This window comes from Segniliparus rotundus DSM 44985 (assembly GCF_000092825.1).
Classification (GTDB): Bacteria; Actinomycetota; Actinomycetes; order Mycobacteriales; family Mycobacteriaceae; genus Segniliparus; species Segniliparus rotundus.
Window position 1 is genome coordinate 1223515 of the sequence record NC_014168.1, and the last position, 455870, is coordinate 1679384.

Annotated in this window: 433 protein-coding genes, 4 tRNA genes and 5 pseudogenes (2 of these 442 only partly in view); 285 read left to right on the forward strand and 157 right to left on the reverse strand. The window is 66.6% G+C overall.

Annotated features, from left to right (window positions below):
- The 3 genes in view from mfd to SROT_RS06265 are tightly spaced (each overlapping or abutting the next) and all read left to right on the forward strand, a layout consistent with a single transcriptional unit that may run on beyond the window.
- A protein-coding gene (gene mfd / locus SROT_RS06255; protein ID WP_049773408.1) for a transcription-repair coupling factor crosses the window boundary here: on the forward strand, positions 1–1712 show its 3' end. It extends 1864 nt beyond the left edge of the window; the window shows 1712 of its 3576 coding nt (coding positions 1865–3576); the start codon falls outside the window, past its left edge; it ends in the stop codon at positions 1710–1712.
- Positions 1709–2518, forward strand: a complete 810-nt coding sequence (locus tag SROT_RS06260; RefSeq protein WP_013138178.1) for a lytic transglycosylase domain-containing protein — start codon at positions 1709–1711, stop codon at positions 2516–2518. The genes mfd and SROT_RS06260 overlap by 4 nt, the downstream gene beginning before the upstream one ends.
- Positions 2518–3690: a class I SAM-dependent RNA methyltransferase gene (locus tag SROT_RS06265; RefSeq protein ID WP_013138179.1), complete on the forward strand. Its 1173-nt coding sequence runs from the start codon at positions 2518–2520 to the stop codon at positions 3688–3690. The genes SROT_RS06260 and SROT_RS06265 overlap by 1 nt, the downstream gene beginning before the upstream one ends.
- Here SROT_RS06265 and SROT_RS06270 read toward each other — a convergent pair.
- The 7 genes from SROT_RS06270 to rpmB all read right to left on the reverse strand — a co-directional run bounded on the left by SROT_RS06270 (position 3677) and on the right by rpmB (position 7657).
- Positions 3677–4360, reverse strand: a complete 684-nt coding sequence (locus SROT_RS06270; protein ID WP_083777914.1) for a DUF1707 SHOCT-like domain-containing protein — start codon at positions 4358–4360, stop codon at positions 3677–3679. The two genes, SROT_RS06265 and SROT_RS06270, sit on opposite strands and share 14 nt — an antisense overlap.
- 113 nt (positions 4361–4473) lie before the next feature.
- On the reverse strand, positions 4474–5139 hold the full coding sequence (locus SROT_RS06275) for a DUF1707 SHOCT-like domain-containing protein (RefSeq protein ID WP_013138181.1): 666 nt from the start codon (positions 5137–5139) through the stop codon (positions 4474–4476).
- 28 nt (positions 5140–5167) lie between these two features.
- Complete coding sequence (locus SROT_RS06280; RefSeq protein ID WP_013138182.1) at positions 5168–6358, reverse strand: diaminopimelate decarboxylase family protein; 1191 nt, start codon at positions 6356–6358, stop codon at positions 5168–5170.
- Between the two features lie 256 nt (positions 6359–6614).
- A complete protein-coding gene (rpsR, locus tag SROT_RS06285; protein WP_013138183.1) occupies positions 6615–6866 on the reverse strand; it encodes a 30S ribosomal protein S18 in 252 nt (83 codons plus the stop codon).
- Between the two features lie 44 nt (positions 6867–6910).
- Positions 6911–7216 carry a 30S ribosomal protein S14 gene (gene rpsN / locus SROT_RS06290; protein WP_013138184.1) on the reverse strand — a complete coding sequence of 102 codons (306 nt, stop codon included), beginning with the start codon at positions 7214–7216 and terminating at the stop codon, positions 6911–6913.
- 6 nt (positions 7217–7222) lie between these two features.
- Complete coding sequence (gene rpmG, locus SROT_RS06295; protein WP_007468344.1) at positions 7223–7387, reverse strand: 50S ribosomal protein L33; 165 nt, start codon at positions 7385–7387, stop codon at positions 7223–7225.
- Between the two features lie 33 nt (positions 7388–7420).
- Positions 7421–7657 carry a 50S ribosomal protein L28 gene (rpmB, locus tag SROT_RS06300; RefSeq protein WP_013138185.1) on the reverse strand — a complete coding sequence of 79 codons (237 nt, stop codon included), beginning with the start codon at positions 7655–7657 and terminating at the stop codon, positions 7421–7423.
- 319 nt (positions 7658–7976) lie between these two features.
- On the opposite strand from rpmB, the gene rpmF reads away from it, so the two are divergent.
- From rpmF to SROT_RS06335, 7 genes are all read left to right on the forward strand, one after another.
- Positions 7977–8141 carry a 50S ribosomal protein L32 gene (gene rpmF / locus SROT_RS06305; RefSeq protein ID WP_007468350.1) on the forward strand — a complete coding sequence of 55 codons (165 nt, stop codon included), beginning with the start codon at positions 7977–7979 and terminating at the stop codon, positions 8139–8141.
- Between the two features lie 84 nt (positions 8142–8225).
- Positions 8226–8912: a response regulator transcription factor gene (locus SROT_RS06310; RefSeq protein WP_013138186.1), complete on the forward strand. Its 687-nt coding sequence runs from the start codon at positions 8226–8228 to the stop codon at positions 8910–8912.
- 6 nt (positions 8913–8918) lie between these two features.
- Positions 8919–10319, forward strand: a complete 1401-nt coding sequence (locus SROT_RS06315; protein ID WP_041407000.1) for a sensor histidine kinase — start codon at positions 8919–8921, stop codon at positions 10317–10319.
- 134 nt (positions 10320–10453) lie between these two features.
- On the forward strand, positions 10454–11869 hold the full coding sequence (locus SROT_RS06320) for a S1C family serine protease (RefSeq protein WP_013138188.1): 1416 nt from the start codon (positions 10454–10456) through the stop codon (positions 11867–11869).
- Entirely contained in the window at positions 11869–12420 is a 552-nt protein-coding gene (locus SROT_RS06325) for a MogA/MoaB family molybdenum cofactor biosynthesis protein (protein ID WP_013138189.1), read from the forward strand. Before SROT_RS06320 ends, SROT_RS06325 begins: the two co-directional genes overlap by 1 nt.
- Before the next feature lie 502 nt (positions 12421–12922).
- Positions 12923–13582: an MspA family porin gene (locus tag SROT_RS06330; RefSeq protein ID WP_013138190.1), complete on the forward strand. Its 660-nt coding sequence runs from the start codon at positions 12923–12925 to the stop codon at positions 13580–13582.
- Between the two features lie 58 nt (positions 13583–13640).
- Complete coding sequence (locus tag SROT_RS06335) at positions 13641–14420, forward strand: MspA family porin (RefSeq protein WP_013138191.1); 780 nt, start codon at positions 13641–13643, stop codon at positions 14418–14420.
- 73 nt (positions 14421–14493) lie between these two features.
- Here SROT_RS06335 and mscL read toward each other — a convergent pair whose 3' ends face one another.
- From mscL to SROT_RS06360, 6 genes are all read right to left on the reverse strand, one after another.
- Positions 14494–14925, reverse strand: coding sequence for a large conductance mechanosensitive channel protein MscL (gene mscL / locus SROT_RS06340; protein WP_041407744.1), 432 nt, complete (start codon positions 14923–14925; stop codon positions 14494–14496).
- Between the two features lie 121 nt (positions 14926–15046).
- Positions 15047–15730: an SAF domain-containing protein gene (locus tag SROT_RS06345; protein WP_013138193.1), complete on the reverse strand. Its 684-nt coding sequence runs from the start codon at positions 15728–15730 to the stop codon at positions 15047–15049.
- Between the two features lie 87 nt (positions 15731–15817).
- The gene (locus SROT_RS16000) at positions 15818–16141 is read right to left on the reverse strand and encodes an FmdB family zinc ribbon protein (protein WP_013138194.1); all 324 of its coding nucleotides are present in this window, start codon (positions 16139–16141) and stop codon (positions 15818–15820) included.
- Positions 16142–16194: 53 nt separating this feature from the next.
- The gene (locus tag SROT_RS06350) at positions 16195–17841 is read right to left on the reverse strand and encodes an AMP-binding protein (RefSeq protein WP_013138195.1); all 1647 of its coding nucleotides are present in this window, start codon (positions 17839–17841) and stop codon (positions 16195–16197) included.
- Positions 17842–17892: 51 nt separating this feature from the next.
- Positions 17893–18810, reverse strand: a complete 918-nt coding sequence (locus SROT_RS06355; RefSeq protein WP_013138196.1) for a cytochrome c biogenesis CcdA family protein — start codon at positions 18808–18810, stop codon at positions 17893–17895.
- Between the two features lie 236 nt (positions 18811–19046).
- Positions 19047–20393, reverse strand: a complete 1347-nt coding sequence (locus SROT_RS06360; protein WP_041407004.1) for an MFS transporter — start codon at positions 20391–20393, stop codon at positions 19047–19049.
- 81 nt (positions 20394–20474) lie between these two features.
- On the opposite strand from SROT_RS06360, the gene SROT_RS15585 reads away from it, so the two are divergent.
- From SROT_RS15585 to SROT_RS06375, 3 genes are read left to right on the forward strand one after another with little or no spacing between them, the layout of a single operon-like run.
- The gene (locus tag SROT_RS15585; RefSeq protein ID WP_013138198.1) at positions 20475–21443 is read left to right on the forward strand and encodes a hypothetical protein; all 969 of its coding nucleotides are present in this window, start codon (positions 20475–20477) and stop codon (positions 21441–21443) included.
- Positions 21440–23563, forward strand: a complete 2124-nt coding sequence (locus SROT_RS06370; RefSeq protein WP_013138199.1) for a DUF6541 family protein — start codon at positions 21440–21442, stop codon at positions 23561–23563. The genes SROT_RS15585 and SROT_RS06370 overlap by 4 nt, the downstream gene beginning before the upstream one ends.
- Positions 23564–23608: 45 nt before the next feature.
- Positions 23609–24544 (forward strand): NAD-dependent epimerase/dehydratase family protein, encoded by a 936-nt coding sequence (locus SROT_RS06375; RefSeq protein ID WP_013138200.1) that lies wholly within the window; start codon positions 23609–23611, stop codon positions 24542–24544.
- 47 nt (positions 24545–24591) lie between these two features.
- On the opposite strand, the gene treZ is transcribed toward SROT_RS06375, so the two are convergent.
- Complete coding sequence (gene treZ, locus SROT_RS06380) at positions 24592–26319, reverse strand: malto-oligosyltrehalose trehalohydrolase (RefSeq protein ID WP_013138201.1); 1728 nt, start codon at positions 26317–26319, stop codon at positions 24592–24594.
- The gene (locus SROT_RS06385) at positions 26316–26576 is read right to left on the reverse strand and encodes an MBL fold metallo-hydrolase (protein ID WP_041407007.1); all 261 of its coding nucleotides are present in this window, start codon (positions 26574–26576) and stop codon (positions 26316–26318) included. The genes treZ and SROT_RS06385 overlap by 4 nt, the downstream gene beginning before the upstream one ends.
- 303 nt (positions 26577–26879) lie before the next feature.
- On the opposite strand from SROT_RS06385, the gene SROT_RS17035 reads away from it, so the two are divergent.
- Positions 26880–27215, forward strand: coding sequence for a DMT family transporter (locus SROT_RS17035; RefSeq protein ID WP_013138202.1), 336 nt, complete (start codon positions 26880–26882; stop codon positions 27213–27215).
- A gap of 271 nt (positions 27216–27486) precedes the next feature.
- Positions 27487–30411 carry an N-acetylmuramoyl-L-alanine amidase gene (locus SROT_RS17355; protein ID WP_013138203.1) on the forward strand — a complete coding sequence of 975 codons (2925 nt, stop codon included), beginning with the start codon at positions 27487–27489 and terminating at the stop codon, positions 30409–30411.
- A gap of 102 nt (positions 30412–30513) precedes the next feature.
- Here SROT_RS17355 and nadE read toward each other — a convergent pair whose 3' ends face one another.
- Entirely contained in the window at positions 30514–31362 is an 849-nt protein-coding gene (gene nadE, locus SROT_RS06400) for an ammonia-dependent NAD(+) synthetase (RefSeq protein ID WP_013138204.1), read from the reverse strand.
- A 41-nt stretch (positions 31363–31403) separates the two neighbouring features.
- Here nadE and SROT_RS06405 point away from each other — a divergent pair, with 41 nt between their 5' ends.
- The 10 genes from SROT_RS06405 to SROT_RS06450 all read left to right on the forward strand — a co-directional run bounded on the left by SROT_RS06405 (position 31404) and on the right by SROT_RS06450 (position 40061).
- Positions 31404–31970, forward strand: a complete 567-nt coding sequence (locus SROT_RS06405) for a nucleosidase (protein WP_013138205.1) — start codon at positions 31404–31406, stop codon at positions 31968–31970.
- Positions 31971–32093: 123 nt separating this feature from the next.
- The gene (locus tag SROT_RS06410) at positions 32094–32627 is read left to right on the forward strand and encodes an NAD(P)H-dependent oxidoreductase (protein ID WP_041407008.1); all 534 of its coding nucleotides are present in this window, start codon (positions 32094–32096) and stop codon (positions 32625–32627) included.
- 289 nt (positions 32628–32916) lie between these two features.
- The gene (gene nrdH, locus SROT_RS06415) at positions 32917–33183 is read left to right on the forward strand and encodes a glutaredoxin-like protein NrdH (RefSeq protein ID WP_013138207.1); all 267 of its coding nucleotides are present in this window, start codon (positions 32917–32919) and stop codon (positions 33181–33183) included.
- Between the two features lie 26 nt (positions 33184–33209).
- Complete coding sequence (nrdI, locus tag SROT_RS06420; protein ID WP_148223367.1) at positions 33210–33629, forward strand: class Ib ribonucleoside-diphosphate reductase assembly flavoprotein NrdI; 420 nt, start codon at positions 33210–33212, stop codon at positions 33627–33629.
- 170 nt (positions 33630–33799) lie between these two features.
- Positions 33800–35881 carry a class 1b ribonucleoside-diphosphate reductase subunit alpha gene (gene nrdE / locus SROT_RS06425; RefSeq protein ID WP_245535390.1) on the forward strand — a complete coding sequence of 694 codons (2082 nt, stop codon included), beginning with the start codon at positions 33800–33802 and terminating at the stop codon, positions 35879–35881.
- A complete protein-coding gene (gene nrdF / locus SROT_RS06430) occupies positions 35869–36873 on the forward strand; it encodes a class 1b ribonucleoside-diphosphate reductase subunit beta (RefSeq protein ID WP_013138210.1) in 1005 nt (334 codons plus the stop codon). Before nrdE ends, nrdF begins: the two co-directional genes overlap by 13 nt.
- A gap of 38 nt (positions 36874–36911) precedes the next feature.
- Positions 36912–37934, forward strand: coding sequence for an alpha/beta fold hydrolase (locus SROT_RS06435; protein ID WP_013138211.1), 1023 nt, complete (start codon positions 36912–36914; stop codon positions 37932–37934).
- A 38-nt stretch (positions 37935–37972) separates the two neighbouring features.
- Positions 37973–38800, forward strand: coding sequence for an SDR family oxidoreductase (locus SROT_RS06440; protein ID WP_013138212.1), 828 nt, complete (start codon positions 37973–37975; stop codon positions 38798–38800).
- A 9-nt stretch (positions 38801–38809) separates the two neighbouring features.
- The gene (locus tag SROT_RS06445; RefSeq protein WP_013138213.1) at positions 38810–39613 is read left to right on the forward strand and encodes a hypothetical protein; all 804 of its coding nucleotides are present in this window, start codon (positions 38810–38812) and stop codon (positions 39611–39613) included.
- A 148-nt stretch (positions 39614–39761) separates the two neighbouring features.
- Complete coding sequence (locus SROT_RS06450; RefSeq protein WP_013138214.1) at positions 39762–40061, forward strand: hypothetical protein; 300 nt, start codon at positions 39762–39764, stop codon at positions 40059–40061.
- 79 nt (positions 40062–40140) lie between these two features.
- Here the strand turns inward: SROT_RS06450 and SROT_RS06455 are convergent, their stop codons facing one another.
- Together SROT_RS06455 and SROT_RS06460 are read right to left on the reverse strand one after the other, a co-directional pair.
- Positions 40141–40464, reverse strand: a complete 324-nt coding sequence (locus SROT_RS06455) for a DUF3349 domain-containing protein (RefSeq protein WP_013138215.1) — start codon at positions 40462–40464, stop codon at positions 40141–40143.
- A gap of 94 nt (positions 40465–40558) precedes the next feature.
- Positions 40559–41497 carry a hypothetical protein gene (locus SROT_RS06460; RefSeq protein ID WP_013138216.1) on the reverse strand — a complete coding sequence of 313 codons (939 nt, stop codon included), beginning with the start codon at positions 41495–41497 and terminating at the stop codon, positions 40559–40561.
- 191 nt (positions 41498–41688) lie between these two features.
- Between SROT_RS06460 and SROT_RS06465 the strand changes: the two genes are divergently transcribed.
- From SROT_RS06465 to der, 7 genes are all read left to right on the forward strand, one after another.
- Positions 41689–42402 (forward strand): SDR family oxidoreductase, encoded by a 714-nt coding sequence (locus SROT_RS06465; protein ID WP_013138217.1) that lies wholly within the window; start codon positions 41689–41691, stop codon positions 42400–42402.
- 91 nt (positions 42403–42493) lie between these two features.
- Positions 42494–43384 (forward strand): ParA family protein, encoded by an 891-nt coding sequence (locus SROT_RS06470; RefSeq protein WP_049773315.1) that lies wholly within the window; start codon positions 42494–42496, stop codon positions 43382–43384.
- Positions 43381–44238, forward strand: coding sequence for a segregation and condensation protein A (locus SROT_RS06475; RefSeq protein WP_013138219.1), 858 nt, complete (start codon positions 43381–43383; stop codon positions 44236–44238). Before SROT_RS06470 ends, SROT_RS06475 begins: the two co-directional genes overlap by 4 nt.
- The gene (gene scpB, locus SROT_RS06480) at positions 44235–44948 is read left to right on the forward strand and encodes an SMC-Scp complex subunit ScpB (protein ID WP_013138220.1); all 714 of its coding nucleotides are present in this window, start codon (positions 44235–44237) and stop codon (positions 44946–44948) included. The genes SROT_RS06475 and scpB overlap by 4 nt, the downstream gene beginning before the upstream one ends.
- Complete coding sequence (locus SROT_RS06485) at positions 44938–45756, forward strand: pseudouridine synthase (protein ID WP_013138221.1); 819 nt, start codon at positions 44938–44940, stop codon at positions 45754–45756. Before scpB ends, SROT_RS06485 begins: the two co-directional genes overlap by 11 nt.
- Positions 45753–46445 carry a (d)CMP kinase gene (gene cmk / locus SROT_RS06490; RefSeq protein ID WP_013138222.1) on the forward strand — a complete coding sequence of 231 codons (693 nt, stop codon included), beginning with the start codon at positions 45753–45755 and terminating at the stop codon, positions 46443–46445. The genes SROT_RS06485 and cmk overlap by 4 nt, the downstream gene beginning before the upstream one ends.
- On the forward strand, positions 46442–47794 hold the full coding sequence (der, locus tag SROT_RS06495) for a ribosome biogenesis GTPase Der (protein ID WP_013138223.1): 1353 nt from the start codon (positions 46442–46444) through the stop codon (positions 47792–47794). The genes cmk and der overlap by 4 nt, the downstream gene beginning before the upstream one ends.
- Positions 47795–47928: 134 nt before the next feature.
- On the opposite strand, the gene SROT_RS16015 is transcribed toward der, so the two are convergent.
- Entirely contained in the window at positions 47929–48150 is a 222-nt protein-coding gene (locus SROT_RS16015) for an excalibur calcium-binding domain-containing protein (protein ID WP_083777843.1), read from the reverse strand.
- Between the two features lie 162 nt (positions 48151–48312).
- Between SROT_RS16015 and SROT_RS06500 the strand changes: the two genes are divergently transcribed.
- The 8 genes from SROT_RS06500 to SROT_RS16735 all read left to right on the forward strand — a co-directional run bounded on the left by SROT_RS06500 (position 48313) and on the right by SROT_RS16735 (position 58391).
- Positions 48313–51696 (forward strand): pyruvate carboxylase, encoded by a 3384-nt coding sequence (locus SROT_RS06500; protein ID WP_013138224.1) that lies wholly within the window; start codon positions 48313–48315, stop codon positions 51694–51696.
- Positions 51697–51733: 37 nt separating this feature from the next.
- On the forward strand, positions 51734–51898 hold the full coding sequence (locus SROT_RS16730; RefSeq protein WP_013138225.1) for a hypothetical protein: 165 nt from the start codon (positions 51734–51736) through the stop codon (positions 51896–51898).
- A 302-nt stretch (positions 51899–52200) separates the two neighbouring features.
- On the forward strand, positions 52201–53505 hold the full coding sequence (locus tag SROT_RS06510; protein ID WP_041407014.1) for a magnesium transporter MgtE N-terminal domain-containing protein: 1305 nt from the start codon (positions 52201–52203) through the stop codon (positions 53503–53505).
- Positions 53498–55144 carry an Nramp family divalent metal transporter gene (locus tag SROT_RS06515; RefSeq protein WP_013138227.1) on the forward strand — a complete coding sequence of 549 codons (1647 nt, stop codon included), beginning with the start codon at positions 53498–53500 and terminating at the stop codon, positions 55142–55144. The genes SROT_RS06510 and SROT_RS06515 overlap by 8 nt, the downstream gene beginning before the upstream one ends.
- A 52-nt stretch (positions 55145–55196) precedes the next feature.
- Positions 55197–55523, forward strand: a complete 327-nt coding sequence (locus SROT_RS06520) for a S24 family peptidase (RefSeq protein WP_013138228.1) — start codon at positions 55197–55199, stop codon at positions 55521–55523.
- Positions 55513–56778, forward strand: coding sequence for a Y-family DNA polymerase (locus tag SROT_RS06525; RefSeq protein ID WP_041407016.1), 1266 nt, complete (start codon positions 55513–55515; stop codon positions 56776–56778). Before SROT_RS06520 ends, SROT_RS06525 begins: the two co-directional genes overlap by 11 nt.
- Before the next feature lie 83 nt (positions 56779–56861).
- Positions 56862–58127, forward strand: a complete 1266-nt coding sequence (locus SROT_RS06530; RefSeq protein WP_049773317.1) for an LCP family protein — start codon at positions 56862–56864, stop codon at positions 58125–58127.
- Positions 58128–58241: 114 nt separating this feature from the next.
- On the forward strand, positions 58242–58391 hold the full coding sequence (locus SROT_RS16735; protein WP_187288065.1) for a hypothetical protein: 150 nt from the start codon (positions 58242–58244) through the stop codon (positions 58389–58391).
- Positions 58392–58406: 15 nt separating this feature from the next.
- Here SROT_RS16735 and SROT_RS16020 read toward each other — a convergent pair whose 3' ends face one another.
- The 4 genes from SROT_RS16020 to SROT_RS17420 all read right to left on the reverse strand — a co-directional run bounded on the left by SROT_RS16020 (position 58407) and on the right by SROT_RS17420 (position 62994).
- The gene (locus tag SROT_RS16020; RefSeq protein WP_083777844.1) at positions 58407–59582 is read right to left on the reverse strand and encodes an SGNH/GDSL hydrolase family protein; all 1176 of its coding nucleotides are present in this window, start codon (positions 59580–59582) and stop codon (positions 58407–58409) included.
- Positions 59583–59720: 138 nt separating this feature from the next.
- On the reverse strand, positions 59721–60188 hold the full coding sequence (locus SROT_RS06540) for a hypothetical protein (RefSeq protein WP_013138232.1): 468 nt from the start codon (positions 60186–60188) through the stop codon (positions 59721–59723).
- 153 nt (positions 60189–60341) lie between these two features.
- Positions 60342–62579, reverse strand: coding sequence for an NADP-dependent isocitrate dehydrogenase (locus tag SROT_RS06545; RefSeq protein ID WP_013138233.1), 2238 nt, complete (start codon positions 62577–62579; stop codon positions 60342–60344).
- 196 nt (positions 62580–62775) lie between these two features.
- The gene (locus tag SROT_RS17420) at positions 62776–62994 is read right to left on the reverse strand and encodes a PPW family C-terminal domain-containing PPE protein (protein ID WP_041407018.1); all 219 of its coding nucleotides are present in this window, start codon (positions 62992–62994) and stop codon (positions 62776–62778) included.
- Positions 62995–63139: 145 nt separating this feature from the next.
- On the opposite strand from SROT_RS17420, the gene SROT_RS06555 reads away from it, so the two are divergent.
- The 3 genes from SROT_RS06555 to SROT_RS06565 all read left to right on the forward strand — a co-directional run bounded on the left by SROT_RS06555 (position 63140) and on the right by SROT_RS06565 (position 68733).
- The gene (locus tag SROT_RS06555; RefSeq protein ID WP_013138234.1) at positions 63140–66292 is read left to right on the forward strand and encodes a non-ribosomal peptide synthetase; all 3153 of its coding nucleotides are present in this window, start codon (positions 63140–63142) and stop codon (positions 66290–66292) included.
- Positions 66289–67584: a SidA/IucD/PvdA family monooxygenase gene (locus SROT_RS06560; protein ID WP_013138235.1), complete on the forward strand. Its 1296-nt coding sequence runs from the start codon at positions 66289–66291 to the stop codon at positions 67582–67584. The genes SROT_RS06555 and SROT_RS06560 overlap by 4 nt, the downstream gene beginning before the upstream one ends.
- Positions 67585–67791: 207 nt before the next feature.
- Positions 67792–68733 carry a methionyl-tRNA formyltransferase gene (locus SROT_RS06565; protein ID WP_013138236.1) on the forward strand — a complete coding sequence of 314 codons (942 nt, stop codon included), beginning with the start codon at positions 67792–67794 and terminating at the stop codon, positions 68731–68733.
- A gap of 20 nt (positions 68734–68753) precedes the next feature.
- Here the strand turns inward: SROT_RS06565 and SROT_RS06570 are convergent, their stop codons facing one another.
- Positions 68754–69575 carry a siderophore-interacting protein gene (locus tag SROT_RS06570; protein WP_013138237.1) on the reverse strand — a complete coding sequence of 274 codons (822 nt, stop codon included), beginning with the start codon at positions 69573–69575 and terminating at the stop codon, positions 68754–68756.
- A 361-nt stretch (positions 69576–69936) separates the two neighbouring features.
- Positions 69937–70446, reverse strand: a complete 510-nt coding sequence (locus SROT_RS06575) for an Lrp/AsnC family transcriptional regulator (protein ID WP_013138238.1) — start codon at positions 70444–70446, stop codon at positions 69937–69939.
- A gap of 195 nt (positions 70447–70641) precedes the next feature.
- Here SROT_RS06575 and SROT_RS06580 point away from each other — a divergent pair, with 195 nt between their 5' ends.
- Entirely contained in the window at positions 70642–72960 is a 2319-nt protein-coding gene (locus SROT_RS06580; RefSeq protein WP_013138239.1) for a transketolase-like TK C-terminal-containing protein, read from the forward strand.
- A gap of 129 nt (positions 72961–73089) precedes the next feature.
- On the opposite strand, the gene SROT_RS06585 is transcribed toward SROT_RS06580, so the two are convergent.
- Positions 73090–73911, reverse strand: coding sequence for a helix-turn-helix domain-containing protein (locus tag SROT_RS06585; protein ID WP_148223369.1), 822 nt, complete (start codon positions 73909–73911; stop codon positions 73090–73092).
- Positions 73912–73929: 18 nt separating this feature from the next.
- Between SROT_RS06585 and SROT_RS06590 the strand changes: the two genes are divergently transcribed.
- The gene (locus SROT_RS06590) at positions 73930–74412 is read left to right on the forward strand and encodes a VOC family protein (protein WP_013138241.1); all 483 of its coding nucleotides are present in this window, start codon (positions 73930–73932) and stop codon (positions 74410–74412) included.
- A 468-nt stretch (positions 74413–74880) separates the two neighbouring features.
- Here SROT_RS06590 and SROT_RS06595 read toward each other — a convergent pair whose 3' ends face one another.
- The 5 genes from SROT_RS06595 to SROT_RS06615 form a co-directional block, all read right to left on the reverse strand.
- Complete coding sequence (locus SROT_RS06595; RefSeq protein ID WP_013138242.1) at positions 74881–75174, reverse strand: hypothetical protein; 294 nt, start codon at positions 75172–75174, stop codon at positions 74881–74883.
- Positions 75175–75254: 80 nt separating this feature from the next.
- Entirely contained in the window at positions 75255–75794 is a 540-nt protein-coding gene (locus tag SROT_RS06600; protein WP_041407755.1) for a hypothetical protein, read from the reverse strand.
- Between the two features lie 121 nt (positions 75795–75915).
- Positions 75916–77724: an alpha/beta hydrolase gene (locus tag SROT_RS06605; protein ID WP_013138244.1), complete on the reverse strand. Its 1809-nt coding sequence runs from the start codon at positions 77722–77724 to the stop codon at positions 75916–75918.
- Positions 77721–78014, reverse strand: coding sequence for a hypothetical protein (locus SROT_RS06610; protein ID WP_013138245.1), 294 nt, complete (start codon positions 78012–78014; stop codon positions 77721–77723). Before SROT_RS06610 ends, SROT_RS06605 begins: the two co-directional genes overlap by 4 nt.
- The gene (locus tag SROT_RS06615) at positions 78011–78280 is read right to left on the reverse strand and encodes a hypothetical protein (RefSeq protein WP_013138246.1); all 270 of its coding nucleotides are present in this window, start codon (positions 78278–78280) and stop codon (positions 78011–78013) included. The genes SROT_RS06610 and SROT_RS06615 overlap by 4 nt, the downstream gene beginning before the upstream one ends.
- A 713-nt stretch (positions 78281–78993) precedes the next feature.
- Here SROT_RS06615 and SROT_RS16455 point away from each other — a divergent pair.
- Complete coding sequence (locus tag SROT_RS16455; protein ID WP_013138247.1) at positions 78994–81015, forward strand: hypothetical protein; 2022 nt, start codon at positions 78994–78996, stop codon at positions 81013–81015.
- Positions 81016–81578: 563 nt separating this feature from the next.
- A tRNA-Pro gene (locus tag SROT_RS06630) sits at positions 81579–81652 on the forward strand.
- Between the two features lie 21 nt (positions 81653–81673).
- Here the strand turns inward: SROT_RS06630 and SROT_RS17045 are convergent.
- Both SROT_RS17045 and SROT_RS17050 read right to left on the reverse strand, forming a co-directional pair.
- A complete protein-coding gene (locus tag SROT_RS17045) occupies positions 81674–82099 on the reverse strand; it encodes a tyrosine-type recombinase/integrase (RefSeq protein WP_049773320.1) in 426 nt (141 codons plus the stop codon).
- A gap of 242 nt (positions 82100–82341) precedes the next feature.
- Positions 82342–82800 (reverse strand): transposase, encoded by a 459-nt coding sequence (locus tag SROT_RS17050; protein WP_245535375.1) that lies wholly within the window; start codon positions 82798–82800, stop codon positions 82342–82344.
- Between the two features lie 352 nt (positions 82801–83152).
- Here SROT_RS17050 and SROT_RS17055 point away from each other — a divergent pair.
- From SROT_RS17055 to SROT_RS06655, 3 genes and pseudogenes are all read left to right on the forward strand, one after another.
- Positions 83153–83427 (forward strand): annotated as a pseudogene (locus SROT_RS17055) (integrase core domain-containing protein); the annotation flags it as partial.
- A 378-nt stretch (positions 83428–83805) separates the two neighbouring features.
- The gene (locus SROT_RS16465) at positions 83806–85194 is read left to right on the forward strand and encodes an FAD-dependent oxidoreductase (RefSeq protein ID WP_245535391.1); all 1389 of its coding nucleotides are present in this window, start codon (positions 83806–83808) and stop codon (positions 85192–85194) included.
- 142 nt (positions 85195–85336) lie between these two features.
- A complete protein-coding gene (locus tag SROT_RS06655; protein WP_013138250.1) occupies positions 85337–85807 on the forward strand; it encodes a helix-turn-helix domain-containing protein in 471 nt (156 codons plus the stop codon).
- Between the two features lie 424 nt (positions 85808–86231).
- Here the strand turns inward: SROT_RS06655 and SROT_RS06660 are convergent, their stop codons facing one another.
- Genes SROT_RS06660 through SROT_RS06670 form a run of 3 tightly spaced genes read right to left on the reverse strand, consistent with a single transcriptional unit; the run spans position 86232 to position 90452 of the window.
- Entirely contained in the window at positions 86232–87008 is a 777-nt protein-coding gene (locus SROT_RS06660; RefSeq protein ID WP_013138251.1) for a class II aldolase/adducin family protein, read from the reverse strand.
- A 58-nt stretch (positions 87009–87066) separates the two neighbouring features.
- Entirely contained in the window at positions 87067–89925 is a 2859-nt protein-coding gene (locus tag SROT_RS06665; protein WP_013138252.1) for an MMPL/RND family transporter, read from the reverse strand.
- Complete coding sequence (locus SROT_RS06670) at positions 89922–90452, reverse strand: MmpS family transport accessory protein (RefSeq protein WP_013138253.1); 531 nt, start codon at positions 90450–90452, stop codon at positions 89922–89924. The genes SROT_RS06665 and SROT_RS06670 overlap by 4 nt, the downstream gene beginning before the upstream one ends.
- A gap of 178 nt (positions 90453–90630) precedes the next feature.
- Here SROT_RS06670 and gabT point away from each other — a divergent pair, with 178 nt between their 5' ends.
- On the forward strand, positions 90631–91962 hold the full coding sequence (gene gabT, locus SROT_RS06675) for a 4-aminobutyrate--2-oxoglutarate transaminase (protein WP_041407026.1): 1332 nt from the start codon (positions 90631–90633) through the stop codon (positions 91960–91962).
- 96 nt (positions 91963–92058) lie between these two features.
- Here gabT and SROT_RS15610 read toward each other — a convergent pair whose 3' ends face one another.
- Positions 92059–92544, reverse strand: coding sequence for a hypothetical protein (locus tag SROT_RS15610; RefSeq protein ID WP_013138255.1), 486 nt, complete (start codon positions 92542–92544; stop codon positions 92059–92061).
- Positions 92545–92708: 164 nt separating this feature from the next.
- On the opposite strand from SROT_RS15610, the gene SROT_RS06685 reads away from it, so the two are divergent.
- The 16 genes from SROT_RS06685 to SROT_RS17060 all read left to right on the forward strand — a co-directional run bounded on the left by SROT_RS06685 (position 92709) and on the right by SROT_RS17060 (position 119852).
- Positions 92709–92780: transfer RNA gene (locus tag SROT_RS06685), tRNA-Gln, on the forward strand.
- Positions 92781–93052: 272 nt separating this feature from the next.
- The gene (locus SROT_RS06690; RefSeq protein ID WP_013138256.1) at positions 93053–96457 is read left to right on the forward strand and encodes an AMP-binding protein; all 3405 of its coding nucleotides are present in this window, start codon (positions 93053–93055) and stop codon (positions 96455–96457) included.
- Positions 96454–96735, forward strand: a complete 282-nt coding sequence (locus SROT_RS06695; protein WP_013138257.1) for an acyl carrier protein — start codon at positions 96454–96456, stop codon at positions 96733–96735. Before SROT_RS06690 ends, SROT_RS06695 begins: the two co-directional genes overlap by 4 nt.
- Positions 96732–97913, forward strand: a complete 1182-nt coding sequence (locus tag SROT_RS06700) for an SDR family oxidoreductase (protein ID WP_013138258.1) — start codon at positions 96732–96734, stop codon at positions 97911–97913. Before SROT_RS06695 ends, SROT_RS06700 begins: the two co-directional genes overlap by 4 nt.
- Positions 97910–98614 carry an ABC transporter ATP-binding protein gene (locus SROT_RS06705; RefSeq protein ID WP_013138259.1) on the forward strand — a complete coding sequence of 235 codons (705 nt, stop codon included), beginning with the start codon at positions 97910–97912 and terminating at the stop codon, positions 98612–98614. Before SROT_RS06700 ends, SROT_RS06705 begins: the two co-directional genes overlap by 4 nt.
- A complete protein-coding gene (locus SROT_RS06710; RefSeq protein WP_013138260.1) occupies positions 98611–101100 on the forward strand; it encodes an ABC transporter permease in 2490 nt (829 codons plus the stop codon). The genes SROT_RS06705 and SROT_RS06710 overlap by 4 nt, the downstream gene beginning before the upstream one ends.
- Entirely contained in the window at positions 101097–101828 is a 732-nt protein-coding gene (locus tag SROT_RS06715) for an LppX_LprAFG lipoprotein (protein ID WP_013138261.1), read from the forward strand. The genes SROT_RS06710 and SROT_RS06715 overlap by 4 nt, the downstream gene beginning before the upstream one ends.
- Positions 101829–101857: 29 nt before the next feature.
- On the forward strand, positions 101858–102829 hold the full coding sequence (locus tag SROT_RS06720) for a UbiA family prenyltransferase (RefSeq protein WP_013138262.1): 972 nt from the start codon (positions 101858–101860) through the stop codon (positions 102827–102829).
- 60 nt (positions 102830–102889) lie between these two features.
- Positions 102890–105556, forward strand: coding sequence for a beta-ketoacyl synthase N-terminal-like domain-containing protein (locus SROT_RS15615; protein WP_013138263.1), 2667 nt, complete (start codon positions 102890–102892; stop codon positions 105554–105556).
- A complete protein-coding gene (locus SROT_RS06730) occupies positions 105553–108630 on the forward strand; it encodes a non-ribosomal peptide synthetase (protein WP_013138264.1) in 3078 nt (1025 codons plus the stop codon). Before SROT_RS15615 ends, SROT_RS06730 begins: the two co-directional genes overlap by 4 nt.
- Before the next feature lie 13 nt (positions 108631–108643).
- Positions 108644–111574: a phosphoenolpyruvate synthase gene (locus SROT_RS06735; protein WP_013138265.1), complete on the forward strand. Its 2931-nt coding sequence runs from the start codon at positions 108644–108646 to the stop codon at positions 111572–111574.
- On the forward strand, positions 111571–114255 hold the full coding sequence (locus tag SROT_RS06745) for an aminotransferase class III-fold pyridoxal phosphate-dependent enzyme (protein ID WP_013138266.1): 2685 nt from the start codon (positions 111571–111573) through the stop codon (positions 114253–114255). Before SROT_RS06735 ends, SROT_RS06745 begins: the two co-directional genes overlap by 4 nt.
- A complete protein-coding gene (locus SROT_RS06750; protein ID WP_013138267.1) occupies positions 114252–116681 on the forward strand; it encodes a PEP/pyruvate-binding domain-containing protein in 2430 nt (809 codons plus the stop codon). Before SROT_RS06745 ends, SROT_RS06750 begins: the two co-directional genes overlap by 4 nt.
- 11 nt (positions 116682–116692) lie before the next feature.
- Positions 116693–117295 carry a dTMP kinase gene (locus SROT_RS06755; RefSeq protein ID WP_187288066.1) on the forward strand — a complete coding sequence of 201 codons (603 nt, stop codon included), beginning with the start codon at positions 116693–116695 and terminating at the stop codon, positions 117293–117295.
- Positions 117292–118137, forward strand: coding sequence for a hypothetical protein (locus tag SROT_RS06760; RefSeq protein ID WP_013138269.1), 846 nt, complete (start codon positions 117292–117294; stop codon positions 118135–118137). The genes SROT_RS06755 and SROT_RS06760 overlap by 4 nt, the downstream gene beginning before the upstream one ends.
- Entirely contained in the window at positions 118134–119852 is a 1719-nt protein-coding gene (locus SROT_RS17060; RefSeq protein ID WP_013138270.1) for an AMP-binding protein, read from the forward strand. The genes SROT_RS06760 and SROT_RS17060 overlap by 4 nt, the downstream gene beginning before the upstream one ends.
- A 198-nt stretch (positions 119853–120050) precedes the next feature.
- Here the strand turns inward: SROT_RS17060 and SROT_RS06770 are convergent.
- Positions 120051–122765, reverse strand: a pseudogene (locus SROT_RS06770) (MMPL family transporter); the annotation flags it as partial.
- On the opposite strand from SROT_RS06770, the gene SROT_RS06775 reads away from it, so the two are divergent.
- Genes SROT_RS06775 through SROT_RS06785 form a run of 3 tightly spaced genes read left to right on the forward strand, consistent with a single transcriptional unit; the run spans position 122764 to position 125288 of the window.
- Positions 122764–123945 (forward strand): DNA cytosine methyltransferase, encoded by a 1182-nt coding sequence (locus tag SROT_RS06775; protein ID WP_013138272.1) that lies wholly within the window; start codon positions 122764–122766, stop codon positions 123943–123945. The pseudogene SROT_RS06770 and the gene SROT_RS06775 sit on opposite strands and share 2 nt — an antisense overlap.
- Positions 123942–124571: an Eco29kI family restriction endonuclease gene (locus tag SROT_RS06780; RefSeq protein WP_013138273.1), complete on the forward strand. Its 630-nt coding sequence runs from the start codon at positions 123942–123944 to the stop codon at positions 124569–124571. The genes SROT_RS06775 and SROT_RS06780 overlap by 4 nt, the downstream gene beginning before the upstream one ends.
- A gap of 24 nt (positions 124572–124595) precedes the next feature.
- On the forward strand, positions 124596–125288 hold the full coding sequence (locus tag SROT_RS06785; RefSeq protein WP_013138274.1) for an enoyl-CoA hydratase/isomerase family protein: 693 nt from the start codon (positions 124596–124598) through the stop codon (positions 125286–125288).
- Between the two features lie 3 nt (positions 125289–125291).
- Here the strand turns inward: SROT_RS06785 and SROT_RS06790 are convergent, their stop codons facing one another.
- Entirely contained in the window at positions 125292–126095 is an 804-nt protein-coding gene (locus SROT_RS06790) for an exodeoxyribonuclease III (RefSeq protein ID WP_013138275.1), read from the reverse strand.
- Positions 126096–126172: 77 nt separating this feature from the next.
- Here SROT_RS06790 and SROT_RS06795 point away from each other — a divergent pair, with 77 nt between their 5' ends.
- Both SROT_RS06795 and SROT_RS06800 read left to right on the forward strand, forming a co-directional pair.
- On the forward strand, positions 126173–126448 hold the full coding sequence (locus SROT_RS06795; protein ID WP_041407035.1) for a hypothetical protein: 276 nt from the start codon (positions 126173–126175) through the stop codon (positions 126446–126448).
- Positions 126449–126471: 23 nt separating this feature from the next.
- A complete protein-coding gene (locus tag SROT_RS06800) occupies positions 126472–127599 on the forward strand; it encodes an AAA family ATPase (RefSeq protein ID WP_041407036.1) in 1128 nt (375 codons plus the stop codon).
- 8 nt (positions 127600–127607) lie between these two features.
- On the opposite strand, the gene yczR is transcribed toward SROT_RS06800, so the two are convergent.
- A complete protein-coding gene (yczR, locus tag SROT_RS06805) occupies positions 127608–129125 on the reverse strand; it encodes a MocR-like transcription factor YczR (protein WP_483475653.1) in 1518 nt (505 codons plus the stop codon).
- A 62-nt stretch (positions 129126–129187) separates the two neighbouring features.
- Here yczR and yczE point away from each other — a divergent pair, with 62 nt between their 5' ends.
- From yczE to SROT_RS06820, 3 genes are read left to right on the forward strand one after another with little or no spacing between them, the layout of a single operon-like run.
- The gene (gene yczE, locus SROT_RS06810) at positions 129188–129931 is read left to right on the forward strand and encodes a membrane protein YczE (RefSeq protein WP_013138278.1); all 744 of its coding nucleotides are present in this window, start codon (positions 129188–129190) and stop codon (positions 129929–129931) included.
- Between the two features lie 41 nt (positions 129932–129972).
- Positions 129973–131142 (forward strand): THUMP-like domain-containing protein, encoded by a 1170-nt coding sequence (locus SROT_RS06815; protein WP_013138279.1) that lies wholly within the window; start codon positions 129973–129975, stop codon positions 131140–131142.
- Positions 131143–131160: 18 nt separating this feature from the next.
- Complete coding sequence (locus SROT_RS06820) at positions 131161–131835, forward strand: hypothetical protein (RefSeq protein WP_013138280.1); 675 nt, start codon at positions 131161–131163, stop codon at positions 131833–131835.
- An 88-nt stretch (positions 131836–131923) separates the two neighbouring features.
- Here the strand turns inward: SROT_RS06820 and SROT_RS06825 are convergent, their stop codons facing one another.
- The 3 genes from SROT_RS06825 to SROT_RS06835 are packed head-to-tail and all read right to left on the reverse strand — an operon-like array spanning position 131924 to position 134155.
- Positions 131924–133039 carry an ABC transporter substrate-binding protein gene (locus tag SROT_RS06825; protein ID WP_245535393.1) on the reverse strand — a complete coding sequence of 372 codons (1116 nt, stop codon included), beginning with the start codon at positions 133037–133039 and terminating at the stop codon, positions 131924–131926.
- 7 nt (positions 133040–133046) lie between these two features.
- Positions 133047–133616 carry a hypothetical protein gene (locus SROT_RS06830; protein WP_013138282.1) on the reverse strand — a complete coding sequence of 190 codons (570 nt, stop codon included), beginning with the start codon at positions 133614–133616 and terminating at the stop codon, positions 133047–133049.
- Positions 133613–134155, reverse strand: a complete 543-nt coding sequence (locus SROT_RS06835; protein ID WP_013138283.1) for a hypothetical protein — start codon at positions 134153–134155, stop codon at positions 133613–133615. The genes SROT_RS06830 and SROT_RS06835 overlap by 4 nt, the downstream gene beginning before the upstream one ends.
- Before the next feature lie 358 nt (positions 134156–134513).
- Here SROT_RS06835 and ctaD point away from each other — a divergent pair, with 358 nt between their 5' ends.
- The 3 genes from ctaD (at position 134514) to SROT_RS06850 (ending at position 138470) form a co-directional block, all read left to right on the forward strand.
- Complete coding sequence (gene ctaD, locus SROT_RS06840) at positions 134514–136241, forward strand: aa3-type cytochrome oxidase subunit I (protein WP_013138284.1); 1728 nt, start codon at positions 134514–134516, stop codon at positions 136239–136241.
- 23 nt (positions 136242–136264) lie between these two features.
- Complete coding sequence (gene serB, locus SROT_RS06845) at positions 136265–137527, forward strand: phosphoserine phosphatase SerB (protein WP_013138285.1); 1263 nt, start codon at positions 136265–136267, stop codon at positions 137525–137527.
- Between the two features lie 118 nt (positions 137528–137645).
- Positions 137646–138470, forward strand: coding sequence for an ESX secretion-associated protein EspG (locus SROT_RS06850; RefSeq protein WP_013138286.1), 825 nt, complete (start codon positions 137646–137648; stop codon positions 138468–138470).
- A gap of 28 nt (positions 138471–138498) precedes the next feature.
- Here SROT_RS06850 and eccE read toward each other — a convergent pair whose 3' ends face one another.
- The 3 genes from eccE to eccD all read right to left on the reverse strand — a co-directional run bounded on the left by eccE (position 138499) and on the right by eccD (position 143949).
- Complete coding sequence (gene eccE, locus SROT_RS06855) at positions 138499–140700, reverse strand: type VII secretion protein EccE (RefSeq protein ID WP_013138287.1); 2202 nt, start codon at positions 140698–140700, stop codon at positions 138499–138501.
- Positions 140697–142346 carry a type VII secretion-associated serine protease mycosin gene (gene mycP / locus SROT_RS06860; protein ID WP_013138288.1) on the reverse strand — a complete coding sequence of 550 codons (1650 nt, stop codon included), beginning with the start codon at positions 142344–142346 and terminating at the stop codon, positions 140697–140699. Before mycP ends, eccE begins: the two co-directional genes overlap by 4 nt.
- Before the next feature lie 94 nt (positions 142347–142440).
- The gene (gene eccD / locus SROT_RS06865) at positions 142441–143949 is read right to left on the reverse strand and encodes a type VII secretion integral membrane protein EccD (protein WP_013138289.1); all 1509 of its coding nucleotides are present in this window, start codon (positions 143947–143949) and stop codon (positions 142441–142443) included.
- A 278-nt stretch (positions 143950–144227) separates the two neighbouring features.
- Between eccD and SROT_RS06870 the strand changes: the two genes are divergently transcribed.
- The 3 genes from SROT_RS06870 (at position 144228) to SROT_RS06880 (ending at position 146926) form a co-directional block, all read left to right on the forward strand.
- Complete coding sequence (locus tag SROT_RS06870; protein ID WP_013138290.1) at positions 144228–145055, forward strand: ABC transporter ATP-binding protein; 828 nt, start codon at positions 144228–144230, stop codon at positions 145053–145055.
- Between the two features lie 34 nt (positions 145056–145089).
- The gene (locus SROT_RS06875; protein WP_013138291.1) at positions 145090–145878 is read left to right on the forward strand and encodes an enoyl-CoA hydratase/isomerase family protein; all 789 of its coding nucleotides are present in this window, start codon (positions 145090–145092) and stop codon (positions 145876–145878) included.
- A 70-nt stretch (positions 145879–145948) separates the two neighbouring features.
- Positions 145949–146926 carry a class I SAM-dependent methyltransferase gene (locus tag SROT_RS06880; protein WP_013138292.1) on the forward strand — a complete coding sequence of 326 codons (978 nt, stop codon included), beginning with the start codon at positions 145949–145951 and terminating at the stop codon, positions 146924–146926.
- Positions 146927–146939: 13 nt separating this feature from the next.
- Here SROT_RS06880 and egtD read toward each other — a convergent pair whose 3' ends face one another.
- From egtD to SROT_RS06900, 4 genes are all read right to left on the reverse strand, one after another.
- Positions 146940–147917, reverse strand: coding sequence for an L-histidine N(alpha)-methyltransferase (gene egtD / locus SROT_RS06885; protein ID WP_013138293.1), 978 nt, complete (start codon positions 147915–147917; stop codon positions 146940–146942).
- Positions 147918–147998: 81 nt separating this feature from the next.
- Positions 147999–149396 carry an ergothioneine biosynthesis protein EgtB gene (gene egtB / locus SROT_RS06890; RefSeq protein ID WP_013138294.1) on the reverse strand — a complete coding sequence of 466 codons (1398 nt, stop codon included), beginning with the start codon at positions 149394–149396 and terminating at the stop codon, positions 147999–148001.
- Between the two features lie 102 nt (positions 149397–149498).
- Complete coding sequence (locus SROT_RS06895; protein WP_013138295.1) at positions 149499–150212, reverse strand: phosphoadenylyl-sulfate reductase; 714 nt, start codon at positions 150210–150212, stop codon at positions 149499–149501.
- Positions 150213–150228: 16 nt separating this feature from the next.
- Positions 150229–151926 carry a nitrite/sulfite reductase gene (locus tag SROT_RS06900; protein ID WP_013138296.1) on the reverse strand — a complete coding sequence of 566 codons (1698 nt, stop codon included), beginning with the start codon at positions 151924–151926 and terminating at the stop codon, positions 150229–150231.
- A 49-nt stretch (positions 151927–151975) separates the two neighbouring features.
- Between SROT_RS06900 and hemW the strand changes: the two genes are divergently transcribed.
- The 3 genes from hemW to dnaJ (SROT_RS06915) all read left to right on the forward strand — a co-directional run bounded on the left by hemW (position 151976) and on the right by dnaJ (SROT_RS06915) (position 155568).
- Positions 151976–153193, forward strand: coding sequence for a radical SAM family heme chaperone HemW (gene hemW / locus SROT_RS06905; RefSeq protein ID WP_013138297.1), 1218 nt, complete (start codon positions 151976–151978; stop codon positions 153191–153193).
- Between the two features lie 87 nt (positions 153194–153280).
- Entirely contained in the window at positions 153281–154315 is a 1035-nt protein-coding gene (gene hrcA / locus SROT_RS06910; protein ID WP_013138298.1) for a heat-inducible transcriptional repressor HrcA, read from the forward strand.
- A gap of 104 nt (positions 154316–154419) precedes the next feature.
- On the forward strand, positions 154420–155568 hold the full coding sequence (dnaJ, locus tag SROT_RS06915) for a molecular chaperone DnaJ (RefSeq protein ID WP_041407771.1): 1149 nt from the start codon (positions 154420–154422) through the stop codon (positions 155566–155568).
- Between the two features lie 20 nt (positions 155569–155588).
- Here the strand turns inward: dnaJ (SROT_RS06915) and SROT_RS06920 are convergent, their stop codons facing one another.
- The 5 genes from SROT_RS06920 to SROT_RS06940 all read right to left on the reverse strand — a co-directional run bounded on the left by SROT_RS06920 (position 155589) and on the right by SROT_RS06940 (position 160624).
- The gene (locus SROT_RS06920; protein WP_013138300.1) at positions 155589–156230 is read right to left on the reverse strand and encodes an MBL fold metallo-hydrolase; all 642 of its coding nucleotides are present in this window, start codon (positions 156228–156230) and stop codon (positions 155589–155591) included.
- Positions 156231–156372: 142 nt separating this feature from the next.
- A complete protein-coding gene (locus SROT_RS06925; RefSeq protein WP_013138301.1) occupies positions 156373–157086 on the reverse strand; it encodes a hypothetical protein in 714 nt (237 codons plus the stop codon).
- Complete coding sequence (locus tag SROT_RS06930) at positions 157083–158474, reverse strand: hypothetical protein (RefSeq protein ID WP_013138302.1); 1392 nt, start codon at positions 158472–158474, stop codon at positions 157083–157085. The genes SROT_RS06925 and SROT_RS06930 overlap by 4 nt, the downstream gene beginning before the upstream one ends.
- Positions 158475–158541: 67 nt before the next feature.
- Positions 158542–160143, reverse strand: a complete 1602-nt coding sequence (locus tag SROT_RS06935; protein WP_041407041.1) for a glycoside hydrolase family 13 protein — start codon at positions 160141–160143, stop codon at positions 158542–158544.
- Positions 160144–160195: 52 nt separating this feature from the next.
- Positions 160196–160624, reverse strand: coding sequence for a globin (locus tag SROT_RS06940; protein WP_013138304.1), 429 nt, complete (start codon positions 160622–160624; stop codon positions 160196–160198).
- A gap of 261 nt (positions 160625–160885) precedes the next feature.
- Here SROT_RS06940 and SROT_RS06945 point away from each other — a divergent pair, with 261 nt between their 5' ends.
- The 9 genes from SROT_RS06945 to SROT_RS06985 all read left to right on the forward strand — a co-directional run bounded on the left by SROT_RS06945 (position 160886) and on the right by SROT_RS06985 (position 168918).
- Positions 160886–161437: an HNH endonuclease gene (locus tag SROT_RS06945; RefSeq protein ID WP_013138305.1), complete on the forward strand. Its 552-nt coding sequence runs from the start codon at positions 160886–160888 to the stop codon at positions 161435–161437.
- 90 nt (positions 161438–161527) lie between these two features.
- Positions 161528–161749: an aa3-type cytochrome oxidase subunit CtaJ gene (gene ctaJ / locus SROT_RS06950; protein WP_013138306.1), complete on the forward strand. Its 222-nt coding sequence runs from the start codon at positions 161528–161530 to the stop codon at positions 161747–161749.
- Positions 161739–162191, forward strand: coding sequence for a DUF5130 family protein (locus tag SROT_RS06955; RefSeq protein ID WP_013138307.1), 453 nt, complete (start codon positions 161739–161741; stop codon positions 162189–162191). Before ctaJ ends, SROT_RS06955 begins: the two co-directional genes overlap by 11 nt.
- 121 nt (positions 162192–162312) lie before the next feature.
- Positions 162313–162828, forward strand: coding sequence for a hypothetical protein (locus SROT_RS06960; protein WP_013138308.1), 516 nt, complete (start codon positions 162313–162315; stop codon positions 162826–162828).
- Positions 162829–162867: 39 nt separating this feature from the next.
- On the forward strand, positions 162868–163866 hold the full coding sequence (locus SROT_RS06965; RefSeq protein WP_013138309.1) for a helix-turn-helix transcriptional regulator: 999 nt from the start codon (positions 162868–162870) through the stop codon (positions 163864–163866).
- Between the two features lie 3 nt (positions 163867–163869).
- Positions 163870–164859, forward strand: a complete 990-nt coding sequence (locus SROT_RS06970; protein WP_013138310.1) for a helix-turn-helix transcriptional regulator — start codon at positions 163870–163872, stop codon at positions 164857–164859.
- A gap of 14 nt (positions 164860–164873) precedes the next feature.
- Positions 164874–165161, forward strand: a complete 288-nt coding sequence (gene tatA / locus SROT_RS06975) for a Sec-independent protein translocase subunit TatA (protein WP_013138311.1) — start codon at positions 164874–164876, stop codon at positions 165159–165161.
- Between the two features lie 110 nt (positions 165162–165271).
- Positions 165272–166138 (forward strand): twin-arginine translocase subunit TatC, encoded by an 867-nt coding sequence (tatC, locus tag SROT_RS06980; RefSeq protein WP_013138312.1) that lies wholly within the window; start codon positions 165272–165274, stop codon positions 166136–166138.
- Entirely contained in the window at positions 166135–168918 is a 2784-nt protein-coding gene (locus tag SROT_RS06985; RefSeq protein ID WP_013138313.1) for a DEAD/DEAH box helicase, read from the forward strand. Before tatC ends, SROT_RS06985 begins: the two co-directional genes overlap by 4 nt.
- Before the next feature lie 16 nt (positions 168919–168934).
- Here SROT_RS06985 and SROT_RS06990 read toward each other — a convergent pair whose 3' ends face one another.
- Positions 168935–169669: an IclR family transcriptional regulator gene (locus tag SROT_RS06990; protein WP_013138314.1), complete on the reverse strand. Its 735-nt coding sequence runs from the start codon at positions 169667–169669 to the stop codon at positions 168935–168937.
- 85 nt (positions 169670–169754) lie between these two features.
- Here SROT_RS06990 and leuC point away from each other — a divergent pair, with 85 nt between their 5' ends.
- From leuC to SROT_RS07005, 3 genes are all read left to right on the forward strand, one after another.
- The gene (gene leuC / locus SROT_RS06995) at positions 169755–171161 is read left to right on the forward strand and encodes a 3-isopropylmalate dehydratase large subunit (RefSeq protein ID WP_013138315.1); all 1407 of its coding nucleotides are present in this window, start codon (positions 169755–169757) and stop codon (positions 171159–171161) included.
- Between the two features lie 11 nt (positions 171162–171172).
- Positions 171173–171763 carry a 3-isopropylmalate dehydratase small subunit gene (leuD, locus tag SROT_RS07000; protein WP_013138316.1) on the forward strand — a complete coding sequence of 197 codons (591 nt, stop codon included), beginning with the start codon at positions 171173–171175 and terminating at the stop codon, positions 171761–171763.
- Between the two features lie 382 nt (positions 171764–172145).
- On the forward strand, positions 172146–173714 hold the full coding sequence (locus SROT_RS07005) for a S53 family peptidase (protein ID WP_041407044.1): 1569 nt from the start codon (positions 172146–172148) through the stop codon (positions 173712–173714).
- A 95-nt stretch (positions 173715–173809) separates the two neighbouring features.
- Here the strand turns inward: SROT_RS07005 and SROT_RS07010 are convergent, their stop codons facing one another.
- Genes SROT_RS07010 through SROT_RS07020 form a run of 3 tightly spaced genes read right to left on the reverse strand, consistent with a single transcriptional unit; the run spans position 173810 to position 177467 of the window.
- Positions 173810–175063: a glycosyltransferase family 4 protein gene (locus SROT_RS07010; protein WP_013138318.1), complete on the reverse strand. Its 1254-nt coding sequence runs from the start codon at positions 175061–175063 to the stop codon at positions 173810–173812.
- Complete coding sequence (locus SROT_RS07015) at positions 175063–176592, reverse strand: 1,4-alpha-glucan branching protein domain-containing protein (protein WP_049773415.1); 1530 nt, start codon at positions 176590–176592, stop codon at positions 175063–175065. Before SROT_RS07015 ends, SROT_RS07010 begins: the two co-directional genes overlap by 1 nt.
- A gap of 35 nt (positions 176593–176627) precedes the next feature.
- Complete coding sequence (locus SROT_RS07020) at positions 176628–177467, reverse strand: class I SAM-dependent methyltransferase (protein WP_425358196.1); 840 nt, start codon at positions 177465–177467, stop codon at positions 176628–176630.
- 231 nt (positions 177468–177698) lie between these two features.
- Between SROT_RS07020 and SROT_RS07025 the strand changes: the two genes are divergently transcribed.
- The 3 genes from SROT_RS07025 (at position 177699) to SROT_RS07035 (ending at position 180325) form a co-directional block, all read left to right on the forward strand.
- A complete protein-coding gene (locus SROT_RS07025; RefSeq protein ID WP_013138321.1) occupies positions 177699–178490 on the forward strand; it encodes an electron transfer flavoprotein subunit beta/FixA family protein in 792 nt (263 codons plus the stop codon).
- Between the two features lie 46 nt (positions 178491–178536).
- Positions 178537–179493, forward strand: coding sequence for an electron transfer flavoprotein subunit alpha/FixB family protein (locus SROT_RS07030; protein ID WP_013138322.1), 957 nt, complete (start codon positions 178537–178539; stop codon positions 179491–179493).
- 307 nt (positions 179494–179800) lie between these two features.
- Positions 179801–180325, forward strand: coding sequence for a GNAT family N-acetyltransferase (locus tag SROT_RS07035; RefSeq protein ID WP_013138323.1), 525 nt, complete (start codon positions 179801–179803; stop codon positions 180323–180325).
- 132 nt (positions 180326–180457) lie between these two features.
- Here SROT_RS07035 and tcuC read toward each other — a convergent pair whose 3' ends face one another.
- Positions 180458–181747 carry an MFS transporter gene (tcuC, locus tag SROT_RS07040; RefSeq protein WP_013138324.1) on the reverse strand — a complete coding sequence of 430 codons (1290 nt, stop codon included), beginning with the start codon at positions 181745–181747 and terminating at the stop codon, positions 180458–180460.
- Positions 181748–181803: 56 nt separating this feature from the next.
- On the opposite strand from tcuC, the gene ureG reads away from it, so the two are divergent.
- Together ureG and SROT_RS07050 are read left to right on the forward strand one after the other, a co-directional pair.
- Complete coding sequence (gene ureG, locus SROT_RS07045; protein WP_013138325.1) at positions 181804–182469, forward strand: urease accessory protein UreG; 666 nt, start codon at positions 181804–181806, stop codon at positions 182467–182469.
- Complete coding sequence (locus SROT_RS07050) at positions 182447–183130, forward strand: urease accessory protein UreD (RefSeq protein ID WP_013138326.1); 684 nt, start codon at positions 182447–182449, stop codon at positions 183128–183130. The genes ureG and SROT_RS07050 overlap by 23 nt, the downstream gene beginning before the upstream one ends.
- A 37-nt stretch (positions 183131–183167) precedes the next feature.
- Here SROT_RS07050 and SROT_RS07055 read toward each other — a convergent pair whose 3' ends face one another.
- A complete protein-coding gene (locus SROT_RS07055) occupies positions 183168–183716 on the reverse strand; it encodes an MTB12 C-terminal domain-containing protein (RefSeq protein ID WP_148223375.1) in 549 nt (182 codons plus the stop codon).
- 52 nt (positions 183717–183768) lie between these two features.
- On the opposite strand from SROT_RS07055, the gene SROT_RS07060 reads away from it, so the two are divergent.
- Both SROT_RS07060 and SROT_RS07065 read left to right on the forward strand, forming a co-directional pair.
- Complete coding sequence (locus SROT_RS07060; RefSeq protein ID WP_013138328.1) at positions 183769–184674, forward strand: asparaginase; 906 nt, start codon at positions 183769–183771, stop codon at positions 184672–184674.
- Between the two features lie 36 nt (positions 184675–184710).
- Positions 184711–184786 (forward strand) — tRNA-Asn (locus tag SROT_RS07065).
- A 184-nt stretch (positions 184787–184970) separates the two neighbouring features.
- Here SROT_RS07065 and SROT_RS07070 read toward each other — a convergent pair.
- Both SROT_RS07070 and SROT_RS07075 read right to left on the reverse strand, forming a co-directional pair.
- Positions 184971–186056 (reverse strand): annotated as a pseudogene (locus tag SROT_RS07070) (tyrosine-type recombinase/integrase); the annotation flags it as partial.
- Positions 186057–186782, reverse strand: a complete 726-nt coding sequence (locus SROT_RS07075) for a helix-turn-helix domain-containing protein (RefSeq protein WP_041407047.1) — start codon at positions 186780–186782, stop codon at positions 186057–186059.
- A 137-nt stretch (positions 186783–186919) separates the two neighbouring features.
- Here SROT_RS07075 and SROT_RS07080 point away from each other — a divergent pair, with 137 nt between their 5' ends.
- The 3 genes from SROT_RS07080 to SROT_RS07090 all read left to right on the forward strand — a co-directional run bounded on the left by SROT_RS07080 (position 186920) and on the right by SROT_RS07090 (position 188917).
- Positions 186920–187162, forward strand: a complete 243-nt coding sequence (locus SROT_RS07080) for a hypothetical protein (protein WP_049773324.1) — start codon at positions 186920–186922, stop codon at positions 187160–187162.
- Between the two features lie 298 nt (positions 187163–187460).
- Positions 187461–187799: a hypothetical protein gene (locus tag SROT_RS07085; protein ID WP_013138332.1), complete on the forward strand. Its 339-nt coding sequence runs from the start codon at positions 187461–187463 to the stop codon at positions 187797–187799.
- The gene (locus tag SROT_RS07090) at positions 187796–188917 is read left to right on the forward strand and encodes a DUF3631 domain-containing protein (RefSeq protein WP_013138333.1); all 1122 of its coding nucleotides are present in this window, start codon (positions 187796–187798) and stop codon (positions 188915–188917) included. The genes SROT_RS07085 and SROT_RS07090 overlap by 4 nt, the downstream gene beginning before the upstream one ends.
- A gap of 421 nt (positions 188918–189338) precedes the next feature.
- Here SROT_RS07090 and SROT_RS15620 read toward each other — a convergent pair whose 3' ends face one another.
- Entirely contained in the window at positions 189339–189707 is a 369-nt protein-coding gene (locus SROT_RS15620; RefSeq protein WP_013138334.1) for a DUF4189 domain-containing protein, read from the reverse strand.
- Positions 189708–190346: 639 nt separating this feature from the next.
- On the opposite strand from SROT_RS15620, the gene SROT_RS07100 reads away from it, so the two are divergent.
- The 17 genes from SROT_RS07100 to SROT_RS07180 all read left to right on the forward strand — a co-directional run bounded on the left by SROT_RS07100 (position 190347) and on the right by SROT_RS07180 (position 207788).
- The gene (locus SROT_RS07100) at positions 190347–192122 is read left to right on the forward strand and encodes a hypothetical protein (RefSeq protein ID WP_013138335.1); all 1776 of its coding nucleotides are present in this window, start codon (positions 190347–190349) and stop codon (positions 192120–192122) included.
- A 59-nt stretch (positions 192123–192181) separates the two neighbouring features.
- On the forward strand, positions 192182–192538 hold the full coding sequence (locus SROT_RS07105) for a hypothetical protein (RefSeq protein ID WP_013138336.1): 357 nt from the start codon (positions 192182–192184) through the stop codon (positions 192536–192538).
- A 191-nt stretch (positions 192539–192729) separates the two neighbouring features.
- Positions 192730–193242, forward strand: a complete 513-nt coding sequence (locus SROT_RS07110) for a hypothetical protein (RefSeq protein ID WP_245535377.1) — start codon at positions 192730–192732, stop codon at positions 193240–193242.
- A gap of 64 nt (positions 193243–193306) precedes the next feature.
- On the forward strand, positions 193307–194551 hold the full coding sequence (locus SROT_RS15625) for a hypothetical protein (protein ID WP_013138338.1): 1245 nt from the start codon (positions 193307–193309) through the stop codon (positions 194549–194551).
- Positions 194541–194846 carry a hypothetical protein gene (locus tag SROT_RS07120; protein ID WP_013137843.1) on the forward strand — a complete coding sequence of 102 codons (306 nt, stop codon included), beginning with the start codon at positions 194541–194543 and terminating at the stop codon, positions 194844–194846. Before SROT_RS15625 ends, SROT_RS07120 begins: the two co-directional genes overlap by 11 nt.
- Positions 194847–194880: 34 nt before the next feature.
- Positions 194881–195210: a hypothetical protein gene (locus SROT_RS07125; RefSeq protein ID WP_013138339.1), complete on the forward strand. Its 330-nt coding sequence runs from the start codon at positions 194881–194883 to the stop codon at positions 195208–195210.
- A 5-nt stretch (positions 195211–195215) separates the two neighbouring features.
- Positions 195216–197471 carry a TPR repeat domain-containing protein gene (locus SROT_RS07130; RefSeq protein ID WP_148223376.1) on the forward strand — a complete coding sequence of 752 codons (2256 nt, stop codon included), beginning with the start codon at positions 195216–195218 and terminating at the stop codon, positions 197469–197471.
- A complete protein-coding gene (locus tag SROT_RS07135) occupies positions 197455–197967 on the forward strand; it encodes a hypothetical protein (protein ID WP_013138341.1) in 513 nt (170 codons plus the stop codon). Before SROT_RS07130 ends, SROT_RS07135 begins: the two co-directional genes overlap by 17 nt.
- A 45-nt stretch (positions 197968–198012) precedes the next feature.
- A complete protein-coding gene (locus tag SROT_RS07140) occupies positions 198013–198348 on the forward strand; it encodes a hypothetical protein (RefSeq protein ID WP_013138342.1) in 336 nt (111 codons plus the stop codon).
- Positions 198349–198393: 45 nt separating this feature from the next.
- Positions 198394–198690 (forward strand): hypothetical protein, encoded by a 297-nt coding sequence (locus SROT_RS07145; RefSeq protein ID WP_041407053.1) that lies wholly within the window; start codon positions 198394–198396, stop codon positions 198688–198690.
- Between the two features lie 739 nt (positions 198691–199429).
- Positions 199430–200239: a class I SAM-dependent methyltransferase gene (locus tag SROT_RS07150; RefSeq protein WP_013138344.1), complete on the forward strand. Its 810-nt coding sequence runs from the start codon at positions 199430–199432 to the stop codon at positions 200237–200239.
- A 100-nt stretch (positions 200240–200339) separates the two neighbouring features.
- Positions 200340–200867: a DUF5078 domain-containing protein gene (locus tag SROT_RS07155; protein ID WP_041407055.1), complete on the forward strand. Its 528-nt coding sequence runs from the start codon at positions 200340–200342 to the stop codon at positions 200865–200867.
- Between the two features lie 42 nt (positions 200868–200909).
- The gene (gene lspA / locus SROT_RS07160; RefSeq protein WP_083777852.1) at positions 200910–201452 is read left to right on the forward strand and encodes a signal peptidase II; all 543 of its coding nucleotides are present in this window, start codon (positions 200910–200912) and stop codon (positions 201450–201452) included.
- A complete protein-coding gene (locus SROT_RS07165; protein ID WP_013138347.1) occupies positions 201449–202396 on the forward strand; it encodes an RluA family pseudouridine synthase in 948 nt (315 codons plus the stop codon). Before lspA ends, SROT_RS07165 begins: the two co-directional genes overlap by 4 nt.
- Positions 202397–202631: 235 nt before the next feature.
- Positions 202632–206171 (forward strand): DNA polymerase III subunit alpha, encoded by a 3540-nt coding sequence (gene dnaE, locus SROT_RS07170; protein ID WP_013138348.1) that lies wholly within the window; start codon positions 202632–202634, stop codon positions 206169–206171.
- Positions 206164–206880: a VOC family protein gene (locus SROT_RS07175; RefSeq protein ID WP_013138349.1), complete on the forward strand. Its 717-nt coding sequence runs from the start codon at positions 206164–206166 to the stop codon at positions 206878–206880. Before dnaE ends, SROT_RS07175 begins: the two co-directional genes overlap by 8 nt.
- An 11-nt stretch (positions 206881–206891) precedes the next feature.
- Positions 206892–207788 carry a ribokinase gene (locus tag SROT_RS07180; RefSeq protein ID WP_013138350.1) on the forward strand — a complete coding sequence of 299 codons (897 nt, stop codon included), beginning with the start codon at positions 206892–206894 and terminating at the stop codon, positions 207786–207788.
- Here SROT_RS07180 and SROT_RS07185 read toward each other — a convergent pair.
- The 3 genes from SROT_RS07185 to SROT_RS07195 all read right to left on the reverse strand — a co-directional run bounded on the left by SROT_RS07185 (position 207785) and on the right by SROT_RS07195 (position 211030).
- Entirely contained in the window at positions 207785–208693 is a 909-nt protein-coding gene (locus tag SROT_RS07185) for an ABC transporter permease (protein WP_013138351.1), read from the reverse strand. The two genes, SROT_RS07180 and SROT_RS07185, sit on opposite strands and share 4 nt — an antisense overlap.
- The gene (locus tag SROT_RS07190; protein ID WP_148223377.1) at positions 208690–209679 is read right to left on the reverse strand and encodes an ATP-binding cassette domain-containing protein; all 990 of its coding nucleotides are present in this window, start codon (positions 209677–209679) and stop codon (positions 208690–208692) included. The genes SROT_RS07185 and SROT_RS07190 overlap by 4 nt, the downstream gene beginning before the upstream one ends.
- Before the next feature lie 142 nt (positions 209680–209821).
- Complete coding sequence (locus SROT_RS07195) at positions 209822–211030, reverse strand: serine hydrolase domain-containing protein (protein ID WP_013138353.1); 1209 nt, start codon at positions 211028–211030, stop codon at positions 209822–209824.
- 164 nt (positions 211031–211194) lie between these two features.
- On the opposite strand from SROT_RS07195, the gene dnaK reads away from it, so the two are divergent.
- The 5 genes from dnaK to SROT_RS07220 all read left to right on the forward strand — a co-directional run bounded on the left by dnaK (position 211195) and on the right by SROT_RS07220 (position 216312).
- Positions 211195–213051 (forward strand): molecular chaperone DnaK, encoded by a 1857-nt coding sequence (gene dnaK / locus SROT_RS07200; protein ID WP_013138354.1) that lies wholly within the window; start codon positions 211195–211197, stop codon positions 213049–213051.
- On the forward strand, positions 213044–213724 hold the full coding sequence (grpE, locus tag SROT_RS07205; protein ID WP_013138355.1) for a nucleotide exchange factor GrpE: 681 nt from the start codon (positions 213044–213046) through the stop codon (positions 213722–213724). The genes dnaK and grpE overlap by 8 nt, the downstream gene beginning before the upstream one ends.
- Before the next feature lie 37 nt (positions 213725–213761).
- The gene (dnaJ, locus tag SROT_RS07210) at positions 213762–214952 is read left to right on the forward strand and encodes a molecular chaperone DnaJ (protein WP_013138356.1); all 1191 of its coding nucleotides are present in this window, start codon (positions 213762–213764) and stop codon (positions 214950–214952) included.
- Positions 214949–215344 (forward strand): heat shock protein transcriptional repressor HspR, encoded by a 396-nt coding sequence (locus tag SROT_RS07215; protein ID WP_013138357.1) that lies wholly within the window; start codon positions 214949–214951, stop codon positions 215342–215344. Before dnaJ (SROT_RS07210) ends, SROT_RS07215 begins: the two co-directional genes overlap by 4 nt.
- 62 nt (positions 215345–215406) lie before the next feature.
- The gene (locus tag SROT_RS07220; RefSeq protein WP_425358197.1) at positions 215407–216312 is read left to right on the forward strand and encodes an aldose 1-epimerase; all 906 of its coding nucleotides are present in this window, start codon (positions 215407–215409) and stop codon (positions 216310–216312) included.
- A 77-nt stretch (positions 216313–216389) separates the two neighbouring features.
- On the opposite strand, the gene SROT_RS07225 is transcribed toward SROT_RS07220, so the two are convergent.
- Positions 216390–216665 carry a hypothetical protein gene (locus SROT_RS07225; protein ID WP_013138359.1) on the reverse strand — a complete coding sequence of 92 codons (276 nt, stop codon included), beginning with the start codon at positions 216663–216665 and terminating at the stop codon, positions 216390–216392.
- 9 nt (positions 216666–216674) lie between these two features.
- Positions 216675–217388, reverse strand: a complete 714-nt coding sequence (locus SROT_RS17065) for a hypothetical protein (RefSeq protein WP_245535378.1) — start codon at positions 217386–217388, stop codon at positions 216675–216677.
- Between the two features lie 160 nt (positions 217389–217548).
- On the opposite strand from SROT_RS17065, the gene pdxT reads away from it, so the two are divergent.
- The 12 genes from pdxT to SROT_RS07290 all read left to right on the forward strand — a co-directional run bounded on the left by pdxT (position 217549) and on the right by SROT_RS07290 (position 229553).
- Positions 217549–218160 (forward strand): pyridoxal 5'-phosphate synthase glutaminase subunit PdxT, encoded by a 612-nt coding sequence (gene pdxT / locus SROT_RS07235; protein WP_041407057.1) that lies wholly within the window; start codon positions 217549–217551, stop codon positions 218158–218160.
- Between the two features lie 37 nt (positions 218161–218197).
- Positions 218198–218953 carry a YebC/PmpR family DNA-binding transcriptional regulator gene (locus tag SROT_RS07240; protein WP_013138363.1) on the forward strand — a complete coding sequence of 252 codons (756 nt, stop codon included), beginning with the start codon at positions 218198–218200 and terminating at the stop codon, positions 218951–218953.
- 47 nt (positions 218954–219000) lie between these two features.
- Entirely contained in the window at positions 219001–219570 is a 570-nt protein-coding gene (gene ruvC / locus SROT_RS07245) for a crossover junction endodeoxyribonuclease RuvC (RefSeq protein ID WP_013138364.1), read from the forward strand.
- Positions 219567–220166 carry a Holliday junction branch migration protein RuvA gene (ruvA, locus tag SROT_RS07250; RefSeq protein WP_013138365.1) on the forward strand — a complete coding sequence of 200 codons (600 nt, stop codon included), beginning with the start codon at positions 219567–219569 and terminating at the stop codon, positions 220164–220166. The genes ruvC and ruvA overlap by 4 nt, the downstream gene beginning before the upstream one ends.
- Complete coding sequence (ruvB, locus tag SROT_RS07255; RefSeq protein WP_013138366.1) at positions 220163–221209, forward strand: Holliday junction branch migration DNA helicase RuvB; 1047 nt, start codon at positions 220163–220165, stop codon at positions 221207–221209. Before ruvA ends, ruvB begins: the two co-directional genes overlap by 4 nt.
- 24 nt (positions 221210–221233) lie before the next feature.
- A complete protein-coding gene (locus SROT_RS07260) occupies positions 221234–221665 on the forward strand; it encodes a TIGR03618 family F420-dependent PPOX class oxidoreductase (RefSeq protein ID WP_013138367.1) in 432 nt (143 codons plus the stop codon).
- 51 nt (positions 221666–221716) lie between these two features.
- On the forward strand, positions 221717–222034 hold the full coding sequence (gene yajC / locus SROT_RS07265; RefSeq protein ID WP_013138368.1) for a preprotein translocase subunit YajC: 318 nt from the start codon (positions 221717–221719) through the stop codon (positions 222032–222034).
- Positions 222035–222159: 125 nt separating this feature from the next.
- Positions 222160–223827: a protein translocase subunit SecD gene (gene secD / locus SROT_RS07270; RefSeq protein WP_013138369.1), complete on the forward strand. Its 1668-nt coding sequence runs from the start codon at positions 222160–222162 to the stop codon at positions 223825–223827.
- On the forward strand, positions 223824–224927 hold the full coding sequence (gene secF, locus SROT_RS07275; protein WP_013138370.1) for a protein translocase subunit SecF: 1104 nt from the start codon (positions 223824–223826) through the stop codon (positions 224925–224927). The genes secD and secF overlap by 4 nt, the downstream gene beginning before the upstream one ends.
- Positions 224917–226563: an ABC transporter substrate-binding protein gene (locus tag SROT_RS07280; RefSeq protein WP_013138371.1), complete on the forward strand. Its 1647-nt coding sequence runs from the start codon at positions 224917–224919 to the stop codon at positions 226561–226563. The genes secF and SROT_RS07280 overlap by 11 nt, the downstream gene beginning before the upstream one ends.
- Positions 226556–227101 (forward strand): adenine phosphoribosyltransferase, encoded by a 546-nt coding sequence (locus SROT_RS07285; RefSeq protein WP_013138372.1) that lies wholly within the window; start codon positions 226556–226558, stop codon positions 227099–227101. Before SROT_RS07280 ends, SROT_RS07285 begins: the two co-directional genes overlap by 8 nt.
- Before the next feature lie 58 nt (positions 227102–227159).
- Positions 227160–229553, forward strand: coding sequence for a RelA/SpoT family protein (locus SROT_RS07290; RefSeq protein ID WP_013138373.1), 2394 nt, complete (start codon positions 227160–227162; stop codon positions 229551–229553).
- A 30-nt stretch (positions 229554–229583) separates the two neighbouring features.
- Here SROT_RS07290 and SROT_RS17070 read toward each other — a convergent pair whose 3' ends face one another.
- The gene (locus tag SROT_RS17070) at positions 229584–230021 is read right to left on the reverse strand and encodes a peptidylprolyl isomerase (RefSeq protein WP_483475654.1); all 438 of its coding nucleotides are present in this window, start codon (positions 230019–230021) and stop codon (positions 229584–229586) included.
- On the opposite strand from SROT_RS17070, the gene SROT_RS17075 reads away from it, so the two are divergent.
- Positions 230014–230325, forward strand: coding sequence for a hypothetical protein (locus SROT_RS17075; protein WP_245535423.1), 312 nt, complete (start codon positions 230014–230016; stop codon positions 230323–230325). The genes SROT_RS17070 and SROT_RS17075 overlap by 8 nt on opposite strands.
- Positions 230326–230390: 65 nt before the next feature.
- Here the strand turns inward: SROT_RS17075 and SROT_RS07300 are convergent, their stop codons facing one another.
- A complete protein-coding gene (locus SROT_RS07300; protein WP_013138375.1) occupies positions 230391–231227 on the reverse strand; it encodes a peptidylprolyl isomerase in 837 nt (278 codons plus the stop codon).
- 82 nt (positions 231228–231309) lie between these two features.
- On the opposite strand from SROT_RS07300, the gene SROT_RS07305 reads away from it, so the two are divergent.
- Together SROT_RS07305 and hisS are read left to right on the forward strand one after the other, a co-directional pair.
- Positions 231310–231993 (forward strand): MBL fold metallo-hydrolase, encoded by a 684-nt coding sequence (locus tag SROT_RS07305; protein ID WP_013138376.1) that lies wholly within the window; start codon positions 231310–231312, stop codon positions 231991–231993.
- Positions 231990–233279 (forward strand): histidine--tRNA ligase, encoded by a 1290-nt coding sequence (hisS, locus tag SROT_RS07310; RefSeq protein ID WP_013138377.1) that lies wholly within the window; start codon positions 231990–231992, stop codon positions 233277–233279. The genes SROT_RS07305 and hisS overlap by 4 nt, the downstream gene beginning before the upstream one ends.
- Here the strand turns inward: hisS and SROT_RS07315 are convergent.
- The gene (locus SROT_RS07315; RefSeq protein ID WP_013138378.1) at positions 233276–234373 is read right to left on the reverse strand and encodes an Rv2578c family radical SAM protein; all 1098 of its coding nucleotides are present in this window, start codon (positions 234371–234373) and stop codon (positions 233276–233278) included. The two genes, hisS and SROT_RS07315, sit on opposite strands and share 4 nt — an antisense overlap.
- Before the next feature lie 92 nt (positions 234374–234465).
- Positions 234466–235398, reverse strand: coding sequence for a KPN_02809 family neutral zinc metallopeptidase (ypfJ, locus tag SROT_RS07320; RefSeq protein ID WP_013138379.1), 933 nt, complete (start codon positions 235396–235398; stop codon positions 234466–234468).
- Positions 235399–235664: 266 nt separating this feature from the next.
- Here ypfJ and SROT_RS07325 point away from each other — a divergent pair, with 266 nt between their 5' ends.
- Together SROT_RS07325 and SROT_RS07330 are read left to right on the forward strand one after the other, a co-directional pair.
- Complete coding sequence (locus SROT_RS07325) at positions 235665–237071, forward strand: alpha/beta hydrolase (RefSeq protein ID WP_013138380.1); 1407 nt, start codon at positions 235665–235667, stop codon at positions 237069–237071.
- A gap of 41 nt (positions 237072–237112) precedes the next feature.
- A complete protein-coding gene (locus SROT_RS07330) occupies positions 237113–238138 on the forward strand; it encodes an alpha/beta hydrolase (RefSeq protein ID WP_049773325.1) in 1026 nt (341 codons plus the stop codon).
- Between the two features lie 53 nt (positions 238139–238191).
- Here SROT_RS07330 and SROT_RS07335 read toward each other — a convergent pair whose 3' ends face one another.
- The 3 genes from SROT_RS07335 to SROT_RS07345 all read right to left on the reverse strand — a co-directional run bounded on the left by SROT_RS07335 (position 238192) and on the right by SROT_RS07345 (position 240950).
- Positions 238192–239058 (reverse strand): N-acetylglucosamine kinase, encoded by an 867-nt coding sequence (locus SROT_RS07335; RefSeq protein WP_281042321.1) that lies wholly within the window; start codon positions 239056–239058, stop codon positions 238192–238194.
- 200 nt (positions 239059–239258) lie between these two features.
- Entirely contained in the window at positions 239259–239876 is a 618-nt protein-coding gene (locus tag SROT_RS07340) for a hypothetical protein (RefSeq protein WP_245535380.1), read from the reverse strand.
- A gap of 312 nt (positions 239877–240188) precedes the next feature.
- Complete coding sequence (locus tag SROT_RS07345; RefSeq protein WP_013138383.1) at positions 240189–240950, reverse strand: hypothetical protein; 762 nt, start codon at positions 240948–240950, stop codon at positions 240189–240191.
- 280 nt (positions 240951–241230) lie between these two features.
- Between SROT_RS07345 and SROT_RS07350 the strand changes: the two genes are divergently transcribed.
- Together SROT_RS07350 and SROT_RS07355 are read left to right on the forward strand one after the other, a co-directional pair.
- The gene (locus tag SROT_RS07350; RefSeq protein WP_013138384.1) at positions 241231–242859 is read left to right on the forward strand and encodes an ABC-F family ATP-binding cassette domain-containing protein; all 1629 of its coding nucleotides are present in this window, start codon (positions 241231–241233) and stop codon (positions 242857–242859) included.
- A gap of 126 nt (positions 242860–242985) precedes the next feature.
- Positions 242986–243504 carry a hypothetical protein gene (locus tag SROT_RS07355; RefSeq protein ID WP_013138385.1) on the forward strand — a complete coding sequence of 173 codons (519 nt, stop codon included), beginning with the start codon at positions 242986–242988 and terminating at the stop codon, positions 243502–243504.
- Here SROT_RS07355 and SROT_RS07360 read toward each other — a convergent pair whose 3' ends face one another.
- Positions 243505–244044 carry a cupin domain-containing protein gene (locus tag SROT_RS07360; RefSeq protein WP_013138386.1) on the reverse strand — a complete coding sequence of 180 codons (540 nt, stop codon included), beginning with the start codon at positions 244042–244044 and terminating at the stop codon, positions 243505–243507.
- Between the two features lie 195 nt (positions 244045–244239).
- Between SROT_RS07360 and SROT_RS17080 the strand changes: the two genes are divergently transcribed.
- Entirely contained in the window at positions 244240–244578 is a 339-nt protein-coding gene (locus tag SROT_RS17080; protein ID WP_013138387.1) for a helix-turn-helix domain-containing protein, read from the forward strand.
- A gap of 45 nt (positions 244579–244623) precedes the next feature.
- On the opposite strand, the gene SROT_RS07370 is transcribed toward SROT_RS17080, so the two are convergent.
- Positions 244624–245202 (reverse strand): TetR/AcrR family transcriptional regulator, encoded by a 579-nt coding sequence (locus tag SROT_RS07370; protein ID WP_013138388.1) that lies wholly within the window; start codon positions 245200–245202, stop codon positions 244624–244626.
- Between the two features lie 8 nt (positions 245203–245210).
- On the reverse strand, positions 245211–248018 hold the full coding sequence (gene acnA / locus SROT_RS07375) for an aconitate hydratase AcnA (RefSeq protein ID WP_013138389.1): 2808 nt from the start codon (positions 248016–248018) through the stop codon (positions 245211–245213).
- A gap of 153 nt (positions 248019–248171) precedes the next feature.
- On the opposite strand from acnA, the gene SROT_RS07380 reads away from it, so the two are divergent.
- The 6 genes from SROT_RS07380 to SROT_RS07405 all read left to right on the forward strand — a co-directional run bounded on the left by SROT_RS07380 (position 248172) and on the right by SROT_RS07405 (position 254764).
- A complete protein-coding gene (locus SROT_RS07380; protein WP_013138390.1) occupies positions 248172–248702 on the forward strand; it encodes an Rv1476 family membrane protein in 531 nt (176 codons plus the stop codon).
- A gap of 338 nt (positions 248703–249040) precedes the next feature.
- A complete protein-coding gene (locus SROT_RS17360; protein WP_013138391.1) occupies positions 249041–249793 on the forward strand; it encodes a C40 family peptidase in 753 nt (250 codons plus the stop codon).
- Between the two features lie 197 nt (positions 249794–249990).
- Positions 249991–251535, forward strand: a complete 1545-nt coding sequence (locus SROT_RS17090) for an NlpC/P60 family protein (RefSeq protein WP_013138392.1) — start codon at positions 249991–249993, stop codon at positions 251533–251535.
- Between the two features lie 268 nt (positions 251536–251803).
- Complete coding sequence (locus tag SROT_RS07395; RefSeq protein ID WP_245535396.1) at positions 251804–252802, forward strand: AAA family ATPase; 999 nt, start codon at positions 251804–251806, stop codon at positions 252800–252802.
- Position 252803: 1 nt separating this feature from the next.
- Positions 252804–253736 carry a DUF58 domain-containing protein gene (locus tag SROT_RS07400; RefSeq protein ID WP_013138394.1) on the forward strand — a complete coding sequence of 311 codons (933 nt, stop codon included), beginning with the start codon at positions 252804–252806 and terminating at the stop codon, positions 253734–253736.
- Positions 253733–254764 (forward strand): VWA domain-containing protein, encoded by a 1032-nt coding sequence (locus SROT_RS07405; RefSeq protein ID WP_013138395.1) that lies wholly within the window; start codon positions 253733–253735, stop codon positions 254762–254764. The genes SROT_RS07400 and SROT_RS07405 overlap by 4 nt, the downstream gene beginning before the upstream one ends.
- On the opposite strand, the gene SROT_RS07410 is transcribed toward SROT_RS07405, so the two are convergent.
- Entirely contained in the window at positions 254732–255451 is a 720-nt protein-coding gene (locus SROT_RS07410) for a TVP38/TMEM64 family protein (RefSeq protein ID WP_148223382.1), read from the reverse strand. The genes SROT_RS07405 and SROT_RS07410 overlap by 33 nt on opposite strands.
- 25 nt (positions 255452–255476) lie before the next feature.
- On the opposite strand from SROT_RS07410, the gene SROT_RS07415 reads away from it, so the two are divergent.
- From SROT_RS07415 to deoC, 5 genes are all read left to right on the forward strand, one after another.
- Positions 255477–256850 (forward strand): aldehyde dehydrogenase family protein, encoded by a 1374-nt coding sequence (locus SROT_RS07415; RefSeq protein WP_013138397.1) that lies wholly within the window; start codon positions 255477–255479, stop codon positions 256848–256850.
- Between the two features lie 80 nt (positions 256851–256930).
- Complete coding sequence (locus SROT_RS16880; RefSeq protein WP_013138398.1) at positions 256931–257467, forward strand: helix-turn-helix domain-containing protein; 537 nt, start codon at positions 256931–256933, stop codon at positions 257465–257467.
- Positions 257436–257975, forward strand: coding sequence for a hypothetical protein (locus SROT_RS07425; RefSeq protein ID WP_013138399.1), 540 nt, complete (start codon positions 257436–257438; stop codon positions 257973–257975). Before SROT_RS16880 ends, SROT_RS07425 begins: the two co-directional genes overlap by 32 nt.
- Positions 257976–258055: 80 nt before the next feature.
- Positions 258056–259105, forward strand: a complete 1050-nt coding sequence (locus SROT_RS07430) for an alpha/beta fold hydrolase (protein ID WP_013138400.1) — start codon at positions 258056–258058, stop codon at positions 259103–259105.
- The gene (deoC, locus tag SROT_RS07435; RefSeq protein ID WP_013138401.1) at positions 259102–259776 is read left to right on the forward strand and encodes a deoxyribose-phosphate aldolase; all 675 of its coding nucleotides are present in this window, start codon (positions 259102–259104) and stop codon (positions 259774–259776) included. Before SROT_RS07430 ends, deoC begins: the two co-directional genes overlap by 4 nt.
- A gap of 68 nt (positions 259777–259844) precedes the next feature.
- Here deoC and SROT_RS07440 read toward each other — a convergent pair whose 3' ends face one another.
- The 4 genes from SROT_RS07440 to SROT_RS07455 all read right to left on the reverse strand — a co-directional run bounded on the left by SROT_RS07440 (position 259845) and on the right by SROT_RS07455 (position 263239).
- A complete protein-coding gene (locus SROT_RS07440; RefSeq protein WP_013138402.1) occupies positions 259845–261095 on the reverse strand; it encodes an LmeA family phospholipid-binding protein in 1251 nt (416 codons plus the stop codon).
- Positions 261095–261940, reverse strand: coding sequence for a carbon-nitrogen hydrolase family protein (locus SROT_RS07445; protein ID WP_041407792.1), 846 nt, complete (start codon positions 261938–261940; stop codon positions 261095–261097). Before SROT_RS07445 ends, SROT_RS07440 begins: the two co-directional genes overlap by 1 nt.
- A gap of 5 nt (positions 261941–261945) precedes the next feature.
- Positions 261946–262611: a DUF2505 domain-containing protein gene (locus SROT_RS07450; RefSeq protein ID WP_013138404.1), complete on the reverse strand. Its 666-nt coding sequence runs from the start codon at positions 262609–262611 to the stop codon at positions 261946–261948.
- A 106-nt stretch (positions 262612–262717) separates the two neighbouring features.
- Positions 262718–263239: a DUF2505 domain-containing protein gene (locus tag SROT_RS07455; protein WP_013138405.1), complete on the reverse strand. Its 522-nt coding sequence runs from the start codon at positions 263237–263239 to the stop codon at positions 262718–262720.
- A gap of 24 nt (positions 263240–263263) precedes the next feature.
- Between SROT_RS07455 and SROT_RS07460 the strand changes: the two genes are divergently transcribed.
- Complete coding sequence (locus tag SROT_RS07460; RefSeq protein ID WP_013138406.1) at positions 263264–264364, forward strand: UDP-N-acetylmuramate dehydrogenase; 1101 nt, start codon at positions 263264–263266, stop codon at positions 264362–264364.
- Positions 264365–264370: 6 nt separating this feature from the next.
- On the opposite strand, the gene SROT_RS07465 is transcribed toward SROT_RS07460, so the two are convergent.
- A complete protein-coding gene (locus tag SROT_RS07465) occupies positions 264371–265729 on the reverse strand; it encodes an NAD(P)-dependent alcohol dehydrogenase (protein ID WP_245535381.1) in 1359 nt (452 codons plus the stop codon).
- A 165-nt stretch (positions 265730–265894) separates the two neighbouring features.
- On the opposite strand from SROT_RS07465, the gene SROT_RS07470 reads away from it, so the two are divergent.
- The 3 genes from SROT_RS07470 to SROT_RS07480 all read left to right on the forward strand — a co-directional run bounded on the left by SROT_RS07470 (position 265895) and on the right by SROT_RS07480 (position 270024).
- On the forward strand, positions 265895–267127 hold the full coding sequence (locus SROT_RS07470; RefSeq protein ID WP_013138408.1) for a L,D-transpeptidase: 1233 nt from the start codon (positions 265895–265897) through the stop codon (positions 267125–267127).
- A 44-nt stretch (positions 267128–267171) separates the two neighbouring features.
- A complete protein-coding gene (locus SROT_RS07475; RefSeq protein ID WP_013138409.1) occupies positions 267172–267519 on the forward strand; it encodes a hypothetical protein in 348 nt (115 codons plus the stop codon).
- 135 nt (positions 267520–267654) lie between these two features.
- Complete coding sequence (locus tag SROT_RS07480) at positions 267655–270024, forward strand: UvrD-helicase domain-containing protein (RefSeq protein ID WP_013138410.1); 2370 nt, start codon at positions 267655–267657, stop codon at positions 270022–270024.
- Positions 270025–270126: 102 nt separating this feature from the next.
- Here SROT_RS07480 and SROT_RS07485 read toward each other — a convergent pair whose 3' ends face one another.
- Positions 270127–271140, reverse strand: a complete 1014-nt coding sequence (locus SROT_RS07485; protein WP_013138411.1) for a M23 family metallopeptidase — start codon at positions 271138–271140, stop codon at positions 270127–270129.
- Between the two features lie 257 nt (positions 271141–271397).
- On the opposite strand from SROT_RS07485, the gene SROT_RS07490 reads away from it, so the two are divergent.
- The 11 genes from SROT_RS07490 (at position 271398) to SROT_RS07540 (ending at position 282792) form a co-directional block, all read left to right on the forward strand.
- Positions 271398–272369 (forward strand): hypothetical protein, encoded by a 972-nt coding sequence (locus SROT_RS07490; protein ID WP_013138412.1) that lies wholly within the window; start codon positions 271398–271400, stop codon positions 272367–272369.
- Positions 272370–272409: 40 nt separating this feature from the next.
- A complete protein-coding gene (gene sucC / locus SROT_RS07495; protein ID WP_013138413.1) occupies positions 272410–273576 on the forward strand; it encodes an ADP-forming succinate--CoA ligase subunit beta in 1167 nt (388 codons plus the stop codon).
- 30 nt (positions 273577–273606) lie between these two features.
- On the forward strand, positions 273607–274512 hold the full coding sequence (gene sucD, locus SROT_RS07500; RefSeq protein WP_013138414.1) for a succinate--CoA ligase subunit alpha: 906 nt from the start codon (positions 273607–273609) through the stop codon (positions 274510–274512).
- A gap of 114 nt (positions 274513–274626) precedes the next feature.
- Positions 274627–275520, forward strand: coding sequence for a DUF5336 domain-containing protein (locus SROT_RS07505; RefSeq protein ID WP_013138415.1), 894 nt, complete (start codon positions 274627–274629; stop codon positions 275518–275520).
- A gap of 80 nt (positions 275521–275600) precedes the next feature.
- On the forward strand, positions 275601–277169 hold the full coding sequence (locus tag SROT_RS07510) for a cell division protein PerM (RefSeq protein WP_187288067.1): 1569 nt from the start codon (positions 275601–275603) through the stop codon (positions 277167–277169).
- Positions 277170–277178: 9 nt separating this feature from the next.
- A complete protein-coding gene (gene purN, locus SROT_RS07515) occupies positions 277179–277808 on the forward strand; it encodes a phosphoribosylglycinamide formyltransferase (protein WP_013138417.1) in 630 nt (209 codons plus the stop codon).
- Complete coding sequence (gene purH, locus SROT_RS07520; RefSeq protein WP_013138418.1) at positions 277805–279385, forward strand: bifunctional phosphoribosylaminoimidazolecarboxamide formyltransferase/IMP cyclohydrolase; 1581 nt, start codon at positions 277805–277807, stop codon at positions 279383–279385. Before purN ends, purH begins: the two co-directional genes overlap by 4 nt.
- Before the next feature lie 230 nt (positions 279386–279615).
- Positions 279616–280899, forward strand: coding sequence for a phosphopyruvate hydratase (gene eno, locus SROT_RS07525; protein WP_013138419.1), 1284 nt, complete (start codon positions 279616–279618; stop codon positions 280897–280899).
- A 15-nt stretch (positions 280900–280914) separates the two neighbouring features.
- The gene (locus SROT_RS07530) at positions 280915–281289 is read left to right on the forward strand and encodes a septum formation initiator (protein WP_013138420.1); all 375 of its coding nucleotides are present in this window, start codon (positions 280915–280917) and stop codon (positions 281287–281289) included.
- Entirely contained in the window at positions 281286–281852 is a 567-nt protein-coding gene (locus SROT_RS07535) for a DUF501 domain-containing protein (RefSeq protein ID WP_013138421.1), read from the forward strand. Before SROT_RS07530 ends, SROT_RS07535 begins: the two co-directional genes overlap by 4 nt.
- Positions 281845–282792: a Ppx/GppA phosphatase family protein gene (locus SROT_RS07540; protein WP_013138422.1), complete on the forward strand. Its 948-nt coding sequence runs from the start codon at positions 281845–281847 to the stop codon at positions 282790–282792. Before SROT_RS07535 ends, SROT_RS07540 begins: the two co-directional genes overlap by 8 nt.
- On the opposite strand, the gene SROT_RS07545 is transcribed toward SROT_RS07540, so the two are convergent.
- Positions 282789–283634 (reverse strand): HAD family hydrolase, encoded by an 846-nt coding sequence (locus SROT_RS07545; protein ID WP_013138423.1) that lies wholly within the window; start codon positions 283632–283634, stop codon positions 282789–282791. The genes SROT_RS07540 and SROT_RS07545 overlap by 4 nt on opposite strands.
- Before the next feature lie 22 nt (positions 283635–283656).
- Positions 283657–284820, reverse strand: coding sequence for an LLM class flavin-dependent oxidoreductase (locus SROT_RS07550; RefSeq protein ID WP_013138424.1), 1164 nt, complete (start codon positions 284818–284820; stop codon positions 283657–283659).
- Between the two features lie 274 nt (positions 284821–285094).
- On the opposite strand from SROT_RS07550, the gene SROT_RS07555 reads away from it, so the two are divergent.
- The 5 genes from SROT_RS07555 (at position 285095) to SROT_RS07575 (ending at position 289819) form a co-directional block, all read left to right on the forward strand.
- Positions 285095–286138, forward strand: coding sequence for a PhoH family protein (locus SROT_RS07555; protein WP_245535397.1), 1044 nt, complete (start codon positions 285095–285097; stop codon positions 286136–286138).
- Positions 286135–286677, forward strand: a complete 543-nt coding sequence (ybeY, locus tag SROT_RS07560) for an rRNA maturation RNase YbeY (RefSeq protein ID WP_013138426.1) — start codon at positions 286135–286137, stop codon at positions 286675–286677. The genes SROT_RS07555 and ybeY overlap by 4 nt, the downstream gene beginning before the upstream one ends.
- A gap of 4 nt (positions 286678–286681) precedes the next feature.
- On the forward strand, positions 286682–288004 hold the full coding sequence (locus tag SROT_RS07565; RefSeq protein WP_013138427.1) for a hemolysin family protein: 1323 nt from the start codon (positions 286682–286684) through the stop codon (positions 288002–288004).
- Positions 288001–288966, forward strand: a complete 966-nt coding sequence (gene era / locus SROT_RS07570) for a GTPase Era (RefSeq protein ID WP_013138428.1) — start codon at positions 288001–288003, stop codon at positions 288964–288966. Before SROT_RS07565 ends, era begins: the two co-directional genes overlap by 4 nt.
- Before the next feature lie 70 nt (positions 288967–289036).
- On the forward strand, positions 289037–289819 hold the full coding sequence (locus SROT_RS07575; protein WP_013138429.1) for an RDD family protein: 783 nt from the start codon (positions 289037–289039) through the stop codon (positions 289817–289819).
- A 102-nt stretch (positions 289820–289921) separates the two neighbouring features.
- Here the strand turns inward: SROT_RS07575 and SROT_RS07580 are convergent, their stop codons facing one another.
- Complete coding sequence (locus tag SROT_RS07580; protein WP_013138430.1) at positions 289922–291265, reverse strand: nicotinate phosphoribosyltransferase; 1344 nt, start codon at positions 291263–291265, stop codon at positions 289922–289924.
- 19 nt (positions 291266–291284) lie between these two features.
- Between SROT_RS07580 and clpS the strand changes: the two genes are divergently transcribed.
- From clpS to SROT_RS15640, 5 genes are all read left to right on the forward strand, one after another.
- A complete protein-coding gene (gene clpS, locus SROT_RS07585) occupies positions 291285–291629 on the forward strand; it encodes an ATP-dependent Clp protease adapter ClpS (RefSeq protein ID WP_187288068.1) in 345 nt (114 codons plus the stop codon).
- A 16-nt stretch (positions 291630–291645) separates the two neighbouring features.
- Positions 291646–292239 carry a DUF2017 domain-containing protein gene (locus SROT_RS07590; protein ID WP_013138432.1) on the forward strand — a complete coding sequence of 198 codons (594 nt, stop codon included), beginning with the start codon at positions 291646–291648 and terminating at the stop codon, positions 292237–292239.
- Between the two features lie 327 nt (positions 292240–292566).
- The gene (locus SROT_RS07600; RefSeq protein ID WP_148223384.1) at positions 292567–293115 is read left to right on the forward strand and encodes a hypothetical protein; all 549 of its coding nucleotides are present in this window, start codon (positions 292567–292569) and stop codon (positions 293113–293115) included.
- A gap of 92 nt (positions 293116–293207) precedes the next feature.
- Positions 293208–294299, forward strand: coding sequence for a hypothetical protein (locus SROT_RS07605; protein WP_013138434.1), 1092 nt, complete (start codon positions 293208–293210; stop codon positions 294297–294299).
- On the forward strand, positions 294299–294784 hold the full coding sequence (locus tag SROT_RS15640) for a hypothetical protein (RefSeq protein ID WP_013138435.1): 486 nt from the start codon (positions 294299–294301) through the stop codon (positions 294782–294784). The genes SROT_RS07605 and SROT_RS15640 overlap by 1 nt, the downstream gene beginning before the upstream one ends.
- A gap of 6 nt (positions 294785–294790) precedes the next feature.
- On the opposite strand, the gene SROT_RS16050 is transcribed toward SROT_RS15640, so the two are convergent.
- From SROT_RS16050 to SROT_RS07655, 10 genes are all read right to left on the reverse strand, one after another.
- Entirely contained in the window at positions 294791–295162 is a 372-nt protein-coding gene (locus SROT_RS16050) for a hypothetical protein (RefSeq protein ID WP_013138436.1), read from the reverse strand.
- Positions 295163–295165: 3 nt separating this feature from the next.
- Positions 295166–296047 (reverse strand): hypothetical protein, encoded by an 882-nt coding sequence (locus SROT_RS07615; RefSeq protein WP_013138437.1) that lies wholly within the window; start codon positions 296045–296047, stop codon positions 295166–295168.
- Positions 296044–296511 carry a hypothetical protein gene (locus SROT_RS07620; RefSeq protein ID WP_013138438.1) on the reverse strand — a complete coding sequence of 156 codons (468 nt, stop codon included), beginning with the start codon at positions 296509–296511 and terminating at the stop codon, positions 296044–296046. Before SROT_RS07620 ends, SROT_RS07615 begins: the two co-directional genes overlap by 4 nt.
- A 21-nt stretch (positions 296512–296532) precedes the next feature.
- Positions 296533–297564 carry a hypothetical protein gene (locus SROT_RS16055; protein ID WP_049773327.1) on the reverse strand — a complete coding sequence of 344 codons (1032 nt, stop codon included), beginning with the start codon at positions 297562–297564 and terminating at the stop codon, positions 296533–296535.
- A gap of 1014 nt (positions 297565–298578) precedes the next feature.
- Positions 298579–298764, reverse strand: coding sequence for a hypothetical protein (locus SROT_RS07635; protein ID WP_013138440.1), 186 nt, complete (start codon positions 298762–298764; stop codon positions 298579–298581).
- A gap of 33 nt (positions 298765–298797) precedes the next feature.
- Positions 298798–299367: a hypothetical protein gene (locus SROT_RS16060; RefSeq protein ID WP_083777855.1), complete on the reverse strand. Its 570-nt coding sequence runs from the start codon at positions 299365–299367 to the stop codon at positions 298798–298800.
- On the reverse strand, positions 299364–299726 hold the full coding sequence (locus tag SROT_RS07640) for a hypothetical protein (RefSeq protein ID WP_013138442.1): 363 nt from the start codon (positions 299724–299726) through the stop codon (positions 299364–299366). Before SROT_RS07640 ends, SROT_RS16060 begins: the two co-directional genes overlap by 4 nt.
- Positions 299727–299759: 33 nt before the next feature.
- Positions 299760–300329 carry a hypothetical protein gene (locus tag SROT_RS16065; RefSeq protein WP_013138443.1) on the reverse strand — a complete coding sequence of 190 codons (570 nt, stop codon included), beginning with the start codon at positions 300327–300329 and terminating at the stop codon, positions 299760–299762.
- 21 nt (positions 300330–300350) lie between these two features.
- Positions 300351–300683 (reverse strand): hypothetical protein, encoded by a 333-nt coding sequence (locus SROT_RS07650; protein ID WP_013138444.1) that lies wholly within the window; start codon positions 300681–300683, stop codon positions 300351–300353.
- A gap of 74 nt (positions 300684–300757) precedes the next feature.
- Positions 300758–301609 (reverse strand): hypothetical protein, encoded by an 852-nt coding sequence (locus SROT_RS07655; protein ID WP_013138445.1) that lies wholly within the window; start codon positions 301607–301609, stop codon positions 300758–300760.
- A gap of 196 nt (positions 301610–301805) precedes the next feature.
- On the opposite strand from SROT_RS07655, the gene SROT_RS07660 reads away from it, so the two are divergent.
- The 5 genes from SROT_RS07660 (at position 301806) to SROT_RS07680 (ending at position 306084) form a co-directional block, all read left to right on the forward strand.
- Complete coding sequence (locus SROT_RS07660) at positions 301806–302855, forward strand: P1 family peptidase (RefSeq protein ID WP_013138446.1); 1050 nt, start codon at positions 301806–301808, stop codon at positions 302853–302855.
- Between the two features lie 49 nt (positions 302856–302904).
- A complete protein-coding gene (murI, locus tag SROT_RS07665; RefSeq protein WP_013138447.1) occupies positions 302905–303729 on the forward strand; it encodes a glutamate racemase in 825 nt (274 codons plus the stop codon).
- A gap of 21 nt (positions 303730–303750) precedes the next feature.
- Complete coding sequence (locus SROT_RS07670; RefSeq protein WP_013138448.1) at positions 303751–304548, forward strand: cyclic nucleotide-degrading phosphodiesterase; 798 nt, start codon at positions 303751–303753, stop codon at positions 304546–304548.
- 124 nt (positions 304549–304672) lie between these two features.
- Entirely contained in the window at positions 304673–305458 is a 786-nt protein-coding gene (gene rph, locus SROT_RS07675) for a ribonuclease PH (protein ID WP_013138449.1), read from the forward strand.
- Positions 305459–305460: 2 nt separating this feature from the next.
- Positions 305461–306084 (forward strand): non-canonical purine NTP pyrophosphatase, encoded by a 624-nt coding sequence (locus SROT_RS07680; RefSeq protein WP_013138450.1) that lies wholly within the window; start codon positions 305461–305463, stop codon positions 306082–306084.
- Between the two features lie 37 nt (positions 306085–306121).
- Here the strand turns inward: SROT_RS07680 and SROT_RS07685 are convergent, their stop codons facing one another.
- From SROT_RS07685 to SROT_RS07695, 3 genes are read right to left on the reverse strand one after another with little or no spacing between them, the layout of a single operon-like run.
- On the reverse strand, positions 306122–306835 hold the full coding sequence (locus SROT_RS07685) for an LpqN/LpqT family lipoprotein (RefSeq protein WP_013138451.1): 714 nt from the start codon (positions 306833–306835) through the stop codon (positions 306122–306124).
- A 50-nt stretch (positions 306836–306885) separates the two neighbouring features.
- A complete protein-coding gene (locus tag SROT_RS07690) occupies positions 306886–307269 on the reverse strand; it encodes a DUF3817 domain-containing protein (protein WP_013138452.1) in 384 nt (127 codons plus the stop codon).
- Positions 307266–307616: an acetolactate synthase gene (locus tag SROT_RS07695; RefSeq protein ID WP_148223563.1), complete on the reverse strand. Its 351-nt coding sequence runs from the start codon at positions 307614–307616 to the stop codon at positions 307266–307268. Before SROT_RS07695 ends, SROT_RS07690 begins: the two co-directional genes overlap by 4 nt.
- 231 nt (positions 307617–307847) lie before the next feature.
- Between SROT_RS07695 and SROT_RS07700 the strand changes: the two genes are divergently transcribed.
- Together SROT_RS07700 and SROT_RS07705 are read left to right on the forward strand one after the other, a co-directional pair.
- Positions 307848–307928: transfer RNA gene (locus SROT_RS07700), tRNA-Leu, on the forward strand.
- 2 nt (positions 307929–307930) lie between these two features.
- The gene (locus SROT_RS07705; protein ID WP_013138454.1) at positions 307931–308677 is read left to right on the forward strand and encodes an aspartate/glutamate racemase family protein; all 747 of its coding nucleotides are present in this window, start codon (positions 307931–307933) and stop codon (positions 308675–308677) included.
- Between the two features lie 78 nt (positions 308678–308755).
- On the opposite strand, the gene xdhC is transcribed toward SROT_RS07705, so the two are convergent.
- From xdhC to SROT_RS07720, 3 genes are read right to left on the reverse strand one after another with little or no spacing between them, the layout of a single operon-like run.
- Entirely contained in the window at positions 308756–309625 is an 870-nt protein-coding gene (xdhC, locus tag SROT_RS07710) for a xanthine dehydrogenase accessory protein XdhC (RefSeq protein WP_013138455.1), read from the reverse strand.
- The gene (gene xdhB, locus SROT_RS07715) at positions 309618–311966 is read right to left on the reverse strand and encodes a xanthine dehydrogenase molybdopterin binding subunit (RefSeq protein ID WP_013138456.1); all 2349 of its coding nucleotides are present in this window, start codon (positions 311964–311966) and stop codon (positions 309618–309620) included. Before xdhB ends, xdhC begins: the two co-directional genes overlap by 8 nt.
- On the reverse strand, positions 311963–313408 hold the full coding sequence (locus SROT_RS07720; RefSeq protein WP_013138457.1) for a xanthine dehydrogenase small subunit: 1446 nt from the start codon (positions 313406–313408) through the stop codon (positions 311963–311965). The genes xdhB and SROT_RS07720 overlap by 4 nt, the downstream gene beginning before the upstream one ends.
- A 344-nt stretch (positions 313409–313752) precedes the next feature.
- Here SROT_RS07720 and SROT_RS17485 point away from each other — a divergent pair.
- Positions 313753–315528, forward strand: a pseudogene (locus SROT_RS17485) (glycosyltransferase family 39 protein); the annotation flags it as partial.
- Positions 315529–315754: 226 nt separating this feature from the next.
- A complete protein-coding gene (locus SROT_RS07730; protein ID WP_013138459.1) occupies positions 315755–316426 on the forward strand; it encodes a nitroreductase family protein in 672 nt (223 codons plus the stop codon).
- A 585-nt stretch (positions 316427–317011) separates the two neighbouring features.
- Here SROT_RS07730 and SROT_RS07740 read toward each other — a convergent pair.
- Entirely contained in the window at positions 317012–317251 is a 240-nt protein-coding gene (locus SROT_RS07740) for a hypothetical protein (RefSeq protein ID WP_013138460.1), read from the reverse strand.
- 322 nt (positions 317252–317573) lie between these two features.
- Here SROT_RS07740 and SROT_RS07745 point away from each other — a divergent pair, with 322 nt between their 5' ends.
- The 4 genes from SROT_RS07745 to truB are packed head-to-tail and all read left to right on the forward strand — an operon-like array spanning position 317574 to position 320940.
- A complete protein-coding gene (locus SROT_RS07745; protein ID WP_013138461.1) occupies positions 317574–318416 on the forward strand; it encodes an isocitrate lyase/PEP mutase family protein in 843 nt (280 codons plus the stop codon).
- A 22-nt stretch (positions 318417–318438) separates the two neighbouring features.
- Entirely contained in the window at positions 318439–319359 is a 921-nt protein-coding gene (locus SROT_RS07750) for a metallophosphoesterase family protein (RefSeq protein ID WP_013138462.1), read from the forward strand.
- Entirely contained in the window at positions 319359–320036 is a 678-nt protein-coding gene (locus SROT_RS07755; protein ID WP_013138463.1) for a 4'-phosphopantetheinyl transferase family protein, read from the forward strand. The genes SROT_RS07750 and SROT_RS07755 overlap by 1 nt, the downstream gene beginning before the upstream one ends.
- Positions 320026–320940 (forward strand): tRNA pseudouridine(55) synthase TruB, encoded by a 915-nt coding sequence (truB, locus tag SROT_RS07760; RefSeq protein WP_013138464.1) that lies wholly within the window; start codon positions 320026–320028, stop codon positions 320938–320940. Before SROT_RS07755 ends, truB begins: the two co-directional genes overlap by 11 nt.
- 12 nt (positions 320941–320952) lie before the next feature.
- Here the strand turns inward: truB and SROT_RS07765 are convergent, their stop codons facing one another.
- Positions 320953–321654, reverse strand: coding sequence for a metal-dependent transcriptional regulator (locus SROT_RS07765; protein ID WP_013138465.1), 702 nt, complete (start codon positions 321652–321654; stop codon positions 320953–320955).
- An 86-nt stretch (positions 321655–321740) separates the two neighbouring features.
- Here SROT_RS07765 and argF point away from each other — a divergent pair, with 86 nt between their 5' ends.
- From argF to recN, 17 genes are all read left to right on the forward strand, one after another.
- Positions 321741–322709: an ornithine carbamoyltransferase gene (argF, locus tag SROT_RS07770; RefSeq protein WP_013138466.1), complete on the forward strand. Its 969-nt coding sequence runs from the start codon at positions 321741–321743 to the stop codon at positions 322707–322709.
- Entirely contained in the window at positions 322702–323214 is a 513-nt protein-coding gene (gene argR, locus SROT_RS07775) for an arginine repressor (RefSeq protein ID WP_013138467.1), read from the forward strand. Before argF ends, argR begins: the two co-directional genes overlap by 8 nt.
- The gene (locus SROT_RS07780) at positions 323214–324473 is read left to right on the forward strand and encodes an argininosuccinate synthase (RefSeq protein WP_013138468.1); all 1260 of its coding nucleotides are present in this window, start codon (positions 323214–323216) and stop codon (positions 324471–324473) included. Before argR ends, SROT_RS07780 begins: the two co-directional genes overlap by 1 nt.
- On the forward strand, positions 324470–325867 hold the full coding sequence (gene argH / locus SROT_RS07785; protein WP_013138469.1) for an argininosuccinate lyase: 1398 nt from the start codon (positions 324470–324472) through the stop codon (positions 325865–325867). Before SROT_RS07780 ends, argH begins: the two co-directional genes overlap by 4 nt.
- A 4-nt stretch (positions 325868–325871) precedes the next feature.
- Positions 325872–326330 carry a hypothetical protein gene (locus tag SROT_RS07790; protein WP_013138470.1) on the forward strand — a complete coding sequence of 153 codons (459 nt, stop codon included), beginning with the start codon at positions 325872–325874 and terminating at the stop codon, positions 326328–326330.
- Positions 326331–326530: 200 nt separating this feature from the next.
- Positions 326531–326971 (forward strand): hypothetical protein, encoded by a 441-nt coding sequence (locus tag SROT_RS16480; protein WP_148223386.1) that lies wholly within the window; start codon positions 326531–326533, stop codon positions 326969–326971.
- Positions 326972–326982: 11 nt separating this feature from the next.
- Positions 326983–327189 carry a Trm112 family protein gene (locus tag SROT_RS07800; protein ID WP_013138471.1) on the forward strand — a complete coding sequence of 69 codons (207 nt, stop codon included), beginning with the start codon at positions 326983–326985 and terminating at the stop codon, positions 327187–327189.
- A gap of 16 nt (positions 327190–327205) precedes the next feature.
- Positions 327206–328135: a DMT family transporter gene (locus SROT_RS07805; RefSeq protein WP_013138472.1), complete on the forward strand. Its 930-nt coding sequence runs from the start codon at positions 327206–327208 to the stop codon at positions 328133–328135.
- A 102-nt stretch (positions 328136–328237) separates the two neighbouring features.
- Positions 328238–328450, forward strand: coding sequence for a hypothetical protein (locus SROT_RS07810; RefSeq protein ID WP_013138473.1), 213 nt, complete (start codon positions 328238–328240; stop codon positions 328448–328450).
- A complete protein-coding gene (locus tag SROT_RS07815) occupies positions 328405–329043 on the forward strand; it encodes a DNA-3-methyladenine glycosylase (protein ID WP_013138474.1) in 639 nt (212 codons plus the stop codon). The genes SROT_RS07810 and SROT_RS07815 overlap by 46 nt, the downstream gene beginning before the upstream one ends.
- Complete coding sequence (gene tyrS / locus SROT_RS07820) at positions 329040–330326, forward strand: tyrosine--tRNA ligase (RefSeq protein WP_013138475.1); 1287 nt, start codon at positions 329040–329042, stop codon at positions 330324–330326. Before SROT_RS07815 ends, tyrS begins: the two co-directional genes overlap by 4 nt.
- A 425-nt stretch (positions 330327–330751) precedes the next feature.
- Entirely contained in the window at positions 330752–331342 is a 591-nt protein-coding gene (locus SROT_RS16485) for a tetratricopeptide repeat protein (protein WP_148223387.1), read from the forward strand.
- Positions 331339–332172 carry an HAD-IIA family hydrolase gene (locus tag SROT_RS07830; protein WP_013138477.1) on the forward strand — a complete coding sequence of 278 codons (834 nt, stop codon included), beginning with the start codon at positions 331339–331341 and terminating at the stop codon, positions 332170–332172. The genes SROT_RS16485 and SROT_RS07830 overlap by 4 nt, the downstream gene beginning before the upstream one ends.
- Positions 332173–332181: 9 nt before the next feature.
- Positions 332182–332346, forward strand: coding sequence for a hypothetical protein (locus SROT_RS07835; protein WP_013138478.1), 165 nt, complete (start codon positions 332182–332184; stop codon positions 332344–332346).
- Positions 332339–333148: a TlyA family RNA methyltransferase gene (locus tag SROT_RS07840; protein WP_013138479.1), complete on the forward strand. Its 810-nt coding sequence runs from the start codon at positions 332339–332341 to the stop codon at positions 333146–333148. The genes SROT_RS07835 and SROT_RS07840 overlap by 8 nt, the downstream gene beginning before the upstream one ends.
- On the forward strand, positions 333141–334088 hold the full coding sequence (locus SROT_RS07845; RefSeq protein ID WP_013138480.1) for an NAD kinase: 948 nt from the start codon (positions 333141–333143) through the stop codon (positions 334086–334088). The genes SROT_RS07840 and SROT_RS07845 overlap by 8 nt, the downstream gene beginning before the upstream one ends.
- A complete protein-coding gene (gene recN / locus SROT_RS07850) occupies positions 334078–335835 on the forward strand; it encodes a DNA repair protein RecN (protein WP_013138481.1) in 1758 nt (585 codons plus the stop codon). Before SROT_RS07845 ends, recN begins: the two co-directional genes overlap by 11 nt.
- A 545-nt stretch (positions 335836–336380) precedes the next feature.
- On the opposite strand, the pseudogene SROT_RS07855 reads toward recN, so the two are convergent.
- A pseudogene (locus SROT_RS07855) lies at positions 336381–336578 on the reverse strand (hypothetical protein); the annotation flags it as partial.
- A 195-nt stretch (positions 336579–336773) separates the two neighbouring features.
- Here SROT_RS07855 and SROT_RS07860 point away from each other — a divergent pair.
- The 7 genes from SROT_RS07860 to ahpD all read left to right on the forward strand — a co-directional run bounded on the left by SROT_RS07860 (position 336774) and on the right by ahpD (position 343333).
- A complete protein-coding gene (locus SROT_RS07860) occupies positions 336774–337604 on the forward strand; it encodes a GNAT family N-acetyltransferase (protein WP_013138484.1) in 831 nt (276 codons plus the stop codon).
- A 224-nt stretch (positions 337605–337828) separates the two neighbouring features.
- Positions 337829–338524: a lysophospholipid acyltransferase family protein gene (locus SROT_RS07865; RefSeq protein ID WP_187288069.1), complete on the forward strand. Its 696-nt coding sequence runs from the start codon at positions 337829–337831 to the stop codon at positions 338522–338524.
- Complete coding sequence (locus SROT_RS07870; protein ID WP_013138486.1) at positions 338508–339725, forward strand: cysteine desulfurase family protein; 1218 nt, start codon at positions 338508–338510, stop codon at positions 339723–339725. Before SROT_RS07865 ends, SROT_RS07870 begins: the two co-directional genes overlap by 17 nt.
- A 103-nt stretch (positions 339726–339828) precedes the next feature.
- Complete coding sequence (gene mnmA / locus SROT_RS07875; protein ID WP_013138487.1) at positions 339829–340956, forward strand: tRNA 2-thiouridine(34) synthase MnmA; 1128 nt, start codon at positions 339829–339831, stop codon at positions 340954–340956.
- Between the two features lie 76 nt (positions 340957–341032).
- Positions 341033–342061 carry a uroporphyrinogen decarboxylase/cobalamine-independent methonine synthase family protein gene (locus SROT_RS07880; RefSeq protein WP_013138488.1) on the forward strand — a complete coding sequence of 343 codons (1029 nt, stop codon included), beginning with the start codon at positions 341033–341035 and terminating at the stop codon, positions 342059–342061.
- Between the two features lie 157 nt (positions 342062–342218).
- The gene (locus tag SROT_RS07885) at positions 342219–342812 is read left to right on the forward strand and encodes a peroxiredoxin (protein WP_013138489.1); all 594 of its coding nucleotides are present in this window, start codon (positions 342219–342221) and stop codon (positions 342810–342812) included.
- Positions 342809–343333 carry an alkylhydroperoxidase, AhpD family gene (gene ahpD / locus SROT_RS07890; RefSeq protein ID WP_013138490.1) on the forward strand — a complete coding sequence of 175 codons (525 nt, stop codon included), beginning with the start codon at positions 342809–342811 and terminating at the stop codon, positions 343331–343333. Before SROT_RS07885 ends, ahpD begins: the two co-directional genes overlap by 4 nt.
- Positions 343334–343485: 152 nt before the next feature.
- On the opposite strand, the gene SROT_RS07895 is transcribed toward ahpD, so the two are convergent.
- Complete coding sequence (locus tag SROT_RS07895) at positions 343486–344262, reverse strand: SDR family oxidoreductase (protein ID WP_013138491.1); 777 nt, start codon at positions 344260–344262, stop codon at positions 343486–343488.
- Between the two features lie 141 nt (positions 344263–344403).
- Here SROT_RS07895 and ligA point away from each other — a divergent pair, with 141 nt between their 5' ends.
- The 4 genes from ligA to SROT_RS07915 are packed head-to-tail and all read left to right on the forward strand — an operon-like array spanning position 344404 to position 349457.
- Positions 344404–346476 carry an NAD-dependent DNA ligase LigA gene (ligA, locus tag SROT_RS07900; RefSeq protein ID WP_013138492.1) on the forward strand — a complete coding sequence of 691 codons (2073 nt, stop codon included), beginning with the start codon at positions 344404–344406 and terminating at the stop codon, positions 346474–346476.
- On the forward strand, positions 346473–347891 hold the full coding sequence (gene hydA / locus SROT_RS07905; protein ID WP_013138493.1) for a dihydropyrimidinase: 1419 nt from the start codon (positions 346473–346475) through the stop codon (positions 347889–347891). The genes ligA and hydA overlap by 4 nt, the downstream gene beginning before the upstream one ends.
- A 51-nt stretch (positions 347892–347942) precedes the next feature.
- On the forward strand, positions 347943–348968 hold the full coding sequence (locus tag SROT_RS07910; protein ID WP_013138494.1) for a TIGR03842 family LLM class F420-dependent oxidoreductase: 1026 nt from the start codon (positions 347943–347945) through the stop codon (positions 348966–348968).
- Between the two features lie 15 nt (positions 348969–348983).
- Positions 348984–349457 carry a DoxX family protein gene (locus tag SROT_RS07915; protein WP_013138495.1) on the forward strand — a complete coding sequence of 158 codons (474 nt, stop codon included), beginning with the start codon at positions 348984–348986 and terminating at the stop codon, positions 349455–349457.
- Here SROT_RS07915 and SROT_RS07920 read toward each other — a convergent pair.
- A complete protein-coding gene (locus tag SROT_RS07920) occupies positions 349391–350116 on the reverse strand; it encodes a YoaK family protein (protein WP_013138496.1) in 726 nt (241 codons plus the stop codon). The genes SROT_RS07915 and SROT_RS07920 overlap by 67 nt on opposite strands.
- A 203-nt stretch (positions 350117–350319) precedes the next feature.
- On the reverse strand, positions 350320–351162 hold the full coding sequence (locus tag SROT_RS07925; protein ID WP_013138497.1) for an LLM class F420-dependent oxidoreductase: 843 nt from the start codon (positions 351160–351162) through the stop codon (positions 350320–350322).
- A gap of 182 nt (positions 351163–351344) precedes the next feature.
- On the opposite strand from SROT_RS07925, the gene SROT_RS07930 reads away from it, so the two are divergent.
- Positions 351345–352676, forward strand: a complete 1332-nt coding sequence (locus SROT_RS07930; protein ID WP_013138498.1) for an aspartate aminotransferase family protein — start codon at positions 351345–351347, stop codon at positions 352674–352676.
- Positions 352677–352688: 12 nt separating this feature from the next.
- Here the strand turns inward: SROT_RS07930 and SROT_RS07935 are convergent, their stop codons facing one another.
- The 3 genes from SROT_RS07935 to dapD all read right to left on the reverse strand — a co-directional run bounded on the left by SROT_RS07935 (position 352689) and on the right by dapD (position 354674).
- On the reverse strand, positions 352689–353093 hold the full coding sequence (locus SROT_RS07935) for a DUF5313 family protein (RefSeq protein WP_013138499.1): 405 nt from the start codon (positions 353091–353093) through the stop codon (positions 352689–352691).
- Positions 353090–353551, reverse strand: coding sequence for a MarR family winged helix-turn-helix transcriptional regulator (locus SROT_RS07940; RefSeq protein WP_013138500.1), 462 nt, complete (start codon positions 353549–353551; stop codon positions 353090–353092). The genes SROT_RS07935 and SROT_RS07940 overlap by 4 nt, the downstream gene beginning before the upstream one ends.
- Positions 353552–353696: 145 nt before the next feature.
- Complete coding sequence (dapD, locus tag SROT_RS07945) at positions 353697–354674, reverse strand: 2,3,4,5-tetrahydropyridine-2,6-dicarboxylate N-succinyltransferase (RefSeq protein WP_013138501.1); 978 nt, start codon at positions 354672–354674, stop codon at positions 353697–353699.
- 77 nt (positions 354675–354751) lie between these two features.
- On the opposite strand from dapD, the gene dapE reads away from it, so the two are divergent.
- From dapE to SROT_RS07970, 5 genes are read left to right on the forward strand one after another with little or no spacing between them, the layout of a single operon-like run.
- Entirely contained in the window at positions 354752–355846 is a 1095-nt protein-coding gene (dapE, locus tag SROT_RS07950; protein WP_013138502.1) for a succinyl-diaminopimelate desuccinylase, read from the forward strand.
- Between the two features lie 17 nt (positions 355847–355863).
- Complete coding sequence (locus SROT_RS07955; RefSeq protein ID WP_013138503.1) at positions 355864–356772, forward strand: glucosyl-3-phosphoglycerate synthase; 909 nt, start codon at positions 355864–355866, stop codon at positions 356770–356772.
- 39 nt (positions 356773–356811) lie between these two features.
- Complete coding sequence (locus tag SROT_RS07960; RefSeq protein WP_041407813.1) at positions 356812–357132, forward strand: DivIVA domain-containing protein; 321 nt, start codon at positions 356812–356814, stop codon at positions 357130–357132.
- Positions 357125–357724 carry a DNA-3-methyladenine glycosylase I gene (locus tag SROT_RS07965; protein ID WP_013138505.1) on the forward strand — a complete coding sequence of 200 codons (600 nt, stop codon included), beginning with the start codon at positions 357125–357127 and terminating at the stop codon, positions 357722–357724. Before SROT_RS07960 ends, SROT_RS07965 begins: the two co-directional genes overlap by 8 nt.
- A 50-nt stretch (positions 357725–357774) precedes the next feature.
- Complete coding sequence (locus SROT_RS07970) at positions 357775–357957, forward strand: DUF3117 domain-containing protein (RefSeq protein ID WP_013138506.1); 183 nt, start codon at positions 357775–357777, stop codon at positions 357955–357957.
- A gap of 44 nt (positions 357958–358001) precedes the next feature.
- Here SROT_RS07970 and glgA read toward each other — a convergent pair whose 3' ends face one another.
- Entirely contained in the window at positions 358002–359159 is a 1158-nt protein-coding gene (glgA, locus tag SROT_RS07975) for a glycogen synthase (protein WP_041407815.1), read from the reverse strand.
- A 118-nt stretch (positions 359160–359277) separates the two neighbouring features.
- On the opposite strand from glgA, the gene glgC reads away from it, so the two are divergent.
- Positions 359278–360492: a glucose-1-phosphate adenylyltransferase gene (gene glgC, locus SROT_RS07980; RefSeq protein WP_013138508.1), complete on the forward strand. Its 1215-nt coding sequence runs from the start codon at positions 359278–359280 to the stop codon at positions 360490–360492.
- 56 nt (positions 360493–360548) lie between these two features.
- Here glgC and SROT_RS07985 read toward each other — a convergent pair whose 3' ends face one another.
- Positions 360549–361001, reverse strand: a complete 453-nt coding sequence (locus tag SROT_RS07985) for an acetyltransferase (protein ID WP_013138509.1) — start codon at positions 360999–361001, stop codon at positions 360549–360551.
- A gap of 6 nt (positions 361002–361007) precedes the next feature.
- Positions 361008–361841 (reverse strand): PhzF family phenazine biosynthesis protein, encoded by an 834-nt coding sequence (locus SROT_RS07990; RefSeq protein ID WP_013138510.1) that lies wholly within the window; start codon positions 361839–361841, stop codon positions 361008–361010.
- 96 nt (positions 361842–361937) lie between these two features.
- On the opposite strand from SROT_RS07990, the gene SROT_RS07995 reads away from it, so the two are divergent.
- The gene (locus tag SROT_RS07995) at positions 361938–362984 is read left to right on the forward strand and encodes a zinc-binding metallopeptidase family protein (RefSeq protein ID WP_013138511.1); all 1047 of its coding nucleotides are present in this window, start codon (positions 361938–361940) and stop codon (positions 362982–362984) included.
- Between the two features lie 10 nt (positions 362985–362994).
- On the opposite strand, the gene SROT_RS08000 is transcribed toward SROT_RS07995, so the two are convergent.
- The gene (locus tag SROT_RS08000; RefSeq protein WP_013138512.1) at positions 362995–363429 is read right to left on the reverse strand and encodes a hypothetical protein; all 435 of its coding nucleotides are present in this window, start codon (positions 363427–363429) and stop codon (positions 362995–362997) included.
- Between the two features lie 158 nt (positions 363430–363587).
- Between SROT_RS08000 and SROT_RS08005 the strand changes: the two genes are divergently transcribed.
- The 6 genes from SROT_RS08005 to pafA all read left to right on the forward strand — a co-directional run bounded on the left by SROT_RS08005 (position 363588) and on the right by pafA (position 369167).
- On the forward strand, positions 363588–364085 hold the full coding sequence (locus SROT_RS08005; RefSeq protein ID WP_013138513.1) for a hypothetical protein: 498 nt from the start codon (positions 363588–363590) through the stop codon (positions 364083–364085).
- 25 nt (positions 364086–364110) lie between these two features.
- On the forward strand, positions 364111–365607 hold the full coding sequence (dop, locus tag SROT_RS08010) for a depupylase/deamidase Dop (protein WP_041407087.1): 1497 nt from the start codon (positions 364111–364113) through the stop codon (positions 365605–365607).
- 245 nt (positions 365608–365852) lie between these two features.
- Positions 365853–366050 carry a ubiquitin-like protein Pup gene (locus SROT_RS08015; RefSeq protein ID WP_013138515.1) on the forward strand — a complete coding sequence of 66 codons (198 nt, stop codon included), beginning with the start codon at positions 365853–365855 and terminating at the stop codon, positions 366048–366050.
- A 31-nt stretch (positions 366051–366081) separates the two neighbouring features.
- The gene (gene prcB, locus SROT_RS08020) at positions 366082–366909 is read left to right on the forward strand and encodes a proteasome subunit beta (RefSeq protein ID WP_013138516.1); all 828 of its coding nucleotides are present in this window, start codon (positions 366082–366084) and stop codon (positions 366907–366909) included.
- Complete coding sequence (gene prcA, locus SROT_RS08025; RefSeq protein WP_013138517.1) at positions 366906–367643, forward strand: proteasome subunit alpha; 738 nt, start codon at positions 366906–366908, stop codon at positions 367641–367643. Before prcB ends, prcA begins: the two co-directional genes overlap by 4 nt.
- A gap of 126 nt (positions 367644–367769) precedes the next feature.
- Positions 367770–369167: a Pup--protein ligase gene (pafA, locus tag SROT_RS08030; protein WP_013138518.1), complete on the forward strand. Its 1398-nt coding sequence runs from the start codon at positions 367770–367772 to the stop codon at positions 369165–369167.
- Between the two features lie 25 nt (positions 369168–369192).
- Here the strand turns inward: pafA and SROT_RS08035 are convergent, their stop codons facing one another.
- From SROT_RS08035 to SROT_RS08050, 4 genes are all read right to left on the reverse strand, one after another.
- The gene (locus tag SROT_RS08035) at positions 369193–369669 is read right to left on the reverse strand and encodes a MarR family winged helix-turn-helix transcriptional regulator (RefSeq protein WP_013138519.1); all 477 of its coding nucleotides are present in this window, start codon (positions 369667–369669) and stop codon (positions 369193–369195) included.
- 53 nt (positions 369670–369722) lie between these two features.
- A complete protein-coding gene (locus SROT_RS08040) occupies positions 369723–370286 on the reverse strand; it encodes a hypothetical protein (protein ID WP_013138520.1) in 564 nt (187 codons plus the stop codon).
- A 27-nt stretch (positions 370287–370313) separates the two neighbouring features.
- On the reverse strand, positions 370314–370955 hold the full coding sequence (locus SROT_RS08045) for an MspA family porin (protein WP_013138521.1): 642 nt from the start codon (positions 370953–370955) through the stop codon (positions 370314–370316).
- A gap of 836 nt (positions 370956–371791) precedes the next feature.
- Positions 371792–372907, reverse strand: coding sequence for an FAD-binding oxidoreductase (locus tag SROT_RS08050; protein ID WP_013138522.1), 1116 nt, complete (start codon positions 372905–372907; stop codon positions 371792–371794).
- Positions 372908–373031: 124 nt separating this feature from the next.
- Here SROT_RS08050 and clpB point away from each other — a divergent pair, with 124 nt between their 5' ends.
- The 5 genes from clpB to SROT_RS08075 all read left to right on the forward strand — a co-directional run bounded on the left by clpB (position 373032) and on the right by SROT_RS08075 (position 378841).
- Positions 373032–375590, forward strand: coding sequence for an ATP-dependent chaperone ClpB (gene clpB, locus SROT_RS08055; RefSeq protein ID WP_013138523.1), 2559 nt, complete (start codon positions 373032–373034; stop codon positions 375588–375590).
- A 117-nt stretch (positions 375591–375707) separates the two neighbouring features.
- Positions 375708–376880 (forward strand): type III secretion system chaperone family protein, encoded by a 1173-nt coding sequence (locus SROT_RS08060; protein WP_148223389.1) that lies wholly within the window; start codon positions 375708–375710, stop codon positions 376878–376880.
- Positions 376877–377647 (forward strand): SDR family NAD(P)-dependent oxidoreductase, encoded by a 771-nt coding sequence (locus SROT_RS08065; RefSeq protein ID WP_013138525.1) that lies wholly within the window; start codon positions 376877–376879, stop codon positions 377645–377647. Before SROT_RS08060 ends, SROT_RS08065 begins: the two co-directional genes overlap by 4 nt.
- Positions 377634–378179, forward strand: a complete 546-nt coding sequence (pyrE, locus tag SROT_RS08070) for an orotate phosphoribosyltransferase (protein ID WP_013138526.1) — start codon at positions 377634–377636, stop codon at positions 378177–378179. The genes SROT_RS08065 and pyrE overlap by 14 nt, the downstream gene beginning before the upstream one ends.
- A complete protein-coding gene (locus SROT_RS08075; RefSeq protein ID WP_013138527.1) occupies positions 378176–378841 on the forward strand; it encodes a TrmH family RNA methyltransferase in 666 nt (221 codons plus the stop codon). The genes pyrE and SROT_RS08075 overlap by 4 nt, the downstream gene beginning before the upstream one ends.
- A 4-nt stretch (positions 378842–378845) precedes the next feature.
- Here SROT_RS08075 and SROT_RS08080 read toward each other — a convergent pair whose 3' ends face one another.
- The gene (locus SROT_RS08080) at positions 378846–380768 is read right to left on the reverse strand and encodes an ArnT family glycosyltransferase (protein ID WP_013138528.1); all 1923 of its coding nucleotides are present in this window, start codon (positions 380766–380768) and stop codon (positions 378846–378848) included.
- Positions 380769–380854: 86 nt separating this feature from the next.
- A complete protein-coding gene (locus tag SROT_RS08085) occupies positions 380855–381625 on the reverse strand; it encodes a DedA family protein (protein WP_013138529.1) in 771 nt (256 codons plus the stop codon).
- Positions 381626–381743: 118 nt separating this feature from the next.
- On the opposite strand from SROT_RS08085, the gene fbaA reads away from it, so the two are divergent.
- On the forward strand, positions 381744–382778 hold the full coding sequence (fbaA, locus tag SROT_RS08090; protein ID WP_013138530.1) for a class II fructose-bisphosphate aldolase: 1035 nt from the start codon (positions 381744–381746) through the stop codon (positions 382776–382778).
- Here the strand turns inward: fbaA and SROT_RS08095 are convergent.
- Positions 382768–383256, reverse strand: a complete 489-nt coding sequence (locus SROT_RS08095; RefSeq protein WP_148223390.1) for an Rv0361 family membrane protein — start codon at positions 383254–383256, stop codon at positions 382768–382770. The two genes, fbaA and SROT_RS08095, sit on opposite strands and share 11 nt — an antisense overlap.
- Positions 383257–383301: 45 nt before the next feature.
- Here SROT_RS08095 and SROT_RS08100 point away from each other — a divergent pair, with 45 nt between their 5' ends.
- Positions 383302–383718, forward strand: coding sequence for a DUF3151 domain-containing protein (locus SROT_RS08100; protein ID WP_041407093.1), 417 nt, complete (start codon positions 383302–383304; stop codon positions 383716–383718).
- Here the strand turns inward: SROT_RS08100 and SROT_RS08105 are convergent, their stop codons facing one another.
- From SROT_RS08105 to SROT_RS08110, 3 genes are all read right to left on the reverse strand, one after another.
- The gene (locus SROT_RS08105) at positions 383719–384300 is read right to left on the reverse strand and encodes a hypothetical protein (RefSeq protein ID WP_148223391.1); all 582 of its coding nucleotides are present in this window, start codon (positions 384298–384300) and stop codon (positions 383719–383721) included.
- Between the two features lie 40 nt (positions 384301–384340).
- A complete protein-coding gene (locus SROT_RS16745; protein ID WP_187288018.1) occupies positions 384341–384481 on the reverse strand; it encodes a hypothetical protein in 141 nt (46 codons plus the stop codon).
- A 340-nt stretch (positions 384482–384821) separates the two neighbouring features.
- A complete protein-coding gene (locus SROT_RS08110) occupies positions 384822–385496 on the reverse strand; it encodes a hypothetical protein (protein WP_013138533.1) in 675 nt (224 codons plus the stop codon).
- An 87-nt stretch (positions 385497–385583) separates the two neighbouring features.
- Here SROT_RS08110 and SROT_RS08115 point away from each other — a divergent pair, with 87 nt between their 5' ends.
- The 8 genes from SROT_RS08115 to SROT_RS08150 all read left to right on the forward strand — a co-directional run bounded on the left by SROT_RS08115 (position 385584) and on the right by SROT_RS08150 (position 393289).
- The gene (locus SROT_RS08115) at positions 385584–386873 is read left to right on the forward strand and encodes an adenylosuccinate synthase (RefSeq protein ID WP_013138534.1); all 1290 of its coding nucleotides are present in this window, start codon (positions 385584–385586) and stop codon (positions 386871–386873) included.
- Between the two features lie 76 nt (positions 386874–386949).
- Positions 386950–387789: a substrate-binding periplasmic protein gene (locus SROT_RS08120; protein ID WP_041407097.1), complete on the forward strand. Its 840-nt coding sequence runs from the start codon at positions 386950–386952 to the stop codon at positions 387787–387789.
- The gene (locus SROT_RS08125; protein ID WP_013138536.1) at positions 387786–388625 is read left to right on the forward strand and encodes an amino acid ABC transporter permease; all 840 of its coding nucleotides are present in this window, start codon (positions 387786–387788) and stop codon (positions 388623–388625) included. The genes SROT_RS08120 and SROT_RS08125 overlap by 4 nt, the downstream gene beginning before the upstream one ends.
- Positions 388622–389365, forward strand: coding sequence for an amino acid ABC transporter ATP-binding protein (locus SROT_RS08130; RefSeq protein ID WP_013138537.1), 744 nt, complete (start codon positions 388622–388624; stop codon positions 389363–389365). The genes SROT_RS08125 and SROT_RS08130 overlap by 4 nt, the downstream gene beginning before the upstream one ends.
- Before the next feature lie 224 nt (positions 389366–389589).
- A complete protein-coding gene (locus SROT_RS08135; RefSeq protein WP_013138538.1) occupies positions 389590–390636 on the forward strand; it encodes an ABC transporter substrate-binding protein in 1047 nt (348 codons plus the stop codon).
- A complete protein-coding gene (locus SROT_RS08140) occupies positions 390633–391430 on the forward strand; it encodes an ABC transporter ATP-binding protein (RefSeq protein WP_013138539.1) in 798 nt (265 codons plus the stop codon). The genes SROT_RS08135 and SROT_RS08140 overlap by 4 nt, the downstream gene beginning before the upstream one ends.
- The gene (locus SROT_RS08145) at positions 391423–392298 is read left to right on the forward strand and encodes an ABC transporter permease (RefSeq protein WP_013138540.1); all 876 of its coding nucleotides are present in this window, start codon (positions 391423–391425) and stop codon (positions 392296–392298) included. Before SROT_RS08140 ends, SROT_RS08145 begins: the two co-directional genes overlap by 8 nt.
- Positions 392299–392347: 49 nt before the next feature.
- Entirely contained in the window at positions 392348–393289 is a 942-nt protein-coding gene (locus tag SROT_RS08150) for a TauD/TfdA dioxygenase family protein (protein WP_013138541.1), read from the forward strand.
- Between the two features lie 198 nt (positions 393290–393487).
- On the opposite strand, the gene SROT_RS08155 is transcribed toward SROT_RS08150, so the two are convergent.
- Together SROT_RS08155 and SROT_RS08160 are read right to left on the reverse strand one after the other, a co-directional pair.
- Positions 393488–394855: an FAD-dependent oxidoreductase gene (locus SROT_RS08155; RefSeq protein WP_013138542.1), complete on the reverse strand. Its 1368-nt coding sequence runs from the start codon at positions 394853–394855 to the stop codon at positions 393488–393490.
- Between the two features lie 52 nt (positions 394856–394907).
- Entirely contained in the window at positions 394908–396344 is a 1437-nt protein-coding gene (locus SROT_RS08160) for an aminotransferase-like domain-containing protein (RefSeq protein WP_013138543.1), read from the reverse strand.
- A 64-nt stretch (positions 396345–396408) separates the two neighbouring features.
- On the opposite strand from SROT_RS08160, the gene SROT_RS08165 reads away from it, so the two are divergent.
- The 11 genes from SROT_RS08165 (at position 396409) to SROT_RS16075 (ending at position 405692) form a co-directional block, all read left to right on the forward strand.
- Positions 396409–397335 carry a DMT family transporter gene (locus tag SROT_RS08165; RefSeq protein ID WP_013138544.1) on the forward strand — a complete coding sequence of 309 codons (927 nt, stop codon included), beginning with the start codon at positions 396409–396411 and terminating at the stop codon, positions 397333–397335.
- 4 nt (positions 397336–397339) lie between these two features.
- Positions 397340–397753 (forward strand): rhodanese-like domain-containing protein, encoded by a 414-nt coding sequence (locus SROT_RS08170; RefSeq protein WP_013138545.1) that lies wholly within the window; start codon positions 397340–397342, stop codon positions 397751–397753.
- 9 nt (positions 397754–397762) lie between these two features.
- Positions 397763–398995, forward strand: a complete 1233-nt coding sequence (locus SROT_RS08175) for an O-succinylhomoserine sulfhydrylase (protein ID WP_013138546.1) — start codon at positions 397763–397765, stop codon at positions 398993–398995.
- 162 nt (positions 398996–399157) lie between these two features.
- Complete coding sequence (locus tag SROT_RS08180) at positions 399158–400399, forward strand: sensor histidine kinase (protein ID WP_013138547.1); 1242 nt, start codon at positions 399158–399160, stop codon at positions 400397–400399.
- Positions 400396–401082 carry a response regulator transcription factor gene (locus SROT_RS08185; RefSeq protein ID WP_013138548.1) on the forward strand — a complete coding sequence of 229 codons (687 nt, stop codon included), beginning with the start codon at positions 400396–400398 and terminating at the stop codon, positions 401080–401082. The genes SROT_RS08180 and SROT_RS08185 overlap by 4 nt, the downstream gene beginning before the upstream one ends.
- Positions 401083–401140: 58 nt before the next feature.
- Positions 401141–402115, forward strand: a complete 975-nt coding sequence (locus SROT_RS08190) for a Ppx/GppA family phosphatase (RefSeq protein WP_049773420.1) — start codon at positions 401141–401143, stop codon at positions 402113–402115.
- Positions 402116–402239: 124 nt separating this feature from the next.
- Positions 402240–403343, forward strand: coding sequence for a hypothetical protein (locus tag SROT_RS08195; protein ID WP_013138550.1), 1104 nt, complete (start codon positions 402240–402242; stop codon positions 403341–403343).
- Complete coding sequence (locus tag SROT_RS08200) at positions 403340–404245, forward strand: sugar phosphate isomerase/epimerase family protein (protein ID WP_013138551.1); 906 nt, start codon at positions 403340–403342, stop codon at positions 404243–404245. The genes SROT_RS08195 and SROT_RS08200 overlap by 4 nt, the downstream gene beginning before the upstream one ends.
- Complete coding sequence (gene proC, locus SROT_RS08205) at positions 404242–405066, forward strand: pyrroline-5-carboxylate reductase (protein WP_013138552.1); 825 nt, start codon at positions 404242–404244, stop codon at positions 405064–405066. The genes SROT_RS08200 and proC overlap by 4 nt, the downstream gene beginning before the upstream one ends.
- A gap of 128 nt (positions 405067–405194) precedes the next feature.
- Positions 405195–405449, forward strand: coding sequence for a helix-turn-helix domain-containing protein (locus SROT_RS17095; protein WP_013138553.1), 255 nt, complete (start codon positions 405195–405197; stop codon positions 405447–405449).
- Positions 405450–405590: 141 nt separating this feature from the next.
- Positions 405591–405692, forward strand: coding sequence for a 30S ribosomal protein bS22 (locus SROT_RS16075; protein ID WP_013138554.1), 102 nt, complete (start codon positions 405591–405593; stop codon positions 405690–405692).
- Between the two features lie 86 nt (positions 405693–405778).
- Here SROT_RS16075 and SROT_RS08215 read toward each other — a convergent pair whose 3' ends face one another.
- Positions 405779–406759, reverse strand: coding sequence for an HAD family hydrolase (locus SROT_RS08215; protein ID WP_013138555.1), 981 nt, complete (start codon positions 406757–406759; stop codon positions 405779–405781).
- A 251-nt stretch (positions 406760–407010) separates the two neighbouring features.
- Here SROT_RS08215 and SROT_RS08220 point away from each other — a divergent pair, with 251 nt between their 5' ends.
- Genes SROT_RS08220 through SROT_RS08240 form a run of 5 tightly spaced genes read left to right on the forward strand, consistent with a single transcriptional unit; the run spans position 407011 to position 412694 of the window.
- Positions 407011–408333 carry a glutamyl-tRNA reductase gene (locus tag SROT_RS08220; protein ID WP_013138556.1) on the forward strand — a complete coding sequence of 441 codons (1323 nt, stop codon included), beginning with the start codon at positions 407011–407013 and terminating at the stop codon, positions 408331–408333.
- Positions 408330–409256, forward strand: coding sequence for a hydroxymethylbilane synthase (gene hemC, locus SROT_RS08225; RefSeq protein WP_013138557.1), 927 nt, complete (start codon positions 408330–408332; stop codon positions 409254–409256). Before SROT_RS08220 ends, hemC begins: the two co-directional genes overlap by 4 nt.
- Positions 409257–409291: 35 nt before the next feature.
- Positions 409292–410872 carry a bifunctional uroporphyrinogen-III C-methyltransferase/uroporphyrinogen-III synthase gene (locus SROT_RS08230; RefSeq protein ID WP_013138558.1) on the forward strand — a complete coding sequence of 527 codons (1581 nt, stop codon included), beginning with the start codon at positions 409292–409294 and terminating at the stop codon, positions 410870–410872.
- Positions 410869–411867 carry a porphobilinogen synthase gene (gene hemB / locus SROT_RS08235; protein ID WP_013138559.1) on the forward strand — a complete coding sequence of 333 codons (999 nt, stop codon included), beginning with the start codon at positions 410869–410871 and terminating at the stop codon, positions 411865–411867. Before SROT_RS08230 ends, hemB begins: the two co-directional genes overlap by 4 nt.
- Positions 411864–412694: a shikimate dehydrogenase gene (locus SROT_RS08240; RefSeq protein WP_013138560.1), complete on the forward strand. Its 831-nt coding sequence runs from the start codon at positions 411864–411866 to the stop codon at positions 412692–412694. Before hemB ends, SROT_RS08240 begins: the two co-directional genes overlap by 4 nt.
- Here SROT_RS08240 and SROT_RS08245 read toward each other — a convergent pair.
- Genes SROT_RS08245 through SROT_RS08260 form a run of 4 tightly spaced genes read right to left on the reverse strand, consistent with a single transcriptional unit; the run spans position 412691 to position 416505 of the window.
- On the reverse strand, positions 412691–413185 hold the full coding sequence (locus SROT_RS08245) for a hypothetical protein (RefSeq protein ID WP_013138561.1): 495 nt from the start codon (positions 413183–413185) through the stop codon (positions 412691–412693). The genes SROT_RS08240 and SROT_RS08245 overlap by 4 nt on opposite strands.
- Before the next feature lie 42 nt (positions 413186–413227).
- Positions 413228–413665: a peptide-methionine (R)-S-oxide reductase MsrB gene (msrB, locus tag SROT_RS08250; RefSeq protein WP_013138562.1), complete on the reverse strand. Its 438-nt coding sequence runs from the start codon at positions 413663–413665 to the stop codon at positions 413228–413230.
- A complete protein-coding gene (locus SROT_RS08255; protein ID WP_013138563.1) occupies positions 413625–414917 on the reverse strand; it encodes a glycosyltransferase family 87 protein in 1293 nt (430 codons plus the stop codon). The genes msrB and SROT_RS08255 overlap by 41 nt, the downstream gene beginning before the upstream one ends.
- 40 nt (positions 414918–414957) lie before the next feature.
- Positions 414958–416505, reverse strand: coding sequence for an alpha/beta fold hydrolase (locus SROT_RS08260; protein WP_013138564.1), 1548 nt, complete (start codon positions 416503–416505; stop codon positions 414958–414960).
- A gap of 97 nt (positions 416506–416602) precedes the next feature.
- Between SROT_RS08260 and zapE the strand changes: the two genes are divergently transcribed.
- The gene (zapE, locus tag SROT_RS08265; protein WP_041407100.1) at positions 416603–417631 is read left to right on the forward strand and encodes a cell division protein ZapE; all 1029 of its coding nucleotides are present in this window, start codon (positions 416603–416605) and stop codon (positions 417629–417631) included.
- Positions 417632–417794: 163 nt separating this feature from the next.
- Here zapE and SROT_RS08270 read toward each other — a convergent pair whose 3' ends face one another.
- Positions 417795–419360: a family 20 glycosylhydrolase gene (locus tag SROT_RS08270; RefSeq protein ID WP_013138566.1), complete on the reverse strand. Its 1566-nt coding sequence runs from the start codon at positions 419358–419360 to the stop codon at positions 417795–417797.
- Between the two features lie 215 nt (positions 419361–419575).
- Between SROT_RS08270 and ilvA the strand changes: the two genes are divergently transcribed.
- On the forward strand, positions 419576–420787 hold the full coding sequence (ilvA, locus tag SROT_RS08275; RefSeq protein WP_013138567.1) for a threonine ammonia-lyase: 1212 nt from the start codon (positions 419576–419578) through the stop codon (positions 420785–420787).
- 236 nt (positions 420788–421023) lie between these two features.
- Here ilvA and SROT_RS08285 read toward each other — a convergent pair whose 3' ends face one another.
- From SROT_RS08285 to SROT_RS08295, 3 genes are read right to left on the reverse strand one after another with little or no spacing between them, the layout of a single operon-like run.
- Positions 421024–421626: a methylated-DNA--[protein]-cysteine S-methyltransferase gene (locus tag SROT_RS08285; protein ID WP_013138569.1), complete on the reverse strand. Its 603-nt coding sequence runs from the start codon at positions 421624–421626 to the stop codon at positions 421024–421026.
- Entirely contained in the window at positions 421623–422123 is a 501-nt protein-coding gene (locus SROT_RS08290) for an RNA polymerase sigma factor (RefSeq protein WP_013138570.1), read from the reverse strand. Before SROT_RS08290 ends, SROT_RS08285 begins: the two co-directional genes overlap by 4 nt.
- Entirely contained in the window at positions 422120–422665 is a 546-nt protein-coding gene (locus SROT_RS08295) for a methylated-DNA--[protein]-cysteine S-methyltransferase (protein ID WP_148223392.1), read from the reverse strand. Before SROT_RS08295 ends, SROT_RS08290 begins: the two co-directional genes overlap by 4 nt.
- A 247-nt stretch (positions 422666–422912) precedes the next feature.
- Between SROT_RS08295 and SROT_RS08300 the strand changes: the two genes are divergently transcribed.
- Positions 422913–423722 carry a DUF3097 domain-containing protein gene (locus SROT_RS08300; protein WP_013138572.1) on the forward strand — a complete coding sequence of 270 codons (810 nt, stop codon included), beginning with the start codon at positions 422913–422915 and terminating at the stop codon, positions 423720–423722.
- Between the two features lie 192 nt (positions 423723–423914).
- Positions 423915–425651, forward strand: a complete 1737-nt coding sequence (poxB, locus tag SROT_RS08305) for a ubiquinone-dependent pyruvate dehydrogenase (protein WP_013138573.1) — start codon at positions 423915–423917, stop codon at positions 425649–425651.
- Between the two features lie 50 nt (positions 425652–425701).
- On the opposite strand, the gene SROT_RS08310 is transcribed toward poxB, so the two are convergent.
- A complete protein-coding gene (locus tag SROT_RS08310; RefSeq protein ID WP_013138574.1) occupies positions 425702–427009 on the reverse strand; it encodes a cytochrome P450 in 1308 nt (435 codons plus the stop codon).
- Positions 427010–427147: 138 nt separating this feature from the next.
- On the opposite strand from SROT_RS08310, the gene SROT_RS08315 reads away from it, so the two are divergent.
- Both SROT_RS08315 and SROT_RS16750 read left to right on the forward strand, forming a co-directional pair.
- Complete coding sequence (locus tag SROT_RS08315) at positions 427148–427510, forward strand: hypothetical protein (RefSeq protein ID WP_148223393.1); 363 nt, start codon at positions 427148–427150, stop codon at positions 427508–427510.
- A gap of 11 nt (positions 427511–427521) precedes the next feature.
- Positions 427522–427674 (forward strand): hypothetical protein, encoded by a 153-nt coding sequence (locus tag SROT_RS16750; RefSeq protein ID WP_013138576.1) that lies wholly within the window; start codon positions 427522–427524, stop codon positions 427672–427674.
- On the opposite strand, the gene SROT_RS08320 is transcribed toward SROT_RS16750, so the two are convergent.
- The 6 genes from SROT_RS08320 to SROT_RS08345 all read right to left on the reverse strand — a co-directional run bounded on the left by SROT_RS08320 (position 427675) and on the right by SROT_RS08345 (position 435598).
- Positions 427675–428547, reverse strand: a complete 873-nt coding sequence (locus SROT_RS08320) for an SGNH/GDSL hydrolase family protein (protein WP_245535270.1) — start codon at positions 428545–428547, stop codon at positions 427675–427677.
- 328 nt (positions 428548–428875) lie between these two features.
- Positions 428876–430843 carry an ArnT family glycosyltransferase gene (locus SROT_RS08325; RefSeq protein WP_013138578.1) on the reverse strand — a complete coding sequence of 656 codons (1968 nt, stop codon included), beginning with the start codon at positions 430841–430843 and terminating at the stop codon, positions 428876–428878.
- Entirely contained in the window at positions 430821–431714 is an 894-nt protein-coding gene (locus SROT_RS08330) for a glycosyltransferase (RefSeq protein WP_013138579.1), read from the reverse strand. Before SROT_RS08330 ends, SROT_RS08325 begins: the two co-directional genes overlap by 23 nt.
- A gap of 44 nt (positions 431715–431758) precedes the next feature.
- On the reverse strand, positions 431759–433279 hold the full coding sequence (locus SROT_RS08335; RefSeq protein ID WP_013138580.1) for a sensor histidine kinase: 1521 nt from the start codon (positions 433277–433279) through the stop codon (positions 431759–431761).
- On the reverse strand, positions 433257–433982 hold the full coding sequence (locus SROT_RS08340) for a response regulator transcription factor (RefSeq protein WP_013138581.1): 726 nt from the start codon (positions 433980–433982) through the stop codon (positions 433257–433259). Before SROT_RS08340 ends, SROT_RS08335 begins: the two co-directional genes overlap by 23 nt.
- A 686-nt stretch (positions 433983–434668) precedes the next feature.
- On the reverse strand, positions 434669–435598 hold the full coding sequence (locus tag SROT_RS08345; RefSeq protein ID WP_013138582.1) for an SDR family NAD(P)-dependent oxidoreductase: 930 nt from the start codon (positions 435596–435598) through the stop codon (positions 434669–434671).
- A gap of 77 nt (positions 435599–435675) precedes the next feature.
- Here SROT_RS08345 and SROT_RS08350 point away from each other — a divergent pair, with 77 nt between their 5' ends.
- The gene (locus tag SROT_RS08350) at positions 435676–436317 is read left to right on the forward strand and encodes a TetR/AcrR family transcriptional regulator (protein WP_013138583.1); all 642 of its coding nucleotides are present in this window, start codon (positions 435676–435678) and stop codon (positions 436315–436317) included.
- A gap of 91 nt (positions 436318–436408) precedes the next feature.
- Here SROT_RS08350 and SROT_RS08360 read toward each other — a convergent pair whose 3' ends face one another.
- Genes SROT_RS08360 through SROT_RS08370 form a run of 3 tightly spaced genes read right to left on the reverse strand, consistent with a single transcriptional unit; the run spans position 436409 to position 438326 of the window.
- Positions 436409–437047, reverse strand: a complete 639-nt coding sequence (locus tag SROT_RS08360) for a LysE family translocator (RefSeq protein WP_013138584.1) — start codon at positions 437045–437047, stop codon at positions 436409–436411.
- Positions 437044–437751 carry a hypothetical protein gene (locus SROT_RS08365; protein WP_013138585.1) on the reverse strand — a complete coding sequence of 236 codons (708 nt, stop codon included), beginning with the start codon at positions 437749–437751 and terminating at the stop codon, positions 437044–437046. The genes SROT_RS08360 and SROT_RS08365 overlap by 4 nt, the downstream gene beginning before the upstream one ends.
- Positions 437748–438326 (reverse strand): DinB family protein, encoded by a 579-nt coding sequence (locus SROT_RS08370; protein ID WP_013138586.1) that lies wholly within the window; start codon positions 438324–438326, stop codon positions 437748–437750. Before SROT_RS08370 ends, SROT_RS08365 begins: the two co-directional genes overlap by 4 nt.
- Before the next feature lie 165 nt (positions 438327–438491).
- On the opposite strand from SROT_RS08370, the gene SROT_RS08375 reads away from it, so the two are divergent.
- Genes SROT_RS08375 through SROT_RS08385 form a run of 3 tightly spaced genes read left to right on the forward strand, consistent with a single transcriptional unit; the run spans position 438492 to position 441594 of the window.
- The gene (locus SROT_RS08375; RefSeq protein ID WP_013138587.1) at positions 438492–439835 is read left to right on the forward strand and encodes an aspartate aminotransferase family protein; all 1344 of its coding nucleotides are present in this window, start codon (positions 438492–438494) and stop codon (positions 439833–439835) included.
- Positions 439832–440686 carry a phosphotransferase family protein gene (locus tag SROT_RS16755; protein ID WP_013138588.1) on the forward strand — a complete coding sequence of 285 codons (855 nt, stop codon included), beginning with the start codon at positions 439832–439834 and terminating at the stop codon, positions 440684–440686. The genes SROT_RS08375 and SROT_RS16755 overlap by 4 nt, the downstream gene beginning before the upstream one ends.
- Complete coding sequence (locus SROT_RS08385; protein WP_187288020.1) at positions 440665–441594, forward strand: choline kinase family protein; 930 nt, start codon at positions 440665–440667, stop codon at positions 441592–441594. Before SROT_RS16755 ends, SROT_RS08385 begins: the two co-directional genes overlap by 22 nt.
- Positions 441595–441636: 42 nt before the next feature.
- Here the strand turns inward: SROT_RS08385 and SROT_RS08390 are convergent, their stop codons facing one another.
- The 4 genes from SROT_RS08390 to SROT_RS16760 all read right to left on the reverse strand — a co-directional run bounded on the left by SROT_RS08390 (position 441637) and on the right by SROT_RS16760 (position 445314).
- Positions 441637–442977, reverse strand: coding sequence for a CoA transferase (locus SROT_RS08390; RefSeq protein ID WP_013138590.1), 1341 nt, complete (start codon positions 442975–442977; stop codon positions 441637–441639).
- A gap of 26 nt (positions 442978–443003) precedes the next feature.
- Complete coding sequence (locus SROT_RS08395) at positions 443004–443540, reverse strand: GNAT family N-acetyltransferase (protein ID WP_013138591.1); 537 nt, start codon at positions 443538–443540, stop codon at positions 443004–443006.
- A 96-nt stretch (positions 443541–443636) separates the two neighbouring features.
- Positions 443637–445151, reverse strand: a complete 1515-nt coding sequence (locus tag SROT_RS08400; RefSeq protein WP_013138592.1) for a phytoene desaturase family protein — start codon at positions 445149–445151, stop codon at positions 443637–443639.
- Positions 445138–445314, reverse strand: coding sequence for a hypothetical protein (locus SROT_RS16760; protein ID WP_187288021.1), 177 nt, complete (start codon positions 445312–445314; stop codon positions 445138–445140). The genes SROT_RS08400 and SROT_RS16760 overlap by 14 nt, the downstream gene beginning before the upstream one ends.
- A gap of 213 nt (positions 445315–445527) precedes the next feature.
- On the opposite strand from SROT_RS16760, the gene car reads away from it, so the two are divergent.
- Positions 445528–449088: a carboxylic acid reductase gene (gene car, locus SROT_RS08405; protein WP_013138593.1), complete on the forward strand. Its 3561-nt coding sequence runs from the start codon at positions 445528–445530 to the stop codon at positions 449086–449088.
- Here car and SROT_RS08410 read toward each other — a convergent pair.
- Complete coding sequence (locus SROT_RS08410; RefSeq protein WP_013138594.1) at positions 449066–449674, reverse strand: hypothetical protein; 609 nt, start codon at positions 449672–449674, stop codon at positions 449066–449068. The two genes, car and SROT_RS08410, sit on opposite strands and share 23 nt — an antisense overlap.
- A complete protein-coding gene (locus tag SROT_RS08415) occupies positions 449671–450423 on the reverse strand; it encodes an alpha/beta fold hydrolase (RefSeq protein ID WP_013138595.1) in 753 nt (250 codons plus the stop codon). Before SROT_RS08415 ends, SROT_RS08410 begins: the two co-directional genes overlap by 4 nt.
- 97 nt (positions 450424–450520) lie before the next feature.
- On the opposite strand from SROT_RS08415, the gene SROT_RS08420 reads away from it, so the two are divergent.
- The 3 genes from SROT_RS08420 (at position 450521) to SROT_RS08430 (ending at position 453001) form a co-directional block, all read left to right on the forward strand.
- Positions 450521–451147 (forward strand): TIGR03085 family metal-binding protein, encoded by a 627-nt coding sequence (locus SROT_RS08420; protein ID WP_013138596.1) that lies wholly within the window; start codon positions 450521–450523, stop codon positions 451145–451147.
- Between the two features lie 190 nt (positions 451148–451337).
- Positions 451338–451970 carry a hypothetical protein gene (locus SROT_RS08425; protein WP_148223396.1) on the forward strand — a complete coding sequence of 211 codons (633 nt, stop codon included), beginning with the start codon at positions 451338–451340 and terminating at the stop codon, positions 451968–451970.
- A gap of 47 nt (positions 451971–452017) precedes the next feature.
- A complete protein-coding gene (locus tag SROT_RS08430; protein ID WP_013138598.1) occupies positions 452018–453001 on the forward strand; it encodes a dienelactone hydrolase family protein in 984 nt (327 codons plus the stop codon).
- A gap of 4 nt (positions 453002–453005) precedes the next feature.
- Here SROT_RS08430 and SROT_RS08435 read toward each other — a convergent pair whose 3' ends face one another.
- Together SROT_RS08435 and SROT_RS08440 are read right to left on the reverse strand one after the other, a co-directional pair.
- On the reverse strand, positions 453006–453770 hold the full coding sequence (locus SROT_RS08435) for a hypothetical protein (protein WP_013138599.1): 765 nt from the start codon (positions 453768–453770) through the stop codon (positions 453006–453008).
- 253 nt (positions 453771–454023) lie between these two features.
- Entirely contained in the window at positions 454024–455670 is a 1647-nt protein-coding gene (locus SROT_RS08440; RefSeq protein ID WP_013138600.1) for a DEAD/DEAH box helicase, read from the reverse strand.
- Between the two features lie 60 nt (positions 455671–455730).
- Between SROT_RS08440 and SROT_RS08445 the strand changes: the two genes are divergently transcribed.
- Positions 455731–455870, forward strand: the 5' end (the start) of a protein-coding gene (locus tag SROT_RS08445; protein ID WP_013138601.1) for a 1,4-dihydroxy-2-naphthoate polyprenyltransferase. Its footprint extends 751 nt past the window's final position; the window shows 140 of its 891 coding nt (coding positions 1–140); it begins with the start codon at positions 455731–455733; its stop codon lies off the right edge, out of view.

Consider the following 455870-nt stretch of genomic DNA (forward strand, 5'->3'; position numbering starts at 1 on the left):
ACCAGTTGACCACCATCGGCGAGGTGAAGGCGGATATGGAGCGCGAGGTCCCCATGGACCGAGTCGTCTGCGGGGACGTGGGCTTCGGCAAGACCGAGATCGCGGTGCGCGCCGCGTTCAAAGCAGTCCAGGACGGCAAACAGGTCGTGGTGCTCGCTCCGACGACGCTGCTCGCCGACCAGCATCTGCGCACCTTCTCCGAGCGCATGGCCCCGTTCCCCGTCACGGTCAAAGGCCTGTCTCGGTTCACCGACCCCGCCGAGTCCAAAGACACGGTCGCCAAAGTCGCGGACGGCCAAGTGGATGTTCTCATCGGCACGCATCGCGTGCTGCAGTCGAAAGTGAAGTTCAAAGACCTCGGCCTGGTGATCGTCGATGAGGAGCAGCGTTTCGGCGTCGAGCACAAGGAGCACATCAAAGCGTTGCGGGTGAACGTGGACGTGCTCACGCTCTCTGCCACCCCCATTCCTCGGACGCTGGAGATGAGCCTCACCGGCATTCGGGACATGTCCACGATCCTCACCCCGCCCGAGGAGCGTTTCCCCGTGCTCACCTACGTCGGAGCCCACGACGAGAAGCAGGTCGCCGCCGCGCTCCGCCGGGAGCTGGTGCGCGACGGGCAGGTCTTCTACATCCACAACAGGGTCAGTTCGATCGACAAGACCGCCGCGCGCCTGAAAGAGCTCGTCCCAGAGGCGCGTGTCGCGATCGCGCACGGCCAAATGGGCGAAGAGCAGTTGGAGGCAACCGCTGAGGCGTTCTGGCGCGGCGAGCACGACATCCTGGTCTGCACCACCATCGTCGAGTCCGGTTTGGACATCGCCAATGCGAACACCCTTGTCGTGGAGCGCGCGGACACCCTCGGCCTGGCCCAGTTGCACCAGTTGCGCGGCCGGGTCGGGCGCGGCGGCGAGCGCGCGTTCGCGTACTTCCTCTACGACCCGGAGCGTTCGCTGTCCGAGACGGCGCACGAGCGCCTCGCCACCATCGCGCAGCACTCCTCACTCGGCTCGGGCATGGCGGTGGCCATGCGAGACCTTGAGATACGGGGCGCGGGCAATGTGCTCGGCCATGAGCAGTCCGGGCACATCGCCGGCGTCGGTTTCGACCTCTATATCCGTTTAGTGGGCGAGGCGGTGGTCGCGTACCGCGCGGCGCTCGACGGCGAGGAGATCCCGACCGCGCCTTCCGAAGTCCGTATCGACTTGCCCGTGGACGCGCACATCCCGGTCGCCTACGTCGCGAGCGAACGGCTGCGCCTCGAAGCGTACCGGGGCCTCGCCTCAGCCGAGGACCACGCACAGCTGGAAGCGAAGACCGCCGAGCTCGAAGACCGCTACGGACCTGTTCCGCCCGAGGTCGCGCGGCTGCGGGAAATAGCAGAGCTCAAGCTCCTCTGCCGCCGTCACGCGATCACAGAGGCAGCGGTGGCGGGACGGCGGTTGCGCCTTTCCCCGGTGTCGCTCCTCGATTCTCAGCAGGTCCGCCTCGCCCGCTTGTTCCCAGGCTCGCAATGGCGCGCCACCTCGGGGGTGCTCACGGTCCCGTTGCCTTCGTCCGGTTTCGGCGAAGCCGCGCCGGACGGCTCGGCGTTGATCGATTTCGTGCGCCGTGTGGTGCATGCGATCCACGCCCCGCCGCAGGCCCAGTCCCAAAGCGCGGGGGCTTCTGCTTCGCAGCGAGCTGTTCCCGCCGCAGGAGGAGCCCGATGACGGAGTTGCGCGAGTCCGAGCTGCGCACGCCGAGGCGTGCCGAGCCCGCAGACATGGCTGCCCGGCCGCAGCGCAGACGTTGGCTGTGGCCCGCCGCGCTCTGCGCCGGGCTCATCGTCGTCGTCGCGCTCGCGTATGTTTCTTCGACCAACGAGCCGCAATTGATCGAGGTGACTCCGCCGCCCGCGGGCGACGAGGTGCCGGATCTGTTCGGGCCGAATCCGAGAACCCCGACCGCGCAGCTGTTCGCCGCGTGGGCAGAGCCGATTTCCCGGCGCACCCGTATTCCCAAACGAGCGCTCATGGCGTACGCGAACGCGATTGTGCTCTCCCGGCAGAACGACCCTGGTTGCGGTATCGCTTGGACGACATTGGCGGGCATCGCGTCCAAAGAGAGCTCGAACGGCGCGCACGGCAACGCCGCCATCGCGCCGAACGGCGATGTGCGGCCGAGGATTCGCGGGCACGCGCTTGACGGGACCGACGGAACGCCCAAGATGGTGGACACCTATGAGCAGCCCAATCCGGACGGCGCCCCCGTCTACGTCCGGGCGAAAGGGCCGTTCCAGTTCATCCCGGAGACGTGGGACCGCAATAAGACCGACGGCAACGCGGACGGAGTCTACGATCCGGACAACATCGACGACGCCGCTGCCACAGCCGCCCACTATCTTTGCTCCCGAGGCGGGGACATGACCACCCCGCAGGGGTGGCGGGACGCGCTGAGGGCCTACAATGATTCGCCGGTGTATTTGCTCGACGTTCGAAAGCGCGCGGCTGTGTACGCCAACGGCATCGGCTTCTGATGGAGCCATCGCTCATAGAGCTCAGGACGTACAGCCTCGCCAACGGCGGCAGCGCCGTCGGCAGGCACGAGCATCGGGCGGTCTTTGTGCGCGGTGCCTTGCCGGGGGAGGCTGTGCGGGCGCGCGTCGTGCAGGACAAGGGCTCCTACTGGCACGCTGATCTTGTCGAAGTCCTGGAGGCTTCGCCGCATCGGCGGCCTTCGCTCTGCCCTATCACGGAGCAAGAGGATTCTGGGTGCTGCGATCTTGCTTTCCTCGACCCGCATGCCGCTCTGGAGCTCAAAGGGCGCGTGGTCGCAGAGCAGCTCGCCCGACTGGGCAAAGTCGCCTGGGAGGGCTGCGCCGAAGTTTTGGGCGAGCCCACCCGTTGGCGCACCAGAGTGCGCCTGGCCGTTGACCAGGCGGGCCGGGCCGGTTTTCACCGCTACCACAGCAAAGAGCTGGTCAGCGACCTCGCCTGCCCGCAGCCTGTGGCGGGCGCTTTGGACGGATTGCAGAAGCTGCGCTTGCCTGCGGGCGCGGAGGTCTTCGTGGTCGTGGACGACGAAGGGGCACGCCATGTGCAGCTCGCCGACCGCACACGCGGCAGACGCAACCTCGAAGGGCCAGGGATCGCGACGCAGCGTGTGGGCGAGCGGGTGTGGCGGGTGCCGGTGCAGGCCTTCTGGCAGCCGCATCGCGATGCGGCGCGGCGTTACACCGAACTCGTCGCCCAATGGGTCGGCGAGGCGCCGGGAGCTGTGGCGTGGGATCTGTACGGCGGCGCCGGGTTGTTCGCGGCTGTGCTCGCGCGGGCGGTCGGCCCGACGGGACGGGTGTTCACGGTGGATTCCGCTGGCGCGTCGAGCCGGGCGGCGGCGGCTTCGCTGAAAGACCTCCGCCATGTCGAAGTGCTCTCCGGTCCGACGGGGAAACTTTTGGCGGGCTTGCCCTCGGCCCAGGTGGCTGTCGTCGACCCGCCGCGTGCCGGAGCGGGCAGAGCTGTGATCGCAGCCCTCGCGCGGACGGAGCGCGTCATCCACATCGGCTGCGAAGCCGCCGCGTTCAGCCGCGATGTCGGGCTGTACGTCCAGCAGGGCTACGCGGTGCGCGAGATCCGGGTGTTCGACGCGTTCCCCCTGACGCACCATGTGGAATGCCTTGCGCTGCTGGAGCGCGTCAACGCCCCCTAAGGCGTTTGCTGAGGGGAGTGTTTCTCGTGATGTGTTCCCGAACCACGGCGACTCCGCCCCAGAACGAGAAGCCTTGGACTTCGATCTGCGGCTGTCCTGGCTCGCCGGGACCGCTTGCTTTGTCGCTGAATCCAGCCATGATCGCGCCGCCGCGCACCTGCAATCCGGCTTCGCTCGGCACGATGATTTTGACTCCGCCCATGATCGCCCAGACCCAGATGCGTGTCTGCGTCGCGTGGAAAACCGCATGGCGCAAGTCCACGAGCCCGCCGCCCCAGAAGACCACGATGTTGATTCGCGCTGGAACCGCCCATTCGCCCTGTCGGCGCAAACCGCCCAGCACAGCGAACAGGGTCGTTCGCCCTGGACCCCCGTCGCGGCCATGGGCGAAGCGCCACGTTCGCGGTCGGACCACCAGGTCGCGGGTGATAGCTTCGAGTTCGGCGTGCGTCTTCGCCGAATACACCGCTTTGGCCCGCTGGTCGAACTCGCCCACGTCCAGCTGTCCTGCGCTCATAGCTTGGCTGAGCAGCTCTGTCACGCGCTCTCGGTCCGTGTCGCCCGCCCGGTACGGGGGCGGGGGCGGTAAGAAGGGGGCGAAGAGCTCCGGGTTCGGCCCGCGCCGTTGGCCGCGTTCGGGTTGTTCGGCCGGATGCCGACTGCTCGCCATGCGCTCGAGCATACTGCGCTGTGATCTGGCCGCGCGCTGTGATCTGGCGGGCTTCGCAGGGCTTGAGCAGCTCCTCGGCCTCGCTGCGTCGCTTTGACGGATCGGGGCCAGCCTCAGCGGCCGTATCTGAGGAATTTTTTGAACATGGCTTTGCCCTTGCCGTAGGGGCGTTCCACATGCACGCCGCTCAGCACAGACAGCCCGTTGACAACCACCTTGGGCCGTCCGCTTTCCCCGGGCCCGCTCGCCTTGTGTTCGAATTCGCCCATGATCTCGAACCCTTCGACGCGAAGGTCGAGCTCATGCGGGACGATGACTTTCGTGCGCCCGAACAGCGACCAGACGTTGATCCGCGCCTCGGGGGAGACGAATGAGGCTTCGCGCAGATCGAGGAATCCGCCGCCGAAGAAGACGAAAACATTGAGCGTCTGGGGCACCACCCAGGCTCCTCGACGGCGGAACCCGCCGAACACTCCGAACAGCGTGACCAGCTTGGGGCCCGAACCGGGCACCACGGCCAAGGGGACTCCGAGCGTTTCGACGTTGAGGTCGCTGGTGACCGCTTCGAGTTCAGCATGTGTTTTCGCTGAGTACACCGCTTGCGCGCGCCGCTCGAATTCGCCGATGTCGATCTGGCCCGCGCCCACGGCCCTGCCGAGCAGCTGCGTCACCTGCTCTCGATCGGCGTCTGAGGCGCGGTACTTGGTCTCAGGCAGGGCGGCAGGCCACAACTGTTGACGGCTGGGCCGGTCCTCTGGCTGACTCCAACTGTCCGACATCGGACCAGGATAGCGCTCTCGGTCCAGCTCACGCCAGCCGATCCGCCCGCCCGTCCCGCACGCCGATCAGCGCGAGCGCGCCGAAGTGCGCGTGATGGTACGCGCCGCACCCTGGGAAAGCGAGCAGATCGCCCGCGCGGAGGTCGGCGGGCAGCGGGACGCGTGCGGCGTCTGCGGGGCCGTGGCTCTCCGCACGGGGCCGGGAGAGCAGGCGGGTGGGCACATCGGCCGCGAGAGAATGGCGGTTGACGACACGGACTTCGTCAAGGTCCGCCCCGGTGCAGGAGGGCGGGACCGCCCCGCTGATCGGCAACGGCCCGTCCACATGCGCACAAGGCTCCCCGCTTGTGCCGAAGTTTTTGGCGATGACTCGGACCAGGCGGGTTCCGGCCTGGCCCACGACACCTTGGCCTGGTTCGACGATGAGGCGGGGCAGTGGCTGCGCTGCTCTTTCGACAGCGAGGGCTTGTGCTGTCTCGACGGACACGCCGCCGCCCAGGTTCAGCTGTTGCGCCTCAAGCCCGTGCGCCGAGCGCATGTGCTCGAGGAAGTCGAGCAAAACGGCGAGCGCCTGCTCGTGCGAGCCAGAGCCGACGTGGCAGTGCAAGCCGACCACTCGCAAGTTCTTCTGCCGGTGAGCGCGCAGCCATGCCTCTTCTGCCAAGCTGGACAAGGGGAAGCCGAAGGCTTGTTCGAGCTCTTCGGACAAGCCGACCCGCAAAAGGATCTGTTGGGGCTTCTCGATGCGCGAGGCGAGCCAGGCGAGTTCGTCAAAGGTGTCGACGCTGATCCGTCCGACTCCGGCGGCGAGCGCAGCAGCGAGTTCTTCTCGGGTCTTGACTGCTCCGCCTGCGATGATCCGTGAGGCCGGAAAACCCCCTCGCAAGGCGACGGCGAGCTCGTCGGCGGACCCGACGTCGAGCGAAAGCCCCTCTTCGGCGAGCCAGCTGGCGATCGCCGGGGCGAGCAGGGCCCGGCTGGAATACGCGATCTCCCCGTTGGGAAGCGCGGCCTGGTACGCCGTGGCGTGGGCCCGGACCTCTGCCTCGTCCACGATGTCGCAGGCGGTGCCGAACTGATCCGCCAGGTCTGTCAGCGCGACACCGCCGACGAGAGGTCTGCCTTCCTCGTCGCAATGCAGCGTGGCGGGCCAGAGCCGGTGGTCGAAACGAGGCCGCGCGGCAGCCCGGAGCGAAGGGCAGAGCTCAAGCAAAGTCACGAGGACATTCCTACGCTGTCTCGAGGCGCTTGTGGGCCGTGTTGACGAGATATTGACAGAGTTTTGCCGAAAATTTCCGCCCGAATACGCGCCGACGCCTGTTGAGCAGGGGGAAAGCTTCGTCGGCCCTTCATTCTTCCGCGCCGCTCTTTCGCTCGCCGGTCTTTGCGCGGGCTGCTGCGGCAAAATCGAAGGAGCCCTCCCCGAACGGGGAGGGCTCCTTCGATTGTGCCGTGCTGCTCGGGCAGCGCCGACGCTACTTGTTGGTGAAGGGCAGCAACGCCATCTCGCGCGCGTTCTTGACCGCCGTGGCGACATCGCGCTGTTGGCGCGGGGTCAGGCCGGTCACTCGCCTGGAGCGGATCTTGCCGCGCTCGGAGATGAAGGTGCGCAACAGGTTCGTGTCCTTGTAGTCCACCTGCTCCACGCCTTGCGCTTTCAGCGGATTCTTCTTGGGCTTCCGGATCTCGGCGACACGGAGCTTCTTCACAGGAGGCTTGCGGGCCATGGTGTGCTTACTCGTTTCTTCGTTCGTTATCGGGCAGGTGTGGATTACCAGCTGGACTTGTGGACGCCGGGCAGCTCGCCTCGGTGCGCCAGCTCCCGCATGCGCACACGGGAGAGCCCGAACTTGCGCAGGTAAGCGCGCGGGCGACCGTCGGAGGCGTCGCGGTTGCGCAGCCGGACCGGGCTCGCGTCGCGGGGAAGCTTGCGCAACGCGGCCTGGGCTTCGTCGCGGGCCTCGTCGGTGCTCTGCGGGTTGCGCAGGATCGCTTTGATCTCGGCGCGGCGCTCGGCGTAACGCGCGACGATCTCGGCGCGCTTGTCATTCTTGACGATTTTGGCTCTGCTCGCCATGTGCGCTCAGCGCTCCTCTCGAAACTCGACGTGTTTGCGGGCAACCGGGTCGTACTTCTTGAGCACGATCCGGTCGGGGTCGTTCCGCCGGTTCTTCCGGGTCACGTAGGTGTACCCGGTGCCTGCGGTCGACTTCAGCTTGATGATCGGACGGACCTCGTTCTTCGCCATGGTGTTGTCTCCCTAAATCCTTCGTTCCCGGCCCTAGACCTTGACGCCTTTGGCGCGCAGCTCGGCGACCACGGCCTCGATGCCCTTGCGGTCAATGGTCTTGATCCCTTTGGTGGACACGTTGAGGGTGATCGTCCTGCCCTCGCTGGGCAGGAAGTACCGGCGACGCTGGATGTTGGGGTTCCACCGGCGGTTGGTCCGACGATGGGAGTGCGACACCGCCATACCGAATCCCGGCTGGCGACCAGTGACCTGGCAATGTGCGGACATGTGTCAGTGCTCCTTCAAGTTCAAGCTCGTGTCGACGGGGTGATCGCCGTGGCATATCATTTCGCCTGTTCAGGACATCCCCAACCTCCGGCTGAGGGCATGTCTCAGCTCGGTTTCGTGAATGTGCTTGCAGTACTGTACCCTGTAACGGCAGGCGAGGGCAATTCCGCCGGTTCCGGACCCCTCCCCGGCAGGGTTCACGAACCGCGGAAGGCTCCCGCCAACAGCATGAACGCGCTCTTGACGGCGCGCGACACGCGACAGAACGAAACAAACCGAACGAAGCAAGAAACCCGAGAAGCGAAGAGGATCCGAACAGATGGCTGTCCCCAAGCGGCGCAAGTCGCGCTCCAACACCCGTGCCCGCCGCTCCCAGTGGAAGGCCGCCGCTGTGGACCTGGTGACGGTCCGCGTGGCAGGTCAGGACGTCCGCGTCCCGCGCCGCCTGGTCAAGGCTGTGCACTTGGGGTACGTGGAGGTCTAAACCTCCAGCTCCGCAGCGCGGTCGCTTCCCAAGCCGCCGTCGTTTCTTAACTTTGTCTCAGCTCAGATAGGCACACTGTCGATCATGGACATCCTTGTTGTCGATGACGACCGTGCCGTGCGCGACTCTTTGCGCCGTTCGTTGTTGTTCAACGGTTACGCGGTGCGGACGGCGGAGAACGGCGCCGAGGCTTTGTCACAGGTTTTGGAGTGCCGCCCCGACGCCATGGTGCTCGATGTGATGATGCCGGGCCTTGACGGGCTTGAAGTGTGCCGTCGGCTCCGCAGCGCCGGCGACGACTTGCCGATCCTGGTGCTCACCGCGCGCGACACGGTCTCCGAGCGGGTCGCCGGGCTCGACGCCGGCGCGGACGACTACCTGCCGAAGCCTTTCGCCCTCGAAGAGCTCCTCGCCAGGGTGCGGGCGCTGCTCCGCCGGCGCACTCCCCAAGCGGAGCCCGGCGCTGAGACATTGGCCTTCCTCGACCTCAGCCTGGACCCCGCAACGCGCGACGTGCGCAGGGGAGACCGCGAGATCAGCTTGACCCGGACCGAGTTCGCCCTGCTGGAAATGCTCATGGAGAATCCGAGACGAGTGCTCACGCGCACCCGGCTGCTCGAAGAAGTCTGGGGATACGACTTTCCGACCTCGGGCAACGCGCTTGAGGTGTACATCGGCTACCTCCGCAGGAAAACAGAGGCCGATGGCGAGAACAGGCTCATCCACACCGTTCGAGGCGTTGGCTACGTCTTGCGCGAGACTCCTCCGTAAACCCGCATGACCGCTCCTTGGCGCACGCGCAAGATCACTCTGCGGGCGAGGCTCGCGATCATGTCGGCCTCGTTGGTCGCCGCCGCCGTGGTGGTGCTGACAGTCACCGCGTACCTGGTGGTGAGCCGTGCCCTGTACGACAATGTGGACGAGCAGCTGCGAGCTCGCGAGGCGCTCATGATCGGCTCGGTCGACCAAACTCGCGCGGTCCTGGAATCGGCGGAGGCTCCGATCGTGGGGGATGAGACGTTCAATGTGATGCTTGTCCGCGAGGACGGGCAGGCGTTCGAGTTCGGCCAAGTCCCGTTCGGCTCCACCGAGCGCGAGGTGGCCCATGGGCTGCGGGACGAATCGTTGCGGACGCTGCGGGGACAGCGAGTGCTCGCGCGCAGGCTGCCCCAGGGCGAGACGCTCATTCTGGCTCGCCCGCTCGCCCCTATCGACCAGCTGACCGACCGATTGGCCTGGATCTCGGTGCTGGTCGGGTTGTGCGGCGTGGTCGTCGCAGCCGTGATGGGGCTCGCTGTGGCGGCGACGGGCCTCGCCCCAGTGGGACGGCTCACCGCCGCAGCCGAACGGATCGCGCGGACCAACGACCTCACGCCGATTCCCGTCAGCGGGCACGACGAGCTCGCCAGGCTGACCGAGAGTTTCAATGCCATGCTCCGAGCGCTCGCCGATTCGAGATTCCGGCAAAAGCGCCTGGTCGAAGACGCCGGTCATGAGTTGCGCACGCCGCTCACCTCGCTGCGGACTAATCTGGAGCTGCTCATCGCGGCTTCTCAAGAAGGGGCAGCGCACATGCCGGAGAAGGATATGGCTGACTTGCGGGCCGATGTGCTCGCCCAAATCGAAGAGTTCTCCACCTTGGTGACGGATTTGGTGGACCTGGCGCGAGAGGACGCGCCCGATCCGGCCGACGGCCAGGTGGAATTGAGCGAGGTCGTCGACAATTGCGTTGAGCGTGTCCGCCGCAGGCGGGCAGACGTCGAGTTCGTCGTGGAGCTTTCCCACTGGTTTGTGCGGGGCGATCCGGCGAGCCTGGCCCGCGGCGTGCTCAATGTGCTCGACAACGCTGCGAAATGGAGTCCGCCCGGAGGTCGGGTCCAGGTGAGGTTGGGCGAAGTCTCGCCAGGGCTTGCCGAACTGTCCGTCGCGGACGAGGGCCCTGGCATACCGGAGCAGGACAGGGTGCTCGTGTTCGAGCGCTTCTACAGGGCGACTGCGGCCCGGTCCATGCCTGGTTCCGGGTTGGGGCTCGCGATCGTCAAGCAGGTCATGGTCCGCCACGGCGGGACGGTGTCGGCGGAATCTTCGCCGGGGGGCGGGGCGTTGGTCCGAATGTTCTTCCCCGGCGCCCGAACGACGGTGGTCCCCGACGCTTCGCCAGGTCACGAACAGGTCTAAGAAGATCGCCCCCACGTTGAAACTGCTGGCCAACTTCTCAGGATCTGGCTACTCTTGTTCTTAGCCGACGCTCAGCCTGGGCCTTCATGATTGCAGGCAAAGCCAGTGCAGCAACCGACACGAGACGAGTGAAGATGAGCGAAGACCCGAACGCCGCCGATGTCCGGCCAGGCCAGAACGGGCCGCAGACCCAGGGCGGCCCGCAGGACTTGGACGCGACGGCTCCGCTGCCCCAGCAGGCCTGCGCGCCACAGCACGCCCAGGGCCCGGCGGAGCATTGGATGTGGTCGCGGCAGGGTCAGCCGGGGCCAGCCCCGCAGGATCATGGCCAGCAACAACAGCAGCACATGCCGGGTTTCACCCCATGGCATGCGCCAGCTCCTGGCGCCGAGCCCGCTTCGTTCCACCGCGTTCCGGCCAAAGAACGGGGCGGCTCCGGTCGCGCGTTGGGGTTGACCGCCTTGGTCGCGGTCTTCGCTTCCGGGGTGGGGGCTGTTGGCGGCGCCGGCCTTGTGTACGCGCTCGACCATCGGGCCGCCGCGCACTCCGCGCTGGCCAATGGGGCGGACGGCGGGCCTTTTGGCAGCAAGGGCGTTCCTGCCGCTGTCGACGGTCGTCCCATGTCCGTGGCCGAAGTGGCCGCGTTGGTCCAGCCCGAGGTCGTCCAGATCGAAGTGAACGTGCCCGACGGGCACATCACCGGCTCCGGAGTGATCCTCAGCGCGGACGGCAAAATCCTCACGAACAACCATGTCGTCTCGGAGGCTGCTTCTGGCGGCGCGGTCATGCAGGTGCATCTGCACGATGGCGCCACTTTGCCCGCCTCTGTGGTTGCCACCGACCCGGACACGGACCTGGCGGTCATCCAGGCGAAGGGGAGGACAGATCTTCCGGTCGCAAAGCTCGGCTCCTCGGCCGATCTCACCGTCGGGCAGGACGTGGTGGCCATTGGTTCCCCGATGGGGTTGGAGGGGACCGTGACCCGAGGCATTGTGAGCGCGTTGCGGCGCCCAGTGGCGGCTGGCGGCGAGGATGGCGGCGCGAAAACGAGCGCTCTGGAGGCGATTCAGACGGACGCGTCGATCAATCCCGGCAACTCCGGCGGCGCATTGGTGAACATGCAGGGGCAAGTGGTCGGGATCAACTTCATGATCTACACCCTTGGCAGCGACCGCCAGGGCCAGTCCGGATCGATCGGACTCGGGTTCGCCATTCCGATCGATTTGGCGAAGCATGTCGCCGACCAGCTCATCCAGAACGGCAAGGCGACGCACGCCTCGCTGGGCGTGACTGTGCGCGGAACCGATCCTTCGGCCTCGGTCCGCGGGGTCAGCGTGCTGAGCGTCAACTCCGGCAGCGGGGCAGAGGCGGCTGGGATTTCTGTCGGCTCGGTGATCACGAAGGTCGACGGCCGTCCGATCGACGGCACCGTGGGTTTGGTCGCAGTGGTCCGAGGGCACAGTCCTGGGGAGAAGATCAGAGTCACGTACATCGACGGCGCTTCCGACGGCGCCGAGCGCACTGTGCCGGTCACGCTCGGCATGGCGTGATGCCGCACAGCCCGAAGACCACGGTGTCGGAGCTGTCGGCTACGGTGTCAACCGTGGTGCATGTGTCAAAGGCGATAGGCCGGGCGTTAGTCGTGGTGGTGGACGATCAGGCTGCGGCTGGCCATCCGGGCGATATGCTCGGCGCGTTGGTGAAGGAGCTCTTGGACGAGGGCGGTTTCCATGTCGACGCGATTGTCGTGGTGCCTGCCGACATGGCGAACATCCGCAATGCCCTCAACACGGCGGTGATCGGTGGTGTGGACCTTGTGGTTTCGGTCGGGGGCGTCGGTGTGTCCGACCGGGACGTGACACCGGAGGCCACGCTTGAACTTCTCGATTTGCAGTTGCCGGGCATCGAGCAGGCGCTGCGAGCGTCGGGGCTTTCGGCCGGGTCGGTGGAGGCTGGTATATCCCGCGGCGTCGCTGGGGTGTCGGGGAGCACGCTCGTGGTGAACCTCGCGGGGACTCGGGCCGCCATTCGAGACGGGATGGCCACGTTGATCCCCTTGGCTGCCAATGTGATCCACCAACTTTCCGTGTTGGAAGATTGAACTCTTGGTGAATATTTGCATTCATACGAGGGAACTCGTGATTGTTACACGGATTCCTTCTTTATTTCTAAAATGTTAACCACCCGCAAAACGCTTCTTTTTGTGACTTGGAACTATGCATTGGGACACTCTGATTTTTTGGAGTGCTTCAAATTACCCTAAATGGCCCTGTTGCGCTTTACGATGCTTGGCGAGGTGTGCGACGATTTGTGGGCTAGATCGACGATGCTCTAGCGCGGGCGAACCTCGGTCGACCGAGGTTCGCCTTGTTCCTGTCACATGTGCGGCCAGCCCTCGTGGCTGCGACGTGAGCGGCATGCGCGGCCTCTCCGCTTTGCTCCTGAGAAAAAATCTTTGGAGCAAGTCGCGACATACGGATCACGGTTTGATAACGTACTGGCATGGGCTGGAATAAAGCCGACACGAGGAGCGCGGCCAAGCGCCAAACCAACAGGAGGCCGAACTGTCCACCCACCAGTCCCACTCGAGGAGAATCAGGTCTATGAAAGCTCTCGGACGCGTCCGTCGGCACGCGGCGATGTTCGCGGCAGGTGTTCTCGCCCTCGGCTGGGGAGCCTTCGACGCGAAGCTTGCCCACGCGGACGTCTGGTACGACCTGGACGACGCGGAACGCAGTGTCACGAACGACGAGGGCACCTATGTCGATTTGAAGCTGTACGACAACCATGTGCTGGTGTCCCAGGACGAGTCGGCCAACGGTGCGGGCCGCACTGCGTGGGTCAGCGGGACGATCTACGCGAAAATCCAAGGGCCCGCGGTGGACGGGAAGAGCCCCTTGGAGCTCACGAACAACTACAACCAGTACGGCATCATCGTCCGGAGCGGCTACGACATCGGCTGCCAAGTGGACGTCACCGGCCTCAGCGCGGGCCTTGGCTTCGGCGCGCACCTCGGCACCCTCAGCCTGGGCCTCGGCGGCGACCTCAATATCCCGCTGACTCCTGGCCAGGTGCAACGCGTCGAAGTCGCCTACCGGGACACCTTGGGGGCGGGGGAGTACTACCTGCAGTACCAGGACCTGCGCCTTTCGATCCAGCTTTGTGGCGGCTACGCCCAAGCGCGCCCGTACGCGATCGTGCAGGTGCCGAGCAACTTCTACGTGTTGAACACTGTGTACGGCACCCCGTTCAACATGGGCTGATCCCTGCAAACCAACCACTTGACGAGAACACTGACGTAAAACGAAGGAGACTTTCACTATGGGAAGCGGAAAACAGGCCCGAAGGGCGCGTCGGTTCTTGACCGGTCTGGCCGCAGGGGGGGCGCTCTGGGGCGTCATGTGCTCGTCCTCCGGCGCCGCCCTCGCGGACACCACGGTGACCTTGCCGGACGACTCGATCACGCAGACTCTTCCCGACGGGACTGTGGTCACGGTGTCTGTGCGCGACCAGTACGCGACCATCGCGCCCGCGATGGTCGCGGTGCAGACATCGAGAAACATTTGGGCGAACGGCACGGTTCGTGTCGACGTCGAAGGGAGCATCGACGAAGGCCGTATCACCCCGGGCTATGTCGTTGGCTGCCAGTTCACCTTCGGGGCCAGCGCGGGCGGCTCGTTCAACTCGGGGCACAGCAGTCCGGGCCTGGGCATAGGCGTGACCGCGCTCAACGCCGCTATCGGCACTGGTCTTGCCGCGACAGACCCGCTGGGCGCGGCCACCGCGTTGGGCGGGGCGGGGCTGACCGCCGCGTCCCAGTACGTGCCTCAGGGCAATATCGGGTTCTCGATCGGGCCCGGCCAGGCGGTCGAGGTCCCTATGCTCCGCATCGAGGAGCCGGACGACTACGGCAACCAGACCTTCGACAACTACTTCGCGTTCGCGGGCAACCACGGCGGCATCAGCTACACGGACGTGACGTTCAAGGTCGACGACTGCGCGGGCTACGCGCAGGCCCGCCCGTACAGCCGTGTCCGCATCAAGAACGCGAAGACCATGGCGTGGGTGACCATATGGGGCCCGCCGTTCTCCATCGGCTGACTCGGGACCGTCCGCAAACCTCAAGGGCGCCCCGCCGCAAAGCGGCGGGGCGCCCTTGAGGTTTGCTTCTGATTCACGGGAGTTTTGGCGGCGCGGACGCGCCCGGCGTGGCCTGCGCGGCGAGCAGGTTGCGGATCTCCTCCAACAGATCGCGCTCCGAAGCGGGCTCGTCCGGCTCCTCCAAGCCTTTTTTGGCTTTGCGCCGCTCGTTGAAGTGGTTGATCGGCAGCACCACGAAGAAATAGATCACCGAAGCCACCAAAACGAAGTTGATCGTTGCGGAGATCACCGCGCCGAGGTCCACAAAGGTGGCTGGGTTGTCTTTGAGGATGCGGAACCCGAGCCCTTCCACGCTCCTCTCCCCGCCGAGCGCGGCGATGAGCGGCTGAATGACTTTCGCGGTGATCGAGGTGACGATGGCGGTGAAGGCTGCGCCGACCACCACTGCGACGGCGAGATCGACGACATTGCCCCGCAAGAGAAATTTCTTGAAGCCGCTCAGCACAGCCATGGATGAGGTCCTTTCCGATGACATGAGGATCGCGCCGAGCCTTGCTGTCTCGGCTTCTTTCACGCTACCAGGAGAAAGAGCTGCGAAGAGGCGTGCTTGCCGCGATATGGCCGCGTCAGCGGGAAATGACCGTGACCGCCTGTATCAATGTGACGGCCGCGACTTTCTGCGCTGCGGTGTTGTCCATGGCGAGCAGGGCGACACGCCCCTGTGCTGCGGAGGAGCGTTCAGGCTCGGAGACGAGCAGCACCACAGCGGCTTGGGCGAGCACCTCAGGAGGTCTGATCCCGGTCTGTTTGGTCGCGGCGTCCTCTGTTGCGCCAGGTTGATGTTGGGGCACAGTGACGACGTCCACGACGTCCCCTGGACGCAGCATGTCCGCGAGGGTTTGGTCGGGGAGGCGGACCGAGACCGCTCGCGCGTCAGGGATCGCGGTGGCGAGCCCGGCGAGCCTCGGCGTGATGATCCGGACGTCGGTCAACGCCTCGCCGGAGCGCACGGGTCCCGCGACCGTCCGTCCGAGCAATTGCCGAGGGTCGGCCACCGCCCCCGCGGGGACGTCGCCGGGCGAGAGGCTGCGGACTGCGAGGTCTGCCGGGCCGAGGGCGACCCCGGGCCTGAGGTCATGCGCCGCGACGACTGCCGCAGCCTGCCCTGGGCGCGCGTGGGCCCGAATGGCGAGACCGCCTGCCAGCAAGAGCAACAGCCCCGCCGCCACACGTCGGGCTGCGACGAGGCGCCACCAGCTCAATCGCCTGTGCCAAGCGGCGTATGTGGAGAATCGCGTCGAAAAGCTCATGCCGCAAACGTAGAGAACCGCGAGCGGAGCGCCGGGCGTTTGACGCGAATTGTGGACAACAGATCCGTGCTGTCCACAGGGGTGGCGTCAGCTCGCGGCAGCGGACGCGGCCGCAGTCGAACTCGTGCTGCTCGGCGCTGCGGAGTTCGAGCTGGAAGAGGCCCCTGAGCTCGAGGAGCCGCCCGAGGTTTCGCTCGACGTCGTGCTGGGGCTCTTGGAACCAGAGCCGTTCGATCCGCGCGCGTCGGTGCGGTAAAAGCCGCTGCCCTTGAAAACCACGCCGACCGAGTCGAAGACCTTGCGCAGCCGTCCCTGGCATTGCCCGCACACGGTCAGCGACGCGTCGGAGAAGGACTGGACGATGTCGAAGCGGTTATCGCACTGGGTGCAAGCGTACGAATAAGTCGGCATAGCACGGATTTTAGCAGTCAAAAACCCGGAGTGCCAAGGGTTGGCGCCCAGAGCTAGTCAAGGTTGTGCCCAGGCTCGTCGAGCGTCGCGAGCTTGGTCCGCACGACCTTGCCCGAGGGATTGCGCGGCAGTTCCGGGAGCACGGCGAACTGCTTGGGGATTTTGTACCGCTCCACATGCTCGCGGAGGAAGGCTTTCAACGCCTCCGGGTCGATCTGCCCCTCCCGCCCGCGAAGCACCAGAAACGCGCGAAGCGCCTGCCCGAACTGCTCGTCCGGCACGCCGATCACAGCCGCGTCGACCACATCCGGGTGCGCGAGCAGGGCGTCTTCGACTTCGCCGGGGAAAATGTTCTCCCCGCCGGAGACGATCATGTCGTCCTCCCTGCCGTCCACGTACAACAAACCCGCTTCGTCCACATGCCCGAGGTCCCCGGTGCTGACGTACCCGTCCACCGACTCTTTGTCTTGCACGTCCGCGTCGGGGGTGTAGCCCGCGTACGCCATGGTGCCTTTCACGAAGATCGTCCCCGGCTCCCCGACGGCGGCTTGGGTGCGATCCGGCCGCAGAATCTTGACTCTCGCCCCGATCACTGGCGGGCCCACGGTCCCCGGCTCCTGGAGCAGGTCTGTTTTTCCGGCGATGGAGATGACGCCGACTTCCGTGCTGCCGTACCCATTGACCACGACCGGGCCGAATTCGGCGATGAAATCCCGTGTCGTCGAAGCCGGCAGGGGGGCTGCTCCGGACAGCACGAGCTGCAACGACGATGTGTCGCGCGCGCGCTCGGCCGCTCTCGCGGCCTCGACCAGGCGGCCGATCATCGTCGGCACGGTCATGACGACCTCGATCCGACGCTCCTCGATGTCCTGGTAGAGCTGATCGGCGGTGTAGCGGCGATGGACGACCATCGTGTCGCCGAGGGCCAACACGCCCAGGCCCGAGGCAAAGCCCAGCCCGTGGAACAACGGGCTCGTCACCGCGGCCACTTGCCCCGCCCTCAGGCGCAGGATCTCGATGGCCGAAGCCACAGTGAACAGTCCGGGTATCGGATCCACGGCCCTCGGCACCCCCTTGGGGGTACCGGTGGTGCCCGAGGTCAACAAGGTTATCCCCACCTGGCCCGTCGCGGGTTTGCGTCTGCTCGGCGCGCCTGGGCCGCGGGCGGCCGCGGCGGTGTCTCCTGGGACCGCGCGCGGGCATGGATGCGCGATCGCGTCCAGCACCTCGTCGAACTCCTCGTCGTGCAGCAGCAGGCCGACGTTGTGCCGGGCGAGGAGGGGGCCGAGTTGTTTCGCGGTGAGGTCGTAGTTGATGAGCACGACCTCTCTCCCGAGCAGGCAGCTCGCGATCAAGGAGATGACGAAGCCGCGTCCGTTCCGGCACAGCACGCCGACGCAGCCCGCCTTGTGCTCGCGCAGTCCAGGACGCGTTTGGCGCACGCTCTCCGCCAGCCTCGTCCCGCGTTCGACGAGTTCGCGGTAGCTGATCTCGCCCTCGTCGTCCACGATGGCGATCCGGTCGGGCCAGCGTGCGGCGGCGGCGGCGATCAGGAAGCCCGCGGTGGGGCCGAACGTCCACAAAGCGCGGGCGAGCCGGGCCGCCGCGCGCGGGCCAGGCGGGCGAAGCATTCCCGAGCGCGCGATCGCCGCGGCGGCGCCGAGGAGGCGTTTGATCTCAGATCGCCGAGTCACTGCCATGACGGTACCCTTCCTGTTCTGTGACACAGGCTAGAGCAAAGTGTGTGTCGTTCACGGTCCAGGGGCGGCTGGTTCGGCGAACACCTGCCGGGGCCGCCACAGCCGCACGAACGCAGTCCAAACCCCGGCCAAGAACAGCAGGAAACACAGGATCGCGACCCACTCCCAGGGGGAGAAGGCGTCGACCGCCGCGGTCAGCCAGCCCTGGACGGCGAGCGCGCCAGCGATGATCTGACTGCCCTGATCGCCGTCCTCTCGGAGCAGCCGGTACTCGTACAAGCCGTAGTAGGCGATGTAGAGCCCGGTCAGCATCACCAGGACGGCGCTGACTTTGCTGATATGCGGCAATAGTTTGCGCAACCCGGTGGCGATCACGTTGTGGGCCAGAGCCGCGGACACGGCCAGCGAGCCCACCACTGCGGTCATGCCGCCCGCGTACGCAAGGCAGGAGAGCAGGCCCAAATTGCTCGCCCCGGCCTGGAACGTCAAACTGATCACCGTGACGAATGAGCCAAAACCGCAGGACAGCGATGACACCGCGTAGGCGAGGCCATAGCCGAACATGGAACTGAGCCGGGTCGTCGGCGTCCCGCGGGACCAACGCGGCAAGCGGATCATCGCGTCCCCGCCGCGCAGCAGGCGCACCATGAACCACAGCCCGAGCAGCACCATTGCAGCGCCGATCAGCGCGGTCGCGACGGGGAGCGACCGTTGCATCTCCCAAGCGATGGAGTCAGAGGCGAAACCGAAGCACCCGAAGACGACCACGAAGCCCAACGACATGGCCGCAGTCGCCGCCAGCGCCCGCACTGCCGAAAACAAGGATTGCCTGCCCGCTTGCGTCGTGTCGTCGCCGAGGACGACGAGGGAGAGATACGCGGGGAGCATCGCGAACCCACAAGGGTTGAGCGCGCCGACCAGGCCCTGCAGGAAGGCGTAGTAGAGAATCTCCGTGTGGGTCAGCTGCATCGAACTGCTCGTCCCGCTCCCGGCCTCAGCCCGGTCTCCCCCGAGTTGATGGGCGCGCCCATGCGGTGAGATCTGTCGCGCGCCTTGTCGTCCAGAGTCGTCGTTGAGCTCATGCCGACAAGCTTAAGGGACCACGGGGCGTGTTTGGCCCCCCGGAAACCGCGTCCGGACAACACGGTCCCAAAATTTCCCCAGCCACCCTCGACAAGCCCGGCAAGACGTGGCTGGTCCGCGGCTCAGACATCGGCCCGGTAGGCGGTGAAACGAGGAAGCAGGGCTGCTGCGATGGCGATCCCCACGACCACGAGCCCCCCGCCGAGAACAGTGGTGCTGGTCGGGCCGAGGATGGTTGCGCCATACCCGTGCAACAAGTCGGCAAGGCGGGGGCCGCCGGCGACGACCAGGAAGAACACGCCTTGCATTCGGCCGCGCAATTCGTCGGGGGCGGCCGACTGGAGCATTGTGGAGCGGAACACGCTGGAGAACGTGTCGGCGAGCCCGGCGAAGGCCATGCAGGTCAGCGCGGCCCAGAAGCCAGAGGCTCCCCACGCGGCGAGCGCTCCGCCGAACCCGACCACCCCGACGCCCCAGGCCGCGACGGCCAGGACAACGGCGAGCCCTTGTCGGCCCACTCGGGGCACCCAGCCGGAGAAGAGCCCGCCGAGGAACGCCCCGACTGGCACAGCGGCATAGAGCAGGCCGAGATGGGAGCCTCCGGTGACCGGGTCGCCGAGGACCGTATGGGCTATTTCCGGGAACAGCGCCCTCGGCATCCCGAAAACCATGGCGATGAGGTCGGCGACAAACGTGGCGAGGAGGATCTGGTCGGCCCGCAGATGCGCGAACCCTTTGAGCAGAGCCTTCAGCGCGTCCTTTGCTCTCGTTCCCGCGTTGGCCCCTGTTCCTGCGCTGCCGGGCCGCGCTTCCGTTTGAGCTGCTGGCAGACCGTTCGCCGTGCTGTTGCGTTGGGTTGGGCGCGAGGCCGGCAGCCGGATCGCCGCGCTGATCGTGGCGCACATGGTCACAGCGTCGATCAGGTAGAGCCGCGCGAGGCCGACCCCAGGGACTCCCAGCAGCACCCCACCGAGCATCGGGCCGACGAACGTGGTCAACCCAATGACCGTGAAGTGCAGGGCGTTCGCGGCGGCCAGTTGCCCGGAGGGGAGCAAGAGCGGGATGATCGCGCCCCGAGCCGGGTTGTTCACCGAGAAAAAAGCTTGTTGCAGGGCGAAGAGCGCGAGGATGATCCAGATCTGCGCCGAACCGCGCGCCAAAGGAAAGGCCGCCTGGACCCAGAGGAGGACGGAGCTCACGGCGAGCCCCGAGCTTGTGACGACCAGAATGCGCCTGCGGTCGTAGAGGTCGGCCAAGACCCCGCCGAGCGGGGCGAGGACCAGCATCGGCACGAGCGCGAACAAACCGGCCAGCCCGACATAGGCGGAACTGTGGGTGAGCTGGTACAGCTGCACCGGCACCGCGACGACGGTGAACTGCGCGCCGAGTTGGGACACTGCTCCTGCGAGCCATAGACGGCGGAAAGCCGGTGTTTTCAGCGGCGTGGTGTCAGCCAGGAATTTCGACATGAGGAGTTCAGCATACGGCTCCGGGGGCATGTCCTGCCCTGTGCGCGAGTGCGATGGGGGAAGCCTCGTTATTCTGACCGTATGCGTCGGTTGCTCGTGCCTCAACAGAATCTGGTGAAATGGTGCGGACTCGCGCTCGCGGCCGCCATGGCGGCCGCGAGCCTTTTCGCGATCCGCAGCGCCGCGGAACCGGAGCCCCCCGCCGCGCAGTCCCCGGCGCCTGCCGCCGTGTTGGAGGAAGTGCTGCAGATCGGCGACCCCGATGCGCTGCAGCCGATCGATCTCTACCTGGATTTCCTCGACCCGAACAGCGCGACATTGATCCAGCTCCTCGGCGAAGAGATGCGCAAGCAGATCGAAGACCGAAAACTTGTGGTGAACTTGCGGCTGGTCGGCTATCTCGACCCGTATTCCGCCTCCGCCTCCTATTCCAGCCGAGCGCTCATCGCGATGTACCTGGTGACCGGAGAGACGCAGACGGCGGATACCGCGTGGAAATTCCTGCGCAGGCTTTTCGACGCGGACATCCAGCCGCGCCAAGGCGCGCTCAAGGACCTCTCCGACTCGGAGCTCGCGGACATCGCCCGCCAAATCGGGGCTCCGGAGTCCGCCGCGGACTTCATCGCAACCGGCCAGGACCGGGCGAATGTCGACTCCCATCAGATCCATTTGCGCAATATGGCGCGCATGTCCGGGCTCGGCGGCAGAGGAACGCCGTTCGCGACGTACCGGGGCCGCCCGTTCCTGTTGGACCCCGACGGGGCGTGGCTGAACGCGTTGGTGTCGCCGAGTTCGGCGACGCCAACGACGGACGCGCAGGAACCGCCCGGCGGCGCCACCGGCGTGAACGTGCCGCACCAAGAGGTGACCCCTGGCGCGCCGATCACTCGGCCGTCGGTCACGTTGCCCCCCGCGGCCCCTGCGCCCGGGGACGGGGCGGCGCCCGCGCCGGACGCGGACCCTGCGCCCCAGGACGGAACCGGGCCTGCTCCGGAGGACAATCCGGTTTCTGAAGAGGCTCCTGCCCCTGCTGCTGGGCCGGGCGAGTGATCGCGGCTGCCCTCGTCGCACTTGTCGTCGCGGCGCTGCTCGTCCTGCCCGGAGCTGGGCTTGCGAAAGCTGTCGGCATGCCTGGTCCTGCTGCTCTCGCCGTCGGCCCCGCTGTGACGCTCGGGGTCGTCGGGATCACGACTTTGTGGTTGGGCTTCACTCCGTTCCGTTGGAGCCTCGGGGTCGCTTTCGCGGTGTTCTTCGTGCTCTGGGCGCTCGCCGCGTATCGCTCTCGCGTGTGGCCGCCGATATCGTCGCAGCGGCCCGTGTCCGCAGGCTCCGCTGCCACAATGGGGGCCGGGGTGCTGATCGGAGCGGGGATCTTCAGCGTCACCTGCCTGCGGTGGGTCCAGTTGCACGCCTCACGGCGGTTCGACAACATCAGCCAGGTGTGGGACGCGTTGTGGCACGTCAATCTGATCCGGTTCATCGCGGAGACCGGGATCGCGTCCCCGATCCGCACCGGAGAGCTCATCAACTCGGACAACCACGCCGCGCATTTCTACCCGAACGCATGGCACGCGCTGGTCGCCCTCGCCGAACCGCTGACCAGCGGTCTCGGGCTTCAGACCGGATATCCCCAGCTCTACAACATCGCGTCGGTCATCACTCCTGCCATCGTTTTCCCCATCAGCGCTGCGGCGCTCGCCTGGGTGCTTGCGAGGAAGAAGCTGGGGGAGCGGTGGACCGCGTGCGGCGCGGCCGCCGCTGCGGCCGCCTCAGCCCTGTTCCCCTCGCTGTACGAGGAAGAAGCCTTCGGCTCCGTGCCTTCGGCGATGGCCATCGCCCTGGCCCCTGTCGTCGCCGCGCTCGCGATGTCCAGCGTTCGCGACCAGAGCCCCGGCCGTCTGATGATTGCCGTGCTCGCGTTCGCCGGGGTGACTGCCGCGCATCCCTCTGCGGCTGTCGTCGTGGCGGTCCTGCTGGTCTTTTGGTGGGCGACTCGGCTCGTGTGGTTCCCCGCCGCGTCGAGGCTGCGAGATTTCGCGATCCTCGCGGCCATCCCTGTCGGGACCGCGATATTGCTCGCGCCGATGGCCCTCGGCCTGAAGTCGGCTTCGAGCGAGACCGAGGCGTTCCCCTTTTATTGGTACGACCTCGGCCTCACCCACGCCCAGGCGGCGCTGCGCACGGCGGGCCTTCTCTCCAGGACGGTGGACGAGGGCGTCCCGTTCGAGCATCGGGCTCGTCTGGTGCTGCCGCTGCTCCTCGTCGCCGCTGTCGGCCTTGTCGCGACGCTGCTGCTGCGGCAATGGTGGGCTCCTTTGGTCTGGGCGCTTTTCGTGGTGGTTGCCACGAACGACCTCGTCCCGTTCGGGCACGGGGCGTGCAACCCGTACCCGCAATGCGGGCCGTTGCCGCTGCGCCCGGATGGAAGGCCTTCCGCAGCGTGGCCGTCGTTCACATTGCCGTGGTTTCTGGACAAAGCCAGCGGCAGCTTCTACCACGACCCGCACCGTCTCGCCGAAGTGCTGACCCTGCTCTCGGCGGGATTTTTCGGGGTGGGGGTCGGCGCGGCGTTGTTCTTGGCGGATCGTCTGCTGCGCCCGGCGCCTCTTGTGCGGCCCTGGGCGGCGCCGGCGGCGTTCGCGCTGCTGGTCCTCGCCATCTTGGTCGCCGCGGACCGCGTGCGCGGTGAGCGCGGGGCGCTCGCTTCGAACAGCAGAGACGACCGCCTCGTCGGTTTGGAGGACCTCACGGCGTACCACTGGCTCGCCGCGCAGCCCGGCGCGAAGGACACAGTGATCCTCAACCAGCTGGAGCAGGGCACTGGGTGGATGTACGCGGAAACAGGCCTGAAACCGATGTTCGCGCACTACCGAAGCCCGAATTTCAGCAACGACCAGGCGTGCGTCTATTGGTTCGCCGCCTCCGCGGGCCGGGATTGGCGCGTTGCGGACGCGTTGCGCCGCCTGCGCGTCCGGTACATCTTCGAGAGCCCGCCGAATTATTGGCCGGACCATGTCGATCCTTTCACGCACCTCATCGGGGCGCCCGGCGTCCTGCCGGTCTACCACGACGGCCCAGTGACCATCTACGAGCTCAAAGAGCTGGCCACAAGCCGAGAGCAGGAGGACCCGGTCGTGAGCGCCGACACCAATCACTTCTGCCGAGGCTGATCGCCGCGCGCTCCTCGCTCAGCCGGCTTTGCTAAGGTGCCGGGCATGCGCGCATTGGTGACTGGTGGAGCAGGGTTCATCGGGTCCACGCTGGTGGACCGTCTCTTGGCGGACGGGCATGAGGTCGCAGTCCTTGACGACCTCAGCTCCGGCCGGGCTGAAAACCTCGCCCAAGCGCAGAGAAACGACAGATTCCAGCGCCTCTGGACAGTGGATGTGAACTCGCCTCAGGTCGCGGACGTGCTCATGGACTCGAAGCCAGAGGTGGTCTTCCATCTCGCCGCGCAGATCGACGTCCGCAAGTCGGTGGCTGACCCCGCCAACGACGCGCAGGTCAATGTGCTCGGCACGGTGAACGTGGCGCTCGCGGCCGTCGCGGCGGGCGCGCGCAAGATCGTCTTCACCTCTTCCGGCGGCTCTGTCTACGGCGACCCGACGAGTTTCCCGGTGCACGAGCAAACCCCGGTTGCGCCGCTTTCCCCGTACGCCGCCAGCAAAGTGTGCGGCGAAATATATTTGAACATGTTCCGCAGGCTCCACGGCTTGGACTGCTCGCATCTCGCCCTCGCCAACGTGTACGGCCCCAGGCAGAACCCGCACGGCGAAGCCGGCGTCGTCGCGATCTTCGCCGGGGCGTTGTTGGCGGGGAAGCCGACGAAAGTCTTCGGCGCGGGCTCCAACACCAGGGACTACGTGTATGTGGACGACGTTGTCGATGCTTTTATCCGGGCGGCGGGCGCAGCAGGCGGGGGAGAGCGCTTCAATATCGGCACCGGTGTGGAAACCTCCGACCTGCAGCTGCACGCGCTGGTGGCGCAGGCAGCCGGCGTCGCGGACGCGCCGGAGTTCGCGCCCGCCCGGCTGGGGGATCTGGCCCGGTCCTGCCTCGACCCCGCGAAGGCCGCGCAGGTCCTCGGGTGGGAGCCCACCGTGGACGTCGCCGAGGGGGTCCGCCGCACGGTGGAGTATTTCCGGGGCTGAACAGCCAATCGTGGCAAGCGTGCTCGGGTGATGCGGTCCTGGCCCGGTCAGTGCGTCCGGAACACGGCGAAGCTGTGCGGGGGAAGCGTCGCGCTGGCCCCGTCGGTGGACGGCTTCTCCCAGGCCAGCACGACTGTTCCTGCGGCAGGAACGGCGACGTCGTTCTCGCTGAGGTTCACGGCCACGGTGAAACGCCCCCGTCGCAGCAAGAACCACCGCGCTTGCTCGTCGTATTCGGTCCGAACATCCGTCAGCCGCGGGTCGGCGAACTCCCGATGGGCCGCGCGCAGGGCGATCAAGTCCTCATAGCAGCGCAGCAGCCGCTGGTGCGGCTCCTCGGCGAGTTCGGACCAGTCCAGTTTGGAGCGTTGGAAAGTCGCTGGGTCCTGCGGGTCTGGCACCTCGGAAGCAGGCCAGCCGTGTTCGGCGAATTCGCGGCGGCGTCCTTCGCTGGTCGCTTGTGCGATCTCTGGTTCGGGGTGCGAGCTGAAAAACTGGAACGGCGTCGAAGCGCCCCATTCCTCGCCCATGAACAGCATCGGTGTGAAAGGGGAGAGCAGCACAAGCGCTGCCTTCGCCGCGAGCTGTCCAGGGGTGAGATACGCGGAGGGCCGGTCGCCGGTCGCGCGATTGCCGATCTGGTCGTGGTTGCAGGTGTAGACGACAAAGCGCCACGCCGGGGCGGCGCGCCGGTCGATGGCTTTGCCGTGCCGGCGTTTGCGGAACGACGAATAGGAGCCCGCGTGGAAGAACGCGCTCTCCAGCGTTGTGGCGAGGCACGCCAAGGAGCCGAAGTCGCTGTAGTAGCCCTGCCGTTCTCCGGACACGGCTGTGTGGATCGCGTGGTGCACGTCGTCGGCCCATTGCGCGGTGGCGCCGTCGCCGCCAGCCGCTTGCGGGGTGGTCGTCCTCGGGTCGTTGAGGTCGCTTTCCGCGATCAGGGACAGCGGTCTGGCGAGTTTGGCGGACAGCGCTTCGGTCTCGGCGGCGAGTTCGGCGAGGATCGGTATGGCTGTGCTGTCCGAGAGGGCGTGGACCGCGTCGAGCCGCAACGCGTCGACGTGGAACTCTTCGAACCAGCGCAGCGCGTTGTCGATCACGTACCGGCGTACCTCGTCCGAATCGGCTCCGTCCAAATTCACCCTCGGGCCCCAAATCGTGGCGTCCGGGTTCAGATACGGGCCGAAGCGGTTCAAGTAGTTCCCAGACGGCCCCAAGTGGTTGTAGACGACATCGAGGCAGACGGCGAGCCCTTTGTTGTGACAGGCGTCGACGAATTTCGCGAACTCCTCCGGCCCGCCGTAGGGCTCGTGCACGGCGAACCAGTCCACGCCGTCGTAGCCCCAGCCCCATGCGCCGTTGTACGCGTTCACCGGCATCACTTCGACGAATGTGGCGCCGAGGGCGACCAGGTGGTCCAGATGCGCCGCTGCCGCCGCGAACGTCCCTTCCGCGGTGAACGTCCCGATGTGCAGCTCGTAGAGCACGCCGCCGCAGAGCTGTCTGCCCGTCCACGACTGGTCGGTCCACAACTCGGGGTTCACGGCGAACCGCTGCGAGAGCCCGTGCACCCCGTCTGGTTGGCGTGGGGACCGGGGGTCGGGCAGCGGCGTGGGGTCGTCGTCGAGAAGGTAGCCGTATCGGGCGTCCGGCGGGCAGTCGGCCTCGGCCTCCCACCAACCCCCGCCAGCTTCGCGCATCGGGTGGTCGGTTTCGCCGATTCGGATGTGGACGTGTTGTGCGGCAGGGGCCCACACTCGGAACTGTTCGCTCACCCGACCATTGTGTCGTGTCGGACGCGTTTGAGGTCCATGAGGTCGTGCGCGGAAACGATCTCGACATCAGGATGTTTCGAAAGCTCCGCCAGCCGGGAAATATTGTGGTGCAAGAGTTTCCGGTCGGCCGCCTCGATGTTCTGGGCGGCCCGGATGATCGGAGGGCAGGATGGATTCGGAGCGAGCTGCGTCCGGGCGGTGTACGCGTCTCCGACGTGGAGAAGCCGCCGGGGGCTGGCTGGGCTTCCTCGGTCCACCACGACGCCGATGTGGCACCTGGCGTGCCCGGCGACCTATTTCGCCAGCGGCGGACGCAATGTCCCGCAATGGAGATGATGAACTTGCACAAGCCCAGTATGGACATCCGCGCCGCGCGCTCGGCCAAGGGCGGCGCCCTCGTTCGAACCGTCGCTCCAGCGTGCCTTGCGCGCAGAAAAGCAGGACGCGGACAATCCGGCAAAAGACGGCGGCGGTCGGGCGGAGCGAGAAAGAGCGCAAGGTCGGGGCTGCCGTGCTCCGCTCGCCTCGAAGCGTTCGACCACTGGGCTAGGATCGGCCGAGTGGTCAACGCGAACTGGGTGTGTCTTGCGGTGGCGATCCTCTGCGAGGTGGTCGCCACCGCGTCGCTCAAGCAGGTGGACGGGTTGCGGTACCCGTTGCCCCTCGTGCTTGTGGTCGTTGGCTACACCGCTGCGTTCTTTTTCTTGAGTTTGACGCTCAAACAGATTCCGGTCGGGGTGGCGTACGCGATCTGGTCCGCGGCGGGCACTGTGCTCATCACCATGGTCGCCTGGCTCTGGTACCGGCAGCACCTTTCCGCTCTGACTGTCGTCGGCCTTGGGGTCACCGTCGTCGGCGTGGTGCTCGTGAACCTCGGCAGCTCCGGGGCCCATTGATCCGCCCGCTTTCCGCTGAATCACGCAAACAGCTTTTCAGGGCATGTTTTTCCCCGAACATCACGGGAAGATCACCAACGGTTCGGCCTCGCTCATGTCACGGGCGCTTAACGGTTGCCAGACTCCATGTCGGCCTCATCGCGTCGGCGGCTTCCTCTGCTTCACTAGTGGCACAGGAGTGAGCTTCTGTTGCACAAGTTCATTCTTGTTACTGCTGTGACCAATTGATGGAAGGAGAGTGGCGCGAGTTTCGGCCCGCGTCCGCCAGCGTATGAAGACATCGAAAAAAGTCGGTGGCGCTGTCGCTGCCGCCCTGTTAGCGCTCAGCTCCCCTGGGGCTGCGTTCGCCACCCCGGGGACGCCGGCGCACCAGGGCACGTTGGCCGGGAAGACCGTGTTCCTCGATCCCGGCCACCAAGCCGCGAACAACCCCGCCCAGTTGAACCGTCAGGTCCCTGATGGCCGAGGCGGCATGAAAGCGTGCCAGACCAGCGGTATGACCACCGTGACCGGCGTGCCCGAGCACACCATCACCTGGCAAGTCGCCCAGCTGGTCAAACAACAGCTGGAGCAGGCAGGCGCCCGGGTGGTGCTCTCGCGCCAAGACGACACGGGTTGGGGCGGTTGCGTGAACGAGCGCGCCGAGGCGGAGAACAACTCCGGGGCGTCGATCGGCGTCAATATCCACGCCGACTCCACTTCAACGGGCTCCGACGCCACGAAGCATGGTTTCCACATCATCGTTCCGACGCTCCCGCTGCCGGACGCCGCCGCGAACAAGGCGCAGTCCTGGGAAGGCCGCAAGGCGGCGTACTTGATGCGCGACTCGATGGTCGCCGCAGGCTTCCCGGTGAGCAACTATCTCGGCAAGAACGGGGTCGATGTGCGCTCTGACATCGCCGGAGTCAACCTCGCGCGGGTTCCTGACTTCTTGATCGAGATGGGCAACGGCTCGAACCCTCAGGAGGCGGCGCAGCTGACCAGCTCGCAAGGCCAGCAGCGCTACGCCGCCGCCCTTGCGGACGGCATCAGCCGTTACCTCTCTGGAGCCGACCCGGCCCAGTCCGCCCGCAACCAGAGCGCGTCGCGCCCTGCGGGGTCGGAGGCTGGTGTGCGTGGTGGGTATGACGTGGACTTCCTTGGTGGGGTGAAGCGGGATCCTGCTCCGCCTGCGCCGGTGTATCCGGATCCGTCTGCTGGTGGTCAGACGCCTGCGGCTCCGGTCGCGCAGACCGCGGTGCCGTCGTATCCGGGGTATCCGGGTGCTGGCGGGGGTGTTGGGATGGACCCGAACGCGGGTTATGTGGATCCGAGTTTGCCGGGCGTGCCGTTGACGCCGCCTGCTGGCGCGAGTCCGGATTGGACTCCCGGCCTTCCTGGCGGGATGGGCGGTCTGGGCCAGGTTGCTCCTGGTGGCGGCGCGAATTTGATGTCGATCGCGACGTTGGTGCCGCAGATCAAGTCGTCGGTGGAGAAGGGCGACATCGCCGGGCTCGGGACGTTGATCGCGCAGCAGGCTGGTGGTTTGATCACTTCGGAGTCGCAGGACATCGGTCAGGGCGTTGGGAGCATCGGCTCGCAGATTCAGACGGTGTTGCCGATGATGAACTCGGTCATTCCTGGTTTGTCGAACGTGTTGCCGTCGGCGCAGGCCGCGGCGGTGGTCGAGTTGGAGAAGGAGCGCGCCGCGGGCCAGCTCCCCTACCAGAAAAACCAGGCCGGCGTGCGTGACGGGTACGACGTGGACTTCGTCGGCGGGGCAGAGCAGGAGCCCGCTCCGAACCCGCCGGTCGACCCGGCCAGCCCGGTCGCCCAAACCGCTCCGGCCGCACAGCAGCCCTCGGTCCCCGGACTCGCGCAAAGCGACCCGAACGCGGGTTATGTCGACCCGAGCCTGCCGGGCGTGCCGTTGACGCCGCCTGCTGGCGCGAGCCCGAACTGGCAGCCGCAGATCCCTGTCGGGAACTCCGCCCCAGCCCAGCCAGCTCAGTCCAGCAGCCCGGTTGCGAGCGCGGTGGCTGTCGCTTCGATGGTCCCCCAGATCCAGCAGTCGGTGCAGAAGGGCGACGTGTCCGCGCTCGCGAACTTGATCGCGCAGCAAGCGACCGGCCTGATGGCTTCGAATTCCAACGACATCGGGCAGAGCGTGTTCGCTGTCGGCTCGCAGATGCAGAACGCGTTGCCGATGATGAACGCGATCGTGCCGGGGCTGAACAACATGTTGCCGGAGGCTCAGGCCCAGGCTGCCAAGCAGCTTGAGCAGCAGGTGGCCGCCCAGGCGCAGACGGTCGCCAGCCAGGCTCCCGCGTTGGCGCAGCCGCCCGCTCCTGCGCAGACAGCTCCTCCTGTTCAGGAGGCTCCTGCGCAGGCCGCCCCTGCGGGGTCGGAGGCTGGTGTGCGTGGTGGGTATGACGTGGACTTCCTTGGTGGGGTGAAGCGGGATCCTGCTCCGCCTGCGCCGGTGTATCCGGATCCGTCTGCTGGTGGTCAGACGCCTGCGGCTCCGGTCGCGCAGACCGCGGTGCCGTCGTATCCGGGGTATCCGGGTGCTGGCGGGGGTGTTGGGATGGACCCGAACGCGGGTTATGTGGATCCGAGTTTGCCGGGCGTGCCGTTGACGCCGCCTGCTGGCGCGAGTCCGGATTGGACTCCCGGCCTTCCTGGCGGGATGGGCGGTCTGGGCCAGGTTGCTCCTGGTGGCGGCGCGAATTTGATGTCGATCGCGACGTTGGTGCCGCAGATCAAGTCGTCGGTGGAGAAGGGCGACATCGCCGGGCTCGGGACGTTGATCGCGCAGCAGGCTGGTGGTTTGATCACTTCGGAGTCGCAGGACATCGGTCAGGGCGTTGGGAGCATCGGCTCGCAGATTCAGACGGTGTTGCCGATGATGAACTCGGTCATTCCTGGTTTGTCGAACGTGTTGCCGTCGGCGCAGGCCGCGGCGGTGGTCGAGTTGGAGAAGGAGCGCGCCGCGGGCCAGCTCCCCTACCAGAAAAACCAGGTGAAGAAGCAGGACCCTTCCGACCCCCAGGTTCCGCCTGTTCCCCCGGCTCCTGAGGCTCCGGCCGCGCAGGCTCCTGTTGCCCCGGCTCCTGTGGCTCCGGTGCTGCCTGAGGCTCCTGCGCCGGTGATCCCCGCAGCGCCGGACGCGCCAGCGGCTCCTGCGCCAGCCGACCCGGCCCCAGCCGCGAACTAGGCGCTGAACGACCTCCGACAACACAGCAGAGAAAAGCTGGCCGAAACCCGAGGGTTTCGGCCAGCTTTTCTCTGCTGTGCCTGTTGGGCCTGACGAGGTGCGTCAGGCCTGGCGGGCCGGGCCTGACGAGCGCCACCAGGAGTCGAACGGCGTCACGGGCAGCGCGCGTTTGTGCCGGGTGGCGAGGAAGATCTCCTCGATTTTCGCGCACGTCTGCTCGTCGACCGGTTTGCCTTCGAGGTAATCGTCCAACTGGGCGTAGGTGAGGCCCAGCGCTTCCTCGTCCGCCAATCCCGGCCGTTCGTCCTCAAGATCTGCGGTCGGCACTTTTTTCGTGATCGACGCGGGAGCGCCGAGATGGTGCAGCAGCTGCGCCCCTTGGCGCTTGGTGAGGCCGGTGAGCGGAGTGACGTCGACGCCGCCGTCGCCGTATTTGGTGAAGAAACCGGTCACCGCCTCTGCCGCGTGGTCGGTGCCAACGACAAGGTGGCCGAGCTGTCCTGCCAACGCGTAGTGCAGCACCATCCGCTCTCGGGCTTTGATATTGCCTCGGACGAAGTCGCGCAGCTCGTGCTGCTCCAGAGCTTCGGCGGCGCTGGCCGCTGTCGCGTCCGCTCCGGGTTTGACGTTCGCGGCGACGATCCGGTCTGGCCGGATGAACTGCAGCGAGATCTGAGCGTCCGCCTCGTCGCTTTGGGCGCCGTACGGCAGCCGCACGGCCAAGAATTGGGCTTCTCGCCCGCCCGCGCGCAACGTTTCCGCGGCGAGTTGGGAGAGCTTGCCCGCCAGCGCGCTGTCCTGCCCGCCGCTGATCCCGAGCACGAACCCCTTCGCCCCGCTGGCGACGAGATAATCGGCGAGGAAAGCGACTCGCCGGTCGATTTCCTCTTGCGCGTCCACGGTCGGGGAAACAGCCAGCTCGGCGATGATCGTCTCACGCAGTGTCGTCATGGGACCACTGTAGCCGCCGGGCTCCGTGTCATCCTGTTGGCATGAAACAAGTGCTTGTGGTCTCGGCGACCGAGGCGGAAGCGGCCGCTGTCCCCGCTGATTTGCCCGTTTTGATTTGCGGGGTCGGCAAGGTCGCCTCGGCCACCGCGCTCACCAAAGCGCTGGCCCGTTGGCCCGGCGACGAAATGCCCCTTGTGGTGAACGTGGGCACGGCAGGCGCGCTGCGGCCCGGCCTCACCGGTCTGTGGTTCCCGTCTTCGGTGTGCAACCACGAGATGAACACGGCATTGATCGAGGCGATGGGCTTTTCGCTGCGGGCGCGCTACGAGGTGCCCGAGGGGGACGGCTCGGTTCTCGCGACCGGGGATGTGTTCGTGACCGATCCTGCGCTGCGCGACCGGCTTGCCGTCGGGGCGCATTTGGTGGACATGGAAGGCTTTGCCGTTGCGCATGTCTGCGCGGAATTCGCAGCTCCGCTGCGGATTGTCAAACATATCAGTGACGAGGCCGACGAGCGGGCTTTGAGCTGGCCTGAGCGGGTCGCCGAGTCGGCGGCCCAGCTCGGCGGCTGGCTGCGCGAGAATATCCGCGCCGATGTTCTTGGCTGACCTTGTCCCCGCGCGAGATTTCGCCAGGCGGGCCTGGCCGGCGTCCTCTCGCGGGCAGAGCGGCGTCGGGAGTCTTCGGTATGCTGCCAGGTGCACGTCGATGTGCAGGAAAGGGAACGCGTGATGAAGCTGTTGGTGCTCGTTGGAAGTGTTCGGGGCGGTTCGGTGAACCGCAAGCTCGCCCAGGTCGCGGCGGACAACGCCCCAGACGGGGCGGCGGTGGAGGTCTACTCCGGGCTGGAGCTGCTGCCGCACTTCAATCAGGATCTCGAGGACAACCCGCCGTTGCCGGACGAGGTCGTGCGGTTCAAGGACGCGGTGTCCCAGGCCGACGCTTTGCTGCTGGTGACCCCTGCGTACAACGGAGCCCCGTCCGCGGTCCTGAAGAACGCGATCGACTGGGCCTCGCGCCCGTATGGCGACGGGCCGATCACGAACAAGCCGGTCGCGGTCATCGGCGCGGCGTTCAACCCCGAAGGGGGCGCGCAGTCCATCCGTTTCGCGAGTTCGGCGAGCGCCGTCGCGGGCGGCAACGTCGTCGAACAGACAGCCTTCGTTGCTATCGGGGGGCTTGAGGACGGCGAGCCGTCCAAGGACCCGAAGGTCGTCGACGCTGTCAAGGCTGTTGTGGCGGCGCTGACGGCTGCCGCGGCCTAGTTGCTGTCGCGAGGCGCTGCTGGCTCGGCGGCCTGGCGAGATGTGGCCGCCCCGGTCTGATCGGCGGGTCTTCGGAACACCCCGCGGGGCCTTCGGGCCAGGTTGCAATTTTTTAGCCCGGCACGACACGCCGGGGAAGACGACACGCTGGCTCTCCGCAAGCTTACGACCAGGGAATTTCAAAATTGTTATTCACAACCCCTTGTGTCTGCTTGCCTTGTCGGCCACAAGGTGTAGTGTTGAAGCAGTCAAAAGAACCACCCTCGATTCCTCGCCAGGAGCGCGCCCAATGAGCCCCGTGAACACCGTCGGCACCCAGACGATCACCCTCTACACCAAGCCCGCTTGCGTGCAGTGCGACGCGACGCACCGCGCCTTCAACCGCGCGGGCATCGCCCACGAGGTGGTCGACATCTCGGCGGACGACGACGCCCGCGACTACGTGATGGCCCTCGGCTACTTGCAGGCGCCCGTGGTCGTCGCCGGCGGGGAGCACTGGTCGGGCTTCCGGCCGGATCGGATCGCCGCCTTGACCGCTGGCGCGGCAGTCGCCTGAGGGGCGGCGGGGATCCGCAAGGAGCCGTGATGCGTCTCGTCTACTTCTCCTCGGTTTCCGAGAACACGCACCGCTTCGTGCAAAAGCTCGGCGTGGACGCCGACAGGGTCCCGGTCGGCCCCGGCGGTCCCGCCCTGAAGGCGAGCGAGCCGTATCTGCTCCTCACGCCCACATACGGCGGCGGGCACCCCGTCCCGGGCAAGGGCGGGGGCTATGTCCCCAAACAAGTCATCAGGTTCCTGAACGATCCGGAGAACCGGGCGCTTTTGCGCGGCGTGATCGCTGCCGGGAACACCAACTTCGGGGCCGAGTACGGCTACGCGGGGAACGTGGTCTCCAACAAATGCCAGGTGCCGTTCCTCTACCGGTTCGAGCTCATGGGCACAGACGAGGACGTGCATGCGGTGCGCCAGATCTGTGCGGCGGAGTTCGCCATCCCGGTCTGAAGCCCAGTCTTGACACTCGCGACCGCCCACAAGCCTAAAAGAATGGAGCACAGGTGACTTCGACCCTGAACAACCCGGCTGGAGCCGCCGCTTCGGCGACCGAGGCCAAACCCGGCGCGCCCGCCCACAAGCAGCACGCCGAGCATTTGGACTACCACGCGCTCAACGCGATGCTGAACCTCTACGGGCCGAACGGCGAGATCCAGTTCGAGAAGGACCGCGAGGCGGCGAACCAGTACTTCCTGCAGCACGTCAACCAGAACACGGTCTTTTTCCACAATCTGGACGAGAAGCTCGACTACCTCGTCGAGAACGAGTACTACGAGCCCGAGGTGCTGGAGCGCTATTCCCGCCCGTTCGTCAAAGGGCTCTTCGACCAGGCGTACGCGAAAAAGTTCCGGTTCCCGACCTTCCTCGGCGCGTTCAAGTACTACACCTCCTACACGCTCAAGACCTTCGACGGCAAGCGCTACCTCGAGCGCTTCGAGGACCGCGTGGTCATGGTCGCGCTCGCGCTGGCGGACGGCGACGAGGAGCTGGCCTGCCAGCTTGTGGAAGAGATCATCGAGGGCCGCTTCCAACCGGCGACGCCCACATTCCTGAACTGCGGCAAGAAACAGCGCGGCGAACCCGTCTCCTGTTTCCTCCTGCGCATCGAGGACAACATGGAGTCCATCGGCCGCTCGATCAACTCCGCGCTCCAGCTCTCCAAGCGCGGCGGCGGGGTGGCCTTGCTCCTGACGAACATCCGTGAGGCCGGCGCGCCGATCAAACAGATCGAGAATCAGTCCTCCGGGGTGATCCCGGTGATGAAGCTCTTGGAGGACTCCTTCTCCTACGCGAACCAGCTCGGGGCGCGTCAAGGCGCTGGCGCGGTCTATCTGCACGCCCACCACCCCGACATCATGCGGTTCCTCGACACCAAGCGGGAAAACGCGGACGAGAAGATCCGGATCAAGACCCTCTCCCTCGGCGTGGTCATTCCGGACATCACGTTCGAGCTCGCCAAACGCAACGACGACATGTACCTTTTCTCCCCGTACGACGTGGAGCGTGTGTATGGCGTGCCGTTCGCCGAGGTCAGCGTGACGGAGAAGTACTTCGAGATGGTCGACGACGAGCGGATCCGCAAGAAGAAGATCAACGCTCGCGAGTTCTTCCAGACCATCGCCGAGCTGCAGTTCGAGTCCGGCTACCCGTACATCATGTACGAGGACACTGTGAACCGGGCGAACCCGATCGACGGCAGGATCACACACTCGAACCTCTGCTCCGAGATCCTCCAGGTGTCCACGGCCTCCACGTTCAACGCGGACCTCTCCTACAGCCACGTCGGCAAGGACATTTCCTGCAACCTCGGCTCGCTGAACATCGCGAAGACAATGGACTCCCCAGATTTCGGGAAGACGGTGGAGACGTCGATCCGCGCGCTCACCTCGGTCTCGGACCAGACCCGCATCGATTCGGTGCCCTCGATCGCCCATGGCAACGACGAATCGCACGCGATCGGCCTCGGCCAGATGAATCTGCACGGCTACCTCGCCCGCGAGCGGATCCACTACGGCTCCGAGGAAGGCGTGGATTTCACGAATATCTACTTCTACACGGTGCTCTACCACGCCTTGTGGGCCTCGAACAAGATCGCCGTCGAGCGCGGGCGCGCCTTCGCGGGCTTCGAGCGCTCGAAGTACGCTTCGGGAGAGTTCTTCGACAAGTACCTGAATCAGACGTGGGAGCCGAAGACCGAGCGGGTCCGCGAGCTCTTCAAGCGGGCCAAGGTGCAGATCCCGACGAAAGCGGACTGGGAGCGTCTGAAGGACTCCGTGGTGGCGCACGGGATTTACAACCAGAACCTGCAGGCGGTGCCGCCGACCGGTTCGATTTCGTACATCAACCACTCGACCTCCTCGATCCACCCGGTCGCGGCCAAGATCGAGATTCGCAAGGAAGGCAAGATCGGGCGGGTCTACTACCCGGCCCCGTACCTCGCGAACGACAACTTGGACTACTACCAGGACGCGTACGAGATCGGGTACGAGAAGATCATCGACACCTACGCCGCCGCGACCCAGCACGTCGACCAGGGCCTTTCGCTCACGTTGTTCTTCAAGGACACCGCGACGACCAGGGATATCAACAAAGCGCAGATCTACGCCTGGCGCAAGGGGATCAAGACGCTGTACTACATCCGATTGCGCCAACTGGCCCTTGAGGGCACCGAAGTGGAAGGCTGTGTGTCATGCACCCTCTAGAGACACAGAACCCGCTGCCCCAGGGCGAGGCGAAGCAGGTCAAACTCGCCCGCGCGGTCAACTGGAACCGCGTCGCCGACGAGAAGGACGCGGAGGTGTGGGACCGGCTGGTCGGGAACTTCTGGCTGCCCGAGAAAGTGCCGCTGTCCAACGACATCCAGTCCTGGCACACCCTCAACGAGGACGAGCAGCGCCTGACGATGCGGGTGTTCACCGGGCTGACGCTCTTGGACACCATCCAGGGCTCGGTCGGCGCGGTGAGCCTCATCCCGGACGCCCTCACCCCGCACGAGGAGGCGGTGTACACCAACATCGCGTTCATGGAGTCGGTGCACGCGAAGAGCTACAGCTCGATCTTCTCGACGCTCACGGGCACCCCGGAGATCGACGAGGCGTTCCGCTGGTCGGAGGAAAACCCGGCGCTGCAGAAAAAAGCGGCGATCGTGTTGGAGCGCTATCGGGGCGACGACCCCCTCAAACGCAAGGTCGCTTCGACACTTTTGGAGTCGTTCCTCTTCTACTCGGGCTTCTACCTGCCGATGTACTGGTCCTCCAGGGCGAAGCTCACCAACACCGCCGACCTCATCCGGCTCATCATCCGTGACGAGGCGGTGCATGGTTACTACATCGGTTACAAGTACCAGCGCGGCTTGCAGATGTCCACGCCCGAGCGGCGCGAGGAGCTCAAGGACTTCACCTTCTCGCTGCTCTTCGACCTCTATGAGAACGAAGTCGAGTACACCCAGGACCTCTACGACCCGGTGGGGCTCACCGAGGACGTGAAGAAGTTCCTGCGCTACAACGCGAACAAGGCGCTGATGAACCTCGGTTACGAGGGGCTTTTCCCCAAGGACGAGACAGCGGTCAACCCCGCGATCCTTTCGGCGCTGTCGCCGAACGCGGACGAGAACCACGACTTCTTCTCCGGCTCGGGGTCCTCGTACGTGATCGGCAAGGCCGTGGCCACAGAGGACGAGGACTGGGACTTCTAAGGTGGCTTGGCGCTCTTGGGCCGGTGGGGCCTCGGGCCATGGCCGGGACAGCTGAGCGCCGAGGCGTGGTGAGCGGCAAATTCCTCCTGGCCGCATTGGCCGGCGCCGCTGCGACGACGGGCGCCGCGTTGCTGTGGCCCGCCAAACGCGCCACGTCGCGGGAGGACTTCGAGCCGCCGGAGCTTCTTCCTGTCGAGTCATGGGCGACGAGTTCAGACGGGGCGCGGCTGCGTGTGCTGACATACGGGCCGTCTGCCGGGGCGCCCTTGGTGTTGGCGCACGGCTGGGCCTGCGCCGCCGAAGTGTGGTTGCCGCAGGTGCGCACGCTCGCGGGAGCGTTCCGGGTGACCGTGTTCGATCAGCGCGGCCACGGCCGCAGCGAAGCCGGTCAGGGCCGGTTCTCAACCGACGTGCTCGCAGACGATCTGGACGCGGTGCTCGCCCATGTGCTGAGGGCGGGGGAGCGGGCAGTGCTGGTCGGGCACAGCATGGGCGGGATGAGCATTCTTGCCTGGGCGGGCCGATACCCAGACCGGGTGCGTGCGCGTGCGGCCGCAGCGGTGCTGGTGGGCACGTCGGCGTACTGTCCGCCGCGTCGCTGCAACAACTTTGTCGCTGCGGTGTGCGGTCTTCCCGTCCCGTTGGGCGTGGCAGGATTGATACGCCGCTCCTGGGCCACCAGGGCAGTGGCCCGCAGTGCCGCGCTGTCTCCTGCCGCGCAAGACGCGGAGGTGGATTTCACCGCCCGGCTGGCGCTCGGCTGCCCGCCTCGCGCCAGAGGCGAATGGCAGCGGGCGCTGGTGCCGCTCGACATCCGGCCGGGGATCGGGCGTTTGGCTGTGCCGACGACCGTGGTGGTGGGCGAGGCGGATCGGCTGCTGCCGCTCGGCCATAGCCGGAAGATCGCCGAGTCCTTGGCGCAGAGCGGCTGTTTGGAGCGGTTCGTGGTGTTGCCCGGATGTGGCCACATGGTCGGCTTGGAGGCTTCCGGCTCGCTGAACGCGATCATTCGGGGCGCCGCCGAGGCCGCGCTGCGGCGCTGTCCCCCCTCGCAAGAGTAGTGCTTCGTCTCACACTGCTGGGTGCTACGGTGCTCCTCATGGGCAAACGTGTTCTTGTGACTGGCGCGGCTTCTGGTTTGGGTTTGCAGATCGCTGTGCGCTACGCGCGCGCTGGGGCCAAAGTGCTGCTCACAGATGTGGACGAAGCTGCTGGTGAAAAGGCTCGCGCACAGGCCGCAAAGCACGGCGAGGCCGTGTTCCGCCAGCTCGACGTCGCCGACCCGGACGCGTGGTCGGCGGCTGTCGCCTGGTGTGAGCGCGAATGGGGCGGCCTGGACATCCTGGTGAACAACGCCGGTGTGGCTTCGGCTGGCGAGTTCGAGCAGATCACGCCCGAGGACTGGGACTGGATCATCACGATCAACCTCAAGGGCGTCGTCTTCGGCGCCCGTGTCGCGACGGAGCTTTTCAAACGTCAGCGATCTGGCCACATCGTCAATGTCGCCTCGCTCGCCGGTCTGATGCACTTGCCGGGGATGGCTTCGTACAACGTGACGAAGGCAGGGGTGGTCTCCCTGTCGGAGACGCTGCGCCACGAGCTCAAGCCCTATGGGGTCAAGACGACCGTGGTGTGCCCGGCGTTCTTCGCCACGAATCTCACGGACCGGATGCGCAGCACTGACCCCTTTTTCACCGAGGTGACCGGGAAGTTCATGCGAGGCTCGAAGATCACGGCCGAGCAGGTCGCCGACTCGGTGTTCCAAGCTGTGCGCCGAGGCACGTTCTTGCTGGTCGTCCCTTCCGAAGCCAGGCGGACGTACCTGTTCAAGAAGCATATGCCCAGAGTCGTCGATGTTTTCATCGCGCGCGGTTGGGGACGCGCGCGCCGCAGTCTTGCCAAGAGCAGAGGCTCCGTTGCGGGCTAGACTGCGTGCATGCCGATCCTCCGAGCGCTTGGCGGCGCAGCGGTTCTCGCGCTGCTCGCAGCAGGCTGCGGGGAACAGCCCAACAGTCCGGGGCCTGCTGCCTCCTCGCAGCTGATCCGATTGGCAGGGTTGCCCGATTGCGGGAAAGCGATCGCGGACGACCCGAAGCTGGACTGCGCGATCAAGTCCTCGGACAGCGCGAAGCTCATGCTTGAGGCGATCGGGCCCCGGCCGTACACCATCAAAGTTTTCGACGCGAGCGGCGCGCAGCGCCAGGTGTTCGTGCAACAGGACCCAGATCCCGACCGTGCTGGCCTTCCCGAGTTCAAAGACCTCGACGGCGACGGCAGGGACGAGGTGCTCATCCCGACCAGCGGGGGCGGCGGCGGGGGCAGGGTGTACGAGGTGTGGCACGCGAGCGGGGGAGCGCAGACGTACGCCGACGCGGGGCAGATTTTTGGCCTCGGGTTGTTCAACCGGACCACGGACGGCGCTTTCTTCGCGCAGTACGGCGCCTCCGGCACGGGGGCGATGGTCTTCGATTTCTACCGCTTCGTTGGCGTGGAACTCGTCGAGGTGCTCCGCTTGGACGTGCGCAGAAAGATCGACGACGTCTCCGGCGAAGTCGTCGGCGTGACGTGCGTCCTGAGCGGCGACGGCTATCCGGAGGGCGCTCGTGGCCGCCGTGACGGAGCGTTGCGGGCGGCAGGGCTGGATCCGGAGACTGCGCGGCAGAGGTATTGCGCCGAGCCGTGGGTCCAGTCGGTGTTCCGCCATGACGCGCCGCGGCGCCGCGAAAATGCAGGTCTGTGACGCTGCAGTGGCCCAAAGCGAAAATATGACCCACGCCACGGAAAAGTGCGAGAAAAATATGCAGCACATCACATATTCCTGTTATTAGGGCCGGTCTTCACTGCTTCCAGACCTTGTCAAAGGGGTTTTCCGGCATAACATCGAAAATATGAAGCACACGACAGTCCTCCGCACCGGTTCTCGGTTGGCTCTTGCCGCCCCGCTTGCCGCAGTCGCGGCTCTGGCCTTCGGCCCGGCGCTCGCCGTCGCTGAACAAGGAGAGGCAAGCACGGCGTGCGCGGATTTCCTGGCGATGCGTCCGGAGCACCAGGCTGGCGTGGTGCGCGGCATTCTTTCGCTGCGCGGCCCCGGCTTCTCGACTGCGAGTTCCGTGTCCCAGGTGGATCTGGCCGTCGCGGGCTGCCAAGCCAGGGTCGGCGACTCGGTCGCCGACGTGATCGGGCGCTAGAAGCGCCTCCTCGTCTGTCGAAAAACCTCCCCAAACACACGCTTGGGGAGGTTTTTCGACAGACGAGCGAAGCTCTCGCTCAGGACGTTTTGCTCAATTCCTCTTCGAGCGGCCAGCCCGAGGCGGCGAGCCTCGCGGCGACACGCTCGATGTCTTCTTGGGTCGCCTCGTCGCCCTTCACATGGTGGATCGACGTCGAGATCTCATTTTTGTCGATGACGCCGTCGTCGAGCACCCCGGAGTCCGGCGCGGTGAGCGCGTTGATGACTTCCTGGACCTGGTTTTCGGAGAGTTTGCGGCGCAGAAGCGCCACCAAGGGGATGCGGTCCTGGGCGGGCACGCCCTCCGGGTAGCCCGCAGTGAGCCAGCGGAGAACGGAAGCGAGAGAAAATTCTTGAGCCACCCCGCCATTATTGCCTTCAGGACGCCCACGCGCATCCGCGGCGAGGGAAAAGCACCAGAAATTAGTCAGCTGGCCAGCCGCCGTTTGCCTTGATTCATTGCAACGTTCCAGCTCTGCCGTCCAGGTCGTCGAGCACGCCCCAGAACGGCGTGTGCGGATCTCGTTGGCGGGCGCCGTGCTCGTCCAGGTACGTGACCCTGCTGTACTGCCCGTCGTGCCAGAAATAGACTTCGGTGGAGAGCGGCGCGGGGGTGTCTTTGAAGGTCAGCCACGTCGACTGCCCCAATTCGTCCATGCCGCGCAGCGCCGCCGCGGACTCGCGAAGAACATGCCAGATCAGAATGTTCGCGGCCGGGACGGAGAACAGCACTCCGTGCCGCGCCTCGCCGATCAGGCTGTCCAGGAGCGCTGGGAAATCGAGGACTTTGCCGGAGACGAAGACAGTGTCGCCGATCACGAATTTCAAGTCGTACATGCTGTTCGGCACGCGCTGGGGCTGGACCTTCAAGAAATTGGACTTCCGCTGCCCCTGCGCCCAGAGGCTCTCAAGGTCGTGTCCGGCGATCTCCTCGTCGGTGAGCACCGCGGTGACTTGCGGCAGCTCCACGCCGAGAACGCCGATCAACTGTCCGACCAGGGGCTTGCGGTAACTGTGCTCCTCGTCGAGGTCATCGGCGAAGGCGTCCGTGATGATCCGGGTGTGCACTTTCGAGAGCATGTCGTCCCGGTCGAATTCGATCGTGGTCGGCATGTTGCGCACAGCGACGATGTTCGACACCCACCGGTCCACCGCGTCGGGCCACAAGTCGGGGTCGCCTGCGTCGGCGCAGGCGTCCATGACCTCTCTGGTCGGGTAGGTCTGCCCGCCGGTCACCGAAATCTCTTCGCCATGCAACGAGGCATGCAGGCTGTGCTGGGCGAACGAGTCGGCCACCAGGCCTTCGATGTAGGAGACGTCTTCGGTCCCGAGCCGGGGGAACAGCCCGTCTGGCGGCTGGAAAGGCGGTTGGCGGTACGACCCGAACATGCTCATGGTTTTTCCCCTTCGAAGCTGCGTGGCGTTGTTAGCCGCGTCGTGGACCTCTCCAGACTACTTGCGCATCGGCAACAGCATGAGCGGGCCTCACGGCGCTCGTTGCGGCGGTACTGTTCGTCCGTGTCCAGGTCCGGGACGATCCAGCGGGTCGGGCCGATGAAGGGACTCGAGCCGATGAAGGGAAGATTATGGCCACCACGCTCGTCACCGGGGGAACCGGCCAGCTCGGGGTTCCGACAGCCGCCGGACTCCGCGCCTCAGGACATGATGTGCGCGTCCTGTCCCGCGCCCGCGGGGCGGGGCTCACCACAGCCGACGTGGTGAGCGGCGCGGGCATCGCCGAGGCTGTCCAAGGGGTCGACACCATCGTCCACATCGTGAGCACCTTCGGCAAGGGCGATCTGGCAGGAAAGGGAGACATGCGGATCGCCGACACGCTCATCGGCGCGGCCAAAGCGGCTGGGGTGGGCCACCTGGTCTTCATTTCGATCATCGGGGCGGACAAGATCCCTCTGCTGTACTACAAGACGAAACTCGCCATCGAAGCCAAGCTTCGCGAGTCCGGCCTTGCGCACACAGTCTTGCGGATCGCGCAGTTCCATTCGCTCGTCGAGCAGATTTTCACCACGCAGCGCCGTCTGCCGGTGCTCTTCGCCCCGGCGTTCTCAGTCCAGCCGATCGATGCGGGCGACGCGGCCAAGCGGATCGTCGAGATCGCCAGCGGCTCCCCCCAGGGCAGAGCAGAGGACATCGCAGGGCCGGTCGCGGCTGAGGCCGCTGCATGGGCGCGGCAGTGGAAAACCGCTGCGGGGTCGCGCCAACCGGTCGTTCCGTTTTGGTTGCCAGGCGCGACGTTCGCCGGTTACGCCGCAGGCCACAATCTTGCCCCCGAGGCCGCGTGACCTTCGCCGAATACCTCGCCGCGAAGCAAGCCGCGCCGAAGTAGGCCTGTCGGTCGTCCCGACAGTTCTCCAGCAGGTAAACTGCACCGACATGGGACCCCAGCAGCCACCGTTGGTGGATTTACCTGCCGACGCAGAGGAACCGGACCTCGGCCCCACCGGTCGGCCGAAGCGTCCTCTTCTCGAACCGAAGCCGCTGAAAGCCCACGGGCCCGCGAAGATCATCGCGGTCTGCAACCAGAAAGGCGGCGTGGGGAAGACCACTTCCACGATCAACCTCGGAGCCGCCCTCGCCAAATTCGGCAGGCGCACGCTCCTGGTGGACCTCGATCCCCAAGGGGCCCTTTCCGCAGGGCTCGGGGTCGCGCACCACGACCTCGACACCACGGTGCACAACCTGCTTGTGGGCCCGAAGGCCAACATCGCCGACGTGCTCATGCAGACCAGGCTTGACGGCCTGGACCTGTTGCCGAGCAACATCGACCTGTCCGCGGCGGAGATCCAACTCGTCAACGAGGTGGGCCGAGAGCACGCGCTCGGTCGCGCCTTGCGCGCAGTCGAAGCCGACTACGACTACATCCTCATCGACTGCCAGCCGAGCCTCGGCCTCTTGACGCTCAACGCTTTGGCCTGCTCAGAAGGCGTGCTGATCCCGATGGAGTGCGAGTTCTTCAGCCTCCGGGGCCTCGCCCTGCTGCAGGACACCGTCGAGAAGGTGCACGACCGGCTCAACCCGAAGCTCGCGATCATGGGCATCGTCATGACGATGTTCGACGCCCGCACCTTGCACGCGAGGGAGGTCATGACCCGCGTGGTGGAGGTGTTCGCCGACATTGTCTTCGACACGGTGATCAGCCGGACGGTCCGGTTCCCGGAGACATCCGTCGCCGGTGAGCCGATTATCACCTGGGCCCCTGAATCTGCGGGCGCGAAAGCGTATTTGGACCTCGGCAAAGAGTTCATCGCCCGGACAGAGTCGTGACCCCCAAGCCCTCGTTCGAGCTGACCATCAGCAATTTTTCCGGTCCGTTCGAGCTGCTTTTGGATTTGATCTCCAAACGGGAGCTGGACTTGACAACTCTTGCTCTGGCCGAAGTCACCGACGAGTTCATCGCCCACACGCGCAAGCTCGGAGCCCAGTTCGCCGCCGAACAAGGGCGCCATCGTCCCCACGACGAGGACGGCGCGAGCGTTGCGAGCGCAGCGGGGGAGCCGAAGCATTCGATGGCGACAGGCGACCTCGGAGCCGTGACGGAGTTCCTGGTCATCGCGGCGACGCTGTTGCAACTCAAGGCCGCGCGCCTGGTGCCGTCGGGCGAGCCGGAGGACCCGGAGGCGTTGGCGCTGCTGGAAGCGCGCGACGTGCTCTTCGCGAAACTGCTGCAGTACCGGGCTTATCGGGCGGTCTCGGCGCGCTTCGCTGAGTTCATGGCAGATTCGGACCGGCGTTTCCCCGCCGCGCCAGCGACGGTGGACGAGGAGTTGCGCTCGGCCAAGGCGCGGCCTGCGAGCATCGGCGTGGGCCTTGCCGCGTTCGCCAAGATCGCCGCTGAGGCGCTCGCGCCGAAACCTGTGCCCGAGGTGGCGACCGGCCACATGCACGCCAAACCAGTGAGCGTCGCCGAGCAGGCCGAGCTCCTGCTCGGCCTGCTCGGGGGGCGGTCTCCCGGCCAATGGTGGGATTTCACCGAGCTGGTGGCGCAGATCTTGGGCAACAAGGAAATGTGGGTGGCCCGATTCCTCGCGGTGCTGCGCCTGCACGGCGAGTCGAAGATCGAATTCGAGCAGCAAGCGCCGCTCGCGCCGCTTCGGCTCCGAGCTGTGGCGGCGGCATGAGCGCGCCGATGGACGAAGGGCTCCGGCCGTTTGCGACGCAGGAGCGCGCCGCCGCGAACAGCGCCGAGGAGTTCGAGCCGGAGCTGGCGCCGCACGAGATCGCCGACGACGAATTGCGCGCCGCCCTGGAGGCGATGCTCCTCGTCGTCCCCGCTCCCACTCCGGCGCGCGACTTCGCCGAGGCGGTCGGGCAGCCTCTCGCGCGGATCGAGTCCGCCCTGCGCGCGTTGGCCGATGAGCTCAAAAGCCGCAGGAGCGGTGTCGAGCTGCGCGAAGTGGGCGACGGCTGGCGGTTCTACACGGCAGGCGCGCAGTCGTGGGCTGTGCGCGCCTTCCTGCGCGAACAAGGCCGGGTGAAACTCTCTGGGGCCGCATTGGAGACCCTCGCGATAGCCGCCTACCGCCAGCCCGTCACACGTTCGCAGATCAACGCCATCCGGGGCGTGGACAGCGACGGCGTGCTGCGCTCTTTGGTCGCTCGCGAGCTGCTCGCCCCGACCGGGACCGAGCCCGGCTCCGGCGCGATTGTCTATGAGACGACCGACGGGTTCCTCGAGCAGCTGGGGATCGCCTCCCTCGCGGAGCTGCCCGACATCGAACCGCTCTTGCCCGGCCCCGAGGCAGTGGAAGAGATCCTGGCCGACCCCCGGCTTGAGGCAGCGCAGAGCGCCGAGCCCGCTCCGCTAGTCTGGAACGTCGATGTCGAATGACCAAGCCTCCCTGCCCGTCGGCGAGAGAGACGTGCCCTCCGCGCAGCGCCTGCACAAAGTGTTGGCGCGCGCTGGCGTCGCCTCCCGGCGGGGCTCCGAGCAGTTGATCGCAGAGGGCCGGGTGCGCGTGGACGGGCGTCTCGTGACCGAGCAAGGCGTGCTCGTGGACCCGCACACCGCGGTCGTGGAAGTGGACGGCAAGCGGATCGCAGTGGACGACCGGCATGCCACCTACGCGCTCAATAAGCCGAAAGGCGTGCTCACGGCCATGTCCGACACCAGAGAACGTTGCGTCGGGGACCTGTTGCGCGAGGCGGGTCCTGACTTTGCCGCCGACGGGCGCGCGGGCCTTCCCGCAGGGCTTTTCCACGTCGGCAGGCTCGACGCGGACACCACGGGGCTTCTGTTGGTGAGCAACGACGGCGAGCTCGCGCACCGGCTCGCGCATCCCTCGTACGAGATTCCGAAGACGTACATCGCCACAGTGCGCGGTGTTGTCGCCAAACGCGCGGTCGAGCAGCTGCGCGCGGGAGTGGTGCTCGAAGACGGGCCCGCGAAAGCGGACGAGGTCTGCCTGCGGGGCTCCCAGCGCGACCGAACAGTCGTGGAGATCACCTTGCACGAGGGCCGCAACCGTATCGTGCGCAGGATGTTCGACGAGGTGGGGCATCCGGTGATCGAGCTCGCTCGGCTTCGGATCGGCCCGATCAGGCTTGGCGACCTGCGATCGGGCGCTCTGCGGGCGCTCTCCTCGAGCGAGGTCGGCGCGCTGTGGGCAGCGGTGGATCAGAAAGCGGTGCGCGCGTGAGCGGACAAAGCAATCGTTTGGTCGTGGCGATCGACGGCCCGAGCGGGACGGGGAAATCGACCGTGGCCAAAGCCCTCGCCGTCGCGTGCGGGGCGAAATATTTGAACACTGGCTCGATGTACCGGGCGGTGGGGCTCCACGCTTTGCGCCGCGCGGTGGACCTGGAGGACCCCGCCGCGATGACGGAGGCCGCGCGAAAGGCGAAGATCGACGTGAGCGTCGATCCGGAGTCGGAGACAGTCTGGTTGGACGGTGAAGAGGTCAGCGCCGCGTTGCGCGGCGACGAGGTGACCCAGGCTGCTTCTCGCAACGTGGGCGTCGTGCCTTCCATCCGGTCGCTCCTGGTCGCCGAGCAGCAGCGCATCATCGCCGAGCATCCGCGCATTGTTGTCGAAGGCCGGGACATCGGGACGGTGGTCGCGCCGGACGCGGATCTGAAAATCTTCCTCACCGCTTCGGAGGCGGCGCGCGCGGAGCGCAGGACCGCTCAGAACCAGGAGCTCCGGCTCTCGGGCACCAAGGCGCAGATCCTCGAACAGATCACGCAACGGGACACATTCGACGCAAGCCGCAAGGCTTCTCCGCTGCGGCAAGCCCACGACGCGGTATTGATCGACACCTCGGGCCTCTCGGCCGAAGAGGCGCTTGCCCGGCTGTTGACATTGGCGCAGGCAAAGGGGCTGGCATGACAGAGCAAAAGAGGGCAGAGCAGCGGTTGCCGGTGATCGCTATCGTGGGCCGGCCGAACGTCGGCAAATCCACGTTGGTGAACCGATTCGTCGGCAGACGCGCGGCAGTGGTGGAGGACGTGCCCGGCGTGACCCGCGACCGGGTGTCCTACGACGCGGAATGGGGCGGGCGCAGCTTCTTGGTCCAAGACACCGGCGGCTGGGAGCCGGACGCCACCGGCATCGGGCTGTCCATCGCGCAGCAGGCCGAACTGGCGATGGCGACCGCGGACGTGATTCTCCTCGTCGTGGACGCGCAAGCCGGCGCGACCGGCGTGGACGAGGCGTTGGCGAAATCGCTGCGGCGATCGAAGAAACCTGTTTTCCTGGTCGGGAACAAGTCGGACAACCCGCAGATCGAGAACGAGTCCTCGGGGCTCTGGTCGCTCGGCCTCGGCAGGCCGTACCCGGTCTCGGCCCTGCACGGCAAGGGCTCGGGCGACCTCCTGGACGCGGCTCTCGAAGCAGTTCCCGCTGTGCTGGCCCGCGAGGACGAGGGGCCCCGGCCGCGCCGGGTCGCGCTCGTGGGCAGGCCGAACGTGGGCAAGTCGTCCCTGATCAACAAACTCTCCGGCGAGAACCGGTCCGTGGTGGACAGCGTGGCGGGGACGACGGTGGACCCAGTGGACTCCCTCATCGCCCTTGACGGCGAGGAATGGCAGTTCGTGGACACGGCCGGGTTGCGCCGCAAGGTCGGGCAGGCTTCGGGCCACGAGTTCTACGCCGCTGTGCGGACCAAGAGCGCCATCGAGGCCGCCGAGGTCGTCATTGTGCTCATCGACGCCTCTGTGCCGCTCACCGAACAGGATCAGCGCGTTTTCGGCATGGTCGGCGAGGCGGGGCGGGCCATGGTCATCGCCTGCAACAAATGGGACCTCGTGGACGAGGACCGCCGCCACGAGCTGGAGCGGGAGCTCGACCGGGGCCTCACGCGCGTGACATGGGCGCCGAGGGTGAACATATCGGCGCTTTCTGGCCGCGCTGTCCACAAGCTCGCCCCCGCGCTGCGCGTCGCGCTCGACTCGTGGGAGAAGCGCATCCCGACGGGCGAGCTGAACCAATGGTTCTCGGAGATCACCGCCGCCACGCCGCCCCCGCCGCGCGGCGGGCGGATCCCGAGGCTGCTGTACGCCACGCAGGCGACCGCGCAACCGCCGACCTTCGTCCTCTTCACCACGGGGTTCCTCGAGGCGGGTTATCGGCGTTTCTTGGAGCGCAAGCTCCGCGAGACCTTCGGCTTCGAGGGCACCCCCATCCAGATCAACGTCCGCGAGCGGGAGAAGCGGGGCCCCAAGCCCAAGCGGAGCTGAGCGCGCCCCGGCAAGCTGGGTGATCTGTTCTGCCCAAAGGTTCTACGCCCAAGCGCTGTCGCAGGTGTTGCGGGCCGCGACGAGAAAACGGTCGCCCGTCTGCGGCGACGCTGTTGCTCAGGGCAAGGGGGCGTCTAGTGCCTGCGCCTGGAGCGGGAGCTGTTTTCGCAGGCCACGCCGTCTCCGTCACGATCCAGCCTGGAACTGTAGCCGGGATCGCCCTTTTGTATCGGGGCCGCGCCGTCGGCCCGCGCCTCGTCGCAGTTTTGGTACGGCGGACCGGCTTCTGCGGCCTGCGGCGATACAGTGGGTAAAACTGCCCCGAAAGCAATCGCAGCGATAAGATGTGCGCGCATGACGCTCCTCTCAAAGGGAATCTATTCACCAAAAATGAATACATGAGATGTATATCACAAACTGACTTCTGAGGTGTCGGGCGGGGAGCGCGGCAACCGGCCCGCCCCACACCTGGCCATACGATCCAGCGGCGACCATCGGTGTGCGGTAGCGTGAGGCGCATGTTCCAGAAAGTCCTGGTCGCCAATCGGGGAGAGATCGCGGTCCGGGCCTTCCGGGCCGCGTTCGAGCTGGGGGCGAAAACCGTTGCCGTCTACCCCTACGAGGACCGCTACTCGTTGCACCGTCTCAAAGCGGACGAGGCGTATCAGATCGGGGAAGTCGGCCATCCCGTGCGGGCGTACCTCGATGTGGACCAAGTCGTCGCGACGGCGAAGCGCTGCGGGGCGGACGCGATTTACCCCGGCTACGGGTTCCTTTCCGAGAACCCCCGGCTCGCTGCGGCGTGCGCGGAGGCGGGCATTGCGTTCATCGGGCCCTCTGCCGAGATTCTCGATCTCGCCGGCGACAAATCCCGGGCGATCGCGGCGGCCCGCGAGGCTGGCCTGCCGACGCTCGCCTCGGTTCCGCCGTCCTGCGACGTGGACGAGATCCTCGCCGCTTCGCGGTCGATGACGTTCCCGGTGTTCGTGAAGGCTGTCGCGGGCGGCGGCGGCAGGGGGATGCGCAGGGTGGCGGATCCGCAGGAGCTGCGCGAAGCGGTCCTCGCCGCATCTCGCGAGGCCGAGGCAGCGTTCGGCGACGGAGCCGTTTTCCTCGAACAGGCGGTGGTCAACCCCCGCCACATCGAAGTGCAGATCCTCGCCGATTGGCACGGCGATGTCGTCCACCTCTTCGAGCGGGACTGCAGCCTGCAACGCAGGCACCAGAAGGTCATCGAGCTCGCCCCGGCCCCGAACCTCGACCCGCAGCTGCGGGAGAAGATCTGCGCGGACGCGGTCGCTTTCGCCCGCCACATCGGGTACCGCTGCGCGGGAACGGTGGAATTCCTCGTGGACGAGCAGGGCAGGCATGTGTTCATCGAGATGAACCCGCGCATCCAAGTGGAGCACACCGTCACGGAGGAGATCACCGACGTCGATCTGGTGCGCAGCCAGATGCGGGTGGCCTCAGGCGAGACCTTGGAGGATTTGGGCCTGCGCCAGGAATCGCTCCAGATCCGGGGCGCGGCCATACAGTGCCGGATCACCACCGAGGACCCGGCGAACGGATTCCGCCCGGACACCGGCCGCATCACGGCCTACCGCAGTCCGGGCGGCGCAGGCGTGCGCCTGGACGGGGGCACGAGCCTCGGCGCCGCGGTCGGCGCGCATTTCGACTCGATGCTGGTGAAGCTCACCTGCCGGGGCGGGGATTTCGCGACAGCGGCCAGCCGCGCCCGCCGCGCGGTCGCGGAGTTCCGCATCCGCGGCGTGAGCACGAACATCCAGTTCCTCCAAGCGGTGCTCGACGACCCGGACTTCCAGGCCGGCCGCGTCACCACCTCGTTCATCGAGGAGCGCCCAGGACTGGTCAGCGCGAGGCATTCGGCGGACCGCGCCACCAAGATCCTCGACTACCTCGCCGACGTGACAGTGAACCGGCCGCACGGGGAGCGCCCGTCCAAGGTGTATCCGCACGACAAGCTCCCGGCAATCGATCTGAGCCTGCCGCCGCCGGACGGCTCCCGCCAGCGCCTGCTTTCGCTCGGCCCCGAGGGGTTCGCCCGGCATCTTCGGGACAGTCCCGGCGTGGGGCTGACCGACACCACGTTCCGCGACGCGCACCAGTCCCTGCTCGCCACCCGGCTGCGCACCACGGGCCTGCTCGCAGTCGCCCCCCACATCGCGCGCACGACGCCGCAGCTGCTTTCCATCGAGTGCTGGGGCGGCGCGACCTACGACGTGGCCCTCCGATTCCTCAAAGAGGACCCGTGGGACCGGCTTGCCGCGCTGCGCGAAACGATTCCCAACATCTGTCTGCAAATGCTGCTGCGCGGGCGCAACACGGTGGGCTACACCCCGTACCCGACCAAGGTGACGCACGCTTTCGTCCGCGAGGCCACGGCGACCGGAATCGACATCTACCGGATCTTCGACGCGCTCAACAATGTGGCCGCGATGCGTCCGGCCATCGAGGCGGTGCGCGAGACCGGCACATCTGTCGCCGAGGTCGCTCTGTGCTACACGGGCGATCTTTCCGATCCGGGCGAGCGCCTGTACACCCTCGACTACTATTTGCGCCTCGCCGAGGAGATCGTCGAGGCGGGCGCGCACGTCCTGGCGATCAAGGACATGGCGGGCCTTTTGCGCCCGCCCGCGGCGGCGGCCTTGGTCGCCGCGTTGCGCTCGCGTTTCGACCTGCCGGTGCATGTGCACACCCATGACACCCCTGGCGGCCAGCTCGCGACGTATTGGGCGGCCTGGCAGGCCGGGGCGAGCGCTGTGGACGGCGCGTCCGCCCCGCTCGCCGGGACGACCAGCCAGCCCGCTCTGTCCTCGATTGTCGCCGCCGCGGCGAACACGCCGCACGACACCGGGGTGGACCTGCGCGCAGTGTGCGCGTTGGAGCCGTACTGGGAGGCGATCCGCAAGGTGTACGCGCCGTTCGAATCGGGCCTGCCCTCGCCGACCGGCCGAGTGTACGAGCACGAGATACCGGGCGGCCAGCTCTCCAATCTGCGCCAGCAAGCCATCGCGCTGGGATTGGGCGACCGGTTCGAGCAGGTCGAAGAGTGCTATGCGGCCGCCGACCGTCTTCTGGGCCGCCTCATCAAGGTCACCCCGTCCTCCAAAGTGGTCGGCGACCTCGCGTTGGCGCTTGTGGGCGCGGGGGTCAGCGGCGAGGAGTTCGCGGCCGACCCGGGCCGCTTCGACATCCCGGACTCGGTGATCGGGTTTTTGCGCGGGGACCTGGGCGACCCCCCCGGCGGTTGGCCGGAGCCGTTCCGCGAGAAAGCGCTCAGCTCCCGCGCGCCCGCGAAGACGAAGGCCGAACTCACCGAGCAGGACGAGGCCGAGCTCGACGGCGCGAGCTCGCAGCGCAGGGCCGCGCTGAACCGTCTGCTCTTCCCCGGGCCGGCAGAAGAGTTCCGGACGCACCGGGAGCGGTACGGGGACACGTCCCGGTTGTCCGCGAACCAGTTCTTCTACGGGCTGCGCCACGGCGACGAGCACCGGGTGCAGCTCGAACCAGGTGTGGAGCTGCTGATCGGCCTTGAAGCGATCTCCGACGCGGACGAGCGCGGCATGCGGACGGTGATGTTCCTGCTCAACGGGCAATTGCGCCCGGTTCAGGCTCGGGATCGTTCCGTCGCGAGCGAGGTCGTCGAGGCGCAGAAGGCGGATCGGAGCAATCCGGGGCATGTCCCCGCGCCGTTCGCCGGGACGGTCACCGTCTCGGTGGAGCCGGGCCAGGAGGTCGGGGAGGGCGACACGGTCGCGACGATCGAAGCGATGAAGATGGAGGCCGCGATCACTGCGCCGCGGGCGGGCAAGGTTGCGCGGATCGCTGTGGGGCCGACTGCGCGCGTGGAGGGCGGCGATTTGTTGCTCGTGATCGAGTGAGGCGCGGCGCGCGCAGATTTGTTGATAAGATCGGCCCATGTTGGCATTGATCGGTTTCTTGCTTGTTCTGTGGTTGGCCTTGACGATCGTCGGCCTCCTGGTGAAGACCTTGGCCTGGCTTGTGTACGTCGGCGCACTGCTCTTTGTCGTCACCGCGGTGATCGGCTGGGTGAAACGGAAGGCTTCGAGCGCAAGCCAGTAGCCGTGCTCGCAATCCTGCCGTTCTGAGCCGGTGATCCGCGACGCGCCCGGCGTGCGAGCCCGCATCCCGCCGCGTCCCTCTTTCGCTCTGTCGGGTTTCGCTGTGGCAGGGCTTGCGCCGGGGGAGTCCTTGCGGGTCGTGCCGGGGGGTGATGGCGGCGGCCGAATTGTCGGCGCCGCGCAACTCATTTTTCGTCCTGCCGAATCATGGGGTTGAGAACGCAAGCAAAGCAAGGCATCCTTACTGTCGACTTGAAGTCCGCCCCCTCCCCGCACACGGGGACCCCACGGAAGGCTCCCACAATGAGCGAGCAGAGCCCTGTCGCCGTCTTGCGCCTCTCCGCGCTCTTGCGAAGTCCGCTGACCACGCGCTCCGGCGAATCGGTCGGCCGGGTGGACGACGTCATCGTGCGTCTGCGCGGCGCGGAGCACCCTCTGGTCACGGGGTTGGTCGCCCAGGTCGGCGGCCGGCGCGTGTACATCGCCAACGACCAGGTCGCGGCTCTTTCCCCGCACGGCGCGCAGCTGGCCTCCGAACGGGTCGACCTGCGCAGCTTCGAGCGGCGGGAAGGCGAGGTGCTGCTCTCGTCGGACATCCTGGATCACCGGCTCATCGACGTCGCGGAGGTCGAATTGGTCCGCGCGTGGGATGTGGAGCTGGAGAAAACCGCCGAAGGGTGGGTGCTGGCCAGGCTCGACACCCGCCGTCCCGCGCGCTTCTTCGGGCTCATCAAGCAAGGCGACGGGCATCCGGGCCGGGACTGGAAAGCGTTCGCCCCGCTCATCGGGCACAACCCGAGCGCTCTGCTGCGCGGCAAGCAAGGCCTGTTGGCGAAGCTGCGCCCCGCAGACCTCGCGGACCTGCTGGAGGAGGCCGACAAGGCCGAGGGCGAGGAGATCCTCGAACAGGTCCACGCGGACCCCGAGCTGGAAGCCGACGTGTTCGAGGAGCTCGACCCCGACCACGCGACCAAACTGCTCGGCAATATGAGCGACGAAGAGGCGGCCTCCGTGCTCGCGCACATGGAAGCCGACGACGCGGCCGACGCGATCAGCGAGCTGCGCCAGTCTCGCCGCCAGAAGGTGCTCGACTTGCTTCCTGCGGGCCAGCGCGCCAAAGTGCTCACCCTGATGGGTTTCAACCCTGGCAGCGCGGGCGGGCGCATGAACGTCGGCGTCCTTTCCCTGCCCGAGTCGGCGACTGCCGCCCAAGCGCTCCACGCCATCGCGCAGGCCAAGGACCACGAGCCGGAATCCCTGATGACGATGCATGTGGCCAACGAAGCCGGCCAGCTCGCCGGCGTCGTGGAGGTCATCACACTGTTGCAGTCCGACCCGCAGGCGCAACTGAAAGACATCATGGACGACGACCCGGTGCGAGTTGGCCCGGAGGCAGACCTTGAGGACGTGGCCCTGCTGATGGACGACTACAACCTGCCCGCGATCACGGTGGTCGACCCCGAGAACCGCGTGCTCGGCGTGGTGACCATCGACGACGTGCTGGAAGAGATCATTCCGGAAGATTGGCGACGCCGAAGTCCAGACCCGCGCCACGAGACGCAGGGCGCCGAGGAGTCGGACGCTCCGCCAGGAGGGGCCCGTGACTGATCGGCAGAAGCAGTCCGCGGTCCTCGACTCGGCGCACCTGGGCGACATCGAGGGCGCCTTCGGGAAGGTCAAAGCCGACGACGCGCACAGCAACCCCGGCTTCAAGCGGCGACTGATGACGTTGCTGGCGATCATGGGGCCGGGGCTCATCGTGATGGTCGGCGACAACGACGCCGGCGGGGTGGCGACATACGCCCAGGCCGGCCAGGTCTACGGGTACTCGCTGCTCTGGGTGCTGCTCCTGTTGGTGCCGGTGCTGATCGTGAACCAAGAAATGGTGGTGCGCCTCGGCGCGGTGACCGGCGTCGGCCACGCCCGGCTCATCAACGAACGGTTCGGGCGGGGCTGGGGCTGGTTCTCGGTCGGCGACCTTTTCCTCTTGAACTTCCTCACCATCATCACCGAGTTCATCGGGGTTTCTCTCGCAGCGGACCACCTCGGCGTCTCGAAATACATCGTGGTGCCCACCTGCGCCGTCGCCCTCATCGCCATTATGGCTTCGGGCAATTTCCGGCGCTGGGAGCGCGCCATGTTCGCGTTCATCGCGGTGGCCTTGCTCCAGATCCCGCTTTTGTTCTTCTGCAAGCCGAATTGGGGTCAGGCCGCGCACGGTTTTGTGGTTCCCCACATCGCGGGCGGGCTCACCTCGGACTCGATCCTGCTCATCATCTCGATGGTGGGGACGACGGTTGCGCCGTGGCAGCTCTTCTTCCAGCAGTCCAACATTGTGGACAAGCGCATCACCCCCCGGTTCATCAGCTATGAGCGGGCGGACACTGTGATCGGCTCGTTCGTCGTGATCGTCGGCGCAGCGGCGTTGGTGATGATCGCCGACTACGCGGCCCGGTCCACGCCGGACGGCAAGCGGCCAGCCTGGGACGACGACGACGGCGTGAAGATCATCGCGGACCTTTTGGGGCAGCACGCGCCGTGGATGGGGCAGATGTTCGCAATCATCCTTCTGGACGCCAGCATCATCGGGGCCGCCGCCGTGACCCTCTCGACCAGTTACGCCTTCGGCGACGTGTTCGGCCTCAAGCACTCGCTGCACAGAAGCTTCAAGGACGCCAAGCAGTTCTATTTCTCGTACACGGCGATGATCGTCGTCGCTGCCGCGATTCCGCTCATCCCCGGTGCGCCGCTCGGGCTGATAACCCAGGCCGTGCAGGCCCTCGCGGGGTTGCTCCTGCCGAGCGCGAGCGTGTTCCTCCTGCTGCTGTGCAACGACCGCGAGGTGCTCGGCCCCTGGGTGAACAAGACATGGCTGAACATCGTCGCCGGGGTCATCGTCGCTGTTCTGCTGCTCTTGTCCGGCATTCTTATGGCGACGACGCTGTTCAAAAATCTCGACGTGGTGCAGCTGACGTTGCAGTTGGCCGCTGGCATCACGGTCGCGGCGATCGCGTTCGGGGCGAGCGTGTGGGCGCTGGGGCGGCGGCGCAGATCGGCGGCGGAGCCGGCGAAACCCGTTTTCAGCCCCAGCGCCAAGATGTCGTGGCGCATGCCGCCCCTGGCTCTGCTCAAACCGGTCGCATGGTCGGCTGGCACGAAATTCTCGATGCTGGCCCTGCGCGCGTACCTTGTTGCGGGCGCTGTGCTCTTGCTGGTGAAAGCGGTGCAGCTCGGCAAGGCGGGTTGAGGGGCGCCGCCGGTCCCTTGCGTCGGATTCGAATCCATGTTCTACTTGCAGTATGGACAGTGTCGAACGTGTGTTCTCCGGATGGCCGTCTCCCGCCGCGGACTATGAGGCGCGGGCTTTGGATCTGTCCGCGCTGGTGGCGCCGCGTCCGGCGGCCACGTTCTACTGGCGGGCGCGGGGCGACGCGTTGTCCGGGTCCGGTGTTTTGCCGGATTCTCTTCTGGTCGTGGACCGATCCCTCGAGCCCCGCCTGGGGTCGGTGGTGGTCGCCTCTGCCGGGGAGGGGGGGTTTGTGGTCACCCGGTTGCGCGAGGCTGCCGTTGCCGCGCCGGACGCCGTGTGGGGCATGGTGACATGGGCGATCACCCGTGTCCGCTGAACAGGGCTTTGTGGCCGCGCTGGTGGACGTGGACTGTATGTATGTGTCCTGCGAGCGGGTTTTCGACCCCGCTTTGCGCGGCCTTCCGGTCGTGGTGCTGTCGAACAATGACGGCTGTGTGGTGTCCCGCTCGGCGGAGGCGAAAACGCTCGGCGTCGCGATGGGCCAGCCGTGGTTCCAGGTCCGCAAGGACCCCCGCTTTGCGCGACGGGTTCTCGCGCGGTCCTCGAACTACGAGTTGTACGCGGACATGTCCAACCGGTTCGTCGCCGTGCTGGAGGCCGTGTGCGCGCGTGTCGACCAGTACTCGATCGATGAGTGCTTCCTCTGGCTTCCCAGGGCTGAGTCGATGGAGCTCGCCAGGTCGATACGAGAGCTGTGCGGCAAGTGGGCGGGCTTGCCGGTGCGCGTGGGCGTCGGTGAGACCAGGACCTTGGCGAAGGCGGCCAGCCACGAGGCGAAGGCCCCTGGGCGCGCCGGTGTGTGCGATCTGACCCGATGGCAGCAGGGCGCAGTGGACGAACTCTTGGCGCGCACGCCGGTCGCCGATGTGTGGGGCGTCGGGCGCCGTCTCGCGAGCAAGCTCGGCTCGGTCGGCGTCCGCACGGCCATCGATCTGAAATCGCTCGAACCGAGGCGGGCGCGAGGGCTGGGCACCGTTCAGCTTGAGCGCACTGTCCGTGAGCTCGGCGGAGTCCGTTGCGACGGGGCGCAGGAGCCTGCTGAGTCGCATCAGATGGTCTGCTCGCGGATGTTCGGCAGGCCGGTCGTCGATGCTGAAGAAATGCTTGCGGCGATCACTGACCGGATCGACCAAGTCGCGGCCCGCTTGCGCGGGCGGGGCATGGACGCGGGCCACCTCGCGGTGTCGATGGCCACGTCGCCGTACGCGCAAGGCCCCCGCAGCGCCGTGACAGCGTGCGCGAGCTTGCCGCAGCCGAGCGACGATCCGGTCTTGCTCGCCTGTGCCGCCCGCGAGCTCGGCGAGCGGCTGTTCCAACCGGGGTGCTCGTACATTCGTTGCGGGGTGGTCCTCGGAGATTTGGCTCCGGCGGGGGAGCGCATGGCCTGGGGCGCCGAGCCGGAATTGTCCCCGAGCGTTTGGCAGACGGTGGACCGTGTGCGTGCCAAGCATGGCAGGGACTCCGTGACCCTTGGCCCGCCCCGGCTGCGGGCCTGGGAGATGCGCCGGGACTTCCTTTCGCCCGCCTACACCACCCGTTGGGACCAACTGCCGCTGGCGAGGGCGGTGTGAGCTGGATCGGCAAACGCGTGTTTCCTGGGGTTTCGGCTTCGTGGAGCTGCGGTTTTGCAGGGGCGGCGTCGTATGCTATCGCCATGAACGAGCTGCGGCAGATGGCCGGGAGGCACTGGGCCGCAGGTTCGCCGTTGCGCCGAAAGGCCGTGAATCGGGGCCCAGGGCGCCCTGGGGTTTCTTCGCATTGGACGTTGAAAGCGGTGTCTGCTTTGATGGCGGTGCTCGCGCTCGCCGCCACCGGGATCGGGTGGCGCGTCTACGACCAGATCAACCAGGTCGGCCGAGGCGGCGACCCGCTCGGCCCGAAGTCGGTCGACGGCTCCACGAACATCCTGCTCATCGGGCTCGACTCCCGCAAGGACCAGGACGGGAAAGACCTGCCGTCCTCGCTGCTGGAGAAGCTGCATGCCGGAGACGGCGACGAGGGCGGCTATAACACGAACACGCTGATCCTGATCCACATACCGGCTGGGCGCGGCAAAGCGGTCGCCTTTTCGATCCCGCGTGACGACTATGTCACTGTGCGGGGGATCAAGGGGTACAGCAAGATCAAAATCAAAGAGGCGTACGGGCTGAAGAAGTTCGAGGTTGAGAACGAATTGGTCGACAAGGGGGAGTCCGACCGGAAAACAATCGAGCGCGAAGGCCGCGAGGCGGGCAGGCAGGAGACGATCCGAACGGTGCGCGAACTCCTCGGCGTGCCGATCGACCAGTACGCCGAGGTCAACCTTGTCGGATTCTACGACGTGGCGAAGGCCCTCGGCGGTATCGAGGTGTGTCTGAACCACGCGGTCTACGACGATTACTCGGGGGCCAATTTCCGCAAGGGGCTTCAGACTCTTGACGCGTCGGACGCCCTTGCGTTCGTCCGCCAACGCCACGGCTTGGACAACGGCGACCTCGACCGCACGCACCGCCAACAAGCCTTCTTGGCCTCGGTGCAGCACAAGCTGAACTCGTCCGGGGCGTTGTCGGACCTTGGACGACTGCGCTCCCTTGTGTCCGTCGTGCAGAAGGACGTGGTGCTCTCCCCGAATTGGGACGTGGTCAGCTTCATCCAGAAGGTGCAGCAGAACACCGGCGGGGAAGTCGAGTTCCGCACCTTGCCGGTGGAGGGCTACGAGACGGTCGACGACCAGGATGTCAACATCATCAACCCCAAGAAGGTCGCAGCCGAGGTGCAGCAGGCATTCGGCCAACGCCCCGCCCCGCCGCCCCCGCCGTCCTCCTCTGCCGTTCAGGCTATCGGCGACGGGGCGACCAGGCCTGCCGCATCTGGCTCGAGCCCAGAGACGCCGGATCGCGGCAAGCCTGTGGAGACCGGCGGGATTCCCTGCGTGGACTGATGGCGCCGACGCGCCGCTCGTTGTGATCGCCCGCGAGGCCGGGCTGTCGCGCAGCACCCTGCTTCGGCGGCTCGGCGGCTCGCCGCCGGGCGTGTCCGCGATCTGCCGCTCTCCTTGCTCGTGCAGCAGATGGTGGCGCCGATCGTGGTGCGCGCAATGACGCGTCTGGCTATTGCGGCGGCACCGCAGATCGACCTGCCCGAGCTTGATGAGGCATGCGACGTGTTCGCTGAAGCATTTCTGCAGGCAGTGGCGGTTCCTTAGCCGAGGACGGCGATGCTAGCGGCCGATCGCGCGCAGCACGTCTTGGGCGACGGCAGCTTGCCCTTCGGGCGTGGGGTGCAGGGCGAAATTCGGCCCGCCGATGTGCGAGCCGTCGCCGCGCACCCACGGCTGTTCGGAGCAGACCCCATGGTCGCCGTGGGTGTTCGGATCGACATAGATCGATCCGGTTTGCGCGGCGGCTGCTTTCAGCGCGTCGTTGACGCGGGCCTGAAGGCTGTCCATGTACGCGGCGTCGGCGTCGTTGTACGAGCCCCACGCGTCGCACCAGGCGCTTCCCATGCGCAGGTAGCCCACGAAGACGATCTTCGCGTTCGGGTTGATCTCATGGATCTTCTGCGCGCCTTCAACGGTCGAGTCTACGATCCGTTTCGAAAACTCGTTCATATCGGCGAGCTGCGGGGTGCCTTCCACTTTGGCCTGGCAGTTGCCGTTGTTGCAGTCCCGGAAGAGCACCCCGGAAAGGGTGTCGTTGGAGAGCCCGAACGTCATTGTGACCAGATCTGTGTCGGGGGTGACCGAATCCGTCAAAGCTTGGGGTTGCCCGCCCCAGCCGAGACCGCCGGGAAGAACGTTGGTGAGCCCGTACGATTGGCCGCCGCTACAGCTCAGGTCGACGAACGTGTTCCCTCGCTCGAGATTGAGGGCGGTGGCGACCTGTGACGGGTAGTTGTTGAAGGATCGGCGGCACGAACCGGAGGGGTCGTCCACGGGGTCTTGGAAAGGCGAGGAGGCGTAGGAGTCGCCGAGCGCGACGTACTTGCGGATCTGATTCGCCGCGGCTGCGTCCGGAGCTGGAGCAGTGGCGTCCGCCGGGGGCGGGGGCGGCGCAGCGGTATCGGCCGGGGGAGCAGGGCTGGGAACAGGGGCGTCCGAAGGGGCGGGAGCCGGCGCGGGGGCCGGGTCGGGCGCGGGTGTCTCGGCCGGGGGCGGGGGAGCCGCTTCGGCCGTGGGAGCTGGCGCAGGTGTTTCGGCCGGGGGAGCAGGGCTGGGAACAGGGGCGTCCGAAGGGGCGGGAGCCGGTGCGGGGGCTGGGTCGGGCGCGGGCGCCGGAGCGGCGGTGTCCGCCGGGGGTGGGGGTGGGTCGGTCGGGTCAGCCTGGGCGAAAACGCCGCAGAAGCTGCCAACCAGAGCCATCGCGAACAACGACCTCAAGGCAACGGATTGTTTCATAGCAGGCACATACTAGCTTGTGCCGCGTCGCGAAACCTGTGGCGTCCGCTGTGGATTCGGGTACAGGTGGCTGGGACTTCTCTGGCAGTGCCCGGTTTCGAACCTGGACGGCGGCGGTCGGAGACTTTCGTCAACAACCTATCTGCATTGCTCGTGATACGCGTCGTTCGCGGCGTTGACTGCCTGCACGTTGCGCTCGTACACCTTTGTGGCGTGGATGTTGCCTCCGTCGAGATCGCCGTTCTCAATGGCTCCTTCCAACGTGTTGGCGTAATCGTCGAAAGACTTCGCGTCCCTCTCGTAGACGTAGGAGAGAACGGGGTCGTCAAGGTAGGGTTGTATTTTGTGCAGTTTGCCGCCGATTGTGCGGGCGACCTCCACGATCTTGCGCTGTGTCGCGGCGAGGGCGGCGGTGTCGTCGCCGTCCTTGAGCGCGTCGGCGGTCTTGCGCAGATTTGCGAGATTTCTGGCGAGCTTCGCGTACTCGCCTGAGGCTTGTGTCAACCGCGCGCAGTCGGCGGCTTTGTCCGCCATCGCGGGCGGGGCGCTGAAGAGGGCGAGCAGCAGGAGCGCAGGGGCGAGGGCCTGCGATCGGCGAATGACCACAACGGTTCCTTCCAATCTCGGAGCGGTGCTGACGGCAGTCTACAGTGCGCTCGGGTGATGGGCGTGCTCAGAATATCGGCGGGGTTATCGTCCGATCAGGTTTGCGGCTCCGCCGCCGCGAGGCCGAGCGGCGCTGTCGCGGCGCAACCAGGGTCAGCTTTGGGCTGCGGAAAGGATGGCGTTGAATGTTTTGCTCGGCCGCATCACTGCGGTGAGCGTGTCGCTGCTCGCCGCGTAGTAGCCCCCGATGTCCACAGGCTTGCCCTGGACTTCGGCGAGCTCCTCAATGATGACGGCCTCGTTCTTGGCCAGTTCGTCGGCTATAGTGGCGAACCGTTCTGCAAGCTGCCGGTCTTCGGTCTGCGAGGCGAGTTCTTGGGCCCAGTACAGAGCGAGGTAGAACTGGCTTCCTCGGTTGTCGAGCTCGCCCGTCTTGGGGGACGGGTTCTTGTTGTTGCCCAGCAACGTGCCGGTCGCGGCGTCCAGCGCCTTGGCCAAGATCGCCGCCCGGGTGTTGCCGGTTTTGGCTCCAAGGTCCTCCAGGCTGACTGCGAGCGCGAGGAACTCGCCAAGGGAGTCCCACCGCAAGTGGTTCTCCTCGATCAGCTGCTTGACGTGTTTGGGGGCCGAGCCGCCCGCGCCGGTTTCGTACAGCCCGCCCCCGGCCATCAACGGCACGATGGAAAGCATCTTGGCGCTGGTGCCCAGTTCGAGGATCGGGAACAGGTCGGTCAGGTAGTCGCGCAGGATGTTCCCGGTGGCGGCAATGGTGTCCTGCCCGCGCATCGCGCGCTCAATCGTGTGCCGCATGGCCCGCTCCTGCGACATGATCGAGATGTCGAGGCCCTCGGTGTCATGGTCTTTCAGGTACGTGTTGACTTTTTTGCGCAGCTCGTTCTCGTGCGGACGCTCCTGGTCCAGCCAGAACACGACGGGCATGCCGGAGTTGCGGGCCCTGTTCACGGCCAGTTTCACCCAGTCTCGGATCGGCGCGTCCTTGACCACGGGCATACGCCAGATGTCCCCGGCCTCCACATTTTGGGACAGCAGTACTTCGCCTGTGGCGATGTCCACGATGTTGGCGACTCCGTCCTCGGGGATTTCGAACGTCTTGTCGTGGGAGCCGTACTCTTCCGCTTGTTGCGCCATCAGGCCCACATTGGGGACAGTGCCCATGGTCGTCGGGTCGAACTGGCCGTGAGTCTTGCAGAAGTTGATGATCTCCTGGTAAATGCGCGAGAAAGTGGACTCGGGGTTCACGGCCTTGGTGTCCTTGGGCCGCCCGTCCGCTCCGTACATCTTGCCGCCCGCGCGGATCATCGCGGGCATGGAGGCGTCGACGATCACGTCGCTGGGCGAGTGGAAGTTCGAGATGCCCTTGGCCGAGTCCACCATTGCCAGCTCGGGCCTGTGCTCATGGCACGCGTGCAGGTCGCGGATGATCTCTTCGTGCTGCGAGGCGGGCAGTTTCTCGATCTTGCTGTACAGGTCGGACATGCCGTTGTTGACGTTGACGCCCAGCTCGTCGAACAGCTCCTGGTGTTTGGCGAAGGCGTCCTTGTAGAAGATCTTGACCGCGTGCCCGAACACGATGGGGTGCGACACCTTCATCATCGTCGCTTTGACGTGCAAGGAGAACATCACACCGGTCTCATAGGCGTCCTGCATCTGCTCTTCGTAGAAGTCGCACAGGGCTTTCTTGCTCATGAACATGCTGTCGATGATGTCGCCCGACAACAGCTTCACCTCGGGTTTGAGCACGGTCTTCTCGCCGTCGCTGTTCACCAGCTCCATCCGGACGTCGCGCGCGCGGTCCAGCGTGAGCGACTTCTCGCCGTGGTAGAAATCGCCGTGCTTCATCGTCGCCACATGGGTGCGCGACGCTTGGGACCAGGCTCCCATGCTGTGCGGGTGCTTACGCGCGTACTCCTTGACCGCTTTGGGCGCGCGGCGGTCGGAGTTGCCTTCCCGCAGCACCGGATTCACAGCGCTGCCCAAACATTTGCCGTACCGGGTCTTGATGGCCAGCTCTTCGTCTGTTTTCGGATCGCCAGGGTAGTCCGGAATGGCGTATCCCTTGCCCTGCAGCTCTTTGATCGCGGCCAGGAGCTGCGGCACCGAAGCGCTGATGTTCGGCAGTTTGATGATGTTGGTGTCGGGCAACTGGGTCAGCCTGCCCAGCTCGGCCAGATCGTCTGGCGCGCGTTGGGATTCGGCCAGATAGTCGGGGAACTCGGCCAGGATGCGTGCCGCCAAGGAGATGTCGCTGGTCTTGACGACGATGTCGGCTTCTTTGGCGAAGGTTCGCACGATCGGCAGAAATGCATGGGTCGCAAGCAGCGGCGCCTCATCGGTCAGGGTGTAGATGATCGTTGGCTGCTGGGCGCTCAATTCCCCTCCGGCATTCGTTTCGGTCGGTTCTCTAAAGAACTCTGCGTTTGCGTTCTCAAGGCGCCCCCACTATAGCGCGGGGCGCGCGGCACACCTCTGTGCGGTTCCTTCTTGCTTTGCGCAGTGCTCGCGACTTGGGCCGTTGTCACGCGCTCGGCGCCTCCCAGGAGCTTTTGGCGAGGCGAGCGGCCCCGGTTCAGGCGCGGCCTGCGTGTTTGTTCGCAGCAGGAGGTTCTTTGTCCCAGGTTTGCGGCAGCAGAGGAACGGTCGGCCCGGTGGCGAACGCGCCATCGGCCAGCTTTGTGCAACCTGAGGCGTTGACTTCGTGCTGCGCGAGGGCCCCGGCGTTCGGGGAGCCCGCGCCCGGACCTGCCGAGAGAAGGCCAGAGGGGCTTCCGGGGGCAGCGCCCGCCAAATCGGCATGGCCATTCTGCGGGGCGGACGATAGTGGCCCGTCCGTCCAGCCTTTGTTAGGCTACCCTATACTTACTTCTGTTCACGTTGGTGTGCAGCGGCATTGCCCCGCGGTTTTTCTTCGTCGAGCTCTGAGGAGCCTTGCCATGTATGAGCCCCATGCCTCGCCAGAGGCGGGCAGTCGTCCACTCCCGAGCTTTCAGCGACGGATCTGGCTCGTCCATGAGCGAACCCCTGGCAGCCCGGCCCTGAACAGCTGCCGGAGTTATCGCCTTTCAGGCCCGCTGGACGTCGGGGCGCTGCGCTCGGCCGTCGCCGAAGTGACGCGTCGCCACGAGATTCTCCGCACGACCTACGACATAGGTCCAGGCGGGAGCCCGGTGGCCTTCTCGCACCGAGAGCGGCCGCCCTTTTTCGCCGAAATCGACGTGTCCGGTATGTCGCCGCAGTCCTGCGAGCGCAGGCTTGAGGTGCTTGTGCGCCGAGAATGGGGCCATATTTTCGCCCTGTCTTCCGAGCCGCTTCTGCGAACAAGCGTGTTCCACCTCGCCGACGACGAGCATGTGGTCGTTTTCGTCGCGCACCGCATCTGTTGGGACGAGGACTCATGGGGTGTGTTTTTCACCGAGCTCAACCGCCTGATGGCGGGAGAAGAGCCGCCCCTGCTTGGCTCCCAGTACCTGGAATTGGCGCGCGCCGCGGACGCCGAGAGATCAGAGCGCTTCTCGGCCGAACTCGCCTACTGGCGTGACAAGCTCCGCCACCCGCCCGAGCCGGTGGAGATCCCGGGGGAGCGTCTGACGGCAGCTCCGAACGCGGCCCCTGAGGGCTGGCACACGTCGGAAATCCCCGAAGAGCTTGTGCGCCGGGTCCGTGACTTCTGCCGGCAGGAGGACTGCGAGCCGTTCGTCGTGTTTTTGGCCGCGTTCGCCGCTGTCCTCTGGCGCCATGCGCGCGCGGACGACTTCCTCATCGCCGTTCCGGCGAGGACGCGGGCCCTGCCCGCCCAGCGGCAAGCCATCGGGAACTTCGGCTCCGTCCTGCCGCTGCGGCACCGTGTGTCCTCGTGCGACACCTTCCGTTCGCTGGTCGCGAGGACCAAGGAATGCTGCGCGGGCGCGTTCGCGCACCAAGGCTTGGACCTTGGCGATATCGTGCAGGCCCTACGCCTCAGCGAAGACGCGGACCGCACGCCGCCGGAGACGGAGGACTTAGAACGCTTGGTCCGCGTCGGGTTCGCAATGCGCGAGGCGGCGGCGGAGCTGGCAGACGCCAGGCCTGTGGGATCGTGCGGCCCGGCTGCGGGGTTCCCGTTGGTGCTGACGGTCCGATTGCTCCGCGACGGCGCCGTCGCGGAGCTGCGCCACGCGGCAGAGGTGGCGCGCCCGAGCATGGCGGAAAATCTCATGCGCAGTTACATTCTCTTGCTCGCCCAGGTCCTCGACGGCTCCGACCGTCCGCTTGCCCAAATCGAACTGCTCGACCAAAAGGACAAGGAGCGCATGCTCGGCTGGTCCACCGGAGAACGAGTGGACCGGGCGCCGGCCACGCTCTCGTCCCTCGTGGAGCAGCAAGTGGCGCGAACCCCGGACTCGGTCGCGCTGGTCTCGGGGGAGCTGCAGCTCACGTACCGTCAGATGAACGAGCGCGCGAACAGGCTCGCCCACTGCTTGATCGGCAGGGGGCTCGGACCCGGCGACATCGTCGCCATCGTGATCGCGAACTCCGTCGAATTCCTGATCGCCATGCTCGGCGTCCTCAAAGCGGGCTGCGCGTACCTTCCGGTCGACCCGGAGTATCCGGCTGAGCGCGCCGCGCGCATGACGCGCACGGTGGAGCCCAAGCTCGTCATCGACCTCGCCAGGCTGGCCGAGCTCGAAAACACAGCGCACGCGCATCCTTCGTCTGATCCGACGGACGCGGACCGGGTTCGTCCGTTGCGGCCCGCGAATCTCGCCTATGTCATACACACCTCCGGATCGACAGGCGAGCCCAAGGGCGTCGCGGTGCCGCACGATGCCATCGCCGATTACATCGGGACGATCCGGGCGATGCATTGGATGGGCCACGAGGACCGAGCGCTTCTTGTGACCTCGGTCAGCTTCGACGCCTCCCTGTTCGACATCTTCGGCACGCTCTCCTCGGGCGCCCGGCTCATCGTGCCGAACGGGCGAGGGGCCGATTTCGCCGAGATCGAGCATCTGATGGGCAAACATCAGGTCACCATGCTGCACGTGGTGCCGTCGATGCTCAATATTTTGCTGTCTGTGCCGGGCAAGGGCCAGTGGAAATCGCTTCGCAAAGTGCCTGTGGGCGGCGAAGCGTTGTCCGGCGAGCTCGCCGACAGGTTTGCGTCTGTCATCGACGCCGCGCTGGAGAACTTCTACGGGCCGACCGAAGCCGTGCTCGCCGCGACGCGGTTCGCGGTCCCGAAATTGCACGGGCCGGGCGCGGTCCCTGTGGGCGCGCCGCTGCCCAACAATGTGGTCTACGTTTTGGACGACTCGTTGGAGTTGGTTCCTCCTGGCGTGGTGGGCGAGGTCTATCTGGGCGGCAACCAACTCGCCCAAGGCTACTGGGGCAATCCAGGGCTGACGGCCGAGCGGTTCGTCGCAGACCCGTTTTCCTCTTCGGGCAGGCTGTACCGAACGGGCGACCTCGCCCGATGGGACGACAGCGGCGTGCTCGAATTCCTTGGCCGAAGAGACGAGCAGGTCAAGGTCAGCGGTTTCCGAATCGAACTCGGCGAAGTGGCTTCCGCCGTGTCCGCGCACCCGTTGGTCGAGCACAGCGTGGTCGTCGCGACAGCCCTGCCCGGCCTCGGACGGTCTTTGGTGGCCTACCTGGTGCCCGCATCGCAACGGGTCGACGTCGCGCAGATCCGCGCCCAGGTGGCCACCGTGCTTCCCAAGCACATGGTGCCGGCCGTCTTCATGGTGGTGGACAAGATTCCGGTCACCGCGCACGGCAAGCTCGACCGGAAGGCTTTGCCCCAACCGAAGATCGCGCCCGCTTCGCGGTTCCGGGAGGCGGAGACATTGACCGAGAAACGGCTGTGCGCCATTTTCTGCGGACTGCTCGAACGCAGCCGGGTCGGCGTGGACGATTCTTTTTTCGACTTCGGCGGGCACTCGCTGCTGGCGACGAGGCTTGTGGCGCAGATCCAGGCCGAGTTCGGCGTCGTCCTCGACGCCCGGTCTCCTTTCGAAGCCCCTTCTGTGGCCAGGCTCGCCGAACTTGTCGATCAAGCCAGGAAGACCGCGCCTGAACGCGCGTTGGGAGTTGGGAGCCAGCGATGACAGAGCACGGCACATTGGCCATCATCGGCGCGGGCCCGAAGGCAGTCGCAGTCGCTGCGAAGGCGAGCGTCCTGCGCTCTTTCGGGCAGAGCGTTCCGAGGATTGTGGCCTTGGAGAGCCGCGAAGTCGCGGGCCACTGGCTGTACGGAGGCGGTTGGACCGACGGCCAGCAGCGGCTCGGGACGAGTCCGGAAAAGGACGTCGGTTTCCCGTACCGCTCGACGCTCCTCTCCGGCAAAGGCGTTGCGCTGAGCGAGGCCATCGCTCGTTTCAGCTGGCAGGCGTACCTTGTGGAGAACGGCCTTTTCGCGGACTGGGTCGACCGCGGCAGGCCGAATCCGAAGCATCAGACCTGGGCCCGCTATCTCCAATGGGCGGCCGCAAAAGCCCAACTCGAAGTGATCCGGGCCGAAGCGACCTCCATCACCTGCGAGGACGGGGGTTGGCGGGTATGGGCCAGGACTGCGGACGGCGGCCAAGAAACAGTTGTCGCGGACTCGTTGATGATCACCGGGCCGGGGAGCGCGGACCACGTGTTGTTGCCCGACCACCCGCAAGTGCTCAGCGTGTCCCGGTTCTGGGGGCTGGTCGTGCGGCGCGAGCTGCCCGAGTCGTTCCAGGTCGCCGTGATCGGCGGCGGGGAAACCGCCGCGGCGGTGGTGAACGAGCTCATCGAGCACCGGGAGGTCGGCGTGGTGACTGTCCTCTCGCCGAATCCGACGTTGTACACCCGGGGCGAGAGTTATTTCGAGAATTCGATCTACAGCGACCCGGCCGGGTGGCAGGCGTTGCCGCTCGCCGAGCGGCGCGAGGTGATCCGGCGGACGGACCGAGGCGTTTTCTCCACGCATGTCCAAGAGGAGTTGTTGCGGGACGAGAGAATCGGGCATCTGCGGGGCAGGGTCGCCTACGCGGTTGACCGAGACGGCCGGATCGATCTGATGATCCGCAACACAGGCGGTCCGGACGTGATGCGCAGCTTCGATCTCGTCGTGGACGCGACGGGGGTGCGGCCGCTGTGGTTCCTGGACCTGTTCACTCAGGAGGCTCGGGATTTGGTCGAGCTCAGCGCAGGCTGGCCGGTGACGAAGGAACGAGTGGAGGCGGTCATCGCACAGGACCTTTCCATCGCGGGGATGGAACCGAAACTTTTCCTGCCGGGTTTGGCGGGCCTGGCCCAGGGGGCAGGGTTTCCCAACCTCAGTTGTCTCGGCTTGCTCGCCGACCGGGTGCTCTCCGGTTTCGTCGGCGAGGGGCCGAGGCAGTCGCTGCGCTCCGCTGCCAAAGCGTGACAATTCTCCGCGCAAGGCAATGCCGTGACGGGGCGGCGTGTGTGCGAGCCTTCGTCGTGCTCGCTTGTCGCGTCTTGCCTGTTCGTGGCTGTCGCGCGACGTCGGAAACATGAGTCGGCCTGAGGCCCGGCAGCTCGCTCCGCCTCGATAATGTAGGGTAGCCTTGCCTGACAACGAGGTCGGCTTGTGAGAGATTTGGGTTTGCTGATGCGTATTGTGTCGTTCGGTTATCAGACCTGGGGTCGGAAAACTCTGCAGGCGCTCATCGACTCGAAACATCAGGTGGTGCTCGCCGTCACCCATCCGGCGAGCGAGGATTCTTACCGGGCTATCTGGTCTGATTCGGTCGAAGAGCTCGCGCGCGAGCACGGCATACCCACACATGTGACGGAACGCGCTGACAAGGACACTATCGATCTCGTCAAACGATTCGATCCGGATGTCATCGTGGTGAACAGCTGGTACAGCTGGATGCCGCCGGAGCTGTACGAAATGCCGCCGCACGGCACGTTGAACCTGCACGACTCCCTGTTGCCGAAATTCACCGGATTCTCGCCGGTTCTGTGGTCGTTGATCAGCGGTGAGACCGAATTCGGGCTCACCGTCCACCGGATGGACGAGCAGCTCGACACCGGTGACATCCTCGTGCAGCGGGCGTTGCCGATCCCCCCGGGAGCCACCGGGACCGAGCTTGTGCTCGCCGGACTCGATCTCATTCCAGAAGCGCTCAACGAGGCGTTGGACGCCCTAGAGTCCGGGACCGCGGTCTGGCGGCCGCAGAAGAAGGACGAGCGCACGTATTTCCACAAGCGCTCCGAGCGCGACAGCCGTGTGGACTGGTCCTGGCCGGCCGAGGACCTCGAGCGGTTCGTCCGTGCCCTGTCCGAGCCGTACCCGCGGGCATACTCGCATTATCGTGGCGAAAAAATCGAGATCTTGTCCGCGACGGTGTCACAGGCCCGCTATGGCGGCGTTCCTGGCAGGGTGATGGCGCAAGAAGGCGGCGGGGTGGTCGTGTGCGGCCCCGATCCGCATCGCGGAGGCAATTTCGGACTGCTCATCACCCGCGTCCGCGACGCGGCCGGGCAGGAGCACAGCGCGGGAGAATTCTTTGTGCGCGGCGGTTACTGCACCGACACGCCTTCATGACGCGCCGCCTTCGGGCGAACTCAGCCGTGGCCTTTTTGCCCGAAGCGCCAGTAGCCCACAAAGGTGACCCGGGATTTCGGCAGGCCCGCCTCGTTCACGAGGTAACGGCGCGCCGAGGTCGCCAGCGCTTGCTCTCCCACTGCGAAGGCGTAACACGACGAATCCGGTCGAGACGCGGATTTGAGCGCCTCGAGCGCGGCTTGTCCTGGCCGTGCGTGCGGGTCCTTCCTCGGCAGCCAGGTGATCTCGATATGCGACGAGCCCTTGGGCAGAGGCTGCGCGTCCGCCGCGTCGGGCACCTCCACAAAAGCACGGGTGGGCAGTTTCCCGCCGGATTCTATGATGCCCATGATCGCGGGCAGGCCGCTTTCGTCCGAGACGAGCAGTTGCTCCGTCGCGTCCGCGGGCGGGTTGTAATAGCGCCCCTGGTCGAGGACGCCGACAGGATCGCCCGGCTCCACCCGCGCCGCCCATCTGCTGGCGGGGCCGCCTTCCTCCCCATCGGCCGCCGCGCCGTGCGAGACCATGTCGACGTCCATCTCCGGGGCTTCTCCGTTCCGGAACGCGCGCACGGTGTAGTTCCGCACCCACGCCCGGTTCTTCTGGCTCGTGGCGAGGTACTGCGCGTACCAGAGATGGCTCGCGGTGCTCGGCAGCCAAAGCTCGCGCTGGCCCTCGCGCAGGAAAAACATGCGGAACCATTGGTCCGCCCCCGAAGGGGTGAAACGGTCCAGATCGGCCCCGCCGAATGTCAGGCGGAGCATGTTCGGGCTGATCTGCGTCTTGCGCAGCACGGAAAGCCGGAGCACGCTCGGGCTGGTCGGTTTGATCGGATGGTTCATCGAGCGCGGCGGCCTTCCTGGTCGAGCGAAGCGGCCGCCATGGGGCCGCTTCGTCAGCACGTGTTCTCTGCACCTGGGCAGAAGATAAGGATACCCTAATTATTGTCCTGCCGCATCGCAGCAAGCGCCGCTGAGACTTCGCGACGGAGGTCTTGCCCCTGCGCTCTGGCGTGCTCCCGCTTTCCTGGACTGGGGTGGTGTTCCGATTCGTGCCGCACGCGCCGCGGGGGAGCGCAGGGGTTTGATAGGCGAAGGGCGGGAGGTGCCCGGGGACGGTCCCGCCGCTCGTGGAGCCCGTGCGTCGAAAAGGCCAGAACCTGGAAGGGCGCCGCTTTTTGCTCACGCGGCCGCCCCGCCCGCTTCAAGAATGTCGGAACGCGCCCCGCTCTTCGGCGAGGGCGCCGGGCTTGTCGATCAACTGAAGGGTCCGTCGGCCGACCAGTTCGCGCATCACCAACGAGGTGTTCGTCCGCCGGACCCCCCGAATCGCCAAGACTTGGCCCGCGACCCGGTAAAGATCGTCGGCGTCGCGGGCCACGACTTGGATGAGCACGTCGTCGCCGCCGCTGAGCCCGAGCACCTCGATGACTTCGTCAATTTCTGACAACGCTGACGAGACTTCGCTCAAGAGTTGCTGCTCCAGTTGGGCGCGGATGAACGCGCGCATCGGATATCCCAGGAATGCGGGGTCGATGCGGTGGTCGAACGGTAAGAGCACGCGGCGCTGATCCCACCGGTTCAGGCGGGCGTGCACGGTGTTGCGCGAAACCCCGCTCTGCTCGGCCAACGCGATCACCGACGCGCGCGGCTCTCGCGACAAGGCGGTCAACAACCGGGCGTCGAGAGCGTCAGCGCCCTCTGCGCTTGTCATTGTGCCCGTCCGGATCGATGTGAAATCTGCTCCATTTATGCATTATGCACTATCAAGCTCGGACCAGTTGCTCACATTTGTGAAAAATGATGCACTTTTCTCAACAATCCGCGAACAAGACGCACCGAGCCGAGCGCAGTTCTGCGTCGAGAGAGTTCTCCGTCGAGGGAGTTCTCAAGGGACCGAGGAGCAGCCATGACGATCACCGGCAACGCCACACGAGCCAGCGGCGGCGACCCGCTGGAGCAGGTCGCCGAGCAGGTGTTGTGGCTTTCGACGGCGATGATCCATCACGCGAACCGGGTCCGTCCCAATCCGAGCGGCATGAAAGTCGGCGGTCACCAAGCGTCGTCGGCTTCGATGGTGTCGATCATGACGTCCCTCTGGTTCGAGCAGCTGCAACCCGGCGACCGGGTGTCGGTCAAACCGCACGCCTCGCCGGTGCTGCACGCCATCAACTACTTGTTGGGCGAGCTGGACGAGAAGTACCTCACCACGCTGCGGGAGTTCGGCGGTCTGCAGAGCTACCCCAGCCGCTCGAAAGACCCCGATCCGGTCGACTACTCGACCGGATCAGTGGGCATCGGCGCCACTGCGCCCATATGGGGCGCGTTCGCCCGCCGCTACATCGACACCGTGTTCGCCAGTGCCGGCGTCGGCCGCCAGTACTCGTTGGTCGGTGACGCCGAACTCGACGAGGGCGCGGTGTGGGAAGCGATCCTGGACCCCTCGGTGCAGCATCTTGGCGAGATCGTGTGGATCGTCGACATGAACCGCCAGTCTCTGGACCGCGTTGTTCCCAATATCGCGGCCGGACGCCTGGAATCGATGTTCTCCGCAGCTGGCTGGCAGGTCATCACGGTCAGATTCGGCGGACTCCTCGAGGAGTTGTTCACCCGCCCTGGCGGGCAGGCGTTGCGCCGCCGCATCCTCGACATGCCCAACCCGGAATACCAACGCCTGCTGCGTTGCGCCGCCGCCGAACTCCGTGAGCGGCTGCCAGGAAGCGATCCTGGCGCCGACGCGATCACCGCGCTCGTCGACGGGCTCGACGACGCCACGCTGATCGCGGCGATCCGCAATCTCGGCGGCCACGACCTGAACACATTGCGCGACGCCTACGCCCAGATCGACGACACCAGACCGACCGTCATCATCGCCTACACCATCAAGGGGCACGGCCTGCCGACCGAGGGGCATCCGCAAAACCACTCGTCGCTGTTGAGCGAGGAGCAGTACGCCGAGCTTGCCCAGACTCTGGGCAAGGACCCCACCCGCCCATGGGCTTCTTTCGAAGACGCGAGCCCTGCCGCGCGACTGTGCGCGGCCGCCGCCGCGCGGTTGCGCCGCGACAGCGTGCCGTTGGGCGCGCCGCCGACCGTGCCTGTCGACCTAGGCCGCACTCCGCCCGCAGTCTCGACGACCCAAGCCGCTCTTGGCCGCGCCCTGCTCGACCTCGTCCGCGAAGCCCCCGAAGTCGCCAAACGCGTCGTCACGGTCAGCCCCGACGTCAGTTCGTCGACCAACCTCGCCGGCTGGTTGAACAAGGTCGGGGTGTGGTCTATCGACGAGCGGCGCAACTGGTTCGACGACGACCGCGAAACGATCATGCATTGGCGGGAAAAGCCCACCGGCCAGCATATGGAGCTGGGCATCGCCGAAACCAACCTCGTCGGCTTGATCGGCGAACTGGGCGCCACCTGGAGCCGGTGGGGGCAACCCTTGTTCCCGATCGGCGTGCTCTACGACCCATTCGTGGAACGCGCGTTGGAACCGTGGTCCTACGGGATTTACGCCGGTGGCCAATCTATCCTGGTCGGCACGCCGTCCGGGGTCACCCTGGCCGCCGAAGGCGGCGCGCACCAGTCCATCAAGACCCCGTCCATCGGACTTGAGCAACCAGGCTGCGTCAGCTTCGAACCGGCTTTCGCCGTCGAGGTCGAATGGACGCTGATGGACTGTTTGTCGCGGCTGGGGCGGCCTGGCGGCAGCTCGTCCTATCTCCGCCTGTCCACCAGGCCCGTGCTGCAAGAGCTCGCCGCCGTCCCCGCCGACCCCGCGGCGCGTGCGCGCCGCCGCCGCCATGTCGTCGCAGGCGGCTACACCCTCAGGCACGCCGACAAACCGGCCGTCACGCTTGTCGCTGTTGGCGCGTTGGTCAGCGAATCTCTGGCCGGCGCCGACCGTTTGGCGCAGCTCGGAGTGGCGGCCGAGGTCGTGTGCGTCACCAGCCCGGGACTGTTGTACGAGGCGTTGCAGGCGCGCCACGGGCTCGGCGAGGCCCCGTCGTGGATCCTCGACCAGATCTTCCCAGCCGAGCGGGCCGCGCCGATGGTCACCGTTCTCGACGGGCATCCCCACACGCTGGCCTTTTTGGCCACGCTTCACCGTGTTCCGGTGAAATCGCTGGGCGTCAGCCGATTCGGTCAGGCCGGATCCTTGGACGCAGTGTACAAATACCACGGCATCGACGCTGAGAGCATCGTGCGCGCAGCCCTGGACTTGGTGCAGTGACCGGGTCCAACCGCGAGGCGGGTTGGTCTGGCTGAGTTTTTGTGCGCGCTCGCGTTAGCGTGTTTGCCCGGGAAAAGGAGTGCGCGGTTCCCCGCGTCCCAGCACCGCTGGAGCTTGTGCTCGGCCCGCTCAGGCTGGCCGCACATCTCGCGTCAGGTAGGCGTGGGGGCTGGTTCCTGTGGCTGCGGTGAAATCTCGGGTGAAGTGGGCTTGGTCGTACCAGCCCAGGCGTGTCGCGAGTTCGGCGAGCTGCAGCACGGGGTTTTCGTGCATCTCCGCGAGGGCGTCGTGCAAGCGGCACCGGCGGATCATCCATTGCGCGCCCACGCCCACATACGTGCGGAGCAAACGCTGCACGCTCCGTTCGCTCAGCGCGTGCCGCACGGCGATCTGGGCCACCGCGGTCACCGGTGAGCTGCGAATGTCCGCGACAAGCGCGGCCACTTGGTCGAGGTGGCCGTCGTCCTTGGTCACGCGCAGCGCGTCGGCAGCAGTGATCAGCGAGGCAAGGCGGGCCTCGTCATCGCCGCAGTCGTGCAGCGCCGACAACGCTGGGTTGCGAAGCCGCACCACACGGTCGGTCAACACATGCGCAGGCTTGCCGGTCAGTGCTGTGAAAGCGCCGGGGGCGAATCGGATCCCATAGCTGTACCCCGTGCCGGACAGGTCGATGTCGAACCGTCGGGTGACCACACCATGGACCAGCTCTGCCGGCATCGCCTGTCCGTAGCGGGCAGCTCCTGCCTCAGCGGTCACATGCACAGACGGGTAGGAAATCACATGGGCAGGCCAGGGTTGCGGGACGCGCAGATCCCAGCGCGCCGACCAGAACCAGTCGATATAACGCGCCAAGCGCTCGGGCGGCGGCGCCGTGCGCAGCTCGAACACCGCCCCCGCGTTCTCCGGTCGCAACACGCCAGCAGGAGGTGGCGGATTCGTCCAAGACGGCACCGGCCCAGGCTAGCAAGAATGGCAGACATGTCCCGCACACCGCATTTTCGCCCCCAGGGCTACACCGCCATCACCCCATTCCTGGTCGTCTCCCCAGCTTGCGATGCGATCACCTTCTACCAGGAGGTGTTCGGCGCGACAGTCGTCGACATCACCGGCAATCCAGACGGCACCGTCGCCCATGCCGAGCTCGACTTCGGAGCTGGTCGACTGCAGTTGTCCGATCCAGCGCCATCACATGACTTGGCGGCGCCTGACGGCGGTCGCGAGGTGAACCACTCATACGCGATCTATGTCCCCGACGCGGACGCCGTCTTCGCCCGCGCGGTCGCGAGCGGAGCGGCGCCGTTCGCCGAGCCGTCCACCTTCGTCACCGGCGACAGGTTCGCCGCGTTGCTCGATCCGTTCGGGCACCGATGGGCGGTCATGACCAGGGTCGAAGATGTGGACCCAGCAGAGGCAAAACGCCGGATCGACGAATGGGTCGCACACAACGCATGAGTCCATATCAGATCCAATGGTCCAGCAGGCATGCTTCTTGGCCGTCTGCTGCTCCCTGGTGATTGCGGTGACGCGACGGGTCCTCAGGGCGATCTCCCGGCCTCTGCAGTTGTCTCGCTCAGCCATGTGCGGACCACACCGACGCTCCAGCGGAACCGCGGGCGTTGCCGCTCATCTGCGGTTCCGTGGAGCGGGTTGGGACACACGTTGGGGTACGAGAGGAAAAAATCAACTCCAGGGTCACGAAAATAGATCGTGACCTGCGTCGGGCTGACAGGATTTGAACCTGCGACCCCTTGACCCCCAGTGCATTGATTTTAGCCGTTATTGCTGTTCAAAGGGAATTTTTGGCGATGAGAGACGTTCAGGGGCGAGCAGGTCGTTCGGCATCGCTCAGATCGTGTGGTCCCCAACTGGTCCCCAGCGGAAGAAGCGCGATGTCGATGCGCTACGACCGGAATGTCGGGTCTAATTGGCGCCTATGAAGAGCAGAACCATGGTGAAATACGCAGACACGAGCGCTGCGCATTGGATGATCGAGACGGCGATGCTCGCTCGTCGTAGCCCGCGAAGGCGAACTGAAGCTATGGCGCACACGGTCGCTCCGATAAGGAGCGCGCATGAGCTGATCCCGATGATCTGCATGACGAGCACCGCCCCTTCCCTCCGGGACTCGTAGTCATCGGGGCTGAGCGCCCAGTAGTCGCGGTCTCCGAGCAGGCTGAAACACGTGCAGTAGCTGAGGATGCTGCTGGCGATCACGAGCCATACTGCCCACTGAAACAGTGTCTTAGCCCTTGCCGGACGTTCTTCCAAAGGCGGGCTTTCGAACCATCGCCTGATCACCAGTTGAAGGCTTTGCTCGGAGTCTCCGAAACACCAGGGGTCGTCACGGGCTTCTGCGCCTGGTATTGCTCGCCATCGCGAGTGATGATCGTTGGGGACGGTATGAAGTCACCACGAGTTTTGTCGCCTTTGAAACATGGCGAACTGCCCTTAAGCATCACCGGATACTGCGCGTCTGATTCAACTTGGAGTTCATAGCCGTCTGGCGCGGTGGCGAAACGGTTTGGCTTGTTGAAGCCTTCGCGGTCCTTTTCGACGCGCCATCCCCAGTTTTTCCAGATGTCCCCGATCTTTGCCACAAGGTCGAGGTTGTTGGTTCCGGGCGGCGTGAGGATGGTCCGCGCGTCCGTGTATCTGGCAGGATCGTTATGGTTGTTGAGGCTCCCGTGATCGCTGCACGGGATCACTGTCACGCTTGAACCGCCGTAGCGTGAGTTGTCGAGGGCATAGCCGTCTGGTAGCGCTTGGAGCGTCTTGACGTAGTAGCGGTACACCGCGTCCTGCGCTTGCTGCGTCGTCGTCGGCATGGGCTCCATCGGGGCTCCTTTCACGTTGGGCGGAGGGCGTTCACCCTGTTCGGTGAATTGGGATATCCGGTCGCACCCGCTCGCGGAGAAGGTCACCGCGAGCAACAGTGCCGCTCCTCTCGTCCAAGCCTTAGTGACTCGGGGTGACATGACTATTGTCTCCGATCAAGATGTGTCCCATATTTTTCATTGCGGGGTTGTCCGGCTTCCAGTAGCTATCGTGATCTCCGGTGCCTCCGTCCATCTGGTGAGCGTCAGCCCATTCGGTCGGACTGACCCCCAGGCCCACAGAATCGGTGAGGCCAACAGTATCGAGCAGGTCTCCCGCGATGTTCGCGACATCGATCGGATCCCAATCGCCCTTGCCGACGAACACCTCCGCTTTGGGGGCCAGTGAGAGGCCGTGCGCACTGTCCGCTAACACACCGGGGCTCGCCAGCAGCGCCACCGCGTCGGCGTCCAAGTGGTTGCCATGGGTGGCGGCGGCGCCGACCTCGACGGTTCCGTAGGAGTGGCCGAACACGGTGTTGTAGGAGCGTCCACCCGCTGCTGCGTCGTCGTGGGAGGCGCGAATCCCCGCTTGCAAGTCGTCGAGCGCCTTCGCGCCGTTGAGGGCGGGGTCTGGGTCGCCGGCCCACGGGCCTTTGCCTTCGATCCCGCTGATGGTCATCGGCCGGTCGTAGTTCAAGAACTCTGTCATCGAGAGCTGGTTTTCTTTCAGCTGCCCGTGAGATGCGTCTACAGCTGCCTGCATTATCGCTCGCGCTTTTTGGTCGTAATCCCCAGCTTGTGTCAGGTCGGAGAAGGTGCCTGGGACGAGGGTGCCGTGCTTCAACGCGTAGTCCGGGTTGTAGATGGAAATTTCCGCATGGTCCTTGTTATCGATGAAGCCGAGGAATCGGGGTCTTCCGTCTTGGCTGCTTCGGTCGAGGGTGTCGCGCACATTGTGGTAGCCATTTACCGCGTTTTGTAGGTCGGTGCATTTGTTCTTCCAGTCCGCGTAGTCCTTCTGGTACTCCCCGAAAGTCTTCCCGCCGAAGTGAGGCGGTCCAGGCGGCTCTTGTCGGCGCAGCTCGTCCAACTGCTGTTGTTTCTGCTCGGTGATTTCGCCTAAATGCCGCTCGTTGTAGTAGCTGCGGCCCCGGTGGTCGCCTGGGGGGTCGAAGGGGATGCCGCCGTGGTTGCCGATGTCGTGGTGGCGTTCGTAGATGTCGTCCTTCTCCTTGGGGGAGAGCTGTTCCCACAGGTCGTGCAGTTGCTTGGGGTCGCTGGGTATGTCCATGCTGCCCGCCGCGATGGCCTTGGCTTGTTCGTGGGCGGTTTTGCTGGGGTCGTAGGGCTCGAAGGGCTGGCCTTTGGTGTTCAAGGCGAGTTTGGAGAGGTCCAAGGCTTGTTTGATTTTCCCTGCCCAGGTGTCGCTGAGCTCTTCGAGCTGTCGGACGAGGTTCTTCACGTCTATGTCGAGTTCGGCGGCGAGCAGGTTCACCGCGTCGAAGATCTGCTGGGGGTAGCCGGTGGGTAGGGGTTTGACCTTCACCGTGAAGTCGTCCGCGACAGTGAACGGCTCCCCACACGGCCAAAACAGCCCGTCGTTGGTCTGCAATGTGATCGAGTCTTTCTCCACGCCCTCGATCAGTTGCAGCAGCGTGTTCCGGGAGCCGCCGATGAACCCCTCGGCCTGTTCTAGCTGGCCCGCCGTGTCGATCAGTCGCGCGTGGTTCTCCCCGTAGATTCGCCCGGTGGTCGTGGATCGCGCCTGGAGCGCGTCGGAGGCCTGCCCGGTCCACTCGTCCCCGCCTGCGGGGAAGCGCAGCCGGTGCGGGAATTGGGCCTCCTCCGGCTCGATCTTCCCCGCCCGCGTCCGCATCGCGGACGCGATCTCTCCGAGCGCGGACGGGTCCATCGCTTCCAGCAGGGCGCGGGTGAGCGTGCCGCTCATCCTGGAATCCCCAACTGCTTGATAGACGCCTTCGCGGCCTCGTCGGTCTGCTCAACCTGGTCGGCGGCGGAAACGACCGCGTTGCCGAGCCATTCCAGCTCGTTGCCGAAACGCTTCAAGAAGTCCTCGTAGCCGGTGGCCGCGTCGTTCAGCGCGTCCGACAACGACAGGCCCCGCAAGCGCTGCGAGCCGGATCGCAGCGAGTCGGGTACCGGGTCGGAGCGCAACTCGTCCGCAGCCGTCAAAACGTCCCGCCCAGCCTGACGGGCCTTCTCGATGTCCAGTTTCACCGCGCGCCCTCCTGGCTGATCCGGTACGCCTCTCTCTGGCGCTCAACGATCTCGCGGGCCTTCGAGCCCCGGTACACCTTCACCTCGGAGCCGTCCTGGGCCTTCACCGTCCGATCCGGCTCAATCGGCGGCAAGCTCCTCTTATACGCCTCAACTCGTTGCCGCGCCGTCGCGTGCTGGTCGGCCTCCTCCTCGTTTATGCGTTCCATGTAGTCGAACCGCATTACCCGCGCGCCCACGTCCTCACGCCGACCGTAATACCCCATGCCTAGCACGCTCCTATTTTCTTCGGCCCGAAAAAGGCCACCGCGTCATTGCCACGACAATACCGTGCTCAGAGCACGGGCACGGCCTGAAGGCAAATGCAATTATCGGGCTCTTCTCTAGAGGTCGCCTGGCCCAGGTTTATTCCCTGGTGGTAGATACTTGCCATCCTGTTCCCCAAAAGATCCCCCAACACTCCTTGTGGGAGGCGGAAACCCCTCCCAACTGCGTCGGGCTGACAGGATTTGAACCTGCGACCCCTTGGCCCCCAGTACATCGATTTTAGGCGTTTGTGCTGATGGAAGCCTATTTCTAGCTATGCATAGCGTTCGTGGGGGAGCGGGTCGTTCAGCATCGCGCGTAACGTGTGATCCCCAATTGGTCCCCAGAATCGAGAGTGGTGGCCATCGCTGGCTCGGGGCGCGGCGGAAGTAAGTCGCCGATAAAGCGTGGGTTGCTGGGGGGCGACGTGTCGGGCGCAGTCTTTACGGTCCGCCCCATTAGCCATTCATGACAGATGGTTTCGACCAAGGGGTCCGTGTTTTCTTGCGTGGTTTCTTCGGAGCCTGAAGCGATATATCAATACTAGTGGTAAATGTGATCTATTTCATGCTATGGTCGAGTTGTCCAAAACAGATCACGCATAGTCGAGTTGCTGCGACCACGCTACAGCGGGCCCTGAACCGGCAGGCAATGGCAGAATGAGGAGCACATTATGGCGAGGGCTATTTCAGCCGATGGCGCGCGGGCGGGCGCAGTTCTGATCGAACGTAGCTATCGCGAAGGCGATGAAACGCAATTCTTACGGGAGCTGGTCCAGAACGGCCTCGAAGCCGGCGCAACCAAGATTCAGCTAGGTATCCATTGGCCGAGTGCCGCACCTGACTGGGCGGTCGGGGATCTCCCGGAAGGCTATACCTTTAAGATCCGTCCGCAACGCTACAGGATGGTCTATTACGACAACGGCAGCGGTATGGGCGAACGGATGGTGGATTACATGGCCGGTCTGCTCGACCTCGATTCCAAGAATCAGTCCGCCGGTGACCTGCATGGCAACTTCGCTATGGGTGCTCGCGTCTCCACGCTGCCGTGGAACAGGGCCGGGGTCATTGTGGCGAGTTGGACCAAGGAGTTCCCCGAGGGGCGGCTTATGTGGCTTCGGTTTGTACCGGATCGGTCGGTCGCGCTGGGCTACTACGAAGCTGCGACGTTGCGATGGGAAGACAATGGGAAGCCTTTATTGAATGAGGTTGCTCCGGCCGACCTGTTTCCGGAGTTCGTCTCGGACCGCCCGGAATGGCTCGGCCGCCCTCTTGGCGAAGCTGGCGAAATCGGTACGGGGACGATGTTCCTGTTTCTTGGGAACACTGGTCAGGAGCACACGTTCCTGGGCCCAGAGGGTAATTGGAAGACCCATACCGGACCCAACTACCTGACACATAGATATTACGCGCATCCGCCTAACGTAGAAATTCGGTACGAGGACCCTCGCTCCAGTGACGTGGAAGCTTGGGCAGGACGTCGGCGCGACCGGGTAAATCGATCTGCGCTCGATGGCTCAGAACCCGGGCCCAACGATCGGATTTTCAATGAGCCAGTCCGGCCCACGGGCCTATTGATGGCTGGGACTCTGTCGCGGAAGGCCAAGTCTCAGTCGGCTGCTATACCACTGCCAGATGGGGGTAGGATCTTAGTGAATCTTATCCACCCCGATGCAGTCCAGAAAGGTGGAGGCCGTCGCGGAGCCGAGAAGCCTGGTATTTCAGTTTTGTACAAAAATGAGCTGTATCATCGGCGTGAATCTGCGCGTGACTATCAGAAGTTTGCCATCTCATCGGCCAAGGTGTATCGCCGGCTTTCTATAATTATTGAACCTCGTGAAGCGGATGGGATCAATGACCCGCTCGGAGGTGTTTTCCCGGCATCGTCACGCACCTCACTCAACTACGTGCAGCCTACTTCGGCCACCGCTTCGGGACGTGATCTGCCTTGGGCTGTTTGGGAGCAGACGTTCATCGATAACATGCCAGGGTTCGTCATAGAGGCAGTCGAAAAGTCGATCCCGGATGATCATGAGGACATTGATCAAGACATAGTCGATAAAGTTGCACAACCATTCATGAAAATGTTCAAGCGCGTGATCTGGTTCCCCCGCGCGAATGGCCAGGTGGCAGGTACAACGAACGGCAACGGATCTGGTGGGACTATGGGCAGAAGGCGAGGCGGAGGCGGTGGTGGAATCAATGGATCGAAGCACGGCGGTAACAATGGATCGAGCGCGATTGGTCATCAGGATGGTGACGAGGACGGAGATACGCGAGATGGGTTTGTGTCAATTCCAGAGTGCCATTTTGATGCAGACTCATTCGATGATGAAGAGATCAATGCGCGTCCACGTATAGGCGTGAAGTACTTACCCGGTAAGACGGGGCAGCTCGGTAAGATCATGATTGATCCGAGGTTTCCTCTTCTAGAGGATGTTGAGAAATATTGGATCGAACATACCGCGCCGCCGCAACATGCTGACGCCAGGAAGGCAGTCCAGGTCGTCTACAAGACGGCGATGGCATGTCGAGTAGGGCAGATTCTCGCGCTCGCAGAAGAGCAAGGTCTCACTGAGGGTGAGCTTCGTGAGGGCTTTATGAGCGACGGGGCGCTTACTGCCTCGCTATTCGGACTTGCATCTGAGCACTCGGTCATCAAATCTAGGCTTTCGGGACGGTTGCGGAAGGGATAAGCCATATCTTGAGACAGGGGGCCTCCGAGATGTGCTCGCGCCTGAGTCTTAAAGAAGATCTCGATTATCTGGTTGCTGTTGGATAAGCATGCCAGCTGAAGACGATCTAGTCCGAGCGAAGTTTCGTTCCCAGGAGCATCAGCGTGGTCCAAGCAAATGGACCACACAAATTCCAGATGCCGTGCGATCGCCTTACAAGCGGCAAAAAACAGTCCCCAGATCCTGTGCGTGGCCGGTTCTGTGATTTCGGCTAGCGCACAGTTTCGGCGGTCAAGTGCGCTAGTGGTCCCCAAGCGGCCCGTATATGCTTTCCGCACAAAGGCGGAAACGCCTCCCAACTGCGTCGGGCTGACAGGATTTGAACCTGCGACCCTCTGACCCCCAGTCAAGTAGTCTAGGCGGCAGCCTTGTCGATTCGCGAGCACGTCAGCCTTGGTTTCTTCCTCAAGATACCGGGAAGTTGCGGACCAATTGCGGACCAAACCCGATTTTGACCGCCTCGTGGGTTGGGATGTTGCGCGCTCGCCTGGTACAGTGTTGCCGCTCGGGCGCATCGTCCGAAGCGGGCTGTGGCGCAGCTTGGTAGCGCATCTGACTGGGGGTCAGAGGGTCGCAGGTTCAAATCCTGTCAGCCCGACATCTTGTCGGAAACGCGCCGTCATTGAACGGCGTGCAGCGCGCGGGCGCTCTTCGCGTGGCTTGGCCTCTGCGAGCCGTTCACCTCGTGTTTGGCTGCCTGCAAGTGCGCGGTGAGCATGTCGCCAGCCTCGGTGACGTTCCTACGGTCGGGATGGATGTAGAGCTGCGTGGTGGCGAGGTTCGCGTGCCCGGCGATCTGACGGAGATCGTGCGGCTTGACCCCTGCGTCTGCAAGCCATGTCAGGCCGGTGTGCCGTAGGTCGTGGCGCGTCAGGTGCTCGTATCCGAGTTCTGTGACAACCTCGTCCCAGTGCGTTGCGTCGCGCAAGGTGGCCGTGGTGATGCGACCGCCGCGCGGGCCGACGAACAACCGTGCGTCGGGCCGGTAGTTCACGCGTTCAAGGTGTTTGAGGAAGATCGGGCGCACGTCTTCGATGATCGGCACATCGCGCTATCTCTTGCCCTTGGTGCCTTTGTCCTCTAACCCGCCTGGTGACGGTGTTTTATGGCGTCGTACCTTCCAGATCCACGTCTCAGTGTTGATGTCCTGGGCGCGGCATCCGCTGATCTCGCCGATCCTGGTCGCGGTGCAAGCCTCCGCGATCACGGCATCGCCCCAGCCCTCATATTTGCCCCATGAGCGGGCTACGAGTTTGGCCGCAAGCCCGGTGAGCGTGTCCCAGTCTTCTAGCGCCAGGGCTCGCGGATCGTCCTGGTCAAAGACTCGTCCGCGACCTCGCGCAGGCTCGGGGGACGGACGAGCTGCTCGTAATGCCCCGAGCGGGACACACCCAGGACCCGGCAGGCCGCCGCGACGGGCACACCGTCGTCGGCCAGCTCTCGGACCAGCCGGAACCTTAATTTTGGGAGGATGTTCTCCCTCGCGAAATACGCCGACGCCTTCTTGACGATCTCCAATTCCATCTCCAAGACGCGGTTTCGGCGGCGCAATTCGACCAGCTCCTTGCGCTCGTCGCTCGTCAGGCCCTCGCGTTTGCCCTCCTCGACCTCGGCCCTCGCCAGCCAGGTCCGCAGCGTCTGCTCGTTGATCCCCAAACCCTTCGAGATCTTCGAGATCGGCTGCCCACTCGTTCGAGCCAGCCCCACCGCACGACGGCGGAACTCCTCGGGATGCGCGACAGGCATCGGGATTCCTTCCGCTGACAGGACATCCATCCTGCCAGCGTTAGTGTCCGAGAAACCGGGTCAGGCCCCATATCGAGGGATTGAACGGCATGGTGAAAGACCAGGGAAAAGGCGCTCTCGGGAGCGCGGGGCGGCGGGGTGGATGCGAACGTGTCCGACCTGGCCGTTGCTTCCTTCCAGCACGACCGGCCCAGCGAGTTGGCGGTCGCCCAGATCGTCTGCGCCTTCGCGCAACAACGGGCCGCTAAGCGGGTCCGTGACCGCCAGCGCGCCTTGGACCGCTCGCGGCGCAACACGAACACAGACCAGTACGGCCCGTCGGTGCGGCAAGGCACACGCGCTCAACGCCGGATCCACCAAGTTCGTCCGGGCCTTCGCCGCCCACGGCTTGGCCGGGCCGTGGGCAGGGTCGGGTCCTGCGCCGACAACGCCGCGATGGAGTCGTTCTTCTCCCTACTGCAGAAGAACGTGCTCAACAGCCAACGCTGGGCCAGCAGGGACGAGCTGCGCCTCGCGATCATCACTTGGACAGAAAAGACCTACCACCGCCGTCGCGATCTGGGTGCCCTCGGGCGACTCACCCCTATCGAACATGAGACACGGCAAACTAGTCACCAGGCCGCCTGAAAACCCGAAACCCCACATGGAAACCAAAACCCCAGCAGACCCATGCGTTCGGACAAGCAGGAGGTAGTTGATATCATTTTCAGGGCGTTGTATGATGAATATCATATAATGAAATAATGTCCAGAAGAAGCAAATCAGTGGACAGCGGAAAGTTTTCAGATTCGATTCAGTTCGAGCTGAAAAATATCTCTACACAAATGTAAGTCATCGTAGTTCCCGGCATCGTTGAAGTGTGTAAACGCCTTGCCCGTAAGTTGTTGTCTCGCCAATATTTCTGTTAGGCACGGAGTCGCCAACCAGCGGAGAGGGCCAGTTTTTGGGAATTATTTAGTTGGCCACTTCAGCGCAGAACCAGATAGGAGAAGCGGTAGCGTGGTTATGTATCAAGGCTGCGGGCAGAGCACGCAAGCGTTAGTCGTTGGCAGCGGGATGGCGGGGCTTCTCGCCGCCCGGGTACTGGCAGACCACTTCACTCGTGTCGTCATCGTCGAACAAGACGAGATCACGTCCGATACTGACTACCGGCGAAGCGTACCGCAAGCTCGCCACCCGCACGGTATGCTCAAAAGAGGTGCCGACATCTTCGAGCGGCTGTTCCCCGGACTGCAAGCAGAACTCGTTTCAGAGGGCGCTCCGATCATCGACTTCGGTAAGGATCCTTTCTATCTCTTCCCGACCGGATTGGCTCCCAGGGCGGCCACTGGGATCCATGTGCAGATGGTTACACGGGGCACTCTGGAAAGACACGTGCGGCGACGCGTCCTTGCCCTGCCCCAAGTCACGCTCCGAAGCGGCTGGCATGTGGATGATCTGGTGTGGAACGAGCAATCTGCTCAATTAATTGGGGTACGGATCACACCTACTAAACCTCTCTGTGATGCTGCGTCTCCATCAGAGTGCGTCGAAGCGCGTCTAGTCATCTGCTCGACAGGCCGCACCTCCACCATATCGGACTGGCTGGAGCGCGCCGGGTATGGGACACCTCGCTCGCTGCGGGTTAACGGTCGAATGTCTTACAGCTCACGGTTGATCAAGCCTTCTGCATCGGTGGGCGGGTGCGTGCGCGCTGACGCGCAGTTAACTTTTGCTCCTTGGACACGTCGTGGTGGAACTGCCATTACAGTCGAGGGCGGCCAGCAACTGCTGACCCTGCTCGGCGCTGACGGAGAACTACCGCCCAACAACTCAGAAGCCTTCTACTCCTATGCCCAATCGCTCCAGCATCCAGGGATCCACGCGGCACTCACGGAGGCAGCAACACTCGGCCCCATCTACCGCATGATTAATTGCAACAACACCTGGACGCTTTTTCACCGCATGTCCTACTGGCCTGAGCGGCTGATCGTGATGGGAGATGCGTACTGTACCTTCAATCCCGTTTACGGGCAAGGCATGACGGTCGCGGCGATCGAGGCAGACCTCCTGGACAAGCTCTTGCGTAAGCGGAAATCTGATGACCTGTCCGGGCTGGCGAGAAATTTTCATCGACGAGCTGCCCGTGCGATCCGCGTGCCCTGGATGTTGACGACCAGCACCGATCTTCGGTGGACTCCCGAGCAGCAGAATCTCACTACGCGGCTGATCCACTGGTACACAGACCAGCTCCTCCGCGCCATTCCCGGCCGGCCGCACGTCTACCGACGATTCCTTCAGGCGACGCAACTGACCCGTTCCCCAGCGGTTTTGTTACACCCCCGTGTTATAAGCGCTGTCGCGGGCGTGTTAGCACGCAAGTGCCTCGGTACTCAGACCGAGGAAGGGGCCTGATCCGGTTTTCCGGATGGGTTGGTTGTTGGATCATGCCACACTCGCTGCGGCAGGGGGCAGGGTCTCATACTCAGCTTGGGAGAGGTCTCGGAGGCTGGCGTGTCGTCTGATGGGGTTGTAGAAGGTCTCGATCCATTCGAAGATGGCGTTGGCCAGCTCGGAGCGGGTGGACCGAAGCATTCGGGTCTTGGACCTCGCCCCCTTCCGTCAAGTGCGGCTCGCCAAGGGCTGGAGCCGCGCAGAACTAAACCGGCTCAGCGACGTTTCCGAGCACACTATCAAAGCTATTGAGAACGGCATCGTCAAAGACCCGAACATCGAGACCGTCGCGCGGCTCGTGAAGGCCCTCGACTTGCAGATGCGGGACGTGGTCAAGGTGCCCTACCATGTGCGGATGCTCTCGGACCTGCGGCACCTCGCGGGGCTCAGCCAGACGAGCCTCGCTCGCAGGGCCGGGATGAGTCCGCCCGCCCTCGCCAGGCTGGAGCGCGCCGAGACCGATATGACTGACGAGAAGGCGCAAGCCCTCGCCCGAGTCCTGCGCACCACTGCCAGCACCGTTCACGCCGCCTGGCGGCGTGCCAAGAACCGGCCACCAGGCACATCGGCCTGAACGAGCCGTCACCTGAACGCCTAAAACCAGACGCGGCTTCATCGGCGAACTTCGCTAGCTTTTCCGTGGCCGTGTCCAGCTCTGACTGGAACCACGACAACACGGTCTCGCCCCAGCCGATCACGGCGGCGGAAACCACATCCACCGCGCCTGCCGGTCGGCATTTCTGGGGGTGCAATCTGCGGACCATTTGCGGACCAAACGCCACGCACGATCACGAACGACCTGCGTCTTTGCAAACCGTAAGAGATTGCGTAAACATCAACCTAGCTGCGAAAACGGGGTGATCCCATGAATCACCAGTCAAGTGCGCTGCCAAACTGCGCCACAGCCCGCTGCGGGCAAGAGCACCCGAGCGGGTATACCCTACCAGGCGCTGGCCCGAGAACCTAACGAGTCGCAGGCGGATTTGCCCCTGCGTCGTTCAGTCCTGCAGATCCGGCTGCTCGTGGACGATTCTGTCGAACAGCGGTTGGAATTGGAACCATCCGGCGTACTCGGAGCCGACTTGCCCGTAGGTGACGGCTGCGCTTTGCGGTGTGATTTCGACGAGGGGGCCAGCTGCCATCGCGGCGAGTTGCGCTTGGGCTGAACGCTCCATCGTCATGAACCACCAGACGGCGGAATCGACTGTCTGGCCGACGGTCAGCAGGCCGTGGTTGCGCAGGATGGCCGCTTTGTTGCCGCCGAGGGCGTGGGCAATGCGCTTGCCCTCCTCGGTGTCGAGCACGACGCCGGTGTAGTCGTCGAAAATGGCGTGGTCGTCGTAGAAAGCGCAGACGTCTTGTGTGATGGGGTAGAGGGGCACGCCCAGCGCGGAAAGCGCCTTGCCGTAGACCGAGTGGCTGTGCGCGGCCGCGACAGCGTCGGGGCGCGCCTGGTGGATCTGTGCGTGGATGGCGAACGCGGCGCGGTTGACCGGACGGTCTCCTTCGACGACGTTGCCTTCGTGGTCCACGCGGATCAGGTCGCTGGCTTTGATCAAAGAAAAGTGCAGGCTGAACGGGTTCACCCAGAAGGTGTCGGGGAACTCGGGGTCGCGGGCGGTGATATGACCGGCGACGCCTTCGTCGAAACCTGCTTTGGAAAAGAGGCGGAATCCGGCGGCGAGGCGGACTTTTCGATGCTGGCGCTCGTCTTGGACGTTGTCGAACGCGGGCGGGGCGAACGTGCGCCCGGGCTCGGCGGCGGCGGTGCTCATGGCAGCTCCTCTCAGGCGTGACGGCGAAGACCAGCCTACGCCGGAGGGGAGCTGCTTTTCATGAGGACTGCGTCGCTGCTCTTGCGGGCCGGGCTCGCACTTGCACTGGCCACCAGAACCATCGGCCGAGGAGGGCGGCGATGGACGGCGTCATGAACGCTCGCACGATCAACGTGTCGAACAGGAGGCCCAGGCAGATGGCGGTGCCGACCTGGCCGATGATGCGCAGGTCGCTCACCACCATGGCGCCCATGGTGAAGGCGAACACCAGGCCCGCGTTCGTCACCACGGTGCCGGTGCCGCCGATCGAGCGGATCATGCCGGTCTTGATCCCGGCGGGCAACTCCTCTTTCATCCGGGACACCAGGAGCAAATTGTAATCCGATCCGACCGCGAGCAGGATGATGACAGTCATCGCGAGCACCATCCAGTGCAGGGGGATGCCGAGGATGTCCTGCCAGATCAGCACGGAGAGCCCGAAGGACGCGCCGAGCGAGAGCACGACGGTGCCGACGATGACGAGGGCGGCGACCAGGCTCCGGGTGAGGATCAGCATGACGATGAAGATGAGGCAGATCGCGGACACTCCGGCGATGAGAAGGTCGAAGTTCGCTCCTTCGCTCATGTCCGCGTATGTCGCGGCTGTGCCGCCGAGGTAGATCTTCCCGTCTTCGAGCGGGGTGCCTTTCACGGCTTCCTGCGCCGCTTGTCGGATCTTCGCGATGTGGGAGATGCCTTCCGCGCTCGCAGGTATCCCCTTGTGCGAGATGATGAAGCGCACGGCGTGCCCGTCTGGTGAGATGAAGTTCTTCATGGCGCGTTTGAAGTCTGCGTTCTCGAAGATCTCGGGCGGCAGGTAGAAGGAGTCGTCGTTTTTCGACGCGTCGAACGCTTTGCCCATGGCGGTCGCGTTTTTCGTCCCTTCTTCCTGGTGGTCCATGATGCCCGTCTGGGTGTCGTACATCTCCAGCATCATGTCCCGCATGCTCGTCATGATGGGGAGCATGGACTTCATGTCCGCGACCATCGGCGGCATGAGTTTGTCCATGTCGTGCATGTTGGTGATGATGGGGCCGAACTGCTCGGTCATCTTGTCGATGCCGTCGAGCGCGTCGAACACGGAGCGGAACGCCCAACACCAGGGCAGCTCCCAGCAGTTCGTCTCCCAGTAGAAGTAGTTGCGCAGAGGCCGCATGTAGTCGTCGAAGTACCCCATGTCGTCGCGCAGCTGTTTGATGGTCGAGTACATCTCGTCCATCTGGCCGACCATGCCGTGCATGATGTTCGTCAGCTTCTCCATCGACGCGATCATTCGCGTCGTGATGCCGATCATGACGGTCATCTGGTCGGATTGGACTTTCATCTTGCCCATCATGTCCCGCATGAAGCCCAGCTGCTGGACCTGCCCAGCGCTCTGCATGCTCAGCTGGAAGGGGATCGAGGTGTGCTCGAGCGGGGTCCCTTGCGGGCGGGTGATGGCTTGCACGCGCGCGATGCCCGGCACCCGGAAGACGGCTTTGGCGATCCGGTCGATCACGATCATGTCCGCAGGGTTGCGCAGGTCGTGGTCGGTCTCGATGAAGAGCATCTCGGGGTTCATCCTGGCCTGGGAGAAGTGCCGGTCCGCGGCTTGGAAGCCGATATTGGCGGGAATGGTTTTCGGCATGTAGTCGCGGTCGTTATAGTTCGGCTGGAAGCCGGGCAGGGCCGCGAGGCCGATGAGAGCGACGGCGACGGTGACGGCGAGGATCGGCGCCGGCCAGCGCACGATGGCGGTGCCCACTTTGCGCCAGGTGCGCACTTTCATCTTGCGTTTGGGCTCGAAGAGCCCGATCGCGCTGCCCGCGGTGATGACGGCGGGTCCGAGCGTGACTGCCGCGAGGACGGTGACCAGGAGGCCGATGGAACAGGGTACGCCCATGGTCTGGAAGTAGGGGAGGCGGGTGAAGCTCAGGCAGAAGATCGCGCCAGCGATGGTCAGTCCCGAGCCCAACACGACGTGGGCTGTGCCGTGGAACGTGGTGTAGTAGGCGGTCTCTTTGTCTTCTCCCGCGCCGCGGGCTTCTTGGTAGCGGCCCATCCAGAAGATCACATAGTCTGTCGCCGCCGCGATGGCGAGCGACGTGAGCATGTTCGTGGCGAAGGTGGAGAGCCCGAGGATTCCGTTGTGCCCGAGGAAGGCGATGAGGCCGCGGGACGCCCCGAGCTGGACGCCGACCATGAGCAGCATGATGAGCACTGTGACGATGGATCGGTAGATGAACAGCAGCATGGTGATGATGACGGCGAAGGTCACCAGGGTGATCAACTCCATGCTGGCGTTGCCCGCTTCGTTCTGGTCGCTCATGAGCGCGGCTTGGCCGGTGACGTACGCGGTGACGCCGGGCGGCGCCGGATGTTTTTTGTCGTGGAGGCTGTCCTCGACAATCTTCCGGACCGACTCGACGGACTCGTTCGCCAATGTCTCGCCCATATTTCCGGCGAGGTTCAGCTGCACATAGGCGGCTTTGTGGTCGGTGCTTTCGGCGCCTTCTTCGGTGACTCGGTCGCCCCAGAAGTCTTGGACGTGCTGGACGTGTTTGGTGTCTGCCCGGAATTTGCGGACGAGTTCGTCGTAGAACGCGTGCGCGTCCTTGCCGAGCGTCTTTTTCGGGTCCTTGTCCGTCTGTTCGATGACGACCATCGCCGCGCTGTCGGAGTCGGACTCTCGGAAGACTTTGCCCATCTCTTTCATCGCGACCAACGCGGGCGCGTCACTGGGGGCGAGCGAGACGGAGTGCTCTTTGCCCACGGCCTCGAGCTGCGGCGCGGCGAGGTTGAAGATCACCGCGACGGCGATCCAGCCGATGATGATCGGCAGCGCGAAGACGCGGATCGCCCGCGCGAAGAAGGTTTTTTCCGAAGAAGTGTTGCTCATGCAGATTTCACCATGCATCCCACGAGAGAGTTGGGGCCTGTTGCTGTTTTTTCGGCTTTCAGATCGTCGTCCACAGTGATGCGGCAGGTGATCGAGTCGCCGTCGGTTTGGGCCATTATGTTGGCGGCCATGGAAGTGTTCGTCGTGGTGATCGGCAACGTCCACGGCAAGCTTGAGACGACCACCTGTTGGGGTTCGGTGTTCTCGTCGTAGTAGCTGATGCGGACTTTCCGCTTCGCGCCGGTCGTGCCGGTGATCTCGTAGACCACGCGCTTGGGCTTGGACGTTTTGTTCTCGGTCGCGATCGGCTCGTAGCCGGATGTGATGTGCACGTCGGAGCCGAAAATCCCGTGCAGCCGGTCGACGGCGAGCGCCGCCGCCGCGACGACGAACGCGATCACGATGAGCACCCAAGTTTTTTTGAAGACCCCGAACGGGGTCGTCTTGCGTTTGCGCGGCGCGTTCCTCGGGCCCTGCCCAGGGGCGGCGTGCGCGGGCTGCGGCGCGTGCGCAGGGGGTGCGGTCATGGATCAGCCTTTCCGAAAGCTCACTTCGCCAAGGTTATACGGAACGACAACTCCGTATAACCTCGTTCAGAATACATGACGAGGAGGCCTGGGTGAAGTGGGCTGGAAGCCGTGTCGCGCCCGCTCCGCGCGGACAGTCGTTTCCGCTGCGTTTGCCGGGTCCGGGTATAGTCTGCGCATGTCGCAACCGCCCGTAGCGCAAGAGCGTCGGATTGTCACTTCGGTGCCGGGTCCGAAATCCGTCGAACTCGAACGCAGGCGCCGGGCGGCGGTCGCCTCGGGCGTCGGCTCCGTCCTGCCCGTCTTCATCGCGCGCGCAGCCGGCGGGGTGGTGGTCGACGTCGACGGCAACTCGCTCATCGATTTCGGGTCGGGCATCGCGGTGACGAGCGTCGGCAACAGCGCCCAACCGGTCGTGCGCAATGTCCGCGAGCAGGTCGGCGCGTTCACCCACACCTGTTTCATGGTCACGCCGTATGAAGGCTATGTCGCCGTCTGCGAAGAACTGGCCGCGCTCACCCCTGGCGAGCACGAGAAACGCTCGGCGCTCTTCAATTCCGGGGCGGAGGCGGTGGAGAACGCGGTGAAGATCGCGCGAGCCGCCACCGGGCGCGGCGCGGTGGTCGTCTTCGACCACGCGTATCACGGGCGCACCAACCTCACGATGGCGATGACGGCGAAGAACGCTCCGTACAAGCAGGGCTTCGGCCCGTTCGCGGGCGAGGTCTACCGCGCTCCGTTGTCCTACCCTTATCGCGAGCCTGCGGAGATCTCTGGCAAAGAGGCCGCCGAACGAGCTGTGGCGCTGATCGAGAGCCAGGTCGGGGCGGAGAATGTCGCGTGCGTCGTGATCGAGCCGATTCAAGGCGAGGGCGGGTTCATCGAGCCGGCCCCCGGATTTTTGCCCCGGCTCGCCGAGTGGTGCCGGGAGCAGGGGGCGGTGTTCGTCGCCGACGAGATCCAGACGGGTTTCTGCCGCACTGGCGACTGGTTCGCCGTCGAGCATGAGGCGGTCGTGCCGGACCTTGTTGTGACTGCCAAAGGAATCGCGGGCGGGCTGCCGCTCGCGGCGGTGACTGGGCGAGCCGAGATCATGGACGCAGTGGGCGCCGGCGGGCTCGGGGGGACCTACGGCGGCAATCCGGTCGCGTGCGCTGCCGCGCTCGGGGCCATGGAACTCATGCGCGGCGAGCGCCTTGCCGAGCGGGCTCGGGGAATCGGCGCGGCGATGCGTGCCGCGTTGGAAGAGACGCAACGCTCGAACCCTGTCCTCGGCGATGTCCGGGGCAGGGGAGCGATGATCGCGGTCGAGCTGGTCAAACCTGGAGGCAAGGAACCGGACGCGGCAACGGCGAAGCGGATCGCGGCGGACTGCCACCAGCGGGGCTTGCTCGTCTTGACGGCAGGAACCTATGGCAATGTGCTTCGCTTCCTGCCGCCGCTTGTCATGCCGGACCATCTGCTGCGCGAAGGGCTCGCCATTTTGGCGGACGCTTGCATGCGAGCCTGACGGGGAGAAGGAGAACTCAATGCGGAGAAGGAGGGCCGCACCCCCAGGGGGTGCGGCCCTCCTTCTCCACATCCATGGAGGATGCTTCTTAGCGGGTCACGGAATGTTGACGCAAGTGCCGTTGACGCAGCCGCCGCCGCCATGCACGTCGCCCCAGCCGTGCCCGACGCCCGGGACAGAGCCGCTGCCGCCGGGGGCGCCGTCGCGGCCGCCGTTGACGCCGCCTTGTCCTTCGGTGCCGTCCGGCAGCTTGCCGCTGCCGCCCTCGGCGTCGCCGTGGCCCTCGCCGACGCCGGGCTTGGAGCCGCCGCCGCCGGGGGTGCCGTCGCGGCCGCCGTGCAGGCCGCCGCCGCCCTGGCTGCCGTCAGGAGCGGAGCCGCTGCCGCCCTCGGGCGGGCCGTCGTCGTCGCCGTCGGAGTCGTCGTCCGGGTCTGCTTGCAGGTAGGGGCCGACGTGCTGCGAGACGTTCGCAGGGTGTGCGGCCAGTGAGATGGGCGATGCTTGGGCTTCGGCGAGAGCCGCCGGGTACAAGCCAATGAGGCCCAGAATGGCAAAAGGAGCGATTTTCGCAGTCGAAACCATGAGGGGTTCCTTTCTGTCTGTATTTTTCGCGGCTCATACGGTCACTCGCATGAGGGCCATCGCCAGTATACCCGCATGATCGCAACAAGGAAGGCCGCAAGGCACCGAAAGCTGTCGCGGCGGGGCCGCGCAGATGATAAGCTCTCCCACCGGGCGCGTCCCATTCCGCCATGGTGTAATTGGCAGCACGACAGGTTTTGGTCCTGTTTGTCTAGGTTCGAGTCCTGGTGGCGGAACTGCGGGATGACTGTCTCCTGCCAGTCCTGGATTTCGCGCGGACCCCTCGGGCAGAGAGTTCTGCGAATCCCGAGCGTGCCACATCGGCACTGTATGCCGCGTCGCGGCAGGAGTTGCACGTATGAAAAACGCATGTAACGTGTACCTGTTATAATTCACTTAGGTGCTCTACGCAACAGATAGTGTAGATATATGCATTAGTGGACAATGCTCAACGGCGAGTGGGGTCGGATTGGAAAATGAACGCAGCTGTTCAGTCGTTCTCGACTGGATGCGACAGCCTTCGGCTCGGACGGGCCTGCATATCGCCGAAGAGGAATCGCAGAGTTGGCGTTCAGTTCCATACGAGAAGCTGGCCCTTCTTGCGCGAAAGATCGCGGGGGCGCTCCAGCGGGAGGGGCTGGGCGTCGGCCTGGGGGCCTGTGTCGTCATGCCCACGGGGGCGTTGTGCGTCGGTTCGCTCTACGCGGTGTGGGCCTGCGGCGCATCGGCGACATTGATCCCCCCGCCCGCTTTCGCGGACGGGGACGCCTATGCCGCCCACGTGGGCGCGATCTTGGGCGGAGCCGCGCCGCATACGGTCCTCACGACCGCGGAGCTCGTCGCGTTCGTCGAATTGGCGCTCGACACGTCGGGATTGCCGAACCGTCCTGTGGTGGCGGTTTTCGACGAGGCGGCTGTCGAGTCCGCAGCTCCTGCTGATCTGCAGGAGCCGGGAGAGGTGGCGCTCGTCCAGTTCACTTCGGGATCGACCGCGTCTCCCCGAGGAGTCATGGTCAGCTGGGAGAACCTGCGCGACAACATCCAGCGGATCATGGCGACGATCGGCTGGGAAAAAGGAGACTCCACAGCCTCCTGGCTGCCGCTCTACCACGACATGGGCCTGGTGGGAGCTTTGCTGACGACTGTCGCAAACCAGGGGGACCTGTACCTGATGCGGCCGGACCAATTCGTCAGGGAGCCGATCCGTTGGTTGCAGGCTATGGCGAAAGCCCAGCACACGGTGTCTCCGTCCTTCGGCATCGGGTACGCGGCGCGCAGGCTCAAGGCCGAGGACGTCGCCGATCTCGACCTCTCCGGCTGGCGTTCGTTGGTCACCGGAGCCGAGCCAGTCGACCTGTCCTCTCTGAGCGCTTTCTGCGAACTGGCCGGACCGCGGGGGTTTCGATCCACGGCGTTCGTCGCGGCATACGGCCTTGCCGAGGCGACGCTCATGGTCAGCGGCACACCGGTCGAGGAGCCAATCGTGGCGCGACGCATCGACCAATCCTCGTTGCGGATGGGCGAGCCCGTGAGCATTCTGGAGTCGGCGGTGTTCGGCGGCCAGCCGCTCGCCGGCGAGGGATGGATCGCGGGTTTGGGGCCGCACGGCCGTGAGGTCAGCATCCTCGACGAAGACGGCAAGGAAGTCCCGGACGGGACACTCGGCCAGATCGTCGTGGACTCCAGCTCCGTCGCGATGGGCTATTGCGACTTGTCCCAAGAGCGCGCAAGCTCAGGCACGAGGTTCTGCGACGGGACGCTCCACACAGGTGACGCGGGCTTCCGCCACGACGGCCAGCTCTATGCCTTGGGCCGAATGGGGTGGGCCTTGAAGGTACGGGGGAAGTCCGTCTTCATGGAGGATTTCGAAGCACGTCTGGCTTCGGCCACCGGATTGCCCAAAGGCGCGCTCTGCGCCGCCGCCATCCCGGGAGGCCCCGTTCCAGGAGTTGCCTTGTTCGTGGAGCGCCCCGTCGGCGACTGGCTCAGCGCGGTCCAGCAAGCCGCGCGAGCCTGCCTCGGGCCGGCGCACATGCTTCGCGTCGTCACCGGCCCTCGTGGATTCATCCGCCGGACCTCCAGCGGCAAGCCGCAACGCAGCCGCATGTGGCAGCTGATGGCCGCCGGGGAGCTCGCGGAGGCGACGGTGCTCTTCGATTCTGCGAACAAAAATGGCGGGCCCGATGCGGCGGAACCCGGGCAGCGGCCTTCCTGCCTCGAACTTCCGGACGGCCGGAGCATCCCTTTGAGCGAGCAGCAGCTCCAAGACCTTCTCGACAAGACACTGGCCGAGGTCGAGGTGGACAGCCAGGCGACAATCCTCCTGGAGGGATCGTTGGCGGAGGGCTTCGGGAACGAGGCTTCGGACATCGATTTCCTGGCAGTTCTGCCCGGCGAAGCCCCGGCCCCCACGATGCCGTCGGTCATGTTCGTCGAAGGCAGCCGCACCGAGGTCCGCACTCGATCGTTCGCGCAACTGCGCGAACAGCTCGACCTGGTCGCGCATTCGCTTTCCGAAGGTTCTCCCGCCATCCTCGAGCGGCCCGGCAACGACGTGATCAACCGTTGCCAGCGATTTCTGCGCTCCGTCGTGCTGCGCCGGGGAAGCTCGTGGCCGCAGGTCGAGGCTCTGCGCGACAGGCTGCCGTATCGCGAGTTCTCTTCGTTGCTGTCAGGTTGGTGGCTGGCCAGGGCGCAGCAGTCGTTGCGCCAGGCGGTCGCCCTTATGGCGAGCGGCGCTTTCGCAGACGGCCGAGGGTGGGCTCGCGACGGCCTGCAGCAGGCCGCGAAGGGGTGGGCCGCAGCCCAAGGGGAGTGCTACATAGAGACCAAGTGGCTCCCGCTGCAGCTGGGCCGATTGCATGACCAGCAAACGGTCGCGCGGTATTGGGAGCTTGACGACGAGCTCTCCGAATGCGCCAAACGCGACGACGTCGAGCTGCTGGACGCGGTGCTTTCGCTGGCTGAAGAGTTTGGCGTCACGGACGTGGCGAACGACTCGTCTTTGGTCCGACTTGCCCGAGTCCCCGGGGTGACCACATGGCCAATCGGGGGCGTTGTGCACGTCCTGCGAGGCGACGACGTTTTCGTGCTTTCGGACGAGGCCGCGCTCGCCTGGCGAGCGGTGGTCTTCGGGCGCCCGGTCTCGGAAACGGCGGGAAGCTCGGGGCGTTTGGCCGAGTTCGTCCGGTTGGGACTTGTCGGGCTGCGTTGGCGTACTGGCGAACCGGTACGCCCCGCGATCGCGATGTGCGAGCAGGCGCGCCCCTACACTTGCCCGCCGTCCACAGGCTTCCCGTTGGTGGGCATGGCGGGAGCGCCGCAAGGGCCGGGCATTTCGTTGTCGCCGTTGCCCGCGCGGCGTTTCGTTGAATCCGGAATGAACCTGATCTGGTCCAACGTCGTTGTGGAGAACGCTCGTGAAGATCTTGCCGGGGCGGTGAAGTCGGGCCAGTGGCGGGTTGCCGATCTTGCGAAGTCGCGACTGGTCGGGGTGCTGGTTCGGGTGATCGCTTCGGCGTGCGGGGCCTCGCCCCTGCCTGCGGACGTGGCCGCGTTGTCCACGGCCAGCCGCCTGCTGCCCGAAAGCTTGCCTGGCCGCGGCGAGCTGCTCGGCGTGATGGAGGAGGCGGTGAGCACGACGTTTTCCGGCTCGGACGCGATCATGGAGGAGGCTGCGTCGAAGATCGCGCTCCTCGACGACTTGGTCCGTCGGGTCCGCGCCTTCTCGGGGTGCGAATTCCCGGCTTCCTTCCATTCGCGTGAGCAGTGGGGGCAGACCCTCGAAAGCGGGTACAACTGGCTGCGAATGGGCAGCTATCTCAACGCTGATCTGCCGCTTGACGAGGCGCGGGACCTCTTGGAGTCGGGTGGAAGGCAACCACACAAAAACGCCGAGGAGGCAAAGTTTTGAGCACACCGGGCACCGCTGATCCGGACGCGGTCCGCGCAAAGGCGACCAGGATCGTCGCCGCAATGGCTGCCGAACCCCCGCAACGTCCGCTGGAGGGAGCGGATCGCCTGATCGACGACCTCGGTTTCGACTCGGTCCGTCTGATCGAACTCACGATGGCGCTGGAACGCGCGTTCGGTTTAGCGGCCCATAGTCCAGAGCAGCTTGTGTCCGTGGCGACCGTCGACGACGTCGTTGCTTTGGTCAGCGGCGCTCTGGGGAAGAAGGGAGCGCAGTGAACCCGGCGCAGAAGACCCGCGGAAGGGCGATCTTGGTGACAGGGGCTGCGGGTCTGGTCGGGGCCGAGGTGGTGGACCGGCTCTCGAAGCATCTCCCGGTCATCGCCACGACGCATCGCAACCCCAGGATCGTGCGCAACGACGGCTGCGGCGTCGACGCCGTCGCGTACACCCCTGGTCATGACGCTCCGGTGCGTCAACTGGCGGTCGACGTCCGTTTGCCGGACTTCGGGCTGGACGCGGATCTGCTGGAGAGCCTGAGCGTCGAGGTCGGGGGGATCGTCCACTGCGCCGCGACGGTCGCATTGGACGGCCCCGAGCAGGACTACCAAGCGCTGAATGTGACCGCGACGGCGAACACGGTCGAACTCGCCCAGCGTTGGGATGTGCCCCTGGTCCACGTCAGCACGGCCTATGTTTGCGGGCGCAGGGGCGGGCGCATCCTTGAGGACGAACTCGACGTCGGACAAGAATTCAGCAACGGCTACGAGCACAGCAAGCTCCGCGCCGAAAAGCTTGTGCGGTCCGCGCCGGGGTTGCGCTGGTCAGTGGTTCGGCCCGCGATCGTCACCGGATCTGCCGACGGCGGCGCGGTGCGGGATTACAAAAACCTCTACACGCTGGTCAAACTCATTGTCGAGGGCAAACTCCGCCGGCTTCCCGGACGCTACGACGCCACCTTGTCGCTCGTGCCCGTCGATTACACAGCGGATGTGACAGTGTCGGCGACGCTGCGGATGCAGTCGGATGAGGCGGCAATACGCGGCCGGACGTTCCACGCGACAGGGAACGGCGTCATCTCGTTGCGCGAAGTCTCGAATGTCTTCGCCGAGTACCCCTCGTTCCACGTGGCGACCTTTGTGCCTGCCGCCTCCTTCTCGATAGAAGACCTGGACTCGTTCGAGCGCGACTATTACCAGCGCTTGGGCGCCCAGTACGTGTGCTATTTCGACCGGGTCCGCGCATTCGACGACTCCGCGACCAGAACATTGCTGGGAATGCAGCCGCCCGACACAGGCCAAGAATACTTGCGCACGCTGCTCGACTACTGCCTCGAGGCCGGTTATCTGGGTCGAGCCCTTCCTTCAGTGGAGGAAATCCTCCAAGACGAATCCTCTTCGTCCGAGGGCGGCGCGCGAACGGCCGACAGGGCTGGAACAAACGAGTTGGTCCGATGATCGAACTGCGCGAGGTGACCAAGCGATACCGGATCGGCAGCGAAGAGGTCCGGGCCCTCGACGGCGCCAGTCTCGACCTCGCGCCTGGCTCCCTCGTGTCCATGGCGGGCCCGTCCGGCTCGGGCAAGAGCACCTTGTTGCACATCCTCGGCGCGCTTGATTCGCCAGACTCTGGATCCGTCGTGTTCGAGGGACGCGACATCACGGGCCTGTCCGAGCCCGAGCAGGCCGAACTGCGTCTGCATCGCATCGGGTTCGTCTTCCAGTTCTTCAACCTGTTGCCCACCATGTCAGCGTGGGAGAATGTGGCGCTGCCAAAGTTGCTCGACGGCGCGAGCCTCAAATCTGCGCGCGCCGACGCGATGGCCCTGTTGCAGCGCGTCGGCCTGGGACAGCGCGCCGATCACCGCCCCGCCGAGCTTTCCGGGGGGCAAATGCAACGAGTGGCCATCGCGCGGTCCCTGATGATGGACCCGGTTCTGCTGCTCGCCGACGAGCCGACGGGGAACTTGGACTCGAAAACGGGCGATGAGGTGATGGCGTTGCTGGCCGAGTTCGCCCACGACAAGGAGAACGCCAGGACCGTTGTCCTGGCGACGCACAACCTCGAGGCGGCCGCTGCCACGGATCGGACCATCTTTTTGCAGGACGGCTCCATCGCCTCGGATGTGTCCCGCCGGGTCGAAGCGAGCGCCCCGTGAGAGCGCTCTTCGACTGGCTGCGCCTCTTCAGCGCGCGGGAGGCGGTCGCCGCACGAGGCCGCATGGCCGCGCTGGTCGCAGTCGTCGCGGTGTCGTCGGCTCTGCTGGTGGCCGTCTTTGGGGTCATCGGGTCCATCGACTCGTCAGCCGAACGGCTCGCCGACCAGCTCGCAGGCAAGGCGGCCCTCGAGGTCACAGGGATCGCCGACGGCGGTTTCTCCGAGGATGTGCTCGACAGCCTCAACGGCCTTGGCGGGGTCTCAGTGGGGGCGCCGTTTGTCCAGACGACGGTCACTTCCTCGGCGGGCGACACGTTGCTGCTCGGCGCCGATCCGCGCAGCGTCCGACTGGACAACGCGTTGAGCCAGGCTCTCTCAGGCAAGCTGGCGGAGCTGGCCTCGGCCCGAGACGGTCTGCTCGCCGGTCCGGGAATGGGGGTCGTGAAGGGCGGGCAGATCCGAGTGGGCTCGACGTCGGCCACAGTCGTCGACGTCCTGCAAGGAGCGGACTATAGCGCAATAAACGGCGGCCGTTACCTGGTCAGCCCCTTGCGGCTCGCGCAGCGGCTGGCCGGTCACGAGCATGTGATCGACGGTGTCTACATAGTCCCGAAAGCGGGCGCCGACGTCGAGCAGCTCCGATCGGCCGTCACTGCTGCTGTCGGCGGGCGGGCGCTGGTCGTCGACCCCCAGGCGCGCAGCGCCCAGTCCGCGATGGGCGTCAACCTCGTCCGATTTGTCGCATTGTCCTCAGGAGCCATCACGTTCGTCGTCTCCGGGTTCCTGATCTACACCGCGACGGGCATGTCGGTCGCGGCGCGCAGGCGCGCTCTGTCGGCGCTGCGCGCTATCGGAGCCCGTCCCCGGCGCCTCGTCCTCGGCATCCTCGGGGAGGTCGCCTTGTACGGTCTCATCGGTGGTCTGATCGGGGCCGTTGGTGGCTTCTTCATCGGGCGATGGGCGATCACCAGGCTGCCGGACACGTTCATGCAGACCGTCACAGCGCGCATCGAGTACCACTTGCCCGCATGGGCTGTCCCGGTGGCGCTGGCGGTGGCTGTGGCCGCCTCGGTGGCCGCGGCGGCGCTCGCCGCCCGGCATGTGTACCGGGTTTCGCCGGTCGAAGCGATGGCTCCGGTGGGAGCCTCCAGCACAGACTCGGTTCCAACGTGGACGCGCGTTGCGGCTTTCCTTGTCTTCGTGTTGCTCGCGGCGGCAGCTTTCATGGTTGCCACCTCAGAGCTGGGGCTGCTGTCGGACGGGGCGATCTCCATGATGTTCGGCGCGCTGCTGGCGCTCGGGTTCGCCATGGGGCCTTTGCTGATCCGGGTCTGCGCCGCGGTCGCCGGAGCGTTCGGGCCCGCCGGCGTCGTTTCCGGCTCTGCGCTCTCGCGTGCGCCTGGCCGGGTCTGGGCGACCATGATGACTGTGGCGATCGCTGTCGCCGCGACCCTCGCGATCAGCGGCGGCGGCGGGAACGCCGTCCGCTCGGCGTTGAAGACGTTCGCACCGTACGAGCACAGCGACATCTGGGTCTCGACGAGCAGGCCTGGGCTCTTCCCCACGGGGCCGCTGTTGCCGTCGACGCTGCACGATCAAGTCGCTTCGGCAGCGGGCGTGACGGCCGTTGTGGGCGGCCTTGCGAGTTATGCCATGGTCGGCGACAGCAAGGTCATGCTCTACGGGTTGTCTCGCGACGACGGAAATCCTTTGCTTGCAGGTGTGCCTGAGGCGGTGCGACAGCAGGCCCTCGCCGGAGACGGCGTTGTCCTGTCCCGAGATCTGGCGCAACGCCTGAAGCTGCGCGTCGGCGATACCTTCACGTTGCACACAGCGCAGGGCGACAAGTCGTTGCCAGTCCTTGCCGCCGTGCCTTTCTTCTCCGGACTCACCGGAGCGCTTGGCCTCGAGCTCGGCCTTTTGCGGAGCTGGTTCCACCGAGGAGGGGAGACCACGTTGCAGGTCAGCCTCGCCCCGGGGACAGATCTCGAGGCGGCGGCCGCTGCGATTCGCCAGCTTGTCCCGCAGGGCGTGCACGTCTACAGCGGCAGGCAGGCTGTCGATGGATACGGGTTGGTGCTGCGCCAGGCTTTCGACCTGAACAACGTCCTCTGGATGATCGTGGTGGTGATCGCTGCGATAGCGCTGCTGAACATGCTCATGCTGTCTGTGCTGGAAAGGCGTAGAGAGTTCGGCGTTCTCGGCGCGATCGGCGCCAGTCGGCGCTTCGTTCTCAAGACCGTTCTGATCGAAGGCGCGGCGATCGGCCTGACAGGCGGCGTTCTCGGCGTGTTGTTCGGGCTCGCCGAACAGTATGTGTCGGATTTCGCGTCCAGCCAGGTGTGGGCTGTGGACGTCCGTTTCGAGTTCGTCCCTATCGCGTTCCTCCTCGCGCTCGGCGGGTTGGCCGTGTGCGTTGTCGGCTCGGTCCCGCCTGCGCTCACCGCCTCGCGTGGGAGCGTCGTCGAGGCGGTGAGCGCCGAATGAGCAAAAAGAGCAGGACCGCGTTCAGCAGCGGGTTTTGCCGTACGCCGAGCGCCGTGCTTGTCGCAGTCGTGTTGTCGTTGTGCGCCGGTTGCTTTCTGTCTGGCGCGCCTGTCGATCAGAAAAAGTCGCCAACTGCGCCGACTGCTGGCGCAGACAACGCGCTGACCGCCCTGATCCGGCAAGCGGCCAAGTCGACCGCCTCGTTGAAGAGCGCCCATTTGGTCTTGGCGACGACCGGCAAGATCGACGGGCTGGCGCACATTTCCAGCGCCGACCTCGACGTGCGGGTGGGTCCGCTCGGCGCTGCGGGGAAGGTCGCCTACGACGGCCAGGTCGATGTTCCCTTCGTGCTGATGGACGACGCCGCGTTTGTCCGGCTGTTCGACGAGTGGACCAATATCGGCAGCGTCGAAGACCTCTTCGCGCCGGGGCTGATCGACCCGTCGGCAGGCGTGGCGAAGATCTTGGCGAGCATTGTCGACCCTCAGGCGGGCGGCTCCGAGACAATCGACGGCACGGCCACGACCAAGGTGACCGGGTCAGTGCCAGTCGACGCGGCCAAGATCATGCTGCCGCAGGCGAACGGCCCCAAAAAGATCACCGTCTGGATCAAACCAGACGGAGACCACCAGGTCGTCAGATCCCTCGTCGAGGTGAGTCCGGGGAGCGCTGTCCAAAACACCCTCTCCAAATGGAACGTGCCCGTGACCATCAGCAAACAGCCGTAGCGCGCAGGAAGAAAAGAAGGATGTCGACTATGAATTCAAGCGAGCAAACCGAGCAGCAGTGGTTCCTGCTGCGGCTGGGAGCCTACCTCAACGAGCGCTTCCCGGCGTACCAGGTAGTGGGCCAGCTCCCGCTGTTCCTCTCTGCCTTCCTCGCAGGCCAGGCGTTCATCGGGGTCCGGCCGACGGTGAACGCCGACGCGGCAGTGGGCTTTGTGGCCTTCGTGGCGTACACGTTCGCCGCCCGCGCTCTCGACGACCACAAAGATTTCGAGCACGACAGTCTGCACTATCCCGAACGGGTGCTGCAGCGGGGTCTTATCACCCTCCGCCATCTCAAAGTGCTCGGCCTTGGCTGCGTCGTGGCGTCCCTCCTTGGCTCGCTGTACATCGACCGAGGACTGGGCCTGGTGACACTGTGGTGGTTGGTCACGGTCGTCTCCAACAACATCTACCAATTTTGGATGATGCGCCACCCGGAGACGATGCGGTGGATCGAGGAGCGCCGGGTGTTGCTGGCGTTCACGTTCTTGCCGTTCTGGGGGCTCGGTTCGCTCTGGATCGCGCAAATGGGGGCCAAGGAGCACCGGCTGCCGTGGTCGGCGGGGTGGCTGGTGGTGCTTTGGATCGTGGGGCCGCTGCTGCTGGAGTTCGCCCGAAAGTCGCGCGCCCCTGAGGACGAGCGCTCCACCGTCGTCGACTACACCAAGCCCCGTGTGTCGTGGGCGCATTCGCTCGGTCTCGGCGGAGCCGTGTTTTCGATGATCCTGCTGGCAGTGCTGACCACCGTGTTGGAGATGGTCGTGCTCTGGGTGCTCGGTTACGGATCGCGCTGGGCATATGCGGCATGCGTCGGCGTGGCGGCGCTGTGCCTTGTCCCGGCGGCTGGGCTGTTCGCGGCCAGCCCGTCGCGGCGACGGGCGAAGCTCGTGGCTGAGCTGTCGAGCAGCGTGATGGTGCTTGGCCAGGTCGTCTTGGTGGCCGCGATGCTCGTGGGCCGATAGGCGCCACAGGTCTTTTGGTTGAGCGGTAGGACAGTGAATCGGATGGGTGAGGCTGCAACTATGGAGTTCGCGATAGTCGGGGCGTCGATCCGGTTGCCGGGCGTCTGCGACATTGATGAGTTTCGCCGGGCGTTGCTCGCGGGGCAGTCCGGGCTCTGCGCCGTCCCGCCGTCCTCAGACGACGGGAAAGGCCCGACGGTCCACGATCCCAGGTATGTGCCGGTGGCTTCGGTGGTCGAGTCCGCAGAGCTGTTCGACCGCGAGTTCTTCAGCATGACCTCGGGTGAAGCTGCCTCGTTGGACCCGCAGCAGCGCCTGCTGCTCACTCTTGCCTATGAAGCGCTGCAGTCCTGCGCCTTCGATCCGGAGATGAGGCGAATCGGGGTCTATGTGTCGGCGACACAGTCGAGCCGGCGCCCCGATGCGCCTGCCCGGCAGCAGGCTTCTGGCCCCTTGGCCGTCGACTATTCGGCGATGCTCGCGAACGACACGGACTTCTGCAGCGCGCGGATTGCGCACAAGCTGGGATTGACCGGGCCTGCGGTGACTGTTCAGAGCGCCTGCTCCAGCGCGCTCGTCGCTGTCCACCAAGCCTGCGCAGGACTGGCGTTCGGCGATGCGGACGCCGCCATTGCTGGCGGCGTTTCGGTGACTTTGCCGCAAAACCGGGGGTACCTCCATCAAGAAGGCGGGGTGTTGTCGCCGACAGGCCAATGCCGCCCGTTCGATCGCGGGGCGGACGGCTTTGTCAAGGGCAACGGCGGGGCGCTCGTGGTGTTGCGCCGACTCGACGACGCGCTCGCCGATGGCGATCCGGTCCTCGCGGTGATCTCCGGCAGTGCGGTCAACAATGACGGCGACCGGCGAATGGGGTTCACCGCGCCCTCTCCGCAAGGCCAAGAGGAGCTCATCGCCAGTGCTGTGGCGCGTTCGGGCGTGGCTGTCGGCGACATCCGGTACGTGGAGGCGCACGGCACCGGCACACCGATGGGCGACCCTATCGAGTTCCGCGCGCTGACCCGTGCCTACGGCGCAGGCCCGGGTGCCTCGCCCGACTGCTGCCTCGGCTCGTTGAAGGCCAATTATGGGCATCTCGACGTCGCTGCTGGCGCGGTGGGACTGGTCAAGGCCGTGCTGGTCGTCCATGGAGGCACCGTGTTCCCTCAGATCAATTTCACCGGGCCCAGCGAATTCGTGCCCTTGGCCGCTGGCCGTTTCGTCATCCCCACCGAGCCGAGGCAGTTCCCCGAGCATTCCTGGGCCGCGGTGAGCGCCTTCGGCATGGGAGGGACGAACGCGCATGTCGTGCTTCGCGGCCCCCGCGACGGTGAAATCAGCCCGGTGCGCGCGGGCCAGGCTGACGGCTGCGCTGTGCCGGTGCGGTTCAACGCCCGTTCGGAAAGATCGCTGGCCAGGTTCGGCTCCCGGTTGTCGAGGTATCTGCGCGAACGTCCCGACATTCACCCTGCCGACGTCGCGGCGACGCTCGCTCGGCGATCTGTCGGCGGCCTGGTGCGCGAGGTGCGCGCGCGCGATTCGGCGGAGCTCGCCGACGAGCTTGCGGCACAAGATTTCGGCGTGGCGCGGGAGACGATCGCCGCTGTGCCGGGGCGGCGCGTCTGGTTGCCTCCCACACCGTTGGAGGAGGCACCGCTCAGCTCCTCCGGCGCCGTCTCCGAGCCCGGAGGGGCTGAACGGACCCCGGCGCCGCGCGCCGCGCAGGTGCGTGCGTCGTTCATGCGGCACGTCGAAGACGAGCTGGGACCTCCCGTCGGGGAGGAGGACGATTTTTTCGCCGCAGGAGGCGAGTCCATCGGGCTTGTGGCAATTGTCGCCAAAGTGACGGCCGAGTTCGGCTTCGTCGTGGACTTCACCAGGCTCGACGGGCTCAGCACGGTCGGCAAGCTCGCGGACGAGCTTGTGCGCCAAGCAGTTTCGACGGTCCACGACACCGACCCGATTATCACGTTCGGCCCGCCTGGCGACGTGTACTGGCATCCCCCCGCCGGAGGGGCGAACTTCTGCTATTCGGCGTTGAGCCGCGTGTGCCCAAAGCTGGGAGTCAACGCGTTCCGGGCGAACCTTCGCGACACCGCCAGCACGATCGAGGACATCGCGGCGCGCAATATCGAGGTCCTCGACCGGCGCGGCCTGCTCGGCGGCCAGCTGGTGCTGGGCGGATACTCGTTCGGCGGCAACGTGGGATTGGAGATGGCGATCCAGTTGGAGCGCGCGGGCGTTCAGCCGCGTCGGGTGGTGCTGTTCGACAGCATCGCGCCGCACGGGTACCGAGGAGCCGACACCACAGGCGAGGAGTACGACAAAGCCGTCGCGCTGATGGTGCAGAGCGCCGTGCGCCAGAGCGCGCCGGAGGACCAGCTGGGCGCGTTCTCCCGCATGCTGGGCGACCAAGGGTCCGCCGCTGGCGTCCTCTACCAAGATTTCGTCCGTTTCTGGCGAGCGAACCACCAGGCTTTGGTCCGGCATAAACCGGAGGCAGTTCTTTCGTGTCCGATCACGCTCTTCCGCAGCCAGGAGGCGCTTCCCCAGCAGAGCCTCCAATGGCTGGGCGTCGACGCGCTGCCCGCGAGCGCGTGGCAGCGCTATAGCGCGCAGCCGCTGCAGGTCATCAATGTTCCAGGCGACCATTACGCGTTGTTCGTCGAGCCGCAATGCTTGGAGGTCCTTGCCGCGAGGTTGCCAGAAGTCCTCGGGAGGAACGCATGAGCGCTGAAGCGAGTGGCTCGGTGCCCGTCAACGTGCGTTCGCTGCGGGCGACTCCGGCGCAACGGCGGCTGATGCTCGCCGCGCAGCTGCGTCCGAGCGATCCGTCCGCGAACTACGCTTTGCTGTGCAAATGTGCCGAGGGCACTGATCCGCATCGGCTGGCCCGCGCTATATGCCGCGCGTTTCAGGAGCACGAGTCCTTCAACGAGGTGTTCCGCGCGGACGCGGACGGCCAGGTCTTCGCCGAGCTGTCCTGGGGTCGATGCGAGTGCCCGGTCGCCAGCTACACCACGTTCGCGCAGCTCCAATCGGCTGTCCGGGCTCGGGCGGACACCCCGGTGGACGTCGGCGTCTGGCCGCTGTTCCAGGTGGAAGTGGCGACTGTGGGCGAGGATGTGTACTTCGCCTTCACCGGTTCGCACTTGACGTGCGACGCGTTCGGCTTCTACCAGCTCGTCGAGGACTTCGACCGGAAATACGAGAATATCGACGCGCCGCTGCCGTACACGAAATCGCCTTCTTCGGCGTGCGCGCCGAGCGAGGCGCCGCAGGATGAACTGCGCGAATACTTCGAGGACTTGTTCGCCGGAGTCGACAGCTTGGCGATCGGCGGCTGGGAGCGGCGCGATGCGTCCGGTCGCATAGCGGGCGTTGTGCAGCGGTATGCGACGGCGGCCCACCAGTATCAGCAGGCGGGCCAGATCGCGGCGCAACTGGCAGTTCGCCGGTTCTCTGTGCTGTTGGCCGCGTATGGGCTGATGGTCGCGTGCCTTTCCCGGCAGCGCGTCGTCGCGATCGCGACACCGCTGTCGAACCGGCGCTCCGGGGAAAGCGCCGCGACTCGCGGGCTCATGATGAACACGCTGCCGGTGCGTGTGGACCTGGAGAGTTGCGCGACATTCGCCGAGCTGTGCGCGGACGTCGACCGACAGGTCGAATCGCTTCTGAAGTACGAATCGTGCTCGGTCGCAGATGTGGCGCGCGGCGTGTTCAAAGGCGCCGACGTCAACGCCACCATGCCCTCGGCGAACTTCACGCTGTACCCGCGTCCGCTTGCCCCCGTGTTCAACGGGGCGAAGGCGGTGCCCGTCCAGGTCGGCCGCGAGTACATCCAGTATCCGCTCGGCCTGGCGATCGAGGTGGACGGCGACGAGGTGACGCTCATCGTCGAGCGGGCGCGCTGTGTGCCCGACATTGACTTCGCAGACATGTACTGGGCGATTGTCGAGCAGGCTTCGCGGCAGACCGACGTCCCGCTCGACCTGCTGGGGTGGACGAGGTCGGCTGCCTGCGCGAGCCGTTACCCGGCTCGGCGGTCCTTCACGCCGCCCCGCACGGTGACCGAGGAGTTTTCGGCGGCGGTCGCCCGTTCCCGAGAAGCCGTCGCCGTCGAGTGCGGCAGCCGCAGCATCACCTATGCCGAACTGGACGCGGCGTCCGACGCGGTGGCCGCTCAGATCGCCGCCGCGGCCCCTGGGCCGCACATGGGCCTCTGCATGCGGCCGTCCATCGAGCTCATCACGATGATGCTGGGCATTCTCAAGGCGGGCTTGGCGTACCTGCCGCTGCCGCCGGACCTGCCAGCCGCACGAGTGGAGTCCATTGTGCGGACGTGCGACGGTTTGGTCGTCGCTGGAAATCTGCCGAGTCCATGGCTCGAAATACCAGGATTGCGGTCGTGGGCCGGGGATCCCGGGCGGCTCGGGGCGCCTCGACCGGCGGGCCCGCAGGACGCCGCGTACGTGATGTTCACCTCGGGCACCACCGGCCGCCCCAAGGGCGTTCCGGTTTCGCACGAGGCCACGACGAGCTCGCTGAAATCCCTGGCTGAAGCGATGCCGATGCGGGACTCCCGATGGTGCCTCTACCATTCCTATGCCTTCGACATATCGGTGTGGGAGATATTCGGCTCCCTGCTTTTCGGCGGCGTGCTGTGCATTCCGGAAGTTGAGGAGCGGGCCGATCCGGACCGGATGGCTGCGTTCGTCTCCCGGTCGGGCGTCCAGATCCTCGGCCAAACGCCGTCCGCGTTCGAGCTGTTGGGCCCTCGTCTGGCGGCGGGAACCCGGCACGATTTGCGCAGCGTGGTGTTCTGCGGGGAGCGCCTGGATTTTCACATCCTCCGTGATTTCGCCCGAGCCCACCCGCAGGTCCGGCTCATCAACCTGTACGGCATCACCGAGACGACGATCCACTCGACGTTCTACCAGCTCCCGCGCGACCAGCGTGTCTGGCCTGAGGCTTCTGTGATCGGCGTGCCGCTCGCCGACACCTCGCTCGCGGTGGTGGACGGCGAGCGCAGGGTAGTGCCCCGAGGGTGCGCGGGCGAGATCGCCATTGGCGGGGTGAGCGTGATGCGAGGGTACTTGGGCCAGGAGGCGCTGACCCGTGAGCGGGTGGTGGCTGTCGAGGGTCAGCGGATGTACCTCACCGGCGATCTCGCCATGGTCGGGCCGGGCGGCGAACTGGTGTACCTCGACCGCATCGATTCGCAGGTGCAAGTGCGCGGGCACCGGGTGGAGCTCGGCGAGATCGAGCGGACGCTCTTGGACTCTGGCGAGGTCGCAGGGGTGTGCGCGACCGCCAATGGAGAGGGGGTCGCCCGTGAGCTCGCAGCGTTCGTGGTCCTCGCGCCGGGCGGCGACGTGCACCGCGCGCGCGAGCACATCCGGTCGCGGCTGCCGTCCTACATGGTTCCTGGGCGGATCGTCGCCGTGGAGGCGTTGCCGCTGAACGCCAATGGCAAGACCGACCGCATCGCGGTGGCGGCCCTGCTGGAGGCAGAAGCGGAACGACGCTCGGAAAACGGGTCGGAGAGCCGGGACCAGGACCTGGTCGCCGAGGTCATGCGGCTATGGGCCGACGTCCTCGACCACGACGAGTTCACCCCTGCGTCGCGGTTCTTCGACGTGGGCGGCACGTCCGCGTCGTTGTTGCGGGTGAGCCGGGAGATCCGAAGCAGGTTCGGCGTGGACGAGCTGGACGTGATCGATCTGTTCGAGCACTGCACCCCGGCCGCCACAGCGGCATTACTGCACGAACGGCACCGTGTGACGCGGGTGGCCGCCCAATGAGGAGGCATGGTTTTTGAGCAGCGCACTGTTGAGGTCCGGCGACGTGCTCGCCGCTGGTGTGGACCGGGTCGGCGGCAAAGCGATGGGCCTGGCGCGATTGGAGAGCGCTGGTGCGCGGGTGCCGCATTGGGCGGTGCTCGGCGTCGAGGCTTTCCAGGCGCATCTGTGCCAGGCGGGCCTGGCGGAACAGGCCGCGGAGCTTGTGTGCGCCGGACTGCGGGGCGAGGCATCTGGGGCTGCTGCGCGCGCGCTGCAACAGGCCATCTGCGACTATCCGCTGGACCCGGCGGTCGGTGAGGCTCTGCGGACGTTCCTCGACAGCGCGGAGCCGCTCGCCGTGCGCAGTTCGGCCACGGGGGAGGACGGAGCAGACCACTCGTTCGCGGGCGTCTACACCAGTTACTTGTACCGGCAGGGGCTAGACCAGGTCGCCGACGCCATTCGGGCGTGCTGGGCCTCTGCTTTCAGCGAGCGGGCGCTGGCGTACCGGCGGGCCTCGGGCCGCAACGACGACTCCGTCGGCGTCGGCGTTGTCGTCCAGCACATGGCGACCGGCGATGTCTCGGGCGTCATGTTCACGCGGAATCCTGTCACGGAGGCCGCCGACGAGATGCTCATCAGCGCGTGCTGGGGGCTTGGCGAAGGCGTGGTGGACGGCTCCTGCAACACCGACGAATTCCTGGTCTCGCACGAAGGATATGAGATTTCGGCGACGATCGCGGACAAGGACGTGATGGTTGTGCGCGCTGATGGGCAGGGCACCAAGCAGGTCGCCGTGCCTGCGGGCCGCCGAGACCTTCGGTGTCTGACCCCCGCGCAGACCGAGGAACTCGCGAGAACGGGCCTCGCGGTCGCGTCTGCCCTGGGCAGTCCGCAGGACATCGAGTGGACTTTCCGAGGGGACGAACTTGTCCTGCTGCAAACCCGTCCCATCACCACGCTGCGATCGGCCCCTCTGGGCGATTGGCAGACGGTGTGGGACAACAGCAATATCCAGGAGAGCTTCAACGGCGTCACGTTGCCGCTGACGTTCTCGTGGGCTTCGGCTGTGTATCGCGCTATTTTCCGAGAGACACTGCGCTTGCTCGGCGTTCGGGCGAAGAAGATCAGGGACTACGAGCCCATGCTGCGCAACATGGTGGGCTTGGTGTCCGGCAGGGTCTACTACAACATCAACAACTGGTACCGCGTCTTGCAATTGGCTCCTTCTTTCGACCGCAAGAAAGAGGACGCCGAGAAGATGCTCGGCGTGCAGAACCCCGTCGAATTCATTAGCGACCAGCAGCTGACCAAGCGTGAGAAATTCCGCAAGGCGCAGAGCCTCCTGCCCGTCGCGGTCGGGTGGATCTGGCGGATCTGCGTGCGCCGAAGATCGATCCGCAACTTCCAGCGCGACGCCAACGCCGGGCTGCTCCAATTGCGCGAGCGCGGCGAGAACGCGCGCGATCTCGCCGAACTGCTCGCCATCGCCGAGGAAGCGCTACGACTGTTCGACCGTTGGGCGATACCGATGTTCAATGATTTCTTCCTCAGCATCCAAGCCGGGCGTGTGCGCCGCATGATCGGCCGCAGCGGAGCCGCGAACACGGACGAGACCGTTGCGGGTCTGCTCGCGGCGCACGAGGCCATCGAATCCATCGAGCCGACGTTGCAGTTGATGCGGATCGCGCTCCAGATCCAACGCGACGAGCGCTGGGCGGCGACGCTGAACGACGCGGAGCCGTTGTCGGCCCTTGAGAAGCTCTGCGAGCTGGCTCCGCAGATCGGCGCGCAACTCGACGTGTTCGTCGAGCGCTACGGCGACCGGTGCATGGGCGAGCAGAAGCTGGAGACGATCTCACTGCGCCAGGACCGGTCCTTCCTCGCCAAGATTTTGCGCAACTACATCGCTGACCCCGATTTGGACCCTGTGGCGTTCGAGAAGTCGCAGCACGCGCGGCAGAAAAAGTTCGAGGAGCAGGTGCTGTCCGGATTGCCCAGGTTCCGCCGCTGGCGGTTGGGGCGGGTGCTGGCGAGCGCTCGTGACGCGGTGCGCTCGCGGGAGAGCATGCGCTTTACCCGCACCCGGCTGATCGGCGTCGGGCGGTTGCTCTACACCAAGGTGGGGCAGTTGCTGCACGCGGCAGGCTGTCTGGACGATCCTCGGCAGGTCTTCTACCTCTCCATGGATGAAATCTCCGCTTTCGCCGAGGGCCGGGCGGTGACGACACGGCTGGCCGAGCTCGCGCGCTTGCGGGCCGCCGAGTTCGCCGAATACGAGGACGAGGAGCCACAGAATCAGTTCGTGACCTTCGGCTCCCCGTATACCGGGCGCCGGTCCACGCCTGCCGCGCCGCGAGCCAGCTCCGACGGCCAGGTGCTGCGCGGGGTCGGGTGCTGCCCCGGAGTGGTCGAAGGCCAGACCCAGGTCGTGCTCAGCCCCTTGGACGATCTGAACGTGCGCGGCAAGATCCTGGTCACCGTGCGCACTGACCCAGGATGGGGACCATTGTTCCCAGGATTGGCGGGGTTGCTGGTCGAGCGCGGGAGCACCCTCTCGCACTCTGCGGTCCTCGCCCGTGAACTGGGCATTCCCGCTGTCGTGGGTGTGCCTGGGCTGATGCGCGGCATCACCGGCGGCGAGCGGGTGCGGCTGGACGGCGGCACCGGCACGGTATGGCGGCTCGGCGGAGCCGTCGCGGAGCCCGAGGGCGGGCACCAGCTCGACATCGCTGCGTTGGTCCGGGAATTGGTGCGGGCGCGGCTCGAAATCACGGAAGTCGACGACGGTGTGCCGCTGTTGGACTACGGGATGGACTCGGTGCGAGCCGCAGAGCTCGTGGCCGATCTCGAAGTCGCATTCGGCATAGAGATTGACGACGAGGAAGCCGAAACGTTGGTGACGGTGCGCGATATCGTCGAGCATATCGGCGGCGCGTCAATGAGCGGCATTGCCGATTTATGACCGCCGAACACGAGTCGTTTCTTGCGGACGCCAATGCGTATGCGGAGCATGTGCGCCCCGCAGTGTCCCGCGTGCTGCGGGCGTGCGGCCTCGACGTCGCCTATTCGTCCGCGCAGGGCGACCGTCTGTGCCGGGCCGACGACCCGCACGCGCAGCGTCCGGTCTTGGACATGGTGGGCGGCTACGGGGCCAGCTTGTTCGGCCATAACCACCCCCGGCTCGTGGCCGCCCTCGTCCAAGCGTTGCAGGGCGCGACGCCTGTGAACGCCCAAGCCAGTGTGCGGATGTCGTCGGCGAGGCTGGCCGCGCGTCTCTCCGGGCTTGTGGGCGAGACGACGGGCCGCTCGTACGTCGTGACGTTCGGCTGCACCGGCGCGGATGCTGTCGAAGCGGCGATGAAACACGCTGTGGCCGAACGTGTCCGACGGCTGGATTCTGCGCAGGAGCGGCTGGAACGGGCGGCGCGCTGGGTCCGCCGCGAGCACGTCGGCGGCCAACGAGCCCCAGGCGCGGGCGGCGGGGAGCGCTGGGACGACGTGTTGGCCAATTCGATGGCGGCGGTGCAGGCCTTGCGGATCGCCGCGCCATCGTTCGCCTCGTTGGGCGGCGCTTTCCACGGCAAGACTGCGGGTGCGGCGATTCTGACCGAAACAGTCGACGCCGGGGACGGGTTCCGTGTGCCGGGTCCTCGCCGGGTGCGCCTCGACTCGTGGAGCCCCGATGAGATCGTCCGCGCCGCTGACTCCGAAATGCGCACGGTCGTGCTCGCCGACTTCGACGCGCGGGGCCGACCGTCGTTGTCCGAGGAGCGCATCTCGACGCTGGCCGCGTGCTTCGTCGAACCGATCCTCGGCGAGGGCGGCGTGCGCGAGGTGCCTGCGGCCGTGCTGCGGGCGATGCGCGAACTGGCGGACCGGCACGGGGCGGCGCTGGTGTTCGACGAGATCCAAACGGGCATGGGGCGGACCGGCGCGTTTCTTGCCTCGGAGCAGTCCGGCGTGGCTGCCGACTACTATTTGCTGGCCAAGTCGCTCGGCGGCGGTGTGGCCAAGTTGTCCGCGATGCTTGTCGAACAACATCGGTACGTGGACGACTTCGGCAGGTACCACACGTCGACCTTCGCCGACGACGACCTGTCGGCTGTTGTGGCGCTGACGGCGCTCGACTTGCTCGCAGGTCTGGCTCCTTCCCTGCCTGTCTTGGCCGACGCGTTGCACGCGGATCTGAGCCAGCTCGTCGAGCGTTGGCCGACGGTGTTCGCAGAATTGCGCGGCCGAGGCCTGCTGCTCGGACTCGAATTGCGCCCGGCGCAGGCGGACTCGCCGCTGCTCCGCGGGCTCGTCGGATCCGACGGATGGGGCTACATCGTCTCCGGTTATCTGCTTGAGCGCCACGCGGTCCGGGTGCTGCCGACGTTGTCGGCTCCGCTGACGCTGCGCATCGAGCCGTCGGCGTACCTGAACGACGAGGACCGCGCGCAGCTCGTCGGGGCACTCGACGAGACCGCCGCGCGGCTCAGCAGCCGCGACTACGCGGGCCTGCTGAGCCACTTGGCCCGCCCGCCTGTCGGACGTTGGCGCCCGCCCCGGCGTCCGCGCCGCGCGCTTGCGCGCTCTGCGCCGCGGCCTCAGGGAACAGTGCGCCGAGCGGCTTTTTTGGCGAACTTGGAAGGCCCGAGCACTGTGCGCCTCCTTGCCCCGGAGCTGGCTTCGTGGACCGACGCGCAATGCGCGGCGGCGCTCGACCGCATGCTGGGCGAGCTCAAACCCTTCGAAGTGTCTCGGCACACCGTGTCCTCGCCTGTCGCGGGCCCGCTGGAAGTCTCGGTGATCGGGGTCCCGTTCTCCGCCGCGCAGGCCTCGCGCCTGTTGCACGCGGGGGAGCGGCCCTGGCTGAGCGGCGTGGTTCTCGAAGCGGTCGCATTGGCGGCAAGTCTGGGAGCCTCCGTGGTCGGACTCGGCGCGTACACCTCCATTGTCACCGGATCGGCGCGCGACATCGTTGAAGACGGCCTGCTCGTCACGTCGGGAAACTCGCTCGCGGCGGCCTGCGCGTGGCAGGCGGTCCGGCGTTTCGCCGATGACCGTGCGGGCTCGGCGGACGGGATCCGGGTGGCGGTGGTGGGCGCGTTGGGCAACATTGGCGAGGTGCTGGCCCAGTTGTTGGCCGAAACGGCCGACACTTTGGTGCTGGTGGGCAGGCCAGGGTCGGCCCGGCGACTGCGCCGCCTCGGCGACTCGTTGAGCGCGACCACATGTGTGCAGGTCAGCGAGGACATAGAAGTTCTGCGCGGTTGCGATGTGGTCGTGACTGCCAGCAACTCGCCGCACCCGATTGTCCAGCCACAACACTTGCCCCCCGGAACGCCGAGGCTGGTGTACGACCTCGCGGTGCCTGGCGATGTCGCGTTGCCTGTGGCCGGGCTCGCGCATGTGCGTTGGTACGCAGGAGGGCGCATGTGCCTCCCGATGCGGCAGCGCGTCGTGTTCGAAGGCACAGGGCTTGCGCCCGGCGTGGTCTACGCCTGCATGGCCGAGACCATGTTGTTGGGGTTCGAGCCGGACGCCGGGGTGGCGTCGCACGGACCGCTCACTGCTGACAGTGTGCGATCCGCGGCTTGCCTCGCCGCCCGGCACGGTTTTGAGTTCGTGGACACCCGAAAGATCGGAATCTCCGTATGAAATTTATGTTCCTTGGCTCCAACGATTTCTCGGCCGCCGAAGCCGGGACGAAAGCTGCCGCGCTGCACGAGCTGGCTGTCTCCGGGTTCCACGTGCCGCCAGGATTCGTGCTGGCGCCCGGAACCGAAGCGCCGGACGACGCCCAGCTGCAGGACTTGGTCGGGCGCATCGGCGGCTTTCCCGTGGCCGTCCGCTCAAGCGGAGCCGCCGAAGACCTCGACGACGCGAGTTTCGCCGGCATGTACGAGTCGTACCTGAACGTCCAGGATGTCCAGACGCTGCGCCAGCGCATCGCCGACTGCCGGGAGTCGGCGCACAGCGCGCGCGCGGCGGAGTACTCTTCGCGCCGAGGGCATGGCACTGCTCCCGGGCAATTGTCGGTCCTGGTGCAGCGCCAAGTGGACGCGCGGATCGCGGGCGTGGGTTTCACGATCGACCCCTTGCGCGGCGTCGAGGACTTTGGCGTGGTGGAATACTGCAACGGGCTGGGGGAGCGTCTGGTCTCGGGCCATGTCACCGGGAGCCGACTGTCGATCCGTCTGCGCGACGGCGAAATCGTGGAGCGCTGCGAGGGGAGCGAGCCCGCTGTCTGCAGCGCGGAAGAAGCCGCCGCGCTCGCGGCGTTGATGCTCGCGGTGCAAGCGCAACGGGGCCGCCCGCAGGACATCGAATGGGCCATCGCGACAGACGGCGCCGTGTGGCTTCTGCAGGCGCGGCCCATCACCGCGATCAGCTGGCGGACCGACTGCGGGCAGTACACCGACGCCGATTTCCGGGACGGCGGCGTGTCGGCGCGGGTGTGCACACCGATGATGTACTCCCTCTACCGCAATGCGTTCCAATCGACCATGCAGCAGTTCTTCGTCGAGCTGGGATTGCAGCCGCCCGAAGTCGAACCGGAGTGGATCGGCATGTTCTACGGCCGCCCGTACTGGAATGTCGCAGCGGTCAAGAACTGCTTTGCCAAGGTGCCGGGCTGGAGCGAGCGGGAGTTCGACGCCGACCTCGGCGTCAACAAGGCATACGGCCCCGAGGGCCCAGTCCTGGTGCCGACGACCGTGTCGACGGTCGTGCGCGCTGTGCCCGTCGCGCTCGCGGCTGCTCGCCTGCGCAAGGGAAAACTTGTGCAGGCCCGGCGGTTCGCGGGCCAATGGCCGTCCCGGCATGGCTCGTGGCGGCGCAGGATCGACGAGTTCGCCCAGACCTCCGACAGCCAGTTCGCGCGGGACCTCGCCGAATGCCTGCTCGATTTCCATCCGGCCACCGAGCAGATGTACTTCGGCGTGATCTACAACAACACGGTGTTGCAGTCTGACTTCAAGAAGTTGTTGGACGGCGTCGACGCCGCAACGGGCGGCACGAGCGCCGTCACGGATCTCATTGGTGGCCTTGCGGATATCAGCCACATGGATATGCAGCGAGGCATCGTCGGCCTGCACCGTGTTTGCCGAGATGAGGGCCTCGACAGCCCTGCTGCGAAGGAGGAGTTCGCCCACTTTCTCGACAGACACGGGTTCCACGCCGACATCGAGCTGGAGCTCATGTGTCCGCGCTGGTCTGAGGAGCCGGATCGGTTGCGCGCGATGATTCGTTCGATGCTTGAGAGCGGAGTCGAGCCGATGGACCCGGACGCGAGCGTTGCGCGCCAACGTCAGCGCTATGACGAGGCGCGCGCGGAAGTTTTGGCGCGGGCGCGGGCGCGGCCCTTGGCGAGGCTGCGCTACAGCCGGTCCTTGAAGCGCATGCTGGACCAGGTGCGCCGGTATCTTGTCGCACGCGAAGCCATGCGGGAGCTTTCGGCGCAAGCCTACGCCGTCGTGCGGTCGTATCTTGTCGAGGCCGGTTCGCGCCTGGCCGCCTGCGGAGCGCTCGGGGATCCTGACGATGTTTTCATGCTGTCGGCGAGCGAGCTGGCGGATCTGGCTGCCGCGCGACTTGACTCGTCCGCATCGGATCTTCCGGGTTCGGACGTGGCGGCGACGGTGCGGTACCGTCGCGCTCTGTACGACGGCTACCGGGACTGCGAGCCGCCGCACGAGCTGGGCAGCGGCGTGCAGGAGCTGGCGGCGCGCGGGACGGGCGACTGCCTGACGGGCCTTGGTTGCAGCCCTGGCCAGGTCGAAGGCACGGCACGGGTGGTGCATTCTCTGCGCGAGATCGACAGTCTGCGCGCGGGCGACATCCTCGTCACGCAATACACCGACCCTGGTTGGACCCCGGCGTTGGGCCTGGTGTCCGGCGTCGTCACCCAGGTCGGCGGCATGCTGTCGCACGCAGCGGTGATCAGCCGGGAGTACGGCATTCCCGCTGTGCTCAACGTCGCCAACGCGACATCGCTGATCCGCTCAGGCCAACAGGTGCGCATCGACGGGCGTGCGGGCACCGTCGAACTGCTCGACCATTGCGAGGAACAGGTGGCTTCGTGAAATTCGTGTGTGTGACCGGTGTCGACGGCTCGGGCAAGTCGACGCAGATTTCTGCGCTCGCGCGGGCGTTCGCCGAACAAGGGCGGGCGGCGGGGCGAGTCTCTATTTGGGACGGGCTTTCCAGCGAGCGCATGAGGGGCGCGCTTGCTTTCCGCTCGCGCGAGGATGTGTACCGCTACCTGGGGATGCTCACTCCGGCGGCTCGGGCCTACTTCCTGTTCCACGCCTTACAGGTGTCGATGGACCTCGCTGTCGCTGGCGTGTGGGACGTGCTGCTGCTGGACGGCTACTGGTACAAGTACTACGCCACAGAAGTGGCGCACGGGGCCGACCGAGAAGCCGTGCGCGCCATGGCGTTGGGGTTCGCGCGCCCCGACCGGACGTTCTACCTGACGGTCGACCCCGCCGTCGCAACCGCACGAAAAGCCTGTCGCAGCGATTACGAAAGCGGTTACGGGGACGCGCGGCGCTTCTTGGATTTCCAGCGCCGCAGCCAGACGTTGCTCGACGCGCTCGCTCGCGAGCACCGGTGGACCGCTCTTGACGGCCGCTCGGAGCCCGAACAGATCACCCGCACGATATTCGGAGAGCTTCAGAAAGAAGGGGCAGCATGAGCCAAACACCGCGCCGGGTCACAGTGGTGGGCGTCGATGGCTGTGGGAAGTCGTCGTTCATCCAGCGCCTGCGGGAGACAACGTTCGCGGATATGGATGTCGCGTCGATCACGTGCCCGGATTTCCACGACACCCGCAATGCTCCGCTGCAGGCGCTCTCGCGACAGCTGAAAGCATTCAGCGACGGAGCCGATGTGATCGGACGGCCAGCGGCCAAAGCCTCGGCCCTCTATTTGCAGATGACGCTCTACGGGCCAGTGGAACAGTTCTTCATCCAGTCCTATAGCCCGGATATGCTTGTGTGCGAGCGGCACCCGGTCGTCGAATCCCTGGTCTACGGCCCGCTGTACGTCCAATTGGGCAGCCAGCAGCCGATGGCCGCCGACGATGAAACGGCGCTTCGCCCGCTGCTGGACCAGCATGAGCCGGGGACCATGGACATGATTCTCGACTGGTACCGCCGCCACGCGGCCCGGTCGGGGCTCCCGGGCGGGCTGTGGGATGTGCTGCGCGACGTCGCAGAGCTGGTGGGCCAGGGGCCCGAGGCGGCTATCCAAGGGTTCGGCGCGCGCTATCAGACGACGCTTCCCGACGACGTGCTGTGGCTTGACGCCCCGCCGGAGCTGGCGGCCCGGCGTTGCGCCGCCCGGTCGGAGTCGGGGCAGATCGAAGCGCATGAGACTCCGGAACGTCTTGCGTTCCTGCGCGAGCGCTACCTTGCCGTGCGCGACCTTTTCGAGCAACGGATCCCGGGCACCCGTTTTCATGTGATCGAGACCAGCGACGAGACGAGCCCCGACATGCTCGTGGCGGCCGCGGCCGCGGCGCTCGGATTCGCGTGACGGGGACGGGCGAGGATGTCGTGCCTCGGCATCCGAGCGTGCTGCACGCGTTGCGCAGCCATGCGCTGGGGGGGACACAGCGGACGATAACCGTGCTGGGCCGCAGCACTGCGGCGCTGGGAGTGTCCGAGCTCGCGGCAGCAGCCCAGCGGTATGCGGCAGTGCTCTCCGGCCTCGGCGTGCGGGCAGGGGACCGGGTGCTGTTGGGGATGCCGACCCGACTGGAGTCGTTGATCGGATTTTTCGCCGTCCAGCTGCTCGGCGCCGTGCCGGCGCCGGTGGCGGTGCCCGCTGGCGCGCGAAGGGAAGCGGCCGAGCGGACCCTCGCGGATCTGTCGCGGTATTTGCGGCCTGCGGCGATTGTGGCGCCGCAGGCGGTGGCGGCCGAGCTCGCGCAGCGACGCGGCTCGCTGGGCGAGCTCGTGGTGGACGGCGAAGCCGTGTTCCGGCGCGCAAGCGAGCCGGGAGCCTCGCTGCACGAGTTCCGGCTCCCGAGACCGAGTGAACCCGCGTTCATCCAGTGCACATCTGGATCGACCGGCAACCCCAAGGGGGTGGTTGTCTCGCACGCGAACATCGCGTCCAACTGCGAGCAGATAGCGGAGTTCGCCCGCTGGGGCGTTGACGACGTCTGGGTCGGCTGGCTTCCCCTCTACCATGACATGGGGTTGATCGGCGGACTGTTGACGCCGTTGTTCGTCGGGAGCAGCGCCGTTTTCTTGCCCCCGGCTCGGTTCTTGCGCAGCCCGGCCCAATGGCTCCGCGCCATCGGCGAGTACCGGGGCAGCATCAGCGCCACTCCGAATTTCGGCTTGGCGTACGCGGCGGCACGGATCGGGGAGGCCGAGCTCGATGCGGTCGACGTCTCCAGCATGCGGAGAATTTTTTGCGGAGCTGAGCCGGTCGGCCGCCGCGACGTCGAGGCGTTCACCGAGCGGTTCGCCCGCCACGGGCTGCCGGCTGACGCGGTGGTTCCCTGCTACGGGCTCGCTGAGGCCACACTCATTGTCACTGCCGCAAGCCCCAGCGAGTCCTTGCGCGCCGATATTGTTTCGCGGCGCGCGCTGGCGGCGCAGGGCCGCGCTGTGCCCGCCGTCCAAGGCGACCCTGACGCCCAAGAGGTGGTGGAAGTCGGCCAGGCTGTCCGAGGAACCGAGATCCGGGTCGTGGACGAGGCTGACGGGCCGGTCGCCGACGGCGTTCTGGGCCTGGTGCAGTTCCGAGGGCCGTCCCGAACCGACGGCTATTACGAGTTGCCTGAGGCCACGGCGGATTGCTTACGGCCGGGCGGTTGGTGGAACACTGGCGACATCGGATACATGCGGCGCGGGAGTTTGCGGATCACCGGGAGGCAACGCGATCTCATCGTGATCCGGGGCGCCAACTACTTCCCGGACGATTTCGAGCGGGCCGCGCAATCGGTCGACGGCGTCGTGCCCGGCGCGGTCGTCGCCACTGGCGACCATGACGCGGCCTGCGGCACCGAGCAGCTGTGCCTCATTGTGGAGGTCGCGGCAGAAGCCGGCAGCTATCGCGAGCTGGATCGTTCTATCCGGGCCGCAGTGAGCGCCCAGACCGGTGTCGCCGTGTCACGGGTCGTTTTCGTGCCCCGGCACAGCATTCCGAAGACCACCAGCGGCAAGGTCCGCCGCGCCTTGGCCCGCCAGAGGTTCGTCGTCGAGGCCGGTCCCGGCGACGTCGCGGCCCTCGGTTGACCGCTTGTTCCCGGTCGGCTCCGCGGCGGTGAAGGCGCGGCAGATGCGCGCGAGCGCGAGATTGGCGGCGAGCGCGCCGACGATGACCATGCCGGTCTGGCCCACGTCTTTTTGCGCGCCCGTTGCCACGAGCAGCAGTCCGGCCCCCAATCCCATTCCGGCCGCGGCGAGCATTGTTGTCCCAGGCCGTCGGACTGCCGTCAGCACTGCGATGTTGTGCGCGAACGCGACCGGCGCCGCCAGCGCGCAGGCCGCGAGGGCAGCGGTCCTGTCGATGGTGTCGCCGACCAGGCACTGCCAGAAGGCGATATTGAGTCCCAGCGCTGCGACACTGCTGGCCGCGGCGAGCGCGGCGCTGAGCGCGCTGACGAGCGGGCGCCGGGTCAGCCCCGCCGCCAGGAGGGCGCCAGCGGCAAGTGCGGCGGCAAGCGCAGTCACGCTCATCAGGGCATTGCGGTAGAGGGATTGGCTCATCGCGGCTGCGCCAGTGATTGTGACCTTGCCGTCTGCGAGCCCGCCGTATTTTGTGTTGGCGGCGACAGCCTGGGCGACCTCGGCGGCGCGCAGCGCCGAGCCGTCCGCCACCGAACCTGAGCTGCCGTAGACGAACAGCCGAGTCGCCCGGCCGTCGGGTGAGAACAGCAGCTGTTTTGCGAAGTCGTACGACAGCGAGTCGATGGTCTTCTGCGACACGTAGAAGACGCCCTCGCCGCTGTCGTCGAAGTCGGCGCTGATCGTTCTCAGGCGCGCCGACAGCTGGACGACCTGGGGCAGCACGTCCTCGACCGATGTGCGCAAGCCCGCCACAACGCCCTTGAAAGCTGCGAGGGCGGTTTTCATGCGCGCGATCGCCGCCGGTGCGCCCGCGAAGGCTTCCGTGGCGGTCTTCGACCCCGCTGCCACCTGGTTGGCGCTTTCCGAGAGCCTGGCGATGCTCTCGACTAGGTTGTCCACCGGATCGATGACTTTGCGCAGCGCTGCGCACAGGGGGTCAGCGGCGCAATTCGCCACGCCGTCCGTCCAGTGCCGCACCGGGTCCAGGTTCGCGGCCAGGGCGGTGGCCGAGTCCTGGATGTCTCTGGCTCCGCCGCTGATCGAGCCCACGGCTTCTTGCATGGTTCTCAGGCCTTTGGCGCCTGTGGCCATGGAGCGTTCGAGCTCGTCGGCCGCAGTGGAGACGTGGTCGATCGTCGCCGACAAGGTTTTGATGGCGTCGATTTGTGGGACGAACGCGGAGACCTGGTCTTGCAGTTGGTTGGCGAGGTCTCCGGCCTGATGCGCGATGGTGGCTTCTGACCAGGGTCTCGCGCCAGGCCAGCTCGCCGACTGCACCGTTCGGACGCCGGGCATGTCCATGAGGCGCCGGGTCAACCTGTCGATCGCGATGAGCCCGGAAGGCGTGCGCAGGTCTCGTCCCGTTTCGACGATGACAACGGTCGGCAGGAATTGCGAGGCCGGGAAATGCTCCGGCGCCGCCTGCTGACGGTGCGATTCGTCGTTGTAGCGTCCGACGGCGACGGGGGCCGCCGCTGCCAGCGCGGCGAACATCGCGCACACCAGAGCCGCAGTGGGCCGCCGCGCCGCTGCCGACTTGGACGCTGCGCCGCCGGGGGAGCCCAGCCTTGCATCGGCGAGCGCTGCCAGCGCGGGGAGCAGGGTGAAACCGGCGAGCAGCGCCAACGCAGTCCCGACAGCTGCGGGCACAGCGATGCCCCGCACTGTGGGATTGGGAGCCAGCGCGGTCGCTCCCAACAGCACAGCCGCAGAAGCCCCGATTGCCCAGATTCTCGGCGCGACGAGCTTCAGCGCGCTCTTCTCGGCGATTGGCGAATCCTCGCGGCCGTGCTGGCGCCGTTGTTCGCGCAAAAAGATCACAGCGAATTCGGCGCCCGCGCCCATGGCGAAGGCGACCGTGACCGCAATGGAGAACGCGGGCATACCCGACAACGCGGCAACAGGCGCGCGGCCTGTGAGGGGAACAGCGACCAGGCTTGGCAGCGCGCCCGTCAGCAAGACCATGCCGACCGGCAGTGCCGCGCGGCAGAGCAGCCAGGCCAGGGCGGCTATCGCGAGCAGGATCACAACACAGAGGACTGCCGCCTGCGCACCGGTGAGGTCCAGGGGCCCGCCCATGGTCGTCGCCGGGCCGACGATCTCGGCCCGAACGCCCGCCGGGGCAGGCACGCTCTGCACCGCGGCCCGGGCCGCGGCCGCAGAATCACGGGCCTGTGAACTGCCTGCCTCGCCGGTCAACCACATCATCGCGGAGCTCGCCCGGTGGTCTTTGCTTTCCGAGGCGGGCGCGACAAGCGGGTCCGACCATATGCCGAGGACCGAGGCGACGTGCGCGCGGTCGTTTCGCAACGCCGTGACGACTGCGGTGTAGTACGCGTGGTCGTTCTCGGTGAGCGGTCGGGAGCTTTCGAACACCACGGAGCTGGTCGTGTTCGAACCAGCGCCGTCGAATACGGTCCCAGCGCGGAGCGCGGCAGTGGTCGCCGGGTCGTCGCGGGGCAGCATCGGCGACGAGTCCGGATTCGACAGGCGCCTTGCCGGAGGTTCCAGCGTGTTCGCCACGATGGCCGCCAGCAGCCAGACGATGACGACGAGCGGCGCGGCATGGCTCGCAAGTCTGTCGAACCAGCGCGGCGCGGACGCGCGCTTGCGCTGGCCCGGTGGCTTTTCCATGGTTTCTTTCTTCTGACTTCGGGATCTGTGGCGAGCATGCCTTCCTGCGCGGCGGGCGCTTATCCGCCCGGCTGCTGCGCACAACGTGCCGATGCCAGTTTTTGTTAGGCGGATCACCGCAGAATGTATCACGCCAACGGATGGCGGACAGGATTTCCCGCCACTTGCCGGACTGCGCTCGTGGCTCCTGTTTCTGTCGGTCTGGTGCGTTACGGTACTGGGCATGTCGATCTGCGGTGTGGAGCTCTTCGCCGGCGGCGGCGGACTGCTCCTCGGTTCCGCGCTCGCGGGCGTCCGGCACGAGTTCGCTGTCGAGCGGGACCGGTGGGCGTGCGACACCCTCATGCAAAACGCAGCTTCGGGCTATCCGTTGGTGCGTGGCCTGAAGGTGCTGCGCGGCGATGTCCGCTCGGTCGACTGGTCCCTGTCCAGCGGCCAGGTCGACCTGGTCGCGGGCGGCCCGCCGTGCCAGCCGTTCTCGCTCGGCGGCAAAGCGCGCGCGGCCGACGACGCGCGCGACATGTTCCCGACGCTCGCCGAGGCGATCGCGGCGCTGCGCCCGAGGGCTTTCGTCGTGGAGAACGTCCGGGGCCTGACCCGGCAAAGCTTCCACGACTACTACTCGTACGTGAAACTCCGACTGGCCCACCCGCAGATCGGTTCGCGGGAAGGGGAGACCTGGCGCGAGCACGCCGCGCGGCTGGAGAAAGAGCACACCGCTGGGGTCGGCTCCGCGCTTGTGTACAACTTGGTGGACCGTGTCGTGGACGCGGCGGACTACGGCGTGCCGCAGCGGCGCCACCGGGTGTTCATCGTCGGCTTCCGTTCCGACGTGCGCGCCGGGTGGGCCTTCCCCTCGCCGACCCATTCGGGCGAAGCGTTGCGCCTCGCGCAGGTCCGAGGAGACTATTTCGAACGCCACAGGGTGCGCGCGAAAGACCGCGTCGTGATCCGCCAACCAGGTCAAGGCGATCCGGACCTCTTGCCGTGGCGGACTGTGCGCGACGCGCTCGACGGGATGCCCGAACCCATGCCCGGCGGCACGTCCGGCTGGTTGGACCATAGATTCCAGCCGGGCGCGCGCAGTTATCCCGGCCACACGGGATCGCCCGTGGACGAGCCGAGCAAGGCGCTCAAGGCAGGCGGCCACGGCGTTCCGGGCGGCGAGAACATGCTGCGCAGGCCGGACGGGTCCATTCGGTACTACTCGGTTCGAGAGGCCGCCCGGATCCAGACCTTCCCGGACGAGTACGCCTTGCGCGGCTCCTGGGGCGAGGCCATGCGACAGATCGGCAACGCGGTTCCGGTGCTTTTGGCGAAGGTCGTCATGTCGAGCGTGGCCCGGCATTTGCAGCAGGACTCGGACAGGGCGGCGGCTTCCCCTCGGCTTCGCGCGGTGTCGTGACAGTGCAAGCCTTCGACCCGCTGAGCTACGAGAATCTGGGCGCGTCGATCACCCGTGCCATGGACGAGCAGCCCGTCCAGAGCCTTGTCGGGATGGCCCGGTTCGACGGCGCCGGTGTGTACGCCCTGTACTACACCGGCGGGTTCGCGCCGTACGACAAGCTCGCGCAGCAGAACCGGTCGCACCCCGGCTCCTGGGCGCTGTACGTCGGCAAGGCCGAAGCCGAGACGCGCCGTAAAGGGGACCCGAACCAGACAGCTGTGCTCGACGGGCCGAAGCTCTTCCATCGCATCGCGCACCACCGCGCCTCCATCGAGAAGACGGGCAATCTCGACCCGGACGATTTTCAGGTCCGGTTCCTCGTCCTCGCCCCCACCTGGGTGCCGCTCGCCGAGCAGGTCGGCATCCGCATCCATCGCCCGCTGTGGAACGTCGTCGTGGACGGGTTCGGGAACCACGACCCCGGTTCCGGTCGCAAAGAGGGGACGCGCTCGCGTTGGGACACGCTGCATCCGGGCAGGGAGTGGGCGGCGAAGCTGCGGCCGCGCCTTGAGAGCGAGACACGGATCAACGAGGACATCGTCCAGCACTTGGACGATCCGGAGCAGACGCTCTTCGAACTCTGACATCCGCTTGCTAGGGTATCGCCCATGCCATATTTGCGCCACGACGGCGATGTCGCGATTCTCTACCTCGGCGCCGAAGGGGCCGAACTCGACCCGCAGAATCCGGAGAACCGGTTCACCAACGAATGGCTGAGCTCGGTGAACGATCTTCTCGACGAGGTGGAGGCGACGGGCGACGCCGAGGGCTCCGGCGCGCTGGTGGTGACCGCGACGGGGAAATTCTTCACCAACGGACTCGACGTTCCCACACTTCTCGGCGACTCCACCGCGTACCTCGGCGCCGTGCACAATCTCTATGCCCGTCTGCTGGCGCTCCCGCTGCCGACAGTCGCCGCCATCAACGGGCACGCGTTCGGCGCTGGCGCGATGCTCGCCACTGCCCTGGATTATCGGATCATGCGGGTGGACCGCGGGTATTACTGCTTGCCCGAGGTCTCGCTCGGCATTCCGTTCAGCCCTGGGATGCGGGCGCTGTTGCGCGGCAGGCTTCCGGCGCAGACCGCTTTGGAGGCGATGGCCACCGGGCGGCGCTATGGCGGCCCGGACGCTCATGCCGCAGGGATTGTCGAAGCGACGGCGCCAGAGCAAGATGTGCTCTCGTCGGCAATCGCCCGCGCCGCCGAGCACGCGGGAACACGGGGCAAGAACCTCGGCGTCATCAAGTCCGGCTTGCACGAGGCCGCCCTGGCCGCCCTTGCGATGGAGACGACCCTCTGAGGGTTAGTCTTCCAGATCCACCACCACGGGGGCGTGGTCGCTCGCGCCTTTGCCTTTGCGTTCCTCGCGGTCCACGCTCGCCCCTTGCACCGCGCGCGCCAGCGCGGGGGAGCCGAGCACGAAATCAATCCGCATGCCCTCGCGGCGCGGGAAGCGCAGCTGTGTGTAGTCCCAATAGGTGTAGAGCCCCGGTCCGGGGGTGTGGGGGCGGGCCACGTCGGTGAACCCGGCCTGCTCGAACGCGAAGAACGCCGCGCGCTCCGGGGCCGAGGTGTGGGTTTTGCCTTCAAAGAGCGACGGGTCCCACACGTCCTCGTCGAACGGGGCGATGTTCCAGTCCCCGGCGAGCGCTATCTTCGCTTCCGGGTCTGCCGCGAGCCAGCCCTCGGCTTGGTCTTTGAGCGCGGCGAGCCAGTCGAGCTTGTATCGGTAGTGCCGGTCGGCGAGATCGCGCCCGTTGGGCACGTACAGGCTCCAAATACGCACCCCGCCGCAGGTGGCGGCGATGGCGCGCGGCTCGGGCTCCGCGGGGGCCTCGGGGTCTTTGTGGAAGCCGGGTTGCCCGTCGAAGCCGATGCGCACGTCGCCGAGCCCGAGCCGGGAGACAATGGCCACGCCGTTCCACTGTCCGTTGCCGGTGTGCGCCACTGCGTACCCGGCCTCGCGGAAGGGCGCTTCGGGGAACTGCGCGTTCGCGCACTTCGTCTCTTGCAGGGCGAGCACGTCCACTTGGGAGCGTTCCAGCCACGCGACGGCCCGGTCTGCTCGGGCACGGATCGAATTGATGTTCCAGGTGGCGATGCGCATGCCTCCGAGCCTAGTCGGCCCGGCGATGCGCTCGCTGTTGCACGAGAATGTCAGTGCCCGCGCGTAAAGTTCTTGGCATGGCTGCGTCAGCGTCGTTCTTCCACGGTTCCGCCAAACCCGCCGCCGAGCAGATCAACGGCTTCCACCAGGAAGTCGTCGATGAGTTCCGGGCGAACGGGGGCAAGGCCGGCGGAATCTTCGAGGGCGTCCCGCTGGCCCTGCGGAGCAGGCCCCGATCTTCGCGCAGCATCAGCAGAGGACAGCTCGCAAAATTCCGCTCTTCGAGCTCGTGCGGCGCGCAGCCGCCTGAGCATGACAGGCGGGGTAGGAATAGCTATCAATGGGTAAGATAGGTAAGGAAGGGTAAGCTTTGCCCATGCGGCATGCCCGGAATCCTTTCACTCCTTCGTTTGGAGCTACCCCGCCGAAAGTCGCAGGCAGGGGGGAGATGGTGGAAATATTCGGCCGCTCCCTGGACTACGGGCCGGGCGCGCCGGGCCGGGCGGTGTTCTACACAGGGGCACGCGGCTCGGGCAAGACAGTCATGCTCAACGAGGCTGTGGTCCAGGCGAGAGAGCGGGGCTGGCTGGTCGTCAACGAGACGGCGCGGCAAGGATTGACCGACCGGATTGTCACGGTGCATGTGCCGAGACTGGAGGCCGAGCTCGGAGCGGCAACGGCGAAACGGCGGATCAGTTCGATCACGGCCCCCCTCGGGGCAGGGGCGGTCGCATGGCAGACCAGCGAGCCCCCTCGGGTCCGCGACGACCTGCAAACTCGGCTGTTCGACCTGGCTGACAGGCTCGCTGAGCATGAGACAGGGCTGCTCATCACCATTGACGAGATCCACAAGAGCGTCAAGGAAGAGCTGCGGGAACTCTTCCATGTCCTCCAACTCGCGAATCGCGAGGGCAAGGATGTCGCTTTTGCCTCCGCGGGCCTCCCCTCGGCGGTGCATGATTTGCTCAACGACGATGTGCTGACTTTCCTCCGGCGCGCGCAACGGCATTTGCTCGGACCGGTGAGCAGAGAGGAAGCGTCGAAAGCGGTGCAGGAGCCGCTCGTGGCCGCAGGTGTCGAGATCGACGCGCAGACAGCTCGCGACGCTGTGGATGTGACCAGGGGCTACCCGTTTCTCATCCAACTCGTCGGCTATCACTTGTTTGAAACCGCGCGAGGCGGCCGTGTGACGGCAAAAACAGCGGCGTCCGCAACGCGCGAGGCGCTCGCCCAGCTCGGTCGGCTCGTGCATGAGCCAGCATTGCGCGATCTTTCCGCTGCGGACCGCGCCGTCTTGCGCGCCATGGCTCAGGACCAGGGCAAACCCTCCAGGATGGCGGACCTCGTCGACCGTCTGCGAAAGCCCAGGAGCTGGGTCAACAACTACCGTTCCCGCCTGATCGCCGCCGAAGTCATCGAGCCTGCGGGGCGTGGCCTGGTGCGTTACACGATTCCGTACCTCGGCGACTCTCTGCAGCGGGAGGCGCCTGCGGAGGATTGGTGAGTTCTCGTTCAGCTCACCAGCGTGCGCGGCGTGGTCTCGACCGATCCTCCGGTCACCGACCGCCAAGCGCGTTCTAAGAGTTCGACGCCCTGGGCGAGCACCGGTTCGGGCTGCGTGTGCGGGATGCGCAGATGCCGCTCGAACGCCCCGCCGGTGCCGAACCGAGGCCCGGCGGTCACCGCCAGGCCGATCCTCGCCGCCGCGGCAGCGAGCGCCGAGCTCATCGGCTTGGGCAATTGCACCCAAAGGCTCAGGCCGCCTTTGCCGGTGGTGGGCTCCCAGTCCGGCAGGGCGCGCGCGAGCTCTGCGGTGAGGAACGCCCGCCTGGTCACGGCGAGTTCGCGGCGGTTCGGGAGGATGTGGTCCGCATTCGCCAGCAGATGCGTGGCCGCGAGCTGCTCGACAATGGGCGTGCCGAGGTCGATCGCGGGCCGGGTGGCGGCCACGCGCCGGATGACTTCGGCTTCGGCCCGGATCCAACCAAGGCGAAGACCGCCCCAGAAAGACTTGGACATGGACCCGAGGGTGATTGCCAGTTCGGGCCGCTCTGCCATCAGGCTCGCGAACGGAGCCGGGGGAGCGTGCTCGTGCCAGATGTCCAGAAGCGACTCGTCCACCACGGTCAAAGTCCGAGTGCGCAGCACCGCTTCGGCCAAGGCAGTGCGGTCTTCGATCGGCATGGTGAGCCCGGTCGGATTGTGGTTGTCAATGGTCAGCACCGCGAGGTTCGGCGCGGTCTGGCGCATGGCGATGTCGATGGCCGAGGTTTCCCAGCCCGCCTCGACCCCGAGTCTCGCCTCGTGGTCCGTCACGGATCTGACTCCCACGGGGACCGGCTTCGCCCCGTGGCGGCGCACTGCTTCGAGCAGGCCCATGTAGGTGGGGTGCTCGACCAGCACGCGGTCGAGCGGGGCGACATAGGTCGCGAGCAGGAGGGCCAGGCCGTGCTGTGCGCCGTTGGTGATCATGATCTGGTCGGGGCTGGTCGGCAAACCTCGGTCGCGGTAGCGCTGCGCGACGGCCTCGCGAAGTTGCGGCAGGCCGAAATGCTCCAGTCCGATGCTCGCGAGATAGGGGCACAAGGAGTCGACGGCTTCGCGGTACGACTCGAAGATCACTCCTTCTGGCGCGGCCAGGGCGGCGTTGGCCAGGTCGATCCCCGTCGGCGGGACGGGGATGGGGCCGTCGGCGGGGTTGGCCCGGTTCCCTTGGGGCAGCGCGGTGGCGCTGCGGGCGCCTTGGCGTCCGACGAGGTGGCCGGATTCGCGAAGCTCGCCGTAGGCCGAGGTCACTGTGGTGCGGCTGACCCGAAGCGCCTGGGCGAGGGTGCGTTCGCTCGGCAGCTGCGCGCCGAGCGGCAGGCGCCCGTCGAGGACCGAAAGACGAATGGCGTCCGCGAGAGCGTGATAGACCGGCCCGGCGTCTGGGGCGGTGCGCCAGTTCCCGAGATGGCGGGCCAGCGTTGTGGCGTCCACAGGGGCTCCGGTCGTCGCTGCGGAAATTGGTCGAGGAAGAGTTCTCGTCACGAGTCCAGATTAGCAAAACTGGATATTGAAATAAAGTCCAGATATCGAGCATGATCCATGCCATGGAACATCACGCCCGAATTCGGCGCCAGCCCGCGCAGCGCACCCCGAACCTCCGCGATTGCTCGCGGCCACGGATCGCCCCTTCCGGCGAGGGCTACTTTTCCTTCCGGGATCTCGCCCTGGTGTTGGGGCTCACGCTCTACGGCCTTTCCATGTCCCTGATGGTCCGCGCGAACCTCGGCCTTGACCCATGGGATGTGCTGCACCAGGCGCTCTCGATCCGGACAGGTCTTTCGATGGGCCTGATCTCGGCGGTTGTCGGCCTTTTGGCCCTGATGGCATGGGCGCCGCTGAAAATCAAACCCGGCATTGGCACGGTGTGCAACGTCGCCGTCATCGCTGTCGTCGTCGACGCGGGGCTGGGCGCTATCGAGCCGCCGTCCTCGTTCGGATCGAGGGCGGCGATGCTGTTCGGCGGGGTCGCGCTCAACGCGGTGGCCACGGTTCTCTACATCGGGGCGGACATGGGACCTGGTCCTCGTGACGGAATCATGACTGGACTGGTGGCGCGCACCGGGCGCCCGGTGTGGTTGGTCCGCACCAGCATCGAGGGAACTGTGTGCGCCCTTGGCTGGCTCCTCGGCGGCACAGTCGGATTCGGCACGCTGGTGTACGCCTGCGGGATCGGCCCTCTGGTGCAGCTCGTCCTGAAGTTCGCGCCGAAGGACGTGTTGGCGCGCAGCGGTTGGTCCATCGCCTTGGACGCGCGACCGGTCGTCGCGAAAGCGCAGCCCGCCGACTGAACTGTGCCGGCGGGACTGTATCGAGAGGTTACCCTCGCTGCATGCCGTATTCGTTCTCGTTCGACGACGTCGAATACCTCGGCTCCGCATCGGGACAGGAAGCGCTTGCGCGCGTCGACGAGCTCCGCCTCGCAGGGGCCAGCCTCGTCGGGGACATCGCCAGAGTCCGCGCCCGGTTCGGCTCTGCTGCGGCTGCCTTGGTGGAGACGGTGCTTTTGCGGCGCAAAGCGAGCGAAAAGCTGCTTGGCGCGCAGCAATGGCTTTTCACCGACGAGGCTGTGCAGCAAGCCACGCCGACGCTGGTCGCGCGCCATCGGGCCAGGCGGCTGACGGGCCGTGCGGCGCACGACGTCACATGCTCCGTGGGCGCGGAGCTGCCAGAGCTCGCCAAGACCTGCGCCGCAGTGCTCGGCTCCGACGTCGACCCGGTGCGCCTCGCCATGGCGAGGCGCAATCTGGTGGACGAACAGCATGTGGGTTTCGCCATGGCGGACGCGCTCGCCCCGGCGAGCCGGGGCTGCGTCCTCGTCGCCGACCCGGCTCGGCGGTCCGCCGCCGGGCGCACCTTGGACCCCGAAGCCTTCCAGCCAGCGTTGCCCGCCCTCTTCGAGTCGAGCGCAGGAAGGGATTTTGTCGTCAAATGCGCGCCCGGGCTTGATTTCGCAAAGCTGCGCGACATTGGTTTCCAGGGCGAGATCGAGGTGGTTTCCCTCGCGGGCGTGGTCCGTGAGGCGGCGTTGTGGTCCCCGAGCCTTGCCACCGCCCGGCGCAGGGCGAGCGTTCTCGGCCATCAAGGCTGCGTCGAGGAGCTCGTGGACACAGAGCCGGACGATTGCGCGGTGGCTCCCGCGGGACAGTGGATCGTGGACCCCGATCCCGCCGTCGTCCGTGCCGGCCTGGTCCGCCACTACGCCCATCGGCATGGCTTGTGGCAGCTCGACCAGCGGATCGCGTATCTCACCGGCGATGCCCTTCCACGCGGGACCCGTGGCTTCCAGGTTCTTGAGCAGTTGCCGTACAGCGAGAAGAGGTTGCGTTCGGCGCTGCACGCCCGGCACGTCGGCGCGGTCGAGATCCTGGTGCGAGGTGTGGACGTGGACTCGGGCGCGCTTCGCCCGAAGCTGAGGCTGCGCGGCGCGGAGCGCCTCGCTGTGGTGATCGCGCGGATCGGATCGCGTCCGGTCGCTTTTGTCTGCCGGCCGACATGGTGAGCGTGCGAGAATAAAGCCATGGGCATTCTGCGGCTTGTGGGTTTTGTGTTGCCGTTCGCAGCCGTGTCGTGCTCCGCGCCGAGCGCTCCAGCGGAGCATTTGTCGGATTGCGAGTCAGTGCGTGATCCGCAGGATTCGGGGGTCTGCGGGCTGCGGGCCGCTGGCGGGATGCGGTTCGAGGCGCGTTGGGCAAGCATGGTCGGGCATTCGGCCAAATCCGACCCCGACGGGAAATGGCACATCCACATTGAAATAAAGGTGTTCGGCAGGGATGGGGTGAAGCGGCAAGCCATCCGGCAAGAAGGGCTCAATCCGCCGTTTTTTGCGCTCAAGGACCTCGACGGCGACGGGCGTGACGAGCTGCTCATCTCGACGTTCGAAGAGGACGGCGAAACCATGGCGGAGGTGTGGCGCAGCGACGGGGGCAAGGCCTACGCCGATGTCGGCCGAGTCGCAGCCGCTGTGCGGCCGACGGCCAAGAACGGAATCTTCGTCTCGCAAATCCATGCGGGCGCCCCGCAAAGCGACTTGCTGTTCGCCAAGTTCCAAGGAAGCAAAATCGTGCAGCTCGCGACAGTTCCGGCGCCTCGCGAAAACGAACAATGCCACGCGCAGGCGAACCTTGGGGAAACGGGCATGGCTGAAGAAGAGGCGCGCGAGTATTTCTGCGCCGAAGCCGCTCGTTTGCGCTGATCGGCGAATGCCGTGCTGACGGATGTTGGCGCCAGACACTCGCGTTTGCGGGTCGCAAGAGGTGTGCTGTTGCGCCAGGGCCGTCGGCCTACGGCGGGGGCGGGGTGTTGAGCGAGCCGACCACGTCGATGACGACGTTGCGCGCCGCGATGGGGCCCGCGCCCCGATACCACCATTGGTCGCAGACCGCGAACACTTGTTTCTCGCGCACGGAGGCGAGTCGTCGCCACTGCGGCGAGGACACGACGCCCTCGCCGAACGACTCGGGCTCACCGAAGCTGACATAGACCAGATCTCCGTCGGCCTCGCCGAGCTGGTCTTTCCCGATGGCCTGGGCCGCGCCCGAGGATTGTGCCGGCGGGCGGTCCACGCCGAGGTCGGCGAGCACCGAGCCGGCGAAGCTCTCTGGCCCTTCGATGGCGATCTTCCTGTCGTCGAACCGCACGAGCGAGGCCCTGGTGTGCGCCGGGTCGAGCGTCCCGTCCTGGCGTTGTTCGTCGACGAACGCTTGATAATCGCGCAGGATCGCCTGCGCCTGCTGCTCGCGCCCGAACACTGCTGCCAGCGCCTGGAACTGCTGTTGCCACACTGAGGGGGACAGCGGGCCTCGGCGCGGCCCGACCGGCAGCACCGGCGCTATCGGGCCAAGGTCCGCGCCCAATTCCCCGATCAGGTCGGAAGAAACCAGGACGAGGTCGGGGCGCAGATCTCGAACCTGGCCCATCGCCACGGAACCGACTGCGCCTGTCTGCGGGATTGTTGTGATGAACGGGCCGAGATAGTTCGGGGGGGCTTGCCCGGCCCGCTCGGCGACCCGGCCCACAATGCGCTCGCCCAAGCCGAGCGCGCACAGCCCGTCCAGCAGCGAGTCGCCGACGACGAGGATCCGGCGCGCCTGGGCAGCGGCTGGAGCCGCTGCTGGTTGCGGCTCTGGCGGAGCCGAGGGTTCGGGCGCCGCAGGGGGCGCGGGAGCGGGCGGCTCTTCGTCCGGGTCGGCCAATCCCTCAGGCGTGGGGACCGCGAACACCGGCGGCGCGCAGTCTCCCTGCTCGATATGCGCAACGCCGATCAGATTGATCCCCCCGATCTCGGTGCGTTCTTTGGACACCGTCGCTCCGGGGACAGGTCTCGCTCCCTCGCCGCACCCGGCGAGAAGCAGAGCTGTGGCGAGCAGCGGCACGAACATGGGGCAAGGGCGACGCATCACAGGCTCACTCTGCCGGGGCCAAGCCGGTCACGACGAAGGACTCGATCAAAAAGCCCCGTGGTCCGCCTTGGGCCAGCGACCAGGCGATGTTCGCCGTGTCGCTGAACGGCTTGCCGGTGCGAGCCTCTCTCCCGGACCACAGCACAGAGGAGCGCGCAATCGGACGGTCGTCGGCCCCCCCGACGTCGAACGAGGTGATCGTGTACTGCTGATCGGTGTACTGCGCGCCGAACTGGTCGTACCACGCGCGAAAGCCCGCCTCGTCGCAGATTGAGACGGGAGCGGAAGAAACCGGGTCCTGGAAAGACATGACCAGGGAATGCAGGTTCAAAGAGCTGAGCATTTCTGCCGCCGGGGCGTGGCGGGCGAGGTCGTCCAACCACGCTTGCGCGAACTCCTTGGCAACGTCTGCGACCGCGGGGTTCGGCGGCGGGTCTGCGGGCAACGTGAAAGAGCACGCGGCAAGGCTGCCGTTCGGGTCGGCTCCGGCCGGGCCGGGTTGCGCGAGGCCCAGCGCTCCGGCGGCGAGCGTCCCTGCCGCCAAAGCCGTGCCGATCACAGGCCGCCAGATCACGCCGGAGCCATTGTGTTGATCTGGAGCTGGGTGATCGCGTAGGAACCGCTCTCGTCGTCCCACACAAGTCGCAGCTGCTCGTCGGTGAGGAAACGGAACGGCTCGCCCGTCGTGCGGCGCACGCCTGAGCGCAGCACTGTCACATGCACGACGGGTTCGTCCGCGTCGCCAGTCGCCTTGAAGGTGTTCACGAAGTAGTCGGCCTCCGCAACGTCGCGCTGCTCTCGCTCCGCCTCGGCCCGGTACTGCGCTGGTGTGCGGATGGTCGCCGTCGGCAGGACGATTTTGGCGGGGAATTTCAAAAATCCGAGCTGTTCGTCCACCGCGCAGCTGCTCAAGCACTCATAAAAGGACTGGACGAAGTCGCTGGTGCGTGCGACCAGGTCGCGGTCGTCGCCGAACAACTCCTCCTCCATGGGGATCGGCGGCCAGTCCGGGTTCACCGGCTTCGGCTCCGCCCTCGCGGCAGGGGCGAGCCCGCCCGCGGCCGCGAGCGCGGCCAATGCGACGGCGGCCGTTTTGAGCAGATTGTGACGCATCGTTCCACGCTCCTCGCCTCAAGCGGTTGATTCCCGAACACGATACCGCGCCGCGCGCCCGGCGCCGTTCGGGCCGCTTTCGCGCCGAGCGCGCAGTCCGCGCCGACCGGCGTGGCGCGGTTCCTTGTTCTGCTCGCCATTCTGGCTCGTCTCCCGCGCGCGGGAGACGAGCCAAGGCGTTCCGTCCGGCGCTGCGAGGCGCACTGTCTACGACAGGCGGTAGTCCAATGCGCCGCCTCGGCGGGGCAGGGGTTACTCTTAGAGAGGCAGGACGCGATTCGCCCATGCGGCGGAGCGCGGTTCCAGGCCCGCCGGAAGCACCACCCTTGTTGGCGAGAGAGACTTTGAAGGAGCAGCCGTGACCGCAATTGCCCCGTTACCCGACACGGAGGTTGCCGCGACCCGAGCGTTCCCGCCCCGCCAGGGCTTGAAGGGCTCGTTCCTGTACAAGTTCGTGACGACCACCGACCACAAGGTGATCGGCAACATGTACATCGTCACCTGCCTCGCCTTCTTCCTGGCAGGCGGCCTCATGGCGCTGTTGATGCGCGCCGAGCTCGCCCAGCCTGGGCTGCAGTTCCTTTCCCCGGAGCAATTCAACCAGCTCTTCACGATGCACGGCACGGCGATGCTCCTGCTCTACGCGACGCCGATCGTCTTCGGGTTCGCCAACGTGGTCCTGCCTCTGCAGATCGGCGCTCCGGACGTGGCCTTCCCCCGGCTCAACGCGTTCAGCTACTGGCTGTTCCTCTTCGGCGGGATCATCGCCCTGTCGGGCTTCCTGACCCCCGGCGGCGCGGCGGACGCGGGTTGGACGATGTACACCAACCTCTCGAGCGTGAAGTACTCGCCGGGCGTCGGCACCGACCTTTGGATCACCGGCCTCGCGGTCGGCGGCCTCGGCACCATCCTCGGCGCGGTCAACATGGTCACCACGGTCATCTGCCTGCGCGCGCCCGGCATGACGATGTTCCGGATGCCGATCTTCACCTGGAACATCCTGGTGACCAGCGTGCTCGTCCTGCTCGCCTTCCCGATCCTCACGGCGGCGCTGATGGGCCTCGCCCTGGACCGGCACTTCGGCGCGCACATCTACGACGCCTCCAATGGCGGCGTGATCCTTTGGCAGCACCTGTTCTGGTTCTTCGGCCACCCGGAGGTCTACATCTTGGCGCTGCCATTCTTCGGCGTGGTCTCGGAGATTTTCCCGGTCTTCTCCCGCAAGCCGATCTTCGGCTACAACACCCTGGTCTACGCGACGCTGTCCATCGCGGCGCTGTCCGTGGCGGTGTGGGCCCACCACATGTACGCCACCGGCGCGGTCTTGTTGCCGTTCTTCAGCTTCATGACGTTCCTCATCGCCATCCCGACCGGCATCAAGTTCATCAACTGGATCGGCACGATGTGGAAGGGGCAGCTCACCTTCGAAACTCCCATGTTGTTCTCGTGCGGCTTCCTGGTCACCTTCCTCTTCGGCGGGCTCACCGGGGTGCTGTTGGCCGCCCCGCCGCTGGACATGCACGTCTCGGATTCCTACTTTGTGATCGCGCACTTCCACTACGTGCTCTTCGGCACCATCGTGTTCGCCACCTACGCGGCGGTCTACTTCTGGTTCCCGAAGATGACTGGGCGAATGATGGACGAGCGGCTCGGCAAACTCCACTTCTGGCTGACGTTCATCGGGTTCCACACCACGTTCCTGGTGCAGCACTGGCTGGGCGACATGGGCATGCCCCGCCGCTACCCGGACTACCTGCCCACCGACGGCTTCACCACCCTCAACATGATCTCCACAATCGGCGCGTTCATCCTGGGCGCCTCCACCCTCCCGTTCATCTGGAACGCATTCCGCAGCGCGAAATTCGGCGAGCCCGCCACAGTCGACGACCCGTGGGGTTACGGCAGCTCCCTGGAATGGGCCACCAGTTGCCCGCCTCCCCGGCACAACTTCTTGGAGATCCCCCGTATCCGCTCCGAGCGTCCCGCGTTCGAGCTGCACTATCCGCACATGTCGCAACGGATGCGTGACGAAGCCCATGCGGGCAGGCGCAACCACGGGCCTATGGGCGAGATCGAACACCACTAGAGAGGCGAACTGGTTCGAAAACGATGACGACGACGAGCGGCGCGCCCGACGCGACCGCCCTAATCACAGTCACCGGCCCCGACCGCCCAGGCGTTTCATCGGCTCTTTTCGACAGTCTCGCCCGAGTCGGCGCGAGCCTGCTCGACATCCAGCAGGTCGTGATCCGGGGCAAACTCACCCTCGCGGTTTTGGTCCGCTCCGAACAAGACCCGCAGAACCTCACCGAGACTCTCGAAGAGGCCACCCGCGGCCTCGGGGTGCGTCTCTTCGTCGAGTTCGGCGAGGGCGTGACCGCCGAGCCGCCGACGTCCACCCATGTGGTCACCGTCCTCGGCAGCGCGTTGAGCGCACGGGCGTTCAGCGCGATCACTGCTGCGCTTGCGCGGTCTGGCGCGAACATCAACTTCATCCGGGGCATCGCGGACTACCCCGTCATCGGGATCGAGCTTTCAGTCCGTGCGGCGGCCTGCGGCGCGGAGGCCGACGGCGCCCTGCGGGCGGCTATGGCGCTCGTCGCGGCGGCAGAGGGCGTGGACATCGCAGTGCAACCAGGCGATTTGGAGCGCCGCTCGAAACGCCTCATCGTCTTCGACGTCGACTCGACCCTGATCCAGGACGAAGTGATCGAGCTTCTCGCCGCGAAAGCGGGCCGTGAGGAAGAGGTCGCGCGGATCACCGCACGGGCAATGGAGGGCGAGCTCGACTTCTCCCAATCGCTTCGCGACCGTGTGGCGACGCTGAAGGGCTTGCCAGCGTCGGTGATGCAGGAGGTGGCCTCCGAGCTGCGCCTCACCCCGGGGGCGCGCACGACCATCCGCACCTTGCGCAGACTGGGGTATCGGTGCGGGCTTGTGTCCGGCGGTTTCCATCAAGTGATCGATTCGCTCGCCCATGAGCTCGGGGTGGAGTTCGTGGAGGCCAACACGCTCGAGGTTCTGGATGGCAAGCTGACTGGCGAGCTGATCGGGCCGATCGTGGACCGAGCCGGGAAAGCATGGGCGTTGCGCGCGTTCGCCCGTCAAAGCGGGGTGCCGCTCAACCAGACAGTCGCTGTGGGCGACGGGGCGAACGACATCGACATGCTGGCCGCGGCGGGACTCGGGGTGGCGTTCAACGCGAAGCCGGCGCTTCGCGAAGTCGCCGACGCGAGCTTGAACCAGCCCTACCTCGACACGGTGCTGTACGTGTTGGGCGTGACGCGGCGCGAAATCGACGCGGCCGACGAGTCAGACGGTTTGCGTGTCGAAAAACCCGCCCCTGGCGGCCGAAGCGAACGTCGTTCATAGCCCTGAACTGGACTTTTCAAAGGAAAAAAGGTATCTTCGGACTATATTATTCATGCCGCTGGGGATGAGCCCTGGGGAGAGTCGCGGCAATGATGATCGAAGGGAATCGAGGAACCATATGGTCACCACAGAGATTGGCGCGGTCGCGCTGCATGTCTCCACATTGGAATACGTGCGCAAACTTGCCAAGACAGAGAGCGTTCCCACAGTGCTGGCCTGTTACCAGGGCTTTTACGTGGACGTTGAGCAGCGGCGCAAAGAATGGGACCTCATGAACGCGGAGCTCAACGAGAAGGGGATCCTGCGGGGGGAAGCTGTGCACCCCGAGCTTCAGGCGTGGCTGGAGGCACTGGACCACCCTGATCGTGAGCTTTCTGGACGTGTCAAGCGCGGGGAGAGCATGTTGCGGATGGCTTTGGTGCGTCGTGGCGATGTGCACGCGCTCGCGATCCGTTACGGGGATGAGGTCGTGATCCAAAACTTCGAGTACGACGCGCAGAAATCCTCCGGGCAGCTCGCGAGGGCAGCTCTCGTGGTGCTGGGCGAGGGCGTGATCCCTGATTTCAACCGCGTGAGCGCGCCCACGCAGAGCATCGTGGACGCGATGCCCCGAAACGTCGATCTCGACGCGGTCTACACCTCGCTTTTGCGGGTCGGCGCGAGTCAAAAGGACGCGAAGGTCCTCGCCACCATTATGGCGACTGTCGAGGTGCAGTCCGAGTTCGTTGTCTACGAGCGAGGAGACGGGCCACGAGCCAGGGGCAAAGGCGCGGTCTCGGTTTTCGACTCCCCGAAGGGGCGCTTCGTCTCCAGTCCGAGTGTGGCTTCCGACGGCGAAATCTGGTCCACGATGACACCGGGCACAGACCATCGGATTTCGCAAGCGTTCAACTCGCTCATCGAGCTGTTGCCCAGCGAGCAGTGGTGGCCAGAAGCCTCATGAGCCAGCGCGTCCGGCGCGCCGGACGCAGTCATGGCTTCGTATGCCGTGGTCCTGGCTGTGGCGGCTGCCCGTAAGGGGACTGCCCCGGAGCGGGGCCCATCGGTCCGGGCGCAGGTCCGCTTGGACGCGGCGCTTGCGGCGGCATGGGCGAGCGGTTGCCGCCCGAGCCCGGCGCTGCTGGCCTCGGCCCCACCGGCCCAGGCCCGGTCGGCCGGTTCACGCCGCCAGTGCCTCCTGGAGGGCCGAACGGCGGACGCTGGGGCACTGGGCCGGGACCCATCGCGGGACGCGGTCCACCAGGACCAGGGGGCAGTCCCGGCGCAGGACGAGCCGATGCCGGCCTCGGCGGCAAGCCGGAGCCGCCAGGACCGCTCGCGACGGCCTGCTGTGGCGGGCTTTGGCGGCCTTGGCCATAGAAACGAAGTTCTTCTCGAGGGTTGACCATGTTCAAGACGAACTCTTTGTCTTCGGTTATCACCTTGACCTGGCCCGGTGACTGAGGGTTCTGGACGAGAGCGAGGTCGACCTCGGGCGTCTTTTCCGATCCTGGGGGCTTCACACGGATCACAGTGATCTCGGAGCCGTGCATTTGAACGTCCACGCCGTCGAAAACCATGACGTTGAACTCCCGTCCGGATGTGCTCGACCGCTCGGCGGCGGCCTGTCCGCCCGCGAGCCAGAGCGCTTTGCGGCTGTTCACCACGGAGACCATGCCTTGCCAAGCTTGTGGCCGGTTGGTGTGGACGAGCACACGCGCTCCGACGCAGAGCGCCCGGAGCACCACTTGTTGCGCGAACTGGATCTCCGAGATGATTTCGACGTTTGTCGACTGCTGCGAGCTCGTCGCGACGCCGAACAGCGCCATGGTGACCGCCTGGCCGTTCTGGTTCGCTCCGATGAGCTGACCGCAACCGGAAGCCTGGATGCGCAGTTCTCGAAGCCGTTTGGTGGCCGCAGTGATCCCCGGGGCGGGGGCTTCCAGGCTGCGCGCGCCGAACGGCAGGCTGGCGAGGAAGCCTTTCAGTTGTTCACCGCTGAGCCGGGACAAGGTGGGCAGCGGGGGGGAAGTGAGCTCTTTCGGGGTGAGGTAGCGGACGAACCCGGACAGTTGGACGTAATCGCGGACGTCGATGTTCCCGCCCACGGGGCGCAAGCGCAGGGTGACGGTGGTCAGGTTCGACGGGACGGTCCAGAGCTGGGTGAGCCCGGCTCGGCTGAACGCGGCAGGAGAGATCTGGAACGTGGTGAAATGGCGGTACTGGCCGCCTTGGATCTCTTTCCACGACTCAGTCATGTCGTCGAACCGCAAACCCTCCGAGAGGCGTCCGATCGCCGTGTTCATTTGCGCAGCGCTGAGGATGTTGACGCGCTGGCCGCTTTCGCGGAGCCGGTGTGCGACACGGCTGGTGGCGCTCATCATCGTTTTGAGCACCCCCTCCGGGCCGCCGCCGCGTTTCTCTATTGCCTCCGTGCAATGGAGGGGGTTCAGCCGCAGCACGACCCAGACCGAACGGTAGGCGATTGCGGGGAGCTTGCCGAGGATGCTCTCGTACACCTGGGTGTAGGGGGCGTTGTTCGGCGCGCGCCAGCCGTGGCTGATGACGTCGATGCCGTCGAGGACGATGTCTTTGTACTGGTTGAGCGACGCGGCGAGCGTGTCGAGGGACACGATGTCGTCGGTCTGGATGTCCCGAGGCGTCAGCGTGGTCGCCTCGTATGGCCTCGGGGTGATGTGCAAGACCGAGATGAGCAGGTCGTCGTCCCAACGGAAACCGAACAGCGCGCCGCCTTCGCCGCTCACGTCGAAAGCATGCGGGATGTGGTCGGGGCCGAGCTTCTTGTTGGGCTTGGCCATTTTGCGCCAGAGGTACGACGTGAGCGTCCCGATCCGAGTCGTGAGCGACTTCCCCCGGACGCGCAGGATCAGGAGCAGCCCGAGCACGGCGGGCACGGCGATGACCGCCCAGAGCGGAGCCTTCACACTCGCGAGGACGAAGAAGGAGAGGACCGAGACGATCTCTGCGGGGACCAGGTTTTTCGGCCGGAGCTCCAAGCTGACGAGAAAGGCCTTGTGCCCAGGGCGTAATTGCCCCTCGGCCTTCTTGTCGGCTTTTTGTTTGGCCTTGAAGGCGGCGACTTCCTCTTTGGTTCGTCTCGCCGTGCTCGACTGGCGGTTGCGGAACGCCATGTCGAGATGATCGGGTGCTGGGGCAGGCGCTGGTGCGCTCACTTTTTCCCTCCTGTTCGATTCCGACGGGCGTCGCGGACGGGAATGCTCACCACGGCTCCAAGGGCGAGGAGCAGCAACGAGACGCCGGCCACTGCGAAGGCGAAGTTCCTGGGCCGGTGCTCTGGCAGCGCCGGCGGGACTGGCGGCGGCAGCCGCTTGGTTGCGTATTGCTGCACGAGGTCCAGGGCGGGACCGGGCTGTTCGGTCAAAGCGGCGACGATGTCGATGAGGCCGTAGCCGACGAAGTTGTCTCTGCCTCGGGGCGGGTGGATCGCGGTGCGCTCCAACTGTTCGATCACTTGCGTGCGGTTCCAGTCAGGGTGCAGCTGCCGCAGCAGCGCGGCGGCTCCGGCGACGATCGGCGCGGCGAAGCTGGTGCCTTGGATGCCCTGGAGCTTGCCCTCGCCTGCGGGGGTCGCGTCGGCGAGGTCGCGGTTGTTGTCCCCGACGTCGTCGCCGGGGCGGGGGTTCACAGAGATCATGTTGTCCCCTGGCGCGGCGATGCCGACCCAAGGGCCGCCGATGGTGCCGCTGCCTTGTTGGCCGCTGGCGTCGATCCCGGCGGGCTGGCCGGAGCGGTCGACCCACCCGACGGTGAGCACGTACTGGTACCACCATGCCGGGGTCACGACGGTCTGCAGGGTCTTCCAGTTGGCCTCGTTCGTCGGGTCCTGCGTGTTGAACGGATGCTTCGGGCCGTACGTGGGAGTTCCAGGGTCTGAGGGCGGGGCTGGCTCTTGGGTGTTGTACTTGTACCGCTGGGTGGCGTCGTAGTCGGGGTTCTGGGTTTTGCAGGTCGCTTCTTTGTTGCCGCCTTGCAGGTTGCCCGCCGCGACGACGACCACGGCGTCCTTCTCGTCTGCCGCGTACCGGAGCGCCGCGCCGAGATCGGCGTCCTTGAACCTGTTGTCGTTCTGCTGCCAGTTGCCAGCCGGGAAACAAGAGTCGATGGAGATGTTGATGACCTGCGCGCCGAGGTCGGCGGCGTGGACGACCGCGTGCGCGAGCGTGTCGAGGGTGCCCGCGACGATGTTGCTGTCACCGCCTTTGGGGCCGAAGAGCTCGCTGGATTGGCGGATCGAGATGATGTGCGCATCGGGGGCGACGCCGACGAAAGAGTCTGTTTCGGGCTTCGCTTTGGCGGCGATGAGGCCCGCTGCGAAAGTGCCGTGCAGGTCGCAGTCGTCGAGTCCGTTGGTGTCGCCCTTGTGGCCTGGCTCCGGGCTCTCGCCGCGGATGTAGTCGCCGCCGCCTTCGACGCCCTCCAGCCGGTCTTTGACTTCGGTGACCCCAGTGTCGATGATGGCCACGCTCACCCCGGCGCCGGTCGCGATCCGGTGCGCCTTGTCGAGGTCGAGGCTGCGCTGGCCCCAGGTCGGGTTTTTGAAGTTCGTGTCCGGGTAATGCTCGCCGGTTCTGCAGAGGGACTTCTGCTCGTAGTCGACGCCGCCGCTGGAAACTTCGCCGCTCGGCGTCGCGTCGGAAGCTGTCGGCGGACCGGTGACGTTGATGTTGTCCGCGAACGCGAGCGGGGCGTTCGCGCCGGGGAGGACAGAGGCCGCGAGGAAGATCCCGGCCATGCCCGTCGCGGTGGCGCGCGCGCCTCTCCGGGAGAGGCGCGCACGCGGAGCTGGTTTCGCCGTCATGGCCGCTGCCCCTTGCGGGCATGGGCACACAACCTGCGGGCCCTCGTTGAGGCGGACCAGGGACAAGGGCTGGCCACAGGCGAACCGGCGGACGTCATAGCTCGATGTTCCGGACCGCGCTGTACAGGCCCATGATCCAGAAGACCAGCGGGAAGATAAGCGCGATGAGCGTGTATTCGAAGACCTCGCCAGCTCGCCGCATCACGGGCGAGTATGTCTGGTTGGGGACGATCACGCCGATAATCAGGAACGCTATGGAGAAGAGGACCAAAGCGACCCCGAGCGCCAGCGCGATCCAAGGCTGGTGTTCCAGCGTGCCCCGCCCGCCCGCGTAGAGCAACGCGACGAAGAGGAGGAAGCCCGACACGATCATCACGCTGGCCTGGACGAGGTCGGTGAAGCTGCGGCCGCGCAAGACGAGGACGATGGCGACGATGACCCCCAGGAGCGGGCCTTGCCACGGGTATTCGGCGGTCGGCCGGGCGGCTGCCAGCGCGCCGCCGATAGCGACCAGGCTTGACGCGATCACCAGGCCAGTGAGGTAGTTGTTCGCCGCTTTGGCGCGTTGCTCCAGGTCTTTCGCATTGGGCAGAGCCATCGCGCCGATCGCGCCGATGCCTTCGACAGAGGGATGCAGGTCGATCTCTTCCGCGTCCACGGCCTGGCCTGCTGTCGGCACCGGAGGAAGCGGGAGTTTCGCGAGGGCGATGGTGAACTTCGAGGCCGAGGAAATGATGAAAATCGCCATGCAGACCAGAGCGGCGCCGACGACCTGGGTGCTGTGCCCGAAATAGTCCATGTCCGCGTAGGCGAGGCCGACCAGCAATGCGAGCGTCGCGACTGCGGTGTGCTGGACCATGCCTGAGAGCGAGACGCGGGAAGAGATGATCGCGAACACGAACGCCACCGCGCATGCCGCCCATATGCTGGAGAGGCCGATAGGGCCGGGCACGCAGACCATGACGCCGAAGAAAATGAACGGCAGGCCGCACCAGCACAGCACGTTGGCGATGGTGTGCTGGTGATAGCGCCTGCCGATGACCCACCCCGCGATGTGGAAGAAGAGCCCCCAGACGATCAACAGGACAGGGGACAGGAAGTCTTCGAACCGGCTCTCGTGCGCGACGCTGCCGTAGAGGAACAGCAGACGCGCGGCGAAGAAGGAGGCGACCACGAGCGTCGCCATGCCCAGATAGCGGGCGGCGTTCGGCCCCCAGTGCCGGAAGGCGTGCTGGTTGACCCTGGCGACGGCGTCGATCACGTCGTCGAAGAGCAGGGGCGACTCCTCGGCGGCGACGGCGCGGAGGATCAACAGGTCCCCGTCGTGCACGCCTGCTTCGGCGAGGGTTTTGGTCAAAGGGATCGGGGCTTGGCCGACGCGGCCCAGCGTCCACTGGTTTCGCGCCTCGTTCTGACTGCCCTCGCCCCCGAGGTTCGGCACGCGGGTCTGGATGAGCGCGACCAAGTCGGGGATGAGCACGGCGACCGGCACCTCAGAGGGAAGCCCCACGTCGAATTGCGCGTTCCCGCCGAGCACCGCGACCCGGCACAGAGCAGGTTCGATGCTGCTTCCGGAATCCTTGGTCAACGCTGGCGAACTCACCGGCTGCACTCCCTCCGAGGACTGGCGACCCGGTTCAAGTTCCTCTGGAGGACCCTGCTCCGGATTTCACAACTATTATCTGTCGATAGACACTAGACCACCATGATGCTGCACTGCGAAGCCAGTGTCCAGTATGTGCCCTCGGCCCGGTGATTTTGGATCCGGAATTTTCGACAGGGCAGATTTCCGGCACGACAGCCCTGCCGGGCTCCTTGTCGGCCAGTCGTCCGCCCAAGCCTCGTTGCACAAGCGTTGCGGAGACACGGCAGACTAGGGGCATGACAACCGCCGCTTCCGACTTGGTCCTCGACTTCGATGGCGTCCTCTTGCGGCGCGGCGCCAGCACGCTCGTCGGGCCGATCGATTGGGAGGTGGAGCTCGACGAGCGGTGGGTGGTCATCGGTCCCAACGGGGCGGGGAAAACATCCCTCCTGCGTCTTGCGGCAGCTCAGGAGCACCCTACGAGCGGATCTGCGCTTGTGCTCGGGGAGCGGCTCGGCAGAACCGACGTCGCTGAGCTGCGCCCGAGGGTCGGTCTCTCCTCCTCGGCGCTGGCCGCGCGCATCCCGGCGGGCGAAGTGGCGTTGGACTTGGTCATGTCGGCGGGGCACGCGGTGGTCGGCAGATGGAAGGAACGCTACGAGCGAATGGACGAGGAACGGGCGCGTTCGGTCCTCGGCATGCTCGGAGCCACCAAGCTGGCCGGCCGCACATTCGGCACGTTGTCCGAGGGGGAGCGCAAACGGGTGCTCATCGCCAGAGCGCTCATGGTGGACCCGGAGCTCTTGTTGCTCGACGAGCCTTCCGCCGGGCTGGATCTCGGCGGCCGGGAGGATCTCGTGGCGCGGCTCTCGAACCTGGCGGACGACCCCGATTCCCCCGCGATCGTCATGGTCACCCATCATGTGGAGGAGATCCCGCCCGGCTTCAGCCACGCGCTCCTCTTGCGCGACGGGCAGGCGGTCGCGCAGGGGCTCATCGCTGATGTGCTCACGAGTGAGAATCTGTCGCAGACTTTCGACCAGCCGATTTTCCTCACGAAAGCGGGCGGGCGGTATTTCGCGATGCGCGCCAACAGTTCCGGGCGCCGGTTCATCGGGGGCTGAGGGACGCGTTCTTGCTGCTGGTAGCATGCGTCGCATGGCTGAATTCGTGACTGTGCAGAAGCAAGCGGAGCATCCTGGCGTGGCGGTCATCCGTCTGGACAGGCCGCCGATGAACGCCCTCAACGCGGCGCTGTTGCGCGAGGTCTCCGCCGCGGCCGACCAGGTGAGCGCGGACCCAGAGGTGCGCGCGGTGGTCGTGTACGGCGGAGAGAAAGTGTTCGCCGCGGGCGCGGACATCAAAGAGATGGCCACGCTCACCAAGGACGAGATGGCCGCTCGGGCCGGGGAATTGCAGTCCGGCCTCGGCGCGCTCGCGCGGATTCCCAAGCCCACTGTCGCCGCGATCACCGGCTACGCCCTTGGCGGCGGGTTGGAGCTCGCCTTGGGCGCTGATCGCCGGATCGCCGGGGACAACGTGAAGGTCGGACTGCCGGAAATCTTGCTCGGCGTGATCCCTGGCGGCGGCGGAACCCAGCGCCTGCCCCGTTTGATCGGCACGGCGAAGGCGAAAGACCTGATTTTCTCCGGGCGGTTCGTCGGGGCGAACGAGGCGTTGCAGCTCGGCGTCGTGGACGAGGTGGTGGCCCCGGACGAGGTGTTGCGCGCCGCGTTGGAGTGGGCTTCGCGGTTCCAAGGGGCGGCGAGCGTCGCCCTGGCCGCCGCCAAGCGGGCGGTGGACGAGGGCGTGCAAACCAGTCTCGACGCGGGCCTGGCCTTGGAGGAAGAGCTTTTCGCAAGCCTTTTCGGCACCGAGGACCGGTCCATCGGAATGGCCTCGTTCATCGAGAACGGGCCGGGCAAGGCGAAATTCGTCGGCAGGTAGCGAGCGGTTAAGCTTTCTGGTTATGACTGCGCACGAAGATGTCCCAGCCGCCGGCGCCGAGCTTTCGGCGATGAAGACAGGACAAACGGACAGAGCACAGCCCCGCCCGCACGCGACCGCCGAAGAAGTTCAGGCCGCGTTGCACGACACCAAGCTCGCCCAGGTGCTGTACCACGACTGGGAAGCGGAGACGTACGACGAAAAATGGGCGATCTCTTACGACGAGCGCTGTGTCGAATACGCCAAGAACCGCTTTGAGCTCGTCGCCCCAGGGCAGAAGCTGCCATACGGCCGAGCCCTCGAACTGGGATGCGGCACTGGCTTTTTCCTGCTCAACCTCATGCAAGGCGGGATCGCTGAGAAAGGGAGCGTCACGGACCTCTCCCCGGGCATGGTCAAAGTCGCTTTGCGCAACGCCAAGCAGCTCGGGTTGGACGTGGACGGCAGGGTCGCGGACGCCGAGGGCATCCCGTACCCGGATGACACCTTCGACTTGGTGGTCGGTCATGCTGTGCTCCACCACATCCCCGACGTGCAGCAGGCGCTCACCGAGGTGCTCCGTGTTTTGAAGCCGGGCGGGCGGTTCGTCTTCGCGGGCGAGCCCACCACGATCGGCAACTGGTACGCCCGAAAGCTCGGCCAGATCACCTGGCACACCACTATCGCGGTGACCAAGCTCCCTTTCCTCAAAAGCTGGCGGCGGCCGAAGCAGGAGCTTGACGAGTCCTCGCGCGCTGCCGCGCTGGAAGCCGTTGTGGACTTGCACACGTTCGACCCCTCGCAGCTGCGTGAGATTGGCCTGCGCGCTGGCGCGCGCGAGGTGCGTGTGGTGACCGAAGAGCTTTTCGCGGCCATTGTCGGTTGGCCGGTGCGCACTTTCGAAGCCGCGGTTCCTCAGGGCAAGCTCGGCTGGGGCTGGGCGAAGTTCGCGTTCGCCTCTTGGAAGCGCATGAGCTGGTTGGACACGCGTGTCGCGCACAAAATCGTGCCGGACAAGTTTTTCTACAACGCGCTCATCACGGGTGTGAAAAAGGGCGAGCAGCGCTGAGCGGTGGGGCCGCTCAACGCTTGCGGGAGAGCGAGAGCCCGAAGTCTTCTGCGGGATCGGTCCACCAGCCGATGAGGTCGAGCCCCGCCCCGTCAAGCTCCTGTTCGACCTTCTCGCGACGGAATTTGCAGCTGACCTCGGTGTGCATCTCTTCGCCTTCGGCGAAATCAACGTCCAAATCGAGTTCTGCGACCCGGACATGTTGCGCACGCCTCGCCCGCAGCCGCATCTCGATCCACTCGTTGTCCGTGTCCCACAACGCGACATGCTCGAAACCGTCGAGATCGAAGTCCGCCCGCAGCTCCCGATTGAGGATCGTGAGAATGTTGCGGTTGAACGCGGCAGTGACCCCGGCGCTGTCGTCATAGGCCCGCACGAGCCGTCTCGGGTCCTTCACGAGGTCGGTGCCGAGCAAAAGCGTCTCGCCGGGCTGCAGCGTCGCGGACATGGCTGAGAGCAACTTCGCCCGAGGCTCCGGGGGGTAGTTGCCGATTGTTCCGCCGAGGAAGACGAGCATCCGGTCCGCCCCTTCGGGCAGGAATGCGAGGTGTTGGTCGAAATCCCCGACGACGCAATCGACCCGCATGCCGGGGTAGCGCCGACGCAGGCCCGCTGCCGCGCCGTCGAGCGCGGATTCGCTCACATCGAAGGCGATGTAGCGATGGGGCCGCAACGCGTCCAGGATCGTCCGGGTTTTATCGGAGGACCCGGAGCCGAGCTCCATCACCGTCCGCGCGCCGGAGCGTTCGGCGATCTCATCGGCCGCGAGCCGCAGCGCGGCGCGCTCTGCCTCGGTGGGGTAGTACTCGGGCAGCGCTGTGATGGCGTCGAATAATTCGCTGCCCGCCGCGTCGTAAAGCCATTTCGGCGCAAGCCGCTTCGGTGTCGCGCGCAGACCGGCGAGCACGTCCTCGCGCAGGCCTCTGCGCAGGTCGTCCTCTTGCAGGAGCTGGGTCCGCGTGGACAGCGGGCCGGTGTCGAGAGGGGTCATCAGGCGTCCTTTTCCCGTGGGCATTTTTGGCCGCTGTGTGAGCGCGGCTCGCTCTTCAAAATCATCGGCGGCCAAAAATTTTCACGGCGCCCAGTCCTGGGCCAAACGCAGTCCGGTGAAGGGCCAGCGCGCGGCGGGGCCGAAGAAGTTGCGATATGTGATTCGAGTGTGTCCGACGGGCGTGACGCAGGCCCCGCCCCGCAGCGTCATCTGGTTCGACATGAACTTGCCGTTGTACTCGCCGATGGCGCCCTCTGAGGGCGCGTAGCCGCGATAGGCGATATAGGGGCTCGCCGTCCATTGCCACACTTGTCCGTGCCATTGGGCGCTCGGTTTCCCTCGGCTCGTGGAATCAGCAGGCTCGGGCCGCAAGGCGATGCGCGGGCGCGGGTCGTGCTCGGCTTTGTCAGCTCGGGCGGCGTGTTCCCATTCGAACTCGGTGGGCAGGCGTTTTCCCGCCCACCGCGCGAAGGCGTCCGCCTCGTAATAGCTCACATGGCACACTGGCTCCTGCGGCCGGACAGGGCCAACGCCGTACAGGCTGTACTGGCTCCACGACCCGTCCGGCTCGGGCCGCCAGTACAGGGGCGCCTGCCAGTTTTCCCGTTGCACGGTCGCCCAGCCGTCGGACAGCCAAAGACCCGCCCGGCGATATCCGCCGTCTGCGATGAATTCGAGCCATTCCTGATTCGTCACCAGTGATCCGGCGATACGGTACGGTTCAAGCCACACTTTGTGCTGGGGGCCTTCGTTGTCGTAATGGAAGCCTTGCCCGTCGTGGCCGATTTCCACAAGGCCGCCCTCGTGCTCGTGCCACAGCTCCACGGGCATGGGCTGGGGTTTCCCCTGGGCGACGCGCTTGAGATGCGGGTTCCCGTGCAAAACAGCCGCACCGTGATGAGAGCCGTCCTTGGCGCCGACCCCGCCGAAACCTTGCATTGGGTCCAGGTACGCGGGCAAGAGCGGGTTGGCCGCGAGCGCGTGCTTGATGTCCATGAGCAGGAGCTCCTGATGCTGTTGCTCATGGTGCAAGCCCAGCTCCACGAGCGCGGCGGTCTCATCGTCCACTCCTGCTCGCAGGAGATCGCACATGGACTCGTCCACGCTCGCGCGGAAAGCCGCGACCTCGCCGATGCCCGGCCTGGTGATCAGCCCCCGGTTCTGCCGTGGGTGGCGGGGCCCGACAGCCTCGTAGTACGAGTTGAAGAGAAAGTCGAATGCTTTGGCATAGGGCCGATAGCCGGGAAGTTTGCCGAGGATAAAAGTCTCGAAGAACCATGTGGTGTGCGCCCGGTGCCATTTCGTGGGGCTCGCGTCGGGCATGGACTGGATCGTCTGGTCTTCGGCGGAAAGAGGTTCGGCGAGTTGTTCGGTGCTCTTCCGGACGTGCAGGAAGCGGTCCATGAGAGGCGCGGTTGCAGGGGGGGCTTGCGGCCCAATGGGATGCATTCGGGCGATTGCGGTTTCGGTGAGCGACATGCGTTGACCTTTCTCGCCTGGTTTTCGCATCTGAAATTTCAGCCTACACGCGCACGCCGACAAAAAGAGCCCGCATTATGACGTGGCGCACAATGTGATGTCTTATCCCTGGTGAAGCCCGCATTCGGTCTTATTGAAACCAGCCCACCGCCCGCTGCGCGGGTCCGAACCCGGCAGGGGTTTGCGCGTGCACGGCGCGCAACCGATCGACGGATAGCCCTCCTCCACGAGCGGATTCACCAGCACGCCGTTGCGGGTGGCGTACTCGGCGAACTCCTCGTCGCTCCACGTCACGATAGGATTGAATTTCACCAGCCCGAAAGCCTCGTCGTAGACCACCTTCGGCGCATTTGCCCTGGTGGGGGACTCGACCCTGCGAATACCGGTGATCCAGGCCCGGTAGCCCGCGAGACCTTTGGCCAGAGGCTCGACTTTGCGCAGCCGGCAGCATTCTCCGGGGTTGTCGGCGAAGAGGTCTTTGCCGAGCGTTGCGTCCTGCTCGGCGACCGTGTGCTCCGGGGTGAAGTTCACGACACGGATTTGCGGGTACACCAGGGAAACCGCGTCCCGAACCCCGAGCGTCTCGGCGAAATGATACCCGGTGTCGAGAAAAACGACTTCGATATCCGGCTTCACGTTCGCGACCACGTCGATGAGGACCGCGTCCTGCATATTCGAGGCCACGGCGATCTTGCCGTCCACATGCTCGAAAGCCCAGCGCACGATCTCCTCGGCAGAGGCGTCTTCCAGCTCCCGCGCGGCGCGCTCGGCGATCGCGCGGTCATGCCGCGCCTGCTCGGCGGTTTCAGTCGTCACGTTCACCTCAACACTCTCAGCGGAGCTCTTGTTCCTCGGCGCGCCGGGCCCATTCGGCGAAACGCTCGCCTTCGGCCCGGTTCGTGAGGTAGTTGGTCACCACACGTTCGATGTAGTCGCCGAGCTCATGGGTGGTGACCTTGTGTTGACGCAGTTTGCGGCCGAAATCTGGGCCGAAGCCGAGGCTGCCGCCCAAATGGGCTTGGAAGCCCTCCACCGGAGCATCGCTCTCGTCGTCGTTCACCATTTGCCCTTTGAAACCGATGTCGGCGATTTGGGAGCGGGCGCACGAGTTCGGGCATCCGTTGATGTTGATGGTGATGGGGGAGTCGATCTGGTCCTCCAGGTGCCCGAGCCGCGACTCAAGCTCTGGGACGAGCGCCTGGGAGCGCTTGCGGGTTTCGGCGAAGGAGAGCTTGCAGAACTCTATGCCGCTGCACGCCATGAGGTTGCGACGCCAGACGGAGGGGCGGGCTTTGAGCCCCAGGGGTTCGAGTTCCCCGATGAGCGCTTCGACGTGCTCGTCGGGCACGTCCAAGACAATGAACTTTTGGTAAGGGGTGAACCGGACTTTGTCAGAGCCGGCGCGTTCGACGGCTTCGGCCGCTTTGGCGAGCACCGATCCAGAGACTCGGCCCGCGATCGGGGCGAAGCCCACCGCGTTGCGGCCGTCTTTCTGGCGGGTCACCCCGACATGGTCGCGTGTTGGGACTTGGGGCGGCGCGGGTCCGTCCACAAGCGCCCGACCGAGGTACTCCTCTTCGAGGACTTGGCGGAATTTCTCCACACCCCAATCTTTGACCAGGAATTTCAGCCGGGCTTTCGCGCGCATGCGCCGGTAGCCGTAATCGCGGAAGACGCTGACCACGCCCTCCCACACATCCGGCACCTCCGCCTCGGGCACCCACGCGCCGACGCGCTGCCCGAGAATCGGGTTCGTCGACAGCCCGCCGCCGACCCACAGGTCAAACCCTGGTCCGTGCTCGGGATGGTCCACACCGACGAACGCGACGTCCTGCACCTCGTGCGGGACGTCCATGAGGCCGGTGATCGCGGTCTTGAACTTGCGCGGCAGGTTCTGGTACTCGGGCTTGCCGATGTAGCGGCGCTTGATCTCTTGGATGGCCCAGCTCGGATCGATCACCTCGTCCTCGGCGACCCCGGCCAGCGGGGAACCGAGGATGACACGAGGGCAGTCCCCGCAGGCTTCCGTGGTGTCCAATCCCACAGCCGCCAGCCGCCGCCAGATCTCCGGCATGTCCTCCACCCGGATCCAGTGCAGCTGCACGTTCTCCCGGTCGGAAAGGTCTGCGGTGTCCCTGCCGAACTCGACGGACAAGGCGGCGATCGTCCGCAGCTGCTCCAGGTTCAGCGCCCCGCCGTCGCTGCGGATGCGCAGCATGAAGAACTTCGCTTCCAAAAGGTCCGTGTTGTCGTCTCCGGTGTACGTGCCGTCGTAGCCTTGCTCGCGCTGGGTGTAGAGACCCCACCAGCGGAATCTGCCGCGCAAGTCCTCCTTGGAGATGCTGTCGAAGCCCTCTTTCGCGTAAATCTGCTCGATTCGCTCGCGCACGCCCAAAGGGGCGGCCTCTTGTTTGATCCGCTCGTTGTCGTTCAGCGGGGTTTGGCCGCTGACTTTCCATTGGCCCTCGTCACGCGTTTTCTGCGGGCGGGCGGGCCGTGCTGGGCTGGGCACTTCGGACATCTCACTCATTGTAGGGGAGGATGCGCAGCCCGAAACCCGCTTGCCGCACACTGGACAGGTGCAATCCCTGTCTGCTGCCAACGTCCCCGCAGCGGCGGGCGGTTTTCCTCTTGATTCGCTCACGCCGAGCCAAGGCGCGCCGTTCGGCGTGTACGTGCATGTCCCATTCTGCGCGAGCCGCTGCGGGTACTGCGATTTCAACACCTACACGCCGAGCGAGCTGGGCGGGCGCAGCGGAACCGCAGAGTGGTTCACCGCCGTGGAGCAAGAGTTGGATTTGGCCGCGAAGGCCTTGAGCCATCTTGGCGAGCCGCCTCCGGTGAGCACGCTGTTCGTCGGCGGCGGCACGCCTTCGCTGCTCGGCGCGGCGGGCCTCGCCCGTGTCTTGTCCGCAGTGAGCAGGCGTTTCCCGTTGGCCGGGTCCTTCGAGGCGACGTGCGAGGCGAACCCCGAGTCCACTTCCCCCGCTTTCTTCGAGGGGATCCGCGCCGCCGGGTACACCAGGGTCTCGTTGGGGATGCAGTCCGCCGCCGCGCATGTTCTCGCCGCGCTCGACCGGGCGCACACCCCCGGGCGCGCCCCGCAGGCGGCGGCAGAGGCGCGAGCGGCTGGATTCGAGCATGTCAACCTCGACCTGATCTATGGGACGCCAGGCGAGTCGGAGGCGGACCTCGCGAGCAGCCTGGCCGCGGTCGCGGCAGCTCCGGTCGACCATGTCTCCGCGTACGCGCTCACCGTCCACGCGGGCACCGCTCTGGGGCGGGCCGTCGCCAAGGGGCAGTTGGCGGCCCCGGACGACGACGTCCTCGCCGAGCGGCACGATGTGGTGGACAAGGCGCTGCGCGCGGCGGGATTCGACTGGTACGAGGTGTCGAACTGGGCGAAGGGCCCGCAAGCGAGATGCTGGCACAATATGGGCTACTGGCAGGGCGGCGACTGGTGGGGCGCGGGGCCCGGCGCTCACTCCCATGTGAACGGGGTGCGTTGGTGGAACGTCAAACATCCGGCCCGTCACGCAGCGCTCATCGCCTCGGGCGAGCCCCCGGTCGCAGGCTACGAGACGCTCACCGCGCAAGAGCGCCACACCGAAGACGTGATGCTGGGGCTGCGACTGCGCGAAGGCCTTGAGCGGACGGTGTTACGCAGTTCGGAGCTCGATTGCGCCGAACGGCTCATCGCCGAGGGCCTGCTCGTGGACCGGCAAGGCCGAATCGCCCTCGCGCCTTCGGCCCGCATGCTCGCGGACGGGTTGTCGGCGACGCTGCTCAGCGCGTGACACGACATTCGTTGTTGGCCCGGCGCGTCGTGCGGTTTCGGCTCGAGGGGCGTAAAATGAGCTTCCTCATAGGAGGTGATTGCGAGTATGACCACTCCCCAGGACAGGCGGTTTGAAATTTTGCGCGCCATTGTCACCGACTACGTGGCGACGCAGGAGCCGGTCGGCTCCAAGGCGCTTGTGGACCGATACGGGTTGGGTGTTTCGAGCGCGACCGTCCGCAACGATATGGCCGTGCTCGAGGCGGAGGGCTACATCGCGCAGCCGCACACGAGTTCCGGGCGCATTCCCACCGAGCGCGGCTACCGCGAGTTCGTCGACAGGATCGCCGAGGTCAAACCGCTCTCCCCAGCGGAGCGTCGCTCGATTCTGCAATTCCTCGAGCACGGGGTCGACCTTGACGACGTGCTGATGCGCAGCGTGCGTCTGCTCACACAGCTCACACGCCAGGTGGCGGTCATCCAGTACCCGACGTTGGTGACTGCGAGCGTGCGGCATTTGGAGATCGTCGCGCTCACACCGCGCCGGTTGCTGCTCGTCCTCATCGCCGACTCCGGCCGGGTGGACCAACGAATGGTCGAGCTTTCCGAGGACGTGGACGAGGAGACCACGGCCTCGTTGCGCGCGATGTTCAACAAAGCGCTCGCCGGCAAACGTCTCGACCACGCCAGCACTGCCGCGATGGAGCTTGCCGAGCAGGCGGCCCCGGCCCTGCGCGGCCACATCGTCACTGTTGCGACGGGTCTGGTGGAGTCCCTGGTCCAACGCCCCCAAGAGCGGCTTGTCGTCGGCGGCGCGGCGAACCTCACTCGCAATGCGGCAGATTTCGAAGGCTTCTCCGGCTCGTTGTGGTCCGTGCTGGAGGCGCTTGAGGAGCAGGTCGTTGTGCTCAAACTCTTCGCCGCCGCCCAAGACCCTGGGATGGTCATGGTGCAGATCGGCGAGGAGACCAGGTCTGAGCAGATGCGCGGCGCTTCGGTGGTGTCCACTTCCTACGGGACCGATGGCGCCGTGTTCGGCGGGGTGGGCGTCGTCGGTCCGACCAGAATGGACTATCCGGGCACAATCGCCGCCGTCTCCGCGGTGGCCCGGTATGTGGGCCAGGTGCTGGCCGAGCGCTGAGCTCAGTTTTTAGCACTCGGACTGTGCTTTTGCCAATGTCCGGTAGAATTCCCATAATGTTTGAGGGGAGCTGAGAGGCTGAAGGCACGACTATGAGGAACAACGTGGCGCGAGATTATTACGCGATTTTGGGCGTCGACCGATCGGCGAGCGACCAGGAGCTCAAGCGCGCCTATCGCAAGCTCGCTCGTGAGCTGCACCCGGACGTCAACCCGGACGAGGAGGCGCAGACTCAGTTCAAAGAGGTGACCGCCGCCTACGAGGTGCTTTCCGACCCGCAGAGGCGTCAGATCGTCGACGCGGGCGGCGACCCGCTCGAATCCCGAGGGGGAGGCGGGGGCTTCGACGGGTTCGGGGGTTTGTCGGATGTGTTCGAGGCGTTCTTCGGCCAAGGGTTCAACGCGGGCGGGGCCCGTTCGCGGGGGCCGAAGGGCCGCGTGCAGCCTGGGGCGGACGCACTGGTCCGAGTCACGCTCGACCTTGAAGAATGCGCGATGGGGGCCCGCAAAGAGCTCGCGGTGGACACTGCTGTCCTGTGCGACAGCTGCACAGGGTCGGGCAGCGCGAGCGGGGCGAAGCCCGTTCGTTGTTCCACCTGCGGCGGCGCGGGCGAAGTGCAGTCCGTGCAACGCTCTTTCCTCGGCCAGATGGTCACTGCGCGGCCGTGCCCGACATGTGACGGCGCGGGGGAAGTCGTGCAGGACCCTTGCGGGAAGTGCGCGGGCGCGGGCCGGGTTCGCGTGCGCCGCACCCTCACGGTGGACATCCCGGCGGGGGTCGGCGAGGGCATGCGGGTCCGGTTGGCCGGCCAGGGCGAAGTCGGTCCGGGCGGAGGCGCCGCTGGCGACCTGTACGTCGAAGTGCGCGAGCGCGCGCACCCCGTGTTCTTCCGCAACGGCGACGACTTGCATTGCACGGTTCGGGTTCCGGTCGTGGACGCCGCGCTGGGCGTGACGATCCCTGTCACCACCATTTTGGGCGAAGAAACCCTGGTCGAGGTGATCGCAGGCACGCAGCCGGGCACGGTGGTCGAATTACGCGGACAGGGGATGCCGCAAGTTCGCGGCGGGGCGCGCGGGGCTTTGCATGTGCACCTTGACGTCGTCGTCCCCACCAAGCTCGACCACAAGCAGGTCGAGAAGCTGTCCGAGTTCCGCAGCATGCGCGACGAGGAGCCGGAAGTCGTCTCTGCGGCTTCGAGTCACACGGGCGGTTTGTTCTCGCGTTTGCGGGAAGCGTTCCGGGGCCGCTGAGTCGGCGGCCCTCGCTCGGGCTACCAGCCTCGTGCGCGCCATTCGCCCAGATGGGGGCGTTCCACGCCGAGCGTCGTGCCTGCCCCGTGGCCGGGGTGCACTGCGGTGGTGTCGGGGAGCCGGCCAAAGATCCGCTCGGTCACGTCGTTGATGAGCGAGTCGAAATCCTCTGGACTGGTGGTTTTGCCGACTCCGCCGGGGAAAAGCGAGTCGCCGGTGAAGACGTGCGTGGGGGAGTCTGCTTGGCTGAGGGACAATGCGACCGAGCCAGGGGTGTGCCCGCGCAACTCGACAACCGGCAACTGCAGTTCGCCGATCCGCAGTTCATCCCCGTCGGTGAGCAATTGATCGGCGGGCACCGGGACGCCAGGGGCGTCGAGCCGCCCGATAGCCGTCGGCGCGTCGAGCTCCTTGGCGACGTCGGCGAGGGATTGCCAGTGATCGGGATGTTGGTGGGTCGTGAGGATGAGCGCCACTTTGGAGCCAGAATTCGCGACCATCTCCAAGATCCGTCCGGTCTCGTTCGCGGCGTCGATGAGCAAAGCGTTCCGCGTCGCGAGGTCTTCGACAAGGTAGACGTTGTTGTCCAGCGGCCCGACGGAGATCCGGCTGATCTTGGCCCCAGGGAGTTCGATTGTCTCAGGGGCGTGGGAAACGGTCACAAGCGGCCTCCTCGGAAAGTCGTGCGGGTTCGGAAAATCGTGTGGGGTTCATCAGCCTCGTCCGCGCCACATCTTATACCGGCGGGTCCAGCTTCTGCTCCGCGCTGTTCGCGATCTCGCCCGTCTTCCCGCCCCGCGGAGCTCACAGCTCGGCGAGTTTGGCGACGGCTTTGGCGGCGAGGTCTTCGGACACACCAGGCAAGCCGGACAGAACGAGCACGTCGATCCCGCGGACTCTGACGGCCGCCCAGTAGAACGTCTGGTTCCGGAATGGGTCGGATTTGGCGAACGCATAGATCACTTTGAGCCCGAGGCTGCCCTCGTTTCCGGGGACGTCCGCGGGGAACGGCACCGTGTATGCGGGATACTGCTCAGCGCTTCCGGTGAGAGAAACAGAGAAAGAGACGCAGCGCGCCAGCCAGCTGTGCGCGAAGTCCACGAGGTCCCGCTGCCCTTCCTTGGGCCGCAAGATCAGTTCGGCGGCGTACCGTCCGTCGTAGAACATGCCGCTGAAATCGGGCGCGTACGCATGGGCTGTGACCACGGTTTGGCCGTGCTCGCTCAGCAGGCGGGGCAGGCACTCTGAAGGATTCGCGCTCTGCGTGGCTTCCGGATTTTTGTTCTGAGTGCTGATGGTCAAATACTTGGGGACGTCGGCCTGCGTCATCAGCGCGGTGCGCAGCTCGTCCGGGGACTTGTCCGCGAGGCTCGGTTTCCGCGGGACGTGGACCGCAGGAGGCGGATTGTCGTCCAAGGGCGTGAGCTGTCTGAAGACGAACACCGCTGCGGCCACGGCGACGATTGCCGTCGCCGCGAGGGCCAGGGCGCGGCGATGCGGCCGTGAAGCCGGCGTCATTTCGGCGCCGGGACCACCGGGAAGCCGGCTTTTTGCAAGACGGCGCTCATGCTGGTGTCGGCGAGGTCGGTGCTGTTGTACTCGCTCGACATCGTTTTGACCACGACATCGTGCTTGAGCGCCACAGTGACCCAGTTCACGAGTTCTCGTTTGGGTGTTTCGTCTTGTGAGACTTTCACGCCAAGGCTGGCGTCTGCGCTGGGGAAGGACTTATTGCCGAGCAGTTCCTGTCGAACCGCGACCGACGACGAGGTCTGCGGATTCGTGAATGTGTAGTTCAAGCACTTGGCGGACAAGGATTCGCGATATTGGGCTATGGCGTCGGCCCCCGGGCGTTGCACGCCGATCATCACCACGACACTGTCTGGCAAGGATGTGACCGTGTTGATCGCTTTGGTCCGAACTATGGCTTTCGCGGCCCACGACACCGAGTCCGGCTTGATCGGGCTCGCGCAATGAGCAGGAGTGGTGCTCATGGCCGGGTCGACCGGGTTGGAGCCGTTCTCCGGGCCCAGTCCGTCGACGAGCCCGGTGGGCGCTGTCGCTTGTTCGCTGACGATCGTCCAGCCGTCGGGAGCCTGGTCGGGAAGATACCCGGCAAGTTCTTGGACCGTGTGGTCCCCGAACGGCGAAGGTTGTTTGGGTGGCTGGCCGCCGCTGTCGCCCGAGGAGAAAACAAACATCGCGACGACGGAGACCACTGCGACTGCGACGAGCGCTCCGGCGATGATTGGGCCTTTGCTGTCGGACTGAGGAGGAGGCCGGTGCAGCGGCGGCGCGGCGAGGTTGGACGGCTGGGCGACCAACGGAGTGAACGGCATCGGCCGCAACGACGCGGCGGGCCTGCCGGAGTAGAGGGGGCCCTGTGTTCTTGGCCGCGCCCGAATGGGCACGGCAGGGGCAGGAGGGAACGCGCCCCCGGCGTTCGCGGTCAAGGAGGCTTGGCCCGGCGGCGGGGCGAACGTGTAAGGCTGGGCGGACATGCCAGGCTGCCCGTTCGCGGCGGGAGCGAACGGCGAAGGCGACGGCGGTGGGGGAGCTGTCCCAGGAGGAGCGGTGAACGGCGAAGCCCTGCCGGGTGACTGGGCGAACGGGGACTGCTGCGGCGGAGCGGGCGGGCTGCCCGGTTGCGCCTGGCTGTACTGCGGAGAGGCGAAGGGAGACTGGACAGCGCCGGGGTTCGCGGCCACGGCTGGCCCCGGTGAGGACGACGAGGGGACGCCTGGCCGGGCGCCTTCGGAGCCCCCAGCGCCCGGTGCTCCGGTCGCGCTCGCAACGGCGGGCTGGCTGGCGGGGGCTTTTCGGGCGGGATACCCGCTCGCCAATCCAGGCGAAGGCGGCAAACCTGCAGGGAACCCCGGTGGCGGCACGGGTGCTCGCTCGGTCATGAGGGTCCTCCTCGATTTCCCGACTTCGTTGCCAGGGCCAAATTCCCTAAGGAGGATACTACGCTCCTCAGTTCGTCACCAACCACGCAGCCGCGTTCGGCGGCAGGAGTCCCTCTTCGAGCGCGGCGCTGGCGATCAGCACCTCGCCTTTCGGCATCTGGACTGCCGCTCCGGTCGTGTTGAGCACGCATATGGCGCCGCTGCCGCGCTGAAAGGCCAGCTGGCCTTCGGGCAGGTCCAGCCATTCGAATCCGCCTTCGGCGAACTCTGGCCGGGAGCGCCGAAGAGCGATAGCGTGCCGGTAGAGCGACAACGTCGAGCCGGGATCGGCCTCCTCATGCGCCACGGTTGCCTCCGACCACCCTTCTGGCATGGGGAGCCACGTGTCAGGCGTGCTGCTGAACCCGTACGGCGGCGCCTCGCCGGACCACGGCAGAGGGATACGACAACTGTCCCGGCCCCGAACAGTGTGCCCGGACCGCTCCCACATCGGGTCTTGGAGCGCCTCGTCAGGCAGCTGGACCGATTCGAGGCCGAGCTCCGCGCCGTAATACACGAACACGACCCCGGGCAGGGCCAACGCGACCAATGCCATCGCCCTGGCCCTGGCCACGCCGAGAGCGCCGCCGCCGTAGCGGGTGGCCTCGCGCTCGACGTCGTGGTTGGACAAGGTCCACGTCGCCGTCGCGCCCACGGACCGGACCGCGTCGAGCGAGCGAGTGACCGCCGAACGGATCTCGCCGGCGTCGAACGGCGCTTCCACCAGTTTGAAGTTGAAGCCGAGGTGCAGCTCGTCGGGCCGGAGGAATTCCGCGAAAACCTTGTCGTCTCGGGCCCAGATCTCCCCGACGGTCATGCGGCCGGGGTATTCGTCCAGCACGGCGCGAATGCGGCGATGGATGTCGTGGACGGCGGGTTGGTTGAAGCGCAGGTCGCCAGGGCTGTGGTCCAACAGGCCGGAGCCGACCTCCGCCATGTCCGGCAGCCCTTTGGGCTTGGCCATGCCATGGGCCACGTCGATTCGGAACCCGTCCGCGCCCCGGTCGAGCCAGAAGCGCAGTGTGGTTTCGAGATCCTCGAGCACTTCTGGATGCTCCCAGTTCAGATCTGGTTGCTCCGGAGCGAAAAGATGCAGATACCACTGTGCTGGTTTTGTCTCAGCCGCCGACGGGCTGTCAACGCCGTCGGGCGAGCTGACTCTGGTCCAGGCGGGACCGCCGAAGATGCTGGGCCAGTTGTTCGGCGGCTCCTCTCCGGACTCGCCTTTGCCGTCTCGGAAGATGTAGCGGCTGCGTTCCGGGCTCTCCGGGCCCGCTGCCAGCGCCGCCTGGAACCAGGGGTGCTGATCGCTGGTGTGGTTGGGGACGAGGTCCATAATCACTTTGAGGCCTCTGGTGTGCGCGGCCTGCAACAGTCGGTCGAACGCCGCGATGCCGCCGAAGAGCGGGTCGACGTCGCGGGGGTCGCTCACGTCGTAGCCGTGGTCGGCCATCGGCGAACGCATGATGGGACTGAGCCACAAGCCGTCGACTCCGAGTTCGACGAGATGGTCGAGGCCTTGCGCCACGCCGTCCAAATCGCCGACTCCGTCGCCGTTCGCGTCCTTGAAGGAACGCGGGTACACCTGGTAGAGGACGGCGGCGTGCCACCATGGCTCTGATTGCGTCATAGGTCCATTCTGCCTGTTCAAAAATGATCCTGCTCGCAACAAGGCGCTTGCTTCACGGAGCGTTCATCAGCGATTGCGCGGCCATTTCCAGGTAGGCCCAAAGCTCCTGGCGGTGCGCCTCGTCCATGACGCCTGGCTCCACGGCGTCCACGCCCGCGCGCATGCAGCGCAGCCACGCGTCGCGCTCGGGCGGGCCGATGACGAAGGGCACGTGGCGCATCCGAAGCCGCGGGTGGCCCCTGTTCTCCGAGTACGTCCGAGGACCGCCCCAGTACTGTTGGAGGAAGAGCCGCAAATGCAGTTCTGCCTCGTCGAGGTCATGTGTGTACATGGGTCTGAGCAGTGGGTCTTCGGCGACTTCGGCGTAAAAGGCTTTTGTGATGGTCTCGAATGTCGCCGCCCCGCCCACCGCTTCGTAAAAGCTGCGCGGACCGTCCTCGGAGGGTTCTGCCGCGCTTGAAGGCCCTGTTGTGGAGCTCATCAGAAACTCCCTTCTCAAAATCTGCTCCGCGTCCCCCTGGAAAAGACGCGTCCCCTAGAAAATACACAGAGAAAATAACAAGCGCCGAGCGCCTGCGCGTGGTAGGAAGGAAAAGAAGTTTTGACAAGCAGCCAAGACCGATGAGAAGGGAAGAGCATTGATCGTCAAGTCCGGCTCTGCCAAGTCGCGATCACCCCGTCAGGTTCGCTGACCGGACTTTCACCGATCAAGCTCCACCGCGCCGACAGGAGCTTCACGAAGATGCCGTCACATCGCCGATCATTCGACGGAGGCTCCACGCTGGTGCTCAATGTTGGCTTCGAGCCGCTGAACGTCATCCCGCACCGTCGCGCCGTTGTGCTTGTGTGCTCCGAGCGGGCGGAGCTCGTCGAGCCGACAGCGCTCGTGGCCCGTTCTGAGCGTCATGAGCTGCCAGTGCCGAGCGTCATCCGGCTCGCGCGCTATGTGCGCGTCCCGTATCGCGCCACAGTGCCGCTCACCAGGACCGCGGTCATCGCGAGGGACAAGCACCGCTGCGTCTATTGCGGCGGCAAGCCGGAGACCATCGACCATGTGCTGCCACGTTCCAGGGGCGGACAACATGTCTGGACCAACGTGGTGGCGGCCTGCCAGAAGTGCAATCACAAGAAGGGGAGCCGCCTGCTCGCCGAACTCGGCTGGACCTTGCGCGAAGCCCCGGCGGCCCCAAAGGGAACCGCGCCCCGTTTCGTCTCCGGCGAGCTTCCTTCGGCGTGGCGGCAGTATCTGGACGAGGCCGCCGGCCCCGACCGTCTGGAGCAGCGCACAGCGTGATCCGCGCGTCGTGGCGGCTGTCGGGCTCGCGTGACGTCGTTGGGCGGGCCGAAAGATTCCCACAAGGCCCTTTCTTGCTAGAGTGTGCCCATGCCGGTGCCGCTTCTTCATAGCCTTCCCCTTGTGGTGATCGCGATCGTCGCATTGCTGACGTACTTCCTTGCCAAGAACCGCCAGCGACCTGCGCAGTACAGGTTGGGGGAGCCGTGGACGGAGGGCGTGGTGTTGTGGAGCGCTGTGGACGACATCGGCCACAGCGGCGGGCATGGCCGAGTCGACGTGGTTGGAAAGGCGGTCAGCGGTGAGTGGTGACCTTGTCGCGCATCACGAGCGGGTCCCGGTGGTCTCGACGGCGCTTGACCCCAAGGAGCCATTGACCAACCTTCCCTTCGACATCGACCAACGGGTCGCGGTCGATGAGGCCCTCATTCGTGCCACCAGGGACACTGGCGTGCAGTTCTCGGTCCGCATCGGCGACCTGGGCGCTGATGCGCTGGCCGGGGCCAAGCAAGTGTTCCCGCATGTGCCCGAGGCAGAGCGCGGCGTGCTCATCGCGATCTCGCCGAACGAGCGCACCGTGGCCGTCGTCGCGGGGACCGCTGTGCGCCGGGCGACGGAGCCGGTGTTGCAGCTCGGCGTCTCTGCCGCGACGAGCGTGCTCGCCGGGGCGAGCGGCAAAGCGAAAGACAGCGCCCTGGTCGACGCGGCCATTGCGGCGATCCGGGTGATCGCCAGCGCCATCGAACCTGTGTGACGGCAGGTCCCGTTGATCGTCGGCGCTCGATGGTTTCCCGGCAAGTCGGAGCTGGTCGGCGACGAGACAAGTCCGAGTGTGAAAACAATGACGCCGCCCTGCTCGCAGAGGATTCGCCCGAATGACTGAGACCCCCCCAGCTGTTGCCCCGCCGTCAGAAGCCGAGCGTCGGCAGCCTCCGCGCGGCGTACGGGGGTTCCTGACTGCCGCAGTGCTCGCGGTGTTCGCAGCGGCGGTGTGGATTTTCGGTTACTCCGGCTGGTTCGTCGTGACAAGCGTTTGGGGCGATGACCCGGACCCGCCGAGCGTCGCTTTCGCCGCTGGCGTGGTCCTCGCCGTTGTCGGCGGATTGGTTGTCGCAGCCAGCTCCCTGGTGTCGGTGCTGCACCGCTTGGAGGTGCTGCACGATGACCAAGGGCCGGGGCGTTGGCTTCACTTCAGTTGGACGACTGGCGAACTTTGCGCGTTGGCGGGGCTGGTCGTGCTCGTTGCGCTCGGCGTCGTGATGGTCGCCTTGTCGCAGTTTACAGCGACGGGCAAGGCTGTTGTCATCGGGCTCTTCGCCTTGTGCGTCCTGATCCCGTTCGCCCCGGCATACGAGATTTGGCGGCGGCGCGCGGGCGCGAAGGCTGATTGACCGCTGCGCCCCAATTCGCAAGCGGTACCCTAGGGAACCGTGGCAACCCCAAAGGTCGAAAGGCTGATCAATCTCGTGATCGCTTTGCTTTCGGCGCGTGGGTACGTTTCGGCGGAGCAGATCCGCTCCTCCGTCTCCGGTTATTCGGACACCCCGAGCGAGGACGCCTTTGAGCGGATGTTCGAACGGGACAAGGCCGAGCTGCGCGATTTGGGCGTGCCGATCGAGACAGGCAAGATTTCGCGCACATACGGCGGCGTCGGCTACCGCATCCGCCGCGATGTCTACGAGTTGCCCGAGATCGTGTTCACTCCCGAGGAAGCGGGCGCAGTCGCCGTGGCGGGCACGCTGTGGCAGACCAAAGAGCTCGCCGGGACGGTTGATCGCGCCTTGGTGAAACTGCGCGCGGCCGGATCGCCGATCTCTCCGTCCGATTCGCCCATGGTGGATGTGGTCTGGCAGACCGAGCCGGGCTCGCGCGGTTCGGAAGAGGTGTTCACCGCGTTGGTCGCCGCGGCGGAGTCAGGTCGACGCGTCGCCTTCGACTACCGGGCCGACCCGACGCAGCCCTTCACGACCCGGACCCTTGAGCCATGGGGCGTGGTGACGCATCGGGGTCGTTGGTACGTGCTTGGTTGGGACATCGACCGCGATGCGCCGCGCACGTTCCGGCTGTCACGGGTCTACGGCGCGGTCCAAGACAAAGGGCGGGCCGAAACCGATTCGCTCTACACCCCCGAGCAGTTGCGGGCGAAGGTCGTGGAGATTGTCGACCCGCCCGCCGCCCCGCGCGGCAAGGCCTTGGTGTGGGCGGAGCGCGGTGAAGCGGAGGGTTTGCGCAGGCTCGGCTCTGTCGTCGGCGAGCGGGAGTTGGCCGGGGCGCGCGGCGACCTCGTCGAGATCCCGCTGCGCTCCGTGCGGACTCTCGCCCGAGTGGTCGCGGGATTCGCGGCGCACGCGGTCGCGCTGGAACCAGAGCAGTTGCGCGACGAGGTCGTGGCCCGGCTGCGCGCGGTCGCCCAAACCGGGGGAGGATGACGTATGCCGGCGAAAGACCTTGCGACCCGCCTCACCAAAATGCTCAGCATCATCCCGTATTTCCTCGCCCATCCCGGCCAGAACATACGGGACGGCGCCAAAGAGCTTGGCATGAGCGTCCCTGAGCTGCACCGGGACTTGAACCGGCTCTGGCTCTGCGGCCTGCCCGGCTACAGCCCCGGCGATCTGATCGACATTTCTTTCGCCGGTGACGCCGTGGAAGTGGGTTTTTCCGCAGGGGTGGACCGACCGCTGCGCCTCACGCGCACCGAGGCGACTCTTCTGGTGGTGGCGCTGCGCGCGCTGGCAGAGTTGCCGAGCGGGGTGGACCCGACGGCGGCTCTTGGCGCCATCGAGAAGATCGAGACGGCCAGCCAAGGGGGGGTCGCGGGAGCCCCTGCGGCCCAAGAGCCCGAATCGCCCGCGATCCGCACCGCCCGCGCCGCGCTTGCCGCCGGGAGGGCTTTGAAGATCCGGTACTATTCCGCCACGAGCGACGCGGTGACGGATCGCGTCATCGACCCGATCCGAGTGGTGCTGCAAGGCCGGAACTCGTACATCCAGGCGTGGTGCCGGACCTCGCGCGCGGTCCGGCTGTTCCGGTTGGACCGGCTCGAAGACGCGGCCGAGCTCCCGGAGCCGTCAAGGCCGGAAGCTTCGCCTGTGGTCACGGCCGGTTTCTGGGGGGAGTCAGGCGAGCTGCCGAAGGCGCTTGTGGCGGTGGCTCCGGACGCGGCGTGGGCGATTGAGCACCACGGCATGACGGCGACCGGCGAGCGCACCGAAGACGGGTGGCTGATCGCCGGACTCGGGTACGGCTCGCCGGGCTGGCTGCGCCGGTTCCTGCTCGGCCACGGCACGGAGATCAAGCTTCTTGAGCCCGCTGAGCTTGTCTCCGACGCCGCGGAGTCGGCCCGGATCGCGCTCCGCCGGTACGCGGCTTTCGCGGAACCCACGCCGGGAGGGGTAGAATCAGCAGGACCGACGTCATAGGAAGGTGATCGCACATGGGAACTTGGAGCGTATGGCATTGGGTGGTCGTTTTGATCGTCCTGGTGCTGCTCTTCGGCTCGAAACGGCTCCCGGACGCGGCGCGCGGCCTCGGGCGTTCGCTGCGCATCCTCAAATCCGAGGTGCGGCAGATGAACGCCGAGGGCGAGTCGGATTCGTCTGCGGATGAGCACAAGCCCGCTGGCTCGGCGCCAGCCCAGAAGCCTGTGGCTGAGCCTGCCGCGATTTCCGCCGCGCCCCAGCAGCAGGCGAACGAGCAGGCTTCGCACGCGGCAACCGCCTAGTGGCGGGGGCGGGTTCCCGCGCGGCAGGGAGGGTGCTGCGGCGGCTCGCGCGCTCAGCGAGAAGACTGCCCTCGTGGCTTCGTCGGCGGCCGAACAACCCCGACGGCGTGATGACGCTGGTGGAGCACCTCTACGAGCTGCGCCGCCGCCTGCTCATCTCCCTGGCCGCAGTGGCGGTGACGACCGCGCTCGGCATCCTCTGGTACGGGCACTCTGTGTTCGGACTGCCGAGCCTGGGCGAGATTCTGCGCCAACCGTACTGCGACCTGCCCCCAGAGCTGCGGGTCGACCTCACACATGACGGCTCGTGCCGTTTGCTCGCCACAAAACCCTTCGACCAATTCATGCTGCGGTTCCGGGTCGGGCTCCTCGCCGGGGTGGTGTTGGCGTGCCCGATGTGGCTCTATCAGCTTTGGGCGTTCATCACGCCGGGCCTGTACGCCAAAGAGCGTCGCTACGCGGTGGGTTTCGTCGTGCCCGCCGCGGTGCTCTTCGTCGGCGGCGCGGTGCTCGCGTACTCCATTTTCACCCAGGGCTTGAAGTTCCTGTTCCAAACCGGCGGCGAAGTCCAGATCGCCGCCTTGAACGGCGATGACTACTTCGACGTGTTGTGCCATCTGCTCGTGATTTTCGGGATCAGTTTCGAGCTGCCGCTTTTGGTCGTCGCGCTCAACTTTATCGGCGTGCTTGCGTACGCGAAGATCTCCGAGTGGCGGCGGGGGATCATTTTCGGCCTCTTCGTCTTCGCGGCCATTGTCACCCCTGGGCAAGACCCCTTCTCGATGTTGGCCTTGGCCCTCGCCCTCACCGTCCTCTTCGAATTCGCCGCGCAAATCGCTCATCTGCGAGAGTGGCGCCGAGCACGCAAGGCCGAACCTGCTGCGGCGCTCGCCGACGACGAGGCTGCCCCGATCGAGCCAACTGCCCCGATCCCCTCGGGCGGCTCCGACGAGCAACCGTACGTGGACGTCACATGACCGCGCCGGGCTCCCTCGCGCAGTTCCAAGAGGGCTTGCGGTTCGCGCTCGACCCGTTCCAAGAACGGGCCTGCCTCGCCGTCCAAGACGGCAGAGGCGCTTTGGTCTGCGCGCCGACCGGGGCAGGCAAGACGATCGTGGGGGAGTTCGCCGCGTTTCTCGCTGTCGCCAAAGGCGGCAAGTGCTTCTACACCACGCCTATCAAAGCGCTCTCCAACCAGAAGCACGCCGATTTTTCGGCCCTGCTCGGCGCGGACCAAGTCGGCCTTTTGACCGGGGACGTCTCGGTGAATTCCGAGGCGCCGGTCGTGGTGATGACGACCGAGGTGTTGCGCAACATGATCTACGCGCACTCGCCGACGTTGGACGGGCTCTCCCATGTTGTGATGGACGAGGTCCATTACCTCGCCGACCAGTTCCGGGGCGCGGTGTGGGAAGAAGTGATTCTCAACCTTCCGCGCGAGGTCGTCGTGGTGAGTTTGTCGGCGACGGTCGGCAACGCGGAAGAATTCGGGGAATGGCTCCAACAGGTCCGGGGGGACACCGAGGTGGTGGTCGAGGAGCGCCGTCCCGTGCCGCTGTCCCAGCATGTGCTCGTCGGCGAGCGGATGTTCGACCTGGAGCCGCCGCCCGCCGGCGAAGAGGCGCAAGCAGCCCGCCAACAGCACGGCGAGCGCAGCGCCGACGGCGCCCTGTCCAAGGCCGAACGGCGGTTGCGCCACGAGCTAGAAGCCCATATCAAGCAGCAGGAGGCGCTAGCGAGCTTTGACGACCCGAGGTCGCCTCGCCGCCGAAGCGGTCCCCAGCGCGCTGGCCGCCGAGGCGGGCCAGGACGGGTGCTTTTGCCTCGGGCGAAGGTGATCGGCAAGCTGGAGGACGAACGCCTTTTGCCTGCGATTTGGTTCATCTTCTCCCGGGCGGGCTGCGACGACGCGGTCGCGCAATGCCTGCGTTCCCCGCTGCGGCTGATTTCCCCGGAGCAGAGCGCCCAAGTCCGCGCGCTGATCGAAGAGCGCACCGCGCAGTTGGACTCCGCCGACCTGAAGGTTCTCGGCTACGACACGTGGAAGGCCGCTCTGGAGCGCGGCGTCGCGGCCCACCACGCCGGTATGTTCACGCTCTGGCGCCATATCGTGGAAGAACTGTTCGCGAAGGGCATGGTGCGAGTCGTGTTCGCGACGGAGACGCTCGCCCTCGGCGTGAACATGCCCGCCCGGTCAGTGGTTCTCGAAAGTTTGGTGAAATTCAACGGCGAATCGCATGTGGACCTGACACCTGGGGAATACACCCAGCTCACTGGGCGCGCTGGTCGTCGGGGCATTGACACGCGCGGACACGCGGTGCTGCGTTGGAAACCGGGGGTGCGGGCGGCGACGATGTTGCGCCTGACCGATTCGCGGACCTACCCGCTGCGCAGCTCTTTCCGGCCCTCGTACAACATGTCGGTGAACCTCATCGACCGCATCGGCCCCGCTGCCAGTCGGAGCCTTTTGGCCCAGTCGTTCGCCCAGTTCCAAACGGATCGCTCGGTGTCCTCCGCCGCCGCGGTGCTCAGCAAGCGCGAACAGGAGCTGGCGAGAGAGACCAGCAGGCTCGACACCGCCGCGTCTCCGTTGACCTCTTCGGACGTGATGGACTACCTGGCCTGCAAAGCGGAGCTGAGCGGCGGCGCACGCGGGCAACAGCGCAAAGGGCGCGCTGTGTCCCGTTCGCGGGGCGCGGTCGGCGACGGCCTGCGCTCCTTGCGCCGAGGCGACGTGGTGCGAGTGCCGGTCGGGCGCAGACAAGGGTGGGCAGTGGTGCTCACGCCCGATCACGACGGCGCGCATCCGAGACCGCTGATCCTCGCCGAGTCGGGCTGGAGCGGCAAGGTGTCTGCTGTGGATTTCGCGCATGAGCCGCCGCAGGTCGCGGGCGCGATGTCGGTGCCGAAGCACCTGGATCCAAGGGACGGGCGGACCAAACGCGACATGGCCGCACGCTTGAACGCCTACACGGCGACATTGCCTCTTGCGCCGCCGAAACGCGAACGGGCAGCTGCCTCGGACGGGCCTCGCCCCTTGCGCGAGCACCCGGTGCACCGTCTTGCGCAACGGGAGGAAGTGCTTGCCATCGCTCGGCGGCGGCAGACCCTCGCGGCGCAAGCGGAACGGCTTCGAGAAGAGATCGGGGGCCGATCCGGCTCGCTGGCCAGAATGTTCGACCACATCACGGCGCTGCTCGCGGACTTCGGCTATTTGGCCCAGGACCCGGATTCCGACGAGGGGCCGATCACCACCGATCTGGGCCGGATGTTGCGGCGGACGTACAGCGAGTCCGATTTGCTGATTTGCGAATGCTTGCGCTGGCGGGTGTGGGAGGAGCTGTCGCCGGCTGAACTCGCCGCAGTGGCGTCGTGCGTGCTCTACGAGCCGCGCGGGGACGATGAGCGGGTGTCGCGGATGCCGACCAAGGCGGCGCAGACAGCTTTGGTCGAGACGTCGAAACTGTGGAGCGAAGTCCGCCAGGCCGAACAGGCGCGGGGGCTGCCGATGACACGCGAGCCCCATGCGGGCCTCGCGCACGCGATGTGGGCCTGGGCGAGCGGCGAGAGCCTCGGCGACACGTTGGACAGCCATCGCGGGCTTTCCCTCACGCCGGGGGATTTCATCCGGTGGTGCAGGCAGGTGGTCGACCTTTTGGGCCAGATCGAAGCTCTCGCGCCGAGCGGGGAGCTCGCGAAGCGCGCCCGCGCCGCGATCGACGGGGTGCGGCGCGGCGTCGTCGCCCTCGGGTCCTGATTCGTGCCCGGAGCCGTCACGCCTCCTCGAGCGCCTCGCTGGCCTCGGCGAGGAGCGCCGCCCACGCTTGGGGTTCGCGAGCGTTGATCCGCTCCACCGGGCCCGAGACGCAGAGCGCTCCTCGGACCTTCGCCGAGCGGGCGTCGCGGACGGGGATCGAGACGCTGGCCACGCCGGGCTCTCGTTCGCCGCTGCTGTGCGCCCAGCCTCGTTCGCGGACGAGCTCGAGGGCGCGCTCGTCGAACGCGGCTTCTCGCAGATGCCGCTCGCGCAGCTCGGGCTCTTCCCAAGCGAGGAGCACTTGCGCGCCCGATCCGGCCGTGAGCGAGAGCCGAGCGCCGACGAGCACGGAGTCTCGCAGCCCGGAAGCTGGTTCCACTGCCGCGACACACACCCTTTGGTCTCCTTCGCGCCGGTACAGCTGCACGCTTTCTCCGACGCGTTCGCGCAATGCGGGGAAAATCTGCCCCGCGGCCAGCACGAGGGGGTCCGCCGCGTGCTCGGCGAGCTCGTGCAGCCACGGGCCGAGGGTGAAACGGCCCTCGGCGTCTTTGGCGGCCAGGCGGTGCGTGTGCAGCGCTTGGGCGAGGCGGTGCGCTGTGGCGCGGGGCAGGCCGGTGCGTTCGACGAGTTCGCTCAGGCTCGCCGGGCCTCTGCGGAGAACATGCAGGACGAGGGCCGATTTGTCGAGCACGCCGATCCCGCTGCTGCCGATTTCGGCGAAGTTCGAACCTCTGCTAATATTGTCCATATGTTGATACTATCATCTCATATATTGGGAAGATAGTTTGAGGAACTGAGAAACCGCTGATGACCGCTCGACAGAAGGAGGCGCCGTGACAGCCCCGCGGACCTTGGCCCAGAAAGTGTGGGACAACCACGTCGTCGCCCGAGACGAGTCGGGCGGAGCCGACCTGCTCTACATCGACCTGCATCTCGTCCACGAGGTGACCAGCCCCCAGGCCTTCGACGGCCTGCGCCTCGCCGGTCGCAAGCTGCGCCGCCCCGACCTCACCATCGCGACCGAGGACCACAACGTTCCCACGGACGGCCTCCTCGGCCCGATCCAGGACCCGATCTCGCGCGCGCAGATCGAGGCGTTGCGCAAAAACACGGCCGAGTTCGGTGTGCCGCTGCATCCCATGGGGGCCGCCGAACAGGGCATCGTGCATGTCATGGGCCCGCAGCTCGGCCTCACCCAGCCGGGGACCACAGTGGTGTGCGGAGACAGCCACACCTCCACCCACGGCGCGTTCGGCGCGTTCGCGCTCGGCATCGGCACCTCGGAGGTCGAACACGTCATGGCGACGCAGACGCTGTGGCTGAAACGGTTCCGGACGATGTCTATCGACGTCTCTGGCTCTTTGCCTCTCGGAGTCACCGCGAAGGACCTCATCCTCGCCGTGATCGCCGAGATCGGCACCGGCGGCGGGCTCGGCCATGTGCTCGAATACCGGGGCAACGCCGTGCGCGAGCTGTCGATGGAGGCCCGCATGACGATGTGCAACATGTCGATCGAGGCTGGCGCGCGGGCGGGGATGGTCGCCCCGGACGAGACGACTTTCGCCTACCTGAAAGGACGCGAGCGCGCCCCCAAGGGCGCCGACTGGGACCGGGCCGTCGCCGCGTGGCGTCAGCTGCCCACCGACGAGGGCGCACAGTTCGACCACGAGGTGCGCATCAACGGCGACACGCTCGCCCCATTCGTGACCTGGGGCACGAACCCTGGCCAGGGCGCCCCTTTGTCCGCCGCGGTGCCCGACCCGGACGCCTTGGGCGACGACAACGAGCGGGCCGCGGCGCGGCGGGCGCTGGACTACATGGGCCTTCAGGCGGGCACCCCGTTGCGCGAGGTCTCGGTGAACACGGTGTTCGTCGGGTCCTGCACGAACGGGCGGATCGAAGACCTGCGCGATGTCGCGGCCGTCTTGCGCGGGCGCAAAGTTGCCGACGGCGTGCGGATGCTCGTCGTCCCCGGTTCTGGCCGGGTGCGCGAGCAGGCTGAGGCCGAGGGGCTTGCCGAAGTGTTCGAGAAAGCGGGCGCGGAGTGGCGTCAGCCCGGCTGCTCGATGTGCCTTGGCATGAACCCAGACCAGCTCGCGCCGGGCGACCGGTGCGCGAGCACGTCGAACCGCAACTTCGAGGGCCGTCAAGGCAAGGGCGGGCGCACGCACCTGGTCTCGCCGCTCGTCGCCGCCGCCACGGCCGTGCGCGGCAAGCTGTCCGCCCCGGCAGATCTCTAGGAGAGAAGAACATGGAACCTTTCACCCGGCACACCGGCGTCGGCGTGCCCTTGCGCCGCTTCCAGGTCGACACGGACCAGATCATCCCCGCCGAGTACTTGAAGCGGGTCACTCGCACGGGATTCGAGGACGGCCTGTTCGCCAGTTGGCGCAGCGAACCCGGCTTCATCCTGAACCGACCGCCCTACGACCAAGGCTCCGTGCTCGTCGCGGGCAGCCCGTTCGGCGTCGGCTCCTCGCGCGAGCACGCGGTGTGGGCGTTGTGGGACTTCGGTTTCCGAGCGGTGGTCGCGGCCGAGTTCGGCGACATCTTCCGGGGCAACGCGGGCAAGTCGGGCCTGCTCACCGCTCAAGTGACGCAACCGGACGTGGAACTTTTGTGGAAGGTGCTCGAAGAGCAGCCCGGCATGGAGGTCGCGGCGGATCTGGTGGCGAAGACGATCACGGCGGGCCCGGTGACGGTCCCGTTCCACATTGACGACGGGGTCCGCCACCGACTCTTGGAAGGTTTGGACGACGTGGCGCTCACGTTGCAATACGCGCAGGAGCTGGCCGCGTTCGAGGCGAGTCGCCCGTCCTGGATGCCGACGACCGGAGGCTGAGCTCCGACCGGTTCCGGCCGAGTCGGGTTCGTCGGGACCGCGACTCGGGGTCTCTGGTTTGCGATGCGCTCGCCACAGCGCGCTTTTCTTCGGCGCGTGGTTTTTTTCGGGTTCGGCTTTCGTTTCGCTGCGCTGACAGGCCTCGTTGTGCCGCTTTTCGCCGTGAATATCGGCGTGTTTTCGGTCGAAAGAATCACCGAATGTGAATTCTTCTTCGGCATTCTCCTCCGCGGTCTTTGCGAGCTGTTTTTCTTCTGTTGTCTGACATCGGCAAACGGGAGCATTCACTCCTTGATCTGCCTCTCTTCGACCAGTCGAGTATGTGAATAGTTTTTCCTGTTTTTTTATAGAAAACCAGTTTTTTATTTGTTAGTTTCGGGTCATGACAAAAAATATTCTCATCCCACTTCCTGGAAGTCATCGGGCCGCGCCCCACGCGATGGTCGCGAGGGCGCAGATCCCCGCCGACGAACGACTCGTTGTGACCCTTGTGCTGCGTCGTCGGGCTTTGCTGCCCGAGGCTTTTATCCGGGAGCCCCAAACATTGAGCAGCTCGGAGCTGACCGAAAGCTATGGCGCTGATCCTGACGACGCCGACCTGGTCGCGAAAGTGCTCGGCCGTTTCGGGTTCGACATCCTCGAGACGGACTTGCGCTCGCGCAGAATCCGCGCCGAGGCTGACGCCGAAACCATTGAGCGGGCGTTCGGTTCGACGCTGTTCTGCCATGTGCCGGAAGACTCTGGTTCGAGCGCCGAGGTGTCCTACCGGTGCCGTGAAGGCGAACTGCAGCTCCCGGCGGAACTGGCCGATGTGGTCACGGCGGTCCTTGGGGTCGACAATCGGCCCCAGGCTCGCCCAAGCCTGCAACTCGCCTCGGCCGCAACCGGCCTGGTCGCGTACACGCCGCCCGAACTCGCCCGAATTTACAATTTCCCCGAAGACGTTTCCGGAGCAGGCCAGCGGCTCGCGATCCTCGAACTTGGCGGAGGCTACTCCATCAGCGAGCTGCAAAATTATTTCGCACAACTGGGCGTCGCCGCCCCCACAGTCAGGTCCGTGTCCGTGGACGGGGCCAGCAACGCCCCGCAAGGCACGCCGAACGGCCCGGACGGCGAAGTCCTCCTGGACATCGAGGTCGCCGGGGCAATGGCGAACGGCGCGGAAGTGATCGTGTACTTCGCGCCGAACACCGACCAGGGCTTCCTCGACGCGGTGAGCAAAGCCATCCACGCTTCCCCGGCGCCGACAGCGCTGAGCATCAGCTGGGGAGCCCCGGAGTACGAATGGACAGACCAAGCGGTGAACGCGATGAACGAGGTTTTCGCCGACGCGGCTGCCCTGGGCGTGACCGTGATCGCAGCTGCTGGGGACGACGGCAGCTCCAACGGCGGCCTCTTCTGGGAGTCGGGAGTGAATTTCCCGGCCTCGAGCCAGCTTGTGCTCGCATGCGGCGGCACCACGCTGTACGCGGACCCCTCGAGCGGGGCCGTCTCTTCGGAGACGGTTTGGAACGCCGGGTCTTCGGGAGCAACTGGCGGCGGGATCAGCGATCTGTTCTTGCGCCCCACGTGGCAGTCGACGGTTTCGGTGCCAGGCGGGGGCAGGATGAGGGGCCTTCCTGACGTGTCCGCGGTGGCGGATTCCGGGACGGGGTACATCGTCCTCGTGGATGGCGTCTTGACGGTGCTCGGAGGGACGAGCGCAGTCGCGCCGCTCTGGGCGGCCCTTGTGTGCCGTCTCGTGGAATCACTCGGCAGACCGTTGGGGCTGCTGCAGCCGTTGATCTACCCCGAGTCCTTCGGACAGTCCGCCGCACCAGCCTTTCGCGACATCACGCAAGGGTCCAATGGCGCCTACCAGGCCGCCGCCGGGTGGGACGCCTGCACGGGCCTCGGCGTTCCGAACGGCGAGGCGTTGTTGGACCATCTGCGGCAACAAATCCAAACCTGACCGGCCATATCCATAAGTGAACGAGGAGGTCGCCGTGCTGTGCGGTCATGCGGGAAAGCACGGCGACGTTCCTGTTCGAGGAGCCGACGCGCGCGTCACGGCTGTGGTCCTCGCGGCAAAAGCCGCACCGGAAGGTGCAGCGAGGGCCGTGGGATGGGCTGCCGGTCGCTTTGCCGTTTCGCGTTTCGGTACACCTCGGCGGTCCGTTCCGCGACGCGGAGCCAGTCGAATTCACTGCTGATCCGCTCCCGCGCTGCTTTTGCTCTGCGCGCCGAGCGCGTCGGGCTCGCGAGCGAGCGGCTCACCGCTTCGGCGAGCGCGGGGACGTCGCCGGGCGGGAAAGACCAGCCGGTGCGGTTTTCAGCCACCGCCTCGCCCAGCCCGCCGGTGTCGGCCACGACCAGAGGTATTCCTGCGGCCGCGCCTTCCAGCGCGACTAAGCCGAAAGGCTCGTAACGGCTCGGCACGACCATCACAGAGGACGACCGCATATGGCGGCGGATTCCGACGTGGTCGAGGTTCCCGAAAAACCTGACCGCGCTGGCCACCTTGTGATCCCGAGCCACCTCGCGGAGCCAGCGCTCCTGGGTGCCTGCGCCGACCACAGACAGCGTCGTCCCTGGGTGCGCTTCGCGGATCAGAGGCAGCGATTCGATGAGGTCGTGCACGCCTTTCTCGTATTCGAGCCGTCCCACGAAGAGCAATTTGGGCACCGCGGCACAGCGGTCCGGGGGTGTGAACGGCCATGCGGACAGATCGATGCCATTGGGGATCACCGACGGCTCCTCGGCGGCCCCCGTGATCCCGAAGAGCGCGCTCGTTTCGCGGCGCATGGACTCCGAGCAGCAAATCAGCGCGTCTGAGGAGCGCACCAGCCAGTGCTCTGCCGAATGCACTTGAGCGCTGACCGCATTGCCGATCCAGCCGTCGTGACGGCCCGCTTCAGTGGCGTGGACTGTGGTGATGAGCGGGATGTCGAGGTGTTCGGCCAACGCGATCGCGGGGGCCGCCACCAGCCAGTCATGGGCGTGCAGCACATCGGGTTGGAACGTTTCTGCGAGCGAGAGGCCGGCCCGGAGCATCGCGTGGCCCAGCGAGAGCGTCCACGCGACCAGATCGGAGCCGAATTCGAGGCTCAACGGGTCTTCGGGCACCAACACGACCCGCACGCCGTCCTGTGTTGTCTCGGGGCGCGGGCACTGCGAGGCTGTGGCCCCCATCGGGCCTCGGGACAGCACTGCAACCTCGTGTCCGAGAGCGGCCAGGGCCTTGGCCAGCTCCTGCACATGCTTGCCGAGCCCGCCGACCACGACGGGAGGATGCTCCCAGCTGAGCAAGAGGACGCGCATCAGCGCGGACCGAGACGACGCGCGTCGAGCTGGCCGAACAGGCTGTCGGCGATGTTCCAGCCCTGGGCGAGGCGAACAGCTTTGCCCTCGTGGCCGGACTCAGCGGCCTGGGCGATCTCGCGCACCGCGTGCGCGTGCAGGTGCGCCCGGTCCCGCGCGTACTGGGCGGCAGTGTCCTTGCTCACCAGGAATGCCCAGTCGCTCGCGACGGTGAGCAGTGTTTCGCGCAGGATCTGATCGCTCACCCGGTCCCGGAACAGCTGCGTCCCGGCGAGCCGCTTGTCGACGGTCCGCAGCGCTGTTTCCGCCACGTCCGCGTTGAGCTCGACGAGGTCGGCGACTTGCGGCCCGGACCACACCCGCCAGTCTTTTCCAGAGCCCCAGGAGCAGTCCGCGGGGTCGAGGCGCTCGCCGACAAAACCGTTCGCCGCCGCCTCGGCGAGCGTGCCGACCCGCACGCCCGCCGCCGGCAGCGCGGTCAGCACTTGCTCAAGCCATTGCGGCCCCTCATGCCACCAGTGGCCGAAGAGCTCGGTGTCGAACGCCGCGACCACCAGGGCGGGCCGCCCAGTCCGCGCGGATTCGGCGGAGAGCCGCTCGCGCACGGTTTGCACGAAGTCGTCCACGTCTCGGCGCACGGCGATCTGTGCCCGAGCGGGGTCGTAGGGGGCTTTCTCCTCGCCGGGGACATGATGCCCGGTCACTCGGGCCGGTTTGAGACCGACGAGATGGTCGTAGGTGTGGAAGTCGCGGTACGCGCCGTCCCCCGGGTAGCCGGACTTCGGCGACCACACCCGGTATGTGACCGCGAGGTCGCGCCCGAACGCGAGCACATCTGTGCCCTCCACCGGTCGCGCGAGCGTGGTCTCGCCGTGCATCGCGGGCCCGTCGAGCAGGAACCGCCGCACGCCGGCTTGTGCGTATTCTGCGCCCATCCCTGGCGTGAACGCGCATTCGGGCGCCCAAATCCCCCCGGGGCGCCCGAGCCCGCGGGCCTGCGCGTCGGCGAGGCCCTCTCGCAGGGCGAACTCGCGCAGCCTCGGGTGCAGCAACGGGCTGAAGGAGTGGGCGAGCGGCCCGCCGAGCAGCTCGATCACACCGGAATCCACCAGATCTCGCACCACCGGGGACCCGCCGTGCAGCCAGTTGGACTCGAACTCGGCGAGCGCCGCGCCAGCCTCTCGGCGCTCGTGCGCGCCGAGGCGGCGCAGCGCCTCTGGCGAGCTTGCGGTGCCCGGACGAGCCCCGGTGGATTGGACAACGGCGGCCTCGTCGGCGCGCAGGGCCCAGTTCGCGAGCCAATGCCGCATGCCGGCCAGGGCGCTGGGGTCGTCCAGCTGCGCCGCCAACACCGGGGTGAGCGACAAAGAGAGCAGGTTCGCGCGTCCGCGCTCGCCCAGCCTGCGCAGCAGGGAGAACAGCGGCAGATACGACTGCGCCCAAGCTTGATACAGCCACTCTTCGCCCACCGGCCACCGGCCGTGGTGGACCACCCAGGGCAGGTGGGTGTGCAGAACGAGGGAGAACATGCCGGGCACGGTCTGACCCGCCGCGCCGCCCCGAGTCACGCCTTGGCTCCGAAGGCGATCAGGTCGAGGCTTGTGTCAAGCTCGCCGACAGTTTCATATGCGCGGGTCTCGAACACGAAATCTTTTGTCGTCACGCTCGACACCGCGTCGCGCAGCGCCTCCGGCCACGCTTGGCCCGAGATGGCCAGCTCGGTTTGGGCGCCGATCAGCCCGCCGGGGTGTTTCGAGTCGAGTTCGGCCAAACGGGCGCCGTGGTACAAGCCCGTCATGGATGTGCGCGCGAATCCGGCTTCGACCATGAGGTCCCAGAGCTCCTTCGGCGCGAACTCTTTGGTGTGGAACGGGTTCAGCGGCGTTCGCCGACCGGGGGAGAAGGTGATCCGATTGGGGGTGGAGACCACGAGCGTCCCGTTTTCCCGCAGGACACGGTGGCATTCGCGCAGGAAGCCGATCTGATCCCAAAGATGCTCGATCACCTGGAGGTTGACGATCACATCGATGGAGCCGGATTGGAACGGCAGCGCCGCCAGATTGCCTCGGACCGCTGCGACCTGGGGATATTTGGCGCAGGTGTGCGCGATGGCTTGCTGGTCGTAGTCGAGGGCGAACACTGTTTCGGCGTGCTGCGCCAACAGATTCGCGCCGTATCCTTCGCCGGAACCTGCTTCGAGCACGACTTTGGCCGCGCACAGCTCGTTTCCGGCGGGGGAGAGCATCTGGTACACGGCTTCATGTCTGCGGAACCAGTAGTTCTCCCTGGCCACGCCGGGGACGGTCCGCTCTCCGGTGAGCGGCAGGGGGTCGAGTTCAGATGGTGTGGACATGTGGGGAACAACAGTATCAAGAGGGCCAGGTGCTGTTTTTTCGGAGGCGATGCGGTACCGTTTCCCTAGCGGTGGTACGTTACTCACGGGTAACTTGAAGCTTCGTCGCAAAGTTTCGCCCCGAGCGCAGCGTTCTGATCGCAGCTCGTGCAAGCGAAAGTTTTCGAGAGACTTCTTCACGCGCGCAGTCCCGCGGGTCGCCCGGCGCACACCGCCATGGCGGCGCTCCCCAGCGCCGCCGCCCAACCGAAAACGTCGATCGAGGAGACACGAGGCAAACCCATGCCGAATATCGTTGTACTGATCAAGCAGGTTCCGGACACCTGGTCCGAGCGCAAACTGACCGATAGCGACTACACCTTGGACCGGGGCGCGGCCGACGCGGTCCTCGACGAGATCAACGAGCGCTCGGTCGAAGAGGCGCTGCAAATCAAAGAACGCGACGGGGGCGAGGTCGTCGTCCTGACCGTTGGGCCCGAGCGCGCCGGCGAGGCTGTGCGCAAAGCGCTGTCCATGGGCGCTGACCGCGCCGTGCACGTCCAGGACGACGCGATCCGAGGCTCTGACGCGATTCAGACTGCCTGGGTGATCGCCAAGGCGCTCGGCACCATCGAGGGCGTGAGCCTGGTCATCGCCGGCAACGAGTCCACAGACGGCCGTGTCGGCGCGGTCCCCGCGATCGTCGCGGAGTACCTGGGCCTGCCCCAGCTCACCAGCGTCCGCGAGCTCACGTTCGACGGCGAGAGCATCACCGCCGTGCGCGAGACCGACGAGGCCGTCTACACGCTCAAAGCCACGCTCCCCGCGATCGTCTCGGTGACGGAGAAGATCAACGAGCCCAGGTTCCCGTCCTTCAAGGGCATCATGGCCGCGAAGAAGAAGCCGGTCGAGGTGCTTTCCCTCGCCGACCTCGGCGTCGAGGCGGACGAGGTCGGCTTCGCGAACGCTGGCTCCAAGGTCCAGTCGGTGACCGCCAAGCCGCCGAAGTCGGCTGGCGAGAAGGTCGTGGACGAGGGCGACGGCGAAGGCGGCCCGAAGATCGCGCAGTACCTCATTTCCCACAAGATCATCTGAACCGTCCGACGCACGCACCGAAAAAGACTGACTTTAGGAGAAAATCATGGCTGAAGTTCTCGCTCTCATCGACTACGCGGACGGCGCTCCGCGCAAGGCAGCTCTCGAGCTGATCACTGCCGCGAACACCATCGGCGAGGCGTCTGCTGTCGTCGTCGGCGCACCGGGCACCGCTGATTCGCTCGCCGCCGCGCTCAAGGCCGCCGGTGCCCACAAGATCTACGCCGCCGAGTCCGAGATCGCGACGAAGTACTTCCTCACCCCCAAGGTGGACGTGCTCGCCGCTCTCGCGGAGTCGGCTTCCCCTGCCGCGATCCTCATCTCGGCCTCGATCGACGGCAAAGAGGTCGCAGGGCGGGTCGCAGCACGGCTCGGCTCTGGACTTTTGACCGACGTTGTCGAGGTCAAGCAGGACGGCTCCGCCGTGCACTCGATCTTCGGCGGCGCGTTCACCGTGGACGCCGAGACCACCGGCGGGATCCCGGTCATCTCCGTTCGTCCGGGCTCTGTCACCGCGGCCCCGCAGGAGGCCGCTGGCGCTGTGGAGAACATCGAAGTCCCTGAGCCCGCCGCCAACGCCGTGGAGATTCTTTCCACGGAGCCGCTGCAGAAGGGCGACCGTCCGGAGCTCACCGAGGCGACCATCGTGGTCTCCGGCGGGCGTGGCGTCGGCAGCGCCGACAACTTCCATGTCGTCGAGTCCCTCGCCGATTCCTTCGGCGCGGCGGTCGGCGCGTCCCGTGCTGCTGTGGACTCCGGCTTCTACCCGGGCCAGTTCCAAGTCGGCCAAACCGGCAAGACCGTCTCGCCGCAGCTGTACGTCGCGCTCGGCATCTCCGGCGCGATCCAGCACCGCGCGGGCATGCAGACGTCGAAGACCATCATCGCGGTGAACAAGGACGAAGAGGCCCCGATCTTCGAGATCGCGGACTACGGTGTGGTCGGCGACCTGTTCAAGGTCGCCCCGACTCTCGAGAAAGAGGTCAAGAGCCACAAAGGCTGAGTTTCAGCTTCCCGGCCAGGGCGGCGGACCCAATTGGGTCCGCCGCCCTGGCCGTTGTGAGGACATTCGCCACCAGCACAAGGACATCGGTCTCTCACCTGGGGAGCGTCAAAGAGGAGAGACTGTTCCGATCAGGAAAAACGAGTCCGATAAGGAAAAACGAGCCGAGGAGCCGCGGAGATGATCTGTCAGAAATGGGGAAGCCGTCGTGCGGCGGGTCTGTGGCTGCCTGAGGACCGAGCGCTGAGGCAGAGCGAAAGACATCGTCGTGCGCGAACAGCTCCCTCCTCCGGTAACGTGGCCGCCCATGAACCAGAGCGCCGCGCCCGCCTTTCCCATTCGTGACGCGACGACGGCGGACGCGGCAGCATGCGCGGCCATTTACGCCCCGTACGTCCTGGACACGGCGATCTCGTTCGAGGAGGTCCCACCGACGACAGAGGAGATGGCTGCTCGGATCGAAAACGCGTTGCAAGAGTACGCCTGGCTCGTGTTGGAGCGCGAGGGCGCCGTGGTCGGATACGCCTACGGCGGCAGATTCGCCCCGCGTGCGGCGTACCGCTACAGCTGCGAGGTGAGCGTGTACCTCAAGCTCGGCGAAGTCGGCAAAGGAGGCGGGCGGGCCCTGTACACAGAACTGCTCGACCGCCTCGCGCAACGCGGCTACCAGCAGGCCTTCGGCGGGTACGTGCTGCCCAACCTCGCGAGCGAGGCGCTGCACCGCTCGATGGGTTTCCGCCTTGCCGGGGTGAACCGCAAGGTCGGCCACAAGCTCGGAGCATGGCGTGATGTGGCCTGGGTCCAGCGCGACCTCGCGACGCTGTCATGCTGACCGGGTCAGCAACGCGCCATCCCGGCTGACGGCGAACACACAGGTGGCTGTGCGGATCGTTGCGGACGGCAAGAAAATTTGCGAGTCGGCGCAGCGCAGTGGAACCGCGAATTGCAACAGCGCGCTGTCCTTTTAGGCGCTCCCCGCGCTTGTCGGCGCCTCGCGCCGCAGGAACCCTCCTCGCCAAAACCACGCTGTGGCGGCCAGGCTGAAGGACGAGGCCACGAAGAGCCAGAGGCCAGGGGCGCTGTTGCCCTCGTGGCGGCGCAGCCATGTCACACCCAGCTCCGTGAACGTGCCGACGAGCGTCGCCAGGCTGTAGGCGAGCGAGAACCCCGTGGTGCGCACATCGTCGGGCATGACCTCCACCAGCGCCACGACCAGAGCGCCGTTGTATCCCGCGTAGAGCAGTGAGAGCCATAATTCCACGGCTGCCATATGGCCGAGCGACGGATGCCCCACGAGCCACAGCAGGGCCGGGTACGCGGTCAGCACCCCGAGGGCGGAGAAGACGGCGAGGAGCGGGCCCCGCCCGACCCGGTCGGACATGGCCCCGAACACCGGCAGAAGAACAAGGTTCGACACCCCGACGCAGAGCGTCACAAAGAGGCTTTGGCCGGAGGTGAGGCTCAGCACTTCGCGTCCGAAGGTCGGCGTGTAGTTCGTGATGAAGTAGAAGTACACCGTGGTCATGACGACCCAGCCCATCCCGGCGAGCACGACGGGCATATTGTTGGCGATGCTTTGGCGGATCTCGGCGAAACTGGGATGGTGCTTTTTGTTGGCGAACTCCTCTGTCTCCTGCAGGGAACGCCGGATGAAGAAGAGCACCGGCAGGATCAGGCAGCCGATGACGAAGGGAATCCGCCACCCCCATTCGGCCGCCACCCGCGCGGGTATTTCCTCGCGCACCAGGAGCCCGAGCAGGGCCGCCACGACGACGGCCGCCTGTTGGCTGGCGGACTGCCAGCTGACGAAGAAGCCCTTGCGTCCGAGCGGGGCGGCTTCAGCGAGATACACCGAGACGCCGCCGAGCTCCACGCCAGCGGAGAACCCTTGCAGGAGCCTGCCGAGGAGCACCAAGAGCGGAGCGAGCACGCCGATGGCGGCGTAGTCGGGCGTGAAGGCGATCGCGGCCGTGCCAGTCGCCATGATCCCCAAGGTCACCACGAGCCCCTTGCGCCTGCCCATCCGGTCGACATACCCGCCGAGGACCAGCGCGCCCACCGGGCGCATGACCGAGCCGAGCCAAAACGTCGCGAACGCGGCGAGCTCGGAGATGTAGTGGCTGTGCGCGGGGAAGTAGGCGCGGGCGATGTCGCCGGCGAAGATGCCGAACAAGATGAAGTCGTACATCTCGAAGAAATTCCCGCCCACCACGCGCAACACCATGGCTGACTGGGATTTGGCGTTTTGCCACACGACTGTCTTCTCCTCTCGCTCTGCCACCGGTAGCACGGCGCTGTAGGCTCAACACCATGCCGCACGAGACACATGGACACCAACACCACCATCGCGAACGCCAACCGGGGGAGCCGTTGCGGATCGGGATCGGCGGACCGGTGGGCTCTGGGAAGACCGCTCTGGTGGCAGCGCTGTGTCGCGCTCTGCGCGAAGATTACAGCCTGGCGGTGCTCACCAACGACATCTACACCACAGAAGACGCGGACTTCCTGCGCCGCCACGCCGTGTTGCCGGATGAACGGATCACGGCGGTCAAGACCGGGGGCTGTCCGCACACCGCCATCCGTGACGACATCACCGCGAACCTCAACGCGGTGGAGGACTTGGTCGAGGCGAACCCGGGCCTGGACTTGGTGCTCGTGGAGTCTGGGGGGGACAACCTCACCGCGATGTTCTCCACGGGCCTTGTGGACGCGCAGATTTTCGTCCTCGACGTGGCGGGCGGCGACAAGGTGCCGCGCAAAGGCGGCCCCGGGGTCACTTTCGCGGATTTGCTGGTCATCAACAAAACGGATCTCGCCCCGCTGGTCGGCGCGGACTTGTCGGTGATGGACCGGGACGCGAGCGCGGTCCGCGCCGGCCGTCCGACCGCCTTCTTGTCGTTGACGCAAGATCCTGCCGCGACCGCGGTGGTCGATTGGCTCAGACCACAGCTCGATGCGCTCGTGGCTGCGCGTTGACGCTGTCGCGGGACGAGTCCCGCGATGGCGTTCGCGGGGGGCGTTCACCGTCCGCCTGACCGGCCAGGACCAGCTGCATCTCGTTGGTGTTGCGGCAGGTCCGCTGGGGGGCGACGAGGTGGCTGTCGAAATCCGGGTGGGGCAGGGGGCTTCCTTGGCTCTGCGCGGCACAGCCGCGAGTGTGGCGTTGCCGGGAGCTGAGGTGGACCGATCCTCCTGGTTGTGGGATCTCGCCGTCGAGGAGGGCGGGCAGCTGCTCCTCGACCCCCAGCCGCTCATCGTCGCGGGAGAAGCCTCGCATCACGGGACGACCGCGCTCCAGCTCGCCGACGGGGCCTCTGCGGTGCTCAGGGAGCAAGCGCAGATCGGCCGGTTCCAAGAGGAAGGGGGGACCTGGCAGGGCTCGCTGTCCGTCGACCTGGACGGGCAGGAGCTCTTGCGGCATTCGGTCGGCCTCGGCAAAGGCAGCGCGACCTGGGACAGGTTCTTCGCGCCCGCTGCCATGGAGAGCGAGTTCCGTTACCCGGACCACCGCGCGGCCCATGTGTCGTCCGACGCCTGGGAAGCGCGTCTGCCGTTGGCCGGAGGCGGAAGCCTCACAACACGGCTCGTGCCGCTCCTCGTCGACACGCCGTCGAGACCGTATGCGGGGAGCGTATGAATTCCTCAGCTCCGCACGCCGGCACTGGCCGCGACGATCACTTCGGCAGGTGGATGTCCGACGGGATCGTCAGCGAGGGGAACGGCCCGGAGGGGACATAGCTGCCGCACAAAGGGCTGCTTCTTTGCAGAATGTCCACGAGCAAGCTGCAGACGGACCGCTTGGCGAGCTTCCATTTGTCGTTTTGCCACACGAAGAAGATCTCGACCTTGTCGAGCCGCTGCTCGCCCTTGGAGATGCTGAAGAAAACGTGCAGCAAGCAACTCGAGTCGATCTTGCTCTCGTCCAAAATCTTGTAACCGATGTCAGGGTTTTCCCGGTACGCCTCGACGAGCTGGTCGAAAAGTTCGGGGTCTTTGTCCCCGTCCTCGATCAGGTCGGTCTTGTCTTTGCTCGGGATCTTCGGATCCCGAGCTTTGTCGAGCATGCTTTGCAGGGTGTCGACCGAGGGGATGGGCCGCGCGCAGAGGACAGCTGGCGGTCCGCTTTCCCGAATGGGCGGATCTGCAGCGTGACAGGCGGCGGCGGCCGGCGCGATCGTCAATGCCACGAACGCCGCTGCGGCCCTGCTGCTCCGAATGCTCACTTCCGATAATCTACACAACTATGGTTTCGCCGCGGGCTAGGTTCCGCCTCACATGAACAATTTTGTGACCCTCATCACTACTGGGGGGACTATTGCGAGCGTCGCCGACCCGTCAGGAGTGCGCCGTCCGGTGCTGGGCGCCCACGACCTCCTCGCGGCCACCGGATACCAGGGGCGTGTGAAAGTCCGCGAAGCAGTCCGCAAGGACAGCTCCTTGCTGGATTTCGCCGACGTCGACCAAATCCGCCGGATAGTGGCGCAAGAGCTCGACAACCCCTCGGTGTCGGGTGTCGTCGTAGCCCACGGGACAGACACGATGGAGGAAACGGCCATCCTGCTCGACTTGCTGACCGGCGGCGACAAGCCGGTGGTCCTCACCGGGGCGGCCCGGCCGGCCTCCGACCCGGCGACAGACGGCCCGGCCAACCTGCGCCACGCGCTGGCTTTCGCCGCCAGCCCAGGGGCGAGAGGGGCAGGAGCCGTGATCTGCTTCGCGGGAGCGACGCTCGCCGCACGGGGCGCGCACAAACGCCACACCGGCGGGGACGACGTCTTCGGCGGGCGGGCGCACGCCAAAGGCGCCCCCGCCGTCAAGGCTCCCGCCTGCGACATCGCCGCGACACGGGTCGACCTTGTGGCCCTGTGCCAGGGTGCGGACCGAACGGGCGTCGACGCGTCTGTGGCCGCCGGGGCGCGCGGACTCGTGTTGGCGACGATGGGCAACGGCGGTGTTCCGGACTCCGTCACCCAAGCCGTCGCCGAGCACGCGCGCGCCGGGATTGCGGTCGTCGCCTGCTCCCGCGTGCTGGGTGCGCCGGTGACCCCGGAGTACTCCGGCGGGGCCCGCCTCATCGCCGCAGGCGCGCTCCTCGCGGCCGAGCTGAGCGCCCCCCAGGCTCGGATGCAGCTCGCCGCAGTCCTCGCGAGCGGATCTGACCCCCGTCGTTTTCCGTGGTGAAATCTGTCCCGCTTTCTGATACAGTGACCGGGCCAATCCCCTGTAGCTCAATTGGCAGAGCATCCGACTGTTAATCGGACGGTTGCTGGTTCGAGTCCAGCCGGGGGAGCCAGATTTTCCGTCCTGAACTGGGCGGAAGCATAGCCCGTTATCCTTTGCCCTTGCGCGTCGAGTTGATTTTTGTCACAGATTGTCACAACTCTGCCGAGCGTGAGCGCCGCGTCCCTGAGCGCGTTGGGCTGGGAGTGGACGTAGGTACGCATGGTGAATGAGGCGTCTGCGTGACCGAGCCACGCGCTGATGACGGCGATAGGGACGCCTTGCAGGTGCATGAGCGTTCCGCAGGTGTGGCGAGCGTCATGAAGCCTGATCTTGGGCACATCGGGCACGGCTTTGACGGCTTGAGCCCACTTGCTTGTGAGCGTGTCAGGGTGGTATAGCCTCCCTGCCTCGTCGCAGACGACGTGATCGCCTCCCTGGTAGGCGGGTCCGAAAGCAAGCTTTTCGGTGCTTTGGCGCGCTTTGGCGGCTTTTAACTCAGCGAGCAGAGGAGCGGTCAGGGGGAGCGTTCGCCCGGACTTCTCTGTCTTGCCATCGTCTTGCTCTACGGCCTTGCCGCCGACCGACACGATGGTGTGCTTGATCGTCAAAGTCTTCGCCCGCAAGTCCACATCGTCCCATCGCAGTCCCGCGATTTCCGCGCGGCGCAGACCGGAGAGTGCCAAGTGCCAGGCGTGGCGCAGCCTGTCCTGCTCGATGGAAGCGAGAACTTGCTGCGTCTCTGCTGCTGTGAACGTCGTGAACACCGTTCGCTGCTGCTTGATCCGGGTCACCAGCGAGGCGACGTTGCGCGAGAGGACGCCCTGCTCTTTGAGGTCTTCCAGGACCATGCCGATGGTCAGCAGCATGTAGTTGACGCTGCGGGCGCTCCAAGGCTTGTGGAACTTCGCGCCGCCCTCTTCGCCTCGTTTGACTTTTCCCTCGCGCAGAGCGCTCACCAGCGTGTCGATATGCCGTTTCGCGAGCTTCTGTACTTCCAGGTGCCCGAGCTGGGAGATGACGGGCATGAGCGCCTGCTCGTACCCGGATCTGGTCTTGGGCTTGATATTGTGGCGCGAGGAGAGCCAGTCCGCGCACGCATGCTTGACGGTCAGCTCGTTTTGATGGACGTACAAGCCCTGCGAGACTTCGGCCTGCGTGTTCGCGAGGAAGGCGCGCGCCTGCTGCTCGGTCGCGAACCGTTTCCTCGCTTGCCGACGTTTGCCCGTGATTGGGTCCGTCCCCACATCGACGGTCACCTGGTAGCGGATGGCCGGTTTGCCGCCCTCGCGCTGGGAAAGCTCAACCTTCTTGATCTGCGGTGGTAGCTGCTGGCGCGCCATTTATGCCTCTTCTTGTCCGGTGTCGGCGGGGTGTCGCTCGATGCTGGCCTTGAGTTGCTTCTTGAGCGCCCTTGAGACGATGCCTCGCCGCTGTGCGTTTGCGTCTTCGCCAGCCCGCGCGTCCCGCTCTGCGGTGAAGCTCTTCCCCCAAAGGAGCGCGGACTCGTACCGCAGCTTCATCTCTGTCACTCCCAGCTCTTTCGCTAGTTTCTTCTCCGTCTCCCCGGACTGGAGATACACTCTCGCGATCAGCCCATGAGGGACCTCCCACAGGAGCCGGGGATACCCAGCTTTCTCCTTGGCGATCTCTTCGGTGATTTCGGCTTCCCATTGGGCCAGCTGGGCTTTGACGCTCTCGCCCGCCGCGTGGTCTTCGACCTCGACCCTGTAAGACTCCGACCCGTTCCCTATGAGCTTGGCAAGGGCCTCGCTATTGAGGATGATGCGCTCGTTCACCTGCACGAACTTGTCTGAGCCAACCAGATCTGCGACTGTGACCGGGGCGTTGGACGCATATTGCAGCGCTATCGCGAGGGGGATCAGCGTCGTCAGGTTCGGAGGGACCCGGCCAGACTCTAGGTCGCCTACTTTGCCGCTGGTCCATTTCAGTCCAGTGATCTTCGCGAAGTGGGCGACCTGTGCCAGAGTGGCCCCCGCTTGGAGCCGGATGCGTCGGGCGTTGAGGCCGACGACCTCGGCGAGCGTTGGAAACTCTTCTTCGTCCACTCGATCAGTATTCATGATTTCTAGTGAATTCGCAACACGCCGTGTCGCCCCACTCGACGCCTCGAACATCTGCGCTACGGTATTCATGTCGCACATAATCTAGTGAAGCGACCTTGAGTCGAGAGGCATGAATGGGCATGGAAAGAACTCCGGCGAGCAAGCCAGAGGACGGCCAGAGAAGCCCGCTGGCCACCCCGGCGGAAGTGGCAGCATACCGACGCACCACCTTGGGCCAGCTCGCGCAGGAACGTTACAAAAAAAGGGGCTGCCCCTACAAGAAGATCGGCTCCAGGGTCTTCTACGACTGGCAAGACGTGTACGCCTTCGTAGACCAGTGCGGCAAGCAAACGGCCCTTGCGGGCGAAAGCGGGGCGCTGTGATGGGTCGGGATTTGTTCGGGTTGGCGGTGGAGGAGTCGATGCGAGGCAGCCCCTCCTCGGAGCCGGTACCCGAGTCGGAATCTTGCGGTTTGTCCGCTTGGTTTTCGCGTAGGCGGTCCAAGCGGCAACGAAAAATTATCCGTGGTGCGATGGGATGAGACGAGCGGAGCGGTCGCGCGCCCTGCCGAGAGGCCAGTTCTTGGTCGGATTCGCCTCAGTGGCGGGGCGCGCGCTCGGAAAGCCGCATCAATGCAGATGGAACAACTTTCTTCGAGACCTTAAGAGAGGACTCTTCCCTATGGTAACACTTGCTTTCCCTGATGACGACCCTTATCGGGGCGCTGGTTGGCAGTCGGTTAAGTCCGGTCTGATCCGCCGCCGCGACGCCGCGTGTCGTCTGGCGCCGTTCGAATGCGGGTGTTCGGACCCGTGGCGGTGCCGTTGCGGGGACGACGAGGAGGTGTTGAGCGAGTTCCGGCTCGACTGCCTCGCCGCCGCGTACTGGCATGTTCTGGAGCGCGGCTACACGCCGGTCGCGAACTGGCCCGTGCTGCGCCGGTTGTGGCGGCGCGGCGGGATACACCGGAGGCTGGCCCTGCTGATCTCCAAGCGGAGCGAGGAGGCCAGAGAGCGGTGAACGGTCAATCAGAGGAGGTGGGGGGCGCGCACATCGCGCCCCCCACCGGGGTTTCGGAGTTGATCGACGGGGCGGCTCTCTTAGACGAGGTTTTAGGCGAGCTGAAAAGGTTCGTGGTGTTCCCGAGCGAGGCGGCGGCGGTGGCGGTGGCGTTGTGGATCGTCGCGTCCCATGTGCTGCCCGCGTTCGAGCACGCCCCGCGCCTGGTGGTCAATTCTCCTGAGAAGCGGTGCGGGAAAACCAGGCTGCTCGACTTGATCGCGGCTTTGTGCCATCGCCCCGTCTCGTCGGCGGACGCGACGGCCTCGGCGATATTCCGCGTGATCGGCAAAAACCAGGAGCACCCTCCGACGTTGATCATCGATGAGGCCGACACGAAATTCGGCACCAAACGCGCCGCCGAGGCCAACGAGGACTTGCGCCGCCTGATCAACGCCGGTTACGAGCGGGGGCGGCCCGCGTTGCGCTGCGACGGCCCGCAGAACGATCCGCGCGAGTTCCCGACGTTCGCCATGGTCGCCATGGGCGGCATCGGGAAGATGCCCGAGACGATCACCGACCGCGCGGTGAACATCACCATGGCCAGGCGCAAGCCCGGAGAGGAGGTCGCCTCGTTCCGCTCCCGCCGCGACGGGCCGCCCTTGGGGCTGCTGAGAGACCGGATTGCGGTTTGGGCCGCCCAGCACGTCGAAGCCCTCACCGGCGCGGACCCCGAAACGCCGGTGGAGGACCGGGCGGCGGACACCTGGTACCCGATGATCGCCGTCGCGGACGAGGCCGCAGGGCGCTGGCCCGAACTCGCGCGCTCGGCCTGCCGGGATCTCTGCGAGCAGGCCGCCAAGGACGACGAGGCGTCCTCGATACGAATCCTGCTGCTCAAAGACATCCGCGACGTGTTCTCTAAGGCCGGGGCGGACTTCCTGCCCAGCGCCGTGCTCGTGCGACACCTGCGAGCGGTCCCCGAGTCGCCGTGGGATGAGGACGACCTGACCTACCACCGGCTCGCCAAGCACCTCGAATACCACAACATCGAATCGGGAAGCAACGGGAAAGCGCGCGGCTACAGGCGCGCGGCGTTCGCGGCCGCGTTCGAAAGCTACCTCGCCCCGGCCCAGTGAACCGCGCGAGAAGCGTCAACATCGTCAACATCGTCAAAAACCGGCCCTGAACAGGTCGAACACGTTGACGATACGCGGGCCGCTGACGAATCAAAACGTCAGCCCGCAGCAGATCATCAAAATGAAACACCAGCTCAAACCTAGTTTTTGACGATGTTGACGATCCTGACGGAGCACTCGCCCGCCCAGGCTGGGCAACCTTCCACCACAACGACCCGAGACGAGAGAGTGGTCAAATCTGAGCCGTCCCCGGTTTCCCGGACTGTCTTTTCGGGATCATGCCAAATCGGCCACTTTTCCGAACGGCTGGACCCGAGAACCCCGACACCGCTGCAACCACCTCACCAACAGAGACCACCTCGCCGGAAAGCCTAGTGGTGAGCACCGCCCGGCACCCCGGCCTGACAGCGCGGACGGGAACTTACCCGTTGCATTCTGAGAGTTTGACGTAGCACGCTTTGAGGCTGGCCGACTCGCAGGCGGCGCGGGCTTTCTCCCGTGCCTCGGAGCCGGTACGCCCCGCCGCGACCCCGTAGCCGTGACGGCCTCGGTTGCTCTGCCGGGTGAACGCCACCGCCCCGCAATGCCGGAACGGCTTCGCCCCGCACCGCGCGCCGCACGAGTGCTCCGCCGCGCCTTTCGCGGAGGACGGATCGGGGTAGTTGCGCGACGACCCCGCGTTGCCCTGCCCGTCATAGGCCACAGCGCCCCACGACCCGCTCGCGGCGGACTCAGGGCAAACAGTCAAAAACAAGGCCGCAACAGAAGCAACGACAACAACGGCGCGCATAAGCAAACTCCTTCGACGTGATCCAGAGCCCCGACGGCCCCGACTCATGAAATGTTAACGCGGTCACACCAATAGGAGAAGAGCCCCACAGGCAAACGCGCACCCCCTGGGGAGAGCCCCCTTGAAAAACCCCGGCACCATACCCGGCGCTGTTCCCGGTACCCCCCCGAACGCGCGAAGCCCCTTTCGGGCGAGCTGGCGAAGCCTGGAACCCGTACGGAATCCGGGGCGCGATGCGGCCGTGGGAGCGCCCCGCCCTGTCAGGGTCCACCCCCAGGGGGGGGAGGGGGGCCGGAATCGCTGGGAGCGATGACGCCGACCGCTCGGCCAGCCTTCCTCGCGCGGCGCCACGTTTTCGAAAATTGTTGCCCGCCTTCCTCGGCGTTCATGCCGGGGTGTTGTTCGCGTCCTTTGGTTGAGAAAAATCCTTTGATCTGTGGGAACGGGTGTTCTTGGTGTTTGTTTGCGGTTCCTTTCTCCCTGTGCTTTGAAACTGCCCGGTCGGATTATGGAACCTGCGGAGGCTTGCGTGCGTCTAAACTTTTGGAGCCAGGAAGAGGACTACTGTGATGATCGGAGGGTGGCGATGCGCCGAGCAGTCCATGTTTGGTTCTTGACCGTGCGGGGCGGGTGTTCGTTGTGACTGGGCCTTCTGAGCCGGAGGGCGGCGGCACAGTGTTCGCGCGCGACGCCGAGCCGCGCCAAGAGAACTGGTCGCTGGACGCGAAACCGCACCGGTCCGGCGCCGAATCGCAGCCTGCCCTGGACGAATCGGGTTTGCCGGTGATCCCCGCGCCCGCGCAGCGGCCTTTCGGTCTGAGGAACCTTGTGCAACCGCCCCGCCCCGACGCGAACTCCGGGCCGCCCCAAGGGAGACGGCATACGCCCTCCGAGGAGGGGGAAGCCGCGGCGGCGCCCGCAGCCCGCGCCGTCGTTGACCCCCAACCAGTCCCGCGACCGGTCCAGGACGAGCTGGTGGAGAGTGGAGCGGAGCATCTGGGAACTGCCGGAAAGGACTCCTTCGAGCACCACGAGAACGCGTTCTCGCAGCGGGACGCGCACGGCCAGACCCGCACGGAGCACGAGCAGCCCGCCGGCTCCGGGGCCGCGCAGGACTCTTCTGCCGCGACTTCGCTCCAGTCCGGGGCGGCGGTCCTCGACCACCACGCGGAGACGGACGGCGGCGCGACGGAGGCACAGGCGGCCACGGATTTCGCCGTCCCCGACGAGGTGGTGAACGTGGATGTGCAGGAATCGGGCGACACGGCGACAATGGGCGCTGCGGGCGCGGTCACCGGGCAAGCCATGAAACTCGCCAACGCAGACGATGAATATCGCAGTCCTGGCGCTCGGGGCTATCACGGCGACGACGGTTTCTTCGGCGACCGCCGCGCCGAGGCGTTGCCGATGGACGTGGAGAGCCGGTTGGCCCGGCTCGCGTTTTGGCTGCAGGAGCAGGAGGCGTTGTTCGACGCGAGCGGCCTGGCGGTCGGCGGTGCGCCCCGCTACGCGCTCGCCGCCCATATTGACGAGCACCACCAAGAGCACGTTTATCTGTACAGCAACATCGGCCCCGGCCTGGTCGCGAAACCGGTGCCGCTGGGGGTGTGGCCCGCGTGGGATGTGGTCGCGGACCCCGACAATCGGGACCGGGGTGTGCTGGTGCGGATGCTCGGGCACGCCGACCCCGTGCACGCGGCCCGCGAGCACTACCTCTGGCTTAGGGACAAGTGGACGGCGCACGGCGCGCGCTACCACCTCGCCGGGATCGTGACAACATATGCGCCGGAGGAGCCCGAGACGCTCCGAAGGCTGGTGCAGCCGTTGAACGACCACGTCTCGGATGTGGAGGCCCCCTTCCTGGCGGCGGCGCGCGGCCCGCTGACAGAGCCGGAGGGCGGGAGCATGCACCCGCTGCAGCACGTCGCCCCCGAGTTGTATGTGCGGCTGCAAGCGGTATTGGCCACACCGTGGGCCAGTGAGGCCAGATTGCAAGCGCTCGGCTGGGTCGCGTCGATCATTGAGGGCTCGATGGCCGAGGACCGGCCCCCGTTCGCGGACGTCGTCGCCGCGATCCGCGAGAGACCGCCGATCACCCAGGAGATGTTCGACGCCGTGTGGGCGGACGGCGCGCAAGTGCACGCGCAGACCAGCACCAACCTCGCCCACGCGATGAGCAAACCCCAACCGCAACGCGGACAAGCCGACTTCTTCGGGTACCTCCTCTACCACCGCGCCCTCGCGGGTTTGGTCGCCCTCAACCACTGGCGGCTGTCCACAGCCCGCCCCGACCCTGCCTTCGTCACCGACATCGCCTACCTGGCGGCGAAAGCGCACCAAGACAACCCCGCCTACACCGCAGACGTCGCAACACGGCTCCCCGACCCCGAGCAAAGCTACTGGAAACCCCGATGACCAACACCACACATCACCACCCATACTGGACACAACGATCACGAGAAGGAGCCTGAACCATGGCCGACGTCGAAATATCGAAAGAAGAAGCAGCGCTCATCCTCCACGACTTCAAAACCGCGCTCGAAGACCTGAACGATTTGTTGAGGAACGAGGCAAAGCAGCTTGCCGATCTCTCCGATGTTGGGACCGCGTTGGGCTCCGGCGTGGATGGCGAGAAGTCGTTGGCTATCGCGAAGGAGAACGGCCAGAACATCGTGAAATACGTCCAAGACACCATCGACAAGGTGACCGATTTGGAGAAAAGAACTAGGGCTCGCTTCAATGCGATCTTTGGGGCGGACTTCGACAGCGCCATCGACATCAGCAAGCTCGACCCCAACCTCGGCAACCAAGGCCACCTCACAGGATTCTGATGAACAACCCAACGAAACACACTGTTGTCGTATCTCTCGCCCTCGCCGCGCTCCTTGTGGGAGGATGCCAACGCGGAGGTTCGACCGACACCGCCGCAAGCAGTCCAGCGCCACGCACGACATCGACCGCAGCGGCCCCGAAGAACCTCGTCACCCCGCAGACCGCTGGCCACCCCGTTATGGAGCTCAAAATGGGCGAGCCAGTGAGCGTACAGAAGGACGGGGTCACACTCACCTTCACCCCGAAAAGCCTGACGAAAGTCGACGGCACCCCGGCAGACTTGTCCAAGAACTTCGACCGCTCCGAGGACTGCGGGATCTGGTGGCAGCTTGACGAGGAGATCACGGTTGACACGCAGCCCAACGCGACCTGGAAACTGTGGTCCACGTCTTTCAGTGGATTCAGTGTTCTACAGAAGGGCACGATGGGCGATAAATACGATCACATGCCTGTGGGGTCACCAGTCGCCGGGGACAAAACTCACCCCAATGCGGTTCAAGCGATCACGCTGGCCGAGGGCGATCAACAGAAGAACCCCTCGGCCCCATTCCATCGGGTGATCGAGGCGAAAGAATATTCCGGAGCCTGCAAAGACACTCGAAGCGGTCAGCCCAGCGGCCTCGACCCACTCGGCGTGGATCTTTCTCTGGACGGGGTTCGCGATGGTGAGACCAGCACGAAGATCGCGAGGTGGCTGTTGTGACTCCGAGCAGGACAAAGCTGAACAAGCACAGGAAAACGGCTTCAATGCTGGAAGGGATTTCACTGTGAGCGAGAAGAACTACATGGCTGATCCGGCCAGTGATTTTGTTGAGAACCTCCAGATCGGCGGGAGTCTGCAACCCGATGTGGTTTCTGCGGCCATAGTTAAGCGTGTCCAAACTACTGGGGCGAAGCTCGGGGAGATCACTCAGACTCTCAGCAGCCGTGTCGGGATGCGGCATTGGGTCGGGAAATCCGGCGACGTGACCCGCGACGAGCTGGAGGATTTGGCCCGCAAGGGCAAGACGGCCGCTGAGGTGATCGACGGGCATGCGAAACAGGTGCAGGCGGTCGCGGAGTCTCAGGCGACCGCTAAGTCGGTGTGCGACCAGAACAGCCAATGCACGCCGGGAACATCCCCGATGGCGCAGGTCAAGGCAGTCGCGCGTGCGATGCAGAACCACTACCACGAGCCTGGTGAGCCCGAGTACCCGAAGCTGGAATATTTGGGCAGCCCGCCCGGCGCCCCGACAGAGGATCGGGGCGAGTCCCCGGACGGCCCGTCCGAGGCACAGCCTCGGCCGTCGTCGGGCAGCGGCGCTCCTTCTCTTGCTGGTGGCGCTGCTGAGCACGAGTCTGCCGCGAAGCCCCAATCGCAGGAGGACGCGGCCAGCGGGCAACAGCCAGAGGCGAAATCTGAGGGCAAGCCTTCCGGCGAGAGCGCCGGGGCCGGTGGCGGCTCGGGCGGTGGTGCTGGTTCCGGCGACGGGGGCAAAGGCGCAGGGGCGGGCGCTGGGGGCGGCGCCCCGTCGGGCGGTTCGCCCGCTGCGGGAACGTCCTCGCCTGGTTCTGGTTTCAACCCGTCAGAGTCCAGCTCGACGCACGCGATGAGCGCGGGCGACTCGAAGTTCGGCTCCTCGTCGTCTGGCAGCTCGGGCCTTGGGGGCGGTGGCGTGGGAACGTTGGGCGGGGATCATGAGCGGTCTTTGTCGGCGAAGACCGGGCCAGCCGGTTACGCGGCACCGAAGCCGGTGGTGAACGTGAACGGCCTCGCCGGTTCGGGTGTCGGCCAGGGCGCTGGTATGGGCGGCGGCATGGGGGGCATGGGCGGCGCTGCTGGTGGTCAAAACTCTGGGAAGGAGCACAAGACCCCCGACTACCTCAAAGACACGGAGCACGGCAACGAGCTGTTCGGCAGGAATCTGCCTGTGGTGATCCCCGAGGTGATCGGCGAGCTGAACCGGGACGAGCAGCAGAAGATGCTGGAGGCTCTAGCTAAGCAGCAAGGGGGCGGGCCTGGTGGCGCGTGACATCTGGACCCAGGACGTCCGCCAGTTCAATATTCCCGACGACGATGACGAGCCCGCGACGGTCCCGCAGCTGGTCCGCCAGGGCGGGCAGACGCTATCGCACGAGCAGGCCGAACAAGAACTCGCGCGGCAGCGTGAGATTTTCGAGGCCGAGGATCGCCGCAGGGCCGACGAGGCAGAGCAGGCACGGTTGCAGAGGCTCGTTGACTCAGGGGAGGCGGTGCTCATCGACGTGGACGCGCATCGCAGTGAGAAGCGAAGAATCCAACAGTTGAACCAAGAATCCAACAGTTGAACCATCAGATTGGGAACGAGAGGGGCAGGGGCGTATGACGAACCCGTTGCAGGTGAACATCGAGGCATTGGCGCAGGTCGGGAAACAAATGGCCGAGCACGCCGGCGAGTTGAAATCCAGGGCCGACAAAGGCGTGGCCTCAGGGGACGCGCAGGGCAGCCCCTTCGAGTTCCTCGCCCACTACTTGCAGGGCCTTTCCTTCGCCGCCGCGTTGACTGAGACGAGCAGCGTTTACCAGGGCGCGAACCGCAGGGTGTGCGGGGAGTACGAGAACTTCGGCCAAGCCCTCACTGCGGTCGCGCATGTCGTCGGGGAGACCGACGAGGACGGCAAACAGGCAATCGCGTCCGTGGTCGCCGCCTGATGGGCATGTTCACGAAAAGCCAGTTCCTGGCCATGCAGTTCGACCACACCCCGTGGGTCGCGGACCGGCTCCGAGAATCAGGCGAGCCCTACTCCCTCAACGCCGCGTTCGTCCAATCCCAAACCCGAGCCCCGAGCGGGGAGCCGTTCACCGGGCAAGCCGGGGACGCCGCGCAGGACAAGGGCGACGTTATCGCAGCAGCGTTGAACAGGTTCCATGCTGAGACGGACAACGCCGCCAACGTGCTGCGCGCGGCGCACGAGGCGCTGTGGCCCGCAGCCTGGAACCTGCGCACTTCGATCAACGCCGCGTCAGGGCCGGTGATCGTCAAGGACGGGGGTCGGCTCTCCCAGCTGCCCGTCGCGTTCTTCGTGACCGAGGACTGGAAGGTCCAAGCCGACCTTTCCCGGTTCACCGGCAGCCTCACTGCCGATCAGAACGAAGCCTTGAACGCATGGTTGCAAGGCGCGCAAGAAGGGCTCGACAAGAACAGGGAGGCTTTGGAGCAGGCCAGCGACAAGGCCGCAGCCGACCTTAAGGCGAACGTGCATTTCGATCAGGTCGCCACAGACGGGCAAATCGGCTCCCTCGTCGGAGAAACCCCCGCGCAAGCGAAGGCCGATGTGCAGGCGTATCTCGCGGGCACGGCCACCCCCGAGCAGAAAGCACGGGTGGAGGCAGCGACCAGCCTGTCCGACACCCAGCAGCAGGCTCTGAAAGAAGGCGGGGACGCGAAACTCTCGCCCGAACAGACCTCCGTGGTCTCGGAGATGTCGAGCCAGTTGCAGGACAAGTCGGCCAGCGACATCAAAGCGCTCGTGAAAGACAAGCTCCACGGGGACGGCAAAGCGATCTCGAACGCGTTGGAGCTGATGAGCAACCCGCACGTGGCCTCCGCTGTTCCCCTCGTGCAGGGCGACAAGGCTGGGCCGTGGCGCGGCGGCATGGACAAGCTGCCCGCGAAGATCCAGCAGACGCTGCGCGACCCCGTGATCACTACCGAAGCGCACGACACCGGGTACAACACGAGCATCGAGCACAAGTACCCGACCTTGGGGCAGCTGGACGACCTCGCGGACCTGGTGGGAGCGAGCGACGAAGCGACACGCCAAGGCAGCGCCTTGGACAAGTCGATGATCGGCAAAGTCGGAGAAGCCCTCGCCGAGAGCCACAAGGACGGCGGGAACGCGGAGATCGACAGCAAGATCAACCCGACGATGCAGCACATCCTCAACACAGCCGGTGTGGACTCGCAGGCGTTCCACGACGTCGCGACGGACAAGCAGCACGGGCAGCAGTTCGTGGGCGACTTGATGAAGCACAACTGGTCCGACGACGGCGAGGCCGCGAAGAACGCGGTCCACGCCGCCACCCAGGAATCGGAGGGGACGGGGGCAGCTGCGACCAGGAGCGGGGAGACCATGCGTTCGTTCGTGGACTACATGAAGGACCACTCCGACGAGCTGACGCACTCGCGCCTTCCCGGGAGCCTGCCCCTGCCCGACTCGCTCGGCAACCGCAACCACGCCCTGGACCGAGAACTCGCCGAAGGCTTCGGAAAATACCTCGGCGCGGCCTACGGCGACGAGCTGCCAGGGCACGGCACCAGCGGCTTCGGCCCACCAATGGCCACCGACGACGTGACGAAGGTGTTCCAAGTGCTCGACACCGACCACGCCGCAGCGGAGAAAATGCACGCCGCCGCCTACGCGCAATCCATGGCGTGGACGGAGAAATTCGCCGGATCGCTGAATACGAATCCCGGCAACCCGGACCTCGGGGCGCTCCACCATGCGGGCGACCTGCTCGGCTCGGTGGACAAAGCCTCTGAAACTTTGGGGGCGGACGTGCAGAAGATCAACGGCACCGCGTTCGACGCCGCCAAGCCCTGGGCGTCGAGCCTCGTGAAACTCCTCCCCGGAGGCGACGTGCTCGCCAAAGTCCTCGACTCGGCCTCATCCAGCCTGAAAGACGCGTACACCGGACAAGGCCCACAAGGACACGTCCTCGACACAGCGTCCCTCCGCTACCAGATCGCCGCCAGCCTTATCGGGAGCGGCAAGCTGCCCCAGAACGGTGAGCTCAACGGGTACCTCACCGCCGATGGGCACCTTCGAGACCCGGGAAGCTTCACCAACGACCACGACCGAGACGCCTACAACGACGCTCTGACGAACTACCTCTCGAACCAACCAGCTGGGCACAGCATTACCGACGGTTTGACACGCGCACAGGAACAGTACAATGCGCGCAAGAAATAACCTGCTCCTAGTAGCCTCGGCCCTTCTCTTCGTGGTCTCTGGATGCTCGACCTTCAGCGGCGGACAAGGTTCCGGGAAAAGCATCGAAGCCTCTGCGGAGCAGCAATCGGAGCAAGCGTTTGGCCTGGTGCGCGAATTCGCCAACTCGATTGTCGACGACCCGTTCAATCCAAATTTGAGCGCGATGTCGCAGGCGGGCAGGATTCTGGGCGACGCGGACAAGGCGAGGGGCAAACGAAATTTAGACACGCTCCAGGTGAGGCACGCCCTCGCCAGCGTTTTGATCGAGAGAGGCGCACAGCCCGAGCACGGTGAGCTCAACGGGTACCTCACCGCCGATGGGCGCCTTCGAGACCCGGGAAGCTTCACCAACGACCACGACCGAGACGCCTACAACGACGCTCTGACGAACTACCTCTCGAACCAGAAACCGGCCAAGCAAATACGGAATGGGCTCTCGACCCTCAAGGAGAACTACCAGCGTGAGAATCCGTAACAGGCACGTTGGCGAGCGACCTGCGAAGGATAGAGGACAGCAGATATGACCTCCTCGGGTGGTGAGAAGGAATTGTCGCCGCAGGCCGTCGCTCAAGTCGTGCGGCGCGCGTGCGAACGCTACGGCGCCGAATACATCGGCGGGCGCTACAGCGAAGAGCACGACGCGTACGGCTTCAAAGCCCAATGGGGAGACTCCGAGGTCGTCGGATCAGGCCCGACCGCCGAGTCGGCCGCCGAAGCGTTCCTCTTCCAACTCGCCATGCTCGACCAACTCGCGGCGTGGCGGGAACAGATAGCCGACCTCACCAGCAAAGACCTCGTGCAAGACGTGGAGGCTTGGTTGCGCGGGCATGACCAGAGCGGCGGTGCCGATGCTTGAGTCTGGTATGTCAGGCACAGGGGCTGTCAGGTTGAGGCTTCGGACTTGTTGCGCGCGGAGTGCGATGAGAACACGCAGCGCAAGCCGTTCACGCCGACCGAGGCCGAGGCGATAGCCAGCGCGATAGAGGCGGCGCTGCGGCCCGTGGCTGCGGCGAGGCGTGCTGCTGCGATCAAGAGTCGAGACGAGAAGGGCAGGGCTCAGTCCACTTGTGCCGATTCGGCACAAGTGGACGACCGACCAGAGCCGAAGACTCGGGATATCGCAGCGCATGCGGTGGGCTACGGGCGCGACACCATCAGCAAGGTCCGCAAGGTCAAAGACTTGGCCGACGACCCCTGAAACCCCGCAAGAGGTGCGCGAGGCCGCGAAGCAGGCGCTGGGCGAGATGGACGCGACCGGCTCGGTGGCGGGTCCGCACCACAAGGCCGCAGGGCGCAAGAACACCCTAAGAACCCAACACAGGAATATACTTTCTGGTAGAAAAAAACCAGGGAGGGGATTCGCCTATGCCGCCGAGGTGCGGATTCGGGGCCTGTGGGGGGTACCCCCCGTGGGTGTTTCACCGGGGTTTCGGATTAGTAGATCTCTTATCCGGGGACTACGCCCATGCCCTCTCGGTCACATACCGCCGTCTGAGATCGGTGATGGTGGTGTCGCTCTTGGCCCTGTTGCAGTCCCGATGGGCTGCCTGCTTGTTCGCGAGCACATAATGCTGTTGAACAGGGATGGCAGGCTGCTTGTGAGTGTCACGGATTGTCACAACCTGCGTGTTGAGGCGCTGTGATGGGCGGTCATGCCGAGTGATCCTTGCCCTGGTCAACGGAGGAATCTTGGGATTCCGGCTTATCGGCGGTGATGCCTGGTGATGGGTTTTGTCCAACTGTTAATCGGACGGTTGCTGGTTCGAGTCCAGCCGGGGGAGCCGATAAGTCCCGGCGAAGAGAACTTTTTATTTGCGTTATTTGCGCCGGCGGGCCCGAAGTCTGGACCGCCCAACTGCAAACCCCGCGCGGGAGCGCCACGTTCCCGCCCCTCCGCCTCTTGGTAAGTAAGGCTTGCCTAAGGTACGTTTGGACCGATGGGTGAAAAAGTGCAGCTGGGCGAGATCCAGGAGACGACGCTGATCCCGTTGTACGGAAGAGCATTGGACGCGCGCGCTCCCCGGAGCGTGCTCAATGATCGCAAATCTCTCGAGATGGTCGAGGCTATCGACTACGACTTCCAGAAATTCACGGGACCGTCCCTTCCGGGGACAGTGTTGCGGGCTTCGATCTTCGACGGCTACGTCCGGGACTTTTTGCGCGCGCACCCAGAGGGGACAGTCGCTGATCTGGGCTGCGGCCTGTCGACCCGGTTCGACAGGCTCGACAACGGCACGGTGCGATGGTTCGACCTCGATGTCGAGGACACTATGGCGCTGCGACGGAAGTTCTTCTCCGACGCGGACCGTTACACCATGCTGGCCGGGTCGATCTTCGGAACAGACTGGCACGAGGCAGTCCTGGAGCGAGGAGGACCGCTGTTCCTGCTCAGCGAAGCTGTTCTGCTGTATTTCCCGCAAGCCCAGGTGCATGAAGTGCTGCGACAATTCGCTGTGCATTTTCCCGCCGCGTCGGTCGCATTGGACACTGGCGGGCGGTTCATGATGGGCAACCAGGACAAGAACCCGGTGTTCCGGGGGCTGTCGGCCCGCATGCAATGGACGTGTGACCGGCCGCGTGAGCTGGAATCCCTCGGGCTGCGCTTGCTCGAGTCTCGGACTTTCGCCTCACCGCAGCCAGAAGCTGCCCGTGACTGGCCCGCCAAATACCGATATGGGCTCAAAGCGATTGGGTGGACGGGATTCGTGTCGACGTACAAAATCAACTTGTTCGCCGCAGGCGGGTGACCTGGCCTTCGCCGCCGAGCCTCGAGCCGGCCCGATCAGTGCCTGGCGTCGCACAGGTGGCGAGCGCCGAATCCAAAATTCTTCGGTTATAGTAAGTATTATGGCGTTGCACCTAAGAAAACCCTTTGCGCGAGCGAGCGCGAGCATGTTCGCTTTGGGGGCAGTGGCCCTCGGATTCCCCGCAGCCGCAGTCGCGGACCCGCCGCCGGACTACATCGACGGTTACGTGCACTCCACGGACGAGTACCCCATCCCTCGGAAGATGCTCCTCACCACATGCACTGCCGAGCAGCTGCTGGACGCGGCGAAGTATGAGACTCCGATGGAGTTCGATCGTTACATGATGGAGTACAAGAAGCACGGCGAAGACCTGGAAGACCGGACCAAAGAGCGTATGCATTGGTTCTTCTCCCTCCCTCCTGGCGTGCAGGGGCCGCGCCGCGACTTCTCGGAGCATATGGCCGCGACGTTCGGCGACCCGCTCGACGTCCTCTACACCGATTACGCGAAGATTTTCGTCAACAACAAAGGCGTTGTGGCGAAAATGGCCGAAAACTGCGCGAAGTACCCGCGGGACGACCAATCGGCGTGGGACTGGCGCGACGACTCGCCGGTGGCTTACAACTAGCGCGGTTTGCGGGACGCGACTGACTGCTAAGCTTTCCCTGCTATGGCCACTTCTTCCCCTCAGGCTGCGACAGGCTCCCGAGCAGTGCGCCCCGTTGCGGTGCGGCTCCTTTTCGCAGTCGCCGTGCTCGTGGTGGTCGTGGACTTGGGCTCGAAAGCGGCAGCTGTGGCTTACCTCGACCCGGAGCGCCCAGTTCGCCTTCTGGGCGGGGCGCTGTGGTTGGTGCTTGTGCGCAACGCCGGGGCGGCGTTCTCGCTGGCCGCTGGGTACACGTGGATTCTCACTCTCGTCGCGGTGGTCGCCGTGGTGGTCATCGTGCGGATGAGCAAGGCTTTGGGCTCGCTGTGGTGGGGCGCTGGGCTGGGGCTCGTGCTCGGCGGCGCCTTCGGGAATCTCGTGGACCGAGTGTTCCGCGAGCCTGGGCCGTTCCGCGGACACGTTGTCGACTTCCTCTCGTTGTTCTCCGACCACGGGGAAGGCTGGGCGGTCTTCAACATCGCCGACTCGGCCATTGTGTGCGGCGCGGCGCTCATGGTGGTGTTGAGCTTCCTCGGCGTCGAGCATTCCTCCGGGCGGGAGCGTTGACCGAAGCCGAGACGGCGTTGCGCTCGCTGCCGGTCCCGGAAGGGCTGGTCGGCTTGCGGCTGGATGCTGGCCTCGCGCGTTTGCTCGGGGTTTCGCGGACAAAGGCGGCGGAACTCGCCGACGCCGGACACGCGTTGGTCGATGGGAAAGAGGCTCGGCGTTCGGACCGGCTTGTCGAGGGGGCTTGGCTCGAGGTGTCCGTTCCGGCGGCTCTGCCGGCTCCCGTCGAAGAGGACGTCCCGGAAATCATCGCCGGGCTCAACGTTCTGTTCTCGGACGAGCATGTCGTTGTGGTGGAGAAGCCCGCCGAGATCGCAGTGCACCCGTCTGTGGGCTGGAGCGGCCCGACGGTGGTGGGCGGACTGAAAGCGCTCGGTTTCCGCATTGCCACCTCGGGAGTGGCCGAGCGGCAAGGCGTGGTGCAGCGGCTCGACGTCGGCACATCGGGCGTGATGGTGCTCGCGGCTTCCGAACACGCCTACACCGTGCTCAAACGCGCTTTCAAACATCGCGAAGTGGAGAAATGGTACGAGGCGCTGGTCCAAGGCCACCCCGACCCGTCGAGCGGCACGATCGACGCCGCGATCGGCAAACGCCCCGGCCCAGGATGGCGCTTCGCGGTGACCACGAACGGCAGGCCCAGCGTCACGCATTACGACACTCTTGAGGCTTTCGGGCAGGCGAGCTTGGTCTCGATTCGTTTGGAGACCGGGCGCACCCATCAGATCCGAGTGCATTTCTCCGCGCTCCGCCACCCGTGCTGCGGCGACATGCTCTACGGGGCGGACCCCAAGCTCGCCGCGCGTTTGGGGTTGCGACGCCAGTGGCTGCATGCGCGCAAGCTCTCTTTCGCGCATCCTGGCGACGGGCGGATCATGCACTTCGAGTCGGAACTGACAGAAGACCTGGCTCGCGCTCTGCAGACGCTGCGCGAGCCCATGTGAACCCATCTGCCACACAGGCCACACGGCGAGCGCGCGCATGCGGGGCACTGCGAATTTTTGACCAGACCGGGCTGTTCTGACCCCAGAGGCCAGCGCCCGCGGCCAAAAAAATTTCACTGAGAACTCGACACGCCGCTGTGTCGTCAGCAAAGCGCGCAGCGCTTCGGTTTCCCACCCCTCAAGGGTAGGCTGGAACACCTCCTCGCCCTTTGTCGCGACTTCGGAAAGGACGGCCTTGTCGGATTCGTTTGTGCACCTGCACAACCACACCGAATACTCCTTGCTGGACGGACACGCCCAGGTCGACGCGATGTTCCAAGAAGCCGCCAGACTCAAGATGCCCGCTGTCGGCATGACGGACCACGGGAACATGTGGGGTTCGGCAGAGTTCTACAAGGCGTCGAAAAAGCATGGGGTCAAACCGATCATCGGCATTGAGGCGTATCTGGCGCCGTCCTCGCGTTTCTCCACGAAACGCGAGTTCTGGGGCGAGCCGGGCCAACGCTCCGACGATGTGTCCGGCTCCGGGGCCTACACCCATATGACTATGGTCGCGAAAGACGCCCAGGGCCTTCGCAACCTCATGAAGCTCTCCTCGCTCGCCTCTTTCGAAGGACAGTTGGGCAAATGGCCTCGGATGGACGCGGAGCTCCTCGCCGAGCACGGCAGGGGCGTCATCGCCACCACCGGATGCCCCTCCGGCGAAGTGCAGACCAAACTCCGCCTCGGCCAGTTCGAGGCTGCCTGCGAGGCTGCGGGGCGGTTCCAGGAAATCTTCGGCAAGGAGAACTTCTACCTCGAGCTCATGGACCACGGCATCGACATCGAGCGCCGGGTCCGCGAGGACCTGCTGCGCCTGGGCGAGCGGTTGAAGATCCCGCCGCTCGCCACGAACGACTGCCATTATGTGCGGCAGGAGCACGCCCGAGGCCACGAGATCCTGCTGTGCGTGCAAACCGGCAAGACCATGTCCGACCCCGGCCGGTTCAAATTCGACGGGGACGGCTATTACCTCAAGCCGGCCGACATGATGCGCGCCGCCTGGGACAGCGAGGTGCCGGGGGCGTGCGACAACACCTTGCTGATCGCGGAGCAGGTGGGCAGCTACGACGAGGTGTGGGAGGTCCGCGACCGGATGCCGGTGTTCCCGGTGCCCGACGGCGAGGACCAGAACTCCTGGTTGCGGCACGAGGTGGACCGGGGCCTGCAACGGCGGTTCCCGGACGGCGTTTCGGACGAGTACCGCGCTCGGGCTGCCTTCGAGCTCGACGTCATCAAGCAGAAGGGATTTCCCTCCTACTTCCTCATCGTCGGCGACTTGATCGCCTACGCGCGCAGCGTGGGGATCCGAGTCGGACCAGGCCGAGGCTCGGCGGCGGGCTCGCTGGTCTCGTACGCGCTGGGGATCACGAACCTCGACCCGATCAAGCACGGCTTGCTGTTCGAGCGCTTCCTCAACCCCGAGCGGCCTTCTGCCCCTGACATCGATATCGACTTCGACGACCGCAGACGCGGCGAGATGATCCGGTACGCGAGCGAGAAATGGGGCGCGGACCGCGTGGCGCAGGTCATCACCTTCGGCACGATCAAAACGAAAGCCGCGCTCAAGGACTCCGCCCGTGTGCTGCACGGCCAGCCCGGCTTCGCCATCGCCGATCGGATCACCAAGGCGCTGCCCCCCGCCATCATGGCCAAGGACATCCCGCTGTCGGGGATCACCAACCCGGAGCACGAGCGCTACAAAGAGGCCACCGAGATCCGCGAGCTCATCGCGAACGACCCTGATGTCGCGAAGATCTACGAAACCGCGCTTTCGCTCGAGGGGCTGATCCGCAACGCGGGGGTGCACGCCTGCGCGATCATCATGTCCAACGAGCCGTTGATCGAAACGATCCCGCTGTGGAAACGCCCACAGGACGGGGCGATCATCACGGGCTGGGACTACCCCTCGTGCGAGGACATCGGCCTGTTGAAGATGGACTTCCTCGGCCTGCGCAACCTCACGGTCATCGGGGACGCCATCGAGAACATCCGCCAGAACCGGGGCGTGGAACTGGATTTGGAGAACGCGCCGCTCGACGACCCCGCGACGTTCGCCCTCCTGTCCCGCGGTGAGACCTTGGGCGTGTTCCAACTCGACGGCGGCCCGATGCGCGACCTTCTTCGCCGGATGAAACCGACCGGATTCGGCGACATCGTCGCCGTGTTGTCGCTGTACCGGCCCGGTCCCATGGGGGTGAACGCCCACAACGATTACGCGGACCGCAAAAACGGGCGCCAACAGATCAAGCCGATCCATCCTGAGCTGGAAGAGCCGCTCAAGGAGATCCTCTCCGAGACGTACGGCCTGATCGTCTACCAAGAGCAGATCATGTTCATCGCGCAAAAGGTCGCGGGCTATTCGATGGGCAAAGCCGACGCGCTGCGCAAAGCGATGGGCAAAAAGAAGCTCGAAGTGCTCCAGGCCGAGTACGAAGGCTTCTCCCAGGGCATGCGCGGGAACGGGTTCTCCGAGGCCGCTGTCAAAGCGCTCTGGGACACAGTGCTCCCCTTCGCCGACTACGCGTTCAACAAGTCGCATGCCGCCTGTTACGCGCTGGTCGCGTACTGGACCGGTTACCTCAAGGCCAATTATCCGGCCGAGTACATGGCCGCGCTTCTCACCTCGGTGGGCGACGACAAGGACAAAGCGGCCGTGTATCTCGCTGATTGCCGCAAAATGGGCATCACGGTGCTCGCCCCCGACGTGAACAAGTCGCGAGTGGACTTCGCCGCGGTCGGCGAAGACATCCTTTTCGGCCTCTCTGGCGTGCGCAACGTGGGCGTCGGTCTGGTGGAGTCGATCATCCGCACCCGCGAGTCCGAAGGCGCGTTCACGAGTTTCTCGGACTATCTCGCGAAAGCCGACATCACGGCCTGCAACAAGAAAGCCGTGGAGTCGCTCATCAAGGCGGGCGGCTTCGACGCGCTCGGCCATCCCCGAAAAGGGCTCTACCTTGTGCACACCGAGGCCGTGGACGCTGTGATGTCCACGAAGAAAGCCGAGGCGCAAGGCCAATACGATTTGTTCTCCGACTTTTTCGAATCAGGTTCGCCGGAGCTGACGGCCACGTTCGAGGTCCAGATCCCTGACGAAGAATGGGATATGAAGCAAAAGCTCGCGCTGGAGCGCGAAATGCTGGGCCTGTATGTCTCCGGGCATCCGCTCGCGGGCCTGGAGCAGGCGCTCGCCGCCGCGACCGACGTGTCGATCCGTTCGATTCTCGACGGCGAGGTGAAGGACGGGACGAATGTGAAGGTCGGCGGGGTGCTTTCCGGCGTGAACCGCCGGGTGAACAAAAACGGGGCCCCGTACGCGAGCGCCCAGCTCGAAGACCTGGTCGGGGGTATCGAGGTCTTCCTGTTCCCGCAGAATTACGTGGCCTACGGCGAGGAGTTCGTCGAGGACGCGGTCGTGCTCATCAATGCTCGGGTGAACTTCCGCGACGACCGGATCGCGCTCATCGCGAGCGATGTGCGCCAAGCTGAGCTGACCCCGCAGAAAGCCGCGAACACCCTTCGGCTCTCGGTCGCCGAGAGCTGGTGCAACCCTGATTCGGTGGCCCAACTGCGGGAGATACTCGAACGCAACCCTGGCCCCACACAGGTGCTTCTCGACTTGCACCGCGGCGGCAAAGCGTTGTCGTTCCAATTGGACGAGGCGCTCACGGTGATGCCGTCCCCGGAGCTGTACGGCGACCTCAAAGCCTTGATCGGGCCTGGCTGCCTTGGTTGAGCTCGCTTTCGACCGGGTGCTCCTGCACGCGCCCGACCAACAGCGGGCGAAAGCGGCGTACGAGCGGTTCTTGGGCAGGCGGATCGGATTCGAGCCCCGGGTGCCGAACGGAGCGGTCCAGCTCGGCCTTCCTTCGTGGGCTTCCCGGCCCGGGCTGGTTTTCTCGGCCCAGGACTACGAAGGCGCGGTGCGTTTGCTCAACCGCCGCGGTTTGCCGCTTGCCCCAGTGGACGATGCGCGTCGCACGGCGGCAGCGGTGGTGAACGGTTTGCTCCTCGGAGTCGTCGAGCGCTCCTCGATGGAGCAGGCGGCGGGCGACGATGCTCCTGCCGGCGAGATCGGGGCCATCGACCATGTTGTTGTTGCCTCGACGCATCTCGACCGCGTTGTCGCCACCTTCGGCGGCAGGCTCGGGCTCGACCTGCGCTTGGAACAACGAGTCCTGAAAGTCGCAAAACAGCTCTTTTTCCGCTGCCAGAACACTGTGCTCGAGGTGCTCGTCAAGCCTGCTCTGCCAGGCAAAGCCGACGAGGTTTGGGGTGTCGCGTGGCAGACCGGCGACATCGAAGCCGCCCACCGGCGGCTTACCTGTTCGGGCGTGCCGGTCAGTGAGATTCGCGAAGGCAGGAAGCCAGGCACATATGTCGCCACCGTGAAAGACCCCGCGCTGGCGACGCCGACTCTCTTGATCGAACATCGCGAAAGATAGGCTGGGGAGCTATGCCTTTCTCTTCTCGCGTCCCCGCTGTTCCTCGTGTTGCCGTCTTCGGCAGCGTGAACCAGGATCTTGTGCTCCGCGTGCAACGACCGCCGCATCCAGGGGAGACGGTGATGGCGAAATCTGTGGAGCGCCTGCCTGGCGGCAAAGGCGCGAACCAGGCGGTGGCCGCCGCGCGGGCTGGCGCCAAAGTCCAATTCATCGGCTCGTTCGGAGAGGACGAGGTCGGTTCGGTGCTCCGAGGCCGTCTGCGCCGGGAGAGAGTCGGTCTCACCGGCAGCATGGCTGTTCCCGGCCCCAATGGCATCGCGGTGATCCTGGTGGACGACACCGGTGAGAACATGATTATCGTGCCTCCTGGGGCGAACGACAAATTGACGTTGACTGAGGCCGCAGAGAGTGTTTTGACGAGAGTCGACATCATATTGTGCCAGTTGGAAGTGCCTTTCGAGTCGGTTGTGGACGCGTTGCGGGTGTCCCGCGCAGCAGGCGTTTTGACGATCGTCAACTTCTCGCCGGTGCCAGCCGGACCGTTCCCCCAGGACATCTTGGAGCTGGCGGACGTTCTGATCGTCAACGAGGGCGAGGGCCGTGATCTGGGGGACCGCATCAATGTTGTGCCGCATGTGGTGACGACGCTCGGAGCCCGAGGAGCCCGCTACCGAGGACCTCTCGGCGAAGTGCAGGTGCCGTCACCGAAGGTGAACCCGGTCGACACCACTGGAGCAGGCGACGTCTTCGCGGGCGTGCTCTCGGCCTCGTGGCACCTCGGGCCGGAGAAAGCCGTGCGCCGGGCTGCCGTGGCGGGGGCGCTTGCGACGCTCGTGTCAGGCGCGGGCAATTGCGCGCCGACAGCCGCGAAGATCGACGAGGCTGCTCAGAAGGCTCGCCAGCTTTAGGTGATGTCCCGGCTCCGGGCCCGCCACCAGCCCAGGCCGAGCAGGAGGATCGCCCAGACCGCGAGAGACGGGACGCCGTACGCGAGCATCGTGACACCAGTGTTCTCGTCCGGGCCTGATTTGTCGAGCATGATGGCGGACCCGAGCAAGGTTTGTCCGGTTGCGCTCACGGGCAGGAAGCGCGCGACAGACGCGGCCCCGGGGCCTTGGCTGCTCAAGGTGATGAAGCCGAGGATGAGCCAGAGAAGCGGCTCGCCGGGGAAAGACCAGAACGCTTGGCCCGCTGTCGCGGAAAGCGGGCTGCCGGTCAACAGCCCGAGCCCTGCGCCGATCCATGTCCACAACACCGCGACCACAACGGAGGCGAGGCAGACTCCCATCACAAAGGCGACGCTGATGTGCGAACGGTGCAGGGTGCTGGACTCGAAGGAGCCCAGCAGATAGGTCGCGAGCAGCACCACGACATCGAGCACCAAGCCGTAGCCGATCCCGAAGAGAGTGGTCACGAGTATTTTCGCCGCGATTGAGCGGTCTCGTGAACGGGAGGTCCCGTAGGTGTGGGTGATGGTTTTGTGCTGGAATTCTGTCGCGGTGTTGACTCCGGCGAAAATACCGCAGAACAAGATGGTGAGCGCTCCGGCGGCGAAAAATCCCGCGTAGCCGAGCACCAAGGTGAGGGCGCTGAAGAGGCTTGAGCCGTACCGGTGGAACGAGTCTTCTTCGCCTTGCACGCCTGCGAGCGCGGCGAGCCCGGCGATGGTCGACAAGGCTGTGATGATGAGCGGCGCGAGGAGGAGGATCCACCAGAATCTGAGCGAGCGCACCTTGCGCCACTCCGATCTGACCAGCCGCAGGAATTCCGGGCTGTCGCGCCCCGCGGCAGGGGACAGGTCGAAGACGGTCACCCCGGCACCTCCCTGGCCACGTATTGCGGGGTCACAAGAGCGGTGTACAGCTGGTCGAGGCCGATGGAGTCGTCCGCCTGCCCGAAGAGCGGGACGCCCGCCGTCTCGGCTATCTCGGCGATCCGCTCCCGGTTGACCCCGGTGACGAGCAGTCTGCCGTCCGAGGTGGGCTCGGCGCTCGTCGCGCCGTGCTCGCGCAGCGCGGCTCCCAGGGCGGCAGGGTCAGCGCTGGCGACATAGGTGCGAGTGGCGTGCGCGCCGCGCAATCTCTCCAGCGAACCCTCGAACACGACCTTGCCTTTGCTGATGACGACCAAGTGGTCGATGGTGTGCTCCACTTCCCGAAGGAGGTGGCTCGACATGAGCGCGGAGCCGCCCGCTTTCGCGAACGCGCGCAGGAATCCGCGCAACCAGCTCAGCCCGGCGGGGTCGAGGCCGTTGGCGGGCTCGTCAAGGACGAGGATGCGGGGATTGCCCAGCAGGGCGGTGGCGATCGCGAGTCGTTGGCGCATGCCGAGGGAGTAGGTTCTTGGACGTTGCGCGGCCGCCGAGCTCAGCCCGACGGTTTCCAGCACGTCTGTGGCTGTGGAGTCGGGCACGCCAATGGCGGCGCAATACATCTTGAGGTGGTCGATCGCTTTGCGGTTCGGGTGCATGCCGCTGGCGTCGAGCACGCCCGCGATGAGCTTGCCGGGGTTGGGCGACGTTCTCAGCGGCGAGCCTTCGACGAGGATCTGCCCGGCGTCGGGCCGCACGAGCCCGAGTATCGCCCGCAGCGTGGTGGATTTGCCGCTGCCGTTCGGCCCCAAAAACCCGGTCACCGCTGCGGGGCGGACCCGGAACGAGAGGTCGGAGACCACAGTGCTGCCTCGGAACGACTTGGTGAATCCGCGCACTTCGACAGCGGGAGCAGTCGCGCTTTCCGCTGCCGCCGCTCCCCGGTCGCGCATCACCGCCCCGGTGAGCGGGTCAGCGGTCACTGCCATACGAGCCCTCGGAAGTCCATATGTCGTGGACATTACACCAGGACGCGGTCTTGGGAGGAGATCTGCATTTCGGATGGCGTGTTTGCCCGAGGGCAAGTATTTCCGTCCGGGCGCCGGGCGAGGAGTTCGCGGGCTGCGCTCGTCAGGCCGATTGCGCGTCCGCGAACCCCAGCGCCTGGTATGTCCGCCGGGTGAATTCCTGTTGCGCGCGACGGACGAGCCGGATGCTCGCGTTGTCCGCCGCGACGGCGCCGCTGGTGGCTCCGATGTGCTGCGTGAGGTAGATCAGGATCAGGTCGTGCTCGGGGTCGGCCTGCCACCAGGTGCCGTAGGCTCCGGGCCAGCCGAACGAGCCGAGTCCCGCTGGGGCGTGCGCGGCGCGGTGTTGGGCGGGGTCGGTCACAAGGTTAAGGCCAAGGCCGAAGGTCTGGCCTGCCCATGGCGCGCCGAGGAAAGGCCGGGCGCGAAGAGCCGGGTTCATGTGGTCGGAGCGCATGAGCGCCGTCGACTGTGCCGACACCACCTGCGTGCCGTCCGCGTTTCCGCCGCGCAGGAGCATCCGGGCGAAGCGCAGATAGTCCTGGGCAGTGCCCACAAGCCCTTCGCCCGCGCGGCAGAACGCCTGCGGCCCGGTCTTCGGCGGGCGCAGGGGGGCGGCTTCCAGCCCGCCGTCGGCTCCGGACTGATAAGCCGAGGCCACGCGGTTTTGTCGGGACTCGGGAACGCAGAAACCGGTCTGGCTCATCCTTGTCGGGTCGAGCACGTGTTCGCGCAGCACGTCGTCCGTCGTCGCGCCGCTGGCCCTGGCGAGCAGGACGCCGAGCAGGTCGGTCGAGTGCCCGTAGGTCATCGCGGCCCCAGGTTGATGCACCAGGGGCAGGGCGGCGAGCGCTGCGAGCCACGCGTCCGGGTTGCCTCGGGGCAACTGGCTGTAGGCGCGGCTGATCGGTCCCGCGATGGTGAACGGGTAGCCGATCCCGGCTTGATGGGTCAGCAGGTCGCGCACGGTGATCGGGCGGGCGAGCGGCTCGGTGGCTTCGAGCGGCCCTGCGGGGCTGGCAAGCACTTTGACGCGCTCGAATTCCGGGGCCCATGTGGTGATCGCGTCGTCGAGCCCCAGCACGCCCGCGTCCACGAGGCGCATGGCCGCGGCGGTTGCGATCGGTTTCGTCATGGAGGCGAGACGGAACAGGGTGTCGTGCTCCATGGGCAGGGCGCGCTCCACGTCCCGGAGCCCGGTGGCGGCGATCTGCGCGATCTCGCCTTTCAGCCAGACCAGCGTCACCGCGCCGGCGAGCTGGCCCGCGTCGACGGCTGCTCGGATCGGCTCCTGATTTGCGTCGAGGTCCATCGTGGCAGCCTAGCCGGAAGCGGCTTCGGCTGGCGCGGGTTGTCCCATGCCGCAAGGAGTTGAGTCATGTATACTCAATTCCTGATTGACGAACCAAAATCCATATGGCAGACTTGAGCGTAGCTCGCTGAAGTCTCTCGAATAGCTAAGGAGAAAAGACAACTATGCCTCGTGCAGTCGGTATCGACCTCGGCACCACCAACTCTGTGGTTTCGGTCCTCGAAGGCGGCGACCCGGTCGTCATCGCCAACTCGGAGGGCGCGCGCACCACGCCGTCCATCGTCGCTTTCGCCCGCAACGGCGAAGTCCTGGTCGGCCAGCCCGCCAAGAACCAGGCGGTGACCAACGTCGACCGCACCATCCGGTCGGTCAAGCGCCATGTCGGCACCGACTGGAAGATCGAGATCGACGGGAAGAACTACACGCCGCAGGAGATCAGCGCCCGCGTGCTGCAGAAGCTCAAGCGCGACGCGGAGTCCTACCTCGGCGACACCATCTCCGACGCGGTGATCACCGTTCCCGCGTACTTCAACGACGCCCAGCGCCAAGCAACCAAAGAAGCCGGTCAGATCGCGGGCCTGAACGTGCTGCGCATCGTCAACGAGCCGACGGCCGCGGCTCTCGCCTACGGCCTGGACAAGGGCGAGAAAGAGCAGACCATCTTGGTCTTCGACCTCGGCGGCGGCACCTTCGACGTGTCCCTCCTGGAGATCGGCGACGGCGTCGTGGAAGTGCGCGCCACCTCTGGCGACAACAACCTCGGCGGCGACGACTGGGACCAGCGGGTCGTCGATTGGCTCGTGGAGAAGTTCAAGAGCTCTTCGGGCATCGACCTGACCAAAGACAAAATGGCGATGCAGCGTCTGCGCGAGGCCGCGGAGAAGGCGAAGATCGAGCTGTCGTCCAGCCAGTCGACCTCGATCAACTTGCCCTACATCACCGTGGACGCGGACAAGAACCCCCTGTTCCTCGACGAGCAGCTCTCCCGGAGCGAATTCCAAAAAATCACTTCGGACCTGCTTGAGCGCACACGCGCCCCGTTCCAGCAAGTCATCAAGGACGCAGGGATCTCCGTCGGCCAGATCGACCATGTGGTCCTCGTCGGCGGCTCCACCCGTATGCCCGCCGTCACCGACCTTGTGCGCGAGCTGACCGGCGGCCGTGAGCCGAACAAAGGCGTGAACCCGGACGAGGTCGTCGCGGTCGGCGCCGCGCTCCAGGCCGGTGTGCTGCGCGGCGAGGTCAAAGACGTCCTGCTCCTCGACGTCACCCCGCTCTCGCTCGGCATTGAGACCAAGGGCGGTGTGTTCACCAAGCTCATCGAGCGCAACACCACTATTCCGACCAAGCGCTCAGAGACCTTCACCACCGCCGAGGACAACCAGCCTTCGGTGCAGATCCAGGTCTACCAAGGCGAGCGAGAGATCGCGGCCCACAACAAGATGCTCGGCTCCTTCGAGCTGACCGGCATCCCGCCCGCGCCGCGCAACGTCCCGCAGATCGAGGTCACCTTCGACATCGACGCCAACGGCATCGTCCACGTCACCGCGCGTGACAAAGGCACAGGCAAGGAAAACCGGATCAAGATCCAGGACGGCTCGGCGCTGTCCAAAGAGGACATTGAGCGGATGGTCAAGGACGCCGAGGCGCACGCCGAGGAGGACAAAGCCCGCCGTGAGGAGTCCGAAGTCCGCAACCAGGCCGAAAGCCTCGCGTACCAGACCGAGAAGTTCCTCAAAGAGAACGAGGAAAAGGTCCCCGCGGACGTCAAGGAGAAGGTGACCGCCGCCATCGGCGAGGTCCGCAAGTCCTTGGAAGGGTCTGATCTGAACGCGATCAAGCAGGCGGTCGAAAAGCTCGCAGAAGAGTCCCAGGCAGTCGGCCAGGCGATCTATGAGGCCTCCGCCTCCGAGGGCGCCCAGGCTGGCGAAGGCGCCGCTTCTGCCGGGAGCGCGGACAGCGACGTCGTGGACGCCGAAGTCGTGACCGACGAGACGACAGACGGGAAGAGCCATGGCTGAGTCCGAGCAACACGCAGAGCGCGAGCCGGTCACGATCAACGACCGACGCCGGATCGACCCGGCAACCGGAACGGTTCGGACTGATTTTCCAGCAGAAACGGGAACCTCGTCGGAGCCAGCTGGCTCCGACGAGGCCCCGGCTGGCCAGTCCGCGCCCGCCTCTGAACCGGCCGACTCCGACAAAGTCGCCGAGCTTACGGAGGACCTCCAGCGCGTGCAGGCCGATTTCGCCAACTTCCGCAAGCGCACTGAGCGCGACCGGGCTGGAGTCGTTGCAGCGGCGAAGGCTTCCGTCTACTCGTTGCTGCTGCCGGTCGTGGACGACCTCGGCCGCGCGCGCGAACACGGCGACTTGGAGAACAGCCCCCTCAAGCCGGTCGCGGACCGACTCCAGCAAATCTTCGACGAGCAGGGGATTGTCCCTTTCGGTGAAGTGGGAGAGCCCTTCGACCCCCAGTTGCACGAGGCGGTGCAGCACACCGGCGACGGCGATGTCTCCGTTGTCTCAGCGGTGTATCGGCAGGGCTATCGGCACGGAGAGCGGATTCTGCGCACCGCGATGGTGGTCGTCGAGGATGTCCCGGGCGAGGTTTCGGACCAGGGAGCCCAAGAGCAGCCGTCTGAGGCGGGCCAGCAGCCCGAGGCCGACGAACAGCAGACCGGCGATCAGTGATAATGGAGCATTAGCAGGAGAAAGGAGGTGACGCCGGGTGAGCCCGCGTGAATGGGTTGAGAAAGATTTCTACGCGACGCTCGGCGTCGGCTCCAAAGCAAGCGCGGACGAGATCAAAAAGGCGTACCGCAAACTCGCCAGAGAGCTGCATCCGGACGCGCACCCCGGCGACGCCAAGGCCGAACAGCGCTTCAAAGAGGTCTCCGAGGCCTACAGCGTGCTCTCCGATCCCGACAAGCGCAAAGAGTACGACGAGACCAGGGCTCTTTTCTCCTCCGGCGCTCATGCCGGCGGCCGGGGGTTCTCTGGTTTCGGCGGCGGGGCCTCGGCAGGCGCCCGGGACTTCGGCGTTCGAGATTTCTCCGACCTTTTCGAAGGCGGCTCCAGCACGTCGTTCTCAGACATCTTCGGGGGGGCCTTCCGCGACGGACGTTCTGCTCGTGGCGGCGCGAGCCGTCCGGGCAGCCGAGCCCGGCGGGGCAAAGATCTCGAGACTGAGACGACTCTCGGATTCCGTGAGGCGGCAAGGGGGGTCACCATTCCCTTGCGGATCACAAGCCAGGTGACCTGCGACTCCTGCCGGGGCTCGGGAGCGCGCAAGGGCTCTGTCCCGCGCAAATGCTCCTTGTGCGATGGATCGGGCTTGGTGACACGCCAAGAAGGCTCCTTCGGTTTCACCGAGCCGTGCTCGCACTGCAGGGGCGCTGGGCAGATCATTGACGATCCGTGCCCGGACTGCCAGGGCACTGGCCTGACGACGCGTTCTCGGACGATCACCATGCGAGTCCCCCCCGGGGTGCACGACGGCCAGCGTATCCGGCTCGCCGAGCAAGGCGAGCCCGGCATTCGCGGCGGCGGTCCCGGCGACCTGTACGTCACTGTGCATGTGGAGCCCGACGCCGTGTTCACTCGCGACGGCGACGATCTGCGGTTGACGGTGCCGATGCGTTTCACTGAGCTGGCGCTCGGCTCGACCGTCACGGTGCCGACCCTCGACGGCAAGGTCGGGGTCCGCGTTCCTGCGGGGACCGCCGATGGCCGCACGTTGCGTGTTCGCGGCAAAGGCGTGGCCAAGCGCGGCGGCGGCGCGGGAGACCTCCTCGTCACCTTGCAGGTCTGCGTGCCAGTCAAGTTGGACGAAGCCGCTCTCGAATCGTTGCGCAAATATGCCGCCTCAGAGGAGGCGAGCGGCTTTGACCCTCGAGCGAATTGGGCAGGTTCGCGATGAACACGAATGACAACACGAACGAGCGCGGGCAAGACCCGCACGCAAAGGTCCTCGTGATTTCGGTGGCCGCGCAGCTCTCCGGCATGCACGCGCAAACTTTGCGCGCATACGACCGCATGGGACTTGTGAGCCCTGGTCGCGCTCCCGGCGGCGGCAGACGTTATTCGCTGCACGATGTCGAGCTCTTGCGCGAGGTGCAGCGGCTTTCCCAGGAAGAAGGCGTCAACCTCGCCGGAATCAAACGCATCATGGAGCTCACCCAAGAAGTGATCGAACTGCGCCGTCGCCTCGTCGACGCGGCAGAGGCCGCGCGCACCGTGCCCCGTGGCCGTGAACTTGTGCCCTTCCCCAAGTCGACCGCCTTGGTCGTCTGGAAGCCCCGCAAAGGCTAGTTTCCGAGCCCCAAGGCGCTCTCGTGTTCGGCGTGGCATGATCCAGAACCATGTCGCAACAACTGCAGGCCTGCGTTCTGTCTGACCGCGAGTCCCAACTGACCGCTGCTTTTGTTCCAACCGCGGGCATGATCGGGGTGTCCTTGGCCGATAACGGAGTCGAACTGCTCGGGCAACGCAGAGGACTGGACGCGTATCGGTCCTCGGGGAAAACAATGGGCATCCCGCTGCTGCACCCGTGGGCGAACCGTTTGAGCGCGAGCGACTACGCCGTCGCAGGCGAGACCGTGGCGCTCGCCCCGGACGCGGTCGGCGTGCATCACGACAACAACGGCCTGCCCATGCATGGCCTTCTTGCCGCGCGGCCGGATTGGCGAGTCGAGTCCGTCGCGGCCGACGAGCTGGTGGTGGTTTTCGATTTCGGCGCCTGCCCGGAGCTGCTCGCCAGTTTCCCGTTCCCGCACCGGCTGACCCTCGCCGTCTCGCTCGCCGGGCGGCGGCTCACGCTGCGCACGACCCTGGCGGCGACCTCGGCCAAACCCGTGCCGGTGTCGTTCGGCTTCCACCCCTACCTGTGCATCCCCGATGCTCCGCGCGAGCGTTGGGAGGTCGAACTCCCTCCGCGGCGCCGCCTCGTGCTCGACGGTTGCGGCATTCCGACCGGCGAGGGGGCCAATGAGCCGGGAGAAACCGCCGTGCTGGGGGATCGGGTGTTCGACGACGGCTACGACACAATAGCCGCAGGCGCAGTGTTCGCCGTTTCCGCTGGCCGGCGCCGTCTCGAAGTCAGTCTCGACGAAGGCTACCCGTGCGCCCAGATATTCGCTCCCGCAGGCGAAGAGGTGGTCTGCTTCGAGCCGATGACAGCGCCGACCAATGCGCTGCGCAGCGGCGATCAGCTGCAATTCGCCCGCCCCGGCAAACCCTACAACGCGCAGTTCTCCATCACGGCGCGCCCGGCGCCGTAGGCCGAAGCGCTTCGGCTCGGGGTCGATGCCCCTTTTTCCTCGCGCTTTCTGTTAGCAAAGGATCTGCTCTGGGGCGGCTACACCTGGGCGGGCAGTTCGTCCCCTCGGTCCGCGGAGACGGACAGTGCACCTGGGGTCGGTGTGGTCGGCGGAGGAGTCCGGTCGTGCTCGCCTGAGACGACGACAGCGGTCAGGATGATGATGACGACGATCGCGACGACTGCGCCGATCAACCATTTTTTCGCCTCAACGTTGTTCCCGGCGCCCGGCGCCGTTGGTTGCGCCGGGGTCGCAGTGGCGGGCTGCGGCGTCTGCCCCGTCGATGGCGAGGTTTGCTTGTAGGGGTACGTCATAGGAACACCTTAGTTCACCGAGGCGGAGCACGAGGCGTAGCCCAATCCGCGGTTCTCGGCGATCACTTGGCCCGCGCGCAGGATGCGGCAGCTGAAGACCGGCCTTCCGCTGAAATCGAGCGGCCCGTCCTTCACCCACTCCACACTGATCCGGACGCTTTGCGGCAGGGTGACCGTGCTGGTGTGGGTGAACGGCATGGAATAGACATAGGAGCCGCCAGACGGGGTGCCGTCGTTCATCGAGACGCGACCGACGCGCGCTCCGCCGCTCCCGCTGACTTCGAGCACGATATCTGCGGTTTTCGGCGTCGGAGCCGTCGTGGGGGTGCTTGTCGCCGATGGGCTCGGCGACGGCGTTTCTTCAGAGGTCGGCGGCGGCGGGGGAGGGGCAGGCTCGGGGTTGAGCGTCTTCGTGACGGTGGTCGTCTCCGGCGGCGGTGGTGCTGTCGTCTGTGTTTGCGGCGGCGGTTCTGATGTGGTGGGCGGCTCCAGCGAGGAGGTCGGCTCGGAGAACGCGGGCGGGATGAGCGAGGTGCTCGAACGGGCTGCCGGGGGTTCGTGCTTCGACGGCCATGCAAGGTACCCGATGAGCCCTGCCACAGCGGCGAGAGCGGCGACAGTGCTGACGATCAGGCCTTTCGACGGGCCGTTCGCGCTCGGCTCTGCCGGTCCCCTCGGACCGGGAGGATTCGGCGCGTCGCCGCGACGATAGGGGTAGGTCATGTGCTCATTATCGACAATGATTCTGGCAGGCTCCACGCGCCACGCTGAAAAGGGATGATGCGCGCCGGGGATTGTTCCGGCGCGGGGTTTCCCAGCTCAGGAGCACAGTTTCGGCGGGCCGACGCGGCACGGGGCACTCGTGCTCCATACAATGCCCCGCATGGGCTTTCGTGTTGGCGTTCTCGCGTTGCAGGGCGCGGTGGCGCGGCACGCGGACGCGGTGCGGCTGGCTGGCGCGGAGCCGGTTTTGGTGCGCCGCCCGCAGGAGCTCGCCGAGGTCGACGCGTTGATTCTGCCTGGCGGCGAGTCCACGGCGATGACCAAGCTGCTGGGCGTGTCCGAGCTCGCCGAGCCGTTGGCGGAGCGGTTGGGGGCCGGTATGCCCGCGTTCGGCTCCTGCGCCGGGTTGATTCTGCTCGCGGCGGGTCTGGAGCCCCCGGACGGGCGCACCCGCAATTACGGGGCCATCGACATCATTGCGCGGCGCAATGCGTTCGGCAGGCAGGTGGACTCGTTCGAGGAAGAGCTCGACGTGCCAGAGCTCGGACCCGAGCCCGCTCGGGCGGTGTTCATCCGGGCGCCGTGGGTCGTGCGCGCCGGACCTGGGGTGCGCACGCTCGCGACAGTGGCGGCGGATGGCGCGGCGGAGCCGAGGATCGTCGCAGCCAAACAGGGGAATATACTGGTCACAGCGTTCCATCCGGAGCTGACGACAGACATTCGCTGGCATAGCTTGTTCTTGTCGATGGCTCGCTCCTCGTCGCGCTGTTAGGTTGGAAGCACGAAGCACAAGAAGAACTGAGGTATGTATGAGCGGCCATTCCAAATGGGCGACGACGAAGCACAAGAAAGCTGTGCTCGACGCGAAGCGCAGCAAGAATTTCGCGAAGTTGATCAAGAATGTCGAAGTGGCGGCGCGGCTGGGCGGCGGGGACCCCGACGGCAATCCGACCCTGTACGACGCCATTGTCAAAGCTCGGAAAAACTCTGTCCCGAACGACAACATCGAACGCGCCCGCAAGCGCGGGGCTGGCGAGGAGGCCGGCGGGTCCGACTGGCAGAGCCTCTTCTACGAAGGGTATGGCCCCGGCGGCACCGCGCTCTACGTGGAGTGTTTGACCGACAACCGCAACCGGGCGGCGGGCGAGGTCCGCACCGCGCTCTCCCGCAACGGCGGCACTTTGGCCGACCCCGGCTCGGTGTCGTTCCTCTTCGCCCGCAAAGGCGTGGTCTTGGTGGAGAAGGGCAATCTGACCGAGGACGATCTTCTTGGCGTGGTTCTTGAGGCGGGAGTCGAGGAGATCAACGACCTGGGCGACACTTTCGAAGTGCTCTGCGACCCTTCGGACTTCCCCGCCGTCCGTGACGCGCTGCGCGGCGAGAACATCGAATACGACTCCGCGGAGGTCGAGTTCCAGGCGCTGTCCAAGGTCGAAGCCGACGCGGAAACTGCCCGCAAGGCGCTCAAGCTCGTCGACGCGCTGGAAGACTGCGACGATGTGCAGAACGTGTTCACCAACATGGATATTTCCGAGGAAGTACTGGCCGAATTAGAGGCTGATTAGGGCGTGTCTGCGCCGCCTTGACGGCGTATCCCGCTACGCTTTCGAACATGCGAGTGATGGGCGTGGACCCCGGATTGACCCGATGCGGCCTTGCTCTGGTGGAAACTGGCTCCGGCCGCTCGGTCACCGCTTTGGACGTGGACGTGTGCCACACCTCGCCGCAGGCTTCGTTGCAGGACCGGTTGTCGAAGATCGCCGCCGAGGTCGAACACTGGCTTGACTCGCACCGCCCAGACGTGGTCGCTGTCGAGCAAGTGTTCGCGCAGCACAATGTTCGGACGGTCATGGGCGTGGCGCAAGTGTCCGGCGTGGTGGCCCTGCTCTCGGCCAAGCGCTCGATCCCGATGCGCACGCACACGCCGAGCGAGGTGAAAGCCGCAGTGACCGGCAACGGCAGAGCCGACAAGGACCAAGTGACCGCGATGGTGACGCGGATTCTTGGATTGAAGGCCAAGCCCGCGCCCGCTGACGCCGCCGACGCGCTCGCGCTCGCGATCTGCCATTGTTGGCGGGCCCCGCTGCAGGGGCTGGAGGCGGGGCGGGACTCCGCGCGGCCGAACCGGTTGGCGGAGGCTGTGGCCCTCGCCGGTGCGCGCAAAACCGGGGGCTGGCTGTGATCGCGTCGATCCGGGGCGAGGCCGTCGAGGTCGGGGCCGACCATGTGGTCGTCGAATGCGCGGGGCTCGGGCACCATGTCGTGGTGCTGCCCTCCACTGCCGCCGCTGCGACCCGCGGAGCCGAAGTGCGGTTGGCGACCTCGTTCATCGTCCGTGAGGACGCCCAGACGCTGTACGGGTTCCCCGACCGGGAGACCCGCGACCTTTTCGACGTGTTGCGCACCGTCTCCGGGGTCGGCCCGAAGCTCGCGATGGCGGTGCTCTCGGTGCTGGAGCCGGTCGCGCTGCGCCGGGCCATCGGCGAGGGCGACCTCGGCGCGCTCACCAAAGTCCCCGGAGTGGGCAAGCGTGTGGCCGAACGGCTGGCGTTGGAGCTGAAAGAGAAGATCGGAGGCCCGCCCTCGGCGGCCGCGAATCTCGGCGCGCCAGAAGGCAGCGCGTTGGTGCGACAACAAGTGGTGGACGGCCTTGTCGGCCTTGGCTTCCCGCTCAAGCCGGCCGAGTCTGCCGCGGACTCGGTCATGCAAGAGAACCCGGAGGCGAGCCCCGCCGTCGCGTTGCGCGGCGCGTTGGCGATCCTGGGGAAGAAAGGATGAGCGCGCACACGGACCCGGATCGCCCGTTGCAGCCAGAGCAAGTTCCCGGCGAAGCCGAGCTGGACGCGAGCCTGCGTCCGCGCGCGCTGGACGATTTCATCGGGCAAGCCAAAGTGCGCGAGCAGCTGCGCCTGTTGTTGCACGGCGCGAAGTCGCGGGGGACTGTTCCCGACCATGTGCTTTTCTCCGGCCCTCCCGGTCTCGGCAAGACTTCGCTCGCGATGATCGTGGCGAGCGAGCTGGGCTGCGCGTTGCGATTGACTTCGGGCCCGGCGCTCGAACGTGCCGGGGACCTTGCGGCGCTCCTGTCGAACCTTGTCGAGGGCGATGTGCTTTTTATCGATGAGATCCATCGGATGGCGCGCCCCGCCGAGGAGATGCTGTACCTCGCGATGGAGGACTTCCGGGTGGACGTCGTCGTCGGCAAAGGGCCCGGGGCGATGGCGATTCCGCTGACCCTTGCGCCGTTCACCCTGGTCGGCGCCACGACCAGGACCGGCGCGCTCACCAATCCGTTGCGCGACCGGTTCGGTTTCGTCGGCCATATGGAGTTTTACACCCCGCCCGAGCTCGCGCAGGTTCTTGCGCGGTCGGCGAAGATTTTGGCCGTGGAGCTCGCCCCGGACGCGGCGATCGAGATCGCCAGCCGTTCTCGGGGCACGCCGAGAATCGCGAACCGGTTGTTGCGCCGCGTGCGCGATTACGCGCAGGTCCGAGGCGACGGTGTGGTGGATTTGGCAGCCGCGCGGGCGGCTTTGCAGATTTTCGACGTGGACGAGCTTGGTCTGGACCGGCTGGACCGCGCGGTCCTCTCCGCTTTGGTCAGCGGCCACGGCGGGGGGCCAGTGGGCGTCTCGACGCTCGCTGTCGCGGTGGGGGAGGAGCCTGCGACAGTGGCCGAGGTGTGCGAGCCGTTCTTGGTGCGCGCGGGGCTGGTCGCGCGCACCCCGAGGGGCCGGGTGGCGACCCAGGCGGGGTGGGCGCACATGGGTTTGAAGCCGCCGACCGAGCAGCACGCAGCGTTGCTGTGGGGAGAAGATTAGCCTGAGGTGCTATCCTGCTCACCCGTGGCTGAATTGACTGACCCAGATGTGACTGAGTTCCTTTCGAAGGGCGACCGCAACGGGAAATTGAGCTACCTGCGCGCGGATCGCCGTCCCGTGATCGTGCCAGTGTGGTTCATTGTCGAGCATGGTGAAATCCTCTTCTTCACCGCTCGCCAGTCCGCGAAGGCGAAGGCCTTCGCGGAAGACCCCAGGGTGGCGTTCCTCGTGGACGACGACCGTCCGCCGTACTCGTACGTCTCCGTTGCGGGCGTGGTGGCGCCGGACGGCGCTTCCGAGCGGCGCGACGAGCTCATGTCGAAGATCGTCGAGCGCTACACTCCGCAGGAGAACGTCCAGAAGACCCTCGATTATTTCAAGAGTCAGGACGAGGCGCTGTACCGGATCCGGGCGACCAAGGTGCAGGCGAAATTCGATCTCATGAACGCCCTGTAAGGCGCAGTCTCGCGAAAAATCTGAGGCGAAGCCTCGAGGAAGGACAAAGCTGTGCAGCAATTGCCGCTGCTGATCGGGCTCGGCGCCCTGATGTTTTTTGTGCTGTGGTGGCAGGGCAGATCTCGGAACAAGGCGATGGCGCAGTTCCAGTCCTTCCAGGATTCGCTCGTGCGGGGGGACCGCGTGGTCACCACGTCCGGGCTGCGCGGCGAAGTGCGCGAGGTGCGCGACGAGACGGTCCTTCTGGAGATCGCGCCCGGCGTGGTGACGGAGTGGACGAAGCTCGCCGTGCGCGAGAGAGCCGAGGAGCCTGAGGCTGGCGCCCAGGAGCCGGTCTTGGGCGAGCCAGACAGGGAGGACCATGCGTAAGGGCATGCTCGCGACGGCTTCCTCGTGCGCTGCGTTTGCGTTCGTCATGGCGGTCGAGACACGCGGCCCGGCGCCGTCCGCCGCGCAGGACGCGCGTTCGCTGTTCCAAGCATTCGAAGGATGTCATGCCTAGAAAATCTCGGGGCATGCGTCCCCTCCAGTATCTGCTTGTGTTCGTGGTGTTCGTGGCGGGTTCGTACTCGCTCGTCTTCTTCACAGGCGATAAGAAAAAGATCCCGCATTTGGGCATCGACCTGCAAAGCGGCACGCGCGTGACCCTCACCGCGCGCACTCCGGACGGCAAAGACCCGGACCAGAGTTCGCTGAACTTGGCGAAGGAGATCATCGAAAAGCGCGTGAACGGGCTCGGCGTCTCCGGGTCGGAAGTGGTCGTGCAGGGCAACAACCTTGTCATCACCGTGCCGGGCGAGGAAGGCTCGCAGGCGAGGACGCTCGGCCAGACCGCCCGGCTGTACATCCGGCCAGTGGCGAAGAACGCGGTGAACGGCCAGGCCACCGTCTGGGACAAGCAGAACTCTCCGAATATGTTCGAACCCCCGCCGCCCGCGCCTGCGCCTGCTGCGGGCCCGGACGGCCAGCCCGCTCCCGCAGACCCGAACGTCTCCGCGGCGCAGGCAGCAGAGATCCAGCAGGCCCGCGCGATCCGTCAATCTCCTGACGTGATTGTGAACATCAGCCCGGAAGAGATCCAGAACATCCGGGCGATGGCGGTGACAGACCCGGAGGCCGCGGCCAAGATCGTCGAGCAGAAATTCGGCCCCTTGGACAAGGCGGTCAAGAGTCTGGACTGCGGCAAACCGGACCCTCTGCGCGGCAACGACGACCCGAAGCTGCCGCTTGTCACATGCTCGCAGGACGGCACGGAGAAGTTCGTCCTCGAACCCGCGATCATCGACGGCCAAGAGATCTCCCAAGCGGGCGCCCAAATGGACAACCAGGCTGGCGCATGGGTGGTCAACGTGTCCTTCAAGCCCCATGGCCAGGAGATTTGGTCGAAGTACACCGCCGACCATGTCGGGACGCAGACAGCGATCACCCTTGACTCCGTGGTGGTGAGCCATCCGGTGATCCAGGGCGTTATCAACGGCAGCACGCAGATCAGCGGCAACTTCACCGCGACCAGCGCGAAGGAGCTCGCCAATGTGCTCCAGTACGGCTCTCTGCCGCTGTCGTTCAGCTCGTCCGAGGCGCAGACGATCTCGGCGACGCTCGGCCTGGCTTCGCTGCGCGCAGGTTTGATCGCGGGCGCGGTGGGCCTGGTGCTGGTGCTTTTGTACTCGCTCTTCTATTACCGCGCGCTCGGCTTCCTCGCGCTCTTGTCGCTGTTGCTCAGCGGGGTGGCGAACTACGCGATTGTGGTCTTGCTGGGCAGGTGGATAGGGTTCACCCTCGATCTCGCCGGTATCGCAGGTTTCATCATCGGCATCGGCATGACGGCGGACTCGTTCGTCGTCTACTTCGAGCGGATCAAAGACGAAGTGCAGGAAGGCCGGTCCTTCCGCTCTGCGGTGCCGAGGGCTTGGGAGCGGGCACGTCGCACGATCCTCTCCGGCAACGCCGTGACCTTCATCGCCGCCGCTGTCTTGTACATCCTGGCCATCGGCGAGGTGCGCGGCTTCGCCTTCACCCTCGGTCTGACCACGATCATGGACCTCGTGGTGGTGTTCTTGGTGACGCATCCGCTGGTCCACGCCGCGTCCACGCGAGCGTGGTGGGCCAAACCCAGCAGAACCGGACTCGGGCGGGCGCGCACCCAGGAGTTGGCCTCATGAGCGAGAAACCAGTGCACACAAGGGAAGCGAAGAAAGAGACCGACGCGGTGGACCAGACTGAGCTCGAGGACGACGGCCAGGAGAGGGCCGCGGGGCGCCCGTCGCTCTTCACCCGTCTGTACACCGGCACGGGAGCCTTCGAGATCGTGGGCAGGCGCAAACTCCTGTTCCGCGTCACAGCAGGCATTCTTTTGGTGTGCCTGGCGAGTTTCGCGATCCGAGGGTTCACCTTCGGCATCGAGTTCGTGGGCGGAACATCGATTTCCTTCCCCTCGGACGGGAAGACCGACAACGGCGCGGTCAGCCGTGTCGTCGCCGAAGCGACAGGGCAGGAGCCCGTCTCGGTGCAAACCGTTGGCGCTGGGTCTTCCGCGACTGTCCAGGTGCGCACCGGCGACCTGAACAACGCGCAGACCGCGAAAGTCTCCGACGCGCTCTTCAACGCCTTCCACCCCAAAGGACGCGACGGCAAGCCAAGCAAAGCGGCAGTCAACGTTTCCTCGGTAAGTTCCAGCTGGGGCGGCCAGATCACGAAGCGCGCCTTGATCGCTCTCGGCGTGTTCCTCGTTGCGATCGGCGTCTACATCGCGGTCCGCTTCGAGGTGGACATGGCTGTGGCGGCCATCGCGACGCTGTTCTTCGACCTCGTCGTCACGGCCGGGGTGTACTCGCTGGTCGGCTTCGAAGTGGTCCCCGCGACGGTGATCGGCCTGCTCACCATCCTTGGCTTCTCGCTCTACGACACGGTCGTGGTCTTCGACAAGGTTTCGGAGAACGTGCGTGGCGTCACGAAGACCACTCGTCGCACGTACGCTGAGCTCGCGAACCTCGCGATGAACCAGACGATGATGCGGTCCATCAACACAACTGTCATCGGCGTGCTCCCCGTGCTCGGCCTCATCGTGGTGGCGGTGCTCCTGCTCGGCGTCGGCACGCTCAAGGACCTGGCTTTGGTGCAGCTCGTCGGTTTGATCAGCGGCGCGTACTCGTCGATCTTCGTCGCCACGCCGCTTTTGGTCACGCTCAAGGAGCGCCGCCAAGAGTTCAAAAAGCACAACGCGAAGGTCGCCTCGCGCCGTCGGGCCTCGGATGCGGCTTAGCCGCCCTGCCGCCCGGATTGCGACGGCCCTCGCCGTCCTGCTGTGCTGCGCCACTGGTTGCGGCTTTTTCCATAAGCAGGCCGAGGTCGTCAACTACTTCATTGACGCGAAACTTCCCACGTACAACGCCAACACGGCACTTGGCCGCTCCAGCGGCGCGCTTATGGCGTTCGCCAGGGTGCTGCCCGGATTCAGTTACCCGAGTCCGACCGGATCCTCCGTCGCGGACGCCGATGTCGGCTCCGCCGAGCCGCTGGCGGGCCAGGGCGAGGAATTCACCGTCCGTTACACCTTCAACCCCAAGGCAGTGTGGTCCGACGGCGTCCCGATGACATGCGACGACCTCGTCCTCGCGTGGGCGGCCTTGGCCGGGCGCCTCCCCGGAGCCGTTCCGGCGAGCAAGGCGGGGTACGAGCTCATCACGAACATGCAGTGCGCGGCGGGCTCGAAGACGGCGACGGCTGTCTTCGAGCGGCACTTCCCCGGCTGGTCAGGGCTGTTCGGCCCAGGGACGATCCTCCCGTCGCATGTGCTCGCCAAAGCGGCACGTCTGCGTGTTGTGGACGCGGTGAGCTCGGCAGATCAAGCCCGATTGCAGGCTGCGGGGAAGTTTTGGAATTCGGGCTGGGACTTCACAGGGAAGTTCGACGCGGCGAAATTTCCCGCCAGCGGACCGTACCGAATCCAGTCCGCTGATGCCGGCAGAGCGACCTTAGTGCGCAATGAGCGCTGGTGGGGCGAATCCGCCCGGACCCCGAAGGTCGAGATTTGGCCGAAGGGGTTTCGCCCGCCCGTGGCGGGCGCCCAGGTGATCGACATCGGAAAAGGCTCCATCGCGCAGCTCGCGCTGCCATCGGGGCTGCGCGAGAAGACGGTGCGATCGCTCGGGATCGAGCAGTTCGTGCTGTCGCTTCGAGGGACGTTCGCCGCAAAACGGGCGAGGGAGGCGTTTGCGCTCTGCCTGCCTCGCGCCTCCCTCGCCGCCCAGTTCGGCGACGCGGGGGCTCCTGCGGCGGGCGAGCTGTCCAGTTCGCAGGATCCTTGGCAGTTGTCCCCGGCCCAGCCCGCCCGCTACGTCCAGCCCGACGCCGCAGCGGCGTATCGGGCGCGGGAAGAGGTCTCCAAGGGCAAGCCGATCACGGTGCGGGTGGGCTACCTCGCGCCGGACGCCCGCCGGGCCGCTCTGGTCGCGGCGGTTGCGCAATCGTGCGATCCGGCAGGGGTCCGAGTTCTGGACTCCTCGAAGGACTTCAACCTTCTCGCGCTGGAGTCTGGACAACTGGATGTCCTGTTGACCAGCTCTGACCTCGCGACGGGCGCGGGTGGCGCCGCAGGTCCGACGTGGGATCTCACCGCTGCCGCGCAGGTGCGCACGGAGGAGGGGGAGAACGTCTCCGGCTACGCCAGCTCTCAGCTGGACGATCTGATCCTGCGGCTCGCGCTCACCGAGAAAGAGGACGAGCGGATCGTGTTGCTCGCGCAGGCGCAAGAGGCGATATGGGAGGATCTGCCGGTCATCCCGTTGTTCGCCCAGCCCCGCTCGCTGTGGTGGAGCGAAGATTTGCGCGGGGTGGTTCCGAACGCCACCGCGTCCGGGGCGGGCTGGAACATGGAAAGGTGGTCGGCCGATGACTGATCTTGCGAACGGGCGGTTCGCCAAGGCGGTTCGGAAAATCCCCGACTACCCGAGCCAGGGGATCTTGTTTTACGATCTCATCCCCGCGCTCGCGGACGGCGAGGCGTTCCACGAGGTGCTTGTTGCGTTGGACGAGTCGACGCCGGAGGCCGGGCTCATCGCGGGAGTCGAGGCGCGGGGGTTTCTGTTCGCGGCGGCCCTCGCCGCCAGACGTGGTTGCGGTGTGCTGGCAATCCGCAAAGCGGGCAAGCTGCCCCCGCCGGTGGTCGGTGAGTCGTACGTGTTGGAATACGGCCAGGCCCGGATCGAGATCCCGGTCGAAGGGATTGATCTCGCCGGGCAAGACGTGCTGCTCCTAGACGATTTGCTGGCGACGGGCGGCACGTTTGCAGCGGCTGCTGTGCTCTTGGCTGGCTGCGGGGCGCGAGTGGTCGCCGCCGCCTCGGTCGTGGAGTTGCCCGCGCTGGGAGGTCGTGCTCGGCTTGCCGCAGAGGGGCTCGCCGTGGTGGCGCTGCTCAGCGACGACCAACTGCAGTAGGGGCGAGTTGCCGCGGTAGCCGGAGGTATCATGGTCCGATGTTGGGTGTGGTGACTGTATGACAGCGAGCCAGGAGATCCGCCAACCGACACCGGTGCAGATCCCCGGCGCGAGTTCCGTCGCGCCCGAGGCGGCTTCTCCTCGGCCTGCGGCCGCTGGCCCCAGCAAGACAAGCCCCAGCTCGCAGACCAGTCCCAGCACGAAGACAGGGGGGACGTTGCGCAGCCGGATCGCCCGCAGCCTCGGAGCGGGCCGAGGGTCCGGGGTCCAGCCGGAGCTCGAACCCCTCGCCGCGCTGCATCGCGAGCTGTACCCCAAGGCCAGCCTTGCCCTCTTGGCCAAGGCGTACGACATCGCCCAGGCCCGTCACGAAGGCCAATTCCGGCGCTCGGGCGACCCGTACATCACGCACCCGCTCGCCGTGGCGCACATACTCGCCGAACTCGGCATGGACACCCTCTCGCTTGTCGCCGCCCTGCTGCACGACACCGTCGAGGACACGGGGTACTCCCTGGAGGAGCTTGAGCGGGATTTCGGCTCGGACGTGGCCCATATCGTGGACGGGGTCACCAAACTCGACAAGGTGACCTGGGGCGCGGGAGCGGAAGCGGAGACCATCCGCAAAATGGTGATCGCCATGGCCCGAGACCCCAGGGTGCTCGTCATCAAGGTCGCGGACCGGCTGCACAACATGCGCACGATGCGCTTCATGCCGCCGGAGAAACAGGTGCGCAAAGCGCAAGAGACCCTTGAGGTGATCGCTCCGCTCGCGCACCGGCTCGGCATGGCCTCGGTGAAATGGGAGCTCGAGGACCTCGCCTTCGCCGTTCTGCACCCGAAGAAGTACGCCGAGATCGTGCGATTGGTGGCGGATCGGGCTCCTTCTCGGGACACCTACCTCGCCAGGGTCAAGAGCGAGCTGCAATCGGCGCTGTCTTCGTTCCGGGTGGACGCGGAGGTGGCCGGGCGCCCCAAGCACTACTGGTCGATCTATCAGAAGATGATCGTCAAGGGCCGCGATTTCGACGACATCCATGACCTCGTCGGGCTGCGCATCGTGTGCGGGGAGGTGCGGGACTGCTACGCGGCCGTTGGCGTGGTGCACTCGTTGTGGCAGCCGCTGCCCGGCAGGTTCAAGGACTACATAGCCCAACCGCGTTACGGGGTGTACCAGTCGCTGCACACGACGGTGATCGGCCCCGAGGGCAAGCCGCTCGAAGTGCAGCTGCGCACTCAGGAGATGCACCGGGTCGCCGAGTTCGGAATCGCGGCGCACTGGCGTTACAAGGAGAACAAAGGCAAGGTCGGCAGCGACGCCGCTGAGGTCGACCGGATGGCGTGGATGCGCCAGCTGCTCGACTGGCAGCGGGAGGCGTCCGATCCCGGCGACTTCCTTGAAGACTTGCGTTACGACCTCGCTGTCCGCGAGATTTTTGTTTTCACCCCCAAAGGCGATGTCATCACACTGCCCGCCGGGTCCACGCCGGTGGATTTCGCCTACGCAGTCCACACCGAGGTCGGGCACCGATGCATCGGCGCGCGGGTGGACGGGCGGCTCGTCGCGTTGGAGCGGCCGTTGGAGAACGGCGAAGTCGTGGAGGTTTTCACATCGAAAGCGGCGAATGCGGGACCGACGCGCGACTGGCAGAGCTTCGTGGTCTCGCCCAGGGCGCGGACCAAGATCCGGCAATGGTTCGCCAAGGAGCGCCGCGAGGAGGCGCTGGAAGCGGGGAAAGCGTCCATCGCCAAAGAGGTCCGCCGCTCAGGCTTGCCATTGCAGCGAATCCTCGGCGCGGACACGATGAGCGCTGTCGCGGGCGAGCTGCATTATCCTGATGTCTCTGCCCTCTACACCGCGGTGGGCGAGAATCATGTCTCCGCGCAGAAGGTCGTGCAATGCCTGGTGACGCATTTCGGCGGCGAGGAGGAGGCCGCGGAGGCGGCCCAAGAGCGCTCGAGCACAACCACGATGCCCGCGCGCACCTCCCGCCGTTCCGAGGACTGCGGCGTCCAGGTGGTCGGTTCTGCCGACACGCCGACCAAGCTCGCGAAATGTTGCACGCCGGTGCCCGGGGACAAGATCTTGGGTTTCGTCACGCGCGGCGGTTTCGTGAGCGTGCACCGTGTCGACTGCACGAACTCCGCTTCATTGCACACACAGCAAGAGCGGCTCATCGATGTCGTATGGGCGCCGTCGCCGTCGTCGGTGTTCTTGGTGGCGATCCAAGTCGAGGCGCTCGACCGCCATCGTTTGCTCTCTGACATCACAAAGGCGCTCGCAGACGAGCGAGTGAACATTCTCTCCGCCTCGGTGACGACTTCCGGCGACCGGGTGGCGCTTTCGAAGTTCACGTTCGAGATCGGCGATCCGAAGCATCTTGGCCATTTGCTTTCGGCTGTGCGCAACGTCGAGGGCGTGTACGACGTGTACCGGCTGACGTCAGCGGCGTAGTCAAGAGCTGGTTCGCGGCCAGCGGTGGGGCTACGGCCCTTGGACGCTGAAGATGCGCACCGGCGTCGTCGGCTGCCCGTCGCTCTCACTGGTGGGGCTGGGAATGACGCCGCCCGCTGCGATTTTGTCCAGGACGCTCAGCCCCGTCTCGTCGGTCGAACCGAAAATCGTGTAGTGCGGCGGCAGGGGGGAATCCTTGTAGACGAGGAAGAACTGGCTGCCGTTGGTGTCGGGGCCGGAGTTCGCCATCGCGAGCGTGCCTCTGGTGTACAGGGTTTCGTTTTGTTTTGGAGCAGGAATGACTCTGCTGCCGATCGGGTATTCGTCGGCGAAGCTGTAGCCGGGGCCGCCGGATCCCGAACCAGTCGGGTCGCCGCACTGGAGGACGTAAATGCCTCCCGCGGTGAGCCGGTGGCAGCTGGTGTTGTCGTAGAAATGCTGTTGCGCCAGGCTGAGAAAGTTGAGCACTGCGCAGGGGGTCTTTCCCGGCGTGAGCGTCAACGGGATATCGCCCTCGCTCGTTTTCATCACCGCGTTCACGACATCGGGGTCGGTCGGGGCGGCCCCGTTCGGCGGGGGCGCGACCGGCCTCGCGGGCGGCGCGACCGGGGTCGCCCGGAAATCACACGGCAAGATCGGGGCAGTGATGGTCGTCGGGTTCGCCGGAGCCGACGAGGCGCTTGCCGGTGCGATGGCTGTGGCCTGGACCGAGCTGGCCGCGAGCTTGGAGGAAGTCAATGGCGGCGCGACCACATCCGGCGCGCCGCGATGACACCCGGCGAGAGCGAGAGCTGTCAGCAGTGCTGGCACAAAGGTCTTCCGCAACATGGCGCTCGATCAGTGCCCGGCGGGCGCCGGTTGGGCGGGCGCGGGAGAGAGCTCCACGCCAGTGATCTTCACCGGGGTCCTGGGCGCCCCGTCGGTCGGCTGCGCCGAACTTTGGGCGACGCCGCCTGCGGCGATCTTGTCGAGGACGGCAAGCCCCGCGTCGGCGATATGCCCGAAGACGGTGTAGCTCGGCGGCAGCGGGGAATCCTTGTAGACGAGGAAGAACTGGCTGCCGTTGGTGTCGGGGCCGGAGTTCGCCATCGCGAGCGTGCCTCGGGTGTAGAACGTCGACCCATTGCTCGCCACGGGTGCTTTGCGGTCCTTCGGAATCGGGTACTCGTCGGCGAAGCTGTAGCCGGGGCCGCCGGATCCCGAACCAGTCGGGTCGCCGCACTGGAGGACGTAAATGCCTCCCGTGGTGAGCCGATGGCAGGTGGTGTCGTTGAAGAATTTCTGCTCGGACAAAGACAGGAAGCTTTGCACTGCGCAGGGGGACTTTGCCCGGTCCAAGGTGAGCGGGATGTCGCCCCGGTCGGTTTTGAGCGTCACGTCTTGGTTCGGCGGGGTGGTGGGCGCGGGACCGTTCGCTGGCCTTGTCGCCGGTTTGGACGGCGGCTGCTGCGAGGCAGTGAATTCGCACGAGGACGCGTCGGGCTTCGGCTGGGAGAGCGCTTGGGGCTTCTTCTGGGACGTATGCCACCAAAACGCACCGCCTGCGATCACAGCGAGGACCACCACGACGGCGAACACCAAGGTCAGGCGCCGGCGTTGGCGCTCGGCGCGCTTCTCGAGCTGGCGTTGCAGTTTCCGCTTGGCCGCAGCTCGTTTCTGCTCGTTGTTGGGCAAGAGAGCGCTACCTCCATGAGATCGGTCCCAGAATATTCAGACGATGCATTCTAGCCGAATGTATGGCTAGACTTGACCAGTCATGCTGATAAAAAGCTTTTCTGCGGGGATGTTCCACACCAACTGCTACATCCTCGCGCTCGCCCCAGGCTCGGACGCGATCATCGTGGACCCAGGCCAGTCCGCAGCGGGCCCAGTGCGCCGAACGCTCGACGAGCACAAGCTCAGACCAGTGGCGGTGCTGCTCACCCATGGGCACATCGACCACATTTGGTCGGCGAGGGAGGTGTGCGACGCGTACTCGATCCCGGCGTACATCCATCCTGACGACCGTGAGCTGTTGACCAAGCCCGGCAAAGGCATCGGCTCCATGTTCGGCGCGTTGTCCTTCCTCACAGCCGGCACTGTCTTCCGAGAGCCGGAAAAAGTGCTGGAGCTTTCTGACGGCGATGAGCTCGACCTCGCTGGTGTGCGGCTCTCGGTGGACCTCGCGCCTGGCCACACACCGGGTTCGGTGCTCTTCGGGGGAGAGTTCGAGCAGGAGGACGGGCCGATGCGCGTCGTGTTCGCCGGTGACGTCCTCTTCGCCGGATCGATCGGCCGCACCGATTTGCCGGGCGGCAGCATGCCGAGGCTGCTCCGGTCGATTCGCGAGAAACTGCTGACGCTGCCGGATCAGACCCTGGTGCTGCCGGGGCACGGCCCGGCCACCACAATAGGCCGCGAGCGCACGACGAACGAGTGGATCAGGGAGTTGCGAGCATGACCGAACAGGCGAAGAAGTCGCAGAAGCTTCAGGCGCCGAAGGGCGTGCCGGATTATTTGCCGCCAGAATCAGCAAGGTTCGTCGCCGCGAAACGGGTTTTGGCCGAAGCTGCCGAACTCGCCGGGTACCGGCCGGTCGAGCTGCCGGTCTTCGAAGACACCGCGCTGTACGTGCGGGGCGTCGGAGCGTCCACCGACATCGTCGGGAAGGAGATGTACACCTTTCCCGACCAGGGCGGGCGCTCGCTCACCCTGCGGCCGGAGTGGACCGCTGGCGTGGTCAGGGCTGTGGTCGAGCACGGCCTTGACCGAGGCCAGCTGCCGGTGAAACTTTGGTACGCGGGGCCATGTTTTCGTTATGAGCGGCCCCAGTCCGGGCGTTATCGGCAATTTCAGCAGATGGGAGTCGAGGCGATCGGCGTGGACGACCCGGCGCTCGACGCCGAGGCGGTCGCGGTCGCTGAAGAGGGTTTGCGCAGATTGGGCCTTGGGGGCTACCGGTTGGAGATCAACTCCCTCGGGGACGAGGCATGCAGGCCCGAGTACCGCGAGCGACTGCTCTCGTTCTTGCGCGGGCTCGACTTGGACGAGGCGACCCGCCAGCGCGCCGAGCGCAACCCGCTCCGCGTGTTGGACGACAAGCGGCCCGAGGTCAAAGCCCAGCTCGTCGACGCGCCTTTGCTTGTGGACCACCTCTCCGATTCCGCGAAAGAGCATTTCGAGACGGTGCTCGAGCATCTGCGCGGGCTGGGGGTCGCGTACTCCTTGAGCCCGAAGCTCGTGCGCGGTCTGGACTATTACACGAAGACCACTTTCGAGTTCGTGCACACAGGTCTTGGGGCGCAGTCCGCGCTCGGCGGCGGCGGGCATTACGACGGGCTGGTCGCCGATCTTGGCGGGCAGCCGCTGCCTGGTGTGGGATTTTCCATCGGCCTGGAGCGGACCTTGTTGGCATTGGCCGCTGAGGGAATCCCGCCTCAGGATTCGGGTTCGGTCCCGGTTTTCGGCGTGGCGCTCGGAGCAGAGGCCAAAGGGCGCATGACGAGCCTCGCCGGTGCGTTGCGCGAGGCAGGGATCGGCGTCGACCTCGCCTACGGCGACAGGGCCTTGAAGGCGGCGATGCGCGCGGCGGACCGCTCCGGCGCGAGGTTCGTGCTCATCATCGGCGAGGCGGAGTTGGCCTCCGAACAGGCGCAGCTGAAAGACATGCGTTCGGGGGAGCAGTCGTGCGTCCCATTGCCCGACGTGGTGTCCGAGATGGCGTCCCGGCTCGCCGAGGCGGGTTAGAACAATGTCTGAGGCTCGGGCGTGACGGCTGGAGCGGCCTGTTGGCGCTGGGGGCCTTCCGGCCCCCTGTGCCGGTGTCTCGCGGAGACGGGCCGCCTGCCCTGATGGCGGCGCAGGATCGGAGCCATCGTCTGCGAAAGCCATTCTCGATACGCCGGGGTGATGTAGGAGCCTCTGGGGTAGAGCTCCTTGTATCGGGGCACGAGTTCGGGATGCTCCCGCTCGAGCCAGGACATGAACCACCCCCGAGTGCCCGGACGCAAATGCAAGGGGAAGGCGCTGATGCTTGTGGCGCCGGCCGCGGTGAGTTCTTTGACGAGCTGGTCTAAATGTTCCCGAGAGTCAGTGAGCCCTGGCAGGATCGGGGCTGCCATGACCCCGCAGGAGAAGCCTGCCTCGCGAATCGCCCGCACGAGTTCCATCCGGGCTTTCGGAGTCGGCGTGCCCGGCTCGAGCGACTGCTGCATCGGCTCGTCCACGAGGGCGATGGAGACCGAGAGATGCACGCGCACGCGCGTGGCCGCTTCGGCGAGGACAGGCAGGTCTCTGCGCAACAGCGTGCCCTTCGTGAGGATCGAGAACGAGGTTCCGGACGCCGAGAGCGCCTCGATGACCCCCGGCATGAGCCGGTACCGCCCCTCCGCGCGTTGGTACGGATCGGTGTTGGTGCCCATCGCGACTGCTTCTTTGGCCCACGAAGGTCTGCGCAACTCGCGGCGCAAGACTTCGACCAGGTTGGTTTTCACGATGATCTGCTTGTCGAAGTCCTCGCCTGGGTCGAGGTCGAGGTATTCGTGGCTGGTTCTGGCGAAACAATAGACGCAGGCGTGCGAGCAGCCGCGCATCGGGTTGATCGTCCAGCCGAACGGCATGGTCGAGGTTTTCGTCACCTTGTTGAGCGCGCTGCGGCAAAGCACTTCGTGGAAGGTGACGCCAGCGAAGTCCGGCGTGGCCACCGACCTGAGGAACGTCGTCGCCTCAAGGCCGGGGAGCGCCTGCGGCTCGCCTGGCCTGGGGGCGCCCGCTGAGCCGTGGGGAGCCGAGCCGAGCTCGCCGCAACTGTCGTTCCGGAGAAGTTGTCCTTGCCAACGCACACTTCAATGGAACACGTGTTCGGCACGAATGTCAAGAACTTATGTTCGAAAGTTCGCCAATCGGCACGCTTTCGGCAGGGTGAGCGAGAAAATCAGGGGTTGTCGAGGTCGGCGGCGGCGAACGTGTCGCAGCTGGCGATCTGTCCGGTCCGGTACCCCTGGGTGAACCACGCCTGGCGTTGCTCCGCGCTGCCGTGGGAGAACGATTCGGGGTTCACCCTTCTGCCGGCTCGTTTTTGCAGGCTGTCGTCGCCGATGGCCTGCGCGGTCTGCAACGCTTCTTTGACATCGTCGTCGGTGATCGCTTTGATGAGCGGTTTGTCGCTGCCCGGCGCGGGAATCCTGGTCGCCCAATGCGCCCACACGCCTGCGTAGCAATCGGCTTGCAGTTCGCTGCGCACGCCGCCGGACCTGGCGCCCTTGGGGTTGCGGGAGGCGGCGCTGAGCGAGCCCTCGATGTTCGAGATGTGGTGGCCGTACTCATGCGCGACGACGTACTCCTCGGACAGTTTGCCGTTGCTGCCGCCGAGCTGCACAAGCTCTTTGAAGAAGGTCGGGTCGAAGTACGCAGTGCGGTCCGCCGGGCAGTAGAACGGGCCGACTGAGCTGTCCGCCGCGCCGCAGCCCGTGCGCACGCTCCCGTGGAAGATGCTCATCTTGGGTTTGATGTACGCCTGCCCGGTTTGCTCGGGCAGGATCTTCGCCCACACGCTGTTGACGCTGTTGCCGGTGTAGGCGATGAGGCACGTCGCGTTGCTGTTCGCGAGTGAGGAGTCGCGCTTGCAGCTGTCGAGCTCGGATTGCAGCTCGGAGCTCTGCGCGTTGGCCCCTGCTCCTGCGCCAACGTCGTTGACGATGTCTTCGAGCGGGTTGCTGCCGTCGTTCCCGCCGAGCAAGAGCCCCAGCACGAGGACGATGATCCCCCCGACGCCGCCGCCGACGGCGAGCTGCGGGCCTCGGCCCATTCCTCCGCCCCCGGTTTGAATGTCGCTGGCGTCGAGTTGGATGCCTTCGTTGAAGGTCACGGCGGTCTCCTAGCTTCGGGGAGGTGTTCTCATGGATGCTACCAGGGGCGCTCGCGCCTTCCTGGCCCATGCGCTCGGGGCAGGATCGGTCGCCGCGCAAGAAATCGCGCCTGATCGTGCGACTCCGCGACTCGCCGGGGCTCTCTCAGCAACCGCTCAGTCTCTCTTGGCAGGATGGCACCGTGCAGGACCCACGGACGTATCAACTCGGCTCGATCACGGCCCGATCTTCGACGTTCTTCGCTGCTCCTGGCGACCATCCGATGATGAAGTACCGCAACGGAATCCGGATCCAGCAGGGCTGGTTCCCGTGGGTCGTCGAAATCCTCGCCGTTGTGGCGCTTGCCTACGCTTTGAGCGGCAGCGGCCGAACAAAGCGGTGGTGGCTGCGCTGGGTTCCGGTCTCGTTGCTGGTGGCTGCCATTGCGGTCTGGGCCGTCTACCAGTACATCGATGAGAACGGCCTCGCGGGTGATCCGGCGCCGAACGCGCTCTGGTTCTGGGTCGGCATCTCGGCGGCTGCCATTGCCGTCCTCGTGCTCGGCTGGCGCGGGCAGTGGTGGGGCAGGCGCGCGGTCGCGCTGCTCGCCGTGCCATTGTCCCTGTTGTCTGTCGCCATCGTGGTGAACCAGTGGGTCGGCTATTACCAGACCTTGGAGCAGGCGTGGGATGAGCTCACCGCCGGGGCGTTGCCGAACCAGGTGGACGCCTCGGCCCTGCCCGCGCTGCAGGGGACCACGCAGACGGTGGGACGCGTCGTCGCGGTGAACATCCCCAACGACGCGAGCCACTTCACCCACCGAGCCGAGTACGTGTACCTGCCGCCCGCGTGGTTCGCGTCGAAGACGCCGCCGCGTTTGCCCGTGGTGATGATGATCGGCGGCGAGTTCGACACGCCGTCGCATTGGATTCGTGTGGGCGACGCGGCGCAGATCGCCGACAAGTTCGCCGCCGAGCACGGCGGAAACACGCCGATCATGGTCTTCGTCGACACGAGCGGGAGCTTCAACACCGACTCGGAGTGCGTGAACGGCCCGAGGGGCAACTCGGAGGACCATCTCGTCAAAGACGTCCCGCCGTACATCGTCTCGGTCTTCGGCGCGAGCGCCGAGGCCGAGCATTGGGGCGTCGTCGGCTGGTCGATGGGGGGGACTTGCGCGGTCAACTTGTCCGTCCGCCACCCCGATCTGTTCAGCGGCTTCGTGGACATCGCCGGGGACATCCGCCCGAGCGCCGGGGACGAGCAGACCACGATCAAGAATCTGTTCGGCGGCGATGTCTCGGCGTACCAGTCGTACGCGCCGATCAACACGATCAATGCGCATGGCCGCTACACGCGGACGGCGGGTTGGTTCCAAACGTCGAGCACGCCCCAAAAACTTCCGAAGGGGTTCAAGCTGAACCAGGCCGTCGCCGAAGGGAACGACGGGTTCGGCGGACGTGATCCTGCCGGTTTCATGGGATCGGGCGATTACCTGGGAGCCGCGCGCAAGATTTGCGACGCTGGCAGCAAACAGGGGATCGAGTGCGCTGTCATCGCAAAACCAGGGCGGCACACATGGGCGTTCGCGTCCACCGCGTTCCATGACGCCTTGCCATGGCTGGCAGGGTATCTTGGTACGCCGGGCGTGTCGCCGTCGCCGTTGCCCGCCTCGACCCCCGCCACACGCTAACCGGATGATCGGAGTGCTTTTTGTCTTGGAATGTGTCCCCCTTGGCTGTTCGGCTCGGCCGGGTCTGCGGGGCTCTCGTCGTCCTTTCGGCCTTGTTCCTCAACAGCGCGCCCGCTTGGTCGGACCCTGACCCCGACCTGACCGATCCGATCCCGGGCGCGATCGAAGAAAAGGACGTCGCCGCGCTCCAAGGCACGCCGCAACCGTCTGGCAGCCTGGTCCGGGTGAACGTCCCAGACACCGTCAGCCATTTCCCCCGCCGCCCGGAGTACGTCTATTTGCCGCCTGCGTGGTTCGCCTCGAAGACACCGCCGCATTTGCCCGCCGTGATGATGATCGCGGGGCAGGGGGATTCGCCGGAATATTGGGCGCGCAATGGCGCGGCTGTGCAGATCGCGAGCGATTTCGCAGCGAATCATGGTGGCAATTCGCCGATTTTGGCCTTCGTCGATTTCGGCGGCTTCTTCAACGCGGACACCGAGTGTGTGAACGGGCCGAGGGGCAATGTCGAAGACCACCTCACGAAAGAGGTGCCGCAGTACGTCAATGCGAAGTTCGCCACCACGAACTGGGGCGTCGTCGGCTGGTCCATGGGCGGCACCTGCGCGGTGACCCTCGCGGCGACCCACCCCGACCTCTTCAGCGGGTTCGTGGACGTCGTCGGCTATGAGCGGCCTTCGCTGCCGGACGGCGAGGACACCCTGGGCGCCCTGTTCGGCGGCAACAAAGCAGCACAGGACGCGCACGACACTCTCGCTGTGATCGCCCAGCACCGATACACCCGCACAGCCGGCTGGTTCCAAGTCACCGGCCACCCCGGCAGGGACAACGAGACGAAAGAGAATTCCGACGCCGACGTCTGGGTCGATCCCGATTCGACGAACGCCGCGAAAGCGCTCTGCGAAGCCGGTCGCAAATCGGGCATGTCCTGCGCGGTCTATGTTGGCCCTGGGCGGCACCTCTGGCCGTTCGCCCGTTCCACGTTCTCCGACTCGCTGCCATGGCTCGCCGGTTACCTGCACACTCCTGGCGTGCCAGAGATCGGGCTCGCCCCGTCGGATCTCTGAGCGAACAGATCTCTGGACCGGCCGGGTCCCTGGCGAACCGGTCGCAAAGGCGCTCACAAAGCGCTTTGCGCCAGTCGCAAAGCGCCAAGGGCTGGCGGTTGGTCGAGCGCTGAGATCTCAGTGAACCCTGTTTCGCGCAGCTTTTGGGACACGAGGGCGCGCAAAGCGAGGTCGCCGAGGAGCAAGCCCCCGGCTAACACGACTTCTAATGCGCCGCCCAATCGGCTTCGCACGGTTCGAGCGAGTTCGACAAGGGCGTCTGCCGCCTGTTCGCGGATTCGCACAGCGGCGGGCGTCCCGTTCTCCGCGAGGCGCAGGACCAGCTCCGCCCGGTTCGCCCAAGTCCGACGCTCCTGATTCGCGTAGGCGTGGTCGAGCAAATCGGTCGCCTTGCGGCACTGGCAATCTGCGAGGAGCGCTTCGCCGAGCTCGTCGTGCTGCTCGCCTCGGTCGCTCTGCCCGAGTGTGTGGCGGACCGCTTCGCGGAAGATCCAAAACCCGCTGCCCTCGTCGCCGAGCAGAGAGCCCCAGCCGCCCGCCCGCGCGCTCCGTCCGTCCACGGAACGGCCCAAGGCCACCGAGCCCGTGCCGCAGAGGAGCGCGACGCCGGTCTCTTTGCCAGCGGCGGGCAGCAAAAGCTCGGTGTCGTGCACGACATGGACCCGAGCCCCCGGGGCCAGAGCGAGCACTTTCTGCTTCAGGAAATCGACTTGGCGTTCGCTGTCCACGCCTGCCGCCCCGACGCAGATCGAGCCGATCTCTTGTGTGCGGAGCCGGGCGAAGATCTCGCCAAGGCGCTGGCCGGCAAGCTCGTTGCTGACTGACTGCGCATTTGCGCTGCCGGTGGTGAAATCCAGGACGCTCACTGCGTCCTGCGTTGCCAGAGCATGCGTTTTGGAACCGCCGATGTCAATTCCCAAGGCTATTCTCGTGTTCTTCAGCAGCGGCCTCCTTGAACGGCTCCCCGCCTGGAGCCGCTCAGCTTTCCGCCCTCAAGGGGATGGTCGCGTGAGCGGACCCGGTCGCGGCGGGCATCTGTCGATTATGAACGCCAGGCGGTGCAAACGAGAGCGCCCGGCCCGAAAGTCTTTTCGGGCCGGGCGCTCTCGCGCGGGCAGGCTCAGTTGCCGCCAGCCGGGGCCGCTTCCTCGGCGGGAGGAGCAGGCTCGTCGGCGGGAGGAGCAGGCTCGTCCGCAGAGGGCTGGTCCTCGTAGTTCGGCATCAGGTCTTCGCCGCAGTGGTTCGAGTAGACGCTGTTGAAGTTCTGGAACGCCTGGATGGCGCCCTTCACCGTGTCGAACATCTGGTTCGCCATCTCGTTCATCGGCGGGCGCGACCCGAGAGGGTTGGAGGCGTTGTCGAACGAGGTCGCGGTGTCGTCATTCACTTGGGCGAGGTTGTCGGCGGCGTCCCGCAGTTCGGGGAGGTCCACCCCGGCTTCGGCGGCCCGGAGCTCGTTGCTCGACTGGCGCAGCGACCGAGAAAGATCGCGGGCCTTGAAGAACAGGTCGATGATGTTGACGTTGCCGGTCTCCTGCTCCGGATGATCCGGGTGCGGGAGGGCAGGGGAGATAGTCTGAGCGATGCCGTGGATCTTGTCCATGTTGACTGCGGAGTCGTGTGCGGCGCGGTCGATCGCGGCGCACGAATCCTGGGCTTCAGGGGCAGGATCCGCGTACGAGAAGGCGGCGACGCCGTATCCGGCCACCGCGATGGAGCTCAGCAATGCAGTGGTCACGCGAGATGTTTTCATCGGCAACTTCGACTCTTTCAGTTATGTGGCTCGTTGGGCCCTCAACAATTTGGCTGGGCGAGCAGCAGTGCGCTGCAATTCCAGCTTTGGCATGGAAGAACTGGACGCGCACGGCCAGAGCCGAGTGTTGCACCTGTCTCACCGCCAACTCTGTGACGTGGCCTTTTCGGTGTGACGTGTGCTCTTCGGTGCGCCTGTTCTTCTTCGGACACTACCATGAAGACACAGAGGATTTAATAAATCCCCAGTTCAGCGGTTCGTTTTCCCAGGAGATTCCCAAGTTGCGACCAGGCGCGGTTATTGTCCGGCGCTGTCCTCATCCGCTGGCTTTTGGCCGTCGTCGGCGGGGGGAGCCTGGTCCTCGTCAGCGGGCGAGGAGTCGTCAGCGGGGGGAGCCTGGTCCTCGTCGGCCTCCGGGGCGGCTTCCTCCGAGGGAGGCGCCTGGTCGTCGGCCGGTGCGGGGCTCTCGTCGACCTCGGCGGCTGCGGCGGCTGGGTTGTCCCAGTCCGGGCGCAGATCCACACCGCACTGTGCGGAGTAGAGGTCGTTGAATTGGTGGAACGCGTTCATGGTGTCGCCGATGTTCTGAACCATGCCGGAGGCAAGTTCGTCCATGGGCGGACGGGGCCCGAGAATATTGGAAGCAGAGTCGAAGGCCGCCGCCGTGTTCTCGTCCGCTTGGGCGAGTTCGTCTGCGGCAGAGCTCAGATCGGCGTCGTCCACGTTGCCCTGAGCGGCTCGCAGTTCGGCGCTGGCCCGGTGCAGCGACCCCGCGATGTCGCGCGACTGCAAAAAGAGTTGGATGAGGTTGACATTTCCGGTTTGCAAATCCGGGTCGTCCGGATGCGGCAGCGCAGGAGAAATAGTCGGGCCGATGTCGTGGATCTTGTTGACGCCGATGGCGGCGTCGTTGGCGGCCCCTGCCAAAGCGTCGCACGCTGTCGGGGAGTCCGCTGCGCCTTCCGGGGCCGGGGCGGCGTTCGAGAAAGCCGCAACGCCGAGCCCGGCGGTGGCCACAGCGCCCAAAATGGCCGCTGTCATGCGAGATGTGTTCTTCATAGTGGGGTTCTCGACTCTTTTCCGTGGATGTGCGCGGGGTGTGATGTGCGGATGGGCGCGGGATCAGCGCGTTCTCGAGCACGCTCGTGAATCGGAAAAAGCCTGTCACGGGCGCGCGGAACACGTCCAGTTGTGGGCCAAGTCTTGACTGTATCGTTGTTTTTCGCGCCCTGATTGTCACCAGATTGTCATGGGTTTCCGGCTCGCAGGTCGTTGTTCCGGCTGTCGGCGGGGGAAAACAGTTCTCGCCATAGGCGGCTCCGCGGTAGAGTTGCCGCCCGTGATTGTGGCGAACGACCTTGAAGTGCGTGCGGGCAGCAGGACGTTGCTCGCAGCGCCAGGGACGGCGCTTCGGATCCAGGCGGGGGACCGGATCGGGCTTGTGGGCCGCAACGGGGCGGGCAAGACCACCACAATGCGTATTCTCGCTGGTGAGACGAAGCCGTACGGTGGGACGATATCCCGCACCGGGGAACTCGGGTATTTGCCGCAAGACCCGAGGGAGGGCGATCTGTCGGTGCTCGCGAAAGACCGGGTCTTCTCCGCGCGGGGCCTCGACACGATCCTTCGTGAGATGGACAAGCAGCAAGCGAAGATGGCCGAGGTCGTTGACGAGCGGGAGCGAGACCGCGCGATCCGCGCCTACGGGGAACTGCAGGAGCAGTTCGAGGCGAGGGGGGGCTACCTCGCCGAGAGCGAGGCCACACAGATCTGTGTTCGGTTGGGCTTGCAGGACCGCGTGATGGAGCAGGCAATCGGCACGCTCTCCGGCGGACAGCGACGTCGCGTCGAACTCGCCCGGATTCTTTTCGCCGCGACTGAGGGCGGCGACGGGTCCGGCACGACGCTCCTCTTGGACGAGCCGACGAACCACCTCGACGCGGACTCGATCGCCTGGCTGCAGTCTTTCCTCCAACGCCACAACGGGGGCCTTTTGCTCATCACGCACAGCGTGGAGCTGTTAGACGCTGTGGTGAACCGGGTTTGGTACCTCGACGCGACGCGCGGCGAGGCGGACGTCTACAACACAAACTGGAAGACCTACTTGAAGACCAGGGCGCTTGACGAGGAGCGTCGGCGACGCGAGCGGGCGAACGCCGAGAAGAAGGCGAGCGCCCTGCAAACCCAGGCGGCGAAGCTCGGCGCGAAGGCCACCAAAGCGGTTGCCGCGAAGAACATGGCTCGTCGCGCGGAGCAGATGCTCTCCGCGCTCGAGCCGGATCGGGTTGCCGACAAAGTCGCCGATATCCGCTTCCCCGACCCCGCGCCGTGCGGCAAAACACCGCTCACCGCGCAGGGCCTGTCGAAAAGCTACGGCTCCTTGGAGATTTTCGCGGGCGTGGACCTCGCCATCGACCGGGGTTCGCGCGTGGTGATCCTCGGGCTCAACGGCGCGGGCAAGACGACCTTGCTGCGGCTGCTCGCCGGGGCCGAGACGCCCGACACTGGCGCGGTCATAGCCGGGCACGGCCTCAAGGTCGGGTATTTCGCCCAAGAGCACGACACCATCGACCCGTGCGACTCGGTGTGGGACAACATCCGTCATGCCGCACCGGACGCTCCGGAGCAGCGCCTTCGCGATTTGCTGGGCCAATTCATGCTCACCGGCGACCAGCTGTCGCAACCCGCGGGGACGCTCTCCGGCGGAGAGAAGACCCGGCTCGCGCTCGCCGGGCTGGTCTCCTCTGGGGCGAATGTGTTGCTTTTGGACGAGCCGACGAACAACCTCGACCCTGCTTCTCGCGAACGCATCCTCGGCGGTTTGCGCAAGTTCACCGGAGCGATCATTCTCGTGACCCACGACCCCGGAGCGGTGGAGGCCCTCGCGCCCGAGCGGGTCATCGTGCTGCCGGACGGCACCGAAGACCATTGGTCGGCGGACTACTTGGAGCTGGTCGAGCTGGCCTGATCGAGCACCGGCCGCCCATGCCCGCGTGTGGCGGGCCGGGGTTTCTGGAGTGCTCGTCATGGGGCGGGGCTTCCATATCCGACTGCGCGTTCAGCGCCGGCCCCTGACGCCTTAGCATTGTTCGGCATGACGAAAACCATCGCATGGACCGGTTCGGCGCTGTTGGCGTGCGCGTTGCTCGTCGCCCCGGCGCCCGCCGCAACAGCTGACCCGGATCCGAACGCGTGCCAGGCGCTCCAAGCGGCAGGCCCGAGGTTCCGCGATCTCGATCAGCAACGGGCCGCGTTGCAGGACCAGTTGAAAACCTTGCGCGGAGCCCATCCGCCACAGGGCGAGCTTGACAAATGGCGTGACCTGCAACGCCAGCTCGGCGACCTGTTCCGTCAGAGCCAGCACTTTTTGGAACAGACTGCGGACGGTGTGAACAACGATGTCGCTGAACAGGCCCTTCGCGATCAAGCCTCTGCCTATCAAGATCTCGCGGACGTCCAGGACGAGATCATTTCGTCCGAGGACGCCGACGGGGTGCCAGCCGAACTCACCGGCAGGTTCAACGACGCCGCTGGACGCATCGCCCCGGCCGCGGACCGGCTCAACGCTGTCGAGAGGGATGTCTGCGCCAGCGCCCCCGCCGCAGGGAGTTAATCACACTGCGCTGGTCGCGTTCGGCACGCTTTTGCGGGCGACTGCCCTGTGCTGTTCCCAAACCAGGCTCTTGACGAAGTAGTTGTCGTACTGCTCCTGCGACTCGGCAAGCGCCGAGCGGTCTGCTTCGCCTCGTTCGACGGCGTCGAGCAGACGGAAGTATTCGAAGCGTTGCGTGCCTGGCGTGAGCACGCTGAAAAGGCGCGCAGAGCTGTCCGGCGCCGCTCCGAAGGCGTGGATTGTCCTCGGCGGCACGAAGAAGGTGTCGCCCTCGGCCACTGTGAGCACCGCCTCGTCGCACAGCACCTCGACCTTCCCCGCGACGACGTAGAACAGCTCGCCCGACTTTTTGTGCAAGTGCGGCGAGGCCCCGTGCGCGCCGACGGCCAGCCGAATCTCCAGGGCCCCGGCCAGGCCGCTGGTGGCCTCGGCGTCGAAGATCAATCTGTTCTGACTGCCCTCGGCGATTGCCCCCAGTATCTCTTGATCCGCCTGGCGAACGATCGGGGGAGTGTTTTTCGAGAAGAATTCTTGTGCCATGAAGTGTCCTTTCTCCTGCTGGCTCGCGTTCTTGCCGACACTAATAGCTCAAGCGCACTTGAGATCAAGAGAATTGTCCGAGATGACGCGAGCGGCTTGCATGAGTTTTCGATCACCCTTTCCCGACCATTCTGCCGATATCGCGCTACTATGGTGAAGGTCTTGATGCAACAGGTCGAGCCCAGGAGGAGCGCCATGGCAGCAACTCAATCGAAATCTCCCACCGCGAAGCCTTCGCCGCGCGCCGCGAAGAGCGCGTCGGTCAAAGGTCCTGCGAGCAAAACGAAAGCTGCTTCAGGGCTTCGGCGCAAAGGAACCCGTGTGCTCGGTTCGGACCGGGCCGAACTCCAAGCCGATCTGAAGGCGAAATACGAGGCGGGAGCGAGTATTCGCAGTCTCGCCCAAGAGACGGGCCGCTCCTATGGATTCGTCCACAAGGTGCTGGTCGAGTCGAAGGCCGCATTGCGCGCCCGAGGCGGGGCGCACACCCCCGAGCTTGAGCCGGCGAAGAAAAACGGCAAGACGAAGAAGTAGGCTCTTGCTCGGCGGCGCTCTGGTCGCCGCGCGGAAAAGCCCGGCTCAATCCGCAGTTCGGTTCGGCACGCGGATCGCGGTTTCGACCATGTCCAGCACTGCCTCCAGCCGTGCGGTTTCCTCCCCGCTCGCGAGGTGGCTGACGAGTCCGTCGAGCATGAGCTGCAGATACTCGTAGAGCACCTCGACGGGGATATCGTCTCGGACCCCGCCGTCGTTCTGTTTGCGGGCCAAGCGCGCCAGGGCCGCCTCGCGCACAGCGGTGGAGCGGTGCGTCCAGCGCTCTCGGAACTCTGGCTCGGTGCGAAGTCGCCGGGTGATCTCCAGACGGGTGGTGAGCCAGTCCAGCTCCTCGGGCCTGCGCAACAGGTTCCGCATGACTTGCACGAGGCCGTGGGAGGCGGCGAGCTGCGCCATGCGCTCGTCGTCCTCTTTCGCGAGCGCGAAAAAGAGCTCGGCCTTGTCCTGGTAGTGGTGGAAGATCGCTCCCCGAGAGAGCCCGGTCGCCGCTTCGAGCAGGCGGACGGTCGCGCCGTCGTAGCCGTGCTCGGCGAAGCAGCGCCGGGCCCCGTCGAGAATCTGTCCCTTGGTCGCAGCGATGCGGTCAGGGCTTACCTTGGGCATGGTTGGGATTAGCTCTGCGAGCGGATCATATTCCTGAGCACGTACTGCAGGATGCCGCCGTTGCGGTAGTAGTCCGCCTCGCCCGGAGTGTCGATCCGCACCACGGCGTCGAATTCGACCTTCGAGCCGTCTTCCCTGGTCGCGGTGACATGGACAGTTTTCGGGGTGACGCCCTCGTTGAGCTTCTCGATGCCGCTGATGTCGAAGACCTCGGTCCCGTTCAGCTTGAGCGACTGAGCGGACTCGCCTTTGGGGAACTGCAACGGGATCACGCCCATGCCGATGAGGTTCGAGCGGTGGATGCGCTCGAAGCTCTCGGTGATGACGGCGCGCACGCCGAGGAGCGTGGTCCCCTTCGCGGCCCAGTCGCGGGACGAGCCCGAGCCGTACTCTTTGCCGCCGAGCACGACGAGCGGAATGCCTGCCTTCTGGTAGTTCACCGACGCGTCGTAGATGAACGACTGGGGGCCGCCCGGCTGAGTGAAGTCCCTGGTGTAGCCGCCGGAGACGCCGTCGAGCAACTGGTTCTGCAAGCGGATGTTGGCAAAGGTGCCTCGGACCATGACCTCATGGTTGCCCCGGCGCGAGCCAAGGGAGTTGTAGTCCGCCTGGGCGACACCGTGGCTGTCGAGGTACTGCGCGGCCGGGGTGCCCGGCTTGATGGAACCGGCGGGGGAGATGTGGTCGGTGGTCACCGAGTCGCCGAGGAGCGCGAGGACCCGGGCGCCCTTGATGTCCGCGACCGGCGCGGGCTCAAGCGGCATGCCGTCGAAGTACGGGGCCTTGCGGACATAGGTCGAGGAGTCGCTCCACTCGAAGGTGTTGCCTTCGGGCGTGGGCAGGCTGCGCCAGCGCTCGTCGCCTTTGAAGACGTCCGCGTACGACTTCGTGAACATCTCTCGGTCGATCGTCGCCTTGATGGTGTCTTCGATGTCCTTCGCCGACGGCCAGATGTCTTTGAGGAACACCGGCTGTCCGTCCGTGCCCGTGCCCAGCGGCTCGTGCTCGAAGTCGAAGTCCATCGTGCCGGCCAGCGCGTATGCGATGACCAGCGGCGGGGACGCCAAGTAGTTCATCTTCACATCCGGTGAGATGCGGCCTTCGAAGTTCCGGTTCCCCGAAAGCACCGCGGTCACGGTCAGGTCGTTGTCGTTGACCGCCTGCGAGATCTCCTCGGGGAGCGGGCCGGTGTTGCCGATGCAGGTGGTGCAACCATATCCGCCCAGGTAGAAGCCCAGCTTCTCCAGGTACGGCCAGAGCCCGGCCTTCTCGTAGTAGTCGGTGACGACCTGGGAGCCCGGAGCCATGTTCGTCTTGACCCACGGCTTGGAGGTGAGGCCTTTCTCCACCGCGTTCTTGGCCAGCAGGGCGGCGCCGAGCATGACCGAAGGGTTGGAGGTGTTGGTGCAGGACGTGATGCCCGCGACCGCGACCGCGCCGTGGTCGAGGATGAACTCGCCGCGCTCCTCGGATTTGACCCGCACCGGCTTGGAGGGGCGCCCTTCGCAGCCGGTCGCGGCGGAGAGCACGGGGACCGCGTCATCCTCGGCGAAGGACAGCCTGGCCGGGTCGCTCGCGGGGAAGGATTCCTCGATGGCCTCGTCCAGCTGGGTGTGCGGGGCCGGGGCCTCGTCGCCGACGTAGTTGTGGATGTCCTTGCGGAACGCCACCTTCGACTCGGAGAGCAGAATCCGGTCCTGCGGGCGCTTCGGCCCGGCGATGGAGGGCACGACTTCGGAGAGGTTCAGTTCGAGGTACTCGGAGTAGGCGGGCTCGTGCGCGGCGTCGTGCCAAAGGCCTTGCTCCTTGGCGTATGCCTCCACGAGTGCCAGTTGGTGCTCGTCGCGGCCGGTCAGGCGCAAATAGTCGATGGTCTCCCCGTCGATCGGGAAGATCGCGGCGGTGGAGCCGAACTCGGGGCTCATGTTGCCGAGGGTCGCGCGGTTCGCGAGCGGCACTTCGGCGACGCCGGCGCCGTAGAACTCGACGAACTTGCCCACCACGCCGTGCTTGCGCAGGATTTCAGTGATGGTGAGCACCACGTCGGTGGCTGTCACGCCGGGGTTGATCGAGCCGGTGAGCTTGAAGCCGACCACGCGCGGGATGAGCATGGAGACCGGTTGGCCGAGCATCGCGGCCTCGGCCTCGATGCCGCCGACGCCCCAGCCCAGCACGCCGAGGCCGTTGACCATGGTGGTGTGCGAGTCCGTGCCGACGCAGGTGTCCGGGTAGGCCTGGCCGCCCCTGGTGAAGACCGTGCGGGCGAGGTATTCGATGTTCACCTGGTGCACGATGCCGGTGCCCGGAGGGACCACTTTGAAGTCGTCGAACGCTCCCTGGCCCCAACGAAGGAACTGGTAGCGCTCGCCGTTGCGCTCGTACTCAAGCTCGACGTTGCGCTCGAAGGCGTCCGCGCGGCCGAACACGTCGAGGATGACCGAGTGGTCGATGACGAGCTCGGCGGGGGAAAGCGGGTTGACCTTGTCCGGGTCGCCGCCCAGTTCGGTCACCGCTTCGCGCATGGTGGCCAGGTCCACGACACAGGGAACGCCCGTGAAGTCCTGCATGATGACGCGGGCGGGGGTGAACTGGATTTCCACAGACGGCTCTGCGGAGGGGTCCCAGTTGGCGAGGGCGTTGATATGGTCTCGGGTGATGTTTGCGCCGTCTTCGGTGCGGAGCAGGTTCTCGGCGAGAACCTTCAGGCAGTACGGGAGCTTGCTGAGGCCCTCGACGCGGTCCAGGCGGAAAATCTCGTATTCCTGGTCGTCGACCTTGAGGGTGTCGCGGGAGTTGAAGGAGTTGATGCTGGCCATTAAGGGGACCTCCTTATTTGGCACCCGGCGCGAAGGCGTGAGCCTGTCGTGTCAGATGACCCAGGGCTGGTGGGACGGAATCTATCGTAACAGTACAAGCATACTGCTATGTCGGGGGGTGGGTCAAAGGAAAAAGACGGTAGGCTGCTTCCCATGAGCCCACGGCCGCTGAAACAAGACTTGCCCCCGGGGTCCGACCCAGCCGCCATCCGCGCCGACCTGGTCGCGACCGGCGTGCACGCCAGCCCATCGGACCGTCCCGGCTTGACCGAGGCCGTCGCGCGGGCGAAGGGCCAAGGCCTGAGTTTCGAAGTTCTCGTGCTCCCGCCGGGGCCGTACGTCCCCACGCAGTTGCGCAATCTCGCCACCGAGGTGGCCGGCTCCGACCCGGTCACTGTGCTGGCCCTCGCGCCGGGCTTCGTCGGCTCTTACTCCGCGAGCGTCACTCGGGTGAGGCTGGAGAACGCCCAAGACGAGTTGGACGCAAACCCGACGGTGGCGGCGAACCAGTTCCTCGACCGGCTGTTCGCGCCGAGCGTCTCGTGGACCGGAGTGAGCGCTGCGCTGTCCGTCCTCGTCCTGGTCGCGGTGCTCGTTGCGAAATTGTCACGTTGGGGAGGGCGATGGAAAACGAGGTCCGGTCGCGCCAACGAGGACTGGGCGGCGGCCAAGGACGGCCAATAAAGTATTCGCCGAGGTGTTCGCGCATATTGTTCGCGCGCGGCACGGCCTTTCTTCCGATACTTTCTTGCCACAGGATCCGCCGGATCGCCTCTTCTTTTCCCGCTTTGCGCCGATGCGCCTTTCTCTTTGCGCCGATATGTCTATAAAGCGTTATAGATCTGTTGTCAGAGTTGTGTAAGTTTCCCCTGGAACGCATGGTGTGGATGTGACAGAGCGGCATTGTCTGCTGAAACGCATGAGCACGGACGTGTCCGAAAGCGTCGCGTCGACGAGGCTGGTGCTGGCGAAAACCGGCGTTGACGGGAAGAAGCGTCGACGGAGAGAGAAGCGAGGTGCAGATGGCTGACATGAAGTTCGAGGGCGAAGAGCCTGTGCGGCAGCATGCCCGTTCCACGGCGTCCCGCCGCGCCTTTGTGTCGCTCGGCCTTGTGGCGGGCTTGTTGGCGGCTGTGTCCCCGATCGCGGCGGCAGATCCGGACCAGTCTGCGGACGGTCCGCCGCCAGCGGAGGGCCCTGGCGCCGCTCCTGGTGTCGAGCAGCAGTTGGCGCAGCAGGTGGCGGCGCAAGATCCGGGTTTGTCGCAGTTGATTTTGTATGGTGCGATTCCTGCGGCTGCGCAGGCTCCGCCGCCGCCGACCGCTGGGGGCGGGTATGTGCCGAGGTTGTACGGGCAGCAGGCGGTTGAGACGGTGATTCGGCGCGGTCTCACCCAGATCGGCCACATTTACTCGTGGGGCGGCGGCGGAGCGTACGGGCCGTCGCGCGGGGTGCATGACGGCGGCGTCGCCGACCGTTACGGCGACTACAACATCTCCGGGTACGACTGCTCCGGCCTCATGGTGTTCTCTTTCGCGGGCGCGGGCGTCCTGCTGCCGAAATACAGCGGCAACCAGTATCGCTCGGGCAGGCATGTCCCTGTGTCCCAGGCGCGCCGGGGAGACATGCTCTTCTACGGCCCCAACGGCACGCAGCACGTCGCCCTGTATCTGGGCAACGGATGGATGCTCGAGTCGCCAGAGTCTGGTGAGCGCGTCCACGTCACGCGGGTGCGCACGAGCGGAATATGCCCGGACGCGGTCCGATTGTTTTGATTCGGATCCGCCGTTTCTCTTCTTTTCGTCAATATGCCCGCATCTTTATAAAGACCGGTATCCATAAGCGTTATCGACATGTTGCCAGAGTTGTGCATGTTTTTCCTGATGCTTATGGTGTTTCTGTGAAAGACTGACATCTACGGGGCAACGTCAAAGGCGACGCCGCCCGAGGAGTCGCGCAGGTGAGGAGAACCATGAAACGGACGGCGAGCGCCAAGGCGCCAGCGCCATCTGCGCTGGCGGGCGAGGACCGCCAGATGGGGTCGCTGCGACGGGCCATCGCGGCGCTGGGCGTCTCCGCGGGCGTTGTCGCCTCCTCCATGCAGCCGGCCGGCGCCGATCCCGCCCCGCCGTCGAGCGACGCGGTCGCGGATGCCGCCGCCGAGGTGGGCCGCGACCAAAACGCTCGAGACGACGCAGTGAGCCGACTGGCGGCCGCGAACAACGAAATCGACCGGCTCGACGGCGAGGTCGAAGCCAAACAGCAAGCAGCGGACAAAGCCATTGAGGACGTGCGGGCGGCGCAATCCGCAGCCGAAGGAGCCCGTCGACGAGCGAGCGCGGCGCGGGACGAACTTCGCGGCGCGCAGGCCCAGTCGCAATCGGTGCAAGACCAGGCCGACGCCTTAGTCCAACTCATGTACAGCAACGGGACGTCGTTGTCCCCGGAGTTGGCGCTGGTCGGGGCTCCGAGCGTTGGCGACGGCTTGGACCGGGCCGCGGTGGTGGGCATGCTCGCCTCGGACCAGCGGCGAGCGCTCGAAGCAGTGCTGCGCGCCCGCAACGACGAGGCCAACCGCGCCGCCGCTGCGAACGCGGCGGACCGAGAAGCCGCACGCGCGATCACCGCCGCGGAACAGGCCAAGCGGGACGCGGACCAAGCGGTCGCCGGGGCCAAGGCCGCATTTGACGAGCAACGCGCCAAGCGAGATGCAATCGCCCAGGCCCGCGACGACGCGCAGCGCAAGCTCGACGAGGCGCAGAGCGCTGCCCGTTCATTGGCCGATCAGCGAGCGAAGGCCGAGCAGGCGAAAGAAGCTTCGCCGGAACAGGCAGAAGCGGGCCAGCAGTCACCGGGCCAACAGCCACAAGGGGCGGCGCAACCGGAAACACCGGCGCGCGACCACGACGCGGCGGAGGGCTCCGCGCCTCCCGCGCAGGGGCCCGCCGCGGGCGCCGACGTCGAGCAGCAGTTGGCGCAGCAGGTGGCGGCGCAAGATCCGGGTTTGTCGCAGTTGATTTTGTATGGTGCGACTCCTGCGGCCGCGCAGGCTCCGCCGCCGACCGCTGGGGGCGGGTATGTGCCGAGGTTGTACGGGCAGCAGGCGGTTGAGACGGTGATTCGGCGCGGTCTCACCCAGATCGGCCGCATTTACTCGTGGGGCGGCGGTTCCGCCTACGGACCGACCCGAGGCATCCATGACGGCGGCGTCGCCGACCGTTACGGCGACTACATGATCTCCGGGTACGACTGCTCGGGTTTGATGATCTACGCCTTCGCGGGCGCTGGGATCCTCTTGCCGCACTACACCGGCTACCAGTACCGGGCTGGCAGACATGTTCCCGCCGCGCAAATGCGCCGGGGCGACTTGATCTTCTACGGCCCCAACGCGAGTGAGCATGTCGCCCTGTATCTGGGCAACGGATGGATGCTCGAGTCCCCGCAGTCGGGCGAGCGGGTGCATGTGACGCGCTTGCGCACCGGGGGCATGTGCCCGGACGTCGTGCGCATGTTCTGATCCTCGGGTCCGGCATAGCTCGGGCGGATCTGTTCTGCGCGAGTGTCGCTCCGGAGCCTGCCCTTGGCGCTTTGGCTAGGATGCTCATCAGCAGGCTCTCAGCTCTCGGGAGTAAGCTGTCGGTTTCGGCTCGGGCTCTGGTTCGGGCTGGGGCCCGCGGTCGCTTCGAGCGTGGGCGTTGAAGAAGACTTGGAAAGGCGATAGGGCTGTAGTGAGCACAGATATCCAGGCGCAGGCGGCCAAGGACGCGAAGCTCCTTGAGGAGGCGATGTTCGAGGTCAAGCGAGTGATTGTGGGCCAAGAGCAGCTTGTCGAGCGGATCCTCGTCGGGCTCTTGGCCAAAGGCCACATCCTGCTGGAAGGCGTGCCGGGCGTCGCGAAGACTCTGGCGGTCGAGACGTTCGCCAAAGTGGTGGGCGGCAAATTCTCCCGCGTGCAGTTCACCCCGGACTTGGTCCCCACGGATCTGGTCGGGACCCGCATCTATAGGCAGGGCAGGGAAGAGTTCGACACAGAGCTCGGCCCCGTGGTGGCGAACTTCGTGCTCGCCGACGAGATCAACCGCGCCCCGGCGAAGGTCCAGTCCGCGCTGTTGGAAGTCATGGCCGAACGGCATGTGACCATCGGCGGGCAGACGTATCCGATGCCGTCGCCCTTCCTCGTCATGGCCACGCAGAACCCGATCGAGAACGAAGGCGTGTACCCGCTGCCTGAGGCCCAGCGCGACCGTTTCCTCTTCAAAGTGCTCGTCTCGTACCCGACGGTGGAGGAAGAACGCGAGATCATCTACCGCATGGGCGTGAAACCCCCGACGCCGAGGCAAGTGCTGGACGCGGATTCGCTCTTGCGGCTGCAGGAGACAGCGAGCGAGGTGTTCGTCCACCACGCCCTGGTCGACTACGTGGTCCGAGTGATCGCAGCGACCCGCGACCCGCGAGCCCACGGTATGCCGGACGTCGCGAGCTGGCTTTCGTACGGCGCTTCTCCGCGAGCCACGCTCGGCATTATCGCAGCCGCTCGGGCGCTGGCCTTGGTCCGCGGGCGCGACTACGTCATTCCCGTGGACGTGGTCGAGGTCATCCCGGACGTCCTGCGCCACCGGCTCGTGCTCAGTTATGACGCGTTGGCCGACGAGATCACCACCGACCAGGTCATCGCCCATGTGCTCAAGACCATTGCCCTCCCGCAGGTGAGCGCGCATCCGGCGCCGCCGCCCGCCGCACCGGCCGGCGGCGGGGGCGTGGCGCAGTACGCGGGACAGGCCTGACGTGCCCCAAAGCACCCCGTCCTTTGCCCAAGGAACGCTGCGCAACCCCAAGCTCGCTGCGGCGCTGAAAACGTTGGAGCTGACCGTGAAGCGCAAGCTCGACGGTCAGTTGCACGGCGACCACCTGGGGCTTTTGCCCGGCCCTGGCTCCGAGCCGGGCGATTCGCGCACATATGTCCCCGGTGACGACGTCCGGCAAATGGATTGGTCGGTCACTGCCCGCACCACGCATCCCCATGTGCGGCAGATGGTCGCGGACCGGGAGCTGGAGACGTGGATCGTGGTGGATCTTTCGGCGAGCATGGACTTCGGCACGACCAATTGCGAGAAACGCGACTTGGCCATCGCAGCGGCCTCGGCGATCGTGCACCTGACCACTGCTCCGGGCAACCGGCACGGCGCGATCATCGCGACAGGCTCCGACCTCGTGCGGGTGAACGCCCGTTCTGGGCGCCAACACGTTCAGAACCTGCTGTCCACGATCGCGACCACGCCGAAATCGCCCGACGGCCAGCGCGGGAACCTCGCAGCTGCCATCGACTCCCTCCGCCGCCCATTGCGGCGAAAAGGCCTTGCCGTGGTCATCAGCGACTTCCTCGGGCCTGTGGACTGGGACCGCCCGTTGCGCGGCATCGGCGCTCGGCACGAGCTGCTCGGCGTCGAAGTGCTCGACCCCAGAGACTTGGACCTTCCCGCTGTCGGAGAGGTCGTGTTGCGGGACGCGGAGAGCGGTCAGATCAACTCGTACCGCATCACCGAATCGCTGCGCGCTCGTTTCTCCGAGGCGGCCAAAGAGCACCAGAGCTTGGTGCATCGGACCCTGCGCAGCGCGGGCGGCGGCGTGCTGCCGTTGCGCACCGACAAAGACTGGATCGGGGAGATCGTGCGGTTCGTCTCGGCACGCCGCCGCGGTCTTGTGAACGGGGCAGCGTGACGCCGCTCGCAAGTGGCTGGGGCGATTTCGGCAACCCCTTCGAGCCGATGCACGCCTGGTGGTACTTGTTCGCCGTCGTGGTGGCCGCGCTCCTCGCCCTGTACGTCTTCGTCCAGTTGTACCGCCGCTCGCGCTACCTGCGTTTCGCGAACACCGAGGTTCTCGACAAAGTCGCCCCGAAGCGGTCGAAATTCCTCAAGCATGTCCCTGTCGCGATCCTCTTGGCCGGATTGCTGCTGTTGACTGTGGCGCTGAGCGGGCCGACAACCCTCGCGAGAGTCCCCAAGAACCGGGCCACGGTCGTCCTCGTCGTGGACATCTCGCTTTCCATGGTGTGCGACGACGTCCGGCCGACACGGGTGGACGCCGCCCGGCAGGCCGCGATCAAGTTCGTCGACGAGATGGAGCCGACGTTGCAGCTGGGCCTGGTCACCTTCGCGGGGACCGCGCAGACGCTGATCGCCCCCTCGTCCGACCACGAGATCGTCAAACACGCGTTGGACGAGGCCATCCGTCCGGACAAGCTCGCGGCGCGCACTGCCACGGGGGAGGGCATTTACACGGCGCTGCAGCAGATCGAGACGCTCTCGAGCATCCTCGGCGGCAAATCCAAGGCCCCGTCCGCAAGGATCGTGTTGGAGTCGGACGGCAAAGAGACGGTCCCCGACGATCTGAACGCCCCTCGTGGCGCGTTCACGGCGGCGAAAGAGGCCAAGGCCAAGGAGGTGCCGATTTACTCGATCTCCTTCGGCACCACGAGGCCGATTCCTTATGTGAACATCCAAGGGTCGAGGGTGCCCGTCCCCGCAGACGACGCGTCCTTGCAAAAGGTCGCGGAGCTCTCCGGGGGCAAGTTCTTCACCGCAGGCTCGCTCGACCAGCTCTCGGACGTGTACAGCTCGCTGAACGCGGAGATCGGATACGACCTCGTGAAGCAAGACTCCTCGCGCCCTTGGATTTTGGCGGGGACGCTCTTGGTCATCGCCGCTGTGGGATCAAACTTCCTGGTCGGCCGAGCCCTGCCGTAAGCGGGAGTTGACCATGAGGCCGATCACCCCCACGGTGATGCAGCAGCCGCTCACCACGAAGAACATGGGATCGAAATGCCCGGTTGTCGCGTCGCCGAGGAGGACGACAGCGGTCGTCATGGGGATCAGGCCCAAGCATGAAGCCACTGTGTAGGGCACGAGGCGCACGGTGGACACGCCGCACAAGTAATTCTGCAACGCGAACGGCACGGGCGCGATCAGCCGCACTGACCAGACGGCGAGCCACCCGCGTTCGCTGAGCTGGCTCTGGACGTGCTTGGCGAGCGGATGGCGGATGTAGGCTTGCACGCGCTCGCCCGCAAGCCGACGGGCGAAGAGGAAGGCGAGCACGGCCGCGAGCGTGGAAGCGGTCACCGAGATGACCACGCCCAGCAACGACCCGTAGAGCAGGCCTGCTGCGAGGGTGAAGAAGGTCCGGGGGACCGGGGTGACGGTGATGATCGCGTACGCGGCGAGGAAAAGAATCAGACCTGCCGCGCCGAAGGACTGCGCCCAGTCTCGCATCACGGCAGGGGTGGGAATGGGCAGCCAGAACACGCAGGCCGCGGTGATCGCTGCGCAGAGCACGAGGAGCAGCACCGTCCGCCACGAGGGGCGGGGCACGAGCTCAAGAGCGAGGGCGAGGCGCCGCCGCGCTGTGGCGATCATAGGGGCGTGTCGAGACATCAGCATCGAGCATAGGATGTCAACCATGCAGGTGCGTAGTCCATATGATGGCCGTGTTGTCGGAGAAATCTCACTCGCGGACGACGAACAGGTCGAGCGGGCGGTCGAGGCGGCCCATGCGCTGCGCCGCAATGGGATTGCCGCCCACGTGCTCGCCACAGCCCTGCGGCGCATTTCGGACGGGATCGCCGCGCGGGCCGAGGAGGCGGCGCAGATTCTGACGGCGGAGAGCGGCAAGCCGCTCCAATGGGCACGCGTCGAAGTCGCGCGCGCCGTCGCGACCTTCGGCTGGGCCGCGCAGGAGGCTCGGACGTTCTCCGGCGAGCTGCAACGTCTGGACACCGACCCAGGCGGGGTCGGCAGGCTCGCGATCATCCGCCGCGTTCCGATTGGCCCCGTTCTCGGCATCACCCCGTTCAATTTTCCGCTGAACCTCGTCGCGCACAAAGTGGCTCCTGCGCTGGCGATCGGCGCCCCCGTCATCATCAAGCCCGCGCCGCGCACCCCGCTTTCGGCGCTTTTGCTCGCCGAGATCGTTGCGGAGACCGACTTGCCCGACGGGATGTTCGCCGTGCTGAACATTTCGAACGAGCAGACAGTCGCACTGGTGCAGGACCCTCGGCTGCCGGTTGTCTCCTTCACCGGCTCCGTTCCTGTGGGCTGGTCGATCCGTGACTCGGCGCCCCGCAAGAAGGTGGTTTTGGAGCTCGGCGGCAACGCGGCCGTTGTGGTCTGCCCGGATTGGCGCAGCGAAGAGGATCTCGATTGGGCGGCCACCCGTATCGCGACGTTCGCGAACTATCAAGCTGGGCAGTCCTGTATTTCGGTGCAGCGGGTGTACGCGCATCGGGCTGTGTACGACGACCTGCTCGCGCGGGTCGTCGCGAAGGTCGAGCGGCTCGTGACTGGCGACCCTTCGGATGAGGCGACCCAGGTCGGCCCGCTCATCGACGAGGACTCGGCCAAACGGGTCCAGGCATGGGTGCGCGAGGCCGAAGCGGGGGGAGCCAGGGTTGCGACCGGCGGGGTCCGTTCTGGAACGAGCTACGCCCCCACAGTTCTGACCGGCGTGCCGCACGACGCGAAAGTCATCGCCGAAGAAGTGTTCGGCCCGGTCCTCTCGATTTTGCCAGTGGATTCCGTTGACGAGGCGTTCGCGAAGGTGAACGATTCCCGCTTCGGATTGCAGACCGGCGTGTTCACCCACGACCTGGGCATTGCGTTCCAGGCCGGGCGCGAGCTTGAGGTCGGGGGGGTGATCGTCGGCGATGTGCCCTCCTACCGGGCGGACCAGATGCCCTACGGCGGCGTCAAAGACTCCGGGGTCGGTCGCGAAGGAGTGCGCAGCGCGATGGAGGACTTGAGCGAGGAGCGCGTCCTCGTGCTGACCGGCGTGTGAGCAGCCCGAGCTCTGCTCGCGCGCCAAACTGCAAACACAGAGTGCTTGCAAGTGCTAGCAAAGCTTGCTAGCATGGGGTCATGGGTCGAGAGGTCAAAGAGATCTGGGATATCCGTGAGATCGGAGACGTCGGCGAGTACATCCGGACCCAGCGGGAGCTCGCCCAGGTCTCATTGCGTCAATTGGCCCAGAGGGCTGGGGTCAGCAACCCGTACCTCAGTCAGATCGAACGAGGTCTTCGGAATCCATCCGCCCAGGTGATGGGTCAGATCGCCAAGGCTTTGCGGCTCTCGGCGCAGGCCATTGACACGCAAGCGGAGGTTTTGGGGCCCTGTCAGGGTTTTACGCCCGCGTCCGAGGTCCGCGTCCAATGGGGAGCCCGCGAGAGCGGCGGGCAGAACGCTTCCGCCCCAGTTCGCGCGGATCGCGGCCCGAACGTGGTGCGCGCGGCGGTGCTGGCCGACGGGTCGATCACCGAGCGGCAAAAAGAAGCGTTGATCCAGGTCTACGAAGCTTTTGTCCAAGAGTCTCTGCGAACACGGGGGCTTGATGACCAAACAACCGACCAGATTGAAGGAGATTGCCATGGCAGAGCAGAAGACGGCCTCGAATCTTGATATCAAGGCCCCGTTTTACGCGGCTGTCGGCTTCGGCGACCTCGCCCTCGCCGCAGTGAGCGACATCGTCGAGAAGATTCGCGAGACTGCGGAGGACGCCGCGAGCGAGGTTCGGGCGAAGGTCGACGAGGCGCGGGACAAGCATCTGCCGAAGAAGGCCGAGAAGATCGAGCAGAGCGACATCAAGGACATCCTGACCAAGTTCTCGCCGGAGGAGCTGCGCAAGGTGGCCGAAGCGTACAGCAAGGTCGCGCTCGACATCTTCAGCCACCTGGCCGAGCGCGGCGAGGAGGCCACCAAACGCCTGCTCAAGTCAGGCGAGGTGCAGGATGTGAAGAACGCGGTCGCGAACAAGGCCGACCAGGCCCGCGAGCTGACCGACGAGGCGCTCGGCAAGGTCGCGAGCGGCACTCGCGCGCTCGGCGAGCGAGCCAGCAAAGCCACGAACAGCAGCGCCGCTCGCCGCTCGGGCGCCGCGGCGAAGAAAAGCCGACCCGCCGCCAAGTGAGCAGAGCGGGTGTTCGGCCGCCCGACGCCCGCAGGGCGGCCGAACACCCGCTCTGCTCTGGGTTTTGGCATACTGTCACGATGCGTGCTTTGCTTCGTGTTCTCCGCTCGGCGCTGCCGTCCATCGGGGCCTTGGGCTCCGCTGCCGCTGGAGGATTGTTGTGGCCGGTCACCCCAGCCACCCGCCCCGACTTCGCCCCGCCCCGCACGCCCGGACGCGAGTCGTGGGTGAGCAGCACAGGCGGGGCGCGTTTGCGCGTGGTGACGTACGGCCCCGAAGAGGCGCAGCCCTTCGTCTTCGCCCACGGCTGGACGTGCGACGCGCAAGTGTGGTTGCCGCAGGTGCACGCGCTCGCGGAGAAGTATCGAGTGATCACGTATGACCAGCGGGGGCATCTGCGCAGCACGCTGGGCGACGAACCGTTCCGCGTCGAATTCCTCGGCGACGACCTCGCCGCTGTTTTGGCCGCCACCTTGAGGGCGGGCGAGCGGGCGGTGATCGCGGGCCACAGCATGGGCGGCATGAGCATCATGGCATGGGCGCTGCACCACCCGGAGCAGGTGCAGGAGCGGGCCAGCGCGGTGGTCCTCACCGCGACAGGCGCCCACGGACTGCTCGGCAAGGCGACCATTCCCTTCCTGGGCAGCGGCACCCGGCTCACGTCGTTGTTGGCCGGGGCGGCCGTCTTTCCTTTAGCCCTTCCCCTGCCGATGAATTTTTCGGTGGTGAGAAAGTCTGCCGCAGCCCGGTTCATTGTCCGCAATATCGTCTTGTCGCCCGAGGCGGACGACGCGGCCACCGACCTGACCACGGCTATGGCGTTTCGCTGCCCGCCCGACGCGCGCGCCGCGTGCATTAAAGCACTGACCAAGAGCCTCGACGTGCGCGCTGGTCTGCGCAACCTCACCGTGCCCACAGTCGTGGTCGCTGGCGGGCAGGATTATATGACTCCGGTCGCGCATAGCTACGAGATGGCAGACGTCCTCGCCGAGACCGGATGGCTGGAGCGGCTGGTGGTCTTTCCGGGCTCAGGGCACATGGTGGCGCTTGAGGCCACGGAGGAATACAACGCTTTGCTGGCCGAGATCGCGGAGAAGTCAGCAAAAGCCTTCGTGGAAGCGGGTCGATGAGCGCACTGCGGCGAGCTGCGGTCGCCGCGATGGTCGAGCACACGCTGCTCAAACCGGAGGCCCTGCCCGAACATGTCGCCGCCGCTGTCGCGCAAGCGCAATCCCTCGGCGTGCTCGGCGTGTGCCTTTCGCCTTCTGCGCTGCCGGTCTCGGCCCCCGGCCTGGTGCTTGTCACGGTGGTGGGGTTTCCCTCGGGCCGCCACCATGCGGCAATCAAAGCAGCCGAAGCTGCGCTCGCCGCCAGTCAGGGAGCGCGCGAGATCGACATGGTCATCGACTTCTCCAACTCGCTTCTCGGCGACTACGAGGCGGTGGAACGCGAAGTGTCGACGGTCCGCGCGGCCTGCGGTGACGCGAAGCTGAAAGTCATCATCGAATCGGAGGCGCTGCTCGTCCTCGCGTCGGATGGCGCGAAGGCTGTGGCTGAAACCTCGCGCGCGGTGGAGCGCGGAGGCGCAGAATTTGTGAAAACCTCCACCGGCTTCCACCCAGCTGGCGGTGCGAGCGTCACGGCAGTCTCACTCATGTCAGCTGCGGTCAGCTCGCGCGTGCAGATCAAGGCCAGCGGGGGAATTCGCACTGGAGAGCAGGCCAGGGCCTTGATAGAAGCCGGAGCGCACCGCCTGGGGCTGTCTGGCTCAAAGGACGTCTTGGCGGATTTCCCTGTTTGACGGCACTCCGCCTGAGCGTGAGCCGGCAGAGCGCGACCCGGCAGAGCGCGACCCGGCAGAGCGCGGACTCACTCCACCGGGCGCAGGGCGGAGCATTTCGTGCCCTTCACCAGGGGAGCGTTTTCCGCGTAGAACTGGAAGACGATCGAGTCGTGCTTGACTTGCACGGACTTCGCTTTCAGCCCCATGGGATAGCTGGCGATCTTGCCCGCGACCTGCTCGATGGCAGGGCGGGCCATCGAGTTCACCACCCCGGACACGTCGATGCCGATCTTGCGGAAGTCAGGCAGGTCGATGCTCTGGATGTGGATTTGCAGGTTGTGCTGCTTGTCGATCTCGGGTTTCACGACAATGACAGCTCGTGCCTGCAGGACGCCGATCGTGCCGTTCACATCGACCGAGAACTGGTTGTGCAGCTGGTCGAGTGTGACGGCGTTCACTGATGTGATCGGGGAGCGGGTCTGATTGGGATCTTTCAGCTTGGGGTTGGCGAGAGTCTGGCGGATGCCATCGGCAGTCCACACCGCCTGCGCTGTCATATGCCCGACGGAGCCGCCGTCCTTGACGACGTGGATGTCGTCCATCCGCGCGGAGACGTCCAAGCCTTTGATGGCCTCTTTGAGCTCGACTTGCCCGTGCTGGTTGTATTTGTCCACGGCGCTGTTCTTCGCTTCGACCGCGAGATAGGGGATCTCGTGGTCGATCAAGCTCGCCAGCAGGAATTTGTTGTGGTCGTAGTCCACCTTGGCTTCGGTGTTCAGGATGTTTTTGGCGGCCTCTTCAGCGCAGACGGCCAACAGATGCCGGGCCAGGACTTCGCCGCCGAGCACGCCCACCACGCCGAGCAGGAGCAGGACCACGAGGCTGAGCGCGACGGTCTTCAGCCGCCCCTTGCCCGAACGGCCGCTCGGCTCCTCGTCGACGCTCCTCGGAGTGTCCGGGGCTGATCCAGGCGCGTCCTCTCCTGCCGAGGCCGCTGCGTCTGCTGCGGGGAATTCGGCTGTCGCGACCGAGGGGTCTTGTTCGGCTCGGGAGAGTTCAGCCGTCGCGTCGGCTGGGACAGGCGCGGGGAATTCGGTCGTCGCGACCGATGGGTCTTGCTCGACCGCGGGCAGCACGCTCGTTTCGTCTGCCGCGTCTTGGGCGGCGCCAGGGATCACCGCCGTGGCCTCAGAGTCTTCCTGCGGGGCAGGAGGGCGCCCAGCAGCCGGAAGCTCTGTCGTCGCGTCGTCCTCGACGTGCGGTTTCTCCTTGGCCGGCTCTTCACCAAGGCGGCCTTGTGCTGGCTTGTTCGGGTCGGAATCGTTCGGATGGCTCATCAATGCTGCACTGTACCAGTGTCTGCTTGGGGGATTCGCTTCCCGATGCCCGGCCCGAGCACAGGCAGCGCGGCGCGCGCTTGGTCGACAAGGCCGAGGTCCAGGTCCACGATCAGCAGCTCAGGACCTGCTCCGGCTTCTTTGAGAACCTCCCCGAACGGTGAGACCACCCGGCTGAACCCGATCCCCGTGGGCGCGTCAGAAGCGCGCGGCTTCTGCGACCGCCGTGTCGCACGAGGGTCTGCTTGACCGCATGCGATCACGAAGGACGTGCTGTCCAATGCGCGGGCAGCGGTGAGCACGCGCCATTGGTCGAGTTTGCGCGGTCCCGACCCCCACGAGGCGCTCACCACCGACAGGTGCGCCCCGCTCCGGGCGAGCTCTTGATACAGCCACGGAAAGCGCACGTCGTAGCATGCGGTGAGTCCGACTTTCGCCGTGCCCACATCGAATAGGACAAGTCTGTCGCCCGCTTCCACAGTGCGGGACTCGACGAATCCCAGCGCGTCGAAGAGGTGAATTTTGTCATACGCGCAGAGTTGCGCGCCGTCGGTGGCCAGCAGCGTGTTGCGCACCCTGTCTTCGCCGCGCGCGGCAGGGGAGAACATGCCGACGACAACGGCGACGCCGAGTTCTGCGGCGAGTTCGCGAATCCGGGTGGCCCACGGCCCGTCCGCCGGCTCGGCGACAGGCGCGAGCGGCTCCCCGAAGCAGCGCATGCTGGCTTCGGGGAAGACGACGAGCTGCGCGCCGCGCCCCTGGGCTTCGCGTGCGCTTTGCGCGATGAGCGCGGCATTCTCCTCAGGGTCGGGACCAGAGAGAATTTGCGCTAATGCGACGCGCACGGCAGTCACCAGGTTTGAATGATGTCCGCGGCGTCCTGCGCGGCTCGCTGCTCGGCGGCCCGAGGGTCGCTCTCATCCGGGCGCCACCCGTCGTGGAAGAACGCGTCCACTTCGCTTTCCGTCCACGCGGGGGGGCGGGGGGAGAGCCATTGGCACAGGTACTCGGCTTCGCCTCGGACGAGCTCTTTGAGGTTCACCAAGATCAGCTGCTCCAACTTCGGACCGATCATCGGGACGAACACCCGAATGTTCATGCTGCGTCGGATGAGCGTCCCGCCGGAGCCGCCGTCGACCAGGCCGGTGCCGCTCTCCCGCATCGTCAAAGTGCCGTTGAACTTCCCCGGCGCGCCGGGGACGGAGGCGGAGAAGCTGCCGTTGTTCTCGTCTTCGTCCGCAAGGCCCGGCCGGAGAAATTTCTCCTTGCGGGTGATGTGCATGTCCACCTTCATGATCGACTTGGCGATCGGCGGCAGGTACTCTTTCGGGAATTTCTGCTTGATCTCGACCTCGACGAAGTCGTCGGTCTTCTCGAACCCCACGACCTCGGAACGGTCCGTGAGCTGGAGCCAGAGCCCCATGAGGTCGTCCCAGAACTGCTTGTCGGACAGTCCTTCAAAGACCCGCTGCGGCGGGTGCCGGTACCGAACCGGGAGATGCAATGTTCGCGCCATCTTGAAAAGCTTACCTCCGTGTCCGCCGCAACAGCGGCGATCTGCGGCGTTCGGTGTCCGAACGAAATTCTTCTGCCGCTCTGGCCGGGCTGGGTTCCGCGCGGGGTCAGTGCGCGGCGAGCCAGGTGGTGGTGAAGTCTCGCTCTTTGTCCAGGAGCTCGACCACCTGGCCGGAGAGGGTGGATTCGATCTTTGCCCCCAAGAAAGGGATGCTCACTTTCACTTCGCCGCTGTAATGGATCGCGGAGCCGCCGGCGGCGTTCGGCGAGAGCGCCGCGTCGCCGCGCAACCGCGCGGGCGTGCCAGGGACGCTGACGGTGAACCAGCCGACCGCCGAGCCGTCTTCGAGGCCCCCCCAGTGCTCGCTGCGCTCGATGACCAGATTCCCGCTGCGCATCTTCGCGATCATCGGCGGAAGCTCGTCCTCAGGGATGACGTGGCTCGAGCGAACCGAGAACCAGCCTTCCTCCACCGGGTCCCCCTCAGGGTCGGGGCCGAATTCGAGCGTTGCGCCCTCGCCCCCGACCTCGTTGATCCGGTCCGACCAGTAGCTCTGGTCGGTGATCGCGTCGTGCAATCGTTTCGGGTCGACGGGGAACTCGGCGGAATAGTCAACAGGAGTGGCCACCCAGGCAGGCTACCGTGTCAGGTGATGAAAAGCGTGCAGCTCCCCCGAGAACTCGCGGCTCTTGGCGTAGAAATCCGCAAAGACATGACGTTTGCCCAGCTCACAACCCTCAGGGTGGGCGGGCCGATTGGCGTGATCGTTGACTGCCCCACGCATGAGAGCGTGTTCGCCGCCGCAGGCGCGCTCGCCGACGCCCAAGTGCCGACGGTCCACCTCGGCGGCGGCAGCAATCTCGTGGCCGCCGACGAGGGCTGGCCGGGCGCGGTGTTGCGCGTGACGAGCCAGGGGCTGTCCGCCGAGGTGGAGCATGGTTCGGCACGCAGCGCTGTGTCTGTGGACGCGGGAATCGTCTGGGACGACTTGGTCGCCTTCACCGTCGAGTCCGGCCTCGGCGGGCTGGAGTGCCTGTCGGGCATTCCAGGCAATGCCGGGGCGAGCGTGAAACAGAACATCGGCGCGTACGGAGCCCAGCTCTCGGACTGCTTGGTCGCCGCAGAGCTGTGGAACTGGAGCACCGGCGAGCACCGCTGGGCGACTGCCGAGAGCTTGCGGCTGGGCTACCGCTCTTCGGCGATCCGCCGAGAAGAGTGCGTTGTCGTGCTCGCCTTGCGCCTGCGGCTGTCCTCGGACGGGCTGTCCGCTCCGATCCGATATCGGGAGTTGGCCGTCGAGGTGGGCGTGCGCGAAGGCGAGCGCGCCCCCGCGCGCGACGTGCGCGAGGCGGTTTTGCGCCTCAGGGCGGGCAAGGGGATGTTGCTGGACGAGGACGACCACGACACCTGGAGCACCGGCTCGTTCTTCGTCAACCCGGTGCTTTCCCAGCCCGACGCGGCGCGGTTGTTCCCGGAAGGGCCGCCCCGGGGCATGCCGTGGTACCCTGACGGGTCCAGCGCCAAGCTTTCGGCGGCCTGGCTCATCGAGCGGTCGGGGTTCGCGAAAGGTTTCCCCGGGGAGGGCTCCCCAGCGCGGCTCTCCACCAAGCACACCCTTGCGATCACCAACCGCGGGTCGGCCACAGCGGCCGACGTCCTGGCACTGGCCAAGCAGGTCCAGGCGGGGGTCTTCGACGCTTTTGGCGTGCGGCTTGAGCCTGAGCCTATTGTGCTCGGCGGCGGGCTGGACTGAGCGCGCTCACCCTGTGATCGTCGCGGCGTCGATGACGTAGCGGTAGCGCGCCTGTTTGTCGAAGACTTTCTTCCAGACCTCGCTGATCTGATCGGCGGGGACCACCTGGGTCTGCGGCCCGATCTTGTTGGCCGCGCAGAAGTCGATGGCCTCCTGGGTCTCACGGATGCCGCCGGTGTTCGAGCCTGTGACGACCAACTGGTTGCTGAAGATCGACAATTGGCCCCACTCGTTCGGGGTGCTGAGTTTGCCGAGCCCGACGCGGCAGAACACCCGCCGCCGTTTCAGCAGCGGGAAGTACGGTTCGAGGTTGTGGGCGTACGGGACCGTGTCGAGGATGAAGTCGAACGACTTGCCCAGCCCGTCCATCTGGCGCTTGTCCTCGTTGACCACCACCGTGCTCGCGCCGAACCGTTTGGCGTCGTCGGCTTTGCCCGGCGAGGTGGTGAACGCGACGACCTCTGCCCCGAGCTTTTTGGCGGTCTGCACGGCGAAATGGCCGAGCCCGCCGATCCCGACCACGCCGACCCGCCATCCTTCCCGCACGCCCCAGGCGCGCATCGGCGAATACACCGTGATGCCGGAGCACACGATGGGAGCCGCTTGCGCCAGCTCAAGGCCGCGGGGCACTTGGAAGGCGTAATGTTCGCGCACGACGATGCTGTTCGAATAGCCGCCCTGCGTGTAGCCGCCGGGGTCCTGGGATTTCGCCCCGTAGGTGTGGGTGTACCCGTTCAGGCAGTACACCTCGTTCCCGCTGACGCATTCCGCGCAATGCCCGCAGGAGTCGACCACGGTCCCGACCGCGATCTGGTCGCCTGGCTTGAACCGGGTCACCGCCGAGCCGACTTCTGCGACGATTCCGGCGATCTCGTGCCCTGGCACAAGCGGATAGGGGGGCGTCCCCCAGTCGGCGTGCCCGAAATGAATGTCGGAATGGCAGACGCCCGCGTATTTGATGTCCACCCGGATGTCGTCGGGCCGCAGCGCGCGTCGCGCGAAGGAGACCGGGGCGAGGTTCCCGGAAGTGTCGTGGACGGCCCAGCCTCGCGCCGTGGTCTCGCCGGAAGCCGCCGCAGGGGCGCTCGGCTCCGCCTGCCCGGTCGCGGCGGTCGCCGCGCTGACGTTCTGGGCCGCTCCGCTGGTTGGTTTCGAACTGGTCGAGCAGGCGGCTACGCCCGCTCCTGCGACGGCTGTGGCAAGAGCAGCGCCGCGCAGGAACCCGCGCCGGTCAAAGCCGCTGCTCTGGATTTGGGGCATGGGCTCTGATTGGTCGGCTGCCCCGATTTCCCCGGTGGCGCCGGATCGCGGGCCGGTTTCGGGCGGGTCGTGTTCTTCGAGCACAGTGCCTCCTTGGTTAGGCATGGTCGGAATATCGCAACTCCCGCATGCATTCTACGGGAACGAGCTGACGGAGCCGTTGCGCTGTTCCTGGTCGTCCGCGCGTCCGCTGTGTTCGAAGAGGGCCTTCCGCGAGCGTTTCGTGTCAATGCCGCCACGAAACTGTCGCGGCGAGGTAACCTTTCTTGCGTGCACGGACAGTTCCGTAGATTCAGCGAGGGCGCGGCGCGCTCATGGGAGGCTGTTCCCGTCTCCCGCCGCGCCGCTTTGGCCGCGCTCACCGGAGTGACGGCGTTCGCTGCCTTTTCCTCGTGCGGACACCCAGGCGAGGACAGCAAGCCGAGCCCTCTCTCGTCCGCGCCGAAAACAAAGGCGAAGCTGGTCTTCGAGCCCGGTGACGGGGCCGAGGACATCAGTCCGGCAAGCTCGGCGAGGATCGCGGCGACCGCTGGGGCCATCGCGCAAGCCCGATTGATGAGCGACGACGGAAAAATAGTCGACGGCAAGATAAGCCTGGACGGGACGAGTTTCGAAACCACCGCCGCGTTGGAGTTCGGCCGCACCTACCTGTTCACCGGGCAAGCGAAAGGCCCGGACGGGGCGCTTGAGCCGTACCTTTCTTCCTTTGCGACGCTCAAACCCAAAAAAGTCGCCGAATTCAACGTCAACATCGGCGACGGGCAGGCAGTCGGGGTCGCGGCGCCCATCATCCTGCGCTTCTCCGCGCCGATCAAGAACAAGGCCGCGGTCGAGAGCAAGCTCAAGGTGACCTGCACGCCCGAGACCGAGGGGTCCTGGGGGTGGCTGCCCGACGCGGTCGGGGAGCAGCTGCATTGGCGCACCAAGGAATACTTCCAGGCCGGGACCAAGGTGCATCTGGAAGTGCCGCTCTTCGCGGCGGACTTCGGCGACGGCGTCTTTTGCGGGACGCACACGGTCACGAGCGACTTCACCATTGCGCGCCATCAGCTCGTGCAATGCTTCGTCCCGTCGCACCGGATGCAGGTCTACCGGGACGACGCGATCATCATGGACTTCCCCTGCAGCTACGGCGAGGGCAACGAAGTGCGCAACACCACCCGCACCGGCATCCACGTAGTGACGGAGAAATTCGCGGATTTCTTCATGTCCAACCCGCCCTACTACACGAACGCGCACGAGCGGTTCGCGGTGCGGATCTCCAACAACGGCGAATTCATCCACGCCAACCCGCAGACCGTCGGCGACCAGGGCAACACCAACGTCTCGAACGGGTGCGTGAACCTTTCCCCGGAAAACGCCCAGCAGTACTTCAACTCCGCGCTCTACGGCGACCCGGTCGAGGTGACCGGAACGCAGGTCCAGCTCTCGCCTTCGGACGGCGAGATCTACGACTGGACGTACGACTGGGCGGACTGGCGCGCCAAGAGCGCCCTGAGCTGAGCACCACGGCGTAGAATGGAACCGACTTGCAAACAGGAGGACGTATGGTCGGCACACCAGCCAGAGCATTGATCTGCTCCTTGGGCGCCCTCGCCGCCGCGCTGTTCCCCGCCGCTGCCCAGGCCGGCCCGCCCGGCTCGCCGGGGTACTGTCCGGGCGACGGTTTGATCCATGACTGGGACACCCAGAAGCCCATCGGGCCGTGCCCGATGGGCGGCGGTTTGGTGCACACGCAAAAAGGCAACGTCTGGGTCGACCCCGACGGCAACGTCAGCCAGGCTCCCACGGCACGAGGCGACATGAGCAACCGCCCTTACCCCGACAACTATTCGCCAGACAACGCCGGGCGGCCGAATCCCAGACCGGTTCCGGTCCGGCCAGGCTCCTCATAGACAGACCCTCGTCGCCGGGGACGGCCGGAACCACCGGCTCGGCCAGCGACAGGCAGCGGGTGTCGAACAAACTTTCGCGAAACGCTGATCGGCGTGCCCCAAGCGGGGACGCTTTTCGGTAATCTCGATGTCCTCATGAACGCCTCCGAGCAGATTCTTCAGGGTCTCAATCCGCAGCAAGCCGAGGCTGTCGTCCACCTTGGCGCGCCTTTGTGCATCATTGCGGGCGCGGGATCGGGCAAGACCTCCGTCATCACCCGCCGGGTGGCCTGGCTTCTGGCCGAGGGGCATGCCCGCCCTGGCGAAATCCTCGCGATCACCTTCACCAACAAGGCGGCGGGAGAGCTCAAGGAACGCGTCGGGGCACTCGTGGGCGGCAGGATGTGGGAGATGTGGGTCTCCACGTTCCACTCCTCCTGCGCGCGGCTTTTGCGCGCCGAGGCGGGGCCGCAGGCAGGTTTCGATCAGAATTTCACCATTTACGACGCGGACGACTCCAAGCGGCTGCTCGCCATGGTCGCAGAAGAGCTCGAGCTCGACACGAACCGGTTTCCGCCGCGCATGCTCGCCGCCAAGATCAGCGACCTCAAGAACGAGCTGATCGCCCCCGAGGCGGCCCTTGTCGGCGTGGAAGACCCGTTCGACCTGGTGCTCGGCCAGGTGTACCGCCGCTACCAGGAACGCCTTGCCTTGGCGAACGCCATGGACTTCGACGACCTCATCATGCGGGCTGTGGAGCTGCTGCAGACCAACCCCGAGGCTGCTCAGCGGTGGCGGGGAAGGTTCCGCCATGTGCTCGTCGACGAATACCAGGACACCAACCATGCCCAGTACGTCCTGATCCGCGAGCTGGTCGGAGCCGGGGCAGGCACCCAAGTCGGCGCGGAGACGTCCGCTTTGACCGTGGTCGGCGACTCGGACCAGTCCATTTACCGCTTCCGAGGGGCGACGATCCGCAATATTGAAGAGTTCGAGCGGGATTTCCCCAACGCCCGGACAGTGCTGCTCGAACAGAACTACCGCTCGACGCAGAACATCCTGTCCGCCGCGAACGCCGTCATCGCGCACAACCAAGGCAGACGGGAGAAACGGTTGTGGACGCAGGCGGGCGACGGCCAGCAGATCATCGGCTACGTCGCCGACCATGAGCACGACGAGGCGAGTTTCGTCGCGACCGAGATAACCGAGCTGGTGCGATCCGGGGCGAAGCATGGAGACGTGGCGGTCTTCTACCGGACGAACAACGCGTCGCGGGTGTTCGAAGAGGCGTTCATCCGCCATGCCGTGCCGTACCGCGTCGTCGGCGGGCAGCGCTTTTACGACCGGCGCGAAGTCCGTGACATCATCGCCTACTTGCGGGTGATCGCCAACCCCTCGGACGCGGTCAGCCTCTCCCGCATCATCAACACGCCTCGTCGCGGCCTCGGCGATCGCGCCCAGGCGCAGATCGCAGCCTGGGCGGGCTCCCGAGGCCAGACTTTCTGGGACGCCTGCCAAGCCGCCGCCGGGGGAGCGGTCGCTGCCCTCGCGGCCCGCTCCCAGCGGGCGGTCGCCGATTTCGTCGCGATGATCGCGGGGTTGCGGGCCGAGCTTGCCGCCGGAGACATCACTGTCGGGGAACTCGTCGCGCGGACGGTGGAGCGCAGCGGGTATCGAGCCGTGCTCGCCGACAGCACGGACCCGCAGGACGGCGCTCGGTTGGAGAACCTGGACGAGCTTATTTCTGTTGCGGTCGAATACGGCGAGCTGGTGGCCGCACGAGAGGGCGGCCCCGTCGCAGACGGTTTTGCGGGGGAGTTGCGCGTGAACCTGCCAGAGGCGGACGAAAACGAGGGGCACGCGAAACTTCGGGACTTTTTAGAGCAGGTCTCGCTCGTCGCGGATTCAGACCGGCTCCCCGAAGGGGGATCGCAGTCCGGCGTGGTGACCCTCATGACCTTGCACACCGCCAAAGGGCTCGAGTTCCCGGTGGTGTTCGTGACCGGGCTCGAAGAAGGGCAGTTCCCCCATTTGCGCTCCTTGGGCGATCCGGTGGAGCTCGCCGAGGAGCGCAGGCTCGCCTATGTCGGCATCACCCGTGCGCGGGAGCAGCTGTACGTCAGCCGGTCGATCACCCGCACACTGCGCGGCTCGCCCATGACGAACCCGCCTTCGCGGTTCCTGCTGGAGATCCCGCCGCATTTGGTCTCCTGGCGGCGCGGCGGGCCCGATCAGGCTTGGGCTGGTTTCACCCGCAGCGACTTCGGCTCGGTGTCCGCCCCGCGCGCCGCCGGCAACGCGGTCTCTGCGCGCAAACCCGCCGCAGAGCGGGGGGCTCGTCCGAGGCCGAATTTGCGCCACGAGAGTTTCGAGGTCGGCGACCGCGTGAATCACGACAAATACGGTCTCGGCACTGTGGTCGCTTGCAGCGGGCACGGCCAAGCGGCCACGGTCACGATCGACTTCGGCAGTGCGGGCACCATGAAGTTGATGCTGATCGGGGGCGTGCCCATGTCGAAACTGTGAATTGCCCTCAAAACTATCCACTGACGAACTGGGCAATGGGACTTCGGGGGCGGGGGTCGGTTCGGGGCAAAACGCGGCGCTGGCGAATCACGCCGCTCGGCGCTATTGCTGGCGAGCGGGCGAGCCTGCCACGTACGGAGTGCCGTCGAATTTCACGCCGCGCGCGGCGAGCCAACGCACCGGATCGACCTTGTCTTTCCCGTTGCGCCAAATCTCAAGGTGCAAGTGCGTGCCGGTGGAGAAGCCGAGGTTGCCCATCGCCGCGATGCGGTCGCCCGCGAGCACTTTCTGCCCCGCTCGCACGAATATCGCGCTGATATGGCCGTAGACGCTGATGGTGCCGTCCTCGTGCCGGATACGGATCCACTGTCCGAAGCCAGAGGCCGGGCCCGCCTCGACCACGGTGCCATCCGCGACTGCGACGATAGGGCTGCCATAGGCTCCCGCGATGTCCGCTCCCGCGTGCAAGCTGCCCCATCGGTACCCGAAACCTGAGGAGAACGTGCCGAAAGCGGGCGCGGTGAACATGGGGCGCAGATTCGCGGCCTCCTTCTGTTCGCGCTCCTGGGAGAACCGCGCGCCGGTGGAGAGCTGGTCGAGGTAGCCGGAGAAGTCCGCGTGGGGGATCACGGCGACCGGGTCTTGGGGGCTTGTCGCCGCCACCAGCTGGCCGTTGGCGGAGACGGCGGTCAGCTGGGTAGTGACGGAATTCTTCGCAGCCTGCTCCGTTGTGCTGGACTCCAGTCCGCACGCCCCGGTGAACGAAGCCCCGACGATGACAGCGCCGATGCCCACCGGCGTGACGCGCAAAGAACGAGCACGGTGTCCGGACCGAGACAAGGCCGAAGGTGACGAGGCGTCTTCGGGCCGGCCCTTCGCGGCAGCGCTGCCATGGACTTTGGCCACCAATTCGGCGACAGAAAGGGGCCGTTCGGCGGTGGAGCCGCAGTGCGCCGAGGATCGGGGCGCTGGACCGTCGAAAGACGTCTCAGGCGCGGGGAACGACTGCGCGGCCTCGCGCGAGCCGAGGTGGGATTCCTGCGGGATGTCCGCCATGCGGAAAGGCGTGTAAGCGGCTTGTTGCGTGCGTTTTGGGCGACGCGGCAGGATGAACACCGCTCATTTCCTCCTGAAAAACCGACGCGATCTGAAACGTTCCACAGCCGGAGAGCCCGCTGTTGTGCGAAACGGTTCGGCAAAACGTGACTGCCGCCGACGTTTTGTCGTAATCACTCCGTGATATCTGTCCAGTGGAGACTAGCCAACCCCACAGAGAAGAAGCAACTTCCCTAGAGGCTTCTTACAAATTTCTTATGAATCGCCTGAATCCGCGCTGTGACAACACTGCGAGAGGCGAGGTACCGTCAGAGGCGATGTCCGCGCTTTCCACTGCTCATCGTGCCGCTGGTGGCTTGAGCCTCGCCGCAGGAGTTTTCGCGGTTCTCGGCGGGCTCGGCCCGCAGCTGCGGGTGCGTTCCGCAGCGGTGCTGGACACGATCTTCGGCGACAGCGCCTCCCCAGCTCCGCAGGTGCCCGCCGCCCACTGGGCGGTTTTCGCGGGGGCGCTGCTCGTGGCGGCCGGGGCCGGGCTTTTCCTCCCCGGCCGCGCCGAACGAATCCGCCCCGCCGCGTCCGTTGTGTGGGCTGCCCTGGCGCCACCGGCCCTTTCGGCCTTGCGCACCGCCGCCGCAGCGGTCGACGCGTCGGCCGATCCCGACCCTTTCGTCAAACTCGCCGCCCCGGCGTTGGGTTTTGACTGGGGGGCCTGGCTCTTGGTCGCGGCGCTCGTGTGCGCGGGCGCGGCTGGTCTTGCCTGTCTCGTCGCCGGAGTCTTCGACCGCGAGTCATGGGAGGAGCTCCGGGCTCTCACCGAGGCCAAGAGCGCGCAGAAGGCCAAGCGCAGAGGCCGAAAAGCTCGCCAGTTGCCGCAGTTGGAGGAAGACCCCCGCGAGGTTCCTCTCGGCCGTCTTCCGGCCGCGCTCTACGCCGCCGCTGGGATTTTCGGAGCCCTGGGCCTGCTGTTGCCGCTGTACGTCGGAAAAGGATTCCGCTCCCCGTGGCTCCCCGATGTGCCTTTCTCCTCGCAGGCCTTCGGGCAGTTCCTCCTCGCCGTCGCAGTCGCGGGCGCGGCGGTCGTCGGGGCGAGGTCCCGCCGCAGCAGGCAGCCAGCGCTCTGCGCGGGAGCGGCGTTCTCATTAGTGGTGTACGTCGCTGGTTACCCGTTTCTTTCCGCTTCCGCTCCGGGCGCTGCGCCTGGTCCGGGGCTGTGGGCCAGTGTCGTGGCGGCAGGGGCCTTCGTCGCCGCGGCGGGTCCCCGGCGTCGCGGCTCAGCGAAGAGTCGCTAGGCTCCTTGCGACGAGATCAGACGACGATGAGGCGGTGAGCATGGATCTCTTCGAGTACCAGGCGAAGGAGTTGTACCTCAAGCACGGGGTGCCGACAACACCAGGATCGGTCACCGACACCCCCGAGGGCGCTCGAGAGATCGCCGAGCGGATCGGCAAGCCGGTCATGGTGAAGGCGCAGGTCCAGGTCGGCGGGCGCGGCAAAGCTGGCGGGGTCAAGTACGCCGCCACGCCGCAGGAAGCGTACGAGCACGCGAAGAACATCATCGGGCTCGACATCAAGGGGCATGTCGTCAAGCGCCTGCTCATCGCGGAGGCCGCGGATATCGCGGAGGAGTATTACTTCTCCTTCCTCCTGGACCGTTCCGTCGGAGGGTTCATCGCCATCGTCTCCTCGGCGGGCGGCATGGAGATCGAAGAAGTGGCCCACACCACTCCCGAGAAAGTCGCGAAGGTGCCGATCGACTACAACGCGGGCGTGGACGTGGCCAAGGGCCGTGAACTCGCCGCCGCTGGCGGGCTTCCGGAGGCGATCCTGGACAAGGCGGCGGTGACCATCGCCAAGCTCTGGGAGGTCTTCGTCAAAGAAGACGCCACGCTCGTCGAGGTCAATCCGCTCGCGCGCACCCCGGACGACCAGATCCTGGCCCTGGACGGCAAGGTGACCCTGGACGGCAACGCCGAGTTCCGCCACCCCGGCCACGCGGAGTTCGCGGCACTGGTCGAGCAGGACCCGCTTGAGGCCAAGGCCAAGGCCAACGACCTGAACTACGTCAAGCTCGACGGGCAGGTCGGCGTGATCGGGAATGGCGCGGGGCTGGTGATGTCCACCCTCGACGTGGTCGCCTACGCGGGTGAGGGCCACAACGGCGTGAAGCCCGCGAACTTCCTGGACATCGGCGGCGGGGCGTCGGCTTCGGTCATGGCCGCAGGGCTCGACGTGATCCTGGGCGACCAGCAGGTCACGAGTGTGTTCGTGAACGTCTTCGGCGGCATCACCGCGTGCGACGCGGTGGCGAACGGGATCGTGGGCGCGTTGGACACCCTCGGCGACGCGGCCACCAAGCCGATCGTCGTCCGGCTTGACGGCAACAACGTCGAATTGGGCAGGCAGATCCTCGCCGAGCGGGCGCACCCGCTCGTCACCGAGGTGGCGACGATGGACGAGGCCGCCGACAAGGCCGCCGAGTTGGCCGCAGGCGAGTAAGCGAAGCGAACAAGGGGCTAGAGAAGAGCTATGTCTATTTACCTGAACAAAGACTCCAAGGTCATCGTCCAAGGCATCACCGGCGGCGAAGGGACCAAGCACACCGCGCTCATGCTCAAGGCGGGCACGAACGTTGTCGGCGGTGTGAACGCCAAGAAGGCAGGTTCCACCGTGTCGCACAAGGACAAGGGCGGCAACGACGTCGAACTCCCGGTGTTCGGCACGGTCGCCGAGGCGAAGGAGAAGACCGGCGCGGACGTGTCGATCGTCTTCGTGCCCCCGGCGTTCACCAAGTCCGCGATCGTCGAGGCCATCGACGCCGAGATCCCGCTCTTGGTCGTCATCACCGAAGGCGTGCCGGTGCATGACACGGTCGCGGCTTTCGCGCACAACAAGGCCAAGGGCTCCAAGACGCGTGTGATCGGCCCGAACTGCCCCGGCATCATCACCCCAGGGGAGTCGCTCGTCGGGATCACCCCGGCCAATATCGCGGGGAGCGGCCCGGTGGGCCTGGTGTCCAAATCGGGGACATTGACCTACCAGATGATGTTCGAGCTGCGTGATTTCGGCTTCTCCACTGCGATCGGCATCGGCGGCGACCCGGTGATCGGCACCACGCACATCGACGCGATCAAAGCTTTCCAAGAAGATCCCGCCACCGAGATCATCGTCATGATCGGCGAGATCGGCGGCGACGCCGAAGAACGCGCGGCAGCCTACATCAAAGAGAATGTGACCAAGCCGGTCGTCGCCTACGTCGCAGGCTTCACCGCGCCTGAGGGCAAGACCATGGGCCACGCGGGAGCCATCGTCTCCGGCTCTGCGGGCACTGCGGCCGCGAAGAAGGTCGCGCTGGAGGCCGTCGGCGTGAAAGTCGGCAAAACCCCGTCCGGCACTGCTGCGCTCGCTCGGGAAATCCTCACGGGCAAAGCGTGATCATTCCTGATGCCGATGTGGCATATGTTTTCGAGTTGTACTAACGTCAGAGACGTCAAGGGCGCTGGCGACGACCAGCGTCGGCGTTTGAGAATGTGAGCGAGGGAGATTCGCATGAGCTACCCACAGCAAGGCTACGGAGCCCCGCCGCAGGGCGGGTATGGAGCGCCGCCAGCCGGATATGGCCCTCCCCAGGGCGGATACGGCTACGGCCAGCAGCCGAGCCCGTACGGCCAGCCGCAGCAGCCGAAGGAGCCCGCCGACCTCGGCAAGATCTTCGGATTCTCGGTGCTCGGCCTCGGTTTGCTGATCGGCCTGCTGCACATCGTCGGGGTGATTTTGAGCGATTTCGCCCCGATCTACCTCGGCCCGACTGCCGCGGTGGAATTCGCGGCGGCCCTGGTGGTCGGCTTCGGACTCGCCGCGCGCTCCGCGCCGAAGAACACCATCGTCGTTGCCGCGTTGAGCACATCGGGCGCGCTCACGGGCCTGGTGTCGCTGATTCTGGCTTTCATCGCCAAGCTGCAGCCGGACTTCTCGTCGCTGATTCTGATCATCCTCGTTTTTGTTCTGGCGCTGATCCAGGCTGGCCTCGCGGCTGCCATCGTGTTCACCGACAAGGGCGACGACGGCGACCTGAAGACGGAGACCCCGCCGTCGCAGACCCAGGCGAGCCCCTACGCGGGTCCGCTGCAGCCGATCGGCCCGCAGTCGTACGAGCCGCCGCCGCAGCACCAGTCGGCTCCGTCGCCGTACGCCCAGGCCCCGGCGCATCAGCAACAGCACGGCCAGGCCTCCGCGCCGAGCCCGTACGCCAGCCCGCAGCAGGCCCCCCAGCAGGCGCCCTCCGCGCCGCCGCAGCAGCATCAGGCCCCGGTGTCCCCGCCGCCGCCCGCCCCGGCTTCTCCCTACGGCATCCCCTCGGCCGGACCGGGTTCCGCTCCCCCCGCGCCTGGGGCCCCGTCGCAGATCAATCTGGGACTTGGTGAGCCTCCTCGGTCTCATTGAGCTCAGATCGTTCAGCTCAGGCACGCCGCGACCGGCGTGCCTGAGCTGTTTCCGGGCCTCTCTTTGACATCCTTGACCGGATGGCCACACGCACGGTTCCTCAGACGGCCCGCCGCCACAGCGCAGGCAGGTCGACCGCGAACCCGTCGGCTTCTCCCGCCGCAAGGAAATCCTCCGGTCACGGCGAAACGGAAGGCGCCGAAGACCATTCGCGCGGCGCTCGTGGCCGAGGTTTTCGACCGGCCGCAGATCCGAGCCCGAGCGCTTTGCAAGCCCTGCGCGACGCGCTCGTGTGGTCCCAGCCGCCCGCTGCGCGGGAGCCCCGCTCGCTTTTCGCGGTCGCGTTCGCACCCGCGGGAGTGCTGCTCGGTTTCGTGGCCGCCATCGCGCTGGTCACCTTGGTGAGCGCTGACAGCGATCTGCAAGGCGCCTTCGGCGCGATCGCCCTGGTGTGGCTCGCGGCGCACCAAGTCCCTGTCTCCATCGCCGACATCGCCCTCGGCGCGCTGCCCCTCGTCCCCACAGCGCTGCTCATGTGGTTCGTCGCCCGGCTGTCCGCGCAAGCGGCGTGCACCCGTGCGACGGGCCGACAACTGCGCCAGGTGCTTGCGGCGGCGATGGGCGGGCCGCTTGTCATCACCATGATTTTGCTCGCCACGGCGAAAGACGCCGCAACGGTCGTCCCGCTCAACGCCCCTGCGCCAGCCCCCGCGTTGGCATGGGTGACCGGGGTCCATCTGGTCGCCTCCGGCCTGGGCGTCTTGTGGTCGCGCAGGGAGGCTGTCGCGCAGGCGCTTCCGGCCTGGGGGCCTTGCGCCGCGCAGCTCGGCGTGCGCTCTGGGCTCTGGCTGTTCACGATCAGCGCGGCTCTCACGGTCCTGAACATGGTCGCGCACTGGGGCAAGCTCTCCGCTGGCTTCGACGTCGGTTCCGGCGGCGTGGGATTGTTCGGCGTTCTCGTGATGAGCCTCCTCTACCTCCCGAACGTCATAGTGGCCGGAGTCGATGTGCTGTTGGGGGCAACGGTTCGGTTCGGCGGCACTTCGGTGCAACTCGCGCACGCGCAGATCGGCCAGCTGCCGCTCCTGCCGAGTTTCACGCCGCTCACGTCGTGGCATTTCGGCAGGGCCGCTTTCGTCGCGCTCCTCGTCCCCGCAGCGGTCGGAGCCTGGCTCGGCAGCCAATGCGCGGCCAAGACGCAGAGCGTGACTGCTTCGGCGCGCTGCGCGGTGTGCGCGGCGGCTTTCGCCGCGAGCCTCGTGTGCGTCGTCTCGGCCGCGGCCTGCGGCAGGGTGGGCGTGATCGGCCAATGGTCGGTGAATGTGCTGCTGCTGTGGTTGCTCGCCTTCGCCCTGCTCGCCCTGCCCGCTGTGGTCGTCGCTGTCGCCGCGACCGCGCCTGCGGCGTTGCGCGGCAAACCAGCGCCGACTGTGGTCATCTCTCCGGCACGGGACCAAAACACTTGGGAGGACCCGGCCGAGGAGCACGACCCCGCCCAGGACGAGACGGCGCTCGACGCGGCCGACGAGAGAAAAGACGCGAACTCCGCCTGCGAGCCGGACTCAGCCGAGCCGCAGACAGCGTGCGAGACATTGGGGGATCTGGAAAAACAAGAGCCCGCAGCGGAGGGCGACGAGTCCGCCGAGTAGGCTCTGCTGGTGGCGCATGACGGTTCCAAGACGCTTCAGCCAGCGCGTATCGTCGTTCTCGCTTCGGGGACCGGGAGTTTGTTCGCAGCGCTTCTCGAAGCGAGCGCCGCTGAAAACTACCCGGGACGCGTGGTCGGACTGGTGGTGGACCGTGCCTGCCTTGCCGAGTCGGTCGCCGAAGACGCGGGCGTCGAGGTGCGCCGAGTGGACCCGAGAGAAAAGCCGGACCGGGCCTGCTGGGACGAGGACCTCACTCGCGCCGTGGCCGAGCTGCGTCCGGATGTGGTGGTCTGCGCCGGATTCATGCGGGTGCTTGCGAAACCATTCGTCGACCGTTTCCCCGAGCAGATCGTGAACTCCCATCCGGCTTTGCTCCCGTCTTTTCCCGGCGCGCACGCTGTGCGGGACGCCCTTAAGCACGGGGTCCGGGTGACGGGGACGACCGTGCATGTGGTCGACCACGGCGTGGACACCGGGCCGATTCTGGCCCAAGAGGCTGTTCCCGTGTTCGCGACCGACACCGAGGAAACATTGCACGAGCGGATCAAAGAGGTGGAACGTCGGCTTTTGCCACAGACGGTGGCGGGCTTTATCTCCGGCGTTGTCGCGCCGGCCCATCGGAAGGAGCAGGATCGTTGACGAATGATGAGCGGCGTGTGATTCGCCGGGCGCTGGTGAGCGTGTCGGACAAGCGGGGGCTCGCCGAGTTCGCCGCGGGCCTCGCCCAGCGCGGCGTGGCCTTGGTCGCGACCGGCTCCACTGCCAAACTCATCGAAGAGGCCGGAGTTTCGGCGCAGCGAGTGGAAGAGCTCACCGGTTTCCCTGAAGTGTTGGACGGGCGGGTCAAAACACTGCACCCGAAAGTGCACGCGGGGGTGCTCGCCGACACGAGGCTGAGCGCGCACCTCGACCAGTTGGAGCAGCTCGGGATCGAGCCATTCGACCTGGTTGTGGTGAACCTGTACCCCTTCGAAGCCACCGCGGCCTCTGGCGCGGGCTTCGAGGAGTGCGTGGAGCAGATCGACATTGGCGGCCCCGCGATGGTGCGCGCTTCGGCGAAGAACCACGCCAGCGTTGCGATTGTGGTCGATCCAGGCCTCTACCAGGAAGTCCTCGATGCTATCGACGCGGGCGGCTTCGATTTCGCCCGCCGCCGCCAACTCGCCCAGCTCGCCTTCCAGCACACGGCTGAATACGACACGGCCATCGCGAACTGGTTCGCCGAGCAGGACTGCGCGGACGAGCCCCCCGCGTGGGCAGGGCTCTCGCTTCGCCGCGCCGCGGTGCTCCGATACGGCGAGAACCCGCATCAGCGAGCCGCGCTGTACGTGGGCGGGCCCGCGGCTGGCTCCTTGGCCCAAGCGGAGCAGCTGCACGGCAAGCAGATGAGCTACAACAACTACACCGACACGGAGTCCGCCGTTCGGGCGGCGGGCGAGCACGCCGGTCCTGCTGTGGCGATCGTCAAACATGCCAACCCGTGCGGGATCGCGGTCGGCGAGACTGTTGCCGAGGCGCACCGCAAAGCGCACGCCAGCGACCCGGTGAGCGCGTTCGGCGGCGTGATCGCGGTCAACCAGGAGGTGGACGAGGAGCTTGCCGAGCAGATCGCTGGCATCTTCACGGAAGTGGTGGCGGCTCCCGGTTTCACGGACGGCGCGCGGGCGATCCTCACAAAGAAGCCCAGCATCCGGCTCCTGGTCGTGCCGTCGGGCGCACGGGGGGCCTTCGCCTCTGCCGCGGGCGGTCGGGGCTGGCAGCTGCGGCCGATTCCGGGCGGGGCGCTCCTCCAAGAGTTCGACGCGCTCGAAGCCCCTGGCGATTCGCCCGACGCGTGGCGATTGGCCGCGGGCGGCGCGGCAGACCCGGCGACCGTCGCGGATCTCGCGTTCGCCTGGCGCGCGTGCAGATCGGTCAAGTCCAATGCCGTTGTCCTCGCCCGCGACCTCGCCACAGTCGGCGTGGGCATGGGGCAGGTGAACCGGGTGGACTCGGCTCGCCTCGCCGTGGCGCGGGCAGGGGAGCGGGCACGCGGCGCGGTGGGGGCTTCTGACGCGTTCTTCCCATTCCCCGACGGACTGGAAGTCCTCGCGGAGGCCGGGGTCGCAGCGATTGTGGCTCCGGGCGGTTCAGTCCGAGACAGCGAGGTCATCGAAGCGGCAGAGCGCCAAGGGGTCACGCTCTATCTGACGGACGTCCGGCACTTCGCCCACTGATGGCTGTTGCTCGCTGAGCATCGCCGTCCCCGCCGGTGAAGGCCGGCGAAGGACGATGGCGCGGCTCCTTCGGCGCGCAGCGGCGGGCGCGTGTGGAAAACAGATCACGGCCGCAACGGCGGTGTGAGGAAGCCAGCGGGCGCGTCAGCCGCTAGGCTAAGGAACCGTCAGCCCCGGCCAGCGCGGGCTGCCTGAACGACGAAATAGACGAAATAAAGGAGAGACCGCCGATGGCGAGCATTGAGGACGTTCACGCGCGGGAAGTTCTCGACTCTCGGGGCAACCCGACAGTCGAGGTCGAGGTCCTGCTCGAAGACGGCAGCGCGGGAAGGGCCGCCGTCCCGTCCGGAGCGTCCACCGGCGAGCATGAGGCGGTGGAGCTGCGCGACGGCGGGCCGCGTTACGGCGGCAAGGGCGTGGAAAAAGCCGTCGAAGCGGTGATCCGGGAGCTCGGGCCTGCTGTCGTCGGCTTTGAGGCAGAGGACCAACGCCTCGTGGACCAGGCGCTGATCGACGCCGACGGCACTCCGGCGAAGTCCCGGCTGGGCGCGAACGCTGTGCTCGGCGTTTCTCTCGCTGTGGCGAAGGCGGCGGCCAATTCGGTTGGTTTGCCGCTGTACCGCTATCTCGGCGGCCCGAACGCGCACATTTTGCCGGTGCCGATGCTCAACATTCTCAACGGCGGCGCGCACGCTGACACCGGTGTGGATGTGCAGGAGTTCATGATCGCCCCCATCGGCGCCCCGAACTTCAAGGACGCGTTGCGCTGGGGGGCTGAGGTCTACCACGCGCTGAAGGCCGAGTTGAAGAAGCGCGGCTTGGCGACCGGCCTCGGCGACGAGGGCGGGTTCGCGCCCCAAGTGGCCGGGACGCGAGAGGCGCTCGACCTGATCGACGCCGCGATTGGCGCGGCGGGCCTCAAGCTCGGCTCCGACGTGGCGCTGGCGCTGGACGTGGCCGCGACTGAATTTTTCACCAAAGGCCAGGGGTACGCGTTCGAAGGCAAGACCCGTCAGGCGGAGCAGCTCGGCGACTTCTACGAGAGCCTGCTCGCCGATTACCCGTTGGTGTCCATAGAAGACCCGCTCGCCGAGGACGACTGGGAGGGCTGGGTCGCCCTGACCGAACGTATCGGCTCGAAAGTGCAGCTCGTCGGCGACGATTTGTTCGTCACGAACCCTGAACGGCTCGAAGAGGGCATCATCAAGGGCGCTGGCAACGCGCTGTTGGTGAAGGTGAACCAGATCGGTTCGCTGACCGAGACCTTTGACGCGGTCAGCCTCGCTCAGACCAGCGGGTACAAGACGATGATGAGCCACCGCTCCGGTGAGACCGAAGACACCACCATCGCAGACCTCGCCGTCGCGACTTCGGCAGGCCAGATCAAGACCGGAGCCCCGGCCCGCAGCGAGCGCGTCGCCAAGTACAACCAGCTGCTGCGCATTGAGGAAGGCCTCGGCGACGCCGCCCGGTACGCGGGCGAGCTCGCCTTCCCGAGGTTCGAGAAGGCATAGGGGGACAAGGCCCTCATGTTCCAAGCGATGTTCGCCCGCCGAGCCGTGTTGCTCGCGTTGGTGGTGTGCGGTCTGGCGTTGACTTTGGCCGGGCCGCTACGGGTGTACCTCACGCAACAACATGAGATGTCCCAGCTCGCCGCCCAGGAGCGCCAAAAGCAGGAGGCCATCGACGTGTTGCGCTACCAACGGGCGCGCCGTGACTCCAACGCGAACGAGATCATCCAGGCCAGGGGCATGGGCTATGTCTTCCCCGGGGAGATCCCGGTGCAGGTGATGCTGCCGTCCCGCGGCGAGGCGCCGTCCGCGCAGGCGGCGCCCGAGCGGAAAAAAGAAGGCCCCTGGTACGGGCAAATCTGGAACTCGATCGCCGTCCCCGCCGCGCCGTGACGGTCTCGGAAGACGATTTGGCCGTCATCGAGCGGCAGCTCTCACGTCGCCCCCGAGGCGTGTTGGACGTGGCGTACCGATGCCCGGACGGCAGTCCCGGCGTTGTGATGACCAGTCCGAGACTGCCGGACGGCACCCCGTTCCCCACCTTGTACTACTTGACCGATCCGAGGCTCACCGCGACCGCGGGCCGGTTCGAGTCCGTGGGCGCCATGGCGGTGTTGGCCCAAGCCTTGGCCGCGAACGAAGATTTCGCCGCGCAGTACCGCCGTGCGCACCAGGCGTATCTCGCCAAACGCGCCGAGGCCGCCAGCATCGCCGGTTGCGGGGGTCTGGACGGCGATTTCAGCGCGGGCGGCATGCCGGACCGGGTGAAATGCCTGCACGCGCTCATCGGGCACTCTTTGGCGGAGGGGCCTGGGCTCAATCCGGTCGGGGACGTCGCTGTGGCGTTGGGCGTGCGGGTGTGGGGAGAGCGTCAAAAAGGAGCGTGGCCCACGCAGTGGCCGCCGCTTTCGAGCTGGCCTGATCTCGAAGAGCAACTCGTGGCCGCGCATGCTTGAGCCGCAGCGGATCGCAGCGGTCGATTGCGGCACCAACTCGTTGCGGCTCCTGATCGGCGAGGCGGGACCGGGCGGGGTCCGGGCATTGCGCAGGGAGACCCGGATCGTCGGATTGGGCGAGGGAGTGGATCAGACAGGGCGCTTCTGCGCCGAGGCGATGCAGCGGACGCTTGCCGCGTTGACGGAGTACGCGGAATTGATGCGCCATTGGGGTGTCCGTAGAGCCGTGATGGTGGCCACCTCCGCTTCGCGCGACGCGCGGAACGCCGAGGAATTCCTCGGCCGAGCCCGCGCCGTCCTCGCCGCTGTGGCCCCGGATTCGCACGCGCGTGTCATCAGCGGGCAGGAGGAGGCCCGGTTGAGTTTCACCGGAGCCACGGCGGGGCTGGCCGCCGCGCCGCCGCAGGTCGTCGTGGACGTCGGCGGCGGCTCCACCGAACTCGCCATCGGGACGGGTTCCGATGTCATGGGGACAGTCTCGTTGGATATGGGATGCGTGCGGCTCACCGAGCGGTTCGTGCGCGACGACCCGCCGCTGCGCACTGAGATCGACCAGGTCCGCGCGTATGTCCGGGGCTTGCTCCGCGCCGAGGAGCCCGCCGGTGTGCGGGAAGCCCGAACAGCGGTCGCAGTGGCGGGCACCGCGCTGACGGTGGCGGCGGTCGCTTTCGACCACGCCGCGCTCGAGCCGGGCCTTCTTTCGGGGTCGCGGTTGTCCGTCTCGCAGGTGGTGGCGACGGCGGAGCTGCTGGGCGCGATGACTCTCGCAGAGCGGTCCGCCCTGGGGCCGATGGACTCGGGACGCGCTCCGGTCATTGCGGCCGGGGCCTGGATTCTCGCGGAGGTCGGGCTGTATGTGCAGGAGCGCGCGGGGGTGGGGGAGTTCGTGTTGCGAGAAGAGGACATTCTCGACGGGGCGCTGGCCTCGCTGCTCCCCTAGCCGCGTTTGCGGGTGAGGGCCACATAGGTGAGCGTGCCCGCCGCCGCCGCTGTGAGAGAGCCCGCCGCGGAGATGAGCGCTGTTTTTGCTTTCGGCAGTTGCTGCGCCGTCCGTGACAGCAGACGCGCCCGCAAGGACACCGGCCGGGAGAAAAAGAGCACCGGCCAGCTGCGCTTGTTCGCCGCCTTGCGCAACGCCCGGTCCGGGTTCACGGCTGTCGGGTTGCCGACTGCGGCGAGCATCGGCAGGTCGGTGATGGAGTCCGCGTAGGCGTAGCTTGCCGCGAGGTCCAAGCCCTCCTGCTCGGCGAGTGACGCTATCGCGTCGACTTTGCCTTCGCCGAAACAGTAGAAGTCAACCTCGCCGGTGTATTTGCCTTCTTTGACGGTCATTTTCGTCGCCATCGAATGGTCGGCTCCGAGAAGTTTCGCGATGGGCTCGACCACTTCTTGGCCGGAGGCGGAGACCACGACGACACGGTGCCCCCTGGCCTTGTGCGCGGCGATCAACTCAGTCGCCTCGGAGAACACCAGGGGCTCGACGATGTCCCGCAAAGTTTCGGCCACCACTGCCTTCACCTCGCCGACGTCCCACCCCGCGCACATGTCCGCAAGATGCTTGCGGAGCCGGTCCATCTGCTGGTGGTCGGCTCCGGAGAGTTGGAAGAGGAACTGCGCGTAGCTGCTTTTCAACACTGCTCTGCGTCCGACGAGGCCCTGCTCGTAGAACGGGCGGCCGAACGCGAGCGAGCTCGATTTCGCAATCAGGGTGCGGTCGAGGTCGAAAAAAGCCGCCGGTTGAGACACACTGTTCAGGATAACGTTCGCGCGGATCTGCCGCATCCTCGCAGGATCGGCGCGGGCTTCAGCGCGATGCGCCTCCCGCGCCGACGAAGGCCGTGGTGCCAGAGGCGTGCGTGTTTTTCTTGTTCGGGTGCTGCCATCGGCCGCGTTGCGCGAGAATCGGCAGCACGCCCTCGCCGAACCAGTAGGCCTCTTCGACGTGCGGGTAGCCGGAGAGGATGAAATGGTCGATCCCGAGGTCCGCGTATTCGGCGATGCGGTCGGCGACTTCGGCGTGCGAGCCGACGAGCGCGGTGCCCGCGCCGCCTCGGACCAGGCCGACCCCGGCCCAGAGATTGGGGGAGATCTCGAGGTTGTCGGCGCTCCCGCCGTGCAAGGCGAGCATGCGCTTTTGCCCTTCTGACTCGCTTCGGGCGAGATTGTGTTGCACTCGCTCCACCTCGGCGGGGTCCACGCCCGCGAGCAGCCGCGCCGCCTCGGCCCAGGCTTGCTCGCTCGTGTCCCGCGCGATGACGTGGATGCGCAGGCCGTAGGTCAGCTGACGGTCCCGTTCGGCTGCGAGCGAGCGGATCCAATCAAGTTTCTCGCGCACCGCGTCCACGGGCTCGCCCCAGGTGAGGTACGTGTCCGCGTATGCTGCCGCGACCTGGCCCGCCTCAGGCGAGGAGCCGCCGAAGAACACTGGCGGGACAGGGTCCGGCCTGCGGGCGAGCAAAGCCTCGTGGACCCGTATGTGCTTGCCGTCGAGGCTGACGGGGTCCCGGGAGGTCCAAAGCCTGCGCACGACGTCGAGGAATTCCGCGCAGCGCTCGTAACGCTCAGCTTTCGGCAAAAAGTCGCCGTACGCCTGCTGCTCGTGCGCTTCGCCGCCGGTGACGACGTTCAGCAGGAGCCGGCCTTGGGTGTGCCATTGATAGGTGGCCGCCATTTGCGCGGCCAAAGTCGGGCTGATGAGACCGGGGCGGAAGGCGACGAGGAATTTCAGCGTCTCGGCGGACTCCGCCAGCAACGCGGTCGTGAGCCAAGCGTCCTCGCACCACGCTCCGGCGGGGGTGAGCGCCGCCTCGAATCCGTTTTCTTCCGCCGCGAAGCTGATTTGCTTGAGGTAGCGCAGCGTCGCGGGGCGGTCGCCCGACATATGGGTGCCGTGCCCGCCGGCGATGAGGCCGCGAGAGTCTCCGTACGTGGGCAAGAACCAATGGAAGGAGAGCGGGTTGGTGGTCACGGGGGGATGATAACCGGATCGCGCTGCGCAGTGGCGGTTTCGCCACGAAGCCAGTCTGCGGGACTGGCGTTTTGGATTTTGTTCTTCGTGATTCCACCTCATGGGCAACCCACTGGCCAATCCTCTTCTCAGCCGGTAAACTCGGCCAAAGACCACCATGCGAAGACCAGGAGACAGCGATCCATCACAAGAGCGACGACTTCAGCGGCGGAGCGGCCCTGTGACAAGGGATAACCGCGAACCGCAGAGGGACAGAAGTGATCGGGAAACTGAGCTGGCCGTCCGTCCGGTCCTAGCCGCCATCCCCAGTGGGCCGGGCGAGACCAAGCCGGTGCGCCACAGGATCGACGTCGAGCCGAAGACCATGTTGCTCCTGCTCGGGTCTATGGACGCCAATTTGCGGGTGCTCGAACAGGTTCTCCCGGTCGATTTCCACGTCAGAGGAGATGTGCTCTCGTTGACCGGAACGGCCGAGGACGTGGCCCGCGCCGAGAACGTGGTCCGCGAGCTCGTGGAACTCGCCGAGAAGGGCGCGGCGCTCACGCCCGAGACGGTGCGCCAGGCCGCCCGCCTGCAGACCGTCGCCGACGAGTCGCCAGTCCAGGTCTTCGGCCACGGCGTGCTCTCTCGCAACGGCAAGACGATCCGCCCCAAGACCCTCGGCCAGAAGCAGTACGTCGCGGCTATCGACGCCAACACCATCGTGTTCGGCTCAGGACCCGCTGGCACCGGCAAGACATACCTCGCCATGGCGAAGGCGGTCCAAGCGCTCGAGTCCAAACAAGTGCGCCGGATCGTGCTGACCCGCCCAGTCGTCGAAGCGGGGGAGCGCCTTGGCTTCCTGCCGGGCACGTTGCACCAGAAAATCGACCCGTATTTGCGTCCCCTCTACGACGCGCTCCGCGAGATGATGGCCCCCGAGACCGCTGCGAAGCTCCTGGAGACCGAGGTGATCGAAGTGCTCCCGCTGGCCTACATGCGCGGGCGGACCCTCAACGACAGCTTCATCGTTCTCGACGAGGCGCAGAACACGACCGCGGAGCAGATGAAAATGTTCCTCACCAGGCTCGGTTTCGGGTCGAAAATGGTCATCACCGGCGATCTTTCCCAAGGCGACCTTCCGCACGGGCGGCGCAGCGGCCTCGCCCAGGCGACCGGCCTCTTGCGCGACGTCGACGACATCGCCGTCGTGAACCTCACGAACGCCGACGTGGTGCGCCACCGCTTGGTCGCGCACATCGTCCAGGCGTACGAGCGGGCGGCGTCGGACGAAGAGCAGCAGCGCGGCACAGCGAGAACAAAGGGGAAGCGCCCGTGAGCGTGGAATTGTCCAACGAGTCGGGCCTGTCGGCGCCCGAGGGCATGTTGATCCATGTCGCGCAATTCGCCCTCGACCAGATGCGGGTCAACCCCGCCGCGGAGCTGTCCATGCTGTTGGTGGACACGACCACGATGGCGCACCTGCATCAACAGTGGATGAACCTCCCAGGGCCCACCGATGTGCTCTCTTTCCCCATGGACGACGCCGAGCCGGACGGGCGCCCCGACGCGGTCGAAGCGGCGCAGACCCTCCTCGGCGACATCGTGCTGTGCCCGGAAGTCGCCGCGGAGCAGGCGGAGGCCGCCGGGCATTCCGCCGAGCACGAGATGATCGTCTTGACCGTGCACGGCGTGCTGCACATCCTCGGCTACGACCACGCCGAGCCCGAAGAGGAGGCCGAAATGTTCGCCTTGCAGGGCAAGTTGGTCGATCGGTGGTATTTGAGCCTGAAAGCGCAGGCCAAAGCGGAAGCGCTGGGCAGAAGGGACACCAAGCTCCTGCGCAGCGTCGGTTTGGACGCCGAGGGCGACGGTTGACGCGGTGAGCGTCTCGGACTCCCTCGCCAACGCGACGGGCCTCGCCCTCGCAGGACTGGGGTGCGCCTGCCTCGCCGGCGTGTTCGCGAGTGTCGACGCGGCGATCCATTCGATCTCCGCCGCCAGGATCGAAGAGCTCGCCGCAGGGGAGCGCCCCGGAGCCGACCGGCTCTTGCCCATCATCGCCGACCGGGCGCGGTATGTGAACCTGCTCGTGCTCTTGCGGCTGGCCTTCGAGATCACCGCGACAGCCATTGCGGTCGTCATCGCCAGAGAGTTTTTCCGCCTCGGGCCGAGCATCGCGGTCGGGTCCACCGTGATGGTGCTGGTCAGCTACGTGCTCATCGGGGTGGGGCCGCGCACCGTCGGCCGCCAGCACGCCTATCAGATCGCGATCGCCTCGGCCATCCCGCTCAGGATCATCGGCAAACTGCTCGGACCGCTCTCCAAACTGCTCATCGTCGTCGGCAACGCCATCACGCCGGGACGGGGCTTCCGCGAAGGCCCGTTCGCCTCGGAGATCGAGCTTCGCGAACTTGTCGACCTCGCCAAGGAGCGCGGCGTGGTGGCCGACGAGGAGCGGCGGATGATCCAGTCGGTTTTCGAACTCGCCGACACCACGGCGAGGGAAATCATGGTGCCCCGCCCGGACATGGTGTGGATCGAGGCGGACAAGACCGCGGTCCAGGCGATCTCCCTCGCGGTGCGCAGCGGGCATTCCAGGGTGCCGGTCATCGGCGAGACGGTGGACGACGTGGTCGGCGTGGTGTACCTCAAAGACTTGGTGGAGCAGGCGTTCATGGGCGGCAGCGAAGGCGGCTCGAAGCCCGTCGCCCAGTTCATGCGCCCGGCGGTGTTCGTGCCAGACTCCAAGCCGCTCGACAAGCTCTTGGAGGACATGCAGCGCACCCGCAACCACATGGCCCTGTTGGTGGACGAGTACGGCGGCATCGCTGGCCTGGTCACCATTGAGGACGTGTTGGAGGAGATCGTCGGGGAGATCGTGGACGAGTACGACGAGAACGAGGTCGCGCCGGTCGAGCAGCTCGGTGAGGGCGAGTACCGGGTTTCGGCCAGGGTGCACCTGGAAGACCTCGGCGAACTCTTGGACGTGGAGCTCGACGAGGAGGAAGTGGACACGGTGGGCGGTTTGATCGCGTTGCTCCTGGGCCGGGTGCCGCTGCCGGGGGCGTCGGTGCGAGCGAGCGGACTGGAATTGGTCGCCGAGGGCGGCCCGGACGCGCGGGGCCGGTTGCGCATCAGCACTGTGTTGGTGCGCAAACTCGGCGCCGAGCCCTCGCGCGCCGAGAAGGAGGCCATCGCGTGACGGACAAATCCGCCGAGCACGGCCGAACTTTGCCGCGGGCAATGGGGGGCGGCGCGGCCCGGCAAGGATTCCAGGACGGTTTCCGCTCGGGGTTCGTCTGCTTCGCGGGCAGGCCCAATGTTGGCAAATCCTCGCTCATCAACGCGCTCGTCGGAGAAGAAGTGATGATCACTTCCGCGCATCCGCAGACGACGCGGCGCGCGGTGCGGGCGATCATGAACGCACCGGACCACCAAATCGTCATCGTGGACACACCCGGGGTGCACCGCCCGCGCACCGCGCTGTCCGAACGCCTCAACGACACCGCCGCGCAGGCCTTCGCCGAAGTGGACGTGGTCGGATTTTGCGTCCCCGCGGACGAGGACATCGGGCCGGGGGACAAGTTCATCCTTGAACAGGTGCGTCGCGAGGCTCCGAAAGCCCGGATCGTCGGTCTGGTCACCAAGATCGACAAACGCGGCAGGGGGCGCACGGCGGCGCAGCTGCTCGCCCTCTCGGCGCTGCTCGGCCCCGAGCACGACGTCGTGCCGGTTTCCCGGCAGTCGCCCGAACAATTGTCGGCGCTCGCCGAGCTGTTGGTGAGCCTCATGCCGCAAGGCCCGCCGTGGTACCCGACGGACCAGGTGGTCGACGACTCGGACGAGGCCCGCGTGGCGGAGCTCATCCGCGAGGCGGCCCTTTCCCGGCTGCGCGAGGAGCTGCCGCATTCGGTCATGGTGGTCGTCGAGGAGACCCAGCGCAAGAAAGACCTCTGGGTCGTGTACGCGTCGGTCTATGTGGAGCGCTCAAGCCAGAAAGCCATTGTGATCGGAGCCAAAGGGTCCGTGCTGCGAGAAATAGGCACAGTGGCCCGCTCGCGCATCGAAGCCGCCTTCGGCGTGCGGGCGCATTTGGACTTGCGAGTGAAAATCGCCAAAGATTGGCAGCGCGATCCTAAGCAGCTGGACCGTTTCGGGTTTTGATGTTTCGGGTTTTGATAGAGTTCCGGTGGAATGGGGCGAATGCGCCCTTCAGACGTAGGAGGTCAAGGGCGTGAGCGACCCGTTCGAAGCGATGCGCATCCCTCGGGAGCCGGCCCCTGATTCCGCGCCGGGCCAGCCCGTGCCACAGCAGGGCGCGGCCCCGGCTGCGCCTGTCCCCGCGCAGCCTGTCCGGCAGGCCCCGGCCCAGGGCTCTCGTTTCGCCGGGCACCCGACGCCCGGACCTTCCGAGGACCCCTTCGACCACATGCGGATTCGTCCGGAAAGCGTCCAGCCGCCCATGCGCCCCGGCGGCGATGGCGCCCCGGTTCCTGCGGGAGCCGCCCCGCAAGCGCGGAGCCAGAGCAAAACGCTTTTGGCGGACGTGCCGCGCTTGCGGACGTACTCCGGCTCTGCGACCCTCGGCGCACGGATCCTCGCGCGGATTGTCGACGCCGTCGTGGTCGCGGCGGTCGCAGTCGGACTGTGGTTCTTGTTCGCCTCCTTGCTCAAAGGCAAGCTCGTGCTGGATTTCAGCGTGAGGAGCTATTTCGCGTTCGCTCTTGTTTTTGTCGCATTGAACCTGATCTACGAGGTTTTGTGCACGCAGTTCGGCGGCAGCACCCTCGGCCGGGCGATTTTCAAGCTCCACATCGTGCAATACAACACCGGCGAGGTGATGGACACGAGCACGTCCATCACCCGGCAGTTGCTTCCCTCGGCGGCGTTCTTGGTCCCGTTCGCCGGGATCGTGCTCGCCCCGCTCACGTATCTTTCCGCGCTGTGGGACCCCACGCGCCTCAAGCGGGACTGGAACGACCGGCTCACCGAGACCACCTGGGTGCGCCGGGACTGACGGCTCGCGCGCGGGCGAGGGCTTCGCCGGTCCGCCGCCCGCCCCGGTTTCGTCCGCCGGTCCGCTTTGCCCGCTCGTCCCTTGGTCCGGCCCTGGTGGTGTTCAGCGTATGTGGCGCACGGTGAGCGCGGGGTCGCCGGGGGAGAGGGACAGGCCTTCCCACGGCAGGCGGCGCAGCCCCTCGGCGACGCGCGCGCGGGCGGTGGCCAGATCTTCGCGTGTGAGGATTTCGCCGCCGCGGACAAGCGGCACTTGCAGAGGCTCCACGGTCAGCCCCGGTTCTTCCGCCTGCGGCGGCTGCCCGCGGAAAGCGCTGGTCAGCTCTTCGACATAGACCCCCGAGGGGCGCGAGACCCGCCACGCGGACTTCGCCCCGCCAGTGCTCTGCTTGCTCGCGGAGCGTTTCGCCACGGGCACACCTTCGACTTCGACCAGTTTGTACACCATCCCCGCAGTCGGCGCGCCCGATCCGGCCACGAGCGAAGTGCCCACGCCGAAAACATCGATCGGTTCGCCGCGCAGCGCCGCGATGAGGTATTCGTCCAGGTCTCCGGAGACAACGATCTTCGCGTTCGCAGCCCCGAGCGAGTCGAGCTGCGCGCGGACCTTGCGGGCCATGACGCCGAGGTCCCCGGAGTCAATGCGCACCGCGCCGAGCTCTGGGCCTGCGGCAAGGACGGCGTTCTGCACTCCGGTGGCGATGTCATAGGTGTCCACGAGCAGTGTTGTGTCCGGGCCGAGCGCGGCGACCTGGGCTTGGAACGCTGCGAGTTCGTCCGGTCCCGCGCTGGTGGTGTGCAGGAGGGTGAAGGCGTGCGCGGAGGTGCCGGTTGTCGGGATGCCGTACCGGCGGGCGGCGGACAGGTTCGAAGTGGACGCGAATCCGGCGATCCAGGCGGCGCGGGCGCTCGCAACAGCCGCCTGCTCGTGGGTGCGGCGCGAGCCCATTTCCACCAGCGCGCGGTTCGCGCTGGCCCCTGCCATGCGCGCGGCCGCGGCGGCGATGGCGCTGTCGTGGTTGAACACAGACAGGATCAGCGTTTCCAAGATGACGCACTCCCCGAAGGCGCCCCGCACGGACAGGATCGGCGAATTCGGGAAGTACAGCTCGCCCTCGCAGTACCCGTCCACGTCGCCGTTGAAGCGGAAATCCTTGAGCCATTCCAGGGTCGTCGCGTCGAGGAAGGGCTCCACCACGGCCAGCTCGGCCTCGTTGAACCGGAACTCGGCCAGCGCTTCGAGGAACCTTCCCGTCCCCGCCACCACGCCGTAACGTCTGCCCTCGGGGAGGCGGCGGGCGAAAACCTCGAACACGCAGGACTTCTGCGCCGAGCCGTCGGCGAGCGCGGCCTGGAGCATCGTCAGCTCGTAGTGGTCGGTGAACAGCGCCGTGCTGGAGGCTGCGTCGGGGAACGCGGCGCGTGGGGGATCCGCAAGATTCGTCATAGTCGATTACCCTAGAAGGGTGAGAAACACGGCGACAGTTTCCCCCGCCGTGGCGACGCAGGCCCCCGTGCGGGAGGCGCCGCTTCGGCTCCCCGGCGAAGAGCACACCACCGGCAGCTCCCAGGAGCCGGACCTGCCATGGGTGACTATTGTCTGGGACGATCCGGTGAACCTCATGCGGTACGTGACGTATGTGTTCCAAACCGTGTTCGGCTACAGCGAGGCGAAAGCGACCGAACTCATGCTCCAAGTCCACAATGACGGCAAGGCGGTGGTCTCCTCCGGCTCACGGGAGAAGGTCGAGACCGACGTCGTGAAACTGCATCAGGCCGGTTTGTGGGCGACGATGCAACAAGCCAAGTGATCCGAGAAAGCGACCCATGCCGAAAGGTGAGATCCGAGTCGGGCCGTGGCGCCGCGGCGGCTCCGGGGCCGAGCAAAGCATCCGAGTCCGCTTCGCGGAGCACGAGCTGCAAGTGCTGCGAACATTGTCGCGCTCGGTCCTCGACTGGTTCGCCGAGCGCCGCAACAGCGAGCCGTCCGACGAGCTGGCCGAGCTCACCGGCATCCGCACCGGCCACACCGAACCGCCCTCCAGCGCGGCTCTGCGGCGGCTCCTGCCCGACATGTGCCACCCGGACGACGAGGGCACGGACAGCGCCGAGGTTCGCGAGCTCAACGCGGCGATGCGCGGTTTGCACGAGCCGGAAGTGCTCGAGGCGAAGGAGGGCGCGGGCCGGGTCTTCCTCGACAGCCTGCCCGAGCACGCCGGGGAAGTGGTGCTCACCTTGGACGAGGCGAAATCCTGGGTCGCCGCTTTGAACGACCTCCGTTTGACGCTCGGCTCCATCCTGGGCGTGGCCCCCGACACCCCGGAGCGGCTCCCGCCTGGCCACCCGCATGCCGCCCAGCTCGGCGTGTATCACTGGCTGACGGTGCTGCAAGAGTCTCTTCTGATCGCCCTGACGAGGTGACAGCAGGGCTGCCCGAGCACCTTGGTGACGGCCGGGCGAGACCGCACTCAGCGCAGGCGCGACCTCGGCTCCGATTCGTTCCTGAGCATCTGCTCGTTGCTCCCGACATGTTTCGAGATCTTCACCGTCGACTGGCCGCTCGCCCTAGCCAATTCGATAACCCTGCGGCGGAACTCCTCTGGATACGCGAAAGGCACGGGGGATTCCCCTCTCTGCCAAGACGTCATTTTCCTCCCAAGTTCGGTGTCCGTGAGCGCAGGGACAGGCCAGTTATGCAAGCATGCTCAACCGCTGTCCGTATCCATGGTCTGGTGTAGCCTCACCTCTGTGCGACGACGGAGCCTTGTGCGAGGGTTTGGCCTGCGTGATCTGGTGGAGCGTATCACTTTGGCGCATACGGCGGGTTTGCTCGCGTCTTCTCTCGCCGTTTCCTGCCTCATGGGGTGCGGAACCGACTCGGCGGCCCCGAATGGAGCGCCGATCAGTTCTGCGGGAGGGATTGCTGGTCAGGTTGTGGAGTTCTCCGTCACCGCCGAGCCTGAGGTGCACGCGGTCGTCTCTTGGGGTGTCTACAACGATTCGGAGGCTCCTGCGCAGAAGGTCATCGAGGCGTGCGGCGACACCGGTGGCGCGATGGACAGGCCACTGCCGTTCCGCGCGTCTTGCACGGCGAAAAAGAGCAGCCAGCTCGCGTCTATCACCGCCACCTGGGGCTCGGCCAGCGGCGAGCGGCCGAAACTGCACTGCTCGATCAAAGTGGGCGGCAAAACTGTCACCGAGGCCGACAGCGCCCAAGAGGGCACGGGAAGCGGTGGTTTTTCTTCCACGAACGTCGCGTGCGCGCACCGGCTCGTGTGGAAATTGCCGCCTGGCTGAATTGGAAGGCACCCGAGCGCCCGGTGAAGGGGCAGCGGAGCGTTTCTCGATCTTGATAGAATCTCCGCAGGATCGAGAGGAGAGGAACCAGAATGACGTTAACCGTGAATCCTGCCGCGTTATCGCATTTCAGGGATGTTGAGACGGCCTTGGCGGGCAAGACCGAGGACGCGAAGAAATACGTTGAGAAACATCTCGAAGACCTCGGCATGTTCAACACAGGGGTGGCTGGTGCTGTGACGTGGCAGACCGCGATCAGTAAGATCCCCGAAGCCCGTGAAGCGGTTCTCGCCAACCTCGACCGGCTCCACGAGCTCGTGACCGGATCTGCGAAAACTGTCGGGGAGTCCGGGGACGAGTACAAGAAGCTCGACCTGCACCACGCCCAACAGATCGACGACAGCTTCGCCGAACAACCCTACGAGCACTACAAACCAGCGGGCAAACCCGGAGCGGCGGAAGACCCTGCCGCGAAGCTGACGGATCCGAAAGCAGAGCACAAGATCCCCGAAGTCATTGGCGAGACGTTCTCCCTCGGCAGTTGGCTGAGCCTGGGCAAGCTGGCGGACGAGGCCATCAAGGCGATCTGCGGGGTGAACCCTGGGGAATGGGTGGCGCAACGCCTCACCGGTGACTGGGAGGAGTTCTCGAAAGCGGCGGACGCGCTCCGGCACGTCGGCGATTTCTACGCCGCGTTCGGGGACAACATCGGGGCCGATCTGGAGACAATGCTCCAATCGTGGCAGGGGCACGCCTCGACAGAGGCTGGCGCGTATTTCACCTCGCTCGCAGCGAGCGTGCAGGGCCAGAAGGGGCCGCTTGTCGCGCTGGCGCAACAGATGGACATCACCGCTGAAGGTGTGGCTTCGTTCACTGATGCGGCAAAGGGCGGATTAGAAGACCTCATGGATAAAGCCATAACCCTCGGTATTGAAGCGGCTGCGGCAGCTGCCAGCTGGGAAACGGGGTTCGGGCCTCTCGCCGCAGGAGCATTCGCCGCAGTGACGATCTACAAAGCGGAGCAAACTTGGAAGAGAATAGCCGAAATGCTCGATAAGGCGTGGAGCGCTGCCCAAGTGGTCGCTGGTTTCACAGCGGGCACTATGGGCGCTCTCCGTGATTTGCAGAATAGCCCCCTGCCCGCAGGGGCGTACCAGCACCCTAGCGCTCCGGAGCATCACTGATGAACGGCGACGAGACCAAGCCGCAGCTCGATGTGGCGCGGGGCGATCAGGCGCAGTCAGAGGTGCTGCGTGCCTCTTTGAAAATCTTGCGGGACAAGAGCAGCAACCCCGAGTTCAAGTCCCTCGTCGACGATGTCCTCGCAGGCCGCAGAGGCCTCCGGGATGTGTCGCGCAATGCAGTGTTTAACGACAGCATCGCGAAGGACGCGGCCAAAGGGCTCGCCGCCTACAACAACCTGTCCGAGGAAGAGCGGCAAGCGCTCGCGGCGAAAGGCGAAGTCCAGCTTGAGCGCATACGCTCTGGCGGGCTCAGCGCCTTAGAGGCTATTTCAGGCGAAGTGCCGCCAGAAGACGAGTATGAGTTCGACCCGGACGACCCATTGCGCCGCAATGCCCCAGCGGTCCAATCACCGGCAATCACTTTTTCCGAGGAAGAAGACGAATACGAGTTCGACCCTTCAGACCCTCTTCGCAGGAGAGGGTGAATCTACTCATTTCGCACGTAGGGAAAGCCAGCACAAAAGCATCGCAACCGTGAATAAAGAAACATTCGCCAACAACCAGTTCCAGCATGCTTTCATCGGCACTTGCGTCGGCAGTTTATCCGAATTCTCCACACGAAGCTGAGCGAGTCTAAAAGTCGCACGAAGGTTCAAGGCAGCCAAGCCGAAACACAAGCACGCTGCTAAGATGACGAAAATAATTCGCCACCCGAACGCGCTGAGATTAATAAATCCTGAGAGCAGAATTCCAGCTCCGAGCGCGCCAAGAGCCACAGCCACTCCGGTGAGCTGCATACCTGTCAAAGGCTGGATCGTGTACATCTGTGGACCGTTATTGTCTTGAGGTTCAAGCGTTGACACTGTTTAAAGCTCCTTGGGCTCGAGGAGCCAAGTTTGGGTGTGGCGGTGTTCTTCGATGTGTTCGAGGAGCATCGTGGTGAGTTTGTCCATGGTGTGTTCGAAGGAGAGGAGCATCCAGTTCAGGTATTGGTACCAGGACTCGACCAGCTCAGCGTGGCATCCCAGCGGCAGCCCGGAGTGCTCCGACTGCTGTTTTCTGGTGATTTCGAGGGCTTTGTGGACTCGCTCGCGCAGGTTCCTGGTCGCGCCCGGTGCGCCCGAGTCTATGAGGGCGATGCGGGCGTGGTGGTCCTCGAAGAAGTAGCGTTTGCCCTCGGGGTCTTCCTCGGGCCCGGGTTCGGACCATGCCCCGGATGATTCGGGCCACGGCCCCGGTCTTCCCCATTCGGGCAGGCCGATGTCCTCCGGGGTCTCTTCTCGTTGGAACCACGCGGCTTCCCCGAACGCGGTCCACTCGTCCTCGCCCGCAGCCCATGTTCGGACCGCTGTCATGTAGCGGTCGGCCTCTGTGCGGGCTTCTTCGGCGTGGGCCCATGTGGCGAGGGCGAGGCGGTCCCAGCAGGCCTCCAGGGTGCGGCGCACGGTGCGGATCATCGGGTGCGCCCCGAAGCCCCGCTCGTCGCGCCAGTAGTGGATCAGGTCGTGGTGCGGCGGGACCCGGCCCGCGCGTTGCTCGCGGCATGCGCGGTGGTTCACCGGGCAATACACGCATCCGCAGTTGGTCAGCCCGTACGGGAATCCGAGCATCTCGTGCGCGCAGGCCCTCGCCCGGACCTCCTCCTCGACCATCGCTGTCGCGCCGAGGAAGTCCTCCAGGTGCGCCTCGACGAGCGCTCGGTGCTCCGAGCGCGCCACAAGGGCGCTGCCGCCCGCCGCCTGTGTCACGCTCCCGCGCCGCCGAGGGCCTCGGAGAGCGCTGCCGCGTCGACGCCCGCGTTGCGCAGCAGCAACACGACGTCCAACAACCGGTCCTCGTGCTCGGCGGTGTACAGGCTGGCGAACGCCCGCAACAGGGCGGCGCGTTGCGCGGTGGAGAGGACCTCGCCCGCGGACGGCTCGAAGCCATCCACCTTCGCCCACCCCGCGACCGCCGCCCGCACAGCCGCCGCGTCGCGCTCTGCGGCCTCGACCGCCTCCCACGCCGCGCGCACCAGCTCCGCGTCCGGGGCCTGCCCGTTGTTCGCCAAACCGTACAAGGCGGAGAAGACCCGGTCGTCCTCGCTGGAGAAGTTGCTGCTCGCCAACTGCGGGCGCAGCAACGCGTACCCGACTTCCCGGAACCTCTCGCGCCGGACACCTGCGGCTCGGCCCGCCAGCTCGGGGTCCATCGCCCGCAACGGATGCGCCATCAACCCGCCCGCCTTTCCGGTTTAGAAGCTGAAACTGTCGTCGACCGCGCCGTCCGGGCGGCGTTTGCGCGCCAACCGGTCCTGCACGTACTCCCTCGCCGTGGGGGAGCGGCCCAGCTCCCGCTGGTAATGCCCATAGCTCGCCTTGTCCTTGCCCGAAAGGCCCGAACCGTCGAACGGGGCGTCCGGGTCGGTCCCCGGCGGCACCCCGAACCTCCCGCCCTTCTCGTCGAACCTGGCCTGCGCCTCCCGATCCGCCCGGGACGACGCGGCGCCGACCTGTTCCGTCCCGGCCACCAGCGCGTCCTCCGCAGGAGCGCTCTGCGTGCTGTAGCCGTCGCGCCCTGGCCAATACGCCTCGACGCCGAGCTGCGCCAACCCCGCCACCGGCACCTCGCCCGGATCCTGCAAGAACCCCACCGCGACCGGGCGCCAGCTCGTCGCGTGCGACTCGAACAAACCCAGGCGCCACTTCGCCAAATACAACGCCAACTTCCCCGGGTCCGCCTCCGCGTCCGACGCCACCGACAACGCCTTGTCCGAGCGGTCCATCACCCCCACGCCCTCGGGCACCTCGAACCCAGGGCGCAACGACCCGTTCGCCTCCGTGCTCGTCACCTCAGAGAACACCGGGCGGAACACCCCCGCGCCCGGGTTCGGCGCCGTCGAGTAATCCTCGTACACGAACAACAAGAACGACGCGCCCCCGTACCCGCCCAAATCCGGCAGCGGCAAACGCCGGAACACCAGCTTCTCGTCAAAACCCCGCATAGCCGCACCCGCCAATATCCCGCCCCCGAACAACACCTGCGCCTCGTCCGCGCCCAACACCGGCGACCGCGCCGAGAAACGATCCGGCAACGCCTCCCACGCCCCCGCCGCCGCCTGCGTGCGCGTCGTCAACGCGCCCAACGACGGACCATACAAGCCCGACACCAACCCCGTCCCAAGCATCTGCTGACTCGCCGCAGCCTTGTCCGCATACGCCCCAGCCCCAGCAGCCGTGTCACCAGTGCGCAAAGCATCCCGCAACGCGGCCTGCTGCGCGCTCATCGCGCGAGTCTCGCCGCCAACACCGCCAGCACCAGCACCACCCCCGGCGCGACTCACACCAGCACCCCGCTGCTCGCCCTGCGAAGACGAAGGCTGAGCGGCGGGCTTCTCCGTCGCCCCGCCCCCCTGCACACCCGTCCGTGGAGCCTCCGAACCACTACCTGCACCGACCCCGCCGATACGAGGAGACGGACCCCCGCCCCCGGCAGGACCCCCGCCAATACCACCAATAGCAGGAGGAGCACCAACACCACCATTAGAGGCCGGGGCAGACTGCGGCGCAGCGACAGGAGCAGCACGCTCCGCCAACGCTCCGGCGGCGGACTGTAGGCCCGTCGAGGCTCCAACAGGAGAGGCGGCAGAACCACCAGCACTGCCTGTGGAGGTGCCCCCAGAAGACCCCTTCGTTTGAGTTTGGGATGCTAAAGATGAGTTGCTATTGTTTCCCCCAAGCTGGAGGTCTTTGCTTTGGACTGTCTGCGCGGTGTTGTTTTCCCCTGCCTGCCGTAGACCACCGCTTTGGACTGTTTGTGTGGTGTTGTTTCCTCCAAGCTGGAGGTCTTTGCTTTGGACTGTCTGCGCGGTGTTGTTTCCTCCGACTTGTCGTAGATCACGACTAGTGATAGCTGCCGCAGTGTCCCAGGTGGTGGGTTGTCCGTCGAAGTCGTAGTCTCCGTCTGCCGGGGGTTTGTAGGTGTTTTGGAGTTTGGAGACGCGGGCGTTCATGTTCGAGGACATGGTTTTTTCGAGCTGTTCTTTGGCCTCTTCGATCTTCGTCTCTTTGCCGACAGTGTGGAGCATCCAGTCGGGCCAGTACTGGGTCTCGTGGGCTTTTTTAAACGCCTCGTACCCCGCTTTGGTGTCCGTGCTCTTTGAGTCCGAGACGACTTGTGCGACGGGCTGCATGAATGCCTGCCCGGCCTTCGCCTCGGCGGCGAGCGCACCGGCTTTCTTGCGGTATTCCGCTCGCCGCTGTTGCACGGCCGAGAGCGCGTCCGACGCTTTGCCGTCCACCTAGTAGGCGTCCTCTAGCTCGTTGTATGCGTCGTCGCCGTCGTAGAGCTGGTCCGGGAGCTGGTCTGCCAAGCTTTTGTGCTCGTCGGCGATGGGACGAAGCTCGGACTCGTCCGCGTCTGAGAAGAATTTGTCTGCGATGTCCTGGAAGATTCCAAGGTCACTCGGCCACGAGAACCCCGCCATACTATGCCCGCCTTCCTAAAAACTCCATGTCGCCTATCCCTCTCCGCAAACACGCGTCATATCATCGAGAGCGTCCCCATACTTCGAGGCGAGAGGGTTGATCTCATCCGCAGAGGAGTGCGCGCCCGCTGCATCGGAAAACTGATCTACCGCGTCCACGAAGCGGTTAATAGCAGCAACGACATCCCCCGGAGCTTCGGGGCCAGGAAGCCCTTTCAATTGCGACAAGACTTTAATCGAAGTTTGACGCAGATTGTCACCTGCGTCATTTACGGTAGGGTCACCAAATCCGGACTGATGAACTAAATCCCAGTATTTCTTTGATGCAACCCCGATCTCTCTGACTCGTCCCATTGCTCGACTGCAAAGTTTTGATCTGTCTGAGATGGGGCTGACGGTGACGCTGGGGGTGGTTGTCGTCGAACTGCTGCTTGCCGTGGGGCTGCTGGTTGCAGGGGTTTCTTTGACGACGACTTCTCTTGTGCATGCTGTCGCGCCCAGCATGGCGAGGACCGTCAACGCGGGGGCTGCGACCACGCTCACGCGCCCTGTTCTCGTCGGGGCTTGGCTGACGCTGTTCTGCGGAAGTTTTTCGATGCTCATGCGTAGGATTCTATTCGCGTACTAGGGCGCGCTGGCGCCGAGGTTGGTGCTGTCGATGGAGGCGGCGTTGTCGCTGTCGTCTCCGAGGTAGGCGCCACGGCCCCAGCTTTTTTGCGGTATTCCGTCCGCCGCTGTTGCACGGCCGAGAGCGCGTCCGACGCTTTGCCGTCCACCTGGTAGGCGTCCTCTAGCTCGTTGTATGCGTCGTCGCCGTCGTAGAGCTGGTCCGGGAGCTGGTCTGCCAAGCTTTTGTGCTCGTCGGCGATGGGACGAAGCTCGGACTCGTCCGCGTCTGAGAAGAATTTGTCTGCGATGTCCTGGAAGATTCCAAGGTCACTCGGCCACGAGAACCCCGCCATACTATGCCTGTCTTCCCAAATGCTCCACTTAGCTTACCCTTTGCCGCACGCTTGAGTCATCCCGTCAAGAGCGTCCCCATACTTCGACGCTAGGGGGTTGATCTCATCCGCTGAGGAGTGCGCGCCTGCGGCATCAGAGAACTGGTCCGTTGCATCTGCGAAAGCGTTGATCGCAGTGGCGGCATCCTGTGGAGCTTCTGGGCCGACCAGACCTTTCAGCAAAGGGAGTGCCTTCATCGCAGCCTCTCTGAACTTGTCTCCGGCATCGTTTACTGTGGGATCGCCAAACCCAGACTTGTGGACCGCGTCCCAGTACTCACCTGTGTAGTGATTAATCTCTCTCACGCGCCCCCATGCGCGGTTGCAGAGTTTGGCTCTGTCGTTGATGGGGCTGACGGTGACGCTGGGGGTGGTTGTCGTCGAACTGCTGCTTGCCGTGGGGCTGCTGGTGGCAGGGGTTTCTTTGACGACGACTTCTCTGGTGCAGGCTGTCGCGCCCAGCATGGCGAGGACCGCCAACGCGGGGGCGGCGACCACACGGCCGCGCCCTATTCTCGTCGGGGCTTGGCTAACGCTGTTCTGCGGGAGTTTTTCGATGCTCATGCGGGCGATCCTCTTCGCGTGCTAGGGCGCGTTGCCGCCGAGGTTGGTGCTGTTGATGGAGGCGGCGTTGTCGCTGTCGTTTCCGAGGTAGGCGCCGCGCGCTTCAGCGGCGGTCTGCTGGTCCTTCTCAGCGGCCTGAACCGTTGAGTCGCCCTTGCGCTGCTTGTTCTGCTGCTCGGATTGGGATTGGGCTTTGAGGTTCCCATTCTTCTGGTCAGACCCGGCTGCGGCCTGGAAGCGCTCCGAGAGGGCCCGCATCTTCGCCGTGGTGTCGTTGATCTTCTCGACCGCCGCCGCGATTTTCGACTCCGCGGCCGCCGACCGGTCCGCGTTGAAACTCGTCTGCCCAGTCACCACAGCTCCCTTCCCCGGCCCCAAACGGGCCGACTCACACTATGCTGGAGTATACCGCACGAAGTTCGCGACCGCTAGGGTTTGAAGTCGTCGGATTCTTCCCCAGCAACCCTGATCGAGGCGGCCAGTTTGGCTTTTGCCCCCGCCGCGCATTTGATGATCGCCTTGTCGAGCTTGGAGCCGACACGGGAGAACACATCCGGGTGCAGCCACAAGCCGAAAGGGCTCTGGAACGTGGCCACAACGATCACCGACGGGGCGTGCTCGTCGTCCTTGCCCTCGAACCGCGCTTTTTGCGGATCGAGCTGCGAGAGGCGCTCCACGAAACGCGCCGCGTCCTCCTTCGCCTCCGCGACGCCAGCGGGAAGGACGACACCGGGTTCGGAGGCGCGGATTTTCCCCGGGTCGGACTCCAGCTCGGCCACAACCGCGCCGAACCGCTCGCGTGACGCGGCGATGTCCGCCTCTGCCTGCCCTTGGGGGTCCGGTTTGGGGCCGTGCGCGGCGAGGCGCTCGCGCACGTACTCGTCCTCGCTGTCCGGGCGCAGATGCTCCGGGAGGGACCAGTACTCGTCCCGATAGCCCTCCGCAAGAGCGGCCCGTGTCGGCGCGGGCAAGTGGAACGCGTCGGTGACCTTCACCTGGCGGTCGTTGACGGCGACGATGACCGCGTACTCGACCAACTGCGCGAGCTCTTGCGCCCCGACAAGCTCGTTCATAGACCCCCGTTTGCCCGCCAGCTGCTCCTTCAGCCGCTCCCAGTCCCACTCCAACCGCAGCAGCTCGCACTCATGCCCCACATACGCCCGCACCCTCCCGCACGGAGACACACCCTCCCCGACAATGGCCGGGACAACCTCAGCGAGCACCCGTCGGCGCTCCTCGAAGCCCAACGGCTCGCGGGCCTCGGGTTGCTCAGGGGCCATCGGTGTTCCCCGCGTGCTCCGGCTCGTCCATGGCAAAGATCATACGCAACCCCATTCCAGGTGCGGCATACACTGGCAGCGTACGTCGCGACAGCCGCCTCCGCCCGCGCCGGTTCCAGCTGCCTTGCATCGCATCCGCCATCGTTCCAGGACACTGACGCGGCTGCGGCGATCGAGACCGCACTAGGCTCGGCGTATGCCGCACAGCGCCGAGCACGACCGAATCACCGATGTCGCGGGTGTGCTCGTGGGCCACTGCCACCGCGTCGACCTCGCCTCCGGTTGGGCCACAGGGACCACGGCGGTGCTCGTGCCCGACGGCGCGGTGGCGGCTGTGGACGCGCGCGGCGGCGCGACCGGGACACGCGAGACAGACGCGCTCTCACCGGGCAAGTCGGTGACCCAAGCACATGCGGTTGTGCTCTCTGGCGGCAGCGCCTACGGGCTTGCCGCCGCGGACGGGACGATGCGGTGGTTGGAAGAGCGCGGCCACGGCGTCAGCGCCCCTGGTTGGGGCGGCGTGGTGCCGATCGTCCCCGCCGCTGTGCTTTTCGACTTGCCGCTCGGGTCTTGGTCGGCCCGGCCGGACGCGGATTTCGGCTATCGCGCGGCGCAGTCGGCAAACGCGGAGTTCGCCACCGGCGTGGTCGGCGCTGGGGCGGGCGCGACCGCCGGGCAGCTCAAAGGCGGGATCGGCACGGCCAGCGCCGTCGTGTCCTCCGGCCTTGCGCAGGGGGCCAAGGTCGGGGCGCTCGTCGCGGTGAACTCCTCGGGCTCGGTGTACGACCCGCACACCGGCAGCCTCTGGGGCGAATTGGCGTTCCCGTTGGCCAAGCGCAGGTTCCCCGTGTTGACAGGGGAGGCGTTGGCGTTGCTCGCCGAGCGGGCGCGGGCCAACGCCGAGGAGGGCTTGATCGGCTTCAACACGACGATCGGGGTGGTGGCCACCGATATGGCGCTCTCCCGAGACGCGTGTCTGCGTCTGGCGGGCGCGGCGCAGGACGGACTGGCCCGCGCGGTGCGTCCGGCGCATGGGCCCTTCGACGGCGATGCGATTTTCGCGCTCTCGACGGGAAAAGGGCCGCAGGCTTTCGACCGGCTCGTGGAGCTGGCCGGGCTCGGCGAGCTGTGCGAGGCGGCGGCGCACTGCGTGGAACGGGCGATCGTGGACGCCGTCGTCTCCGCTTCCCCGCTCGGCGGATACCCCTCGTATCGCGACCTCATTGATCCGAAAAATTCTTTGTGAACAGCGATTTCCCGTATCCTGCCGAGCGTTTCTGCTAATCTTGGCATCCATGCGCCGCCCGAACCCCGAAGCTCCTATCGGAGTCTTTGACTCCGGAGTCGGCGGCCTCACCGTCGCGCGCGCCGTCGCCGATCTGCTGCCGCACGAAGCAATGCGCTACGTCGCGGACTCGGCCCACCAACCGTATGGGCCTCAGTCCGTCGCCCAAGTCCGCAGGCACGCGTTGGCCGTGCTCGACTCCTTGGTCGACGAAGGCGTCAAAATGCTCGTCATCGCCTGCAACTCGGCTTCGGTGGCATGCCTGGCCGACGCCAGGGAGCGCTACCCGGTCCCAGTGGTGGAAGTGGTGCTGCCCGCTGTGCGCAGCGCCTTGGCTGCCACCCGGTCCGGACGCATCGGGGTGATCGGCACCCGGATCACCATCGCCTCGCGCGCCTACGAAGACTCGTTCGCGGCGGTGGCCCCGCACACGAGCGTCGTGTCCGCGCCGTGCCCGCGATTCGTGGACTTCATCGAGCAAGGCGTCGTTTCAGGACCGGAGCTTGAGGCGTTGGCGCTCGAATACCTCGCGCCGCTCACAGCGGCGGACGTGGACGTGCTGGTGCTCGGCTGCACGCACTACCCGTTGTTGGCGGACTTGATCGGCGCTGTCATGGGCCCGGACGTGCGCCTCGTGTCGCCGTCGGAGGAGACGGCCAAAGACATCGCGCGGATTCTCGCCGCCGAAGGGACCGCCCGCCCTGCGGCGCAGGGCCCGGCTTCGGTGCTGGTGACGCAGACCGGAGCGTCCGAGCAACTGCTCCAATGGGCCGGCGGCCTGCTCGGTTCCCGGCTTTTGCCGCACTCGCGCTGGACCCGGCGAGCGGCGGTCTGAGAAACATGGGAAGATAGTCGCGTGCGTCTCACCGTTCTCGGATGCTCCGGCAGTGTCACGGGTCCGGACTCGCCAGCCTCGGGCTATTTGGTGACCGCTCCGGACGCTCCGCCGCTTGCTGTCGACTTCGGCGGCGGTGTTTTGGGCGCGTTGCAGCGCCACGCCAATCCGAACGATGTGACGGTGCTGCTGTCGCATTTGCACGCCGACCACTGCCTGGACATACCCGGTCTGCTTGTGTGGCGGCGCTACGGCCCCGATCCCGCTGTGGAGCGGGCTTTGCTCTACGGGCCGCCCGACGCGGCGCTGCGCCTGGGCGTCGCCTCGGCAGAAATCGGCGGGGAGTGCGACGACCTCTCCGACACGTTGGAGGTGCGTTCGTGGGTGGAGCGTGAGCCGGTGCGGTTCGGGGAGCTCTCGGTGACGCCTTTCGAGGTCTTCCACCCGCCGCAGTCCTATGGCTTTCGGATCGAGGACTCTTCCGGGGCGGTGCTGGCCTACAGCGGCGACACGGGCCTCTGCGACGCGGTGGAAGAGCTGGCCCGAGGGGCAGACCTGTTCCTCTGCGAGGCTTCGTGGACTCATGATCCTGGGAACCGGCCGCTGGGGGTGCACCTCTCTGGCACGGAAGCCGGCGAGGTCGCGCGCCGCGCTGGCGCGGCGGAACTGCTCATCACGCACGTTCCGCCATGGACTTCTCGGGAAGACGTGCTCGCAGAAGCGCGCGCCGCGTTCAACGGCCCGGTTCGGTTGGCGAACGCCTCCGACATCTTTGAAGTGGTCAAAAGCGGCAGCTCGGTGCGCCGTCCGGGGCGCTGAGCGCCCCCCGGATCGCCGCGTGCCCGCCCGCCGCGAGCCCAGGGTCTTGCCCGTCGGGAGCGCCGGCCCGTCGGATCAGAGGGCAGACGGCGGTTTCTGAAGCGCTGCCCGATAGGGTGGAAGCATGACCACACGCCTCGACGGCCGTCACGACGATGAAATGCGCCCTGTGAAGATCACCCGAGGGTTCACCAGCAACCCGCCTGGATCGGTGCTGGTGGAATTCGGGCAGACCAGGGTGTTCTGCGCGGCCAGCGTCACCGAGGGGGTGCCGCGCTGGCGCAAGGGCACGGGGGAAGGCTGGCTCACGGCGGAGTACGCGATGCTGCCCGCCGCCACCGCCACCCGCAACGACCGGGAGTCCGTGAAGGGCAAACTGGGCGGCCGCACCCAAGAGATCAGCAGACTGATCGGCCGCTCGCTGCGCGCGTGCATCGACTTGGCCGCCTTGGGCGAGAACACTATTTCGGTGGACTGCGATGTGCTGCAGGCGGACGGCGGCACCCGGACCGCGGCCATCACCGGAGCATTTGTCGCGCTCTCCGACGCGGTGACGTGGCTCGCCGCCAGCGGACGCCTCGCCGATCCGCAGCCGATCTCGTGCGGCATCGCCGCGGTCTCGGTCGGCGTTGTGGACGGTCGGGTGCGCCTGGACCTGCCGTACGAGGAGGACGCGCGCGCAGAGGTGGACATGAACGTCGTCGCGACCGACACCGGGGCCTTGGTCGAAGTGCAGGGCACCGCCGAAGGCGCGACTTTTCACCGCAAAACGCTCGACAAGCTGCTGGACCTCGCTTTTTCCGGCATTGAGCGGCTTGTGGCCGCGCAACAGGAGGCGCTCGCGCTGCCGTACCCCGGCACGTTGCCCGATCCGCCGTCCAGCGGCAAGAAGAAAGGCTTCGGCGCGTAGCCGTGGCGGAGCTGCTCCTCGCGTCCGCGAACGCGAAAAAGCTCGCCGAACTCCGACGCATCCTCGTGAGGGCCGGAGTCGACGGACTTGCCGTGCTGGGCCTGGACGAAGCCGCCGACTACGAGCTGCCCGCGGAGACCGGGACGAGCTTTGAGGAGAACGCCCTCATCAAGGCCCGCGCGGGAGCCGTCGCGACGGGGTTGCCGACGCTCGCCGACGACTCAGGGTTCGCCGTTGACGCGCTTTCGGGCATGCCCGGCGTGCTGTCCGCGAGATGGGCGGGTTCGCGGGCGGGCGACGAGGCGAACCGGCATCTGCTGTTAGAGCAGATGCGGGATTTCGCCCCGCCGCAGCGGCGGGCGAGGTTCGTCTCGGTGTGCGCCCTTGTCGTTGCGGGCAGCGCAGACGGGCGATCAGGCGCGGAAATCCTCACCCGGGGAGAATGGGCGGGCTCTGTCGCCGTAGCGGCTTCTGGCGCCGGGGGGTTCGGCTACGACCCGGTTTTCCTGCCCGACGACGCGCAGGGCCGCACTGCGGCCCAGTTGGAGCCTGAGGAAAAAGACGCGCTCAGCCACAGGGGGGCGGCGCTCGCCAAAATGCTGCCGCATCTCGCCGCGTTGCGCTGACCGAGTTGGCGCGTGCTGGTGTCAGGCCGTGCGTCGGTCAGTCGCCCAGCCGCGCGCTGCTGTCGAGCGCGAGCAGGTCGCCGCGCATTGAGCCCCAGTTGCTTTGGGCGCACACGATGACGCTGTGGACGATGTACGTCGTGGACGACGAGTCGTCGTGGACGAAGGTGTAGCGAAGGACCTCCACGACGCGGTTGCCCTGTTTCGTCGTGACGGCCACGATGCCGGCGATGGAGGGGTTGCCCTGGTAGGGCGTGTCCGTCGTCCCTTGGACCTTGCCCGCCGCGTCGATGTCGGCGTTGGCGGCGGCCACCAGGTCCGCAATTGGCGGATTCGCGGACAATTTGTACACGTCGATGTGCATGAGGGCGGCAAGGCCGTCGTCGCCTGCGGGCAGCGACACAGCAACTTGCTGTTCGGGGCCGTCCGGTTTCTCCTGCTGCCAATCGCTCGGCGGGCGCAACGTGACCGTCAGGCCTTGCCCTGCGCCGGAAGGATAGGCGGAGACGCCGTGTTGTTTCAGGTAGTCGTTCAGGCCCGTCCCCGTCGCATCGGAAGCCGAGTCGTGCGAGCTGTCTGACGCGCCCGGTTCCGCCACCGGTGTGTCCACGCCGATATTCGTGATTTGCGGATCATGCGCCAAATCGATGTTGTCCTCCGGCAGCGACGCCCTGCCCCGGACGGTTTGCGTGCAGGCGGCGGTCACACATACGCCGAGACACAGCAGCAGCGCGGCCAGCTTCAGCCTCATTGCGCCGACTGTGGGCGAAGAAGAACGCCGCGCGCGCGCAGATCCCATGGTCACAGAGCTGTCTCGGCGTGCGCGCCGGCGATCGAGGATCGGACTTCGCGGGTCCGTTTGCGCTCGATGATGAAGGAAAGGAACGGCACGGTCCCCGCGATCAAGGTGACGAGCGTTCGTTTCGGCTGGAACCGCGCTTTGAGCGACAGGTCGAGCGCCGTGATGAGATAGATGAAGTAGAACCAGCCGTGGGCCACGCCGATGTACTTCGCCCAGCTGGGACGCACACCGCCGAAGTGCGGGATGACGAGGTAGTGGTAGGCGACCTCTGCGGTGAGCACGAGCAACCACACGCCCGTCGCCCAGGCCATCACCTGGAACCGCCGCAAAGCGGCCAGTATCTGGGCTGGGGTGAATCGACGCGACGGCGGGGGCTCGGTCATCGGCTGTTCCTCTCGGCTGGTGCTGTGTGTTCGGCGAGCTCTGCGAGCAGAGCGTTGTAGGCGGCCAACCCTGGATGCGTTCGGTCGGCGGCCTGGTTGGACGGGGCAGGCTCCGGCAGCGGCGGCATGGCGGAGGACTCGCGCGGCACGGCGGACACGTCGCGGCCTTCGCGGCTTTGCCGCACCAAGCCGAAGAAACGAAGGTAGCTGTAGACCGTGAACACTGCGAAGAGCGGCCATTGCAGGGCGTAGCCAAGGTTCTGGAATGTGCCGCCGGACTCGTGGAATCGCCGCCATTGCCAGAGGCCGAGCAGCAGGCAGACGCAGCACGCGAGGAACGTGAGCATCAGCAGGGCGGGGTGGTGGCCGCCGCGTTGGCGGCGGGGCTCGAGAAATGCCGATCCCAGCCCGGCGCGCTGCGCCTGCTGCTGTTCATCGGGCTGGGACACAGCTCCACTCTACTGGGTTGGCCTGCCCCGACTGGTTGGCCCTGCCCCGCAGGATATGCGCGCAGCGGGGCAGGGCCAACCAGTCGGGCGGGCGGTTCGCGGCCGGAGTGCGTTAGCCTAGGAAGGCACGCGTGAGTGGCGAAACTGGCAGACGCGCCAGATTTAGGTTCTGGTGTCTTCGACGTGAGGGTTCGAGTCCCTCCTCGCGCACTATGACGACGCATATCGTGGTGATGAACTGCAATACCTCCGAGCCGATGACCGAGGCCATTGGCGCGCACGCGCGCGCCGCTGCACGCGAAGGAACCCGCATCAGCGCCCTGCGCCCGTCGTGGGGGCCGGAGTCCGCGGAGGGGAACTACGACAGTTTTGTGACGGCTGCGGCGGTCCTGGACCGGTTGCACACGCTGGATTTCCCGTTTGACGCGCTGGTCATGGCGGGCTTCGGCGAGCACGGCCGAGAGGGCGCGCGCGAGCTGCTCGACGTGCCGGTCATCGATATCACCGAAGCCGCCGCCCAGTTCGCGATGCTGCTCGGGCGCTCCTACGGGGTGGTGACCACGTTGAGCAGGGCAGTGGGCCAGATCGAAGACAGTTTGCGCCTCGCGGGACTGTTTGAGCGCTGCGCTGGCGTCGTCGCGGCGGAGCTCGGCGTGCTGGAGCTGGAAGAGGACAGTGCGGCGGCAGCGGTCGTGGCCGCCTCGCGGGCTGTGCTCGACCGAGGGGCGGAGGTGCTTGTGCTGGGATGCGCTGGGATGACAAGGCTCGCCTCGGCGCTCGCGCAGCAGGTGGATGTTCCCGTTGTGGACGGCGTCGCCGCCGCGGTCAAACTCGCCGAGTCCCTTGTGGATCTGGGGCTCACGACGAGCAAACACGGCAGTTACGCTCGACCGCGCGAAAAGCGCAGGCCGGGTTGGCCGATCAGTCCGACTCCCGGCGGGCAGCCGAGGCAGCGCTGACATTGGCCGCGTGAGGCTTTCCCCGCCGTGGACGCCCTGGTGCGCGGCGCCAGCGCGCGAGGCTGGCGGATGCCGGGCTCACTGATGTTGTGCCGTGATCCCGCGCGTCGCCCCCCGCGGCGGCAAAGCGGCCGCAGTCCGCCGTTCGAAGACGCGCACGAGGTCGGCGGCGATGCTCAGCGCAATGGTGGCGGGCTCCTTGCCGGTGATGTCGGCGAGGCCGACCGGCGTGGTGATGCGGCTGATGCTCGCCTCGGTGTGGCCGCCCTCCTCGACGAGCAATTTGCGGAATCTCGCCCATTTCGCGCTGGAGCCGATCAATCCGACCGAGGAAAACCGGTCCCGGCGCAGGACCGCGTCGCACAACGCCGCGTCTTCGGCGTGGTCGTGCGTCATGATGAGGATATGGCAGTCGTCGGGCAGCTGGTCGAGGACAGTTTCCGGCAGGATCGGGGCGTGGTGCGCGTGGATCCGGGCCAGCGCGTCGTCGAGCACGGCGAGACGTTTTCGGTCGAGCTGTTCGGCCCGGCTGTCGATCACATGCAGATCCAGGTCGTGGCGTGCGAGGATCCGGGCGAGCTCGAAGCCGACGTGCCCGAAGCCGAAGACCGCCACAGCGGGCGGCACGGCGAGCGGCTCCACGAGCACGGTTGCTGCGCCGCCACAGCATTGCACGCCGTGGTCGCCGACCGCGCGGTCGCTCAGCGAGAACTCAACGAGCTCCGGCTGCGCCTCGGCCATGCCGATGAGCGCGCGCGCTCGTTCGACCATCGCCGCCTCGAGGCTGCCGCCGCCGATGGAACCCCACAGCCGGTCCGCGGAGACCACCATTTTCGCCCCGGCGAGCCGAGGAGCGTGTCCGCGCACCTTGGCCAAGGTGACGAGCACGCCGGGCTCGCGCCGATCCCGCAGCAGCGCCGCAGCGCCGATCCACGAGCTGTCAGACATGGCTGAGCTCAGGGGTTCGAACAGCCTGCAGGGCCCAGAACACCGCCTCTGGCGTCGCAGGGGAGGCGAGGCGCACCGAGACAGGTCCGTGGGCGAACGCGCCGACAGCGCAGCGCAGCGCCTCTCGGACGGAGAAGGCCAGCATGAGGGGCGGTTCGCCGACCGCTTTCGAGCCGTAGACGGCGCCGTCCTCGGCCGCGTTCTCCAGCAAGGCCACATGGAACGCTTCGGGCATCTCCGAGAAGCTCGGCAATTTATATGTGCTCGCGGCTTGGGTCGTGAGCTTGCCCCGTGCTGGCCCGTTGCCGCTGTCCCAACGCAAATCCTCCAAGGTCAGCCAACCGGCGCCTTGGACGAACCCGCCCTCGATCTGCCCGAGATCGATCAGCGGTGAAAGGCTGTCGCCCACGTCGTGCGCGATATCGACCCTGCGGATCCGGTACGCGCCGGTGAACCCGTCCACTTCGACTTCCGTGGCGGCCGCCCCATAGGCGAAGTACTTGAACGGGGAGCCTTGCATGGTTTTGGCGTCCCAATGCAGTCCTTCGGTGCGGTAGAACCCGGTGGCGGAGAGCTGGACTCGCTGCGAATACGCCGCCCTCGTCAGCTCGGGCCACGCGATGCCCTCCGCCGCCGAGCCGAGCGCGCGGGCGCAGCCCTGGTCGATTCGCACGTCGTGCGGGTGCACGCCGAGCTGCGTCGCAGCCACCTGGAGCAAGCGTTCGCGCAGTTGCTCGCAGGCGTTTTTGACCGCAGCCCCGTTCAGGTCCGCGCCGGAGCTCGCGGCGGTCGCCGACGTGTTGGGCACCTTGTCGGTCCGAGTCGGGGCCAACCGGACCCAGTCCAGCGGCACGCCCAGCGTCGTGGCCGCGACCTGGAGCATCTTCGTGTGCAGGCCTTGCCCCATCTCGGTGCCGCCGTGGTTGATGAGGACCGAGCCGTCTTTGTAAATGAGCACCAGCGCGCCCGCCTGGTTGAAGGCGGTGAGGTTGAAGGAGATCCCGAATTTCACCGGCGTCATGCCGATAGCTCGTTTGACGTGCTCGTTGGCGGCGTTGAACACGGCGATCTCCCGTTGCCGGTCGGCGACGTTGCCGCTTTCAAGGACTTGGTCCCACACTCGGGCGATGCGCTCGGGGTGGCGCACCGGCTGCCCGTACGGCGTGCTTTGGCCTTCGGTGTAGAAGTTGCGTCTGCGCAGTTCGGCGGGGTCCAGGCCCAACAGCGGCGCGCAACGGCCAAGGATGTCCTCGATCACGAGCATGCCTTGCGGGCCGCCGAACCCCCGGAACGCCGTGTTGGAGGCTTTGTTCGTCTTGGCGATCCGCCCCCGAAGAAGCGCGTTGGGTATCCAGTAGGCGTTGTCGATGTGGCAGAGCGCCCGCGCCAGCACCGGCTGGGAAAGATCGAGGCTCCAACCGCCGTCCGCGGTGAGGTCGGCCTCAAGGGCCTGCAAGCGGCCTTCCTCGTCGAAGCCGGCCCGCCAGCTCGAATGGAAGCCGTGGCGTTTGCCGGTCATCGTCATGTCTTGGGTCCGGTTCAGCCGCAAGCGCACCGGCCTGCCGGTGAGCGTCGCCCCGAGCGCGGCGATGGCCGCGTAGCCGTGCGGCTGCATCTCTTTGCCCCCGAAGCCGCCGCCCATGCGAAGGCATTGGACGGTGACCTCGTGGTTGCGCAAACCCAAGACATGGGCGACGATCTCCTGGGTCTCGGAGGGGTGCTGCGTGCTGGATTGGACGAAGACCTGGCCGTTTTCGTCCAAGAGGGCGAGGGCGGCGTTCGTCTCCAAATAGAAGTGCTCTTGGCCCGAGAATTCGAACTCGCCCTCGAAAACATGCGCCGACGCGGCGAAGCCCGATGCGGGGTCGCCTCGTCGCACGGTCGGCTGCGCGCCTTGGAAGCTGTCGGCGGCGACCGCTTCGGCGACGGTCACGAGAGCGGGCAGCGGCTGTGCCTCGACTTCGACCGCCAGCGCGCCGAGGCGGGCGGCCTCCAGGGTTTCGCCGAGCACCCAGCAGACCGCGTGCCCGTAGTACATGATCTCCTCGCTCGGGAAGAGCGGTTCGTCGTGCTTGACGCCCGCGTCGTTGACTCCGGGCACGTCTGCGGCGGTGAGCACCCGCACGACGCCAGGTTGCGCGAGCGCGCGCTCGGTTCGGACGGCGAGGATGCGCGCGTGCGCGTGGGCGGTCTGCACGGGGTAGGCGTGCAGCACGTCTTTGGTGCGGGTGGCCAAGTCGTCCGTGTACAGCGCGGAACCGGTGACATGCAGGGCCGCGCTTTCGTGCGGGATCGGGGCCCCCACGGCCGCGCTTGGCGGGCGATGCGACAAGGCGCTCACGCGACGGCCTCCCGAGTCGTCGCCGCGTACTGCTTGAGCAGGGTTTGCTCCAGCATCGCCGCTCGGTACCGGGCGCTTGCGCGATGATCGTCCAGCGGTGTTCCTTCTTCGCGCAACACGTGCGCGGCGTGCTGGGCGGTCTCCAGCGACCAGGGCTTGCCTTCGAGGGCCGCTTCGGCTCGAAGCGCCCGGATCGGGGTCGCCGCGACGCCGCCGAGGCCGATCCGGGCTGTGCGCACCACGCCGTCCTCGACGTCGAAGGCGAATGCCGCCGCGACTGAGGAGATGTCGTCGAAGCGTCGTTTGGCGATTTTGTGGAACCCGGTGACCGAGGCGAGCGGCAAAGGGACCCGCACGGCGCGGATGAGTTCGTCCGGCCGCCGCACGCTCTGGCGGTAACCGGTGAAATAGTCGCTGAGCGCGACCACGCGTTCGCCGTCCGCGTCCACGAGGACGAGCTCGGCTCCGAGCGCGAGCAGGGCTGGCGCGCTGTCGCCGATGGGCGAGCCGGTGCCGAGGTTCCCGCCGAGCGTCGCGCTGTTGCGGATCAGGCGCGAGGCGAATTGCGGGAGCATCTGCCCGAGGAGCGGGACGAGGCCGCCGAGTCGGCGTTCGACCTCCGTGAGGGGGATCGCGGCCCCGATCTCGACGGCGTCCGCTTCGACGGCGAACCGGCGAAGTTCCGGCAGGCGGTCAACGGCGATGACCCGCTCGGGGCGTTTGCCTCGGATATTCACCTCGACACCCAGATCAGTGGAGCCTGCGACGATGGTCGCGGACGGGTCTTCGCGCACAAGGCGCAACGCCTCGTGCAGGCTGGCGGGCCGCACGAAGGAGCAGCCGCCGTGCTGGAAGTCAGTTTTTTTCGCAGGCGGAGCCGCCGCCCCGCCGCGCTTGGCCAGCGGGTCGTTCGGGTCTGGGTCGCCGACGGCGAACGCGGCGTCGCGGATCGGCCGGTAGCCGGTGCAGCGGCAAAGATTGCCGCTGAGCGCGTGCAGATCAAAGCCGTTCGGCCCGACCTCCCCAGGCTCGTGCGTCCCGGCTTCGCTGGCTTTGCCCCGGTCCGGCCGGTAGAACTCCGCAGCCATGCTGCAGATGAAACCCGGAGTGCAATAGCCGCATTGCGACCCGCCCCGCACAGCCATCTCGTATTGCACGGGATGCAGCGCGGCGGGGGAGCCGAGGCCCTCGGCGGTGAGGATCTCCTGGCCGTCGAGCGTGGCGACGGGGACCAGGCACGCGTTGACCGCTGTCCATTCGGTCGGCGCGGCGAGCCCCGGCTTTGCGACAAGGACGGCGCACGCGCCGCACTCGCCTTCCGCGCACCCCTCTTTCGCCCCGGTCCATCCTCGCGACCGGACGAAGTCCAGCGCGGTCGTGTGAATGTCCTCGGCGGGAATCGGCACGCTCTTCCCATTGACCGTGACCTGAGGGTGGCTCAACCGCGCACCGCCTTTCTGCTCACGTCTGACAGTGTATCCACCGCAGGCGCGGCGGGGCGGCGCCCGCGGCGGCGGGGAGGCGGCGCTGTCGCTTGGCCACGCGCGGGCTGAGCAGTCATCCTTGCACGCTACGCCTTGGCTGTTTCCAGAAAGTTTCTGTTCCTGGATTTTTGTTTTATAGGCCCAATTGGTCTGCGAGTTCGAGGAAATCTTTCGCGTTCATGGTGAAACCCGGGTCCGATTCGAGGTCAGGATCGCCGTTCGGCCCGAATTCCAGCGGGCTGCGCCGAGACCCCACAGTCGTTTCCAAGTGTTCTCACAGCTTGTTCGCGTTGACTCAAAGCATGGCAAACGACAGGTCGGCGGCAATACGAACATGGGGGCAGCGGCACCGCGAAGGATTGCAGCTCGCGGCGCTCCTGGCGTTGTTCGCCGTCATCGAGCTCTGGAACATCACGATCAACGGCATGTCCAACGACTTCTACGCGTCGGCGGTGACGTCTGCGGGGCAAAGCTGGGAGGCATGGTTCTTCGGCAGCTTCGACCCGCAGAACTACATCACCGTGGACAAGCCCGCGGGCGGCCTGTGGCTCATGGGCCTTTCCGCGCGAGTGTTCGGGTTTTCCAGCGCAAGCATGCTCGTCCCCCAAGCGCTTTTGGGCGTGGCGAGCGGCTGGCTGCTCTACGACTGCGTCCGCAGGCTCGCAAGCCACGCCGCTGGTCTTTTGGCTCTCGCCGTCTTCGCGCTGACCCCGATCGTCACCATCATGTTCCGCGACAACAACCCGGACGCGGCGATGGTCTTCGGTTTGCTGGTGGGCGCGTGGGGAACCACCCGAGCCCTGCTCGCGCAGCGGCAGAAAGCAGCGGTCGGCTGGTTGGCGCTCGCCGGGGCCGGGATCGGTTTTGCTTTCCTCGCCAAGACTTTCCAAGGGCTGATGGCGCTGCCTGCGCTCGGCCTGGTGTATCTGCTCGCCGAGAAATTCGACCTGAAACGCCGCGTCGGGCACCTGCTCGTGGCCGCGGCGGCTGTGGTGGCCAGCTCAGGCTGGTGGTTCCTGGCGGTGGCGCTCACCCCGACCGCTGACAAGCCCTACGTCGGCGGCTCGAAGCACAACAGCGAGTTCGAGCTCGCCCTCGGCGGCAATGGTTTCGACCGTCTCCTCGGCGGCGGGCACGGGCCGGGCCGGGCCGGGCCCTGGCTCGCCGGGCCCGGGTTCGCCGGGCCGCCGAGCCTATGGCGGGTGTTCGAGGACACGCAGGGGCTGCATATCGCGTGGCTCATCCCCGCCGCCCTGCTCGCGCTGGTCTTGGGCTTCCTCGCGTGCGGACGGACGAGGGCCAGGTCGAATCCGGTGTGGCTCGCGCTGGTCCTTTGGGGCGGTTGGCTGGTTTCGAACTACTTGGTCCTCACCTACATGCAGGCCGCGTTCCACCCCTACTACGTTTTCGTCCTCGCGGCGCCCATCGCGGCGGTCGTGGGCGTCGGCGGCTGGCTCATGTGGCAGCGGCGCGCTGAACCCTTGGGCCGGTGGGGAGCGGCGGCGCTGGTCCTTGCCTCCGGTGTGACCGCGTGGTCGCTCCTGGGCAGGCACGCTGATTGGCTGCCGGCGCTGCGTTGGGCGCTGCTCGCGGGCTCGATCCTGGTGTCGGCGGCCATGGTGACAACTCGCTCCTTCCGCGAAAGCGAGCACGCCAGTGTCCGCGGCGGGAGGGAAACGGGCGCCGAGCGCGGCATCACGCTTCGCGCGCAGACCGCGCTCGCGGCGGCGGCGATGGTGGTGTCCCTCGGGGGATCCGCCGCGGTCGCAGTGGAGAACGTCCTGGTGCCGAAGTTTGGGGGTATGCCGTTGCCCGGACCCAATTGGGCAGACGGCTCGCTCGGGCATTTTGGCGGCCGGGGCGCGCCCAAATTCGCGCAGGTTCCTCCCGAGTTGCACGCCCTGCTGCGCTCGGCCGGGACGCGGTGGGCGGCGGCGGTCCCTTCCTCGTTCGTCGCGAACCCCTTTATCATCGAGGACAATGTCGCTGTGATGGCGCTCGGCGGTTTCGCCGGCGGGGATTCGCCGATCACGCTCGACCAGTTCGTCCAGTACGTCAAAGCGGGCGAGGTCCGCTACTACATCGCTCCGCCGCAGCGTGATCCAAAACCCCCTGCCCAGCCTGGCGCGGCCGCACCTCAAGGGCGTCCGCCGCAGCCGCGGCCTTGGGGCGACGACGGTCCTGCGCTCCCCGAACAGGTTGAGGACTGGGTCAAAGCCCACTGCGCGCCGCAGACGTTCGGGGACTTCACCGTCTACGACCTCGCTCGGCCCGCGCAGGGCTGAGCCTGGCTAGAGTGGTGGCATGACACGATCCGACTCATCTGATCTCCCGGACACCGGGCCCATCGACTGGGTGCTGTCCACCACTCGCTCGGTGCGAAAGCGTTTGGACTTCGACCGTCCCGTGCCGAAAGAAATCGTGCTCGAGGCGCTCCGCCTCGCGGTGCAAGCGCCGACAGGCTCGAACGCCCAGGGGTGGCAATGGGTCGTGGTCGAGGACCAGGCGAAGAAAAACGCCATCGCCGAGCTGTACCGCACGGCATGGGCCTCGTACGCGGGCAACGCCAAGCCCGATGAGATCCCGGGCCAGCAGGGCAGAGTTGTCGGCAGCGCGCAGTACCTGGCCGAGAACTTGCAGCGCGCGCCGCTCTTTGTGATTCCGACCATCAAGGCTGATGTGCCGGTGCGTGATATGCCGGATGGCGCGCTCGCGGGTTTCTATGGCTCGATCATTCCGGCGGCCTGGAGCTTTTTGCTCGCGCTGCGCTCGCGCGGGCTGGGCAGCGCGTGGACCACACTGCACCTGCTCCACGAGGCGCAGACCCGGCAGATCCTCGGCATACCGGACGACTTCGTGCAGGTGGCGCTCCTCCCGGTCGCGTACACCATTGGCACGGACTTCAAGCCTGCCCAGCGGGCGAAACCGGTGGAGGCCATCACGCACTGGGACAGCTGGGGCGCCACGCTCGCCTGAGCCGCCTGCCGGGCGCCGGTGCGCTCTATGTCACAGCGCGCAAGAATGCTTGAGGTGACAGCGATGACGGCTCCGGTTTCGTCCGAGTCTCCGGAGGACTCGCAGACACGTTTCCCGCCCGCGCCCTGGCACTTGGGCGCGTCGGGGATCGTCTCGGTCTTTCTCGTGCAGGACGATCGTTTGCCGAGCGTCTTCGCGCAGGCGCGTCCGACAGGTTGGCGGCCATTGCGTGTCGGCGGTCGCGCCGTCGTGACAGTCGGCTCCATCTCTTACGCCAGCGTTGGGGGGCGCGGAGTTCCTTTCCCGGCATTTCGCGGTCACCGGGGTCCGTCTTCCCAAAGCTTCCTGGGATTTCGCGGCGGCGGGGCCGCTCGGCTCTTCGCGGGGGCTGCGGCCGCTGGTTTCTTTCGCGATGCCGGGCACCGCGCTTGTGTTCGGATTCGACGCCAAGGCGGAGATTGCTCGCTGACCGGATTGCTCGTTGAACAGGGGGCGGCAGAGAACATCATGGGGTGTGCGCTCCCGGCTCAGCCGGGAGCGCACACCCCATGACGTTCTGTCGTTTCTTTGGCGTGCCCTCGAGGATCACACGCTGGGGATGTGAATGTGGATGTCCTGGTTCTGTTGTTCCTGACGGTTCTTCTCTTGGGCGCGCTGCTGCTCGTACGGGTTCGGCCCGTTGTGCCCGTGGCTGTCGTCCGATTGCAGGACGACGCCGATCGACTCGTGTGCTGCCGCGGCGGACGCGTCGCTTGCGATAGTCGCGCCGAGGCCGATCAAGGCCAGTGGGGCGATGATTGCGATGTTCTTCAGTGTCGGGCGCATGATCTTCTCCTTTTCGTTGCCTCGGGCTCGTGCTCGGGCGGATTTCTTTGCGATGGTAGCGGCTATAGCTAATATCATCCAACGATTTTTGACGGGATTCATTCCCGATTCCCCGATCTTTTTTGATAACGAATTGGTCACGGAGAGTTCCGGTCCGCAGCACTGTGTGCTAGGGCACAAAAATGCTGGAATGAGAGTTGCCCAAGCCTGGAGACGAGGGCGCCCGCGGGCGGGGTCGTCCTGGCGTGCTTGAGTGTTCGGGAGCACCAGAACACGAAAGATCCGAGACAGCCCACCCGAGACGCAGAAGGAGAACAGGCCGATGTCGGTGACAAGCAGGCTGCGCGCCATGATCGACGGCGACGACATCCATATCGCCCCCGGAGCTTTTGACGGCCTGACTGCGCGGCTGGTCGAAGAAGCCGGGTTCGACCTCATCTACGGCTCGGGCGGAGCGATCTCGCGCAGCGCCGGATTCCCGGATCTGGGCATTTTGAGCTTCTCCGAGGTGGTCACCCGCTACGAGCACATGGCCTCGGTGACCACGGTGCCGATCATCGCGGACGGGGACACCGGCTTCGGCAACCAGATCAACGCGAGCCGCATGGTCAAAACGTACGAGCAGATCGGCGTCGCCGGCCTGCACATCGAGGACCAGACCTTCCCGAAGCGCTGCGGGCATCTCGACGACAAGACCTTGGTGCCGGTGGAGGAGATGGCGCACAAGGTCCGGGCTGTGAAAGCAGCACAGACCGACCCGGATTTCGTCGTCATCGCCCGGACTGACGCGATCGCGTCGGAGAGCTTCAACGCGGCGATCGACCGCGCCCACGCGTATCTCGACGCGGGCGCGGACTGCATCTTCGTCGAGGCGCCCGAGAGCGTGGAGCAGATCGAGGAGATCGCCAAGCTCATTCCGCAGCCCAAGCTCATCAACATGTTCTTCGGCGGAAAAACGCCGATGGTGCCGAAGGAGAAACTCCGCGAGCTCGGCTACCGGTTGGTGATTATTCCCTCCGACCTGCAGCGCGCGACGATCACCGCCTGCCGCAGGACGCTCGAGGCCATCAAACGGGACGGCGACAGCTCCTCCTTGCGGGACGAGATGGTCTCGTTCAAAGAGCGCGAGGCGATCATCGGCACCAAGGATTACCTCGCCTTGTAGCACGCTCCGGTATCATGGCCGAATGCCGAAACTCTGGGCCGTGAGCGATTTGCACGTCGGCCACCGGGGCAACCGTCCGGTCACGGAGTCGATCCGCCCGGAAGATCCGCAGGACTGGCTGATCGTCGCGGGCGACGTTTCGGAGAAGGTCCACGACGTCCGTTGGGCTTTGGAGCTTCTGCGCAAGCGTTTCGCGAAAGTCATCTGGACCCCGGGCAACCACGAGCTGTACACCACGTCGACCGATCCGGTCCAGATGTTCGGCCAGCCCAGGTACGAGTACTACGTCTCGCAGTGCCGGGAGATCGACGTGCTCACCCCCGAGGACGTCTACCCGCTTTGGGAGGGCGAAGGCGGCCCCGTTCGGATCGTGCCGTTGTTCCTGCTCTACGACTACACATTCTTGCCGAAAGGCACCACGGACAAGGCCCAGGCGCTCGCGTACGCCCGGTCCAAGAACGTGGTCGCCACCGACGAGTACCTGCTCTCCGCCGAGCCGTACCCGACAAGGGACTCGTGGTGCCGCGCCCTGGTCGAAAAGGCCGCCAAGCGGCTCGACGCGCTCGACCCAGGCGAACAGAAGATCCTCGTCAACCATTGGCCATTGGTGCGCGAGCCGACGCGCGTGCTGCACCCGCGCGAATTCAGCCTCTGGTGCGGCACAACAGCCACCGCCGACTGGCATCTGAAGTACAACGCGGCCGCCGTTGTCTACGGGCACCTGCACATCCCGCGCACCACCTGGTACGACGGGGTTCGCTTTGAAGAGGTGTCGGTCGGCTACCCCCGGGAGTGGCAGCGCCGAGGCCTGCCGCACCCGCTTTTGCGCCAGATTTGGCCCGACCCCGAGCTCAGCGAGGAGACCGTCGGGTTGGGCGGAGCCCGCTTCCCGGTGACGCCGGAAATGGTCGCGGCCGTCAAGACACATCTCGAGGGACAGTGATGGGACTGCTGTCGAAGGTGCTTGCGCCGCACGTCGCCAGTGTGGAAACGCGCGAGGACGCGCCGGATCTGACCCCGTACCCCGGCGAGGAGCCGTTGATCGCCCAAGCGGCGCCGAAACGAAGGGCCGAGTTCGTCACCGCGCGGCGGTGCGCGCGCGAGGCGCTCGCGAAGCTCAATGTGCCCGAGCAGCCGATCCTGCGCGGCCCCAAGCGCGAGCCGCTGTGGCCGAAGGGGATCGTCGGGGCCTTGACCCACACGACGGGTTTCCGAGGGGCCGCTGTCGCGCATTCGCTCGTCATGCGCAGCATCGGGGTGGACGCGGAGCCCCACCTGCCGTTGCCGGAAGGGGTGCTCGGCCAAGTCGCGCTGGCGGAGGAGCAAGCCTGGCTCGACGCGCAGAGCGACAGCGGTCTGCATTGGGACCGGTTGCTCTTCTGCGCGAAAGAGGCCACCTACAAGGCGTGGTTCCCGCTCACCGAGCGCTGGCTCGGTTTTGAGGACGCCAGGATTTCCTTCGCCGAGGCTCCTGCGCGCGGACAGGGCCGGGGCGGCACATTCCATGCCCAATTGCTTGTTCCGGGCCAAACCCTCAAAGGGCCGCCGCTTGCGTCCTTCGACGGGAAATGGGTTGTTGAGGACGGCTTCATCGTCACGGGAATCGCCCATGCCTGGTGAACACAGCCAGGACCCGCACGGACTCGTCATCGTCGACAAACCCCAGGGCATGACCAGCCACGACATGGTCGCGAAGGCCCGGCGTTTTTTCCGCACCCGCAAGGTGGGGCACGCGGGGACGCTCGACCCGATGGCCACGGGCGTGCTCGTGCTGGGGCTTGGCAAGGCCACCCGGCTGCTCGGCAGGCTCACCGCGGACGAGAAGCGCTATCACGGGACGATCCGGCTGGGGGAACAAACCGCCAGCGACGACGCGGACGGGGAGGTTGTGCGGCGCGCTTCGGCCGCAGGGGTCGCATTGGATGCGATCATGGCGGGGATCGCAGCGCTGACCGGGGAGATCTCACAGGTGCCGCCCGCTGTTTCGGCGATCAAGGTCGGCGGGGTCCGCGCGCACGCCGCTGCGCGGGCGGGGGCGGCGTTGGAGCTGAAGGCGCGGCAGGTCGTCGTGCGGCGGTTCGAGCTGGTGGCCGAGCGCAAGCTCATCGGCGCGGACGGGGCCGAGCTGTGGGATCTCGACGTCGAGGTGGATTGCACGGCAGGCACGTATATCCGATCGCTGGCGCGGGACCTCGGAGCGGGACTGGGCGTCGGGGGGCATCTGAGCCGTTTGCGCCGGGTCGCGTCCGGGCCGTTCACGATCACGCAGGCACGTTGTCTCGCGTCGTTGGAAGCGGACCCCTCGTGCAGCATGACCTTGGACGAGGCGGCCCGGGCGGCGTTCGCCGCGCGGGACCTTTCCGCGGACCAGACGCGAGATTTGGGCCACGGGAAGAAGATCCCCGCCGCAGGCGTGGCAGGCGAGTACGCCGGGTTCAGCCCGGAAGGCTCTCTCGTGGCGCTTCTCGAAGAGCGCGACGGCAAGGCGTGCCCGACCGCGGTGTTCCAACCTGCGGGCGGCTGAGCCAGGCCCGCGTCACCCCTTGGGGACGATCCACACCGCCTCAGCGGCAGGTTTGCCCAGTTCGATGGCGTTGCTCCCTTGATCGTCCAATCTGATGGTGATGGTCCCCGCGAAGTCGCGGCGGCGCAGCACCGAGACCTGGGCGTCGAGCGCGAGGCCGACCGACTCGAAGTAGCGGAGCATCTCGGGGTCGTGGTCGCTGATCCGGGCGATCAGCGCGTCTGTCCCCTCGGGCGCGTCGGCGAGCTTGCTCGCGTCCTGCGCGGGCACGGAGCCGTCTTGGCGGGGGATCGGATCGCCGTGCGGGTCTCTGGCGGGACGGCCGAGCTTCGCGTCGAGGCGTTCCACGAACCGGTCGGAGATCGCGTGCTCGAGGATTTCCGCTTCGTCGTGGACCTCGTCCCAGCCGTAGTGCAGCTCTTCGACCAGGAAAGTTTCGATGAGCCGGTGTCGGCGGACCACGCTGACCGCTGCGGCGCGGCCATCCTGCGTGAGCGACACCGAGCCGTAGCGCTCATGCTCGACGAGGCCTTGGTCCACAAGTTTGCGCACGCCTTCGGACGCGGTCGAGGCGGACACGCCGAGCTTTTCCGCGAGCAGTTTCGTGGTGACCGGGGCTTCGGACCATTCGCCGAGGTTCCACAGCACTTTCAAATAGTCTTGTGTGACAGGGGAGAGCTGCCCGGCGCCAGCCTCAGGCGAGGATTTCGGCATGCTGACAGCTTATGCGGAAACGAGCGTTGAGGCGACCCCCTGAAAAAATTTTGAATAAAAATGCAATATATCGTATTATTACTCGCATGACTGGCTCCCTTCGGCATTTCTTGCGCGACGACGACCTCTCTCCGTCCGAACAGGCGGATGTCATCGCGCTGGCGGCCCACCTGAAGAAAAATCCCTTCGCAAAACGGACCCTGGAGGGGCCGCGCTCGGTCGGCGTGGTGTTCGAGAAGCCGTCCATCCGCACCCGGTTCTCCTTCGAGTTGGCGATCAGCCAGCTCGGCGGCCACCCGATCGTGGTGGACGGCAACTCTGTCCAGCTCGGGGTGCGCGAGTCAGTCCCCGATTCGGCGCGGGTCATGTCCCGCTACACCTCTGCGGTGATCTGGCGCACCCACGGCCACGAACGCCTCGACGAGTTGGCCGCCCATGCCTCGGTGCCCGTGGTCAATGCGCTCGACGACGTGTTCCACCCGTGCCAGGTCCTCGCCGATCTGCTCACCATTTCCGAACGCAAGGGCGCGCTCAAGGGCCTGCGCCTGGTGTTCCTCGGCGACGGCGCGAACAATATGGCGCATTCCTTCCTGCTCGCCGGGACAACGGCGGGGATCGACGTGGTCATCGCCGCCCCGGAGGGTTTCCACCCGGAGCCAGGCATCTTCGCGGACGCGATCACACGCGGTGGACGCACCGGCGCGCGGGCACAGGTCGTGGTGGACCCGGTGGAAGCCGTCAGCGGCGCGGACGTGGTCGTCACCGACGCCTGGGTTTCGATGGGGCAGGAGTCCGACGAGCGCGACCGCGCCTCGCTGATGGCCCCGTACCAGGTCAACAAAGAGCTGCTCGCCCATGCGAAGCCGGACGCCATCGTGCTGCACTGCCTGCCCGCGCACCGAGGGGAGGAGATCACCTCAGATGTGCTGGACGGGGCGCAATCCGCCGTGTGGGACGAGGCCGAGAACCGGCTGCACGCGCAAAAGGCGCTGTTGGTGTGGCTGCTGGAACATTCCGGGACAGGCTTGCCGCACACAGGGAGGGCGGATGGCTGACCAGCCGTCGCGCATCCTGCCGACCCGCTCGGCTCGCCAGGCGCGGATTTTCGAGGCCATCACCACACGGGTGGTGCGCAGCCAGAGCGAGCTGCAGGCCATCCTCGCGGCCTCGGGAGTGAGCGCCACGCAGGCCACGCTCTCGCGCGACCTCGAAGAGCTCGGCGCGGTGAAGGCGAAGTCCGTGGACGGGACGAGCCGTTACGTCATTTTGGACGAGAACGGCTCCACCGGCGTGGTCTCCGCCGGGATCGAGCCGTTGACGAGACTGCTCGCGCAGCTGCTCGTCGCAGTGGACAGCTCCGGCTCGCTCGCGGTTCTGCGCGTGCCCATCGGGGCTGCCCAATATTTGGCGAGCGCCATAGACCGCGCCGCCTTGCCCCAGGTCGCCGGCACCATCGCTGGCGATGACACCATATTCGTCGCAGCCCGAGGACCGTTCACTGGTGAGGAACTGGTAGAAGTCTTCCAACAGTTGGCGCATGACAAAAAGGAGAAGCTCTGATGACCGACCGCGTGATCCTCGCCTATTCCGGCGGCCTCGACACTTCGGTGGCGATCAGCTGGATCGGCCAAGAGACCGGCTTCGAAGTGGTCGCGGTGGCGGTGGACGTCGGCCAAGGCGGCGAGGACCTCTCCGTCATCCGCCAGCGCGCCATCGACTGCGGGGCGGTCGAGGCGGTCGTCATCGACGCCCGCGACGAGTTCGCCGAACAGTACTGCCAGCCGGTGGTCGCCGCCAACGCGCTCTACATGGACCGCTACCCCCTCGTCTCCGCGATCTCGCGCCCGCTCATCGCCAAGCATCTCGTGGCGGTCGCCCGCGAGCACGGCGGCACGACCGTCGCGCACGGCTGCACCGGCAAGGGCAACGACCAAGTCCGTTTCGAGTGCGGCATCACGGCCCTCGCCCCCGATCTCACCGTCCTCGCCCCGGTCCGCGACTACGCCTGGACGCGAGAAAAGGCCATCGCTTTCGCGGAGGAGCGCAAGCTCCCCATCGCGGCCTCGAAGAAATCGCCGTTCTCCATCGACCAGAACCTCTGGGGCAGGGCAGTGGAGACCGGGTTTCTCGAAGACCCGTGGAACGGGCCGACCAAGGACGTCTACGACTACACCCAAGACCCCCAGGTCGGTTGGAACTCGCCTGACGAGCTTGTCATCGGCTTCACCTCGGGCACACCGACCTCCATCGACGGGCGCAGCCTCTCGGTGTGCCAGATCATCGAAGAGCTCAACCGCCGCGCCGGGGCGCAAGGCGTCGGCCGGATCGACATCGTCGAGGACCGGCTCGTCGGCATCAAGAGCCGCGAAGTCTACGAGGCTCCGGGCGCGATGGTCCTCATCGCGGCGCACCAAGAGCTGGAAGGCATGACTTTGGAGCGCGAGCTGGCCCGGCACAAGAAGCGCATCTGCGACACCTGGACCGAGCTGGTCTACGACGGGCTGTGGTTCTCCCCGCTCAAGCGCGCGCTCGACGCCTACATCGACGAAACGCAGCGCCATGTCACCGGTGAGATCCGGTTGTCGCTGCACGGCGGGTCGATCACTGTTTCCGGACGACGCTCGGACACCTCGCTCTACGACTTCAACCTCGCCACCTACGACGAGGGCGACACCTTCGACCAGTCCCTCGCCAAGGGCTTCGTCACGCTGCACGGCCTGTCCGCGAAGATCGACGCCGTTCGTGAGTCGAGACTGGCCGGGCTGGGCGGGCGGCGGCCGGGCTCTGCCGCAAGCGCCGACGGGCTGTCTGGCAAGTGAGCGGCACCAACGAGGGCTCCTTGTGGGGCGGGCGGTTCGCCTCGGGCCCCTCTGCGGCGCTGACCCGGTTGTCCAAGTCCACCGACTGGGACTGGGCGCTCGCGCCATACGATGTGCAGGGGTCCAAGGCGCACGCCGTGGTGCTGCACGAGGCGGGCTTGCTCACCGAGGACGAGCTCGTCAGAATGCGCCAAGCGTTGGATTCCCTCGCGGCGGACGTCGCCTCGGGGGCGTTCGGCCCGGAGGAGTCCGACGAGGACGTGCATTCGGCTCTTGAGCGCGGCCTCATCGAACGCGCCGGGCCCGAACTCGGCGGAAAGCTCCGCGCCGGTCGTTCGCGCAACGACCAGGTCGTGACGCTTTTCCGGTTGTGGCTGCGCGACGGGCTCGCGCGGATCAAGGCCGAGACGCTCGCGTTGGTGCGGGCGCTCATCGGCCAGGCGGCCGCGCACCCCGACGCCGTCCTCCCCGGCAAAACGCACCTGCAAGCCGCGCAGCCGGTGCTTCTCGCGCACCACCTGCTCGCCCATGCGCAGCCGCTGGTCCGGGACGTGGAGCGATTGCGCGACCTCGGCCCGCGGCTGGAGGTCTCCGGCTACGGCTCCGGCGCGCTCGCCGGGTCGTCGTTGGGCCTGCCGCCGGAGCGCATGGCGCAGCTGCTGGGCTTGGCGCCACCGGAGAACTCCATCGACGCCACCAGCGCGCGGGATTTCGCGGCGGAGGCCGCGTTCGTCTGCGCGCAGTTGGGCGTGGACCTCTCCCGTCTCGCCGAGGATCTGATTCTGTGGTCCACCACGGAGTTCGGCTACGCGAAGCTGCACGACTCCTGGTCCACCGGCAGCTCGATCATGCCGCAGAAGAAAAACCCGGACATCGCTGAGCTGGCCAGGGGCAAGGCGGGCAGGCTGATCGGCAATCTCACCGGCCTGCTCGCGACGCTCAAAGCCCAGCCCCTCGCGTACAACCGGGATCTGCAAGAGGACAAGGAGCCGTTGCTGGACTCCGTGGCGCAGCTCGAACTCGTGCTGCCGGCCTTGGCCGGGATGGTCGCGACCCTGGAGTTCGACCTCGCGAGGATGGAGTCGCTCGCGCCTGCCGGGCACACCCTCGCCACAGATGTGGCCGAGTGGCTGGTGCGGGCCGGGGTGCCGTTCCGCGTCGCGCATGAGGCGGCCGGGGCCGCTGTCCGCACGGCGGACGAGCGCGGCGCCAGCCTGTCGGAGCTGACCGACGAGGAGCTCGCCTCGGCGCACCCCGCGCTGACGCCGCAGGTGCGGGAAGTGCTCGACGTGCGAGGCTCGGTCGCCTCGCGCGACGTGCGGGGCGGCACCGCGCCGGAAGCCGTCGCGGCGCAGCTGCAGAGGCTCACCGCGCGCGTGGCGGCGCTGGGATAGACGGGTGGCGCAGCGCGGCCGCAAAAAGTGGCGGGGGAAAGCGCTGCTGTGGGCTGTGGCCGGGATGGCCGGTTATTTCGCGCTCGTGGACTTTTGCTGGTTGCTCGTCAGCTCCGGATCGCTGACGCTCGCGCTGGAGTCGGCGTTGGCTTCGGTCGCGCTGGTCCTGCTGTTCGGCTGGCCCGCGTGGCTCGTGGTCTGGGCGGTCGCGCTTGTCTGCGGCGCCCTGGTCCTCACCCGCGTGCACCCGCGCAGGTACGTGCTCCGGCGCAGGTGTTTCATGGCTGCCATCGCGTCTGGCTGCGGGGCCTGCGTGTACGCGCCCCTGGCGTTGATCTATGGCACAGAGGCCGTTCTCTCGCCGTTCAGTCCTCTCTGCTTGGCGCTCGTGACGTTCGCCGTCGGGCTGTTCGCGGCGCGGTCGTACTACCCTGGCCGTCCTCGGCCTGCTGAACAGGGCTGAGCCGGGCTGTCGACACGCTCGGCGCTGGAGATTCATCACAGAGGGCTCGGCGCGGTCGCAGTGCTCATCCCGCCCTGGGCTGACCTGCGCGGCGCGCTTGCGATGACGGGCGCGCAGTCGGATGTCACCGACATCACGCATCTGGCGGCCGCGAGAAGCGCGGGGGCAAGATCCTCGTCACAAGCGCCGCGGGCCAGCTCGTGGCGAATCCGATCACCAACCAGCGATGGGCGGTCTCGGCCTTCGGCACGGCGACGGCGGCCTCCCTGACTGCGGGCGACGCGGTGTACTGCACATCGCCGCTGCGCCACTCCGCCGGGCTCACCGTCGTCTCGGGCACGCCCGCAGGGCAATGGGAGCGTGCGCAGGAGCTCTTCGCCCCGGCGCGCGGTGGAGTTTTCGCCTCGGCACGGCTGCGCGTGACGGATCTGCAACTCGGACTGGGGTTTTTGCCCGTCGGGCAACGCCCGCGCTTTGCGCGGGTGGCGCCAGAGATCCCGTTCAGCCCCACCTGCCGCCCGCTTGGTCACACACTCCGGGCCGAAGGTGCTCCTCGGCCCGGACGTGGGGTCTGGCTCCGGGACGATCACGGCGTGCACGCGCCGTTCACCTCGGGCAAGGCCCGTGCTTTGGGCTGGTAGGCTCGCCGTCCATGGCGATTGACGCGAAACTGCTGGAGATCTTGGCCTGCCCGCAGGACCACGGCCCCTTGTTGTACGTGCCCGACGAGCTGCTCTACAACCCGAGGCTGAAGGTGGCGTACCCGATCGAGGCGGGCCTGCCGGTGCTCCTCGCGGACCACGCGCGGCCTGTGGACGGGGCCGAGCACGAGAGAATCCTCGCCTCGGCGCAGCAGTGACCTCGCCGGCCCGGCAATGACCTCGTCGGGTCGGTGGGCGCTTGCCCTTGTCGCCGTGACCGCAGCCTGGGGGTGGTCTTTTGTCGGGGTGCATGATGTTCTCCGCCAGATCGCGCCGTCTGCTTTCGTCGCGTTCCGGTTCGCGTTGGCGGCGGTCTTCCTCGCGCTGTTCTGCCCGATCAGGGGCATCACCCGGCGGGAAGCGCTCGCCGGGCTGGTGTGCGGAGTTTTCCTCTTCGCCGGATTCGCCCTGCAAACCATCGGGCTGCTCACGGCGACTCCGTCCAACAGCGGGTTCATCACCGGGATGACGGTGGTGTTCACCCCATTGCTCGGTTTTCTTGCCATGGGCCGCCGGTTGGCATGGCCGCAGGCGCTGGCCTTGCTCGTCGCCGTCGTGGGGCTCGGCTTGCTGACCGTCCGCGATGTGCGCGTCGCGGCTGGGGATGTGTGGACGCTCGGCAGCGCGGTTGCGTTCGCGATGAACATCCTTGCCGTCGACAAGGCGAACCGCTGGGGGAGCCCAGCGCGGATCACTGTGGCGCAATTGGCCGCAGTCGCCCTTTTCGGGGGGATCTGGTCGATATGCGCCGGGGATGGTCTTGCGCCTCCGTCGACCACCAGGGATTGGGCCGCGCTTCTCGCGATCGCGGTGACGGGCACCGCAGTCGCGTATTTTGTGCAGGCTAAGGCGCTGACTGTGATGCCGCCGAGCCGAGTCGCCCTCATTTTCACCTCGGAGCCGCTCTTCGCCGCAGTGTTCGGCGTGTGGCTCGCCGGAGACAGGTTCACGGCGGTGCAACTGCTCGGCGGCGCTTTGGTGGTCGCCGCGATGCTCGCCTCCGAGTTCGGCGACCGTCGCAGAGGGCCTGCCGCAACAGAAAGTCGTTCCTGGTCTCGGGATGGGAGGCGGGTAGCCTGGAAGAGATTCCGGGGACCGGGATAGTTTCTGGGCTTGGGAGGATTCTGGGGACTGGGACAGGCAGAGCGGGAAGACTCTTTTTCGGGCCGCCGAACTTTTCTTATCGCAGAGTGCTAACATCGAATCATGACCACGCCGAATCTGACGCAGCCGGTGATGATCGCCCGCGTCCCTTGGCCCGCCCACAAGGCGCTGGCGGTCTTGGCCGCTGTGGTTGTGCTGCTCGGCGCCCTTGTGCTCACCGCCTCGCACCAGCTCGCCTTCGCCCTCTCATTGACTGGTGGCATGCTCGTGTGGTGGACATTCGCGCCTCGCTTGCCGCACATCCGGTCGCAGTAGCCCGCCGAATTCTCGGCGCGCAGATCGTCTGCCGTGACGCCTCGGCCCGGATTGTGGAGGTCGAAGCCTACGGCTCTGACCCAGCGGGTTTGTGGCCCGATCCCGCCGCGCATTCCTACCCCGGCCCGACGCCGAGGAACAGGATCATGTTCGGCCCGGCTGGCCGCCTCTACGTGTATCGCAGCATGGGGCTGCATGTTTGCGCGAACGTCGTGACTGGCCCGGAGGGGTGCGGCAGCGGGGTGCTCATCCGCTCGGGGGAAATCATCTCCGGGCACCAGGGCGTGCAAGCGCGCCGTCGCGGGATCGCGGACCCCGTCCGCTGGGCGAGGGGACCGGGGAACTTCGGACAAGCGCTGGGCGTCACGCTGGCCGACGCCGGGGCGGACCTGTTGGACCCGAACTCGCCCCTGCGGTTGCAGTTCGGCGAGCCCGTGCCTGACGACCAGATTTCCACAGGTCCCCGCGTGGGGATCAGCAAGGCTGCCGCCCGGCCTTGGCGGCTGTGGATCTCGGATTCGAAAGCTGTTTCCCCGTTCCGCCCTGGGGGAAGGAAGAAACGCGCCGCCTCATTTGAGAAGATCGACTCATGACTGTTGAGCAAGTTGCGCCGTTGCAGGAACTCGGCTGGCGTGGGCTCATCGCCCAGTCCACCGACGAGCAGGCGCTCGCCGGGGCCTTCGCCAAGGGGCCGGTGACCTTTTACGCAGGCTTTGACCCCACCGCCGACAGCCTCCACGCCGGACACCTCATGCTGCTGCTGACCGCGCGCCGACTGCAACGGCTCGGCCACCGGCCGGTCCTGCTCGCGGGCGGGGCGACCGGGCTGATCGGGGACCCCAGGGAGGTGGGCGAGCGCCAGCTCGCCGACGAGGCGCTGGTCCGCGAGCGCGTCGAGCGGCTCAAGCCGCAGCTGACCAAGTTCGTCGAGTTCGACGACTCGCCGACAGGGGCGGTCTTGGCCAACAACTTGGACTGGACCGGGCAGCTGAGCGCTTTGGACTTCCTGCGCGACATCGGCAAGCATTTCTCGGTGAACGTGATGCTCGCGCGCGAGACCATTCGCAAACGCCTCGACGGCGACGGCCTCTCGTACACGGAGTTCAGCTACTTGCTTTTGCAGTCCAACGACTACTTGCAGCTGCACCGCAAGTTCGGGGCGACGCTGCAGCTCGGCGGATCGGACCAGTGGGGCAACATCGTCGGCGGCGCGGAGCTCATCCGCAGGATCGACGGCGCCCACGTCCACGCCCTCACCACCCCATTGGTGACTTCGTCCGACGGCGTGAAACTCGGCAAGTCCACCGGCGGCGGCAGCATCTGGCTGGACCCGGAAAAAACCAGCCCGTACGCGTGGTACCAGTATTTCCTCGCTGTTCAGGACTCCGATGTGGGCAAGTACCTCCGCTGGTTCACCGACCTCGACCAGGCCGAGGCGGAAGAACTGGACGAGGCCACCGCGCAGCGCCCGCATCAGCGCCTCGCCCAACGGCGGCTCGCCCAGGAGCTGACCACAATCGTCCACGGCGCCGAGGAGCTGCGCCGGGTCGAGGCGGCGAGCCAGGCGCTCTTTGGCTCGGGCGAGCTCAAAGACCTCGAACCGGCAGCGTTGGGGCAGGCTTTGGCGGAGACGCCGCTCGCCCAGGTCGTGCCCGACGGCGCGACGAGCATTGTGGATTTGCTGGTGGCGACGGGGCTCTGCGAGTCGCGCAATGCGGCCAGGCGGACTGTGCAAGAAGGCGGGGCTTGGGTGAACAACCAACGCGTCGCCGACGCCGAATGGCAGCCGTGCGAGGACGACTGGTTGCATGGGCGGTGGTTGGTGCTGCGACGGGGCAAGCGCAATTTCGCCGGAGTTTCGCGTCTTGTTGGTTGAGCACGTAGACTGAGCCGACCCGCTTGAGCGGGCAGGCGAGCCGGGAAGGACGAACTGTGGGCTTTGACCGTCCTCAACATGATTCAGGGGATCGGCGTCCTCGTGGACCCCGCCGGGAGGGCGACGGTGGTCAGTGGCAGCCTCGTGGGCCCCGCCGGGAGGGCGACGGTGGTCCGTGGCGTCCTCGTGGGCCCCGCCGTGAGGGCGATGGTGGTCCGTGGCGTCCTCGTGGGCCCCGCCGTGAGGGCGATGGTGGTCCGTGGCGTCCTCGTGGGCCCCGCCGGGAGGGCGATGGTGGTCAGTGGCGTCCTCGTGGGCCCCGCCGGGATCAGGACTCGGACGCGAATCATTCCACAGAGCCAGAGCTCTCCGAAGATTTTCAAGCGTCGGATCTCGACAGCGAGCTGCGACAAGACCTTCGCAGCTTGGACAAAGACAACGCCATGGTCGTCGCGCGCCATCTCGTCGCCGCAGAGCGCCTTGCGCTCGACGACCCTGAACAGGCCCTGGAACACGCCAGGGCGGCTCGGGCGCGCGCCTCGCGCATCGCGATTGTCCGTGAGGCTGTCGGCGTGCTCGCCTACCGCAACGCGCAATGGTCCGAAGCGCTCTCGGAGCTTCGCGCCGCGCACCGAATGGGCGGCGACGCAAGCCTCTTGCCGTTGATGGCGGACTGCGAGCGCGCCTTGGGCAGGCCAGAGCGGGCAATCGAGCTCGCGCGCAGCGAACGGGCCAAAGACTTGGACGAGGACGCCTCAGTGGAGTTGCGCATCGTGGAATCAGGAGCGCGTCTCGACCTCGGCGACATCCCTGCCGCGCTCGCCACGCTCCGCGGCGGGGACCTGGACCCCGCGCGTCGCGGCGCGGCTGCGGCGCGGCTTTTCTACGCCTACGCGGAAACTTTGTTGACCTCTGGTGACGCGCCTGAAGCGCTGATCTGGTTCCAGCACGCCCAAGAAGCGGACGAGGGCGAGGAGACCGACGCCGCAGAACGGGTCGCGGAGCTCACGCCGTGACGACTCTGGCAGAGCAGCACGACCATCTGCTCCTCGACCTCGACGGCACGCTCTACCACGGTCCGAGGCCCATCGAGAGCGCGGTGCGAGCATTGCGCGGCGGGCGTGTCCCGGTCACGTATGTCACCAACAACGCGAGCCGTTCCCCGGCCGATGTGGCCGCGGCGTTGGCCGCTATGGGATATGAGGCCTCGGCGCACGACGTGGCGACCAGCGCCCAAGCCGCCGCGGAACTGCTCGCCGAGCGGCTTGACGAAGGCGCTCGGGTCCTCGTCGTCGGCGCCGAGGCGCTGGCGGACGAGGTGCGCTTGCGCGGCCTTGTGCCGGTGCGGGCATTCGCCGAGGCTCCGCACGCGGTGGTGCAGGGCCATTCGCCGCAGACCGACTGGTCGCAGCTCGCCGAGGCGGCGCTCGCGATCCGCGCCGGCGCGCTCTGGGTGGCCTGCAACGTGGACCCGACATTGCCCACAGACAGGGGGCTGCTGCCCGGGAACGGCTCGATGGTGGCGGCTCTGAGGACTGCGACAGACCAGGAGCCCGAAATCGCGGGCAAGCCCGCGGCCGCGCTCCTGCAAGCCGCGCTGCGCCGACGTCCGGCGCGGTCCCCGTTGGTCGTCGGCGACCGGCTCGACACCGATATCGCAGGGGCGAACGCGGTCGGACTGCCGAGCCTGCTGGTGCTCACCGGGGTCAGCACGCCCGAGGACGTGCTGGCAGCCGAAGCGGATCTGCGCCCGACGTATGTCGCACAGGACCTCTCCGCGCTGGGGCGCGACGCGGACTCTTCGTCGTACGGCTCCTGGTGCGCTGGTGTCACCAATATCCGCTAACCTGGGGCTATGAGCGAGCCGCAGTTCCACGACCTCGACGGCCTCGACGGCGCCGTGGCCCGGCTCGCCCAGGAGCCGATCCCTGTGGACGAGTCCGCCTTCGAGCACGAGACGAAACTGCTGGAGCACATGCATGAGCGGCTTCTGGAAGCGCTCCAGGACGAAGATGGCTGACGCCACGACGCGGCTCGACCGCGAACTCGTGCGCAGAGGTCTCGCCCGTTCTCGCGAGCAAGCGGGTTCGCTGATCGCCCAGGGCCGGGTGTTCGCGGGCGGCAAACTCGCCAAAAAGCCCGCATGCGCGGTTTCCGAAGGGACCGAGGTGCGAGTGGAGTCGGACCCGGCCGAACCGGATTGGGCTTCCCGAGCTGGCGGGAAAATCGCCGGAGCCCTCGAACAGCTCGGCGTGGCAGTGGCCGGGCGCCGGTGCCTGGACGCGGGAGCTGCGCACGGCGGCTTCACCGATGTGCTGCTCCGTCTCGGCGCTTCGTCGGTCGCCGCCGTGGATGTGGGGCATGGCCAGCTTCTTGCTCGTCTGCGCGAAGATCCGAGGGTCGCGGTGTTCGACGGGGTCAATGTGCGGCACATGACCGAGGAGACGATTGGCGGCCAGGTCGACCTCGCCGTCGCCGACCTCTCTTTCATTTCCCTTCGCCTGGTGCTGCCCGCGCTCGCTTCGTGCGTGCGGCCCTTCGGCGAGCTGGTCGTCATGGTCAAACCCCAGTTCGAAGTCGCCAAGCACGAGATCGGGCGCGGCGGGGTGGTTCGCGACGCCCGTGCCCGGACAGCCGCTGTGCTCGCCGTCGCCGACGCCGCCGCAGCGGTCGGGTTGACGGTTCTCGGCACAGCCGTCAGCCCGGTGGCGGGGCGCAACGGGAACCTCGAAGCCTTCCTCTGGTTGCGCAAATCGCCTGGGGACCACGATTCTGCGCCACTGATCCGCGCTGGGCTGGCAGACTGGGACAGCGATGCGTGAAATTCTCATAGTCGCGAACTTGGGGCCCAAGCAACTGCCGGAGGTGGTGCCCGCAGTGGCGAGGGTCTTCAAAGAGGCAGGCGTCCGCGTCCGGGTTCTCGCGCCAGACATCGCCAGGCAGGGCAAACCGCTCGCTCCGTCCATCGCGCCGAAACTTTTCCTTGAAGAGCTGTTCAAACACGGCGAAGCCCAAGTGGTCGACCCGGAGAACGCGGCGAACGGTTGCGAGCTGGTGCTCGTGCTCGGCGGGGACGGCACCTTCTTGCGCGCCGCGGAAGTCGCCCGGCCCGCTGAAGTGCCCGTGCTCGGCATCAACTTGGGCCATGTGGGCTTCCTCGCCGAAGCAGAGGCCGAGCAAATCGAGCAGACCTTGCAGCAAGTGGTCGCCCGCGCCTACTCGATCGAACACCGCATGACCATCGACGTGACGGTGTACGAGGACGGCCGTGTTGTGGACACCGGCTGGGCATTGAACGAGGTGAGCGTCCAGAACGTCTCGCGGCTCGGCGTTTTGGAGCTCGTCGTGGAGGTGGACGGTCGCCCTGTCTGCGCTTTCATGGCCGACGGCATGCTCATCTCCACGCCGACCGGGTCCACTGCGTACGCGTATTCGGCGGGCGGGCCGATTGTGTGGCCGGACCTTGAAGCGCTGCTTCTGGTCCCGAGCAATGCGCACGCGCTGTTCACCCGCCCTATGGTGACGAGCCCGAAGGCGTGTATCGCGGTGGAGCCGACCGATGGCGGCCGCGACGGCGTCGTGGTCTGCGACGGTCGCCGGGAGATCTTCCTGCCGCCCAAGGGCCGGGTCGAGCTGCGCCGAGGCAGCACGCCGGTGCATTGGGCGCGCATCGACACGGTGCCGTTCGCCGACCGGCTCGTGCGCAAGTTCGAGCTGCCCGTGACTGGTTGGCGTGGACGGGGCGGCAAGCATGCTCAGTGAGCTGCGGATCGAGGGCCTCGGCGCGATCGCCGCCGCGCAGGTGCCGCTGTCGGGCGGGTTCACCGTGCTCACCGGCGAGACCGGCGTCGGGAAGACGATGCTCGCGGTGGGGCTGCGCTTGGTCGGCGGCGGCCGGGGCGACGCGGCCAGGGTGCGCGGCGGCGCGGAACGGGCGGTGGTCGAGGGGCGTTTCGTGCTGCCTTCGCCAGAGGTGCTGGACGACGAGTTGCGCGACTTTCTCGACAGCGCCGGGGTGGATCTGCACGACGAGGATGTGCTCGTGTTGCGCACACTCGGCAAGGACGGGCGCTCGAAAGCTTTCATCGGCGCCCGCGCGGTCCCGCTGGGCGTGCTTGCCTCGTTCGCGGAGCCCCTGCTGAACGTGCATGGCCAGCACGACCAGCTGCGACTGCTGAAAGCAGGGGAGCAACTGGGTGCCCTCGACCGGTTCGCGGGGGAGGAAATCGCCGCGCCGCTTGCGGCATGGCGCACGGCGTACGCGCGATTCGGCCAGCTCACAGCAGAACTCGCGGAACTGCGTTCGGACGAGCAAGGCCGGGCGGCCGAGGCGGACCGGCTCGCCGAAGGCGTCCGACGAATCGCCGAGGCAGATCCCAAGCCGGGGGAGGACGAAGCGCTCGCGGCGGAGATCCGTCGGCTTTCCGACCTTGACGATCTGCGCGAGCGCGCCCAATCTGCGCATGTGCTGCTCACGGGCGAAGACCCGGAGCGGGCGGACAGCGGCGCGGTCGGCGCGGCGAGTTCCCTCGGCCATGTCGGCTCCCTGCTCGCCGGGGCCGACGACGACCGGCTTCGCGAACTCGCCAACCGGGCGGAGGAAGCAGGCACATTGGTCGCGGAGCTGGCGCTCGACCTCGGCGCCTACCTCGGCGATTTGCCTTCGGACAGCTCCGCGCTCGAAGCAAAACTCGAACGCCAGGCGCAGTTGAAATCTCTTATCCGCGCCTACGCCGCCGATGTCGACGGAGTGTTGCGCTGGGCGGCTGAGGCGCAGGAGCGTCTTGAGCGGATCGGCGGCGGCGCCGAGGCCGTGGCAAAGGTCCAAGCGGAGCTCGACGCGGCAAAAGCCGAGCTGGACCGATTGGCCGGCAAGCTCACCGCAGTGCGGCGCAAAGCCGCTCAGGGGTTGCAAAATGCGGTGAACCAGGAGCTTTCCGGGCTGTCCATGGGCGGATCGAGCCTGGTGGTCGGTGTGCGGGCGGCTTCGAAATATGGGCCGAACGGCGGGGACGACATCGGCTTCGCGCTCAAGACGGCGGGTTCCGCCGAGCCGATCCCCCTCGCGAAAGGGGCTTCCGGCGGCGAGCTGTCGCGCATCATGCTGGCTTTGGAGCTTGTGCTCGCACAGGGCAGGGAACAGGTGACGATGGTCTTCGACGAGGTGGACAGCGGCGTCGGCGGCCGGGCCGCTGTGGGCATCGGGCAACGCCTCGCCCGGCTCGGCCAGCATTGCCAAGTGCTGGCGGTGACCCACCTGCCGCAAGTGGCGGCGTACGCCGACGCGCATGTGCGGATCGAGGCGGCAGAGGGCAATGCTGGCTCCGCCGCGCGCACGGACGCGGCGGCGAGCCAGGTGCGCTCGTTGACCAGGGAGGAGCGCGTCGTGGAGCTGGCTCGAATGCTCGCGGGCATGGCCGAGACCGAGACTGGCCGCGCGCATGCCGAGGAATTGCTCGCCACAGCGGAGGCGGACAAAAAACGGGGCACGGCACGCAGCGCTTCGTGATGGCGCAGCGCGGATAGACTGGGGTGATGAGGTCCAAAACGTTTCTCGTGCTCCTCCTGGCAATCGTCGCAGGCGGAACTGTCCCGCTGGGGTCGTGTTCAGCGCCGCTGGCCTGGGCTGACGCAGACCCCGATCCAGGGGCGGGCAGCGCTGGGCCGGATGTTTCGGGCTTTGACGACGACGCGGGCCCAGCCGATGACGGTCCGGACGTTGATCCGCAATTCGACGCCCCGGACGCAGGGGGAGCGCCGCCCTTCGGGGCGCCTGGCGGCTTCCCTCCGGGCGCGGGATTCGGCGGTTTGCCCCCGTTGCCGCTCATGCCGGGCTATCCGGGCGGGTCGCCGTTCGACTCGGGCGGGCAGCCTCCCCCTCCGCTACCGCTGGCGCCGGGTTATCCGGGCGGGTCGCCGTTCGACTCGGGCGGGGCGCCCCCGCAATTCGGTCCGCCCCCGCAATAAAGACCGGGGCAGACCTCTCGCCTCGGGGAAACTCCGCCGCGTGGGAAACGCGGAGTGAAAAACACTGCGGACGCGGGGCTGACTGCCGAGAGCGACGGCGGCCTGCGCCCAGAGGAAAAATTTGTTCGTGCCGAGGTCGCGCACCGTCTTGATGGTGCAAGCGGCTTTGCGCTTCTCCGCGTCTCGTTCGCGCACACCCTCGACGGCGTCGGCTGGAGCGTTCAGCAGCTCGGCGAGCGGCTTGTCCGCGTACGCCTTGTCGAGTCTTTCGTGGAAATCGGCCATGAGAGAACCTCCTTCAGAGGGGACAATCCGGCGGCCCGGGGCCGCTGCGGGCCAGTTTCGGCGCGGGACGACATATTGTCGCGCCGGTCGCCTTTCGCGCGTGCCGGGGTCGGAAATATTCGTTCATCAGATCGTCGTGAGCCGTACACCGCGGTGATGCCACGTCGAAGTAACGACTCGGTAACCGTAAGAGGCATGGGCAGTTCAGCAGTCCTTATCGCACCCGCACCGGTCGGCAGCATCCCTTCGGGACTGCCTCGCTACAGTCTCAAACTCTCCACCGAAGCAGAAGAAATCGAAGCCGTCCAGCGGCTGCGCGCTGATGTCTTCGCCAGCGAGCCCGGATTCGCCGGGGCGGCGGACTCCTTCATGGACGGGAAGGACGCGGACGCTTACGACGAGCACTGCGAGCACTTGCTCGTCTGGGAGGAAAACGCCCAGGAAGTGGTTGGCTGCTACCGGCTGCTGCCGCCGCCCGCCGCGATCGCCATCGGCGGCCTGTACACCGCGGGCGAGTTCGAGCTCTCCAGCCTCGACCCGCTGCGACCGCAGATGGTGGAGGTCGGCAGGGCGTGCGTGCGCGCCGAGCACCGCTGCGGCTCCGTCTTGGCGCTCATGTGGGCGGGCATCCTCGCCTATTTGGACCGGACCGGCTACCAATACCTGGTCGGCTGCGTCTCGGTGCCCATTCAAGAAGACCCGGCCGATGTGCCCGGCTCGCATGTGCGGGGCATTCGCGACGAGGTGCTCGTCAAGAACGCCTCGCCCTACCCGGTCTTCCCGTACCGGCCGGTGGTGCTCGACGGCCTCGGGCTTGACGACATCCCCGCGCCCGCGAAGGTGAAGTCGCCCCCGCTGATCCGGGGCTATCAGCGGATCGGGGCGAAGTTTTGCGGGGAACCCGCGCTCGACCCGGTCTTCGGGGTCGCCGATTTCGCTGTTCTGCTCGCGCTCAACGACGCCAACCGCCGCTACCTGGACCGGTTGCGCTCGGCGGCGCAGGCCGCGGAGTCGAGGCAGCGTTGAAGCCGCGCGCGAAGGCCCCGTTCCGCCAGTCCCGTCTCCCGGTCTCCCCGCCGCCTGGTTGTGACCGCAGGCCCGTTCGGGAGCAGGGGCAGGGGTGGGTCCCCGAGTGCGTCTGTTCCCGAGGATGTCTGCCGCCGCGTTCCGAGCAGGCCCCTCGTTGGCTGCAAGCCGCGCGTTGGGCCGCGCTCGCGTTGCTGATGCTCGCCTCACCGGTTCTCCTGTGCGTGGGTGTGCTTCCGGAGCGGCTGCGTCCGGCCCCGGTGCAGTGGTACGCCTGGCTCGCGGTCGGCGCGCTCGGCGTGCGGGTTCGGTTGCGCAGGGCGGAAGATCTGCCGAGCATCGGCTCTGCGAGCGGCGCGGGGGAAATCTGGGCCCCGCAGCACACCTCCTGGCTCGACGTGGTTCTTTTGCACGCGCTCACCCGGTCCACATATGTCGCCCGCAGCGACCTCATGGGCGTCCCGGTGTTGCGGACACTTGCCAAGAGGCTCAGGATGATCCCCATCGACCGGACCAAAATGCGCCAGCTCCCCGGCTTGGTCGTCGAGGCCGGGCGCCGCGTCGCGGCGGGGGAGCGCGTTGTGGTCTTCCCCGAGGCGACGACCTGGTGCGGAAAGCACCGGGGGCGTTTTCACCCAGCATTCTTCGAAGCGGCGGCGGCAACCGGCGCGCGGGTGCGCCCGATCGGGATTTGGTACGGCGACGACGCGGCAGCGCCAGACGCCGCCCCGTGTTTCGTGCTCGACGACAACGGGCTCGATTCGATCCGGCGGATCGTGCGGCACCGGGGCGTTCGGGCGAACATCTGGATCGGCCCCGCGCTCGTGGGCGCGGACCGGCGCGAGCTCGCCGAACTCGCCGAGCGCCTGGTGTTCGGACGATTGCCCGAGTACGCTGCACAGGATGTCCAAGCAGCTTGACGCAAGGTCCGCCGCCAGCGGCGCGTATTTGGACCACGCGGCGAGTTCCGCGTTGCGCCCGGAGGCTATTGCTGCGATGACCGATGCGTTCGGCCTCGTCGGCAATGCCGCTTCGGTGCACGCACATGGCCGCGCCGCCCGCCGCGCGCTTGAGGAGTCCCGCGAGTCGGTGGCTGATCGGCTGGGCGCGCTTCCTTCGGAAGTCGTCTTCACCGCCGGGGGCACAGAAAGCGACAATCTGGGGTTGAAGGGGCTGTATTGGGCGCGCCGGGCCCAGCGTCCGAGCCGTGACGTGGTGATGACGAGCGCGGTCGAGCACCATGCTGTGCTGGACGTTGTGGATTGGCTGGTGAAGAGCCAAGGCGCGCAGGCGGTGACCTTGCCCGTGGACCGCTCGGGCGCTGTGCGCCCCGACGCCCTCGCGGCGGCGCTGGCGCAGTGGGGCGAGCGTGTGGCCCTGGTGAGCGTCATGTGGGGGAACAACGAAGTCGGAACGATCAACCCGGTGGCCGAGCTCGCCGAATTGGCCAATGCCGCAGACGTTCCGTTGCATGTGGACGCCTGCCAGGCTGTGGGCCAAATCCCGGTGGGCCTCGCCGAGTCGGGGGCGGCCGCGCTGTCAGTGGCCGCGCACAAGTTCGGCGGCCCGGTCGGCGCGGGGGCGTTGGTGCTCTCCCGGCGCCATGACGCGGTCGCGCTGCTGCACGGCGGCGGCCACGAGCGGGGTTTGCGCTCCGGCACCTCGGACCTGGTGGCGATCCGGGGCATGGCTGCCGCGCTCGACGCGGCGACGGAGGATCTTGCGGGGTCGGCGGCCCGGCTTGCGCGACTGCGCGGCAGGTTGGCCGAAGGGGTGTTGCGGCTCGCGCCGGACGCCCTGCTCAACGGGGCCCCGTTGGGGGCGGGCAGGCTGCCGGGCAACGCGCATTTCAGCTTCCCCGGCTGCGAGGGGGACTCGCTGCTCATGTTGCTCGACGCGGCAGGGGTGGCGTGCTCGACGGGTTCGGCGTGCACGGCTGGTGTGGCTTCGGCCAGCCATGTCCTGCTGGCCATGGGTGTGCAACAGGAAGTCGCGCGGGCTTCGCTGCGTTTTTCCTTCGGCTGGAATTCGGCTGAGGAGGAGGTGGATCTCGCATTGCGGGCGCTGCCGGACGCGATTGCGCGCGCCAGAGCCGCCCGCCCGGACTCTGTCCCCGTGTGATGTCCGCAGGTTCGACCGCGCCATGTTTTGACCAGATCGGGTTTTGACCAGATCGGGTTTTGCGCGAGGCCAGGAGTTTGACCTGCTCAGTAGAATGATGCCCATGAAGGTTCTCGCAGCGATGAGCGGCGGAGTGGACTCCGCTGTGGCTGCCGCGCGCGCCGTTGAGGCCGGGCACGACGTCACCGGTGTGCATTTGGCGCTCTCCCGCAACCCGGACAACACCCGGGGCGGCAGCCGGGGCTGCTGCTCGGTCGAGGACTCCAGGGACGCGCGCAGGGCCGCCGACATGCTCGGCATCCCATTTTACGTCTGGGATTTCTCCGAGGCGTTCGAGCGTGAGGTCATTGACCAGTTCGTCGCCACCTACGCCGAGGGCCGCACTCCGAACCCGTGCGTCACCTGCAACGAGAAGATCAAGTTCGCCGCTCTTTTGGACCGGGCGGTCGCGCTCGGCTTCGACAAAGTGGCCACCGGGCATTACGCGCGGCTGGACGGCACGACGCTGCGCAGGGCCGTGGACGCGGACAAGGACCAGTCCTATGTGCTTGCCGTGCTCACCGCGCAGCAGCTGTCCCGCGCGATGTTCCCCGTCGGGGACACCCCGAAGCCGCGCATTCGCGAGGAGGCAGAGCGGCGCGGGCTTGCTGTGGCGCACAAACCCGACAGCCATGACATTTGTTTCATCCCCTCTGGAGACACGAAGGCGTTTTTGGGCGCCAGGATTGCCGTGCGCTCGGGGGCCGCGGCGAGGCCGGGGGAGTTCCGCGACCATCGGACCGGCGCGGTGCTCGGCCACCATGACGGCGCGATCGGTTTCACTGTCGGGCAGCGCCGAGGCTTGCGGCTCGGGAACCCGACGGGGGACGGGGTGCCGCGTTACGTCACGGCGGTGGAGCCGGAGACCGGCGTGGTCCGGGTCGGGACGATGGAAGATTTGCGGGTGTTCTCGATTTCTGTGCGCACTGCGGTTTGGAGCGGGGGAGCCGCTCCGGCCGCAGCATTCCCGTGCGTTGTGCAGATCCGCGCGCACGGAGGTTTCGCTCCTGCTCGGGTCCGCGCCGCCGGTGCAGGTTTCGAGGTCGAACTCGACGAGCCATTGGAAGCAGTCGCGTCAGGCCAGACCGTTGTGCTCTATGACCCCGACCCCGTGCTCGGCGACCGGGTGATCGGGTCTGGCGTCATCGGGGCCCCTTCGGAATTTTTGGCTCAGGGAGGTTCGGGCCAATGAGCGAGGCGCGGCGGGGCGAAAAATTCCGCAGGGAACCCGTCATCGGGGCCTCGCGCGGCGACTGCGGCGCCACCAGGTGAGCATTGCGCAGCTCGCCGCCGCGTCGAGCGGCTTCGGCGGATTTCCAGGTCGGGACGCGTGGGAGGCGGCCCGGATTGTCGTCGGCGAGCTCAGCGTCCCCTATATGCCGTTGCTGCCGGAACGAGGTTTCTGGGCTTCGGACATTGGCCGCACGAGCGCCCTGCTCACCGATTTCCCGGTCGAAGCCGGCCCGCACGGCTACCGGGTCGCTGGACGGGCGGGGGCTGATCTGCGGCGTTCACAGGATTTTCTCGACCAGGACTTCGACGCGCTCGAAGAGGTGATCGAGCGCGACGGGAGGGCTGGTTCGGCGGTGGTGGCGGAGGCGATCGGCCCGGTCTCGTTGGCGGCGGCGATCGACCTCGCGAACGGCCATCAGGTGCTGCGCGACCGAGGCGCGTTGCGCGACCTTGCTGCCTCCTTGCACGACGGTGTGCGCGCGCATGTTGCCGAGCTGCGGCGCAGGTTGCGCTGCGACGTCGTCCTGCGCTTGAACGAACCTGTTCTCCGTGACGCTCTGCGCGGCGAAATCTCGACCGTCAGCGGCCTCGGGACGTTGCCTGCCGTGCCGACCAATGCCGCTGTCGAGCTGCTGCGGCCGTTCACCGAGGCCGGCGCGGCGGGCCTGGTCCTTTCGAGTGTGATGTCCGACTCCACGCTGTCGGTGCTGCGGGAGCTGCCCGACGTCGGCGTGTGGGCCCCCTCGTTCCAGCTGTCCTCTCGGCATTACGACCAGCTGGGCTGGCTTTTTGAGGCTGGCCGCACAGTCGGCCTCGGCCTCGTTCCCTCGCGTGAGCCGGTGTTGGCGCCGGGGCAGCGCGTGCCGAGCGTCAAAGAACTGCTCGCGCCCGCGTTGACGTTGGTGGGCCAGCTCGGCTTCCCAGTGTCGGTGCTCGCGAGCACCGTGCATGTGACGCCTGTGGGAGATTTCGACCCGAACACTGGGGCCTGGGCTGCGCGCGCGCTCAAACTCACGGCGCAGGTCGCGGCGGCTTTGGCGGACGCCGCTTCGGGCGAGGGCTGACGGCGCGCGCGAAGACGGGCGGGGAGGCTTCCGCCTGTCATGTCAGCCGTGTACGATTGCCGCCGAGGCTTTTGTTGGAATCAATCCAATACTTGACTCTTTCCAAAATTGGCGATATGCTGACAGCGCGAACATCCAACGAACTAAGGAGAAAAGCATGGCCCTGTTGACCATCGGCGACCAATTCCCTGCGTACAAGCTCCAGGCCGTCGTTCCCGGCGATTTGTCGCAGGTGAACGCCCAGAAGCCGGACGACTACTTCACCACGGTCGATTCCGCTGAGAACTCGGGCAAATGGCGGATCGTGTTCTTCTGGCCGAAAGACTTCACGTTTGTCTGCCCGACCGAGATCGCCACGTTCGGCAAGCTCAACGCCGACTTCGAAGACCGCGACGCCATCGTGCACGGTGTTTCCGTCGACAACGAGTTCGTCCACTTCCAGTGGCGCGCCCAGCACGACGACCTCAAAAAGCTCCCCTTCCCGATCCTGTCGGACCTCAAACGCGAGCTTGCGACTGCCGCCGGCGTGCTCAACGCGGACGGCGTCGCCGACCGCGCCACCTTCATCGTCGATCCGAACAACGAGATCCAGTTCGTCTCTGTGACCGCTGGCTCCGTCGGGCGCAACGTCGAAGAGGTGCTGCGGGTGCTCGACGCGTTGCAGTCCGACGAGCTGTGCGCCTGCAACTGGAAGAAGGGCGATCCGACGATCCAGGTCAAGGAGGCCCTCGCCGAGGCTGTGTCGGCATGAGCGTCGAGGCTGTCAAGGAGGCGTTGCCCGAGCACGCGAAAGACCTCAAGCTCAACTTGGGCTCCATCGTCCGCTCGACCGTCCTGTCAGAACAACGGCTTTGGGGCACGATCCTCGCGACGGCGGCCGCTTCTCGTTCGGCGAAGTTGCTGAAAGAAGTGTCCGAAGACGCGCTGGACATCCTCTCCGCAGAAGCGGCCGAGGCCGCGCTCGGCGCGGCGGCGGTCATGGGCATGAACAATGTGTTCTACCGCACCAGAGGCTTCCTCAACGGAGCCTACGACGACCTTCGCGCGGGGTTGCGGATGAACATCATCGCCAATCCCGGCGTCCCCAAGGCCGATTTCGAGCTGTGGTCGCTCGCGGTGTCCGCGGTGAACGGCTGCAGCCATTGCGTGGTCTCGCACGAGGCGACGCTGCGCGAGGAAGGGGTCTCCCGCGAGGAAATCCTGGAGGCGGTCAAGGTCGGGGCGATTCTCGCCGGTGTGGGCCAGGCCCTCACCACTGCGCAAGCGCTCTGAGAACTGCGCAAGCGCTCTGAGAACTGCGCAAGCGCTCTGAGAACTGCGCAAGCGCTCTGAGAACCGCGCAAGCGCTCTGACGCGCCCCTGCGACTCGGGTGTGGTCCCCAGCCGTTCGGCTGGGGACCACACCCGAGTCGTTTTCGCTTTCTTCAGCTGCCCCCGGCCAACTCTTCGACCCAGTCCGCGCCGCCGACGTAGCGGACATGCCCGTTGGGGACGTGCGCCTCGGCCTCGGCGACTATCTCGGCTGCGAACTCCTCCACGGTCGGCAGGCCGCCCGCCGCTGTTTTGCGGGCTTCGACCTCCTCGGGGTTGCGCCGGCCGAGCAACATGACCATCGTGGTGCCTTCGATCATGTCGCCAGAGACCACGACGAGGCTCACCCCTTGTCTTTCCAGCGCCGGAATGCGGGCGAGCACAGCGTCCTCGCCCGCCCGCTTGCTCTCCGCGATGGGCTTGTACTGCTCGGGGACGGGTTTGTGCGGGTAGAAGTGCGCTTGATGGCTCGTGACGAACACGACACGGGAACCGCGCGGCATGATCGCCAGCGCTTGTTCCAGCAGACGCGTCTGCGCGTCGCGGTTGATGAGCATGGGGTAATCCGCGGCAGCCCCCGGTTCGAGTCCGCCTGAGGCGTTGAGGATGAGAAGGTCCAAGGAGCCGTACTGCTCTCGGATCTTCGAGATGAGCCGTGCGCGGTCGGCCTCGTCGGTGACGTCCCCGCCCAAGGCCGCCGCCGCGCCGCCGTTCGCCCGGATCTGTTCGACGATCTGATCGGCGCGTTTGCGCTTCTCCCGGTAGTTCACGACCACCGTGGCGCCTTTCGCCGCGAGTGCGACGGCGGTCTGCGCTCCGATGCCCCGAGACGCTCCGGTGACCAGTGCGATTGCGCCGTCGAGACGCGGGGGGTTCTGCGGTTCGGCCATGCGTTCCTCCTTGGGGTCAAAGCGGTTCATTCTAGAGCAGGCCCGCGCGAGAGGAGGACGGGAACAGCGCGCGCCGACTTCGGCGACGGCGACCAGCTCGACGCCCGCTGCAGTGTCGGATCTTTCGATTAGGCTTTGCGCATGAGCAAAGGCAAGGCGCCCGCGCGGCTCGACCCCGCGCAGCGGTGGCGTGCGCTGGCCGACGAGATCCGCGAGCACCAGTTCCGGTATTACGTGCTGGACTCGCCGACGGTCACCGACGCGCAGTTCGACGTGCTCTTGCGCGAGTTGCAGGAACTTGAGGAGGAGCACCCCGAGCTCGCGTCGGCGGATTCGCCGACCAAACTTGTCGGCGGGGCGGGTTTCACCACTGATTTCGCCGAGGTCGGACATATCGAGCCGATGTTGTCCCTGGACAATGTCTTCGACGAGGAGGGCCTGCTCGCTTGGGCGCAACGGACGTCGAACGCCGCGGAGCGGGCGATCCGGTTCGAGTGCGAACTGAAGATCGACGGCCTCGGGGTGAGCCTCGTGTATGAGCACGGCCGCCTTGCGCGGGCCGCCACCAGAGGCGACGGCAGGACCGGGGAGGACGTGACTCTGAACGTGCGCACCATTGGCGATGTGCCGCACGAATTGCGCCTGGCGCCAGGGGAGGCCCCGCCAGAGCTGCTCGAAGTTCGCGGCGAGGTGTTCTTCCGGCTCAAGGACTTCGAAGCGCTCAACGCCTCGCTGGTCGCGGAGGGCAAACCCCCGTTCGCGAACCCCCGCAACAGCGCAGCGGGCTCCTTGCGGCAAAAGAACCCTGCCGTCACCGCCAAACGCAATCTGACGATGCTGTGCCACAGCTTCGGCGCGACGAGCTCCTGGAAACCGGCCACTCGCAGCGCCGCGTACGAAAAGCTCCGCGAATGGGGGCTGCCGGTCTCGGAGTACAACACCACGCTCGACACCCCCGAGGCTGTGTTGGAGCACATCCGCGCCTGGGGGAACAGACGCGCCGAGATCGCCTACGAGATCGACGGCCTCGTCGTGAAGGTGGAAGAGATGGACCTGTACGGCCAGCTCGGCCACACCTCGCGCGCGCCGAGATGGGCCATCGCCTACAAATACCCGCCCCAAGAAGTGCAGACCAAGCTCCGCGACATCCGGGTGAATGTGGGCCGCACGGGCCGGGTCACCCCGTTCGCGTTCATGGACCCGGTCCTCGTGGCCGGGTCCACGGTCAGCCTCGCGACGCTGCACAACGCCTCCGAAGTGGAGCGCAAAGGCGTGCTCATCGGCGACACGGTCGTGCTCCGCAAAGCCGGCGATGTGATTCCCGAGGTCTTGGGCCCGGTGGCGGCGTTGCGCGACGGGACAGAGCGGCAGTTCGTCATGCCGGACGTCTGCCCGGAATGCGGCACAAAGCTCGCCCCGGCGAAGGAGTCCGACGTCGACATCCGATGCCCGAACGCCCGCACATGTCCCGCGCAGCTGCGCGAGCGGGTGTTCCACGTCGCAGGCCGAGGAGCGTTCGACATCGAGGCTCTCGGCTACGAGGCCGCGACCGACTTGCTCAAACACCAGGTCATCGAGGACGAGGGGGATCTGTTCGACCTCGACGAGCAACGGCTGCTGCGCACGGAGATCTTCGTCAACACATCGGGAAAGAACGCGGGCAAGCTCTCTGCGAACGGCCAGAAGCTTCTGCACAACCTCGAACAGGCGAAAAACCGCGACCTGTGGCGTGTGCTCGTCGCGCTCTCCATCCGCCACGTCGGCCCCACCGCCGCCCGCGCCCTCGCGACGAGGTTCGGGTCTGTGGACGCGATTTTTTCGGCGGACGAACAGACCCTGGCCGAAGTGGACGGCGTCGGCCCCACCATCGCCGCTTCGGTCATCGAATGGTTCCAGGTGGACTGGCACCGCTCCATCCTCGCGCGATGGGCCGCGGCAGGGGTGAAGATGGCCGAGGAACGAGAGGAGTTGCCGCAGACGCTCGCTGGCCTGACCATCGTGGTCACGGGCTCCTTGGAGGGGTTCACCAGGGAGAGCGTCCAAGAGGCGATCATCGCGCGCGGCGGCAAAGCTTCCGGCTCGGTCTCCAAAAAAACCTCGTACGTGGTCGCTGGTGAGGGCGGGGGCTCCAAGCGCGAGAAAGCGGAGCAACTCGGCGTGCCGGTCATCGACGAGGCGGCCTTCCTGAAACTTCTGCGAGGAGAACAACTGTGAGCACCATGCTGATCCACGGCGGCCTTGTGGTCACGCCGAACGGCAAGCACCACGCCGACGTGCTCATCGACGGGGAGCGCGTCGCCGCCCTCCTCGCCCCCGGCTCCGCCGTTCTGGGCTCGGACCTGAAAAGCACCGTTGACGCCGTTGTCGACGCCACAGGCAAATATCTCATCCCTGGCGGGATCGACGCCCACACGCACATGCAGATGCCGTTCGGCGGCACGCAAGCGTCGGACACCTTCGCGACCGGAACCCAGGCCGCGGCCTGGGGCGGCACGACCACCATTGTCGATTTCGCCATTCAAAAGCCGGGCGAGCGCGTTCTCGACGCGCTGCAAGCCTGGCACCGCAAGGCCGACGGGCAATGCGCCGTGGACTACGGCTTCCACCAGATCCTCGGCGGCGTGGACGAGGACGCCCTGGCGTCGCTCGAAGCCCTTGTCGCGGAGGGCGTCACGAGTGTGAAACTCTTCATGGCGTACCCCGGCGTGTTCTACAGCGACGACGCGCAGATCCTCAAGACGATGCAGCGCAATGCCGAACTCGGCGTCCTCACCATGATGCACGCCGAGAACGGGATCGCCATTGACGAACTGGTGCGCCAAGCCCTCGCCAAAGGCCAGACCGACCCGGTGCACCACGGTCTGACCCGGCCGTGGCAGTTCGAGGAAGAGGCGACCCATCGCGCGATCCGCCTCGCCGACGTGGCAAGGGCCCCGCTGTACGTCGTCCACGTCTCGGCCCGTCAGGCGATGGCGCGCATCGCCGAGGCCCGCTCGTCGGGGCAGAACGTCTTCGGGGAAACCTGCCCGCACTACCTGTGGCTCTCCCTGGAGGAGCAGCTGGGCGCGCCGGGGTTCGACGGCGCGAAATGGGTCTGCTCGACACCGCTGCGCCCGAGGGCCGAGGGCCATCAGGACGGCCTCTGGCAGCATCTGCGGGCAGGGGAGGTGACCGCGGTGGCAACCGACCATTGCCCGTTCTGCCGCAACCAGAAAGAGCTCGGCGTCGGCGACTTCTCGAAGATCCCCAACGGGATCGGCTCGGTCGAACACCGCATCGACCTCATCTACCAAGGCGTCGCCTCTGGCAAGATCACCGCGGAGCAGTGGGTCCGGGTCTGCTCGACCGAGCCTGCCCGGATGTTCGGCCTGTATCCGCGCAAAGGCGTGATCGCCCCTGGCTCTGACGCGGACATCGTTCTCTACGACCCCAAAGGCACGACGCAGATCGGGGTCGGCAAGACGCACCACATGAACATGGACTACTCCGCCTATGAGGGCTGGGAGGTCCAGGGCAAGGTGGACACGGTCATCTCCCGAGGCTCTGTGCTCGTTGCCAACGGGGTGTTCCACGGCCGAGCGGGCCACGGGAAGTACCTCCAGCGCGGCCACGCCCAAAACCTTGTGTGACTGATCGGTCCGCGTTGGCGCGCCCCGCCGCCGCGCGTGCGAAGATGAACCATGGATTTCGGACTCGTGCTGCAGCTGCACCATCCGCCTGCGCGCACGGTGGAACTCGCGAAGACAGCGGAGAGCTACGGCTTTCACTCTGTGTGGGCTTTCGACTCGCACATCCTGTGGGAAGAGTGCAACGTCGTGTTCGCGGCCATCTTGGAGCGGACCCACAAGCTTGTGGTCGGGCCATTGGTGACCAATCCGGTCACCCGCCACCCCACGGTCACCGCGTCCACGTTCGCCACGCTCAACGACCTCTACGGCAATCGCACGATCTGCGGCATCGGCCGGGGCGATTCGGCCCTGCGCACCCTTGGGCGCGCCCCCTGCACCATCGCCGAGCTGCGCGATGCGGTGCGGATCATCAAAGGGCTCGGCAACGGGGAGGCGGTCGAACACGGCGAAAGCACGCTGCGCCTGCCATGGGCGCGCGAATCGCGGCTGCCCGTGTGGGTCGCCGCGTACGGCCCGAAAATGCTCGCGGTCGCCGGTGAAGTCGCAGACGGGCTGATCGTGCAGCTCGGCGACCCCGACCTCGCGCTGTGGATGATGGAGCACGTGCGCGCGGCGGCGGACAACGCGGGCCGCGACCCTGGGTCGATCAAATTCTGCGTTGCGGCTCCCGCGTATGTCACCGGCGCGCACGGGGACGTGGAACATGCCCGCGAGCAGTGCCGTTGGTTCGGCGCGATGGTCGGCAATCATGTCGCCGACATCGTCGAGCGGTACGGGGCCGGCGGGGCGGCGGTCCCAAAAGCGTTGTCGGACTATGTCGCGTCCCGCGAAAGCTACGACTACAACCAGCACGGCCAGGCGGGCAACACCCACGCGCAGTACGTCCCCGACTCGATCGTGGACCGGTTCTGCTTGCTCGGCGGCCCTGAGGAGCACATTGCGCGGCTGCGCGAGTACCAGGATCTCGGCGTCGACCAGTTCGCCCTGTATTTGCAGCATGACGCGCCGACGGAGACGTTGCGGGCCTACGGGGAGAAGATCCTCCCGGCCCTGCGCGAGGACAAAGCTCTCGGTTGACCAAGGAGGCCTGCGGTGCGTGAGACAGCGAGAAGTCTTGTGGACTTGGTGACGCGTGTGTCTGTCGGATATTTGTTCGTCAGCGGCGCGCTCGACCACAAGATCACGGGCACGAGGTTCGTGCGCTCGTTCCAGGATTGGGGGTTCCCGCAGCCGCAGTTGCTGGCCCCGGCAGTGGGCTGGTGCGAGTTGGTCTTCGGGGCGCTTTTGGCTCTCGGCGCGTTCTCGCGCCTGTCCGCCTCGGTCCTCGCCGCTGTCATGGTGGGCTCGCTGTGGAAGCCGGTCGTGCCGCAACTGCGGCACGACCACCCTGGTCTCGGGGATTTCCTCAGCGCCCTTGCGTACACCCCGGAATGGCTCTTGCTGCTGTTGTTGCTCGGGTTCGCGCTCCTCGGCAGCGGCCCGCACAGCGTGGACTGGCGCTATGCGTCGCGCAAGGGCGGGCGTTCATCGGCCGGCGGGTTGAAACGTTCGTGCAGATGGGTGTAGATGCTGACCACCAGGCACACCCCGGCTGCGGTCGCGAGCATGCTGAACCCGGTTTCGATCCTGCTGAGCAACCCGCCGCAGAGCGCCCCGGAGGCGAAGGAGAGGAGCAGAAGGAAATAGCCCAGCCATTCGGAGTAGTCGCCGCCGCTGATGTGCCGCTCGATGCCTTGCCCCATCTTGACCCATGTGCCCGTCACATAGCTGAGCGGGATGGACACCTCGCCGCTTGCGTTGTTGAACGACGTGTTCAACGCGCCGACCCCGAAAGCGACGAAGAGGACGGTGTACAAGTCGATGTTCTCTGAGCCCCAGTCGACGATCGCGTCGAAGACGGCAGCCGCGATCAACGCGAGCGTGGCGAGCATGGTCGGGCCGTGCGGATGCCCCGACCAGAAGTGCCGACGGCAGAGCGAGGCGACGACCACCCCGCTGAGAAAGGAAAGCAGGATCAAGGCCGCCGCGACACCGAACGCCCCCTGGCCTCGGAAATAACTCAGCACCGCGCGCTCGGTGTTGCCGGTCATGAAGGTGACGAAATAGCCCTCGGTGTGGATGAACGCCGAGGCGCCGAGCAGGCCCGCCAAGGCGGCGAGAACCCACGAGAGGCGGGCTTCTCCGTCGAACAAGGCTTTCCTGCGCTCTTCGCTGGGCTGTTTCACGCTCGCGGTCCTCCGTCAGTGTGGGTGTTCCTCATGATCAGAACACCAGCATAGCCAGAACCTGAGGAATTGATCGTGTGATCGGCAACCCACTCGGCGGCGCCATGCGGACATGACAGAGTCCTCGCGCATCGGCGAGGCCGATTTCCGCGGCGTCCGGTGGATGGTGCTTCTGCGCCGCTGCCAGTTCTGAGGCGGACCAGTCAGGCGTTGACCTGGGACACCGCCTCGGCGAGCGGTTCGAGCACCGCGGGGGTGTGCGGCGGCGGGAGGTAGAAAATGGCCAGATCGACCCCGGCGGCCTTGAAGGCCGCAGTCTCCGCCGCGGTCTTCGCGTAGTCGTGGTCTTCGCTCAGACGAATATGCGTCGAGGTGGTGATCTCTTTCGGATCGCGGCCGACGGCGGCGCAGTGCTCGTGCAGGATCGCGAGTTTGCGGGTGAAGTCCTCGGGCGACCCATTCGGGACGTTCCAATGCTGCGCGTACTGGGCGACGAAGCGCAAGGTCTTTTTCTCGCCGCCGCCGCCGATGCAGATCGGCGGATGCGGCTGCTGCACGCCTTTGGGCTCGTTCCTGGCCTCGTGGAGCTGGTAGTGCTTGCCGTCAAAGGTCGTCGTCTCTTGTGTGAGCAGGCTGATGAGGATCTGGGTGGCCTCCTCGAAGCGCTCGAAGCGTTCCTTGACGGAGCCGAGTTCGATGCCGTACGCGCCGGACTCCTCCTCGTTCCACCCGGCGCCGATGCCCAGCTCCAGGCGGCCGTTCGAGATGATGTCGAGCGCAGAGGCCATGTTCGCGAGGACTGCGGGATGGCGGTAGTGGATTCCGGTGACCATGACGCCGACGCGCAGGCGCTTGGTCGCCTGGGCGAGCGCGGCCAGGGTCGTCCAGCCTTCCAAACATGGCCCTGTGGAGTCGGAGAAGATCGGGTAGAAGTGGTCGAAGTTCCACGCCGACTCGAAAAGCTCGATGTCGTCGGCGCTCTGCCACACGGCGAGCATGTCCGACCAGGTGGTGTGTTGGGGCGAGGTTTTGAGGGCGAACCGCATACACGCACCCTAGAACCTGGAGCGCTCTCCACGTCAAGGGGCTTGTCCGCGCAGCGGCTTCCCGAGGCTGCTCCTGGGAGCCAGCTCCCAGGAGCAGCCCGGTCGGCCCCGCGCGGCGAGCGCGGGGAACGCGACCACATAGAATCAAGGGCAAGCCCACCAAGCCAGAAAAGCAGGATTCGATGACACAGACCCATAACCCCGCCGAACTCGGCGCGCGCGTGCACGCCGACGACCGCGCCCACGTCTTCCACTCCTGGAGCGCGCAGGCGAAGATCAACCCTGTGCCGATCGCAGGTGGGGAAGGCTCGTGGTTCTGGGATTTCGAGGGGAACCGCTACCTGGACTTCAGCTCGCAGCTCATCAATGTGAACATCGGGCACGCGCACCCCAAAGTGGTCGAAGCGATTGTCGCCCAGGCCCGCAAGCTCCCGACGTTGCAGCCCGCTTTCTCGAACGAGGCAACAGCCACCCTCGCCCGGCTCATCGCCGAACGATCGCCAGACCCCGCCAGCAAAGTCTTCTTCACCACCGGCGGCCAAGAGGCCAACGAGCACGCGATCCGCATCGCGCGCCGGTTCACCGGACGGGACAAGATCCTTGCCGCCTACCGCTCTTACCACGGCGCGGGCGGGCAGACGATCGGGATCACGGGTGAGCAGAGGCGGTGGGCGAACGAGCCGACCGGGGTCAACGTCGGACGCTTCTTCGGCCCGTATTTGTACCGCTCCGCGTTCCACGCGACGACTGCGGCGGAAGAATCCCAGCGGGCTTTGGAGCACTTGCGGCACGTGATCGAGTTCGAGGGGCCGCAGACGATCGCGGCGGTGATCCTTGAGCCGGTGCCTGGTTCGCCCGGCGTCCTCGTCCCGCCGCCCGGCTATGTCGCCGGGGTGGCCGAACTGTGCCGCAAACACGGGATCTTGTTCATCGCCGACGAGGTCATGGTGGGCTTCGGCCGTGTCGGGGAATGGTTCGCCTCCCATGGGGCGTTCGGGGCCGAGCCGGACCTCATCACCTTCGCGAAAGGCGTGAACTCCGGCTATGTCCCGCTTGGCGGCGTCGTCATCCCCGACCGGGTCGCCTCGTATTTCGACGAGCGCCCGTATCCGGGCGGGCTCACGTACGCGGGGCATCCGCTCGCGTGCGCGGCGGGGGTCGCCTCCATCGAGTTGTTCGAGGAGGAGCAGTTGCTGCCGAAAGCGCGCGAGGTCGGCGAAAGCGTTCTTGGCTCCGGCCTGCGCGCCCTGGCGGACAAGCACGGCCTGGTCGGCGAGGTCCGCGGGCGTGGTTTCTTTTGGGCTCTGGAGCTGGTCGCCGACCGCGCCACCCGTGAGCCGCTCGCTGTCGAGAAGGTGGCCGAGATCGTCGGCGCCGCGAAGTCGCGCGGCGTGTGGGTGTTCGCCCCCGCGAACCGTATCCACGTCGCCCCGCCGCTCACCGCGAGTGTGGAGGAGCTGCAGATCGGCGTCGCGGCCCTGGACGAGGCGCTCGCCGCAGTCGCCGCAGGCTAGCTCGGAGCAGCGCTAGCCCTGCTCGTGGGGCTCGACCCCGTAGATTTCGAGGTAGCGCGCGCGGGATTCCTCTCGGGCGCGCGCAATCTTCGGGTTCTCCAGATCTGCGGGAAGGCCGTGCTTGACGAGCCGGGACACTCGGTTCTGCTTCATGTACGCCCCGGAGAAGACCAAAGCCAGGATGGCCATCAGCAGCACCATCGCGCAGCGCAGCCAGAATTGCCCTGGCACAAACACGAGGATCAGCGCGAAGATCGGCAAGAACGGGACCATGCTGCGCAGCAGGTGCCGGGGCGCGGCCCAGTCGCCCGTCAGATCGTTCTTGACCCAGTCCTGCATCGAGTGCGGCAGGGCGCGTCCGTGCGCGTACCCCCACCATTGCAGAACGTTGGGCCGGCGCTTGTCTGATGTGCTCATAGTGGCAGGGCTCCTGCTTGGATCGCTTTTTGGTTGATGCTGGTGAGGACCCGGTGCAGCTCGCCGAGCTCGTCCCAGTTCGAGCCGAGTCGCGCGATGACCTGCTCGGGCACGCCGAGCGCTTGCTGGCGCAGCGCGACGCCGTCCGCGGTGAGTTCGATGTCGAGTTGGCGCTCGTCGTTGGCGTTGCGCAGCCGTGTGAGCAGGCCTGCGGACGCAAGCCGTTTGAGCAGGGGGGAGATCGTCGCCGAGTCGAGTTGCAGCGCCGCCGCGAGCTCTTTGACCGATTGGGGCGACTTCCCCCAGAGCGCGAGCATGACGAGGTACTGGGGATGGGTCAGGCCGAGCGGGGCGAGAATCGGCCGGTAGACCGACAGGATGGCTCGGTTGGCGACGGCGAGCGCGAAGCATGCCTGGCGTTCGAGGGCTAACGGGTCGTCGAGATCAGTTGCGGCCATGAGAAAATTATATCACGAACAATTCGTGTGCTAACTATTTGTGGTCGAACAAATTTCTCGCAAGCGCGAACATGGAATGGGAAAGTTCTCAAATGCGGCGGACAGCAGTTCCTTCGGCCCGCACTTGCCGGCCAAGACCGCCCCGTCAGGGGTTGTTGCTGTGCAAGGCCGTGTTGAGCGTGATGCCGCGGCCCGACCTCGGGAGGACCTCGACGGCTCCGGTGAGGGAGTTGCGCCGCCACAAGAGGTTCGCGACGCCAGAGAGCGCGCGCGCCGCGACCACGTCGCCCTCTGGTGTGGTCACTTTCGTGCCTGCGGTGATGTAGAGGCCGGCTTCCACGACGCAGTCGTCCCCGAGGCTGATGCCGATCCCGGCATTGGCGCCGATCAGGCTGCGCTGGCCGACCGAGATGACCTCTTTCCCGCCCCCGGACAGCGTGCCCATGATGGAGGCCCCGCCGCCGACGTCGGAGCCGTCGCCGATCACCACGCCCGCGGAGATCCGCCCCTCCACCATGCTGGCCCCGAGGGTCCCCGCGTTGAAGTTGACGAAACCTTCGTGCATGACCGTGGTCCCCTCGGCCAAGTGCGCTCCGAGCCGCACACGGTCGGCGTCGGCGACGCGCACCCCGGTCGGCAGGACGTAGTCGACCATCCTCGGGAATTTGTCCACGCTCAGCACTTGGACCGGGCCCCGGGCGCGCAGCCTGCGCCGGGTCGCCTCGAAATCAGCGGGGGAGCACGGCCCGTGATTGGTCCACACCACATTCGAGAGCAAGCCGAACACCCCGGTCAAGTTCGCCTCGTGCGGGCGGATCAGACGGTGGCTGAGCAAGTGCAGCCGCAAATACACGTCATAGGCGTCCGCCGGAGGCTCGGCAAGGTTCGCGATCCGAGTCTGCACTGCGGACACCGTGACGTCGCGCTCTGGATCGGCCCCGGCGAGGGCGAGGAGGCCGTCAGCGCCGGACGGCCCGTCCAAGGCAGAGGTGCCGGACTGTGCGAAATCTCCCAACTCCGGTTCGGGAAACCAGACGTCCAGCACGACTCCGGCGGGTGTGAGCGTCGCCAGACCGTCGCCACCAGCTCCGATCTGACGGTATGCGCCTGCAGTGTCGTTCATGGGCCAAGAGCTTACCGGCGCCGTGCTCCCGCGCCGCACACGTCGCGGCAGGCCGCCGCGGCGGTTAGTCTGTGACGATGGCATTGCGGCTGAACTCGGACCCGGTCGACCTCACCCAGGCGCTCGTCGACATGCCGAGCGAGTCGGGGCAGGAGGCAGGCCTCGCCGACGCCGTCGAGGCCGCGCTGCGCGAGCAGACGAGTGGTTTCGAGGTTGTCCGCCGAGGCAATTGCGTGTTGGCCCGCACGAGCGCGGGGCGCCCCCGGCGCGTGCTGCTCGCCGGGCATCTGGACACCGTTCCCTCAGCGGGGAACCTTCCTTCCAGGCGCTTCGTCGACCCAGAGCACGGCCCGGCGCTCGCGGGCCTGGGCACGGTGGACATGAAATCGGGATGCGCGGTTTTTCTGCACCTGGCGGCCACGCTCGCCGACGTGGGCCCGGATGTGACGCTGATCTTTTACGACAACGAAGAAGTCGCCTCTGACCGCAATGGCCTCGGCCACCTCGCCAGGGATGCGCCGCAGTGGCTCCAGGCGGACGTCGCGATCCTCGGCGAGCCGACCGCGGGGCTCATCGAGGCGGGTTGCCAGGGCTCGCTGCGCTTGCGAGTGACCACCTCGGGCAAGCGGGCGCACGCGGCCCGGTCTTGGCTCGGCGACGACGCGATCCACCGGCTCGCGCCCGTGCTCGCGACGCTCTCGGCGCATCAGGCCCGCGAGGTCCGCATTGACGGCTGCGTCTACCGCGAAAGCCTCTCCGCGACACGGATCGGCGGCGGGGTCGCCGGGAATGTCATCCCCGACGAGGCCTGGGTCGAGGTGAATTACCGTTTCGCACCTGACCGGGGCCAAGACGAGGCGGTCGCGTACGTCCAAGGGCTTTTCGAGCATGTCCCCCAGACACGGTTCGAAGTCGTGGACGCGGCTCCGGGCGCGCTGCCAGGACTTTCCCATCCTGCGGCGGCGGAGCTCGTCGCGGCTGCCGCAGGCAGGTTCCGGGCCAAGTACGGCTGGACCGATGTCTCGCGGTTCGCCGCCTTCGGCGTCCCCGCGGTGAATTTCGGGCCGGGCGATCCGAACCTCGCCCACACGAAAGAGGAATGGGTCCCGGAGAGCCAGATCCACGAGGTGGCCGATGTGCTCTCCCGATATTTGACGGCTCCCAGCTGGTGAAAGGGGATGGTTTGCGCATGACAGGTCCGACCGGGCCGCACGAATCCGTGCTCACCTACGCCGAACCCTCCTGGAGCCTGGAAGACCTGGTCGAGGCGAAAGCGGGGCGACGGGTGTCGGCGGTGCTGCCCGCGCTGAACGAAGAGGGCACCATCGCGCAGGTGATCGCGAGCCTCGCCTGGCTGCGGGGAACGCTGCTCGACGACGTGCTGGTCGTGGACGGCGGCTCCACGGACAGGACGCCCGAGCTCGCGAAGGAGGCCGGCGCCCGCGTGGTCACCACCGCCGAGGCATTGCCGGGCGTGCCGCTGGTGGGCGGCAAAGGCGAGGCGCTGTGGCGCTCGCTCGCCGTCGTGGACAGCGACTTCGTGGTCTTCATCGACACAGATCTCATCGACCCAGACCCGACGTTCACGTCCAAGCTCCTCGGGCCGCTTTTGACGAACGGCTCCACGCATCTGGTCAAGGGCTATTACCGAAGGCCGCTCGGCAGCGCGGACCCTTCCGGCGGCGGGCGGGTGACCGAACTTGTCGCGCGACCGATGCTCGCCGCGCTGCGACCAGGCTTGCGCACGCTTTTGCAACCTTTGGCGGGGGAGTACGCGGCGCGCACGGCGACGCTGCGCGCGTTGGAATTCGCGCCAGGGTACGGGGTGGAGATCGGCATGGTGCTCGACGTGTACGACCGTTTCGGCGCGGCGGGCCTCGCCCAGGTGAATCTGGGGGCCAGAGCGCATCGCAATCAGCCGCTGTCCGAGCTCGCGGCGATGAGCAGGCAGATCATCCACACGATGCTCACGCGCAGCGGCGTGCCGGACTCGCAGGCTCCGCTCCTGCTCGCGCAATCCGGGCAGGCGGGGCTGGAGTTCGCCGAGCGGCAGCTGCGACGGGAAGGGCATCCGCCGATGGACGAGGCGCAACGCTGAGCGGCGCTTCTGCCAGAGGGCAGTGGCACAATGGGCGTCGTGGTGTTAGTTCTCGAATACATGCTGGTCGCCGTTCTGGTGGGCGTGGGGCTCTTCGGGCTCTCCGTCGTCGTCTTCGGCCGAGGCGAGGAGCTCGGCCCCCTGCCCAAGCAAGCGTCCCCGACCACGCTGCCGCACAGCGGTGTGGCCGGCGACGACGTCCGCGGGCTCACATTCCAAGTGCGGTTGCGGGGGTATGACATGCGAGAGGTCGACTGGGCTCTCGCCCGGTTGGCCGCGGAGCTGGACTCGTTGCGCGAACAGGCCGACGGGCGGGCGCCTGCCCACGAGCAAGCGCTGGCGCCTGCCGCCGATGAGTGAGCAGCCGCGATGCCCGTGGGCGGAGTCCCCGAAGGACCCGGCCTTGCGGGAGCTGTACGTCCGATACCACGACGAGGAGTGGGGACAAGAGGTCAAAGACGGCGCAGCGCTGTACGAGCGGTTCTGCTTGGAGGCGTTCCAAGCGGGGCTGTCGTGGATCACGATTCTCCGCAAGCGGGAAGCGTTCCGAGCTGCTTTCCGCGGCTTCGACCCCGCGGTCGTGGCCTCCTTCGCAGAACCCGACGTGGCTCGGCTGATGGGCGACGCGGGCATCGTCCGCAGCCGCCCCAAGATCCTCGCCGCGATCAAAGCCGCGGCCTTGGTGCTCGACATCGGCGAGGACGGCTTCGCGGAACTGTTGTGGTCTTTCGCGCCGGAGCCGAGGCCGCGTCCGGTCCGGCCCGGCGACGTCCCGGCGCAGACGCCAGAGTCGGCAGCCTTGGCGAAAGAGCTGCGTCGACGTGGTTTTTCCTTCTGCGGCCCGACGACGTGCTACGCGATGATGCAAGCGGTCGGGATGGTGGATGACCACCTGGTTTCCTGCTGGGCGGCTCAGCGTGGGAGAATAGTCCCACAGTTGTCCACGAATTAACAGCCTTGTCGACCAGCGATCGGCGGTCTTGGCGCGATTTGGAGGAACCGATGGCGGCACTTAAGCCACGTACCGGTGATGGCCCGCTCGAAGTAGCGAAAGAGGGGCGGGGAATCATCCTGCGGATGCCGGTGGACGGCGGCGGCCGGCTCGTTGTGGAACTCTCCGTGCAAGAGGCGACAGCGCTCTCGGAAGCCCTCGCGGGCGTTCCTTTGGCAGCGCTCAAGAAGTAACTGCGCGCAGCCGTGTCCTGCGCGAACCACCGGGCCTGTGCCTGCTAGCGGGCGACCTGCTCGTAGATTTTGAGCGTTTCCGCCGCGACCTTGGTCCACGAGAATTCGCGCACCACCCTGGCCCTGCCCGCGAGCCCCATCCGTGTTGCCAGGCCGATGTCATTGACCAGAGAGTTCACCGCCGCCGCGAGTCCGTTTTCGAACCCTTGCGGATCGCCCGGCTCGTAGGGGACCAACAGGCCTGTCTCGCCGTGCTCCACCACTTCGGGAATGCCCCCCACCGCAGAGGCGACCACAGCGGTCCCCGTCGCCATCGCCTCCAGATTGACGATGCCGAGCGGCTCGTAGATCGACGGGCAGACAAAGACCGCTGCCGCAGAGACGTACTCGCGGATTTTGTCCGAGGAAAGCACGTCTTGCACCCAACGCACTCCTTGTCGCTCCTCTTCGAGCTGCGCCACAGCGGCGCGGGTCTGGGCGGCGATCTCGGGGGTGTCCGGGGCCCCGGCGCAGAGCAGGAGCTGCGCTTCGGGCACGAAACGGTGCGCTGCGGCGATGAGGTGGTTCAGCCCCTTCTGGCGGGTGATGCGTCCGACGAACGCGATGATCGGACGTTGCGGGTCGAGCCCGAGTTCTTCGACCGCGCGGGCAGCGTTCGGATCGGGGTACCAAGCGCTCACGTCAATCCCGTTGCGCACCACATGCACGCGGGTCGGGTCCATGAGCGGGTACGTCGCGAGCACATCGGTGGCCATTGCCTGGCTCACCGCGATGACCGCCGCGGCCGCGGGCAACGCGGTGGCCTCCGCCCAGCTGGAAACCCGGTATCCCCCGCCGAGCTGCTCTGCTTTCCACGGGCGCAGCGGTTCGAGGGAGTGCGATGTCACCACATGGGGGACGTCGTGCAGCAAACTCGCCAAATGCCCGGCGATGTTCGCGTACCAGGTGTGCGAGTGGACCACGTCGGCCTCCGCGGCGGCCGAGGCGATGCGCAGATCTGCCGAGAGGGTGCGCAGCGCCGGGTTCGCCCCCGCGAGCGCCTTGTCGGGCTGATGCGCGATGGCGCCGGGCCGGGGGGCTCCGATGCAATGCACATCGACCTCGCAGAGTTCGCGCAAATTCGCCACCAACTCGGTGACGTGCACGCCCGCGCCGCCGTACACCTCGGGAGGGTACTCTCTGGTCAGCATTGCGACATGCACACCGGCCACGTTAGCATCGCGGCTCAGTCGGGCACGGGGGAGCCGCGAGCGCGCCGCCCGGCGAGTGATCTGCTGGCCTCGTCGCACCAAAACCGATCCGAAGGGGTAGGTTGAACCTGTGAGGACTCAACCCCATGTGCTCGGCATCGTGCTCGCAGGCGGCGAAGGCAAACGCCTCTACCCGCTCACAGCAGACCGGGCGAAGCCCGCGGTGCCGTTCGGGGGCGCCTACCGGCTGATCGATTTCGTGCTGTCGAACTTGGTCAACGCGGGCTTTCTGAAAATTTGCGTGCTCACCCAGTACAAGTCGCACTCGCTCGACCGGCACATCTCCCAGAATTGGCGGCTCTCCGGCATCTCGGGCGAGTACATCACCCCGGTGCCCGCGCAGCAGCGCGTCGGCAAGCGCTGGTACACCGGCAGCGCCGACGCGATCTTCCAGTCGTTGAACCTCGTGTACGACGAGGACCCCGACTACATCGTGGTGTTCGGCGCGGACCATGTGTACCGCATGGACCCGGAGCAGATGGTCGCCCGGCATATCGAGTCCAAAGCCGGGGTGACAGTGGCGGGGATCCGCGTGCCGCGCGTCGAGGCGAAGGCATTCGGCGTGATCGAAGCCGACTCGAGCGGCAAAATCACGAGCTTCCTGGAAAAACCCTCCGACCCGCCGTGCGTCCCCGGCGCGCCGGATTTCGCCTACGCGTCCATGGGCAACTATGTTTTCTCAACGAAGGCCCTGGTGGAGGCGCTGCGGGCGGACGCCGAGGACCAAAGCTCCGACCATGACATGGGCGGCAACATCATCCCGGCCTTGGTCGGCCAAGGCCGGGCGCAGGTCTACGATTTCACCGAGAACCATGTCCCCGGCGCCTCGGAGCGCGACCACGCGTACTGGCGCGACGTCGGCACGCTCGACTCCTATTATCAGGCCCACATGGATCTCGTCTCGGTGCATCCCGTGTTCAACCTTTACAACCGGCGTTGGCCCATCCACGGCAGCAACGACGCCATGCCCCCGGCGAAGTTCGTCAACGGCGGCATGGCGTTGGAGTCGATGGTCGGCGCGGGCAGCATCGTTTCCTCAGGTGTCGTGAAAAACTCGGTCATCAGCAGCAACGTCATTGTCAGCGATGGCGCTTCGGTGGAGGGCAGCGTCCTGATGCCGGGGGTGCGCATCGGCGAGGGCGCTGTGGTCCGAAACGCGATTTTGGACAAGAATGTCGTCGTCGGCCCTGGTGAGCAGGTCGGGGTCGATCTGGAGCTCGAACGCGAGCGGTTCACCGTCAGCGCGGGGGGCATTGTGGCAGTCGGCAAAGGCGTCTGGATTTAGGCAATGCCCCTGTGCCCGGTGGCGCCCTGAGGCACGCGCCGAATCTTCAGGAATCTTCAGGACAGCGCTCTCAGGCGCAGATGCAGCAGTGGATAGGGCCGGCCCGCCTCGTCCGTCTCGCTGTGGCCGACAGTCTCGAATCCGTGGCGCGCGTAGAATCCCGCCGCCAAAGCATTGTGCTCGTTGACATCGACTCCGCGCACGCCGTGTTCGTTGATCGCATGGGTGAGCAGGGCCGTTCCAATCCCGCTCCAGCGCTGCGCGGCTTCGACGAACAACATTTCCAGCTTGTCGCCGAGCACGCCTGCGAAGCCGACTGCTCTGCCGTCGATCTGCGCGACCAAAAGCAGGACGCCAGGAAAGAAGTCCGACTGCAAGTGCGCCTCGATCTCGTCGCGGTCCTCGGCGGCGAGGAAGTCGTGAGTCGCGTCGACGGCCCCGCGCCAGATCGCCGCGAGCGCCGGATATTCCGCCACCCCGGCCGACAGGCGGATGCTCAGTTCTGACACGCCGCCTCAGACCTCGATGAATCCGTCGAGGTAGCGGCGGTACGCGCCGGTCAGCACAGCGTGGTCGCCGTCGAGTTGCGCGGTCAGCGCGCCTTCTCGTTCAGAAAGCTGGCGGACTTCGAGCCGCTCACTGCCCAGCCGCCGCGCCCAATAGGGCACGAGCGCCGCCGTGGCCGAGCCGGTGACCGGGTCTTCGGGAACGCCGCCGACCGGATGGAAGAAGCGCAGCACGAACCCGGTTTCTGCGAGGTTCTCGGCTGGCGCGGAAAGGGAGACGCCGAAGAGGCCGGTTGCGGCGAGCGCGGCCAAGTCCGGTTTGGCTTCGGCCACGTGGCTGGCGTTCTCCAGCACGAGGTGCAGGCGCGAGCCGTCGTCATAGGTCGCTTCCGGGACGAGGCCCAGCGCTTGTTCCACATCCGCGCGTCCGGCTGCGGCCGTGATCGGAGCCGACGGGAAACGCAACGAGGCCTTGCCGCGCTCTGCCCGCGACACTGCCAACCACCCCGCCTTCGTCCAGAACATGACCGTGTCCACGTCTGAGTGCCGCTCTTCGAGCAACAGCGCCCCAGCGGCAAAGGTGGCATGGCCGCAGCCGGGGCTCTCGGCCCCGTTCGGGTTGAACCAGCGCAGGTGGTACTGCGGTGCGGCGGTCTGCGCGTCGGGCGCTGCCGCTTGATCCGACAGCGCGGTGAAAAATCCGGTCATGGGTTGGGCGTTGGCCGAGGCGATGTTGCCGAGGACCTCGTCGGGCAGCCATGCCGCCAGTTCGACCACGGCGGCGGGATTGCCGCTGAACGGTTGCGGCGCGAATGCTTCGACAATGCTCAGGGGCAGGCGCATGCTTCTGTTGTAGTGCTTCTGGACGAGCGGCGCCAGAGCCAGTTCGTCCGAACTGGAGGTTTGTTCCAGCCTCGGCGATGTGGCTAGTCTTGGCCTGTGCGTGACTTTGCATGTGCCAATTGCGGCCAGCGTCTTTCCTTTGAGAACTCTTTGTGCTTGGGCTGCGACAGCCAGCTCGGTTTTCATTTCGCCCGCCGCGACCTGGTGGTTCTCGCCCATGGGGAGGAGCACGACGGCGTCATTGTGGACGCGCGGGACTACAAGCTCTGCGACAACCTGCACCTCGCCCGATGCAACTGGCTGGTTTCGGTGGACGATGAAGACGGGCTGTGCGAGTCGTGCGCGCTGACGAGGACCCGGCCCAACGACAACGATATCGAGGCGTTGGAGGAGTTCGCCCAAGCGGAGGACGCGAAGCGCCGGTTGATCTTCGAGCTGTCCGTGCTGGGACTGCCGATCGTGAGCAGAGAGGCGCAGCCGGACAGCGGCTTGGCCTTCGACCTGCTGTCAAGCCGTGAGGAGAAGATCTTCACCGGGCATGCGGACGGCGTCATCACCCTTGACCTCGCGGAGGGCGACGATGTGCACCGCGAGCAGATGCGCGTCGAGCTGGCCGAGCCCTATCGCACCTTGCTCGGGCATTTCCGCCACGAGATCGGCCACTATTACTTCACAGTCCTCGTGGGCCAAGGGGAGAACCGCCCCGAGTTCGAGGCGCTGTTCGGCGATCCCGACCTGGATTATCAGGCCGCGCTCGACCGGCACTACACAGAAGGCGCCCCCGCGGGTTGGGAGGACGAGTTCGTCTCCTCGTACGCCACGATGCACCCGGCGGAGGATTGGGCCGAGACCTTCGCGCATTACCTGCACATCCGCGACACCCTGGACACCGCCGCCGCGTTCGGTTTCGCCCCGGCCGGGTTCACCATGGACAAGTCGAGGCCGGGCCGAGTCGGTTTCAACGCCATCCTCGATGAATGGCTGCCGCTCGTCTGGTCGTTGAACATGATGAACCGCTCGATGGGGCATCCGGACTTGTACCCGTTCGTGCTCGCGCCCAAGGTGCTCGACAAACTCGCTTTCGCGCATCAGCTCGTCACCGCGCAGCAGCAGGTCGAGGCGAACAGCGGCGCGACGGTCTGATCAGGCCAGGTCAGCCGCCGATGCCGAGCCCGCAGGCTCCGTTGGCGGTGTGCACCGCCGCGTTGTAGGCGTCGACGGTCGAGGTCAAATCCGCGAAGGCCGCGCGGTGCGCGATTTTCTGGCCGAGCTCTGTCGCGGTGGCGCTGTAGTGGCGCAGCGCGTTCTGCGCAGGACCTGGCTCGGTGTCGGCGAGCTTGGAATCCACGTCCCGGCCTGCTTGCGCGAGCCCGATCGAAGCCTTCTCGATCGCGTCGGCCATGCCGGGGTCGTCGTAGCTCCAGCCTTCTTTGCGCGCGAAGCCCAGAAAGGGGCTGAGGTCGGTGTTGACGAGCGCGGTCGCTTGGGAGAACGTCGCGCAGGCTGCTTCGGTGTCGGCGGCGGCCGCGGCGGCAGGAGCCGACACGACGAACGGGAGCACAAGCAGAAGCTTGCAGTGCGTTCGCATGGTGTCTCCGTCTCTCTTCCGCTCTTGCCCGAATATAGATCTGCTTTTCAGACAATGATTAAGAATACGGACTTGCCGGGGTGTCCGTCGTCGAAAGAGAGCTTTTTGGACGATACTCACAGCAACTCCCCAGTTGCGTGAGTGAAAGGAGATGCGTGGTGGCTGGACACAACGATTCTTGGCGGGCCGCTTTCGCCGTGGCCTTGGGCGCTGCGCTTCTTGGCCCAGCCCCCGCCCTCGCCGAGCCGGCTCCGGAAGACCCGCCCGCGCCGCCCGCGCCCGCGGAGCCGTGGGCTGATTCCTGCGGTTTGTTCCAGGAGGCTGTCACGGCGGCCAGCGGAGCCCTCGGCCCGCTGCGGGCATTGCCGAGGGACGGCTCTTGGAACTATGACGACCCGGACGTCGCCCGCGCCGCGGGCTTGGCGGAAAGCAGCCTCTCCTCGGCGAAGGGCAAGGCCGCCGCGGCGGCGGGGGCAGACGGCATTCCGCCACAGTTGCGCACGCTGCTCGACAACTACGGCTACGGCGTCGACTACTTGCTGCGATCCCTTGCCGGGCGCAAAGACAACGCTGTGGTCCAGGTGTACCTCGGCGGGTACGACAAGGCCGTGGCAGAAGCCTCGGGGTTTTGCTCCCCGCCCCCGCCAGCCGGCTGACCCGCACGAGGTACAGTGGTCTCTCGTGCGTCGCATTATGGGAACCGAGATCGAGTATGGAATTTCGGCGCCGAACGACCCCAACGCGAACCCCATCGCCACGTCCACGCAAGCGGTTCTCGCCTACGCGGCCGCGGAGGGGCTTCCTTCCCGCCGTCCTCGCTGGGACTACGAGGTGGAGTCGCCGTTGCGGGACGCCAGGGGCTTTGACCTCGGCCGGCCCACCGCGGTGCTGCCGATCTTCGACGAGGACGAGGTCGGCGCCGCGAACATGATCCTCACCAACGGGGCGAGGCTCTATGTCGACCACGCGCATCCGGAGTACTCCACGCCCGAGGTGACCGATCCGCTCGACATCGTCGTGTGGGACAAAGCGGGGGAGCGGGTCATGGAGACCGCAGCCCGCCACGTCGCGAGCGTGCCGGGGGCTCCGGCGCTTCGGATGTACAAGAACAACGTCGACGGCAAGGGCGCGTCGTACGGCAGCCACGAGAACTACCTCATGAACCGCAACACGCCGTTCGCGGCGATTGTGGACGGGCTCACGCCGTTCTTCGTCTCCCGCCAGGTGATCTGCGGGCTCGGCCGGGTCGGCCTCGGGCAGAACGGAGACGAGTCCGGTTTCCAGCTCGCCCAGCGCTCGGACTACATCGAAGTCGAAGTGGGCTTGGAGACCACGCTCAAGCGCGGGATCATCAACACCAGGGACGAGCCCCACGCCGACGCGGACAAATACCGGCGTCTGCACGTCATCATCGGCGACGCGAACCTCGCGGAGACCGCGACCTACCTCAAAGTCGGCACGACCGCGCTGGTTCTGGACCTGATCGAAGCGGGTGTGGATTTCTCCGACCTCAAGCTGCACCGCCCGGTTCAGGCGGTGCGAACGATCAGCCGGGATCCGTCGCTGCGGGCCGTGGTGGCGTTGGCGGACGGCAGGGAGCTCACCGGCCTCGCGTTGCAGCGCGCCTACCTCGAGCGGGTCGTCGCCTTCCGCGAGCGCAGCGGGGAGCCGGACGAGCGCGCGGACGACGTGATCCGAGTCTGGGGCGAGATCTTGGATCTTTTGGAGCGCGACCCCATGCTCTGCGCGGACCGCCTCGACTGGCCGGCGAAGCTGCGCATCCTCGAAGGCTTCAAAGAGCGCGAGGGCCTCGGATGGGCTTCTCCCCGGTTGCACCTGGTGGATCTGCAGTACTCCGACGTGCGCCTGGACAAGGGCCTGTACAACAGGCTCGTCGCGCGCGGCTCGATGCGTCGGCTCGTCGCCGAGCCGGATGTGATCGCGGCGATGCGAACGCCGCCCGCGAACACGAGGGCGTACTTCCGGGGCGAGTGCTTGCGCAAGTTCGGCCCGCACGTCGCCGCGGCGAGTTGGGACTCGGTGATCTTCGACATCGGCGCGGAATCCCTTGTGCGCATTCCGACCCTTGAGCCGCTGCGCGGCACCAAGGCGCACGTCGGCGCGCTTCTGGACTCGGTGGACTCGGCCGCTGAGCTGGTGGACAAGCTCACCAGCTGAGCTTGCGGCGTTCGGCGCGCAGCGAGGCCGTCGGCGCGGGCTGAAGCGGCGAACAATTCACGAACCCGGCGGCGTGCATTCCAAGCGCGAGATCGAGAAATCCGCACGTCGCCGTGGGCAGAGCGACAGAGGCAGTGTGTTCCGCGGGACAGGCATCTGCCGCTGATTCGGCGAGGCCGTCCTGCGTCTTGCCGGAACCTTCGCTAGGGTTGAACGCAGGACAACACAAAACCTAGGAGGCGGCAATGGCCCAAGAGCAGGTGACTCGCACCGGTGGGGGCGACGAGGACGACGAGCTCTCGCAAGCGGGCTCGGGCGGCGGCCAAGAGCGCCTGGAGAAGGCGCTTGAGGACACCGACGACCTCCTGGACGACATTGACGGCGTCCTGGAAGAGAACGCAGAGGATTTCGTCCGCGCCTACGTGCAAAAGGGCGGGCAGTGATCGCGGCGGGGTTTTCGCGCGAGGTGTTCCAGTGAGCGGATCGGAAAGCTTCTCGGTGTTCTCCCAGCCGCAGTTCTCCTCCTCGTTCACCGAGCACCTGCGGGCCAGCGCGCCGCAGCTGCTCCCGTACCGGCAGGAGACGGCGATGGAATTGCCGGTTTCTGGAACGGGCTCGCTCCCGCACGCGACGACCATCGTGGCGCTCACCTACGCGGGCGGCGTGCTCATCGCCGGTGACCGCAGGGCCACGTCGGGAAATTTGATCTCCCACGACGAGATGCAAAAGGTGTATCTCACCGACGAGTACAGCGCGGCGGGCATCGCGGGCACCGTTGCGATCGCGTTCGAGCTGGTGCGTCTTTTCACCGTGGAACTCGAGCACTATGAGAAGGTCGAAGGCGTCGCGCTGACGTTCTCGGGCAAGGCGAACCGATTGGCCGCGATGGTGCGCGGCAACCTGGACGCAGCCATGCAGGGCCTTGCGGCTGTCCCGTTGCTCATCGGGCTTGACCCGCAGGACCCCGAGCCGAAAGGGCGCATCGTTTCCTACGACGCCGCCGGCGGGCGTTTCGAGGAGTCGTCCGGCTACCATTGCATCGGCTCGGGCGGGCTGTTCGCGCGCTCGACGCTCAAACGGCTGCACGACCCTGACGCGGACCGGGCCACGGCGTTGCGTTCCGCTGTGGAGGCGCTCGCCGACGCGGGCGAGGCGGACTCGGCGACCGCAGGGCCGAATTTCGTGAAACGGATCTGGCCCACCGCGATCCGCATTGAGGCTTCCGGCGGCGAAGAAGTCCCCGAGTCCGAGATCGCCGAGGTGGCCGAGGCGGTTCTTGAGGCCAGGAGGCGCCGAGCATGACGTTCCCGTTTTACGCCCCGGCGGAACAGATCATGCGCGACCGCGCAGAGCTCGCCCGCAAAGGCATCGGCAGAGGCCGCTCCGTCGTCGTGCTCGCGTACGAGGGCGGCGTGCTGCTCGTCGCGGAAAACCCGTCCTCCACACTGCGCAAGATATCCGAGCTCTATGACCGCATAGGGTTCGCGGCCGTCGGCAAATACAGCGAATTCGAACAGTTGCGCCGCGCGGGCATCCGCCTCGCCGACACCCAGGGCTACCAGTTCGACCGCCGCGACGTCACGGGGCGCTCACTGGCGAACGCCTACGCCCAGGCTCTGGCTGGCGCGTTCACCGAGCAGCCGAAGCCGTTCGAGGTGGAATTGGCCGTCGCGGAAGTCGGGCTCCCCGAGTCCACCGGCCCATCGCAGCTCTATCGGATCAGCTATGACGGCTCGATCACCGATGAGCGGGAATTCATTGTGATGGGCGGCACCGCGGACACGATCACGACGACGCTGAAAGAGAAGTACGTGCCCAACGCGGGGCTTGGTGTCGCGTTGGGCGTCGCTATCGAGGCGTTGCGCCAGCCTGCGCCGACAAACGGCCCCGGAAACAGCAAACCCGCCGAGCCCCGTGAGCTCGGCCCGGCGGATCTGGAAGTCGCCGTGCTCGAGCGCTCCCGCCCCCGCCGGGCGTTCCGGCGGCTGGGCGAAGCAGCCTTGGCGGAACTGTTGCCGGCCTCACCGTCAGAGTGAACACGCAGATGCGTCGCCGACGGTGTTTCTTGGGGCACTGCATTTTCGGGACGTCGCGGCCTCGTGCCTCGGCCTGCGCGTCCGGTTACCCGGCTCGACGCGCGAAAGGTTCGGTAGGCTAAGACGATGCGTCGCCGGATTATGGGCATTGAAACCGAATACGGGGTCACCTGTATGTTCAAAGGGCATCGTCGCCTCAGCCCCGACGAGGTGGCCCGATACCTGTTCCGCAAGGTGGTTTGCTGGGGCCGCAGCTCGAACGTGTTCCTGCCGAACGGGTCGCGGCTGTACCTCGACGTCGGCTCGCACCCTGAATACGCGACCGCCGAATGCGACAGTCTGCGGCAGCTTCTCGCCCACGACCGGGCAGGGGAGCGGATACTGGAAGGCCTGCTGCTCGAAGCCGAAGCATCCCTCGCCGAGGAGGGCATCGGCGGCGATGTGTATCTGTTCAAGAACAACACCGACTCCACTGGCAACTCTTACGGCTGCCACGAGAACTACCTCGTCGTGCGCGCGGGGGAGTTCTCCCGGGTCTCCGACGTGCTTTTGCCGTTCCTCGTGACCCGGCAGCTGATCTGCGGCGCGGGCAAAGTGCTGTCCACGCCGAAGGAAGCCCGGTATTGCCTCTCGCAGCGGGCCGAGCACATCTGGGAAGGCGTGTCCTCGGCGACCACTCGTTCGCGGCCGATCATCAACACCAGGGACGAGCCCCACGCCGACGCGGAGCTTTACCGCCGGTTGCACGTCATCGTCGGCGACTCGAACATGGCCGAGCCGACGACCTTTCTCAAAGTCGGCTCCACAGCGCTGATCTTGGAAATGATCGAGGCGGGGGTAGCGTTCCGAGACTACGCGCTCGACAACCCCATCCGCGCGATTCGCGAAGTCAGCCACGACACCACGGGCCGCCGCCAAGTGCGTCTTGTCGGCGGCCGGCACGCGAGCGCGTTGGAGATCCAACGGGAGTACCACGGCAAAGCGGTGGAGTACTTGCACTCCACCGAGCCGTCCACCGAGCTCGCGTCCGTAGTGGACCTGTGGGGCAGGGTGCTCGACGCCGTGGAGTCGCAAGACTTCGCCAAGGTGGACACCGAGATCGACTGGATCATCAAACGCAAGCTCTTCCAGCGTTACGAGGAGAAGCACGGCTTTGATCTCCTGCATCCCAAGATCGCCCAACTCGACCTCGCCTACCACGACATCAAACGTGGCCGAGGCGTGTTCGACATCCTGCGCTCGCGCGGCCTGGTGTCCACGGTCGTCGGCGAGGACGAGATCGAAAAAGCCAAAGAAGTCGCCCCGCAGACCACTCGCGCGCGCTTGCGCGGCGAGTTCATCACCGCGGCGACGCAAGCGGGCCGGGATTTCACGGTGGACTGGGTGCATTTGAAGCTCAACGACCAAGCGCAGCGCACAGTGCTGTGCAAGGATCCGTTCAAAGCTGTCGACGAGCGCGTGGACCGGATGATCGCTTCGCTGGGGAGCGGCCCGAAGGAATTCCTTCGGGATGGCGGCAGCTGAGCCAGGACGGCGGTAGCGCCCTGCGTCAGTCGTCCGTGTCCGCGTCAGGCAACAGGGCAGGCGAGACAATACAGGCGAGCAGCCGCTTGAGCTCGTTGCGTTCCGTTGTGCTCAGGGCGGCAAGGACCTCGTCCTCCGCGGCCCACACGTGCGGCAGAGCTTGCGCGAGCAGTTCTTCGCCTCGGTCGGTCAGCGTGGCGGGGAGCACCCGCCCCGCAGCCGCGGTCGCCGGACGGGCGACGACGCCCATTTTTTCGAGTTCATGCAGCACGCTGTTCATCGCTTGCCGGGTCACGAAAGCCTCCCTGGCGAGTTCCGCATTGGACATTCCGGGATTGCGGTGCAGCATATGCATGCAGATGTACTGCGGCAAGGTCAGCCCGAGCGGACGCAGCTTTGCTCCGACATGGGCTCGTGTGGTCAGCATGGCCCGTTTCAGAAAGTAGCCGATGGGGCTGTCTACGGGCTGGGGCATCTCCTCATGATGATGCACGTCAAGCATTTTGACAACCTCCGCTGTCCGACCGGTTGGCGTGACAGGAGCGGTGCGGGGGCCTAGTCGGAGGACGGTTCGTCCGAGAAGGTGTCAGCGGGGGGAGCAGGGTCCGGCCCCGAGTCCGTTGAATCCGGAAGAGCCGTGGCGACGGTGCCGTCCGGCTGCGCGGACTCGGGGACGATCGGTTTCTTCGGCGCTTGGCCGGCGGGATCCTCCAGCCCTCCTGCCACGGAAGCCCCAGGCAGGATGCCACCGGCGGATTGGGCGGACGATGTCGCCTGCTGCGGCACGGAAGCCCTCGGGCCTGTCGTCGCTCCGTTCGGGCCGTAGCGCTGGGGCTCAATGCCCAGATGGCTGCCGGGCATGCCGAACCCCGAACCGGACGGGTCCGCGTTGGTCATGGCCGCGATCCCGGCGGAGTCCACCTGCCGACGAGGGCGGATCCATTCGAACGTGCCGCTGAAGGTGAAGTTGCCGGGGATCGCGGAGACGGTGCCTGGAGGTGAGTAGTAAGGATCGCTCACCGGTGATCCCGGGGTCGGCGCGTCGGCGAGCGCGGCAGGCGCGCCGAACAGCGCGATGGCGCAGATCGCCGATCCGGTCGCGATATGTCTGGGCTTCATATGCGGGTCTCCTCGCTCGCTGCAGGCTTAGATTTTGATGGGGTCGCCGTAAACGGCGTACGAGGAATGCGCCGCGTCTGTCGAGATCCGCAGGTACGCGTAGGACCGGATGGTCACATCCCCGCCGCAGGCGTCCGCTTTGATATGCAGGTTCGTCACGTCCAACATCGCCTTGCCTTTTTCGGACAGGGCCATGTTCGACATCGGCAGGTCGACGATCGCGCCCGGGGCGACAACGGTCTGGATGTAGCCGGTCAGGCCGCCGCCCATCGAGCCGCCGATCGAGGGCGAGGAGTCGATCGAGCCTGCGGCCCCGCCGGTGGCCGCGCCGCCGAATTGCAGGCCGCCGGACACGTCCGACTGGCAGCCGAGCTGGTAGCCCATGATGAACAGGCTGTCGGTGATCGCGGTGGAACCGGCGCTCACGCTCGCCGTCCCGGAGAGGGAGACGAAAGCCTCGCGGGAGTTCGCGGCCGCCGCGAGATTGGGAATGGAATTGACCACTTCGTTCGAGGTGTCGATGTGCACATGCCATCCATCGCGGGTCGTCTCGTCCATGTCCTTCGGGGCCATGTCCACTGGTTCGGCGGCAGCGCTGGCGATTGCCGTCACGCTGGACGCGAAGACGAGGCAGAGGGCTGAGACAAGCTGGGACCGCGATTTCGCCATGTATCCGCCTTTCGGGGGCTGATGGCTCCGATCGTTCATCTTTTTTTGACCGGAGCGTTATCTTCGAGCTATCCCCACAGTAGGGCACTTGATCGCAGATTTCGAGCCCTTTGGCCGCTTTCGTGTGCCGTTCGTGAAAACGATTCCTGAGATTTGTGAAAGAAAGGTTACTTTTCCCAGAAACGCTCGTGCGATCTGTCAAAAATCCTGTTGCGACCCCAGAAAACGACGGATCGTGGATCAGAACCTGGATGGTTTCCGATTCGGAGCGCCCGCCGCCCCGGACCGCGCGGGCTCCTGCCGACTGAAGTTTGCCCTCCGCCCCATCCCCGTCTGCATGACGATGTCGTCGTCCGTCGCCCTGGTCCAGATGCCCTGGCGCCCATGCATCCGGATGCGCGGGCGGTGAACACGGCGTCGGTCTCTGCGATCTGATCTGTGATCGCCCCTGTCGACCGGGCTGCGTGTTCACCGCCCTTGGCGCGAAGCCGTCAGTGACCAAGCGTGCTCACTTCGGTCGTGGAATGAGGCCTCGGCGGTTGGCTCGTGCCGATCTGGCCTGGCCCAGAGGCGTCCCTCTCGGGTGTCGCCGCGTTCTCATTCGGAGGCGGCGAGCGGGCCCTATCCTCGAGTTCCGCAGGCCCACGACATCTCATGCCCTTGTCGCGGCGCGCTCCGCGTGGGTGCTGACTCTTCGCGCAGGACACCCGCCCCTGGGGTCGGCTCCTTCTCTTCCGGAACCGGCTTTGCCTGACGGCGCCCTGCAGTCAGTTCTAATGCATGACCTAGATCACATCAAGTGCTCGCGAGCGCTTGTGATGTAAGCGTGATATACCTCACGGTCTCGGGTCGTGCCGAATCTTGCCCAAGGACACGCCGCCCGCTCGCAGCGCGTCCAGGCAGGCGTCGATCATCATCGGCGGGCCGCTGAGCAGGACGACTTCGGAGCGCTTGGCGAACTCGACCGCCGTTCGGGCGAGGGCCGCCCAAGGCGTTGGGTCGATCACGGGCAACACGTTGAACCATTCGTTGTCTCGCGCGAGGTCGCGCAAATTCGGCAAGTCGTAGCATTCGGCGCGCGAGCGCGCCCCGGCAAGCAGCGTCATCCGAGGATTCTCGCTGCGCAGAGCGAGAGCGAGGGCAATAGCGCGGCACGGGGCGAGCCCCGTGTCGCCAGCCACCATGAGCACCGACTGGTCGGCTGGGATTGCATCCAAACCCGCCGCGAGGCTGCCGTAGCTCTCGCCGAACAGCCAACGGTCGCCGGGCTGTGTGTTTTTCAGGACGGCGCCGCTCACCATGCCGCCGGGAACGGCCCTGATGTGGAATTCAAGCTCGCCCTCGTCGTTCGGCGGGAGCGCGGGGGAGTAGTACCGCCATTGGCCAGGGCGCTGCGGCACCTGGACTGCGAGATACTGGCTGACGGCGAAAGGCTGCGGGCGCATTGCCGCGCGGAGCCGGACGACAACCGTGGGGCCCGGATGGTCGATTCGTTCCACGACCTGCGCCTCCCAGGTCTGGGGCCCGTCGCGCCGGTTCGACTCCTGTTCCATCACCGCGCAGACCAGGGCGGCGGCCTGCGCGCAGAACTCGTTGTCGCGCGTGCTGCGCGCGGCGTCGGCGAGGGCTTTGGCGAGCGCGGTCTTGGCGGCGCGGTAATGCTCCTCGCCCAGCTGGTATTTGCGATGGTCGCGGCCGAGCTGGCCGAGCAGGTCGATGAGCGCCGGAGGGTCAGAGCCGTCGGCGAAACCTTGAAGGATGTGCTTGGTCATCGTGACGAACGCGGCGTGGTGCCCGCCGAGGCCCGAAGGGAATCGCTCGGCCAGCTCGGGCGCGCACCGGAACAGCTCGACATGGAATGACCGCACGAATACGACGGGGTCGGCGGCCACGGCTTCGAGCAATCGGGCCGCCGCGCCTTGGTCGGTTCCGCCTTCCGCTGCGCTGGGCACGGAACTATCTTAGACTTGAGTGGAATAGACTCAACTATTGTGGTGTTGCACAGAGCAACGTTGGACACAACAACGCGCGCCGACCCCAACGCGCGGCGATTGCACCGAGGAGGACAGACGACAGATGGATTTCCAACCGACCACGAAGGCGCAGGCGGCCCTCTCGTCCGCGATGCAGGCGGCCACCGCCGCAGGACGGCCCGAGGTGCGCCCGGAAGACGTGCTGCTGGCCCTGCTGGAACAAACGGACGGCATCGCGGCTCCGCTGCTGCGCGCGAGCGGAGCCGACCCCCGAACCGTGACCGAGCAGGCGCGGGCGGCGGTCGCCGCGTTGCCGACAGTGCACGGCGGCGCGTCGGCCCCTCGGCTGTCGCGCGAACTCGCCCAAGCCCTGGAAACCGCCGCGAAGCTCGCCGCTGAGCTGCGAGACGAATACGTCTCCACCGAGCATCTGATCGTGGGGCTCGCGACAGGGGACTCGGCTGCCGCGAAAATCCTCGCCGAACACGGAGCCGCGCCCGCCGCCCTGCGCGAGGCCTTCACCGAGGTGCGTGGCAACGCTCGGGTCACCACCCCCGACCCGGAGAGCTCGTACAAGGCTTTGGAGAAGTACTCCACCGATCTCACCGCGCTCGCGCGCTCGGGCAAGCTGGACCCCGTCATCGGCCGGGACACGGAGATCCGCCGGGTCGTCCAAGTCCTCTCGCGGCGGACGAAGAACAATCCGGTGCTCATCGGCGAGCCCGGAGTGGGCAAGACCGCCATTGTGGAAGGCCTCGCCCAGCGGATCGTCGCGGGCGACGTTCCCGAGAGCCTGCGCGGCAAAACACTCGTCTCCCTCGACCTCGGCTCGATGCTCGCCGGAGCGAAGTACCGGGGCGAGTTCGAAGAACGGCTCAAGGCAGTGCTTGAGGAGATCAAAGGCTCCGAAGGGCAGGTCATCACATTCGTGGACGAGCTGCACACCATCGTCGGCACGGGCGCGAGCGGCGAATCCGCGATGGACGCCGGCAACATGATCAAACCCTTGCTCGCCAGGGGCGAGCTGCGCTTGGTCGGCGCGACCACATTGGACGAGTACCGCCAATACATCGAGAAAGACGCCGCGCTCGAGCGCCGGTTCCAACAGGTCCTCGTCGGCGAGCCGTCCGTCGAAGACACCGTCGGCATCCTGCGCGGCCTCAAGGAGCGCTACGAGGTGCACCACGGCGTTCGCATCACCGACTCCGCGCTCGTCGCCGCCGCGACCCTCTCCGACCGATACATCACCTCGCGGTTCTTGCCGGACAAAGCGATCGACCTCGTGGACGAGGCCGCGTCGCGGCTGCGGATGGAGATCGACTCCCGCCCGGTCGAGGTGGACGAGGTCGAGCGTGTCGTGCGCAGGCTCGAAGTCGAAGAACTCGCTCTCGCGAAAGAGTCAGACGAAGCCTCTGTCGCCCGGTTGGACAAGCTGCGCGGCGAACTCGCCGACCAGCGCGAGCGCCTCGCGGAGCTCACGGCGCGCTGGCAGCACGAGAAGCACGCCATCGACGCCGTCCGCGATGTGAAAGAACAGCTCGAAGCCTTGCGCGGCGAGGCCGACCGCGCCGAACGCGACGGCGATCTCGGGCGCGCCGCGGAGCTGCGCTACGGGCGGATACCCGAGGCCGAGCGCGAACTCGCCCGCCTCACCGGGGCAAACGGCGCCGATGGCGCCAATGGGCAAGTGATGCTCAAAGAAGAGGTCGGCCCAGACGATATCGCAGAAGTGGTCTCTTCCTGGACGGGCGTGCCCGCGGGCCGGATGATGGAGGGGGAGAGCGCGAAGCTCTTGCGCATGGAGCAAGAGCTCGGAAAACGAGTGGTGAGCCAGAAGAAAGCGATCCGAGCGGTGTCCGACGCGGTGCGCCGCGCCCGCGCAGGGGTCGCGGACCTCAACCGCCCCACCGGCAGCTTCCTCTTCCTCGGCCCCACCGGGGTCGGCAAGACGGAGCTCGCGAAAGCCCTTGCGGAGTTCTTGTTCGACGACGAGCGGGCCATCATCCGCATCGACATGAGCGAGTACGCGGAAAAGCACTCCGTCGCCAGGCTCATGGGCGCGCCGCCCGGCTATGTCGGATACGACCAAGGCGGCCAGCTCACCGAGGCGGTGCGCAGGCGCCCCTACTCGGTTGTGCTTTTCGACGAGGTCGAAAAAGCGCATCCCGACGTGTTCGACGTGTTGTTGCAGGTGCTCGACGAGGGCAGGCTCACCGACGGACAAGGCCGCACGGTGGACTTTCGCAACACCATCCTGATCCTCACCTCCAACCTCGGCGCCGGCGGCACCGAGGAGGAGACGATGCTCGCGGTGCGAATGGCGTTCAAGCCGGAGTTCATCAACCGGCTCGACGACATTGTGATCTTCGAAGGGTTGAACCCGGAGGAGCTCGTCGGCATTGTCGACATCCAGCTCGGCCAGCTGCAAAAGCGGCTCGGCCAGCGCAGGTTGTCCCTCGATGTCACGGACGCGGCGAAGCATTGGCTCGCGAGCAGAGGCTTTGACCCCGTCTACGGCGCCCGGCCGTTGCGCAGGCTCATCCAGCACGCCATTGGCGACGAACTCGCCAAGCAGCTGCTTTCGGGAGCTGTGCGCGACGGCGACGAGGTGGCCGTGGGGGTCGGATCGGACCCGGACAAGCTGGTGATCGGGACGCCGTAGAAATGGTGCGGAGCCAGCTCCTCGCGGGCGGCGCGACATTTCCGAAGAAACCCAGATCGATCCCGCGCGGGTTGTGCGCACGCGTTCGCGCAGGAGGTTCTGCTACTGTCGCACAGCGTGACGGCATTGTGGTTCGGACTGGCTGTGGTGACGGCTTTCCTCGGTGTGGGTCTGATCTTTTTAGACAAGCGGCTTTCCTCCGGCGCCGTGCGAGGTGTGCCGGAATCAGAGCACGCCAACGTCCCGGCGCCCCAGCCCGCCGCGCGGGCCGAGCGAGAGCCTGAGCGTTTCGCGCACCCCCCTGCGGAGCCGACCCCCGCGCGCCCCGCGTCGGCTGTCTTTGCCGAGCCGGAGCCCGCTGTTCCGCCTCTGCCCGAGCAGCCTGCCGCCGCCGCGTTCTTGGCCCCGGCCCCCGTTCCAACTCCGCCTGCGTTCCAGGCCCCGCCCGAGCAGTCGGCCCCTGCCGCGTTCGAGCCACCCGCTCCGCCCCAGCTGCCCGCCGACGTGCCTGTTGCGCCGGGAAGCACGATCCACTACGAGTCTCACGTCCACAACTACAACGCGCCCGTCTACAACGGCCCGGTGTACAACGGCCCGGTCTACATCGAGAACGCCCACGCGGAGGACGCGGCACCGGAGGTCTCGGGCCGGCGCAAGGGCATCTTCGACCGGTTGGTCAAAGCAGAACGGCAAAAGCGCCACCAATGGGCGAACGAGCGCGGCTTCGAGCACCAGGCGAGCGACGCGGCGCTCGTGCACCGCTGGCGGCGCGGGGTGTTCGCGGCCCGCCAGGCCAAGGCGGCCCGTGCGATCGTCCGGGCCGAGACCGACATCGGGATACTCGAGTTCTTCGATGTGGACGACCTCGTCGCGATCGCCGCGCTGCACACCGAGCACCCTTCCTCGGTGCTGGTCGAGCTGCGCGCCGGTTGGGCTGGCCCCCCGGTCCTCTCGGACGTGGCGCGAGTCGGCGAACTCGGCGGCTACGAGTTCTACGCGAGCGACGTCGGCGCGGGGCAACGCTTTTTGTGGGACCCAAGGCTGGAAGGCTTCATCGCGCGTCTGCCGCAGTTCGTCCGCGTGTTGTGGAACGAGGGCCCATGGGTTTTGGCGGAGCTTCCCTTGGACATCCCCGACGCCGACCTGGACAGCGCCGCCGTCGTGGTGCGTGAGCTCGCGGACCTGCTCCGCGTGCTGCCGCCGGAGCTCGACCCCGACCCGGTCGACCGGCAAGGCTTCGACCCCGGGGCCCCGCAGGGCCAGTTGCCGCGACGGGCGGGCAAAGCATGACGCGCCCGGTCGCCCTCGTCACCGGACCCACAGCGGGAATCGGCGAGGCTTTCGCGAAACACCTCGCCGCCCGAGGCTACGACCTTGTGCTTGTCGCGCGCAACACCGCGCGCCTGGAAGCTTTGGCGCGCGAGCTCAAAGCCGCCCACGGAACGGCAAGCGAAGTGCTGGCCGCGGACCTCGCCCTCCCGGCGAGCCGCGCTTCTGTCGTGCGGCGGCTCGCACAAGGCGTGGACCTCCTCGTCAACAACGCTGGCTTGTCCAGCTCCCAGGAATTTTGGCAGGTTCCCGAGCAGGAGCTCGTCGACCAGATCAATGTCAACGTCGTCGCCGTGGCCGAGTTCGCCAGAGCAGCGCTCACCCCTATGGTCGCGGCGGGCAAGGGCGCGATCGTCAACGTGGCGAGCGTCGCCGGGTTCACCCCTGGCCGGGGCTCCACCTATTCGGCGGCGAAATCCTTCGTCATCACACTGACGGAGGGCCTGGCGGCCGGTCTGGCGGGCACAGGGGTCAAGGTCCAGGCGTGCTGCCCTGGATTTGTGCGCACCGAATTCCACCAGCGCGCGGGGATCGACATGAGCTCGACCCCGGACAAGGCTTGGCTCACCGCGGACGAGGTGGTGCGGCAAAGCCTGAAAGATTTGGACTCAGGCAAACTCATCAGCGTCGCGAGCCTTCGCTACAAGGCCGTGGTCGCGTTGGCGACCTTCCTGCCTCGGCCGTTGGTGCGCCGGGCTGCTTCGAGGGCGGGCCGTGGCAGGACCTGATCCGACTGCGCTCGCCGAACTTGCGGGACTGGTGCGCCGCCTTGCTGTCGTCCACGGCGAGGTCGTCCTGTCCTCCGGCGAGGTGGCGAACTACTACGTCGATTTGCGCCGGGTCACCCTGCACCACAGAGGGGCCGCGCTCGTCGGGCGACTGCTGCGCGAGCGGACGGAGGACTGGGACTTCGCCGCTGTCGGCGGGCTGACTTTGGGCGCGGACCCGGTGGCTGCGGCCATGCTGCACGCCCAGGGCCGCCCGCTGGACGCGTTCGTGGTCCGCAAAGAGCAAAAATCCCACGGCATGCGCCGCAGGGTGGAAGGCCCTGCGGTCGAGGGCAGACGTGTCCTCGTCGTGGAAGACACCACCACCACGGGCAATTCGCCGCTCACCGCGATTCGCGCGTTGCGCGAGGCCGGAGCCGACGTGGTCGGCGTCGCGACCGTGGTGGACCGGGCGACCGGCGCGGACAAGGCGATCCAACAAGAAGGCGTGCTGTACCGCTCGCTCCTCTCCCTCGCCGATCTCGGGCTGTGAGCGACGGCGGTCTCAGCCCAGAAGAACCCGGCCCCACCGAATGGCAGGCCGAACAAGTCGGCGTCGGACCTTGGCCGGGCAAGTGGCCAGAGGACCCGAAATACGATCCTGAACTGCTCGCGGACGGGGACCGGCGCAATGTGGTGGACGCCTATCGGTATTGGCGCCGGGACGCCGTTGTGGCGGATCTCGACCGCCGACGGCACCCTTTTCATGTCGTGATCGAAAACCTCGCCCACGACGCGAACATCGGCACCGTGGTGCGCACGGCGAACGCCTTCCTCGCGCAAGCGGTGCACATCGTCGGGCGGCGGCGGTGGAACCGGCGCGGCGCGATGGTCACCGACCGATACCAGCATGTGCATCACCACGCGACGCCAGAGGAGTTCGCGCGATACGCGCAGGCCCATCACCTTGCGGTGGTGGCTGTGGACAACACGCATGGGGCTGAGCCGGTTGAGACATTCGCCCTCCCGAGGCGATGCGCGTTGCTGTTCGGCCAGGAGGGCAGCGGCCTCTCGCCCGAGTTGCGCGCCATCGCCCAGAGCGCTGTGGCCATCGCGCAATTCGGCTCCACGCGCAGCATCAACGTCGGCGTCGCGGCAGGCGTCGTCATGCACACATGGATCGTTCAGCACGCCGACCTGGATCAGCGATGGTAGCGCGCTAGGAGTTCTTCAGCGTGCCCAAGTCGTAGACCTCCACATTCCCCAGGACGGCCGGGGCCGGGGTGTGGGCTTTGACCCATGCTCGGATCTTCGGGCCCACGGTGTTCTTGTCGAGGTCGCATTGCGCGGGATCGGCGGGGTGCTGCGCCTCGCACGCGGCCTCTTGCTGTGTTGTGTCTTTTCTGCTGTCCTCGCTGGGGATGCGGTTGAGGAAGTAACGCACCTTGCCGGCCTTGGCCATCTCGACGAACTCGTCAGGTTTGGGCGCTGGGTCCGTGCCGAGGAAACCGCCGATGGCCATGACCGCCGTGCCCGAGGCGAGTTCGAGGTTCGCGGCGCTCGAAGCGTGCTCGACGGCTGCCGACCACTGCGTCCCCGCGCCGTGCAACAATGCCACGAGGTCCGGCGTCGCGGTGACCATCCGGTCTTGGAATGCGCTTTTTTGACCGTCGCCGAGGTTCGGCCCTGCAGACGGGCTGCCGCCGGTTTTCGGGCTCGCGACGGTGGCCAGCGCATACGCGCCGCTGCCCGAGACGCCGGCGAGGAGGGCGAGGCCGGTTGCGGCTGCCCGCAACCGGCCTGAGCTGCGCGGGAGCAGCAGCAGCGCAACAGCGAGGACCGTTGCGCCGAGAATGCCCCAGCGCAGCGGGGGATGCCAGCTCGGGTTGCGGTTGAGGAGCGCGAAAGCGGTGGCTCCTGCGCTCAAGGCAAGTGCGGCCAACCCGGTTTTGCCGACTGGTCGGTCGTTTCTCCGCCACAGCTGCCCGAGCGTTGCGGCGATGGTCGCGGCGATCGGCGGAGCCAAGGCGACCACGTAGTAGGTGTGCATCCCGTGGTGCATGAATGAGAAGAGGAAGAACCCGATCAGCAGCCAGCCGCCCCAGAGGATGTGGGACGCGCGCGCAAGGTCGGTCCGGGGGGCGCCCCCGCGCAGCCACAGCCCGATGAGCAGGGCGATGAGGGCGGTCGGCAAGAGCCAGTCGATTTGCGCGGCGATGTCGCCGGTGAAAAGCCTCCCGGCCCCAGGGCGTTGGCTCATCATCTCGCCCATGGGGTGCGCATGGGCCCCGTTCGAGGTGTTCGGGCTCCAATGCGGCTTCGCGCCGCCGAGCACCCGTTGCAGTCCGTTGTAGCCGAGGACGAGGTCCATCTCGGTGTCGTCGCCGGACCCGCCGACGTACGGCCGCGCCGACGAGGGAGTCAGGGTGACAGCGAGGACCCACCAGCCAGCAGACACCACGAGCGCCCCCGCGGCGATCAGCAGCCGGACGAACCGCGCTTTGGCCGAACCATGCCCGGCGACCAGGTACGCGAGCCCGAACGCGGGCAGGACGATGAGCCCTTCGAGCATCTTGGCGAGAAAGGCGAAGCCGAGCGAGGTCCCGCAGGCCGCGAGCCACCAGGCGGCGGCTTTGCCGCTCTCCTCGGCGAGCGCGCGGACAAGGCAGTATCCGCCCAGTGCCATCAGGAACACCATGAGGGCGTCGGGGTTGTTGTAGCGGAAGATCACCGCTGCGGCCGGGGTGAGCGCGAAAACCGTCCCGGCCACCATCCCCGGCCCGTGCCCCGCCACACGACGCACCGCGAAGTACAGCACGGCCGCAGTCGCAACCGCGAGCAACGCCTGAGGGACGAGCATGCTCGCGCTGGAAAAGCCGAACACCCGGCACGAGAGGCCCATGAGCCACAGCGAGGCAGGCGGTTTGTCGACCGTGATGAAGTTTTCCGAGTCGAGGCTGCCGAAGAACCAGGAAAGCCAATCCCGCGAACCTGCTTGCACCGCGGCGGCGTAGAAAGGGTTCGCCCAACCGTTGGCCGATATGTTCCAGCAATAGAGCACCGCGACGGCGATCAGCAGCAGGGCAAAGGCGAGGCGTTCGGCGGCCGTGAGCTTGGCCGCATGGTCGGGCGCGGTGTGCATACGTGCAACCTGTCAGGACAACCCAAGACGAAGCTGAGAAAAAGCCGAAAACATTTGCGGACGCGGCGCGAGCCCAGGTGGGAACGCTAGTCCCCCTTGACGACTTCTTCGATCGAATGCAGCGCTTCTTCGGGGGTTTCCTCGGGTTCCGCCGCGCCGGAGCCGGACGTGCGGGCGCGCAACGCCCCGATGGCGACCGGCGCGAGGGTCACCACAATGACGGCGACGATGAGCAGGTCGATGTGCTCTTGGGCGAAGGGGATCGTGCCGAGCAACGAGCCGAGCCAGGTGAGCCCGACCCCCCACAGGACCGCTCCGACCAAGGCGAAGGGGAAGAAAAGCCGGTACTGCATCCCGCCCGCCCCCGCGGCGGGCGGGATGAACGTGCGCACTGTCGGCGCGAAATGCCCGATGAGCAAGGTTTTCTTGCCGTGCTTTTCGAAAAAGTGGCTCGTGGCCGCGAGATACTTCGGTTTGAAGAGCAACGAATCGGGTTTGTTGAACAGGGCAGGCCCGGTGCGGCGCCCGATCCAGTACGAGACGTTGTCGCCGATGACAGCGGTCGTCGTCGCCACCAGCATCACCGTCCAGAGCGCCGGGAAACGGCCCTGCTCGGACTGTGAGGTGGCGAGCAGGCCTGCCGTGAACAGCAGCGAGTCGCCTGGGAGAAACGGGAAGAACAGGCCTGTCTCGATGAAGACGATCACAGCGATGAGCGGCAGCACCGCCGCGGCGAATTGCGATTCGGTGAGCAGCCACTTCGGCTCGAAGAACTTGGGGAGGGCGAGTTGAGCCGTGTGCGGCTGCGCGACGGTCTGCAGGTGCGGCAGCGCGTCGGCGAGAGTCTGAGCGATCACGCCCGCGAGGGTAGCTGATTTTTCTGAACAACGTGCGCCCGCGAGCGGCGAGTCCGGCGCGGCAGGTAGCCTGTTCGGGTCAGAACCCACGCTCGACACGACGAGAGGACCGCGCTCCATGCCCATCGCCAGCCCTGAGGCCTACGCTGAGATGCTTCGCAAGGCGAAAGAGGGCGGCTACGCCTTCCCCGCCATCAACTGCACGTCCTCTGAGACGATCAACGCTGCGATCAAAGGCTTCGCGGACGCGGGCAGCGACGGCATCATCCAGTTCTCCACCGGCGGCGCGGAGTTCGGCTCCGGCCTCGGGGTGAAAGACATGGTCGTCGGCGCGGTCGCGCTCGCCGAATTCGCCCATGTGGTCGCTGCCAAGTACCCGGTCACCGTGGCGCTGCACACAGACCATTGCCCCAAGGACAAGCTGGACGCCTACGTGCGCCCCCTGTTGGCCATTTCACAAGAGCGGGTGAACGCGGGCAAAAACCCGCTGTTCCAGTCGCACATGTGGGACGGCTCCGCCGTGCCGATCGACGAGAACCTGGCCATCGCGCAGGAGCTGCTCGCCGCCGCGACGAAGGCCAAGATCATCCTTGAGGTCGAGATCGGGGTCGTCGGCGGCGAGGAGGACGGCGTCGAGGCGGAGATCAACGACAAGCTGTACACGAGCCCCGAGGACTTCGAGAAGACCATCGACGCGCTCGGCGCGGGGGAGAAGGGCAGCTATCTGCTGGCCGCGACGTTCGGCAACGTGCACGGCGTCTACAAGCCCGGCAACGTCAAACTCCGCCCGGAAGTGCTCGCCGAGGGGCAGCGGGTCGCCTCGGCGAAGCTCGGCCTGCCGGAAGGCTCCAAACCGTTCGACTTCGTGTTCCACGGCGGCTCTGGCTCGTTGAAGTCGGAGATCGACGACTCGCTCAAGTACGGCGTGGTCAAGATGAACGTCGACACCGACACGCAATACGCCTTCACCCGGCCTGTCGCGGCGCACATGTTCGCCAACTACGACGGCGTGCTCAAGATCGACGGCGAGGTCGGGAACAAAAAGTTCTACGACCCCCGCAGCTATCTCAAGAAAGCGGAAGCCTCCATGGTCGAACGGGTCGTCGAGGCGGTCAAAGACCTCGGAGCCTCAGGCAAGTCGATCAGCGCCTAGCGCTGGTCGACGACGGGGCTGGGGCCTGCGGTTCGCAGATCTGCCATTTCCCGTTCGCTTTGCGCAGCGTGAACACCATCTGCTGGGATTGCGGCGCTGATTGCGGGCGGGCGGTGACTTTGGCCTGCGCGCTCGGCTCGGCGAGCAGCACCGCGTCCACGCTCTCCAGGACGAGCACGTCTCCTGTCGACGCCTCGTTCTCGTGCACGGCTTTGTATTGCCCGGGGTCGGCTTTGTCGAAGAAACCATTGTGGTAGCCGGGGCATGTCAGCTCTCGCAGCGCGTCCAGATCGCCGTCTCGCAGAGCGGCGAAGTACGACGTGACGACGAGGCGGACATCGCCGTCTTCGGTGCGGACCGCTGCGGCGTGGCGTTGCTTGGACTGCGAGCGCAGCACGCCGCCGCCGGCCACAAAGACGAGCACAACGGCGAGCGCGGCGCTGAGCCGCCACAATCTTCTGTTGTTCTGCGGTTTCATCCCGCCCCCTGGCCAGTGTCGGTCATGGATGACAGAATAAGCGATATGACACATGGACGTGACCTTCTCGGCCCGGCTCCGACTCTGCTCCCTGCCAACGACGACGCGCAAGCCCTGCTCGCGCAAGGCGGCAGCCCGGACGAGGTGGCGGCGCAGCATCCGGAGTTCTCACTCGCTTGGGCGATGCTCGCCGAGGACGCTCTGGCGCACGACGCCCCGGTGACCGCGTACGCATACGCCCGCACCGGCTACCATCGGGGCCTTGACCAGCTGCGGCGCAACGGATGGCGCGGCTTCGGCCCGGTCCCCTGGGATCATGAGCCGAACCAGGGTTTTCTGCGAGCGGTGGGGGCTCTTGCGAAAGCCGCGAACACCATTGGCGAGGCGCCGGAGCACCAGCGCTGTGTGGAGCTGCTGTTGGACAGCGACCCCCAGTCCGTCGACGAGTTGGGCCTGGGCTGACTAGTCCGATTCGTCCGAGGAGTCGTCGGCAGGCGCGTCGTCGGCGGACTTGTTCTGATTCGCCTTCAGGATCTCGCAGTTCTGCCGTATGGCCTTTTGCGCCGTGGCAAGAGTCCCTTCATCGACCAGCGGCTTGCCCTGTGGCGCGGGGTGCGGCGGCGCTTCGTCGCCGTCTTGGCGCTCGCCGTTGATCTGCGGGCGCAGAGTGTTCGCGAGGTCGACGCCCGAGCCAACCGCAGTGGGCAGGTCGCCAGTGGGCACGGCCTGCATGATGGCGGTGATGTCCGCGCCGGACTGACCGCTCGTCAGCCCGCCGTTCTGTTGGACCCGGTTCATGATCGCCTGGATCTGTTGCGCTTTGGCGAGGCCCTGCGCCAGGTGGTTCGCCCTCTCGCCGCTGTCCTCCTCGTCCTGCGAAACATCTCCGAAGCTCGGGGCGACGGCGTCGCAGATCGCCCCTGCGGGCACTTGCGGGTCGGCGTGCGCCGCCAAAGGGGCCAGAGCGGGGCCCGCGCACGCCGCCAGGGCGGCCAGGAACCGGACACGGGCGAACAGACGCGGGGAGCGCGACAAAGGGGCCATAGAGGAATGGTACGGGCAGTCGGGCGCCGCGTCGACTTTTCTACGCGCCGCCCCCATGCTTCGTGTCTGGGGTGAGGTCAGAGCCGCCGGTCTCGTCCTCCCCTCGGTCGGAGCACGCGAAGTAGTTGTCGAGACCGGTTGCGAGCTTTTCGACCACGCCAGCCGCCTGGGGGTCGTCCACTCGGCGCAGACGCCGAGGAAGCCGACCAGGCGGATCTGCCCGGTCGTGGGGTCTTTCTCGAAAACACGGCCCATGGCCTTGCTGCAAGCGTCTTCCTGGTCCGCGCCTTTTTGTTTTCGCTGCCCGCGGCCGCGGGCAGCGCTGCGGGAGGAAGAAGAAACATTCATGACCGTGGTCCTTTCGTCTGCGCGACGCATCCCGCGCTCCTTGCCCGGCGCGAAGCCCCCCGGGCGAACAGTGAAGCGGCGGATGCCGCCAAGGCGGGCAAGGGGCGCGCTCGCGAGTTCTGGCAATGAACAGACACTTCACCAGCCCGTCCCATGGCGAGTCGGCGCGGCGGTCACGGGATCAAAAGCCAGTCCTCTGTGTGCCGGAAAAAGGTGATCCGGGTTCGAACCCGAGGGGCCGGGACGCCGTCGCGGACCACCCGCAAAGCCTCAGCGCCGGTCTGAGCTGCCCTGCCCGCCACCCATGCGGGGGGGAAGAGGCCCGCGAGCCCGGCGCGGCGCGCGCATGCGGCCACACCGGGCTCGCGGGCCGTGGCGCGCACGACGACCGACGCGATCGCGCCCAACCGCAGACGAGTGTCGTCCACGATGCTCTCGCCGACGAGCGGGCCGCCGTCCGGGCCGGTGATGACAGCCTCGCCGACAAGGGCCACACCGTCGTCGTCGCGCACCAGCGGCCGGGGGCGCGCTGCCTCTGCCAATGCCCGTGCCGGGTCCAAGGAGAGCGAATACGCCTTTGCGCAGGCCGTCCTCGCCAAAGGCAAATAGGCGATCGGCACACGCAGCTGCTCCCGGCGCATGAGACGGGTCAGCACCGCTGCCAAATCCCCATCGGCCGCAGGGCCTTCTGCGGGGAGCACGAGAAGCCGCTCCGCGGTCCTCGCCGCCTTGAGCGCCACATCCAGCGCCTTTCGGTCGGCGAACGAGGCAAGGCGGTGGACATGCGCAAGGGCCGCCAGAGCTTCGGGCAGATGGCGGCCTTTGTGTGCGATCACGACCACGGACATCGTGGCAACAGTAGCGGTGCAGGCCGCGACCGGTACACTGTGGCCTCGGCGCCGGAGGCTGTGGCGCCGAGAGATGAGGAGTGTTTCATGCCGGCGATTGTGTTGATCGGGGCGCAATGGGGCGACGAAGGCAAAGGCAAAGCCACCGACCTGTTGGGCGGACGGATCGACTGGGTGGTGCGCTACCAAGGGGGCAGCAACGCCGGGCACACCGTCATTCTGCCGAACGGCGAGAAGTTCGCGCTGCGCCTGCTGCCCTCGGGGATACTGAACCCCGGCGTGCGCAATGTGATCGGCAACGGCGTCGTGGTGGAGCCCGGCGTGCTCCTCGCCGAGCTCGCCGGCCTCGAAGAGCGCGGCATCGACACTTCCCAACTGATGGTCTCCGCCGACGCGCACCTGGTCATGCCGTACCACGTCGCCATCGACAAAGTCACCGAGCGCTACCTGGGCGCCCGCAAGATCGGCACCACCGGCAAGGGCATCGGCCCCGCCTACCAGGACAAGGTCGCCCGCATCGGGGTGCGGGTCGCCGATGTGCTCGACGAAAAGCTCCTGCACGAGAAGGTCGAGGCCGCCTTGGCCTTCAAAAACCAAGTGCTCACCAAGATCTACAACCGCAAGGGGCTCGACCCCAAGCAGGTCGTGGACGAGCTTTTGGCGCAGGCCGAACAGTTCGGGCCCAGGATCGCCAACACGAAGCTTCTGCTCAACGAGGCGCTCGAACGTGACGAGTGGCTGCTCCTCGAAGGCTCGCAAGGCACGTTGCTCGACGTGGACCACGGCACCTACCCGTTCGTCACCTCGTCCAATCCCACGGCGGGGTACGCGGCCACCGGCGCGGGCATCGGCCCGACAAAGATCCGCGCCGTGTTCGGCATCCTCAAGGCCTACACCACGCGGGTCGGCTCGGGCCCCTTCCCGACGGAGCTGCACGACGACATGGGCGAGTTCCTGCGCAAGACCGGCGGAGAGCAGGGCGTGGTGACCGGCCGGGACCGTCGGTGCGGCTGGTTCGACGCCCCGATCGCCCGCTACGCGACCAGAGTCAACGGGATCACCGATTTCTTCCTGACCAAGCTCGACGTGCTCACCGGCTTGGAGAAAGTCCCCGTCGCGGTCGGCTACACCATCAACGGCAAGCGCACGGACGAGCTGCCCGCCACGCAGAGCGAATTCTCCTCGGCCGAGCCGGTGTACGAGGAGTTGCCAGGATGGTGGGAGGACATCTCCGAGGTGCGCGAGTTCGACGACCTCCCGGCCAACGCGCGGGCTTACGTGCAGCGCCTCGAGGAGCTTTCCGGAGCGCAGATCTCCTGCGTCGGCGTCGGCCCACGCCAGGACCAGACCATCGTCCGCCACGACGTCCTGCGCTGAGCGGGCCCGAAGCCGCCTGATCGGCGCCGACGAGGCAGTTGGCGCGGCAGCGGCCCGCGTGCGGCATGATGAAGCGGTGCTTCGTTGCCTGACGCAGACCGCTGTGCTGTCGCTGGCGCTCTTCGCGGCGCCCGGCTGCGCCCCGGAGGACGACGGCCCGGCGCGGCCAGCGGACTGCGGCAACACCGCCGCGCTCCCGCTGCGCGCACCGGGCAAACTCACCGTCGCCACCGACGAGCCCGCGTACGCGCCTTGGTTCCATGGCGACGACCCGTCGAACGGCCAAGGCTTCGAGTCGGCGTTGACCTACGCGGTGGCGGGGGAGATGGGGTTCGCGAAGGAACAGGTCGACTGGGTGCGCGTTCCGTTCACCAACGCCTACGCCCCGGGCGAGAAACCCTTCGACTTCGATGTGAACGAGGTGTCGATCACCCCGGAAAGAAGGCAGGTGGTTGATTTTTCCACGGGCTACTACCAGGTCAGGCAAGTCGTTCTTGGACCGTCGGGCGTCGAGCAAGCCACATTGGCGCAGCTCGCGCAGCGCAGCATCGGCGTGGTCGTCGGCACCACGAGCTCGCAGGCAATCGACGAGTCGGTCACACCGCGACAACCAGTGGCCTACTTCGACACGAACGACCTCGCCGCGCAAGCGTTGCTGGCAGGCCAGGTCGACGCCCTCGTCGTCGACCTGCCCACGGGGTTGCAAATCCAGTCGGCGAACCCTGCGGCGCAGTTGACGATCTTCGGGAAATTGCCAGTAGTTCCGCGCGAGGAGTTCGGCCTCGTCCTCGGCAAGAACAGTCCGCTCACCTCCTGCGTGGACGAGGCGCTGGGCAGTTTGCAGCAACACGGCTCGCTGGCCGGGCTCGAGCGCCGCTGGCTCGGGGACAGCGCGCGGATTCCGGAGCTCGCATGACCCGCCAGCCTTCAGCCGCGCAACAAGAGCGTGATCGAATCCGCCGCCGGACGGCGTTGCGCTCATGGGCGCTCGCGGTCGTCAGCACCGCCGCTGTCGCGACAGCGGCGGTGCTGACAATAGGCTCCGCCCCTGGTTGGCCTCGGGTGCGCGAAACCTTCTTCAGTCTGCCGAAAGCGCAGGCCGCACTGCCCAAAGTGCTCGAAGGGCTCTGGCTCAATATCCGCGTCACCCTCGTGTGCGCGGCGCTCATCGCGCTCCTCGGACTCGGGCTCGCGCTGGTTCGGACGATGCGCGGCCCGGTGTTCTTCCCGCTGCGGATTCTCGCCATCGTCTATGTAGACCTCTTCCGAGGGCTGCCCGTGCTCTTAGTGATCTTCCTGCTGGGATTCGGCGCGCCTGCGCTGCGGCTGAAAGGACTGCCCAAAGAGGCGGTTTTCTGGGGCGCGGCGGCGTTGGTGCTCACCTACTCGGCCTACGTGGCAGAAGTGTTGCGGGCCGGGATCGAATCCGTTCCCCGGACCCAACGCCTCGCCGCCCGCGCCCTCGGCCTGCGCGCTGGCGCGACAATGCGGTTCGTGGTCTTGCCGCAGGCGGTGCGCGCGGTTTCTCCTGCTTTGCTCAACGACCTGGTGAGCCTGCAGAAAGACTCTGGGCTCATTGCCGTTCTCGGCGTGGTGGACGCGATCCGCGCGGCGCAGATCCAAACCGCGACCGACTTCAACTTCACCCCGTACGTCGTCGCAGGGGCGCTGTTCGTGACCCTCACCATCCCCCTCGCGAGGTTGACCGACTGGCACGCCGAACGCGCCCTGAGCCAGGGGGCGGGACGATGACACCGGTCCTGCGGGCCAGCGGGGTCCGAAAACAGTATGCGAAGGCTGGGCGCCCTGTGCTCGACGGCCTCGACCTCGATCTCGCCGAGGGCGAGTGCGTCGCGCTGATCGGCGGCTCCGGCTCCGGCAAGTCGACATTGCTGCGCTGCCTCGCGCTCTTGGAGAGGGTGGACGACGGAACAATCCTGTTCGAAGGCCAAGACGTGTGCGATCCGAGAGCCGACGCCGCCGCAGTCCGCGCCCGGATGGGCGTGGTGTTCCAGGCCTACAACCTGTTCCCGCATTGCAGCGTGCTCGACAATTTGACGCTCGCGCCGATCCGGGTGCAGAAAAAGTCCAAAAGCAACGCGCGGGAGCAGGCGCTCGCGATGCTGGCGCGGGTCGGCCTCGCCGACAAAGCCCGCGCGAAGCCCGGTGAGCTCTCGGGCGGGCAACAACAGCGCGTCGCGATTGCCCGGGCCCTCGTGACAAACCCCCGGCTGCTGCTGCTCGACGAGGTCACCGCCGCGCTCGACCCGGAGCTCACGGGAGAGGTGCTCGATCTGTTGCGCCAGATCCGGGCTGACGGGACCACCATGCTCCTCGCAACCCACGAGCTGGGCTTCGCCCGTGAAGCCGCTGACCAGGTCTGCTTCTTGGCTGAGGGCAAAGTCCTCGAACGGGGGAGCCCGTCGGAGCTGTTCGACAACCCGAAGAGCGACCGGCTCAGGTCCTTCCTGAACAGGTCGCGCCGCCCGTGATCGCTGCGGGGCGCGCCTGGCTCGGGCCGGATCTGAGCAAGCGGGCTCGTGCGGGGCGAATTCGGCCGCGGCCGGCCGGAGCGCAAGCACGACCGCGCAGGAGTGTTCGAAGTCCCTTGATTCCAATCGAGAGGATCCGCGCAAGCAGGCGTTTTACCTGAAATAGCTGATCAGGGGCTGACGCTCGCACAGATGCCGGGGCGTGGAATCGCTATACAGGAAACGTGCCAGCCCAGCCGCGTTCCGTCTTCGTCGTCGCGTTCATGCTGCTCGCCTCGGCGTTCCCGCTCGCGGGATGCGCGATCCCGACGGCGGCAGTGCGGGACGGTTCGGGCAACGCGGTCATCCGCTATCAAGGCTGGCCCGGAACGGTCCTGTGGCAGGAGCTCGCCGAGGATCTCGGCTATTTCAACAAAGTCAAGCTCACATGGGTGGGCTCGACCACCTCTGGCCCGCAGGACGTGCAGTCCGTCGCCACTGACCAAGTCGATGTCGGGCAGGCCTTCGACGGCGCAGTCGTCAAGCTGGTCGCGGCCAAGGCGAAAGTCGAAAGCGTCATCACCTACTACGGGGCTGACGAGGTTTCGCCGAATATCGGGTACGCCGTCCTCGCGGACAGCCCGATCCACAGCGCGCAGGACTTCCTCGGCAAAACGATCGCCCTCAACACGATGGGCGCGCACGCCGAGATGGTGCTCCGCGAATACCTCTCCCGCCAGGGCGTCACCGAGCAGCAGGCCAGCAGAGTCACCGAGATCGTGATGCCGCCGGTCAACATGGAGAAGGCTCTGCGCAACCACCAGGCGGACGTGGTGGCCATCGACAGGGGCTGGCTGCTGGCGGCGCAACAACGCGGCGGGATCCGCGCCGTTTTCACCGATCAGTCCCTCTTCGGCCCGTTCGGCTTCGGCACCCAGGTGTTCCGCAAGGGCTACATCCAGGCGAACCCGGACGTGCTCAAGGACTACGTGCAGGGCGTGTCCCGAGCGCTCGTGTGGGCGCAGTCCCGCTCCGCCGAGGAGGTCCGGGCCAAGTTCCTCGACATCATGCGCCGCCGACACCGCGCGGAGTCCACCGAGGCGGTCAAGTACTACCTGTCCTCCACGGTCCCCGCCAAGGGCGGCGTGATCCGGGCGCAAGAGTTCCAGGTGTGGATCGACCGGCTGGTCGCGAACGGCACACTCGCCCCGGGGCAGGTGCAGGCAGAAGACATGTTCACCAATCAGTTCAACCCCTACACGGCTGAGGCCGGGCAAGGAGCGAAAGTATGACGAAACTCGTGCTCGACAAGGTGGCCAAACGGCACGACGGCTTCTTGGCCCTCGACGAGCTCTCCTTCGAAGTGGCCGCGGGCGAGTTCTTCGTGCTTGTCGGTCCGTCCGGTTGCGGCAAGTCGACGCTCTTAGACCTTCTGTCCGGCCTTCTTGCGCCCACTTCGGGAGCCCTGTCGCTCAACGGCGAGGCGATCACCGGGCCCGGTCTCGACCGAGGGGTCACCTTCCAGCAGTACGCCCTCCTGCCGTGGCGAACCGCCAGAGGCAATGTGGAGCTCGGGTTGGAGGCGAAAAAGCTGCCGCGCAGACAGCGTCGCGATCTCGCGTTGCAAGCCCTGCGGACGGTCGGCCTCGCCGACTCCGCGGACCGCTACCCCGGACAGCTCTCCGGGGGGATGCGCCAGCGCGTCGCGATCGCCCGAAGCCTCGCGCTCGACCCAGAAGTGCTCCTCATGGACGAGCCGTTCGGCGCGCTCGACGCGCAGACCAGGGAGGGGCTGCAGGACCAACTCCTCACGATCCAGCGGACCAGCGGCAAAACCATCGTCTTCATCACCCACGACATCGAGGAGGCCGTGTATTTGGGCAACCGTGTCGCCGTCCTCACGCCGAGGCCGGGGCGGATCAAACAGATCTTCGACATCCGGCTGCCGCAGCGCGACCGGGAAGCCTCGGGCGGCGGGGAGGCGGTGCGCTCCTCCGCCGAATTCGTCCGCCACAGGCACGAAATCTGGTTGGCGCTGCGCGAAGGCCAGGAGCCTTCCCAAGAGCGCGAGGCCCGAGTTGCCTGACTCAGCCGTCCTCGACCCGACTGAGAGGGCGGCGCCCGTCTCGCTCCTGCCCGCGGCCGCCGCAGAGGCAGCAGGCACTGCGGGGCCGCGAAGACGAGCCCGGGTCTCCCGCGCCGCCCTGGCCAAGGCATTCCGCCAATCGGCCGGTGTGGCCGCGCTCTTTGCGATGTGGGAGCTCGCCCCTCGGATCGGGCTCGTGGACTCGGTTTTCCTCCCGCCGCTCTCCGAGGTTCTCAAGGCGGGTGGGGCGCTCCTCGGCAACGGCCAGCTTGTGGAGCATCTGCAGGCGAGTCTGCTCCGGGCTGGCGCCGGATTCGTGCTCGCGGTGCTCGCCGGTGTGCCCCTCGGCCTCGCCATCGCGTGGTTCCCCCGGGTCGCGGACTCGGCGAACCCGGTGCTGGAACTCTTCCGCAACACCGCGCCGCTGGCTCTGCTTCCGGTGTTCGTCCTTGTCCTTGGCATCGGCGAGACCTCAAAGATCACGCTGCTCTTCTATTCGGGGATCTTCCCGGTCGTGCTCAACACCATCGCCGGAGCCCGTTCGGCAGATCCGCTCCTCGTCAAGGCGGCCCGATCGCTCGGCTTTGGGCATATGCAGACCTTCGTCAAGGTCGTGCTGCCCGGAGCCGTCCCCGCCGTCTTCACCGGTGTCCGCCAAGCGGCGGCTTCCTGTGTTTTGGTGCTGGTCGCCGCCGAGATGATCGGAGCCCGAGCCGGTCTGGGCTATCTCATCACAGCGGCCCAGTCGAGTTTCGCCATCCCCGACATGTATGTCGGCATTCTGACGATCGCCCTCGTCGGCCTCACGCTGAACGCTGTTCTTGTTGCCCTCGAACGACGCGCCTCCCGATGGCGCGAGCAAGGCTGAGCAAGCCCTCGCCTGTCTCAACCGCATTCGCAGAAGGAGATCTCGCCCTATGACCGCCACCATCACGAGCCGAAAGCCAGCGGAGCAGTGGACCATCCGCAAGCTCACCGCGGACATCGGAGCCGAGGTCTCCGGCGTCGTCCTCAGCGGGGACCTCGGACCGGAGACTGTCGCCGTGCTCCGCCAAACCGTTCTCGACCACAAAGTCGTCGTCTTCCGAGGCCAACACAGCCTGGACGACGAGGGCCAGCGAGCCTTCGCCCGGCTCTTGGGCCCGCTCACCCTCGGACATCCGACGCTGGCCTCGCGCGTGGACGGCGCGGTGCTGGAGGTCAACTCCGAGCACGGCCGCTCGGACAGCTGGCACACCGACGTGACCTTCGTCGACCGCCCGCCCGCGTTCTCCGTGCTGCGCCCGGTCGCGCTCCCCGAGTACGGCGGCACCACGGCCTGGGCGAACACCACGGCTGCCTACAACCGCCTTCCCGAGCCGTTGCGCCTGTTGGCCGAGTCGCTGCGCGCCGTGCACACCAACCGTTACGACTACGCCCGAACCCATGAGCGCGACGCGGCCGAGGGCCACGACGACGGCAAGGGCCGCGTCCAATACGAGGAGTTCCGCTCCACCCAGTACGAGACCGAGCACCCCGTGGTGCGCGCGCATCCTGAAACAGGGGAGCGCACACTCCTGCTCGGCCAGTTCGTCAGTCACATCCTCGACCTCAAGCCCGCTGAGTCCGACGCGGTCTACCGAATCTTCCAGGACCGGATCACCAAGCTGGAGAACACCCTGCGTTGGCATTGGAGCCTTGGCGACGTGGCGGTCTGGGACAATCGCGCCACCCAGCATTACGGGGTGTCCGACTACGACAGCCAGTTCCGCAAGCTGCACCGGGTGACGGTCGCGGGCGATGTGCCCATGGGAGCGGACGGACGGCCCAGCCGCGCGCTGATCGGCGACGCCGCCGCGTACCAAGCTTTCGCGGGGTAGCCGGCTTCTGCGGTTTGGACCAGTCCGTCTCGGGCAGGCGCCTCATCACGCCCAGACGCTCGCGGCGGTCTCCGCCTTTCCTTTCGCCTCTGAGACAGCGCCACGACACAGCTGGGAGGCGATCTGCGCCCATTCCGGGGCAAGCTGGGCTGTGTCGGTGCGAGACGCAGGAACTGCGGCAGATCAGGCCGCCCGGGCTTAACGCTTCTCGCGCGAAGCGTGCAGCATCTCGTGGCGCTCGACGACCTTGACCCGCTCGCGTCCGTGCGGTTCGCCGAGACTGCGCTCGTGCGCGTCGAGACGGTGCCAACCGTCCCAGGACGTGGTCTCGTGGCCCTTGTCGGCGAAGTGCTGGTCGACAGCTTCCAGGTCCGGGCGCTCAGGGGTCCAGAGCTTGCCCTCGGCGAAGTCCTCGAGCAGGCAGGCCACCGTCTCGCTCGCGTCGCCCTTGGTGTGGCCGATGAGGCCGATCGGGCCGCGCTTGACCCATCCGGTGGTGAAGACTCCCTGGATGTGCTGCTTGTTCTCGTCCAGGACCCGTCCCGCCTCGTTGGTGATGACTCCGGCCTCCTCGTCGAAAGGCAGGCCCGGCAAGGGGTCGGAGTAGTACCCGACGGCGCGGTAGACGGCCTGCACTGGCCAATCCTTGAACTGGCCGGTGCCTTTGACGTTGCCGTCCCCGGTGAGCGCGGTCCGCTCGGTGCGCAGGCCGACGACTTTGCCGTTTTCGCCGAGGATTTCGACGGGGGCCTCGAAGAAGTGCAAGAAGAGTTTGTGCGGGCGGTCGCCAGGGTCGCGGATCGCCCAGTCTTGGATGATGGTCGCCACCATGTCGGTGATCTTCGACTCCCGGCGGGCCTTCTCGGAACCCTCGTCGTACTCGATGTCTTCGGGGTCCACGATGACTTCGATGGTCGTGCAGTGGTCGAGTTCGCGCAGTTCCAGCGGGGTGAACTTCGCCTGAGCCGGTCCGCGTCGGCCAAAAACGTGCACCTCGACCGCCTGGTTCTGCTGCAGGCCCTCGTACACGTTCGGCGGGATCTCGGTCGGCAGCAGGTCCTCGGCCGTCTTGGCGAGGACACGGGCCACGTCCAGCGCGACGTTCCCCACGCCGAGCACCGCGACTTTCTGCGCGGTCAGCGGCCACGTCCTCGGGAAGTCGGGGTTCCCGTCGTACCAGCCGACGAAATCTGCGGCGCCGTAGCTGCCGTCGAGACCGACGCCAGGAATGTCAAGGCCCCGGTCTTTGACCGCGCCCGTGGAGAAAATAACCGCGTGGTAATGCTTGGCGAGGAAGTCGATGTCGATGTCCTTGCCGAACTCGACATGGCCGATCAGCCGGATCTGCGGCTTGTCGAGAACCTGGTGCAGGCTCTTGACGATGCCTTTGATCCTGGGGTGGTCCGGCGCGACACCGTAGCGGATGAGGCCGAAAGGGGCGGGCATCTTCTCGTAGAGGTCGATGGAGACCGCGACGCCCGACTTCATGAGCGCGTCGGAGGCGTAAATGCCGGCGGGGCCGGCTCCGACAACAGCGACACGCAACAAGGGCTCAGCTTCGGTCATCTCACACTTTCATTCGGTCCTAGGAGCAACAAGGCCAGGGCAGGCTAACATTCTACGCTGCTTGCGCCGCGCGCCAGCCATGGGCCAGTCGGCGGACTCCGTCGCACATGTCGGCTTCGCTCGACGCCGCAGCGTAGCTCACGCGCAGGAATCGCGCGGAAGGCTCGCTGGCGAAGTACGGTCCGCCAGCTGTCACGACAACGCCCTCGCGACGGGCTGCGGCCACCACGGAGGCCTCGTCCGGGGACCCCGCCGGCAGACGCAGCCACAGGTGGTACCCGCCCTTGGGCGCCAATGTCACCTCGAATTCAGGCAGATGCTCGGCGAGCGCGCAGATCATGGCTGCTTGGCGCCGCGCGAGTTCGGCGCCAAGCGAGCGCACATGCCGGGGCCACGCGGGGGAGCACACGAACTCCAACGTGGTCTCTTGCAGGAGCTTCGAGACGAAGAAATTGTCGATGACGTGTGCGGTGCGCAACCGCTCGAACGCAGCTCCGCGCGCCACCAGCGCGCCGACCCGCAAGTTGGGCGAGGTCGCTTTCGTCAATGAGTGGATATGGACCACCCGGCCATCCGCGTCGTCTTCGACCAGCGGAGCGGGGAGCGCCCCGCCGTGGCCGAGACGGCGCACGTAGTCGTCCTCCACCACGAAAGCTCCCGCTTCCCGCGCCGCTTCGAGCACGCCGAGGCGCCGATCGGCGCAAAGCGTCGCGCCAGTGGGGTTTTGGAACAGCGGTTGGCAGACGAACACGCCCGCGCCGGAGCTGGCGAACGCCTTCGCCAAAAGCTCCACCCGCACTCCGTCCGCGTCGACCGGGACCGGCACCGGACGCAGACCGGCCGCCCGGGCAGCGGCGAGAAGGCCCGGATAGGTCGGCGACTCCACAAGAACAGCCGCCCCCGGAGCCGCCAACGAGCGCAGCGTGCAGACGAGCGCGCTTTGGCCGCCGCCGCAGATGAGCACGTCCGAGGGGGAGAGCGCTGCGCCGATGTCTCGGGCGAACCACTCGCGCAGCAGGGCGATCCCCTCGACCGGGGGCCGGGTCCACGCGCCGGGCCTGCGGCCCGCCTTCGCCGCGGCCGAGGCGAGCGCGCGCTCCGGCTGCAGGCAGGGGTGCGGGTAGCCGCTCGCGAGATCGACCACTTCCGGGGGCTGCACGCTCAGGTAGGAGAGCAGGCTCGAGGCGGCGTGGCGGACTGTCGCGGTCGAAATTCCGGGCTCTGCGTTGAGCGACACCTCTTGCCAGGAGGCGTCCAGGGCTCGTGGCCGTTGCGGGCGGTCCTGCGCGCGGAACACTCCAGATCCGGGAACGGGTTCGACCAGCCCCTCGGCCGCGAGCGCCGCGACAGCCTTCGTGATCGTTCCGGCGCTCGCCCGATACCGCTTGACCAGTTCCCGGCTCGAAGGCAGTTTTGCACCACTCGGATAGCGCTGCGCGTCTTCGCGGAGGTCTTTGAGAATCTTTTCCAAACTGCTATTCTCAGACATGAGAATACATGATAGCGCTACTGAGGATTGTACGGTAACGGATACTGCGACGGCAGACGCCGCAGTGACGGACCGCTCGGGAAAAGGAACGCTGCTCGCGCTGCTCGCGGTGGTCTCGTTCTCTTTCAGCTTCCCTGGCACCGCCTGGGCGCTGGACGGATTCGGCCCCTGGACCAGCACCGGGCTGCGCGGAGCGCTGGCGGGGATGCTCGCCGCGGTCAGCCTCGCAGCAGTCCGCGCCCCGTTGCCGCGCCGAGCGGACTGGCCGGGCCTGTGCGTCGTCGTCCTTGGCTGTGTTCTGGGTTTCCCCCTTCTGACCAGCCTCGCGCTCAACACGTCGTCGACGTCGCACTCCGCCGTCGTGATCGGGGTTCTGCCGCTCGCGACTGCTGTGTTCAGCAGGAGTCGCACCGGGCGGAGCCAGCCTCGGGCGTTCTGGCTCGCTTCGCTCGCGGGGGCTGTTCTGATCATTGGGTTCGCGCTGAGCCAAAACCACGGACTGCCGACAACCGGCGACCTGTTCCTGGTCGCGGCTGTGCTGGTGTGCGGCGCTGGTTACGCCGAAGGCGGACGGCTGTCCGCGCACATGCCTGGTTGGCGGGTGATCGGATGGGCGCTGGTGGCGAGCCTGCCGTGCATGCTCCTCGTCTCGGTTTTCGCGCTCGCCCGCGAGCCGTCGCAGCCGAGCGCGAAAGCCGTCGCGGGACTCGCCTACATCACGCTGATCTCGCAATTCGGCGGCTTTGTGCTCTGGTATCGAGGGATGGCTTTGGCGGGTGTGGCTCGCGCGAGCCAGCTCCAGCTCGCCCAGCCGCTCATGACATTGCTCTGGTCCGCGGCGCTGCTCGGGGAGCGCGTGGCGCCGGTGGCGCCGGTGGTCGCGACGCTCGTGCTCGCCTGCATCGCGGTGACCCAGCGCGTCGGCAGACGCTCCGCGGGCGCATCCGCCGCGCGGGGCCGCACCATGCCGTTGGAAAATGTGCGAGGCTAGCCGGATGAGCTACGCAGGCGACATCACCCCGCAGCAAGCATGGGAGATCCTCGAATCCGATCCGGCCGCCGTGCTGGTCGACGTCCGCACGGCGGCGGAGTGGCATTTCGTGGGCGTGCCCGATGTCTCACGCCTGGGCAAAACAGCCGTCCTCGCCCAGTGGACGACGTTCCCGAACGGCGCGGCGAACCCGAACTTCCTCGACGAGGTGCGCGAAGCGGGGGTGCGCGGCGACGGCCCGGTGATTTTCCTGTGCCGCTCCGGCCAGCGCTCCGCCGCAGCGGCAGAAGCAGCGACCGCCGCCGGCCTCGGCCCGGCCTACAACATCATCGACGGCTTCGAAGGCGGGCTCGACGGCGAGCGACACCGGGGCTCGACTGGCTGGCGCGCGGCGGGGCTGCCCTGGCGGCAGTCGTAAGATAGCCGTGTGACTGAACAGGAACTTGGGAGCGGGCATCGCCGGAACCGGCCCCTGCCCGACGGCGTGAGCCTTGAGACTGTCGCTGTGCGCGGCGGTTTGCGCCGCTCGCAATGGGAAGAGACGTCCGAGTCCATCTACCTCAGCTCCGGCTATGTGTACGACTCGCCGGAAATGGCCGAATCGGCCTTCGCCGGTGATGTCAGCCGCTTCACGTACACCCGCTTCGGAAATCCTTCGGTCGCGACATTCGAGGAGCGGCTCGCCCTGCTCGAGGGCGCTGAGGCCGCCTTCGCGACAGCCACGGGAATGGCAGCGGTGTTCACCAGTCTCGCCTCGCTCCTCAAAGCGGGCGACCGGCTCGTGGCCGCGCGCAGCCTTTTCGGCTCCTGCTTCGTCATTTGCAACGAGATCCTCCCCAGATTCGGGATCACGACCGTGTTCGTGGACGGCGAGGACCTCGACCAATGGGAGAAAGCGCTCTCGGAGCCGACCCAGGCGGTCTTCTTCGAAACCCCGGCCAACCCGATGCAGACCCTGGTGGACATCGCGAAAGTGTCCGAGCTCGCCCACGCAGCAGGGGCCGCGGTCGTTTTCGACAACGGCTTCACCGGCCCGCTCTCGCAGCGCGGCATCCCGCTCGGCGTGGACGTCGTGGTCTATTCGGCCACCAAGATCATCGACGGCCAAGGCCGGGCGATGGGCGGGGCGATCCTCGGGACGAAGGAATTCATCGACGGCCCGGCGAAGTTCACGATGCGCCACACCGGGCCGAGCCTCTCCCCGTTCAACGCCTGGGTGCTGGCCAAAGGCATTGAGACTTTGAGCCTGCGATCGAAGGCCCAGGCCGCCTCAGCGCTCGCCATCGCGGAATGGCTGGATCAGCAGCCGGAGATCGAATGGGTCCGCTACCCGCTGCTGGAGTCGCATCCGCAGTACGAGCTCGCCAGGTCGCAGATGTCCAGCGGCGGCAACTGCATCACCTTCGCCCTCAAAGCCGACGACGCGAAGGCCCAGGCGTTCGACTTCCTCAACCGCCTGCGCATCGTGGACATCTCGAACAACTTCGGCGATGTCAAGTCGCTCATCACGCATCCCGCGACGAGCACGCACCGGGCGATGGGGCCGGAAGGCCGCGCGGCGATCGGCTTGAACGACGCGGTGGTGCGGTTGTCCGTCGGCCTCGAATCCACGGACGATCTGCTTGCCGACCTCGAACAGGCGCTGATTCGAGAACTCTGACCGGCAGGCTCGCGCACGGCGGGGCGTCCGCGCGATCCTGTGCGCGATCAAGATGAACCCGCGGCGTGCGAGGAATGAAATCTCCATGAACCCTCGCTGGACAGGGCGCAGTATTGGCGGTTCCGGTTCCTTTGCTGGTCGTATGGGCTTTACTATGCATGTGTGGCTTTGCACCAATTGCTGCGCCCTGTGCGGCTGCGCCGGAAAGCGGACGGTTCGTCCGCCGCTGGCGACGGCAGCGGCGCGGGCGCTGAGCCCAGCGCCGCGCAGGAGTCCTCCGCAGGTCTCCTCGCTGCTGTTCTTGCCGCATCGCCCGGCGGCGTCGTCGTGGTCGGCGCGGACGCGTCCGTCCTAGTCGCCAACCCGCGCGCGCAAGAGCTCGGCGTCGTGCAAGGGGGCAAGCTGACCGATCCCCTGGCCAAAGCCGCCGCAGAAGCCATCGACCGCCACGCCGAGCAGTCCCGCCACGACAGCAGCGGCCATCCGTTCGAGCTGGTGGGGAAGGACCTTCGCTTTCCGGCAGCGCGAGGCTCCCGGCCCGAGATCGTCGTCAAAGCCAAGATCGTGGGCACTTCGGTCGCCGGGGAGCCGTGCGCGATCCTCTTCGTCGAAGACGTCACGGAAGCCATCCGCATGGAGACGGCGCGGCGGGATTTCGTCGCGAACGTCAGCCACGAGCTCAAAACTCCGGTCGGCGGCCTCTCGCTCCTCGCCGAGGCGCTCCTTGAGTCTCTCGACGACGCTGAAGCAGTTCGGCATTTCGGCGAACGAATGCACGCGGAAGCCAACCGGATGGCCATGATGGTCACTGAGCTCATCGCGCTTTCCCGGCTCCAAGGCGCGGAGAAGCTCCCGCACGTCGAGCTGGTGAAAGTGGACGAAGTCGTCCAGGAGGCAGTGGACCGGCTGCGATTGACGGCGGAGGCGGCTTCCATCGTGATCGCGCTGGACGCGCCGAGCGGGCTCGAAGTCATGGGCGACCGCGCGCTTTTGGTCACCGCGTTGTCGAATCTGCTCGCCAATGCGGTGGCCTATTCGCCGAGCGGCACCTCGGTTTCGGTGTCCAGGCGCCTCGACGGGGGCATGGCGCAGTTGGCGGTCACCGACCGGGGCATCGGCATCGCCCCGGAACACCAAGAGCGCGTGTTCGAACGCTTCTTCCGGGTCGACAAAGCCCGCTCGCGCGCCACCGGGGGGACCGGTTTGGGCCTGGCCATCGTGAAACATGTGATGGCCAACCACGGCGGATCGGTGCGCTTGTGGAGCAAACCCGGCACTGGCTCCACCTTCACGCTGGAGCTGCCCGCCCACCTGCGCCCGGCCAAGGCCGAGACCCCGGCGCACGGCCCCGATCTTTCCGCACGCACTTCGTCCGCCCAGCCACCACGTAAGGAGCCGATATGACCCGAGTGCTGATCGTCGAGGACGAAGAGTCCCTCGCCGACCCGCTTGCCTTCCTCTTGCGCAAGGAGGGATTCGAGACCGTCATCGCGGGCGACGGCCCCGCCGCGCTCACGGAATTCGACCGGTCCGGAGCCGACATCGTCCTCCTGGACCTCATGCTCCCCGGCATGGGCGGCAATGACGTCTGCAAGCAGCTCCGGGCGCGCTCCTCGGTGCCGGTGATTATGGTGACCGCCCGCGACAGCGAGATCGACAAAGTGGTCGGGCTGGAGCTCGGCGCGGACGACTACGTCACCAAGCCTTATTCGGCGCGCGAGCTCACGGCGCGCATCCGCGCCGTGCTCCGACGGGGCCAGGAGGCCGACTCGGAGACGAGCGCCGAAGGCGTGCTCGAAGCCGGGCCGATCAAACTCGACGTGGACCGCCACCTGGTGTCCGTGCACAGCAAGCACGTCACCTTGCCCCTCAAGGAGTTCGACTTGCTGGAGTACCTCATGCGCAACCGGGGCCGCGTGCTCACCCGCGGCCAGCTCATCGACCGGGTATGGGGGGCTGATTATGTCGGCGACACCAAGACGCTCGATGTGCATGTGAAGCGTCTGCGCTCGAAGATCGAGGACGACCCCGCCAAGCCGGACCGGCTTGTGACGGTGCGGGGCCTGGGCTACAAGTTGGAGGCCTAGTGTGCCGCACGATCCATCTTCCGCGCGGCTCGGCGGCCTGAACAAGAACCCGACGCACATCCGTCTCGGCGTGCTCGACGTCGGCAGCAACACGGTGCACCTGCTCATCGTGGACGCGCACCGGGGCGGGCGGCCCACGCCGATGAGCTCCAACAAGTCGGTCCTGCGCCTCGCCGAGCAGATGGACTCGCGCCATTCGCTCACCGAGAAGGGGCAGCGCCAGCTCGTCGACGCGGTCAGCCGCTCTGCCGATCTCGCGAAAGAGGCGGGGTGCGCGGAACTTATGGCGTTCGTCACTTCGGCTATTCGCGAGGCCAAAAACGCCGACCAGGTCCTCAAACGCGTCTGGGAGGAGACCGGAGTCCAACTCACGGTGCTCTCGGGCGCCGACGAGGGCAGGCTGACCTTCCTCGCGATGCGGCGCTGGCATGGATGGGGCGCGGGGCGCATCCTCGGCCTCGACATCGGCGGCGGATCGTTGGAACTCGCGCTCGGCGGGGACGAGGAGCCAGAAGTCGTGCAGTCGCTCCCGCTGGGGGCGGGGCGGGTGACTCGCCACTGGGCCGCAGGCGACCCCCCGACCGCGTCGCAGGTGTCGCGTTTGCGGGAATGGTTGGAGGCGCAGCTCGCCCCGGCCGCCCGCATGTTCGCGCAATACGACCCCGCGGACCTCGCGGTCGCGAGTTCGAAGACGTTCCGCTCGCTCGCCAGGCTCACTGGCGCGGCCCCCTCGTCGGCGGGCCCGTTGGTTCGCCGGTCGCTCAGCTTGCAGGCGTTGCGGCAGCTGACCGCGTTCATCTCGCGGATGAGCTCCTCGGACCTCGCGACGCTCGACGGCGTGAGCGCGGACCGGGCGCACCAGCTCATCGCCGGCGCGCTGATCGCCGAGGCCGCGATGCGGACTTTCGGCGTGCAGTCGCTGGAAATCTGTCCGTGGGCGTTGCGGGAAGGCGTGATCTTGCGCCGCCTCGACGCGGAGGTCCATCCCGTCTTCCTGCCAGCTCCAGACGCTGCTCCCTTGGTCTCAAAGTGACCCGGAGCGGCCGTTGATTCCTGGTTCCCAGCCACTGGCGGTATTCTGTGCGCAACGTTGACGCGTGAGCGATGAGGCGGGTGTGACCCCGTGTGGGCGCAGAGCCGAGTAGAGTGAGCAGGACATGGAAGATCAGGATCAACCAAGCGTTTCGGTGAAAGACCTCTTGGCCCGCATGGGCAAAGAGGAGTCCGACCTTGCTCTGGGTGGCCGTTCGCGCCGTCGGCGCTCTGGGGCGAACAGCGTTTCTGTCGGTGATCTCACCGGCGACATTCCCGTCGTCCGCGATGGCGCTCCGCGCACGCACCGCGCCGATCAAGCCAACCGGAAATGGTCCGGGTGGTCAAAACGCGAAGACCCTGACGCCCATTTGGACGAACGCGACCGGGAATGGGACTTCCGCGTCCTCTCTGGAGAAATCGAGCGGGTCAGCGACGAGGGCCCGCGCGACCAAGCCGAGCCTGCTGAAGAACTCGACGGCGGCCCGTCGATCTATCGGGAAGAGTCTTTCTTCCAGGAGCGCCCTGAGCCGCCGGCCGAGGAGCCTGTGTTCGAAGCCCCCGAGCCAGTCGAGCAGTTCTGGTATGACGAGGCGGCCCAACAAGAGCCCGGCTTTCTTCCCGAGGCCGAAATCAACGGACCGCAGGCCCCCTACGCGTCCAGACCGGCCGAAAAGGAGACCGAGCCCGCGGAGCTCGGGGATTCCGCGCACCACGACTGGTTCGCAGAGCCAGGAGCCCCCGGATCCCAGGTGAGCGCATGGGGGCAGGGGACCGGCGATGGAGCCGACTGGCCCGAAGCGACCGAGCCTGCCGAGCACGACGAGAAACCCCACAAGCGAGTCAGCGCTTTCAAAGCAGACCAGCTCGAGCGGGCGCGCGAGGTTTTTGAGAAACGCAAGAGCCACGGCGAGCCGGTCCATCGGAGCGGTTTCCTCGGCGCGGTGGACAAAGCCGCCGCCGCGCGACTCCCCGCCTGGGCCTCGATCGCACTGCAATTCGTCGTCGGCTTCCTCCTCGGCGCCGTGCTGTTCTGGGGGTTCCGCCAATTGTGGCGCTCGGACTCCACGATTTTCACCGCTGTGCTCGCGGTGGTCGTCATCGCTGTCCTGGTGCTGGGCGCGCGTTGGGTGCGGCGCAAGAACGACTGGGTGAGCATGGGACTCGCGGGGCTGGTCGGAGCCTGGGTGTGTTTCGGCCCGCTGGCCATCTCGCTCCTTGGAAGATGACGGACCGCACCAACCGCGCCATCCGAGTCGCGCTTTCGACGTCGTCGGTGTATCCGGAGAACACTCGGGCGGCTTTCCGCTACGCCGAAGAAGTCGGCTACGACGGGGTCGAGCTCATGGTGTGGATGGAGTCCACGAGCCAAGACATCCGCGCTATCGCTGGCCTCTCGCAGCAGCACAACCTTCCCGTTTTGTCTGTCCACGCGCCATGCCTGCTGCTCTCCCAAGCTGTGTGGGGCTCTGACCCCGTCGCCAAACTTGCCCGTTCGGTGCGCGCCGCAGAGGACCTCGGGGCGGACGTGGTCGTCGTGCACCCGCCGTTCCGATGGCAGCGGCGTTACAGCGCGGGTTTCTCCGACCAAGTCGCAGAGCTGTCCCAAGGCCAGGTGAAAGTCGCGGTGGAGAACATGTTCCCCATGCGCTTGGAGCGGCTGTGGGACACCTGGGCGGGCCGCAAACTGCAGGAGCGGCGCACCGTCCCCGACTCGGTCAGCGCCTTCGACCCGTCTCCGGACCCGACGGACGTCGGCTACGAGCATTACACCCTCGACCTCTCTCACGCCGCGACAGCGCAGGTGGACGCGCTCGCGCTCGCCGACCGCATGGGGGACCGGCTCCGGCATGTGCATCTCGGCGACGGCTCGGGCGCCCCTGTGGACGAGCACCTGCTCCCCGGCAGAGGCTCCCAACCGTGCGCCGAACTGTGCCGCAGGCTCGCCCACAGCGGATTCTCCGGGCATGTGGTGCTGGAAGTGAGCACGAAATCAGCCCAGAACCGCGAAGAGCGGCGGGCCATGCTCGCCGAATCCCTCGAGTTCGCCAGGGAGCATCTCGCGCGGCCGCGTTCCAGCAAGAAGTTCGTCGGCACGACATCCGAATCAGAAGACAAGGAGCAGCAATGACCACAGTGGCGATCATCGGTGGGGGAAAGTTGGGCGAGGCGTTGCTCTCTGGGCTCATCGCTGCAGGCCGCGAGCAGAACTCGTTGAGCGTTTCGGAGGCGGACGCGGCCAGGGCTCGCGCGCTCGGCGAGCGCTTCGGCGTCCGCGCAGGTTCGATCCCCGAGGTCGCCGGGCGGGCCGAGGTCATCGTCATCGCCGTGAAACCGGCGGACGTGGACTCGGTGCTGCGAGAGCTCGTCGTCCCGCTGCGCGACTCCGCGGTCGACCATCTCGTCGTTTCCTTCGCCGCCGGAGTGCCGATCTCGCACTACGAGGCCGGTCTGCCCGCAGGCACGCCCGTGGTGCGGCTGATGTCGAACACCCCGATCAGGGCGCGTCAGGCGATGACGGCGGCGGCTCCTGGGCGCCTCGCCCGCGAAGAGCATCTGGCGCTCGTCTCGGAGCTGCTCGAACCGCTCGGCGAGTTGGCCGTCGTGCCGGAAAGCCACCTGAACGCGGTCACCGCGGTCGCGGGCTCCGGGCCCGCGTATGTGTACCTCCTCGCCGAGGCGATGATTGACGCGGCGGTCTCCGTCGGCCTCGGCCACGAGATGGCCGAGACGATGGTCCGGCAGACAATTCTCGGGGCCGCCGCGTTGTTGAGCGAGGACCGCGCTGTTCCCCATGACTTGAGAGCAGAAGTGACCTCCCCAGGCGGCACCACAGCCGCAGCAGTGGTGGAGTTGGAGCGAAAAGGGCTTCGAGCTGCGGTGATCGACGCAGTGCATGCGGCGGCGGCGCGGAGCGCGGAACTCGGCAGGCCGAAGAACCCAGCGCCGTGAGGGGCCTCGACTAGTCAGACGCCTATGTTACGGTTAAGCTTCTGTGAGCAGAAACGTGACACGTGGGCACGCCGACCGTTGGCAGGCCGACGCGAACATGAGACAAGCTTGAGACCGAGGATGGAGCCATGGCAGCGAGAAAGCCCTCACAAGGCGGCGAGGGCGGCGAGCACACGCTCGTCGCGACTCCTGGGCTCATCGGCGGCGAGAGCCGGTTTTTGACCGTCGCCGAAGTCGCCGGGCTGATGCGGGTGTCCAAGATGACGGTCTACCGCCTCGTGCACAGCGGAGAACTGCCCGCCGTGCGGGTCGGACGCTCGTTCCGCGTGCATTCCAAAGCCGTGCACGATTATCTGGAAACATCCTATTACTCGGCGGGGTGATTTCCATTGGCGCGAAGAGCGCCTTGTGGGGCTCCGGGCCGATTTGGGCTCACACGCGCGAGCGCGTATGCTGAATCGCTGGCTGTAAACCTTGGCGCCGATGGCGAGCGCCCCTGGAAAACATTCGAGAAAGGCTCCTGTATGGGCTCAGTTATCAAGAAGCGGCGCAAGCGGATGTCGAAGAAGAAGTACCGCAAGCGGCTGAAGGCGACCAGGGTCCAGCGCAGAAAATTGGGCAAATAGACGTTGGCAAGAAGACAGGCCCCGTCCGGCGAACTCGCCGGACGGGGCCTGTCTTGATTCCACGGGGCCTGCCGTGTTCGACTCCTTCAGTCGCGCTCAATCCGAAGGGCCGCGCTCCATGCCCGCAAGAGCGCGGCGAGCAGACGGTCGCGGTGGGTCATCACCGCGGTGGCGGAACCGGCCAGCACACCGATCGCCAGCGCCGAGGGCACGCCGATCCGGGCGGCTTTGCGGGCGGTGCGGTAGTCGCGGATCTCCCAGCCTCGGATGCGGGCGATCTCCCGCAGTTCGGGGTCCGGGTTGATCGCGACGGCCGTGCCGACGAGCGAAAGCATGGGCACGTCGTTGTGGCTGTCCGAATAGGCCGTGCACCGTTTCAGGTTCAGCCCTTCCCTTGCCGCGAGCGCGCGGACGGCGTGCGCCTTGCCGAGTCCGTGGAGCAGGTCTCCGACCAGCCGGCCCGTGAAGAGGCCGTCTTTGCTCTCCGCGACCGTTCCCAACGCCCCCGTCAGGCCGAGGCGCTCGGCGATCGTCTGCGCCAGCTCCACCGGGGTCGCGGTGACCAACCACACTTGCTGCCCGGCGTCAAGGTGCATTTGGGCGAGCGCCCTGGTGCCCGGCCAAATCTTGCCCGAGATCACCTCGTCGTAGATCTCCGCCCCGAGACGGCGCAGTTCCGCCGTGGAGCGGCCTTCGATGAACGAGAGAGCCCGGCTCTTGCCCCGTTTGACGTCCTCGGAGCTCTCTTTGCCGGTGAGGCGGAATTTCAACTGCATGAAAGCGAAACCGACGATGTCGCGGGTGCTCAGGTAGTCCTTGGCGACCAGGCCGCGCGCGAAGTGGATGATCGAGGCGCCCTGCACAAGCGTGTTGTCCACGTCGAAGAACGCCGCGGCAGTGAGGTCGGGTTGGACCTCTTCCTGGTCTTGCGCGCTTTCCACGCCCAGTTCAAGGCCTTCGAGAGCCTCCGCGGCACGCTCCTCGTCCTCGACCTGCTGGGCGAGCAAGACCTCGTGCGCGACTTCCGCCGCGGCTTCGCCTGCGAGGCTGTGTCGGTCTTGGCGCACGGGCGCACCTCCTTCTCTGGTTCTAGCCTACTTGTGCCGCGACGCGAACCCGCAGAGGCAGGCCGCACCCTCGGCTTCATAGGGTAGCCTTACCTAATTGGGCAGGTCACAGCCTAGAAAATCACACCCGGCGAATTGGAGAACTGGGACTGTTGGGATTACCGTAGAGGGACTGGCGGTCACAGACCTCCAGACTGCACTCACAAGGAGGCCGAATTGATCGCCGACGGCTGTTGCGCCGGGGAGGCAATATGAGCTTGCTCGTCCTTGGCGTGTCCCACCGGACCGCGCCGCTCGCGATGCTCGAAAAAGTCGTCGTCGCCGAATCGGACCAGCCCAAACTTCTCTCCCGAATAATCGGAGAGGGCAACGTCGCAGAGGCCCTGGTGCTTTCCACCTGCAACCGCGTCGAAGTCTGGGCGGTCGTCGAGGCTTTCCACGCAGGCGTCGCCCGGATCGGCGAAACGCTCGCCCGCCACACCGGCGTCGGCGAGCGCGAGCTCACCGAGCACTGCTACGTCCATTACGGCAAGGCCGCCGTCCAACACGTCTTCTCTGTCGCGGCCAGCCTTGACTCGATGGTGGTGGGGGAGCAGCAAATCCTCGGCCAGGTGCGAACCGCCTACGCCACCGCGACCGAGGCGGGGTCCGTGGGCGCGAGCCTGCACGGACTCGTCCAGCATGCGCTGAAAACCGGCAAAGCCGCCCAGAGCCAGACCGCTGTCGCCCAAGCGGGCCCTTCGATGGTCTCGCGCGCGCTCGACAAAGTCGCGACCCACCTCCCCGCTGGCTGGACCGGCGCGCGAGTGGGCGTCGTCGGCGCTGGGGCGATCGGCTCCCTGGTGGTCGCGGAACTGGTCAAGCGTGCTCCGGGGCTCGCCGAAGTCGTGACGCTCAGCAGGACCCAGTCCAGTTCCCTCCGGCTCGCGCAGACCGCCAGGGCCGGCGGGCTTGAAGCCCGGTCGGCCGCAATGGACGATTTGGTGGAGCTGCTGCCTTCCTTCGACGTTCTGTTCACCTGCGCGGGCGCGGTCGGGACCCTGTTGGTGGCCGAGGACTTCGCCGAAGTCTCCCGCCGATTCGTGGTGTGCGACCTCTCCGTCCCGCGCGATGTGGACCCCGCTGTCGCAGACCTGCCGAACGTGCGGGTGGTGGACACGCAATCGCTGTCCGAGGGCTTCGAGCAAGCCGTGGACCAAGCGGCCTTGGCGGACGTGGAGGCGCTTGTCGCCCGTGAGGTCGCGTCGTATTTGCAGGGCCAGCTCCAACAGTCCGTCGTGCCGACCGTGACCGCGTTGCGCCTGCGCGCCGACGAGGTCGTGGCCGAGGAGCTGCTGCGGTTGGAGTCCAAACTGCCCGACCTCGACCAGTCCCAACGCACCGAGATGGCCAAAACAGTCCGCCGTGTCGTGGACAAACTGCTGCACATGCCGACGACCCGGGTCAAGGAACTCGCGGGCGACGGCGAAGGCGGCAAGTACGCCGAAGCCTTGCGCGAGCTTTTCGGGCTCGCGCCCGGTTCCGTGACTGCTGTCATGGGCGCACCGGAAGGGCTTCGGGGGCAAACCCGTTGATCCGGGTCGGAACCCGAGGGAGTCTGCTCGCAACCACCCAAGCTGCGACGGTGCGCGACGCGATCCGCAGCCTCGGCGAGTCCGCCGAACTTGTGATTGTCGCCACAGTTGGCGACAAAAGCTCCGGTCCGATCACCGAAATCGGCGTCGGCGTGTTCACTTCCGCGCTGCGCGACGCCCTCATTGCCGGTGAGATCGACATCGCCGTGCATTCCCTCAAAGACCTCCCCACAGCGCAAGACCCAAGGTTTTCCCTGGTCGCAGTGCCGGAGCGCGCAGATCCGTCCGACGTTCTCGTCAGCCGTTCCGGTTTGCCGCTCGCAGAGCTGCCCCCTGGCTCGACTGTGGGCACCGGAGCGCCGCGCCGCGCCGCCCAACTGCGCCTCGCACGAGCGGACTTGGAAATTCAGCCGATACGAGGCAATCTAGATACCAGAATGCGTAAGGTTGCCACAGCAGAGTGCGACGCCATCGTGGTGGCGCGAGCGGGCCTTTTGCGACTCGGTCGAGAGCAGGAGGCGACTGAAGTCTTGCATCCGGCCGTCATGTTGCCGGCGCCAGGACAAGGCGCCCTCGCCGTTGAGTGCCGCTCCGACGCCCCCGCGTCCCTCACAGAGACCCTCGCGAAACTCGACCACGAGCATAGCCGAGCTGCTTCAGCGGCAGAACGGGCGGTGCTCGCCGAACTTTCCGCGGGCTGCTCCGGGCCGGTGGGAGCGCTCGCGCGGATGACTGGGCAGACCCTGCGCGTCGAAGCGTCGGTGATCGCGATCGACGGATCGCGATCAGTGCGCGCACACGCAGAAACCTCGGTGCTGGGCACGGAGCTGTTGAGTCAAGAGCAGCACGCGGTCGCCTTGGGCCGCCGCGTGGCCGAGTCGTTGCGTTCCATGGGAGCCATGGAACTCATTGGAGACGTATAGGGCCGCACAGGCCCGTTGTGACTGGAGAAAGCGTGATGGACAAGAAGAAAACCGCGGGACGGGTCGTCTTCGTCGGCGCAGGGCCGGGCGACCCCGGCCTGCTGGCGTGGCGCGCTCGCGAGACCTTGATCGCAGCCTCCGTGGTCTTCGCGGACCCAGGCGTCCCACGGGAGATCCTGTCGCTGATCGGCACCCGGAGCTCGGTGGACGAGGAAGGCCAGACCCTCTCGAAACCGGACCCGCTTGTGACCGTGCTGCCTGAGGAGATCGACTCCTCGGATGTGGTGAAGATGCTGCTGAACGAAGCGAAGAACGGCAACGACGTCGTCCGCCTGGTGGCTGGCGACCCAGGTTCGAGCGAGGAAGTGGTCGGGGAGCTCCTCGCGATCTCCCGCTCGCAAGCGCCGATGGACGTCATCCCCGGCGTCTCCGCGACGGCGGCTGCCCCGCTCTACGCGGGCATTCCGCTCGGATCGATCCACACGGAGGCCGACTTGCGCGGTGACGTGGACTGGAGCGCGCTCGCAAGCGCGCCCGGCTCGCTCGTGCTGAGCCTCACCGCCAAGCAGCTGGCCCCCACGGGCGCCGCGCTGATCGACCAAGGGCTGCCGCCGAACACCCCGGTCGCCATCACCTCCGCGGGCACCACGCGCACCCAGAAAACCCTTGAGTCCACGCTCTCCGGCCTGTCGCAGATGGGAGCCGAGCTGCCAGCCCCGCTCGTGCTGACCGTCGGCAGGGTCGTCGGTCAGCGCTCGAAGCTCAACTGGTGGGAGAGCAGGGCGCTGTTCAGTTGGTCGGTGCTGGTGCCGCGCACCAAAGACCAAGCTGGCGAGATGTGCGAGCGGCTGGTCTCGCACGGCGCGATCCCGGTCGAAGTGCCGACCATCGCGGTGGAGCCAGCCCGCAGCCCCGCGCAGATGGAGCGCGCGGTGAAAGGCTTGGTCGACGGCCGCTACCAATGGGTGGTGTTCACCTCCACGAACGCGGTGCGGGCGGTCTGGGAGAAGTTCAACGAGTTCGGCCTCGACGCCCGTGCGTTCTCGGGCGTGAAAATCGCCTGCGTCGGACCAGCGACCGCGAAGCGTGTCCGCGAGTTCGGCATCGAACCGGAGCTTGTGCCGGAAGGGGAGCAGTCCTCCCTCGGCCTCCTGGACGAATTCCCGCCCTATGACGAAATTTTCGACCCGGTCAACCGGGTGCTGCTGCCCCGCGCCGACATCGCCACAGAGACCTTGACGGCAGGATTGCGCGACGGCGGCTGGGAGGTCGACGACGTGACCGCGTACCGCACGGTGCGGGCTGCGCCGCCGCCGGCGGAGATCCGCGAGATGATTAAGACCGGCGGCTTCGACGCAGTGTGCTTCACCTCGTCCTCGACAGTTCGCAACCTCGTCGGCATCGCGGGCAAGCCCCATGCCCGCACGATCATCGCGTGCATCGGCCCGAAGACAGTGGAAACGGCGCAAGAGTTCGGCCTGCGGGTGGACGTGCAGCCCGAAGTCGCCTCGGCTCCCGCTCTGGTGGACGCGCTCGCGGAGCACGCTGCGAGGTTGCGCGCGGAAGGCGCTTTGCCGCCGCCCCGCAAGCGCTCCAGGCGCAGCAGCTCCAGATGATCCGCCCTCGGCGCTCACGGGCCACCCCTGCTCTGCGCCGGCTCGCCGCGCAGACCCGGGTGAGCCCGGCGCAGCTGATCCTGCCGATGTTCGTCGCCGATGGCATCGCCGAGCCCAAGCCCATCGCCTCGATGCCCGGCGTTGTGCAGCACACCAGAGACAGCTTGCGCAAAGCCGCAGAGGAAGCAGTGCGGGCTGGTGTCGGCGGCCTCATGCTCTTCGGCGTGCCGACAGCTGAGCACAAAGACAGCACAGGGTCGGCGGGCGTGGACCCAGACGGGATTTTGAACCGCGCCCTCGCCGATCTGCGCGACGACCTTGGCGACGCGACGGTGCTCATGGCGGACACCTGCCTTGACGAGTTCACCGATCATGGCCATTGCGGCGTGCTCGGAGCCGACGGCGCAGGCCGAACTGTGGTCGACAACGACGCGACCCTCGCCCAATACACGGCGATGGCCCTGGCCCAGGCCGCCGCAGGAGCGCACGTCGTCGCGCCCAGCGGCATGATGGACGGCCAAGTCGGCGCGATCCGGGCTGCCCTGGACAGCGCTGGCAGAGACGACGTGCTGATCCTCGCCTACGCCGTGAAATACGCCTCAGCGTTCTACGGGCCGTTCCGTGAGGCGGTCGGCAGCTCCCTGGGCGTCTCTGGAGAAGGCGGGGGCGACCGTCGCACCTACCAGCTCGACACGGCCAACCGTCGCGAAGGGCTGCGAGAAGCGCGGCTCGACGCCGAAGAAGGCGCGGATTTCCTCATGGTCAAGCCTGCGATGAGCTACTTGGACATAGTGCGCGAAGTCGCCGACTTGTCGCCGGTGCCCGTGTTCGCCTATCAGATCTCGGGCGAATACTCGATGATTGTCGCCGCCGCCGAACGAGGATGGATCGACCGTGACGCGGCGGCTTTGGAATCGGTCACGAGCATTGTCCGAGCTGGCGCGGACAGCGTCCTCACGTATTTCGCCGTCGAACTCGCCCCTCGCCTCGGATGAAAGCAGCTGTTCTCGGGAGCCCGATCGGGCACTCGCTGTCACCGGTGCTGCATATGGCCGCCTATCGGGCGCTCGGGCTCGAGGATTGGACCTATGAGCGGATCGAGTGCGCCGCCGACCAGCTGCCAGAACTCGTCAGCGGGCTTTCCCCGGCGTGGGCGGGGCTGTCCGTCACCGCGCCGAACAAACTCGCCGCGCTCGCGTTCGCCGACACCCGCACCGAGCTCGCCGAGGCTGTCGGTTCGGCGAACACGCTTGTGCGCCAGGGGGGCGGCTGGCACGCGGACTGCACCGACGTGGACGGCGCCGTCGGCGCGTTGGGGGAGCTGGACATCGATCCGAGCGGCAAACCTGCCGTGGTGGTCGGTTCTGGCGGGACCAGTTTGCCTGTTGTCGCCGCGCTCGCCCGGCGCGGCATCCGTGAGGCTGTGGTGGTCTCACGCGACGAGAAACGCGCGTATCCGGCCCTCAGGCTCGCCAAAGCCTTTGGGCTCAGACCGCGCTGGATGGATCTGAACAGCCCGTACCTCGCGAAAGTCGCGGCCATCGCCGAAGTTGTGGTGAACACGGTGCCCGCCGACGCTCTCGCGCCGTGGGCGCCCTCGTTGGCGCAGGCTTCGGCCGTGTTCGATGTGATCTACGACCCTTGGCCGACCACGCTCGCCCGACTTGCCGCGCAGGGCGGATCGCGAGTCGTCGGCGGCGATTCGATGCTCTTGCACCAAGCCTTCCGGCAAGTCGAGTGGTTCACCGGGCAACCGGCTCCCCAGGAGGCGATGCGCAGCGCTCTCTCGGCGGCGCTCGGCGCGCGGGCTCGCCGGGCCTAAGAGGTCGGCGCGGGCAGGGGGCCGTTGGCAGGCTCGGCCGGCGGGAAGACCTTGGTCTGTTTGCCATCGAGGATGAAGCCGTGGTCCACCTGGTAACAGGCGGTCATGGCTCCGTCCACGCCGCACGTCACACCGCGCCACGAGATCTTCGTCTTGTCCGGCAGCATGTTCGGTTCGTCTTCGAACTCTGGCGCGGGCTGGTTGTCCACGACGTTCCCCCGGACGTGGTTGGCCCCAGCGGGGGCTCCGTGCAGCGGGCCCCAGCACTCGTAGCTGTACGCGTCGACGTTGAGGAAGCAGCTCAGACCGCTCGGAGTCCGGAACTGCAAATGCAGGCCGCTGGCCGTGTCCCCGCCTGCGAGATACTCGCTCCAGGTCACCGGTTCGAAATTGTCGATATTCGGGAAGTCCGGCGGAGCGGCCTGCGCTGCGGGGGCGGCGAGAGCTGCGGCGGCGAGAACGGCACAAGGAAGGGGGAGTATCAGGCGCACGAAGTCAGCATAACCGGTGCGGTCCGCGGAACTCCGGAGCGCTCACTCGTCTGATTCGAGGCGCAGGCTGATCGAGTTGATGCAGTAGCGCTGATCGGTCGGGGTGTCGTAGCCCTCGCCCGCGAAAACATGGCCGAGGTGGCTGCCGCAATTTCCGCACAGCACCTCCGTGCGAGCCCTGCCGAGGCTGCGGTCCTCGCGCTCAATGACAGCGTCTCCGGCGAGCGGGGTGAAAAAAGAAGGCCAGCCGCAATGCGAGTCGAACTTCGCCTCGCTGCGGAAAAGCTCCGCCCCGCAGGCCCGGCAGGAATACACGCCGACCGTGGTCGTGTCTGTGTACTCGCCGACGAAGGGGCGCTCGGTGCCTGCCTCGCGGAGCACCTGGTACTCGCTCGGAGAAAGGCGCTCGCGCCACTGCTCCTCGCTGAGAGCTTCCGCCTCAGCTTTCGAGAGCTTGGGGCTTTGCGACGAGGTCGGCATCTGAGTCATGCGTCAATGGTAATAGCTCTTCATCGTCTTCGGGCCGCTTCGCGATCCAGAGCGCCGCGAAAACGCCGACGATGAGGACCGTCCAGCCGAAGGTGAACTTCAGGTACTCGGCGTCCCGGCCTTTGGGGTACAAGAAGATCAGCAGATCCCTCGGCGGATTCTCATGGTGCAGCGGCTGATTGAATTCCCAGAAATCCAAAGACATGCACCCGTAGAGGCCCAGCCACGGGGCCCAGGCGCGCATCGGCGATCGCGGGCGCACCACGCACAGCGCCATCGGCACGAGGAAGAGGGAGTAGTAGCCCTGGCCCAGCGAGCCGATCAGGAAGGTGGCCACGAGCGTCAGGCCCGCCGTCATGGCGGCCCACAGCTGCAAATCCGTCCGCCGGAACCGCTGGTGCAGCCACCACAGGCTGATCAGGACAAGCGCGCCCAGAACCACGCGGACAACCGACAGGAGCCACGGAGCGACCCCGTAATAGGCGCCGACGCCTTGGATCGCGCTGTTGTAGTAATCCCTCGGCTTGCTGATGTACGGCACGACGTCGCTGTAGTACTTGTCCGCGTCCACCGAGCACAGCTGGCCGATGACCAGCAGCACCGCTGGCAGGGCGAGCGCCACGACGAAAGTCTTCCACCAGCGGAGCAACAGCGGGATGAGCAGCAGGGGGGCGAGGATCGGCTTCACCGCGAACGTCAGGCCGAGAACGGACCCGGCGAGCCACGGGCGGTTGTGCTTCACGCAGAGCAAGAAACCGGCCTCCGCGAGGAAGATGAAGCCGTTCACGTTGGTGAACGTCAGGGTGTTCGTGGCCGATTCGGTGAGGAAGACGGCGGCGAGCAAGGCAGGCGTCGCGAAGGAGCGCAACGGCAGTTCGAAGAATTTGAGCAGCAGCACGCAGGCCGCGATGATCGCCGCCGAGGTCGCGGCGATGAAGATGAGCCGCGCGGTGATCGGGTCGAAGTGCGTGATCGGGCAGAGCAGCAGCGTGCCGCTCGGCGCGTACAGGTAATGCGGCTCGACCTGGCCGAGGTTCTGCGTGTAGACCGGGCGGTGGTTCAAGAAAGCGAGCCCAGCCTGGTAGACGGGGGTGAAGTCGTCGGTGATGTGCTCGTTGACGGCAAGGATTATCGTGCGGTGCAGCACAGACATCACAGCGATGGGCCAGAGCGCGGCGTTGAGCGCTTTCGCGCCCGAGGAGTTCAGCCATTGCGGCGAGGGAAGCCGGTGGAGAGAGGACACCTGCGAACCATACTCACACGGGGACGGCGCGGGCAACAAGCTAGGCCGGGCAGTAGAGCTCGGCGGCCTCAGGCCTGCCGGAGTTCAGGTATTTTTCCGCTGTGTCCTGCGCGCACCGGGAGCGCAGCAGCGGCGAGTAGCCCAAGCCCTCCCACCCGACGAGTCCCAATGCGCCGTTCGCGAGGCCGACGAGGGCTTTGATCGGCCCCGGATCGGAAGACCCGACAATGGGGTTGCTCTTGGTGAACAGCGCGAGGACAGGGGCCGCGAAGCTCTTCGGCCCGTCCAATGTCTGCCCGCTCGGCCAGCCGGAGCAGGCCAACAAGGATTTCGCGACCACGTCGCCGACCAAAGGGTACTTGTCTTTGGCGCTCCAAGCTTGGGCGAGCTCCTTGGCGCGCTCCGGCGTCGGCTCCTCGCGCTGGTCGTTGCACCCAGCCAGGAACTGGCCGTCGGTGAACCGCTCCGACATCATCTCGCCGAACCGCGAGCCCAGCCCGTCCGGGTCGCTCAACGTGTCGGCCAACGAGGTGACCGCGGCGGGCTGACCGGCGGGGTCCAGGGCCAGGACCGTGGCGATGTACTCGACCAGAAAGCTCTTGGACACGCTGCCGAGCTGGCCCGAGCCCGCCCGGCTGAGAAGCTCCTGGAGCTTCGCGTCCGGGTCCGGTCCGAGCGCGCAGCCCAGCGCTTTGCATTCGGCGGTGAAAGCGCGCAGAGCGGATTCAAGGCCGGCGGCGCGTTGCTCGCCGACAACTTCTGCCTCCGAGCCGTACGGCTGCGGGGAGTCCAACACGAGGCGGGCGATCTGGTCCGGGTGGTCGTGAGCGTAGGCGAGCGCCACAGAGGCCCCGTTCCCGACGCCGACCAGCGCGAGGCGGGCGACCTGCCAGGCGGCGCGCAGCGCCTCGATGTCCTCCTCCGAATGCCGGAGATCGAAGAACCCCGGCTCCGCCGAGAGATACTGCGGGCAGTCGCCGATGTATTGCCGCGCCTTTTCCGCGAGAGAGCCGAACACGTCCGCGCCCGCGGTTTGGAACTGCATCTGGTCGACTATGGCGCGGCGCTCGTCAGCGCCGAGGGGGCCGCAATTGGCCGCCGGGGTGCTGTCCAGGCCGCGCCGGTCGACCGCGACGAGCGGATGCTCGGTGAGGGGGGAAGAAGCCGACGACGCGGCGAACGCCGCGAGATAGCGCGTGGACGCCACATCGGCGCCCGTGGTCAGCACGACCGGAGCCGCGTCCGGCTTTGTGACAGGGGTGCGCAGCCGGGCCAGCGACAGCGCGATGCTCGCGCCCCGGCGTTCCTGAGACGGCACGGTCAACGAGGCGCATTCGAGGACGACGCCGCGCGGCGGGGCCGGGAGATTGTCGGCCCCATCGAGCTGGCGGGCGCACTCACGCCACTTCAGATCGGTTTTCGGCGAATCGAACATCGGGATTCGCGGGCCGTTCTGGCCCTTCTGGTCCTGCGGCTTCTGCTGGTTGTACACCGGGAGTTTCGGCCCGCCGAGCGGACCTGTTCCGCATCCGGCGCAGACGCAGACCAGCGTCAAGGCGGCCAGCGCCGTCACGAGTCGTTGCCACATGACAATCCACCTTACCTGGGCGAGCCGTTGTGAACTCGACCTCATACCTGCGGGCTCGGTTCGAAATGAGGAGCCTAGCAGCGCTACTGTGCATACCGTGGTGTTGCATCTGACTGATCTGCGGCCCGTGGTCGCCCCGGACGAGCTTGTTGCCAGCCTCGTCCCGCCGCCGACCTTCTCCGATGTCAGCTTCGCGAGCTACCGGCCCAACCCAGACGAGCCGAGCCAGGCTGCGGCGGTCGCCGCGGCGGAAGCCTTCGTCACCCAGGCCATGTACGTGCGCGGCAGCAAAGCGGGCCTGCTGCGCAAACCGCGACGAGGCATCGGGCTCTACCTCGACGGCGGGTTCGGCGTCGGCAAGACGCACCTTCTCGCTTCGAGCTACCACGCGGCCAAGACACCGAAGCTGTTCGCCAGCTTCGTGGAGATCACGAACTTGGTCGGAGCGCTCGGCATGGCCGACACCGTGGAGCGGCTGGCCAAGCACAGCCTGGTGTGCATCGACGAATTCGAGCTCGACGACCCGGGGGACACCATGCTCCTCTCCCGGCTGTTGAGCGAACTTTTCGACCGCTCCGTTTCGGTCGCCGCCACCTCGAACACCCTGCCCGGCCAACTCGGCGAAGGACGTTTCGCCGCGAATGACTTCCTCCGCGAGATCCGCCGGATCGCGGACGGCTTCCAAGTGGTCCGTGTCGACGGCCCCGATTACCGGCACCGGGACCTGCCCGCGCCGCCGGCGCCGCTCTCGCCGCAAGAACTCCAACTCAGGATCTCCCGAACGCACGGGGCCAGCCTGGACGAGTTCGACGATTTGGCCAAACACCTGGCGACGCTGCACCCTTCGTGCTACCGGGAACTCGTGAACGGGGTGTCCGCGGTCGGGGTCTCAGGGATGCGGCCAGCGCAGGACCAAGCGGTGGCGTTGCGCTTCGTCGCCTTCATCGACCGGCTCTACGACGCGGGAACCCCGGTCCTCGTCGCGGGCGAACCCGCGGACAAGATCTTCACCGAGGAGATGCTCGCCGGGGGGTACCGCAAGAAATACTTGCGCGCGATCTCCAGGATCACGGCGCTCGCGCGGGCGGGGGAGTCGGTGGGGCTGAGCCCGACCTCGGTCCTCTAGCGACGCCGCGGCCCTGGCGGGGAGCCCACCGCGTCGCTGATCCCGACGCCGCGCTTGTTGGTCCGTCGGAGTCTCGACGCGACGTCACGGCCCTGGCGGGGAGCCCACCGCGTCGCTGATCCCGACGCCGCGCTTGTTGGTCCGTCGGAGTCTCAGCGCGACGTCACGGCCCTGGCGGGGAGCCCACCGCGTCGCTGATCCCGACGAACTCGGCGTAATCCTCTGTGATCTTAGGGCTGCCCCAGACGACCTGGGCCAGGGCGCGCAGCATCGGGCCGAGCGTTGCCGCCACATCGGCTTCGTCCGGGCCGTGCCCGCCCTCCCAGAGGCACAGCTCCGCGCCGAGCCCTTCCGGGCTGCCCTGCGCCAGAACGCTCTCGCCGCTCGCGCCCAAGGGGTACGCGTCAGGGGAGAAATAGCGGTACACCGTGGCCGGGTCCGGAGTCCGACGGCCGATCACGTAGTACAGCTGGCGGGAGGTCGAGTTGAGAAGCTGGTGCCCGGCGGCGGCCTCCTCCTGCGCGGAGAGGCCTGCGCCCGACCAATGGTCGATGCTGATGTCCGGGGCGACCGGCACAGTTGAGTCGAGAATGAGCGCGCTGTTCCAGATCCGCATGGATTTGCCCGCCGCCTTCACCAGCTCGTCCATCTCGTTGATGAAGCCATGGAAGAGATCCACGGGGTCCGCTCCCGCCCCGTACCGGGCCACAGCGGCCTGGGTCAGTTCGGGATGCTGCGCGAACTGCTCAGGAGACATCCACTCGTCGGCTCCGAGGAACCAGACTTTCGCCGGGAACAGCGGCAAATACTCTCGGATGACGCGCGCGGCCAGCTCCCATGCCTCGGGCTTGGCCAGATTGAGCACAGTGAGGCCCCATTCGCCCTTAACACCGAGTTCAGAGTGTCGTGCGAGCAGGGCGCTGGCGTGGCCGGGCAGGTCGAACTCCGGGATGACCGTGATATGGCGGCGCCCGGCGTAGGCGACGAGGTCCGCGATTTCGGCCTTGCTGTAGTGCTGGGGGGCCACTGCTTCGGGCTCGGCGTCGCTCTGCACCCGGAACGCCTGGGAATCGGACAGATGCAAGTGCAGCGTGTTGTACTTGAGGTACGAGAGCTCTCTGACGCGCTCGCGCAGCCAGTCGACGGTGTAGAACTTTCGCGCGACGTCCACCATGAACGCGCGCTCGGGCCAGTTCGGCCAGTCGCGCGCGGTCCCGCCAGGAAGGGCAGGCGACTGGCGCAGCCATTGGACAGCGGTGCGCGTGCCGAGGAAGGCCCCGGCATCGTCCGTCGCGGAGACGACCAGGGTCCGCGCGACAGAAATCTCGTAGCCTTCAGCCCCGAACTGCGGGCCAGGGCCGAGTCGGCGCAGCTCGATGTCCCCGTCAACGGCTCCGTCCGCCGCGACGGCGAATCTGCGCCCGAGAACGGCTCCGAGGTCTTCGGCGAACACTTCGGCGGTCTCGCGAAAGGCCTCCGGGGCGACGATCCTCGCCGCCGCGCCGAGGTGGAACGCTCCGCCGCTTGGGGCCCAACGCTGCACGGAGGGGATGATGGGCGGCAACACCGCGCCGTCCGCCGAGGCAAGGCTCGCGGAAGCGTCCGACGGGGCCGCGCGGGAGGGGGCTTCGGGGCGGGCGCTCTGCTGCGCGCACGAGCAGCACAGCGCCGCAGCGACGATCAAAGCTGCGGCGCGTCGTGGCGGACGGAACCGAAACACCTGCGACACGTTGGCATATCATGCCAGATCCCGACCGCGCTGGACGGATGCGGCGGGCTCCGTCCTGGCGCGCTCCGCACAAGACGTTCTCGAACGTCATCGTTGCAGCATGCCCACAGCCCCGCAGGCCGAGAGACGCGGACACCGCCGAGAGAGCAGAGAACGGAGCGCGGACAATACGGCCCCGGTGAGCGCGCACGACGAGAAGAGGGGAGGATGCTCGCATGGCTTTGTTGACTCTGGACGAAGTTCGGTTAGCGGCGGAGTTGCTCGCCCCGGTCGTGCATCGCACGCCGGTGGTGGCTTCTCGCGCCCTCACCGAGCGGTGCGGCACGCCGGTGTGGCTCAAGTGCGAGAATCTTCAGCGCACCGGTTCGTTCAAACCGCGCGGCGCCTACGCGAGGATCGCGCGGCTCTCGCCCGAGGAGCGAAAGCGCGGGGTGGTCGCGGCGAGCGCTGGCAACCACGCGCAGGGCGTGGCGTGGGCGGCCAGTGAGATGGGCGTCGCGTCGACGGTGTTCATGCCTGGGGGCGCGTCGCTTCCGAAAGTGGCCGCGACCAAGGCATATGGCGCCCAAGTCCGTTTGATCGGGGCCTCGGTGGACGAGGCGCTCGGGCACGCTCGGCGCTTCGCCGAGGAGACCGGCGCGGTGCTGATCCATCCCTTCGACCACCCCGATGTGATCCTGGGCCAAGCAACATGCGGTTTGGAGGTCGCCGAACAGCTGCCCGCGACGAGGACGCTGGTCGTGCCGCTCGGCGGGGGAGGCCTGCTCGCGGGGATGGCGCTCGCCGTGAAAACGCTCCAGCCCGACATGCGCGTCATCGGCGTCCAGGCAGAAGGAGCCGCCGCGTGGCCCGAGTCGCTTCGGGCTGGCGCGCCCGTGGCGTTGTCCTCCATGTCCACCATTGCCGACGGCATCGCGATCGGCCTGCCGGGATCGGCGCCGTTCGAGCACGTCGCAGCGCTCGTCGACGACGTGGTCACGGTGAGCGAAGAAGCGCTGTCCCGCGCGGTGCTGTTGTGCTTGGAGCGGCTCAAGCTTGTTGTGGAGCCCGCCGGAGCGGCCGCGGTCGCCGCGTTGATGAGCATTCCCGGGCCGGAGCTGGGATTGGCTGGCGAGGTGTGCGGCGTGCTGACCGGCGGCAACGTGGACCCTCTTTTGCTCACCAGAGTGATCGCCCATGGCTTGCGCGCGGCGGGCCGCTATCTCACTGTCCAAGTGCGGGTGCGCGACCAGCCGGGCGGATTGGCCGAAGTGCTCGCCGTGTTCCAGCGGGTCGGGGCGAGCGTGGTGGACGTGACGCACTCGCGCATCGCAGAAGGCTTGAGCTTTGGCGACGTGCAGATCAGCGCCACTGTGGAAACCCGTGGCAGTGAGCATCAGAATGCAGTGCTCGCCGCTATTGCGGAGGCCGGGCTCGTGGTGGGATGAGCAGGCGCGGTTTCTCGCGGCGGGCGCTCTGGCGGCGGCCGGACTGGCCCTTGTCCCGCCTGCCGAGGCCTGCGGAGACGAGCCCGCCGGAGTCTGCCAGCCCGCAGAGGGGCAGACCCTTTCGCGCGGTTCGCAGGTCACCGTGAACGGCTGGGAGGTCGAAGCGGAAGAGACGAGGTGACGTTCACGAAGAAAGGCACGGGCGTTTTCGTCAGTGTCCAGGACGCGCGCGCCCTTTAGGCCGTGTTCTCCAAATCCAGCAGGACCCGCTTGGCCTCCGCGCCGCCCCGGTACCCCCCTGCGGCCCCGTCCGAGCGAATGATCCGGTGGCACGGGACGACAAGGGGGATCGGATTCGTCGCGCAGGCCGAACCGACCGCGCGCACGGCCCGAGGACTGCCTGCCAGCTGCGCGAGCGTCGCGTACGTGGCAGTGGTCCCATAGGGGACTCCAGCGGCGAGGTGTTCGAGGACCGTGCGCCGGAAGCCTCTGGACAACTGCCAGTCCAACGCGAGGTCAAAGCAGCGCAACCGCCCCGAGAAATACGAGTCGAGTTGCCAGGCGAAGGCGTCGAGCCGACCAGGGGCCTGCAGGACGCGCGGGCTGATCTGATCGGCGAGACTCTGCAGGACGCCGTCGTGGCCTTCCCGAGCGAAAGCCACCCGGACCAGCCCCAAAGGCGTCGCCGCGGCCAGCAACGGCCCGAGCGGGGAGTCCACGACCCGGTAAGCGACGTCGAGCAGCCCTTGGTCCGCAGCAGCGGACGCGAGGCGGGCGCGGACACGGTCGAGATCGGCGCTCTCGACGGGGCACAGGTCGGTCGGGTCGATCTGTTTCATCGTCTTTCCTGCTGTTCTGATCTGGAAGGATGTTTCAGGTACACGCGGCGCAGGGCGGCCACGCCATCGGAGGCTGCTCGCCGCACTGCGGCCGCGGTGCTGCCCGTGATGTCGGCCACCTGCTGGTACGGCAATCCGGCGAAATAGTGGTAGGCCACCGCTTGGCGTTGCTTCGCGGTGAGGGATCCGAGCGCGTCGTCCAGATCGAGGTCCCGTCCGTCAGCCCGCTCGCGGGCGGGCTGTTCGGGCAGATCCGCCAGAGGGGCGGCCCTGCGGGCGGCTGCACGCAGAACGTCGATCGCTTTGCGGTGCGCGATCGTCACCAGCCATGCCTCGACGTTGGCGCCGACGGACAGATCCGGATAGGACTTCATCGCGGCAAGGAACGTCTCCGACCACACATCGTCCGCGTCAACGGGGCCCGCCACCGCGCGGGCGACGCGCAGCACAGTCGCGCCGTGCTGGGCGACCACGGTCTCGAACGGCTCCTTGGTCACCACAGCATGGCTTCGGCCGGGAGGAGCGCGCCCTCGTGTTCGAGCAGCGCGCGCTTGCGGTCCAGCCCGCCCGCGTACCCGGTGAGGCCGCCTGTCGAGCCGAGCACCCGGTGGCAGGGGATGATGATCGAGACCGGGTTGTGCCCGACGAATCCGCCGATGGCCCGAGGGCTGATCCCGCCGCCGATTTCCTTCGCGAGCGCCCCGTAGGTCGTGGTCTGGCCGAAAGGGACCTGTGCGAGCCTGCGCCACACCCGTTGCGCGAGCTGCGAGCCGCGCGGACGCAGTTCGAGGTCGAACTCCCGGCGGCTGCCCGCGAAGTACTCGCGCAACTGCGCGATGGCCTCGTTGAAGCTGTCGTCGCGAGCGGGGTCCGTCCTCGCGCCGAATGAAGACTCGTCAGGCCGGGTCCAATGTCCGGGGAAAAAGATCCCGGTGAGGCCCTCCTCGTCCCGGACGAGGGTCAACGGGCCGATAGCCAGCGTCCCGAGAAAGAATTCGACGACAACGTGCCGGGCGGCGCTCGTGGTGGTGGACATCATGCTCTCCTCTCGCTCTTCTCATGAAGACGCGCGGGCGGGAAGTTTTGTGAGGCCGGGGGCGACGATTTCTGGCGCTCGGCAGGGGAGGGGCGCCACGCTCTCACTGTATCCCGAGGCCAGCGCGATCCCGAAGCCCGCCCGCGCGGGCAAGGTGGGGCCCCGCCCGCGCCAGCCAGCCGCCACAAGCCCGCCCGGTCGGCCGGACGAGTTGCCCGAGTTCGGGGCTGGCGCGCGGTAGCCTGCCTTGATGCGAAGCCACCAGTACGGCGACATTCTCGCCCCCCGCCCCCGTCGGCAGCCCGCGCCGGAAGTCGTCGCGGAGATCGACATGGTCGTCGAGGACCGCGTCTCGGATTTCTGCGGCGCGGTCGTCGCCGTGGACACCGACCGCAAAGGCTACGTGACCTTGGAGGACGCGCGCGGAAACCGGCGTCTTTTCGAGATGCGCCCCGGGGCGTTCCTGTTGGAGGGCAAACCTGTGACGCTCATCCGCCCGCGGCTCGCCTCCGCAGACGCGCCCCTGCGCACCGCGTCCGGGTCCACAGCAGTCCCCGCGATGCCCGCGAAGGTTGCCCGAGCGAGCCGGATCTGGGTCGAAGGCGTCCACGACGCCCAGCTCGTGGAGCAAATCTGGGGTGACGACCTGCGCGTCGAAGGGGTGGTGGTGGAGCCGTTGCACGGAGTGGACGAACTCGCTGACCGGATCGCCGAGTTCTCGCCCGAGCCGGGGCGGCGCGTCGGCGTCCTCGTCGACCATTTGGTCCCCGGGAGCAAGGAGTCGCGGATCGTCGCCCAAGTGGCGCATCCGCACGTCCTCGTCACCGGCCATCCGTATGTGGACGTGTGGGAAGCGGTAAAGCCCGCGGCCATCGGCATCCCCAAATGGCCGAACGTGCCGCGCGGAGTCCCCTGGAAAGAAGGCGTCTGCCGCGCGCTCGGCGTGAAGGACACCGCTGCGATGTGGGCCAGGGTGCGCAAAGGCGCGAAGGACTACACGATGATCGAACAGCCGCTCTTGCGGGCCGTTGAGGAGCTGATCGACTTCGTCACGGCATGAGCCCAGAGCGCGGGGGAGGCCCTGCGGGCTCCTCAGCTCGTCGGCGCGACGGCTCGGGCGGCGAGGGCCGCGTAGGTTCCGAGGAACCCGCAAGCTGGCAGCGCCTTCTGCCACGGGTGGCCCGCTCGTTCGAAGACGGCTTTGTGCTCAACATCACAGCTGAGTCGTCTTCGTCGCACTACACTGAGCGCTATGGCAACGACCGCAGACCGCATCATCTCCGCGTTGAAGACGACCGGCGTGCGCCGGGTCTACGGATTGCCGGGGGACAGCCTCAACGGGTTCACTGACGCAATCCGCCGCAGCGAGGGCATCACCTGGGAACACGTCCGCCACGAGGAGACAGCCGCTTTCGCAGCAGCTGCCGAAGCGGCGCTGACCGGTCAATTGGCGGTCTGCGCGGGCAGCTGCGGGCCGGGCAACCTGCATTTGATCAACGGGCTCTTCGACGCGCAGCGCAGCGGGGTCCCGGTGTTGGCCATCGCGGCGCACATCCCGCTCGCCGAGGTCGGCTCCGGCTATTTCCAAGAAACCCGCCCGCAGGAGCTGTTCCGGGAGTGCAGCGTGTACACCGAGCTGGTCACCGGGGCGCAGACAGCGCCGCGCATCGTGGAGATGGCGATGCGCGCGGCCGTCGAAGAGCGCGGCGTCGCGGTGGTCGTCATTCCGGGGGAGGTCTTCTTGAGCCGCGCGGGCGAGGACGGCTGGCTCAGCAAACCCGTCGTGGCCACCCGCTCGGTGGCGCGCCCGGACGACGAGTCCCTGCGCCAGGCGGCCGAGATCATCAACGGGTCCCACAAGATCACCATCCTCGGCGGCGCCGGGACGGCGGGCGCGCACGACGAGCTGGTCGGACTCGCCGCCGCACTGCAAGCGCCTATCGTGCACGCGTTGCGCGGCAAGGAGCACATCGAGTACGACAACCCGTACGACGTGGGCATGACCGGGCTTTTGGGGTTCGCTTCGGGCTACAAGGCGATCCGGGAGGCCGATGTGCTGCTCATGCTGGGCACCGACTTCCCGTACCAGCAGTTCTACCCGGAGAACGCGAAAATCATCCAGGTCGACATCCGGGGCCGCCAACTGGGGCGGCGGGTCCCCATCGACCTCGGGCTGGTCGGCACAGTCAAAGACACCATCGCGGCGCTGGCGCCGCTGCTGCGCCGCAACGACAATTCCCAGCACCTCGACCGCGCGGTCAAGCACTACCGCAAGACCCGCGCGTCTCTCGACTCCCTGGCGGTCAACGACCACGACAAGACCCCCATCCGCCCGGAATACGTCGCGGGGCTCGTGGACCGGCTCGCCTCGGACGACGCCGTGTTCACGGTGGACGTCGGCTCACCGGTGGTCTGGGCTTCGCGCTATTTGACGATGAACGGCAAGCGACGGCTGGTCGGATCGTTCACCCACGGCACGATGGCCTGCGCGTTGCCGCACGCGATCGGCGCGCAAACAGTCGACCGCCGCCGCCAAGTGGTCGCCCTCGCCGGCGACGGGGGTTTGACGATGCTCTTCGGGGATCTCATCACGCTGACGCAGAACAACCTTCCCGTCAAGGTCGTCGTGTTCAACAACTCGTCGCTCAACTTTGTGGAATTGGAGATGAAGGCCGCCGGGATCGTCAATTTCGGCACCGAGCTGCACAATCCGGATTTCGCGGCGGTCGCCCGCGCGCTCGGCATTCCCGGTTTCCGGGTCGAGCAGCCCAAAGACCTTCAGGCCGCGCTCACGGAAGCGTTCGCCCACGACGGCCCGGCGCTCGTCGATGTGGTGACCGCGCGCCAAGAGCTGTCGATTCCGCCTGTTATCACGGCCGAGCAGGCAAAGGGCTTCACCCTGTACGCGATACGCACGATCCTCGCCGGGCGGGCGGATGAACTCCTCGACTTGGTCTCGACCAACGTCGCCCGCCGGATTTTGGACTAACCCCCACCGCGCAAATTCCCCGAGCGCCGCGGCGTCCCCGCCGCGGCCGGTTATCGGCTCGGCTCCATCGCGGCGGCGCCGAGATCCGCCCGGAGCCGCTTGTAGCCGTGCAGATTGTTCATCTTCGTCGGCTCAGGCGGGGCGATGAGGCGAAGACCGGGGAAACGCTCGAACAGCATGCGCAGCGCAACGGCCCCCTCAGCCCGGGCCAGCGCGCCGCCGACACAGGCGTGGACGCCCGACCCGAACGCGAGGTGCTCGCGCGCGTTGCGCCGAGTGACGTCGAACCGATCAGGGTCGGGGAAAACACTCGGGTCCCGATTGGCCCCGCCGAGGAGCAGAACGACAACGTGGCCGGGCCGCAAACGCCGCCCGGCGATGTCGACCTCCTCACGGGCGACCCGCGCGGTCATCTGCACGGGGCTCTCAAAACGCAGAATCTCCTCGACCGCTCCCGGCCACGCACTGGGGTCATCGCGCAGCAGCGCCAACTGGTCGGGGTGTTGGAGCAAGAGGACGATCCCGTGGGCGATCAGATTGACGGTGGTCTCGAAACCAGCTCCGACGAGGAGGGCGGCGTTGGCCGCGAACTCGCGGTAGGACAGCTGCCCGTCAGCGGCCAACCGTGTGAACGGCGTGTCGTCTCGGCAGGCGCCGCGCCGTATCCGGTCGAAATGCGCGCGGAAATCCCGGTCGGCTTCCCGCAAACCGGCGATGCCCCGGCGGTACTGCGGCCAGGTGACGCCGAGGCCCACCAACGGAGCTCCCGCGTCGCCCCAGTCGAGCATGCCTTCGCGCGACTCGGCGGACATGCCGAGCATTTCGGCGATCACCGTCACCGGGAGCTGCGCGGCGAAGCTCCGGACCAGATCCACGCTCTGCCCGTCCTCGAAATTGTCCAGAAGCTCCGTGACAAGCTCAACGACCCTGTCGTTGAGCTTGTCGATCGCGCGGGGCGTGAAACTCTGCGCGACCAGACGGCGGTAATGCGTGTGCTCGGGCGGGTTCATCGCCACCATCGCAGGGGGCTCGACAGGATTGGGCACCTGGGGGTCGGTCTTGCGGAACAGCGCAGACAAAAGCGGCGGGATAGTGACAACCTCGGCGTCCGCCGCCGCGAATCTGTTGTCCCGCAGCACTGCCCGGCAAACCCCGTGGTCACCACTCGCCCAGACGAAAGGTTTTCTGACCAGGACTCCCTGATCCCGGAGCCGACCGAGCAGCCGGTAGCGCTCCTCGCCTTCGCCGCGGCCCAACACAAGCCTTGCCAGCGGCTCGCCCCGCCAACCGATCACTCGCATGGCCGCGCGGGTCGAGCCGTGCAGGCAGGCCCACCGGATCCAGATCTTCGCTTCCATCGCGCGATGCTCCTGCGTCCGATCCTCAAAGGTGAGACATTGGGGGACGTTGATTGTCTCATAGTCTCCAGTTACCACTCGACGGCCACTCGTGCCAGACGCCGTTTCCCCACCAAAGCCACGCTCCACGAAGCGCTCGTGCTCTCCGAAGCCCTGCGCTACATGCAAGAATCGGAGCGGATCAGCGCGACATTCGAAGAGAGCATCGTGGCCACCACGATTTTCAATGTTCGGTTCTTCGGCGAGCATGCGCTGCTCAAGAAACTGCTGCACACCCGCCCCGCCCTCTCCTTCATTCTCACCCAGACCACCAGCATTGATCTCGAAAACGACGACGCGATCCGCGCCTCGCCCTCGACTACCTGTTGCCGACGGCTGTCAGACCTTCGCGAGGATGAGCCTCGCGACCTCCTGCGCCCCGAGCGGAGTCAAATGCAGCGGCTGGCTCTCAGGCTGCTCGGTCGGGCCCTGCCGCTTGCACGGGGAGTTCGCGCGCCGTGAGGTGGATAGGCATGCAGGTGCTCAACGTCGTGGCGAAGAAATCGAGGGTGTTCTCGCCAATGCCGATCGTCACGAGGTCGGAGTCCTCCGTCACCGCGCCCGCGCCTGCCGCTGGAAAGCCGATCAGCAGCGCAGCAACCGCGCCGAACGGCCTCGGTTCCTGATCACGGCCTGACCTTCGCGGCAATGATTTTTCCGAGCTCTTGCGCTCCGAGCGGAGTCAGATGCATCGGCTCGGTCTCCAGCCAGTTCGTCGTGACAAATCCGGACACCCACGTCGGCCCCGTCGAACAGATCCCGTGCCCCGTCGAAGGAGTGTAGACGTCCACATAGATCGTCCCGGTCTCTTTGGCCACCTGCTGCATGGTCGCGTTGATGCCCTGAAGCCTCTCATTGATCCACGCCGCGTCGCCTGAAGTCATCGGCAACGACGCCGTGCACTCGCGTCCGCTGACGAAAGCCTGCGGGTACCCGACCAAAGCGATCCTGCTGTTCGGGGCTTTGCTTTTGATCACATCCACAGCGCCGCGCAGATCCCGGTGGATATTGTCGCGGACCCCAGCGAAACCCTGCTCGCTCAGAAGCGGCTGCTCCTCCGGCCCTTGTTTGCGGCAGCCGTCCCGATCCGTGAGGTCGATCATCAGGCATGTGGTGACCTGTTTGAACATGAAATCTTGATCGTTCGCCCCAAAAGTCACCGTCACAAGGTCGGTGTCCTCCGTCACCGCGTCCAACTGCGGCGGGACCACAACCCCGAGAACGCTCAATTGCTCGCCCGCCAGCGCGCCGCTCTTCGCGCCCGCGCAGCTCGCGTCGGTGAAACCGTTGCCCGGCTCCAGGCCGAGAGCCGCTGCCACCGCGGCCGGGTAATTCTCGTCAGTCCTCGCGCAATTCGGCCCGTCCGGGTCCAGTCCCCGGACGCCGGGCTTGCTCACATACGAGTCGCCGAGCGCCACATAATGCCGCACCGGTTGCCGCTCCGGCTCCGCGCCCGCCCCTGCCGCAGGCAAGGCGAAGAGCGCCACAAGGGTGGACAAGCTTGTCGATAGCAATGCACGCGTCCGCATCAAACCAGCTCTCTGCCTATCGATCGCCCCGGCCTCGTTGCCAAGGAGATGAGAAGCGAAGTCTATCCGAGCATCGGGCGCGTGAACACCCTCGCGCGCTCGGGGGCTGGACGCAGGGACAGGCACAAGGCTCCTCAAACCCCGGAGAACCGATTTTTCGGCACGAATGGCAGCGGGGGAGCCGTCGCGTCTGGGGAGGAAACGGCCGCGTCGTCCCGGTGAGACCGGAACGACGCGGCCGTTCGCGCGATGTCTCAGGTCGCGCTGTTCTGCAGCGGCGCCGCAGAAGGCCCGGCCGTCATCGCCCGGACGTGGGCGCGGCTGTCAGGTCGTAGACAGTCACGCCGTCAACCACTTCAGCGCGGTAATTCCGGGAGACCCAGGCCGCGATTTTGTCTGCTTCGGAAGGCTCCTCCGCCTCCTGCGCCATGTCCGCCTCCTGCGGCGCGTCGAAGCCGGCGGGCGGGCGCGGACCGCGTTCGCCGGGGGCTATGTAGTAGTGGATTTCGCACTCGGCGACGTACCGCTGGAACTCGGCGAGCGTCGGTGCGGGGTCCCCGCCGATGAATCCGCCGAGCGGCATGACGGGCAATCCCGTCGCGAGCTGGTACTCGGCGGCTTCGTTGGAACCTTGCGCGGCGGCGGCCCAGCGGTACCCGCCCGCGTCTTTCGACAGGAGCGCGACCATCCCCGCGGTGACGTTGGCGGGGCCGGGCAGGGCCGGGCCGACGCTGTTCCCCCCTGTCGTCCCCGGGGAGGCTGACTGCGGAAAGGGCGTCTTCGCGTCGGGAATCTCCGGCCCCGCCGTGACGATGCCGCCGGTGTGCGTTGTGCCCAGCGTCTGGACGCAGTACGCCAAAGGGCCCGCGAACACGGCGAGAGCGGCGGACACGAGAGTCACGGTGCTGCGCCAACGCGCCGCGGACGCCGCAGTGGCGATCAAGACAGCGGCCCCGGCCCCGAAGGCCAAGACCGCCCAGCGCAGGGGCGGCAGAAACTCCGGCGAGCGCCCGAGCAGGACCCACGACCAAGCCGCCGTGGCGGCTGTCGTCGCCGCGAGGACCAGCGCAGCCCCGCGCGTCCGTCGGAGCCGCCACAGCTGCGCCGCCCCGGCCCCGACGAGCGCTGCGACAGCGGGCGAGAGGGCAACGGTGTAGTAGTCGTGGAAGAGGCCCGTCATGAAGCTGAACACGCCCGCAGTCGTGATCAGCCAGCCGCCCCACGCCAGGTAGAAGGCCCGCGCGGGATCGGTGCGCCCGGCTCCTCTGCAGAGCACGAGGCCAGCTGCGAGGAAGACCAGCGCGGCGGGCAAGAGCCAGGAGATCTGCGACCCGGCGACATCGCTGAACATGCGCGTCAGTCCGGTGCTGCCGCCCCACGGGGCCGGGGGACCGCCGCCTTCTCCGCCGCGCAAGCGTTCGAGGCCGTTGTAGCCGAAGGTCAGGTCCAGGAAGCTGTTGTTCGTGGAGCCTCCGACGTAGGGGCGGTCGCGAGCGGGGGTGAGCTCCACCAGCAGCACCCACCATCCGCCCGCGACGAGCGCGGAAACAGCGCCGACCAACGACTGGCCCAGCCGGACCAGCAGCGGCCTCGGTCCGCACGCCAGATAGGTCGCGCCCAGCGCGGGGACAACGAGCATGACTTGCAGCTGTTTGGCCAAAAAGCCCAGACCGACCAAGGCGCCGCACAACGCGATCCACCGCGTGCGGCCGTCCTCCACCGCGCGCAGCAACGCCCACACGGCGGCGATCATCAAGAAGACCAGCAGCGCGTCGGGGTTGTTGTAGCGGAACATCAGCGTGGCCACCGGGGTCAGCGCCAGCGCGGACCCCGCGAGCAGGCCCGCGCCGGGACCGAACCGCTTCCCGACGATGGCGTACAGCAGCGCGACGGAAGCCGTCCCCAAAAGCACCTGGGGCACTTGGAGCGACCAAGTGTTGACCCCGAAGATCCGCGCGGAGATCTCCATCGGCCACAGCGCCGCCGGAGGTTTGTCGACGGTGATCGAATTGCCCGCGTCGGACGAGCCGAACAAGAACGCCTTCCAGTTCTGGGTCCCGGCCTGCGCCGCAGCGGAGTAAAAGGCGTTCGCCCACCCGTTGCGGCTCAGCCCGATCAGCCAAAACCCGGTCGTCGAGACCAGCAACGCCGCGACAGCCCAACGGTGTTTCGGAACGGCCGCTCTCCGGCGGCCGGGCGCGGCCCTCATGCCTGTCGTCCCCGCCGCCGAGCCGGCTTGCTCCTCAAGCAAGTCTGGTGCGCGCATCGGCGGCCTCCGAAACCTGTCGCCCTGATGAGGCGAGACGGACGAGTTGGCGCAACAGGAAACCCCTGGCGGGGGTGGAGCCGAGCCGGTCCGCCAGGTGGCGGACCGGGACGGCCCCGACAAGGCGCTCCCACACGAGCCGGGCGCAGCCCCTGAGGTCGCCGACAGGGGGAGCGGCGTCCGGGCGGTCGCCGTCCGCCGCGCAGTCGACGGGCACCTCGTGCAGGCGCAGCCCGACGCGTTCGGCCAAGATCAACAACTCGGTGTCGAAGAAGTGGTCCGCGTCAGCCACATGCGGCAGCAACTCGCGGGCGGCCTCGGCGCGGATAGCGGTCAAACCGCACCGGGCTTTGGGGAATTTCGCCCGCAGGACGACTGCGAGCAACATGGCTTCCGCGCGCGACACGCCCCCCAGGGCGCCGTGTCGCGCGCGGAAGCCCAGCGCCACGTCGGAATGCCCGGAGATCAGCGGGGCCGTGAGCGGCGCGAGCGCCGCAAGATCGATGGAAAGGCCGACCCCCATCGAGGCCAGCACCGGGGCGGACGAGGACGACCACGCCGCGTTCAAGGCCCCGCCGCGCCCTTTCTGCTCGAAACGCAGCACCCGCAGCCCGTCCAGCTCTTCGGCCAGAGCCTGCGTCACGCGGGGCGTGTCGTCCTCGCTGGCCTCGTCGGCGATCGTGATCCGCGTCTGGTACGGCAAATGCTCCCGCATGTAGCCGTGCAGCCGCCGCACGGATTGCTCCAAAGCCTTCGCTTCGTTGCGCACCGGCATGACGACATCGAGGACCGGGACCCCGTGGCGCTTGGCCAACACAATGGCGTCGGGACGGAAAGTGTTGGGGGGACGGTGTGGCGCGAGACTCTTCATACACTCATCCTGCGGCCCTGGCATGGGCCTGGGATGGGAAACGCCTATGCGTCCGCTATGAACGCATCCGACCAGCGAGCGGGCAGCGTGACAGTGAACACTGTGTCGCCGGGGGAGCTGCGCACGGTGATGTCCCCGTCATGGGCGCCCACGACAGCAGCCGCAATCGCGAGCCCGAGACCGGTGCCGCCGCTTCGGCGCGATCGCGAGCTGTCGCCTCTCACGAACCGCTCGAAGATCTCCGACTGCTGCGCGGCGGGAATCCCTGGTCCGTCGTCGGCCACCGTCAGCACGGCGTCGCTGGTGGTGGCGGCGAGAGCGACGGTCACCGAAGTCCCCGGCGGGGTGTGCGCCCGGCAGTTGGACAACAGGTTCGCCACCACTTGGTGCAGGCGAGCGCAGTCGCCTGGGACGACCACCGGCTCGTCGGGGATGTCCAGTGACCAGAGGTGGTCCGGAGCGGCGACATGGATGTCGCTGACGGCGTCGACGACGAGCTGCGACAAGTCCACCGGCTTCTTCTCCAAAAGGGGCCCCGAGTCCAGGCGGGCCAGCAGCAGCAGGTCCTCGACGAGCCCGGTCATCCGCACCGCCTCCGCGCCCACCCGCCCCATCGCGTGGGCCACCTCGGCAGGGACTTCGGCAAGGTCTCGCTGGGCCAGCTCGGTGTAGCCTCGAATCACCGCCAGCGGGGTGCGCAGCTCGTGGCTGGCGTCGGCCACGAACTGCCGGACCCGCGTCTCGCTGGCGTGCCTCGCCGAGAGCGCGTCGGCAATGCGGGCGATCATCCGGTTCAACGCGGCGCCGAGCTGGCCGACCTCGGTGTGCGACCGGTCGGGGTCCATCTGGACGATCGGGGTCGGCAGCTCGACCTCGCCCCGGTCGAGGTCCAGGTCGGCCACCTCTTGCGCCGCATCGGCTACCTGCGACAAAGGGACCAGCTCTCGGCGGACGATCAGCGTCCCCGCGACGAGCGCGAAACCGAGCGCCGCCGCGGCGACGGCGCAGAAGATGCCGAACACCGACAAGAGCGTGCTCTGCACCTCAGCGGCGGGCAGCCCGGTCACAACCTCTGTGCCGTCGCTCGCCGGCGCTTTCAACACCCGGTAATCGCCAAGGCCGTCGAGCCTCATGGTCGCGGCGTGGTCCCGGGGAGCGGCCGCCAGTTGCCGGTAGGCGGTCTCGGCGAGCCGTTGCCGCGCGCCGCTCGACGTGATGACCGCCGCCTCCGCAACGCGCCCGCCCGCCATGACCGCGCCGACCGTGCCGATGGACTGGCCCGGCGCGTTGAGGAAGATTGGCCCCGGCCCGGACCGCACCTTGTCGTCGGCGAGCTGCGGGGGCGGCCCGAGGTCGAACAGCACCACCGAGCGCCCGCTCGCGTCGCGGAGCTGAGCGTCGAGCTGGCCGAACAGGTAGCGGTCCATCGCCAACATGGTCCCCGTGCCCACCCCGACGCACACCAGCACCAGCAACGCCGCTTGCGCCGCGACCAACCGGGCCCGCAACGACCACGTCCTCGGCCCGCGCCGCCGCCTCGGTTCAGCGGGCCGGTTTGAGCACATACCCGACGCCTCGCAGCGTGTGAATCATCGGCTCCCGCTCCGTGTCGATCTTTTTGCGCAGGTAAGAGACGTACAGCTCGACGATGTTCGACCGTCCGCCGAAGTCGTAGCTCCAGACGCGGTCCAGGATCTGGTTCTTGCTGAGCACCCGCTTGGCGTTGCGCATCATGAACCGCAGCAGCTCGAACTCCGTCGCGGTCAAAACGATCGGATCCCCGCCTCTGGACACCTCGTGACTGTCCTCGTCCAGGACCAGGTCCCCAACCACGATCCGGGCGTCTGAGTCCTCTCCCGCCATGCCCGCGCGGCGCAAGAGCGCCCTCACCCGCAGCATCAGCTCCTCCAGGCTGAACGGCTTGGTCACGTAGTCGTCGCCGCCCGCCGTCAGCCCGGCGATCCGGTCCTCCACCGCGTCTTTCGCAGTCAGTAGCAGGAGCGGCAGCGCCGGATACATCTCGCGCAGCCTGAGCAGCACCTCCAGGCCGCTCATGTCTGGCAGCATGACGTCGAGCACCACCACGTCCGGAGCCGCGTCGCGGGCAAGCTTGATCGCCCCCGCCCCGTCGAAGGCCACGGCGGGCTCCCACCCCTCTCGCCGCAGCGCCATCGACACCAGCTCCGCCAGAGCCTGCTCGTCGTCAACCACGAGCACTCGCGCGGGCCCTCCGCCCGCGCGGCGCGGTACTTGGTCCAAGAGAGGCATCCGACGATTCTCCCGCCTGAAGCTATGCGCCAGCTATGAGCCCTCAGCTCGAGAAGCCTCTCAGCGCTCACCTCGTGCGCATCGGAGCATCGCCCACTCGGGCGAATCCGAGCATCGAGCACTGAAAAATGCTGCTGAACAGGCAAAACGCTCTCAGGTCGCCGTAGAGCCGAGTTTTCGCCCTCAATGGCAGTCGGGGGCCTGGAAAACCATCAGCGGAATGTTCAAGGTCGGCATTCCAAACGATCCACGCGCAAACAGACACGTACGAGAGGACGAGCCGGGCGAAGTCGCACGGCTTTACCTCGACGAGCAACCGGGGGGCGTCTGAATAGACCTGGCCGCTTTTGAGCCTGCTCCGGGAATGTCCAGATTCATTGCGACAATGGCCAACGACAGTGAGACCGGACAGGGGCAGTGACTCATCTGGTGCAATACGCAGTACTTGAAATGACATAATGTCGATTATCGGCACACGGCCATTCGGAAAATCGCCAGGCAACTCCAACAATGCCACGGGACCAGGATGCCCGAGGCTCGTGCTCACCGAGTGCTCACCAGATGAGGCATGAGCGCCCAACAAGCCTGAGATGGAGTTTCGGTGACCGGGACGCCGCAGTAAACCGTTTGCGCCCTGCGGTACAGCGATTTCCATGATCTTCTGACACTCGCTCCGAACCCCGGCGTCAGCGCGCGGGCTGCTCGGAGAGCTTCGCCTTCGCCGCCTCAAAAGCGCGGATCGAGGCTTCGGTCTCTTTGGTGTGCTTGTTCACGAAGCCGAGCCACATCTCCAACGGGGTGCGGAAAATTGCGGCGGCGATCTCCGACGGGCGCCCGATGTACGGAGCTTGTATGCGGGGCTTGGACACCAGCGAGCGGGCGATGACCTGGGCCGCCTGCTCGGGAGTGTGCCCCGGAGTCATGTGCACCCAGCCTGTGGCCACCATTCTGGTTTTCAGATGCCCCGCGTAGACCGTGCTGAGCCCGATCCCGTCGGCCCTGGTCTCCATCGCCACTGAGCGCAGCCACACGTCGAAACCGGCCTTGCACGCCTGGTAGAACCCCCAGCGCGGCGCGACCGGGAAGAGCACCCCGGCCGTGCAGATGTTCACGATGTGCCCGCTGCGGCGCTCGCGCATGCTCGGCAGGAGCGCCATGGTCAACCGCATCGGGCCGAGGAAATTGACACCCACCATCGCGTCCATGTCCTTGGGCCGCTCGCAGGAGAGATAGATGGAGCGGCGCAGTGATTTGCCCGCGTTGTGGACGAGGTAGTCCACATGGCCGTGGTCGGCGAGCACGTCCGCCGCGAACTGGTCGACGGCGCGCAAGTCCCCCATATCGACTTGGTACGCGTGCGCTTGACCGCCTTGCTCCTGGATTTCCGCGACGATCTCGTCCAGGCGTTCTTTCGTGCGCGCGGCGATGACGACGACCGCGCCCGCCCTGGCCAGAAGTTTGGCCGTAGCCTCGCCTTGGCCGAACGAGGCCCCGGTGACCAGGGCGACTTTTCCCCGCACCTCGGCGCTCAGCTTGTCGAGGCTTTTCAGCCGGCGCGGGCCGACCACCTCCATCAGCAGCTCTTCCGCTCGCTGCAGGGTCGTCGGAGCGCTCATGGCCACACCTCTCGTTCAGATAACAGGTCAATGCAAAGAGTAGCATTATCTGAATTGCGTTGGTTAGACTCTCCCCCATGCCCCGCATGACCCGCGCAGACAGCCAGGCGCAGACCCGCGCGCTGCTGCTCGCCTCCGCGCGCAAACTGTTCTTGCGGGACGGCTACAACGCCACCGGGATCGCCGCCGTCACCGAGCACGCAGGGTTCAGCAGCGGCGCTTTCTACTCGAACTTCCCCAGCAAAGCGGCCCTCGCATTGGAGGTTTTGCAGGAAATCCAAACCGAACGGACCAAAGAGCTCGAAACGATCCTGCGCTCGCGCGCCGCCGACATCGGCGCTCGGATCGACAGCTGGAGCGAGGAGGTGCTGCGCAGCGGGTGGCCCCTGCTGGAGCTGGAATTCGCCCTCGCCGTTCGCGGCGATCACGAATTCGTGCAGCAAGAAGGGGGGCGACATGTGCAGAGCGTGGCGTTCATCACCAAAGCCATGGAGGATTTCTTGCCCCCCGAACTCGTCGAATTGATGCCGGTCAACCAGGTCGCCGAGGCCGTGATGAACCTTGTCGTGGGCGTCGCGGTGCGCAGGATCATCGACCCGAAAGTCTCATTCGCGCCGCTCAGCGAACTCGCGAGCCTCGTCAGCCCTTTCGTGGGGGCCGATGGGACAGCTGCGGCAGACTCCAGTTCGACGGGCGTGATCGACCTCGGATCCCGCTGAACTCAGCGCCCGTGCAATCAGCGCCCGCCGAACGCGGCGGCCCCCTCGCCAGGCGGCGGCGCGCTGCGGCAACAACGCGGCGAAGCCGCCCTCACGCGCGCCCCGCGCAGGCTTCGCCGACCATGAGCGCGCCGAGGCACAGAAAGACAACGCCCGTCACAAAGTGCACACGGCGCATCCGTGCCATGAGGCTGGTCCGCAAAGACCTCTGGGACAACAACACCGCGAGCGCGCTGAACCACGCGCATGCCATCGCTGTCATCACCGCCCACACCGCGAACTGCCCGGCCAACCCGCCCTCCTTCGGCACGAAACGCACGAGCAGGGCTCCGAAGAAGACCAACGCTTTGGGATTGCCCAAATTGGTCATCAGCCCGGCGAGGAAATCCGCTCCCCACCCCGAATCCTCAGGCTCGACCACGCTGGCCTCTTCGGGCACGGGCTTCTTCGCCGACCGCGCCGACTGCCAGCCGAGGAACATGAGACACACACCGCCCAGCGCGGACAAAACAGCGCGGGCATGCGGGAACTCGCGCAGCAAAGCGTCCAGGCCGGCCAATGATGCGAGAATCCAGACCTCGATCCCCGCAACGACACCCGCCGCGGCGGCCAAGGCTCGGGAGAGCCCTTTCGCGATGCCCCTGTTCGCGACGAGGAGGACGTCCGGGCCGGGCGAGAGAAGACCGACCGCCCACACCCCGGCCAGCGCAAGCAGGCCGCCCTGGCTCATACTTTCCAGATCGCCAGCGTCGGCCACTCCCTCGGATTCTGCCCCTCTTTCGCGGGCAAAACTATTTCGAGCTCGGTCAGCGGCCGCTCGTCCGGCACGAACTGCTGGCCGGTCTGCGCGGCGCCAGGTCCGACGTTGAGCTTGCAGCCGGCCAGATACTGCGGGCCGGTCTTCTCGAAGTGCAGAGGCCCGGTGAACTTCCAGGCGCGCTCGGCGTCGCCGAGCGCCCGGTCCAGGTCGTCGGCGTTCTTCGAGATGGCCGAGGTCGCGACTTCGCTGTAAAAGCCGTACTTCGGGTCCTTCGCCTCGCCGAACAGGCCGAACACGCCTTGGAAGTCCCGCCGCCAGCTGCGCCATGTCGTGTCCGGTTTGACGTCGATGACCCAGGTCTCGGTCACGCGCCACCACGAACCGCAGTCGATGATCTGCCCTTCGAAGCCTTCGGGCGTGCCGTTCAGTTTCTCCAAGCGTGTTGGGGCGAGCGTGATGGACACGCCGTCGCGCTGATAGGTCACCGGTTCGCCGAGCCGCAACCGCAACGGCTCCTTGCCCACGTCCTCGGGCGTGACGACTCTCCCCTTGCCGAGCGTCGGCGCAGCAGCCGCAGAAGACGCTCTGCTGCTGCTGGCCGCGCTGGGTTGCTTCGTGGAGCACCCCACGAGCATGAGCGCGAGCGCGAGGAAAACGGACGCCTGAGCCTTCACCGAAGAGTACCTGCCTGTTGTGCCACGCGTTCGAGCTTATCGCGATACTGGGACCACCACGCCGGACCGCCCGGGGCAAGGCTGTCGTTGCCCGCCCGATGCCCTGCCGCCCCGTCGATGATCTCACGCACAATATCGGCGTGACCAGCGTGCCTGTTCGTCTCCGCGACCACATGGACCAGAACGGTGTGCAGTGTCGGCTCGGCGCGTTCCGGGGGCCACCACGGCACTCGGCCTCGGTCCGAAAGCTGCTTGTCCTCGATGGTGGCTTCCGCCCAAGCCCACGCTCTGCGGTAGAGCGCGACGATGTCCTGGCGCGTCTCGTCGGCCGTCGCCCACATGTCGTCATTGGGGTGCGCCTCGTCCGACCACCACGGCACATCCTCCTGCGGCGGCCTGCCGAAGACCAGGCCGAAATACCCGAACTCGACACTGGCCAGATGCTTGACAAGGCCGAGCAGGTTCGTCGCCGTCGGAGTGAGAGGCCTGCGCGCGTCGTACTCCGAGAGCCCGTCGAGCTTCCACAGCACCGCCTCGCGAGCAATCTGCAGATATTCGCGCAGTGCTGCTTTCATGTCTGTCTCGGCCACAGCCCCAAGTGTGGCACGCGGGGCGCTCCCGATGCCACACCGCCGACCCGGCACGCTGCCCGCGACTGCCTCGAACAAGCCGGGACCTGCTGGGAACCGTTACCAACTCTTCACACGCCGCTGCCAGGACAAGGGCCGCGATCGGCCAGAATGGACAATGTGCCGACACGCTCCACGATCATGGACACCAATAGTTACCGGGGCGACGCGCCAGACGAGCTGCCAGACTCAGACCGGCAGCTCGTCAACCGTCGCGAACAACTCCTCGGGCCCGCCTACCGGCTTTTCTATCAGAAACCAGTCCACCTGGTCCGAGGCGAAGGAGCCTACGTCTGGGACGCGCACGGCACGCAGTACCTCGACGTCTACAACAACGTGGTGAGCGTCGGACATTGCCATCCCGCCGTCGCCGAAGCCGTCGGGCGCCAACTGCGCGTTCTGAACACGCACACCCGCTACCTGCACGAAGGCATCGTCGACTACGCGCAGAGGCTGCTGGCCACGATGCCCGCCGAGCTGGACCAAGTGATGTTCATGTGCACCGGCTCGGAGGCGAACGACCTCGCAGTGCGCGTCGCCCAAGTCGCAACCGGCGCGCGCGGGGTGATCGTCACCCGCGAGGCGTACCACGGCACGAGCGCGCTCACCTCGGGCCTGTCCCCCGCGCTCGGCAGCGGCCAACCGCTCGCGGACTTCGTGCGCCTGGTGGACGCGCCCGACACCTACCGCGGCAGAGACGGCAGCGCGTTCGCGGCAGATGTCCGAGCCGCGATCGACGACCTCGTCGGCGCTGGTTTCGGCTTCGCGGCTCTGCTCGCCGATTCGATCTTCTCCAGCGACGGCGTGCTCCCCGGCGAGCAAGGGATGCTCCGCGAGGCGGTGGACGAAGCGCGCCGCCGAGGCGGGATGTTCATCGCCGACGAGGTGCAACCCGGCTTCGCCCGCACCGGCGAGGCGTTCTGGGGCTTCGCGCGCCACGGCGTCGTCCCCGACCTGGTGACCATGGGCAAGCCGATGGGCAACGGGTTCCCCGTCTCGGGTATGGCAGCGCGCGCCGAGGCCCTGGCTCCTTTCGCCACGACGCTCCCCTACTTCAACACGTTCGGCGGGAACCCGGTCGCCATGGCCGCGGGGCAGGCCGTGCTCGACGTGATCGAGCAGGAGGGCCTGCAACAGCACAGCGGCGAAGTCGGCGCACGGCTCCTTTGCGCATTGCAGGAGCTCGGCGACAGGCATCCGCAGGTCGGCGATGTGCGGGGCGCGGGCCTGTTCATCGGCTTCGAGCTGGTGCGCGACCCCTCGGCGAAAACCCCGGACAAGCAATTGGCGCTCCAAACAGTCGAGGCGCTGCGCGAGCGGCGGGTGCTGACCTCTGTCGCGGGCCCCCACGGCAATGTGCTCAAGCTTCGGCCGCCGCTCGCGTTCCAGGAACGCGATATCGACTGGCTCGTCAGCGCCCTTGACGAGGCGCTCGGCGAACTCGCCGCGCAATGACGTCCTCGGCGGTGGAGCCAGAGCCCAGCCCGAGCTGGATCGCCTGCGGCGCGCGGTGGACCCGCGCGGGCGGCAGCGCGCTGCGCCGCGCCCATGATCCGGCCGACGAAGTGTTCGCCTCGCCGCTGCCCGCGATCCTCGCCGCCTGGACGGCTGCCGCTGACGAGGGCATCGCCCCTGCGGTCACTGACTCGGACGAAACCGGATTCACCACTGCGCTGATCGCGCACGCGCGGCCCGCCAAACTCGACGACCTCGCCGACGAAAACCTGCTCCGCGCCGCGCTCGGCCTGCGGGCCCGTTTCCACGAGCTCGACGTCGAACTGCCCGAGCGCTCCCTGTTCGACGACGTGGCGCGGCTGCGCGACGCGCACCGCGCCGCCTCGATCCCCGTCCCCGCTCAAGCCGACGAGCTCAGCGACACGCTCGAGCGTTTCGCCGCCCGTCATGAACGCTTCGCCATGCAGTCCCGGCCATGCCACGGCAACGGAGCCGTCTCGAACTTGCTCCTGCGCCGATCCGGCGGCCCGATGCTCACCGGATGGAGCCTGGTGGCACGGCGAGATCCGGTGCAAGAGGCAGGGTCCGTCATCGCCGAGCTGAACCCTTGGCGCACGAGCTCGCCCGCCGTGCTCGAAGCGCTCCGACTGCCCGCCGAGGCGGACATGGCGGCGCGAGCCTGGTCGGTGGCAGACGATCTGCTCTGGGTGCTCATCGCGCACTGGCGGATGGCGACCGCCCCGGACAAGGACGTCGACTACGTGAAATATGGTTTGTGGCGCGGCGTCCTCGCCCTCGCCGCGACGCGCGGCTGCTCGGACTTGGCGGCATGGCTGCAGGACCCGCGATGAGCGCCGCCATCCCCGACCGGACCCGCGCCGCGTTGCGCTCGGTCCCGCTGTGGTCCGGGCGCCAGATCCGGGCCGAGCCGCTCGCCGGCGGGCTGACGAACGAGAACTGGCTGGTCACAGACATCGCCTCTGGGTCGCGGTACGTCATGAAAGTCCCCGGACAGGGCACAGAGGAGTACATCGACCGCGTCACGGCGAACCGCGCCGCAAAGGCCGCCGGCGCGCTCGGGCTCTCCGCCCCCGTGCATCACTTCGACGAGACGACCGGGGTCGAAGTGGCAGCCTTCCTCGAAGGGCACACCGCCTGCACCACGGCGCACTTGCGGGACCCCGAGCTTGGGGCGGAAATCATGTCGCTCTATCAGCGATTGCACCGCCTGCCGCTGCTCGGCAAACCGTCCACCCTCTTCGACCTCGCCGACGCGCAACTGCGCCAGTTGCGTGCCGCAGGGGGCTGGGTTCCCGAGCCCGCCCGTTGGTTGGCCGCAGAGTTCGACGACCTCAAGGCGCGCTTCGAAGCGTCCGGGTTCGACCTGGTGCCGAGCCACAACGATCCGATGCCCGGTAACTTCCTCATCGGCCCGGACGGGCTGAAAATCATCGACTTCGAGTACGCCTCGGACAACGACCGCAGCGCCGACCTCGCCCTCTTGTGCGCCGAAGCGTTCATCGACCACCCGTCGCAGGCATTGCTGGACGGCTATTTCGGCTCCCCCACCGCGTCGGAGGTCGCGAGGGTGCAGGCCTCGCAGTTCGTGGCGGATTTCTTCTGGGGCGCGTGGGGGCTGCTGAACGCCAAGGTGAAAGGCAGCGGCTTCGACTACCACAAATACGGCGTGTGGAAGCTCGCCCGCGCCGCCATGCTGGTACGGCTCTACGACTGGGACGCCGTGAAAGCGGCGGTCTGAGGCTGCCCGCGGCCGCGCGCCCTGCGCAGCATCCCCGCGGGGCTACGCCCACGCGAGGGGATCTGCGCCATAGCGGCCCGGCGGCCAGCGGTACTGCAGCCGCTTGGCCGCCGTGAACACCGGGGGTTGCGCGTACCGCAGCTTGCCGTGCGCGGAATCAAACTCCCCCGTCGCCACAGGGAGCTCCCGTGCCGCGTGCTCGACAGGCGGCAAATCCAGCAAGAGCTGGGCAGTGCGGGCCAAACTCAAATGCGCCCAACCCGGCCCCGCCTCGCGCCGCCGCGCCAAGAGCGCCAGCACGGCAGCCGCCGCGCCGTAGCCGGTGGCATGGTCGAGCGCCTGGCACGGGAGCGCCCCAGGGCGCCACTCGCCGCCCGCGCCCGTGCGGCCGTATCGCTCGCCGATGCCCGTCGCGCACTGCACCAGGGAGTCGAATCCTCGGCGGTCCCCCCACGGCCCCTCGTCGCCCCACGCGTCGAGCGTCACCACCACCAAATCGGGAAAGCGCTCGCGCAAGCTCTGCGCGTCCAACCCGAACCGGCGCAATGCGCCAGGGCGGTAGCCGCACACAACAGCGTCGGCAGATGCGGCCAGGGCGAGAACTGTCTCCAGCTGCCGAGGGTCCGCGCAGTCCGCCACAGCGCTGCGTTTGCCGAAACCCGCGTCAATGTACTGGTCGGCCAGCTCCGGGTTGTCCGGCGGATCGACGCGCAGCACCTCTGCGCCCAGCAATGCGAGCAAGCGGGTGGCGATCGGCCCGGCAATGACTCGCGTGAAGTCGAGAATGCGCACCCCGTCCAGGGAGCCAGGCTCCGGCAGGGCTCTCGTTCTGCCTTCTGCCAGGGCGAAACGGATCCACGGCTGCTCGCGCACAGCCCGGCCCATCGGGCTGTCCCGCCACTCTTGCGCTGTCCGCAACGCGACTGCCAGGCCCCCCGCGCTGGTCACCCGGTCGGCCACTTCGTCAGCGGCAAGCCCTGCGAGCCGGCGGACAGCCTCGTCTTTCGTCGTCACCTGCAATGCTGTGCGCAATGCTCGCGCATGGTGCGGGTAGTTCGCGTGCAATCGCACCCAGCCGTCGCTGGTCGCGAAGTACCCGGAGAGGGGCGCGAACTGTTCCGGGGCCCTGCCGTCCACCCGCAGATGGGCCAAGGAGTTGAAGGCCGAGCGCACCGAGGCCGAATCCGAAAAGAACCGCGCGGGCGGGCCGAAGAGGAGCTGCGCGGCGGACAAGGCGGCTTGCACACTGCCCAGCGCAAGTCCCTCCACGTCGAGCGGGCCCGCCCACCAGGTCCGAGGCCCTGCGATTTCCGCGGCTCGCGTCTCGGCGGTGGCCGCCACAGCGGGGGCAAGTTCCTCGTGCAGCGCTGGCACAGCCGTCATCCCGCCAATTCTAACGGCGGGGCGCGTCACATGTCCCGCAGCCAGATCCGGTCGTCGTGGGCTCGGCCGCCCAGCACGAAGGCGCAGCGGCCGACTTCGACGAATCCGTGCCGGCGGTACAAGCGTTTGGCTCTTTCGTTGTGGTCGAAGACCGTGAGGTACATCTGCGGGGCGCGCAGCTCGGTCGCGGCGGCGAGCGCCCACTGCATGAGACGGTCCGCGACGCCACGTCCATGCCAGTCTGCGAGGACGTAGATCTGCTGCAGCTCGACGGAACCGGGCAAAGGACGCGGCGCTGGCGCCCGCAACGGCGTCAGCTTCGCGTAGCCCACCGGCTCTCCCCGGTGCAAGCCTGCCAGCCAGCGGACCGCCGGGTCGTTGAGGTCGTGCGCCATCGTCCCGTCCTCGCCGTAGGAGCAGTCGAGGAATTCGGCGAACGAAGAGGGCTCATGCAAGCGCGCGAATGTTTCGGAGAACGACCGGCGCGCCATCGCTCTCAGCGCCGCGTGATCGTGTTCGCCGGGAGAGGCGTAGGTGATCGGATCTTCGAGGTGCGAGGGCACGAGCATTCCTTCTGGCGGGAAGACGCCCTTGGCACAAGGAGAAATCTGAGCGTGGGGGAAAGCAATCCATTGCAGCGTCTCTCAGATCTTCCCAGTCTAGAACAATGCTTTCGTTCCTGGCTCCGCTGGTCCAGGACGCGGCCCGAGCTCCGGCATCTCGCGGACGGCGAACCGCTCGCGCAGCGCTGCGCGAGCCGCGTACAGACCCGCCATACCGTGCACCCCAGGGCCGGGCGGGGTCGCGGAGGAGCACAAATACACGCCCTGCTGCCCGGTCCGATAGGGATTCCACGCCGGACGCGGCCGGGCGAACAGCCGGTAGAGGCTGATAGCCCCGACGGCGATATCGCCGTCGATGTAGTTCTCGTTATGTTCGGCGAGGCGGGCAGCGGGCACGCATTGCGACGCGGCGATTGTGTCGCGGAATCCCGGAGCCGCCCGCTCGATCTGCGCTATCACGGTCTGCGTCATATCCAGGTCTGAACCCGAGGGCACATGCGCGTAGGTCCACAGCGGGCGCTGCCCGGACGATCCGACGCGGCTCGGGTCGAATGAGGCGGGCTGGCTGACCAGCACCACGGGCTGGGGCGCGTGGCGCCCGGCGGCGACGTCGCGTTCGGCGGACGCGACCTGCGCCGCGCTGCCGCCCATATGCACCGTGCCCGCGCGGCGCAGGCGCTCGTCTGCCCAAGGGACGGGTTCGTTCAGCACGAAATCGACTTTGGTCGCGGCGTTGCCGTAGGGATAGCGCAGCAGTCCGGCGCGCACGCTGCCGGGCAGGCGGTCGCCGAGCAGACGCGCGAGAGCCCGCGGCGAACAGTCGAACAGGTACGCCCGCGCCCTCGGGAGGGATTCGAATGCAGCGATCCGGCAGCCGGTTCGCACGCTTGCGCCGTGGGCGAGCAAGTCGGCGACGAGCGCGTCGACGAGGGATTGGCTGCCGCCGCGCGGGATGGGCCAGCCGACCGCGTGGGCGAGGGCGCTGAGCGTGAGCCCGACCGCGGCGGCGGAGCAGGAGCGCAACGGGCCGATCTGATGCGCGGCCACGCCGGCGAGAAGCGCGGCGCCGTCGTCGCCGAGCAAGCTCGCCGCCCCGTCGAACCGCAGCCGCGTCAGACGTGCGGCGAATTGCGCCCCGAAGCGCAGGCCCGCCTTCGAGACGAGGCCCGGGGGAATCGAGCGCTGATCGCCCAGCGCGAGGGCTGTCACCGCCTCCTGCGACGCGACAAGGGGGCGCAGGAGCGTCTTCCAGCCAGGGGAAGACAGCTCCGAGCTGGTGCGGTCGAGGTCGCGGTAGGCGACTGCGGCTGCGCGCCCGGGGAAAGCCTGCGCGTAGGCGATTTCGGGCTGGATCAATTCGACGCCCCGCGCAGGCAGGTCGAATGCCTGGAAGAACGGCGAGGCGAGCGCCATGGGGTGCACCGCCGAGCAGATGTCGTGCCGCACCCCGCGGCCAAGGCCGAGATCAAGGGTGCGCGCGCCGCCGCCGAGCGTGTCCTGCGCCTCGTAGACGCGCACGGCGAGCCCCGCGCGGGCCAGCACCACTGCGGCGGCGAGGCCGTTGGGGCCGGAGCCGACCACCACCGCGTCGGTCTCGTCAGCCGAAGACACCTGGGGTCCCACCCGCGTCGCCGCCGATACGCATAAGCGGGTGCCCGCCCGCGCCGCGCAGGGCCGTGCCGAACGCTTCGCCCACCCTTGCGGCCACCGGGCAGAGCGGCGCGGCTCCTCCGTCGGGGCATTGCAGGAGGCCGCTCCTCCCCATTGCTGGCATAGTGCCAGAGTACTCGCGGCCGGCGCCTTGTGGGAGCGGCTCGCGCACGCCACAGTGCCCACATGCACGCGCAGTGCCAAAATTCACACAAAGAGCACTGCGCGAGGCGCCTTTGCCAGGTCTACTGTTAGGAATGAGAAACTATTCCTCAGGAGCTTCGCTCCGAGGGCCGCTAAGAACGACAGAGAAGATGCCGAGGGAAGAAGGAAGACTATGACTCAGTCGCACACTCAAGGTCCGCAAGCGTCTGCGGCGCACAGCCGTCTCGCCCGTCGCGCGGCGGAGCTTCTCGCGACGGACCCGCAGGCCGCCGCGACCCTCCCCGACCCGGAGGTCGTGCGGCAGGCGACGCGTCCAGGGCTGCGGCTCGCGGAGCGGGTCGACGCGATCCTCAGCGGCTACGCCGACCGCCCGGCTCTCGGGCAGCGCTCTTTTCAGACCGTCAAAGATCCCATCACCGGACGCTCCTCGGTCGAGTTGCTCCCCACGTTCGACACCATCACCTACCGCGAGCTGCGAGAGCGCGCCACAGCGATCGCAAGCGACCTGGCGCATCACCCGCAGGCCCCGGCCAAGCCCGGAGATTTCCTCGCGAGCATCGGCTTCATCAGCGTCGATTACGTCGCCATCGACATCGCCGGGGTCTTCGCCGGGCTCACCGCCGTCCCGCTCCAGACCGGCGCGACACTCGCGACGTTGACGGCGATCACCGCAGAGACCGCGCCAACCCTGTTCGCGGCGAGCATCGAGCACCTGCCGACCGCCGTGGACGCCGTTCTCGCCACGCCCTCAGTGCGCCGGTTGCTCGTCTTCGACTACCGCGCCGGGTCGGACGAGGACCGCGAGGCGGTCGAGGCGGCCAAGCGGAAAATCGCCGACGCGGGCAGCTCGGTGCTCGTGGACGTTTTGGACGAGGTGATCGCACGCGGGAAATCGGCGCCGAAGGCGCCGCTGCCCCCCGCCACCGACGCGGGCGACGACTCGCTGTCCTTGCTCATCTACACCTCCGGCTCCACCGGGACGCCCAAGGGGGCGATGTACCCGGAGCGCAACGTCGCGCACTTCTGGGGCGGCGTCTGGGCCGCCGCGTTCGACGAGGACGCCGCCCCGCCCGTCCCAGCGATCAACATCACGTTCCTGCCGCTCAGCCACGTCGCCAGCAGACTTTCGCTCATGCCGACCCTCGCCCGGGGCGGCCTCATGCACTTCGTCGCGAAGAGCGACCTGTCCACCCTCTTCGAGGACTTGAAACTCGCTCGTCCGACGAACCTGTTCCTGGTGCCCAGAGTGGTCGAGATGCTGTACCAGCACTACCAGAGCGAATTAGACCGCAGGGGAGTGCAGGACGGCACCCGCGAAGCCGAAGCGGTGAAGGACGACCTGCGCACGGGGCTCCTCGGCGGCCGGATCCTCACTGCGGGCTTCGGCTCGGCGCCGCTGTCCGCCGAGCTGGCTGGCTTCATCGAATCCCTGCTGCAGATCCACCTGGTGGACGGCTACGGGTCCACCGAGGCGGGGCCGGTGTGGCGCGACGGCTACCTCGTCAAACCGCCGGTGACCGACTACAAGCTCATCGACGTGCCCGAGCTCGGGTACTTCTCCACCGACTCCCCGCATCCCCGGGGCGAGCTGGCCATCAAGACGCAGACCATCCTCCCCGGCTATTACAAGCGCCCCGAGACGACCGCGGAAGTCTTCGACGAGGACGGCTTCTACCTCACCGGGGACGTGGTCGCGCAGATCGGGCCGGAACAGTTCGCGTACGTCGACCGGCGCAAGAACGTCCTCAAGCTCTCCCAGGGCGAGTTCGTGACCCTCGCGAAGCTCGAGGCCGCGTACAGCTCCAGCCCGCTGGTGCGACAGCTCTTCGTCTACGGCTCCAGCGAACGCTCGTACTTGCTCGCCGTGATCGTGCCCACCCCGGACGCCCTGAAGAAGTTCGGCGTCGGCGAGGCGGCGAAAGCCGCGCTCGGGGAGTCTCTGCAGAAGATCGCTCGCGACGAGGGCCTGCAATCCTACGAGGTGCCGCGCGACTTCATCATCGAAACGGATCCGTTCACGGTCGAGAACGGCCTGCTCTCCGACGCCCGCAAGTCGTTGCGCCCGAAGCTCAAGGAGCATTACGGCGAACGGCTCGAAGCGATGTACAAAGAGCTCGCGGACGGTCAGGCGAACGAGCTGCGCGACATCCGCAGAGGCGTGCAACAACGCCCGACGCTCGAAACCGTGCGGCGCGCCGCGGCCGCGATGCTGGGCGCGAGCGCCGCGGAAATCAAGCCGGACGCCCATTTCACCGACCTCGGCGGCGACTCGCTCTCCGCGCTGACGTTCTCGAACTTCCTGCACGACCTCTTCGAAGTCGATGTGCCCGTCGGGGTGATCGTGAGCGCCGCGAACACATTGGGCTCCGTGGCCGAGCACATCGACGCGCAGCTCGCGGGGGGCCGTGCCCGGCCGACGTTCGCGACCGTGCACGGCAAAGGCTCCACCACGATCAAGGCCAGCGATCTGACCTTGGACAAGTTCATCGACGAGCAGACCCTCGAGGCCGCGAAGCACTTGCCCAAGCCCGCCGACCCGCCGCGCACCGTGCTGCTCACCGGCGCGAACGGCTGGCTCGGCCGGTTCCTCGCCCTTGAATGGCTCGAAAGGCTCGCCCCCGCCGGCGGCAAGCTCATCACGATCGTGCGCGGCAAGGACGCGGCACAGGCAAAGGCTCGGCTCGACGCCGCGTACGAGAGCGGCGACCCGAAGCTCGCCGGTCATTACCAGGATTTGGCCGCGACGACGCTCGAAGTGCTCGCGGGCGATTTCAGCGAGCCGCGTCTCGGGCTGGACGAGGCGACCTGGAACCGGCTGGCCGACGAGGTGGACTTCATCTCGCACCCCGGCGCTCTGGTCAACCATGTCCTGCCGTACAACCAGCTGTTCGGGCCGAACGTGGCCGGTGTGGCCGAGATCATCAAGCTCGCGATCACCACACGGATCAAGCCCGTCACGTACCTGTCCACAGTCGCCGTCGCGGCGGGCGTCGAGCCGTCGGCCTTAGACGAGGACGGCGACATCCGGACGGTGAGCGCTGAGCGCTCGGTCGACGAGGGCTACGCCAACGGGTACGGGAACAGCAAATGGGGCGGCGAGGTGCTGCTGCGCGAAGCGCACGATCGCACGGGACTGCCGGTTCGGGTGTTCCGCTCGGACATGATCCTCGCGCATCAGAAATACACCGGACAAGTGAACGCGACCGACCAGTTCACCCGGCTCGTCCAGAGCCTTTTGGCAACCGGGCTCGCACCGAAGTCCTTCTACGAGCTCGACGCCCAGGGCAACCGGCAGCGGGCCCACTACGACGGGATACCCGTGGACTTCACCGCCGAGTCGATCACCACGCTCGGCGGCGACGGTTTGGAAGGCTACCGCAGCTACAACGTGTTCAACCCGCATCGCGACGGCGTCGGTTTGGACGAGTTCGTCGACTGGCTCATCGAAGCCGGACACCCGATCACACGGATCGACGACTACGACCAGTGGCTCTCGCGCTTCGAGACCTCGTTGCGCGGCCTGCCCGAATCCAAGCGCCAAGCCTCCGTGCTCCCGTTGCTGCACGCCTTCGCCCGGCCAGGGCCCGCCGTGGACGGCTCGCCTTTCCGGAACACGGTGTTCCGCACCGACGTGCAGAAGGCGAAGATCGGCGCGGAACACGACATCCCCCACCTGGGCAAAGCGCTCGTGCTCAAGTACGCCGACGACATCAAGCAGCTCGGTCTGCTCTGATCTCGCTGCGCGCGAGCGTGAACCACAGCAGCGCGACGGCGCGGCCGCGGGCGGCCGCGAGCCCCAGGCAAAGAGAGACGTTCGGCGAGATCTGGACCGCCTCGTCCACCGCTGCGCGCATCGGCAAGGTGGTCTCAGGACTGCGGTAATCGATGGTGAAAACCTCTTTGCCGGGGAAAACAAGGCTCTCGGTGCGCTCGTTCGCGAACCGCACGCCCCAAAGCCTGTCCGCGGCGAGGCGGAACTTCCCTCCGGGGAAGGCGGCGGGGGCGAGCACACGGAACCAGCGGGCGAACCCGTTGATCCCCCGCCGCTCGTCCGCGTCGAATTTTTTGTGCAACCAGAAGCCCGTGTTGAAGAAACAACGCACCAGAGCGTCGACCGGCAGACCCAGCGGCGCTGCCACCATGCCGATGTCCGTGGTCCCGTTGATCGATTCCGGGGCGGGCGCGGACTGGAAGACGCGAGCAAGCTCGGCGAACGCGGACCGGCGACGAAACAGGCTGCTCCGGCGCAGCCGCGCGCACCAGGCAATGGCTTCGGCGTCCGAAGCGAACGGGGTCCTCTGGGCTGCGGAGGCCATCATGCCGCCGTCTTTGCCGCAGGGTCTCGGAGCCAGTCCGCGATCTGGCGCACCACCCACGGGCCGTCGTCAAGGGTCAAATCGTGCCCTGCCGTCTCGTGATAGCGGATCGGAGCCCGCAGCCGCGCCGCGATGGTTTCCGACGAGGAGGCCGAAACCAGCCTGTCTTCCCTGGCGGCGAGGACCAACGCGGGGGTGCTCACATGCTTCGGCATGCGGAAAAGCACAGCGGCGAGGATCTGGTTGGCCAAGCTCGTGTGGGAAGGACGCTGCTCCGCGATGTAGCCCGCCCAGCGTTCGGCGAGCTCTCCGCGGTCCGACGCAGGATGATTGGTGACCCGTTGGAGGATCGCCAGCTCTCGTCGCACATCGGATTTGAAGCTCCCCAGTGCGATCTCCGGGAGGGCGCTCGGCGTGAGCCGCCGGAAAAACGGAGTCGCCGCCGTGCTGGTGTTGACGACCACCACACGGCCGAAATCCTCTGGGCGGCGGGCGCACCAGTCCAACGCGACCATGCCGCCGAGCGAGACGCCCAGGAGGGTCCAATCCGGGCCGCCCCGGCCGAAACGCTCGCGGATGTCGTCCGTGATGGCAGCGATAGTCCGAGGCGAGACCCGCCGATGCTCCGAGCCGAATCCTGGAGCGTCCACACATTGGACGGCCGCTCCCAGGCCGCGCTCAAGCAGCGCGGGGAATCCCTCCCAGTGCCTGCTTTCCCGGCTCAACCCCCGCAACAGCAAGAATTTCGGCATCGCGCTCTCCTGACGGTCACAAGGTGAACCTGCTCACTCGCACTCTACCAATCCAGGTGATCCATCGGGGGCGATGCGCCTGCCCTAAGATGATCGAGTGACGTATTCCCAGTATGAGCGAGCCGGTTTGGTGAACGCCGCGCGGGCCGCTGGACCGGACGCGCCGACCCTGTGCGAAGGGTGGGCCGTGCGCGACCTCATCGCGCACCTCGTCGTGCGCGAATCGCTCCGCGTCGACGCCACGGCCGGGATTGTGCTGCCGAAACTCGCCGCGCGCACCGAGCGGGCGCAGAACAAAGTCGCGTCTCGCGATTGGGAGGTCCTGCTCGACACAGTCGCCGCAGGGCCGCCGTGGTACTCCCCCCTCGGCTTGGCCGACCGCTCGGCGAACCTGGTCGAAATGTTCATCCATCAGGAAGACATCCTCCGAGCCCAGCCCGACTACCAGCCCAGAATGATCAGCCAGGGCCTGCGCGCGGCGCTTTCCCGCCCGATACGGGCGTTGGGAGCGTTGACGTTGAAGAAAACCCCCGCCCAGGTGTCGCTCGTGACGCCGCAGGGGCAGACCCTGGTGCGCGGCGGCGCGGGCGGCGAGCCGGTCACCGTGACCGGCCAGGTCGAGGAGCTGCTGCTCTTCGCGTACGGCCGCGAACCCGCCGATGTCGACATCAGCGGCTCCGCGTCTGCGTTGAGCGCCGTGGCGGCGTCCAAGCGCGGCATCTGACGCCCCGGCGAGGGGCCGATCAGCTGGTGTCCGTCAGCGTGGCATTCGTCAAGGCGGGAAGCGAGGAACGAGGGCTGGCGCGGTGCGCATAATTCGGCGATCTTCACAATTGGGCAAGGGGTTCGACTCGGTCGAGTAACACGCCGCGCGACGCGGCGCACGCGCGGCTGCATGTCGTTTGAATAGAGGCATGCGCACACCGACTTCACGACACACCGCAGCCGCCGCGATCGCTGCAAGCACGGCCTGGATCGCCTTGGTAGGCGTGACGACGTCGGCGGACCCCGCGCCGGCTCCCGCCGACCCCAACGCTGCTTCCTGCGCCGCGCTGAGCACAGTGCAACCGGCGATTGACGACTTGCGCGACAAAGTGAACGCGTACCTGAGCAACCAGGCCCCGGCCGAGGAGACAGCGCCCACAAGCCCGAACGCCACCACAACGAGCGGCACGCATCCCGGCGCCACCACAACGAGCCCTGCGCCAGCCAACGCGAAAATCGACCACATCGTGCAGTCGCTGCGCCACCTCAGCAGCGAGCTCAAAACCGCCAACCCCGCCATCAAGGACGCCCAGCTGCGCAATTCGGCCAGCACGCTCGCGACAACGGTCGACAACGCCGCGAACTCCGTCTCTGCCGCCAACACCGCCAAAACCGGCGGCCCCAACCTGGTCCAACTCGGCTCCCTCGGCATCAACATCACCAGCGCCGCCGCGTTCTACCAGATCAACGAGAACCGGGTGTGCGCCGGCGCGCCCCCCGCACAACCAGCACCGTCCCCCGCCGCGCCCCAGCCGAGCCCGGCGCCGAAAAAAGCACACTGACGCCCCTCCGCGCCGCACACTGGCAAACCATCGGCGCGCTGCATCATATGCGCACTTCAAGAGAGTGGCATAGACTTCGTGAGGTGTTCGAGAAGTACATCGCCGAAGAAGTGGCCACCGATTGCGCCGAGGGTGTCATCCCCCGTCGCGAAGCCCTCGCCCGGCTGACCGCGCTCGGCCTCTCCGCAGCAGCCGCCGCAACGCTCATCGCCGCGTGCTCGACCTCGAAGCCCGAACCAGCCCAGCACAAGCCAAATCCGGCAGGCACGGCCAGCGCTGCTTCCTCGCGCGACAAAGCGCCTGTCGGTCCGCCGCCGGGGACACAAGGGGCGCTGCCCGTGGAGCCGGTGGCCTTCCCCGGCTCTCGCGGCGAGCTCTTCGGAGCCTGGTCGCAGGCGGCGAACAGCAAAGGCGCAGTGTTGGTGATCCACGAGAACCGGGGCCTCACCGAGCACATCAAGACCATTCCCGGCCGTCTCGCAGGCGCAGGTTTCTCCGCCTTGGCCATCGACCTGCTCTCAGAAGAAGGCGGGACGGCGAAGTTCGCGGACCAAGACGCGGCGACGAAGGCGCTCATGGCAGCCTCCCCGGAACGGTTTATCGCCGACCTGAAATCCGGGCTCGACGAATTGGCGCGGCGCGCGCCCGGCGCAAAGCTCGCTGTCATGGGCTTCTGCTTCGGCGGCGGTCTGACCTGGCAGCTCTTGTTGACGAAAGACCCCAGAATCGCGGTCGGCGCGCCTTTCTACGGACCATTGCACGAAGACGGCCCCGCAGACGCGCCGGTGGACTTCACCGGCAGCGACGCTGCGGTGATCGCCTTCTACGGCGAGCAGGACGCGCGCGTCAACGCGAGCCGGCCAGCGGCAGAAAACGCCCTCAAGGCGGCGGGGCTCTCACATGCGATCATTGTGGAGCGCGGAGCGAACCACGCTTTCTTCAACGACACCGGGCCCCGCTATGTCGCGACGGCGGCCTATAACGCGTGGCAACAGTTGGTCTCCTGGTTGGACAAGTACCTCGCGGGGTAGCCAGTTAGGCTGAGCGGACCCGCTCGACCAGCTGCGAAAGCAACTGCAACGCCAGGTCTCGGTCGTCGTCTTCGCGCCATGAGGCCGAGACGAACACGCCGCGAAGCTGGCCGAAAACGACGACCGCCCGTTCGTCGACTTCGCTCTCCTGGTCGCTGCCAGCGATGCGCACGCTGCCCTGGGTCCGCTGCTCGTAGGAGACGATCTGATCGATGTCGAGATCCGGGGAGTCCTGCGCGGCGATGGACACATTCTCCTCGCCATCGACCCCTCCGAAACTGGGCGGGGTGCGGTACTGCCCGCACCGGGCTATCCAGTCTTTGACCTGTTGCGTGTGGCCTTGCTCGGCGGTCTGTTTGCCTATGGCGAGGCGGATCGTGCGCTTGGCCGCGTCGCTTGAAGCCAAGGAGGCGGTCACCGCGCTCGCTCGGAAACCCTGAGGGTTGCCGACCGAGCAGCCGACAGGATCTGTCTGCGGCAGCGTGCGCTCGCCCAACCCCGGTGCGGCGGCGGAGTCCGCGGGGCTGGGGGCCACAAATGTGTCCTCTGGGAAATCGCCCTGCGCGGGCAAGAGCGCGAACAGGTCGCCGTCCGAGCGTCTGGCGAGGTCCCCGTACTCGTCGCGCGTGCTCGAAACCGGTGCGGCAGTCCGGCCCGCGCTGGAAGGGGGGCCCAACTCCCCCGCTGTCGCGGGCCGCTCGCATCCGCCAATCACCAGCACCCCGGCGATCACTGCGCTCAGCCGCGAAAACATCCCCCGATATGTCATGGCTCACTCCTCGGCAAGGTCATCGGGGCATCCCGGTCGCGGAACTATTCTATGCCCTCGGAGGATCTGCGGCACGGGCGCGGCGGTATCGGGCGCAGGGTTTTCATTGTGCGCAGGGTTCAGAGACCTGGGCCCGCAACTCGGCGTCGACCGCCTCGCCGCCGGCGTTGCGCGGCAGCGCGATCCAGCTGGACCTCGAGCAGCCCGCGCTCGCCCAGCACCGAGGAGATCACGCAGACCAGAGAAACGAACGTCACCAAGAGCCACGGCGCGGGCCGCCGCCCTTGCGGCCGCCTTTGTCCCCGCGCTGTTCGAAGCCGCCGCGCTGATCGGAGCCGCCGCGCTGATCCCTGCGGCCAGAGAAGTCACGCCGCCCCGCGGCGAACCCTTCCGAACGGCCGCCGAAGCCGCCCGAGCTCCTTTTTGCGAAGCCCGGTTTGCGGCCGCCCTGGAAGTCCCGGCCCTGCGAGCCCCTCCCTTCGCGCGATCCCCGGTCGTCGCCGTCTCTGTGGTTCCAGCGTTGTCCGCCCCGATCCTGCTTGGGCCCCTTGCGCTGCTGGGACTCGTCCGGGTCGTCGCTGAGCAGGAACTCTTCCCCGCTGCGGGTCTGCGCGGCGAGCGCGGCCGCGATATCGGCCATCGGCACGTCGTTCTCGCGCTCGTAGTCTTCGACCAGCCTTCGGAATTGCTCCACCCCCGGCAAAGCCAGCGCCTCGGTGATCGAGTCGCGGAACTTCGCGATCCGGCCAGCGTTCACATCCGCGACGGTCGGCAAGGGGGCCTCGGTGAGCGCCTGGCGGGTCGCCCGTTCGATCGCCCCGATCATGGAGCGCTCGCGAGGAGTGACGAACAGGTACGAGACCCCGGCGCGGCCCGCCCGGCCGGTCCGGCCGATGCGGTGGACGTAGGACTCCGTGTCATGGGGCACGTCGTAGTTGAAGACGTGGGTGATGCGCTCGACGTCGAGCCCTCGGGCGGCGACGTCGGTGGCGACCAAGATGTCGATCTTGCCCGCGCGCAGGGCGGACACAGTCCGCTCGCGCGCGGCCTGGGCGATGTCGCCGTTGAGCGGACGGGCCGCGAAGCCGCGCGCGCGCAACCGCTCGGCGATGTCTTCGGTCGCCTGTTTGGTCCGGACGAACACGATCATCGCCGAGAACTGCTCGACTTCCAAAATCCGGGTCAACAGGTCGAGCTTGCGGTGATGGGCGACCAGCGTGTAGCGCTGCTCGATGTTCTCCGACGTCGTCGTCGCGGCTTTGACGGTCACCTCGACGGGGTCGCGCAGGTATGTTTTGGAGATCTTGCGGATCGCGCCCGGCATCGTCGCGGAGAAGAGCGCCACCTGCTTGTCCTGCGAAGCCGAGGCGAGCACACGCTCCACGTCTTCTTGAAAGCCCATCTTGAGCATCTCGTCGGCCTCGTCGAGCACAAGGAACTTCAAATCGCCGAGTTTGAGCGTGCCGCGTTCGAGGTGGTCCACCACGCGACCAGGGGTGCCGACGATCACCTGGGAGCCTCGGGCCAACGCCTGCAGCTGCACCGGGTACGAGCCGCCGCCGTAGACGCACACCACCGACACCTGCGGCAGTTTCGACGCGTAGCGGCCAAAAGCCTCCGCGACCTGGAGCGCGAGTTCGCGGGTCGGCGCGAGGACAAGGGCCTGGGGCCGCCGCAGCTTCGGGTCGATCCGAGAGAGGACCGGCAGCGCGAACGCAGCTGTCTTGCCGGTTCCGGTGGCCGCGAGGCCGACGACGTCCTGGCCGTTGAGCAAGGCGGGAATAGTCTTGGCTTGAATTGGCGAGGGCGTCTCGTAGCCGACTTCTTGCACCGCTTTGAGCACCGACGGGTGCAGTTCGAGGTCGGCGAAGGTGGTGTCTGCCGAAGATTCTGAGTTCACTGGGCAGGAGTCTACCGGGGCGACGCCGCTTTCGCATAACGCATGAGGAATGATCGCGCTATGGCAACACTTCGGCAATGGGCGCAAGGGGCGCGCCCGCGCACCTTCCCCAACGCTCTCGCCCCGGTGCTGCTCGGCTCGGCCGCGGCGGCGGCCGACGGGGGCGGCGGTTTCCTCTGGTGGAAAGCGCTCGCCGCGCT

Coding starts and splice junctions, on each gene's coding strand:
- SROT_RS07290 (WP_013138373.1), top strand. CDS start 227,160: ATGACAGCGAGCCAGGAGATCCGCCAACCGACACCGGTGCAGATCCCC.
- SROT_RS07965 (WP_013138505.1), top strand. CDS start 357,125: ATGAGTGAGCAGCCGCGATGCCCGTGGGCGGAGTCCCCGAAGGACCCG.
- SROT_RS06570 (WP_013138237.1), bottom strand. CDS start 69,575: ATGAACCATCCGATCAAACCGACCAGCCCGAGCGTGCTCCGGCTTTCC.
- SROT_RS07805 (WP_013138472.1), top strand. CDS start 327,206: ATGACCTCGTCGGGTCGGTGGGCGCTTGCCCTTGTCGCCGTGACCGCA.
- serB (WP_013138285.1), top strand. CDS start 136,265: ATGACGACGACGAGCGGCGCGCCCGACGCGACCGCCCTAATCACAGTC.
- SROT_RS07050 (WP_013138326.1), top strand. CDS start 182,447: ATGCGCTCGTGGCTGCGCGTTGACGCTGTCGCGGGACGAGTCCCGCGA.
- SROT_RS06560 (WP_013138235.1), top strand. CDS start 66,289: ATGACAGAGCACGGCACATTGGCCATCATCGGCGCGGGCCCGAAGGCA.
- ligA (WP_013138492.1), top strand. CDS start 344,404: ATGAGCAAAGGCAAGGCGCCCGCGCGGCTCGACCCCGCGCAGCGGTGG.
- ureG (WP_013138325.1), top strand. CDS start 181,804: ATGCCGCACGAGACACATGGACACCAACACCACCATCGCGAACGCCAA.
- SROT_RS08040 (WP_013138520.1), bottom strand. CDS start 370,286: ATGAAGCCCAGACATATCGCGACCGGATCGGCGATCTGCGCCATCGCG.
- SROT_RS15640 (WP_013138435.1), top strand. CDS start 294,299: ATGAACGGCGACGAGACCAAGCCGCAGCTCGATGTGGCGCGGGGCGAT.
- SROT_RS08300 (WP_013138572.1), top strand. CDS start 422,913: ATGCGAAGCCACCAGTACGGCGACATTCTCGCCCCCCGCCCCCGTCGG.
- clpB (WP_013138523.1), top strand. CDS start 373,032: ATGGATTTCCAACCGACCACGAAGGCGCAGGCGGCCCTCTCGTCCGCG.
- grpE (WP_013138355.1), top strand. CDS start 213,044: ATGGCTGAGTCCGAGCAACACGCAGAGCGCGAGCCGGTCACGATCAAC.
- SROT_RS06750 (WP_013138267.1), top strand. CDS start 114,252: ATGAAATTTATGTTCCTTGGCTCCAACGATTTCTCGGCCGCCGAAGCC.
- SROT_RS07240 (WP_013138363.1), top strand. CDS start 218,198: ATGAGCGGCCATTCCAAATGGGCGACGACGAAGCACAAGAAAGCTGTG.
- SROT_RS08065 (WP_013138525.1), top strand. CDS start 376,877: ATGACGCGCCCGGTCGCCCTCGTCACCGGACCCACAGCGGGAATCGGC.
- SROT_RS07450 (WP_013138404.1), bottom strand. CDS start 262,611: ATGGCGCGAACATTGCATCTCCCGGTTCGGTACCGGCACCCGCCGCAG.
- SROT_RS06655 (WP_013138250.1), top strand. CDS start 85,337: ATGGCGTTGGCCAGCTCGGAGCGGGTGGACCGAAGCATTCGGGTCTTG.
- ctaJ (WP_013138306.1), top strand. CDS start 161,528: ATGCCGGTGCCGCTTCTTCATAGCCTTCCCCTTGTGGTGATCGCGATC.
- SROT_RS07430 (WP_013138400.1), top strand. CDS start 258,056: ATGCGTGCTTTGCTTCGTGTTCTCCGCTCGGCGCTGCCGTCCATCGGG.
- ilvA (WP_013138567.1), top strand. CDS start 419,576: ATGGCTTTGTTGACTCTGGACGAAGTTCGGTTAGCGGCGGAGTTGCTC.
- SROT_RS07870 (WP_013138486.1), top strand. CDS start 338,508: ATGTCCAAGCAGCTTGACGCAAGGTCCGCCGCCAGCGGCGCGTATTTG.
- SROT_RS06720 (WP_013138262.1), top strand. CDS start 101,858: ATGAATTCAAGCGAGCAAACCGAGCAGCAGTGGTTCCTGCTGCGGCTG.
- mycP (WP_013138288.1), bottom strand. CDS start 142,346: ATGACGGCGAAACCAGCTCCGCGTGCGCGCCTCTCCCGGAGAGGCGCG.
- SROT_RS06785 (WP_013138274.1), top strand. CDS start 124,596: ATGCCATATTTGCGCCACGACGGCGATGTCGCGATTCTCTACCTCGGC.
- SROT_RS07060 (WP_013138328.1), top strand. CDS start 183,769: ATGAACAATTTTGTGACCCTCATCACTACTGGGGGGACTATTGCGAGC.
- SROT_RS07935 (WP_013138499.1), bottom strand. CDS start 353,093: ATGAGCACATCAGACAAGCGCCGGCCCAACGTTCTGCAATGGTGGGGG.
- SROT_RS08105 (WP_148223391.1), bottom strand. CDS start 384,300: ATGGCCCCTTTGTCGCGCTCCCCGCGTCTGTTCGCCCGTGTCCGGTTC.
- SROT_RS08150 (WP_013138541.1), top strand. CDS start 392,348: ATGACCGCCACCATCACGAGCCGAAAGCCAGCGGAGCAGTGGACCATC.
- SROT_RS06580 (WP_013138239.1), top strand. CDS start 70,642: ATGACGATCACCGGCAACGCCACACGAGCCAGCGGCGGCGACCCGCTG.
- SROT_RS06795 (WP_041407035.1), top strand. CDS start 126,173: ATGGCTGCGTCAGCGTCGTTCTTCCACGGTTCCGCCAAACCCGCCGCC.
- SROT_RS06870 (WP_013138290.1), top strand. CDS start 144,228: ATGACAACCGCCGCTTCCGACTTGGTCCTCGACTTCGATGGCGTCCTC.
- SROT_RS06970 (WP_013138310.1), top strand. CDS start 163,870: ATGCCGGCGAAAGACCTTGCGACCCGCCTCACCAAAATGCTCAGCATC.
- SROT_RS06450 (WP_013138214.1), top strand. CDS start 39,762: ATGAAGCACACGACAGTCCTCCGCACCGGTTCTCGGTTGGCTCTTGCC.
- SROT_RS06410 (WP_041407008.1), top strand. CDS start 32,094: ATGAAGCTGTTGGTGCTCGTTGGAAGTGTTCGGGGCGGTTCGGTGAAC.
- SROT_RS07280 (WP_013138371.1), top strand. CDS start 224,917: ATGCGGCTTAGCCGCCCTGCCGCCCGGATTGCGACGGCCCTCGCCGTC.
- SROT_RS07765 (WP_013138465.1), bottom strand. CDS start 321,654: ATGCCGAAATCCTCGCCTGAGGCTGGCGCCGGGCAGCTCTCCCCTGTC.
- SROT_RS06345 (WP_013138193.1), bottom strand. CDS start 15,730: ATGAGCTTTTCGACGCGATTCTCCACATACGCCGCTTGGCACAGGCGA.
- SROT_RS08125 (WP_013138536.1), top strand. CDS start 387,786: ATGACCCGCCAGCCTTCAGCCGCGCAACAAGAGCGTGATCGAATCCGC.
- SROT_RS17095 (WP_013138553.1), top strand. CDS start 405,195: ATGGCAGCGAGAAAGCCCTCACAAGGCGGCGAGGGCGGCGAGCACACG.
- SROT_RS06375 (WP_013138200.1), top strand. CDS start 23,609: ATGCGCGCATTGGTGACTGGTGGAGCAGGGTTCATCGGGTCCACGCTG.
- SROT_RS07225 (WP_013138359.1), bottom strand. CDS start 216,665: ATGACGTACCCCTACAAGCAAACCTCGCCATCGACGGGGCAGACGCCG.
- SROT_RS15615 (WP_013138263.1), top strand. CDS start 102,890: ATGGAGTTCGCGATAGTCGGGGCGTCGATCCGGTTGCCGGGCGTCTGC.
- SROT_RS06600 (WP_041407755.1), bottom strand. CDS start 75,794: ATGGAGCCCATGCCGACGACGACGCAGCAAGCGCAGGACGCGGTGTAC.
- SROT_RS07180 (WP_013138350.1), top strand. CDS start 206,892: ATGCCTTTCTCTTCTCGCGTCCCCGCTGTTCCTCGTGTTGCCGTCTTC.
- prcA (WP_013138517.1), top strand. CDS start 366,906: ATGACGTTCCCGTTTTACGCCCCGGCGGAACAGATCATGCGCGACCGC.
- SROT_RS07635 (WP_013138440.1), bottom strand. CDS start 298,764: ATGGCGGGGTTCTCGTGGCCGAGTGACCTTGGAATCTTCCAGGACATC.
- SROT_RS06335 (WP_013138191.1), top strand. CDS start 13,641: ATGGGAAGCGGAAAACAGGCCCGAAGGGCGCGTCGGTTCTTGACCGGT.
- SROT_RS17065 (WP_245535378.1), bottom strand. CDS start 217,388: ATGACCTACCCCTATCGTCGCGGCGACGCGCCGAATCCTCCCGGTCCG.
- rph (WP_013138449.1), top strand. CDS start 304,673: ATGACCACACGCCTCGACGGCCGTCACGACGATGAAATGCGCCCTGTG.
- SROT_RS06835 (WP_013138283.1), bottom strand. CDS start 134,155: ATGCGTCACAATCTGCTCAAAACGGCCGCCGTCGCATTGGCCGCGCTC.
- car (WP_013138593.1), top strand. CDS start 445,528: ATGACTCAGTCGCACACTCAAGGTCCGCAAGCGTCTGCGGCGCACAGC.
- proC (WP_013138552.1), top strand. CDS start 404,242: ATGACCACAGTGGCGATCATCGGTGGGGGAAAGTTGGGCGAGGCGTTG.
- SROT_RS16065 (WP_013138443.1), bottom strand. CDS start 300,329: ATGAGCATCGAAAAACTCCCGCAGAACAGCGTTAGCCAAGCCCCGACG.
- SROT_RS06440 (WP_013138212.1), top strand. CDS start 37,973: ATGGGCAAACGTGTTCTTGTGACTGGCGCGGCTTCTGGTTTGGGTTTG.
- SROT_RS16060 (WP_083777855.1), bottom strand. CDS start 299,367: ATGAGCATCGAAAAACTTCCGCAGAACAGCGTCAGCCAAGCCCCGACG.
- SROT_RS06355 (WP_013138196.1), bottom strand. CDS start 18,810: ATGCAGCTGACCCACACGGAGATTCTCTACTACGCCTTCCTGCAGGGC.
- SROT_RS08330 (WP_013138579.1), bottom strand. CDS start 431,714: ATGAAGAGTCTCGCGCCACACCGTCCCCCCAACACTTTCCGTCCCGAC.
- SROT_RS07355 (WP_013138385.1), top strand. CDS start 242,986: ATGACGAAAACCATCGCATGGACCGGTTCGGCGCTGTTGGCGTGCGCG.
- SROT_RS08340 (WP_013138581.1), bottom strand. CDS start 433,982: ATGCCTCTCTTGGACCAAGTACCGCGCCGCGCGGGCGGAGGGCCCGCG.
- poxB (WP_013138573.1), top strand. CDS start 423,915: ATGGCAACGACCGCAGACCGCATCATCTCCGCGTTGAAGACGACCGGC.
- SROT_RS07690 (WP_013138452.1), bottom strand. CDS start 307,269: ATGACCGAGCCCCCGCCGTCGCGTCGATTCACCCCAGCCCAGATACTG.
- SROT_RS07750 (WP_013138462.1), top strand. CDS start 318,439: ATGCCGAAACTCTGGGCCGTGAGCGATTTGCACGTCGGCCACCGGGGC.
- SROT_RS06875 (WP_013138291.1), top strand. CDS start 145,090: ATGGCTGAATTCGTGACTGTGCAGAAGCAAGCGGAGCATCCTGGCGTG.
- SROT_RS07895 (WP_013138491.1), bottom strand. CDS start 344,262: ATGGCCGAACCGCAGAACCCCCCGCGTCTCGACGGCGCAATCGCACTG.
- SROT_RS08095 (WP_148223390.1), bottom strand. CDS start 383,256: ATGAAACCGCAGAACAACAGAAGATTGTGGCGGCTCAGCGCCGCGCTC.
- deoC (WP_013138401.1), top strand. CDS start 259,102: ATGAGCGCACTGCGGCGAGCTGCGGTCGCCGCGATGGTCGAGCACACG.
- SROT_RS07530 (WP_013138420.1), top strand. CDS start 280,915: ATGTTCCAAGCGATGTTCGCCCGCCGAGCCGTGTTGCTCGCGTTGGTG.
- SROT_RS06460 (WP_013138216.1), bottom strand. CDS start 41,497: ATGAGCATGTTCGGGTCGTACCGCCAACCGCCTTTCCAGCCGCCAGAC.
- sucD (WP_013138414.1), top strand. CDS start 273,607: ATGTCTATTTACCTGAACAAAGACTCCAAGGTCATCGTCCAAGGCATC.
- rpsN (WP_013138184.1), bottom strand. CDS start 7,216: ATGGCGAGCAGAGCCAAAATCGTCAAGAATGACAAGCGCGCCGAGATC.
- SROT_RS07465 (WP_245535381.1), bottom strand. CDS start 265,729: ATGCCTAACCAAGGAGGCACTGTGCTCGAAGAACACGACCCGCCCGAA.
- SROT_RS07940 (WP_013138500.1), bottom strand. CDS start 353,551: ATGGCCGCAACTGATCTCGACGACCCGTTAGCCCTCGAACGCCAGGCA.
- SROT_RS15585 (WP_013138198.1), top strand. CDS start 20,475: ATGCGTCGGTTGCTCGTGCCTCAACAGAATCTGGTGAAATGGTGCGGA.
- leuD (WP_013138316.1), top strand. CDS start 171,173: ATGGAACCTTTCACCCGGCACACCGGCGTCGGCGTGCCCTTGCGCCGC.
- truB (WP_013138464.1), top strand. CDS start 320,026: ATGCCTGGTGAACACAGCCAGGACCCGCACGGACTCGTCATCGTCGAC.
- SROT_RS07885 (WP_013138489.1), top strand. CDS start 342,219: ATGGCCCTGTTGACCATCGGCGACCAATTCCCTGCGTACAAGCTCCAG.
- SROT_RS08385 (WP_187288020.1), top strand. CDS start 440,665: ATGGCTGCAGGACCCGCGATGAGCGCCGCCATCCCCGACCGGACCCGC.
- SROT_RS06325 (WP_013138189.1), top strand. CDS start 11,869: ATGCCGCACAGCCCGAAGACCACGGTGTCGGAGCTGTCGGCTACGGTG.
- fbaA (WP_013138530.1), top strand. CDS start 381,744: ATGCCCATCGCCAGCCCTGAGGCCTACGCTGAGATGCTTCGCAAGGCG.
- SROT_RS07955 (WP_013138503.1), top strand. CDS start 355,864: ATGACAGGTCCGACCGGGCCGCACGAATCCGTGCTCACCTACGCCGAA.
- SROT_RS07990 (WP_013138510.1), bottom strand. CDS start 361,841: ATGCGCCTGCCCCTGAGCATTGTCGAAGCATTCGCGCCGCAACCGTTC.
- SROT_RS06445 (WP_013138213.1), top strand. CDS start 38,810: ATGCCGATCCTCCGAGCGCTTGGCGGCGCAGCGGTTCTCGCGCTGCTC.
- SROT_RS07440 (WP_013138402.1), bottom strand. CDS start 261,095: ATGAGCCATCCGAACGATTCCGACCCGAACAAGCCAGCACAAGGCCGC.
- xdhC (WP_013138455.1), bottom strand. CDS start 309,625: ATGTCTGACAGCTCGTGGATCGGCGCTGCGGCGCTGCTGCGGGATCGG.
- SROT_RS07110 (WP_245535377.1), top strand. CDS start 192,730: ATGGGCGAGCCAGTGAGCGTACAGAAGGACGGGGTCACACTCACCTTC.
- SROT_RS07655 (WP_013138445.1), bottom strand. CDS start 301,609: ATGGCCCCTGAGCAACCCGAGGCCCGCGAGCCGTTGGGCTTCGAGGAG.
- secD (WP_013138369.1), top strand. CDS start 222,160: ATGCCTAGAAAATCTCGGGGCATGCGTCCCCTCCAGTATCTGCTTGTG.
- SROT_RS07925 (WP_013138497.1), bottom strand. CDS start 351,162: ATGCGGTTCGCCCTCAAAACCTCGCCCCAACACACCACCTGGTCGGAC.
- SROT_RS07540 (WP_013138422.1), top strand. CDS start 281,845: ATGCTTGAGCCGCAGCGGATCGCAGCGGTCGATTGCGGCACCAACTCG.
- SROT_RS08045 (WP_013138521.1), bottom strand. CDS start 370,955: ATGGCGAAATCGCGGTCCCAGCTTGTCTCAGCCCTCTGCCTCGTCTTC.
- SROT_RS06815 (WP_013138279.1), top strand. CDS start 129,973: ATGCCGTATTCGTTCTCGTTCGACGACGTCGAATACCTCGGCTCCGCA.
- SROT_RS07910 (WP_013138494.1), top strand. CDS start 347,943: ATGGATTTCGGACTCGTGCTGCAGCTGCACCATCCGCCTGCGCGCACG.
- SROT_RS06350 (WP_013138195.1), bottom strand. CDS start 17,841: ATGGCAGTGACTCGGCGATCTGAGATCAAACGCCTCCTCGGCGCCGCC.
- SROT_RS07590 (WP_013138432.1), top strand. CDS start 291,646: ATGCCGAAAGGTGAGATCCGAGTCGGGCCGTGGCGCCGCGGCGGCTCC.
- SROT_RS15610 (WP_013138255.1), bottom strand. CDS start 92,544: ATGGTTTCGACTGCGAAAATCGCTCCTTTTGCCATTCTGGGCCTCATT.
- SROT_RS17080 (WP_013138387.1), top strand. CDS start 244,240: ATGGCAGCAACTCAATCGAAATCTCCCACCGCGAAGCCTTCGCCGCGC.
- SROT_RS08240 (WP_013138560.1), top strand. CDS start 411,864: ATGAAAGCAGCTGTTCTCGGGAGCCCGATCGGGCACTCGCTGTCACCG.
- SROT_RS07640 (WP_013138442.1), bottom strand. CDS start 299,726: ATGGCGGGGTTCTCGTGGCCGAGTGACCTTGGAATCTTCCAGGACATC.
- SROT_RS07345 (WP_013138383.1), bottom strand. CDS start 240,950: ATGAAGAACACATCTCGCATGACAGCGGCCATTTTGGGCGCTGTGGCC.
- SROT_RS07660 (WP_013138446.1), top strand. CDS start 301,806: ATGCCGCACAGCGCCGAGCACGACCGAATCACCGATGTCGCGGGTGTG.
- SROT_RS07190 (WP_148223377.1), bottom strand. CDS start 209,679: ATGGCAGTGACCGCTGACCCGCTCACCGGGGCGGTGATGCGCGACCGG.
- SROT_RS08000 (WP_013138512.1), bottom strand. CDS start 363,429: ATGCGAACGCACTGCAAGCTTCTGCTTGTGCTCCCGTTCGTCGTGTCG.
- der (WP_013138223.1), top strand. CDS start 46,442: ATGACAGAGCAAAAGAGGGCAGAGCAGCGGTTGCCGGTGATCGCTATC.
- SROT_RS08310 (WP_013138574.1), bottom strand. CDS start 427,009: ATGGAAGCGAAGATCTGGATCCGGTGGGCCTGCCTGCACGGCTCGACC.
- SROT_RS07370 (WP_013138388.1), bottom strand. CDS start 245,202: ATGCCCAAGGTAAGCCCTGACCGCATCGCTGCGACCAAGGGACAGATT.
- SROT_RS06500 (WP_013138224.1), top strand. CDS start 48,313: ATGTTCCAGAAAGTCCTGGTCGCCAATCGGGGAGAGATCGCGGTCCGG.
- SROT_RS08220 (WP_013138556.1), top strand. CDS start 407,011: ATGAGCTTGCTCGTCCTTGGCGTGTCCCACCGGACCGCGCCGCTCGCG.
- SROT_RS06705 (WP_013138259.1), top strand. CDS start 97,910: ATGATCGAACTGCGCGAGGTGACCAAGCGATACCGGATCGGCAGCGAA.
- SROT_RS07135 (WP_013138341.1), top strand. CDS start 197,455: ATGCGCGCAAGAAATAACCTGCTCCTAGTAGCCTCGGCCCTTCTCTTC.
- SROT_RS07460 (WP_013138406.1), top strand. CDS start 263,264: ATGAAAAGCGTGCAGCTCCCCCGAGAACTCGCGGCTCTTGGCGTAGAA.
- SROT_RS16015 (WP_083777843.1), bottom strand. CDS start 48,150: ATGCGCGCACATCTTATCGCTGCGATTGCTTTCGGGGCAGTTTTACCC.
- SROT_RS06360 (WP_041407004.1), bottom strand. CDS start 20,393: ATGTCGAAATTCCTGGCTGACACCACGCCGCTGAAAACACCGGCTTTC.
- SROT_RS07155 (WP_041407055.1), top strand. CDS start 200,340: ATGGCGTTGCACCTAAGAAAACCCTTTGCGCGAGCGAGCGCGAGCATG.
- acnA (WP_013138389.1), bottom strand. CDS start 248,018: ATGGCCAGCATCAACTCCTTCAACTCCCGCGACACCCTCAAGGTCGAC.
- SROT_RS08155 (WP_013138542.1), bottom strand. CDS start 394,855: ATGACCGAAGCTGAGCCCTTGTTGCGTGTCGCTGTTGTCGGAGCCGGC.
- egtD (WP_013138293.1), bottom strand. CDS start 147,917: ATGACCCCTCTCGACACCGGCCCGCTGTCCACGCGGACCCAGCTCCTG.
- egtB (WP_013138294.1), bottom strand. CDS start 149,396: ATGTCGCTCACCGAAACCGCAATCGCCCGAATGCATCCCATTGGGCCG.
- SROT_RS08230 (WP_013138558.1), top strand. CDS start 409,292: ATGGACAAGAAGAAAACCGCGGGACGGGTCGTCTTCGTCGGCGCAGGG.
- SROT_RS06530 (WP_049773317.1), top strand. CDS start 56,862: ATGAACGAGCTGCGGCAGATGGCCGGGAGGCACTGGGCCGCAGGTTCG.
- SROT_RS06330 (WP_013138190.1), top strand. CDS start 12,923: ATGAAAGCTCTCGGACGCGTCCGTCGGCACGCGGCGATGTTCGCGGCA.
- SROT_RS07510 (WP_187288067.1), top strand. CDS start 275,601: ATGGCCACACGCACGGTTCCTCAGACGGCCCGCCGCCACAGCGCAGGC.
- SROT_RS06485 (WP_013138221.1), top strand. CDS start 44,938: ATGTCGAATGACCAAGCCTCCCTGCCCGTCGGCGAGAGAGACGTGCCC.
- SROT_RS06465 (WP_013138217.1), top strand. CDS start 41,689: ATGGCCACCACGCTCGTCACCGGGGGAACCGGCCAGCTCGGGGTTCCG.
- SROT_RS06715 (WP_013138261.1), top strand. CDS start 101,097: ATGAGCAAAAAGAGCAGGACCGCGTTCAGCAGCGGGTTTTGCCGTACG.
- SROT_RS07425 (WP_013138399.1), top strand. CDS start 257,436: ATGGCAGAGCAGAAGACGGCCTCGAATCTTGATATCAAGGCCCCGTTT.
- SROT_RS08140 (WP_013138539.1), top strand. CDS start 390,633: ATGACGAAACTCGTGCTCGACAAGGTGGCCAAACGGCACGACGGCTTC.
- SROT_RS08015 (WP_013138515.1), top strand. CDS start 365,853: ATGGCCCAAGAGCAGGTGACTCGCACCGGTGGGGGCGACGAGGACGAC.
- SROT_RS07545 (WP_013138423.1), bottom strand. CDS start 283,634: ATGCGGCAGATCCGCGCGAACGTTATCCTGAACAGTGTGTCTCAACCG.
- SROT_RS07705 (WP_013138454.1), top strand. CDS start 307,931: ATGACGACGCATATCGTGGTGATGAACTGCAATACCTCCGAGCCGATG.
- SROT_RS07105 (WP_013138336.1), top strand. CDS start 192,182: ATGGCCGACGTCGAAATATCGAAAGAAGAAGCAGCGCTCATCCTCCAC.
- SROT_RS06665 (WP_013138252.1), bottom strand. CDS start 89,925: ATGAGCAACACTTCTTCGGAAAAAACCTTCTTCGCGCGGGCGATCCGC.
- nrdE (WP_245535390.1), top strand. CDS start 33,800: ATGCTGAACCTCTACGGGCCGAACGGCGAGATCCAGTTCGAGAAGGAC.
- lspA (WP_083777852.1), top strand. CDS start 200,910: ATGGCCACTTCTTCCCCTCAGGCTGCGACAGGCTCCCGAGCAGTGCGC.
- SROT_RS07030 (WP_013138322.1), top strand. CDS start 178,537: ATGGCTGAAGTTCTCGCTCTCATCGACTACGCGGACGGCGCTCCGCGC.
- SROT_RS07025 (WP_013138321.1), top strand. CDS start 177,699: ATGCCGAATATCGTTGTACTGATCAAGCAGGTTCCGGACACCTGGTCC.
- SROT_RS08430 (WP_013138598.1), top strand. CDS start 452,018: ATGCGCACTTCAAGAGAGTGGCATAGACTTCGTGAGGTGTTCGAGAAG.
- ruvB (WP_013138366.1), top strand. CDS start 220,163: ATGAGCGCGCACACGGACCCGGATCGCCCGTTGCAGCCAGAGCAAGTT.
- SROT_RS07835 (WP_013138478.1), top strand. CDS start 332,182: ATGAGCGAGCCGCAGTTCCACGACCTCGACGGCCTCGACGGCGCCGTG.
- SROT_RS07150 (WP_013138344.1), top strand. CDS start 199,430: ATGGGTGAAAAAGTGCAGCTGGGCGAGATCCAGGAGACGACGCTGATC.
- SROT_RS16075 (WP_013138554.1), top strand. CDS start 405,591: ATGGGCTCAGTTATCAAGAAGCGGCGCAAGCGGATGTCGAAGAAGAAG.
- SROT_RS06555 (WP_013138234.1), top strand. CDS start 63,140: ATGTATGAGCCCCATGCCTCGCCAGAGGCGGGCAGTCGTCCACTCCCG.
- SROT_RS07745 (WP_013138461.1), top strand. CDS start 317,574: ATGTCGGTGACAAGCAGGCTGCGCGCCATGATCGACGGCGACGACATC.
- SROT_RS06520 (WP_013138228.1), top strand. CDS start 55,197: ATGGACAGTGTCGAACGTGTGTTCTCCGGATGGCCGTCTCCCGCCGCG.
- SROT_RS07415 (WP_013138397.1), top strand. CDS start 255,477: ATGCAGGTGCGTAGTCCATATGATGGCCGTGTTGTCGGAGAAATCTCA.
- SROT_RS08415 (WP_013138595.1), bottom strand. CDS start 450,423: ATGCCGAAATTCTTGCTGTTGCGGGGGTTGAGCCGGGAAAGCAGGCAC.
- ruvC (WP_013138364.1), top strand. CDS start 219,001: ATGCGAGTGATGGGCGTGGACCCCGGATTGACCCGATGCGGCCTTGCT.
- SROT_RS06730 (WP_013138264.1), top strand. CDS start 105,553: ATGAGCGCTGAAGCGAGTGGCTCGGTGCCCGTCAACGTGCGTTCGCTG.
- SROT_RS07860 (WP_013138484.1), top strand. CDS start 336,774: ATGGGCAGTTCAGCAGTCCTTATCGCACCCGCACCGGTCGGCAGCATC.
- SROT_RS07840 (WP_013138479.1), top strand. CDS start 332,339: ATGGCTGACGCCACGACGCGGCTCGACCGCGAACTCGTGCGCAGAGGT.
- SROT_RS06945 (WP_013138305.1), top strand. CDS start 160,886: ATGCCGTCACATCGCCGATCATTCGACGGAGGCTCCACGCTGGTGCTC.
- SROT_RS06315 (WP_041407000.1), top strand. CDS start 8,919: ATGACCGCTCCTTGGCGCACGCGCAAGATCACTCTGCGGGCGAGGCTC.
- SROT_RS16750 (WP_013138576.1), top strand. CDS start 427,522: ATGCAGGTGCTCAACGTCGTGGCGAAGAAATCGAGGGTGTTCTCGCCA.
- SROT_RS08345 (WP_013138582.1), bottom strand. CDS start 435,598: ATGAGCGCTCCGACGACCCTGCAGCGAGCGGAAGAGCTGCTGATGGAG.
- SROT_RS08325 (WP_013138578.1), bottom strand. CDS start 430,843: ATGCGCGCACCAGACTTGCTTGAGGAGCAAGCCGGCTCGGCGGCGGGG.
- SROT_RS08410 (WP_013138594.1), bottom strand. CDS start 449,674: ATGATGGCCTCCGCAGCCCAGAGGACCCCGTTCGCTTCGGACGCCGAA.
- SROT_RS07800 (WP_013138471.1), top strand. CDS start 326,983: ATGGCGATTGACGCGAAACTGCTGGAGATCTTGGCCTGCCCGCAGGAC.
- SROT_RS08295 (WP_148223392.1), bottom strand. CDS start 422,665: ATGATGTCCACCACCACGAGCGCCGCCCGGCACGTTGTCGTCGAATTC.
- SROT_RS08360 (WP_013138584.1), bottom strand. CDS start 437,047: ATGAGCCAGGGCGGCCTGCTTGCGCTGGCCGGGGTGTGGGCGGTCGGT.
- SROT_RS06265 (WP_013138179.1), top strand. CDS start 2,518: ATGGAGCCATCGCTCATAGAGCTCAGGACGTACAGCCTCGCCAACGGC.
- SROT_RS08185 (WP_013138548.1), top strand. CDS start 400,396: ATGACCCGAGTGCTGATCGTCGAGGACGAAGAGTCCCTCGCCGACCCG.
- dapD (WP_013138501.1), bottom strand. CDS start 354,674: ATGAACGACACTGCAGGCGCATACCGTCAGATCGGAGCTGGTGGCGAC.
- SROT_RS07410 (WP_148223382.1), bottom strand. CDS start 255,451: ATGTCTCGACACGCCCCTATGATCGCCACAGCGCGGCGGCGCCTCGCC.
- SROT_RS07285 (WP_013138372.1), top strand. CDS start 226,556: ATGACTGATCTTGCGAACGGGCGGTTCGCCAAGGCGGTTCGGAAAATC.
- SROT_RS08110 (WP_013138533.1), bottom strand. CDS start 385,496: ATGTCCGTGGTCGTGATCGCACACAAAGGCCGCCATCTGCCCGAAGCT.
- SROT_RS06790 (WP_013138275.1), bottom strand. CDS start 126,095: ATGCGCATCGCCACCTGGAACATCAATTCGATCCGTGCCCGAGCAGAC.
- SROT_RS06900 (WP_013138296.1), bottom strand. CDS start 151,926: ATGAGTGAGATGTCCGAAGTGCCCAGCCCAGCACGGCCCGCCCGCCCG.
- SROT_RS06605 (WP_013138244.1), bottom strand. CDS start 77,724: ATGAGCGGCACGCTCACCCGCGCCCTGCTGGAAGCGATGGACCCGTCC.
- SROT_RS07970 (WP_013138506.1), top strand. CDS start 357,775: ATGGCGGCACTTAAGCCACGTACCGGTGATGGCCCGCTCGAAGTAGCG.
- SROT_RS07125 (WP_013138339.1), top strand. CDS start 194,881: ATGACGAACCCGTTGCAGGTGAACATCGAGGCATTGGCGCAGGTCGGG.
- rpsR (WP_013138183.1), bottom strand. CDS start 6,866: ATGGCCCGCAAGCCTCCTGTGAAGAAGCTCCGTGTCGCCGAGATCCGG.
- SROT_RS17360 (WP_013138391.1), top strand. CDS start 249,041: ATGGCTGACATGAAGTTCGAGGGCGAAGAGCCTGTGCGGCAGCATGCC.
- SROT_RS17050 (WP_245535375.1), bottom strand. CDS start 82,800: ATGCCTGTCGCGCATCCCGAGGAGTTCCGCCGTCGTGCGGTGGGGCTG.
- SROT_RS06985 (WP_013138313.1), top strand. CDS start 166,135: ATGACCGCGCCGGGCTCCCTCGCGCAGTTCCAAGAGGGCTTGCGGTTC.
- SROT_RS06935 (WP_041407041.1), bottom strand. CDS start 160,143: ATGACGCAATCAGAGCCATGGTGGCACGCCGCCGTCCTCTACCAGGTG.
- SROT_RS08100 (WP_041407093.1), top strand. CDS start 383,302: ATGACACATGGACGTGACCTTCTCGGCCCGGCTCCGACTCTGCTCCCT.
- nrdH (WP_013138207.1), top strand. CDS start 32,917: ATGAGCCCCGTGAACACCGTCGGCACCCAGACGATCACCCTCTACACC.
- SROT_RS08080 (WP_013138528.1), bottom strand. CDS start 380,768: ATGCACACCGCGCCCGACCATGCGGCCAAGCTCACGGCCGCCGAACGC.
- SROT_RS06275 (WP_013138181.1), bottom strand. CDS start 5,139: ATGTCGGACAGTTGGAGTCAGCCAGAGGACCGGCCCAGCCGTCAACAG.
- SROT_RS07810 (WP_013138473.1), top strand. CDS start 328,238: ATGACCACGCCGAATCTGACGCAGCCGGTGATGATCGCCCGCGTCCCT.
- SROT_RS06270 (WP_083777914.1), bottom strand. CDS start 4,360: ATGGCGAGCAGTCGGCATCCGGCCGAACAACCCGAACGCGGCCAACGG.
- SROT_RS07380 (WP_013138390.1), top strand. CDS start 248,172: ATGAGCCCACGGCCGCTGAAACAAGACTTGCCCCCGGGGTCCGACCCA.
- SROT_RS08200 (WP_013138551.1), top strand. CDS start 403,340: ATGACGGACCGCACCAACCGCGCCATCCGAGTCGCGCTTTCGACGTCG.
- pdxT (WP_041407057.1), top strand. CDS start 217,549: ATGGGCTTTCGTGTTGGCGTTCTCGCGTTGCAGGGCGCGGTGGCGCGG.
- recN (WP_013138481.1), top strand. CDS start 334,078: ATGCTCAGTGAGCTGCGGATCGAGGGCCTCGGCGCGATCGCCGCCGCG.
- SROT_RS06930 (WP_013138302.1), bottom strand. CDS start 158,474: ATGACCGAGCGAGCACCCGTGCCGCCACCGGGGTTCCCTGCAGGTTTG.
- SROT_RS06940 (WP_013138304.1), bottom strand. CDS start 160,624: ATGAGCTCCACAACAGGGCCTTCAAGCGCGGCAGAACCCTCCGAGGAC.
- SROT_RS16055 (WP_049773327.1), bottom strand. CDS start 297,564: ATGAGCGCGCAGCAGGCCGCGTTGCGGGATGCTTTGCGCACTGGTGAC.
- SROT_RS08390 (WP_013138590.1), bottom strand. CDS start 442,977: ATGACGGCTGTGCCAGCGCTGCACGAGGAACTTGCCCCCGCTGTGGCG.
- SROT_RS06470 (WP_049773315.1), top strand. CDS start 42,494: ATGGGACCCCAGCAGCCACCGTTGGTGGATTTACCTGCCGACGCAGAG.
- SROT_RS06850 (WP_013138286.1), top strand. CDS start 137,646: ATGGTCACCACAGAGATTGGCGCGGTCGCGCTGCATGTCTCCACATTG.
- SROT_RS07215 (WP_013138357.1), top strand. CDS start 214,949: ATGAACACGAATGACAACACGAACGAGCGCGGGCAAGACCCGCACGCA.
- SROT_RS07305 (WP_013138376.1), top strand. CDS start 231,310: ATGCTGATAAAAAGCTTTTCTGCGGGGATGTTCCACACCAACTGCTAC.
- SROT_RS06565 (WP_013138236.1), top strand. CDS start 67,792: ATGCGTATTGTGTCGTTCGGTTATCAGACCTGGGGTCGGAAAACTCTG.
- SROT_RS08160 (WP_013138543.1), bottom strand. CDS start 396,344: ATGTCTGAGAATAGCAGTTTGGAAAAGATTCTCAAAGACCTCCGCGAA.
- SROT_RS06510 (WP_041407014.1), top strand. CDS start 52,201: ATGAGCGAGCAGAGCCCTGTCGCCGTCTTGCGCCTCTCCGCGCTCTTG.
- SROT_RS06575 (WP_013138238.1), bottom strand. CDS start 70,446: ATGACAAGCGCAGAGGGCGCTGACGCTCTCGACGCCCGGTTGTTGACC.
- SROT_RS07740 (WP_013138460.1), bottom strand. CDS start 317,251: ATGCGCCCGACACTGAAGAACATCGCAATCATCGCCCCACTGGCCTTG.
- SROT_RS06960 (WP_013138308.1), top strand. CDS start 162,313: ATGACTGAGACCCCCCCAGCTGTTGCCCCGCCGTCAGAAGCCGAGCGT.
- SROT_RS07605 (WP_013138434.1), top strand. CDS start 293,208: ATGACGTTAACCGTGAATCCTGCCGCGTTATCGCATTTCAGGGATGTT.
- SROT_RS07360 (WP_013138386.1), bottom strand. CDS start 244,044: ATGGCACAAGAATTCTTCTCGAAAAACACTCCCCCGATCGTTCGCCAG.
- tatC (WP_013138312.1), top strand. CDS start 165,272: ATGACGCTGGTGGAGCACCTCTACGAGCTGCGCCGCCGCCTGCTCATC.
- SROT_RS08350 (WP_013138583.1), top strand. CDS start 435,676: ATGCCCCGCATGACCCGCGCAGACAGCCAGGCGCAGACCCGCGCGCTG.
- SROT_RS07930 (WP_013138498.1), top strand. CDS start 351,345: ATGACACAGACCCATAACCCCGCCGAACTCGGCGCGCGCGTGCACGCC.
- SROT_RS06820 (WP_013138280.1), top strand. CDS start 131,161: ATGGGCATTCTGCGGCTTGTGGGTTTTGTGTTGCCGTTCGCAGCCGTG.
- SROT_RS08170 (WP_013138545.1), top strand. CDS start 397,340: ATGAGCTACGCAGGCGACATCACCCCGCAGCAAGCATGGGAGATCCTC.
- rpmG (WP_007468344.1), bottom strand. CDS start 7,387: ATGGCGAAGAACGAGGTCCGTCCGATCATCAAGCTGAAGTCGACCGCA.
- eno (WP_013138419.1), top strand. CDS start 279,616: ATGGCGAGCATTGAGGACGTTCACGCGCGGGAAGTTCTCGACTCTCGG.
- SROT_RS08370 (WP_013138586.1), bottom strand. CDS start 438,326: ATGAAAGCAGCACTGCGCGAATATCTGCAGATTGCTCGCGAGGCGGTG.
- SROT_RS07130 (WP_148223376.1), top strand. CDS start 195,216: ATGTTCACGAAAAGCCAGTTCCTGGCCATGCAGTTCGACCACACCCCG.
- msrB (WP_013138562.1), bottom strand. CDS start 413,665: ATGCCGACCTCGTCGCAAAGCCCCAAGCTCTCGAAAGCTGAGGCGGAA.
- nadE (WP_013138204.1), bottom strand. CDS start 31,362: ATGACGACACTGCGTGAGACGATCATCGCCGAGCTGGCTGTTTCCCCG.
- SROT_RS07730 (WP_013138459.1), top strand. CDS start 315,755: ATGACACGATCCGACTCATCTGATCTCCCGGACACCGGGCCCATCGAC.
- argF (WP_013138466.1), top strand. CDS start 321,741: ATGACTGGCTCCCTTCGGCATTTCTTGCGCGACGACGACCTCTCTCCG.
- SROT_RS17355 (WP_013138203.1), top strand. CDS start 27,487: ATGAAGACATCGAAAAAAGTCGGTGGCGCTGTCGCTGCCGCCCTGTTA.
- SROT_RS16455 (WP_013138247.1), top strand. CDS start 78,994: ATGGCGAGGGCTATTTCAGCCGATGGCGCGCGGGCGGGCGCAGTTCTG.
- SROT_RS16000 (WP_013138194.1), bottom strand. CDS start 16,141: ATGCCGACTTATTCGTACGCTTGCACCCAGTGCGATAACCGCTTCGAC.
- SROT_RS07005 (WP_041407044.1), top strand. CDS start 172,146: ATGACAAAAAATATTCTCATCCCACTTCCTGGAAGTCATCGGGCCGCG.
- SROT_RS07140 (WP_013138342.1), top strand. CDS start 198,013: ATGACCTCCTCGGGTGGTGAGAAGGAATTGTCGCCGCAGGCCGTCGCT.
- SROT_RS07325 (WP_013138380.1), top strand. CDS start 235,665: ATGAAGTACCGCAACGGAATCCGGATCCAGCAGGGCTGGTTCCCGTGG.
- SROT_RS06925 (WP_013138301.1), bottom strand. CDS start 157,086: ATGACGCCGGCTTCACGGCCGCATCGCCGCGCCCTGGCCCTCGCGGCG.
- SROT_RS07695 (WP_148223563.1), bottom strand. CDS start 307,616: ATGCTCACGTTCCTCGCGTGCTGCGTCTGCCTGCTGCTCGGCCTCTGG.
- rpmB (WP_013138185.1), bottom strand. CDS start 7,657: ATGTCCGCACATTGCCAGGTCACTGGTCGCCAGCCGGGATTCGGTATG.
- SROT_RS06405 (WP_013138205.1), top strand. CDS start 31,404: ATGAAACAAGTGCTTGTGGTCTCGGCGACCGAGGCGGAAGCGGCCGCT.
- SROT_RS08335 (WP_013138580.1), bottom strand. CDS start 433,279: ATGTGCTCAAACCGGCCCGCTGAACCGAGGCGGCGGCGCGGGCCGAGG.
- SROT_RS07580 (WP_013138430.1), bottom strand. CDS start 291,265: ATGACGAATCTTGCGGATCCCCCACGCGCCGCGTTCCCCGACGCAGCC.
- SROT_RS17090 (WP_013138392.1), top strand. CDS start 249,991: ATGAAACGGACGGCGAGCGCCAAGGCGCCAGCGCCATCTGCGCTGGCG.
- SROT_RS06690 (WP_013138256.1), top strand. CDS start 93,053: ATGCGACAGCCTTCGGCTCGGACGGGCCTGCATATCGCCGAAGAGGAA.
- SROT_RS08195 (WP_013138550.1), top strand. CDS start 402,240: ATGGAAGATCAGGATCAACCAAGCGTTTCGGTGAAAGACCTCTTGGCC.
- SROT_RS06260 (WP_013138178.1), top strand. CDS start 1,709: ATGACGGAGTTGCGCGAGTCCGAGCTGCGCACGCCGAGGCGTGCCGAG.
- hisS (WP_013138377.1), top strand. CDS start 231,990: ATGACCGAACAGGCGAAGAAGTCGCAGAAGCTTCAGGCGCCGAAGGGC.
- SROT_RS06760 (WP_013138269.1), top strand. CDS start 117,292: ATGAGCCAAACACCGCGCCGGGTCACAGTGGTGGGCGTCGATGGCTGT.
- hrcA (WP_013138298.1), top strand. CDS start 153,281: ATGACCACTCCCCAGGACAGGCGGTTTGAAATTTTGCGCGCCATTGTC.
- SROT_RS06310 (WP_013138186.1), top strand. CDS start 8,226: ATGGACATCCTTGTTGTCGATGACGACCGTGCCGTGCGCGACTCTTTG.
- secF (WP_013138370.1), top strand. CDS start 223,824: ATGAGCGAGAAACCAGTGCACACAAGGGAAGCGAAGAAAGAGACCGAC.
- mnmA (WP_013138487.1), top strand. CDS start 339,829: ATGAAGGTTCTCGCAGCGATGAGCGGCGGAGTGGACTCCGCTGTGGCT.
- ahpD (WP_013138490.1), top strand. CDS start 342,809: ATGAGCGTCGAGGCTGTCAAGGAGGCGTTGCCCGAGCACGCGAAAGAC.
- sucC (WP_013138413.1), top strand. CDS start 272,410: ATGGATCTCTTCGAGTACCAGGCGAAGGAGTTGTACCTCAAGCACGGG.
- pafA (WP_013138518.1), top strand. CDS start 367,770: ATGCGTCGCCGGATTATGGGCATTGAAACCGAATACGGGGTCACCTGT.
- dapE (WP_013138502.1), top strand. CDS start 354,752: ATGGCATTGCGGCTGAACTCGGACCCGGTCGACCTCACCCAGGCGCTC.
- yczE (WP_013138278.1), top strand. CDS start 129,188: ATGGAACATCACGCCCGAATTCGGCGCCAGCCCGCGCAGCGCACCCCG.
- SROT_RS06880 (WP_013138292.1), top strand. CDS start 145,949: ATGAAGACAGGACAAACGGACAGAGCACAGCCCCGCCCGCACGCGACC.
- SROT_RS07195 (WP_013138353.1), bottom strand. CDS start 211,030: ATGGACCTCGACGCAAATCAGGAGCCGATCCGAGCAGCCGTCGACGCG.
- SROT_RS07085 (WP_013138332.1), top strand. CDS start 187,461: ATGGTAACACTTGCTTTCCCTGATGACGACCCTTATCGGGGCGCTGGT.
- SROT_RS06660 (WP_013138251.1), bottom strand. CDS start 87,008: ATGAGCACCGCCGCCGCCGAGCCCGGGCGCACGTTCGCCCCGCCCGCG.
- SROT_RS06320 (WP_013138188.1), top strand. CDS start 10,454: ATGAGCGAAGACCCGAACGCCGCCGATGTCCGGCCAGGCCAGAACGGG.
- tatA (WP_013138311.1), top strand. CDS start 164,874: ATGGGAACTTGGAGCGTATGGCATTGGGTGGTCGTTTTGATCGTCCTG.
- SROT_RS16880 (WP_013138398.1), top strand. CDS start 256,931: ATGGGTCGAGAGGTCAAAGAGATCTGGGATATCCGTGAGATCGGAGAC.
- SROT_RS16760 (WP_187288021.1), bottom strand. CDS start 445,314: ATGCCAGCAATGGGGAGGAGCGGCCTCCTGCAATGCCCCGACGGAGGA.
- SROT_RS08115 (WP_013138534.1), top strand. CDS start 385,584: ATGCCGGCGATTGTGTTGATCGGGGCGCAATGGGGCGACGAAGGCAAA.
- SROT_RS07475 (WP_013138409.1), top strand. CDS start 267,172: ATGGTCGGCACACCAGCCAGAGCATTGATCTGCTCCTTGGGCGCCCTC.
- SROT_RS07010 (WP_013138318.1), bottom strand. CDS start 175,063: ATGCGCGTCCTCTTGCTCAGCTGGGAGCATCCTCCCGTCGTGGTCGGC.
- SROT_RS07015 (WP_049773415.1), bottom strand. CDS start 176,592: ATGTTCTCCCTCGTTCTGCACACCCACCTGCCCTGGGTGGTCCACCAC.
- SROT_RS08435 (WP_013138599.1), bottom strand. CDS start 453,770: ATGACATATCGGGGGATGTTTTCGCGGCTGAGCGCAGTGATCGCCGGG.
- SROT_RS07845 (WP_013138480.1), top strand. CDS start 333,141: ATGCGTGAAATTCTCATAGTCGCGAACTTGGGGCCCAAGCAACTGCCG.
- SROT_RS16465 (WP_245535391.1), top strand. CDS start 83,806: ATGTATCAAGGCTGCGGGCAGAGCACGCAAGCGTTAGTCGTTGGCAGC.
- SROT_RS08260 (WP_013138564.1), bottom strand. CDS start 416,505: ATGTGGCAACGACTCGTGACGGCGCTGGCCGCCTTGACGCTGGTCTGC.
- hemB (WP_013138559.1), top strand. CDS start 410,869: ATGATCCGCCCTCGGCGCTCACGGGCCACCCCTGCTCTGCGCCGGCTC.
- tyrS (WP_013138475.1), top strand. CDS start 329,040: ATGACTGTTGAGCAAGTTGCGCCGTTGCAGGAACTCGGCTGGCGTGGG.
- murI (WP_013138447.1), top strand. CDS start 302,905: ATGCGCCGCCCGAACCCCGAAGCTCCTATCGGAGTCTTTGACTCCGGA.
- SROT_RS06435 (WP_013138211.1), top strand. CDS start 36,912: ATGGCCGGGACAGCTGAGCGCCGAGGCGTGGTGAGCGGCAAATTCCTC.
- SROT_RS07505 (WP_013138415.1), top strand. CDS start 274,627: ATGAGCTACCCACAGCAAGGCTACGGAGCCCCGCCGCAGGGCGGGTAT.
- SROT_RS06670 (WP_013138253.1), bottom strand. CDS start 90,452: ATGACCGCACCCCCTGCGCACGCGCCGCAGCCCGCGCACGCCGCCCCT.
- SROT_RS08425 (WP_148223396.1), top strand. CDS start 451,338: ATGCGCACACCGACTTCACGACACACCGCAGCCGCCGCGATCGCTGCA.
- SROT_RS07080 (WP_049773324.1), top strand. CDS start 186,920: ATGGAAAGAACTCCGGCGAGCAAGCCAGAGGACGGCCAGAGAAGCCCG.
- scpB (WP_013138220.1), top strand. CDS start 44,235: ATGAGCGCGCCGATGGACGAAGGGCTCCGGCCGTTTGCGACGCAGGAG.
- gabT (WP_041407026.1), top strand. CDS start 90,631: ATGTCGCAACCGCCCGTAGCGCAAGAGCGTCGGATTGTCACTTCGGTG.
- argR (WP_013138467.1), top strand. CDS start 322,702: ATGGCTGACCAGCCGTCGCGCATCCTGCCGACCCGCTCGGCTCGCCAG.
- SROT_RS07755 (WP_013138463.1), top strand. CDS start 319,359: ATGGGACTGCTGTCGAAGGTGCTTGCGCCGCACGTCGCCAGTGTGGAA.
- SROT_RS07620 (WP_013138438.1), bottom strand. CDS start 296,511: ATGGCGCATCCGTTGCGGGCGATGGACCCCGAGCTGGCGGGCCGAGCC.
- SROT_RS06615 (WP_013138246.1), bottom strand. CDS start 78,280: ATGGGGTATTACGGTCGGCGTGAGGACGTGGGCGCGCGGGTAATGCGG.
- dnaK (WP_013138354.1), top strand. CDS start 211,195: ATGCCTCGTGCAGTCGGTATCGACCTCGGCACCACCAACTCTGTGGTT.
- SROT_RS08130 (WP_013138537.1), top strand. CDS start 388,622: ATGACACCGGTCCTGCGGGCCAGCGGGGTCCGAAAACAGTATGCGAAG.
- SROT_RS06745 (WP_013138266.1), top strand. CDS start 111,571: ATGACCGCCGAACACGAGTCGTTTCTTGCGGACGCCAATGCGTATGCG.
- rpmF (WP_007468350.1), top strand. CDS start 7,977: ATGGCTGTCCCCAAGCGGCGCAAGTCGCGCTCCAACACCCGTGCCCGC.
- SROT_RS08375 (WP_013138587.1), top strand. CDS start 438,492: ATGGACAATGTGCCGACACGCTCCACGATCATGGACACCAATAGTTAC.
- SROT_RS15620 (WP_013138334.1), bottom strand. CDS start 189,707: ATGCGCGCCGTTGTTGTCGTTGCTTCTGTTGCGGCCTTGTTTTTGACT.
- SROT_RS06590 (WP_013138241.1), top strand. CDS start 73,930: ATGGCAGACATGTCCCGCACACCGCATTTTCGCCCCCAGGGCTACACC.
- SROT_RS08035 (WP_013138519.1), bottom strand. CDS start 369,669: ATGCTTGACGTGCATCATCATGAGGAGATGCCCCAGCCCGTAGACAGC.
- SROT_RS06775 (WP_013138272.1), top strand. CDS start 122,764: ATGTCGATCTGCGGTGTGGAGCTCTTCGCCGGCGGCGGCGGACTGCTC.
- SROT_RS08285 (WP_013138569.1), bottom strand. CDS start 421,626: ATGAAACAGATCGACCCGACCGACCTGTGCCCCGTCGAGAGCGCCGAT.
- SROT_RS06800 (WP_041407036.1), top strand. CDS start 126,472: ATGCGGCATGCCCGGAATCCTTTCACTCCTTCGTTTGGAGCTACCCCG.
- SROT_RS16730 (WP_013138225.1), top strand. CDS start 51,734: ATGTTGGCATTGATCGGTTTCTTGCTTGTTCTGTGGTTGGCCTTGACG.
- SROT_RS06825 (WP_245535393.1), bottom strand. CDS start 133,039: ATGCGTCGCCCTTGCCCCATGTTCGTGCCGCTGCTCGCCACAGCTCTG.
- SROT_RS07035 (WP_013138323.1), top strand. CDS start 179,801: ATGAACCAGAGCGCCGCGCCCGCCTTTCCCATTCGTGACGCGACGACG.
- SROT_RS07395 (WP_245535396.1), top strand. CDS start 251,804: ATGTTCGAGGTCAAGCGAGTGATTGTGGGCCAAGAGCAGCTTGTCGAG.
- nrdF (WP_013138210.1), top strand. CDS start 35,869: ATGCACCCTCTAGAGACACAGAACCCGCTGCCCCAGGGCGAGGCGAAG.
- SROT_RS07685 (WP_013138451.1), bottom strand. CDS start 306,835: ATGAGGCTGAAGCTGGCCGCGCTGCTGCTGTGTCTCGGCGTATGTGTG.
- SROT_RS06990 (WP_013138314.1), bottom strand. CDS start 169,669: ATGGACAATATTAGCAGAGGTTCGAACTTCGCCGAAATCGGCAGCAGC.
- SROT_RS07490 (WP_013138412.1), top strand. CDS start 271,398: ATGTCCGCGCTTTCCACTGCTCATCGTGCCGCTGGTGGCTTGAGCCTC.
- SROT_RS16755 (WP_013138588.1), top strand. CDS start 439,832: ATGACGTCCTCGGCGGTGGAGCCAGAGCCCAGCCCGAGCTGGATCGCC.
- SROT_RS07780 (WP_013138468.1), top strand. CDS start 323,214: ATGACCGACCGCGTGATCCTCGCCTATTCCGGCGGCCTCGACACTTCG.
- SROT_RS07480 (WP_013138410.1), top strand. CDS start 267,655: ATGAACGCCTCCGAGCAGATTCTTCAGGGTCTCAATCCGCAGCAAGCC.
- SROT_RS16020 (WP_083777844.1), bottom strand. CDS start 59,582: ATGAAACAATCCGTTGCCTTGAGGTCGTTGTTCGCGATGGCTCTGGTT.